This is a genomic window from Pseudomonas sp. FP2338, from assembly GCF_030687515.1.
GTDB classification, from domain to species: Bacteria; Pseudomonadota; Gammaproteobacteria; order Pseudomonadales; family Pseudomonadaceae; genus Aquipseudomonas; species Aquipseudomonas salomonii.
This window is the reverse complement of sequence record NZ_CP117436.1, coordinates 1,446,181-1,903,096: the sequence shown is the minus strand read 5'-3', so window position 1 is coordinate 1,903,096 and position 456,916 is coordinate 1,446,181. Positions and strand designations below refer to the sequence as shown.

437 protein-coding genes, 2 tRNA genes, 2 pseudogenes and 1 riboswitch (2 of these 442 running past the window's edge) are annotated in these 456,916 nt (G+C 60.2%); of the genes and pseudogenes, 201 read left to right on the top strand and 240 right to left on the bottom strand.

Translation table 11 applies throughout. From position 1 onward, the window contains the following. The 3 genes in view from kdpB to kdpF are tightly spaced (at most 14 nt apart) and all read right to left on the bottom strand, a layout consistent with a single transcriptional unit that may run on beyond the window. Positions 1-599 carry the start of a potassium-transporting ATPase subunit KdpB gene (gene kdpB / locus PSH96_RS08685; protein ID WP_370694329.1) on the bottom strand. The gene continues 1,459 nt to the left of window position 1, outside the view, so only the first 599 of its 2,058 coding nucleotides appear in the window; it begins with the start codon at positions 597-599; the stop codon falls past the left edge of the window. A gap of 14 nt (positions 600-613) precedes the next feature. Continuing rightward, on the bottom strand, positions 614-2,308 hold the full coding sequence (gene kdpA / locus PSH96_RS08680) for a potassium-transporting ATPase subunit KdpA (protein ID WP_305458671.1): 1,695 nt from the start codon (positions 2,306-2,308) through the stop codon (positions 614-616). Positions 2,309-2,317: 9 nt separating this feature from the next. Next, entirely contained in the window at positions 2,318-2,407 is a 90-nt protein-coding gene (kdpF, locus tag PSH96_RS08675) for a K(+)-transporting ATPase subunit F (protein ID WP_003218754.1), read from the bottom strand. Positions 2,408-2,821: 414 nt separating this feature from the next. Here kdpF and eat point away from each other — a divergent pair, with 414 nt between their 5' ends. Together eat and PSH96_RS08665 are read left to right on the top strand one after the other, a co-directional pair. Further along, positions 2,822-4,186, top strand: coding sequence for an ethanolamine permease (gene eat / locus PSH96_RS08670; RefSeq protein WP_017136084.1), 1,365 nt, complete (start codon positions 2,822-2,824; stop codon positions 4,184-4,186). Positions 4,187-4,297: 111 nt separating this feature from the next. Then, positions 4,298-4,465: a DUF2897 family protein gene (locus PSH96_RS08665; RefSeq protein WP_017136085.1), complete on the top strand. Its 168-nt coding sequence runs from the start codon at positions 4,298-4,300 to the stop codon at positions 4,463-4,465. Positions 4,466-4,484: 19 nt separating this feature from the next. Here PSH96_RS08665 and PSH96_RS08660 read toward each other — a convergent pair whose 3' ends face one another. Continuing rightward, positions 4,485-5,333, bottom strand: a complete 849-nt coding sequence (locus PSH96_RS08660; RefSeq protein WP_305458670.1) for a DUF1989 domain-containing protein — start codon at positions 5,331-5,333, stop codon at positions 4,485-4,487. Between the two features lie 15 nt (positions 5,334-5,348). Then, positions 5,349-5,993: a GntR family transcriptional regulator gene (locus PSH96_RS08655; protein WP_305458669.1), complete on the bottom strand. Its 645-nt coding sequence runs from the start codon at positions 5,991-5,993 to the stop codon at positions 5,349-5,351. A gap of 134 nt (positions 5,994-6,127) precedes the next feature. On the opposite strand from PSH96_RS08655, the gene PSH96_RS08650 reads away from it, so the two are divergent. Beyond that, entirely contained in the window at positions 6,128-6,706 is a 579-nt protein-coding gene (locus PSH96_RS08650) for a TetR/AcrR family transcriptional regulator (protein WP_305458668.1), read from the top strand. Between the two features lie 27 nt (positions 6,707-6,733). On the opposite strand, the gene PSH96_RS08645 is transcribed toward PSH96_RS08650, so the two are convergent. Continuing rightward, positions 6,734-7,066, bottom strand: a complete 333-nt coding sequence (locus tag PSH96_RS08645; protein WP_305458667.1) for a helix-hairpin-helix domain-containing protein — start codon at positions 7,064-7,066, stop codon at positions 6,734-6,736. Positions 7,067-7,177: 111 nt separating this feature from the next. Beyond that, positions 7,178-9,172, bottom strand: coding sequence for a nucleoside-diphosphate sugar epimerase/dehydratase (locus PSH96_RS08640; protein ID WP_305458666.1), 1,995 nt, complete (start codon positions 9,170-9,172; stop codon positions 7,178-7,180). Between the two features lie 1,186 nt (positions 9,173-10,358). On the opposite strand from PSH96_RS08640, the gene wecB reads away from it, so the two are divergent. The 10 genes from wecB to PSH96_RS08590 all read left to right on the top strand — a co-directional run bounded on the left by wecB (position 10,359) and on the right by PSH96_RS08590 (position 23,032). Further along, on the top strand, positions 10,359-11,498 hold the full coding sequence (wecB, locus tag PSH96_RS08635) for a non-hydrolyzing UDP-N-acetylglucosamine 2-epimerase (RefSeq protein ID WP_056857218.1): 1,140 nt from the start codon (positions 10,359-10,361) through the stop codon (positions 11,496-11,498). Next, positions 11,495-12,760, top strand: a complete 1,266-nt coding sequence (gene wecC, locus PSH96_RS08630) for a UDP-N-acetyl-D-mannosamine dehydrogenase (RefSeq protein ID WP_305458665.1) — start codon at positions 11,495-11,497, stop codon at positions 12,758-12,760. Before wecB ends, wecC begins: the two co-directional genes overlap by 4 nt. 134 nt (positions 12,761-12,894) lie before the next feature. After that, complete coding sequence (locus PSH96_RS08625; RefSeq protein ID WP_305458664.1) at positions 12,895-14,139, top strand: hypothetical protein; 1,245 nt, start codon at positions 12,895-12,897, stop codon at positions 14,137-14,139. A gap of 2 nt (positions 14,140-14,141) precedes the next feature. After that, a complete protein-coding gene (locus PSH96_RS08620; protein WP_305458663.1) occupies positions 14,142-14,603 on the top strand; it encodes a serine O-acetyltransferase in 462 nt (153 codons plus the stop codon). A 16-nt stretch (positions 14,604-14,619) separates the two neighbouring features. Then, complete coding sequence (locus PSH96_RS08615; protein ID WP_305458662.1) at positions 14,620-16,341, top strand: O-antigen ligase family protein; 1,722 nt, start codon at positions 14,620-14,622, stop codon at positions 16,339-16,341. Next, entirely contained in the window at positions 16,341-18,182 is a 1,842-nt protein-coding gene (gene asnB, locus PSH96_RS08610; RefSeq protein ID WP_305458661.1) for an asparagine synthase (glutamine-hydrolyzing), read from the top strand. The genes PSH96_RS08615 and asnB overlap by 1 nt, the downstream gene beginning before the upstream one ends. A gap of 60 nt (positions 18,183-18,242) precedes the next feature. After that, complete coding sequence (locus PSH96_RS08605) at positions 18,243-19,871, top strand: alginate lyase family protein (protein ID WP_305458660.1); 1,629 nt, start codon at positions 18,243-18,245, stop codon at positions 19,869-19,871. 7 nt (positions 19,872-19,878) lie between these two features. Further along, positions 19,879-21,057: a glycosyltransferase family 4 protein gene (locus tag PSH96_RS08600; RefSeq protein WP_305458659.1), complete on the top strand. Its 1,179-nt coding sequence runs from the start codon at positions 19,879-19,881 to the stop codon at positions 21,055-21,057. A gap of 2 nt (positions 21,058-21,059) precedes the next feature. After that, the gene (locus PSH96_RS08595) at positions 21,060-22,019 is read left to right on the top strand and encodes an SDR family oxidoreductase (protein ID WP_305458658.1); all 960 of its coding nucleotides are present in this window, start codon (positions 21,060-21,062) and stop codon (positions 22,017-22,019) included. Beyond that, entirely contained in the window at positions 22,016-23,032 is a 1,017-nt protein-coding gene (locus tag PSH96_RS08590; protein WP_305458657.1) for a glycosyltransferase family 4 protein, read from the top strand. The genes PSH96_RS08595 and PSH96_RS08590 overlap by 4 nt, the downstream gene beginning before the upstream one ends. A gap of 60 nt (positions 23,033-23,092) precedes the next feature. On the opposite strand, the gene PSH96_RS08585 is transcribed toward PSH96_RS08590, so the two are convergent. From PSH96_RS08585 to mtnA, 11 genes are all read right to left on the bottom strand, one after another. After that, positions 23,093-23,320: a LapA family protein gene (locus tag PSH96_RS08585; protein ID WP_305458656.1), complete on the bottom strand. Its 228-nt coding sequence runs from the start codon at positions 23,318-23,320 to the stop codon at positions 23,093-23,095. 19 nt (positions 23,321-23,339) lie between these two features. Continuing rightward, on the bottom strand, positions 23,340-23,633 hold the full coding sequence (gene ihfB / locus PSH96_RS08580; protein ID WP_003172657.1) for an integration host factor subunit beta: 294 nt from the start codon (positions 23,631-23,633) through the stop codon (positions 23,340-23,342). A gap of 132 nt (positions 23,634-23,765) precedes the next feature. Then, a complete protein-coding gene (locus PSH96_RS08575; protein WP_305458655.1) occupies positions 23,766-24,050 on the bottom strand; it encodes a hypothetical protein in 285 nt (94 codons plus the stop codon). A gap of 161 nt (positions 24,051-24,211) precedes the next feature. Further along, the gene (gene rpsA / locus PSH96_RS08570; protein ID WP_017136102.1) at positions 24,212-25,906 is read right to left on the bottom strand and encodes a 30S ribosomal protein S1; all 1,695 of its coding nucleotides are present in this window, start codon (positions 25,904-25,906) and stop codon (positions 24,212-24,214) included. A gap of 120 nt (positions 25,907-26,026) precedes the next feature. Then, entirely contained in the window at positions 26,027-26,716 is a 690-nt protein-coding gene (gene cmk / locus PSH96_RS08565) for a (d)CMP kinase (RefSeq protein WP_003172653.1), read from the bottom strand. Next, positions 26,713-28,923, bottom strand: coding sequence for a bifunctional prephenate dehydrogenase/3-phosphoshikimate 1-carboxyvinyltransferase (locus tag PSH96_RS08560; RefSeq protein WP_256593151.1), 2,211 nt, complete (start codon positions 28,921-28,923; stop codon positions 26,713-26,715). The genes cmk and PSH96_RS08560 overlap by 4 nt, the downstream gene beginning before the upstream one ends. A gap of 28 nt (positions 28,924-28,951) precedes the next feature. After that, a complete protein-coding gene (hisC, locus tag PSH96_RS08555; RefSeq protein WP_305458654.1) occupies positions 28,952-30,064 on the bottom strand; it encodes a histidinol-phosphate transaminase in 1,113 nt (370 codons plus the stop codon). A 9-nt stretch (positions 30,065-30,073) separates the two neighbouring features. Next, positions 30,074-31,168 carry a prephenate dehydratase gene (pheA, locus tag PSH96_RS08550; protein ID WP_053132458.1) on the bottom strand — a complete coding sequence of 365 codons (1,095 nt, stop codon included), beginning with the start codon at positions 31,166-31,168 and terminating at the stop codon, positions 30,074-30,076. After that, positions 31,168-32,253, bottom strand: coding sequence for a 3-phosphoserine/phosphohydroxythreonine transaminase (gene serC, locus PSH96_RS08545; RefSeq protein ID WP_056857640.1), 1,086 nt, complete (start codon positions 32,251-32,253; stop codon positions 31,168-31,170). The genes pheA and serC overlap by 1 nt, the downstream gene beginning before the upstream one ends. A gap of 246 nt (positions 32,254-32,499) precedes the next feature. Continuing rightward, positions 32,500-35,163 carry a DNA gyrase subunit A gene (gyrA, locus tag PSH96_RS08540; protein ID WP_017136106.1) on the bottom strand — a complete coding sequence of 888 codons (2,664 nt, stop codon included), beginning with the start codon at positions 35,161-35,163 and terminating at the stop codon, positions 32,500-32,502. Positions 35,164-35,587: 424 nt separating this feature from the next. Then, on the bottom strand, positions 35,588-36,658 hold the full coding sequence (mtnA, locus tag PSH96_RS08535) for an S-methyl-5-thioribose-1-phosphate isomerase (RefSeq protein ID WP_305458653.1): 1,071 nt from the start codon (positions 36,656-36,658) through the stop codon (positions 35,588-35,590). A 109-nt stretch (positions 36,659-36,767) separates the two neighbouring features. On the opposite strand from mtnA, the gene PSH96_RS08530 reads away from it, so the two are divergent. The 4 genes from PSH96_RS08530 to PSH96_RS08515 all read left to right on the top strand — a co-directional run bounded on the left by PSH96_RS08530 (position 36,768) and on the right by PSH96_RS08515 (position 40,456). After that, the gene (locus PSH96_RS08530) at positions 36,768-38,099 is read left to right on the top strand and encodes a TRZ/ATZ family hydrolase (RefSeq protein WP_305458652.1); all 1,332 of its coding nucleotides are present in this window, start codon (positions 36,768-36,770) and stop codon (positions 38,097-38,099) included. Positions 38,100-38,163: 64 nt separating this feature from the next. Beyond that, positions 38,164-38,862, top strand: a complete 699-nt coding sequence (gene ubiG, locus PSH96_RS08525) for a bifunctional 2-polyprenyl-6-hydroxyphenol methylase/3-demethylubiquinol 3-O-methyltransferase UbiG (RefSeq protein WP_056857231.1) — start codon at positions 38,164-38,166, stop codon at positions 38,860-38,862. Positions 38,863-38,866: 4 nt separating this feature from the next. Then, positions 38,867-39,538: an N-acetylmuramic acid 6-phosphate phosphatase MupP gene (mupP, locus tag PSH96_RS08520; RefSeq protein ID WP_305458651.1), complete on the top strand. Its 672-nt coding sequence runs from the start codon at positions 38,867-38,869 to the stop codon at positions 39,536-39,538. A gap of 177 nt (positions 39,539-39,715) precedes the next feature. Continuing rightward, complete coding sequence (locus PSH96_RS08515; protein ID WP_138816151.1) at positions 39,716-40,456, top strand: YciK family oxidoreductase; 741 nt, start codon at positions 39,716-39,718, stop codon at positions 40,454-40,456. 190 nt (positions 40,457-40,646) lie between these two features. Here PSH96_RS08515 and PSH96_RS08510 read toward each other — a convergent pair whose 3' ends face one another. Genes PSH96_RS08510 through PSH96_RS08485 form a run of 6 tightly spaced genes read right to left on the bottom strand, consistent with a single transcriptional unit; the run spans position 40,647 to position 46,810 of the window. Then, on the bottom strand, positions 40,647-42,161 hold the full coding sequence (locus PSH96_RS08510; protein ID WP_305458650.1) for an ABC transporter substrate-binding protein: 1,515 nt from the start codon (positions 42,159-42,161) through the stop codon (positions 40,647-40,649). Between the two features lie 35 nt (positions 42,162-42,196). Continuing rightward, positions 42,197-43,168: an ABC transporter ATP-binding protein gene (locus PSH96_RS08505; protein ID WP_305458649.1), complete on the bottom strand. Its 972-nt coding sequence runs from the start codon at positions 43,166-43,168 to the stop codon at positions 42,197-42,199. Continuing rightward, the gene (locus PSH96_RS08500; RefSeq protein WP_305458648.1) at positions 43,165-44,121 is read right to left on the bottom strand and encodes an ABC transporter ATP-binding protein; all 957 of its coding nucleotides are present in this window, start codon (positions 44,119-44,121) and stop codon (positions 43,165-43,167) included. The genes PSH96_RS08505 and PSH96_RS08500 overlap by 4 nt, the downstream gene beginning before the upstream one ends. After that, positions 44,118-44,975, bottom strand: coding sequence for an ABC transporter permease (locus PSH96_RS08495; protein WP_305458647.1), 858 nt, complete (start codon positions 44,973-44,975; stop codon positions 44,118-44,120). Before PSH96_RS08495 ends, PSH96_RS08500 begins: the two co-directional genes overlap by 4 nt. Beyond that, a complete protein-coding gene (locus PSH96_RS08490; protein WP_305458646.1) occupies positions 44,972-45,919 on the bottom strand; it encodes an ABC transporter permease in 948 nt (315 codons plus the stop codon). The genes PSH96_RS08495 and PSH96_RS08490 overlap by 4 nt, the downstream gene beginning before the upstream one ends. A 3-nt stretch (positions 45,920-45,922) precedes the next feature. Beyond that, positions 45,923-46,810, bottom strand: coding sequence for a proline iminopeptidase-family hydrolase (locus PSH96_RS08485; RefSeq protein WP_056857239.1), 888 nt, complete (start codon positions 46,808-46,810; stop codon positions 45,923-45,925). Positions 46,811-46,993: 183 nt separating this feature from the next. Between PSH96_RS08485 and PSH96_RS08480 the strand changes: the two genes are divergently transcribed. Both PSH96_RS08480 and PSH96_RS08475 read left to right on the top strand, forming a co-directional pair. Beyond that, a complete protein-coding gene (locus PSH96_RS08480; protein WP_305458645.1) occupies positions 46,994-47,758 on the top strand; it encodes a LuxR family transcriptional regulator in 765 nt (254 codons plus the stop codon). A gap of 93 nt (positions 47,759-47,851) precedes the next feature. Further along, positions 47,852-48,784 carry a proline iminopeptidase-family hydrolase gene (locus PSH96_RS08475; RefSeq protein WP_305458644.1) on the top strand — a complete coding sequence of 311 codons (933 nt, stop codon included), beginning with the start codon at positions 47,852-47,854 and terminating at the stop codon, positions 48,782-48,784. 99 nt (positions 48,785-48,883) lie between these two features. On the opposite strand, the gene PSH96_RS08470 is transcribed toward PSH96_RS08475, so the two are convergent. Further along, positions 48,884-50,386, bottom strand: a complete 1,503-nt coding sequence (locus PSH96_RS08470) for a nucleobase:cation symporter-2 family protein (RefSeq protein ID WP_305458643.1) — start codon at positions 50,384-50,386, stop codon at positions 48,884-48,886. 158 nt (positions 50,387-50,544) lie between these two features. On the opposite strand from PSH96_RS08470, the gene PSH96_RS08465 reads away from it, so the two are divergent. Further along, entirely contained in the window at positions 50,545-51,378 is an 834-nt protein-coding gene (locus tag PSH96_RS08465; RefSeq protein ID WP_305458642.1) for a nucleoside-binding protein, read from the top strand. Between the two features lie 142 nt (positions 51,379-51,520). On the opposite strand, the gene punC is transcribed toward PSH96_RS08465, so the two are convergent. Beyond that, entirely contained in the window at positions 51,521-52,705 is a 1,185-nt protein-coding gene (punC, locus tag PSH96_RS08460) for a purine nucleoside transporter PunC (protein ID WP_305458641.1), read from the bottom strand. Between the two features lie 123 nt (positions 52,706-52,828). On the opposite strand from punC, the gene punR reads away from it, so the two are divergent. After that, positions 52,829-53,743, top strand: coding sequence for a DNA-binding transcriptional activator PunR (gene punR / locus PSH96_RS08455; RefSeq protein ID WP_058422796.1), 915 nt, complete (start codon positions 52,829-52,831; stop codon positions 53,741-53,743). A gap of 119 nt (positions 53,744-53,862) precedes the next feature. On the opposite strand, the gene PSH96_RS08450 is transcribed toward punR, so the two are convergent. Further along, positions 53,863-55,032: an aspartate aminotransferase family protein gene (locus tag PSH96_RS08450; RefSeq protein WP_305458640.1), complete on the bottom strand. Its 1,170-nt coding sequence runs from the start codon at positions 55,030-55,032 to the stop codon at positions 53,863-53,865. Positions 55,033-55,135: 103 nt separating this feature from the next. Between PSH96_RS08450 and PSH96_RS08445 the strand changes: the two genes are divergently transcribed. Next, positions 55,136-56,041, top strand: a complete 906-nt coding sequence (locus PSH96_RS08445; RefSeq protein ID WP_305458639.1) for a LysR family transcriptional regulator — start codon at positions 55,136-55,138, stop codon at positions 56,039-56,041. Here PSH96_RS08445 and PSH96_RS08440 read toward each other — a convergent pair. Both PSH96_RS08440 and fabV read right to left on the bottom strand, forming a co-directional pair. Continuing rightward, positions 56,038-56,661 carry an HAD family phosphatase gene (locus PSH96_RS08440; protein WP_305458638.1) on the bottom strand — a complete coding sequence of 208 codons (624 nt, stop codon included), beginning with the start codon at positions 56,659-56,661 and terminating at the stop codon, positions 56,038-56,040. The genes PSH96_RS08445 and PSH96_RS08440 overlap by 4 nt on opposite strands. A gap of 260 nt (positions 56,662-56,921) precedes the next feature. After that, positions 56,922-58,115, bottom strand: coding sequence for an enoyl-ACP reductase FabV (gene fabV, locus PSH96_RS08435; RefSeq protein ID WP_305458637.1), 1,194 nt, complete (start codon positions 58,113-58,115; stop codon positions 56,922-56,924). Positions 58,116-58,390: 275 nt separating this feature from the next. Between fabV and PSH96_RS08430 the strand changes: the two genes are divergently transcribed. Together PSH96_RS08430 and ppnN are read left to right on the top strand one after the other, a co-directional pair. Continuing rightward, positions 58,391-59,215: an aspartyl/asparaginyl beta-hydroxylase domain-containing protein gene (locus PSH96_RS08430; RefSeq protein WP_017137465.1), complete on the top strand. Its 825-nt coding sequence runs from the start codon at positions 58,391-58,393 to the stop codon at positions 59,213-59,215. A gap of 149 nt (positions 59,216-59,364) precedes the next feature. Then, on the top strand, positions 59,365-60,738 hold the full coding sequence (ppnN, locus tag PSH96_RS08425) for a nucleotide 5'-monophosphate nucleosidase PpnN (RefSeq protein ID WP_056857250.1): 1,374 nt from the start codon (positions 59,365-59,367) through the stop codon (positions 60,736-60,738). Here ppnN and PSH96_RS08420 read toward each other — a convergent pair whose 3' ends face one another. Beyond that, complete coding sequence (locus PSH96_RS08420) at positions 60,739-61,131, bottom strand: RidA family protein (RefSeq protein ID WP_305458636.1); 393 nt, start codon at positions 61,129-61,131, stop codon at positions 60,739-60,741. A gap of 155 nt (positions 61,132-61,286) precedes the next feature. On the opposite strand from PSH96_RS08420, the gene PSH96_RS08415 reads away from it, so the two are divergent. From PSH96_RS08415 to PSH96_RS08405, 3 genes are all read left to right on the top strand, one after another. After that, positions 61,287-61,544, top strand: coding sequence for an AbrB/MazE/SpoVT family DNA-binding domain-containing protein (locus PSH96_RS08415; protein WP_056857252.1), 258 nt, complete (start codon positions 61,287-61,289; stop codon positions 61,542-61,544). Continuing rightward, positions 61,541-61,936, top strand: a complete 396-nt coding sequence (locus PSH96_RS08410; protein WP_056857253.1) for a PIN domain-containing protein — start codon at positions 61,541-61,543, stop codon at positions 61,934-61,936. Before PSH96_RS08415 ends, PSH96_RS08410 begins: the two co-directional genes overlap by 4 nt. Before the next feature lie 71 nt (positions 61,937-62,007). Continuing rightward, positions 62,008-62,382, top strand: coding sequence for a hypothetical protein (locus PSH96_RS08405; RefSeq protein WP_305458635.1), 375 nt, complete (start codon positions 62,008-62,010; stop codon positions 62,380-62,382). A gap of 21 nt (positions 62,383-62,403) precedes the next feature. Here the strand turns inward: PSH96_RS08405 and PSH96_RS08400 are convergent, their stop codons facing one another. Continuing rightward, positions 62,404-62,733, bottom strand: a complete 330-nt coding sequence (locus tag PSH96_RS08400) for a YXWGXW repeat-containing protein (protein WP_219268022.1) — start codon at positions 62,731-62,733, stop codon at positions 62,404-62,406. Positions 62,734-62,892: 159 nt separating this feature from the next. Continuing rightward, positions 62,893-63,768 (bottom strand): LysR family transcriptional regulator, encoded by an 876-nt coding sequence (locus PSH96_RS08395; protein ID WP_305460013.1) that lies wholly within the window; start codon positions 63,766-63,768, stop codon positions 62,893-62,895. Positions 63,769-63,888: 120 nt separating this feature from the next. Between PSH96_RS08395 and PSH96_RS08390 the strand changes: the two genes are divergently transcribed. Continuing rightward, entirely contained in the window at positions 63,889-64,554 is a 666-nt protein-coding gene (locus PSH96_RS08390; protein ID WP_305458634.1) for an NADPH-dependent F420 reductase, read from the top strand. A gap of 67 nt (positions 64,555-64,621) precedes the next feature. On the opposite strand, the gene mqo is transcribed toward PSH96_RS08390, so the two are convergent. Further along, positions 64,622-66,277 (bottom strand): malate dehydrogenase (quinone), encoded by a 1,656-nt coding sequence (mqo, locus tag PSH96_RS08385; RefSeq protein ID WP_056857258.1) that lies wholly within the window; start codon positions 66,275-66,277, stop codon positions 64,622-64,624. Positions 66,278-66,712: 435 nt separating this feature from the next. Between mqo and PSH96_RS08380 the strand changes: the two genes are divergently transcribed. The 4 genes from PSH96_RS08380 (at position 66,713) to PSH96_RS08365 (ending at position 69,970) form a co-directional block, all read left to right on the top strand. Further along, entirely contained in the window at positions 66,713-67,900 is a 1,188-nt protein-coding gene (locus PSH96_RS08380) for an MFS transporter (protein ID WP_305458633.1), read from the top strand. A gap of 154 nt (positions 67,901-68,054) precedes the next feature. Beyond that, positions 68,055-68,390 carry a helix-turn-helix domain-containing protein gene (locus PSH96_RS08375; protein ID WP_305458632.1) on the top strand — a complete coding sequence of 112 codons (336 nt, stop codon included), beginning with the start codon at positions 68,055-68,057 and terminating at the stop codon, positions 68,388-68,390. A 172-nt stretch (positions 68,391-68,562) separates the two neighbouring features. Continuing rightward, positions 68,563-69,474 (top strand): hypothetical protein, encoded by a 912-nt coding sequence (locus PSH96_RS08370; protein ID WP_305458631.1) that lies wholly within the window; start codon positions 68,563-68,565, stop codon positions 69,472-69,474. 58 nt (positions 69,475-69,532) lie between these two features. After that, positions 69,533-69,970: a hypothetical protein gene (locus tag PSH96_RS08365; RefSeq protein ID WP_305458630.1), complete on the top strand. Its 438-nt coding sequence runs from the start codon at positions 69,533-69,535 to the stop codon at positions 69,968-69,970. Positions 69,971-70,090: 120 nt separating this feature from the next. Here PSH96_RS08365 and PSH96_RS08360 read toward each other — a convergent pair whose 3' ends face one another. From PSH96_RS08360 to PSH96_RS08340, 4 genes are all read right to left on the bottom strand, one after another. After that, positions 70,091-70,312 (bottom strand): hypothetical protein, encoded by a 222-nt coding sequence (locus tag PSH96_RS08360; protein ID WP_056857260.1) that lies wholly within the window; start codon positions 70,310-70,312, stop codon positions 70,091-70,093. Between the two features lie 145 nt (positions 70,313-70,457). Continuing rightward, complete coding sequence (locus tag PSH96_RS08355; RefSeq protein ID WP_305458629.1) at positions 70,458-70,823, bottom strand: DUF6124 family protein; 366 nt, start codon at positions 70,821-70,823, stop codon at positions 70,458-70,460. Between the two features lie 458 nt (positions 70,824-71,281). Then, a complete protein-coding gene (locus PSH96_RS08345; protein ID WP_305458628.1) occupies positions 71,282-71,761 on the bottom strand; it encodes a hypothetical protein in 480 nt (159 codons plus the stop codon). 12 nt (positions 71,762-71,773) lie between these two features. After that, complete coding sequence (locus PSH96_RS08340; RefSeq protein WP_305458627.1) at positions 71,774-72,082, bottom strand: hypothetical protein; 309 nt, start codon at positions 72,080-72,082, stop codon at positions 71,774-71,776. A 374-nt stretch (positions 72,083-72,456) separates the two neighbouring features. On the opposite strand from PSH96_RS08340, the gene PSH96_RS08335 reads away from it, so the two are divergent. The 5 genes and pseudogenes from PSH96_RS08335 (at position 72,457) to tal (ending at position 76,907) form a co-directional block, all read left to right on the top strand. After that, positions 72,457-72,699: a CopG family ribbon-helix-helix protein gene (locus PSH96_RS08335; protein ID WP_305458626.1), complete on the top strand. Its 243-nt coding sequence runs from the start codon at positions 72,457-72,459 to the stop codon at positions 72,697-72,699. After that, positions 72,689-72,973: pseudogene (locus PSH96_RS08330) on the top strand (type II toxin-antitoxin system RelE/ParE family toxin). The gene PSH96_RS08335 and the pseudogene PSH96_RS08330 overlap by 11 nt, the downstream one beginning before the upstream one ends. Positions 72,974-73,390: 417 nt before the next feature. Beyond that, a complete protein-coding gene (locus PSH96_RS08325) occupies positions 73,391-74,422 on the top strand; it encodes an acyltransferase (RefSeq protein WP_305458625.1) in 1,032 nt (343 codons plus the stop codon). Between the two features lie 239 nt (positions 74,423-74,661). Continuing rightward, positions 74,662-75,648, top strand: a complete 987-nt coding sequence (gene dusA / locus PSH96_RS08320; RefSeq protein ID WP_305458624.1) for a tRNA dihydrouridine(20/20a) synthase DusA — start codon at positions 74,662-74,664, stop codon at positions 75,646-75,648. Positions 75,649-75,980: 332 nt separating this feature from the next. Then, positions 75,981-76,907 (top strand): transaldolase, encoded by a 927-nt coding sequence (gene tal / locus PSH96_RS08315; protein WP_058419631.1) that lies wholly within the window; start codon positions 75,981-75,983, stop codon positions 76,905-76,907. Between the two features lie 199 nt (positions 76,908-77,106). On the opposite strand, the gene rssC is transcribed toward tal, so the two are convergent. Next, positions 77,107-77,589: an anti-sigma factor antagonist RssC gene (gene rssC / locus PSH96_RS08310; protein ID WP_010212025.1), complete on the bottom strand. Its 483-nt coding sequence runs from the start codon at positions 77,587-77,589 to the stop codon at positions 77,107-77,109. Further along, positions 77,589-78,770 (bottom strand): two-component system response regulator RssB, encoded by a 1,182-nt coding sequence (rssB, locus tag PSH96_RS08305; RefSeq protein WP_069788603.1) that lies wholly within the window; start codon positions 78,768-78,770, stop codon positions 77,589-77,591. The genes rssC and rssB overlap by 1 nt, the downstream gene beginning before the upstream one ends. A gap of 276 nt (positions 78,771-79,046) precedes the next feature. On the opposite strand from rssB, the gene PSH96_RS08300 reads away from it, so the two are divergent. Further along, positions 79,047-79,343, top strand: coding sequence for a PilZ domain-containing protein (locus tag PSH96_RS08300; RefSeq protein ID WP_236373659.1), 297 nt, complete (start codon positions 79,047-79,049; stop codon positions 79,341-79,343). A gap of 62 nt (positions 79,344-79,405) precedes the next feature. On the opposite strand, the gene PSH96_RS08295 is transcribed toward PSH96_RS08300, so the two are convergent. Next, positions 79,406-80,095: a VacJ family lipoprotein gene (locus tag PSH96_RS08295; protein ID WP_236373658.1), complete on the bottom strand. Its 690-nt coding sequence runs from the start codon at positions 80,093-80,095 to the stop codon at positions 79,406-79,408. A gap of 222 nt (positions 80,096-80,317) precedes the next feature. On the opposite strand from PSH96_RS08295, the gene PSH96_RS08290 reads away from it, so the two are divergent. Next, positions 80,318-80,926: an HAD family phosphatase gene (locus tag PSH96_RS08290; protein ID WP_305458623.1), complete on the top strand. Its 609-nt coding sequence runs from the start codon at positions 80,318-80,320 to the stop codon at positions 80,924-80,926. Positions 80,927-81,036: 110 nt separating this feature from the next. Continuing rightward, positions 81,037-81,303, top strand: a complete 267-nt coding sequence (locus PSH96_RS08285) for a DUF4404 family protein (protein WP_017137441.1) — start codon at positions 81,037-81,039, stop codon at positions 81,301-81,303. 137 nt (positions 81,304-81,440) lie between these two features. Here PSH96_RS08285 and queF read toward each other — a convergent pair whose 3' ends face one another. Further along, positions 81,441-82,271 (bottom strand): NADPH-dependent 7-cyano-7-deazaguanine reductase QueF, encoded by an 831-nt coding sequence (gene queF, locus PSH96_RS08280; protein WP_305458622.1) that lies wholly within the window; start codon positions 82,269-82,271, stop codon positions 81,441-81,443. A 66-nt stretch (positions 82,272-82,337) separates the two neighbouring features. Next, positions 82,338-82,868: a cupredoxin family protein gene (locus PSH96_RS08275; protein ID WP_305458621.1), complete on the bottom strand. Its 531-nt coding sequence runs from the start codon at positions 82,866-82,868 to the stop codon at positions 82,338-82,340. Between the two features lie 156 nt (positions 82,869-83,024). Here PSH96_RS08275 and PSH96_RS08270 point away from each other — a divergent pair, with 156 nt between their 5' ends. Continuing rightward, on the top strand, positions 83,025-83,705 hold the full coding sequence (locus tag PSH96_RS08270; protein WP_058419626.1) for a heavy metal response regulator transcription factor: 681 nt from the start codon (positions 83,025-83,027) through the stop codon (positions 83,703-83,705). Beyond that, positions 83,702-85,057, top strand: a complete 1,356-nt coding sequence (locus PSH96_RS08265; protein WP_305460011.1) for a heavy metal sensor histidine kinase — start codon at positions 83,702-83,704, stop codon at positions 85,055-85,057. The genes PSH96_RS08270 and PSH96_RS08265 overlap by 4 nt, the downstream gene beginning before the upstream one ends. A 120-nt stretch (positions 85,058-85,177) precedes the next feature. Here the strand turns inward: PSH96_RS08265 and PSH96_RS08260 are convergent, their stop codons facing one another. The 3 genes from PSH96_RS08260 to PSH96_RS08250 are packed head-to-tail and all read right to left on the bottom strand — an operon-like array spanning position 85,178 to position 88,424. Beyond that, positions 85,178-86,422: a lipoprotein-releasing ABC transporter permease subunit gene (locus tag PSH96_RS08260; RefSeq protein WP_305458620.1), complete on the bottom strand. Its 1,245-nt coding sequence runs from the start codon at positions 86,420-86,422 to the stop codon at positions 85,178-85,180. Between the two features lie 60 nt (positions 86,423-86,482). Continuing rightward, a complete protein-coding gene (gene lolD, locus PSH96_RS08255) occupies positions 86,483-87,166 on the bottom strand; it encodes a lipoprotein-releasing ABC transporter ATP-binding protein LolD (protein WP_020372695.1) in 684 nt (227 codons plus the stop codon). Between the two features lie 7 nt (positions 87,167-87,173). Next, positions 87,174-88,424: a lipoprotein-releasing ABC transporter permease subunit gene (locus PSH96_RS08250; protein WP_065929190.1), complete on the bottom strand. Its 1,251-nt coding sequence runs from the start codon at positions 88,422-88,424 to the stop codon at positions 87,174-87,176. Positions 88,425-88,518: 94 nt separating this feature from the next. Between PSH96_RS08250 and PSH96_RS08245 the strand changes: the two genes are divergently transcribed. Together PSH96_RS08245 and PSH96_RS08240 are read left to right on the top strand one after the other, a co-directional pair. Further along, positions 88,519-89,097, top strand: a complete 579-nt coding sequence (locus PSH96_RS08245) for a PilZ domain-containing protein (protein ID WP_058419625.1) — start codon at positions 88,519-88,521, stop codon at positions 89,095-89,097. 44 nt (positions 89,098-89,141) lie between these two features. Then, complete coding sequence (locus tag PSH96_RS08240) at positions 89,142-89,864, top strand: glycerophosphodiester phosphodiesterase (RefSeq protein WP_305458619.1); 723 nt, start codon at positions 89,142-89,144, stop codon at positions 89,862-89,864. A gap of 42 nt (positions 89,865-89,906) precedes the next feature. On the opposite strand, the gene sthA is transcribed toward PSH96_RS08240, so the two are convergent. Continuing rightward, the gene (gene sthA, locus PSH96_RS08235) at positions 89,907-91,301 is read right to left on the bottom strand and encodes a Si-specific NAD(P)(+) transhydrogenase (protein ID WP_003189670.1); all 1,395 of its coding nucleotides are present in this window, start codon (positions 91,299-91,301) and stop codon (positions 89,907-89,909) included. A 235-nt stretch (positions 91,302-91,536) separates the two neighbouring features. On the opposite strand from sthA, the gene PSH96_RS08230 reads away from it, so the two are divergent. Both PSH96_RS08230 and PSH96_RS08225 read left to right on the top strand, forming a co-directional pair. Continuing rightward, positions 91,537-92,079 carry a chalcone isomerase family protein gene (locus PSH96_RS08230; protein ID WP_305458618.1) on the top strand — a complete coding sequence of 181 codons (543 nt, stop codon included), beginning with the start codon at positions 91,537-91,539 and terminating at the stop codon, positions 92,077-92,079. 274 nt (positions 92,080-92,353) lie between these two features. Next, positions 92,354-93,652 (top strand): MFS transporter, encoded by a 1,299-nt coding sequence (locus PSH96_RS08225; protein ID WP_058419623.1) that lies wholly within the window; start codon positions 92,354-92,356, stop codon positions 93,650-93,652. A 162-nt stretch (positions 93,653-93,814) separates the two neighbouring features. Here the strand turns inward: PSH96_RS08225 and PSH96_RS08220 are convergent, their stop codons facing one another. Continuing rightward, positions 93,815-95,278, bottom strand: a complete 1,464-nt coding sequence (locus PSH96_RS08220) for a glyceraldehyde-3-phosphate dehydrogenase (protein ID WP_305458617.1) — start codon at positions 95,276-95,278, stop codon at positions 93,815-93,817. Between the two features lie 340 nt (positions 95,279-95,618). On the opposite strand from PSH96_RS08220, the gene mfd reads away from it, so the two are divergent. The 3 genes from mfd to PSH96_RS08205 are packed head-to-tail and all read left to right on the top strand — an operon-like array spanning position 95,619 to position 102,349. Continuing rightward, complete coding sequence (mfd, locus tag PSH96_RS08215) at positions 95,619-99,068, top strand: transcription-repair coupling factor (RefSeq protein WP_305458616.1); 3,450 nt, start codon at positions 95,619-95,621, stop codon at positions 99,066-99,068. An 11-nt stretch (positions 99,069-99,079) separates the two neighbouring features. After that, positions 99,080-99,649 carry a CsiV family protein gene (locus tag PSH96_RS08210; protein ID WP_065929183.1) on the top strand — a complete coding sequence of 190 codons (570 nt, stop codon included), beginning with the start codon at positions 99,080-99,082 and terminating at the stop codon, positions 99,647-99,649. A gap of 9 nt (positions 99,650-99,658) precedes the next feature. After that, positions 99,659-102,349: a DEAD/DEAH box helicase gene (locus tag PSH96_RS08205; protein ID WP_305458615.1), complete on the top strand. Its 2,691-nt coding sequence runs from the start codon at positions 99,659-99,661 to the stop codon at positions 102,347-102,349. Positions 102,350-102,452: 103 nt separating this feature from the next. Here PSH96_RS08205 and nagZ read toward each other — a convergent pair whose 3' ends face one another. Beyond that, positions 102,453-103,463: a beta-N-acetylhexosaminidase gene (gene nagZ, locus PSH96_RS08200; RefSeq protein WP_305458614.1), complete on the bottom strand. Its 1,011-nt coding sequence runs from the start codon at positions 103,461-103,463 to the stop codon at positions 102,453-102,455. A 134-nt stretch (positions 103,464-103,597) separates the two neighbouring features. After that, complete coding sequence (locus tag PSH96_RS08195; RefSeq protein ID WP_305458613.1) at positions 103,598-104,305, bottom strand: TetR/AcrR family transcriptional regulator; 708 nt, start codon at positions 104,303-104,305, stop codon at positions 103,598-103,600. 263 nt (positions 104,306-104,568) lie between these two features. Between PSH96_RS08195 and lexA the strand changes: the two genes are divergently transcribed. Both lexA and sulA read left to right on the top strand, forming a co-directional pair. Continuing rightward, positions 104,569-105,177 (top strand): transcriptional repressor LexA, encoded by a 609-nt coding sequence (gene lexA, locus PSH96_RS08190; protein ID WP_017137423.1) that lies wholly within the window; start codon positions 104,569-104,571, stop codon positions 105,175-105,177. A gap of 10 nt (positions 105,178-105,187) precedes the next feature. Continuing rightward, positions 105,188-105,661, top strand: a complete 474-nt coding sequence (sulA, locus tag PSH96_RS08185; RefSeq protein ID WP_056857284.1) for an SOS-induced cell division inhibitor SulA — start codon at positions 105,188-105,190, stop codon at positions 105,659-105,661. A 233-nt stretch (positions 105,662-105,894) separates the two neighbouring features. On the opposite strand, the gene PSH96_RS08180 is transcribed toward sulA, so the two are convergent. From PSH96_RS08180 to PSH96_RS08150, 7 genes are all read right to left on the bottom strand, one after another. Continuing rightward, positions 105,895-106,128, bottom strand: coding sequence for a hypothetical protein (locus PSH96_RS08180; protein WP_017254451.1), 234 nt, complete (start codon positions 106,126-106,128; stop codon positions 105,895-105,897). A gap of 261 nt (positions 106,129-106,389) precedes the next feature. Beyond that, positions 106,390-106,911, bottom strand: a complete 522-nt coding sequence (locus PSH96_RS08175; RefSeq protein ID WP_305458612.1) for a DUF6586 family protein — start codon at positions 106,909-106,911, stop codon at positions 106,390-106,392. Positions 106,912-107,103: 192 nt separating this feature from the next. Beyond that, positions 107,104-109,725 (bottom strand): type I DNA topoisomerase, encoded by a 2,622-nt coding sequence (topA, locus tag PSH96_RS08170; protein ID WP_056857285.1) that lies wholly within the window; start codon positions 109,723-109,725, stop codon positions 107,104-107,106. A 114-nt stretch (positions 109,726-109,839) separates the two neighbouring features. Beyond that, complete coding sequence (locus PSH96_RS08165) at positions 109,840-110,076, bottom strand: DUF1653 domain-containing protein (protein ID WP_305458611.1); 237 nt, start codon at positions 110,074-110,076, stop codon at positions 109,840-109,842. A 97-nt stretch (positions 110,077-110,173) separates the two neighbouring features. Next, complete coding sequence (gene fadA / locus PSH96_RS08160) at positions 110,174-111,349, bottom strand: acetyl-CoA C-acyltransferase FadA (RefSeq protein WP_017137418.1); 1,176 nt, start codon at positions 111,347-111,349, stop codon at positions 110,174-110,176. Positions 111,350-111,378: 29 nt separating this feature from the next. Then, positions 111,379-113,526: a fatty acid oxidation complex subunit alpha FadB gene (gene fadB, locus PSH96_RS08155; protein ID WP_017137417.1), complete on the bottom strand. Its 2,148-nt coding sequence runs from the start codon at positions 113,524-113,526 to the stop codon at positions 111,379-111,381. A 501-nt stretch (positions 113,527-114,027) separates the two neighbouring features. Beyond that, positions 114,028-114,465: a hypothetical protein gene (locus PSH96_RS08150; protein WP_017137416.1), complete on the bottom strand. Its 438-nt coding sequence runs from the start codon at positions 114,463-114,465 to the stop codon at positions 114,028-114,030. A gap of 105 nt (positions 114,466-114,570) precedes the next feature. Between PSH96_RS08150 and PSH96_RS08145 the strand changes: the two genes are divergently transcribed. Beyond that, positions 114,571-115,023, top strand: a complete 453-nt coding sequence (locus PSH96_RS08145; protein WP_058419614.1) for a universal stress protein — start codon at positions 114,571-114,573, stop codon at positions 115,021-115,023. A 213-nt stretch (positions 115,024-115,236) separates the two neighbouring features. On the opposite strand, the gene PSH96_RS08140 is transcribed toward PSH96_RS08145, so the two are convergent. Then, the gene (locus PSH96_RS08140) at positions 115,237-117,159 is read right to left on the bottom strand and encodes an ATP-binding cassette domain-containing protein (RefSeq protein ID WP_305458610.1); all 1,923 of its coding nucleotides are present in this window, start codon (positions 117,157-117,159) and stop codon (positions 115,237-115,239) included. 213 nt (positions 117,160-117,372) lie between these two features. On the opposite strand from PSH96_RS08140, the gene PSH96_RS08135 reads away from it, so the two are divergent. Further along, positions 117,373-119,301 (top strand): transglycosylase SLT domain-containing protein, encoded by a 1,929-nt coding sequence (locus PSH96_RS08135; RefSeq protein ID WP_017137413.1) that lies wholly within the window; start codon positions 117,373-117,375, stop codon positions 119,299-119,301. Between the two features lie 293 nt (positions 119,302-119,594). Here the strand turns inward: PSH96_RS08135 and PSH96_RS08130 are convergent, their stop codons facing one another. After that, positions 119,595-121,382, bottom strand: a complete 1,788-nt coding sequence (locus PSH96_RS08130; RefSeq protein WP_305458609.1) for an ABC transporter transmembrane domain-containing protein — start codon at positions 121,380-121,382, stop codon at positions 119,595-119,597. A gap of 235 nt (positions 121,383-121,617) precedes the next feature. On the opposite strand from PSH96_RS08130, the gene PSH96_RS08125 reads away from it, so the two are divergent. Then, positions 121,618-121,791 carry a PA1571 family protein gene (locus PSH96_RS08125; protein ID WP_305458608.1) on the top strand — a complete coding sequence of 58 codons (174 nt, stop codon included), beginning with the start codon at positions 121,618-121,620 and terminating at the stop codon, positions 121,789-121,791. A 195-nt stretch (positions 121,792-121,986) separates the two neighbouring features. Here PSH96_RS08125 and pdxB read toward each other — a convergent pair whose 3' ends face one another. Beyond that, entirely contained in the window at positions 121,987-123,129 is a 1,143-nt protein-coding gene (pdxB, locus tag PSH96_RS08120) for a 4-phosphoerythronate dehydrogenase PdxB (RefSeq protein ID WP_305458607.1), read from the bottom strand. Between the two features lie 287 nt (positions 123,130-123,416). On the opposite strand from pdxB, the gene PSH96_RS08115 reads away from it, so the two are divergent. Continuing rightward, positions 123,417-124,799: an MATE family efflux transporter gene (locus tag PSH96_RS08115; RefSeq protein WP_305458606.1), complete on the top strand. Its 1,383-nt coding sequence runs from the start codon at positions 123,417-123,419 to the stop codon at positions 124,797-124,799. Here PSH96_RS08115 and tusA read toward each other — a convergent pair. Next, positions 124,796-125,047 (bottom strand): sulfurtransferase TusA, encoded by a 252-nt coding sequence (gene tusA, locus PSH96_RS08110; RefSeq protein ID WP_305458605.1) that lies wholly within the window; start codon positions 125,045-125,047, stop codon positions 124,796-124,798. The genes PSH96_RS08115 and tusA overlap by 4 nt on opposite strands. Positions 125,048-125,192: 145 nt before the next feature. Then, on the bottom strand, positions 125,193-126,269 hold the full coding sequence (rlmM, locus tag PSH96_RS08105; RefSeq protein ID WP_305458604.1) for a 23S rRNA (cytidine(2498)-2'-O)-methyltransferase RlmM: 1,077 nt from the start codon (positions 126,267-126,269) through the stop codon (positions 125,193-125,195). 196 nt (positions 126,270-126,465) lie between these two features. On the opposite strand from rlmM, the gene acnA reads away from it, so the two are divergent. Further along, entirely contained in the window at positions 126,466-129,207 is a 2,742-nt protein-coding gene (gene acnA, locus PSH96_RS08100) for an aconitate hydratase AcnA (protein ID WP_305458603.1), read from the top strand. A gap of 65 nt (positions 129,208-129,272) precedes the next feature. Here the strand turns inward: acnA and PSH96_RS08095 are convergent, their stop codons facing one another. Together PSH96_RS08095 and cysK are read right to left on the bottom strand one after the other, a co-directional pair. Next, a complete protein-coding gene (locus PSH96_RS08095; RefSeq protein WP_065929169.1) occupies positions 129,273-130,211 on the bottom strand; it encodes an aspartyl/asparaginyl beta-hydroxylase domain-containing protein in 939 nt (312 codons plus the stop codon). Between the two features lie 253 nt (positions 130,212-130,464). After that, complete coding sequence (gene cysK / locus PSH96_RS08090) at positions 130,465-131,439, bottom strand: cysteine synthase A (protein WP_305458602.1); 975 nt, start codon at positions 131,437-131,439, stop codon at positions 130,465-130,467. Positions 131,440-131,563: 124 nt separating this feature from the next. Here cysK and PSH96_RS08085 point away from each other — a divergent pair, with 124 nt between their 5' ends. The 3 genes from PSH96_RS08085 to PSH96_RS08075 all read left to right on the top strand — a co-directional run bounded on the left by PSH96_RS08085 (position 131,564) and on the right by PSH96_RS08075 (position 134,902). Beyond that, positions 131,564-132,640, top strand: a complete 1,077-nt coding sequence (locus PSH96_RS08085; protein WP_305458601.1) for a DUF748 domain-containing protein — start codon at positions 131,564-131,566, stop codon at positions 132,638-132,640. A gap of 238 nt (positions 132,641-132,878) precedes the next feature. Then, a complete protein-coding gene (locus PSH96_RS08080) occupies positions 132,879-133,724 on the top strand; it encodes a MoxR family ATPase (RefSeq protein WP_138816245.1) in 846 nt (281 codons plus the stop codon). Next, the gene (locus PSH96_RS08075) at positions 133,724-134,902 is read left to right on the top strand and encodes a VWA domain-containing protein (protein WP_138816246.1); all 1,179 of its coding nucleotides are present in this window, start codon (positions 133,724-133,726) and stop codon (positions 134,900-134,902) included. Before PSH96_RS08080 ends, PSH96_RS08075 begins: the two co-directional genes overlap by 1 nt. Before the next feature lie 107 nt (positions 134,903-135,009). On the opposite strand, the gene PSH96_RS08070 is transcribed toward PSH96_RS08075, so the two are convergent. The 3 genes from PSH96_RS08070 to PSH96_RS08060 are packed head-to-tail and all read right to left on the bottom strand — an operon-like array spanning position 135,010 to position 137,362. Next, positions 135,010-135,924: a biotin-dependent carboxyltransferase family protein gene (locus PSH96_RS08070; protein ID WP_305458600.1), complete on the bottom strand. Its 915-nt coding sequence runs from the start codon at positions 135,922-135,924 to the stop codon at positions 135,010-135,012. Continuing rightward, positions 135,921-136,625 (bottom strand): 5-oxoprolinase subunit PxpB, encoded by a 705-nt coding sequence (gene pxpB, locus PSH96_RS08065; protein WP_305458599.1) that lies wholly within the window; start codon positions 136,623-136,625, stop codon positions 135,921-135,923. The genes PSH96_RS08070 and pxpB overlap by 4 nt, the downstream gene beginning before the upstream one ends. After that, complete coding sequence (locus tag PSH96_RS08060) at positions 136,622-137,362, bottom strand: 5-oxoprolinase subunit PxpA (RefSeq protein ID WP_305458598.1); 741 nt, start codon at positions 137,360-137,362, stop codon at positions 136,622-136,624. Before PSH96_RS08060 ends, pxpB begins: the two co-directional genes overlap by 4 nt. A 175-nt stretch (positions 137,363-137,537) precedes the next feature. On the opposite strand from PSH96_RS08060, the gene PSH96_RS08055 reads away from it, so the two are divergent. Then, positions 137,538-138,458, top strand: a complete 921-nt coding sequence (locus PSH96_RS08055) for a LysR family transcriptional regulator (RefSeq protein ID WP_305458597.1) — start codon at positions 137,538-137,540, stop codon at positions 138,456-138,458. A gap of 36 nt (positions 138,459-138,494) precedes the next feature. On the opposite strand, the gene PSH96_RS08050 is transcribed toward PSH96_RS08055, so the two are convergent. From PSH96_RS08050 to PSH96_RS08040, 3 genes are read right to left on the bottom strand one after another with little or no spacing between them, the layout of a single operon-like run. After that, on the bottom strand, positions 138,495-139,037 hold the full coding sequence (locus tag PSH96_RS08050; RefSeq protein WP_056857304.1) for a DUF2937 family protein: 543 nt from the start codon (positions 139,035-139,037) through the stop codon (positions 138,495-138,497). An 11-nt stretch (positions 139,038-139,048) separates the two neighbouring features. Continuing rightward, positions 139,049-139,825, bottom strand: coding sequence for a class II glutamine amidotransferase (locus PSH96_RS08045; RefSeq protein WP_056857305.1), 777 nt, complete (start codon positions 139,823-139,825; stop codon positions 139,049-139,051). 30 nt (positions 139,826-139,855) lie between these two features. After that, positions 139,856-140,392, bottom strand: a complete 537-nt coding sequence (locus PSH96_RS08040) for an MFS transporter (protein ID WP_065929160.1) — start codon at positions 140,390-140,392, stop codon at positions 139,856-139,858. 21 nt (positions 140,393-140,413) lie between these two features. Between PSH96_RS08040 and PSH96_RS08035 the strand changes: the two genes are divergently transcribed. Next, positions 140,414-142,456: a S9 family peptidase gene (locus tag PSH96_RS08035; RefSeq protein WP_305458596.1), complete on the top strand. Its 2,043-nt coding sequence runs from the start codon at positions 140,414-140,416 to the stop codon at positions 142,454-142,456. Between the two features lie 70 nt (positions 142,457-142,526). Next, a complete protein-coding gene (locus tag PSH96_RS08030; RefSeq protein WP_305458595.1) occupies positions 142,527-143,000 on the top strand; it encodes a cyclic nucleotide-binding domain-containing protein in 474 nt (157 codons plus the stop codon). On the opposite strand, the gene PSH96_RS08025 is transcribed toward PSH96_RS08030, so the two are convergent. After that, the gene (locus PSH96_RS08025; protein ID WP_065929157.1) at positions 142,997-143,281 is read right to left on the bottom strand and encodes a hypothetical protein; all 285 of its coding nucleotides are present in this window, start codon (positions 143,279-143,281) and stop codon (positions 142,997-142,999) included. The genes PSH96_RS08030 and PSH96_RS08025 overlap by 4 nt on opposite strands. A 78-nt stretch (positions 143,282-143,359) precedes the next feature. Here PSH96_RS08025 and PSH96_RS08020 point away from each other — a divergent pair, with 78 nt between their 5' ends. After that, positions 143,360-144,046 (top strand): spermidine synthase, encoded by a 687-nt coding sequence (locus PSH96_RS08020; RefSeq protein WP_065929156.1) that lies wholly within the window; start codon positions 143,360-143,362, stop codon positions 144,044-144,046. Between the two features lie 161 nt (positions 144,047-144,207). Here PSH96_RS08020 and PSH96_RS08015 read toward each other — a convergent pair whose 3' ends face one another. Further along, positions 144,208-145,128 (bottom strand): ParB/Srx family N-terminal domain-containing protein, encoded by a 921-nt coding sequence (locus PSH96_RS08015; protein WP_305458594.1) that lies wholly within the window; start codon positions 145,126-145,128, stop codon positions 144,208-144,210. Positions 145,129-145,279: 151 nt separating this feature from the next. Here PSH96_RS08015 and PSH96_RS08010 point away from each other — a divergent pair, with 151 nt between their 5' ends. The 3 genes from PSH96_RS08010 to PSH96_RS08000 all read left to right on the top strand — a co-directional run bounded on the left by PSH96_RS08010 (position 145,280) and on the right by PSH96_RS08000 (position 146,692). Further along, complete coding sequence (locus tag PSH96_RS08010) at positions 145,280-145,654, top strand: YajD family HNH nuclease (protein ID WP_003210675.1); 375 nt, start codon at positions 145,280-145,282, stop codon at positions 145,652-145,654. 162 nt (positions 145,655-145,816) lie between these two features. Further along, the gene (locus PSH96_RS08005) at positions 145,817-146,284 is read left to right on the top strand and encodes an RNA methyltransferase (RefSeq protein WP_003189607.1); all 468 of its coding nucleotides are present in this window, start codon (positions 145,817-145,819) and stop codon (positions 146,282-146,284) included. A 66-nt stretch (positions 146,285-146,350) separates the two neighbouring features. Then, positions 146,351-146,692: a DUF2892 domain-containing protein gene (locus PSH96_RS08000; RefSeq protein WP_017137388.1), complete on the top strand. Its 342-nt coding sequence runs from the start codon at positions 146,351-146,353 to the stop codon at positions 146,690-146,692. Positions 146,693-146,826: 134 nt separating this feature from the next. Here the strand turns inward: PSH96_RS08000 and PSH96_RS07995 are convergent, their stop codons facing one another. Further along, the gene (locus PSH96_RS07995) at positions 146,827-148,047 is read right to left on the bottom strand and encodes a hypothetical protein (RefSeq protein WP_305458593.1); all 1,221 of its coding nucleotides are present in this window, start codon (positions 148,045-148,047) and stop codon (positions 146,827-146,829) included. A gap of 14 nt (positions 148,048-148,061) precedes the next feature. Further along, positions 148,062-148,511 (bottom strand): YcgN family cysteine cluster protein, encoded by a 450-nt coding sequence (locus PSH96_RS07990; protein WP_099485666.1) that lies wholly within the window; start codon positions 148,509-148,511, stop codon positions 148,062-148,064. Between the two features lie 153 nt (positions 148,512-148,664). Between PSH96_RS07990 and PSH96_RS07985 the strand changes: the two genes are divergently transcribed. After that, on the top strand, positions 148,665-149,249 hold the full coding sequence (locus PSH96_RS07985) for a nitroreductase family protein (protein ID WP_305458592.1): 585 nt from the start codon (positions 148,665-148,667) through the stop codon (positions 149,247-149,249). A gap of 153 nt (positions 149,250-149,402) precedes the next feature. On the opposite strand, the gene PSH96_RS07980 is transcribed toward PSH96_RS07985, so the two are convergent. The 5 genes from PSH96_RS07980 to PSH96_RS07960 form a co-directional block, all read right to left on the bottom strand. Beyond that, positions 149,403-150,335: a D-2-hydroxyacid dehydrogenase gene (locus tag PSH96_RS07980; protein ID WP_305458591.1), complete on the bottom strand. Its 933-nt coding sequence runs from the start codon at positions 150,333-150,335 to the stop codon at positions 149,403-149,405. Positions 150,336-150,443: 108 nt separating this feature from the next. After that, the gene (locus PSH96_RS07975; protein ID WP_056857316.1) at positions 150,444-150,737 is read right to left on the bottom strand and encodes a YcgL domain-containing protein; all 294 of its coding nucleotides are present in this window, start codon (positions 150,735-150,737) and stop codon (positions 150,444-150,446) included. After that, positions 150,734-151,867, bottom strand: a complete 1,134-nt coding sequence (rnd, locus tag PSH96_RS07970) for a ribonuclease D (protein ID WP_305458590.1) — start codon at positions 151,865-151,867, stop codon at positions 150,734-150,736. The genes PSH96_RS07975 and rnd overlap by 4 nt, the downstream gene beginning before the upstream one ends. A gap of 122 nt (positions 151,868-151,989) precedes the next feature. Further along, a complete protein-coding gene (locus PSH96_RS07965) occupies positions 151,990-152,589 on the bottom strand; it encodes a class I SAM-dependent methyltransferase (RefSeq protein WP_056857318.1) in 600 nt (199 codons plus the stop codon). Between the two features lie 291 nt (positions 152,590-152,880). Next, positions 152,881-154,251 (bottom strand): glutamine synthetase family protein, encoded by a 1,371-nt coding sequence (locus PSH96_RS07960; protein WP_305458589.1) that lies wholly within the window; start codon positions 154,249-154,251, stop codon positions 152,881-152,883. A 357-nt stretch (positions 154,252-154,608) separates the two neighbouring features. On the opposite strand from PSH96_RS07960, the gene PSH96_RS07955 reads away from it, so the two are divergent. Then, complete coding sequence (locus tag PSH96_RS07955; protein ID WP_065929149.1) at positions 154,609-155,373, top strand: transporter substrate-binding domain-containing protein; 765 nt, start codon at positions 154,609-154,611, stop codon at positions 155,371-155,373. 50 nt (positions 155,374-155,423) lie between these two features. Beyond that, the gene (locus PSH96_RS07950; RefSeq protein ID WP_305458588.1) at positions 155,424-156,260 is read left to right on the top strand and encodes a cache domain-containing protein; all 837 of its coding nucleotides are present in this window, start codon (positions 155,424-155,426) and stop codon (positions 156,258-156,260) included. 132 nt (positions 156,261-156,392) lie between these two features. Here the strand turns inward: PSH96_RS07950 and PSH96_RS07945 are convergent, their stop codons facing one another. After that, positions 156,393-157,937 (bottom strand): MDR family MFS transporter, encoded by a 1,545-nt coding sequence (locus tag PSH96_RS07945; protein ID WP_370694328.1) that lies wholly within the window; start codon positions 157,935-157,937, stop codon positions 156,393-156,395. 67 nt (positions 157,938-158,004) lie between these two features. After that, positions 158,005-159,198, bottom strand: a complete 1,194-nt coding sequence (pobA, locus tag PSH96_RS07940) for a 4-hydroxybenzoate 3-monooxygenase (RefSeq protein ID WP_305458587.1) — start codon at positions 159,196-159,198, stop codon at positions 158,005-158,007. 181 nt (positions 159,199-159,379) lie between these two features. Between pobA and PSH96_RS07935 the strand changes: the two genes are divergently transcribed. Beyond that, entirely contained in the window at positions 159,380-160,255 is an 876-nt protein-coding gene (locus PSH96_RS07935) for a helix-turn-helix domain-containing protein (protein ID WP_065929145.1), read from the top strand. Positions 160,256-160,302: 47 nt separating this feature from the next. On the opposite strand, the gene PSH96_RS07930 is transcribed toward PSH96_RS07935, so the two are convergent. Together PSH96_RS07930 and PSH96_RS07925 are read right to left on the bottom strand one after the other, a co-directional pair. Beyond that, entirely contained in the window at positions 160,303-160,479 is a 177-nt protein-coding gene (locus PSH96_RS07930) for a hypothetical protein (protein ID WP_017137373.1), read from the bottom strand. A gap of 99 nt (positions 160,480-160,578) precedes the next feature. Then, a complete protein-coding gene (locus PSH96_RS07925) occupies positions 160,579-161,484 on the bottom strand; it encodes a LysR family transcriptional regulator (RefSeq protein WP_056857325.1) in 906 nt (301 codons plus the stop codon). 104 nt (positions 161,485-161,588) lie between these two features. On the opposite strand from PSH96_RS07925, the gene PSH96_RS07920 reads away from it, so the two are divergent. Continuing rightward, positions 161,589-162,455: an MBL fold metallo-hydrolase gene (locus PSH96_RS07920; protein WP_305458586.1), complete on the top strand. Its 867-nt coding sequence runs from the start codon at positions 161,589-161,591 to the stop codon at positions 162,453-162,455. Positions 162,456-162,489: 34 nt separating this feature from the next. Then, complete coding sequence (locus PSH96_RS07915; RefSeq protein ID WP_065929143.1) at positions 162,490-163,104, top strand: NAD(P)-dependent oxidoreductase; 615 nt, start codon at positions 162,490-162,492, stop codon at positions 163,102-163,104. A gap of 61 nt (positions 163,105-163,165) precedes the next feature. Here PSH96_RS07915 and PSH96_RS07910 read toward each other — a convergent pair whose 3' ends face one another. Continuing rightward, the gene (locus PSH96_RS07910; protein WP_305458585.1) at positions 163,166-164,044 is read right to left on the bottom strand and encodes a LysR substrate-binding domain-containing protein; all 879 of its coding nucleotides are present in this window, start codon (positions 164,042-164,044) and stop codon (positions 163,166-163,168) included. Between the two features lie 110 nt (positions 164,045-164,154). Here PSH96_RS07910 and PSH96_RS07905 point away from each other — a divergent pair, with 110 nt between their 5' ends. From PSH96_RS07905 to PSH96_RS07895, 3 genes are all read left to right on the top strand, one after another. Continuing rightward, entirely contained in the window at positions 164,155-165,780 is a 1,626-nt protein-coding gene (locus PSH96_RS07905; RefSeq protein ID WP_305458584.1) for a 5-guanidino-2-oxopentanoate decarboxylase, read from the top strand. Next, positions 165,777-167,219 carry an aldehyde dehydrogenase family protein gene (locus PSH96_RS07900; RefSeq protein ID WP_305458583.1) on the top strand — a complete coding sequence of 481 codons (1,443 nt, stop codon included), beginning with the start codon at positions 165,777-165,779 and terminating at the stop codon, positions 167,217-167,219. The genes PSH96_RS07905 and PSH96_RS07900 overlap by 4 nt, the downstream gene beginning before the upstream one ends. 260 nt (positions 167,220-167,479) lie before the next feature. Beyond that, positions 167,480-168,415 carry a LysR family transcriptional regulator gene (locus PSH96_RS07895; protein ID WP_305458582.1) on the top strand — a complete coding sequence of 312 codons (936 nt, stop codon included), beginning with the start codon at positions 167,480-167,482 and terminating at the stop codon, positions 168,413-168,415. A 3-nt stretch (positions 168,416-168,418) separates the two neighbouring features. Here PSH96_RS07895 and PSH96_RS07890 read toward each other — a convergent pair whose 3' ends face one another. Together PSH96_RS07890 and PSH96_RS07885 are read right to left on the bottom strand one after the other, a co-directional pair. Continuing rightward, the gene (locus tag PSH96_RS07890) at positions 168,419-168,781 is read right to left on the bottom strand and encodes a 5-carboxymethyl-2-hydroxymuconate Delta-isomerase (RefSeq protein WP_056857332.1); all 363 of its coding nucleotides are present in this window, start codon (positions 168,779-168,781) and stop codon (positions 168,419-168,421) included. 163 nt (positions 168,782-168,944) lie between these two features. Continuing rightward, entirely contained in the window at positions 168,945-169,880 is a 936-nt protein-coding gene (locus PSH96_RS07885; RefSeq protein WP_058419579.1) for a LysR substrate-binding domain-containing protein, read from the bottom strand. Positions 169,881-170,009: 129 nt separating this feature from the next. On the opposite strand from PSH96_RS07885, the gene PSH96_RS07880 reads away from it, so the two are divergent. After that, the gene (locus PSH96_RS07880) at positions 170,010-170,186 is read left to right on the top strand and encodes a hypothetical protein (RefSeq protein ID WP_305458581.1); all 177 of its coding nucleotides are present in this window, start codon (positions 170,010-170,012) and stop codon (positions 170,184-170,186) included. Positions 170,187-170,220: 34 nt separating this feature from the next. Next, the gene (locus PSH96_RS07875; protein ID WP_138816276.1) at positions 170,221-170,613 is read left to right on the top strand and encodes a VOC family protein; all 393 of its coding nucleotides are present in this window, start codon (positions 170,221-170,223) and stop codon (positions 170,611-170,613) included. A 125-nt stretch (positions 170,614-170,738) separates the two neighbouring features. Here PSH96_RS07875 and PSH96_RS07870 read toward each other — a convergent pair whose 3' ends face one another. Further along, positions 170,739-170,891 (bottom strand): hypothetical protein, encoded by a 153-nt coding sequence (locus PSH96_RS07870; protein WP_305460209.1) that lies wholly within the window; start codon positions 170,889-170,891, stop codon positions 170,739-170,741. A 191-nt stretch (positions 170,892-171,082) separates the two neighbouring features. Between PSH96_RS07870 and PSH96_RS07865 the strand changes: the two genes are divergently transcribed. Both PSH96_RS07865 and PSH96_RS07860 read left to right on the top strand, forming a co-directional pair. Further along, positions 171,083-172,390, top strand: a complete 1,308-nt coding sequence (locus PSH96_RS07865; RefSeq protein WP_305458580.1) for an MFS transporter — start codon at positions 171,083-171,085, stop codon at positions 172,388-172,390. Then, positions 172,387-173,145: a substrate-binding domain-containing protein gene (locus PSH96_RS07860; RefSeq protein WP_305458579.1), complete on the top strand. Its 759-nt coding sequence runs from the start codon at positions 172,387-172,389 to the stop codon at positions 173,143-173,145. The genes PSH96_RS07865 and PSH96_RS07860 overlap by 4 nt, the downstream gene beginning before the upstream one ends. Here PSH96_RS07860 and PSH96_RS07855 read toward each other — a convergent pair. Next, positions 173,137-174,039, bottom strand: a complete 903-nt coding sequence (locus PSH96_RS07855; RefSeq protein WP_305458578.1) for a LysR family transcriptional regulator — start codon at positions 174,037-174,039, stop codon at positions 173,137-173,139. The two genes, PSH96_RS07860 and PSH96_RS07855, sit on opposite strands and share 9 nt — an antisense overlap. Positions 174,040-174,383: 344 nt before the next feature. Here PSH96_RS07855 and PSH96_RS07850 point away from each other — a divergent pair, with 344 nt between their 5' ends. The 3 genes from PSH96_RS07850 to PSH96_RS07840 are packed head-to-tail and all read left to right on the top strand — an operon-like array spanning position 174,384 to position 175,905. Then, entirely contained in the window at positions 174,384-174,665 is a 282-nt protein-coding gene (locus PSH96_RS07850; protein WP_370694356.1) for a type II toxin-antitoxin system ParD family antitoxin, read from the top strand. Then, positions 174,662-174,976, top strand: coding sequence for a type II toxin-antitoxin system RelE/ParE family toxin (locus PSH96_RS07845; RefSeq protein WP_305458576.1), 315 nt, complete (start codon positions 174,662-174,664; stop codon positions 174,974-174,976). The genes PSH96_RS07850 and PSH96_RS07845 overlap by 4 nt, the downstream gene beginning before the upstream one ends. Positions 174,977-175,026: 50 nt before the next feature. After that, complete coding sequence (locus PSH96_RS07840) at positions 175,027-175,905, top strand: hypothetical protein (protein WP_305458575.1); 879 nt, start codon at positions 175,027-175,029, stop codon at positions 175,903-175,905. A 90-nt stretch (positions 175,906-175,995) separates the two neighbouring features. Here PSH96_RS07840 and PSH96_RS07835 read toward each other — a convergent pair. The 6 genes and pseudogenes from PSH96_RS07835 to PSH96_RS07810 form a co-directional block, all read right to left on the bottom strand. Continuing rightward, positions 175,996-176,334, bottom strand: a pseudogene (locus tag PSH96_RS07835) (histone deacetylase family protein); the annotation flags it as partial. Beyond that, positions 176,250-177,017: an anti-sigma factor gene (locus PSH96_RS07830; RefSeq protein ID WP_305458574.1), complete on the bottom strand. Its 768-nt coding sequence runs from the start codon at positions 177,015-177,017 to the stop codon at positions 176,250-176,252. The gene PSH96_RS07830 and the pseudogene PSH96_RS07835, both read right to left, overlap by 85 nt. Beyond that, on the bottom strand, positions 177,014-177,511 hold the full coding sequence (locus PSH96_RS07825; protein WP_305458573.1) for an RNA polymerase sigma factor: 498 nt from the start codon (positions 177,509-177,511) through the stop codon (positions 177,014-177,016). Before PSH96_RS07825 ends, PSH96_RS07830 begins: the two co-directional genes overlap by 4 nt. A 60-nt stretch (positions 177,512-177,571) precedes the next feature. Next, positions 177,572-178,123, bottom strand: a complete 552-nt coding sequence (locus PSH96_RS07820) for a tetratricopeptide repeat protein (protein WP_305458571.1) — start codon at positions 178,121-178,123, stop codon at positions 177,572-177,574. Positions 178,124-178,163: 40 nt separating this feature from the next. Then, entirely contained in the window at positions 178,164-178,715 is a 552-nt protein-coding gene (locus tag PSH96_RS07815; RefSeq protein ID WP_056857344.1) for a cytochrome b, read from the bottom strand. Positions 178,716-178,858: 143 nt separating this feature from the next. Then, positions 178,859-179,113 (bottom strand): hypothetical protein, encoded by a 255-nt coding sequence (locus tag PSH96_RS07810; RefSeq protein ID WP_305458570.1) that lies wholly within the window; start codon positions 179,111-179,113, stop codon positions 178,859-178,861. 274 nt (positions 179,114-179,387) lie between these two features. Between PSH96_RS07810 and PSH96_RS07805 the strand changes: the two genes are divergently transcribed. Both PSH96_RS07805 and PSH96_RS07800 read left to right on the top strand, forming a co-directional pair. Next, entirely contained in the window at positions 179,388-180,260 is an 873-nt protein-coding gene (locus PSH96_RS07805; RefSeq protein ID WP_305458569.1) for a DUF6216 family protein, read from the top strand. 398 nt (positions 180,261-180,658) lie between these two features. Next, positions 180,659-181,885, top strand: coding sequence for an MFS transporter (locus PSH96_RS07800; protein WP_069788564.1), 1,227 nt, complete (start codon positions 180,659-180,661; stop codon positions 181,883-181,885). Positions 181,886-182,270: 385 nt separating this feature from the next. On the opposite strand, the gene PSH96_RS07795 is transcribed toward PSH96_RS07800, so the two are convergent. The 5 genes from PSH96_RS07795 to dapA all read right to left on the bottom strand — a co-directional run bounded on the left by PSH96_RS07795 (position 182,271) and on the right by dapA (position 185,959). After that, positions 182,271-182,360, bottom strand: a tRNA-Ser gene (locus PSH96_RS07795). An 83-nt stretch (positions 182,361-182,443) separates the two neighbouring features. Continuing rightward, the gene (purC, locus tag PSH96_RS07790; protein WP_017137340.1) at positions 182,444-183,157 is read right to left on the bottom strand and encodes a phosphoribosylaminoimidazolesuccinocarboxamide synthase; all 714 of its coding nucleotides are present in this window, start codon (positions 183,155-183,157) and stop codon (positions 182,444-182,446) included. Between the two features lie 27 nt (positions 183,158-183,184). Next, the gene (locus tag PSH96_RS07785) at positions 183,185-183,943 is read right to left on the bottom strand and encodes an MBL fold metallo-hydrolase (protein ID WP_219266250.1); all 759 of its coding nucleotides are present in this window, start codon (positions 183,941-183,943) and stop codon (positions 183,185-183,187) included. A gap of 4 nt (positions 183,944-183,947) precedes the next feature. Continuing rightward, positions 183,948-185,063: an outer membrane protein assembly factor BamC gene (gene bamC, locus PSH96_RS07780; RefSeq protein WP_305458568.1), complete on the bottom strand. Its 1,116-nt coding sequence runs from the start codon at positions 185,061-185,063 to the stop codon at positions 183,948-183,950. Between the two features lie 17 nt (positions 185,064-185,080). Beyond that, a complete protein-coding gene (dapA, locus tag PSH96_RS07775) occupies positions 185,081-185,959 on the bottom strand; it encodes a 4-hydroxy-tetrahydrodipicolinate synthase (RefSeq protein WP_017137337.1) in 879 nt (292 codons plus the stop codon). A gap of 273 nt (positions 185,960-186,232) precedes the next feature. Here dapA and PSH96_RS07770 point away from each other — a divergent pair, with 273 nt between their 5' ends. Both PSH96_RS07770 and PSH96_RS07765 read left to right on the top strand, forming a co-directional pair. Continuing rightward, positions 186,233-186,793: a glycine cleavage system protein R gene (locus PSH96_RS07770; RefSeq protein ID WP_017137336.1), complete on the top strand. Its 561-nt coding sequence runs from the start codon at positions 186,233-186,235 to the stop codon at positions 186,791-186,793. A gap of 10 nt (positions 186,794-186,803) precedes the next feature. After that, complete coding sequence (locus PSH96_RS07765) at positions 186,804-187,277, top strand: peroxiredoxin (protein ID WP_056857366.1); 474 nt, start codon at positions 186,804-186,806, stop codon at positions 187,275-187,277. 144 nt (positions 187,278-187,421) lie between these two features. Here the strand turns inward: PSH96_RS07765 and PSH96_RS07760 are convergent, their stop codons facing one another. Continuing rightward, positions 187,422-188,492: an AI-2E family transporter gene (locus PSH96_RS07760; protein WP_017137334.1), complete on the bottom strand. Its 1,071-nt coding sequence runs from the start codon at positions 188,490-188,492 to the stop codon at positions 187,422-187,424. A gap of 30 nt (positions 188,493-188,522) precedes the next feature. Next, a complete protein-coding gene (locus PSH96_RS07755; RefSeq protein WP_010212198.1) occupies positions 188,523-188,762 on the bottom strand; it encodes a sulfurtransferase TusA family protein in 240 nt (79 codons plus the stop codon). Between the two features lie 95 nt (positions 188,763-188,857). Between PSH96_RS07755 and PSH96_RS07750 the strand changes: the two genes are divergently transcribed. Then, positions 188,858-190,291, top strand: coding sequence for a M48 family metalloprotease (locus PSH96_RS07750; RefSeq protein ID WP_305458567.1), 1,434 nt, complete (start codon positions 188,858-188,860; stop codon positions 190,289-190,291). Positions 190,292-190,358: 67 nt separating this feature from the next. On the opposite strand, the gene PSH96_RS07745 is transcribed toward PSH96_RS07750, so the two are convergent. The 4 genes from PSH96_RS07745 to rpoE form a co-directional block, all read right to left on the bottom strand. Beyond that, positions 190,359-191,798 carry a DegQ family serine endoprotease gene (locus PSH96_RS07745; protein WP_305458566.1) on the bottom strand — a complete coding sequence of 480 codons (1,440 nt, stop codon included), beginning with the start codon at positions 191,796-191,798 and terminating at the stop codon, positions 190,359-190,361. Positions 191,799-192,032: 234 nt separating this feature from the next. Continuing rightward, positions 192,033-192,992 (bottom strand): MucB/RseB C-terminal domain-containing protein, encoded by a 960-nt coding sequence (locus PSH96_RS07740; protein ID WP_305458565.1) that lies wholly within the window; start codon positions 192,990-192,992, stop codon positions 192,033-192,035. 16 nt (positions 192,993-193,008) lie between these two features. Then, positions 193,009-193,596 carry a sigma-E factor negative regulatory protein gene (locus PSH96_RS07735; protein ID WP_034096393.1) on the bottom strand — a complete coding sequence of 196 codons (588 nt, stop codon included), beginning with the start codon at positions 193,594-193,596 and terminating at the stop codon, positions 193,009-193,011. A 32-nt stretch (positions 193,597-193,628) separates the two neighbouring features. Beyond that, entirely contained in the window at positions 193,629-194,210 is a 582-nt protein-coding gene (gene rpoE / locus PSH96_RS07730) for an RNA polymerase sigma factor RpoE (protein WP_003172477.1), read from the bottom strand. 463 nt (positions 194,211-194,673) lie between these two features. Here rpoE and nadB point away from each other — a divergent pair, with 463 nt between their 5' ends. Continuing rightward, positions 194,674-196,290: an L-aspartate oxidase gene (gene nadB, locus PSH96_RS07725; protein WP_305458564.1), complete on the top strand. Its 1,617-nt coding sequence runs from the start codon at positions 194,674-194,676 to the stop codon at positions 196,288-196,290. Here the strand turns inward: nadB and PSH96_RS07720 are convergent. After that, positions 196,259-196,705 carry a hypothetical protein gene (locus tag PSH96_RS07720; RefSeq protein ID WP_305458563.1) on the bottom strand — a complete coding sequence of 149 codons (447 nt, stop codon included), beginning with the start codon at positions 196,703-196,705 and terminating at the stop codon, positions 196,259-196,261. The genes nadB and PSH96_RS07720 overlap by 32 nt on opposite strands. Further along, positions 196,689-196,943, bottom strand: coding sequence for a succinate dehydrogenase assembly factor 2 (locus tag PSH96_RS07715; protein ID WP_305458562.1), 255 nt, complete (start codon positions 196,941-196,943; stop codon positions 196,689-196,691). The genes PSH96_RS07720 and PSH96_RS07715 overlap by 17 nt, the downstream gene beginning before the upstream one ends. Positions 196,944-197,083: 140 nt before the next feature. Between PSH96_RS07715 and PSH96_RS07710 the strand changes: the two genes are divergently transcribed. After that, positions 197,084-198,025, top strand: coding sequence for a folate-binding protein YgfZ (locus PSH96_RS07710; RefSeq protein WP_305458561.1), 942 nt, complete (start codon positions 197,084-197,086; stop codon positions 198,023-198,025). A gap of 38 nt (positions 198,026-198,063) precedes the next feature. Continuing rightward, the gene (locus tag PSH96_RS07705; RefSeq protein ID WP_305458560.1) at positions 198,064-198,885 is read left to right on the top strand and encodes an HDOD domain-containing protein; all 822 of its coding nucleotides are present in this window, start codon (positions 198,064-198,066) and stop codon (positions 198,883-198,885) included. Here the strand turns inward: PSH96_RS07705 and PSH96_RS07700 are convergent, their stop codons facing one another. Then, on the bottom strand, positions 198,886-200,271 hold the full coding sequence (locus PSH96_RS07700; RefSeq protein ID WP_017137323.1) for a sensor histidine kinase: 1,386 nt from the start codon (positions 200,269-200,271) through the stop codon (positions 198,886-198,888). Continuing rightward, on the bottom strand, positions 200,264-200,935 hold the full coding sequence (locus tag PSH96_RS07695) for a response regulator (protein WP_017137322.1): 672 nt from the start codon (positions 200,933-200,935) through the stop codon (positions 200,264-200,266). The genes PSH96_RS07700 and PSH96_RS07695 overlap by 8 nt, the downstream gene beginning before the upstream one ends. 235 nt (positions 200,936-201,170) lie before the next feature. Between PSH96_RS07695 and PSH96_RS07690 the strand changes: the two genes are divergently transcribed. The 5 genes from PSH96_RS07690 to PSH96_RS07670 are packed head-to-tail and all read left to right on the top strand — an operon-like array spanning position 201,171 to position 206,542. Then, positions 201,171-202,460 (top strand): OprD family porin, encoded by a 1,290-nt coding sequence (locus PSH96_RS07690; RefSeq protein WP_305458559.1) that lies wholly within the window; start codon positions 201,171-201,173, stop codon positions 202,458-202,460. A gap of 33 nt (positions 202,461-202,493) precedes the next feature. Then, a complete protein-coding gene (locus PSH96_RS07685) occupies positions 202,494-203,477 on the top strand; it encodes a tripartite tricarboxylate transporter substrate binding protein (protein WP_305458558.1) in 984 nt (327 codons plus the stop codon). Positions 203,478-203,537: 60 nt separating this feature from the next. Then, complete coding sequence (locus PSH96_RS07680) at positions 203,538-203,996, top strand: tripartite tricarboxylate transporter TctB family protein (protein ID WP_305458557.1); 459 nt, start codon at positions 203,538-203,540, stop codon at positions 203,994-203,996. A gap of 1 nt (position 203,997) precedes the next feature. After that, positions 203,998-205,512: a tripartite tricarboxylate transporter permease gene (locus tag PSH96_RS07675; RefSeq protein ID WP_065929105.1), complete on the top strand. Its 1,515-nt coding sequence runs from the start codon at positions 203,998-204,000 to the stop codon at positions 205,510-205,512. After that, a complete protein-coding gene (locus tag PSH96_RS07670; RefSeq protein WP_305458556.1) occupies positions 205,505-206,542 on the top strand; it encodes an AbrB family transcriptional regulator in 1,038 nt (345 codons plus the stop codon). The genes PSH96_RS07675 and PSH96_RS07670 overlap by 8 nt, the downstream gene beginning before the upstream one ends. 126 nt (positions 206,543-206,668) lie before the next feature. Here PSH96_RS07670 and ung read toward each other — a convergent pair whose 3' ends face one another. Next, the gene (ung, locus tag PSH96_RS07665) at positions 206,669-207,361 is read right to left on the bottom strand and encodes a uracil-DNA glycosylase (protein ID WP_056857385.1); all 693 of its coding nucleotides are present in this window, start codon (positions 207,359-207,361) and stop codon (positions 206,669-206,671) included. A gap of 136 nt (positions 207,362-207,497) precedes the next feature. On the opposite strand from ung, the gene PSH96_RS07660 reads away from it, so the two are divergent. After that, positions 207,498-208,610 (top strand): enoyl-CoA hydratase/isomerase family protein, encoded by a 1,113-nt coding sequence (locus PSH96_RS07660; RefSeq protein ID WP_305458555.1) that lies wholly within the window; start codon positions 207,498-207,500, stop codon positions 208,608-208,610. On the opposite strand, the gene PSH96_RS07655 is transcribed toward PSH96_RS07660, so the two are convergent. After that, the gene (locus tag PSH96_RS07655) at positions 208,607-208,957 is read right to left on the bottom strand and encodes a hypothetical protein (RefSeq protein ID WP_138453930.1); all 351 of its coding nucleotides are present in this window, start codon (positions 208,955-208,957) and stop codon (positions 208,607-208,609) included. The genes PSH96_RS07660 and PSH96_RS07655 overlap by 4 nt on opposite strands. Before the next feature lie 316 nt (positions 208,958-209,273). On the opposite strand from PSH96_RS07655, the gene PSH96_RS07650 reads away from it, so the two are divergent. From PSH96_RS07650 to PSH96_RS07595, 12 genes are all read left to right on the top strand, one after another. After that, on the top strand, positions 209,274-210,896 hold the full coding sequence (locus PSH96_RS07650) for a methyl-accepting chemotaxis protein (RefSeq protein WP_305458554.1): 1,623 nt from the start codon (positions 209,274-209,276) through the stop codon (positions 210,894-210,896). Between the two features lie 168 nt (positions 210,897-211,064). Next, a riboswitch (guanidine-I (ykkC/yxkD leader) is annotated at positions 211,065-211,168 on the top strand. Between the two features lie 60 nt (positions 211,169-211,228). Continuing rightward, positions 211,229-212,296 carry a putative urea ABC transporter substrate-binding protein gene (locus tag PSH96_RS07645; protein WP_305458553.1) on the top strand — a complete coding sequence of 356 codons (1,068 nt, stop codon included), beginning with the start codon at positions 211,229-211,231 and terminating at the stop codon, positions 212,294-212,296. A gap of 12 nt (positions 212,297-212,308) precedes the next feature. Next, a complete protein-coding gene (locus tag PSH96_RS07640; protein ID WP_305458552.1) occupies positions 212,309-213,124 on the top strand; it encodes an ABC transporter permease in 816 nt (271 codons plus the stop codon). After that, positions 213,121-213,885: an ABC transporter ATP-binding protein gene (locus PSH96_RS07635; RefSeq protein WP_305458551.1), complete on the top strand. Its 765-nt coding sequence runs from the start codon at positions 213,121-213,123 to the stop codon at positions 213,883-213,885. Before PSH96_RS07640 ends, PSH96_RS07635 begins: the two co-directional genes overlap by 4 nt. Next, positions 213,882-214,607, top strand: coding sequence for an urea amidolyase associated protein UAAP1 (locus PSH96_RS07630; RefSeq protein WP_056857391.1), 726 nt, complete (start codon positions 213,882-213,884; stop codon positions 214,605-214,607). Before PSH96_RS07635 ends, PSH96_RS07630 begins: the two co-directional genes overlap by 4 nt. 9 nt (positions 214,608-214,616) lie before the next feature. After that, positions 214,617-215,246: an urea amidolyase associated protein UAAP2 gene (locus PSH96_RS07625; RefSeq protein WP_305458550.1), complete on the top strand. Its 630-nt coding sequence runs from the start codon at positions 214,617-214,619 to the stop codon at positions 215,244-215,246. A gap of 256 nt (positions 215,247-215,502) precedes the next feature. Continuing rightward, the gene (gene uca / locus PSH96_RS07620; RefSeq protein WP_305458549.1) at positions 215,503-219,141 is read left to right on the top strand and encodes an urea carboxylase; all 3,639 of its coding nucleotides are present in this window, start codon (positions 215,503-215,505) and stop codon (positions 219,139-219,141) included. Between the two features lie 28 nt (positions 219,142-219,169). Then, a complete protein-coding gene (gene atzF / locus PSH96_RS07615; protein ID WP_305458548.1) occupies positions 219,170-220,942 on the top strand; it encodes an allophanate hydrolase in 1,773 nt (590 codons plus the stop codon). A gap of 51 nt (positions 220,943-220,993) precedes the next feature. Continuing rightward, positions 220,994-221,206: a cysteine-rich CWC family protein gene (locus tag PSH96_RS07610; protein ID WP_305458547.1), complete on the top strand. Its 213-nt coding sequence runs from the start codon at positions 220,994-220,996 to the stop codon at positions 221,204-221,206. After that, positions 221,206-221,898, top strand: coding sequence for a pseudouridine synthase (locus tag PSH96_RS07605; RefSeq protein ID WP_305458546.1), 693 nt, complete (start codon positions 221,206-221,208; stop codon positions 221,896-221,898). Before PSH96_RS07610 ends, PSH96_RS07605 begins: the two co-directional genes overlap by 1 nt. A gap of 305 nt (positions 221,899-222,203) precedes the next feature. Next, entirely contained in the window at positions 222,204-223,088 is an 885-nt protein-coding gene (locus PSH96_RS07600; protein ID WP_305458545.1) for an alpha/beta fold hydrolase, read from the top strand. Positions 223,089-223,273: 185 nt separating this feature from the next. Then, positions 223,274-223,347 (top strand) — tRNA-Gly (locus tag PSH96_RS07595). 194 nt (positions 223,348-223,541) lie between these two features. Here the strand turns inward: PSH96_RS07595 and PSH96_RS07590 are convergent. The 5 genes from PSH96_RS07590 to PSH96_RS07570 form a co-directional block, all read right to left on the bottom strand. Beyond that, entirely contained in the window at positions 223,542-223,781 is a 240-nt protein-coding gene (locus PSH96_RS07590) for a DUF6124 family protein (RefSeq protein WP_305458544.1), read from the bottom strand. Positions 223,782-223,818: 37 nt separating this feature from the next. After that, a complete protein-coding gene (locus tag PSH96_RS07585) occupies positions 223,819-224,730 on the bottom strand; it encodes a hypothetical protein (protein WP_305458543.1) in 912 nt (303 codons plus the stop codon). Between the two features lie 794 nt (positions 224,731-225,524). After that, entirely contained in the window at positions 225,525-225,839 is a 315-nt protein-coding gene (locus PSH96_RS07580; protein WP_305458542.1) for a DNA-binding transcriptional regulator, read from the bottom strand. Next, complete coding sequence (locus PSH96_RS07575) at positions 225,836-226,180, bottom strand: toxin (protein WP_305460007.1); 345 nt, start codon at positions 226,178-226,180, stop codon at positions 225,836-225,838. The genes PSH96_RS07580 and PSH96_RS07575 overlap by 4 nt, the downstream gene beginning before the upstream one ends. 305 nt (positions 226,181-226,485) lie before the next feature. Next, positions 226,486-226,725, bottom strand: coding sequence for a DUF6124 family protein (locus tag PSH96_RS07570; protein WP_056857397.1), 240 nt, complete (start codon positions 226,723-226,725; stop codon positions 226,486-226,488). A 463-nt stretch (positions 226,726-227,188) separates the two neighbouring features. On the opposite strand from PSH96_RS07570, the gene PSH96_RS07565 reads away from it, so the two are divergent. Both PSH96_RS07565 and PSH96_RS07560 read left to right on the top strand, forming a co-directional pair. Then, entirely contained in the window at positions 227,189-227,482 is a 294-nt protein-coding gene (locus PSH96_RS07565; protein ID WP_026013719.1) for a type II toxin-antitoxin system RelE/ParE family toxin, read from the top strand. A 2-nt stretch (positions 227,483-227,484) separates the two neighbouring features. Continuing rightward, complete coding sequence (locus PSH96_RS07560; protein WP_305458541.1) at positions 227,485-227,793, top strand: addiction module antidote protein; 309 nt, start codon at positions 227,485-227,487, stop codon at positions 227,791-227,793. On the opposite strand, the gene PSH96_RS07555 is transcribed toward PSH96_RS07560, so the two are convergent. Then, positions 227,778-228,977 carry an MFS transporter gene (locus PSH96_RS07555; RefSeq protein WP_305458540.1) on the bottom strand — a complete coding sequence of 400 codons (1,200 nt, stop codon included), beginning with the start codon at positions 228,975-228,977 and terminating at the stop codon, positions 227,778-227,780. The genes PSH96_RS07560 and PSH96_RS07555 overlap by 16 nt on opposite strands. After that, the gene (locus PSH96_RS07550) at positions 228,974-230,137 is read right to left on the bottom strand and encodes an MFS transporter (protein WP_305458539.1); all 1,164 of its coding nucleotides are present in this window, start codon (positions 230,135-230,137) and stop codon (positions 228,974-228,976) included. The genes PSH96_RS07555 and PSH96_RS07550 overlap by 4 nt, the downstream gene beginning before the upstream one ends. Before the next feature lie 95 nt (positions 230,138-230,232). Between PSH96_RS07550 and PSH96_RS07545 the strand changes: the two genes are divergently transcribed. The 5 genes from PSH96_RS07545 to PSH96_RS07525 all read left to right on the top strand — a co-directional run bounded on the left by PSH96_RS07545 (position 230,233) and on the right by PSH96_RS07525 (position 232,896). Continuing rightward, positions 230,233-231,126, top strand: coding sequence for a LysR family transcriptional regulator (locus PSH96_RS07545; protein WP_305458538.1), 894 nt, complete (start codon positions 230,233-230,235; stop codon positions 231,124-231,126). A 167-nt stretch (positions 231,127-231,293) separates the two neighbouring features. Continuing rightward, complete coding sequence (locus PSH96_RS07540; protein WP_262667269.1) at positions 231,294-231,476, top strand: type II toxin-antitoxin system HicA family toxin; 183 nt, start codon at positions 231,294-231,296, stop codon at positions 231,474-231,476. A 22-nt stretch (positions 231,477-231,498) separates the two neighbouring features. Further along, positions 231,499-231,909 carry a type II toxin-antitoxin system HicB family antitoxin gene (locus tag PSH96_RS07535; protein WP_065929088.1) on the top strand — a complete coding sequence of 137 codons (411 nt, stop codon included), beginning with the start codon at positions 231,499-231,501 and terminating at the stop codon, positions 231,907-231,909. A 74-nt stretch (positions 231,910-231,983) separates the two neighbouring features. Further along, positions 231,984-232,307, top strand: coding sequence for a hypothetical protein (locus tag PSH96_RS07530; RefSeq protein ID WP_305458537.1), 324 nt, complete (start codon positions 231,984-231,986; stop codon positions 232,305-232,307). 88 nt (positions 232,308-232,395) lie between these two features. Further along, the gene (locus PSH96_RS07525) at positions 232,396-232,896 is read left to right on the top strand and encodes a methylated-DNA--[protein]-cysteine S-methyltransferase (RefSeq protein ID WP_305458536.1); all 501 of its coding nucleotides are present in this window, start codon (positions 232,396-232,398) and stop codon (positions 232,894-232,896) included. Here PSH96_RS07525 and PSH96_RS07520 read toward each other — a convergent pair whose 3' ends face one another. Continuing rightward, complete coding sequence (locus tag PSH96_RS07520) at positions 232,897-233,679, bottom strand: N-acetyltransferase (protein ID WP_305458535.1); 783 nt, start codon at positions 233,677-233,679, stop codon at positions 232,897-232,899. Positions 233,680-233,861: 182 nt separating this feature from the next. Between PSH96_RS07520 and PSH96_RS07515 the strand changes: the two genes are divergently transcribed. Then, positions 233,862-234,287, top strand: coding sequence for a low affinity iron permease family protein (locus PSH96_RS07515; protein WP_069788520.1), 426 nt, complete (start codon positions 233,862-233,864; stop codon positions 234,285-234,287). 54 nt (positions 234,288-234,341) lie between these two features. Here PSH96_RS07515 and PSH96_RS07510 read toward each other — a convergent pair whose 3' ends face one another. From PSH96_RS07510 to PSH96_RS07495, 4 genes are all read right to left on the bottom strand, one after another. Next, the gene (locus PSH96_RS07510) at positions 234,342-234,869 is read right to left on the bottom strand and encodes a DUF4142 domain-containing protein (protein WP_017137290.1); all 528 of its coding nucleotides are present in this window, start codon (positions 234,867-234,869) and stop codon (positions 234,342-234,344) included. A gap of 119 nt (positions 234,870-234,988) precedes the next feature. Further along, on the bottom strand, positions 234,989-235,630 hold the full coding sequence (locus PSH96_RS07505) for a LysE family translocator (RefSeq protein ID WP_017137289.1): 642 nt from the start codon (positions 235,628-235,630) through the stop codon (positions 234,989-234,991). Positions 235,631-235,684: 54 nt separating this feature from the next. Then, on the bottom strand, positions 235,685-236,095 hold the full coding sequence (fos, locus tag PSH96_RS07500; RefSeq protein WP_305458534.1) for a fosfomycin resistance glutathione transferase: 411 nt from the start codon (positions 236,093-236,095) through the stop codon (positions 235,685-235,687). 14 nt (positions 236,096-236,109) lie between these two features. Then, positions 236,110-237,036, bottom strand: a complete 927-nt coding sequence (locus PSH96_RS07495; protein WP_305458533.1) for a LysR family transcriptional regulator — start codon at positions 237,034-237,036, stop codon at positions 236,110-236,112. 68 nt (positions 237,037-237,104) lie between these two features. Between PSH96_RS07495 and PSH96_RS07490 the strand changes: the two genes are divergently transcribed. Then, positions 237,105-237,593 (top strand): DMT family transporter, encoded by a 489-nt coding sequence (locus PSH96_RS07490; RefSeq protein ID WP_305458532.1) that lies wholly within the window; start codon positions 237,105-237,107, stop codon positions 237,591-237,593. On the opposite strand, the gene PSH96_RS07485 is transcribed toward PSH96_RS07490, so the two are convergent. The 6 genes from PSH96_RS07485 to yiaY form a co-directional block, all read right to left on the bottom strand. Then, the gene (locus tag PSH96_RS07485) at positions 237,594-238,928 is read right to left on the bottom strand and encodes an MFS transporter (protein WP_305458531.1); all 1,335 of its coding nucleotides are present in this window, start codon (positions 238,926-238,928) and stop codon (positions 237,594-237,596) included. Between the two features lie 59 nt (positions 238,929-238,987). Then, on the bottom strand, positions 238,988-239,929 hold the full coding sequence (locus tag PSH96_RS07480; RefSeq protein WP_305458530.1) for a hydroxymethylglutaryl-CoA lyase: 942 nt from the start codon (positions 239,927-239,929) through the stop codon (positions 238,988-238,990). Beyond that, entirely contained in the window at positions 239,926-241,119 is a 1,194-nt protein-coding gene (locus tag PSH96_RS07475) for a CaiB/BaiF CoA-transferase family protein (protein ID WP_305458529.1), read from the bottom strand. Before PSH96_RS07475 ends, PSH96_RS07480 begins: the two co-directional genes overlap by 4 nt. 397 nt (positions 241,120-241,516) lie before the next feature. Beyond that, a complete protein-coding gene (locus PSH96_RS07470) occupies positions 241,517-242,428 on the bottom strand; it encodes a LysR family transcriptional regulator (protein ID WP_305458528.1) in 912 nt (303 codons plus the stop codon). Next, a complete protein-coding gene (locus PSH96_RS07465) occupies positions 242,428-243,102 on the bottom strand; it encodes an NAD(P)H-binding protein (protein WP_305458527.1) in 675 nt (224 codons plus the stop codon). Before PSH96_RS07465 ends, PSH96_RS07470 begins: the two co-directional genes overlap by 1 nt. Before the next feature lie 92 nt (positions 243,103-243,194). Then, positions 243,195-244,343, bottom strand: a complete 1,149-nt coding sequence (gene yiaY / locus PSH96_RS07460) for an L-threonine dehydrogenase (RefSeq protein WP_305458526.1) — start codon at positions 244,341-244,343, stop codon at positions 243,195-243,197. A 123-nt stretch (positions 244,344-244,466) separates the two neighbouring features. Here yiaY and PSH96_RS07455 point away from each other — a divergent pair, with 123 nt between their 5' ends. Then, positions 244,467-245,483, top strand: a complete 1,017-nt coding sequence (locus PSH96_RS07455; RefSeq protein WP_305458525.1) for a DUF4917 family protein — start codon at positions 244,467-244,469, stop codon at positions 245,481-245,483. 155 nt (positions 245,484-245,638) lie between these two features. On the opposite strand, the gene PSH96_RS07450 is transcribed toward PSH96_RS07455, so the two are convergent. Next, the gene (locus PSH96_RS07450) at positions 245,639-246,166 is read right to left on the bottom strand and encodes a helix-turn-helix domain-containing protein (RefSeq protein WP_305458524.1); all 528 of its coding nucleotides are present in this window, start codon (positions 246,164-246,166) and stop codon (positions 245,639-245,641) included. Between the two features lie 106 nt (positions 246,167-246,272). Between PSH96_RS07450 and PSH96_RS07445 the strand changes: the two genes are divergently transcribed. The 6 genes from PSH96_RS07445 (at position 246,273) to PSH96_RS07420 (ending at position 253,462) form a co-directional block, all read left to right on the top strand. Next, complete coding sequence (locus PSH96_RS07445; RefSeq protein ID WP_305458523.1) at positions 246,273-247,055, top strand: aldolase; 783 nt, start codon at positions 246,273-246,275, stop codon at positions 247,053-247,055. 27 nt (positions 247,056-247,082) lie between these two features. After that, complete coding sequence (locus PSH96_RS07440; protein WP_305458522.1) at positions 247,083-247,955, top strand: dihydrodipicolinate synthase family protein; 873 nt, start codon at positions 247,083-247,085, stop codon at positions 247,953-247,955. Positions 247,956-248,085: 130 nt separating this feature from the next. After that, positions 248,086-248,625, top strand: a complete 540-nt coding sequence (locus PSH96_RS07435; protein WP_305458521.1) for an RNA polymerase sigma factor — start codon at positions 248,086-248,088, stop codon at positions 248,623-248,625. Further along, positions 248,622-249,590: a FecR domain-containing protein gene (locus PSH96_RS07430; protein WP_305458520.1), complete on the top strand. Its 969-nt coding sequence runs from the start codon at positions 248,622-248,624 to the stop codon at positions 249,588-249,590. The genes PSH96_RS07435 and PSH96_RS07430 overlap by 4 nt, the downstream gene beginning before the upstream one ends. A gap of 129 nt (positions 249,591-249,719) precedes the next feature. Continuing rightward, positions 249,720-252,278, top strand: a complete 2,559-nt coding sequence (locus tag PSH96_RS07425) for a TonB-dependent receptor (protein ID WP_305458519.1) — start codon at positions 249,720-249,722, stop codon at positions 252,276-252,278. A 230-nt stretch (positions 252,279-252,508) separates the two neighbouring features. Then, complete coding sequence (locus PSH96_RS07420; protein WP_305458518.1) at positions 252,509-253,462, top strand: DMT family transporter; 954 nt, start codon at positions 252,509-252,511, stop codon at positions 253,460-253,462. 39 nt (positions 253,463-253,501) lie between these two features. Here the strand turns inward: PSH96_RS07420 and PSH96_RS07415 are convergent, their stop codons facing one another. The 4 genes from PSH96_RS07415 to PSH96_RS07400 all read right to left on the bottom strand — a co-directional run bounded on the left by PSH96_RS07415 (position 253,502) and on the right by PSH96_RS07400 (position 256,914). Continuing rightward, a complete protein-coding gene (locus tag PSH96_RS07415; protein ID WP_305458517.1) occupies positions 253,502-254,719 on the bottom strand; it encodes an SAM-dependent methyltransferase in 1,218 nt (405 codons plus the stop codon). A 187-nt stretch (positions 254,720-254,906) separates the two neighbouring features. Further along, positions 254,907-255,524 (bottom strand): TPM domain-containing protein, encoded by a 618-nt coding sequence (locus tag PSH96_RS07410; protein ID WP_305458516.1) that lies wholly within the window; start codon positions 255,522-255,524, stop codon positions 254,907-254,909. A gap of 31 nt (positions 255,525-255,555) precedes the next feature. Beyond that, positions 255,556-256,284, bottom strand: coding sequence for a YgcG family protein (locus PSH96_RS07405; protein ID WP_305458515.1), 729 nt, complete (start codon positions 256,282-256,284; stop codon positions 255,556-255,558). Positions 256,285-256,302: 18 nt separating this feature from the next. Continuing rightward, positions 256,303-256,914, bottom strand: a complete 612-nt coding sequence (locus PSH96_RS07400) for a LemA family protein (RefSeq protein ID WP_017137266.1) — start codon at positions 256,912-256,914, stop codon at positions 256,303-256,305. A gap of 241 nt (positions 256,915-257,155) precedes the next feature. On the opposite strand from PSH96_RS07400, the gene bglX reads away from it, so the two are divergent. Further along, complete coding sequence (bglX, locus tag PSH96_RS07395; RefSeq protein ID WP_305458514.1) at positions 257,156-259,447, top strand: beta-glucosidase BglX; 2,292 nt, start codon at positions 257,156-257,158, stop codon at positions 259,445-259,447. Positions 259,448-259,576: 129 nt separating this feature from the next. Here the strand turns inward: bglX and PSH96_RS07390 are convergent, their stop codons facing one another. The 7 genes from PSH96_RS07390 to PSH96_RS07360 all read right to left on the bottom strand — a co-directional run bounded on the left by PSH96_RS07390 (position 259,577) and on the right by PSH96_RS07360 (position 266,905). Further along, a complete protein-coding gene (locus PSH96_RS07390) occupies positions 259,577-260,734 on the bottom strand; it encodes a phosphatidylserine/phosphatidylglycerophosphate/cardiolipin synthase family protein (protein ID WP_305458513.1) in 1,158 nt (385 codons plus the stop codon). Between the two features lies 1 nt (position 260,735). Next, positions 260,736-261,317, bottom strand: coding sequence for a YceI family protein (locus PSH96_RS07385; protein ID WP_305458512.1), 582 nt, complete (start codon positions 261,315-261,317; stop codon positions 260,736-260,738). A 173-nt stretch (positions 261,318-261,490) separates the two neighbouring features. After that, positions 261,491-262,249 carry an IclR family transcriptional regulator gene (locus tag PSH96_RS07380; RefSeq protein ID WP_017137263.1) on the bottom strand — a complete coding sequence of 253 codons (759 nt, stop codon included), beginning with the start codon at positions 262,247-262,249 and terminating at the stop codon, positions 261,491-261,493. Positions 262,250-262,313: 64 nt separating this feature from the next. Beyond that, on the bottom strand, positions 262,314-263,756 hold the full coding sequence (locus PSH96_RS07375; protein WP_305458510.1) for an amidase: 1,443 nt from the start codon (positions 263,754-263,756) through the stop codon (positions 262,314-262,316). Further along, on the bottom strand, positions 263,753-265,063 hold the full coding sequence (locus tag PSH96_RS07370) for a citrate-proton symporter (RefSeq protein WP_305458508.1): 1,311 nt from the start codon (positions 265,061-265,063) through the stop codon (positions 263,753-263,755). Before PSH96_RS07370 ends, PSH96_RS07375 begins: the two co-directional genes overlap by 4 nt. A 58-nt stretch (positions 265,064-265,121) precedes the next feature. After that, the gene (locus tag PSH96_RS07365; protein ID WP_305458506.1) at positions 265,122-266,297 is read right to left on the bottom strand and encodes a M20 aminoacylase family protein; all 1,176 of its coding nucleotides are present in this window, start codon (positions 266,295-266,297) and stop codon (positions 265,122-265,124) included. A 236-nt stretch (positions 266,298-266,533) separates the two neighbouring features. Continuing rightward, positions 266,534-266,905 carry a colicin E1 family microcin immunity protein gene (locus tag PSH96_RS07360; protein ID WP_305458505.1) on the bottom strand — a complete coding sequence of 124 codons (372 nt, stop codon included), beginning with the start codon at positions 266,903-266,905 and terminating at the stop codon, positions 266,534-266,536. Positions 266,906-267,461: 556 nt separating this feature from the next. On the opposite strand from PSH96_RS07360, the gene PSH96_RS07355 reads away from it, so the two are divergent. Then, the gene (locus PSH96_RS07355; RefSeq protein WP_305458503.1) at positions 267,462-267,755 is read left to right on the top strand and encodes a DUF3077 domain-containing protein; all 294 of its coding nucleotides are present in this window, start codon (positions 267,462-267,464) and stop codon (positions 267,753-267,755) included. Between the two features lie 180 nt (positions 267,756-267,935). On the opposite strand, the gene PSH96_RS07350 is transcribed toward PSH96_RS07355, so the two are convergent. After that, entirely contained in the window at positions 267,936-268,250 is a 315-nt protein-coding gene (locus PSH96_RS07350; RefSeq protein ID WP_236372427.1) for an amidase, read from the bottom strand. After that, positions 268,247-269,329: a serine hydrolase gene (locus PSH96_RS07345; protein WP_305458501.1), complete on the bottom strand. Its 1,083-nt coding sequence runs from the start codon at positions 269,327-269,329 to the stop codon at positions 268,247-268,249. The genes PSH96_RS07350 and PSH96_RS07345 overlap by 4 nt, the downstream gene beginning before the upstream one ends. 185 nt (positions 269,330-269,514) lie before the next feature. On the opposite strand from PSH96_RS07345, the gene olsB reads away from it, so the two are divergent. After that, positions 269,515-270,270 carry an L-ornithine N(alpha)-acyltransferase gene (olsB, locus tag PSH96_RS07340; RefSeq protein ID WP_305458499.1) on the top strand — a complete coding sequence of 252 codons (756 nt, stop codon included), beginning with the start codon at positions 269,515-269,517 and terminating at the stop codon, positions 270,268-270,270. Then, on the top strand, positions 270,270-271,061 hold the full coding sequence (locus tag PSH96_RS07335) for a lysophospholipid acyltransferase family protein (protein ID WP_305458497.1): 792 nt from the start codon (positions 270,270-270,272) through the stop codon (positions 271,059-271,061). The genes olsB and PSH96_RS07335 overlap by 1 nt, the downstream gene beginning before the upstream one ends. A gap of 124 nt (positions 271,062-271,185) precedes the next feature. On the opposite strand, the gene PSH96_RS07330 is transcribed toward PSH96_RS07335, so the two are convergent. Then, positions 271,186-271,770 (bottom strand): ACP phosphodiesterase, encoded by a 585-nt coding sequence (locus PSH96_RS07330; RefSeq protein ID WP_305458495.1) that lies wholly within the window; start codon positions 271,768-271,770, stop codon positions 271,186-271,188. A 154-nt stretch (positions 271,771-271,924) separates the two neighbouring features. Between PSH96_RS07330 and PSH96_RS07325 the strand changes: the two genes are divergently transcribed. The 3 genes from PSH96_RS07325 to PSH96_RS07315 are packed head-to-tail and all read left to right on the top strand — an operon-like array spanning position 271,925 to position 274,518. Further along, positions 271,925-272,251, top strand: a complete 327-nt coding sequence (locus PSH96_RS07325) for a helix-turn-helix transcriptional regulator (protein WP_017137252.1) — start codon at positions 271,925-271,927, stop codon at positions 272,249-272,251. A gap of 13 nt (positions 272,252-272,264) precedes the next feature. After that, positions 272,265-273,431, top strand: a complete 1,167-nt coding sequence (locus PSH96_RS07320; protein WP_305458493.1) for an MFS transporter — start codon at positions 272,265-272,267, stop codon at positions 273,429-273,431. Between the two features lie 31 nt (positions 273,432-273,462). Beyond that, positions 273,463-274,518: an alkene reductase gene (locus PSH96_RS07315; protein ID WP_305458491.1), complete on the top strand. Its 1,056-nt coding sequence runs from the start codon at positions 273,463-273,465 to the stop codon at positions 274,516-274,518. A gap of 287 nt (positions 274,519-274,805) precedes the next feature. Here the strand turns inward: PSH96_RS07315 and PSH96_RS07310 are convergent, their stop codons facing one another. Continuing rightward, positions 274,806-275,438: a TetR family transcriptional regulator gene (locus tag PSH96_RS07310; protein WP_056857447.1), complete on the bottom strand. Its 633-nt coding sequence runs from the start codon at positions 275,436-275,438 to the stop codon at positions 274,806-274,808. 265 nt (positions 275,439-275,703) lie between these two features. On the opposite strand from PSH96_RS07310, the gene PSH96_RS07305 reads away from it, so the two are divergent. From PSH96_RS07305 to PSH96_RS07280, 6 genes are all read left to right on the top strand, one after another. Continuing rightward, the gene (locus PSH96_RS07305; protein ID WP_305458489.1) at positions 275,704-276,858 is read left to right on the top strand and encodes an efflux RND transporter periplasmic adaptor subunit; all 1,155 of its coding nucleotides are present in this window, start codon (positions 275,704-275,706) and stop codon (positions 276,856-276,858) included. Positions 276,859-276,861: 3 nt separating this feature from the next. Further along, positions 276,862-280,023 carry an efflux RND transporter permease subunit gene (locus PSH96_RS07300; RefSeq protein WP_305458487.1) on the top strand — a complete coding sequence of 1,054 codons (3,162 nt, stop codon included), beginning with the start codon at positions 276,862-276,864 and terminating at the stop codon, positions 280,021-280,023. After that, on the top strand, positions 280,020-281,477 hold the full coding sequence (gene adeC, locus PSH96_RS07295; protein ID WP_305458485.1) for an AdeC/AdeK/OprM family multidrug efflux complex outer membrane factor: 1,458 nt from the start codon (positions 280,020-280,022) through the stop codon (positions 281,475-281,477). Before PSH96_RS07300 ends, adeC begins: the two co-directional genes overlap by 4 nt. A 172-nt stretch (positions 281,478-281,649) precedes the next feature. Further along, positions 281,650-282,900, top strand: coding sequence for an OprD family porin (locus tag PSH96_RS07290; protein ID WP_305458484.1), 1,251 nt, complete (start codon positions 281,650-281,652; stop codon positions 282,898-282,900). 289 nt (positions 282,901-283,189) lie between these two features. Then, complete coding sequence (locus tag PSH96_RS07285) at positions 283,190-284,560, top strand: M91 family zinc metallopeptidase (protein WP_305458482.1); 1,371 nt, start codon at positions 283,190-283,192, stop codon at positions 284,558-284,560. A gap of 153 nt (positions 284,561-284,713) precedes the next feature. Continuing rightward, the gene (locus PSH96_RS07280) at positions 284,714-285,598 is read left to right on the top strand and encodes a polysaccharide deacetylase family protein (protein WP_305458480.1); all 885 of its coding nucleotides are present in this window, start codon (positions 284,714-284,716) and stop codon (positions 285,596-285,598) included. A gap of 129 nt (positions 285,599-285,727) precedes the next feature. Here the strand turns inward: PSH96_RS07280 and pcaC are convergent, their stop codons facing one another. The 11 genes from pcaC to pcaR all read right to left on the bottom strand — a co-directional run bounded on the left by pcaC (position 285,728) and on the right by pcaR (position 296,449). Continuing rightward, positions 285,728-286,126, bottom strand: a complete 399-nt coding sequence (gene pcaC, locus PSH96_RS07275) for a 4-carboxymuconolactone decarboxylase (protein WP_305458478.1) — start codon at positions 286,124-286,126, stop codon at positions 285,728-285,730. A 62-nt stretch (positions 286,127-286,188) separates the two neighbouring features. Next, positions 286,189-286,980 carry a 3-oxoadipate enol-lactonase gene (gene pcaD, locus PSH96_RS07270; protein ID WP_305458476.1) on the bottom strand — a complete coding sequence of 264 codons (792 nt, stop codon included), beginning with the start codon at positions 286,978-286,980 and terminating at the stop codon, positions 286,189-286,191. A 10-nt stretch (positions 286,981-286,990) separates the two neighbouring features. Next, entirely contained in the window at positions 286,991-288,355 is a 1,365-nt protein-coding gene (locus PSH96_RS07265) for a 3-carboxy-cis,cis-muconate cycloisomerase (RefSeq protein ID WP_305458474.1), read from the bottom strand. 9 nt (positions 288,356-288,364) lie between these two features. Then, a complete protein-coding gene (locus PSH96_RS07260; RefSeq protein ID WP_065929041.1) occupies positions 288,365-289,660 on the bottom strand; it encodes an MFS family transporter in 1,296 nt (431 codons plus the stop codon). Positions 289,661-289,848: 188 nt separating this feature from the next. Further along, positions 289,849-290,415 (bottom strand): protocatechuate 3,4-dioxygenase subunit alpha, encoded by a 567-nt coding sequence (gene pcaG, locus PSH96_RS07255; RefSeq protein ID WP_305458472.1) that lies wholly within the window; start codon positions 290,413-290,415, stop codon positions 289,849-289,851. A gap of 1 nt (position 290,416) precedes the next feature. Next, a complete protein-coding gene (pcaH, locus tag PSH96_RS07250; RefSeq protein ID WP_017137233.1) occupies positions 290,417-291,121 on the bottom strand; it encodes a protocatechuate 3,4-dioxygenase subunit beta in 705 nt (234 codons plus the stop codon). A gap of 17 nt (positions 291,122-291,138) precedes the next feature. Further along, positions 291,139-292,341 (bottom strand): 3-oxoadipyl-CoA thiolase, encoded by a 1,203-nt coding sequence (gene pcaF / locus PSH96_RS07245; protein ID WP_305460005.1) that lies wholly within the window; start codon positions 292,339-292,341, stop codon positions 291,139-291,141. After that, entirely contained in the window at positions 292,338-293,117 is a 780-nt protein-coding gene (locus tag PSH96_RS07240; RefSeq protein WP_305458470.1) for a CoA-transferase subunit beta, read from the bottom strand. Before PSH96_RS07240 ends, pcaF begins: the two co-directional genes overlap by 4 nt. Continuing rightward, a complete protein-coding gene (locus tag PSH96_RS07235; RefSeq protein ID WP_305458469.1) occupies positions 293,117-293,974 on the bottom strand; it encodes a CoA transferase subunit A in 858 nt (285 codons plus the stop codon). The genes PSH96_RS07240 and PSH96_RS07235 overlap by 1 nt, the downstream gene beginning before the upstream one ends. A gap of 147 nt (positions 293,975-294,121) precedes the next feature. Then, positions 294,122-295,462, bottom strand: coding sequence for an MFS transporter (locus tag PSH96_RS07230; RefSeq protein WP_305458467.1), 1,341 nt, complete (start codon positions 295,460-295,462; stop codon positions 294,122-294,124). 144 nt (positions 295,463-295,606) lie between these two features. After that, positions 295,607-296,449, bottom strand: coding sequence for a pca regulon transcriptional regulator PcaR (pcaR, locus tag PSH96_RS07225; RefSeq protein WP_017137228.1), 843 nt, complete (start codon positions 296,447-296,449; stop codon positions 295,607-295,609). Between the two features lie 504 nt (positions 296,450-296,953). On the opposite strand from pcaR, the gene PSH96_RS07220 reads away from it, so the two are divergent. Next, complete coding sequence (locus PSH96_RS07220; protein WP_003189295.1) at positions 296,954-297,154, top strand: hypothetical protein; 201 nt, start codon at positions 296,954-296,956, stop codon at positions 297,152-297,154. Positions 297,155-297,488: 334 nt separating this feature from the next. Beyond that, a complete protein-coding gene (locus tag PSH96_RS07215; RefSeq protein ID WP_056857464.1) occupies positions 297,489-298,964 on the top strand; it encodes an inorganic phosphate transporter in 1,476 nt (491 codons plus the stop codon). A gap of 177 nt (positions 298,965-299,141) precedes the next feature. Here the strand turns inward: PSH96_RS07215 and ccoM are convergent, their stop codons facing one another. The 3 genes from ccoM to PSH96_RS07200 form a co-directional block, all read right to left on the bottom strand. Next, positions 299,142-299,258, bottom strand: a complete 117-nt coding sequence (ccoM, locus tag PSH96_RS07210) for a cytochrome c oxidase subunit CcoM (protein WP_017137226.1) — start codon at positions 299,256-299,258, stop codon at positions 299,142-299,144. Between the two features lie 143 nt (positions 299,259-299,401). Further along, positions 299,402-299,563 carry a hypothetical protein gene (locus PSH96_RS07205; RefSeq protein ID WP_164484814.1) on the bottom strand — a complete coding sequence of 54 codons (162 nt, stop codon included), beginning with the start codon at positions 299,561-299,563 and terminating at the stop codon, positions 299,402-299,404. 101 nt (positions 299,564-299,664) lie between these two features. Then, complete coding sequence (locus tag PSH96_RS07200) at positions 299,665-300,150, bottom strand: lipocalin-like domain-containing protein (protein WP_305458463.1); 486 nt, start codon at positions 300,148-300,150, stop codon at positions 299,665-299,667. Positions 300,151-300,308: 158 nt separating this feature from the next. Between PSH96_RS07200 and PSH96_RS07195 the strand changes: the two genes are divergently transcribed. The 3 genes from PSH96_RS07195 (at position 300,309) to PSH96_RS07185 (ending at position 302,920) form a co-directional block, all read left to right on the top strand. Beyond that, positions 300,309-301,181, top strand: coding sequence for a LysR substrate-binding domain-containing protein (locus PSH96_RS07195; protein ID WP_305458461.1), 873 nt, complete (start codon positions 300,309-300,311; stop codon positions 301,179-301,181). A 90-nt stretch (positions 301,182-301,271) separates the two neighbouring features. Continuing rightward, positions 301,272-301,742 carry a RidA family protein gene (locus PSH96_RS07190; RefSeq protein WP_305458459.1) on the top strand — a complete coding sequence of 157 codons (471 nt, stop codon included), beginning with the start codon at positions 301,272-301,274 and terminating at the stop codon, positions 301,740-301,742. Continuing rightward, positions 301,739-302,920 carry an aminotransferase class V-fold PLP-dependent enzyme gene (locus tag PSH96_RS07185; RefSeq protein WP_305458457.1) on the top strand — a complete coding sequence of 394 codons (1,182 nt, stop codon included), beginning with the start codon at positions 301,739-301,741 and terminating at the stop codon, positions 302,918-302,920. The genes PSH96_RS07190 and PSH96_RS07185 overlap by 4 nt, the downstream gene beginning before the upstream one ends. Here the strand turns inward: PSH96_RS07185 and PSH96_RS07180 are convergent. Continuing rightward, on the bottom strand, positions 302,917-303,258 hold the full coding sequence (locus PSH96_RS07180; RefSeq protein WP_056857468.1) for a hypothetical protein: 342 nt from the start codon (positions 303,256-303,258) through the stop codon (positions 302,917-302,919). The two genes, PSH96_RS07185 and PSH96_RS07180, sit on opposite strands and share 4 nt — an antisense overlap. A gap of 217 nt (positions 303,259-303,475) precedes the next feature. On the opposite strand from PSH96_RS07180, the gene rapA reads away from it, so the two are divergent. After that, on the top strand, positions 303,476-306,322 hold the full coding sequence (gene rapA / locus PSH96_RS07175; RefSeq protein WP_305458454.1) for an RNA polymerase-associated protein RapA: 2,847 nt from the start codon (positions 303,476-303,478) through the stop codon (positions 306,320-306,322). A gap of 157 nt (positions 306,323-306,479) precedes the next feature. On the opposite strand, the gene PSH96_RS07170 is transcribed toward rapA, so the two are convergent. Beyond that, the gene (locus PSH96_RS07170; RefSeq protein ID WP_305458452.1) at positions 306,480-307,826 is read right to left on the bottom strand and encodes an MFS transporter; all 1,347 of its coding nucleotides are present in this window, start codon (positions 307,824-307,826) and stop codon (positions 306,480-306,482) included. Between the two features lie 251 nt (positions 307,827-308,077). On the opposite strand from PSH96_RS07170, the gene PSH96_RS07165 reads away from it, so the two are divergent. Together PSH96_RS07165 and PSH96_RS07160 are read left to right on the top strand one after the other, a co-directional pair. Then, positions 308,078-308,443, top strand: a complete 366-nt coding sequence (locus tag PSH96_RS07165; RefSeq protein ID WP_305458450.1) for a YkgJ family cysteine cluster protein — start codon at positions 308,078-308,080, stop codon at positions 308,441-308,443. Between the two features lie 138 nt (positions 308,444-308,581). Continuing rightward, on the top strand, positions 308,582-310,846 hold the full coding sequence (locus tag PSH96_RS07160) for a bifunctional diguanylate cyclase/phosphodiesterase (RefSeq protein ID WP_305458448.1): 2,265 nt from the start codon (positions 308,582-308,584) through the stop codon (positions 310,844-310,846). Between the two features lie 294 nt (positions 310,847-311,140). Here the strand turns inward: PSH96_RS07160 and PSH96_RS07155 are convergent, their stop codons facing one another. After that, entirely contained in the window at positions 311,141-311,461 is a 321-nt protein-coding gene (locus PSH96_RS07155; protein ID WP_305458447.1) for a DUF2288 domain-containing protein, read from the bottom strand. A 341-nt stretch (positions 311,462-311,802) separates the two neighbouring features. On the opposite strand from PSH96_RS07155, the gene PSH96_RS07150 reads away from it, so the two are divergent. From PSH96_RS07150 to PSH96_RS07130, 5 genes are all read left to right on the top strand, one after another. Further along, positions 311,803-312,930: a branched-chain amino acid ABC transporter substrate-binding protein gene (locus tag PSH96_RS07150; RefSeq protein ID WP_017137213.1), complete on the top strand. Its 1,128-nt coding sequence runs from the start codon at positions 311,803-311,805 to the stop codon at positions 312,928-312,930. A 229-nt stretch (positions 312,931-313,159) separates the two neighbouring features. Then, entirely contained in the window at positions 313,160-314,083 is a 924-nt protein-coding gene (gene livH, locus PSH96_RS07145) for a high-affinity branched-chain amino acid ABC transporter permease LivH (protein ID WP_017137212.1), read from the top strand. Further along, complete coding sequence (locus PSH96_RS07140) at positions 314,080-315,333, top strand: high-affinity branched-chain amino acid ABC transporter permease LivM (RefSeq protein WP_122526786.1); 1,254 nt, start codon at positions 314,080-314,082, stop codon at positions 315,331-315,333. The genes livH and PSH96_RS07140 overlap by 4 nt, the downstream gene beginning before the upstream one ends. Continuing rightward, positions 315,330-316,097: a high-affinity branched-chain amino acid ABC transporter ATP-binding protein LivG gene (gene livG / locus PSH96_RS07135; RefSeq protein ID WP_056857478.1), complete on the top strand. Its 768-nt coding sequence runs from the start codon at positions 315,330-315,332 to the stop codon at positions 316,095-316,097. Before PSH96_RS07140 ends, livG begins: the two co-directional genes overlap by 4 nt. Position 316,098: 1 nt before the next feature. Continuing rightward, positions 316,099-316,800: an ABC transporter ATP-binding protein gene (locus PSH96_RS07130; protein ID WP_017137209.1), complete on the top strand. Its 702-nt coding sequence runs from the start codon at positions 316,099-316,101 to the stop codon at positions 316,798-316,800. Between the two features lie 50 nt (positions 316,801-316,850). Here the strand turns inward: PSH96_RS07130 and PSH96_RS07125 are convergent, their stop codons facing one another. The 4 genes from PSH96_RS07125 to PSH96_RS07110 are packed head-to-tail and all read right to left on the bottom strand — an operon-like array spanning position 316,851 to position 320,844. Further along, positions 316,851-318,143 carry an MFS transporter gene (locus tag PSH96_RS07125; RefSeq protein WP_305458444.1) on the bottom strand — a complete coding sequence of 431 codons (1,293 nt, stop codon included), beginning with the start codon at positions 318,141-318,143 and terminating at the stop codon, positions 316,851-316,853. A gap of 12 nt (positions 318,144-318,155) precedes the next feature. Continuing rightward, complete coding sequence (locus tag PSH96_RS07120) at positions 318,156-319,133, bottom strand: hypothetical protein (protein WP_305458443.1); 978 nt, start codon at positions 319,131-319,133, stop codon at positions 318,156-318,158. 23 nt (positions 319,134-319,156) lie between these two features. Then, the gene (locus PSH96_RS07115) at positions 319,157-319,852 is read right to left on the bottom strand and encodes a hypothetical protein (RefSeq protein ID WP_305458442.1); all 696 of its coding nucleotides are present in this window, start codon (positions 319,850-319,852) and stop codon (positions 319,157-319,159) included. After that, entirely contained in the window at positions 319,852-320,844 is a 993-nt protein-coding gene (locus PSH96_RS07110; RefSeq protein ID WP_305458440.1) for a hypothetical protein, read from the bottom strand. Before PSH96_RS07110 ends, PSH96_RS07115 begins: the two co-directional genes overlap by 1 nt. A 762-nt stretch (positions 320,845-321,606) precedes the next feature. On the opposite strand from PSH96_RS07110, the gene PSH96_RS07105 reads away from it, so the two are divergent. From PSH96_RS07105 to PSH96_RS07090, 4 genes are read left to right on the top strand one after another with little or no spacing between them, the layout of a single operon-like run. Beyond that, positions 321,607-321,912, top strand: a complete 306-nt coding sequence (locus PSH96_RS07105) for a DUF2282 domain-containing protein (protein WP_058421711.1) — start codon at positions 321,607-321,609, stop codon at positions 321,910-321,912. Positions 321,913-321,935: 23 nt separating this feature from the next. Further along, positions 321,936-322,823: a DUF692 domain-containing protein gene (locus PSH96_RS07100; protein ID WP_305458437.1), complete on the top strand. Its 888-nt coding sequence runs from the start codon at positions 321,936-321,938 to the stop codon at positions 322,821-322,823. Continuing rightward, the gene (locus PSH96_RS07095; protein ID WP_305458435.1) at positions 322,820-323,596 is read left to right on the top strand and encodes a DUF2063 domain-containing protein; all 777 of its coding nucleotides are present in this window, start codon (positions 322,820-322,822) and stop codon (positions 323,594-323,596) included. The genes PSH96_RS07100 and PSH96_RS07095 overlap by 4 nt, the downstream gene beginning before the upstream one ends. Next, complete coding sequence (locus PSH96_RS07090) at positions 323,593-324,078, top strand: DoxX family protein (RefSeq protein WP_305458433.1); 486 nt, start codon at positions 323,593-323,595, stop codon at positions 324,076-324,078. The genes PSH96_RS07095 and PSH96_RS07090 overlap by 4 nt, the downstream gene beginning before the upstream one ends. Here the strand turns inward: PSH96_RS07090 and PSH96_RS07085 are convergent. Then, positions 324,069-324,983 (bottom strand): LysR family transcriptional regulator, encoded by a 915-nt coding sequence (locus tag PSH96_RS07085; RefSeq protein WP_305458431.1) that lies wholly within the window; start codon positions 324,981-324,983, stop codon positions 324,069-324,071. The genes PSH96_RS07090 and PSH96_RS07085 overlap by 10 nt on opposite strands. A gap of 103 nt (positions 324,984-325,086) precedes the next feature. Here PSH96_RS07085 and PSH96_RS07080 point away from each other — a divergent pair, with 103 nt between their 5' ends. The 3 genes from PSH96_RS07080 (at position 325,087) to PSH96_RS07070 (ending at position 328,174) form a co-directional block, all read left to right on the top strand. Continuing rightward, on the top strand, positions 325,087-325,686 hold the full coding sequence (locus PSH96_RS07080) for a short chain dehydrogenase (protein ID WP_305458430.1): 600 nt from the start codon (positions 325,087-325,089) through the stop codon (positions 325,684-325,686). A 96-nt stretch (positions 325,687-325,782) separates the two neighbouring features. Next, a complete protein-coding gene (locus PSH96_RS07075; protein ID WP_056857489.1) occupies positions 325,783-326,454 on the top strand; it encodes a COG3650 family protein in 672 nt (223 codons plus the stop codon). 106 nt (positions 326,455-326,560) lie between these two features. Continuing rightward, positions 326,561-328,174, top strand: a complete 1,614-nt coding sequence (locus PSH96_RS07070) for an NAD(P)/FAD-dependent oxidoreductase (protein WP_058421705.1) — start codon at positions 326,561-326,563, stop codon at positions 328,172-328,174. Between the two features lie 135 nt (positions 328,175-328,309). Here the strand turns inward: PSH96_RS07070 and PSH96_RS07065 are convergent, their stop codons facing one another. Then, the gene (locus tag PSH96_RS07065; protein ID WP_305458427.1) at positions 328,310-329,404 is read right to left on the bottom strand and encodes a PLP-dependent cysteine synthase family protein; all 1,095 of its coding nucleotides are present in this window, start codon (positions 329,402-329,404) and stop codon (positions 328,310-328,312) included. 215 nt (positions 329,405-329,619) lie between these two features. Between PSH96_RS07065 and nhaA the strand changes: the two genes are divergently transcribed. Both nhaA and PSH96_RS07055 read left to right on the top strand, forming a co-directional pair. Continuing rightward, the gene (gene nhaA, locus PSH96_RS07060) at positions 329,620-330,795 is read left to right on the top strand and encodes a Na+/H+ antiporter NhaA (RefSeq protein ID WP_305458425.1); all 1,176 of its coding nucleotides are present in this window, start codon (positions 329,620-329,622) and stop codon (positions 330,793-330,795) included. 211 nt (positions 330,796-331,006) lie between these two features. After that, the gene (locus tag PSH96_RS07055; RefSeq protein WP_305458423.1) at positions 331,007-332,629 is read left to right on the top strand and encodes a methyl-accepting chemotaxis protein; all 1,623 of its coding nucleotides are present in this window, start codon (positions 331,007-331,009) and stop codon (positions 332,627-332,629) included. A 353-nt stretch (positions 332,630-332,982) separates the two neighbouring features. On the opposite strand, the gene PSH96_RS07050 is transcribed toward PSH96_RS07055, so the two are convergent. The 6 genes from PSH96_RS07050 to dinG form a co-directional block, all read right to left on the bottom strand. Further along, positions 332,983-333,447 carry a glycine zipper 2TM domain-containing protein gene (locus PSH96_RS07050; RefSeq protein ID WP_056857494.1) on the bottom strand — a complete coding sequence of 155 codons (465 nt, stop codon included), beginning with the start codon at positions 333,445-333,447 and terminating at the stop codon, positions 332,983-332,985. A gap of 262 nt (positions 333,448-333,709) precedes the next feature. Beyond that, the gene (gene pdxH, locus PSH96_RS07045) at positions 333,710-334,357 is read right to left on the bottom strand and encodes a pyridoxamine 5'-phosphate oxidase (protein ID WP_305458420.1); all 648 of its coding nucleotides are present in this window, start codon (positions 334,355-334,357) and stop codon (positions 333,710-333,712) included. 28 nt (positions 334,358-334,385) lie between these two features. Next, complete coding sequence (locus PSH96_RS07040) at positions 334,386-335,552, bottom strand: OmpA family protein (protein ID WP_305458418.1); 1,167 nt, start codon at positions 335,550-335,552, stop codon at positions 334,386-334,388. A gap of 143 nt (positions 335,553-335,695) precedes the next feature. Next, a complete protein-coding gene (locus PSH96_RS07035; RefSeq protein WP_017137194.1) occupies positions 335,696-336,841 on the bottom strand; it encodes an EstA family serine hydrolase in 1,146 nt (381 codons plus the stop codon). Between the two features lie 82 nt (positions 336,842-336,923). Continuing rightward, positions 336,924-339,221, bottom strand: coding sequence for a beta-galactosidase (locus PSH96_RS07030; RefSeq protein WP_305458415.1), 2,298 nt, complete (start codon positions 339,219-339,221; stop codon positions 336,924-336,926). 114 nt (positions 339,222-339,335) lie between these two features. Beyond that, on the bottom strand, positions 339,336-341,480 hold the full coding sequence (dinG, locus tag PSH96_RS07025; RefSeq protein ID WP_017137192.1) for an ATP-dependent DNA helicase DinG: 2,145 nt from the start codon (positions 341,478-341,480) through the stop codon (positions 339,336-339,338). Positions 341,481-341,579: 99 nt separating this feature from the next. On the opposite strand from dinG, the gene PSH96_RS07020 reads away from it, so the two are divergent. After that, complete coding sequence (locus tag PSH96_RS07020; protein WP_305458413.1) at positions 341,580-342,044, top strand: CopD family protein; 465 nt, start codon at positions 341,580-341,582, stop codon at positions 342,042-342,044. Between the two features lie 104 nt (positions 342,045-342,148). On the opposite strand, the gene PSH96_RS07015 is transcribed toward PSH96_RS07020, so the two are convergent. The 3 genes from PSH96_RS07015 to PSH96_RS07005 form a co-directional block, all read right to left on the bottom strand. Next, the gene (locus PSH96_RS07015) at positions 342,149-342,907 is read right to left on the bottom strand and encodes a hypothetical protein (protein ID WP_056857500.1); all 759 of its coding nucleotides are present in this window, start codon (positions 342,905-342,907) and stop codon (positions 342,149-342,151) included. Then, positions 342,900-343,193: a DUF1145 domain-containing protein gene (locus PSH96_RS07010; protein ID WP_056857501.1), complete on the bottom strand. Its 294-nt coding sequence runs from the start codon at positions 343,191-343,193 to the stop codon at positions 342,900-342,902. Before PSH96_RS07010 ends, PSH96_RS07015 begins: the two co-directional genes overlap by 8 nt. Before the next feature lie 132 nt (positions 343,194-343,325). Then, the gene (locus PSH96_RS07005; RefSeq protein WP_305458411.1) at positions 343,326-344,021 is read right to left on the bottom strand and encodes an OmpA family protein; all 696 of its coding nucleotides are present in this window, start codon (positions 344,019-344,021) and stop codon (positions 343,326-343,328) included. Between the two features lie 190 nt (positions 344,022-344,211). On the opposite strand from PSH96_RS07005, the gene PSH96_RS07000 reads away from it, so the two are divergent. The 4 genes from PSH96_RS07000 to PSH96_RS06985 are packed head-to-tail and all read left to right on the top strand — an operon-like array spanning position 344,212 to position 345,897. Beyond that, positions 344,212-344,709 (top strand): DUF6231 family protein, encoded by a 498-nt coding sequence (locus PSH96_RS07000; protein ID WP_099485862.1) that lies wholly within the window; start codon positions 344,212-344,214, stop codon positions 344,707-344,709. A 4-nt stretch (positions 344,710-344,713) separates the two neighbouring features. Continuing rightward, positions 344,714-345,184 carry a YchJ family protein gene (locus PSH96_RS06995; protein WP_305458409.1) on the top strand — a complete coding sequence of 157 codons (471 nt, stop codon included), beginning with the start codon at positions 344,714-344,716 and terminating at the stop codon, positions 345,182-345,184. 21 nt (positions 345,185-345,205) lie between these two features. After that, positions 345,206-345,688, top strand: a complete 483-nt coding sequence (locus PSH96_RS06990) for an LEA type 2 family protein (protein WP_305458407.1) — start codon at positions 345,206-345,208, stop codon at positions 345,686-345,688. Continuing rightward, on the top strand, positions 345,685-345,897 hold the full coding sequence (locus PSH96_RS06985; protein WP_082463548.1) for an SEC-C metal-binding domain-containing protein: 213 nt from the start codon (positions 345,685-345,687) through the stop codon (positions 345,895-345,897). Before PSH96_RS06990 ends, PSH96_RS06985 begins: the two co-directional genes overlap by 4 nt. 124 nt (positions 345,898-346,021) lie before the next feature. Here PSH96_RS06985 and PSH96_RS06980 read toward each other — a convergent pair whose 3' ends face one another. Continuing rightward, on the bottom strand, positions 346,022-347,407 hold the full coding sequence (locus PSH96_RS06980) for an ATP-binding protein (protein WP_305458406.1): 1,386 nt from the start codon (positions 347,405-347,407) through the stop codon (positions 346,022-346,024). Continuing rightward, positions 347,404-348,114, bottom strand: coding sequence for a response regulator (locus tag PSH96_RS06975; RefSeq protein ID WP_056857506.1), 711 nt, complete (start codon positions 348,112-348,114; stop codon positions 347,404-347,406). Before PSH96_RS06975 ends, PSH96_RS06980 begins: the two co-directional genes overlap by 4 nt. 197 nt (positions 348,115-348,311) lie before the next feature. Between PSH96_RS06975 and PSH96_RS06970 the strand changes: the two genes are divergently transcribed. From PSH96_RS06970 to pdeM, 15 genes are all read left to right on the top strand, one after another. Then, positions 348,312-350,696, top strand: a complete 2,385-nt coding sequence (locus PSH96_RS06970; protein WP_305458404.1) for a TonB-dependent siderophore receptor — start codon at positions 348,312-348,314, stop codon at positions 350,694-350,696. 25 nt (positions 350,697-350,721) lie between these two features. Then, positions 350,722-351,837 (top strand): ABC transporter substrate-binding protein, encoded by a 1,116-nt coding sequence (locus tag PSH96_RS06965; protein ID WP_305458402.1) that lies wholly within the window; start codon positions 350,722-350,724, stop codon positions 351,835-351,837. 202 nt (positions 351,838-352,039) lie between these two features. Further along, positions 352,040-353,098, top strand: coding sequence for an iron ABC transporter permease (locus PSH96_RS06960; protein WP_305458400.1), 1,059 nt, complete (start codon positions 352,040-352,042; stop codon positions 353,096-353,098). Continuing rightward, positions 353,095-353,880, top strand: a complete 786-nt coding sequence (locus PSH96_RS06955) for an ABC transporter ATP-binding protein (protein WP_305458398.1) — start codon at positions 353,095-353,097, stop codon at positions 353,878-353,880. The genes PSH96_RS06960 and PSH96_RS06955 overlap by 4 nt, the downstream gene beginning before the upstream one ends. 93 nt (positions 353,881-353,973) lie before the next feature. Continuing rightward, positions 353,974-354,618, top strand: a complete 645-nt coding sequence (locus tag PSH96_RS06950; RefSeq protein WP_305458396.1) for a glutathione S-transferase N-terminal domain-containing protein — start codon at positions 353,974-353,976, stop codon at positions 354,616-354,618. Positions 354,619-354,841: 223 nt separating this feature from the next. Continuing rightward, positions 354,842-357,283, top strand: a complete 2,442-nt coding sequence (locus tag PSH96_RS06945) for a penicillin acylase family protein (protein ID WP_305458394.1) — start codon at positions 354,842-354,844, stop codon at positions 357,281-357,283. A gap of 138 nt (positions 357,284-357,421) precedes the next feature. Continuing rightward, complete coding sequence (locus PSH96_RS06940) at positions 357,422-358,426, top strand: ligase-associated DNA damage response exonuclease (RefSeq protein WP_305458392.1); 1,005 nt, start codon at positions 357,422-357,424, stop codon at positions 358,424-358,426. Then, entirely contained in the window at positions 358,423-360,057 is a 1,635-nt protein-coding gene (locus PSH96_RS06935) for an ATP-dependent DNA ligase (protein WP_305458390.1), read from the top strand. The genes PSH96_RS06940 and PSH96_RS06935 overlap by 4 nt, the downstream gene beginning before the upstream one ends. 328 nt (positions 360,058-360,385) lie before the next feature. Next, a complete protein-coding gene (locus PSH96_RS06930; RefSeq protein ID WP_305458388.1) occupies positions 360,386-361,165 on the top strand; it encodes a transporter substrate-binding domain-containing protein in 780 nt (259 codons plus the stop codon). A gap of 60 nt (positions 361,166-361,225) precedes the next feature. After that, complete coding sequence (locus PSH96_RS06925) at positions 361,226-361,954, top strand: ABC transporter permease (protein WP_017137172.1); 729 nt, start codon at positions 361,226-361,228, stop codon at positions 361,952-361,954. Beyond that, positions 361,951-362,661, top strand: coding sequence for an ABC transporter permease (locus tag PSH96_RS06920; protein ID WP_058421686.1), 711 nt, complete (start codon positions 361,951-361,953; stop codon positions 362,659-362,661). Before PSH96_RS06925 ends, PSH96_RS06920 begins: the two co-directional genes overlap by 4 nt. Before the next feature lie 9 nt (positions 362,662-362,670). Beyond that, positions 362,671-363,789, top strand: coding sequence for a succinylglutamate desuccinylase/aspartoacylase family protein (locus PSH96_RS06915; RefSeq protein ID WP_305458385.1), 1,119 nt, complete (start codon positions 362,671-362,673; stop codon positions 363,787-363,789). A gap of 13 nt (positions 363,790-363,802) precedes the next feature. After that, positions 363,803-364,567 carry an ABC transporter ATP-binding protein gene (locus PSH96_RS06910; protein ID WP_017137170.1) on the top strand — a complete coding sequence of 255 codons (765 nt, stop codon included), beginning with the start codon at positions 363,803-363,805 and terminating at the stop codon, positions 364,565-364,567. Positions 364,568-364,624: 57 nt separating this feature from the next. Then, positions 364,625-367,105 carry a ligase-associated DNA damage response DEXH box helicase gene (locus PSH96_RS06905; RefSeq protein WP_305458382.1) on the top strand — a complete coding sequence of 827 codons (2,481 nt, stop codon included), beginning with the start codon at positions 364,625-364,627 and terminating at the stop codon, positions 367,103-367,105. Continuing rightward, positions 367,105-367,755 carry a ligase-associated DNA damage response endonuclease PdeM gene (gene pdeM, locus PSH96_RS06900; protein ID WP_305458380.1) on the top strand — a complete coding sequence of 217 codons (651 nt, stop codon included), beginning with the start codon at positions 367,105-367,107 and terminating at the stop codon, positions 367,753-367,755. Before PSH96_RS06905 ends, pdeM begins: the two co-directional genes overlap by 1 nt. Positions 367,756-367,780: 25 nt before the next feature. On the opposite strand, the gene PSH96_RS06895 is transcribed toward pdeM, so the two are convergent. Further along, on the bottom strand, positions 367,781-367,981 hold the full coding sequence (locus PSH96_RS06895; RefSeq protein WP_017137167.1) for a hypothetical protein: 201 nt from the start codon (positions 367,979-367,981) through the stop codon (positions 367,781-367,783). A gap of 107 nt (positions 367,982-368,088) precedes the next feature. Further along, positions 368,089-368,655, bottom strand: coding sequence for a dCTP deaminase (gene dcd / locus PSH96_RS06890; RefSeq protein ID WP_017137166.1), 567 nt, complete (start codon positions 368,653-368,655; stop codon positions 368,089-368,091). A 389-nt stretch (positions 368,656-369,044) separates the two neighbouring features. Here dcd and PSH96_RS06885 point away from each other — a divergent pair, with 389 nt between their 5' ends. After that, on the top strand, positions 369,045-369,254 hold the full coding sequence (locus tag PSH96_RS06885) for a cold-shock protein (protein ID WP_002554837.1): 210 nt from the start codon (positions 369,045-369,047) through the stop codon (positions 369,252-369,254). Between the two features lie 247 nt (positions 369,255-369,501). Here PSH96_RS06885 and rpoS read toward each other — a convergent pair whose 3' ends face one another. From rpoS to PSH96_RS06845, 8 genes are all read right to left on the bottom strand, one after another. Next, the gene (gene rpoS, locus PSH96_RS06880) at positions 369,502-370,512 is read right to left on the bottom strand and encodes an RNA polymerase sigma factor RpoS (protein ID WP_056857520.1); all 1,011 of its coding nucleotides are present in this window, start codon (positions 370,510-370,512) and stop codon (positions 369,502-369,504) included. A 106-nt stretch (positions 370,513-370,618) separates the two neighbouring features. Continuing rightward, complete coding sequence (locus PSH96_RS06875) at positions 370,619-371,461, bottom strand: peptidoglycan DD-metalloendopeptidase family protein (protein ID WP_099485887.1); 843 nt, start codon at positions 371,459-371,461, stop codon at positions 370,619-370,621. Positions 371,462-371,670: 209 nt separating this feature from the next. Beyond that, positions 371,671-372,306, bottom strand: a complete 636-nt coding sequence (locus tag PSH96_RS06870; RefSeq protein WP_169850588.1) for a protein-L-isoaspartate(D-aspartate) O-methyltransferase — start codon at positions 372,304-372,306, stop codon at positions 371,671-371,673. Positions 372,307-372,347: 41 nt separating this feature from the next. Continuing rightward, entirely contained in the window at positions 372,348-373,097 is a 750-nt protein-coding gene (gene surE, locus PSH96_RS06865; protein ID WP_305458378.1) for a 5'/3'-nucleotidase SurE, read from the bottom strand. Further along, positions 373,085-374,143, bottom strand: a complete 1,059-nt coding sequence (gene truD, locus PSH96_RS06860; RefSeq protein ID WP_305458376.1) for a tRNA pseudouridine(13) synthase TruD — start codon at positions 374,141-374,143, stop codon at positions 373,085-373,087. The genes surE and truD overlap by 13 nt, the downstream gene beginning before the upstream one ends. After that, the gene (gene ispF, locus PSH96_RS06855) at positions 374,140-374,613 is read right to left on the bottom strand and encodes a 2-C-methyl-D-erythritol 2,4-cyclodiphosphate synthase (protein ID WP_012722614.1); all 474 of its coding nucleotides are present in this window, start codon (positions 374,611-374,613) and stop codon (positions 374,140-374,142) included. The genes truD and ispF overlap by 4 nt, the downstream gene beginning before the upstream one ends. A 54-nt stretch (positions 374,614-374,667) precedes the next feature. Next, positions 374,668-375,513: an S-formylglutathione hydrolase gene (fghA, locus tag PSH96_RS06850; RefSeq protein ID WP_305458375.1), complete on the bottom strand. Its 846-nt coding sequence runs from the start codon at positions 375,511-375,513 to the stop codon at positions 374,668-374,670. A gap of 8 nt (positions 375,514-375,521) precedes the next feature. Beyond that, positions 375,522-376,634, bottom strand: a complete 1,113-nt coding sequence (locus PSH96_RS06845) for an S-(hydroxymethyl)glutathione dehydrogenase/class III alcohol dehydrogenase (protein ID WP_017137160.1) — start codon at positions 376,632-376,634, stop codon at positions 375,522-375,524. Between the two features lie 109 nt (positions 376,635-376,743). On the opposite strand from PSH96_RS06845, the gene PSH96_RS06840 reads away from it, so the two are divergent. Continuing rightward, complete coding sequence (locus PSH96_RS06840; RefSeq protein WP_305458374.1) at positions 376,744-377,640, top strand: LysR substrate-binding domain-containing protein; 897 nt, start codon at positions 376,744-376,746, stop codon at positions 377,638-377,640. 153 nt (positions 377,641-377,793) lie between these two features. Here PSH96_RS06840 and ispD read toward each other — a convergent pair whose 3' ends face one another. The 23 genes from ispD to rpsB form a co-directional block, all read right to left on the bottom strand. Next, positions 377,794-378,501, bottom strand: a complete 708-nt coding sequence (ispD, locus tag PSH96_RS06835; protein WP_305458373.1) for a 2-C-methyl-D-erythritol 4-phosphate cytidylyltransferase — start codon at positions 378,499-378,501, stop codon at positions 377,794-377,796. After that, on the bottom strand, positions 378,498-378,776 hold the full coding sequence (gene ftsB, locus PSH96_RS06830; protein WP_017137157.1) for a cell division protein FtsB: 279 nt from the start codon (positions 378,774-378,776) through the stop codon (positions 378,498-378,500). Before ftsB ends, ispD begins: the two co-directional genes overlap by 4 nt. A 170-nt stretch (positions 378,777-378,946) precedes the next feature. Beyond that, a complete protein-coding gene (gene eno, locus PSH96_RS06825; RefSeq protein ID WP_017137156.1) occupies positions 378,947-380,236 on the bottom strand; it encodes a phosphopyruvate hydratase in 1,290 nt (429 codons plus the stop codon). Between the two features lie 157 nt (positions 380,237-380,393). Further along, positions 380,394-381,239: a 3-deoxy-8-phosphooctulonate synthase gene (gene kdsA / locus PSH96_RS06820; RefSeq protein WP_305458372.1), complete on the bottom strand. Its 846-nt coding sequence runs from the start codon at positions 381,237-381,239 to the stop codon at positions 380,394-380,396. 5 nt (positions 381,240-381,244) lie between these two features. Continuing rightward, positions 381,245-382,876 (bottom strand): CTP synthase, encoded by a 1,632-nt coding sequence (locus PSH96_RS06815; RefSeq protein ID WP_029297256.1) that lies wholly within the window; start codon positions 382,874-382,876, stop codon positions 381,245-381,247. A gap of 273 nt (positions 382,877-383,149) precedes the next feature. Beyond that, on the bottom strand, positions 383,150-384,499 hold the full coding sequence (gene tilS, locus PSH96_RS06810) for a tRNA lysidine(34) synthetase TilS (RefSeq protein WP_305458370.1): 1,350 nt from the start codon (positions 384,497-384,499) through the stop codon (positions 383,150-383,152). 190 nt (positions 384,500-384,689) lie between these two features. Continuing rightward, positions 384,690-385,637 (bottom strand): acetyl-CoA carboxylase carboxyltransferase subunit alpha, encoded by a 948-nt coding sequence (locus PSH96_RS06805; protein WP_017137153.1) that lies wholly within the window; start codon positions 385,635-385,637, stop codon positions 384,690-384,692. Positions 385,638-385,766: 129 nt separating this feature from the next. Then, entirely contained in the window at positions 385,767-389,288 is a 3,522-nt protein-coding gene (gene dnaE, locus PSH96_RS06800; protein WP_305458368.1) for a DNA polymerase III subunit alpha, read from the bottom strand. 77 nt (positions 389,289-389,365) lie between these two features. Then, on the bottom strand, positions 389,366-389,998 hold the full coding sequence (rnhB, locus tag PSH96_RS06795; protein ID WP_058421675.1) for a ribonuclease HII: 633 nt from the start codon (positions 389,996-389,998) through the stop codon (positions 389,366-389,368). Beyond that, positions 389,995-391,134 (bottom strand): lipid-A-disaccharide synthase, encoded by a 1,140-nt coding sequence (gene lpxB / locus PSH96_RS06790; protein ID WP_305458365.1) that lies wholly within the window; start codon positions 391,132-391,134, stop codon positions 389,995-389,997. Before lpxB ends, rnhB begins: the two co-directional genes overlap by 4 nt. 2 nt (positions 391,135-391,136) lie before the next feature. Then, positions 391,137-391,913, bottom strand: coding sequence for an acyl-ACP--UDP-N-acetylglucosamine O-acyltransferase (gene lpxA, locus PSH96_RS06785; protein WP_056857531.1), 777 nt, complete (start codon positions 391,911-391,913; stop codon positions 391,137-391,139). Then, positions 391,910-392,350, bottom strand: coding sequence for a 3-hydroxyacyl-ACP dehydratase FabZ (gene fabZ / locus PSH96_RS06780; protein WP_003172281.1), 441 nt, complete (start codon positions 392,348-392,350; stop codon positions 391,910-391,912). The genes lpxA and fabZ overlap by 4 nt, the downstream gene beginning before the upstream one ends. A 111-nt stretch (positions 392,351-392,461) precedes the next feature. Continuing rightward, a complete protein-coding gene (gene lpxD, locus PSH96_RS06775; RefSeq protein WP_305458362.1) occupies positions 392,462-393,517 on the bottom strand; it encodes a UDP-3-O-(3-hydroxymyristoyl)glucosamine N-acyltransferase in 1,056 nt (351 codons plus the stop codon). Between the two features lie 3 nt (positions 393,518-393,520). Next, complete coding sequence (locus PSH96_RS06770) at positions 393,521-394,024, bottom strand: OmpH family outer membrane protein (RefSeq protein WP_003189173.1); 504 nt, start codon at positions 394,022-394,024, stop codon at positions 393,521-393,523. A 45-nt stretch (positions 394,025-394,069) separates the two neighbouring features. After that, positions 394,070-396,460, bottom strand: coding sequence for an outer membrane protein assembly factor BamA (bamA, locus tag PSH96_RS06765; protein WP_305458360.1), 2,391 nt, complete (start codon positions 396,458-396,460; stop codon positions 394,070-394,072). Positions 396,461-396,534: 74 nt separating this feature from the next. Continuing rightward, positions 396,535-397,887 (bottom strand): sigma E protease regulator RseP, encoded by a 1,353-nt coding sequence (gene rseP / locus PSH96_RS06760; RefSeq protein ID WP_305458358.1) that lies wholly within the window; start codon positions 397,885-397,887, stop codon positions 396,535-396,537. A gap of 53 nt (positions 397,888-397,940) precedes the next feature. After that, the gene (ispC, locus tag PSH96_RS06755) at positions 397,941-399,131 is read right to left on the bottom strand and encodes a 1-deoxy-D-xylulose-5-phosphate reductoisomerase (RefSeq protein ID WP_058421674.1); all 1,191 of its coding nucleotides are present in this window, start codon (positions 399,129-399,131) and stop codon (positions 397,941-397,943) included. Further along, the gene (locus PSH96_RS06750; RefSeq protein WP_056857536.1) at positions 399,128-399,937 is read right to left on the bottom strand and encodes a phosphatidate cytidylyltransferase; all 810 of its coding nucleotides are present in this window, start codon (positions 399,935-399,937) and stop codon (positions 399,128-399,130) included. The genes ispC and PSH96_RS06750 overlap by 4 nt, the downstream gene beginning before the upstream one ends. Next, positions 399,938-400,693: a polyprenyl diphosphate synthase gene (uppS, locus tag PSH96_RS06745; protein ID WP_305458355.1), complete on the bottom strand. Its 756-nt coding sequence runs from the start codon at positions 400,691-400,693 to the stop codon at positions 399,938-399,940. It abuts the gene before it with no gap. A gap of 17 nt (positions 400,694-400,710) precedes the next feature. Then, positions 400,711-401,268: a ribosome recycling factor gene (frr, locus tag PSH96_RS06740; RefSeq protein WP_065928975.1), complete on the bottom strand. Its 558-nt coding sequence runs from the start codon at positions 401,266-401,268 to the stop codon at positions 400,711-400,713. Further along, complete coding sequence (gene pyrH / locus PSH96_RS06735; protein ID WP_003172271.1) at positions 401,265-402,008, bottom strand: UMP kinase; 744 nt, start codon at positions 402,006-402,008, stop codon at positions 401,265-401,267. Before pyrH ends, frr begins: the two co-directional genes overlap by 4 nt. Positions 402,009-402,218: 210 nt before the next feature. Continuing rightward, complete coding sequence (gene tsf, locus PSH96_RS06730; RefSeq protein ID WP_053254736.1) at positions 402,219-403,082, bottom strand: translation elongation factor Ts; 864 nt, start codon at positions 403,080-403,082, stop codon at positions 402,219-402,221. A gap of 191 nt (positions 403,083-403,273) precedes the next feature. Then, positions 403,274-404,011, bottom strand: a complete 738-nt coding sequence (gene rpsB / locus PSH96_RS06725) for a 30S ribosomal protein S2 (protein WP_003219330.1) — start codon at positions 404,009-404,011, stop codon at positions 403,274-403,276. 387 nt (positions 404,012-404,398) lie between these two features. Here rpsB and map point away from each other — a divergent pair, with 387 nt between their 5' ends. The 3 genes from map (at position 404,399) to dapC (ending at position 409,296) form a co-directional block, all read left to right on the top strand. Continuing rightward, on the top strand, positions 404,399-405,181 hold the full coding sequence (gene map, locus PSH96_RS06720) for a type I methionyl aminopeptidase (RefSeq protein WP_032877377.1): 783 nt from the start codon (positions 404,399-404,401) through the stop codon (positions 405,179-405,181). A 66-nt stretch (positions 405,182-405,247) separates the two neighbouring features. Further along, positions 405,248-407,950, top strand: a complete 2,703-nt coding sequence (locus PSH96_RS06715) for a [protein-PII] uridylyltransferase (protein WP_056857539.1) — start codon at positions 405,248-405,250, stop codon at positions 407,948-407,950. A gap of 146 nt (positions 407,951-408,096) precedes the next feature. Next, complete coding sequence (gene dapC / locus PSH96_RS06710) at positions 408,097-409,296, top strand: succinyldiaminopimelate transaminase (protein WP_305458353.1); 1,200 nt, start codon at positions 408,097-408,099, stop codon at positions 409,294-409,296. Positions 409,297-409,308: 12 nt separating this feature from the next. Here dapC and PSH96_RS06705 read toward each other — a convergent pair whose 3' ends face one another. Further along, positions 409,309-410,952, bottom strand: a complete 1,644-nt coding sequence (locus PSH96_RS06705; RefSeq protein ID WP_305458351.1) for a Na+/H+ antiporter — start codon at positions 410,950-410,952, stop codon at positions 409,309-409,311. A 279-nt stretch (positions 410,953-411,231) separates the two neighbouring features. On the opposite strand from PSH96_RS06705, the gene PSH96_RS06700 reads away from it, so the two are divergent. The 4 genes from PSH96_RS06700 to PSH96_RS06685 all read left to right on the top strand — a co-directional run bounded on the left by PSH96_RS06700 (position 411,232) and on the right by PSH96_RS06685 (position 414,285). Beyond that, complete coding sequence (locus PSH96_RS06700; RefSeq protein ID WP_231982825.1) at positions 411,232-411,540, top strand: arsenate reductase; 309 nt, start codon at positions 411,232-411,234, stop codon at positions 411,538-411,540. Between the two features lie 31 nt (positions 411,541-411,571). Continuing rightward, the gene (gene dapD, locus PSH96_RS06695) at positions 411,572-412,606 is read left to right on the top strand and encodes a 2,3,4,5-tetrahydropyridine-2,6-dicarboxylate N-succinyltransferase (protein WP_017137134.1); all 1,035 of its coding nucleotides are present in this window, start codon (positions 411,572-411,574) and stop codon (positions 412,604-412,606) included. 63 nt (positions 412,607-412,669) lie between these two features. After that, the gene (locus PSH96_RS06690; protein ID WP_305458349.1) at positions 412,670-413,875 is read left to right on the top strand and encodes an aminotransferase class V-fold PLP-dependent enzyme; all 1,206 of its coding nucleotides are present in this window, start codon (positions 412,670-412,672) and stop codon (positions 413,873-413,875) included. After that, a complete protein-coding gene (locus PSH96_RS06685) occupies positions 413,872-414,285 on the top strand; it encodes a SufE family protein (RefSeq protein WP_305458347.1) in 414 nt (137 codons plus the stop codon). Before PSH96_RS06690 ends, PSH96_RS06685 begins: the two co-directional genes overlap by 4 nt. 115 nt (positions 414,286-414,400) lie before the next feature. On the opposite strand, the gene tcdA is transcribed toward PSH96_RS06685, so the two are convergent. Further along, on the bottom strand, positions 414,401-415,210 hold the full coding sequence (tcdA, locus tag PSH96_RS06680) for a tRNA cyclic N6-threonylcarbamoyladenosine(37) synthase TcdA (RefSeq protein ID WP_370694327.1): 810 nt from the start codon (positions 415,208-415,210) through the stop codon (positions 414,401-414,403). A gap of 217 nt (positions 415,211-415,427) precedes the next feature. Here tcdA and PSH96_RS06675 point away from each other — a divergent pair, with 217 nt between their 5' ends. The 4 genes from PSH96_RS06675 (at position 415,428) to PSH96_RS06660 (ending at position 420,653) form a co-directional block, all read left to right on the top strand. After that, the gene (locus tag PSH96_RS06675; RefSeq protein WP_305458345.1) at positions 415,428-418,019 is read left to right on the top strand and encodes a glycosyltransferase; all 2,592 of its coding nucleotides are present in this window, start codon (positions 415,428-415,430) and stop codon (positions 418,017-418,019) included. A gap of 241 nt (positions 418,020-418,260) precedes the next feature. Further along, positions 418,261-419,412, top strand: coding sequence for a succinyl-diaminopimelate desuccinylase (gene dapE / locus PSH96_RS06670; protein WP_305458343.1), 1,152 nt, complete (start codon positions 418,261-418,263; stop codon positions 419,410-419,412). Beyond that, positions 419,412-420,221: a putative RNA methyltransferase gene (locus tag PSH96_RS06665; RefSeq protein ID WP_305458341.1), complete on the top strand. Its 810-nt coding sequence runs from the start codon at positions 419,412-419,414 to the stop codon at positions 420,219-420,221. Before dapE ends, PSH96_RS06665 begins: the two co-directional genes overlap by 1 nt. A gap of 54 nt (positions 420,222-420,275) precedes the next feature. Further along, positions 420,276-420,653: a hypothetical protein gene (locus tag PSH96_RS06660; RefSeq protein WP_305458340.1), complete on the top strand. Its 378-nt coding sequence runs from the start codon at positions 420,276-420,278 to the stop codon at positions 420,651-420,653. A gap of 137 nt (positions 420,654-420,790) precedes the next feature. Here PSH96_RS06660 and PSH96_RS06655 read toward each other — a convergent pair whose 3' ends face one another. Further along, entirely contained in the window at positions 420,791-421,000 is a 210-nt protein-coding gene (locus tag PSH96_RS06655) for a cold-shock protein (RefSeq protein WP_003219353.1), read from the bottom strand. 182 nt (positions 421,001-421,182) lie between these two features. Between PSH96_RS06655 and plsB the strand changes: the two genes are divergently transcribed. The 3 genes from plsB to PSH96_RS06640 are packed head-to-tail and all read left to right on the top strand — an operon-like array spanning position 421,183 to position 424,868. After that, positions 421,183-423,687: a glycerol-3-phosphate 1-O-acyltransferase PlsB gene (gene plsB, locus PSH96_RS06650; RefSeq protein WP_305458339.1), complete on the top strand. Its 2,505-nt coding sequence runs from the start codon at positions 421,183-421,185 to the stop codon at positions 423,685-423,687. A 50-nt stretch (positions 423,688-423,737) separates the two neighbouring features. After that, entirely contained in the window at positions 423,738-424,139 is a 402-nt protein-coding gene (locus tag PSH96_RS06645) for a YbaY family lipoprotein (protein ID WP_305458337.1), read from the top strand. A 39-nt stretch (positions 424,140-424,178) separates the two neighbouring features. Further along, complete coding sequence (locus PSH96_RS06640) at positions 424,179-424,868, top strand: DUF4197 domain-containing protein (protein WP_056857552.1); 690 nt, start codon at positions 424,179-424,181, stop codon at positions 424,866-424,868. Between the two features lie 514 nt (positions 424,869-425,382). On the opposite strand, the gene PSH96_RS06635 is transcribed toward PSH96_RS06640, so the two are convergent. Together PSH96_RS06635 and PSH96_RS06630 are read right to left on the bottom strand one after the other, a co-directional pair. Beyond that, positions 425,383-425,976 carry a LysE family translocator gene (locus PSH96_RS06635; RefSeq protein WP_305458335.1) on the bottom strand — a complete coding sequence of 198 codons (594 nt, stop codon included), beginning with the start codon at positions 425,974-425,976 and terminating at the stop codon, positions 425,383-425,385. 51 nt (positions 425,977-426,027) lie between these two features. Next, on the bottom strand, positions 426,028-426,642 hold the full coding sequence (locus PSH96_RS06630; protein ID WP_305458334.1) for a LysE family translocator: 615 nt from the start codon (positions 426,640-426,642) through the stop codon (positions 426,028-426,030). Positions 426,643-426,968: 326 nt separating this feature from the next. Between PSH96_RS06630 and PSH96_RS06625 the strand changes: the two genes are divergently transcribed. Beyond that, entirely contained in the window at positions 426,969-427,424 is a 456-nt protein-coding gene (locus PSH96_RS06625) for an Lrp/AsnC family transcriptional regulator (RefSeq protein ID WP_305458333.1), read from the top strand. Between the two features lie 103 nt (positions 427,425-427,527). Here PSH96_RS06625 and PSH96_RS06620 read toward each other — a convergent pair whose 3' ends face one another. Together PSH96_RS06620 and PSH96_RS06615 are read right to left on the bottom strand one after the other, a co-directional pair. Beyond that, entirely contained in the window at positions 427,528-430,593 is a 3,066-nt protein-coding gene (locus tag PSH96_RS06620; RefSeq protein WP_305458331.1) for an efflux RND transporter permease subunit, read from the bottom strand. 6 nt (positions 430,594-430,599) lie between these two features. Next, the gene (locus tag PSH96_RS06615) at positions 430,600-431,700 is read right to left on the bottom strand and encodes an efflux RND transporter periplasmic adaptor subunit (RefSeq protein WP_305458329.1); all 1,101 of its coding nucleotides are present in this window, start codon (positions 431,698-431,700) and stop codon (positions 430,600-430,602) included. 93 nt (positions 431,701-431,793) lie between these two features. Here PSH96_RS06615 and PSH96_RS06610 point away from each other — a divergent pair, with 93 nt between their 5' ends. Then, complete coding sequence (locus PSH96_RS06610; protein ID WP_305458327.1) at positions 431,794-432,429, top strand: TetR/AcrR family transcriptional regulator; 636 nt, start codon at positions 431,794-431,796, stop codon at positions 432,427-432,429. Positions 432,430-432,551: 122 nt separating this feature from the next. On the opposite strand, the gene PSH96_RS06605 is transcribed toward PSH96_RS06610, so the two are convergent. After that, complete coding sequence (locus PSH96_RS06605; protein WP_236375331.1) at positions 432,552-433,334, bottom strand: class I SAM-dependent methyltransferase; 783 nt, start codon at positions 433,332-433,334, stop codon at positions 432,552-432,554. A gap of 96 nt (positions 433,335-433,430) precedes the next feature. Here PSH96_RS06605 and PSH96_RS06600 point away from each other — a divergent pair, with 96 nt between their 5' ends. Beyond that, entirely contained in the window at positions 433,431-434,051 is a 621-nt protein-coding gene (locus PSH96_RS06600) for an energy transducer TonB (protein ID WP_305458325.1), read from the top strand. Between the two features lies 1 nt (position 434,052). On the opposite strand, the gene PSH96_RS06595 is transcribed toward PSH96_RS06600, so the two are convergent. The 6 genes from PSH96_RS06595 to ppc form a co-directional block, all read right to left on the bottom strand. Next, positions 434,053-434,880: an isocitrate lyase/phosphoenolpyruvate mutase family protein gene (locus PSH96_RS06595; protein WP_305458323.1), complete on the bottom strand. Its 828-nt coding sequence runs from the start codon at positions 434,878-434,880 to the stop codon at positions 434,053-434,055. A 27-nt stretch (positions 434,881-434,907) separates the two neighbouring features. Further along, complete coding sequence (locus PSH96_RS06590) at positions 434,908-435,768, bottom strand: DUF72 domain-containing protein (protein WP_305458322.1); 861 nt, start codon at positions 435,766-435,768, stop codon at positions 434,908-434,910. Further along, positions 435,768-436,070, bottom strand: coding sequence for a hypothetical protein (locus tag PSH96_RS06585; protein WP_305458320.1), 303 nt, complete (start codon positions 436,068-436,070; stop codon positions 435,768-435,770). The genes PSH96_RS06590 and PSH96_RS06585 overlap by 1 nt, the downstream gene beginning before the upstream one ends. 254 nt (positions 436,071-436,324) lie before the next feature. Further along, positions 436,325-437,008, bottom strand: a complete 684-nt coding sequence (gene tsaB, locus PSH96_RS06580; protein WP_305458319.1) for a tRNA (adenosine(37)-N6)-threonylcarbamoyltransferase complex dimerization subunit type 1 TsaB — start codon at positions 437,006-437,008, stop codon at positions 436,325-436,327. A 90-nt stretch (positions 437,009-437,098) separates the two neighbouring features. Beyond that, the gene (gene adk, locus PSH96_RS06575; RefSeq protein ID WP_003189104.1) at positions 437,099-437,746 is read right to left on the bottom strand and encodes an adenylate kinase; all 648 of its coding nucleotides are present in this window, start codon (positions 437,744-437,746) and stop codon (positions 437,099-437,101) included. A gap of 280 nt (positions 437,747-438,026) precedes the next feature. Continuing rightward, on the bottom strand, positions 438,027-440,654 hold the full coding sequence (gene ppc, locus PSH96_RS06570; protein ID WP_305458318.1) for a phosphoenolpyruvate carboxylase: 2,628 nt from the start codon (positions 440,652-440,654) through the stop codon (positions 438,027-438,029). A 184-nt stretch (positions 440,655-440,838) separates the two neighbouring features. On the opposite strand from ppc, the gene PSH96_RS06565 reads away from it, so the two are divergent. The 3 genes from PSH96_RS06565 to PSH96_RS06555 all read left to right on the top strand — a co-directional run bounded on the left by PSH96_RS06565 (position 440,839) and on the right by PSH96_RS06555 (position 442,733). Continuing rightward, entirely contained in the window at positions 440,839-441,183 is a 345-nt protein-coding gene (locus tag PSH96_RS06565; RefSeq protein WP_305458316.1) for a pilin assembly protein, read from the top strand. Positions 441,184-441,466: 283 nt separating this feature from the next. Beyond that, a complete protein-coding gene (locus tag PSH96_RS06560; protein ID WP_017137109.1) occupies positions 441,467-441,892 on the top strand; it encodes a DUF4398 domain-containing protein in 426 nt (141 codons plus the stop codon). 55 nt (positions 441,893-441,947) lie between these two features. Continuing rightward, complete coding sequence (locus PSH96_RS06555; protein WP_138816488.1) at positions 441,948-442,733, top strand: OmpA family protein; 786 nt, start codon at positions 441,948-441,950, stop codon at positions 442,731-442,733. 50 nt (positions 442,734-442,783) lie between these two features. On the opposite strand, the gene PSH96_RS06550 is transcribed toward PSH96_RS06555, so the two are convergent. The 15 genes from PSH96_RS06550 to PSH96_RS06480 all read right to left on the bottom strand — a co-directional run. Next, positions 442,784-442,957: a hypothetical protein gene (locus PSH96_RS06550; protein WP_305458313.1), complete on the bottom strand. Its 174-nt coding sequence runs from the start codon at positions 442,955-442,957 to the stop codon at positions 442,784-442,786. A 100-nt stretch (positions 442,958-443,057) separates the two neighbouring features. Further along, entirely contained in the window at positions 443,058-443,384 is a 327-nt protein-coding gene (locus PSH96_RS06545) for a hypothetical protein (protein ID WP_017137106.1), read from the bottom strand. Beyond that, complete coding sequence (locus PSH96_RS06540) at positions 443,381-444,286, bottom strand: alpha/beta hydrolase (RefSeq protein ID WP_305458311.1); 906 nt, start codon at positions 444,284-444,286, stop codon at positions 443,381-443,383. The genes PSH96_RS06545 and PSH96_RS06540 overlap by 4 nt, the downstream gene beginning before the upstream one ends. Before the next feature lie 113 nt (positions 444,287-444,399). Beyond that, on the bottom strand, positions 444,400-445,677 hold the full coding sequence (locus PSH96_RS06535) for a flavohemoglobin expression-modulating QEGLA motif protein (RefSeq protein ID WP_017137104.1): 1,278 nt from the start codon (positions 445,675-445,677) through the stop codon (positions 444,400-444,402). 21 nt (positions 445,678-445,698) lie between these two features. Further along, the gene (locus tag PSH96_RS06530; protein ID WP_305458309.1) at positions 445,699-446,259 is read right to left on the bottom strand and encodes a hypothetical protein; all 561 of its coding nucleotides are present in this window, start codon (positions 446,257-446,259) and stop codon (positions 445,699-445,701) included. 42 nt (positions 446,260-446,301) lie between these two features. Next, the gene (locus PSH96_RS06525; RefSeq protein WP_305458307.1) at positions 446,302-447,018 is read right to left on the bottom strand and encodes a TetR/AcrR family transcriptional regulator; all 717 of its coding nucleotides are present in this window, start codon (positions 447,016-447,018) and stop codon (positions 446,302-446,304) included. Positions 447,019-447,114: 96 nt separating this feature from the next. Then, a complete protein-coding gene (lysS, locus tag PSH96_RS06520) occupies positions 447,115-448,617 on the bottom strand; it encodes a lysine--tRNA ligase (protein ID WP_305458305.1) in 1,503 nt (500 codons plus the stop codon). Between the two features lie 63 nt (positions 448,618-448,680). Further along, a protein-coding gene (gene prfB / locus PSH96_RS06515) for a peptide chain release factor 2 (protein WP_096236834.1) occupies positions 448,681-449,776 on the bottom strand; the annotation gives its coding sequence in 2 pieces (ribosomal slippage) (positions 448,681-449,703 and positions 449,705-449,776; 1,095 coding nt in all). 233 nt (positions 449,777-450,009) lie between these two features. Then, a complete protein-coding gene (locus PSH96_RS06510) occupies positions 450,010-451,011 on the bottom strand; it encodes a PleD family two-component system response regulator (RefSeq protein WP_305458304.1) in 1,002 nt (333 codons plus the stop codon). Between the two features lie 52 nt (positions 451,012-451,063). Further along, positions 451,064-452,074 (bottom strand): chemotaxis response regulator protein-glutamate methylesterase, encoded by a 1,011-nt coding sequence (locus PSH96_RS06505; protein WP_305458303.1) that lies wholly within the window; start codon positions 452,072-452,074, stop codon positions 451,064-451,066. Further along, positions 452,071-454,356, bottom strand: a complete 2,286-nt coding sequence (locus tag PSH96_RS06500) for a hybrid sensor histidine kinase/response regulator (RefSeq protein WP_305458302.1) — start codon at positions 454,354-454,356, stop codon at positions 452,071-452,073. Before PSH96_RS06500 ends, PSH96_RS06505 begins: the two co-directional genes overlap by 4 nt. Next, on the bottom strand, positions 454,353-455,054 hold the full coding sequence (locus tag PSH96_RS06495; RefSeq protein ID WP_305458300.1) for a chemotaxis protein CheW: 702 nt from the start codon (positions 455,052-455,054) through the stop codon (positions 454,353-454,355). Before PSH96_RS06495 ends, PSH96_RS06500 begins: the two co-directional genes overlap by 4 nt. After that, the gene (locus tag PSH96_RS06490) at positions 455,051-456,304 is read right to left on the bottom strand and encodes a protein-glutamate O-methyltransferase CheR (protein ID WP_305458299.1); all 1,254 of its coding nucleotides are present in this window, start codon (positions 456,302-456,304) and stop codon (positions 455,051-455,053) included. Before PSH96_RS06490 ends, PSH96_RS06495 begins: the two co-directional genes overlap by 4 nt. Next, positions 456,301-456,813: a chemotaxis protein CheW gene (locus tag PSH96_RS06485; protein ID WP_305458297.1), complete on the bottom strand. Its 513-nt coding sequence runs from the start codon at positions 456,811-456,813 to the stop codon at positions 456,301-456,303. Before PSH96_RS06485 ends, PSH96_RS06490 begins: the two co-directional genes overlap by 4 nt. Continuing rightward, positions 456,813-456,916: the final stretch of a methyl-accepting chemotaxis protein gene (locus PSH96_RS06480; protein WP_305458295.1), read on the bottom strand. Its footprint extends 1,519 nt past the window's final position; the window shows 104 of its 1,623 coding nt (coding positions 1,520-1,623); the start codon falls outside the window, past its right edge — the gene reads right to left on this strand; its stop codon occupies positions 456,813-456,815. Before PSH96_RS06480 ends, PSH96_RS06485 begins: the two co-directional genes overlap by 1 nt.

Here is a 456,916-nt window from a genome sequence, read left to right as displayed (position 1 = left end):
GGGTTGACGGTGATGCGCACCAGCAACCAGTCCGACACCAGCCGCGTGTTGCCGGTGACGGCCGAGCGGTCGCCGCCGGATTCACGGATGACCGGCGCGGATTCGCCGGTGATCGCCGCCTCGTTGACCGCCGCAATACCTTCGATGACCTCGCCGTCACCGGGGATCATTTCCCCGGCGGCGACGCGCACCACGTCACCTTTGCGCAGGCTGGTGGCGGGCACGACTTTGAAGCTGCCGTCGGCCTCTTTGCGGCGTGCACTGAGGCCTTCGCTGCCGGCTTTGAGGCTGTCGGCGCGGGCCTTGCCGCGACCTTCGGCCAAGGCTTCGGCGAAATTGGCGAACAATACGGTGAACCACAGCCACACGGCGATTTGTACCGCCACAAAGGTCGGCACCGCTGTGTCCGGCACAAAGCACAACACGGTGGTGAGGATGGCGGTCAACTCGACCACCAGCATCACCGGCGAGCGTTGCAGTTGACGAGGGTCGAGCTTGACGAAAGCCTGGACCAGCGCCGGACGCCAAAGAGCGGAGATGGCGGTTTTGGCCGGTTCCTGAGTAGTCACAGGGGCCGCATTTTTTGCAGGCATATTCATTTTCATATCCCCTCTTAGAAGCCCATGCTCAGGTGTTCAGCAATGGGGCCCAGCGCCAGCGTCGGCAGGAAAGTCAGGCCGCCCACCAGCAAAATGGTCACGGTCAACAGGGTCACGAACAGCGGGCCATGGGTGGGGAAGCTGTTCTGGCCAATCGGTGCGGTTTTCTTCATCGCCAGGCTGCCGGCCAGGGCCAGTACCGGGAGGATGTAGCCGAAACGGCCGAGCAGCATGCCCAGGCCCAGCATCAGATTGTGGAACGGCGTGTTGGCGCTGAAACCGCCGAATGCCGAGCCGTTGTTGGCACTGGCCGAGGTGTAGGCATAGAGCAACTGGCTGAAACCGTGGGGGCCAGGGTTACTGATGGCACCGGCCGGGCCGGGCAGGCTGGCGGCAATGGCGCCGAGCACCAGCACGCCAACCGGCATCACCAGCAAGGTCACCACCAGCAATTGCACTTCCTTGGCCTGTAGCTTTTTGCCCAGGTATTCCGGGGTACGGCCGATCATCAGGCCGGCGAGGAACACCGCGATCAACACGTTGAGCAACATGCCGTACATACCGGCGCCGACGCCGCCGAAGATCACTTCGCCGACCATCATGTTGACCAGCGACACCATCCCGGTCAGCGGGTTGAGGCTGTCTTGCATACCATTGACCGAACCGTTGGACGCCGCCGTAGTGGCCACCGACCACAACACCGTGCCGGTGGTGCCGAAGCGTGCTTCCTTGCCTTCCAGCGGTGCGGTTTGTTCAACCGCAGGATTATTCAGCGTCGGGTTAGGCTGGTATTCGGCCCACAGCGACGTCGCGCCGCCGATCAGGAACAGCGCCAGCATGCAGCCGAGAATCGCGCGGCTCTGACGCAGGTCCTTCACGTAGTGACCGAAGGTGAACACCAACGCCACCGGAATCAGGATGATTGCCGACACCTCGAACAGGTTGGCCCAGGCGGTCGGGTCTTCAAACGGGTGCGCCGAGTTGACGCCAAAGAAGCCGCCGCCATTGGTGCCCAGTTGCTTGATCGCAATCTGGCTGGCGGCCGGGCCGAGTGGGATCACTTGGTCCACGCCCTGCATCGTCACGGCATTCACATAGTGCGCGAAGGTTTGCGGCACGCCCTGCCACACCAGGAACAACGCGAACACCAGGCACAACGGCAGCAGGCCGTAGAGGGTGGCACGGGTCATGTCGACCCAGAAGTTGCCCAGGGTCTTGGTGGACTTGCGCCCGATACCACGGCACAGCGCGACCAGCACAGCCAGGCCGGTGGCGGCGCTGACGAAGTTCTGCACGGTGAGGCCGATCATCTGGCTGAGGTAGCTCAGGGAGGCTTCACCGCTGTAGTTCTGCCAGTTGGTGTTGGTCATGAAACTGACCGCGGTGTTGAAGGCCAGCGTCCATTCCTGACCCGGCAATTTCTGCGGGTTGAGTGGCAGATATTCCTGGAACAACAGCACGACGAACAGCAACACGAAACCGGCCAGGTTGAACGCCAGCAGTGCCAGCGTGTACTTCTGCCAGCTTTGTTCCTGGTGCTCGTCCACACCGGACAGGCGATAACAGGCGCGCTCGACCGGGCCGAGCACCGGCGAGAGCCAGGTGCGCTGACCTTCCATCACCTTGTAGTAGAACCGCCCCAGGAACGGTGCCGGCACCAGCACCACGGCAAAGAAGGCGATGATCAGCCAATAGTCATAACTGTGCATAGCCTGCTCCTAGTTCCGATCCGCGCGTAACAGCGCAACCAGCAGATAAATGAACAGCGCCACGGCCAATAGCAGTGACACCCCGTCCAGAACGCTCATGGAAGTCTCTCCGTTTTGCGGCGATTGCCGCGTGTGGGGCAATTGTCGGCAGGAGTGGCGTAAAGGAACGAGAGCGAGGGTATGGGCGGGGCGTAAAGACGGCGTAAAGAGTGGGTTTATGCGGGGTTTACAGAGGGATTTTCAGCGTCTTGGCGGGCCTCATCGCGGGCAAGCCCGGCTCCCACCTTTGATCGCTGCCCACCAAGCCACCTCGGTCACGGTGGGAGCCGGGCTTGCCCGCGATGGCGTCGGTGCGGCCACCACCGCCCCCATCTGGTGCAACGCAGTAAAAAATTCAAACGCCAAACCGTCCCCGTGGCGACAGTTCGGCGCCTTTACGACATGAGTTCCGGCGATGGCATGCCCGCTGCAACACCCAGTAATCATTCCAAACCGTTCAGGGAGCGCCACACGATGAACACACAACTCAAACCCACCTTGGGCACCCTGCATTTATGGGGCATTGCCGTCGGGCTGGTGATTTCCGGCGAGTACTTCGGCTGGAGCTATGGCTGGGGCGTGGCCGGTACGCTGGGTTTTCTGGTGACCTCGTTGATGGTCGCCGCCATGTACACCTGCTTTATATTCAGTTTTACCGAACTGACCACCGCGATTCCTCACGCGGGCGGGCCGTTTGCCTACAGCCGTCGCGCCTTTGGTGAAAAAGGCGGCTTGATCGCGGGCCTGGCGACATTGATCGAATTTGTCTTCGCACCGCCCGCGATTGCCTTGGCCATCGGCGCTTACCTGAACGTGCAATTCCCGGCACTCGACCCGAAACACGCGGCGGTGGGTGCCTACATCGTATTCATGGGCCTGAATATCCTGGGGGTGAAGCTCGCCGCGACCTTTGAACTGGTGGTGTGCGTGCTCGCCGTCGCTGAATTGCTGGTATTTATGGGCGTGGTCGCGCCGGCGTTCAGCTTCAGCAACTTCGCCCTGAACGGCTGGGCGGGTTCCGACACCTTCGGCGCGCCGGCGATTGCCGGGATGTTTGCGGCCATTCCTTTCGCCATCTGGTTCTTCCTCGCCATCGAAGGCGCAGCCATGGCGGCTGAAGAAGCGAAAGATCCCAAGCGCACCATTCCAAAAGCCTATATCAGCGGCATCCTGACCTTGGTGATCCTGGCCATGGGCGTGATGTTCTTTGCCGGTGGCGTGGGCGACTGGCGCACCCTGTCGAACATCAACGACCCGTTACCGCAGGCGATGAAAAGCGTGGTGGGCACCGGCTCCGGCTGGCTGCACATGCTGGTGTGGATCGGCCTGTTTGGCCTGGTAGCGAGCTTTCACGGCATCATCCTTGGCTATTCGCGCCAGTTCTTTGCCCTGGCCCGTGCCGGTTACTTGCCGCCGTTCCTGGCCAAACTCTCGCGTTTCCAGACACCGCACCGGGCAATCATCGCCGGCGGCGTGGTCGGCATCGCCGCGATCTACAGCGATGGCCTGATCAACCTGGGTGGCATGACGCTGACCGCAGCGATGATCACCATGGCGGTGTTCGGCGCCATCGTGATGTACATCATGAGCATGCTCAGCCTGTTCAAGCTGCGTAAGACCGAACCGCTGCTGGAGCGCACATTCCGCGCGCCGGGTTACCCGATCGTGCCCGCTATCGCGCTGGTATTGGCGCTGGTGTGCCTGGTGGCCATGGCCTGGTTCAATGCGCTGATCGGCCTGATATTCCTGGGCTTTATGCTGGCGGGGTTCATCTACTTCCAGCTGACCGCCCAAGACCGTGCCGATGCACCGGCTGACGCGATGTTGACCGGGCGCTAGGGTTAACGAGGCGGAACAGGCCTACAATGAACTACTCAGAAAGCCTGTTACTCAAAGCCGTTATTAGCGTGGGAACATTCTCCGACGCTGGTCCGCCTCAAGGAGAGCCTTATGCCGTGGTATGCGTGGTTGATTTTAGTGGTAGCGATCGGGTCGATCGTCGGTGGGCTGCTGATGCTGCGTGACAGCGCCAACAAGGTGGAACTCACCGACGAACAACGCAAACGCGTGGTCGAGCGCAACGCCCAGGCAGATGCCAAGGATGCGCAGGACCGCTGAGTCGGGTTACTCCCGCCGTTTATTCCCAGTCTGCCTTGGCAATATGCAAGCCGTGCTGCCCCTTGTAGGCAGCACGCTCAGGCTGGCTCCAGCCGTTGAGCAACGCCTCCTCCAAACGATAGATCTCTACGCCCAGCGGGCGGCACACGGTCAAGGGGTCCTGTGCGTCCGGCCCCCACATCGGTAGCGACAGATCCCCTCCCGGGCACGTCGACAAGGCGCAGAGCAAATCAATCTCGGCAAAAAACTCCAGGTAATCGCCCTTCTGCGCCGGGCAGGCTTTCATGAAGTACATGTCGTCATGATTAAGGCCAGTGCACTGGAAAATATTCAACACGTCGTGCACATCAAATTCAGTCAGGCCATGGGGCAGCACGGCGCGGGTCAAGTTGGAATGGCAGTGGTGGTGGAAGTCTTCGCCGGTGAGCATGCGGTTCACATACGGGTCACAGCGGGTGCCGAGCAAATCGTGCAGGCGCCCGCCGTGTTCATCAGTGCCATAACTCGCCAGGCTGTCATCGGTGATGGTCACCAGGGGGCGCAGAAACGGCAGGTTCGACCACAACCGGTCATGGGTGCTGACATGGGCGCCCTGCAACTGCCGCGTGCGTGCCGCCCATAGGCGTTCGCGTGGGTCATTGGCGTTCCACACGTTGAAATCGCCGACCTGCGGGCCTACCGGCGTCGTCACGCGAAACACGTGCCCAGCCGGCACTTTCCACGCCCTGCCCGTGCGAATCGGCACTTCGAACTGCTCGATCAACGTGCGTTTATCCGCCTGGTCGCGAATACGCGCGTAGAAGGCCGTGTCCACTTGCAGCGCCGAGCCTTTGCTGACCTGATAGGCGGCCGGATAGTCTTTGTACATGGGTGCAATCCTCCATCAAGGGTAATCAAACAGCGCCAGGGACAGGCGTTCGGAATCGTGCAGGTAAAGGCTCATCGCCTCCTGCGCAGCTGATTTATTGCCATTTGCCAGCAAGGTGTAGATCTCACGATCACGCTCCAGCCAGGGCGACTGAAAGCGTTGTTCATCGGGCGCCGCGCAAAACACCAGGCGCAATTGAGCGATCACTTGGGCGAAGAACTCGTCGAATAATGGGCTGCGCATCAACCCGACAATGTGCTGGTGGAACACCAGGCTGTGAGTGGCCACGGCGCGCCAATCTTCACGCTCGCGCGCCAGCGTGGTGGCTTCGATGGCGTGTTGCATGCGCACGTCGTGGTCGCCCGTCAGCGTGCCGCTCTGGGCGATGGCCTGCAGCTCAAGGGTACGACGTACCACGAACAGGTCACGCACTTCATCGCGTGCCACGCGCCGGACCATCACGCCTTTGTTGCGCACATAGCGGGTGAGCCCCTCCTGCCCCAAACGGTGTAACGCTTCGCGAATGGTATTGCGCGAGGCGCTGTAGCGTTTGACCAGGTCCACTTCGACCAGCGCCATCCCCGGTAACAGCCGCCCACCCATGATGTCGGCGCGCAGCTCAAGGGCAATCTGATCGGCTAAAGACAAACTGAGTGCCATCACCGCGCCTCGATTGTTGAACAATGCCTGAGCCAGATGTAATCACTTTTCATGCCAGGCCCGCTCAAGGCTGTCGCTATGGGTAAAAAGGATTTAACTTCGCTAAAATGCGCACTCGTTCCAGAGGCCGCCCTATGCGTTATTCAACAGATCACAAAGCCCAGACTCACCAGCGCATCATCAAGGAAGCCTCCGTACGGTTTCGCCGCGACGGTATTGGCGCCACCGGCCTGCAGCCCTTGATGAAAGCGTTGAACCTGACACACGGCGGGTTCTATGCGCATTTCAAATCCAAGGATGAACTGGTGGACAAGGCCCTGTTGGCCGCCGCTGCGGAACTCGATGCCCATTGCGCAACGTTGTTCAGCCAGGAACGGCCACTGGATGCGTTTATCGACAGCTACCTGTCGCCATGGCACCAGACCTCGCCGGGTGAAGGCTGCCCGCTGCCCACGATGTCGTCAGAGTTGGGCCTGCGAGGGCAGCATAGCCCGGTAACGGATGCGGTACTTGAAGCCAGGCTGACCCAGATCGACTCGGCATTGGAGCACCCGAAGGGTGACCACGAGAGCCTGGTACTGATGTCGACGTTGGTGGGCGCCCTGGTGTTGGCCAGAAGCGTCGAAAGCCAGGAACTGGCAGCCCGCATCATGGAAGTGGTAAGCGGGTGTTTGAAAGAACAGGTCTCGGACAAACAGAAGGCCGGTCAGTGACCGGCCTTTTGCCCAGGGTTCACACCCTTAGTTGATTGCCAGCCTGTCGCGGTTTTTCTCCAGCAACGCCTTGCCGATGCCTTTGACTTCCAGCAACTCGTCGACCGCCGTGAAAGGCCCGTTGCTGTCGCGATAGGCGATGATCGCCTTGGCCTTGGCGGCGCCAATACCGAACAGGTCGCGGCGCAGGACTTCAGCGTCGGCGGTGTTGAGATTGACCTTGGTGGATTGCTCGACGTTGGCCATCTGGGCCGTGATAGGCGCTGGGGCTTCGGCTTTGATGGAAGGGGCTGCGGTGGTTGCTACGGAGAGGCTGGTGAGGACGGCAAAAATCAGGGAAGAGAGATAGGCGTTTTGCATTGGTGACACTCCATGACATCGGTAGAAGAAAAGCAGCTTTCCAAAAGCTGCTTTTCTAACTTAGGCGATGTGGCGAGAGAGTCAAAAACCAGTGAGTAACAGGGTGTTAACTCACGGCTCCAAACGGCGCTGCTGGTAGATCCAATCGACGATTTCGCCGTCGGGCGAGTAGCCACTGACTGTTTCGCGCAGGATCTGACGCACACGGGTGTAGTCGTCCTCACTCACCGCGCCTAGCAATTCGCTCAGTTTGCTTTTGAGTACGTCCCACGCCAGGTGGTCCTCGTTGGCGCTCATAATCATCGGGTGCTGGGTAGCGACGACGTTGTTGCCGATCAGTAACTCCTCGTAAAGCTTTTCGCCTGGGCGCAATCCGGTGAACTCGATCGCGATATCCCCGTGAGGGTTTTTATCCGTGCGCACGCTCAGCCCGGATAAATGAATCATCTTTTCCGCAAGCTCTACAATTTTTACGGGTTCACCCATGTCCAGAACGAACACGTCCCCGCCTTGCCCCATGGAACCGGCCTGGATCACCAGTTGGGCCGCTTCGGGGATGGTCATGAAATAACGCGTAATTTTTGGGTGTGTGACGGTCAACGGACCGCCTGCCTTGATCTGCCGGTGAAACAGCGGAATCACTGAGCCGGAAGAACCCAGCACATTGCCGAACCTGACCATCGTGAAGCGCGTTTTGTTTACGCGCGCCACGCCAGACTTGTCGCCAAACATCACCGGCGCTTTTTCAACGCTCAGGGCTTGCAGGGCTAATTCTGCAAGGCGCTTGGTACTCCCCATCACATTGGTGGGGCGAACAGCCTTGTCGGTGGAAATCAGCACAAAGTTCACCACACCGGCCTTCAAGGCTGCCTGGGCGGTATTCAAAGTACCGATGATGTTATTCAAGACACCTTCGGCGATGTTGTGCTCGACAATCGGCACATGTTTATACGCAGCCGCATGATAAACCGTGTCGACGTGCCAGCTTTTCATGACATCAAGTAATTTATTCTCGTCGCGTACCGACCCCAGGATAGGCAATAACTTAATGGGCATCGACTCATGCGCAACGCGGTGCTCAAGTTCGGACAGGATACTGTAGAGGTTGAATTCGCTGTGTTCGAACAAAAGTAAGGTCTTGGGTTTCTGCGTCAAAATCTGCCGGCATAGCTCAGACCCAATCGATCCCCCTGCGCCAGTGACCAGGACTGACTGACCAACGATACAACGTGCAAGCAGGTCTTCCTGGGCTGGCACTGCATCACGCCCCAACAAATCGGCAATATCGACTTCTTGAATATCGTCGACCTTGACGCGACCACTGGCCAGGTCCATAAAATCAGGCACGCTGCGCACATGCAGCGGAAAACGCTCAAGGTTAGAGAGAATCTCACGCCTGCGCCCGCGGCCCGCAGAAGGCACTGCAAGCAATATCTGCTGAGCGCCCGTTGTGTCGATCATCTGCTGAATATGCTTGGGCTTGAACACCTGCAGCCCGGAGATGACACGACCTGCGATACTCCCGTCGTCATCGATAAAGGCAACCGGGCGCATGACACGCCCCATGCGCAACGCAGCGACCAATTGATTACCCGCCGAGCCGGCTCCGTAAATGGCAACTTTTGTTAATCCATCATCACGATTGGTAAAGGGAACATGCTGCGCTGCAGAGAACCAATCGCCCATGAAGTATTGGCGCATCGCCAGTCTCAATCCGCCCACGGTAACCAGGCACAACCACCAATAATTGAAAATAACCGAGCGTGGAACAACGTATTGATGGTTGCTGTAAAGATAGACAGCCAAGCCAAGAATAAGTGAAGAAAGGCTCACCGCTTTGATAATAGTAATAAGTGCATCGTTACCAAAGTAACGCATGACGGCGCGGTACATGCCAAAGCGAACAAACAGGGGAATGGCGATCACCGGAGCGCTCAAGAACAGCCATAAGTATCGCTGGATCGGCTGTTCCATCTCGGCAATCCCCAGTCGTACGACGAAGGCCATCCATAATGAAATCCACACCAGCAGAATATCGACAAGCACCTGAAGAATGCGCTTGTGGCGGCGCGGGAGATTTAATAAAAAAACTCTCATCTTATCCATGCCCTTCTCCAACACTTTTCCACGCTCCTAGACTCAACACCGTGCCCGCGAATAGACGAAAATAGCGATCCATAATGAATAACCAGCACTGAACAAAAATCGTACAAGCACGGCAACCGCATCAAAATCTCCCTTCAGAAAAATCGCACTCCTTTTACGACCTTTCCCTGGGTTAATAACCCCTATTCTGTACTGAAAATACCACGGTGTTACCCGACACCTACAGTAAACACCTTAGATCGGATGATACCCTTGTTGTGTGGGAAATCCTTTGAAATCCTTTGTCAGTCCCAAAAAAACCAAGGCGGGTGAGCGTTGGCCCCCATGAAACCGCGGGGTTCGAGTGCTCACGAACAAAAAATGGCGAACACCTGACAAGCTGCTAGGCTTGGCCCGAGACGTTGAGTTGCAGCCATATCATTAGCTAGCACAGCAACAGTCCCGTATAGCAAAATGTAACAAAAATGGTCACCTTTAAAACAATGCAAGAGAGGCTGATATCACTGTCTATGTTCACTAAAGGCATAGCTGGATTCTAAGTCCCGCCCTCTAGAACGTCTGGCAAAGGCCCTTGGAGAGCCAAGTCGAACAGCTGTTCCATTCCAATCTTGGAAAAAAAACGCCTAAAGAGGCTATACTCCGCAACGCGTTCACCTGTGCCATTACAGCGGAAAGCATTGTAGGAAAAGTCCGTAAGAATCCGCCGCGACAAAAATAACCGGATCAACAGCACTTGATGGTTGACCTTAATGATAAAAATGCTAATCAGCCATCATGTTTTAACGAGACCAAACAGCCCCAACGCGAGCAAATTGTGCCTTGGAGCCGAATGACAGGGATACTTTAGAGTATGCGCACTACTTGCTGAGTGACCCTCGCAGGTGTACATACGCACTGCCAAACTGGACGAAAGGAGGCCGCCCAAGAATCGTCACTAGACCCTGGCAAATGGCTTGGAATTCGCACGAACCTCAACACACGGGCATGCAACTGCCTGCGAGTGGAATTCCAGAAAACAACGCATGCACTACTATCAGATGTCATGTTTCCACTATCTGATTGTGCTATCCCGCGGCCCTGTGCCCTGGCATAGCGTGTGCAAAAACGTATCACAACTGACGGCACCCTAATCCGCGGATTATGACGTAAGCGTGCATTGATTTTTACTTTAAGTAGCGGTGTTGCAATGACTTTAAGAACCCTGTGTGTATTCGGCACACGACCTGAAGCAATCAAAATGGCTCCATTGGCGTTGAGCCTTGCAGCCGATGAGCGCTTCAATGCCAAGGTCTGCGTGACTGGACAGCACCGAGAAATGCTCGACCAGGTGCTCAATCTCTTTGAAATCAAGCCTGATTTCGATTTGAACATCATGAAGTCCGGCCAGGATCTGACCGATGTCACGAGTGCCATCTTGCAGGGAATGAAAACTGTCTTCGCAACATTCAAACCGGATATTGTCCTGGTCCATGGCGACACAGCGACGACGTTCGCCACTACATTGGCCGCGTACTATCACCAAATTCCCGTGGCTCACGTCGAAGCCGGCCTGCGCACCGGAAATCTCTATTCTCCGTGGCCTGAAGAGGCAAACCGCAAGCTGACTGGCGCTCTTGCGGCACTGCACTTCGCGCCGACTGAAACGTCCAGGCAGAACTTGCTGAGAGAGGGGGTCGCAAGTCAAAGCGTCCATGTGACCGGCAACACTGTCATTGACGCATTGCTGGATGTGGTGGGCCGAATCAAAACCCGTCCGGCCCTGCAGCAGCAATTTCACCAGCAGTTCTCATTCCTGGGTGATTGCCGGCGAGTGATCCTGGTCACGGGCCATCGCCGCGAGAGTTTCGGCGGTGGCTTTGAGAATATCTGCCAGGCCTTGATCAATATCGCCAGGGAGTTCCCCGATGTCGAGATTGTGTACCCCGTTCACCTGAATCCGAATGTACGCGAGCCAGTCAATCGATTGCTCAGCGACATCCAGAATATCCATCTGATCGAACCCCTGGATTATCTGCCCTTTGTGTATTTGATGGATCGGTCTTATCTGATTTTGAGTGATTCAGGTGGCATTCAGGAAGAAGCCCCCTCTTTAGGCAAACCTGTGCTGGTGATGCGTGACACCACTGAGCGTCCAGAGGCGGTCGACGCGGGCACAGTAAAACTTGTCGGCACCGAAATTGAGGCCATTACCTCTAACTTGAGAGTCCTGCTGACGGATGTTGAAGCCTATGGCCAGATGAGCTTCGCTCATAACCCCTATGGTGACGGAAAAGCATCCGCACGAATTCTCGATGCACTTTCACGAATTAAAAAGGCCAATTCATGAGCTTTGAAACTGTTTCTGTAGTCGGCCTCGGCTATATAGGGCTTCCAACGGCAGCCGTTTTCGCTGCACGCAAGAAAAAAGTCATCGGCGTCGACGTTAACCCGAACACAGTGGCAACCATCAACCGCGGCGAAATCCATATTATCGAACCGGATCTGGACATCGTCGTACGCGCCGCAGTCACCGAAGGCTATTTGCGAGCAACTGTAACCGCAGAGCCGGCCGACGCTTTCCTGATTGCCGTCCCGACCCCCTTCAAGGGCGATCACGAACCCGATCTTTCCTATATCGAGTCAGCCAGCCGAGCCATTGCCCCCGTCCTGAAAAAAGGGGATTTGGTCGTGCTGGAATCTACCTCTCCAGTCGGCGCTACCGAGCAAATATCTGCATGGCTGGCCGAAGCCCGTCCGGACCTGACCTTCCCGCAAACCCATGGCGAAGAGTCAGACATCCGCATAGCGCATTGCCCGGAGCGCGTGCTGCCGGGTCATGTACTGCGCGAGCTGATTGAAAACGATCGCATCATCGGCGGGCTTACCAGCAAATGCTCAGAGGCTGCGCGGTCTCTGTATAAAACATTCGTTGAGGGTGAATGCATCATCACCGACGCGCGCACTGCCGAAATGTGCAAACTCACAGAAAACAGCTTTCGCGACGTGAATATCGCGTTTGCCAATGAACTGTCGATGATCTGCGACGAACTCAACATCAACGTATGGGAGCTGATCCGCCTTGCGAATCACCACCCTCGCGTAAATATCCTGCAACCTGGCCCCGGTGTGGGCGGCCACTGCATCGCTGTCGACCCCTGGTTCATTGTCAGCAAAACACCCGCCCGGGCGCGCCTGATCCGCACCGCAAGGGAAGTCAATGACAGCAAGCCAAAGTGGGTATTGGAGCAGGTTCAACTGGCCATCGGTCAATTCCTGCAGGAACACCCGTCGAAAACGGCCAAGGACGTCACGGTTGCCTGCCTCGGGCTGGCCTTCAAGCCGGACATCGACGACTTGCGTGAGAGTCCATCGGTGGAGATCACCGCGCACATTGCCCAGTCCCATCCCGGTACTGTGCTGGCGGTTGAACCGAACATCGCGAACCTGCCGGCTCGCCTTGAAGGTATTGCAACGCTGAGCGGAATCGATCAGGCGCTGTCATCTGCGCAGGTGATTGTGCTGCTGGTCGATCACAGCGCATTCAAGAAGATCCCGGGCTCACGCCTGTCCTCGCTCAAAGTCATCGACACACGCGGTGTGTGGGCTTGATAAAGCCTGATAAATCCCGACTGGAAATCGACGCAAGCCGTTAGTATTGCGTCGGTTTCCGAGCACCGCGTGGGCATGTTTGTTAAATGATCATGCAATTGCATTTGTCATGATGAGGTTCAAGAGGTTCTGGCATGGTCAACCTATTGATCCAGGTGCTGACACTGATAAGTGGCCTGGTTGTTAACTTTGTGATTCCCGGACTTTACGGATTGGAAGCGTACGGCGCATTCATCAAGGCCAACGTGCTGGTATTTTTATTTCAAAAACTCTTGGATATCGTCAATGAGCAGCTGATTGCCACCGTGGAGGCCGAGTACATTCTGGTGACTTCATTATTTATGGCCGTACTGATTTTTGTACTGTTCAGCGCTGTGAACCTGATTGACCACATCGGCAACCCCCTCCTGCTGGGGGTAATGCTTTTGAGCTCGGCATGCCTGTTATCGCTGTTCGGGCTGCGCCTGCAGCGCTGGATTGTGGCCTACCTGGTGCTATTTCTTGGCGTGTTTTTCACGCTCCTGTTTATCAGCTACCAACAGATAGTGCCGCTGACTATCGTCGACATACTGATTCTGACCAACTTGATTCCGTGCGTATTTGCCGTAGCCGTGCTGTTTTTCAAAGGTGCGAAACTGCCGGTCGGCAAACAGCTGTTGCAGACCTGCCAAGGTGTGCTGTTGTTATTACCCAGAATGATATCCATCACCCTGGTGTTCAACCTGTTCACCAACATCTTGCCCTTCATTCTTTCCAAGAGCCTGCCCGTCCGCGACCTTGGTTTGTTCAGGGTAATCGTCTCGATCATTCAATCCGCTACCAGCCTGTTCCCCATCAACGTCAGGGCAGTCTTTGTCGCCTTCGTCTCGGGCGGGCAACGTCAAGCGCAATATAGAATCATCACATCGGTCGCTATTTTCTACTTCGCGCTGGTGGGCTTGTCGGGGTACGCGGCGGTTTGGCTGTTCCCTCAGTACTCGAACTATCTGGTGATGCTGCCCTGCCTGCCAGTGCTTTATTGGGCAGTGGTGACAGAGCGCTATCTGGTCGCCTCCGGCCTGCACCGCAAAGTCATCGTGGCAAACCTTGTCATTGCCCCACTGGCCATAACGAGCATGATTGTGTTTGTCAAAGACTTGAACCAGGCGCAGTTGTTCTACGCTATCGGGTTCTCGGCCTACTTGCTGTTCCTGCATATAAGCTGCCGTCCTGGCATTCGCTTGCCGGTGGTTTTTTGGGTCGCATTACTTTCACCCCTGACTATCTTTTTGACACACATGAGCTTGGTCTGGGCCGTGCTGTATATGTGCTCGCTCATGATCATCGCAGTGGGAGCACTCCAGCTTCGACCCGCCGATCTTCGCACGCTGAGGTTTTAACCGTGAACGCAGTAAAACTTTATCGAGTTGGAAACTGGCTGCACCGGCATCGAGTGCCGTTATTACCAGGCCTTGTTCGAAATGTGATTTTCCTACTGTTCAACTCTTACATTCCAATCACCGCGACGATCGGAAGGGGCACGATATTCGCCTATGGCGCGATCGGCGTCGTACTGCACGCGAATGCCAAGGTTGGCGACGGCTGTGTGCTGGGCCAAGGCATTACCATCGGCGCCGCTGAGGGTTATGTCACCAGCGAGATCAATCGCTGCCCCGTCATCGGTGACAACTGCTACATAGGGGCCGGGGCAAAGATCATTGGCGACATCGTCATCGGCAATAACTGTCAAATTGGCGCTTCAGCGGTCGTATTGAGAGACGTGCCTGATAATTCAATCGTGGTGGGAATACCCGCAAAAGTGATTGGACAAACAGCCAGCGACTATAAAGCCATACGCCCTTGAACAACGGAGTACCGCAATGAGTCAACCTGTCTGCGTAAAAAACTCTATGGCGATCACGGCAGCAGCGCTCATTGCCATTTTATTTATGCTGGATCCTGGCGTGCTTTTCTACATTGCCATTATCGGCAGTGCTTTGCTGGTATTGACGGCCATCCTGTCGCCTTGGCTGGGTTTATTGGCGCTGTTCCCATTGGCCTTTGCTCTTCACCCCGCGCCCACTTCGTTGGGCGCCCAGGAAATAGCGTTTGCTGCCCTGCTGATGGCGGTATTCCTCAGCGCGTTGATCAAATTGCTCCGTACTCTGGGTTTCAGATCAGTCCTGCGCCTGTTCGCCGCGCCATTGCTAATAGGCCTTGGGTTTCTAGTGCTGAACCTGGTTGTAGCGATGTACCACCATGTTCCGATGGCTGATTGGATCAGAGGGGTCGTGCCCTTTCTGTTTAACTATGCACTCATCCCGATCTGCGCACTGGTAGGCCGCGAAGAAAACAACGTTCGTTGGCTCGGCGTTTCGGTAGGAACCCTGATTTTATTGACCGCAGGCTACATCGTTGTCTATTACTTCTATCACGGCTTGTGGCAACCGTACTGGACCCTTCAGGTCAACGGGGAGATGGTAAAAATCCCTTATGAAGAAGCGCTGCGCAACGTTAACGCACAGGGGCCCATGCGTGATCGCATCACCATGGTGCTGGCGCAAGCAACAGACGCAATCCTGCCGATGGGCATGGTGCTCGGGTATGTCGTCGGCACGTTGACGCCTGACCGAAGGGTTGCATGGATCAGTGGCCTGATATCGCTGCTTTGCGCGGCCGCAGTGCTGATCACATTCACACGAAGCATGCTGATCAGTGCGCTTCTGGTCATTGGCTTGTTCGCGCTCTATACCTTTTTCGCGCATAAGCACTTACGGCTGAAAGTAGTATCCGGCATTGTCATTCAAGCGCTGTTTAGCCTTGTGTTTATTTTTGCGACCGGCATGCAAGACGTATGGCTGGGGCGCATGAACTCCCTGGCAAAGACTGCACTACCTATCGCAACCTCTTCCATTGCGTCCATGGAAGAGAAACGCATGCAACCTGACGCTGCGGCGCCGGTAGTCTCCGAGTCCAAGCCTGCTGCCAACGAGAAGCAGGACTTCAACGTCTCTTCCCGCATGGGAGAGAAACGCACGCAACCTGACGCTGCGGCGCCGGTAGTCTCCGAGTCCAAGCCTGCTGCCAACGAGAAGCAGGACTTCAACGTCTCTTCTCGGGTACATGAATATAAAATCGCCTGGAGCATGTTTCAGGATCACCCCGTGCTGGGCAATGGTATCGGGATCAAACACGAGATGCGCTGGGAGAGACCCGGCGGTGATTCATTCACGGAGTCAGTTGGCTATATCCATAACTGGCCACTGTACATGCTGATGGTCGGCGGCCTCTTGGGGCTGCTGATGTACATCAGTGTCCTCGGCGCTCCTGTCGTCTATCGGTTGACCTCTCTGAAGTCCGACCCCGTTCACCTCACCGTGATTCGCACGGCGGTCATAACGCTGGCGATCTACGGGTTGTTCTTCGCGGTGTTTCGCCTGATTTCCTTCAACTTACTGCTCGCAGCAGCTTGGGGCGTAATGCTGGCGCACAAGCATTCAAATCAAATGATGGGTACCGCCTTGCCTGACGGGCATCCAGCGTCACTCTCCAACACCCGGCCGGTAACGGTCGTCAAAGACACCAGGGAGACGTCGGTATAATGTGTGGCCTCAGCTTTTTTGCAGTCAAAGACGGCGTACCCGAGACCCAGGCCCAGATGGAAAAAAGCCTGGCGGTTACACGGCACCGTGGCCCGGATGCATCCGGCACCTATTTCGCCAGTGTCGCGGGCTATCAGGTAGGCCTGGGACACAACAGGCTGAGCATTCTGGATTTGTCACCGACTGGCAGCCAGCCGATGTTTGCCGACAATCATGGTGTAAGCATCGTGTTCAATGGCGAGGTGTTTAACCATCACGAGTTGCGCCGGCAACTGGTCGAAAAAGGCTATACCTTCAAAGGCACCTCCGATACCGAAGTTATCCTGCAGTTGTACGTAGAGCATCAAGAGCAGGCCTTTGCACTGCTTGAAGGCATGTTCACATTTGTCATATTGGATGAGCCGCGCAAAAAAACGTTTCTGGTCAGGGACGTCGTTGGCATCAAGCCGGTGTATTGCTACACCGGCACCGACGGCTTCTACGCCTGCTCAGAAATCCGCGGCCTCAAATGTTTCTCGCAGGTAAACACCGACATAGACCCGGATGATGTCTTTGAGTTTTTCAACAACGGCTTTCTCTACGAACCCAACACCGGCTACACATCCATCAAGAAACTGATGCCCGGCAGTTACCTGGCGTTCGACCTGGCAACCGGCAAGATGACAACCCAGCGTTACCAGAGCGCGATGAACTTCAAGACCGAGCAAAGCCTCGTGCAGGATGTGCGCTCTGCCGTGACGCGCCAATTGGAAGCGGACGTACCGGTCGGGGTATTTTTCAGTGGTGGCGCAGACTCCAGCATCCTGGCAAGTTTCACCGGTGATGCTGATTTATTTTTCGCACAGTACGACGCAACGGACGACTCCACTGTAGATACGAAGTTTTCCGCCAGGATCGCCGAACACCTTGGCAAAAAGCTGGTGGTCACCGAGATTCTCGACTCAAATACAGACCCATTCGAGTCCATCGACTTCGTCGCTGCCAACACCGAAGAACTGGTCTCCGACTATACGTTCTGGGCAACCTACCGTTTGTCCACCGAAGCCAGGAAAAGTGGATATACCGTCATGCTCAGTGGCATGGGCGGAGATGAGGCGTTTGCAGGTTACCCACGCTACACAGTCCTCAAGCATCACACACTCATCAGGTGGCTGTATCCCGTATTAAGTGCGCTGCTAAAGCTCAAGTTATTTCCAAAGCGCCTCGACAAAAAGTTTGAGCGGTTGGTGTCCTACGCTCAGGAAAGCTATTGGCCCCTGGCGTATTCGCGCATGCTGGGGTACTTCTCCCGACAGGAATTGCAGGGCTTTTTTCGCGACTATATCGAGCTTGAACGACACTACAAGCAACGCCTGTCCGGCGTAATGGATCAGTACACCGGCGCCGTTGATGACAAAGTCAAATGTGCACAGCATTTTGATCAGACAGGCTTCTTGAGCCATAACCTGAGTGTCTCGGACAAGGCCAGTATGCTGGCCAGTATCGAACTGCGCGTCCCCTTGCTGGACGAGCGCGTGGTGGCCAGCGGTCTTGCAACTTCAAGTGCAGATTTGCTTAAAGGCGGAGCGCCAAAGGCCCCACTCAAGAAGCTGCTGAAAAGTCTGCTTCCCGCCTCATTGGTTGATCGCCCCAAAACAGGCTTCAACCCACCTCTGGATGGCATTATCCAACGCATAGGCCAACAACGCCTGCTCACCGAGTTCGAGCGCATCTACACCTACGTAGCCCGAGAGGAAGTGGAAAAGTTAGTGAACAATCATTTTTCAGGCAGCGCAAACAACACCTACAAACTCTGGCAGATGGTGTACTTCGAGCGTTGGCTGAAAATCAATTTCCCTTAACGGGCGTCAGGCAGTACTCACTACTTTAACTTTCAAGTGAATGACCTAAGCAGGACGTTGATGCAACGAATAATCAAGCTCTACCACACCGTTAAAATGCTGCGATTGAAGCAGATCGTTTACCGTCTTTACTATCGCTTCGCTAAAGTCCGGCCTTTTTCGGCGCAAGGCTTTACCCGGCGCCCTGGAATTAACCTGGCGAAGGCTCCCCATTGGTGTGCCTCGCGCTTCGGTGCCGACGAACAGTTTGAATTCATGGGGCTGACGGCGCCGATTGATTGGCACGATCAGACACGACCGAAAATTTGGCAGTACAACCTGCATTATCTGGATCATCTGGCGTCTTCAGGCGAGGACCGAAGAGACTTCGACACGCGCCTGGTCAACAGTTGGATCACGAACAACGCCCCCTTTCATGGATGCGGCTGGGAACCCTATACGCTCTCTTTACGCATCGTAAATTTGATCAAGTGGCTGCAACAACAACCGACCCTGGAACCGCACTGGCTCGACAGTTTGGCTACACAGGCCCACGCGCTGTCCGAACAGATCGAATATCACATTCTCGCCAACCATTTGTTCGTGAATGGCAAGGCACTGGTGTTTGCCGGGAGCTTTCTGAACGGCGATCGGGCAGACAGCTGGCTGTCCAAGGGTTTGAAGATCCTTGATGAGGAAATCAAGGAGCAGTTTCTTGCGGACGGTGCGCACTTCGAACTGTCCCCCATGTACCACGCGTCTCTTCTTTGGGACATCTGCGACCTGCTGAACTTGGCCACTCACTCGGAGCTGCCGGAACTTAACACTCGCAAAAACCGATGGGAGCAGCAGATTGAGCAAGGCCTGGTCTGGTTACGCAGCCTCCAGCACCCGGATGGTGGCATTCCGTTCTTCAATGACTCGGCATTCGGCATTGCCCCCACACTGCTGGATATAGAGGCGTACGCGTTTGAATTGGGGTGCCGTGCGCGCAATGACACGTCCACCACTACGATTGCAGCTGTACACCAGGCTGAAAGTGGCTACGTGGCGATCAATTTTGGCGATCGGTGCAAAGCGTTGTTGAACCTTGCGCAGGTTGCGCCTGATTACCAGCCAGGTCACACCCATGCGGACACCCTGAGCTTCGAACTCAGCCTGTTTGGACAGCGCGTGTTCGTCAACTCTGGAACGTCTCAATACGGCGAAGGCGCAGAACGTCAACGGCAACGCAGCACGGCAGCGCACAACACAGTAGAAGTGAACGGTGAAAACTCATCTGAAGTCTGGGCCGGATTCAGGGTCGCACGACGCGCACGCACCACTGTGGGTGAGCTGGAACAAACAGTCGATACCGTACGTGTCAGTGGCAGCCATGACGGTTACCTGCGCCTACCGGGGAAAAACCTGCACGTTCGCGAGTGGGTTGCGATGGCCGGTGAATTACAGGTGACAGATTCCGTATCCGGCACATTCGATCAAGCTGTCTCAAGGCTATTTTTACACCCTGATATCCGCACCACTCAACAAGGCAACAAGGTAACGATCACCCTGCCCGGCGGTCAGGTCGCTGTCGCGACACTAGAGGGCGCAACCCGGATCAATGTGGTGTCTTCCACATGGCATCCGGAATTCGGCAAGTCTGTTCCCAATCAGTGCATCGTCGCTGAAATGTCGACAGACAAACTGACCACCCGCATAACCTGGTGAGGCTTACGTGAAACTTTTGATTTTGAGCTTTTACTACCAGCCTGATCTGTCAGCCGGTTCATTCCGCACGACGGCACTGGTAGACGCACTTCTGGAACAACTGCCCACAGACGCCCATATCGAGTTGATCACCACCCTGCCGAATCGCTACAGCTCCTTCAGCAGTCAAGCCCCGGAACTGGAGACGCACCCCAGGCTCACCATCCGCCGAGTGGCCCTGCCTGGCCACAAGAGCGGGATGGTCGATCAAGCAAGAGCATTTCTGGTGTATGCCAACGCTGCACGCAAGATTGTGCGAAACCAAGACTACGATCTTGTCTATGCGACTTCTTCACGCCTGATGACCGCTACGCTGGGAGCGGTGATCGCACGCACAAAACGAACGCCGCTCTACCTGGATATACGCGATATCTTTGTCGACACGATCAAGGATGTGCTGTCCAAAGAAAAAGTCTGGTTGCTTAAACCCTTATTATCGCTGGTTGAACGTTTTACCATTCACTCGGCGCAAAAGGTCAACCTGGTCTCTGAAGGTTTTCTTCCTTACTTCAAATCACGCTACCCCGATCAACGCTACTCCACCTATACGAATGGCATCGATGGCGAATTTCTGGATGCGCAACCGGTGGCTGAAGAAAAGGTGCCCAACCCGATTCTGGACATTGTCTATGCGGGAAATATCGGTGAAGGCCAGGGGCTGCACAACATTATCCCCCAACTGGCCAAACAGCTTGAAGGGAAGGTGCGATTCCGAGTGATCGGCGACGGAGGCCGGATCGGGCTGTTAAAACAAGCCATTGTCACTCACGCCTGTACTAACGTAGAACTCTTGAAACCGGTCAAGCGCGAACAGTTGATCGAGGCTTATCAGGCGGCGGATGTGCTCTTCCTGCATTTGAACGACCACGACGCCTTCCGCAAGGTCTTGCCATCGAAAGTGTTTGAATACGCGGCACTGGGCAAACCGATCTGGGCGGGCATCTCGGGTTATGCAGCCGGCTTTGTGTCTGAACATATTGAAAACGCTGCCGTGTTTGCGCCGTGTGACGCTGCCGCAGGGGTCCAGTCCTTCGAGACACTCAATATTATGACGCGCCCGCGCCATGACTTCGTCGAGCGTTTCGCACGCGGCCGCATCATGCGCGAAATGGCGAATGATGTTCTTTCACTCACAGGAACTCGTTGATTATGCAAATCCTCCTGACGGGAGCGAGCGGCTTTGTCGGTAGCGGGTTAATCGCGCCACTGCTCAAACGCCAGCACTCGATTACCGCTGCTGTACGCGGGCTCAAGGCCGACCTCGATCCGCGCGTCAACCAGCGCCTTATCGGCGGGCTATCCGACGATCAGGATTGGCAGGTGTTGCTCCAGCGCCAGGATACGGTGATCCACCTGGCCGCCCGGGTCCATGTCATGAGTGACGCATCCACCGATCCACTTGCCGAATACCGGCGGGTCAACGTCGAAGGCACCCTGAACCTGGCTCGGCAAGCGGCGGCTGCCGGGGTTAAACGCTTTATATTTATCAGCTCGATCAAGGTCAATGGCGAGGGCACGGCGACCGGCGCGCCGTATACGGCTGACGGTCCCACAGCCCCTACCGACCCCTACGGCATCTCCAAACAGGAAGCAGAACAAGGCCTGCGAACACTGGCTTCTGAAACTGGCATGGAGGTGGTGATCATTCGTCCCGTATTGGTCTACGGACCCGGCGTTCAAGCAAACTTCCTGAGCATGATGCGCTGGTTGCATAAAGGCCTGCCCTTGCCCTTCGGCGCCGTGAACAATCGACGCAGCCTGGTTGCCTTGGACAACCTGGTTGATTTGATTGTGACGTGCACCGAGCACCCCGCTGCCGCCAATCAAACCTTCCTGGTCAGTGACGGGGAGGACCTCTCGACCACAGCGCTTTTGCGGCGAATGGGAACGGCCCTGAACAAGCCCGCACGCTTGCTACCTGTGCCGAGTTGGTTGCTGCAAACCGGCGCCACAGCGCTGGGTCGCCGGGCACTCGCTCAAAGGCTATGCGGCTCCCTGCAGGTCGATATTGGCAAGACTCGCGAACTACTGGGCTGGACACCGCCGAGCAGCGTTGATCAGGCACTGAGTCAAACAGGAAAACATTTTTTGGAACTGCAAACTAAATGAATATGTGGTGGTTATTACCGGCTGTGACGATTGTCGCACTCCTTTTAACCGGGGCCTTGCGTCATTACGCCCTGGCGCGAAGCCTGATCGACATCCCGAATGCGCGCAGCTCGCACGTTGTGCCTACGCCCAGGGGCGGCGGTGTCTCGATCGTCGTCAGCTTCCTGTTAGCGCTATTGCTGACCGCCAGCCTTGGCCTGATTGCATGGCCACTCACGTACGCATTGTTCGGCGCCGGGACCGGCATCGCGGTATTGGGCTTTTTAGACGACCATGGCCATATCAGCGCACGTTGGCGCCTGCTAGGGCACTTTATAGCCGCGGCATGGGCACTGTTCTGGATCGGTGGCCTGCCGCCGCTGGTGGTGGCGGGGTTCGCCGTCGACTTGAGCTGGATCGGCCATATGCTGGCAGCGGTCTACCTGGTATGGCTGCTGAACTTGTATAACTTCATGGATGGAATTGATGGAATAGCCAGCGTCGAGGCTATTTGCGTATGCCTTGGCAGTGCGCTGCTCTATTGGCTTACAGGTCACGAGCTGATCGCGTTTACGCCGTTGTTACTGGCGTTTGCAGTCGTTGGCTTCCTGTATTGGAACTTCCCAAAAGCCCGTATCTTCATGGGCGATGCGGGCAGCGGGTTCCTGGGCATCACGCTGGGGGTGTTGTCGCTACAGGCGGCCTGGGTCACGCCGCAGCTACTGTGGAGCTGGCTGATCCTGCTGGGTGTGTTTATCACTGACGCGACATGGACCTTGCTGCGCCGCCTGCTCAGAGGCGACAAAGTCTATGAGGCCCACCGCAGCCACGCCTACCAGTTCGCTTCTCGTCAATTCGGTAAACATGCGCCAGTCACCCTGGCGGTAGCGGCAATCAACATTGGATGGCTGTTACCTGTGGCACTGCTCGTAGGCAGCGGCACGGTGGATGGCTTTTTAGGACTGCTGGTGGCCTATCTGCCGCTGATAGCGCTGGCCGTAAAGTTCAGGGCCGGAGAGAAAGAACCGAAGTGAATACGTCCACAGGGGCGGCGATCGCCTCCCCTTCCTTCCACCGATGAACAGTGGCCAGGATCAGACCCGAGTCTTGCGCCGCGCCCTGGCAACCCACGCCATCAGTGGGCCAACAACCATTCCAACCAATAAAGCGAGCACTACGAAAACAGAAATTGGCAACTGCGGGGCTGCCCAACTCAGAAACTGCAGAGAAACCGACTGTTGATTTTCCAGCACAAATGCCACGATGCACAGCAGCAGCACCAACACTACCAGCAGTGCAATAACACGCTTGAATCTACTCATGCCGCCTCCCTCACGAGTATCAAACCTCGTCTTCATCCTCATTAACTCGATCGCGCAATTCCTTGCCCGGCTTGAAGTGAGGCACAAACTTGCCGTCAAGGCTGACGGATTGCCCGGTTTTCGGGTTGCGACCTACTCGCGGTGCGCGGTAGTGCAGGGAGAAACTGCCAAAACCACGGATCTCAATGCGGTCCCCGGTAGCCAGGCACTGGGACATCTGTTCAAGCATCGTCTTGATAGCCAACTCTACATCCTTGGATGAAAGCAGCCCTTGATGGGTGACAATTCGTTCGATCAACTCCGACTTCGTCATATTTTTCCCTTCTTTTTCAAGCAGCTAGGAAAAGCGCTTCGAAGGTTTTAGCATGACTTGGTGAATTTGAACAGCCCACCTGCCAACTTATCTGCAGCATCAACGGATACCCGGAACTCATGCTTGACCACCTCAATTACAGATCACCAACATGGTACGAGTGACGGCGCCGGCAGGGTTCCAGCCGAACAGATAGTCACCCTCCTCGTCCTTGGCGTCACTGGATCGGGTGATGACCTTGTAACCCTGCATCCTGCACTCTCGGGCAGCGCGCTTCTCACACTTGTCCCAATTGCTGCCAAGGCCCGAGCAATCGATCTCGATGCCGCTGACGCCGCGCTTGGCGTGGGTTTTGGCACTGGTGGCAGTGCAGCCGGCCAGCAGCACCACTGCGAATAAAACGATAAGCCTGTTCATTCAAATCCTTATTGAAACAACAACACGGCGGAGCATTTGTTAATACCTATAGTCAGCTCTGACACTGGGCTGCACGCCTTGGTTCTAACTTGTTGATTCAACGAATTTCAGGCACAAAAAAGGGCGACCGAAGTCGCCCTTTTTCTATGGCCTGACAGAACTTAGTTCTGTTTTTCCATTTGTGCACGCAGCAGGTCGCCCAGAGTGGTCGGACCCGAAGCGATGTCAGAGGTAGCTGGCTTGTCGCGCAGGCTCTGAATTGCTTCTTTCTCTTCGATCTCGTCCTTGGACTTGATGGAGAGTTGGATCACGCGGCTCTTGCGGTCAACGCTGATGATCTTGGCTTCTACTTCCTGGCCTTCTTTCAGAACGTTGCGCGCGTCTTCAACGCGGTCACGGCTGATTTCGGAGGCTTTCAGAGTCGCTTCGATATCGTCGGCCAGAACGATGATGGCGCCTTTGGCGTCAACTTCTTTCACAGTGCCTTTAACGATTGCGCCTTTGTCGTTCTCTTGAACGTACTCGGAGAACGGATCGCTTTCCAGTTGCTTGATACCCAGGGAGATGCGCTCGCGCTCTGGGTCAACCGACAGGATAACGGTGTCCAGCTCGTCGCCCTTCTTGAAACGACGAACAGCTTCTTCGCCCACTTCGTTCCAGGAGATGTCGGACAGGTGAACCAGGCCGTCGATGCCGCCGTCCAGACCAATGAAGATACCGAAATCGGTGATCGACTTGATGGTGCCGGAGATTTTATCGCCCTTGTTGAACTGGCCAGAGAAATCTTCCCATGGGTTAGATTTGCACTGCTTGATGCCCAGGGAGATACGACGACGCTCTTCGTCGATGTCCAGAACCATAACTTCCACTTCGTCGCCGACTTGTACGACTTTCGAAGGGTGGATGTTCTTGTTGGTCCAGTCCATTTCGGAAACGTGTACCAGGCCTTCCACGCCTTCTTCCAGCTCTGCGAAGCAGCCGTAGTCGGTCAGGTTGGTAACACGCGCGGTTACGCGAGTGCTTTCTGGGTAACGAGCCTTGATAGCAACCCATGGATCTTCGCCCAGCTGCTTCAAGCCCAGGGAAACGCGGTTACGCTCACGATCGTACTTCAGAACCTTGACATCGATCTCGTCGCCAACGTTGACGATTTCGGAAGGATGCTTGATACGCTTCCAAGCCATGTCGGTAATGTGCAGCAGGCCATCGACGCCACCCAGATCGACGAATGCGCCGTAATCGGTGAGGTTCTTGACGATACCTTTGACTTGTTGGCCTTCCTGCAGGGATTCCAGCAGAGCTTCACGCTCGGCGGAGTTCTCTGCTTCCAGGACGCTGCGACGGGAAACGACAACGTTGTTGCGCTTCTGGTCGAGTTTGATGACCTTGAATTCGAGTTCTTTGCCTTCCAGGTGCGTGGTGTCGCGCACAGGACGAACGTCGACCAAAGAACCTGGCAGGAACGCACGGATGCCGTTAACGTCGACAGTGAAGCCGCCTTTAACCTTACCGTTGATAACGCCCTTGACCACTTCTTCAGCTGCGAAGGCTGCTTCGAGAACAATCCAGCATTCAGCGCGCTTGGCTTTTTCACGGGACAGCTTGGTTTCACCGAAACCGTCTTCAACCGAGTCCAGAGCAACGTGAACTTCGTCACCGACATTGATAGTCAGATCGCCAGCATCGTTGTAGAACTGTTCCAGCGGGATCAGAGCTTCAGACTTCAGACCAGCGTGAACGGTTACCCAGCGAGCTTGGTAATCGATATCAACGATAACACCGGTGATGATGGAGCCTGCCTGAAGGTTCAGGGTTTTTAGGCTTTCTTCAAAGAGTTCCGCAAAGCTTTCGCTCATTTTAATTCCTGTTGATAAGGGCGAAGAATACGCCCATCTCCACACCCCAGACGGTGTGGGTCAGTTTCAGTTAAAAGAAGCCACCGCAGGACTATGACTGGTCCCCTGCGGCCTTCTTGATCACCCGGCGATATCGCGAATGGCGATTTCACTCAAGATGCGTTCCAGCACCTGCTCGATGGACAACTCCGTGGAATCCAGCTGTATGGCGTCAGCCGCCGGCTTTAGCGGGGCTACCGCACGCTGGGTATCACGCTCATCGCGTGCACGGATCTCATCTAGCAGACTCGACAGACTAACACCATCGACTTTGCCCTTCAACTGCAAGTAACGGCGGCGAGCACGCTCCTCGGCGCTGGCGGTCAGGAAAATCTTCAGTGGCGCCTCGGGAAACACCACGGTGCCCATGTCACGGCCATCAGCCACCAGGCCCGGCGGCTCCTGAAACGCCCGCTGGCGCTGCAGCAATGCGTCGCGCACGGCCGGCAGCGCGGCAACCTGGGAGGCCCAGGAGCCGACTTGTTCGTTGCGCAGATCATCGGTCACGTCATCACCTTCGAGGATGATGCGTTGCGGATGACCTTCCGTCGCGCCGACGAACTGCACATCAAGGTGCGCCGCCAGCAGCTTCAGGGATTCTTCGTTGGTCAAATCGACGCCATGGTTGCGTGCGGCAAAAGCCAGCAGCCGGTACAGCGCGCCGGAATCCAGCAGGCACCAGCCCAGGCGCTTGGCCAGAATGCCGGCGATCGTGCCTTTGCCCGAGCCGCTCGGCCCGTCGATGGTAATCACCGGTGCTTTGATATTCACAATTGAGCCTCTTGGGCAACACGGATGCCGACATGGGCACACAGTGTAAGAAAGTTCGGAAAAGACGTAGCTACATTGGCGCAGTCACGGATACGAATCGGCGCCGCCGCCCGCAGGGAGGCCACGCTGAACGCCATGGCAATGCGGTGATCACCATGGGATTGCACTTCGCCACCGCCCATTGGGCCACCGTCAATGATAATCCCATCAGGTGTCGGTTCACACTTCACGCCAAGGGCCAACAGACCATCGGCCATGACCTGGATGCGGTCGGACTCCTTGACCCGCAGTTCTTCGGCGCCACGCAGCACGGTGCGCCCTTCGGCGCAGGCCGCCGCCACGAACAACACCGGGAATTCGTCGATCGCCAGCGGCACCAGGGCTTCGGGAATCTCGATGCCTTTTAGCGCAGCGGCGCGCACGCGCAGGTCGGCAACCGGTTCGCCACCCACTTCACGCGGGTTTTCCAGGGTGATATCCGCGCCCATCAGCCGCAGGATATCGATCACGCCGGTGCGGGTCGGGTTGACGCCAACGTGCTCCAGCAACAACTCGGAGCCTTCGGCAATCGAAGCCGCCACCAGGAAGAACGCCGAAGAGGAAATATCCCCCGGCACTTCTATCTGCGTAGCGGTCAATGCATGGCCCGGTTCGACCGAGGCTGTAGCGCCCTCCACCGCCACCGGGTAACCAAACCCACGCAACATCCGCTCGGTATGGTCACGGGTCGGCGCAGGCTCGGTCACCGAGGTTTTGCCCTCGGCATACAACCCGGCCAGCAACAGGCAGGACTTCACCTGCGCACTGGCCATCGGCATCGAATAATCCAGGCCTTTGAGCGCCTGACCACCACGAATCGTCAGCGGCGGATGCCCGTCCGGCCCGGTCTCGATCACCGCCCCCATTTCCCGCAGCGGCTTGGCCACGCGGTTCATCGGGCGCTTGGACAGCGATGCATCACCGGTCAACACACTGTCAAAGCGCTGCGCCGCGAGCAACCCGGACAGCAAACGCATCGACGTGCCGGAATTACCCAGGTAGATCGGCCCCGGTGCCGGCTGCAAACCGTGCAAACCCACACCATGAATCGTCACGCGCCCGTGGTGCGGCCCTTCAATGACCACGCCCATGTCACGAAACGCCTGCAAGGTTGCCAAGGCATCTTCGCCTTCGAGGAAACCTTCGACTTCGGTCACGCCGTCGGCCAATGAACCCAGCATGATCGAGCGATGGGAGATCGACTTGTCGCCCGGCACCCGGATCTGCCCGCTCAAGCGGCCGCCCGGGTTGGCGAGAAAGGTCTGCTCATCGGCGTTCACAGCAGTTTCCATGTAGGCCCGGCGCGCCAGGATCTTGCTGAAATGCTCACGCGCTACCCGCGCACGGGTAAACACGCCCAATAATTGATGGCCATCACCCGCATCAACCGCATCGCGCAAGGCGTCGAGGTCACTGCGGAAGGTGTCCAGGGTGCGCAACACGGCTTCGCGATTGGCGAGGAAGATGTCGTGCCACATCACCGGGTCACTGCCGGCAATCCGCGTGAAATCGCGAAAGCCGCCGGCCGCGTAACGGAAAATCTCAAGGTTTTCGTTGCGCTTGGCCAAAGAATCCACCAAGCCAAAGGCCAGCAAGTGCGGCAAATGGCTGGTCGCCGCCAACACTTCGTCGTGGCGCTCAACCTGCATATGCTCGACATCCGCGCCCAACTCGCGCCACAGGCGATCCACCACCGCCAAGGCCGCCGGATCGGTCTGCTCAAGCGGCGTCAGAATCACCTTATGGCGACGGAACAACTGCGCATTGGATGCCTCGACACCGCTCTGCTCGGAACCGGCAATCGGATGGCCCGGTACAAAGCGCGCCGGCATGCCACCAAACGCGAGTTTGGCGGCGCGCACCACATTGCCTTTGGCGCTGCCGACGTCCGTGAGGATCGCCTGCCCAAGGTCCATGTCGGCCAGCAAGGCCAGCAATTTCTCCATCGCCAGGATCGGCACAGCGAGCTGGATTACATCCGCGCCCTGGCACGCCAGCGCCAGGTCGGCCTCACAGCGATCCACCACACCCAGCTCCACCGCCAGCTTGCGCGATTGCGGGTCCAGGTCCACACCGACCACTTCGCCGCACAGCCCGCTTTCACGCAAGCCCTTGGCGAAGGAACCACCGATCAACCCCAGGCCGACCACCACCAGGCGACCGATCATAGGCACAGCAGGTTGCAATGCAGTGACATCAACCACGAGCCAGAACCTTGGCCAACGCCTCCAGGAAGCGGCTGTTTTCAGCCGGCAAGCCAATGGTGATACGCAGGTGGTTCGGCATGCCATAGTTGGCCACCGGGCGCACGATCACACCCTCACGCAGCAGGCCCTGGAACACCGGCGCGGCGACTTGGCCGAGGTCAACACAAATGAAGTTGCCCTTGGAAGGAATCCAGCCCAGGCCCAGCTCACGGAAACCTTCCTGCAGCTGCTGCATGCCGCTTTCGTTGATGCGACGACCTTCTTCCAGGTACTCGGCATCCTTGACCGCCGCACAGGCCGCCGCCAACGCCAGGCTGTTGACGTTGAACGGCTGGCGCACACGGTTGAGCACATCGGCAACCACGGCAGTGGACAAGCCGTAACCCACGCGCAGCGACGCCAGGCCGTAAGCCTTGGAGAAGGTGCGTGACACCAGCAGGTTCGGGTAAGCCGCCAGGAAATCCAGGCCATCCGGCAGGTCGCTGCCTTCGGCGTACTCGATGTAGGCCTCGTCCAGCACCACCAGCACGTGCTCGGGCACGTCCTGCAGGAAGTCGTTCAGCGCCTGAGCGTCGAACCAGGTGCCGGTCGGGTTGTTCGGGTTGGCGATAAACACCACGCGGGTTTGCGCATCGATGGCCGCCAGCATGGCCGGCAGGTCGTGGCCCCAATCCTTGGCAGGAATGACGCGGGCATCAGCGCCCACGGCCTGGGTTACGATCGGGTAGACGGCGAACGCGTGCTCACTGAACACCGCATTCAGGCCTGGGGCCAGGTACGCACGGCCGACCAGCTCAAGAATGTCATTGGAACCGTTGCCCAGGGTGACCTGGTTCAGTTCAACGCGGCAGTTCTCGGCCAGCAGCGACTTGAGGGCGAAGCCATTGCCGTCCGGGTAGCGGGTCAGCTCAGTCAATTCTGCATGAATCGCCGCCAACACTTTTGGGCTTGGGCCCAGCGGGTTTTCGTTACTGGCCAGCTTTACGATCTTCGACGGGTCCAGGTTCAACTCACGCGCCAGCTCGTCCACAGGCTTGCCTGGAACGTAAGGCGACAGTTGTTGCACGCCCGGCTGAGCCAGGGCGAGGAAGTTGCCACTCATGTTAAAGCCTCACAAAACCGCTTTCGGGTAAGAGCCCAGCACCTTGAGTGCCACGGCTTCCTGACTGATTTTCTCCAGCACACCTTTAACCAGCGGGTCGCGGTGGTGGCCGATGAAGTCGATAAAGAACACATACGTCCATTTACCGCTGCGCGAAGGGCGAGTTTCGATTCGCGTCAGGTCAATCCCGTTATCGTGGAACGGCACCAGCAACTCATGCAGCGCGCCGGGCTTGTTGCTCATGGAGACGATGATCGAGGTCTTGTCGTCGCCGGTGGGCGGTACTTCCTGGCTGCCGATCATCAAAAAGCGCGTGGAGTTATCCGGGCGGTCTTCGATTTTTTCGGCCAGGCGCGTCAGGCCGTACAGCCCCGCAGCCATGTCACCGGCAATGGCCGCCGAGTTCCACTCACCCTTGACTCGCTTGGCCGCTTCGGCGTTGCTGGACACCGCCACGCGCTCGACATTCGGGTAATGCGCGTCCAGCCACTTGCGGCACTGGGCCAGGGATTGGGCGTGGGAGTAGATACGGCTGATGCTGTCGGTCTTGGTGCTCTCGCCCACCAGCAGGTGGTGGTGAATGCGCAGTTCGACTTCGCCGCAGATCACCATGTCGTGCTCAAGGAAGCTGTCCAGCGTGTGGTTGACCGCGCCTTCGGTGGAGTTTTCCACCGGCACCACGCCAAAGTTCACCGCACCGGCCGCCACTTCGCGGAACACTTCGTCGATGGCCGCCATCGGCTTGCTGATCACCGCGTGGCCGAAATGCTTCATGGCCGCGGCTTGGGTGAAGGTGCCTTCCGGGCCGAGGTACGCCACTTTCAGCGGCTGCTCCAGCGCCAGGCACGACGACATGATTTCACGGAACAACCGCGCCATCTCTTCGTTGCCCAACGGGCCCTTGTTGCGTTCCATCACGCGCTTGAGCACCTGGGCTTCGCGCTCAGGCCGGTAGAACACCGGCACTTCGCCTTCAGCCAGGGACGCCATCTTCACGCGGGCGACTTCCTGGGCGCAGCGCGCACGTTCACTGATCAGCTCCAGGACTTTCTCGTCCAGACTGTCGATGCGTACACGCAGGGCCTTGAGTTCTTGCTCAGACATTAGCCGTGTTCCTTTTCGAACTCTGCCATGTAGGCAACCAGCGCGTTGATCGCGTGGATGTCGACAGCGTTGTAGATGGAGGCGCGCATACCACCGACCGAACGGTGGCCCTTGAGGTTCAGCAGGCCACGTGCGTCGGCACCGGCCAGGAATGGCTTATCCAGGCGGTCATCGGCCAGGCGGAACGGTACGTTCATCCACGAGCGGTCGGTGAGGTTGATCGGGTTGCTGTACAAGCCGCTGGCGTCGATGAAGTCGTACAGGGTGCGCTTCTTCTCTTCGTTGAGCTTGCCCATGGCGGCGACACCGCCCTGCTCTTTCAGCCACTCGAACACCAGGCCGGAAAGGTACCAGGCGAACGCCGGCGGGGTGTTGTACATCGAGCCATTATCGGCCGCGACCTTGTAGTTGAGCATGGTCGGGCACAGCGAACGCGCACGACCCAGCAGGTCTTCGCGGATGATGTTGACCAGGATGCCGCTCGGGCCGATGTTCTTTTGCGCACCGGCGTAGATCATGCCGTATTTGGACACATCGATCGGGCGCGACAGGATGTCCGAAGACATGTCGCACACCAACGGCACGTCGCCCACTTCCGGCACCCAGTCAAACTCCAGGCCGCCGATGGTTTCGTTGGCAACGTAGTGCACGTAGGCCGCGTCTTTTGACAGCTTCCACTCGTTCTGACCGGGAATGGCGAAGTAGTCGTAAGGCTTGGCGGTGCCTGCCACGTTGACGTGACCGTAGCGCGAAGCCTCTTCAATCGCCTTCTGGCCCCAGATACCGGTGTCGATATAGTCGGCAGTGCCGTCTTCGGGCAACAGGTTAAGCGGAATCTGCGCGAACTGCTGGCTCGCGCCGCCTTGCAGGAACAGCACTTTGTAGTTGGATGGGATGCCCAGCAAGTCGCGCAGATCCTGCTCGGCCTTGGTGGCGATGGACACGAACTCATCGCTGCGATGGCTCATTTCCATCACGGAGAGGCCTTTTCCATGCCAGTCGAGGAGTTCACCCTGCGCACGCTGCAGGACTGCTTCAGGAAGCGCCGCGGGACCGGCACAGAAGTTATAGGCTCTCTTGCTCACATCCAATCTCACTCTGATCTGGTTGGGGCTGCAATCATGTTCGGCAACGGCCTTGCGCTGGAGCGAGCCCTTGTGGGAGCTGGCTTGCCTGCGATACAGGCACCGCGGTAGTTGCAGTGATACCGCGGTGATGCTATCGCAGGCAAGCCAGCTCCCACAGGGATCGAAGCCAGACCAAAGACCTGTATTTCAAAGGGGACACAAACAACAAGGGGGCGAATCTTCATCCGCCCCCTGTGTGTCCGCTTATTCCTGCGGTTCTTCTTCGTCTGCGGCAGCATCGAGGGTTGGCTCGTCGACGTTGTCATCGCCGGTTGCGATCACCTCGCCATCGAATACCGCACCGTCTTCGCCTTCCAGCTCTTCGCCTTCGACTTCCGATGGCTCCTGAACGCGCTCCAGGCCTACCAGCGTTTCGTCGCTGGCCAGCTTGATCAGCGTCACGCCCTGGGTGTTACGGCCCAGGCTCGAAACTTCAGCCACACGGGTACGCACCAGGGTGCCCTGGTCGGAAATCAGCATGATCTCCTCACCATCAAGCACCTGCACCGCGCCGACCAGACGGCCGTTGCGGTCGTTGCTGACCATGGCGATCACGCCCTGGCCGCCACGCTTGTACTCCGGGAACTCGCTGATGGCGGTGCGCTTGCCATAACCACGCGCCGAAGCGGTGAGGATCTGGCTGCCTTCTTCCGGGATCAGCATCGAAATCAGCTTCTGCCCTTCCGGCAGACGCATGCCGCGCACACCGCGGGCGGTACGGCCCATGGCGCGAACGTCGGATTCCTTGAAGCGTGTCACTTTGCCGCCGTCGGAGAACAGCATGACTTCACGCTCGCCGTCGGTGATGGCCGCAGAGATCAGTACGTCGCCTTCGTCCAGCTCCAGGGCGATCAGGCCCACGCTGCGCTGACGGCTGAAGGATTCCAGCGGGGTCTTCTTCACGGTGCCTTTGGCGGTGGCCATGAAGATGAAGTGACCTTCGGTGTATTCCTCGACCGGCAACATGGTGGTGATGTATTCATCACTGTCCAGCGGCAGCAGGTTGACCAGCGGACGACCACGGGCAGCGCGGGAGGCTTCCGGGATTTCGTAGGTTTTGAGCCAGTACACCTTGCCTTTGCTGGAGAACAGCAGCAGCGTGGTGTGGCTGTTGGCAACCAGCAGGTGAGCGATGTAGTCCTCATCCTTCACGCCGGTAGCCGATTTGCCTTTACCGCCACGACGCTGTGCCTGGTACGCAGCCAACGGCTGGGTCTTGGCGTAGCCACCGTGGGAGATGGTCACCACACGCTCTTCTTCCGGGATCATGTCACCCAGGGTCAGGTCGAGGCGCGCATCGAGGATTTCGGTGCGGCGCACGTCGCCGTATTCGGCGCGGATCACTTCCAGTTCTTCGCGGATCACTTCCATCAGGCGCACGGCGCTGTTGAGGATGCGGATCAGCTCGCCGATCTGGTTGAGAATCTCCTGGTACTCGGCCAGCAGTTTCTCGTGTTCCAGGCCGGTCAGACGGTGCAAACGCAGTTCCAGAATGGCCTGGGCCTGTTCCGGCGACAGGAAATACTTGCCGTCGCGCAGGCCGTATTGCGGGTCCAGGGTTTCCGGACGGCACGAATCGGCACCGGCACGTTCAACCATCGCCACGACGGCGCTGGATTCCCACGGCATCTTGATCAGCGCTTCCTTGGCTTCCGACGGCGTCGGCGAAGCCTTGATCAGTGCGATCACCGGGTCGATGTTCGACAGCGCTACCGCCTGGCCTTCCAGGATGTGGCCGCGCTCGCGAGCCTTGCGCAGTTCGAACACGGTGCGGCGGGTGACCACTTCGCGGCGGTGACGCACGAAGGCTTCGAGCAGGTCCTTGAGGTTCAGGATGCGCGGGCGGCCGTCGATCAGGGCCACCACGTTGATACCAAACACGCTTTGCAGCTGGGTCTGGGCGTAGAGGTTGTTGAGGATCACCTCAGGCACTTCGCCACGACGCAGCTCGATCACCACGCGCATACCGTCTTTGTCGGACTCGTCGCGCAGTTCGGTGATGCCTTCCAGCTTCTTCTCTTTAACCAGCTCGGCGATCTTCTCGATCAGACGCGCCTTGTTCAGCTGGTAAGGCAGTTCGGTGATAACGATCTGCTGGCGGCCACCGACCTTGTCGATGTCTTCGATCATCGAGCGGGCACGCATATAAATGCGGCCACGGCCGGTGCGGTAGGCTTCGATGATGCCGGCACGACCGTTGATGATCGCGGCGGTCGGGAAGTCCGGACCGGGGATGTATTGCATCAGCTCATCGACGGTCAGCTCAGGGTTGTCGATGAGGGCCAGGCAACCGTCGATGACTTCACCGAGGTTGTGCGGCGGGATATTGGTGGCCATGCCCACGGCGATACCGCTGGAGCCGTTGACCAGCAGGTTGGGAATACGGGTCGGCATGACGGCCGGGATCATTTCGGTGCCGTCGTAGTTCGGCACCCAGTCCACGGTTTCTTTGTGCAGGTCGGCCAGCAGCTCGTGCGCCAGCTTGGTCATGCGCACTTCGGTGTATCGCATGGCCGCAGCGTTGTCGCCGTCGACCGAACCGAAGTTGCCCTGGCCGTCTACCAGCAGGTAGCGCAGGGAAAACGGCTGGGCCATCCGAACGATGGTGTCGTACACCGCAGTGTCGCCGTGAGGGTGATACTTACCGATCACGTCACCGACAACACGGGCAGATTTCTTGTACGGCTTGTTCCAGTCGTTACCCAGCTCGCTCATCGCGAACAGCACACGCCGGTGCACGGGCTTCAAGCCATCGCGCGCATCAGGCAGTGCCCGCCCGACAATTACGCTCATCGCGTAGTCGAGGTAGGACTGTTTCAGCTCGTCTTCGATATTGACCGGGAGGATTTCTTTGGCCAGTTCGCCCATGAGAAGCCTGATTCCTTTTTCGGGTGAAACCTCGTCACATCCATATGGGACGAACGAAGCTCGCCGTTGCTGGCAGAGTGCCTGACAACGACTTACGACAAATCAACGAGTTATGACACGGATCTGCACGTTATGGGCAACCCCTCGGGGCGGCCCTGGAAACCGCCGGATGTTATCACAATCGCCGCCACGCACCTATCCCCCTGATGCGCATGGAGGCTAGTAATTTGACGGATGACAGGCTTGAGGGGGACGAGAGAGGCTCAGAGCGGGGTGTGTGATGTTTTTTGAGGCTGGATCCAAGGGTTTTATTGACTTACAGGGCCAATCGCGGGCAAGCCCGCTCCCACATGTCGACTGTATTCACAAAACAAAGGTGGGAGCTGGCTTGCCTGCGATAGCCATCCCACAGCCACCAAAGCCCTCAATGCAGGCGCTTACGGCACATCAACTTGGCCAGCTTGGCGGTATCAGGCCGTTCGACGATGCCTTTTTCGGTCACGATCACATCAATGAGGTCCGCCGGCGTCACATCGAAGACCGGATTAAACGCCGCAACTTCCAGCCGCTGGCCGCCCACCTCCAGCAACTCCGCCGCATCACGCTCTTCCAGGCTGACATCATCACCGGTGGCCATCATCAAATCGAGGGTCGAACTGGGCGCCACCACCATAAAACGCACGCCATGGTGCATGGCACACACCGCCAATTGATAAGTGCCGATCGGGCCGATCACATCACCATTGGCCGCAATGCAGTCGGCGCCGACCACAACCCAGGTCACGCCTTTGGTCTTGAGGATATGCGCGCCCGCCGAGTCGGCATTCACCGTGGCCGGGATACCCTCGCCCGCCAACTCCCAGGCCGTCAGCCGCGAACCTTGCAGCCAGGGGCGGGTTTCATTGACATAGACATGCTCGACCAAACCCTCCAAGAACGCGGCGCGGATCACCCCAAGGGCGGTGCCCACACCGCCGGTGGCCAGGGCGCCCGCATTGCCATGGGTAAGGATCGCCTGGGCGTTGCCCTGGTGCTTGCGAATGCGCTCCAGGCCCAATTGGGCCATGACCAGGTTGGCTTCGCGGTCGCTTTCGTGGATCGCAATGGCTTCGGCTTCCAGCACCGCCAAGGGGTCTGCGTGCTTTTTGACCCGATCGAGGCGGTCACGCATGCGCTTCAAGGCCCAGAACAGGTTCGCGGCGGTCGGACGGCTATCGGCCAGCAAGGCGTAGTCTTCTTCCCACGCTGCCCGCCAGTCACCGCCCTCGGCGATCCGCTCACGGGCGGCCAGCACCAGGCCGTAGGCGGCACTGATGCCGATGGCCGGCGCGCCGCGCACAGTCATGTTGCGAATGGCCTGGGCGACTTCAGCCACCGTAGTGCAGGCAACCCAGGTTTCCCGCGAGGGCAAGGCACGCTGATCGAGCAGGTGCAGTGCGCCATCACGCCAATCGATGGCCTTCACTTTCTCTGCAGCTAACAGTCGGTCGCGCATCCCTTACCCCGCACTCATGAACAAAAGCCGCCGATTATAGCGATCCGCCAGCCAAGACGCTCGGGTATACTTCGCCCTTCTTTTATAGCTGCCTGGGAAGAAGCCTGCGATGACCTCCACTGCCGCCCCGCTCGACTTATTGCTGCTGCCAACCTGGCTGGTACCTGTCGAACCCGCTGGCGTGGTGCTCAAGGAGCACGGCCTGGGCATCCGTGACGGGCGCATTGCGTTTATCGGGCCACGGGCGGCGGCCTTGAAGCTTGCGGCCAGCGAGGTTCGCGAGCTGCCGGGCATGCTGCTCAGCCCCGGCTTGATCAACGCCCACGGCCACGCGGCGATGAGCCTGTTTCGCGGCCTGGCCGACGATCTGCCGCTGATGACCTGGCTGGAAAAACACATCTGGCCCGCCGAAGCCAAATGGGTCGATGAAGCCTTCGTGCGCGACGGCACCGACCTGGCCATCGCCGAGCAGCTCAAGGGCGGCATCACCTGCTTCTCGGACATGTACTTCTACCCCAAGGTCGCCAGCGACTGCGTACACAACAGCGGCATGCGCGCGCAGATCGCGCTGCCGATCCTCGACTTCCCGATTCCCGGCGCCAGCAGCGCCGATGAGGCGATCCGTCAGGGCGTGGAGCTGTTCGGCGACCTCAAGCACCACCCGCGCATCAAGATCACCTTCGGCCCTCACGCGCCCTACACCGTGAGCGACGCCAACCTGGAAAAGATCCGGGTGATCGCCGAGGAGCTGGACGCCGCCATCCATATGCATGTGCACGAAACCGCCTTCGAAGTGCAACAAGCCGTGGACAAGACCGGCGAACGCCCGCTGGCGCGCCTGGGCCGTCTGGGCCTGCTCGGCCCACGCTTCCAGGCCGTTCATATGACCCAAATCAGCGAGGATGACCTGGCTTTGCTGGTAGAAAGCAACACCAGCGTCATCCATTGCCCGGAATCGAACCTGAAACTGGCCAGCGGCTTTTGCCCGGTGGAGCGTCTGTGGCAGGCTGGCGTGAACGTGGCCATCGGCACCGACGGCGCGGCCAGCAACAATGACCTCGACCTGCTGGGCGAAACCCGCACGGCGGCGATGCTGGCCAAAGCCGTCGCCGGCTCGGCCACCGCCCTGGACGCCCATCGCGCCCTGCGCATGGCTACGCTCAATGGGGCACGTGCCATGGGCCGGGACAGCGAGATTGGCTCGCTGGAAGTCGGCAAGGCGGCGGATATCGTCGCCTTTGATCTTTCGGGGCTGGCGCAACAACCGATCTACGACCCGGTCTCAACGCTTATATATGCCACCGGGCGCGAGTGTGTGAAACACCTTTGGGTCGCCGGCAAGCAGTTGCTCGACGACCGGCGATTGACCCGCATGGATGAACAACAGTTGACCGCCACGGCCATCGCCTGGGGCCAACGGATCAGCGGGCACAGCGAATAACGAAGGTCTTGAACCCCGCCGTTCAAGACTGAATAACCGATTTATCAGATTTAGAGGATTCACCATGAGCAACGTCGACCACGCCGAAATCGCCAAGTTTGAAGCCCTGGCCCACCGCTGGTGGGACCGCGAAAGCGAGTTCAAACCGCTGCACGACATCAACCCATTGCGCGTCAACTGGATTGACGAGCGCGTCAGCCTGGCAGGCAAGAAGGTGCTGGACGTCGGTTGCGGCGGCGGCATCCTCAGCGAAGCCATGGCCCAGCGCGGCGCTACCGTGATGGGCATCGACATGGGCGAAGCGCCGCTGGCCGTGGCCCAACTGCACCAGTTGGAATCCGGCGTGAGCGTCGAATACCGCCAGATCACCGCCGAAGCCCTGGCCGAAGAGATGCCCGAGCAGTTCGACGTGGTCACTTGCCTTGAGATGCTCGAGCACGTGCCAGACCCGTCTTCGGTGATCCGCGCGTGCTTCCGTATGGTCAAGCCCGGCGGCCAGGTGTTCTTCTCCACCATCAACCGCAACCCCAAGGCCTACCTGTTCGCGATCATCGGCGCCGAATACATCATGAAGTTGCTGCCGCGCGGCACCCACGACTTCAAGAAATTCATCCGCCCAAGCGAGCTGGGCGCCTGGAGCCGTCAGGCCGGGCTGACCGTCAAGGACATCATCGGCCTGACCTACAACCCGCTGACCAAGCACTACAAGCTGGCAAGCGACGTTGACGTCAACTACATGATCCAGACCCTGCGCGAGGAGTAAGCCTGTGAAGTTGCGAGCAGTTCTCTTCGACATGGACGGCACCTTGCTGGACACCGCGCCGGACTTTATCGCGATCTGCCAGGCCATGCGCGCCGATCGAGGCCTGGAGCCGATCAACCCACAGCATATCCGCGATGAAATTTCCGGCGGTGCGCGGGCGATGGTCGCCGTGACCTTCTCGATGGACCCCGAATCCCCTGGCTTTGAAGAGTTGCGCCTGGAGTTCCTGGAGCGCTATCTCAAGGGCTGCGCAATCCACAGCAAGCTGTTCGACGGCATGGAAGAACTGCTGCAGGACATCGAGAAGTCCCACCTGGTGTGGGGCGTGGTCACCAATAAGCCGCTGCGTTTTGCCGAGCCGATCATGCAGCAACTGGGCCTGGCCGAGCGTTCGGCGCTACTGATCTGCCCGGACCACGTGAAGAACAGCAAGCCCGACCCCGAGCCGCTGATCCTGGCGTGCAAGATGCTCGACCTGGACCCGGCCAGCGTGCTGTTCGTGGGCGATGACCTGCGCGATATCGAGTCTGGCCGCGACGCCGGCACTCGCACCGCTGCGGTCACCTTCGGCTACATCCACCCGGACGACAACCCACGCAACTGGGGCGCCGACGTGGTGGTGGACCACCCGCTGGAACTGCGCAAGGTGCTGGATAACGCGCTGTGCAGTTGCTGATTGTTCGAGATACCCACTAGCACTGAGATCACTGTGGGAGCTGGCTTGCCTGCGATAGCGGTCTGCCAGCTAGCACTTGCGGTGACTGATACTCCGCCATCGCAGGCAAGCCAGCTCCCACATGAAATGGATTCCACTTCAAGGCCTGTATCAGCTTGAATTCTGTCGAGGTTTTTTATGTTTGATTACTCCGCACGTCCAGAACTGCTCAAAGACCGGGTGATCCTGGTGACCGGTGCCGGTCGCGGGATCGGCGCGGCGGCGGCAAAAACCTATGCCGCCCATGGCGCCACCGTGCTGTTGCTGGGCAAGACCGAAGCCAACCTGGCTCAGGTGTATGACGAGATCGAAGCGGCCGGCCAGCCGCAGCCGGTGGTAATTCCGTTCAACCTGGAAACCGCCCTGCCCCATCAATACGATGAGCTGGCAGCGATGATCGAAAAAGCATTCGGTCGTCTCGACGGCCTGCTGCACAACGCCTCGATCATCGGCCCACGCACGCCGATCGAGCAGTTGTCCGGTGAGAACTTCATGCGCGTGATGCACGTGAACGTCAACGCGATGTTTATGCTGACCAGCACACTCTTGCCACTGCTCAAGCTGTCCCAGGATGCGTCGGTGGTGTTCACCTCCAGCAGCGTCGGGCGCAAGGGTCGGGCGTATTGGGGCGCTTATGGCGTGTCGAAGTTTGCCACCGAAGGTTTGATGCAAACCCTGGCCGATGAGCTGGAAGACGTGGCATCGGTACGCGCCAACAGCATCAACCCGGGCGGTACACGCACCAGCATGCGCGCCCAGGCGTACCCGGGGGAAAACCCAATGGAAAGGCCTGCACCGGAAGAAATCATGCCGGTGTACCTGTACCTGATGGGGCCGGACAGCGCGGGGATCAATGGGCAGGCGTTTGATGCGCAGTAAGCCCTGACACTGTTCACCTGAAACAACAGGGAACCCAATGTGGAATCGGGTTCATGTGGGAGCTGGCTTGTGTGGGAGCTGGCTTGCCTGCGATGCGGGCAACTCGGTCTATCTGTTCAACCGAGTTGATACCATCGCAGGCAAGCCAGCTCCCACACAAGTCCACTCCCACATTTTTTAGCGGTGCCCGTTAGTTCTTCACCACTTCCTCAAGGGTAAAACGCCCCAGCGGATTCTGCAGGAAGTTGCTCACGTTCTTGCGTGAGATGTTGATGTACGGGCTGTAGTACAGGTCAATCCAGTTCACATCCTGCTTCGCCAGTTTCTGCAATTCCACGTACATCTGCTCACGCTTGACCGGGTCGGCCTCGATTCGTGCCTGCGCCACCAGTTCCTTGACCTTGTCGTTCTTGTAGCGGGTCATGTAGTTCTGGTTGGTGTCGTGGCCGAGCACGAAGGTGGTCTTCTGGTCCGGGTCGAGGATGTCGTTGGTCCAGTACATCACCGAAATATCGTACTCACCGTCCACCAGCATCTGCCAGCTTTGGGTCGGGTCGACCTTTTGCAGGTTGGCGGTCACGCCGACCTTGGCCAACTGGTCCTTGATGATCACCGCAATCTGCTCGTCGGCTTCGTTGCCGGCGTTGACCACGTAGTTGAGTTTCAAGTCCTTGGCGCCGGCTTCCTCCAGCAGCTTCTTGGCGGCAGTCGGGTCATACGGGCGTTGCAGGTTGTTGGCGTAGTGGTACAGCGAGCCTTTGGGGATGTAGGAATAGGCCACGGTGCCTTGGCCGTAAGTCGCGGTCTTGACCAGCGATTGTTTGTCGATGGCCATGTCCAGCGCCTCGCGCACCTGCGGCTTGGCCAGCAGGCCGTGGGCGTGGTTGATCAGCAGGTGATCTTCGCGGGTCGACGGGTCGGCGTGGATCACCACGTTTTTGTCTTTCTTCAGTTCTTCCACCCGGGAGAACGGTACGAAGATCGCCGTGTCCAGCTCGTTGTTCTGCACCATGCGCATGCGCGTGTTGTCGTCGGTCACCGAGACCCACTCCACGCCATCCAGGCTGACGTGATTGGCCTGCCAGAAGTTCGGGTTCTTCTTGAGGATCACGCGATCGCCCTTGCGCCACTCCTCCACGGTGAACGCGCCGGAGGTCACCGGGTTTTCCGAGTAGGCGTCTTCACCCATCGTGGTCATGGCTTTTTCCGACAGGATCGACACCGTCGGCGAGGCCAGTTGCGAGAGGAAGGCCACGGCCGGGGTTTTCAGGGTGACCACCAGGGTCTGCGGGTCGCTGGCCTTGGCCGTGTTGATCAGGTTGAACGGATCCGCCCACAGCGACGCCTTGTTGTCGCGGATGCGCAACAGGCTGAACGCGGCGTCAGCGGCGGTAATCGCCGAGCCATCGGAGAACTTGGCGTCACGCAGCTTGAAGGTGTAGGTCAGGCCGTCCTTGGAAATCTCCCAGCTTTCGGCCAGGCCCGGCTCCATCTTGGTGCCCAGGTTATCCACGCGCACCAGGGTGTCGTAGACGTTGGCGAACACCCACGTATCGCGGTTCTGTGCGCTTTTGATCGGGTCGAACGTGGTGCTGTCTTCACGGCAGCCGATGGTCAGCACACCGGCGGCATGAGCCAGCCCGGCGGTGAGGGACCAGGCGGTCAATGTCGCGGCGGCGAGCAACTTCAAGTGGCGCGATTGCATGTCATAACTCCTTGTTCATGAATGGCAGAAGTGGGTCAAAACAGAGGTTCTTCAAGCACGCAACTGTACCGATGCTCGTGCAGGTAATGGGTCGGCGGCAATACCACGGAACACATCGTCCGGGCGTGCCGGCAGCGCGGGTGAAAGGCGCAGCCGGTGGGCAACTTCAGCGGGCTTGGCGGCTCACCGGGCAACGGCTCTGCCGGCAAAGGCCGATGCGGATCGATCTCGGGAATCGACTCGATCAACGCCGCCGTATACGGGTGGCGCGGCGCAGTAAACACCGCCTCCACCGGCCCCTCTTCGACGATCTTGCCCAGGTACATCACCGCCACGCGGTCGCACAGGCGCCGCACAATGGCCAGGTCATGGGCGATAAACAGAATCGCCAGGTTCATGCGCTGTTGCAGTTCCAGCAATAGGTTGATGATCTGGCCCTGAATCGACACATCCAGGGCCGCCACGCACTCATCGGCAATGATCAGGCGCGGCTCCACCGCCAGGGCGCGGGCGATGCCGACGCGCTGGCACTGGCCACCACTGAGGGAGCCGGGTTTGCGGCTGGCGAGTTCAGGGCGCAGGCCCACCAGCTCAAGCAGCTCGACCACGCGAGCCGGTATCTGCTCCGGGGCGACCTTGCGCTGCACCCGCAGCACTTCGGCGAGGGTTTCGCCAATGCTGTGGCGCGGGTTCAAGGCGGCGTAAGGGTCCTGGAAAATCATCGCGGTTTCATGCCGCAGGCGGGCGATGTCGATCGCGCTGCCTCGGGCCATGTCGACGCCGTCAAATAACACCTGCCCGGCGCTGATCGGGTTGAGGTGCAAAATTGCTCGCCCCAGCGTGCTTTTGCCACTGCCGGACTCGCCCACCAACCCCAGGGTTTCGCCTGCAGCCAGGTTCAGCGACACACCATTGACCGCCCTCACCCACTGTTTATTAAGGCCCAACATCCCCGTGCCGGACGCGGCAAACCGCACCTCCAGGTCCTGGATCTGCAACAAGCTCATGGGCGCTCTCCGAGCGGATAGTGGCAGGCCACGCGCGCACCTTCGGGCAGCACCTCAGTGCACAACGCCGCCACGTGTGGGCAGCGCGGGTTGAAGCGGCAACCGTTGGGCAAGGCATCCAGTAACGGCGGCTGCCCGGGGAGGGTGCGCAGCAAGGCGTGGCCGCTGCTGTGGGCGGGTTGGCAATCGATAAGGCCGGCGGTGTACGGGTGTTGTGGATGGGCCAGCACGTCGTATTTGCTCGCGTGTTCGCACAGGCGCCCGGCGTACATCACGGCGATGGAATCACAGGTCTGTGCCACCACGCCGAGGTCATGGGTGATCATGATGATCGCCAGGCCACGCTGGTCACGCAGCTCCAGTAACAGGCGCAGGATCTGCGCCTGCACGGTCACGTCCAGCGCCGTGGTCGGCTCGTCGGCAATCAGCACTTGCGGGTTGCAGCCCAGGGCCACGGCGATCATCGCGCGCTGGCGCATGCCGCCGGAAAACTCATGGGGGTAGTTGTCGACCCGCGCCTTGGGGTCGGGAATACCGACCTGGCGCAGCACCTCGATGGCCTGCAGCCCTGCGTCTTTTTTCGACGCGCCCTGATGCAAACGGATGCCTTCGGCGATCTGCTCGCCGATGCGCATCAACGGGTCCAGGTGACTGCTGGGGTTCTGGAAAATCATGCCCAGTTGCCCACCGCGTACGGCGCGCATGCCAGCCTCATCGAGTTGCAACAGGTCGCGACCGGCCAGGCGCACGGCGCCGCCTTGCACCCGCAGGTTGGGCGACGGCAACAGGCGCATCAGGGCGCGACAGGCCAGGGTCTTGCCCGAGCCGCTTTCACCCACCAGGCCGAGGATTTCCCCTTCGGCCAAATCAAAGGACACACGATCGACCAGCGTGACCTCACGCCCGCCATTGTTGGCGATCACGCTGAGGTCCTGCACCTGAAGCAGGCTCATGAACGATCCCCCAACACTTGCGCCACACCATCGGCGAGCAGGCTGAAACCCATGGCCAGGGTCACAATGGCCAGGCCCGGGAAGGTGCAAAGCCACCAGGCGGTGGTGATAAACGCCTGCCCTTCGGCGACCATCGTGCCCCACTCCGCCGTCGGCGGTTGCACGCCCAGGCCCAGATAGCTCACGGCAGCGCCGTTGAGCAGCACCAGCACGGCGTCGGACATGGAAAACACAATCGAGCCAAACATCGCATTGGGCAGCAAATGCCGAAACAGAATGCGCCCATGACCAAAGCCCAGGCTCTTGGCGGCCAGGGCGAAGTCACTTTCTTTGAGCACCAGGATCTGCGAGCGGATCAACCGCGCATACGACACCCAGCCCACCAGCGCCATGGCGATATAAAAGCTCTGCAAGCCCGGCCCGAGAATGGCCATGATCGCCAGCATCAGCACCAGGAACGGGAACGCCAGCACCACGTCGATCACGCGCATGCACAGGCTGTCGAAACGCCCGCCGATGTAGCCGGAAACGGCGCCGATAAAAGTGCCGATCAGAAACGGGAAGATCACGCCGATGACGGCCAGTTGCAGGTCAATTCGCGCGCCCCAAATTACCCTCGAAAGGATGTCTCTACCGTAGTTATCCGTGCCAAATGGATGGGCAAGGCTGGGCGCCAGCAAGCTCAGATCGGTGTTCTGCGCAATCGGGTCATACGGCGCGATCCACGGCGCGGACAACGCCAGGGCCAACCACATAAACAGGATCAGCAAGCCCCATGCGGCGGTCAGCCGGCCGTTGCGAAAACCAAACCGCAGGCGCAAACGCCACGGCGCAATCAGTGGGCGGCTGCTCATTGCATCTTCACCCGTGGGTCGAGGGCCACGGTCGCCACGTCCGCGACGAAGTTGACCACCACCGTCGCACACGCCAGCACCATGGCCACGCCCTGCACCACCATGTAGTCGCGGGTAAAAATACCGCGCACCAATAATTGGCCGATGCCGGGAATCGCGAACAGGCTTTCGATCACCACCGTGCCGCTGATCAGCCAGCCGATATTCACCGCCAGCAGGTTGACCGCCGGCACCAGAGAATTGGGTAATACATGCCGACGAAACACCGCCGCCTCCGATAACCCGCGTGCGCGGGCGGCGGTGACATGGTCGGCCTGCAACTCCATCAGCATGCTCGACCGCAGGTTGCGCACCAGCACCGCCGCCAGCGCCAGCGCAATGGTCAAACACGGCAGGACCATGTGATGGGCTTTATCTGTAAACGTGCGACCGTAGCCCGATACCGGGAACAAGCCCCACTTCACACTCAGCAACAGAATCAGCATCAAGCCCAGCCAGAAGGCCGGCATGCCCAGGCCGACCGTGGTGAACACGCGGATCAGGTTATCCGCCCAGCCGCCTTTGTTGCGCGCCGCCACGGTGGCCAGTGGCACCGCGATCAACAGCGCCAGCAACACACTGCCGAGCACCAGCACCAGCGTTGGCTCGATACGGGTGACGATCAGTTTCAACGCGTCGACCTTATAGAGCAGCGACTGGCCCAGATCGCCCTTGAGCAGGTTCTTGAGGAAGTAAAAATATTGCAGCCACAAGGGCTGGTCCAGGCCGTATTGGGCGCGGATTTTCAGCAGCGCGTCCGGCGTGCTGCGCGAGCCCAGCAAGGCGCGCGCCGGGTCACCGGGGATCGAGCGCACCAGCACAAAGGTGATCAAGCTGATGCCAAACAACACCGGCAGCAATTGCAGCGGCCGGGACAGCACGAAGCGGTAACGCGCAAGATTCATCCGTCAGCCTCGGTGGCGAGCGAGAAAGTCCAGCAGCACCGGAAAGTACGCCTGGGGCTCTTCATAAAACGGCATATGGCTGCTATTGGGGAATACATGCAGTTCGGCGTGTGTGGCCGCAAGTTTCATGCGGTGAGCACAGGCGGGAGTGAGTTCATCGTGCTGGCCGGTGGTGATCAGGATCGGCATCTTGAACTCGGCCATCTCCGGGATGCGGTTCCAGTCCTTGAGGTTGCCGATATAGAGGAACTCGTTGGGGCCTTGCATGGTTTCGTAAGGGCCCATGTTCCAGTCGCCCAGGGAGCGCTTGACCGGCTCCGGCCATTCGTCCAGGCGGCAGACGTGGCGGTAGTTGAGCAAGGTGATAGCGGCCTGGTACTGCGGATGATCGAGGGTGCCCATGGCCTCATGGCGCTGCATCATGGCCACGGTTTCGCTGCCGAGCGCGCCGCGCAGGCGTTCAAGCTCCTGGGAGAGGTGCGGAATATCGCCGACGGTGTTTTCCAGGATCAGGCTTTTCAGGGCGTCGGGATAGTGAATGGCGTACTCGATACCCAACCAGCCGCCCCAAGAATGCCCAAGCAGATGCACGCGACCCAGGCCCAGGGCCTGGCGCACGGTTTCGACTTCTTCGACATAACGGCCAATTTCCCACAAGGAAACATCTGATGGTCTGGCTGATGCGCCCGTGCCAAGCTGATCGAATGCAACTACTCGCAGGTTATGGTCTTTGAGCCAGCCATGGGCGTCGCGCAAATAGTCACACGGCAGGCCCGGGCCGCCGTTGAGACACAAAAGCACCTCATCGCCGTCGCCAAAGCTGTAGGCCACGAGGTTATGGCCATCGACTTGCACGTTGTACTGCTGGTCGGGGGCAATTTCACGCCACATGCATACATTCCTTGTGTTGTATCGGCCTGGCAGGTAGCGGCCGTTTATAGGGCCAACACTACCGAGGATGCCGCGTGTCCATAACCTAGTAGTTCTTATAGGTTTGGCCTGGCAGTCCTTCGCCGGGGCGTGGCATTCTACTTGCAGCAAGTCGAGATTCAAATGAATTCGGGAGCAGAACGGATGCTGTCCAAACTTACCGCCTTCAACAACCGCCTCATGCCCGGCAGGAGCCTGGATGAACAGATGGACAACACGTTTATCCTCGCCCAGCAGTTGGGCTTTGATGCGTTGGTGTATGACTACACGCCGGTGCCCATCGACCAGGACGGTTCGCTGATCACGCCTTCGGTGCTGGAGTCGCGCAACACACCGTCGGACTGGCACGCGTTATGGTGCAGCGAAGGGTTTTACCAGATCGACCCGGTGCAGCATCTGGCCTTGAGCACGGTGTCGCCGTTTGTGTGGTCCTATGAGGCCAAAGCCGACACTGCGCTGCAAAAGATCATCGACCCGTGCCATGCGCCCGTGTCCTCTTACCTGCATGAACGCCAACTGACCTGCGGCGTCACCGTGCCTATCCACCTGCCGCGTGGCGGCTTCGCGTCGCTGACCGGCCTGCGCACCGGCAAGGCCGACACGGTGCTGGAAGATGCCCAGCAGACCTTGGCGGACTTCAGCTTGATCACCCACGCTTTGCAGGAAGCGGCCTACCCGTTGCTCAGCAAAGAGCTACGCACCTACCCGCATATCCATCTGACCAAGCGCGAGCGCGAGTGCCTGAAATGGGCTGCCGAGGGCCTGACCGCCGCCGAGATCGCCACGCAATTGAGCCGCTCACTGGCGGTGGTCACCCTGCACCTGGCCTCGGCCATGCACAAGCTGGGCGCCAAGAACCGCGTACAGGCGGTGGTGCGCGCGACCCATTACCGCCTGTTGGAAGATTGATCCGTCGGTAAAACCTAGCTGTTTTGCTAGTTACTTAAACGCCGCGTGCCGACTATCGTAGCCCTGATCCTTTTTTTCAGAGCAGGGTACGAAATGGAATTCATCGAGAAAGTCCGCGAAGGCTACGCGGCCTTCGGCGCCTACCAGACCTGGTACCGCGTCACCGGCGACCTGGGCACCGGCCGCACGCCCTTGGTGATCCTCCATGGCGGCCCCGGTTGCACCCATGACTATGTAGACGCGTTCAAGGATGTCGCCGCCAGCGGCCATGCGGTGATTCACTACGACCAGATCGGCAATGGCCGCTCCACGCATTTGCCGGACAAAGACCCGTCTTTCTGGACCATCGGCCTGTTCCTCGACGAACTGAACAACCTGTTGGACCACCTGCAAATCAGTGACAACTACGCGATCCTCGGTCAATCCTGGGGCGGCATGCTCGGCAGCGAACACGCGATTTTGCAACCCAAGGGCCTGCGTGCGTTTATCCCGGCCAACTCGCCCACCTGCATGCGCACCTGGGTCAGCGAAGCCAACCGCCTGCGCCAACTGTTGCCCGAAGGCGTGCACCAAACCCTGCTCAAACACGAACAGGCCGGCACTTACCAAGACCCGGAATACCTGGCGGCGGCGCGGATTTTCTATGACCAGCACGTGTGCCGAGTAAACCCGTGGCCGGAAGAAGTGGCCCGCACCTTTGCAGCGGTGGACGCCGACCCGACGGTGTACCACGCCATGAGCGGCCCGACCGAATTTCACATCATCGGCAGCTTGAAGGACTGGAGCGTGATGGGACGCCTGTCGGCGATCAATGTGCCGACGCTGGTGATATCCGGGCGGCACGACGAGGCCACGCCCTTGGTGGTCAAGCCGTTCCTGGATGAAATCACCGACGTGCGCTGGGCGCTGTTTGAAGACTCCAGCCACATGCCCCACGTGGAAGAACGCCAGGCGTGTATGGGGACGGTGGTGAAGTTTCTGGACGAGGCGTGTTCGCTGCCGCACCCAGTTCTCAAGGCTGGCTGAGTTCAACTGTGGGAGCTGGCTTGCCTGCGATAACGGCAGGCCAGTCACTTCATCTGTAACTGATGTACCGCCATCGCAGGCAAGCCAGCTCCCACAGTTTTAGACTTCGGTGGTCTCAGGCTTTGCGGCCTTCCTCGGCACTTGCGCCACCACCGGAATCTCCTTCCCTTCAGCATCAAACAACTTACCGCCACTGAAGTAATCCCCATCGCGCAACGCCGCCACATCGTGGAAGCACAAACTGCGCTCGGTCCCGGCCACAAACACCGACTGCTGGTCCGAGTTACCGGCGGTGAAGTGGTTGAACGCCAGGTTGAGCAAAATTGCCATGATTGCCGACGAGCTGATGCCCGAATGGAAAATGGTCGCGAACCAGGTGGGGAAGTGATCGTAGAAGTTGGGCGCGGCAATCGGGATCATGCCGAAACCGATGCTCGTTGCCACGATAATCAGGTTCATGTTGTTGCGGTAATCCACCTTGGAGAGCGTGCGAATCCCACTGGCCGCCACGGTGCCGAACAACACGATACCAGCGCCGCCCAGTACCGAAGTCGGCACGGCCGCAATCACCCGCCCCATAAACGGCAACAAGCCCAACACCACCAGGAACACGCCGCCGGTGGCCACCACAAACCGGCTTTTCACGCCAGTGACCGCCACCAGGCCGACGTTCTGGGCAAAGGCGCTTTGGGTGAAGGAACCGAAGATCGGCGCAAAAATGCTCGACAGCATGTCGGCACGCAGGCCATTACCCAGGCGCTTGGAGTCGACTTTGGTGTCGATAATCTCGCCGACCGCGAGGATGTCCGCCGAGGTTTCCACCAACGTCACCATCACCACGATGCACATGGAAATAATCGCCGCCACATGGAAGGTCGGCATGCCGAAATGGAAAGGTGTGGGAAAGCCGAACATCGGCCCCTGGGCGACGCCGGAAAAATCCGCCATGCCGAGGAACACCGCGATCACGGTGCCAATCACCATGGCCAGCAGAATCGACAGGCGCGAGATAGTCGCGCTGCCGATCTTGCTCAGTAGCAACACCAGCACCAGGGTCAGTGCCGCCAGTCCGATGTTCGCCATGCTGCCAAAATCCGCCGCGCGGCTATTGCCGCCCATGGCCCAGCGCGCCGCCACCGGCATCAGCGTCAGGCCGATGGTGGTGATCACGATGCCGGTGACCAGCGGCGGGAAAAACTGGGTGATCCGTGAGAACACCGGCGTGATCAATAAGCCGATAAACGACGCGGCCATTACCGCCCCGAGAATCGCCGGCACCCCGCCCGCACCCTCACTGCCGACAATCGCCACCATGGTTGCCACACCGGCAAACGACACGCCCTGCACCAGCGGCAACTGGCAGCCAAAAAACGGCAGACCGAGGGTTTGCAGCAACGTGGCCAGGCCACCGGCAAACAGCGAGGCGGCGATCAGCAGGCCGATATCCGCCGGCGACAACCCGGCCGCCTGGCCGACGATCAACGGTACGGCAACGATGCCGCCATACATGGTGAGCACATGCTGCAGGCCGTAAGCCATGTTGGCCGCGACGCCGAGATTCTCATCTTCTGGCCGCTGCGGTGACGCCTTCGGGATAGTCATGGTGAGGGGTTCTCTGTTTTTGTTGTGCGAGCACTGTATGCAATGTTTGGACTGGATGTCCATAGAGTTGTATACAATCAATCGAACAAGATACCCTCCATCGGCGTTACAAAAACAATCCGGCCGTCATGAGCCAGAACGCCAAAGGACCTAGAACAATGAAAAAGGCATTACAGGGCGCAACCGTTGCATTGACCCTTCTCGGCGGTGGGGAGGCCGTCGCGCTGGAATGGATGAACAACAGCGCAGGGTTTCGCTACGGTCAGCACTTCACCAACCCGAATAACCCCGACGACTTCAGCAAACGCATCTACAGCTTCACCCACGCCAGCGGCTACCAGTACGGCAGCAACTACCTGAACCTTGATGTGTTTTTGTCCGACAGCAGCGACCCACGCAAGGGCACCGACCACGGTGGCAGTGAGGTCTACGCCGTGTACCGGCACCAGCTGTACGCCTCACGGGTATTGGATGTGCCGCTGGGTACTGGCCTGGTCAAGGATTACGCCTTGACCCTGGGCTTCGACGCCAACCGCAACAACAACTTCGCCTCAGCCAAAAAGCGCGCGCTGGTGATCGGCCCGACGTTGAAGTTCAACACCGTCGGCGTACTGGATTTGAGCTTGATGTACTACAAGGAAAAGAACCACACCGGCATCCCCGGCGCGAAAGAGTCGAACCACACCTTCGACGACACCTACATGCTCAACCTGACCTGGATGCGCCCGTTTGACATCGCCAACCACGCCGCGAAGTTTCAGGGGTTTATCAATTACGTCGGGGAAAAGGGCGAGGATTATCACGGCCGCGACACCGCGCCGGAAACCCTGATGCGCACGGCGCTGATGGTGGCGGTGCGGCCGGGAAAAAGCGTGAAGCCGAACCTGTATCTGGGGGTGGGTTACGAGTACTGGCATAACAAGTTCGGGGTGGATGGAGGCATGGGCACCCGTACATCCACACCGACAGTCAACCTGGAAGTCACCTTCTAACTTAAGAAACCCAGTCAACTGTGGGAGCTGGCTTGCCTGCGATGCAGACAACTCGGTACATCAGGTGCACCCAGTTGATGCCATCGCAGGCAAGCCAGCTCCCACACAAGCCCTCTCCCACATGTTTGATTGGGTTTCAGCTTCAGGCGTTTGCGAGTTCCGAATTATCTGTTTTGGGCCGCGCCAGCCAGTAACCCAGCACTGCCAGCGGCGCAGTCGCCAACATCACAATCACAGTGATCAACAGCGGCTGGTCGATCATCGACGACACCAGCAGGCTGCTCAGAAAACAAAGACCCAATTGCAGGGTGTTCTGCAACGCCGCCGCCTTGCCGGAATTTTCCGCAAAGGGCATCAGCGCATTCGCCACCACGATCGGGTAACTCGCGCCGTTGACCAACGCCATCAGGCAGAACGGAATCAACAAGGTGGTCAGGGTCGGCACCGTCAAGGTCGCAACCAGGTACAACGCGACCATGCTGATGCAATAAGCCACCAGCAACCACGGCAGCAGGGTTTTGCCCTGGTAATGCTGCAAGGCACTGCGACAGCTGTAACCGCCGACCAGAAAGGACAAGGTCGGCAACACGTAACTCAAGCCGATGTCATTCGGGCTGTAACCCATGTCGCCAAGGATGAACGGCGACGCAGTGAGCCAGGCGAAGAAGCTGGCCGAACAGGCGGCGAAGATCATCACATTGCCGGTAAACACGCGGGAGGTCAGCAACTGCCCATAGCCAAGGCGCGAAGGTTCGCCCTTCTCGGCCAGACGTTTCGGCATTTTGCGCAGGAACAACGTCGGCAACAGCAACAGCACTGACACAACCAGCAACACCGCGAAGATCGCCTGCCAGCCAAAGTGGTTCAGCACCATCGCGCCCAACAGCGGCGCCAGCGCCGGTGACAGCGACATCAGCGGCATGATGCTGGCGAACACGCGGTGGGCCTTGTCGGCCGGGTAACGGTCAATCACCAGCGCCTGCCAACTCACGGCGGCGGAACACACACCAATCGCCTGGATAAAGCGCAACGCCAACAACTGCGGCGCCGTCTCGACCCAGAACATCCCGGCGCAGCCCAGCACAAACAGGCTCAGCCCGGCGAGCAGCACCGGCTTGCGCCCCAGGCGATCGGACAACGGCCCCCACAGCAACTGCCCGAGCGCAAAGCCCGCGAGGAAAATACTCAAGCTGGCGCCGACCGCGCCCGCACTGATCTGCAACTGCTCGCCCATGGCGCCAAACGCCGGCAAGTACATGTCCATGGCCAGATAACCGAGCATGCTCAGCCCCGCCAGATACCAGGTGAAACCAAAAGAATTTTTCATTGAAGCCTTGTAAGTGCTGCCATCAAACTATTTGCTGACTGGCGCCCATTATGAAGCTGACAGGCTGTGTGTGAAGCGATAATAATTGGACACTTGAATCAAATATTTTGAAGGCAGCTGTATATGTGGTCCGAATACTCACTGGATGTGGTCGATGCCGTGGCGCGCCATGGCAGCTTCAGCGCCGCCGCCCAGGAATTGCACCGCGTGCCGTCAGCCATCAGCTATACAGTGCGCCAGCTGGAAGAATGGCTGGCGGTGCCGCTGTTTGTGCGCCGCCACCGCGATGTGGAGCTGACCCCCGCCGGCCGTCTGTTTATCGACGAGGCGCGCGGGGTAATGAAAAAAATGCTTGGCACCCGGCGCCTGTGCCAGCAGGTGGCGAATGGCTGGAGTGGCCAGTTGAAGGTCGCGGTGGACTCCATCGTCAAACCCCAGCGCTGTCGGCAACTGGTACTGGATTTTTATCGACAGTTCCCCGAGGTGGAATTGCTGCTCGAATACGAGGTATACAACGGCGTGTGGGACGCCCTGGCCGATGAGCGCACCGACATTGTGATCGGCGCCACCAGCGCGGTGCCGGTGGCCAGCCGCTTCACGTTTCGGGACATGGGCCTGCTGAACTGGCTGTGTGTGGTCAGCGCCCAGCACCCGCTGGCGAGCGTCAGCGGCTTGCTCAGTGACGACCAGCTGCGCCCTTTCGCCTCGCTGTGCATGACCGACACCTCGCGCAACCTGCCCAAGCGTGACACCTGGACCCTGGATAACCAGCGCCGTTTGGTCGTGCCTAACTGGGCCTCGGCGCTCGATTGCCTGCGCGACGGGCTGTGCGTCGGCATGGCGCCCGCCCATCAGGTATTGCCGTGGGTCGAGCGTGGCGAGCTGGTGGCACTGCAACTGAGCCGACCGTTTCCGGCCAGCCCGTCGTGTGTGGCGTGGGCACAGGATAAATTGTCGCCAGCGATGAGTTGGTTGTTGGAGTACCTGGGCGACACCGAGACCCTGAACCAGGAATGGTTGAATGGCCCGGATCTCTGAATATCACGCCGATCTAATGTGGGAGCTGGCTTGCCTGCGATAGCGGTGTGTCAGCCACTGTAGTTGGCACAGACAGTCCGCTATCGCAGGCAAGCCAGCTCCCACAGTTTGATCCGGTCTCAATCCAGGAGACGGGTGATCGCCCGCACGATCATCTCGACCTCCTTGGCATCCAGCGTCAGCGGCGGCAACAGGCGGATGATTTTGCCCCGCGTCACATTGATCAGCAGCCCCTGCTCCTGGGCCGCACGCTGGGCCAGGTCACGGTAAGGCCTGGCCAGCTCGATGCCGACCATCAAGCCCTGCCCACGAATCGCCAGCACCTGCGGGTGCTCGCTCAACTCCACCCGCAACCGCGCCAGCAGGCGCTCGCCCTGCAGCGCGGCGTTGTGCAGCAAGCCTTGTTCTTCAATGATGTCCAACACCGTGCAACCCACGCGACAGGCCAGCGGGTTACCGCCGAACGTGCTGCCATGGCTGCCTGGCGTGAACAATTGGGCCACCGCGTCACGGGCCAGGCAGGCACCGATGGGCACGCCGTTGCCGAGGCCTTTGGCCAGGGTTATCACGTCGGGCACGATGCCTTCATGCTGGAACGCAAACCAGGCGCCGGTGCGGCCGATACCGGTCTGAATTTCATCGAGCATCATCAACCAGCCGTGGCGCGTGCAGTGGTCGCGCAGCGCCTTGAGGTAACCGGGCGGCGCGGGCAGCACGCCGCTTTCACCCTGTATCGGCTCGAGCAAGACCGCCGCGATGCGCGTGCCGAATTGTTCGGTAATGGCCGCCAATGCGGCCAAGTCGCCAAAGCGCACCTTGAGAAAATCCCCCGGCAGGCGCTGGAAACCCAGGCGCACCGAAGGCCCGTCACTGGCGGCCATGGTGCCGAGGGTGCGCCCATGAAATGCGTTTTCCATCACCACCACCAGCGGCTCTTCGATGCCTTTTTTCCAACCGTGCAGCCGCGCCAGTTTCAGCGCGGTCTCGTTGGCTTCAGCGCCGGAGTTATTGAAGAACGCACGGTCCAGGCCGGATAACTGCGCCAACCGCTCGGCCAGGCGCTGCTGCCAGTCGATGCTGTAGAGGTTCGACGTGTGCAGCAACAGGCCCGCCTGCTCGCTGATCGCCGTCACCAATTTGGGGTGGGAGTGCCCGACATTGGTTACCGCCACGCCGGCCACGGCGTCGAGGTATTCACGGCCCTGCTGGTCCCACAGGCGCGTGCCCAGGCCACGGGTAAAGCTCAGGGCCATGGGTTGATAGGTGGTCATCAGGCAGGCGGCGTTCATGGTGGCTGGCTCCAGTGCATCGTTGTGATGCTGCCAGTATCGTTAGCCACCTGAGCTGGATAAACTGCGCATTCCTGCAATGACTTTGAACCAGGGCTTGATAATGGATCTGTTCCAGTCGATGTCGGTGTACGTGAAAGTGGTCGAGGCCGGCAGCATGACCGCCGCCGCGCAGGAATGCGGGATGTCGACCACCATGGTCGGCAACCACTTGCGCGCGCTGGAGCAACGGCTGGGGGTCAGCTTGCTGAAGCGCACCACACGCAAACAGAGCCTCACCGAATTTGGCGGGCAGTATTACCAGCGATGCCTGGAGGTGCTGGGGCTGGTGGCCGACTCTGAACTATTGGCAGAGCAGATCCACAGCGAAACGCCCAAAGGCAGCCTGCGCATCACCGCGCCACCGGTGTTCGGCACCGAACGCCTCACACCGGCCTTGAGCGAATTTGCCCAGCGCTACCCGCAGATCAATCTGTATGTCGAACTCAGCAATGAGCGCATGGATTTGGTCGACAGCGGCTTCGACGTTGCGATCCGCCTGGGCGAACTGGAAACCTCAAGCCTGATCGCCAGGCCCATGCAGGCCTACACCCTGACGCTCTGCGCGTCACCGGCGTACCTGGCGCGACGTGGCATTCCACAGACCCCCGACGACTTGCGCCAGCACGACTGCCTGGCGTTTGCCTACCCGGCGAACGACAACTGGCGCGACACCAGCAAACTGTGGCGCATGACCGGCGATGCAGGCGAAGTGGAGGTGCCGGTGGCCGGAGCATTGACCATCAACAGCTCACAAGGCTTGCGCCAGGCGGCCGTGAACGGCATGGGCATCATCATGCTGGCCGATGCCCTGGTTCAACCGGACCTGGAGAGCGGCAAGCTGGTGGCGTTGCTGACCACCTATCAACTGCCCAGCCGCCCCATGCACCTGCTCTACCGACAGGATCGCTACCGCTTGCCCAAACTGCGCGCCTTCGTGGATTTCGCCATGGAAAAGTGGGCGCGCTAAAAGCTCACGCCCAACTCGCGCAAACGCGCCGCAGTGCGCTCGGCCGACACATGGTGAATGCCCTGCCACCCGAGCGCTTTAGCGGCCTCGATATTGCCGGCAACGTCGTCGATAAACACCACTTCACTGGCCTGGATATCCGGCAAGTGAGCACGCACCTGGGCAAGGCTGGCGTGATAAATCGCGGGATCGGGCTTGATCAACTTCAACTCGCCGGACACGACGATATCGCGCAAGTGCTGCAGGAACGGATAGTTTGCCCGTGCGTAAGGAAAGGTTTCCGCCGACCAGTTGGTGAGCCCGAACAGCGGCATATCGGCCTTATGCAGCGCCTCGAGAATCGCCACGCCATCGGGCAACGCGCCACGCAGCATTTCGTGCCAGCGGTCGTAATAGGCCTGGATCAAGGGTTCGTGCTGCGGGTGTTGCTCGATAAGGTGGCGGGTGCCTTCGGCGAGGCTGCGGCCGGCGTCCTGTTCGGTGTTCCAGGCTTGGGTGCAGATGGTGTCGAGAAAGTGTTGCCGCTCGGCGTCGTCGGCAATCAGCTGGCGGTAAAGGTGCAGCGGGTTCCAATCGAACAGGACACCGCCAAAATCAAAAACTACTGCACGAATCGTCATCAGATCCTCCGTTAGCGTGGCTTGATAGCCCAGGGAGTCTGGCAGATTGTGAAGGCGGGTGGGAGCGCGAGGGAATGTAGGAGGGTTCGGGATTAACCCAAGGCAAATGTGGGAGCTGGACTGTGTGGAGGCTGGTTTGTGTGGGAGCTGGCTTGCCTGCGATAGCATCGCCTCGGTGTAACTGATAGACCGAGGTGACTGTATCGCAGGCAAGCCAGCGCCTACATTAAGCCAGGCTCCCACATTTTTTTTGACCGTGTTTAGGCTTGGATCAGGCCCTTGATCTTCACAGTCGGGTTCACATCCGCGTCATAGTCCACGCCATCGATTTCAAAGCCGAACAAACGCAGGAATTCTGCCTTGTAGCCGGCGAAATCGCTGATCTCGTTGACGTTGTCGTCGGTCACCTGATTCCACAGTGCAGCCACGGCGTCCTGAACCTTCGGCTCCAGCTCAGCCAGGTCGGCGCGCAGGCGGCCGTCGGCGTCCAGCTTCGGCTCGCTGCCGTACAGGCTGTCTTTGAACAGGCCGTAAACCTGCTCGATGCAACCTTCGTGGGTGCCCTGCTCTTTCATCACTTTAAACAGCAGCGACAGGTACAGCGGCATGATCGGGATGGCCGAGCTGGCCTGGGTAACCACGGCCTTGAGCACCGACACACGGGCGTCGCCCTTCAGCGCGGCGAGGTTGTCGCGCAGGGTCAGGACTTTTTTATCCAGGTCTTTCTTGGCTTCGCCGATGGAACCGTTCCAGTAAATATCCTGGGTCAGCTTCTCGCCGAGGTAGGTGAACGCAGTGGTCTTGGCGCCTTCGGCCAACACATCGGCGTCACGCAGGGCGTCGATCCACAGCTGCCAGTCTTCGCCGCCCATGACTTTCACGGTGCCGTCGATTTCTTCCTGGGTCGCAGGCTCAAGGGTGGTGTCGACCACCACGCCTTTGTCGGTGTTGATACCGCGCAGGGTCACGGCCTTGCCGATCGGCTTGAGGGTGGAGGTGTGCACCACGCCTTGCGGGTCGGTACGGCGCGGCGCGGCCAGGCTGTAAACCACCAGGTCGATCTTGCCCAGGTCTTTCTTGATGGTTTCGATGGTCAGGCGCTTGATCTCGTCAGAGAACGCGTCGCCGTTGATGCTCTTGGCGTACAGGCCTTTTTCCACGGCAAACTTCTCGAACGCCGCGCTGTTGTACCAGCCGGCGGAGCTCAGCTTGCCTTCTTCGCCTTCTTTCTCAAAAAACACGCCCAGGGTGTCGGCGCCGCAGCCAAACGCAGCACTGATGCGCGCGGCCAGGCCATAACCGGTGGAAGCGCCGAGGACCAGCACCTTCTTTGGGCCGCCTTCGATGGCGCCATGCTGGGTTACATAGTTGATCTGCTCTTTGACGTTCGCTTCACAGCCAACAGGGTGAGCGGTCACACAGATAAAGCCACGAACCCGCGGTTTGATGATCATAAAATTTCTGCCTCTTCCAAGGGGTCGACGGCCAGTGGTGGCCATTCAACTTCAATCGTACCGGTCTATGACGCGCGAAAAACCGAAGCGTCACGATAGACGTAAATCTTCTGTTTACAAAATCCAATCGGCAAAACCGCGGGCGCACCGCACCGCCTGGTTAAAAACTGTGTCCGGCTTTCACAAATTCGCAATATTTAAAACGCCCGGCACCTTGATAACCCACTATCATGGCGGGATTGTTTCGCTTTGTTTCAGGTCCGGAGCCTCGCTTCATGAGTAAAAGTGCTGTGCAAAAAAAATTGGTCTCAGTCGCCTGGGTGCTCGGCGTACTGCTGTTCATCTATTGCTTCCCACGTACCAGCCTGGTGTTTCTGCTGCTGGTGCTGTTCTGCGGCATTTATGACTTCCTGCGCAACGGCCTGTACGACCGCGACACCATCAAGAAATACTTCGTCGGCAACGGCCGCAACACCTGGATATTGGCGCCGTTCAATACCCTGTTCGACCTGTTGAGCCTGCGCAACCGCCACGTCTACACCATGCGTGACCTGCCGCCGGCCTGGCGCGAAGACCTGCAACAAGTCATCGACGACGCCATGGCCAACAAGGACGAAATCATCAGCTACCTCGACGAGCGCATGGCCGAGAAAAAGCGCGGCATGTTGTTCTTCCAATGGTACGGCCGCCCGATCGAAACCACCCTGGACATCCCGCAACTGCGCAAGAAACTGCCGTTTGTGAAGACGATCGGCGTGTCGGTGTTCAACGAAAACCGCTCCACATCCTTCCACTTCGGCCCGCTGCGCATGATGTTCCGCGTGCTCTACAACATGGCGCCGGCACCACATCACGACGGTGTCTACATCCAGGTCGGCAAGCACAAGCACTACTGGCACGATGACCCGCTGTTCATCTTCGATGACACGCTGATGCATGCCTCCTTCAACAAAAACGACGCAAAGCGTTACTGCCTGTTCATTGACATCGTGCGGCCGACCTTGCTGCCCTCGGTGCTGAATGCCGTTATTTCGGGTTTTGCCGGGCTGGTGTTTACCCTGCGTCGGGTTTTCTACAAAAACTGGAAGCTGATTCAGTAAGTTCTGCGGCATGATGGTGTTGACGGTGTTTGCGCCCTGCCCTTGCGGCGGCCAAACTAACTGTCTAGTGCGACCGAGTTCGGCGCTCACCATTCTCCAGCCATCGCCGCCCCTGGCGGCTGCGATGGCTGAGCTTTCAAGGAATCAGAATGCCCCAACGTCAAGTCATCAATGCCTCCGTCAGCCCCAAGGGTAGCCTCGAAACCCTGTCCCAACGTGAAGTCCAGCAACTGAGTGAAGCCGGTACCGGCAGCATCTACACGTTGTTCCGCCAGTGCGCCCTGGCCATCCTCAACACCGGCGCGCATATCGACAACGCCAAGACCATCCTCGACGCCTACAAAGACTTTGAAGTGCGTATCCACCAGCAAGACCGTGGCGTGCGCCTGGAACTGTTGAATGCGCCCGCCGATGCCTTCGTCGATGGCGAAATGATCGCCAGCACCCGCGAAATGCTCTTCAGCGCCCTGCGCGATATCGTCTACACCGAGAACGAGCTGGACAGCCAGCGCATCGACCTGAGCAACTCCCAGGGCATCACCGACTACGTGTTCCACCTGCTGCGCAACGCCCGTACCTTGCGCCCGGGTGTCGAGCCGAAAATCGTAGTGTGCTGGGGCGGGCACTCGATCAATACCGAAGAATACAAATACACCAAGAAGGTCGGCCACGAACTGGGCCTGCGCAGCCTCGACGTGTGCACCGGCTGCGGCCCCGGCGTGATGAAAGGCCCGATGAAAGGCGCAACCATTTCCCACGCCAAGCAACGCATTACCAACGGCCGTTACCTGGGCCTGACCGAGCCGGGCATCATCGCCGCCGAAGCGCCAAACCCCATCGTTAACGAGCTGGTGATTCTGCCGGACATCGAAAAACGCCTGGAAGCCTTTGTGCGCGTGGGCCACGGCATCATCATCTTCCCGGGCGGCGCCGGCACGGCCGAAGAGTTCCTGTACCTGCTGGGCATCCTGATGCACCCGGACAACCGCGACGTGCCGTTCCCGGTCATCCTCACCGGGCCGAAACAGGCCGCGCCGTACCTGCAACAGCTGCACGCGTTTGTGGGCGCCACCCTTGGCGAAGCGGCCCAGGCGCACTACCAGATCATCATCGACGACCCGGCCGAAGTGGCGCGCCAGATGACCGCCGGGCTCAAGGCCGTGAAGCAGTTCCGACGTGAGCGCAACGACGCGTTCCACTTCAACTGGCTGCTGAAGATCGACGAAGGCTTCCAGCGCCCATTCGACCCCACCCACGAAAACATGGCCAGCCTGCAACTGAGCCACGCGCTGCCGCCCCATGAACTGGCGGCCAACCTGCGCCGCGCGTTCTCGGGGATCGTGGCCGGTAACGTCAAGGACAAGGGCATTCGCCTGATCGAGCAGCACGGCCCGTATGAGATCCACGGCGACCCGGCGATCATGAAGCCGTTGGACGAGTTGCTGCAGGCGTTTGTCGCCCAGCACCGCATGAAGTTGCCGGGCGGCGCCGCCTATGTGCCGTGCTATCGCGTGGTGCAGTAACTAGCGCTGCACCGCCACACATTTGATTTCCACCAATAGGCCGGGGTGTGCCAGTTCGGACACCCCGATCGTGGTCCAGGCGCAATGGCCGCGTGGGAACAGGCGGTTTTTCACCTCACGGAAAACCGCCATGTGCTGGCGCATGTTCACGTGATAGGTGGTCATGTCCACCACGTCATCGAAGCTGCAACCGCCCTCCTCCAATACGTCCCTGAGGTTGTCCCAGGCCGCGATGAATTGCGCCTCGGGATCTTCGATCACAGCCAATTGCGGCGTGCGGCCGACCTGGCCTGCGCAGTAAAGAGTGTTGCCAACTTTTACCGCAGGCACGTAGCCGGCGCGTTCGACAATGGGTTGCATGGCGGCGGGAATAATGAGCTGACGTTCGGTCATAGCTTGTATCTCTTTGGGTCGCAGGCGGGCGTGTGAGCGCACAAAGTTCGAGCTAGGGTTTTACCTGTTCCCACTCATTCACACCAGCCGAGCACCCTATGGACCAACGGATCTTGTCCTTCATCAATCCTTACCTTACGGTAAGGAATATCACGATGGAGATCTTCGCTATGGCCACCGCCACACTCACCTCGAAAGGGCAAATCACTATCCCCGTGCAAGTGCGCACCGCGCTTGGCCTGGAAACCGGCGACCGGGTTGAATTTGTCGAAACGGAAGACGGCAAGTTTTCCATTATCGCCGCGAGCAAAACCGTGCAGGACCTCAAGGGGCTGATCCGCAAGCCCGCACAGGCCGTATCGATCGAAGACATGAACCGCGCCATCGCCGCGCAAGGAGCAAACGCCGGATGATCGGGCTCGATACCAATGTGCTGGTGCGCTACGTCACCCAGGATGACCCCGTGCAATCCCCCAAGGCCTCGGCGCTGATCGAGTCGCTCACCAGCGTGTCGCCGGGCTTTGTCAGCCTGGTGTCGGTGGTGGAATTGGTCTGGGTGCTGCAAAGCTGCTATCAATCGGCCAAAAGCGACGTGGTGACCGTGCTGGAAACGCTGCTGCGCACCCGTGAACTGACCGTCGAGCACGCCGAGATTATCTGGCAGGCACTGCGCCGGTTCACGGCCGGCAAAGCCGATTTCGCCGACTACCTGATCGAACGCTGCGCCCATGCAGCCGGCTGTGAATACACCGCCACCTTTGACCTTGATGCGGCAAAAGCCACGGGAATGAAGCGCCTGGCTTGAGCCGCAGCATTGCGACGAATGCCGGGCTTTGGTAAAAAACGCCACTGCCCTTGATCAAGAGTACTCACCACGTGCGCACGTTGCTGCTTGTTGCCATGGCCTTGGCGCCCACCCTCGCTTTGGCCGACACCATCACCTGGCCCGACCTGCCGAAAACCTGCTTCGTCAGCGGCCGCTCCGCGACCAGCGTGGACATCGACAGCGGCTGCGCGGCGTTTACGCTAAACGTGCAAGGCAAGCCGGCGGGTTCACCGATCAAGGTGGATGTGCCGCAGTACGCCCTGCATGTGGATGAAACCACCGGCAAAGAGACACCGGTGATCATCATCCAGGCGGAAGAACAAGGCGAGACCCAGATAGTCGGCTATCAGGAACTGGGCAGCGATCAACTCGGTGCCGCGTTGCTGCGTGAGGTCAAGCTGTTAGGTACCCAAAAGCCGAGCTAGCCGTTTTGTCGGGGGCCAGGTTCAGCGCACCCAGCCACCGCCCTGCCAGTGGTAACCGTCATTGCGCTGCACCCAGTGCGGATGCACATAACGATAACCTTCGCGCACCTGCTCCCAATGGCCGTGCACCGCTACATAGCGCCCGCCTTCCCAGCGCCAGTAACCGCGTGACCACACATAGCCATAGCGTGCCGGCGGCTCGACTTCGATCACCTGCACCGGCGGCGGCTGCGGCGCCACCACCTCGACATACTCACGTTGCACCGGCCCGCGCTCATGCACCACGCGCTCTTGTACACACCCGGACGCCGCGACGACAAACGCCGCCAATGCCGCATAACGTAGCAACATACACACCCCTCGGGCGCCAGCGCCCAACGAATACACCGGTAAAAAATGCCCCCTTGCTGCAGCCTCGCTCCTGCTTGGCTCTGGGTTATTTGTAACAGGTGCTGTCTGTCAGGTTGCTGAACCTGAGGTATTCGCACCCCAGGGCCGGTATTTGAGCGCTCAAGCAGGTCCGAATCGCCCCAGCACCGTCTCGACAAAGCGCCGCAACTTGGCCGTGCGCTGGCGGTTCGCCGTGTAGACCAGGTGCATCGAGCGGCTCGGCGCCTCAAAGCCTGGCAGCACCCGCACCAACTCGCCCTTGGCCAGTGCCGTGCGCAAGAAGTCTTCAGGGCCAAGTACGATGCCGAAACCATCCAGGGCAGCCATCATCAACGCCCGGCTTTCGTTGACCTGCAAACGGCTGGCAACCTGCACCTTGTGCACAGTGGTACCTTGGTAAAAGACCCATTCACGCTCTGCCGGGCGTGACCAGAACGCATAGCCCAGGCATTCGTGATGCTCAAGGTCTGACGGCAGCAACGGCACGCCCCGTGCGGCCAGGTAGGCAGGCGCGGCGCAGGCCACCAGGCGATAAGGTGCCAGCGGCCGCGCCGTAAGGCCGGTCGTCGCCAGGGGGCCGATGCGAAAAGCCGCTTCATAACCCTCCTCCACCAGGTCGACAAAACGGTCGGTCAGGTGCAAGTCGATTTCCACGTCCGGGTTATCACGCAAAAAACCGGTAATCAGCGGCATCAGGCTGTAGGAGCCGAACGTCACCGGGGCGGTGACCTTCAACCTGCCACGCGGGGTGTCATTCATGATCTGCGCCAGCGAATCGGCCGCCTCCGCTTCGGTCAGGATATGTTTGCAGCGCTCGTAGTACGCGCTACCCAACTCCGTCAGGCTTTGCCGGCGCGTGGTGCGGTTGAGCAAGCGGGCACCCAGATGTTGCTCCAGCGCAGTGACATGCTTGGCCACCATTTGCGGCGACAGGTTCAAGCGCTCGGCGGCGCGGGCATAAGAGCCCAACTCGGCGGCCGTGACAAACGCACTCATGCTGGTTAGACGGTCCACGATTGACTACTCCCAGTAACTACACCGAATCCAAACCGCCCATTTATCACCCAATGGTTGCCAATCATCATAGTCACTTCCCCACTTCGCAGGAGCAAGACCATGAAGATCGGCGTGATTGGAGCAGGTTTTATCGGGCGCGCCGTGGCCCAACTGGCCCTGACGGCCGGGCACGCGGTGATGCTGAGCAACTCCCGTGGCCCGCAGACCATGAGCAGCGTGCGCAGCGGCATACCCGGCGTGCAAGTGGGCAGCGCGCAGGAAGCCGCGCAGTTTGGCGACGTGGTGCTGGTGGCGATTCCCCTCGAACACTACCGCAGCGTGCCCGCGCAGTGGCTGGAAGGCAAAACGGTGCTGGACGCCAACAATTACTACCCTGAGCGCGATGGGCATATCGCGGCACTGGACCGTTTTGAAACCACCACCAGCCGCCTGTTGGCCGAGCATTTTGCCGACTCAAAGGTGGTCAAAGTTTTTAATGCGATCTTTGCCTCAGACATCAACCGCGATGCCCGCCCCCACGGCGCGCCTGACCGCCGCGCCCTGCCGGTGGCCGCCGATGATGCGACGGCAAAGGCGCAGGTGATTGCGCTGCTCGACGAGCTGGGTTTCGACGCCGTGGACGCGGGTACGCTGGATGACAGCTGGCGCTTTGAGCGGGCCAAGCCTGCGTACTGCGTGCCGCTGGATAAAGCCGGTTTAAAGGCCGCATTGGCCGCCGCCGAGCGCACGGTGGAACTGCCGCCAGCCGAACGCTCCCACACCTGAACACACGCCCACAAAAAAGCCCGCTGACCGTTACCGGTTCAGCGGGCTTTTTAACATCAGGCTTGGCTTACAGCGCCAGGTCAGACGCCGGCTTGCTCGGCTCAGCCGCAGGCTTGGCAGCCTCGGTGGCTTCGGTTGCCTTTGGAGCGTTCAGCTGCGGAATGGCAGGCGGTGGGGTCAGTTGCAGGACGCCGGCCGTGTAGGCCCACTCCTTCGCAACAGCCTCAGGGCTGTCGTTCAGCTTGGTGCCGTAGCTCGGCACGATCTGGTGCAGCTTGGCTTGCCACTCAGGGGTCGCGACCTTGTCCTTGAACACTTTTTGCAGCACGGTCAGCATGATCGGAGCCGCGGTGGACGCGCCTGGCGATGCACCCAACAGGCCGGCGATGGTGTTATCGGCGGAGCTGACCACTTCGGTGCCGAGTTTCAGGACGCCGCCCTGCTCTTCGTCACGCTTGATGATCTGCACGCGCTGGCCGGCTTGCCACAGGCGCCAGTCGGACTGCTTGGCGTTCGGGAAGTACTCTTGCAGCGCCTTGAAGCGGTCGTCATCGGACAGCATCAGTTGACCGGCAAGGTACTCAACCAGTGGGTATTCACGAATACCGACTTTGGTCATTGGCCAGATGTTGTGGGTGGTGGTGCTGGTCAGCAGGTCCAGGTACGAGCCTTCTTTGAGGAACTTGGTCGAGAAGGTTGCGAATGGGCCAAACAGAATAACGCGCTTGCCATCCAGCACGCGGGTGTCCAGGTGCGGAACCGACATCGGTGGCGCGCCAACCGAAGCCTTACCGTAGGCCTTGGCCATGTGCTGCTCGGCGATGGCCGGGTTATCGGTCACCAGGAACGAACCGCCAACCGGGAAGCCGGCGTATTCCTTGGCTTCAGGAATGCCCGACTTTTGCAGCAGGTGCAGTGCACCGCCACCCGCGCCGATGAACACGAACTTGGCGTCGGTTTCGGTCTTGGTGCCGTCTTTCAGGTTTTTGTAGCTCACACGCCACGAACCGTCGGCGTTCTTGGTGATGTCCTGCACTTCGCTCGACAGCTTCAGGTCAAACTTCGGCGTGGTTTGCAGGTGCGCGACGAACTGGCGGGTGATCTCGCCGAAGTTCACGTCGGTGCCGATCGGGGTCCAGGTGGCGGCGATCTTTTGCTTCGGATCACGGCCTTCCATCATCAATGGAACCCATTTGGCGATCTGCGCCGGGTCTTCGGAGTACTGCATGCCGGCGAACAGCGGGCTGGCTTGCAGGGCTTCGTAGCGCTTTTTCAGGAACTTGATGTTGTCATCGCCCCACACAAAGCTCATGTGCGGTGTGGAGTTGATGAACGAACGCGGGTTCTTCAGCACGCCCTGCTGCACCTGCCAGGACCAGAACTGACGGGAAATCTGGAACGCTTCGTTGATCTCGACCGCTTTCGGGATCTCAACGGTGCCGTCCTTGTTTTCCGGGGTGTAGTTCAGCTCGGCCAGGGCCGAGTGACCGGTACCGGCGTTGTTCCAGCCGTTGGAGCTTTCTTCGGCCACGCCATCAAGACGCTCGACCATCTCCATCGACCAGTCCGGCTGCAGCTCGTTGAGCCAAACACCCAGGGTCGCACTCATGATGCCGCCGCCGATCAGCAGCACATCGACTTTCTTTGCCTCTTCCGCTTGAACGGACGTGATCCCCATCGACAAAGCCAGCCCCAGCAGGGCAGTGTTTACTTTTTTAAACATCAGTAGCACCTATGATAAAACGCCATCCGCCCTACCGCCCCTGACTCTGCAGGCCGTAGGGTGGGCACACAAGGCCGACGTAGCGACCTCACTGTTTTTGTCCCTTCTGCGCTGACTTCTTATCATTATTGGCTTCAGCTACCTGGGCGACAGCCAACCGCCGGGACGTATACGGGTGTACGCACCGGGGAAAGACTAGACCAAGACGGCGCGCAGAATATCACGCTGAACCGCATTTATGCGCCGTTTGGCCAATTGACAGCGCTAAATCGCGGCTTTTAACGCGCAGGTGTCAAGCGTCACAGCCGCGACCTGGGGTCACAGGGTGTTTAATCAAACTGAACGCTCGCGCAAAACGCTGTTCTAGACACTTTCGTGGCGGCTTGCGTAGCATCGGCCACTGACCTTCGTGCACTTTTTCCTACAGAGTTACCCATGACTACCCAGCAAACACCCGGGCACGTACTGCCCGCGCGCAGCGCCGCCAAAATGGAAGCGGCCATGGCCGTGGGCGCCTTCGCGATCGGCACCGGCGAATTCGCCATCATGGGCCTGATGCCCGACATCGCCCAAAACCTGGGCTTAAGCGAACCCCAAGTCGGCCACGCCATCAGCGCCTACGCCCTCGGCGTGATGGTCGGCGCACCACTGCTGGCCATCCTCGGCGCCAAACTGCTGCGCAAACACATGCTGCTGTTGCTGATGGGCCTGTATGCCCTGGGCAACCTCGCCACCGCCTTCACCCCGACCTTCGGCTCGCTGGTGGCCTTCCGCTTTATCAGCGGCCTGCCCCACGGCGCCTACTTCGGCATCGCCGCCGTCGTCGCCTCCAGCATGGTGCCCAACGACAAACGCGCCGGCGCCGTGGCCCGCGTGATGATGGGCCTCACCCTGGCCATGCTGCTCGGCAACCCCATCGCCACCTTCCTCGGCCAACACCTGGGCTGGCGCTCGGCGTTCGCGCTGGTCAGCGCCATCGCCCTGTGTACCATCGCCCTGGTCTGGCAATTCGTCCCCGACCGCCACGACGAACCGCGCAGCGACCCGCGCAAAGAACTGCGCGCCTTCACCAAACCCCAAGTGTGGATGGCCCTGTCCATCGGCGCGATTGGCTTTGCCGGCATGTTCTGCGTGTTCAGCTACCTCGCCCCGACCATGCTCGAAGTGACCAAAGTCTCGCCCCAATGGATCCCCTTCGGCCTCGCCGCCTTTGGCGTCGGCGGCATCATCGGCAACATCGCCGGCGGCAAACTATTCGACCGCCTGCAATTTCGCGCCGTGGGCTGGATTATGGTGTGGTCGATGGCCGTGCTGATCTTCTTCACCTTCGCCGCCAGCTCGCTGTGGAGCGTACTGCTGGGCATCGGCCTGGTCGGCACCATGATTGCCATGGCCGCGCCGCTGCAAATCCGCCTCATGGACATCGCCCACGAAGCCCCAAGTTTGGCGGCAGCGTCCAACCACGCAGCGTTCAACCTCGCAAACGCGCTGGGGCCATGGTTGGGCGGAATGGCAATTACAGCGGGATATGGCTGGACCAGCACCGGCTACATCGGCGCCGCCACCGCACTCGTCGGCCTGGGCCTCTACCTCATCGCCCGCCGCATGAAAGGTGGACATTAAGTCGAAAGGAAAGAACGCAGGCCCTGACTGATTTGGCTGCGTTCTTACACATTCAGCGTCCAGACAAGTGTTCTCCAAATGGCATATCCCTGGAACGCCTAACGTTGCACTGCATACAGTCAGTTATCCAACTTTCCACGCATGGAGTGACTTTATGCAATCAACACTTGGAGTACGAATCTGTGAGGCAATGGAGCGCAGAAACCTGTCCAAACTTTACGCCGTCGCAGTCGCGCTGGACGTCACAGAAAGTGCCGTATCTCGCTGGAGAAAGAACGGCAAGATAACCGTCGGAAACATTATCGCGCTCTCTGAGTTGCTGGATGTTTCCGCCGACTGGCTGCTGTTAGGCCGCGGCACGATGGATATGCACCACACCCTCAAAGGCGCCCCTGGCCAACACGCACGTAAATTCCTGTCCACCCTGCCTGACGACGCCATTGAGCACTTGGAAAAATTCCTCGCGGCGATCAATTCACCCTGCATTTGAGCGCTGCGCAAGTCATTACCCAAAACCTTGCACGCTGCTCAACTTGAATGCGTTGAGCTATGCACAGTTCAAGATCATGTTCTAGCTGTCAACTTTCTTGATGCGCACAAGGAAACGGAAAGAGCAGTAGCGCACAAGAAAGTCCGACTTCATCCAACACTTGGAGCTAGACATGGGACAGTCAAATACGATCGAAGAGCAACAAAAGCTCAACACCAAATTCCAGGCTTACGTGGATCAAATGCGCGAGGATCTTGATAAAAGCCTGGCCACACAAACCACCCGACTGAATGAAAAAATCAAAGAGCATTACAGTAAGTACAATGACGACTCATCCATGATATCAAGCAGTTACCAGCACCTGACGACCGTCAGCGAGTGGTCGCTGGCCTCAATCAATGTGATGATCGACGCGTGCCGCAAGGCAATATTTGGCGAAAAGTTGCCCGACAATGCGAAGAAAGACACACCCACTGCTGAAGTCACTGAGGCGATTGAGGCGATGACAAACCTGGACCTGTTGATCGCTAACGCAGCGTTTGACGTCATTCAGGGGCTGCTGACCAGCGCAGGCTCAAAAACTGAAACCGGCATTACCGTAAAAACCGATAAAAAGCCGCTGGCACCCGGCATGACGTTGTTCATTACGGTGATGGAGAACTCTTATCACCGCAAAGACTTTTTGAACGACGAATCGATTGTCCAGACGCTGTTCTTATTCGACGTACGCTTCTCCATCAAAGAGGGCAAGGCGGTTACCAAGTTGAACGACTTGCTGGCGTACGAAAATCAGAAACAGTCCATGCGCAATCAATTAAAGCAAATCGACAAAGTGGTCAGCAAACTCGACCCCACTGTCGACGGCTATCTCGCCACGCTCGCCAAGTACACAGGTATCAGCGATGTTCTGAATACACGCCTGGAGGCCATCGGCAAAAAGCTGAAAGCCATCGGCACCCCTGCTAACGCCGCTGTAAATGATGCCACGCCAGCGCTCACGGCAGAGTCAGATAACTTCGACGGTGGCGCGATCGTAAAACGTGTAAAGAGAGTTTTCACTGCAGCACTGGCGAACAGTGCTTGAGTCGTTCAGCCCTGAAGGATTTAACGCCATTCAAACTCAGATTAATAAGGAATAAATCATGACTATTGTCTTTGAAATGAGTACCGATGCAGACATCCTCGCCACTCCTCTGAATGTCGACTGGCCTGCTGTGACTGCACGTCATCACTGGGCAGCGGTGCGCAACACGAACCTGAACATTGCCGGCGGCGCGGTCATTGTCGTCATTGCACACGGCACTAACGAGCATATCGGCGATGAGGGCCCGACGCTTTCCATTGAAGCGCCTGCCTTCCTGGCGACAGTACAGGGCAATATGCAAGCTGGGCAAGCACCGGGCGCCGTTTACATCTCAACCTGCGGCGAAGACATCGCCGGCTTCGCCGCAGCCGTGCGCCTGTGCGCCGAAGCCAACAAGGTGTGGGCCAACACAGCGATCTATGGCCATCACTCCGGCATCAACGGCCCGGTCCCTTCTCCAAATCCCAAGAATGTGAATTGGGTTCGAATTTACTGAGGAGGTAAAATTAACGGCAAGTTGAATACGCCAGCTGCGTAGAAACGGGCAGTGACGTAACTGGCGTTCTTTTAGCGCAACACCCAACTCGCACTATCGCCCCCCCCTGCACATCACGGTTCAATCGTCGTGCAACAACCCCGACCCATACTCCCCATAACTACTCCCCAACCCACTGCCGCCAAAATTCATCTTGGCCGCCTTGCTCGGGCTATGGTCCCCAAACGCCTGGCATCCGCCAGTAAAACAAGGGTCACCACTGCCGCCCGACGACCCCGTCGAACAAGCGCCCAACAGCAACGTGCCAGCAATCAGCGCGACTTTAACCAGGTTCGAGATCATGTTTTCGGTTCCCTGTGGGCTGGAGGCGCGGGGGTCCTCTCTTGAAGAGGATCGTAGACCTCAAAGGCGCTGGGGATTATGAAATTTTGCGCGGTGACAGCAAGGGTTCAGGTTGCCGCCTTGGGGTCAGGCGGCGGGGTTGGGGTCAGGCGGTGGCTGGGCTGGCGGCAGGCGCGACTTGTTCTTGGGCGCGGGCTACGAGCAGAGCGCTTAGGTCGATGAGTTGCTGGATGCCGAGGATGATGGCGCGGTGCGGGTCTTCGAGGTCGAAGGCCAGGGTGGCGGTTATTTGGTTGGCGGAATCGAGGTGCTCGGCGGCGTTGGCTAGGAGGGTTTCGGTGTCGATGTTGGGGCTGACGCGGAAAAGGTTGGTGGTTGCGTGGTCGGTGGGGGCAGAGTCGTCAGATGGCGGCAGATAATGGTGGATCGCTCTCTGGGCAGCCTTTTGTAGCTTGGCATCAGCGGGCGCAGCGTTTTGATCGACATGAGAGTTGCGTGATTTGTTAGGCATGGGCGAAGCTCCAAATATTTTCGGGAGTTAAAACGCCTTAGCAATACGGACTTCCACTTCCGGCCGCTGGAATTGTAGCGGCTTGAGGAGGTTAGCGATGGGTGGTCTGACGGGCAAGCTGAGAAGAGTGTAGGAAGGTTCCTATGGTATATCGTGGTCTGACCCCGATATCCCTCGCGGTTTGAGGGATCGAGCAGAACTGGCCGCGCGAGACGTGAAGTATGAGCAGCGCGAGGTTCTGGGGTATACCGATGCCGACCTTAGTATTATTCGCGACAACTTATTAGCCTGGTTTGCAAAGTGAAACATCAAATTTTTTGGCACTTAAGCATTGAAGCTCACCAGCATGAACATCAACAAAAACATTCAACCAAAAAAAGAGTGAGAGAGCGCATCTCCCCCACCCAAAGTTTTATATAGGCTTTACCGTTTCAGCAATCATCCGGCCACATCCGAAACTATATCAACACGTCAAATATTTTGTATTTCCAATCCGGACCCCATTGCGGCCCCGGACCAAGCCTCCAACTTGCAACAATGGGAAAAACCGGATCAAGATTATATTCTGATATCAGTTTCCCATCTTCCAGCAGTGGAAATTTTTGACTATCCGGCACTTTAGCCACGGTGTTCGCTGTGCTAACGGCGGCCCAAATTAGACTTTTAAAATGCATCCAATCCTCCGTCCTGTTTTGAAGCAGACCAGTAATATAAGATGATGATGAAAAAGTGGTATAAACTAGCCTACCAATGGACTGAAAATAGAGCGGAGCCCCGTCAGGATCACCCGCGTCCGCTCTAATTCCTAAATCGACCAGCCCACAGTAATAAGCTACAACCGATCTTTTAAGATCATCTATAGTGTTATTATCGATATCAAGTTCTACATCACACACACGATAATTATCCATACCAAAAAAACTGAACACTCTAAACATCTGAAATCTTGGCTAAGCAGGAACATCAAGCTTGCCTATGCGCCTACAACGCTCAATCTCAGCCCAACTTAGGAAACAACCATTAACACAATACCAACTTTTCAAAACATGCCCAGGGCACTCCTCCCAATGAGCCTCACACCCAGCAGGATCTTCATCCATATACTCACCCATCGCCTCCCTTTTTAGTCGACGCATCTCAGTATATGCAAACGGCGCGTTTTCCGGAACACCTTCAGAATTTACAACCTCATATATTTGAAACACAGGAACATTATTAAAGTACTGCTCAGAGAAACCTAAAAACGCCCAAGACTTCATGATACACCTCACTTAAAAAATATTAATCAAAACAACCAAAGCAACAATACAAAAAGAATAAAAAATAAAACCTGTGAAAACTAACAGTTTTTTATACAAAATTATTATTGAGCATATAACAAAAACCTCAAACTCCCCCACCCGCTCATACGCCTACTTGTACACCCTCCACCCACAAACGGGAAAAGATGAGATAAGGCTCGCGTGGGCATGACGCGACGAAAGATATCGGGGTCAGACCACGATACTCCGGCGCTGAGGTTAGAGAGCAGAGCAACCGAATCACGTCAGGTTACATCTCACGACGACCTGTTGATTCAACCCTGCACTCCACGGTGTAAGATGCCCCACAACCATCCATCTTCGAGGCCGCCATGACTGGAATCTCCCTAAACCTGCCGGAAGACCTGTCCAACTCTCTCGCCGACCTGGCCAAGACCAACGGCCAGACTGCGACCTATCTGGCGATGGACGTCCTCCGCGATTACATCGAGCACGAAAAAACGCTGACCGCTCAGATCGAGCTGGCAGTAAAAGAAGCCGATCAAGGTAAATTCGCCGCCGATGACCAAGTGGCAGCGATGCGCGCCAGGCGCTGGAGCCGGAATGCGGGTTGAGTGGCTTGAAAAAGCACTCGAAAATCTGGAAGACGAAGCAAACTATATCGCTCTCGAAAATCCAAAGGCAGCTGACGACTTCTCCGATGCCATCTTCGCCAGCGTCGACAAGCTAGCTCAGTTTCCCTCCATGGGCCGTGAAGGTCGGGTCAAACACACCTGAGAATGGGCGGTACCCAACTGGTCCTATCTGATCCCGTATCGAGTACGCGGAGATCGCCTACAAATTCTTGGCATATTCCACACACGGCAACGTCCGCGCTCAAAGTGGTGAAGGCCGCGAAATACGCCCCTCCCACACCCAAGACCCATCCCTGATAAAAGATATCGGGGTCAGACCACGATACTTCGCACTCCGTAACCCGCGGTCTGCCAGTAAGTGGATCCATGAAGGTATGGGGACGTTCGTAGCGCTGTGTACACTTCAGCTAGCCCAGGTTCTCAGCGTAGGCTACGCCAAGCTGCCGATAGCTTTCCCTCAATCCACAGCAGGTTGATTGCAGGATGCCGACCTGATGCGTGGGACCGGGTATTCCGCTACAATTTCGCCTCTTTAAGCGAATCCCATCAGCAGTCTATAAACTCCTGACCGGTTCTTTATTAGCGCCACAGGGAAGCAAACCTGACAATGATACATAGAGCGATATCGAATAAACTGCTCCAGATTGACGCTCTAGATGGTTTGCGCGGGTTGGCTGCATTAATTGTAGTGTTGAGCCATACCAGCAACCTCAATATGTTTTTCTTTCCTTCTTTGGACTTTAGGGGCATAGGAAAATCGGGTGTCTTTCTTTTTTTCTTGCTCAGTTCTTTCCTGCTGACCCGTCAAATCATTACAACCAGCAATAAGATATTCACCCGCACGTTCATGTTGAATTATTGGCAAAGACGTTTCTTCAGAATTTACCCTTTGTACACCTTTTATCTATTACTGGCTCTGGTCACCACTTGGGCATCGGTGAAGTACTATGGCGTTGGCTACGGGCAGCCCTTCAATCTTGACCTGTACGGGCTTTTCAACCAACTCATACTCACCGAGTCTCAAGGGCTCACGTGGAGCATCGCGGTAGAATTCAAATTTTACTTCGTGCTTCCTTTTCTGGCCGGAATGTTTTTGGTAGCCCAAAGGAAAGGGCTCATTGCGTGCTCAGCGCTTTACGTCTGCCTGATTCTGCTTTCCCAGTGGATATCACCGGAAGGCGAGTCCTTGCTTAACGACCCACGATTCATGCCCTACCTGCCGATATTCATCACGGGAATCTTTGTCGCGTTTTTGCAAGAAGCACTGCAGGACAAAGCCTGGTTTCCAGCATTGTGCCAGTACCTGGGCTATGTTGGCATAGCGGCTGTGATAATCATGACACCCACGGTGTATTCTCTTATCACTGCTCCTGTGGAGAGCAATTACTTCCACAAAGATTTTATCTTGTACTCTGCAGTCTGGTCGTTGGTCCTGCTGGCGTCAGTAAACCATAATGGATTATTGAAAAAAGCACTCTCCACCAAGCCTTTGAGAACACTGGGAACACTCAGCTTCAGCATCTACCTGTTTCATCCCATCTTTATAATTGGCGCCCTCTATTACAACATGAGCAGCTTTAACGCTGCCTGGTTTGTTCTGTTGGCTTCGCTAGCGACCGCCTACCTGACGTTCCGCTTTATCGAACAGCCTACTTCCAGGTTGAAGTTTTCAGGCAAAAATCTAAAACTTGCTCGCTCCTGAATAATGGTTTCTACCAAGCATCCAGCTCTAGCGGCATTAGGGCTGGCAGACTCGCAGGGCGTCAGTGTTTGCAAGGGGACATTGTGATCAGCCCGCGATATACGAAACAGCTATCACCTTGAGATCCGCAGCATTATCCAGATGGCAAAAAGTGGAGCAACGCGGATCACACCTCCCCGACACCCAAGACCCATCCCTGATAAACTGCGCCCCATTCGCCTCGCTAACTCAGATCCCCCATGCCCCTACAATCCGCCCCACTCTCCCGCCGCTTCTCCGTCGCCCCGATGATGGATTGGACCGACCGCCACTGCCGGTACTTCCTGCGCCTGCTCTCCAAGCACGCCTTGCTCTACACCGAGATGGTCACCACTGGCGCGATCCTGCACGGCGACCACGAGCGTTTCCTGCGCCACAACGAAGCCGAGCACCCGCTTGCATTGCAACTGGGCGGCAGCGTCCCCGCCGACCTGGCTGCCTGTGCGCGTATGGCTGAGGCTGCCGGTTACGATGAGGTGAACTTGAATGTCGGCTGCCCGAGTGATCGAGTGCAGAACAATATGATCGGCGCGATCTTGATGGCGCACCCAGCATTGGTGGCGGAGTGTGTGAAGGCGATGCGGGATGCGGTGTCGATTCCGGTGACGGTGAAGCATCGTATCGGGATTAATGGGCGGGACAGTTATGCCGAGTTGTGTGATTTCGTTGGCACGGTGAGGGATGCGGGGTGTACCAGTTTTACGGTGCATGCGCGGATTGCGATTCTGGAGGGGTTGTCGCCGAAGGAGAATCGCGACATTCCGCCGTTGCGGTATGACGTGGCGGCGCAGTTGAAGCAGGATTTCCCGGAGTTGGAGATTGTGTTGAACGGTGGGATCAAGACGCTGGAGCAGTGCCAGGCGCATTTGCAGGTGTTTGATGGGGTGATGTTGGGGCGGGAGGCTTATCACAATCCGTATGTGTTGGCGCAGGTGGATCAGCAGTTGTTTGGCAGTGCGGCGCCGGTGGTGAGTCGGGCGCAGGTGTTGGCGCAGTTGCGGCCTTATATTGCCGAGCATTTGGCCGGTGGTGGTGCGATGCATCACATTACTCGGCATGTGTTGGGGTTGGGGACTGGGTTTCCGGGGGCTCGTCGGTTCAGGCAGTTGTTGTCGGTGGATATTCATAAGGCGAGTGATCCGTTGGCGTTGCTGGATCAGGCTGGGGAGTTGTTGGAGGGGCGGTGAGGGGTTGGGTGTCAGGGGGTGGGTTTGGTGGCTGACAGGCCGCTTTCGCGAGTAAGCCCGCTCCCACAGTTGGGTTGATGTATGGCTGGAAGCTGGTGGTGGCTTTGTGGCCGCTATCGCAGGCAAGCCAGCTCCCACATTTTGAGAGGGTGGTCGTGGGGCAGTTGGGTTGAACCTGTCGGAGGTTTTGGTCTCCTATTTAGCAGTATGGCCGGTGATTCAAACGGCTGTTTTCAGGTTGTTGCCCGCGCAAACGACCGAATGTATTTGCGCCCTTGAGCGCTTGTCGGCGCTCGGGTAATGTCATCAGACCCACAGGACAGAGCACGCCCATGACTTCCAAGCTGGAACAACTCAAGCAATTCACCACCGTTGTAGCCGATACCGGCGATTTTTCCACTCTCGCCAAGCTCAAGCCACAAGACGCCACCACCAACCCTTCCCTGCTGCTCAAGGCCGCTTCGATCTCAGGCTATGCCAAGCTGCTGGATGAGTGCGTTAAGGACTGCAACGGTGACGTGGGCCTGGCCAGCGACCGTTTTGCGGTGGCGGTGGGTCAAGAGATTCTCAAAGTGGTGCCGGGGCGTATTTCCACTGAGGTGGATGCGCGTTTGTCGTTCGATGAGGCCGCGATTCTCAAGCGTGCGCACCGTCTGATCGACCTGTACGACAAAGCCGGCGTAGGCCGTGACCGCGTGTTGATCAAGATCGCCTCCACCTGGGAAGGCATCCGCGCGGCGGAGAAGCTGGAAAAAGAAGGCATTCAGACCAACCTGACGCTGCTGTTTTCGTTTGCCCAGGCGGTGGCCTGCGCCGAAGCCGGTGTGTTCCTGATTTCGCCGTTCGTGGGCCGTATCTACGATTGGTACAAGAAGGCCAACGGCAACGACTACACCGGTTCGGAAGATCCGGGCGTGCAGTCGGTGACGCGCATCTACAACTACTACAAGGCCAATGGCTATAAAACCGTAGTCATGGGTGCAAGCTTCCGTAACCTCAGCCAGATTGAAGAGCTGGCCGGCTGTGATCGCCTGACCATCAGCCCGGACCTGCTGGAGAAGCTGGCGGCCGATGAAGGCAAGCTGGAGCGCAAGCTGTCGCCAGGCCATGCCGGTGAAGCGCGGGTGCATCTGACTGAAGCGCAGTTCCGTTGGGAGTCCAACGAGGATGCGATGGCGACTGAGAAGCTGGCGGAGGGGATTCGTCAGTTTGCTCGCGACCAGGAGAAGCTGGAGGCGTTGTTGACTGCCAAACTGTAAGGCAAGCGGCGACAAAAAGGGCGGCACCTGTGAGGGTGCCGCCCTTTTTTTTGTGGTCGCTGATCTCAGCCGGTCACAGTTCAAACTGTGGGAGCTGGCTTGCCTGCGATAGCGGTGGGTCAGTGATGAATAGGTGGCTGACACACCGCTATCGCAGGCAAGCCAGCTCCCACATTGGATTGGGTTTCAAGTCTGGGGCCTAGTGGCGCTCCAGCGCGTTGACCAGGTCGTGGAAGGCTTCGCGGTTGGACTCGTTCAGGCCCATCAGGATCTTGTGCGCTTCCAGCACCTTGACCCGTACGATTTCCTCGGACTGGTCTTGCGAAGGCAGGTCGGTCAGGCATTCCGGGCACGGGATCGGGCGGTCAACGATGTTGAACACTTGATCAAAGCCCATGGACTGCAACAGCCGGGTGATGTCTTCGTGGGTGGTGACGACGGTCGGCAACAGGCCGACCTTCTGCCGAGACAGAATGGACAACTTGGCCAGCAAGCCCAGGGTGGTGCTATCGATGCTGCGGGTTTCGGTCAGATCGATCACGATCGCTGAGAAGTTCAGCGCGGTGAAGATCCGCTCAATCGTCGCATCCAGCGCCGAACACAAGGTCAGGCGCACTTCACCCACAAACTTCAGGACGAAGGTCCCGTCTTGCTCGGCGAATTGGATTCTTCCGGTACTCATCAAAGATTCCTGCTCAACACCAATAGGGCGATATCATCCGGCATCTCCCCTAGCGTGGCCAATCCAAAAACCTGCCGCAGACCATCCAGGCTGCCGCCCGCCGACTTGACCTTTTGGGGCAAGGCGGCTTCTTTCTCTTTGAGTGTAGGCTCTGGAAGCAGGTCCAGGATGCCGTCGGACATCAGCGTAAGGCTGAACGTCGGTGGCAGTTCCAGGATGTGGTCTTCGTAGGTGGCTTCGTTAAACAAGCCCACCGGCAGACCACGGCCTTCCAGGTAACGCACACTGTCGGGAGTGTATAAAACCGGCATCGGCAGGTGACCGCCGATGCTGTAGGTCAAAAGACCGGTCTCTTCATCAATAACGCCGCCGACCATCGTCACGTGCTTGCCCAGCTTGCAGCTGATCAGGCCCCGGTTGATGTGGCCCAGCACCTGGGAGGGGGTGAACTCCGGCAAGGTGCCATTGCGCTTGGATTCGAACAACAGCCGTGTGGTCATGAACTTCAACAACACGGTCACAAAAGCAGAAGAGGCGCCGTGGCCGGACACGTCGGCCAGGTAGAACGCCACACGTCGCTCATCGACGCGGAAGTAGTCGACGAAATCACCCGACAGGTACAGCGACGGGATGATCTGGTGCGCAAAATTGAATTCGTCGATGGTCCACGGGCTCACCGGCAGCATGTTCATCTGCACCTGGCGACCGGCGTTCTGGTCTTCCTGGAGCAGATTGAGGCTGGCTTCGAGTTCGCGGTTGGCGGTTTCGAGCTTTTCGCGATAGCGCTGGTTTTCCAGCAGCAGGCGAGCACGGTCCAGCGCGCGGCGCACCGAGTGCTCCAGCACCGCCAGGTCTTCCAGGGGCTTGATCAGGTAGTCGGCGGCGCCCAGGCGCAAGGCCTCGACAGCATCGTTCATCACGCCGGCACCGGACACAACAATCACTGGCGTCTGCGGGGCACGCTCGGTTACCTGGCGAATCAGCTCAAGGCCGCCCATTTGGGGCATGCGCAGGTCGCAGATCACGAGGTCGGGCTTGTCGCGCTCGAACACCTGGAGGCCCTGTTGGCCATTGCTGGCCTGCAGGACGCTGAAGCCACTGTCTTCCAAATAGGCCGCGAGGCTCGCGCGCACTACTTCGTCGTCATCGATTATCAGCAGCGTGGCACTGGTTTTTTGCATGTGGGCAAACGGCGCCAGAATTAGGTTGGCGTAGGCGGCTCGGCAATGGCCGGGCTCACGTACTGGATTCGCTTTCTAGCCTCTCTGTCCTACAAAGCATTGGGATTTCTCCCATGCACAACGGTAAAGCAGAGGTGCCCTTCTAAGGCGCAGACGGTACTCCCATCCGTCAGGGGTTTCAAGCTCATGCCGATGGTCGCCGGGCGTCTTTACACCGCAAATCACCGGGAGTTATAAGAACAGTCACCACCACAACACAAAGTAAGGATGGAACCCGTGAGCGAACATGAGCGCGGCTACGAAGAAAAACGCGATTTCATCCGCATGCGCGTGGATGCCGATGTGTCTTTGATCCACGCCGGGCAGGAGATTGCCGGGGTTTGCGTGGACCTTTCCAGCTCCGGCATGCAGGTTGAGGCCCCTCGCCAGTTTCAGGTCGGGGACACACTGACCGTGCGCATCGATTCGGAGCACGCCGCCCTTGCGGGCCTGGAAGCGGACACCGAGGTGGTGTGGGCCAAAAGCGACGGCGAGCGCCAGCACCTGGGCCTCAGGATCTTGAAAATGCGTTGAAAACGCGCATAAAAAAGGCGACCTATAGAGGTCGCCTTTTTTTCATTTCAAAACGTCACGACTTAAAAGTCGTCGACGACCTTGCCGTCTTTTACCTTGAACTCACGGTTCTGCAGGTAAGCGTTACGGATAAAGGTGTACTTGTCGCCAGTGATCAGCTTCTCGCTGTCGAGCAGGCTGGCACGGGTATCAACGATGTTCAGGCCGAAGGTGCTGTTGCGCCAGCCGATATCGTTCATGTAACGGTACGGTTGGGTGTAGCTGTCGACGTATTTGGACGGCGCATCACGCAGGGTGCTTGGGCCCAGCAGCGGCAGCATCACGTAAGGACCGCTGCCGACGCCCCAGTAGCCGAGGGTTTGGCCGAAGTCTTCATCGCTGCGTTGCAGCCCCATTTTGGTGCCGACATCAACAAAGCCGAGCACGCCGAAGGTGGTGTTCATCAACAGGCGCGCGGTGTCTACACCGGCGGCGTGCGGCTTGAGCTGCAGCACGTTGTTGGCCAGGTTGCCGACATCGCCGATGTTGCGGAAGAAGTTGTGGACGCCGTCTTGCACAAATTGCGGGGTTACAAATTGATAACCCTGGGCAATCGGCTTGAGGGCGTAGGTATCAACGGTGTCGTTGAAGGTGAAGATCGGGCGGTTGACGCTTTCCCATGGATCGTCTTCCGACGCAGCCTGGGCCGCGAACGGGGCGAGCAGGATGGTTGCACACACAGATAGCTGAGCGAAGTACTGGCTCCAGCGCATAGCTTTGGCTCCTTGAATGGTCTGTCATGGGCGCTATGCCCTGAATAAGACTGTCAGTATATGACGGATGGGCGGATTTAGGCAGTAACGAGGAATCGACAGACGCAAAATGCACAAAATCCCTACAAACAGGCAAGTGTCATCCGCTTGTCATGCAGCTCGGATAGCGTCGTCGCTGTTTCAGGATAGTTATTTCAAGGAAGTTATTTCAGGGAAGTCGAAATGCCTCACGCCGAAATTGCCGTAGCCAGCGCCCCCACCTTGACTGCCGTGCTGTTTGGCCTGAGTGGCTGCCTGGTGGATTTCGGTTCCCAGGCCCGCACCGACTCGCCCTGCCCCGATTCCCAGGCCACGCCCGGCGCGCTGAAGATTCTGCGCAGCCTCAAGGACCAGGGCGTGCCCTGCGCCTGGCTGGATGAACTGCCCGCCTCGGTGACCACCCCCCTGTCGGCCGCATTGCCCGACTGGGTGAAGGCAACACCGCCCTCCTCGATCCGCTGGCCGGCGCCACATGCCTGCTGGCAAGCGTTGATGGAATTGAATATCGAACGCCTCGAAGGTTGTGTGCTGGTCAGCGGCGAGCCGCGTTTGCTGCAATCGGGCCTCAATGCCGGGTTGTGGACCATCGGCCTGGCGTCCTGCGGCTCGCTGTGCGGCCTGTCGCCGGAACAATGGCAGGCGCTGACCGAGCAGCAACGCGAGCAAAAGCGCGGCAAAGCCACGGTGGCGTTGTATGGCTTGGGCGTGCATTCGGTGATTGATCACCTTGGCGAGCTGGGCACCTGCCTGGCGGATATCAGCCTGCGCCAGCTTAAAGGCGAGAAGCCCTGATAGAGATCATGCACTCAAGGCGCCGGTGGATTAATCTAAAGGTCAGCCCGTAGACCTTTCACGGCGAGCCGCGGTCTATGCCAGTGCCTATCGATAAAAGGAAGAACGTCATGCCTGACCGCATAAAACTTGAAGAACAGGTCAACATCCTGCGCGGGCAGTTGGAACAGCAACCGCCGCTGTCTGAAGAAAAACGTGAAGCGCTGGAAGCCTTGATTGCCAAGTTTGAATTACAACTCGAACTTGAACCGGCCACCCAAACACCCAGTATTTCCGACGATGTGAATCAAGCAGCCATAGAGTTCGATGCTGAACACCCGGTCATTTCCGGGACATTGCGCAATATCATGATCACCTTGGGCAACATGGGGATCTAACCCGGCCCAGAATCAAACACAGAACCAAAATGTGGGAGCGGGCTTGCCTGCGATAGCGGTGTATCAGTCACCCGATGCATGACTGATGGGCCGCTATCGCAGGCATGCCAGCTCCCACATTTAGTTTTGCGTGATGCTTACTGACGAGCCAGGCGCACGTTCTGGAACTGCACATCTTCCGTGCTGCGATACGGGTTGATATCCAACCCACCGCGGCGCACATAGCGCGCATACACCGTCAACTTCTCTGGCTTGAGCAACCGCTGCAAGTCCAAAAAGATGCGCTCCACGCACTGCTCATGAAAGTCCGAGTGCTGGCGGAAGCTCACGATATATTCCAGCAAACTGGCGTGATCCAGCGCGTGACCACGGTATTCCACCACTACGCTGCCCCAATCCGGCTGGCTGGTGACCGGGCAGTTGGATTTGAGCAGGTGGCTGTGCACGCTCTCCTCAACGATGCGCGAGTCGTCGCACCGCAGCAGTTCCGGGCGCGGGTGTTCGTAGTTGCTGACGCTGATGTCCAGGTTGTCAATGCACGCCCCCGGCAACGCCATCACGCCTTCAGCCTCAATCTCGGCCAGGCTGCGGATGCGCACACTCACAGGCAGGCCGGCGGCGGCGCTGAGGTCGGTGCGCAAGGTGGCTTCCAGGCTTTGCGTATCGGCAAACGCGGTCTGGTTCAGCGAGTTGAGGTACAACTTGAACGACTTGGACTCGATGATGTTCGGCGACTCGGCCGGGATGCTGAACTCACCGATGGCCACCACCGGCTTGCCTGATGGCAGCAACCACGACAGTTCAAAGCAGTTCCAGAAATCCACGCCTTTATAAGGTAGCGTTTCGGCAGTCAGGCCCAGCTCGGCCCATTTAGCGGCGCGAGGGATAGGGAACAGCAACGAAGGTGTGTAGGTAGAGATGTATTCACTGGACTTGCCCAGCGGCGAATGTTCGGCTGCGGGATGCATGGCGGAAACCTGGCTAAATAAACCGCGCCAGTCTACCAGCCTTTGCTCCCGCCCTTAAGAATCGCCTCACTCAACGGTCAGTTTGCCGACCATGCCCGCCTGATAATGCCCCGCAATATTGCAGGCAAACTCAAGACCGGTGGCCTTGGTGAAGGTCCAGGTCAGCTCGGCGGTCTTGCCCGGCTCCACCAGCACACTGTTGGGATCGTCATGCTTCATGCCGCCCATATCGCCCATATCGCCATGCCCCATGGCGGTGTGGTCCACCTTGCCCATGCCGGTGGCGGTGAGCATGCCGCTGGCTTGCATCTTGAGCATTTCTTTCTGGTGTTCGGCGTGCATCGCCGCATCGCCCAGGTTGAACTCGTGCAGCAACTGGCCTTTGTTGACCAGCACAAAGCGCACCGTCTCACCGGCCTTTACGTCCAGAGTCTTGGGCGAAAAGGAAATGTCCTGCAGGGTTACTTCCACCGTGCGCGTGGCTTTATCGGCCGGTGCCGGCTGGCCAAACGCATAGGTGTGGGCCTCGTCGGCCATTGCATTAACGCTCAATGCCAACAAACATCCCGCCATAAACAAAGGTGTACGCAACGCCATGACGCTTCTCCAAAAAAGTGTGTCCAGCTTGGTCAGCACTTTAAGATGGCCCTGCTGCCAGCCAGCTGACTGCTAGATTACAACTTTGTCAGGTTGCGCCCTGACGCTGCCACCCACGGTATAAAGCCCATCGTCACCTGTTGCCAAGAGTTGCCCATGAAACTGCTGATCGTTGAAGACCAACCGAAAACCGGCCACTACCTGCGCCAGGGCCTGACCGAGGCTGGCTTTACCACCGAGTTGGTGGCCGACGGCACGAGCGGGCAGCACTTGGCGTTGACCGGCGATTACGACCTGCTGATCCTCGACGTGATGCTGCCCGGCCGCGACGGCTGGCAAATCCTGCACGCCGTGCGCAGTGCCGGTCTGGAAATCCCGGTGTTGTTCCTCACCGCCCGCGACGCCGTGGAAGACCGCGTGCATGGCCTGGAGCTGGGCGCCGACGACTACCTGGTCAAGCCTTTCGCCTTTTCCGAACTGCTGGCGCGGGTGCGCAGCCTGTTGCGCCGTGGCAGCAGCACGCCGCAGGAAACCGCGCTGCAACTGGCCGACCTGCGCCTGGACCTGATCCGCCGCCGCGTCGAGCGCGACGGCCAGCGCATCGACCTCACCGCCAAGGAGTTCGCCTTGCTCGAACTGCTGCTGCGCCGCCAGGGTGAAGTGCTGCCCAAGAGCCTGATTGCCTCCCAGGTGTGGGACATGAATTTCGACAGCGACACCAATATCATCGAAGTAGCGATCCGCCGCTTGCGCCTTAAAGTCGATGACAACTTCCCCACCAAGTTGATCCACACCGTGCGCGGCATGGGCTATGTGCTGGAGGAACGGTGCAATTGATTGCGCGCCTGTCCCTGGCCAGCCGTCTGGCATTGTTGTTTGCCGGCTGCACGGCGGTGGTCTCGCTCATCGCTGGCGTGTTGTTTAACCAGGCCAGCGAAGCGCACTTTATCGAACTGGACCAGCAGCAGCTCGACGGCAAACTGATCGCGCTGCGCAGCACCTTGAAGGGTGTCGACTCACTGGGGTCCTTTACTCAGCGAGAAGCGCAACTGCGTGCCGAACTCAGCCGCCAGCCGGACCTCGCCTTGCGCATCAGTGCCGCCGGCCAACGCTGGTTTGATGGCGCGCCGAGCGTCACGCTGCCCGCAGCGCCCGGCCTGCACAGCCTGCAAAACGCCGGCACCGACTACCGCGTGTACAACGCGCCGTTGCTGGCGGGCCAACCCGGCTCGCCGCAACTGTCGCTGATCCTCGACATCACGCACCACCAGCACTTTCTGCAACGCATGCAGCGGCTGATCTGGCTCACGGTCGGCTTGTCCGCCCTGGCCACCGCGCTGCTCGGTGCGTGGGCTGCGCGCAGCGGGCTGCGGCCATTGCGGCGCATGAGTGAAGTGGCGGCCGGCGTGTCGGCCCACTCCCTGACCCAACGCTTGCCCCAAGCGCACATGCCGGTGGAGTTGGCCGAACTCGCCCAGGCGTTTAACGCGATGCTGGGGCGGCTCGACGATGCGTTCCAGCGCCTCTCGGCCTTCTCCGCCGATATCGCCCATGAACTGCGCACGCCGCTGTCGAACCTGCTGACCCACACCCAGGTGATCCTCACCCAGCCGCGCCCGCTGGAGGACTACCGCGAGGCGCTGCACAGCAACCTGGAGGAGTTGCAGTGGATGGCACAATTGGTGAATGACATGTTGTACCTGGCCAAAGCCGACCATGGCCTGCTGATGCCCAAGCGCGAAGCGCTGGCGCTGCACGATGAAATGGAGGCGTTGCTGGAGTTTTTTGCGCTGTTGGCCGAAGACGCGCAGGTTAATCTGGTGTGCGAGGGCACGGCCCGAACGGCGGGCGATCGCAGTATGTTGCGCCGGGCCGTGTCGAACTTGCTGGATAACGCGCTGCGGTTTACCCCGGTGGGTGGCGAGGTACGGGTGCGGATTATGGAAAGCGCACAGGCTGTGACGCTGACTGTCGCCAATACCGGGAAAGGTATTCCAGCGGCTTTATTACCTAAATTGTTTGATCGGTTCTATCGGGCAGACCCGGCGCGCCGTGAAGGCAGCAGTGAGCATGCGGGGCTGGGGTTGGCGATTACCCAGTCGATTGTGCGAGCGCATGGCGGGAGGATTTATTGTGAATCTGGGGCGGGCTGGACCCGGTTTGTGATCGAGTTGCCCAAGGGGGATTGATGCAATCTGTACCGGCCCTATCGCAGGCAAGCCAGCTCCCACATTCGAATGTATTCACACATCAAAAGGTGGGAGCTGCGGTGCGACGATTCGACTTGCCTGCGATAGCGGCCTTAAAGTTTACGAATATCTCAATGCATGCGCCGGCTCAATCTTCGCCGCCCGATACGCCGGGTAAATCGTCGCCATAAAGCTCAACACAAACCCCGCCGAGCAAATCAGCAGCACATCGCCGCCTTGCAGCTCGGACGGCAGGTTGCTGACGAAGTACACGTCCGAACTGAAGATATGCTGCCCGGTCACGCGCTCCAGCCAGCCCACCAGTTCACTCACGTTCAGCGCCGCAATCACGCCCAGCACGCCGCCGATCAAGGTGCCGACAATACCAATCACCGTGCCCTGCACCATGAAGATCGCCATGATCTGCCGTGGCGTGGCGCCGATGGTGCGCAAAATCGCGATGTCCGCGCCTTTGTCGTTCACCACCATGATCAGCGTGGCGATGATGTTGAACGCAGCGACGGCGACGATCATCAGCAACAGCAGGCCGATCATGGTCTTTTCCATCTTCATGGCGCTGAACAGGCTGCCCTGGGTGTGGGTCCAGTCATCCGGTTTGTAGCCGGCGCCGAGGCTCGCGGCAATGTCTGCCGAAACCTTGGGCGCGGCGTACAAATCCTTCACCGCCAGGCGCACGCTTTGCACCTGGTTCGGTTGCCAATGCTGGATCTCGGCGGCGTCGGCCATGTTGATCAGGGCCATGGAGCCATCCAGCTCGGCGCCGACCTTGAAGATACCGACCACGTTCAAGCGCTGCATGCGCGGGGTGATGCCACCCGGTGCGGTGCTGATTTCCGGGACGATCAGGGTGAGCTTGTCGCCCACGTTCAGGCGAAAGCGCCGTGCGGTGATGTCGCCGATCACTACGCCGAACTCGCCGGCTTTGAGGTCTTCGAGTTTGCCGCGCACGATATGCTGGGCCACGATCGACACCTTGCCTTCCTGGGCCGGGTCAACGCCGCTGATCTCGATCGGCTGCATCGCGCCCTTGTAGGAGAACATGCCGTCCATCTGTGTGAATGGCACCGCAGCCGTGACCTCGGGGTTCTTCAGCGCGGCGGCGGCCACGGGCTGCCAGTTGTCAATCGGGTTCACACCGACGATGGTGGCGTGGGGCACCATGCCGAGAATGCGCGTGCTCATTTCACGCTGAAAGCCGTTCATCACCGACAGCACCACGATCATCGCCAGCACGCCCAAGGCGAGGCCGATCATCGAGGTCATCGAGATAAACGAGACAAAACGGTTGCGGCGCTTGGCGCGGGTATAGCGCGTGCCGATAAAAATCGATAACGGTCTGAACATTCGCGGGCACCGTTGAAAAAATGAAAAAGCCCGGCTTTAAAAAGCCAGGCTTGAAACGGGTCAGATGGCGACCAGATGACCTTCCTGCAGGTGCAACACGCGGTCCATCTGGCGGGCCATGCTCATGTCATGGGTCACCACCAGGAACGCGGTGCGCATCTGGGTGCTCAACTCCAGCATCAAGTCCTTGATGCCTTGCGCGGTGTGCGAGTCGAGGTTGCCGGTCGGCTCATCGAGCATCACCAGGCCGGGGTTGTTCACCAGGGCACGGGCAATGGCCACACGCTGGCGCTCGCCGCCGGACAGTTCAGCCGGTTTGTGTTCCAGGCGATGGCCGAGGCCGACGCGCTCCAGCAGTGCCTTGGCGCGCTGGCGGGCTTCGGGGATCGCGGTCTTGCCGATCAGCAGCGGCATGCACACGTTTTCCAGTGCGGTGAATTCCGGCAGCAGGTGGTGGAACTGGTACACAAAACCGAGCGAACGGTTGCGCAGTTGGCCACGGGCTTTTTCACCGAGTGCCGACAGCTCTTCGCCGGCCAGCCACACGCTGCCCTCGGAAGGTGTATCCAGGCCGCCCAACAGGTTAAGCAAGGTACTTTTGCCGGAACCGGAACTGCCGACGATCGCGACGCGCTCGCCCGGGTGCAGCTCCAGCTGCAGGTTGGACAACACCACCACCGACTCCGGGCCTTCCTCGTAGGATTTGCCCAGGTTGCGGCAGCTCAAAATAGCTTTTTCACTCATGCCCGATTCACTCATAACGTAAGGCCTGTGCTGGCTGGGTGCGTGCCGCGCGCCAGGCTGGATACAGGGTGGCAAGGAAACTCAATAGCAACGCGGCGCCGCCCACCATCAACACGTCCTGGGCCTGAACCTGGGACGGCAAGTAGTCGATGAAGTAGACGTCGGCGTTGAGAAACTTGTGGCCGATGACTTTTTCGAGCGCGGCGATGGCGGCGCTGACGTTCAGCGCGGCCAGAATGCCGACGGCGGTGCCGATCAAGGTGCCGACCACGCCGATCACGGTGCCCTGCACCATGAAAATCGCCATGATCTGCCCCGGCGTGGCGCCAAGGGTACGCAGGATGGCGATATCGCCCTTCTTGTCATTCACCACCATCACCAGGGTGGAAATGATGTTGAACGCGGCCACGGCGACGATCAGCAGCAACAGCAGGCCGATCATGGCTTTTTCCATGCGGATGGCCTGGTAGAGGTTGCCGTGGGTGCGAGTCCAGTCGCGGGCGTAGTACTGCGAGTCGCCCAGGTGCTGGGCGATTTCCCAGGCGCCGCGCGGTGCCTCGAACAGGTCGTTGAACTTCAGGCGCAGGCCCTGCACCTGATCCGGCTGCCAGCGATGCAGGCGCGCCAGGTCGGTGAGGTTGGTGAGCCCCAGGTAGCCGTCGATTTCGCCGGCGCCGACGTGGAAGGTGCCGACCACGGTAAAGCGCTTCATGCGCGGGAACATGCCGGCCGGGGTCACGGTGACTTCCGGCGCGACGAAGGTCAGCTTGTCGCCGATGCCCACGCCGAGCTTGGCCGCGGCCTTGTCGCCGATCACGATGCCGAAGCTGCCGGGCGCCAGGTCGTCGAGTTTGCCCTGCAACATGAACTTGTCGATGATCGACACGTTACGTTCCTGGGCCGGGTCAACGCCATTGAGCAGGATCTTCTGCACCTTGCCGTCGTTGGTCAGCAGGCCCTGCATCTGGGTAAAGGGCGCAACGGCCACCACCTTGGGGTTCTGCTTGACCTTGGCGGCCAGGCTTTGCCAGTCGTTGATGGGTTCATCGGACTCGATGGTCGCGTGGGGCACCATGCCCAGCACGCGGGTGCGCATCTCATGATCGAAGCCGTTCATCACCGACAGCACCACGATCATCACGACCACGCCCAAGGCGAGCCCGATCATCGAGGTAAGGGAAATGAACGACACAAAATGATTGCGGCGCTTTGCACGGGTATAACGCGTGCCGATAAATACGAAGAGAGGTCTGAACATGTCGGGGCTTGTTCGGAGGAAAAGAAGACGTCCCGGTGGCGGGGTCAGGTAAGCAGCTTTACACTCAGACCATTACCGCTACTTTGGGTTCGCCATGTCGACATTAGATGAAGAAGAACGCCGCGAATACTACCGTATCGACGACATGATCGCACTTCAAATCAGCACACTGTCTGCCCCGGAAGCGGCGAGCAAGGAAGTGTTGCTGGATGATTCCCCGCTGTTCAATCTGCTCAGCGAACTGCACCTCAGCGAATTCGAAGCCCAGCACTTGCTGCGCCAGATCAGCGAGAAAGATCGCAGCCTGGCCGCCTTCCTCAAAGTCCAGAACAAACGCGTGGATCTGCTCAGCCAGATCATGGCCCGTGGTCTGCTGGACGAGGTCGGCGCGCCGCAGCCGGTGATCATCTCCGAAGGCGGCATCGACTTCCAGCACCCCACGCCCCTGGCGCCCGGCGCGCATCTGGCGGTCAAACTGGTGCTGATGCCCCAGGCGTTGGGCCTGCTGTTGCGCGCACGTGTGACGCATTGCGACCCCAAGGGCGATGGTTTTGACGTGGGCACGGAGTTCGAATCCATGACCGACGCCCAACGCCAGTTGCTGGCGCGCTATATCCTGCAGAAACAGGCCCAGGAACGCCGTCTGGCGCGGGAACAAAGCGACGACCTCTGAATACGTATTGACTACGCCAGGCTATCTGGCGCAAAGGAGCAACTGTGACCCTGATTTACGGCCACCGCGGTGCCAAAGGCGAAGCACCGGAAAACACCCTGACCAGCTTTCAGGAGTGCCTCAAGCACGGTGTACGCCGTTGCGAACTGGACTTGCACCTGTCCATGGACGGCGAGTTGATGGTGATCCACGACCCGACCCTCAAGCGCACCGCCGACCGGCGCGGCAAAGTCGTCGAGTATTCGGCGGCGGACCTTACGAAGATGGACGCGCGCAAAGGTGGCCCAGGTTGGGTCAAACCGTGCCCGATTCCGCGTCTGGAAGAACTGTTCGAACAGTGCGACTTCGATCATTGGCAGCTGGAAGTCAAAAGCGCCTCACGCACCCGTGCCGCGACCACCGTGTTGGCGATCCGCGAGATGGCGGTGCGACATGGCCTGATGGACAAGGTCACCGTCACTTCAAGTTCGCGGGAAGTATTAAAAGCAGCGGTGGAACTCACCCCGGACCTGTCACGCGGTCTGGTGGCCGAATACGCCTGGCTCGACCCGTTGAAGGTCGCGCAGAACTACGGCTGTGAATACCTGGCATTGAACTGGACGCTGTGCACCCCCGAGCGTCTGGAAAAAGCCCAGCGCCAGGGTTTGCACGTGTCCGTGTGGACGGTCAACGAACCTGCGCTGATGCGCAGGCTCGCCGACTTCGGCGTAGATAGCCTGATTACAGACTTTCCCGGTTTGGCCACTGCCACCCTCGAGAATTACTGAAATCGGTCTCCCCGGCCGGCTCAGGCCACCGGCCGGAGCCGCTCAAAAAAGCCGGTTGAGGCCGTCGTAGGCCGCTACCCGATAGGCTTCGGCCATGGTCGGGTAGTTGAACGTGGTGTTTACAAAGTACTTGAGGGTATTTTGCTCACCCGGCTGGTTCATGATCGCCTGGCCGATGTGCACGATCTCTGAGGCCTGGTAGCCGAAGCAATGCACGCCAAGAACCTCAAGGGTTTCACGGTGGAACAGAATCTTCAGCATGCCTTGCGGCTCACCGGCGATCTGCGCACGCGCCATGCTTTTGAAGAACGCCTTGCCGACTTCGTAAGGCACCTTGGCCTTGGTCAGTTCGTGCTCGTTCTTGCCGATCGAGCTGATCTCGGGAATCGTGTAGATCCCGGTCGGCACGTCGTTCACGTAGCGCCAGCTGCCATTGTCGACGATGCTGCCGGCGGCCGAACGGCCCTGGTCATGGGCGGCACTGGCCAGGCTCGGCCAGCCGATCACGTCACCGGCACCGTAGATGTTCGGTACGCAGGTGCGATAGTTCTCGTCCACTTCGATCTGGCCACGGCTGTTGACCTTGACCCCGATGTTTTCCATGCCCAGCTTGTCGGTGTTGCCGGTACGGCCGTTGCACCACAGCAAGGCGTCGGCCTTGATCTTCTTGCCGGACTTGAGGTGCAGAATCACCCCGTTATCCAGGCCTTCGACCCGCTCGTACTCTTCGTTGTGGCGCACGGTGATGTTGTTGTTACTGAAGTGGTAGCTCAACGCCTGGGAGATTTCCGAGTCGAGGAAGCTCAGCAACTGGTCGCGGTTGTCGACCAGTTCCACCAACACGCCCAGGCCGCTGAAGATCGAGGCGTATTCACAGCCGATCACGCCGGCGCCATAGATGATCAATTTGCGCGGGGTGTGGCCCAGGCTCAGGATGGTGTCGCTATCGTAGATACGCGGGTGGTGGAAATCGATATCCGCCGGGCGATACGGGCGCGAACCGGTGGCGATGATGATGTGCTTGGCCACCAGTTTTTCGACCACGCCATTGGCGCAGACCACTTCGACGGTTTGCTCGTCGGCAAAACTGCCGGTGCCGAAAAACAGGTCGACGCGGTTACGGGCGTAGTAGCCGGTACGGGAAGCGACTTGTTTGGAAATGACTTTTTCGGCGCTTTTCAATACGTCCGGGAACGAGAACCAGCGTGGCTCACCAATGGCCCGGAACATCGGGTTGGTGTTGAACTGCATGATCTGGCGCACCGAGTGACGCAAGGCCTTGGACGGGATGGTACCCAGGTGGGTGCAGTTACCGCCGACCTGGCGACGGCTATCGACCATCGCCACCTTGCGCCCCGCTTTGGCGGCGTTCATTGCCGCACCTTCTCCAGCCGGGCCGGAACCCAGTACCACTACGTCGTAGTTGTAGACAGCCATGCGTACTCCTCAGAACAGGCCAGGCGTACGGTTGGACGCCTGGCTAAATCATGCCGCGGCCAGCGGGCATGAAGGAAATTTTTGGCTCAAGTGTGTGAGCCGGGGCACAGTCTATATAAGGCTCAACGCCGCGCACATTAACCCTTGGTCGCGTCGTAGGCCAGTCTTGCCTTTACTACAGGAACTGCAAACTGGCATTACACTGCTGACACGCACCTTCGCAGGCGGGGCCATTATGCGGCATGTGGTTTTGTGTTTAATGATGATTTTTTCGTTTGCGGTGCATGCCAATGAGGCGGACCGGCTCAAACAGGCTGGCTTCCCGGCGCAGTCTCATGAACTGGCGCTGAAAAACCAGGCGGTGCTGGTGTATCTCTGGGCGGATGTGTACGCGGCCGCGCTGTATGCCCCGGCAGACGTCAGCGCCAAACAGGCCTGGACCCAGCGAAACGAGGTGCGCCTGGCGCTGTATTACTTTCGCGATATCGACCGTAATGATGTGATCAAGGCCGCTACGGCCACCCTCGAACGCCAGCAATCCGCTGCAACCCTCGCCCGGCTTAAGCCAGAGTTGGACCCACTGCACGCCAGTTTCCGCAACATCCGCACGGGCGATCGTTATGCCCTGGATTTTCGCCCTGGGCGCGGGCTGAATCTGGAGATTAATGAGCAGGTGGTGTTCAGCAGTCGTAACGAGGAATTGGCAAAAGCCTACCTCGGTATCTGGCTGGCGCCGAAAGGCCTGTCGGACAGCCTGCGCAACGCCCTCCTGAACTAACCACCACCCCAAAAAACACCAAATACCCCCTGTGGGAGCGGGCTTGCCTGCGATAGCGGTGGGTCAGCCACTCATTTGCGGACTGACACACCGCTATCGCAGGCAAGCCCGCTCCCACATTTGATTTTGATTGCCCTCGACAACTGCGCATTTAGTCAGCTTGCTATCAATTTTTATTGCCGGTAGTGGCTAATACACATATGGTTACAAAACTGCAGCAAGGACGAATGATGACCAGGGATCACTAATAAGATAGCCAGAATGAGTGCATGACATGTCCACTACCACGGGCAAGGGCAAGGCGATTTTTCGCGTTGTCAGCGGCAACTTCCTCGAGATGTTCGACTTCATGGTCTACGGCTTCTACGCCACGGCCATTGCCAAAACCTTCTTCCCCAGCGACAGCGCCTTTGCCTCGCTGATGCTGTCGCTTGCGACCTTCGGCGCCGGCTTCCTGATGCGGCCACTGGGCGCAATCTTCCTCGGCGCCTACATCGACCGCCACGGCCGTAAAAAGGGTCTGGTCATCACCCTGGCCTTGATGGCTGCGGGCACCATCCTGATTGCCTGTGTGCCCGGCTACGCCACCCTGGGCGTTGCGGCGCCGTTGCTGGTGCTGTTTGGCCGCTTGTTGCAAGGTTTCTCCGCCGGCGTCGAGCTGGGCGGTGTGTCGGTGTACCTGGCGGAAATCGCCACGCCGGGCCGCAAAGGCTTTTTTGTCAGTTGGCAGTCCGCCAGCCAACAGGCTGCGGTGGTGTTCGCCGGTTTGCTCGGCGTGGGCCTCAACCACTGGCTCAGCCCCGAAGAGATGGGCGACTGGGGCTGGCGCGTACCGTTCCTGATCGGCTGCCTGATCGTGCCGGTGATCTTCGTGATTCGCCGTTCGCTGGAAGAAACCCCTGAGTTCCAGGCGCGTAAACACCGCCCTACCCTGCAGGAAATCGTGCGTTCGATCGGCCAGAACTTCGGCATTGTCATTGCCGGCATGGCGCTGGTGGTGATGACCACCGTGTCGTTCTACCTGATCACCGCCTACACCCCGACCTTCGGCAAGGCCGAACTGCACCTGTCCGACTTCGATGCGTTGCTGGTCACGGTGTGCGTGGGCATTTCCAACTTTATCTGGCTGCCGGTGATGGGCGCGGTGTCCGACAAGATCGGGCGCAAACCCTTACTGCTAGGGGCGACGATTCTGGCGATTCTCACGGCGTACCCGGCGCTGTCGTGGCTGGTGGCGAATCCGAGCTTCAGCCATCTGCTGATCGTGCTGTTGTGGTTGTCGTTCCTGTATGGCTCGTACAACGGGGCGATGGTGGTGGCGCTTACCGAGATTATGCCGATTGAAGTGCGCACCACCGGGTTTTCGCTGGCTTACAGCCTGGCGACGGCGACCTTTGGTGGGTTTACGCCGGCGGCCTGTACTTATCTGATCCATGTGCTGGATAACAAGGCGGCGCCGGGAATTTGGCTGAGTGGCGCGGCGGTGTTGGGGTTGATTGCGACGCTGGTGCTGTTTAAAGGCAATCGGCATGAATTGCGGACGGCGCAGGCTTCGGTGGTTGGCGGCGCCTGATAGTCCGCTATCGCAGGCAAGCCAGCTCCCACATTTCGACGTTTGAACACAGTCAAAGGTGGGAGCTGGCTTGCCTGCGATGAGGCCCTGACATTCAATACAAAACCAACAGACACAAAAAAGCCCCGAACCAGTCGGGGCTTTTTCATTTACCGCTAAGGCTTAGCGCGGAAATGCTGGCGGGTTAACCCCGGCCATGTCTTCCATCACACGAACCACCTGGCAGCTGTAGCCGAACTCGTTGTCGTACCAAACATACAGAACAACGCGGTTGTCCTGGGTAATGGTCGCTTCAGCGTCGACCACACCGGCGTGGCGCGAACCCACGAAGTCGGTGGAAACCACTTCCTGCGAGTTAACGAAGTCGATCTGCTTGTGCAGGTCGGAGTGCAGCGCCATGTAGCGCAGGTACTCGTTCATCTCTTCACGGGTGGCGGCTTTCTCAAGGTTCAGGTTGAGAATGGCCATCGACACGTTCGGCGTCGGTACACGGATCGCGTTACCGGTCAGCTTGCCGGCCAGCTCAGGCAGGGCCTTGGCAGCAGCGGTGGCGGCACCGGTCTCGGTGATCACCATGTTCAGCGCGGCGCTACGGCCACGGCGATCGCCTTTGTGGAAGTTGTCGATCAGGTTCTGGTCGTTGGTGTACGAGTGAACCGTTTCAACGTGACCGTTAACGATGCCGAACTTGTCATTCACAGCCTTCAGCACCGGCACGATGGCGTTGGTGGTGCACGAAGCGGCGGACACGATCTTGTCGTCAGCGGTGATTTCACCGTGGTTGATACCGTGCACGATGTTCTTGAGCTTGCCCTTGCCAGGCGCAGTCAGCACAACGCGGTCGATACCCGGGCAGGCCAGATGCTGGCCCAGGCCTTCGGCATCACGCCATACGCCGGTGTTGTCCACCAGCAGCGCGTCTTTAATGCCGTACTGGGTGTAATCCACCTCGGCCGGGTTCTTCGCGTAGATCACCTGGATCAGGTTACCGTTGGCGGTGATGGTGTTGTTTTCTTCGTCGATGACGATGGTGCCGTTGAACGGGCCGTGTACCGAGTCGCGACGCAACAGGCTTGCGCGCTTGGTCAGGTCGTTCTCGGCGCCTTTGCGCACCACGATGGCACGCAGGCGCAGGCCGTCGCCGCCACCGGTTTTTTCGATCAGGATGCGCGCCAGCAGGCGGCCGATACGACCGAAACCGTACAACACCACGTCGGTGCCTTTGCGGGCAGCGGCGTTTTGCTGGCCAACCACATCGGCCATTTTCTCACGCACGAACTGCTCGGCGCTGCGGCCGGCACCTTCCTTGCGGAACTTGTAAGCCAACTTGCCCAGGTCTACCGAAGCCGCGCCGAGCTTGAGCTCGCTCATGGCTTTAAGCAGTGGGAATGTTTCGTGGACGGAGAGTTCGCTGTCGTCGGCGGAACGGTGACGCGCAAAGCGGTGCGCTTTGAGAATCGCGATGACAGACTGGTTGATCAGGCTGCGGCCATAGATCGAGCTCACCACATTGTTATTGCGGTACAGCTGACCGATAAGCGGAATCATCGCTTCAGCGAGTGCTTCACGGTCGATCCATTCACCAAGACACTGGTCGGGCTTCTGAGTCACGGGAACCTTCCACATGTAGGGGCAGAAAAAAGGGGCTACATTATGTCGTCCGACTGCCCGTTGAGCAATGCGCCGAGCACAACAAAAAGCCCTTGCAAAAAAATACCACCCCGCTACAAGCCAGGAAACACGCGGGTTTCAGCAGGCCGCCCATGCCGCGATTGTGCCAACTTGTCCGTAACCCTCCGAAACATCCACGCAAAATGGCACTACATATTGAGTCAAAACCCGCCATTGTTTGTCTTAGCCACTACATTTCCTGCAAACCCTAATAGGCTCAGTCAGCAACTGACAGGCGGCACCTTGGACCGCTACAATTACCGACTTTGTCGCAACGCTTGGAGCTCAACCTTCCGTGCCCGTTCTGCGTCTACCGCTTCTCCCTGCCGCGGCAGGTAAACAGCACTGGGGCAACCTGCCCGGTGCCGCCCTGAGCCTGGCCATTGCCGAGGCTGCCAGCGCAGCCAAGCGCTTTACCCTGCTGCTTACCGCCGACAGCCAAAGCGCCGAACGGCTGGAGCAGGAGCTGAGCTTCTTCGCCCCCGATTTGCCGGTGCTGCATTTCCCCGACTGGGAAACCCTGCCCTACGACCTGTTCTCGCCGCACCAGGACATCATCTCCCAGCGCATCGCCAGCCTCTACCGCCTGCCGGAACTGGCCCACGGCGTGCTCGTGGTGCCGATCACCACCGCCCTGCACCGCCTGGCGCCGACCAAGTTTCTGCTCGGCAGCAGCCTGGTGCTGGATGTCGGCCAGAAGCTCGATGTGGAGCAGATGCGCACGCGCCTGGAAGCCAGCGGTTACCGTTGCGTCGACACCGTGTACGAACACGGCGAGTTTGCGGTGCGTGGTGCGTTGATCGACCTGTTCCCGATGGGCAGCAAACTGCCCTACCGCATCGACCTGTTCGATGACGAAATCGAGACGCTGCGCACCTTCGACCCGGACAACCAGCGCTCCATCGACAAGGTAGAGTCGATCAAGCTGCTGCCGGCGCGGGAATTCCCGCTGCAAAAAGACGCGGTCACGCGCTTCAAGGCGCGCTTTCGCGAACGCTTCGACGTCGACTTCCGCCGCTGCCCGATCTTTCAGGATTTAAGCAGCGGGATTACCCCGGCCGGTATCGAGTACTACCTGCCGCTGTTCTTCGATGAAACCTCCACCCTGTTCGATTACCTGCCCGCAGACACCCAAGTGTTCTCGCTGCCGGGCATCGAGCAGGCGGCGGAAAACTTCTGGAACGATGTGCGCAACCGCTACGAAGAGCGCCGCGTCGACCCGTCGCGGCCTTTATTGCCGCCCGCCGAACTGTTCCTGCCGGTGGAAGACTGCTTCGCCCGCCTGAAAAACTGGCCGCGCGTGGTTGCCAGCCAGCAGGACGTGGACGCCGGCAGTGGCCGCGAGCGCTTCCCGGCGAGCACGTTGCCGGACCTGGCAATTCAGGCCAAAGCCACGCAGCCACTGGAAGCGCTGTCGAATTTCATTGGCGACTTCCCAGGCCGTGTGCTGTTTACCGCCGAATCCGCCGGCCGTCGCGAAGTGCTGCTGGAGCTGCTGGAGCGCTTGAAGCTGCGCCCGAAAACCGTCGACAGCTGGCCGGACTTTGTCAAAAGCAAAGAGCGCCTGGCCATCACCATCGCACCGCTGGACGAAGGTTTGTTGCTGGACGACCCGGCCCTGGCACTGATCGCCGAAAGCCCGTTGTTCGGCCAGCGCGTGATGCAGCGCCGGCGCCGTGAAAAACGCACCGACGCCAACAACGACGCGGTGATCAAGAACCTCACCGAACTGCGCGAAGGCGCGCCCGTGGTGCATATCGACCATGGCGTGGGCCGCTACCTGGGTTTGCAGACCCTGGAGATCGACAACCAGGCCGCCGAATTCCTCACCATGGAATACGCCGAAGGCGCCAAGCTCTACGTGCCAGTGGCCAGCCTGCACCTGATCGCACGCTATACCGGCAGCGACGACGCGCTGGCGCCGTTGCACCGCCTGGGCTCCGAGACCTGGCAAAAAGCCAAGCGCAAAGCCGCCGAACAAGTACGCGACGTGGCCGCCGAGTTGCTCGACATCTATGCCCGCCGTGCTGCGCGCGAAGGCTATGCGTTCGCCGACCCGAAAGCCGACTACGCCACCTTCAGCGCCGGTTTTGCCTTCGAAGAAACCCCGGACCAGCAAACCACCATCGAAGCGGTGCGCGCCGATATGCTTGCGCCCAAGCCAATGGACCGCCTGGTGTGCGGCGACGTGGGCTTCGGCAAAACCGAAGTGGCCATGCGCGCGGCCTTTATTGCCGTGCACGGTGGCAAGCAAGTAGCGATTCTGGTGCCGACCACCCTGCTCGCCCAACAGCACTACAACAGCTTCCGCGACCGCTTTGCCGACTGGCCGGTGACGGTGGAAGTGATGAGCCGCTTCAAATCCGCCAAGGAAGTCAACGCCGCCATCGCCGATCTGGCCGAGGGCAAGATTGATATCGTGATCGGCACCCACAAGCTGCTGTCGGACGACGTGAAGATCAAGAACCTGGGCCTTGTGATCATCGACGAAGAGCACCGCTTTGGCGTGCGTCAAAAAGAACAGCTCAAGGCCCTGCGCAGCGAAGTCGACATTCTGACGCTCACCGCAACGCCGATCCCACGCACGCTGAACATGGCCGTGTCGGGCATGCGCGACCTGTCGATCATTGCCACCCCACCCGCACGGCGGTTGTCGGTGCGCACCTTTGTGATGGAGCAGAACAAAAGCACGGTCAAGGAAGCCTTGTTGCGTGAACTGCTGCGCGGCGGGCAGGTTTACTACCTGCACAACGACGTGAAGACCATCGAGAAATGCGCCGCCGACCTCGCCGAACTGGTGCCGGAAGCGCGCATCGCCATCGGCCACGGGCAGATGCGCGAGCGTGAACTCGAACAAGTCATGAGCGACTTCTACCACAAGCGCTTCAACGTGCTGATCGCCTCGACCATCATCGAGACCGGCATTGACGTGCCGAGCGCCAACACCATCATCATTGAGCGCGCCGACAAATTCGGCCTGGCGCAATTGCACCAGCTGCGTGGCCGTGTGGGTCGCAGTCACCACCAGGCCTATGCCTACCTGCTGACACCGCCGCGCCAACAGATCACCTCCGATGCCGAAAAGCGCCTGGAAGCGATCGCCAATACCCAGGACCTCGGTGCCGGTTTTGTACTGGCCACCAACGACCTGGAAATCCGTGGCGCCGGCGAACTGCTCGGCGACGGCCAGAGCGGGCAGATCCAGGCGGTGGGTTTCACGCTGTATATGGAGATGCTCGAACGCGCAGTAAAAGCCATCCGCAAAGGCGAACAACCGAACCTCGACCAACCCTTGGGCGGCGGCCCGGAAATCAACCTGCGTTTGCCGGCGTTGATTCCCGAAGACTACCTGCCCGACGTGCATGCGCGGCTGATTCTCTACAAGCGCATCGCCTCGGCCACCGACGAAGAAGGCCTCAAGGACCTGCAAGTCGAGATGATCGACCGCTTCGGCCTGCTGCCCGAGCCAACCAAGAACCTGGTACGCCTGACGCTGCTGAAATTGCAGGCCGAACAACTGGGTATCAAGAAGGTCGACGCCGGGCCGCAGGGTGGGCGCATCGAGTTCGAGGCGCAAACGCCGGTGGACCCATTGGTGCTGATCAAACTGATTCAGGGCCAACCCAACCGCTACAAGTTCGAAGGGGCTACGCTGTTCAAATTCATGGTGCCGATGGAGCGTGCCGAAGAACGCTTTAATACCCTGGAGGCGCTGTTTGAGCGCCTCATCCCGAAATCTGCTTGAAGGACGCCCCCATGCGCCTGTTCCGCATTCTGAGCTTCATGTTGGTGGTGGTCGCTCCTTCGGCATTTGCCGACAGCCCGTACCTGGTGGAAATGATCCTGGTGCGCCAGAACGCCGAGCCGGTGATCAATAGCCGCGCCGCGCCGGAAAACTGGGATGCCGGTGCGGCGCGGCTGCCGACCGACAAACTGAGCCCACCGCGGCTGGGCAACATCGTCGACAAGCTGAGTGCGGACAACAGTTACACCGTATTGCTGCACCGCGCCTGGGATCAGAACCTCGGCGAGCAACCGGTGAAGCTGGCCATTACCGATGGCCAGGAGCAGTTCGGCCAGTTTCCTATCGAAGGCACGCTGAACCTGCAGCTGGGGCGCTTTACCGATATCGACGCGGATTTCTGGATCAACCGGTTCGACGCCAACGGCAGCGTGATTGCCAGCGAACACTTGAGCCAGCAAGACGTGCGCACCAAGAACAACCAACTCAATTACCTGGATGGCGGCCACTTGGCGCTGCTGATCAAGATCACGTCGCTGACCGCCAAACCACCCAGTGCGCCACCGCCCGACATTCAGGACTGATCCAGCGCCATGCCCCTGACGTCGTCGTTGACCAAACCCCTGGCCCCTTCGTGGGCCAATCGCTTTAAAGAGCAAAGCCTTGAGCGCGGGCGGCGCTACGCCCTGGAAAACCGCGTGCGCATCGTCGAGTCCGGCGACAGCACCATCATCGCCAGCTGCGAAGGCTCTGGCGGCAATGTTTACCGACAAACCATCTCGCTGCGCGAATCGGCCAAGGGCACGCTGATTCTGGTGGACAGCCGCTGCACCTGCCCGGTACACACCAACTGCAAACACATCGCGGCCGTGCTGCTCAAGGTCCAGGAAACCCTGGCCTACCCGGCCGCCGCGCAAGATGCCGAGCTGTTGGAAAAGCTCCAGGCCGTGCTGGATAACCGCGTGGTGCTGCCACAAGTGGTCATGGAAGAGGTGCGGCCGGTGCCGCGCCTGTGGCTGGCCAGCGTGGAGTTCAGTGCGTTTGAACCGCGTAATGGCAAGATGCAGCGCTATATCCAGCACCGTGCGGCGCTGTCGTTCAATTACCTGGGCAACTATGTCAGCGGGCAGAAAAACGCTGACATCATCGTGCGCCAGGAAACCCAGAGCCTGCGCATCAAGCGCCATCCGGAGCTGGAGCAACCCTATCGCGAACAACTGCGCCTGCTCGGCTTCAAGATCGCCACGCGCCAGAGCAAGGCGTTGCCGGAGAGTGCCGGCGAGCTGTTCGAACTGGTCAATGACAGTGCGTGGCTGAACTTCACCCTCAACGCCTCGCCGACCTTGCGCGCCGAGGGTTGGGAGCTGCAAATAGAAGAAGATTTCGGTTTCGACCTTAGTGCCGTCGATGACTGGTACGCCACCGTCGATGAAGGCCCGGAACGCGACTGGTTCGACCTGGAGCTGGGGATTATCGTCAATGGCGAGCGCCTGAGCCTGTTGCCGATTTTGCTCAACTTGATGCGTTCCCACACCGAAATCCTCAACCCGGAGAAACTCGCCCGGCGCCGTGACGACGAGTTGATCCTGGTGAATATTCCCGGCCTGCCCAACGGCCATGGCCCGCTGCAAGTGGCGTTGCCTTACGGCCGGCTCAAGCCCGTTCTGGCCACCCTTGGCGAGTTTTACCTACAGGAAACCGGCACCACCAGCTTGCGTCTGGCCAAGGCCGATGCCATTCGCCTGAACCCGCTGGAAGACCTGCCGCTGCAATGGGAAGGCGGCGAGAAGATCCGCAACTTCGCCCAGCGCCTGCGCGACATCAAGGACTTCACCTGCGTGGCGCCCGAAGGCTTGAACGCGACCTTGCGCCCGTATCAGCTGGAAGGCTTGAGTTGGATGCAGTCGCTGCGTCAGCTCGATGTGGGCGGGATTCTTGCCGATGACATGGGCCTGGGCAAAACCCTGCAGACCCTGGCGCATATTCTCAGCGAAAAAGCCGCCGGGCGCCTCGATCGGCCGTGCATGGTGGTGATGCCCACCAGTCTGATTCCCAACTGGCTGGATGAAGCGGCGCACTTCACACCGCAACTGCGGGTGCAGGCGCTATACGGCGCTGGTCGCAAGAAACATTTCACCCATCTGCAGGACTTTGACCTGCTGCTGACCACCTACGCGCTGCTGCCCAAGGACATCGACACCCTCGCCGCCCAGCCCTTGCACGTGCTGATCCTCGATGAAGCCCAGTACATAAAAAATCCCAACAGCAAGGCTGCCCAGGCCGCGCGCGAGCTCAATGCGCGCCAGCGCCTGTGCCTGAGCGGCACGCCGCTGGAAAACCACCTGGGCGAGCTGTGGTCGCTGTTCCACTTTCTGCTGCCGGGCTGGCTGGGAGACGTCAAAAGCTTCAACCGCGATTACCGCGTGCCCATCGAAAAGCGCGCCAGTGAGGTGCGCTTGCAGCACCTCAACGGTCGGATCAAACCCTTCCTGCTGCGCCGCACCAAAGAGCAGGTGGCCACCGAGCTGCCGCCCAAGACCGAGATCATCCACTGGGTCGACCTCAACGAGGCCCAGCGCGACGTGTACGAAACCATGCGCCTGGCCATGGACAAAAAGGTGCGCGACGAAATCACCCGCAAGGGCGTGGCGCGCAGCCAGATCATCATTCTTGAGGCGCTGCTCAAACTGCGCCAGGTATGCTGCGACCTGCGCCTGGTCAACGACGCCACCCTGCCCGCCCGTGGCAGCAGCTCGGGCAAACTCGACAGCCTGCTGGAGATGCTCGAAGAGCTGTTTGCCGAAGGGCGCCGGATATTGTTGTTCTCGCAGTTCACCTCGATGCTGAGCCTGATCGAAGCCGAGCTGAAAAAACGCGGCGTGCCCTACGCATTACTCACCGGCCAGACCCGCGACCGGCGCACGCCGGTGAAGGATTTCCAGAGCGGCAAGCTACAGATTTTTCTGATCAGCCTGAAGGCCGGCGGCGTCGGTTTGAACCTGACCGAGGCCGACACGGTGATCCACTATGACCCATGGTGGAACCCGGCGACGGAAAACCAGGCGACCGACCGTGCGTACCGCATCGGGCAGGAGAAGCCGGTGTTCGTCTACAAGATGATTGCGCGAGGCACGGTGGAGGAGAAAATCCAGCACCTGCAGAAGGAAAAGTCTGACCTGGCAGCGGGTGTGCTGGATGGGCGCACGACCGGGGATTGGCAGTTGGGTAATGAGGATATTGAGGCGTTGTTTGCACCATTGCCCCATAAGCAAGAGAAGCGCTGACGGTTAGATCGCTATCGCAGGCAAGCCAGCTCCCACCCTTGATGTGTGAATACATTCAAGGGTGGGAGCTGGCTTGCCTGCGATGGCAGCAGCAACGCGGTATTCAGTCGATCAACTGAGCATCGCGCAACGCGGTAAGCGCCACCAGCCAACGCGGATCCTGCTTGTACTCTGTCGAAGCAATCGCCTGCCCACGCATCCGCGCAATCCGCGCCGATGGCGTGACCTTCATGCGCTGCGCCGCCGTGAGTGCCAGCTCCGCAGCCGCCCGGTCATTGCACACCAAACCCATATCACAACCGGCCGTCAGCGCCGCCTCAATTCGACTGGCCGCATCGCCGACCACATGCGCCCCCGCCATGGACAGGTCATCGCTGAAAATCACCCCGTCAAATTGCAGCTCGCCGCGCAGAATGTCCTGCAACCAGCGACGCGAGAAGCCGGCGGGTTGGGCGTCCACTTGCGGGTAAATAACGTGAGCCGGCATCACCGCCGCCAATTGCTTGCTCAGGCGTGCGAAAGGCGCCAGGTCATTTGCGCGAATCTGTTCCAGGCTGCGTTCGTCGTTTGGAATCGCGACGTGGGAATCCGCCTCGGCCCAGCCATGGCCCGGGAAATGTTTGCCGGTGGCCGCCATGCCGGCGCTGTTCATACCGCGAATGAACGCCCCCGCGAGCACGGCAGCGCGCTCGGGGTCGCCTTCGAAGGAACGGGTGCCGACCACGGCGCTGCGTTGGTAGTCGAGGTCAAGCACCGGGGCGAAGCTCAGGTCAAGGCCGACCGCCAGCACTTCAGTGGCCATGATCCAGCCGCACTGCTCGGCCAGGTATTCGGCATTCGGCTTATCCGCCAGCAGACGCATGGCCGGCAGGCGTACAAAACCCTGACGCAGGCGCTGCACACGACCGCCTTCCTGATCGACGGCCAGCAGCAGGTCGGGGCGAACCGCGCGAATCGCCGCGCTCAGCTCGCGCACCTGGCGTGGATGCTCGATATTGCGCGCAAAAATGATCAACCCGCCCACTTCAGGCTGGCGCAACAACTGGCGATCCTCGGCCGTCAGCCAAGTGCCGGCCACATCGACCATTAACGAACCTTGCAGGGCAGCAGTCATAAACCTTCCTTAAATAACGCACACAACCCGTTGCCCTCACCTGGCGCGAAAAGCGCGGTGAGCACAACGGGTTGCGAGTAAATAGCTGAAATCGGCATGGCGGCTAGCTTAGCCGCCGCGCACACCTGGGGCAATCACGCCTTGGCGACGGCCGGCGTCGACTTGCTGCGCGGGCGCAGTTGCGCGGTGGCCATGGCCGGGTCGGTCACGCCGGTTTCGGCGCGCATGCCGGCGGCAAGGAACGGCACCATCAGGCGCATCACTTGCTCGATGGAGGTGTTGACGCCGAAATCGGTCTCGGCAATCGCGCGCAAGGCCTTGATGCCGGACATGCTGAAGGCGGCGGCGCCGAGCATGAAGTGCACACGCCAGAACAGTTCGATCGGCGGAATACGCGGGGCGGCCTCGTTAACCAGCAGCATGTAACGGCGGAACACCTTGCCGTACATGTCTTCCAGATAACGGCGCAGGTGGCCCTGGCTCTGGCTGAAGGCCAGCCCTAAAAGGCGCATGAAGATCGACAGGTCATTGCCGCTGCGCGGTTGAACCACCAGCGCTTGCTCAACCAGGATTTCCAGCAGGTCTTCCAGGCTTGGCTTGTTTTCGGGCTTGGTCTGGCGACGCTCCAGCTCACGGTCGAGGCTGGCGCAGAACGGCCCCAGGAAGCGTGAGAACACCGCCTGGATCAGGGCTTTTTTTGAGCCGAAATGATAGTTCACGGCGGCGAGGTTAACCCCAGCCTTGCTGGTGATCAGCCGCAATGAAGTTTCAGCAAATCCTTTTTCCGCGAACAATTGCTCGGCAGCATCGAGAATGCGTTCAACGGTTTCCGACTGGGCCATGGCTACTCCGCCTGACAAACACTTGTTTGAAACATACGTTTCAGGGTGTGTCTTGTCAAGCCTGCGAGTCCGTTTTCCGGCCGGGCAGTCATCTATTTCATCGCTATTTAATCACATCCTTCGCGCCCTGTAGGCAGCGCTGTCTATGCCTTGTAGGAAGAGTGACAGACGACCGTCCAGCGGAGTGCCAAAAAAGGATGATTGCCAAGCGCAGTTCACTGTATATAATCCCAGTCACTGTATAAAAAGACAGAGCGATCAACATGCTAAAACTGACGCCACGCCAAGCTGAGATTCTGGCTTTTATCAAGCGCTGCCTCGACGACAACGGCTACCCGCCGACGCGAGCGGAAATTGCGCTGGAACTGGGGTTCAAGTCCCCCAACGCCGCCGAAGAACACCTCAAGGCCCTCGCCCGCAAAGGCGCGATCGAGATGACCCCGGGTGCTTCACGCGGTATTCGTATCCCTGGTTTTGAAGCCAAGGCCGACGAATCGACCCTGCCGATCATCGGCCGTGTCGCTGCCGGTGCGCCGATCCTGGCGCAGCAGCACGTCGAAGAGTCCTGCAACATCAACCCGACGTTCTTCCATCCGCGTGCCGACTACCTGTTGCGCGTACACGGCATGAGCATGAAGGACGTGGGCATTTTCGACGGTGACCTGCTGGCCGTCCACACCACTCGCGAAGCCCGTAATGGCCAGATCGTCGTCGCCCGTATCGGCGATGAAGTCACCGTCAAACGCTTCAAGCGTGAAGGCAGCAAGGTCTGGCTTATGGCCGAGAACCCTGAGTTCGCCCCGATTGAAGTGAACCTGAAAGATCAGGACCTGGTGATCGAAGGCTTGAGCGTCGGCGTCATTCGCCGCTAAAGGAGGCACCATGCAGCTCGTGCACACCCCGCAACACACACAACTGTCGCTGTTCGAGGCCTTTATGGCCCAACCCCTTGCGCCCATCCTCAAGGAAACGGTCGAAGCCCCGTGGGGCTCCGAACCTGAGGCGTTCAGTGAGCTGTCGTTGCGCGGTGCTGCCGGGAGCTGCCTGAGCCTGCTGGCGCCGATACTTCGCGAATTGAGCGAGGAGCAGGACGCACGCTGGCTGACGCTGATCGCCCCACCCGCCAGCCTGACCCAGGCCTGGCTGCGGGACGCCGGCCTCAACCGTGAGCGCATCCTGCTGCTGCAACCGCGCGGTGCGCAAAGTGCCCAGCAGTTGACGTGCGAAGCCTTGCGCCTGGGGCGTAGCCATACGGTGGTGAGCTGGTTGAACCCGCTGAATGCGGCCGCCAAGCAACAGCTGGTCAGCGCCGCGCGCACGGGCGATGCGCAGAGTTTGAATATTCGATTGGGGTAATGGGGTCTGATGCAGGCCAACCCTGTGGACGGGCTTATTGTGGCAGGCGAGCTTGTTGTGGCGAGCGAGCTTGCTCGCGCTGGGCTGCGCAGCAGCCCCAAAACCAGGCACCGTGGAATACCTGATACACCGCATTAAATCTATTCAGGGCCGCTTCGCAGCCCAGCGGGAGCAAGCTCCCTCGCCACAGAAGCCCGCTCGCCAGAACGCTTCCCAGAACGTTTCACTGCTACTCAGTGAAGCACCCGCGGCCCATCTTCCTTCTCCGGCTCGCCTTCGGCCAGGCGACCAGCCATCTGCACACCCACGCTCAACATGGCTTTTGCCACTTCCACGTGCTGGCCTTGCAGGAACGCTTTTGCGTCCTCGGAAAAATCCAAAATAACCAGAGAACCCTCGTCCTCAGCCCGACGCAGCTCGATTCGGCCGTCAGGCAGTTCAACAATTTCCAGAAAGGACGTTGGCATATAAGTCTGTTCTCCACGAAAGGCCGGGATTATATCAGTCATCCACCCAGCCTCGCAGAGGATCTGAACAGGTTTCTTGACGGCTTGATGAATGGTGCTTATTGAGGCCTGCGCCGCACTTTCTGCCTAACTTGGTTCAAATGTGGGAGCGGGCTTGCTCGCGAATGCGGAGTTTCAGTAAAGAAGTCATTACAGACCCACCGCATTCGTGAGCAAGCCCGCTCCCACAGTTTTTGATTCGTGTGTATCAGCAATAGCGCCTCAGCACTCGTTCAAGCCTTCGCGAAACCGCAACGCCATCTTCTTCAGCTCCTGACGCCAGCTTTCCAGCTCCTCACGGCTCAAGGGCTTGGGCTCATCCTCTTCCAGCGCAACGGCCACGATCAGCGGCTGTGTCACATCGCCCTTGGGCACATGGGGAACACGCGGCGGCTGGAACATGTCTGCGTGGGCCTTGAGCAAGCGGGCGACCCAGCTGTCCGGGCTCTGCGCCATTTCCACCAGCTCAGCCAACTCCGGAATTGCCATTGTCTCGAGCACTTCGCGGTTCATGATCATTTCTGCTCGGGGGGCGCCAGCCTGGGGCAAGCGGTAGAACCCGGCAATTTCATGGCACAGGCCCAGCAAAGCGCCATAGAGGTGGAACAACGCCGCCTCACGCCCGGCCTGGACCAGCGCGATGGCATTCATCTCCTTCCCTTCCTCGGCGCGGCCAAGGGCGTCCAGGGACAAACCCGCGAAGTAAATTTTCTGATTGGTACGGGTATAGAGTTCGTTGGCCATAACGGCAGTCTCCACAACGAAATAAGCGTGATGCTGGCTGAACATTGTGGCGAGGGAGCTTGCTCCCGCTGGGCCGGGCTGGCGCTCCAGTGCGCAGCGCCCCCCTAAAGCCGGGGCCTGCTGCGCAGTCCAGCGGGAGCAAGCTCCCTCGCCACAGCAAGCCCGCTCCTAGACCACTGAAAGATCAGCCGATCAAGCGCCCTGACGCTTGTCCTCGACCTTCCACTTACCGCCGTCGTAGAAGGCTTTCCAGCCGGTAGGCTTGCCGTCCACTTCGGTCTGCACGTACTGCTCCTTGGTTTTGCGGCTGTAGCGGATCACGGACGGGCGACCGTCGGGATCCTTCTTCGGCGCTTCACACAGGAAGTGGTACTTCGGATCAATCTCGTCCTTGTGCGGCACGATCTCCATCACCAGCGGGGCACGGGTCTCGCGGTTTTTCGGGAACTGGCTGGCCGCCAGGAACAGGCCCGAAGCGCCGTCACGCAGGATGTAGGTGTCGTTGACCTTCTCGCACTTGAGTTCAGGCATCTTCACCGGGTCCATCTTCGGCGGCGCCGCGTCACCGCTTTTCAGCAGTTTGCGCGTGTTCTTGCAGGTCGGGTTGGTGCAACCGAAGAACTTGCCGAAACGGCCGGTCTTGAGCTGCATCTCGCTGCCGCACTTGTCGCATTCCAGGCTCGGACCTTCGTAGCCTTTGATGCGGTAGGTGCCTTCTTCGATCTCGTAGCCGTTGCAATCCGGGTTGTTACCGCAGATGTGCAACTTATGCTTCTCGTCGAGCAGGTAGGCGTCCATCGCCGTGCTGCAGATCGGGCAGCGGTGCTTGCCACGCAGTACCAGCGACTCGGACTCACCCTCGTCGTCGGCGGCAATCTCATCGCCTGGCACCAGGTTAACGGTGGCCTTGCAGCGCTCTTTGGGCGGCAGGCTGTAGCCCGAGCAACCGAGGAACACACCGGTGGATGCGGTACGAATCTGCATCGGACGGCCGCACGTCAGGCACGGGATGTCGGTCATCACCGGCTGGTTGGCGCGCATGCCGCTATCAGGGCTTTCGGCTACTTCGAGTTTCTTTTTGAAGTCGCCGTAGAACTCATCCAGCACGTTTTTCCAGTCGCGTTCGCCCTGGGCCACGTCATCAAGGTTCTCTTCCATGCCGGCGGTGAAGCCGTAGTCCATAAGGTTGGAGAAGCTCTCGGACAGGCGCTCGGTGACGATGTCGCCCATCTTTTCCGAGTAGAAACGACGGTTGTGCAGAGCTACGTAGCCACGGTCCTGGATGGTCGAGATGATTGCCGCATAGGTCGAAGGACGACCGATACCGCGTTTTTCCATCTCTTTTACCAAGCTGGCTTCGGAGTAACGCGCCGGCGGCTTGGTGAAGTGCTGGGACGGGTCGAGCTTGATCAGCTTCAACGTGTCGCCCTGGGCCATGTCCGGCAGCACGTCGTCATCGCCTGGCTTGGCGATTTGCGGCATCACGCGGGTATAGCCGTCGAACTTGAGGATACGGCCCTTGGCACGCAGCTCGAAGTCGCCTGCGCCCACGCTGACGGTGGTGGACAGGTATTGCGCCGGCAGCATCTGGCAAGCCAGGAACTGGCGCCAGATCAGCTCGTAGAGGCGCTCAGCGTCACGCTCCATGCCAGTCAGCTTGCTTGGCTCGGTGTTGGCGTCGGAAGGACGAATTGCTTCGTGAGCCTCTTGTGCGCCTTCCTTGCTGCTGTAGACGTTCGGCTTTTCCGGCAGGTACTTCTTGCCGAACTCGCTTTCAATATAAGTACGTGCCATCGCCACCGCGTCTTGCGACAGGTTGGTGGAGTCGGTACGCATATACGTAATGTAGCCGGCTTCGTACAGACGCTGGGCCATCATCATGGTCTTCTTCACGCCAAAGCCCAGGCGGTTGCTCGCGGCCTGTTGCAGCGTGGAGGTGATGAACGGCGCCGACGGCTTGCTGCTGGTCGGTTTGTCTTCGCGCTTGACGATGCTGTAGCTGGAAGCCTTGAGCTTCTCCAGCGCGGCCATGGCCTGGGCTTCGTTCAGCGGCTTGAAGGCCTCGCCTTTCTCACGGGCCACTTCAAAGCGCACGTTGGCGCCCTTGGCAGTGCCCAGGTCGGCGTGGACTTCCCAGTATTCTTCGGGGTTGAACGCACGGATCTCACGCTCACGCTCCACCACCAGCTTGACCGCTACCGATTGCACGCGGCCGGCGGACAGGCCACGGGCGATTTTCGCCCACAGCAGTGGCGAGACCATGTAACCCACCACGCGGTCGAGGAAACGACGGGCCTGTTGGGCGTTGACACGGTCGATGTCCAGCTCGCCCGGCTTGGAGAAGGCTTCCTGGATGGCTTTTTTGGTGATTTCGTTGAACACCACACGCTTGTAGCGGCTGTCATCACCGCCGATGGCTTCGCGCAGGTGCCAGGCAATGGCTTCCCCTTCGCGGTCCAAGTCCGTCGCGAGATAGATGGTGTCGGCATCTTTGGCGAGCCGGCGCAGCTCTTCGATGACCTTTTCCTTGCCCGGAAGGATTTCGTACTTGGCCTTCCAGCCATGATCCGGGTCCACACCCATGCGTGAGACCAGCTGCTTGCGCGCTTTCTCTTTAGGGCTGAGCACCGGACCTTCGCCCGCAGCCGCCTTGCCGCGCTTGGCGGCAGGCTCCTTGCTGGCGCTAGCCGAACCGCTGGTGGGCAGGTCTCGGATATGGCCGATACTCGACTTCACCACGTACTCGTTGCCCAAGTACTTGTTGATGGTCTTGGCCTTAGCCGGGGATTCCACAATGACCAGCGATTTGCCCATGGATCGGAAAATTCCTGAATTCGAGAAGTGAAAGGCAGTTGGCGCCTGTCGCGGCAACGCTATATATAGTGGCAACAAGGTGAGGTCAAGCGCAGCATTCTGCGCGGCCTGCCGTTATTGCCCTGAAAAAAGACTGGGTTCGACCTGCACCAAAGCAAAGCGCGGGACCTGCTCGCCGTCAACTTCGACGGTCTGAACGAACATGCTCAATGGGCGCACCCAAAAGCCGTAATCGCCATACAGTGCTTGGTAAAACACCACTTCTTCTTCGGTCTCGGAGTGCCGCGCCACATTAAAAACACGGTACTGCGGGCCCTTGTAATGTTGGTAGAGCCCTGGTTCGACTTTCATGCTTCGGCCCTCGTGCAAAATTTGTTGAAAAAAAATATTAAAAATTCCAAAAAACAAAAACCGGGGCACTGGGCCCCGGCTTCCGTCAGCGAAACGTTTAGATACGTTCGAAGACGGTGGAAATGCCTTGGCCGAGACCAATGCACATGGTTGCAACCCCAAGGTTGCCGCCATTTTGCTTCATCACGTTAAGCAAAGTGCCGGAGATACGTGCACCGGAGCAACCGAATGGGTGGCCCAGGGCAATCGCGCCGCCGTGCAGGTTAACCTTCTCGTTCATCTTGTCGAGTACTTTCAAATCTTTCAGCACTGGCAGGGCCTGTGCGGCGAAAGCTTCGTTGAGCTCGAAGAAGTCGATATCGGAGATGGTCAGGCCCGCGCGCTTCAAGGCTTTTTGTGTGGCCGGTACTGGACCATAGCCCATGATTGCCGGGTCCACACCTGCCACTGCCATCGAACGGATCACTGCCATCGGCTGAATGCCCAGGTCCTGGGCACGCTGCGCCGACATCACGATCATGCACGAAGCACCGTCGGTGATTTGCGACGACGTACCGGCTGTGACGGTGCCGCCCTTTGGATTGAAGGCGGGCTTCAAGGCCGCCAGGCTTTCCAGGGTGGTGTCCGGACGAATGGTTTCGTCGTAGTCGAACAGTTTGAGGAAACCGTTCTCGTCGTAACCGTTCATCGGGATGATTTCATCCTTGAACTTGCCTTCCACGGTCGCCTTGTGGGCCAACTGGTGGGAGCGCACGCCGAACGCGTCCTGGGCTTCGCGGGTAATGCCGTGCATTTTGCCGAGCATTTCTGCGGTAAGGCCCATCATGCCCGAGGCTTTTGCCGCGTACAGCGACATGTGCGGGTTCGGGTCGACGCCGTGCATCATGCTGACGTGGCCCATGTGCTCCACGCCGCCGACCACGAACACATCGCCGTTGCCGGTCATGATCGCTTGTGCTGCGGTGTGCAGCGCACTCATCGACGAGCCACACAGGCGGCTGACAGTCTGGCCAGCTGCGGTGTGCGGGATCTGGGTCATCAACGACGCCATGCGCGCGATGTTCCAGCCCTGCTCCAGGGTCTGGTTGACGCAGCCCCAGATCACGTCTTCGACTTCGTTAGGGTCGACCTTGACGTTACGCTCCAGCAACTTGCTGATCAGGTGCGCCGACATGTCTTCGGCGCGGGTGTTGCGGTGCATGCCGCCCTTGGAGCGGCCCATTGGCGTGCGACCGAAGTCGACAATCACCACGTCTCTTGGATTCAAGCTCATAAATATTCTCGCTCTATTCGTCTGGGCGCTTAACCGAAGAAGCTCTGGCCATTCTTGGCCATTTCACGCAGCTTCGCGGTCGGGTGGTACAGCGGGCCCAAATCAGCGTATTTGTCAGCCAGGGCAACGAACTCAGCCACACCGATCGAGTCGATGTAACGCAGCGCACCACCACGGAATGGAGGGAAACCAATACCGTACACCAGGCCCATATCGGCTTCGGCGGCGGTTTCAACGATGCCGTCTTCCAGGCAACGCACGGTTTCCAGGCACAGGGCGATCATCATCCAGTTGATGATGTCCTCATCGGACACCTCACGCTGTTCGTAGATAACTGGCGCGAGTACTTCGTGCACCGACGGGTCGGCCACTTTCTTCTGCTTGCCCTTCTTGTCAGCCTCGTAGGCGTAGAAGCCCTTGCCGTTCTTCTGGCCCAGGCGCTTGGCCTCGTAGAGCGCGTCGATCGCCGAGCGGCGGTCGTCTTTCATGCGGTCCGGGAAGCCTTCAGCCATGACGTCACGACCATGGTGGCCAGTGTCGATACCGACCACGTCCATCAGGTACGCCGGGCCCATTGGCCAGCCGAATTTTTCCATCACTTTGTCGATGCGCACAAAGTCGACACCGGCGCTGACCAGCTTGGCGAAACCGCCGAAGTACGGGAACAGTACGCGGTTGACCAGGAAGCCCGGGCAGTCATTGACCACGATCGGGTTCTTGCCCATTTTTTTGGCGTAGGCAACGGTGGTGGCAACGGCCAGCTCGCTGGACTTCTCGCCACGGATCACTTCCACCAGCGGCATCATGTGTACCGGGTTGAAAAAGTGCATGCCGACGAAGTTTTCCGGACGCTTGAGGGCCTTGGCCAGCAGCGAGATGGAAATGGTCGACGTGTTCGAGGCCAGGATGGTGTCGTCCTTAACCTGGGCTTCCACTTCAGCCAGTACGGCTTGCTTGACCTTCGGGTTTTCGACTACCGCTTCGACCACCAGGTCGACGTGGCCGAAATCGCCGTAGGACAGCGTAGGACGAATACCGTTAAGCACTTCAGCCATCTTCGCGGCGGTCATGCGACCTTTATCAACGCGGCCCACCAGCAGCTTGGCGGCTTCTGCCAGGCCTTGCTCGATGCCGTGCTCGTTGATGTCTTTCATCAGGATCGGCGTGCCTTTGGACGCCGACTGATAAGCGATACCGCCACCCATGATGCCGGCGCCGAGTACGGCCGCCTGTTTCACATCGCGGGCAATCTCGTCGTAGGCCTTGGCCTTTTTCTTCAGTTCCTGATCGTTCAGGAACAGGCCGATCAGGCTCTGGGCAGCCGAGGTTTTCGCCAGTTTGACGAAGCCGGCGGCTTCCACTTCCAGGGCTTTGTCGCGACCGAAGTTCGCAGCTTTCTGGATGGTCTTGATCGCTTCAACCGGCGCCGGGTAGTTCGGGCCGGCCTGGCCTGCGACGAAACCTTTGGCGGTTTCGAACGACATCATTTGTTCGATGGCGTTGAGCTTGAGTTTTTCCAGCTTCGGCTGACGCTTGGCCTTGTAGTCAAATTCGCCGCTGATGGCGCCTTTGATCAGGTTCAGAGCGGCTTCAGCCAGTTTGTCCGGGGCGACCACAGCGTCGACGGCGCCGACTTTCAGCGCATCTTCGGCACGGTTTTCTTTACCGGCGGCGATCCACTCGATCGCGTTGTCAGCACCGATCAGGCGCGGCAGGCGCACAGTGCCGCCAAACCCTGGGTAGATGCCCAGTTTGACTTCAGGCAAGCCGATTTTGGCGGTGGCCGACATGACGCGGAAGTCTGCAGCCAGGCACATTTCCAGGCCGCCGCCCAACGCGATGCCATTGATGGCAGCCACGGTTGGCACGTTGAGGTCTTCGAAATCGCTGAAAATCTTGTTGGCTTCGAGGTTGCCGGCCACAAGCTCTGCATCGGGCAGCTTGAAGTTGTCGACGAATTCGGTGATGTCAGCGCCGACGATAAACACGTCCTTGCCGCTGGAGACGATCACGCCCTTGACCGAAGCATCTGCTTTGATGGTGTCTACGGCCTGACGCAGTTCGTTCAGGGTTAGACGGTTGAACTTGTTGACGGACTCACCCTTGAGGTCGAATTTCAGTTCGACGATGCCACTTTCAAGAGCCTTAACCGTGATGGCTTTACCTTCGTAAATCATCAACTGATCTCCACGATATGGAAGCTGAACAGTACACACTGGACGCTGGCCTATTGGTTGGACATTGATAGTTGCGTCAATGCTCATGCCAATCCGCCAGGCACACCCGCCAATGCGCTAGTCGGGGTTCTGTATGAGCCGTCTGACAGACAAACGCTCAATTCATACGCCCGTTTGATTTGGGTACGTCACCTTCATCCAATTCAGGGCAATTGTCAATCGCTCGAAAGGCCAGGAAAAGCGCGACTTTCCAGTCAGTTCAGAACCCCACGCCCACGCCTGCGCCCTGTCAATATTCAAATATTCACAGAATCAATAATAAAAAAGATGTGGGAAAAGGCTGTACAGAATCGGATATGCCGCTAGGCTTGCGACAACCGCAAAGCGCCTGGATGAACACCCCCGGCGCGAGGAACACAGAATTACCGGCCTGCCTGGCCAACTCCAGCCCGATGATGATGTCGGGCTTTTTAATGCCTGGCTTTTATAACCGCAATGGCGTCATGCCAGGGCCTTGAGCAGCGTATCGATGTCCTTCAGCACGCTGGCCTCGCCCTTCTCGCCCCAATACAAGGCGATCATTTGCTTGTCGGCCTCGACCTTGTAAACGTTGGCCGGCAACGTCGCAAAATGCGGCAACAACTTTTCATCCTCACACACTTCACGCCACTGATTGACCCACACGCCTGGGGACATTTGCCAATAACTCCACAGCGCCGGCGTGCTGCCCCGCCGTGGCCTGCAGTACTGCGCGCAGGGGCTCGGCGGCTCTTGCGCAAGCCAGTGCGGCCATTCCTGTGGCGCCAATTGCATGGCCAAACCGATGCGGCGCGCCTCCATACGCAGGGCCATGCGCCCGCTCTGATGGCGCGACGGGCGCAGCCATGCCAGGGGGCTCAGAACCACCAGAAGGATTGACACCACTATCCAGACCGTCATATGTGTACTCCCGAATTTCTAGATGCGCGGATTTGAGCTGACGCAACCCCATTCGCTTGAAACCAGCCATACTGAACTTATTGCAGTCTCCTGGAGGAACGCGCCATGCCCAACGAACATTCCTACAAACATATCCTGGTCGCTGTCGATCTGACCGAAGAGTGCGACCCGGTTATCAAGCGCGCTCAGGCTTCAGCAATCGCCAACGGCGCGAAGCTGTCACTCGTGCATATCGTCGAGCCTATGGCCATGGCCTTTGGTGGCGACGTGCCCATGGACCTTTCCCAGTTGCAGCAACAGCAGTTTGATCAGGCCAAAGAGCGCCTGGATCGCTTGATCCTCAAATACCCGGAAGTGACCAAGGAAAACTCCCACCTCACCTACGGCCAGCCGCGCCAGGAAATCCATCACCTGGCCAAAGAGCAGAACTGCGACCTGATCGTGGTCGGCAGCCATGGTCGTCATGGCCTGGCGTTGTTGCTGGGTTCTACCGCCAATGACGTGCTTCATGGCGCGCCCTGTGATGTGCTGGCGGTCAAGCTGGTAAAAAGCTCGTAAGAACACTGCAAAACCAGTGTCAGAGCAAGCTTGTGTGGGAGCTGGCTTGCCTGCGATGCGGGCACCTCGGTGATTCAGGTAGACCGAGGTGAGGCTATCGCAGGCAAGCCAACTCCCACACAAACCAGCTCCCACATTTTGAATCGCATTTCATATAAAAAAGCCCGGCGCTCATAGAAACGAGCGCCGGGCTTTTTATTGCCAACAAATCACTCAGGCATCCAGCTCAGCCCAACGCTCCATCAGCACTTCCAGCTCCTGGTTCAACGTTTCCAGGGAAGCAATCACCTTGGCGGTTTCCGCCGCCGGGCGCAGGTAGAAACCCGCGTCAGCCATGTCTGTTTCTACCGCAGCGATCTGCTGTTCCTTGGCGTCGATATCACCCGGCAAGGCTTCCAGCTCGCGTTGCAGCTTGTAGCTGAGCTTCTTCTTGGCGGCCGGTGCAGCGTCCGCAACCGGTGCAGCAGCAGCGGCTACAGGCGCCACGACTGCCGAGGTCAGGTCGGCCTTGCCGGACTTGCTCTCGGTCACGCCCAACAGGCGCGGCGAACCGCCCTGGCGCAACCAGTCCTGGTAACCACCGACGTATTCACGCACCTTGCCTTCACCTTCGAAGACCAGGGTGCTGGTCACCACGTTGTCGAGGAATGCCCGGTCGTGGCTGACCATCAGCACGGTGCCGTTAAAGGTCAGCAAGACCTCTTCCAGCAGCTCGAGGGTTTCTACGTCCAGGTCGTTGGTCGGTTCGTCGAGTACCAGCAGGTTGGCCGGTTTGCTGAACAGCTTGGCCAGCAACAGACGCGCACGCTCACCACCGGACAAGGCTTTTACCGGTGTACGTGCGCGCTGCGGGCTGAACAGGAAATCGCCCAGATAGCTCAGCACGTGGCGGCTCTGGCCGTCGATATCGATGAAGTCGCGGCCTTCGGCAACGTTGTCGATCACGGTTTTTTCCAGGTCCAACTGATGGCGCAACTGGTCGAAGTAGGCCACGTCGATCTTGGTGCCTTCCTCTACCTTGCCGTTGGTCGGCTGCAGGCCATTGAGCATCAGCTTGAGCAAGGTGGTCTTGCCGGTGCCGTTGGCGCCCAGCAGGCCGATACGGTCGCCGCGCTGCAGGACCATGGAGAAGTCCTTGATCAGGAACGGGCCGTCCGGGTGATGGAAGCTGACGTTTTCCAGCACCATCACTTGCTTGCCCGACTTGTCGGCGGTATCCAGTTGGATATTGGCCTTGCCAGTACGCTCGCGACGTTCGCTGCGCTCGTTGCGCAAGGCTTTGAGGGCACGTACACGGCCTTCGTTACGGGTGCGACGCGCCTTGATGCCCTGGCGGATCCAGACTTCTTCCTGGGCGAGCTTTTTGTCGAACAACGCGTTGGCGGTTTCTTCAGCGGCCAGCGAGGCCTCTTTGTGCACCAGGAAGCTGGCGTAGTCACCGTTCCAGTCGATCAGGCCGCCACGGTCCAGTTCGAGGATGCGCGTTGCCAGGCTCTGCAGGAAAGCACGGTCGTGCGTGATAAACAGCACAGCGCCCTGGAAATCCTTGATGGCTTCTTCGAGCCAGGCAATGGCGCCGATGTCCAGGTGGTTGGTCGGTTCGTCGAGCAGCAGCAGGTCTGGCTCGGACACCAGCGCCTGGGCCAGCAGCACGCGACGACGCCAGCCGCCGGACAACTCGGCGAGGGTCTTGTCGGCCGGCAGTTGCAGGCGGCTCAGGGTGCTCTCGACCAGTTGCTGCAAGCGCCAGCCGTCACGGGCCTCGAGGTCTTGCTGGACGTGCATGAGCTTGTCCAGGTCTGCTTCGGTGACGCAGTTCTGCGCCAGGTGATGGTACTGCGCGAGCAACTCGCCCACGCCGTCGAGGCCTTCGGCAACCACATCGAACACTGTCCGTCCGTCGGCCACCGGCAATTCCTGCGGCAATTCGCCGATCTTGAGGCCCGGCGCGCGCCATACAGAGCCGTCATCGGGCTTCTGGTCGCCTTTTACCAGCTTCATCATGCTGGACTTGCCGGTGCCGTTGCGGCCGATGATGCACACCCGCTCACCACGGGCGATCTGCCAGGACACCTTGTCCAACAACGGCATAGCGCCGAAAGCAAGGGACACATCGCTGAATTTGAGCAGGGTCATACGCTTCTCCAAAAACTGGGCGCGCATTCTACCTGACTTGAGGGTGGGATGCGGCCGGCATTTTTGCCACAGACACGTTCTGTAGGACATTTACGGTGAACTGCTGCCAGCCGGCCGGCAAAGCTTTCGCCAGCCGCTGGCAAAAGGCTAAGCTAGGGGCAATCAGTGTCGGCGATGCCGGTGCTAGTCGTGATTTCTCTGCACGGACGTCTCATGCGCAGTCGCCTTTTCAACTTTTTATCTTGTCTGCTTCTTTCCGCCACCGCCGTTCAATCCGCCCAGGCCGTGGACCTCACCACCCAACGTCAATATTACGATGAAGCCAAACGCGCCCTCGCCAAAGGCGACAGCGGCCCGTACATGCAATACAGCCAGGCCCTGGCCGACTACCCGCTCACGCCGTACCTGGCCTACGACGAGCTGACCGCGCGCCTCAAAACCGCGAGCAACGAGGAAATCGAGCAGTTCCTCGCCAAAAACGGCGACCTGCCCCAGGCCAACTGGATGAAACTGCGTTGGTTGCGCTGGCTGGCTGACCGAGGTGATTGGCAAACCTTTGAAAAGTACTACGACGCCAAGCTCAATTTCGTCGAGCTGGACTGCCTGCATGGCCAGTACCAGCTGACGCACAACCTCAAAGCCGAGGGCTACAAGACCACCGAAAAACTCTGGATGACCGGCAAATCCCAGCCGGCCGCCTGTGACGCCACCTTTGGCCAGTGGGCCGCCGATGGCCAACTCACCGAACAGAAAATCTGGGACCGCGCCAAGCTCGCCGCCGAAGCCCGCAACTACGCGCTGGCCAACAGCCTGGTAAAAACCCTGCCGACTCTTGGCGCCCAAGGCCGCCTGATGATCGACGTGGCGCAAAAGCCCGACATGCTCAGCGACCCGTCGCGCTTCCTGCCGGCCAATGAGGCCATGTCCGACGCCGTGGGCCTGGGCCTGCGCCGCCTGGCACGCCAGGACCCGGACAAGGCCATGGCCCTGCTCGACGGCTATGCCAGCAGCATGCACTTCTCCCGTGACGAAAAAGTGTCGATCGCCCGCGAAATCGGCCTGACCCTGGCGCGCCGCTACGACCCACGCGCCCTGGACGTGATGACCAAGTACGACCCCGAGCTGCGTGACAACACCGTCTCCGAATGGCGCCTGCGCCTGCTGTTGCGCCTGGCGCGCTGGGAAGATGCCTACCAGCTGACCCGCAAACTCCCACAAGACCTGGCCACCACCAACCGCTGGCGTTACTGGCAAGCGCGCAGCCTGGAGCTGGCCGAGCCAAAAAACCCGCAGCCGCTGGTGCTGTACAAAAACCTCGCGCAGGAACGTGATTTCTACGGTTTCCTCGCCGCTGATCGCTCCAAAGCGCCGTACCAGTTGAAGAACAAACCGCTGGTGATGAGCCAGGCGTTGATCAACAAAGTACGCAACACCCCCGGTGTGCGCCGTGCGATGGAGTTCTACGCACGCGGCCAGATTGTCGATGGCCGCCGCGAGTGGTACCACGTCAGCCGTCACTTCAACCGCGATGAGATGGTCGCCCAGGCCAAGCTGGCCTACGATATGAAGTGGTACTTCCCGGCGATCCGCACCATCAGCCAGGCGCAGTACTGGGATGACCTGGATATCCGTTTCCCGATGGCCCACCGCGACACACTGGTGCGTGAAGCCAAGGTACGTGGCCTGCATTCAAGCTGGGTGTTTGCCATCACCCGCCAGGAAAGTGCCTTCATGGACGACGCCCGCTCCGGCGTGGGCGCCAGTGGCCTGATGCAATTGATGCCCGGCACCGCCAAAGAGACCGCACGCAAATTCAGCATCCCGCTGGCCTCCCCGGCCCAGGTGCTGGACCCCGACAAGAACATCCAGCTCGGCGCCGCCTACCTGAGCCAGGTACACAGCCAGTTCAACGGCAACCGCGTACTCGCCTCCGCCGCCTACAACGCCGGCCCCGGCCGTGTGCGCCAGTGGCTGCGCGGTGCCGATCACCTGAGTTTCGATGTGTGGGTGGAAAGCATCCCGTTCGACGAAACCCGCCAGTACGTACAGAACGTGCTGTCTTATTCGGTGATCTACGGGCAGAAGCTCAACTCACCGCAGCCGCTGGTGGATTGGCATGAGCGTTATTTTGATGATCAGTAAGACTGACTGAAGCGCGATCAGCTGGCTTGCTGTGGCCAACAGGTTTCATTTGGCCACCAGGCTGGCAAGTAGGCTTGATGTGGCGAGCAGGCTTGCCCTGCGCTGGAGTGCGAAGCGCTCCCCATTCAGCCCCGCCACGGTGTAACTGATAGACCGAGTTGGCAGGTTTTGGGGCTGCTACGCAGCCCAACGCGGGGCAAGCCCGCTCGCCACAACAAGCCCGCTCACCACAACAAGCCTGCTCACCCTACTAGCCTGCTTGCCACACTAGCCCGCTCGCCACATAGATCGAGCTAGCCTTGGTTTTTCACAACCTCACCGCCATCACTGAACTGCAACGCCGCTAACCGTGCATACAACGGATTACTCGCAATCAACTGTTGATGCGTGCCCACTGCCACCAGCTTGCCTTGGTCCATCACCGCAATGCGGTCGGCGTTCTTCACCGTGGCCAGCCGATGTGCAATCACCAGCGTGGTACGGCCCTGCATCAGCTGCGGCAAGGCTTGCTGGATCAAGTGTTCACTCTGCGCATCGAGGGCGCTGGTGGCTTCGTCCAGCAGCAGGATCGGCGCGTCCACCAGCAACGCGCGGGCAATGGCCAGGCGCTGGCGTTGGCCGCCGGAGAGGCCCATGCCGCCGTCGCCCAGATGGGTCTGGTAGCCGTCGGGCATTTGCAGGATGAAGTCGTGGGCATGGGCGATGCGTGCCGCGGCTTCGAGCTGTTCGCGGGTGGCGGACGGGTTGCCGTAACGGATGTTCTCTTCGACGCTGCCGAAAAACAGCGCGGGGCTCTGGGACACCAGCGCGAAATGACGGCGCAGGTCCATCGGCTCGAGTTCGGTCAGCGCGTGCCCTTCGAGCAGGATGCGGCCCTGCTGCGGGTCGTAGAAGCGCAGCAGCAAATCAAAGATCGTCGATTTACCCGCGCCGGATGGCCCGACCAACGCCAGGGTTTCGCCGGGGTTGATGCTCAGGCTCAAGCCGTCGATGGCGTAGCTGTCCGGCCGCGACGGGTAGGAAAAGCGCAGGTCTTGCAGCTCCATACGACCACTGACCCGCTCCGGCAACTGCACGGTGCCTTCGGCGGGCGCCTGGATATCGTTGCTTGATTGCAACAGTTCGCCAATCCGTTCGGCGGCACCGGCAGCACGTTGCAGCTCGCCGAGCACTTCGCTGAGGGTGCCCACCGCACTGCCGACGATCAGGCTGTAAAACACGAACGCCGCCAACTCACCGCCGGAAATCCGCCCACTGATCACATCCATACCGCCCACCCACAGCATCACGCCCACGGCGCCGAGCACCAGCATGATCACCAGCGTAATCAGCCAGGCGCGCTGTGCGATGCGTTTACGCGCGGTGGCAAACGCCTCTTCCACGGTGACGGCAAAGCGCTGTTCGTCCTGCACCTGGTGGTTGTAGGCCTGCACGGTCTTGATCTGGCCAAGCGTCTCCGACACGTAACTGCCCACATCGGCAATACGGTCCTGGCTCAGCCGCGACAGGCTGCGCACGCGACGACCGAAGATCAGGATCGGCGCCAGCACCAGCGGCAGCGCCACCACCACGATGCTGGTGAGTTTGGGGTTGGTGACAAACAACAGCACAATGCCGCCGATGACCATCAAGGCATTGCGCAGGAACAGCGACAGGGACGAGCCGATCACCGATTGCAGCAAGGTGGTGTCGGTGGTCAGCCGCGACTGGATCTCCGAACTGCGGTTGTTCTCGTAAAAGCCTGGGTGCAGGTAGATCAGGTGATTGAAGACTTGCCGACGAATGTCCGCCACCACCCGTTCGCCGATCCACGACACCAGGTAAAACCGCGCAAACGTACCCACGGCCAGGCCCAGTACCAGCACCATGAACAGGCCAATGGACTGGTTGAGCAGGTGCGGCGACTGGGTCATGAACCCCTGGTCCACCAGCAGGCGGATGCCCTGCCCCATGGACAAGGTGATGCCGGCGGTGACAATCAGCGCCAGCAAGGCGCCCAGCGCCTGCCAACGGTAGGGCGCGATAAAGCGGCTGGCCAGGCGAATGGCACGGCGTTGACGGACTGAGAACATGGCGGTCATACCGTTGAGGAACCTGTACACCAACATTGGGGGAACTTAGCTGAATAACAATGCGTCAGGTTAATTATGCCCGCCGATATCGATGCCTAGAGGCTATCGGTCTAACGCCTGGGTGGAAATTTGTATCGGTTTCTGCTGGACTGGGCGTTCGAACCGGTGATCGTGTAAGGAGTTGTAATAGCGCGGTCACGCGGGGGGATTAGATTAGGTACACAACCTGATGAGGAGACAGGCCATGACCTTGCAAAACAGCACTGACGCCAAAATTGAAGTGATTCGCCAGCCGCAGCACCTGCCGTGCTCGTATATCGATGCCAAGGGCCGCGAAGTGCAGATTACCGAAGAAATGATCCAGCAAGCGTGCAGCGACCTGGAACAGCGACTGGTCAAACCTGCCAAGCAAGGCTGACGCGCCCACGCTCTTTCAGACCCGGCCTCTATGGCCGGGTTTTTTATGCCTGTTCTTTTATAGTCCGCTTTTTGTGGCGAGGGAGCTTGCTCCCGCTGGGCCGGGCTGGCGCTCCAGTGCTAAGCGCCCCTGAAAGCCTGCGACTGCTGCGCAGTCGAACGGGAGCAAGCTCCCTCGCCACATGGGTAACCTGTCCTAAAAAGAGTTGGCACCCAATGCAGTGACGATGCTCGACAACACTGCCGACTCGCCATTGATCCGCACCTTCAAGCCATCGATCTCGCGACGCTCCGGGTAATGCTTGCGCAGCAGGTCAAACGCCTTGCGCTGCTCTTGCACGGTGCCTACAAGACTGCGGCGCAAATCCGCATCATCGCGGCGCGGGTCATACACACTGCGGCACAACGTCGCCAGCGCCCAGGCCGGGTCTGTCGAGGCATTAAGATGCACCTCGGCCAGCCATGGCTGCGGCAGCAAATCAGCCAGCTGAATACCGGGTTCCTGGCCCAGATAGGCGCAGAACGCCTGGTAGATCTGCGCCGTGCCGCGCTGTTTGCCGTCGAGGCTGTAGCCGGCGATATGCGGTGTGGCCAGCACGCACAGGTCGGCCAGGTCGACGTCCACTTCGGGCTCGCCTTCCCACACGTCCAGCACCGCTTGCAGGTCTTCGCGCTCCAGCAGCACTTCGCGCAGGGCCGCATTATCAACCACAGGGCCGCGGCTGGCGTTGATCAGCCAGGTGCCGGGCTTGAGACGGCCAAGGCGCTCACGATCAAACAGATGCCAAGTGGAGCCATTGCCGGATTTGGTCAGCGGTGTGTGCAGGCTGATCACGTCGCACTGCTCGATGATCTGCGCCAGGCTGACGTAATCACCGTCTTCGGCGATCTGGCGCGGCGGGTCGCACACCAGCACGTTCCAGCCCAGGCCTTTGAGCACCTTGACCAGACGCCCGCCCACTTCACCGGCACCGACGACGCCATAAGTGCGCTGGTTCAGGTCGGCGCCTTCGATTTCGGCCAGGGTCTGCAAACTGCCCAGCACGTAGTCCACCACGCCGCGAGCATTGCAGCCTGGGGCGCTGGACCAGGTGATACCGGCCTGCTTGAAGTAATCCAGGTCCAGGTGATCGGTACCGATGGTGCAGGTGCCCACAAAGCGCACCTTGGAGCCGTCCAACAAGGCACGGTTGACGTTGGTGACCGAGCGCACCAGCAGCACATCGGCCTGCTCGACCGTGGCGCGGTCGATGGAACGCCCGGGTACGCGGCGAATCTCGCCAAACCCTTCGAAGAAGGCATCGAGCAGCGGAATATTTTCGTCGGCAACAATCAACATGGCAGGCTCCTTTCGCGGATTGGCAGTGTACAGGGATGCGTAGTTTGAGTGTGGGAGCTGGCTTGTGTGGGAGCTGGCTTGCCTGCGATGGCATCACCTTGATCTTCCTGAAACACCGAGGTGCTTGCATCGCAGGCAAGCCAGCTCCCACACAAGTCCGCTCCCACAAGGATTCTGAGGTGCCCGACAGGTCGCATTACAAATCAGCAACACAGGTTTTTTCCTGACCACTGCGTCAAAGCGTAGACTTCGCCGTCCTTTGCAACTCTTTTACTGGACACCCGCACGTGAACACCGCCACCGCCACCCTTTCCCGCCCCGCCCGCGTCAGTCGCGAGGTCCGCAGCCTGCTGACCCTGGCCCTGCCGATCATGATCGGCCAACTCGCCACCACGGCCATGGGCTTTGTCGATGCGGTGATGGCCGGGCGCGTGAGCCCGCGAGACCTGGCGGCGGTGGCCTTGGGCAACTCGATCTGGATTCCGGTGTACCTGCTGATGACCGGCACGCTGCTGGCCACCACGCCCAAAGTCGCCCAGCGCTTCGGCGCCGGTCACCACACCGAGATTGGCCCGCTGGTACGCCAATCCCTGTGGCTGGCAGTGGTTGTGGGCATCACTGCCCTGCTGATGCTGATCAGCGCCGAGCCGATCCTGCATGCGATGAATGTCGACCCCGAGCTGATCAAACCCTGTATGGCTTACCTGCACGGCATCGCGTCCGGCATGCCCGCCATCGCCCTGTATTACGTGTTGCGTTGCTTCAGTGATGGCCTGGGCCGTACGCGCCCCAGCATGGTCATGGGCCTGTGCGGGCTGGCGTTGAACATTCCACTGAACTACGTGTTCATTTATGGCCACTTCGGTGTGCCGGCCATGGGCGGCGTGGGCTGTGGCTGGGCTACAGCCATTGTGATGTGGGTGATGATGCTCGGCCTCGCCGCCTGGACCCGCTGGGCACCGGCGTATCAGAGCAGCGAGTTGTTCAAGCGTTTCGACTGGCCGCAATGGGCCGTGATCAAGCGCGTGCTGGGCATCGGCCTGCCGATCGGGATCGCAGTATTTGCCGAATCGAGCATCTTTGCGGTGATCGCCCTGCTGATCGGCAGCCTGGGCGCCAACGTGGTCGCAGGGCATCAGATCGCGCTGAACTTCAGCTCGCTGGTGTTCATGATTCCCTATTCGCTGAGCATGGCGGTCACGGTGCGGGTCGGCCAGGCATTGGGCCGTGGCGAGCCGCGTGAAGCACGCTTTGCCGCCGGGGTCGGCATGGGCACGGCACTGGCCTACGCGTGCCTGTCCTGCAGCCTGATGCTGCTGTTTCGCGAACAGATTGCCACGATTTACACGCCTGACCCGCTGGTGATCCACGTGGCATCGATGCTGATCGTGTTTGCGGCGCTGTTCCAGTTCTCCGACGCGATCCAGGTCACCGCTGCCGGCGCGCTGCGTGGCTACCAGGACACACGGGTGACCATGGTGCTGACCTTGTTTGCTTATTGGGGCGTGGGGTTGCCGGTGGGTTATGCCCTGGGGCTGACCGATTGGCTGGGCGCAGCGAGTGGGCCGAGTGGGCTGTGGCAAGGGCTGATCGTGGGCTTGAGCTGCGCCGCGGCGATGCTGGTGATCCGCCTGGCACGCAGCGCGCGCCGGCGGATTCGCCTGGCTTAAGCGGACTTCTTGCGAATCCAGTACAGGTACGTGCCGGCCTGCTCCTGCTGATCCACCAGTTCGTGGTCGAGGAACACGCAGAATTTGGGAATATCACGGCGGGTCGACGGGTCGGTGGCGATCACCTTGAGCAAGCCGCCCGGCGGCAGGTCGCGGATGTGCTGGTGCAACATCATCACTGGCTCCGGGCAGTTGAGGCCGGTGGCGTCGAGCACAGCGTCTACAGGCAGGTCGAGGGTTTGATTCATACATCACTCCTGAAACGGGCGCCGCTCAACAATGTGGGAGCGGGCTTGCTCGCGAAGACGCGGGCACATTCAATATAAATTTCGACTGTTATACCGCTTTCGCGAGCAAGCCCGCTCCCACATTTGAACTGAGCCAGACACACAATCAGCGGCCTTTAGGTTTCTTCGTATCCACCAAGCGCCGCAAATGGCAGGTCACTTCCTCACGGTCGTGATACAGCTGTTTGCAGCCGATCTCCACCCGAATGCCACGGGCCTTGAAGCCCTCTTCGATGCGCTCAAGCAAACGCTTCACTTCAGCATAACGCTGCTTCATCGGCAGTTTCAGGTTCACCACCGCTTCGCGGCAATGCCCTTCGCCAATCCAGGTTTCCAGCAGCGCGGCGTTGCGCGCCGGTTTCTCGACGATATCGCAGACCATCCAGTCCACCGGCTGCTTGGGCACGAAGGTGAAGCCGTCGGCCATCAAGTGCTGTACCAGGCCGGTGTCCATCAGGCTTTCGGCCATGGGGCCGTTGTCGATGGCGGTCACCAGCATGCCACGGTTGACCAGTTGCCAGGTCCAGCCGCCGGGTGCTGCGCCGAGGTCGACGCCGGTCATATCGCCATGCAGGCGTTCGTCCCACTGGTCGCGGGGGATGAAGTGGTGCCAGGCTTCTTCAAGCTTGAGGGTCGAACGGCTGGGCGCGTCACGCGGGAACTTCAGACGTGGGATGCCCATCGGCCACATGGCCGAGTTGTTCGACTCGGCCAGGCCCATGAACACTTCGCGGCCGCTTTTGAAGGTCAGCAGCAGGCGCGGCTTGCTCGGGTCGTCCACCAGCTTGCCGGCGTTGAGCAAGGCTTTGCGCAGGTGCACTTCAAATTTCTTGCAGAAGTTCGACAGCTCTTTGCCGTCGTTGGTGTCGACCATCTCCAGCCACAGGCTGCCGCACACCGGGAATTCGCGCAGGTGGGCGAGGATCACGCTGATGCGGTCGGTTTCCGGCAGGTCGATAAACACCCCGCGCGCCCACTGCCTAGGGAAGATCAGCTCGGCAAACCGCTGGCCGTGCATCAAGCGCTGGGCGCCGTCTTCTTCGGTGCAGACAAATTCGGCGCAGGCGCTGCCGGTCTTGGCCTTGGCGTAGCCGGAAACGTTCAGGCGCGCGGCGTGTTCCGCGATCTCGGAACAGACTTCGCCTTCAAAACCCGGGCGGCAGTGCATAAAAAGGGTGTTCATCAACTCTCCTGGTGACTCAACCGGCCTTGCGCTATCGCAATACCTGTCATGAAAACGCGCGCATGATAGCCGAGTTCGGAACCTTGGACTTAACGATAGAGTCCAGTTATTAGCCTGCTAATGAAAACAGGGCTAAGTTGAAAGCTCTGTTCGTCCCGTCAGGTCCGTAGCCGTGCGGACCATAAGGAGTCATGTAATGTCATCGCTAGATAGCCTGAGAACCCTTAAAACCCTGCAGATCGACGACAAGACCTACCACTACTTCAGCTTGCCCGAAGCCGCCAAGAGCCTGGGTGGCCTGGATAAGCTGCCGATGTCCCTCAAGGTGCTGCTGGAAAACCTGCTGCGCTGGGAAGACGACAAAACCGTCACCGGCACTGACCTCAAGGCCATCGCCGCCTGGCTCAAAGAGCGCCAGTCCGACCGCGAGATCCAGTACCGCCCGGCCCGCGTATTGATGCAAGACTTTACCGGCGTACCCGCCGTGGTCGACCTGGCCGCCATGCGCGCCGCCGTGGCCAAGGCCGGTGGCGACCCGCAACGCATCAACCCGCTCTCCCCCGTGGACCTGGTGATCGACCACTCGGTGATGGTTGACAAGTTCGGCAACGCCGACGCCTTTGAGCAAAACGTCGACATCGAGATGCAGCGCAACGGCGAACGCTACGCCTTTCTGCGCTGGGGCCAGAACGCTTTCGACAACTTCAGCGTGGTGCCACCGGGCACCGGCATCTGCCACCAGGTTAACCTCGAATACTTGGGCCGCACGGTGTGGACTAAAGACGAAGACGGCCGCACTTACGCCTTCCCCGACACGTTGGTGGGCACCGACTCCCACACCACCATGATCAACGGCCTCGGCGTGCTCGGCTGGGGCGTGGGCGGCATCGAAGCGGAAGCGGCGATGCTCGGCCAGCCGGTGTCGATGCTGATTCCGGAAGTGATCGGCTTCAAGCTGACCGGCAAATTGAAAGAAGGTATTACTGCCACCGACCTGGTGCTGACCGTCACCCAGATGCTGCGTAAAAAAGGCGTAGTGGGCAAATTCGTCGAGTTCTATGGCGACGGCTTGGCCGACCTGCCCCTGGCCGACCGCGCCACCATCGCCAACATGGCTCCGGAATACGGCGCCACTTGCGGCTTTTTCCCAGTGGATGAAGTGACGTTGGACTACCTGCGCCTGTCCGGCCGCCCGGCAGAAACCGTGAAGCTGGTGGAGGCCTACACCAAGGCCCAGGGCCTGTGGCGTAACGCCGGCCAGGAACCGGTGTTCACCGACACCCTCGCGCTGGACATGGGCAGCGTCGAAGCCAGCCTCGCCGGGCCGAAACGCCCGCAGGACCGGGTGTCACTGCCCAATGTTGGCCAGGCGTTCACTGACTTTCTCGACCTGCAATTCAAACCCGCCAGCAAAGAAGAAGGCCGCCTGGAAAGTGAAGGCGGCGGCGGCGTTGCCGTGGGCAATGCGGATTTGGTCGGCGAGACCGACTACGAGTACGACGGCCACACCTACCGCCTCAAAAACGGCGCAGTGGTGATTGCCGCGATTACCTCCTGCACCAACACCTCCAACCCCAGCGTGATGATGGCCGCAGGGCTGGTGGCGAAAAAGGCCGTGGAAAAAGGCCTGACCAGCAAGCCGTGGGTGAAAACCTCCCTGGCGCCTGGCTCCAAAGTGGTGACCGACTACTACAAGGCGGCTGGCCTTACCCACTACCTCGACACGCTCGGCTTTGATCTGGTCGGCTACGGCTGCACCACCTGCATCGGCAACTCCGGCCCGTTGCCTGAGCCGATCGAAAAAGCCATCCAGAAGGCTGACTTGTCGGTAGCGTCCGTGCTGTCAGGCAACCGCAACTTTGAAGGCCGCGTACACCCGCTGGTGAAAACCAACTGGCTGGCCTCGCCGCCGCTGGTGGTCGCCTATGCCTTGGCCGGCACCGTGCGCATCGACATCAGCAGTGAGCCGCTGGGCGAAGGCAAGGACGGCAAGCCGGTGTACCTCAAAGACATCTGGCCGAGCAGCAAAGAGATTGCCGACGCTGTTGCGCAGGTCAGCACCGGCATGTTCCACAAGGAATATGCCGAGGTGTTTGCCGGCGACGAGCAGTGGCAGGCGATTGAAGTGCCACAGGCGGCCACCTATGTGTGGCAGAAGGATTCGACCTACATCCAGCATCCGCCGTTCTTCGACGATATTTCCGGGCCATTGCCGGTGATCGAAGACGTCAAGGGCGCCAACGTGCTGGCCCTGCTGGGCGATTCGGTGACCACCGACCACATCTCCCCCGCCGGCAATATCAAGACCGACAGCCCCGCTGGCCGTTACCTGCGCGAACAGGGCGTGGAGCCGCGAGACTTCAACTCCTACGGCTCACGCCGGGGTAACCATGAAGTGATGATGCGCGGCACCTTTGCCAATATCCGTATCCGCAATGAAATGCTCGGCGGCGAAGAAGGCGGCAACACGTTGTACATCCCTACCGGCGAGAAAATGCCGATCTACGATGCCGCCATGAAGTACCAGGCCTCGGGCACGCCGCTGGTGGTGATTGCAGGGCAAGAATACGGCACCGGCTCAAGCCGCGACTGGGCGGCCAAGGGCACTAACCTGCTGGGGGTCAAGGCGGTGATCGCCGAGAGTTTCGAGCGGATTCACCGCTCCAACCTGGTGGGCATGGGCGTGTTGCCATTGCAGTTCAAGCTGGACCAGAACCGCAAGGCGCTCAAGCTGACCGGCAAGGAGAAGATCGACATTCTGGGGCTGACCGATGCCGAGATCGAGCCACGGATGAACCTGACGCTGGTAATTACCCGCGAAGATGGCAGCAACGAGAAGGTTGAGGTGCTGTGCCGGATTGATACGCTTAATGAGGTGGAGTACTTCAAGGCCGGTGGCATCTTGCACTATGTGCTGCGCCAGTTGATCGCGTCCTAAGCAACACGGGAGATCAAATGTGGGAGCTGGCTTGCCTGCTCCCACAGTTTTGACCGTGTTTCAGATCAGCCGAACAGCCACTTCCACAGCAGCACCAACACAACCACCGCCAGCACCGGCCGCGCAATGCGGTAGGCCTTGGGATGCTTGCGCTTCCACTGCTTGACCACACCACTGAACTTGTCGCTGAAGGTCTTGCTCCAGGCATACGCCTGGTTGATCCCGCCCACCCGCTCGTCATCCAGGTTCTGCGGCGCCGTCGCGCGACCCAGCTGCTTGCTGACCCAGCGGTTGACGCCGGTCATGAGGCGGTTGCTCAGCGGGCGTTCGATGTCGCAGAACAGGATCACGCGAGTCTTTTCCGTCTCGTTCTTGACCCAATGCACATAGGTTTCATCGAACATCACGTCTTCACCGTCGCGCCAGGCGTAAACCTGGCCGTCGACGAAGATGCGGCAGTCGTCGGAGTTCGGTGTGGACAGGCCCAAGTGATAACGCAACGAGCCGGCAAACGGGTCGCGGTGCGGGTTGAGGTGGCTACCGCCCGGCAATAGAGCGAACATTGCGCCCTTGACGTTGGGGATGCTGCTGACCAAGGCCACGGTTTTCGGGCACAGCGCCTCGGCCGATGGCAGCGGTTTGTCGTACCACTTGAGATAGAAACGCTTCCAGCCCTTCTTGAAGAACGAGCCGAAACCGGCGTCGTTGTTCTTTTCGGCGGCGCGAATGTAACCCTCGTCGAACAGGTGCATGGCCTCTTCGCGGATCACTTCCCAGTTGTCCTTGAGCACATCCAGTTCCGGGAACTTGCTGCGGTCCAGGTACGGCTTGGACGGCACGGCCGAGAACAGGTACATCAAAGCGTTATAGGGTGCGAACAGCGCCGAATGGTTGACGAACTGGCGCAACACCGGCAAACGCGCCTTGCCGCGCAAGTGCACATACAGAATGCTGCCGATAAACAACGCCAGCACCGACAGTTTGGCGGCCAAAGAAAAGGTCATGCAGCAACTCCTGAAAATAAGCGCCTGGCCAGCAACCTCCCGTCAACGGGAAACCAGACGTAGCAGCCGGCCATGATAAACACTTGGGCCATTATGCAGAAGGCCCAGGAAAACCGGCTGACATAAATCAACCCTGTGGCGAGGGAGCTTGCTCCCGTTGGACCGGGCTGGCGCTCCAGTGCGTAGCGCTCCCGTTTTTTTTAGGGCCGCTTCGCGACCCAGCGGGAGCAAGCTCCCTCGCCACTGGTGAGCATCACGCCTGGGTTTCTTGCTCGGTAAACAGATCACTGAACAACATGCTCGACAGGTAGCGCTCGCCGGAGTCCGGCAGGATCACCACGATGGTCTTGCCCTGCATTTCCGGCTTCTCGGCCAGACGCACGGCCACGGCCATGGCGGCGCCGCAGGAGATACCGCACAGAATCCCCTCTTCCTGCATCAGGCGCAGGGCCATGGCCTTGGATTCGTCGTCGGTCACCAGCTCCACGCGGTCAACCATCGACAGGTCAAGGTTCTTCGGCACAAACCCGGCGCCGATGCCCTGGATTTTATGCGGGCTCGGCTTGATCTCTTCACCGGCCAGCGCCTGGGTGATCACCGGCGATACCCTCGGCTCAACCGCCACCGACAGAATCGGCTTGCCGGCAATGTTCTTGATATAGCGCGAAACCCCGGTAATGGTGCCGCCAGTGCCCACACCCGCCACCAGCACGTCCACCGCGCCATCGGTGTCATTCCAGATTTCCGGGCCGGTGGTTTTCTCGTGAATGGCCGGGTTGGCCGGGTTTTCGAACTGGGCCGGCATAAAGTAGGTGGTCGGGTCGCCGGCGACAATTTCGCCAGCCTTGTCGATAGCGCCTTTCATGCCCTTGGCCGGCTCAGTCAGCACCAACTCGGCGCCCAGGGCCTTAAGCACTTTACGGCGCTCGATGCTCATGGAGGCCGGCATGGTCAGCAGCAGTTTGTAGCCACGGGCGGCGGCGACAAACGCCAGGCCGATGCCGGTGTTGCCGGAGGTCGGCTCGACAATGGTCATGCCCGGCTTGAGTTTGCCGGTGCTTTCGGCGTCCCAGATCATGTTGGCGCCAATGCGGCATTTCACCGAATAACCCGGGTTACGCCCCTCGATCTTGGCCAGGATGGTCACGCCACGCGGCGCAATGCGGTTGATCTGCACCAGGGGCGTGTTACCGATGGAGTGCGCGTTGTCGGCAAAGATACGGCTCATGACGGGTCCTTAAGGCAAATTCAAGAAGGCCCCAAGGGTATGCCTCAGGCCTTTAGGCGTCCAGTCAGAGGAACGTTGCGCCCGCGCGTGCGGTCCATCGCCTATACCGTTGGAGAGTAATGACATGAAACGTCGCTACAGTGGGCTGCTATGGATCGTCGCCATACTGGTGGTAGTACTGATCGCCCTGGACCTGGCCCTGCCTTATCTGGTGCGTAATTACCTGAACGACAAGCTGGCCGACATGGGTGACTACCGTGGCCAGGTCACTGATGTGGACCTGGCCTTGTGGCGTGGCGCCTACCGCATTAATGGCCTGAAAATTGTCAAGGTCGACGGCAAAGTGCCGGTGCCGTTCGTCGACGCGCCGCTGATTGAATTTGCCGTCAGCTGGCACTCGCTGTGGTACGACCATGCCGTCGTCGCCGAGGGCCATTTCGTAAAGCCTGAAATCAACTTCGTCGACGGCGGTGCCAACAAACAGGCGTCCCAAACCGGTAAAGGTACCGACTGGCAGCAACAGTTAAAAAAACTGCTGCCGATCACGCTGAATGAAGTGCGCATTGAAGATGGCAAGATCGCCTTTCATAATTTCAGCTCCAAGCCCCAGGTGAACATCAAGGCCACCGAGGTCAATGCCAGTCTGTACAACCTGACCAACGTGGTAGACCTCAAAGGCAAACGCGACGCGCGATTCGAAGGTAAGGCCCTGCTGCAGGGCCAGGCCCCTATGGAGGCCAACGCAACCTTTGATCCTTTAAATAATTTTGAAGACTTCGAATTCCGCTTCCGCGCCCGCGACTTGCAACTTAAACGCATGAACGACTTCGCCTCGGCCTATGGCAAATTCGACTTCAAGGCTGGCACCGGCGACGTGGTGATTGAAGCTCAAGCGGAAAAAGGCCAGCTCACTGGCTATATCAAGCCGCTGCTGCGCGATGTAGAAGTGTTCGACTGGAAACAGGACGTGGAAAACAAGGACAAAAACATCTTCCGCTCGATCTGGGAAGCCGTGGTAGGCACCAGCGAAACCGTGCTCAAGAACCAGAACAAAAACCAATTTGCTACCCGCGTAGAACTCAGTGGCAGCGTGCATCAACAAAATATCAGCGCGTTCTCCGCATTTTTGGCGATTTTGCGTAATGGTTTTATTCAAGCGTTCAATGCGCGCTACGAACAACCCAAGCCTTCCGCCAACTAACCCTGGGAGCTGGCTTGTGTGGGAGCTGGCTTGCCTGCGATAGCATCAACTCAGTCTGCCTGAATCACCGAGGTGCTCGCATCGCAGGCAAGCCAGCTCCCACATAAGCATCAGCATAACCCCCGCCCGTTGGCCTGCGACGTGACCGGCCATTCAGAGACTGAATAACCCGTCTGCGTTCACAGTCGCCGGGGCTGCGCGGTATAGTCCGGGCATTGATGAATTTGAGGAATGACCGATGAAGTTCGAAGGCACCCAGGCCTATGTGGCTACCGATGACCTGAAACTGGCCGTCAACGCCGCCATCACCCTGGAGCGGCCGCTGCTGGTCAAGGGCGAACCGGGCACCGGCAAGACCATGCTCGCCGAACAATTGGCCGAGTCCTTCGGCGCCAAGCTGATCACCTGGCACATCAAGTCGACCACCAAGGCGCATCAGGGCCTGTATGAGTACGACGCGGTCAGCCGCCTGCGCGACTCGCAGCTAGGCAATGAGAAAGTCCACGATGTGCGCAACTACCTGAAAAAGGGCAAGCTCTGGGAAGCCTTCGAGGCCGAGGAGCGCGTGATTCTGCTGATCGATGAAATCGACAAGGCCGACATCGAGTTCCCCAACGATCTGCTGCAGGAACTCGACAAGATGGAGTTCTACGTCTATGAAATCGACGAGACCATCAAGGCGAAGAAACGCCCGATCATCATCATTACTTCCAACAACGAAAAAGAGCTGCCGGACGCCTTCCTGCGCCGCTGCTTCTTCCACTACATCGCCTTCCCCGATCGCAGCACCCTGCAAAAAATCGTCGACGTGCACTACCCCGACATCAAGAAGGACTTGGTCAGCGAAGCGCTGGACGTGTTCTTCGACGTGCGCAAAGTGCCGGGCCTGAAGAAAAAGCCGTCCACCTCCGAACTGGTCGACTGGCTCAAGCTGTTGATGGCCGACAACATCGGCGAAGCCGTACTGCGCGAACGCGACCCGACCAAAGCCATTCCGCCGCTGGCCGGCGCCCTGGTCAAGAACGAGCAAGACGTACAGTTGCTGGAGCGTCTGGCGTTCATGAGCCGTCGCGGTAATCGCTGATGCTGCTCAACCTGTTCAATGAGATGCGCGCCGCCAAGGTGCCGGTGTCGGTGCGCGAGCTGCTCGACCTGATCAACGCGCTTAAACAGCGCGTGGTTTTTGCCGACATGGACGAGTTTTATTACTTGGCCCGGGCGATTCTGGTCAAGGACGAACGGCATTTCGACAAGTTCGACCGTGCGTTCGGCGCCTATTTCAATGGGCTGGAAAAGCTCGACGACCACTTGCAGGCGTTGATCCCTGAAGAATGGCTGCGCAAGGAATTCGAACGCTCGCTGACCGACGAGGAACGCGCGCAGATCCAGTCCCTTGGCGGACTGGACAAGTTGATAGAAGAGTTCAAGAAACGCCTGGAAGAACAGAAAGAACGCCACGCCGGCGGCAACAAGTGGATCGGCACCGGCGGCACCAGCCCGTTTGGCTCCGGCGGCTATAACCCGGAGGGTATTCGGGTTGGCGATGCCGGCAAACGCCAGGGCAAGGCGGTAAAGGTCTGGGACCAGCGCGAGTACAAGAACCTCGACGACCAGGTGGAATTGGGCACGCGCAATATCAAGATCGCCCTGCGCCGCCTGCGCAAGTTTGCGCGCCAGGGTGCGGCTGAAGAGCTGGATATCGACGGCACCATCGACCATACGGCGCGGGATGCCGGCTTGCTGAATATCCAGATGCGCCCGGAGCGGCGCAACACCATCAAGCTGTTGCTGCTGTTCGATATCGGCGGTTCGATGGACGCTCACGTGAAGATCTGCGAAGAGCTGTTTTCGGCGTGCAAAACCGAGTTCAAGCACCTGGAGTACTTCTACTTCCACAACTTCGTGTACGAGTCGGTGTGGAAGAACAACCAGCGCCGCACTTCGGAGCGCACCTCCACCCAGGACCTGCTGCACAAGTACGGCGCCGACTACAAAGTGATCTTTATCGGCGATGCGTCGATGGCGCCATATGAAATCACCCAGGCCGGCGGCAGCGTCGAGCACTGGAATGAAGAGCCTGGGTATGTGTGGATGCAGCGCTTCATGGCCAAGTACAAGAAGCTGATCTGGATTAACCCGTACCCGAAAGACACCTGGGGCTATACGGCGTCCACGGGAATTGTGCGCGAGTTGGTGGAGGATCAGATGTATCCGCTGACGTTGCGTGGGTTGGAAGAAGGGATGCGTTTTCTGTCTAAATAAGCGGTGTATTCACTGACGCTATCGCAGGCAAGCCAGCTCCCACATTTTGAATGCATTCCAAAGTTGAAATGCACTCCCCTGTGGGAGCTGGCTTGCCTGCGATGCTTTTAGCAATTCCCAAACCGCTGCAAAAACTCGATGTGCTGCCGATGCGCGGTCTCCTGCACCACCGGCGCCAGCCTCACCTTCTCCCCCGGCAAACACTGCGCCAGCCGCGCCAATGCCAACGGTGTCAGCGCGCCCAGGCGCGGATAACCACCGATGGTCTGCCGATCATTGAGCAACACAATCGGCTGCCCATCCGGCGGCACCTGAATCGCGCCCAACGGGATGCCTTCAGAGATCAACGACGGCCCCTGATACTGCAACGGCGTGCCCAGCAAACGCATGCCCATGCGGTCGGCACGGCTGTCCAGCGACCAGTCGGTATTGAATGCATCGAACAGGCTCTGCCCGCTGAACTGGCCGATCTGCGCGCCGACAATCACGTCCAACGGCGCTTTTGCCGGCAGATCAGGCGCGCTCAGCACCTTCATCGCGCCGCCCGTACCGGAATAACCCAACCGCCCGCCTTCGGCCAAGGCCTTGCCGAAACCGTCCAGCCCACCCAATTCCTCACGTACCACCGTGGCGCAACTGCCCAGCACGGCCGGCGCATCAAACCCGCCGGGCGCCGCCAGGTAAGCCCGCGCACCGCTGAACGGCTGGGTAAAGCGCAGACGTTGGCCTTTTTGCAGGATAAAACTGCGCCCAGGGCTGATGACGCGTTCGTCGATATAGGCGCCCAAATCCGCCCCGGCCAATGCCAGCAAGCAATAGTCTTCGGCCTGCACGGTAAACCCGCCCAAGGTGATTTCCACCACCGGTGCATCCAGCGCATTGCCCAGCAGCCAATTGGCCCAGGACATCGACACCCAATCCAGCGCACCGCCCTGGGTCACGCCCAAGTGGCGTACGCCAAAGCGCCCGGCGTCCTGCAACAGGCACAGCGGCGTGCTGGCCTCGATCAACAAGCAGCTCATGCCTGCGCCTCCAACGGCGTGTCATCGCCACCCAAACGGATGAATTCGGCGTGATCAACTGCTTCGAAACGCACCGTGTCGCCCGGCTGCATCAAGCTGTAGCCGTCACGCTCACGGTCGAACAGTTTGGTCGGGGTGCGGCCGATCAGGTTCCAGCCACCCGGCGACACCACCGGGTAGGCGGCGGTTTGACGCTCGGCAATCCCGACACTGCCGGCCGCCACGCGTTTACGCGGTGTGTTGAGGCGTGGCGTGGCGAGGATTTCGTCCACCAAGCCCATAAAGGCAAAGCCGGGCGCGAAGCCGAGGGCAAATACCTGGTATTCATGGGTGCTGTGGCGTTCGATCACCTGCTCGACCGACAAACCGCTGCGCTGGCTGAGCAAGGTCAGTTCCGGGCCGACACTCAAGTCGTACCACACCGGCAACACGTGACACTGGCCGCTGCCTTGCGCCTGGGGTTGCAAGTCGGTCAGCGCCTGATCGATCAGTTCCCGCGCTTGAGCGGGGCTCAGCGCAGTCAGGTCGTAATGCACCATCAAGGTGGTGTAGGACGGCACCAGATCCACCAGCGCGGCGCCAAAACCTTCGCGCAGGCGCCGGGTCGCGGCGAGCATCCACGGCATATTGGCTTCGGCAATCACCTCAAACAGACGCACCATCAGGCAGTCGATGGCCACCACTTCGATGCGCGGCTTCATGCTGGCTTCAACGCCTCGCGGATGCGCTGCACAGCGGCGATCGAGCTGGCGTTATCGCCGTGTACGCACAGGGTGTTGGCCTGCAACACCAGGGCGCTGCCGTCGCTGGCCGTCAGGGCTTGCCCACGGGAAATGGTCAGGGCTTGCTGCACGATGGTGTCGGCGTCGTGATGGACCGCACCCGGCAACTGGCGCGAAACCAGATGGCCCTTTGGGTCATAGGCGCGATCAGCGAAAGCTTCGAACCACAGTGTCAGGCCGAACTCATCGCCCAGTGCCTGGGCCTCGCTGTTGTCGCTTTTGGCCAGCAACATCAGGGGCAAGTCGCCATACGCGGCCACAGCCTGCATCACCGCACGCAGTTGCGCCGGCTTGGCCATCATGTCGTTGTACAGCGCGCCGTGGGGTTTGACATAGCTGACGCGGGTACCCTGCGCACGGCAAATGCCCTCAAGGGCACCGATCTGGTAGTGCATCAGGTCCTGGATTTCCTGCGGCGTGTAGGCCATGGAGCGGCGGCCGAACCCTTGCAGGTCCTGGTAGGCCGGGTGCGCGCCGATCTGCACACCGTGCTTGAGGGCCAGGCTGACGGTCTGGCGCATGATGCTGGGGTCGCCGGCATGAAAGCCACAGGCTACGTTGGCGCAATCGATGAACGGCATGACCTCGGCGTCCAGACCCAGGGTCCAGTTGCCAAAGCTTTCGCCAATATCGCAATTCAAAAGCAGACGGCTCACGGTGGTTGCTCCTGTAGGCTTTGTATTTTTTGTAGTGTGGGATTTTTTACGCAGAACTCGCAACTTGTCCTGACACCCTAACGGCGCTTATCGTGGAATGCCTCGATTTTTGGCGTTTGCCGGGTGCGGCGTCCAACTAATAAAAACCGATCCAAGCATAAGAAAAGTTGATCCCATGAATTTGAAGTTCCTCGAAACCTTCGTCTGGGTGGCCAAGCTCAAAAGCTTTCGCCTGACCGCCGAGAAGCTGTTCACCACCCAGGCCTCGATTTCCAGCCGCATCGCCGTGCTCGAAAGCGAGTTGGGTGTGAAGCTGTTTCTGCGCGACTCACGCGGCGTGAGCCTGACCCCGGAAGGCTTGAAGGTGCTCGATTATGCCGAGCAGATGATGGTCACTATGCAGGGTTTGAAGCAGTCCCTGGAGACCACCAGCAGCAAGGTGGGGCGCATCCGCATCGGCGCCATGGACACGGTGATCCACACCTGGCTGAGCCAGTTGGTGGCGCAATTGATGGAGCACTTCCCGCGAGTAGAAATCGAACTGGTCGCCGATACCGCGTTAAACCTCAGCGATCAACTGCAAAAAGGCTTCCTCGACCTGATCCTGCAAACCGACCTGCTGCGCCTGGAAACCGTGCGCAGCCTGGAGCTGGCCAGCCATCCCATGGCCTGGATCGTCGCCAGCCAGTCTATCTACAACCGCGACTACGCCTCCCTCGCCGAGCTGGCCCAGGAGCGCATCATCACCTACTCGAAAAATTCCCACCCGCACCAGGATGTGCTGAGCCTGATGCAGGCCAACGGGGTGGCCTCGCCACGCATGAACTGCGTGAACTCGGTGTCGGCGATTACCCGCTTGCTGCGCGATGGTTTCGGGATTGGCGCGTTACCGCCGGTGCTGGTGATGGAGGAATTGGCTCGAGGGGAATTGGTGATGCTGCCGATGGCGCAACGCCTGCCGAATTTGCAGGTGGTGGTGTCGTGGCGTGTGGGGGTGGAGTTGGTGGAGGAGATTGTCGGGTTGTGCCAGAAGGTGGTGGCGCGGTATGCCGAGGAAGTGGGTGAAAACCGGATGCTGCTGGCGAAACCGGATTAAAAAGGTGGGAGCTGGCTTGCCTGCTCCCACAGGTCTTTAGAGGCCTTTAAGGTCGCGCTCTTCGATCGGCCGGCTCTGGCGCAGGCGCTTGCCGCCCAACACCACCCAATCGATCAGGCGGAACAGGCATTCGAGGCCGAACGACAACAGCATCGCCCCGCCCAAGCCCCAGCCCATTGCCTCAGGCGTCAGCAAAATCTGGTAGCTGTAGCCATTCCAGGTTTCCAGGCGGATATCCGGGTCGGCAGCCACCGCCACTTGCAGTGCGCGGATGTACCAGGGGCCTTGCATGGCCTGGAACTGCTTGTCCAACGCCACCTGACGATCGAGCAAAGTGCCCAGGCTGTTGGCATCGCTGCGAAACACCGGATCATCACTGGCGCGGTAATGGGCCACCAACGCCTGCAAGTCGCCATTGAAGAACTGCTGCGCCGTGGCATCAAAGCCGCGCAGGCCGGTCTGGGCTTCGATCAAATGGGCTTCGACACGCTTGGCGTAGTCGTTGATAAACCCCGGCACTTGCACGCCGACCAACAAGCCAATGGCAAACAGCACCAACCGCAGATAACTGAGCAACATGGTCGATATCCTTACTCGGTAACGCCTTGGCTAACGCATTCACCACGTCGCCACAGGCTCCATTGGCCCGGTTCGTAGCGGGTCCAGTTTTCATTGTCGGTCAAGGGTTCGGTGGCGATCACCGTGACCACGTCATTGGGCGTGGTTTCGGCCTGAAAATCGACGATCACGTCGACATCTTTCAAGCGCGCCGGGCCAAACGGTGCGCGCCGGGTGATCTGTGCCAGTTTGGTCGAGCAGTAGCAAAACAGCCAGTCACCGTCGCTGAGCAGGCAGTTGAACACGCCTTTGCTGCGGTACTCGGCGCAGGCGGCGATCAGGTCCGGCAGCACTTGCTCGATTTCCACCGGCTCCGGGAAGGCTTCGCGCACGCGGTTGAGCAGGTCGCAGAACGCCGCTTCGCTGTCGGTATCGCCCACCGGCCGGTAGAACGTGGCGCGCGGGTTAAAGTCGGCCAACTGGCCGTTATGCGCAAAGCACCAGTTACGGCCCCACAGTTCGCGCACGAACGGGTGCGTGTTGGCCAGGCTCACCTTGCCCACATTGGCCTGGCGGATATGGCCGATCACCACTTCACTTTTGATTGGATAACGCTGCACCAGCAGCGCAACTTCCGACTCGCTGCTCGCGGCCGGGTCCTGGAACAGCCGCAGGCCACGGCCTTCGTAAAACGCGATGCCCCAACCGTCGCGGTGGGGGCCGGTACGCCCGCCTCGCTGCATCAGCCCGGTAAAGCTGAACACGATATCGGTGGGGACGTTGGCACTCATGCCCAATAATTCACACATGCCAGGGCTCTCGCTGCAGGGCTTACAACGTTAAAGGCGCGGCTCAACCCGCAGATTGCCGGCAGGCGCCGGGCGACGGAAAGGTTCGTCGTCTTCGTCTACCGGTTCGGCGGCCAGGGCGGCATCGGCGGCGGCCTTGCGCTCGCGACGGGCGTTGGCGGCGCGCTCGATGGGCCAGCGGATCAACACGATCACGATATACACGCCAAACGCGATCATCGTGTACATGAACAGGTCGGAGATGGCCCGCCAGGCGTTATTGCCCACATGCAGCACCAGGTCCAGGGCGGTGATGGCCACGGCTGGCGCAAACTGGGTCTTGACCGGGTCGACGATGGTCGGGCTGAACAACAACACCGCCATCAGCAATTGCAGCGGCTCGCGCAGCCAGCGCCAGATCCAGCGGGTCATGCGCCACCACACCAACAGGCAGCCCAAAGCGGCGAAGGCGTAAAGGCCCCAAGCGGTCAGATAGTCGTTCTCGGTCATGGTGTCCATGGCAAGGCTGGCAAAGAGGCGGCTATGATAACGGCTTTTGCGTGTCTCGGCTGCAATGCCTGCCACCATCCGCCAGACAGAGAGTGATCCATGCCTATATCGACCGCCCCGATCGCCCGCAAGGCCCAAGGCCCAGACCCGTACGCCTGGTTGCAGGAACGTGACACACCGGAAGTGCTCGACTACCTCAAAGCCGAAAACGCCTGGCAGGAAGACCAGCTCACCGACCAGCAAGCCCTGCGTGAAAGCCTGTTCGAAGAGATCAAGGGCCGCATCCTGGAAACCGACCTGTCGTTGCCTTCGCCGTGGGGGCCCTACCTGTATTACACCCGCACCACCGCCGGTGATGAATACGCCCGCCATTACCGCTGCCGTCGCCCGGCGGATGACAGCAACGGGGTGGATGAAAGCAGCGAAGAACTGCTGCTGGACCCGAACGTGCTGGCCAATGGCGGCTTTTTCTCCCTCGGTGCGTTCAGCATCAGCCCCGACCACCAGCGCCTGGCCTACAGCCTCGACACCAGTGGTGAAGAGATTTACACCCTGTACGTGAAGGAATTGGCCACCGGCAAGGTCAGCGAACTGGAGTTTGAAGACTGCGACGGCAGCATGACCTGGGCCAACGACAGCCTGACGCTGTTCTTCGGCGAACTGGACGACACCCATCGCCCGCACAAGCTTTACCGCTACCGCCTGGATGGCACGGCGGCGCAGGAAGTGTTCCACGAGCCCGACGGGCGGTTCTTCCTGCATTGCTACCGTTCCAGCTCCGAGCGCCAGTTGCTGCTGGCTCTGGGCAGCAAGACCACCAGCGAAATCTGGGCGTTGGACGCCGACCAGCCACAGCAGGATTTCACCTGCCTGGCGCCACGGGTCGAAGACCATGAATACGATGTCGACCACGGCATGCTGGATGATAAATGGACCTGGTTTATCCGCAGCAACCGTGACGGTATCAACTATGCGCTGTTCGTCGCCACCGACACCGGCAGTGTGCCGACTGAGGATCAATGGCAGAACCTGATCCCCCACAGCGATGACGTGATGCTCGACGGCGTGACCCTCAATGCCAGCGCCATGACCTTGAGCCTGCGTATCGGCGGCCTGCCGGTGATCGAAGTGCACCCGCAGGGTTCGAGCGCCTATCGCGTGGAATTGCCTGACGCCGCCTACAGCCTTTACGTGCAAAACAGCCTGGAATTTACCAGCGACAAGATCCGCCTGCGTTATGAAGCCCTGAACCGTCCGGCCCAGGTGCGCCAGCTTGAACTGGCCAGTGGCGCGCAGGTGGTGCTCAAGGAAACCCCGGTACTCGGCGTGTTCAACGCCGACGATTACATCAGCCAACGGCTGTGGGCGACTTCCGCAGATGGCACCCAGGTGCCGATCAGCCTGGTGATCAAGCGTGATCAGTTGGGCAAACCCACACCGCTGTACCTCTATGGCTACGGCGCCTACGGTTCAAGCCTCGACCCGTGGTTCTCCCATGCGCGCCTGAGCCTGCTGGAGCGCGGCGTGGCATTTGCCATCGCGCATGTACGCGGCGGCGGTGAGCTGGGCGAAGCCTGGTATCGCAACGGCAAGCAGGAGCATAAACAGAACACGTTCAGCGACTTCATCGCCTGCGCCGAGCACTTGATCGCCGAAGGGCTGACCAGCTCCAAGCAGCTGGCTATCAGCGGCGGCAGCGCCGGCGGCCTGCTGATCGGCGCGGTGCTCAATCAACGCCCGGAGCTGTTCCAGGCGGCGATTGCCGAAGTGCCGTTCGTCGACGTGCTCAACACCATGCTCGACCCGGAACTGCCGCTGACCATCACCGAGTACGACGAGTGGGGCAACCCGCAAGAGCCTGAGGTGTACGAACGCATCAAGGCCTACGCACCCTATGAAAACGTCCAGGCCCAGGCTTACCCGCACATGCTGGTGATTGCCGGTTACAACGACAGTCGCGTGCAGTATTGGGAAGCGGCCAAGTGGGTGGCCAAATTGCGCGACACCAAAACCGACCACAACCTGTTGCTGCTCAAGACCGAGCTCGGTGCCGGCCATGGCGGGATGAGCGGGCGTTATCAAGGATTACGTGACGTAGCGCTCGAATATGGATTTGTCTTCAAGGCCCTGGGCCTCGTTTAAGGAACTTAGCAAGGCGGTCCTGTCTGAACACAGGACCGCCCGACTTGATTGATGGACCAAGATTGCAGCTATGCCACTACCGACTCTGATGAACACCGAAATTCGCGACATGCTCATGGATTGCGGCCTGTTCGACCCGCTGTTGCCGGAAGATTTTCACGTGGCCGCCGGCTACTTCAACATCAGCAGCATCGCCCGCGACGAGGTGATTTTCCTCGAGGGCGATGCCGGCACCTTCATGTGCATCCTGCACAGCGGTCAGGTGGCCGTGCAGAAAACCAATCACAGCGGCCAGCGCCTGACCATCGCCACCCTGCGCAGTGGCCGGGCTTTTGGCGAAATGGCGGTGCTTGACGGCGAGCGGCGCTCCGCCAGTTGCGTGGCCGCCAGTGATTGCGTGCTGTTGAACCTGGGCAAAGATGCGCTGGAAAAAATGCTCAACGAAGCCCCCAGGGTGGCGGCCAAGATCATTCGCGCGATTGCGATTGCCTTGTCCAAGCGCCTGCGCATGGCCGACGGGCAATTACTGTCCCAGCAATTTTAACCGCCGGGCGTCTTCGGCTTGCTGTCATTTTGCAGCAGGCCGGGCACCGTCTGATCCTTGGGCGGCGTGGGCAACACAATCGGCACCAGCGCGGGCGAACCATTGGCGGAGGCTTTAGGCGCCACGGGCGGGGTGACTTGCGGGTACAAGGTGGGCGTCGGCGTGCCCGGCGCACCGGGAGTTGGCGCAGGCGCCACCGGCACGGTTTGCGCCTCTTGCGCCTGCGCCGCACCCAATGTGAGCGCGCTCAACGCAATGACCGTTAGAATGCTGCACTTCATCGATGGCTCCATGGCCTGACCGGAATGTCGTAAGGCTACTCCCAACCGCGCAAGAATGCCCTTCCCAATGAGATTTCCATGAAACGTTTCGTTCTGCTCGACACCACCCCGATCCCCGACAACGGCGGTGCCTTGTGCCTGTTCGAATACGGCGAGGATTTTGTCATCAAGATCCAGGGCGGTGACGGCGGCCAGTTGATGAACACCCGCATGCATGGCTCCGAAGACGCGCTGGCGGAGATTCCGTGCCGTAAAGTCGCCGGCCGGCCGGGTTCGCGGGTATTGATCGGCGGCCTGGGCATGGGCTTTACCCTGGCCTCGGCACTCAAGCATTTGGGCAAAAGCGCCGAAGTGGTGGTGGCGGAATTGGTGCCCGGCGTAGTGGAATGGAACCGTGGTCCGCTGGGGGAAAAATCCGGCCGTCCGCTGCTGGACCCACGCACGGTGATCCGCATGGAAGACGTGGCCAAGGTGCTGCAGGCCGAGCCCCAGGGCTTTGACGCGATCATGCTGGATGTGGACAACGGCCCTGAAGGCCTGACGCAAAAGGCCAACAGCTGGCTGTATTCGGCCGGTGGCCTGGCCGCGTGTGCCAAGGCGCTGCGGCCTAAAGGCGTGCTGGCGGTATGGTCAGCCAGCGCCGACAAGCTGTTCAGCGACAAACTGCGCAAGGCCGGGTTCAAGGCCGAGGAAGTGCAAGTGTTTGCCCATGGCAACAAGGGCACCCGGCATACCATCTGGATTGCCGAGAAGCTTAAGGGCTGAGGCAAACCCACAAACGCCATAGATCCAAATGTGGGAGCGGGCTTGTGTGGGAGCTGGCTTGCCTGCGATAGCATCACCGCGGTCTACCTGAATCACCGAGGAGCCGGCATCGCAGGCAAGCCAGCTCCCACACAAGCCAGCTCCCAAGCTTTGGCCTTTTATCAGCCTTTGGATTTTCGGTAGTCGATCACATACGGGATTTTTTTCTCGAAGGTCTTGTCCAGCTCGCCCTGGTCCAGCTTGGTCATGCCGCCCAGTTGCCTGGCGGTGAAACCGCTGCTCCCCACCTGTGAACCCGGCGCCAGGCTGACCATGCGCTGGGCGACCGCTTCAATCGCATCCTTGTAGCCGCCCTTCTTGTTCAGGTCGTACGCCTTCAAATCAATCTGCGTACGCAGCCAGTTGCCCCAGTAGAACTCCAGGAATTCCGGCGCAATTGCGCCATCGTCCGGCTTGCCGTAGGCGGCCTTGCGGGTGAAATACACCAGGCTGCGAAAGGTGTCGTCCTGCAGGTTCTTGAAGCCCAGGTGCGCAGGCAGTTGCTGCGGCGGCAGGGGCTGGCCCTGATTGTCCTTGAGCCAGACCTTGCGGGCCGCCTCCATACGCTGCCAGAAGGTATTCATGTCGGCGCTGTTGCTGAAGTCATCGGTTACCTTGACCCACATTTTCAACTGCGGGCCGCCGCCGGGCACTTCCCACAAGGTGGTGAAGCTGTGGTGACCGTCGGTCAGGTACAACTGGCCGCCAGGGCCGACCACCACGGTTTTCATGTCGTCGGGGTGGGCGCCCACCGGGTCCTTGCAGGTGAAGCTGTCGGGTTGGTGCAGGTCGGCTTTTTTCGGCACGTTGTCGGCGGCGCCCTGGCCGTTGGTTTCGCAATATTCGTCGAACACCTTGACCGGTTTGTCGGCGAACAGCCCCAGGCTGTAGTAGATCTGGTCAAAGCCCACCACGGCCTGGGTCGGGTGCAGTTGCTCGAGGGCCACCTCGATCACCTGGCCGGGCTTGGGTGTGGAGAACGCCTGGGCTTGAGCGGCCAGCACGCTGAGCAGCAGGGCTGCGGTCCATGTGTACACACGCATAGGTTTCAGATCCTTGTGAAGTGAATGTGCCGATACTACAAACGTTCGCCCAAGCCCGGCTGTACCGCAGCTGAAAAAGCCAGCGGTCATTTGCCGCGCGAGCGGCTAGAATCAACCCTATCCGTGAACCCCCAAATAGCCAGGAGCCATGATGAGCTCGACCAACCCGCCCTCCCACACCGCCAAGCTGGACCGCATCCTCGCCGATGCCCAGCGCGACCGGGAAATGGGCTACCGCGACAAAGCCTTGAAGATGTACCCGCACGTGTGCGGCCGCTGCGCCCGTGAGTTTGCCGGCAAACGCTTGAGCGAACTGACCGTACACCATCGCAACCACAATCATGATGACAACCCCCAGGACGGTTCCAACTGGGAGTTGCTGTGCCTGTACTGCCACGACAACGAACACTCGCGCTACACCGACCAGCAGTACTTCGGCGAGGGCTCCACCAGCAGCCCGACGATTGCCAAGGCCACGCACAACCCGTTTGCGGCGTTGGCGGGGTTGATGAAGAAGGACGACTGAAGCCCTACTTTGTCTGTGCGGGCCTCATCGCAGGCAAGCCAGCTCCCACAGGGGAATGCACTCCAAGTGTGGGAGCCGGGCTTGCCCGCGATAGCGATCGCCCAAGCAACACATGCCGCCAAGGCCGTATAATCGCGGTTTTCCTCCAAGGCACCCTTCCCCGTGGGCAATAAACGCTACAGCTGCATCGGTCTGTATAACCCCAAATCCCCCGAAAACGTCGGCTCGGTGATGCGCGCCGCCGGCTGCTACGGCGTGGCCTCGGTGTTTTACACCGGCGTGCGTTACGAGCGCGCCCGGGACTTCATCACCGACACCAAGAAGGTCCACCACGACATTCCGTTGATCGGCATCGATGACCTGAAAAAGATCCTGCCGCTGGGCTGTATCCCGGTCGCCGTGGAGCTGGTGGAAGGCGCCCGCCCGCTGCCTGAGTACACGCACCCCGACCGCGCGCTGTACATCTTTGGCCCCGAAGACGGCTCGCTGGACAAAGAGATCCGCGACTGGTGTGAAGACGTGGTGTACATCCCGACCACCGGCTGCATGAACCTGGCCGCCACCGTCAATGTGGTGCTCTACGACCGTCTGGCCAAGGGCAACAACACCCGCTCGGGCCCCAAGTACTGATATTTCGGGAACATCCGACGCCTGCAAACAGTCAGCTACTTACACTTGCCTTGTTGGAGACACACCATGAGCGACAGCAAAACCCTGCGACCTATCATCGAACACCTGCAACCAGCCCCCAAAAGCGAGCAAAACGTGCACGGGTCGGAACGCATTCTTTCGGTGGCCGGTGGTGTGATGATGGTCGGCAAAGGCCTGCGCCGTGGCGGCATCTTCGGGCTGATCCAGGTGGCGATTGGTGGCGTGGCGCTGGTGCGCGGCGTGACCGGGCATAGCTCGCTCAAGGACAAGCTGGAGCAAGGCCGCCAGGAAATGAACAGCGTGCGTACCAAGATCGAACGCGCGGGCGAAGAGTTGAAGAACTTGAAGACCAAGGCTGAAGTGGCGGCGGAGAAAGCCACTAAATAGCCCGGCCAACCCCAATCAAATGTGGGAGCTGGCTTGTGTGGGAGCTGGCTTGCCTGCGATGCCGGCACCTCGGTGATTCAGGTAGACCGAGGTGATGCAATCGCAGGCAAGCCAGCTCCCACAGTTGTTTTGGGTCAACGCAATAATTTGTTATCCAGCACCACCGACGACTCGCCGATCACACTTTCAGCCAACTGCACAAACTCCGCCGTATTCACACTGTTCGCCCGCATTACCGCCTGCGCCAGATCATCCAGCGAGCGCTTGTTGTGGGTCTTGACGCGGATCTCGCGGTCCAGCTCCTGCAACACCAGCACCGCCCGCGCCACGCTCGCAGCGTTGACGTGATCGCCGCGCAGGCTGGTCACGCCCTTGCCTTCCTTGGCCAACCGCGTCTGTATCGCCGCATAGCGCTCATCGGTAATGCCGCCGGCACGCCGCAGCAGTTCAATGGCGTAATACTCGCCCAACCCTTCGCTGATCCAGTCACTGGTATCGTGGTCGTTAAAGCGGCCAATGGCTTGCACCACTTCACGCAACAATGGGCTGCTGCCGTTTTCGCTGATCAGCGGCGTGCGGCTGTTGAGGTAAATCGAATCGCGCGCCGAGAAAGCGCCACGGCGCATCGGGTCGCTGGCGCCGACGATCAATAGCTTGGCCGGATGGCGCGGCAGTGCGGCCTCCACTTGCGGCCACACGAACGTCAGCAGCGTCAGTACGTCCATGCGGCGCATGGCCTGGCCCTTGGGCGAGGCCACGGTGACATCGGTTTCACCCAGGCGCACGCGACGACTGCCGAGGTTACCCGCGAGCATCCAACCGGTGGGCCGGTCGAACAGGCGGGACACATTGTCGATACGGAACTTGTGTTTGCCGACACGCGGCCAGGCGGTTTCGACGCTTTTCCAGCCGGCCGGCAATTCGAACATCAGCCGCGACACCAGCTCAATGCCATCCTGTTGGTCCAGCCGCGCAGCCGGCACCAGGTCTTCGCCGCGAAACAGCGCCCAGCTCGGCGTCATCCGCGCCTCATACACGCCCGGCTTGCGCGCATGGGTAAGGCGCACGCGGTAAGTCAGGCTGGCTTTGTCGGCGCTGGGTTGCCACAGGCCACGGCTGCCGGTGACCTGCCATTGGCCGTCGGCCTTGAAGTCGCTGTAGTCGCCGTCACGGCCCAGGTCGAAGTTCAGGCTGCGCACGGCCGAGCCCTGGGACAGGCTCACGCGCACCTCGGCCTGATCACTCTGGGGCAGCAGCTTGACGTGATAATCCAGGTCGACTTTCTTCGCGCACCACGCAGGCAGGCTCAGTGTCAGCAGCACTAAAGATGCCGCCAGCCGGGTTGCCACCCTCATACACACTCCTTTTTTCAGCCTGCGCGGAAGATCAGGTAATCCTCCCAGTCATCTTCGGGCACGCTGCCTTCGGCGAGCATGCGACCGGACTGGGAAATGCGTTCATGGTGCACGGCATCGCGGTCGCCACACACCAGGTGGTGCCACAGCGGCAAGTCCTTGCGTTCGCTGACCAGGCGGTAGCCGCAGGTCGGCGGCAGCCATTTGAACTGGTCAGCCTGGCCCGGCGTGAGCTGGATGCAGTCAGGCACCGAGGCGCGGCGGTTGGCATAGTCGCTGCACTGGCAGGTGTTGAGATCAAGCAATTTGCAGGCGATGCGCGTGTAATAGACGCTGTTGTCGTCTTCATCCTCAAGCTTTTGCAGGCAGCACAGGCCACAGCCGTCGCACAACGACTCCCACTCCTCCTGGTCGAGGTGTTCAAGGGTTTTGCGTATCCAGAAAGGTTCGACTTTGGCGGCCATGGCTCTACATCAGTATCGGTAGGTGAAAAGGCCGCCAGTCTAGTGCCCAAGGCGCCTGGGGCCAAGCGCTTACGACTGGCGGTGCAACAACACTTGTCAGTCCAGTGGGCGCGCAGTAGCTTTGAAGGCCGAATTAACGATCAGGAACTGCCCATGACACGCGTTGCCGATTACCCGATCCACACCCAATTCACCGAACGCTGGTCGCCCCGTGCCTTTACCGGCGAAAGCATTGCGCAAGAGACGTTGCTGAGCTTCTTCGAAGCCGCTCGCTGGGCGCCGTCGGCCTACAACTCGCAGCCATGGCGCTTTCTCTACGCACGCCGCGACACGCCAAACTGGGAGCGTTTCCTGGGTTTGCTGAATGAATTCAACCGCGGTTGGGCGCAACACGCGTCAGCCCTGGTGATCATCGCCTCGAAAACCGACTTCATCGCCCCCGGCGCCACTGAAGAAACCCCGGCGCTGTGGCACACCTTCGACACCGGTTCGGCCTGGGGCCACCTGGCGCTGCAAGCCAGCCTCAGCGGCTGGCACACCCACGGCATGGCCGGTTTCGATCAGGAGCTGACCCGCAAGGAGCTGAAGATTCCAGAAGGTTACGCGCTGCACGCGGCGGTGGCCGTGGGCAAGCTGGGGGACAAGTCGAGCTTGCCGGAGTACCTGCAAGGTCGTGAAGCCCCAAGCCCGCGTCGGCCGCTGAGCGAGCTGGTGTCCGAGGGTGATTTCAGCCTGTAAGCCGTACACCGAACCCAATGTGTGAGCTGGGCTTGTGTGGGGCTGGCTTGCCTGCGATGCAGGCACCTCGGTGAATCAGGTAGACCGAGGTGATGCTATCGCAGGCACGCCAGCTCCCACACAAGCCAGCTACAACATTTGCCTTGTGCTGTGTCAGTAACCCCGTTCGAAGCTGACTTCCCCGCGCAACGCGTCCTTGGCCTGATAAGCCCGCAGATTCCGCACAAACAACTCCACCATCATCCCCGGCGACGTCGGCGCCGAGCTGTGCCCGGTCAGCAGCAAGCCCCAGGCGGTCCAGAACGGGTGGCGTTGCGGCAAAGGCTCCTGACGGCACACGTCGATCACCGCACCGGCCAAGTGCCCTTCTTTGAGCGCCTCGACCAAGTCGGCATCGACCACCGCCACGCCGCGCCCGACGTTGATAAACAACCCGGTCGGCTTGAATTGCTTGAACAGCGCCGCATCGTACAAATCATGGGTGTCAGGCGTGTTCGGCAGCAGGTTGATCACGTAGTCCACCTCGCCCACCAGCCGGCTGAGTTGGTCCAGCCCGGCCACTTCGATAAACGGGGCCTGTTCCCGCGCGCTGCTGGCAATCCCGTAGAGCTTGACGCCAAACGGCAGCAAAAAATCAGCCACGCTCTGGCCGATATCGCCGGTGCCAACCACCAGCACCTTGCGCCCCGCCAGGCTCTGGCCCATGCGGTTGTCCCACTTGCGCTCGACCTGGCTGACCAGCCGCGCCAGCACTTCGCGCTCATGCCCGAGCATATAGGTGAGCACGAACTCGGCCATGACCTGGCCAAAGATGCCGACCGCGCGGGTCAGGCGATAGTCGCGCGGCAAGCCATCGGCCAGCAGCGGCGTGATACCCGCCCAGGTCGATTGCAGCCATTGCGGCTTATGGCCCTGGCGCAGCAAGGTGGCGAGCAGGTCCGGCTGGCCCAGCCAAACCGGGCAATCGGCGGCCAGGCGCGACAATTGGGCCGAGTCGCCGCTGGTCAACACCTCAACGTCCGGGGCCGCTTCGCTCAGCAATTGGGCGTAGAGCGGGTGATCCCGTTCAGCAATCAGAACACGCATGGTTCAAACCTTTCAAAAACAGTGCAGACGGCCGCCCGCTTCCTTACGGCCACCGCCAATCGAATACGAGTCCATAAAAGAATGTGCCCAGAACAGGGCACTGAACGGTTACATCGGGTCGTTGCGGCGCAGCAGCTCTTCGGGCAAGTGCTCGATGTACTCATCCTCGGCCGGCGGCATTTGCAGGTGGTAGCCCTGTTTGTCGAGGTTTTCCAGGACCACGGTGATGTCCTCGCGCGACAGCTTGCGCTCGGGCGTCAGTATCATCTCGAACGCGAGATGGGCCTTGCCGAAGGCGGCCATCAACGGCTCCGGCACGCGCTCCAGCGCATCGCTTTTGAGCACGTAGAGGTACATCCCGTCTTTTTTCAAGCTGCGATAGATGGAGCAAATACGTTTCAAGGCTGTTCTCCGGCAGTGGCCAGGCTGTCGAGCAGCGCCTGGCCCATCAACTCGCGGCGCCAGCCACGCAGCGAGTCTGGCAATGTATAAGGCCCATCGGGGTAGCCACTTTTAACCAGGGCTTCGAGGGTTTTCTTGCGCAGCATCAGTTCCGGCGCCATTTCCAGGCGCTCGGCCTCGGCCTGGCCCAGGGCGCGCAGTTGCTTGATCAGCGCAGCGGCATTCACCGGCAACGGTTCGGCCACGGCGGGCGGCCACTGGTCCATCGACACGCTGGCGGCACGTTTGATCAGGTCCAGCAGGAACTGGCCATCCTGACGCACGGTGCGCGGGTGCATGTCTTCGATCTTGCCCAACGCGGCGAGGTTATCCGGCTGAGACTTGGCCAGGGGCCACAACGAGTGCTCACGAATGATGCGGTTGCGCGGCAGGTCTCGGGCGCGGGCCTGCTGTTCGCGCCAGGCGCACAGTTCGCGCAATACCGCGAGCTGGGCACGCGAGAGTTTCCACGCCAGCTTGGCGTCGCGGTACACCTCATACGGGTCGACTTCGCGGCGCAGGTTGGCCACCAGCTCGGCGCCGTCTTCCAGTACCCAGGCGTATTTGTCATCCGACAGCTGCGGGCGCAAGCGCACATAGACCTCGGCCAGATGCACCGCGTCTTCGGCGGCATAGCTCACCTGCGTCTCGGACAATGGCCGCTGCAGCCAGTCCGAGCGGGTTTCGCCCTTGGGCAGTTCGATATCCAGCACGGCCTGCACCAGGCGCGAGTAGCCCATGGAGAAACCGAGGTTCAGGTAAGCCGCCGCCAATTGAGTGTCGAACAACGGCACCGGCAGGCTGCCGGTCAGGCGCAGCAGCACTTCCAGGTCTTCGCTGCAGGCATGCACCACCTTGATCACCGCCGGGTTCTCCAGCAAGGCGGCCAAAGGTTGCCAGTTGTCGATGGTCAGGGGGTCGATCAGGTAAGCGCGAACGCCATCACCGATCTGGATCAGCCCGGCAATGGGATAAAAGGTGTCGACCCGCATGAATTCGGTGTCGAGGGCGACGAATGGCAACTGCTGCCATTCGGCGCAATGCTGGCCGAGGCTATCGTTGTCGCAGATCCAGTGAATATCGATGGCCACACGGCTCTCCCTTGAAGAATGGCGCGCAGTATATATCGCGAAAGGGACTTGCGAGCATCCGTAGTGCACACACCATCATGAAAACTCTGACTAGAGATGGAGAATAGTCCGACAGGCGGGAGTTATCCCCTCTTACGCAAAACATAGACACGCCACAACTTGGAGCCCGGCAGGAACTCCTGGTGATGAAGGACTTTGAACCCGGCCTGGCGGAATTCGTCCTCCACCGGCGTGCGCGAGTTCACTGAGACAATCACTGTATCGCGGCTGACACGGTGGAATTCGCGCAACAGCGCTATTCGCACGTCACTGCTGGGCACATGACGAAACAGTTCCAGGCAGAAAATACAGTCCACCGCGTTGGCCGACAGGCCGATGGAAAACGCCGAGCCCTGGAACGTCTTAACCCGCTTGAGCAGCGCCGCCGGGTGATGGGTGCGCGCGTGGTCGAGCATGGCCTGGGAATTGTCCGAGGCCAGGATCACCCGGTTGACGTGTTCGGCCAACACCGGCCAGAACCGGCCCGAGCCACACGCCAAGTCCAGGATCAACCCAGGCTCGCCGGCCACTTTCAATGCCTGGCGCACCAACCGTTCATCACGCCAGGCCGCCAGACGCTTGAGCAGCGCGGGCGGACGCGTGTCGCCGCAGACCTGGGCATGCTCGCGGTCACAGCGTTCGGCGAATTCAATCTCGATAGAGGATGGAGGCTGTGGCGACATTGCGGGCTCATGTGAGTGGAACGGTGGTGAACGACCTTGAACCGCAGCTTAACCACTGCAACGTGAAAAAAAGGTTGAAACCGTGACGCCTGTAAAACACCGGCGACCGACTGTGGGAGCTGGCTTGCCTGCGATGCAGACACCTCGGTGTATCAGGTACCCCGAGTTGATGCCTTCGCAGGCAAGCCAGCTCCCACAGAAAAGCAGCGCTTCGGTGTATTCAGATCTGCTGTTGATCTGAGAGTGGCCCCGTCAACCTCGCCAGCAGAAGCCCCCACTCTCCCCAGCGGATCACGCCTGATGCAGATACCAGCGCCAATCCTGCTCGCCCACCTCCCCCATGAACTGGCGATATTCCTCACGTTTCACCGCCAAATAGACGTCGAGGAACTCACTGCCAAACGCCTCCCGCGCCCAGCTTGAACCCTCCAGCGCACGCAAGGTGGTCAGCCAGTCGGTGGGCAGCAATGCATTGGCCTGGGCGTACCCGTTGCCTTCCACCGGCGCACCGGGGTCGCGCTGTTCGCGAATGCCTCGGTGAATACCCGCCAGGATGGCAGCCGCCGCCAGGTATGGGTTGGCGTCGGCCCCGCAAATCCGGTGTTCGATATGCCGCGAATGAGCCGGCCCACCCGGCACGCGCAGGCTGACGGTGCGGTTATCCACGCCCCAGGTGGCCGCCAGCGGCGCATAGCTGTTGGTCTGGAAACGCCGATAGGAGTTGGCATTCGGGCAAAACATCAGCAGCGAATCGAGCAAAGTGCTGAGCATGCCGCCCACCGCCTGGCGCAGCAGCGGCGTGCCATCGGCGGCCTCACTGGCAAACAGGTTATTGCCCTGGGCATCCGCCAGGCTCACATGCATGTGCATGCCGGTGCCCGCCAGGTCATCGAATGGCTTGGCCATAAAGCAAGCGGTCATCCCGTGTTTATGCGCCACGCCCTTGACCAGGCGCTTGTAGCGCACCGCTTCGTCCATGGCTTGCAACGCATCCGCGCGATGTTCCAGGGTGATTTCCACCTGGCCCGGCGCGTATTCGGAAATCGCCGTGCGCGCCGGAATGCCTTGCAGCTTGCAAGCGCTGTAGAGATCGGCCAGGAACGGCTCGATCTGCTCCAGCTCACGCAGGCCGTACACCTGGGTCGAGCGTGGGCGATTGCCGTCAACATCCCGTGCCGGTTGCGGGCGGCCGTTGCTGTCGGGTTTCTGGTCGAGCAGGTAAAACTCCAACTCCGCCGCCATCACCGGGTAGTAACCGTCGGCCTTGAGCCCGTCGATCACTTTGGCCAACACATGCCGAGGGTCAGCCACGGTGGCCGGCAAGCCTTCGGTGGGGTGCATGCTGACTTGCACGGCGGCTGTCGGAATCAGGCGCCACGGCATGCGCTGCAAGCTGCCGCTGACCGGGTAGGCGCGACAGTCGATATCGCCGACTTCCCACACTAGCCCGGAGTTTTCCACGTCGTCGCCATTAATCGTCAGGCCCAGGATGGTACTGGGCAACGGGCGGCCACTTTCATACACCGCCAACAGCTCATCGCGGTGCAGCAACTTGCCGCGCGGTACGCCGTTGTTATCGAGGATAAACAGCTCGAACATTTCGATGTCCGGGTGCTGTTCAAGAAAAGACCGGGCTTCTTGCAGGCTGGCAAAAACACTCATGGGAACTCTCATACGTTTGCGTCAGGCAGGCGCACAGGCGCCGCCGGGCAGATGCGCACAGGTGCGCGTCATCCATGGGGCAGATCAACGTAAGAGCAAGGTATCCGGTGGGCGCGCATGTCGGCAGTGGAACAAGGCCCAGAAGGCCAGCGCGGACGGCAGTGTCGCGAGGTGAGTGTCGGGAGAGCCGTCCATGGGAGATTCACAGTGAGGTAGATGCCCGGCAGCGTCACACGCACGCAAAGGTTGTTCAATTGCGGGTTGACGGAGTTTGGTTGCGGCCTGGCTAAACAATTGCCATCCCCGCGTATAGCTGGAAATAATGGCGACCCGAGCATGCCCCAAGGATTCGACCGCATGAAAGCTCCCCTGGCCTTCTGTTTACTGGCAAGCGTGGCCACCCACGCCCTGGCCGATTCACGCCTGGACGAGGTGCTGCAAACCGGCACCCTCAGCGTCTGCACCACCGGCGACTACAAGCCCTACACGTCGTTGCGTGCCGATGGGCGCTACGAAGGCATTGATATCGCCATGGCCGAGTCCCTGGCCAAGAGCCTCAACGCCACCATCCAGTGGGTGCCCACCACCTGGAAAACCCTGATGCCGGACTTCCTCGCCCAGCGCTGCGACATCGCGGTGGGCGGAATTTCGGTGTCGTTGGAACGCCAGAAAAAAGCCTTCTTCAGCCAGCCCCTCGGCGTCGATGGCAAGATCCCGCTGGTGCGTTGCGCCGATGTCCAGCGCTACCAGAGCGTCGAGCAGATCAACCAGCCGCAGGTGCGGGTGATCGAGCCGGCAGGCGGCACCAACGAGGTGTTTGCCCGCGCCCACCTGGCCAAGGCGCAAATCCGCCTGCACGACAACGTAACGATTTTCGACGAGCTGCTGGCGGGCAAGGCCGACGTGATGATCACCGACGCGAGCGAAGCGCGCTTCCAGCAAAAACAGAAGCCGGGGCTGTGTGCGGTCAACCCCGAGCGGCAGATGCAGTACAGCGAAAAAGCCTTTTTGCTGCCCCGCGACGACGTGGCGTGGAAAAGCTATGTCGACCAGTGGTTGCACCTGAGCATGGCCACCGGGGTGTATGACGGCATCGTCAATCAATGGCTGGCGGCGCCCTGAGCCGGAGCCGTCTAAGCTGTGGTCACATCAACAATAATGAGGGACGGATAATGAAGGGACTCTTGCGACTCACCTGGCTGCTGCTGTTGGGTTTCAGTCAGGTACACGCGGCCACTCAGGAAGAGGACGCCCAGGCCGCCAAGGCGTTGCTGGAAAAGGCCGTCACCTACTTTCAAAGCAACGGCGACAAGGCGTTCGCCGCGTTCAGCCGCCAAGGTGAGTTTATCGACCATGACCGCTACGTGTTCGTGGTTGATACCAAAGGTGTGTTGCTGGCCAGCGGCGGGCCCTCCTCTGCCTTGATCGGCCGCAATGTGTCCGAAGTGCTCGGGCCAGACCTGCAAGCCTCATTTAAACAGGCGCTGGCCGTGCCCGAAGGCCAGGGCATCCAACAAGCTGACTATCGCTGGCAGAACTGGAATGACGGCAAGGTTGAACACAAGCATGTGTTTTATCAGCGGGTGGGTGAGCGCATTCTGGCGGTGGGTTACTACCTGCCTCGGGCCACTCCGGAACAGGCCCGGGCGTTACGCAACAAGGCAGTGAATGCACTGAACAAGGACGAAGCCGGCACGCTCAAGGCAATCAATTCATTGCAGGGCGGCTTTCTGCAGGATGATTTGTATGTGTTTGTGGTCGACCTGAACACCGGGCGCTATGTGGCGCACGGCACCAACCTGCGACTGGTCAATACCGACTTTCGCAAGATCAAGGACCCGGATGGCAAGCCGGTGGGTGAGCCGATTCTGAAGCTGATGGCCGAGCAGGATCAGGGGGAATACAAGTACCGCTGGAAGAACCCGGTAACCGACAAGGTTGAGAACAAGCATGCGTACGTGCGCAAGGCCGGGCATTTCATGGTGGCGGTTGGGTACTACAGCCCCTGATCTAAGTTGGAATGCCATTCATTGTGGGAGCTGGCTTGCCTGCGATAGCGGTGTGTCAGTTTCATATAAGCAAGCTGACTCACCGCTATCGCAGGCAAGCCAGCTCCTACAGTTTGATCATCATTGTGTCAGTTAACGTGCTTTGTCTTCACGGCCACGCAGCACACGATTGGGCATCGCAATCGCCGCCGCCAGCCCCAGCAACGACACCGCCGCACTCACCATCAGCAAATGCCGGAATGTCACCGCCAGTTCCCCACGCAAGGCATCCTGCGCAGGCCCCGGCGCGGCGTTCAGGCCGTCGAGCAACACGTTGCCGGAACTGCCTTCAGCCCCCAGCGCGCCACTGGCCAAATGCGCAAAGCTGGAATCCTGCAACAACGCCAGCAGCAGCGCCGACATGCACGCCACACCAACCGCCCCGCCCAACGAACGGAACAGGTTAGTGGTGCTGGTGGCCACGCCAATGTCGCGCTGCTCCACCGAGTTCTGCGTGCCCACCAGGGACGTCGGAAACTGCATCCCCGCCGCAATCCCGCACAACAGCATAAACACCGCCGTGAGCGCCACTGCCTGCGGCGCGCTGTAGGCCATGCCGAGAATCGCCAGGGGGCTCAAACATGCGCCGGTGAGGATCATCGGTTTATAACGCCCGGTCACCGAGGTCATGCGCCCGGCGAAATAAGCGCCCATCGGCAAGCCCATGGCCAACGGCAGCAAGTGCAAGGCGGCGCTGTCGGCACCCGAGCCGGTCACCGTCTGATAACGCAACGGCATCAACACCGTCAGGGAAATCGCCTGGAAGCTGGTGAAGAAAATCGTGCACCAGCACAGCACCGCGCTGCGGTTGGCGAACAGGTGCATCGGCAACAACGGCTCGCGCGCCCGGCGTTCGTGCCACACGAACACCGTCAAGGCCACCAGCGCGCAGGCCAACAGCCCCAGCACTTGCTCGTCACGCCAATGATGGCCCTGGCCGATTTCGGTGATGCCCAGCAACAAGGCGGTCAGGCCGATGATCATCAGCACCGTGCCGAGGTAATCGATGATCGGCTTGCGCTGCGGCACTGGCAGGCCCACCAGTGTGCGGTGCGCCACGTACCAGGCGCCGGCACCCAGCGGCAGGTTGATCAAAAACACCCAGCGCCACGACAGGTATTCGGTCATGTACCCGCCCAGCACCGGCCCGGCCACACTGGCCACCGCGTACATGCTGCTGAAATAGCCCTGGTAACGCCCACGCTCGCGGGGCGCGATGATGTCGCCAATGATCGCCTGGCTGACCGAGATCATGCCGCCGGCACCGATGCCCTGCAGAATCCGCGCCAGCACCAACTGCTCCATGCTCTGTGCCATGCCGCAGAACAGCGAGGCCAGGGTGAACACACCCATGCCGATCAACATCATCGGCCGACGCCCATACAAGTCGCCGAGCTTGCCGTAGATCGGCACGGCCACGGTCATCGCCACCATGTAGCCGGAGATCACCCAGGCCAGCAGGTTTACATCATGAAACTGCGCGGAAATCGCCGGCATCGACACGGCGACAATGGTCTGGTCCAGAGCGCCGAGGAAGATTGCCAGCATCAAGGCGGCGAGCACACTGCGAACGGCGGGAGCGGGTTGAGCAGGCTGAGCAGGCTGAGCAGGCTGAGCGGGTTGGTTGAGGCGGGTCACGGCAGAACCTTCGAGCAAGGCCCGCAGGCAAGGAAGGGCCTGCGGGAATGCCGGATACCATAGCAGGCTACTCGATAGCTTCGTAAGGAAGCCCGACGTAATTTTCTGCGATGGTCTGGCGCCCCGCCTGTGAGTGGATGAAATACTCCAGCTCGCTCTGCGCAATGCGCTGGCTGAAGCCGTCGGCTTGCGGGAACTGGTGCAACATCGAGGTCATCCACCAGGAGAACCGCTCGGCTTTCCACACCCGGCGCAGGCAGATGGCCGAATATTTTTCCAGCAGGTCCACGCGGCCCTCGCGGTACACCTTGAGCATGATCCGAAACAGCGTGCTCACATCACTGGCCGCCAGGTTCAAGCCTTTGGCACCGGTGGGCGGCACGATATGCGCGGCGTCACCGAGCAGGAACAGGCGCCCGTACTGCATCGGCTCCACCACAAAGCTGCGCAGCGGCGCGATGCTTTTCTCGATCGACGGCCCGGTCACCAGTTGCTCGGCCAACTGGCTGGGCAGGCGGGTTTTGAGCTCGGCCCAGAAACGCTCATCCGACCAATCACCCAGCGGCTCATCGACCGGCACCTGCAGGTAATAACGGCTGCGCGTCGGCGAGCGCATGCTGCACAACGCGAAACCACGCGGATGTTTGGCATACACCAGCTCGTCATGCACCGGCGGCGTATCGGCGAGGATGCCCAGCCAGCCGAATGGATAGACGCGCTCGAACACCTGCAACGCCTCAGGCGGAATCGCCTGGCGCGCCACCCCGTGGAAACCGTCGCACCCGGCGATGTAGTCGCAATCCAGGCGAAAGGTTTCGCCAGCATGTTGGAAGGTGAGCCAGGGCCGATCAGTTTTAAGGTCATGGGGCTGCACGTCGCGCGCTTCGTACAGCGTGACGGCGCCGGCAGCCTCGCGGGCGCCCATCAAGTCGCGGGTGACCTCGGTCTGGCCGTAGATCATCACCGACTGGCCGCCGGTCAAGCCCTTGAGGTCGATATGGGTCAGCCGGCCATCGAGCGCCAACTCAAAGCCGTCATGCACCAGGCCTTCGGCGTCCATGCGTCGGCTCACGCCCGCCTCGCGCAGCAGGTCGACCATGCCTTGCTCCAGCACTCCGGCGCGGATGCGGCCTTGCACGTAGTCGGCGCTCTGGCGCTCTAGAATCAGGGTCTGGATGCCAGCGTTGTGCAGCAGTTGGCCGAGCAGCAATCCGGAGGGACCGGCGCCAATAATGGCGACTTGGGTTTTTAGCGTTTTCATTATTTTTATGGCCCGCAAGCTTCACCCGAACGGATAGGGTGAAAGAGTTGTCATTCATCTTGTTGCTGATCATTTTTCACTTGAGTGGCCGCCATAAGAAGGTGAAAACTGAGACAAAGCCTGCGCTTTTTGCCAATTGGGGCGATTACCGCACCACTATCCTGAGTATCGGATTGAAACCATGACCAAAACTGCCAGTACCGCGATTCCGGTCTTCAAGCTTTACGGAGAAAGCCAGCAATGGCCGACCCCGGATTTGTTGCACTGTGAAACCATTTCCCGACGGAGCCGGGAATACCAGTGGGAAATCCAACCCCACCGGCACGCGGATCTGTGCCAGTTGCTGTACGTACACAGGGGCCAGGCGCAACTGGAAATCGAAGGCCAGCGCACCACACTCAGCGAAGCCACCTTGCAGGTGCTGCCGCCTTTGTGTGTGCACGGGTTCCGGTTTTCTGAAGATGTGGAAGGTTTTATCGTGACGCTGGCCGCGCCGCTGGTCAGCCATTTGCAGACCCAGCTCGGCGCGACGGTGGACGGTTTGCAAGCCCTGGGCAACTACCCGGCCGGCAAGGACAGCGACTACCTCAACAGCCTGTTCGCGCGCCTGCAGGACGAATACGCCGATGAACAACCGGCCCGCGACATGATGATGCACGCCCTGGTCAGCGTGCTGCTGGTGTGGATCAGCCGCCAGGCGATCCAGCGCCGCCATCCGCGCGCGCCGCGCGGGCGTGAATATTTCCGGCGCTTCACGCAGTTGGTCGAGCAGCATTACCGCGAACACCCGAAGATTGAAGACCTGGCCCACAAGCTGGGTATCTCGGTCTCACACCTGAACGGCACGTGTCGGGAATTGGGTGGGCAGCCTGCCTTGCAGATCATGCATGACCGCCAGTTGCTGGAGGCCAAGCGCCTGCTGACCTATACCAGCATGACCATCAATGAGATGTCGGAGGTGTTGGGGTTTTCCGACCCGACCAACTTCTCCCGGCTGTTCCGCCGCCGGGTGGGGTTTTCGCCCAAGGCGTTTCGCGAGCAACTGAAAGCCGATTGACGCCGGACGCGGAGCGTCCCCGGCGGCATTCCCCTGCGTGGGAACGATCATCTGAGCGCGCTGAAACTACCGGTACGCGGCACACACAGATCCTGATGGCAACTGATCGCAAAGGTCGGTTGCATACGGGTCTGTTCAACCCGGTAGGCGGCCGTGCCGTACAGCGCGGTAGCCAACGCGCACAGGATGAAAATCATCAGGTACTTTCTAATTTTTAGGGTCATGGCACACCTCTGAATAGATCGACTCGGTGCTGTTTAAAGCATAGGTCAATCAGGGCGAGTTGCCATTATTGGGCGTCATTCAACATCTTTATGTCGGCTCTAGAGGCCGATATCCCACACCGGTTCTTCCGGGAACCGCAGCACCAGAAAATCCAGCAGGCTGCGCAGCGCCAACGGCATGTGTTTACGCGAGGCATACACGGCGTAGACGTTCATTTGCTGCGGCTCGGCTTCGGGCAGCAGCCGGGTCAATTCGCCACTGCGGATGTAGTCCCCCGCCTGATAACTGGGCAAGCGCGCCACACCCGCGCCCGCCAGCGTCACACGCAACAAGGTCGTGGCCTCGTTGGCGGTGATATTGCCCTGCACCGCCACCGACACTGGCTCGCCGTTCTCGGTAAAGTGCCACAGGCTTTTGCCGAAATAGGAGTGGGTCAGGCAGTTGTGCTCGGCCAAGTCGTGGACTTGCCGAGGCTGCGGGTGTTCCAGCAGGTACGCCGGTGACGCGCAGATCACCGAACGGCACAGCGTGAGCTTGCGTGCGATCAGGTTGGGGTCCAGCTCAAAGCTGGTGCGGATGGCCAGATCGATGCGCTCATCCACCAGGTTCACTGTGCGGTCGAGCATCTGCAGGTCGATGCTGACCAACGGGAAGCGTTTGACGAATTCGGCCACGGCCTCCGCCAACTGCGCCTGGCCGAATGAGCTGCTGACACTCAGGCGCAACTGGCCGCGCGGCGCTTCATCCGGCTCACTGACGGCCGCCTGCATGTCATTGCACAGCTCGAGCATTTGCCGACAGCGCGGCAGCGTTTCACTGCCGGCGGCGGTGAGGCTGAGCTTGCGCGTGGTGCGATGCATCAGGCGCGCTCCGACCCAGTCTTCAAGTTCAGCCAGATAGCGCGAGACCACCGGCCGCGACAGGTCCAACTGATCAGCGGCGGCGGACTGGCTGCCCAGGTCAACTACCGTGACAAACACCCGCATTGCTTGAAGACGATCCATGATTTGCACGCTTTTAGAAACAAACTATGTCCCAGCATCGCATTTTTTGTTGTGTTTGGTGCAACTAAGCTCTGTGCATCACTTACCTGTTGCTGGAGCTGCACATGATCTCGGTACTTAAACGATTTGCCCTGGCTTCGGCCGCTCTGGCGTTCGCTGCCCACGCTGCGGCTGCCGACCTGAAGCTGGATGCCTACAACCCAGGCGAAGCCGCGATCTTCCCGGTCAGCTCAGTGCTGGTAAGCGGTGTGAAAGACGCCATTCTGGTGGACGCACAATTCGGTAAGGGCCAAGCAGAGGAGCTTGTACAAAAGATTCGTGCCAGCGGCAAACACCTGACCACTATCTACATCAGCCATGGTGATCCGGACTACTACTTTGGCCTCGACACCCTGAGCGCTGCGTTCCCCGACGCCAAGGTAGTGGCACCGCAACCTGTGGTCGATCATATAAAGGCCACCATGGCCGGCAAGCTGGAATTCTGGGGGCCGAAAATGGGCGCCGACAAACCCGCCAAAATCATCGTGCCGCAAGTACTCGAAGGCCATAGCCTGAGCTTGGAAGGCCAGCAGTTGGAGGTCATCGGCCTCAACGGCCCGCAGCCGGATCGCAGCTTCGTGTGGATTCCATCGATCAAAGCCGTCGTCGGCGGTGTAGTAGTCGCTGAAAACATCCACCTGTGGATGGCCGACACCCAGAGCGCGCAGTCACACAAAGACTGGCTGACGACGCTGCAACGTATTGAACAGCTGAAACCCAATACCGTGATTCCAGGCCATTACCTGGGCAACCCTACGCTTAAGTCCGTGGCCTTTACCGCCGACTACATCAAGGCCTTCGATAGCGAGACCGCCAAGGCCAAGGATTCGACTGCGCTGATCGCGGCGATGAAAAAGCGCTACCCCAACCTTAAAGATGAAAGCAGCCTGGAACTGGGTGCCAAAGTCGCCAAGGGCGAAATGAAGTGGTGAATGGTTTTTAAACCCTAACGTACTGGAGAACGTCATGAGCAAGATTGCAATCATTGGTGCCACCGGCCGTGCCGGTAGCCAACTGCTGGAAGAAGCGCTGCGTCGTGGGCATACCGTTACGGCCATTGCGCGTAACACCGACACGCTGGCTGCACGCCCAGGCCTTAGCGTTAAAAAAGTCGACGCCCTTGATGCGGCTGCCTTGCAGCAAGCGGTCAGCGGCCACGACGTGGTGATCAGCGCGGCGCACTTCGCCACCCTGCCCGCCAGCGCCGTGATCGGCCCGGTGAAAAAAGCCGGTGTGAAACGCCTGCTGGTGGTGGGCGGTGCGGGTTCGTTGTTGTTGCCAGGTGGCGGTCGAGTGATCGACAGCGAGGGTTTCCCGGCCGAATACAAAGCCGAAGCCAGCGCCGGTGCCGAGTTTCTCGACGTGCTGCGTCAGGAAAAAGAACTGGACTGGACCTTCCTGTCACCGTCGGCAGAGTTTGTTGAAACCGAGCGCACCGGGAAATTCCGTCTGGGCCAGGATGATCTGCTGGTGAGCGCCGAAGGCCGTAGCTGGATCAGTTTTGCTGACTTTGCCATCGCCCTGATCGACGAAGTGGAAACACCGAAGCACTCGCGCCAACGCTTCACCGTCGGTTACTGACCCTGAGGGAACTGGCTTGTGTGGGAGCTCCCACACATGCCTGGTTCTCATAGTTAGATCTTCAGTGTGAGGACTGGTGTGCCTCGCTCACCAGCCACGCCATCAACGCTTCCAATCCAGCCCAAGGCTCAGCCCCCGGCGGGTACACCAGGTAATAGCCCATCCCGGTCGGCACCCGCAGTTCAAACGGCGTCGCCAGCCGCCCGGCTTTCACATCCTCACCCATCAACGCACTGTCGCCTATCGCCACGCCCGAGCCCTGGGACGCTACCGTCATGGCCAGGTCCAGCGTTTCGAAATGATGCCCCTGAGCCAGGTTGCTCAGCCGCGTATTCGCCGCCTTTAACCACAACGCCCAATCCCGCTCGTCCCGCGTGGGGTGCAGCAGCACCTGTTGTTGCAGGTCTGCCGGGGTGTGCAGACCGCCGAGCAACGCCGGTGCGCAGACTGGCGTGAGTTGCTCATCGAACAGGTGCCGTGCCTCGGCCGACTGCTCGGCGATGGGCGCATAGATCACCGCCGCGTCAAATTGCTCACGCCGAAAGTCCACGGTGTAGGCCACGGTGGTAGTCAGCTCCACTGGCACATCCGGGCGCTCCTTTTGCCACTGCATCAGGCGCGGCAGCAGCCAGCGCATCACACAGGTGGAGGCCTTGAGTTGCAGGGTCGCGCGGCGGCTGCCGATCTGCTCCACCGCATCACCGATCAGGCCGAATACCTGCTGCGCACGCAACGACCATTCGCGGCCTTCTTCGGTCAGGCTCAAGCCGCGTGCCTGGCGCTGAAACAGGGCGTAACCCAGATGGCTTTCCAACCCGGCAATCTGACGGCTCACCGCGCCTTGGGTGATGTGCAGTTGTTCGGCGGCGCGGGTGAAATTGCAGCACTGGGCGGTGACCCAAAACGTGTGCAGCGCGGGCAGTCGTGGAAGGCGTTTCATCGGGGTAAGCCATGACGTGGGAACATGGCTAGTATGACTTTTTATCGATTGTTGCCGCTACGGGCCAGCCGCTCCAATAGCGCCTCGAATCCATAACAAGAGCGACACGTATGGCGACCTGCGGCGAAGTATTGGTCAATCTCCTGGAAAGCTACGGCGTGGACCAAGTGTTCGGCATTCCCGGCGTGCACACCGTTGAGTTGTACCGCGGCCTGGCGCGTTCCGGCATCCGCCACGTCACCCCGCGCCACGAACAGGGCGCCGGGTTCATGGCCGACGGGTATGCGCGCACCCGCGGCAAACCTGGCGTGTGCTTCATAATCACCGGCCCGGGCATGACCAATATCACCACCGCCATGGGCCAGGCCTATGCCGACTCGATCCCGATGCTGGTGATTTCCAGCGTGCAGTCGCGCAGCCAATTGGGCGGCGGGCGCGGCAAACTGCATGAGCTGCCGAACCAGAGCGCGATGATCGCCGGCGTGGCGGCGTTCTCCCATACCTTGATGTCGGCGGCAGAGTTGCCTGGCGTGCTGGCGCGGGCGTTTGCGTTATTCCAGGCGGGGCGACCACGCCCGGTGCATATCGAGATCCCGCTGGATGTGCTGGTGGAGAATGCCGATGCGTTGCTTGGCAGCGCGCCGGTCAGCGTCGCCCGCGCAGGCGCAGCGCCGTCGGCGGTCAAGCAGATGAGCCAGTTGCTCGCAGCAGCCAAACGCCCGCTGATCCTGGCCGGTGGCGGTGCCATCGATGCCGCGCCAGAGCTGACGCGCCTGGCTGAAACCCTCGGCGCGCCGGTGGCACTGACCATCAATGCCAAAGGCCTGTTGCCATCGACGCACCCGCTGCTGATCGGCTCGACGCAAACCCTGGTCGCCACCCGTGCGCTGGTCGCTGAAGCCGACGTGGTGCTGGCCATCGGCACAGAACTGGCGGAAACCGACTACGACGTGACCTTCGCCGGTGGCTTCGAGATCCCCGGCGCACTGCTGCGTGTCGACATCGACGCCGACCAGACCGTACGCAATTACCCGCCGCATGTGGCACTGGTGGCCGATGCGCAGATTGCCGCCGAAGCCTTGCTCGCCGAATTGAACAAAGCGCCGCTGCCTGCACGCGACAGCAATTGGGGCAGCCGACGTGCAGCCCGCTTGTGGGCCGACCTGACGCCCACCTGGGACGCGGCCACCCGCGCGCAAACCCTGTTCCTCAACACCGTGTTGCAAGCGCTGCCCAACGCCGTGCTGGTGGGCGACTCCACCCAGCCGGTGTACAGCGGCAACCTGACCCTGAACCTTGACCACCCACGCCGCTGGTTCAATTCGTCCACCGGCTACGGCACCTTGGGTTACGCCCTGCCCGCCGCCATCGGTGCCTGGCTGGGCCGAGGTGACGGCCAGCCGGTGGTGTGCCTGATCGGCGATGGCGGCCTGCAATTTTCCCTGCCGGAACTGGCCAGTGCGGTGGAAGCGCAGGTGCCGGTCATCGTGCTGCTGTGGAATAACCAGGGCTATGAAGAGATCAAGAAATACATGCTCAACCGCGCCATCGAGCCGGTCGGTGTGGATATCTACACCCCGGACTTTATCGGCGTCGCCAAGGCCTTGGGTTGCGCTGCGGAAAGTGTCCAGGGCATCGAGCCTTTGCGCAGCGCGTTGCGCGCCGCCGCAGATCGCCAGGGGCCGACACTGATTGAAATCAACCAAGGGCTTTGGATGCAGGAGGTGGCGGTATGAGCACAGTTTTGAATGGCGTGTTTATCAATGGCCAATGGCGCGCGGGCCATGAAGTGCTGGAGGTGATCAACCCGGCCACCGAAGCGACCTTGGCCCATGTCAGCGTGGGCGATGCCTCGGCAGTGCAACGGGCGGTCGACGCGGCCAGCGCGGCTTTTGTCAACTGGTCGAACAGCAGTGGCCGTGATCGCGGCGCCCTGTTGCGCAAGGTCGCTCAAGGTGTGGGCAAGCAGCGTGAACAGCTGATGCAGTTGCAGTCGAGCAACAACGGCAAGCCGCTGTTTGAAGCGGGTATTGATGTGGATGACGTGATCGCCACCTTCGAATACTACGCGGGTATCTGCGATGCGATGGACGCAGGACAAGACAGCCCGGTGGCCTTGCCCAACGACGATTTCAGCGCACGCCTGCGCCGCGAACCCTGCGGTGTGGTGGGCTTGATCGTGCCGTGGAACTTCCCGATGGTAACCACCGCCTGGAAGCTTGCCCCCGCGTTGGCGGTCGGTTGCTGCGTGGTGCTTAAGCCGTCGGAAGTCACGCCCCTGGCGGAGTTGCAATTGGCGCGGATTATTGCCGAGGCTGGATTCCCGGCAGGGGTGTTTAACCTGGTGTGTGGCACGGGGCTGGCGGTGGGTGCACCGCTGGCGGCGGACCGTCGCGTGGCGAAAATTTCCTTTACCGGCAGCAATGCGGTGGGCGTGCAGGTGATGCAGCGCGCCGCCGAAACCATCAAGGGGGTGAGCCTGGAACTGGGCGGCAAATCCTCGTTGCTGGTGCTCGCCGATGCAAACCTCGACCTGGCGGTGGAGCTGGCCTGTGGCGGTGGTTTTTTCAACGCCGGGCAGATCTGTTCGGCCACCAGTCGCGTGTTGGTGGCCGACAACCTGGCGGATGAATTCCTGCAGCGTTTGCAGGCACGGGCGGAAGGGATTCGCGTGGCGGACCCGTTTGCCGAGGATGTGGAGATGGGCGCGCTCATCAACCGTGCGCAGTATCAGCGGGTGCTGGGGCATATTCAGCGCGGCATCGATGAAGGCGCGCAGTTGTTGTGTGGCGGCGCTCGCCCGGAGGGCCTGGAAAATGGCTTTTTCATTCGCCCGACGGTGTTTACCGACGTGCCGCTGGACAGCGCCTTGTGGAACGAAGAGATCTTTGGTCCGGTGCTGTGCGTACGACGTTTTGCCACGGAGGCCGAGGCCATCGCCCTGGCCAACGACAGCGACTTCGGCCTGGTCGCCAGTGTGGTGAGCGCCCACATCGACACCGCCGAACGCGTGGCCAATGCCTTGCAGGCGGGCCTGGTGTGGATCAACGCACCGCAGGTGATCTTCCCGCAGACGGCATGGGGCGGCTACAAGCAGAGCAGTATCGGCCGCGATCTGGGGCCGTGGGGGTTGGCGGCGTTTCAGGAGATCAAGCATGTGATTCGTGCCAGCTGACACCACGGTGCTCTTTATTGCCCTATCTTCAGCCCGCTACCCCTCGACCTGCTGTGGCCTGGTGGTCAGTGTGCTGATCGTCCCAAGCTTGAACCCAAAGCATTACAGCCGACATATCCACTGACGTCGTGTTGCCAACATTTTATGTCCCACACCAAACATAGAAACGCCCTACAGCGCTTTCTAATGGCACGACCGTTCCGTTAAGCTTTTGCCAGTCTTGTACTGAGTTCGGTACAAAGGGTTTACGGACGAAACCGATGCTAAACAGTAACTTGCTCAGAAAGCTCGATATGCAGGACTTGATGGTGTTTATTGCCGTCTATGACCAGAGCAGCGTTACCGAGGTGTCCGAGACGCTGTTCGTCAGCCAGTCAACCGTGAGCTACAGCCTGAAGAAGCTGCGCACCAGTTTTGAGGATGAGCTGTTTATCAACACGCGGGCCGGCATGCGCCCGACGTACAAGGCCACCACCATGTACGGGCACGTGCAGAAGATCCTCGAAAGCATCAACCTGTGCCATGCCGGCAGCCAGGCCTTCGACCCGACGCAGCAGGCGGTGACCTTCAATGTCTGTGCCCCGGAATATTTCGAACAGTTGATTTTGCCGCGCCTGTTGAAGCACTTCGACCGAGCCGACTTGCCGGTGAGCGTCAATGTGCAAAAGCTTGAAACCGAGATGCCCGCCAATGACCTGCGTGAAGGCCGCCTCGACCTGGTGATCTGTTTCGGCCCGCACCTTCACCGCGCCCACAAAGACTTCAAGACCCAGATGCTGCTGGAAGACGATCTGGTGTGCGTGTTCGATAAACGTTCGAGCCCGCGCGAGCCGGCCTTCAGCTTGCAATCGTTTGTCGAACGACGCCACGTGTTCCCCACGCCCTGGACTTGCGACACCAACATGATTGACGGCTGGCTGGCACGCCAGGCTCACAAGCGCCAGGTGATTGCCCGCGCCAACAGCTACAGCGCCGCCTTGAAGATGATCAGCGGCACCGACTTTATCGTCACCCTGCCCCGTCGCGTGCAAAAGCTGCTGGCCCCGGCCACCGTGTTCGGCCATTGCGAAGCGCCGAACGGGTTGCCGGGTTTTACCCTGGACATGCAGTGGAATGAAACCAGTGGCCAGGACAGCGCCAATACCTGGTTTCGTGAGCAGATCGTCAAGGTGTGCGCCGATCAGGGCTTGTTGTAACCCTTAGCCGATTGCGACTTTGCTGTAGGAATCACGATCCATGTCCAGCAACTGGACACTGAGTTGAACCTGCAAATCGGCCGGCCACTCAGCGGCGTCCTGCAGGGCCGCCAACAAGCTTTCCGACAACTGCTGCTTGACCTGCGGTGAGCGCCCGCTGAGCAGCGAGAGCTTTACCGCAATAAAACCGCGCGGGCTGAGGGAGGTGCCCACCTGGAAACTCTCGACCTTGATTGCACGGCTCTTGATATCGAACTCGGAACCGAACTGCCCGGACGCCATCAGCACGTTGTTCAGGCGCAGCAGGGTTTTCTCGACGGCAAGGCCGGTCAGGTTGGCGGTGTATTCCAGGTGCAGGTGCGGCATGAAAAGCTCCGAGTGGGCTTGAAAAGAAACCTACATATAGCATGCAGCTGAACGAAGTCAGACCGATTTCAATGTGAAATTTCGATCAGCTCCCGCAGCGAAGGATTTTCCCAGAACGCCACGATCACCAACACCCCGGAACACAGCGCCTTGAAGGCTTATCTCAAGATTTTTCCGCGAGTACCGGTAACCTGTCGCGCTCACTCATGAACGCCTCCAGCCGCGAACGCATCCAGCGTTCGGCAGGGTCGGTGTCGACATGGCTGAGCCAGACCATGGACAGGTCCAAAGTCGGGGTTTCAAACGGGAACGGCTCACAGAACAGATTGCCGCCGGCAGCCATGGCATGGGCGGTGTAATCCGGCAGGCTGGCGATCATGTCGGTGCCGGCGAGCAATGCCGGCAATGCACTGTATTGCGGCACCGACAGCACCACATGGCGCTTGCGACCAATCTCGGCCAGCCACTCATCGGCAAACCCGGACACGTTGGCGGTGTGAGACACCAGCACATGAGGGCGCGCGCAGTATTCGTCGAGGGTCAGCGGTGTGTCCGAGGCATCGGCACGCAACAGGCAGGGGCGGATATGCCGCAACAACTTGCGCTTGGCATTGGCCGGCAGGCCGCGGGTCTGGGTGATGCCCACGGTGATATCGCCGGAAGCCAGCAGGTCGGGGATGCGCCAGTAATCGACGTGCTGCACCACAAACACCACCAACGGCGCTTCCTGGCGCAAGGCCCGCAACAGCGGCGGCAGCAGGCCGAATTCGACGTCATCGGACAGGCCGATGCGGAAGGTCATGGTGCTTTGGGTCGGGTCGAAATCGTGGGTCAGGCTCAAGGCCGACGACAATGAGTCCAGGGCCGGCGACAGGTGCTGGATGATCTCTTCGGCCCGTGCGGTGGGCTCCATGCGGTGACCGACGCGAATAAACAGCGGGTCGTTGAACAAGGTGCGCAGGCGGTTGAGGGCCGAACTGATGGTCGGCTGGCCGAGAAACAGTTTCTCTGCCACCCGCGTCACATTGCGCTCGAGCATCAGTGCTTCGAAGACCACCATCAGGTTGATGTCGGCCTTGCGTAATTCGTTGCGATTCATCGGCGCCTGCCCCTTTCCCCAAGACAAGCCGCAGTTTAGAAAGCCCGGGGGGCTGCGTCTATGTGAACACTGTTCATCCGGCGCCTTTGGGACTATAAATCAGCGCTTGAAGGTCAAAGGATCGCCATCGTGCTGGTCATTATTGCCTTGGCCCTGGTCGTGGCCGGGCTCTGCCTCTGGGTCGTGCGGTTCATTGCCAACCCTACCGTCAGGACCCTGACGCGGGTGTTTATTGGCTTGTGCCTGGCGGCGGCAGTGGCTTATCTGGTGCTGGCGTGGGGTTTGCCTATCTCAGTGCTGGCTTGATGACCTGTAACTTTTTCTGCAAGGACTGCCTATCTTGAAATTCGCCTACACCATTATCTATGTGCCCGACGTTGCGGCGTCATTGGCATTCTTTGAAACAGCCTTCGGCTTCAGTCGCCGTTTTTTGCATGAATCCGGCACTTATGGCGAGTTGGAAACCGGTGACACCACACTGTCGTTCGCTGCGCATGAACTGGGCGAAATGAACTTCGACGGCGGGCATGTCGAGGCGCACGCCTCTAGAAAGCCGCTGGGGATGGAGGTGGGATTTGTCACCGAGGATGTATTCGTCGCCCATGCCAAGGCGCTGCTGCACGGGGCAAAAGAACTGTCGCCACCGAGCACCAAGCCCTGGGGGCAAGTGGTGTCGTATGTGCGCTGCCCGGATGGCACGCTGGTGGAGTTGTGTACGCCGATCGTGGGCTGAACACAGAAACATTGTGGGAGCTGGCTTGCCTGCGATAGCGGTGTGTCAGGCACAGATGTAGAGACTGACCCGCCGCCATCGCAGGCAAGCCAGCTCCCACAGTTTGATCCTCATTGCCTGCAGATTCAGGGTTTTAGCGGGCGCTCTTGATCGCGCTCGGACAGCTCGGTGCCGTCGTCCGGATGTTTCCAGGTCTGCGGCTTGTCTTCTTCGCGTTGCCGCCGGGCCTGCTCGTGCTCCGGCTCGTCCTGACGTGTGTGCTCGTCACCCATACGCACCTCCCTTCCATAAGAAATTGGTCACTTCAGAAGCATAGAACAGCAATGAGATTTTGGCGGACTTGCTGATTGATAGCCAATACACATCAATCCATCCAAATTACTCACTTATCATTTCTAAATGTGTCAGCCACTATCCGCGGTCTTAAGCGAAACAAGCACTTTAAAAAGAACGCTGGAGACACAAAACCATGACTAGCCCTTCCCGGCCCGACTCTGCCCGCTCGAAAGTTGGTGCGGTATTCCGCGTTACTTCGGGCAACTTCCTCGAACAGTTCGACTTCTTTCTGTTCGGCTTCTACGCCACCTACATCGCTGCCGCGTTCTTCCCCGCCGCTAATGAGTTTGCGTCATTAATGATGACCTTCGCCGTGTTCGGTGCAGGCTTCCTGATGCGGCCTCTGGGCGCAATTATTCTGGGTGCCTATATCGATGACGTCGGTCGTCGCAAAGGCTTGATCGTGACCCTGTCGATCATGGCCAGCGGTACGCTGCTGATCGTGCTCGTGCCGGGTTATCAGACCATTGGCCTGTGGGCACCGTTGCTGGTGCTGCTGGGCCGCCTGTTGCAAGGCTTCTCGGCTGGCGCAGAACTGGGCGGCGTGTCGGTGTACCTGTCTGAAATGGCTACGCCAGGCCGTAAAGGCTTCTACACCAGCTGGCAGTCGGGCAGCCAACAGATCTCCATCGTGGTGGCCGCCGCACTGGGCTACGGCCTGAATGTGTGGATGGAACCGTCGGTCGTGGCCGATTGGGGCTGGCGCATTCCGTTCGCCCTCGGCTGCGTGATCATCCCGTTCATCTTCGTGTTGCGTCGCAACTTGCAGGAAACCGAAGAGTTCGCCAACCGCAAGCATCGCCCGACCATGCGCGAAGTGCTGGCGACCCTGGTGAAAAACTGGAGCGTGGTGATCGGCGGCATGCTGATGGTGGCCATGACCACCACCGCGTTCTACCTGATCACGGTGTACGCGCCGACCTTCGGCAAGACCGTGCTGCACCTGAGCACCTCCGACGCCCTGCTGGTGACTTTGCTGGTGGCCGTGTCGAACTTTGTCTGGCTGCCGATCGGCGGCACCCTGAGTGACCGCTTTGGCCGCAAGCCGGTGCTGGTCGCAATGACCGCCCTGACCGTGATCACCGCCTACCCGGCGCTGTCGTTCGTGGTCAACGCACCGAGTTTTGCGCACATGCTCGAAACCCTGCTGTGGTTCTCGTTCCTGTACGGCATGTACAACGGCGCGATGATCCCGGCGCTGACCGAAATCATGCCGGTTGAAGTACGTGTGGCGGGCTTCTCCCTGGCCTATAGCCTGGCAACGGCGATCTTCGGTGGCTTCACGCCGGCGATCTCCACCTGGTTCATTCACATCACCGAAGACAAAGCTTCGCCGGCCTATTGGATGATGTTTGCCGCGGCGTGCGCGCTGTGCTCGACCCTGGCGCTGTACCGTCGTGCCAACACGCGCGGCCAGGTCATGCAGGGGGCGGTGCAATGAAGATGCTATTAAAAACCCTGACGGCCCTGACCCTCGGCGCCCTGGCGCTGACGGCCCAGGCCGAACAGCTCAAGGTGATGACCTCCGGCGGTTTCACCGCTGCCTATAAACTGCTCGGCCCGCAATATGCCCAGCACAGCGGCGACACCCTGGACACCATTCTCGGCCCGTCGATGGGCAAGGCGCCGGAAGCGATCCCCAACCGCCTGGCCCGTGGCGAACACGCCGATGTGGTGATCATGGTCGGCTATGCCCTGGATGACTTGATCAAACAAGGCAAGGTCGACCCTGCGTCCCGCGTGGAACTGGCGGATTCGCGCATCGGCCTGGTCGTCAAAGAAGGTGCGGCCAAACCTGTGATCGGCACCGATGCCGAGCTGAAGGCAGTGCTGAGCAAGGCCAAGTCCGTGGCGTATTCGGACAGCGCCAGCGGTGTGTATGTCGAGAAGGAGCTGTTCAAGAAGCTCGGCATGCCCGCCAAGGGCACGATGGTCGAGCGCACCCCGGTGGCCGAAAAGGTCGCCAAGGGTGATTACGAGGTGGGCCTGCAACAGGTGGCCGAATTGTTGCCGGTGCCGGGCGTGACGTACGTGGGCAAGATCCCGGAAGACGTGCAATCGGTGACGCGTTTTGCGGCGGGCATTCCGGTCAACGCCGAACACCCGGCGCAGGCCAAGGCATTGTTGCAATTCCTCTCCTCGCCCGAAGCGCAACCGGTGGTGCAATCCACCGGCCTGGACTCGGTGTCACACTGACCGAAACGGCATCTCGCGCACCAACCGCTCCAACTCCAGCGCCGCTGGCGGCAATGTCCGCCCGCGGCGTTTTATCAAGCCCACATGGCGCATCACCTGCGGCTCGATCAGCGGCACACTCACCAGAATAGGGTGTTCGCACGCCGGCATCGCAATCGACGGCACCATCGCCACGCCCAGCCCCGCCTCCACCAGCCCGATCATGGTGGTCACGTGATGGGTCTCGCAGATACTCGGTTTTTTCACCCGCACGCCGCGCAACGCCTGGTCCAGCAGGAAACGGTTGCCCGAGGTTTTGTCCACGGTGATGTAGTCGTGCTCGTAGGCCTCGGCCCAGCTCACGCTGTCGCGCTCGGCCAATGAATGGTCACGACGGCAGGCCAGCACATAGCGCTCCTGGAACAGCAACTCGAACTCCACCTCATCGGCCAGGCTGCCGCTGAAACTCACGCCGAAATCCGCCTCGCCGCTTTCCACCGCATTGCACACCTCACCGGCGCTGGCATCCAGCACGCGCAGGCGAATCTTTGGGTACAGCTTGTGGAATTCGGAGATCACGTGGGGCATGAAGTAGTACGCGGTGGACGGCACACAGGCGATAGTCACGTTGCCCATGCGCGTGGAGGCGACGTTGCTGATCCCCATCAAGGCGATGTCGAGGTCGTCGAGAATGCGCTCCACCTGAGGCAGAAACGCGCGCCCGACCATGGTCAGGCTGACCCGCCGCGTGGTGCGCTCGAACAGCTTGACGTCGAGGGCGGATTCGAGCTTTTCGATACGTCGGCTAAGGGCCGGCTGCGAGATGCGGATGGCCTCGGCGGCACCGCGAAAACTGCCCTTGTCTACCACGGCGCGGAAGGCTTGGAGGTCGTTGAGGTCGAAGTTGATGATCACGAGGGATGGGCCAGTGTGGTCGATTTGGGGGGCATTATCGTACGGCCGATGGTAAGGCGCCATGCGTGCCGGGGGCGGGTTGCGTTAATAACCCTGCTACAAATATGAAGTCATACATATCAGTGCGTTATTGGCCGAGTGGCGTCACGCAGTCGCGAAAAAGCGTCAATACTTGCGTCCTGAGTTACTCAACGGAGAGAGAAACGCTCATGGAAACCTGCCAGAACCCCTACCTATTTTGGATCGACGATGAGACGCCGGACACCGACATCGGTCAGTTGCTCCTTGCAACACGCCAATGGTCGAGTAGGATTGAATCCTACCCACTGCCCGCGGGCTTCGACATGCGCTCAACCCAGCAAATGAGTATTACCTTGCCACTCGAAATGGCCGCCCTGGTCAAAGCCAAGGTCACCTCCGGTGAATATGCGAGCGAAAGTGAAGTGATACGCGACGGCCTCAGGGCGCTTATGGCCCGTGACCGAGCCATGGAAGACTGGTTGCGTGACCAGGTGATTCCCGCCGCCGCCACTCTCGAGGCAGCCCCTGGCCGAGCGCTCTCCACCGAGCAGGTTCGCGAACACATGGCAGCCAAACGCCAGCGAACCGGTACAGAAAAACCGTGAGCTATACGGTAGCCTTTGCGCCTGAGGCGTTAGCCCAACTGGACGCCCTTGAAGACTACATCAGCAAAACCGAATCCCCCGTTGTTGCAGCACGTTTTGTCGACAACATCATCAACCACTGCGAAAGCCTTGGCGTGTTTCCGTTGCGCGGCACATGCCGTAACGACCTGCTACCCGCCTTGCGCATCACTCATTACCGGCACACCACCGCCATCGCATTCAGCGTGGCCGCCGAGACTAAAACCGTGTCGATCCTGGGCGTGTTTTACGGCGGCCAGGATTACGCCGCTCAATTTCAGAATCATGGGTGAGAGCAGGCCTCACGCCCACCGATGGCGTGCCCAAAAACAAGGAAGAAAAAATGACTGACACCCCAAACCCGCGTCGACCTTTGCGCTGGGGGTTAAGCCTGACCGGTTTACTGGCTGTTGCGACCCTGGGCTTTTTCGCCTGGCAAAGCTTCTACCCCGTCAGCGCTGCCACTGGCTGGAGCGTGCAAACCGTGCACCGTGACGTGCCCAAAGCCGCTTCATTGATGCCCATGCCGGATGGCTCGCTGATGATCAGCCAGGAACTCAATGACGCCAAAGGCAGCATCGTGCGTATCCATCCCGATGGGCAACGCGATGTGGTAGTGGGCAACCTGTCCAAACCCGACGGCATGTTCGCCACCCACGGCGGCTGGGTCTTCAGCCAGGAAACCGGCAACGCCCCGGTCAGCTTTCTCAAGGATGGCGTGGTTAGCGAGTTGTTTCGCGGCGAAAACGTGCAAGGCCTGTGGGTTGAGGGCGACGACCTCTACGCCATCGAAGACCGCAAGGACAACGGGCGTCTATTGCGTTATCGCTGGGGTGACCAGTCGCTGACCGTTGTGCGTGACAAACTGCACGAAGGCGAATCCATCACCCGTTGCACCGATGGCCGAATGCTCTACACCGAAAAGAAAAAAGGCGTAGTGCGCGAGCTGACCGATGACGGCAGCGATCCGGTGGTGCTGTCGGGGTTGAACAAACCGACGTTTTTGATGTGCGATGAGCGCGGGTTGTGGGTGAATGAAGACTCGACGCACCGTGCAAGGTTGTTGCTGATTGATAAGCAGGGGCGGCAACAGACGATTTTGTCTTTCCTGAAGGCGCCGCAGTCAATTGTGCCGACGGATCGAGGCACTTATCTGCTGGCGGAAGGCGGGAGGGATCGGGTGTTGGAGTTGACGCCTGAGACTCGCACGCTGTCGCCTTAAAATTTTGCAGTACAGGCCAATTTGAATGCTCGCGAACCTGTCATAAAATCAACAGAACATCTTCTATCGCGACACCACCTCTAGCCAGACGCGCGTCACCGCGACTTTGCTTTGCGGGTCCCGCTCGTATATTTCAAAGCCTAGGGACAACACCAGCGCATCCGCCGAAAAGCCCTTCAGCGCCGCCAGGGTCAGTTCGAGTTTTTCGAAGAACACGGCTTCATGGGCGCCGTGGATCAGCACATTCAGCACGTCGCCCCGCTGGTAGAAAATCTCCTGGAAACCTTGACCGTGGTGCATGTCGGTGTCGAGCACGGCGACGCGCTGCAAACGACTCACTGAGATCAGGCCGGCAAGCGCCGCTCGACGCCATTGGCCATGTGCTGCAAATCCTCCACTGGGGTTCGCCCAATCAGCATGAAAGCATGGGCAGGATTGGCCCAATACACCACGTTCAGGCCTCGGCGCTGCTCGCTGGCCAGCGGCTGCACGCCCTTTTTACTGGCGGTGATGCACAGTGCCAAAGGGCCGTGGCGTGGGTCGAGGTAGGTGAGTTGGCCAATCAACACGCCGTCATAGTCGAGGATCTGCGCCCGTCGGAATTCGGCGCCGGGCAGGCTCACGGCCTCAGGCGATAACGACACACCCAGTTGTATGCCCACAGAGGTCAACTGGGCCGTGTGAGATGCCGGATCCAAGCTGAGGTTTTCCAAAGTCTGTGGCGTGTACAAGGCCATGTATTCGGCGACTGAGGCTCGCCAGCCTTGGCCGGGTTCAACACGCTGCCACCCCAGGAACAGGCGATCGGCCGCCACGCCGGCCACCGCGAAGCTCGCGGCCACGGCAAGGAAACGCCGACGGCTCCAGGCTTGGGGCGGTGCCGGTGGCAAGGCGTTGAGTATTGCGTGCAGGCGTTCAGTCGGGGCGTGTTCCAGCACCGCGTCGAAGGCAGCCTTGAACGGCAAGTCGGCGCAGAGCAGTGTGTCCAGGCGTGCGGCCAGCGCCGGGTCAGCGCTGGCCTGGTCGGCGATCCGTTGATGTTGGTCGGTACTCAGTTCGCCGTCCAGATAGGCCACTAGCTGCTCATCGGACGGTGTGTCGGTGTGGCTCATCGCCGTTCTCCGTTGGCTTTATCCTGCTGGGCTGTCGGGGAGGCTGCTTCGGCAAGCTTAATGCGAGCAGCGGCCAGCCGGCTCATCACCGTGCCGATAGGTATCTGCAGGATTTCGGCAATTTCCTTGTATGAAAGCCCTTCGACATACGCCAGAAACACCGTTTCACGCTGCGCTTCGGGCAAGCCGTTAACGCGCTTGATCACCTGCGCAGCGAGGATTTGCTCCTGTGCCTGGCTTTCACCATCAAACGACAATGCCTGTTCGGCATCGACAAACCCCTGCCCTTGGCGCACCCGTTGCGAGCGCAGTTCGTTGAGCCAGATCGAATGCATGATCGCCAGCAACCAGCGATCCAGGCGCGTGCCGGCCACAAATTGCCCGCCACGCTCCAAGGCCCTGACGCAGGTGGCTTGCACCAGGTCTTCGGCCAGGTGTTTTTGTCGCGACAACACCCACCCGTATCGCCACAACCGTGGCAACAACTGGCCCAACTCGCGGCGAAACTCAGCGTCCCGAACGATGGCTGCCTCCTGCGGACAGGTTCACGGCGTTCAAGCCTGTGGCGCTGCGGCGATGGCTGCGGCCAGGTCTTCGTATTCTTCGCAGGTGGTACTGCACAAGGCTTTGATTTTCACCAGTTGCTCTTGCGCCAGGTCGACCCGGCCCTTGATCACATAGGCCTCGCCCAGGTACTCGCGAACCTGTGCGTAGTTAGGGTCAAGTTCGACCGACTTGAGGTAATAACCAATGCCTTCATCGGTGCGCCCCAGCTTGCGCGTGGCGTAGCCGCGATAGTTGAGGGCCTTGGCGGTGTTGGGATTTTGCAGGGTGTCGAGCAAGGCCAGCGCCTCATCGAAGCGCCCGTCCTTGGCCAGGCGGTAGGCGTAATCGGTACGGTCGGCGTCTGAGGTGGCTTTACTGGTTTGCAGCACACACTTACCGGTCTTGGTGTCCCAGACCTGGCCTTTGGGGCAGTTGGGCTTGAGCGGGGCCGACTCATCCCCGGACGCGTGGGCCTGGCCTGCGAGCAAAGCGGCGGCCAGGCAAGCGCCGAAGAACAGCGCGGTGCGGTAGGTAACGGGGTGTTGGTGGCGAGCTTTCATGGTTGTCTTACTCCGTAACAATAGGGAGGAAACATCACTGTTAAAGCGCATTGCGTGCGCCCGGCAACATGCGGCGCAAGGTGCTGTCGCCCAGTACATAGTGATGCCAGAGCGCAGCAATGGCATGCACGCCAGCCAGCAGGATGATCGCCCAGGCCACATTGTTATGCAGGCCGCCCAAGGTGCCCCGCCAGGCATGATCGATCACAAAAGGCGCGGGCACGGCAAACAGTCCGAAAAAATTGAAGGGCTCGCCTTGAGCCCAGCGAAACAAAAAGCCCAACACCATCTGCGACACCAGCAACAGGTACAGGCAACCATGCGCCAATTTCGCCAGCAGGTTAAGCGCCGGGTGACTGTCGGGCCTGGGCCGATTGCCACCGAACATACGCCATGCAATCCGCGCGGCAATCAGCAGCGCCATGGCGATACCTAACGAGATATGCACCGATTGCAGGCCCTTGCGCAGCGGCGTGCCCTTCTCCAGGTTTTCCCAGATATGCGCACTGGCAAACATAAAGATCACCACTGCGGCGGTCAGCCAGTGGAAGCTGCGGGTCAGGCGATCATAGCGGTCGGATGCTGTGTTCATGGACGTTTCCTGGGTGGTCTGTGGAGTGAACACCGCAGTGGCGAAAGTTATTCGGTGAGGGATGAATAATTTTTGCTGGTCGGGAAACGAAGAAGCCCCGCCGCTGATTCAGCGACGGGGCGTTTTTATGCGGTGTTTATGACTCAGCTGCCACGCTCTTTGTTGGCTTGAGAGAGGACCGATGCCGCCAGGGACTTGGTCTCCTCACTGTATTTCTCGCTTTGAAGGGCTTTGCCGGCTTTTTCCTCCATGTGCGCGCTCGTCTGCTTATCCGTACCGGTCTGGGACAGCGCCGACGCGGCCAGGCTTTTGGCGATGGTCGAGGCGTTTGGATTATTCAAGGTTTCGGCGGCCAACGTCGCCATCGTGCTGGAGGTCTTTTTTGTGTTTTTGCTCATGGTGCATTTCCTTTGCGTTTGAGGGAAAACCTACGAGTGAACGACTCGTAGTCAGAAGATAGTGAGTTAAATATCCGTTCGCAACGAACTGGCTGTAGCCTTTGTTTTTAAAAGATGTAAGAAAGATTCCAGCGCTATGTAGTACCCGCCCAGTTCGATGTTCACACAATGATAATGTTTGAAAAGTCGCCTTGTTTTTATTAGATTTCCGCCCGGCCAGTCACGGCAACTTTGCCAGTGCGCCGCTCTAATAACCCTTCAAGGATGACCCTGCATGTCTCAACCTGCACTCAACGACAATATCGTCACATGGACATTCCAAAACTACGCCGCCATCGTCGGGCTGCTCAGTGGCCTGGCAATATGTGCCCTGGTTTTATATATCTACTCGCGCTCAGGCTCGCTGATTTTTCTGCGTGATTTGATGTGGCGGTTCTTCGGTGGCTCGACCACGTTTGAAAACCCAAAATATGAAGCCACCCGCAAAGACCTGCGCGAAGTTGAATACTATCGGTTCGAATTCAATATCCCAGCGCAAAACCTGGAACACGCGCGGCAGGCGGATAAATGGATCACTGATAACCACTTCAGTTACAACGATGTGGCCAGGGTCAGAAAGTATATTGACTGGAAAGACTTCACTCAGTTATCGCTTAAAGAGGCAATGATCACACCCTCCAAACGTAATTGGTTTTTGGGGTTGGGCGCCTTCTTCCTGGCGATTATCAGCATCACGCCGCCATTGGCTGACTCCAGCTACCTGATGGTGTCGTTGAAAAAAGCCGCGGATGTGCCGTCTTTCTATCTGTCGGAAAACAACGCCAAATTCCATTTCTGGCCCAGTGAAACGCTGTCTGTGGACGAGTGCAAATCACCGACGGCACTGGAAAAGTTCTATAACGAGGACTTCTCCGAAAGCACCATCAATACCATTTGCACGCTATTTCTTTCGCCCACCTACGCTGAAAACGTAAAAACCGGATTGAAAGAGCAAAAAGGCTTTTTACTGTTCATCGCCTGCCTGTCGATATTTGCGGTCTTTTGTATCTTGACCAAGCTCTCGCGTTTGGGCGTAGCCAGGAAACTCCATGATCAGATGACCGCGCAGAGCACCCATACGCCCGCAGAGAGCGCCGCTCAACCGTAAACACTGTCACTGTAGCAAGCAGGCCTGTTGTGGCAGCCTTGATGTAGCAAGCAGGCCTCTTGTGGCGAGCAGGCTTGCCCTGCGTTGGGCGGCGAAGCCGCCCCATCCCAGGCGCCCAGTGCCTGGAGGAAGATCGCGGCGGCAGGTTTCAGGGCCGCTACGCAGCCCGACGCAGGGCAAGCCTGCTCGCCACAAAAAGCCTGCCCGCCACAAGGCTACTTGCCATAGCAAGCCGGCTCACAGGCCATAAAGGCCGCCCCAGAGCGTCGAATCGATTGCACTGATGGTTATTATCGAAACGAGCGCCTGTGTGATTGCCAGCACCGGTTCCTATAATCGCCTCCACTTTCCCTCCCCTTCGCCTGGCTTCAGGCGACATGCCTTCTGGAACCGACACCATGCCAAGCCCCAGCCAGGCCCACAGCGGCCGTCCTGAACATAATCAACAAAGTGTCAAACAGCAGTGGCTGGCGATTCTCTCGGTCGCCGTAGGCGCTTTCGCCCTGGTAACCAGTGAGTTTCTGCCGGTGGGCGTGCTCAACGACGTCGCCAGCGACCTGGGCATCAGTGCCGGTCACGCCGGTCTGATGGTCACGCTGCCCGGCATCATGGCCGCCCTCGCCGCGCCATTGCTGTCGGTGATCATTGGGGGAATGGACCGTCGTTACCTGCTGATCGGCCTGACGCTGATCATGATCATCGCCAACTCGGTGGTGGCCTACGCCAGCGACTTCAGCCTGCTGCTGTTCGGCCGTGTACTGCTGGGCATCAGCATCGGCGGCTTCTGGGCCACGGCCATTGCTCTAAGCGGCCGCTTGGCGCCCAAGGGCGTGGGCGTAGCGAAGGCCACCTCGATCATCATGATGGGCGTGACCCTGGCCACCGTGCTGGGCGTACCCGTCGGCACCTGGCTCAGCGGCCTGATGGGCTGGCGCATGACCTTCCTGGTGACCGCGATTGTCGGCGTGCCTGTATTGCTGGCACAGGTGTTCCTGCTGCCGCGACTCACTCCGGAAAAAGCCATCCAGATCCGTGACCTACCGGCCTTGTTTATCAACCCACAAGCGCGGGTCGGCTTGATCGCCGTGCTGCTGATCGGCCTGGCGCACTTTGCTGCCTACACCTATGTCGCGCCGTTCTTCAAAAACAGTTCCGGTTTCGATGGCCCGACCATCGGCTCACTGTTGCTGCTATATGGCGTGGCCGGCGTGATGGGCAACGTCTTTGCCGGTTTCGCCGCCAACCGCAGCGTGCGCCACACCCTGCTGCTGGTCGCGCTGATGATCGGCACCAGCACCGCGCTGTTCCCTCACTTCGCCACCGGCATGACCGGCGCCGCGATGCTTATCGCACTCTGGGGCTTCGCCTTCGGCGCCTTCCCGGCCTGCGCGAGTATCTGGATGTTCGTGGTCGCACCTAAAGACGTCGAACGCGGCATGCCGCTGTTCGTCGCCCTGTTTCAGGTGATCATCGCCTTGGGTTCGTTCTTTGGCGGCCGGATCGTGGACCAGATGGGCAGCGCAATGCTCTTGAGCCTGGCCACCGCGCTGGTAGGGCTTGGGTTTGTGACCGTGCTGGTGTTGGGGCGTAATGTGAGTAATAGCTTGGCGGCGCAGCCGGGCTGATACGACTCGTTAACCACTAAAAAGCCTGCTGAGCATTGAGCTCGGCAGGCTTTTTTTGTTTCAGTGATCACAAGAAGCCTTGGCTTCCTTTGCCATCGCGATGATTGACTTGTATTTCGAACTGTCGGTGTCGCTCTCACTCAGCCATGCCAATGAATGAGGGCTCAAATTCGTATCTTCCGACAACCGAAACAGAATCCTCATACGTAACGGGTTACCGATTACGTACGGAAATCCTTCGGCTATCTCATCAAGATTAAGCCCTAACGGGTGGCCTACACCTATCGCGATCCAAACTTCGTACGTGTCATCAGCGCCAGGCTCGCAATAACGAAAAAGCCCCTGAAATGTTCAACCATTTCAGGGGCTTTTCGTTATTCAATAATGGCGGAGAGATAGGGATTCGAACCCTAGGTACCGGTGAAGGTACAACGGATTTCGAATCCGTCCCATTCGGCCACTCTGGCATCTCTCCAACGGCGCGCATCATAACAGTGTGTTTCGCGAAAGCAAACCAAAAAATCGATTTTTTTCCGTGCTATCAGATGCTTGCGTCGATTACAGCGGTACGCCGAGACGATTGGCGACTTCTTCGTAGGCTTCGATGACGTCACCGAGGCCCTGGCGGAAGCGGTCTTTGTCCATCTTCTTCTTGGTGGCTTTGTCCCACAGGCGGCAGCCGTCCGGGCTGAATTCGTCGCCCAGGACGATGGTGCCGTCGTGGAACACGCCGAATTCGAGTTTGAAGTCGACCAGCAGCAGGCCTGCGTCGTCGAACAGCTTGCTCAGCACGTCGTTGACCTTGAGGGACAACTCTTTCATGCGTACCAGCTGCTCAGCGGTGCCCCAGCCGAATGCCACGACGTGGGATTCGTTGATGAACGGGTCGCCCTTGGCGTCGTCCTTCAGGAACAGCTCGAACGTGTAAGGGTTGAGCTTGAGGCCCTCTTCCACGCCCAGGCGCTTGACCAGGCTGCCGGCGGCGTAGTTACGCACGACGCATTCGACCGGGATCATGTCGAGCTTCTTGACCAGGCACTCGTTGTCGCCCAGCAGTTTGTCGAATTGGGTCGGAATGCCGGCCGCTTCGAGTTTTTGCATGATGAAGGCGTTGAACTTGTTGTTCACCATGCCTTTGCGATCAAGCTGTTCGATGCGCTTGCCGTCGAACGCCGAGGTGTCGTTGCGAAACAGCAGGATCAGGCGGTTGGCGTCGTCGGTCTTGTATACCGACTTGGCTTTGCCGCGGTAGAGTTCTTCACGTTTTTCCATGATGGGCTCCGCTTGCTAAAGGGTGGGCTAGGCGATGTGTCGCCAATCTAGCCCTGAATCTTGATCGGCCAGTTGCAGCCAGTCCGGGTCGCACCCGAGGGTGTCGACAAAACATTGCCGCGCAAGCGCAGGCAGGTTGTTCTTGCTGCTCAGGTGGGCCAGGACCAGGTGTTGCAAGTCTTGCCAGCCCAACTCATACACCAGGTACGCCGCCTGGTGGTTGTTCAAATGTCCCAGTTCGCCGCCTACCCGCTGCTTGAGAAAGTAGGGGTAATGACCACGTGCCAGCAGGTCGCGGCAGTGGTTGGACTCGATCATCAAGGCATCGAGGTCACGGTAACCGTCCAGTACCTTGGAGCAGTAGGAGCCCAGGTCGGTGAGTACGCCGAAACGCCGCTGACCGCCACTGAATACATACTGCGTCGGTTCCTGGGCGTCGTGCGCTACGGCAATCACGTCGATGCTCAACGCACCGACCTGCAGCGTCTCGCCACCGGCCAGGAAACCTGCGGGTTCTATGGGTTTGCGCATCCCGCGCAAGGTGCCGCGACTCAGGTACACCGGAAGATTGTAGCGCCGAGACAGCAAACCCACGCCATGCACGTGGTCGGCATGTTCGTGGGTCACCACAATTGCGCTCAGCTGCGCGGGGTGAACCCCCAGGCGCAGCAGGCGCCGCTCGGTTTCTTTTAACGAGAAACCACAATCCACCAGCACATACGTGTCGTCATGTGCGACCAGCGTGCCGTTCCCTTGGCTACCGCTGCCGAGAACGGCAAAACGCATCGGATCAGCCCAGGTTGTCCTGAATCACGCCCAACACTTTGCGGGCTGTTTCAGCCGGCGCAACGGTGTTGATGTTCTTCTCGACGGTCACTTGCACGCTCTCGCCCACTTTGCTCAGGCGAACCTGGTAGCGCTCGGCACGGGTTTCAACCTCTTCCTTGGTCGGCTTGCTGCCGAACAATTTGCCGAAGAAACCTGGCTCGTCGTCTTTCTTCTCGGCTTTTTCCGCTACGTTGATGTAGTACAGGCCCAGGCTGCGGTTGATGTCTTCAACGCGCCAAGGGCCCTGTTCCAACGCGCGGCCAACACTGGCCCAGGCACGGTCGAGGTCTTCACCCAGGGTGAGCACCACGTTGCCGCTGCCGTCTTCGGTGAGGCTGACGCGGTTAGGCGTGTCGAAGTTGCCGGCGGCGAGCAGGGAAACCGAACCGCCCTTCTCGGAGATACGGCTCATGCTGGCCAGCATCTCGTCGACCAACGCGGCGTCAACGCCCATGTTGACCGAGCGCGGGGTGAAATCGACGTTGGCAGTGCTGCCGGCAGGACGCTCGGCGCTGACCACGTAGACTTCACTGGTATTACGCTGCACGCCTGGCTCGATGCGCACACGCACACGGGCTTCGCTGTCGGGTGCTACACCGCTCGCCTGCAGGCGCTTGGCCATGCTGGCGGACAGTTCGCTGCCGTGCTGCCATGCCGTGGTGAACTCACCGGTCTGCGGGCGTTGTTGATCAATGCTGAAACCGTTGTCCTGGAAGAACTGCACTGCCACTGGCCAGACTTCAGCCGGAGGGCGCTGAGCCATGATCCAGCGGTTGTCGCCGCTCTTTTGCAGGCTGTAGTCGCTGGTGTCCGCCACGGCCGAGATCGGCTGCGGGCGGGGCACCACGTACTCACCCTTGGTGGTGTCGTCGGCGACGTTGCGCGGAATCGGCAGCAACGGGTCAAGGCGCTTGGCGACGTTGACGTCCGGCGGCAGTTGCATCGGTTTGGTTGCTTGTGCTTCCAGGTAATCGCTGCCGCGGTCACGGAAGTAGCCTTCCGGGCCCCATACCCAACCGCAGCCACTGGTGCTGGAGATAATCAAGGCAAGTGCGGAAAGTCCGGCCAATCGCTTCATGCGTAGTGCTTCCTCAATTAAACCAGGACGCCGGACTGGCGCAGGGCCTGTCGCAGCGGTTCGTGACAGGCTTCGCTGAGCCGGGTGAGCGGCAGACGGATACCGTCCGGCATCAAGCCCATCTCAAACAGCGCCCATTTCACGGGAATAGGGTTGGATTCGATAAACAGTGTTTTGTTGAGCGGCATCAGTTGCTCGTGGATCGCACGGGCTTTTACGGCGTCACCGGCGATAGCGGCGGCACACATGTCGCTCATGGCGCGCGGCGCGACGTTGGCGGTCACCGAGATGTTGCCTTTGCCGCCCAGCAGGATCAGTTCCACCGCCGTTGCGTCGTCACCGGAATACACCAGGAAGTCGCTGCTCACGCCGGCCAGGATGTCCTTGGCGCGCTGCAGGTCGCCGGTGGCTTCCTTGATGCCAATGATGTTCGGCACGGTGGACAGGCGGATCACGGTCTCGGCCTTCATGTCGCAGGCCGTGCGGCCAGGAACGTTGTAGAGGATCTGCGGGATGTCGACGGCTTCGGCAATAGCCTTGAAGTGCTGGTACAAGCCTTCCTGGGTCGGCTTGTTGTAGTACGGGGTTACCAGCAGGCAGGCATCGGCGCCGGCTTTCTTGGCGTTCTTGGTCAGCTCGATCGCTTCACGCGTCGAGTTGGCACCCGTGCCGGCGATTACGGCAATGCGGCCCGCCACGCGCTTGACCACGAATTCGATGACCTGGATGTGTTCTTCCACATCAAGGGTGGCCGATTCACCTGTGGTGCCGACCGCCACGATGGCGTTGGTGCCTTCTTGCAGGTGGAAGTCCACCAGTTTGCCAAGGCTGTCCCAGTCGAGATGACCTTGTGCATCCATGGGTGTGACCAGTGCCACCATACTGCCCGCAATCATGCAACCGCTCCTGCCGGAAAAAGAGAGCCGTAATGGTACTGGCGCCAAGATGCTTGTACAAGCGAAGTACCGCCTGAGGATGCGTTCTGGGGCAACTAAACGACGGGCAATGCCATCATTGGGCCAAAGCGCGGCTTGAAGCACGCTGAAATCAGACCGATCGCGTAATGAAAACGCCACCTCCTAGCCCTTGGCGATGGTTTTCGCTACCCTTCATCCTTTGATCGATACGGCCCACACGGTATCGACCGCTCATCGCTTTAGGAAGGCTGCATGTCCACCCCCACAGTTCGCGAACAATTCCTTGTTATCAGTGCCCTCGGCGCCAACCCCATGGAGCTGACCAACGTCCTGTGCCGCGCCAGCCATGAGAACCGCTGCGCCGTCGTGACATCACGCCTCACCCGCCACGGCGAGTGCAGCGCGTTGGTGCTGCAGATTTCCGGCAGCTGGGACGCCCTGGCGCGCCTCGAAACCGGCCTGCCAGGCCTGGCCAAGAAGCACAACTTCACCGTCAACGTGGTGCGCAGCGCCGCCCTGGAAAACCGTCCGCAGGCCCTGCCTTACGTGGCGTATGTCAGCTCGGCCTACCGCTCGGACATCGTCAATGAGCTGTGCCAGTTTTTCATCGACCACAACGTCGAGCTGGAAAACCTCACCTGCGACACCTACCAGGCCCCGCAAACCGGCGGCACCATGCTCAACGCCACGTTCACCGTGACCTTGCCGGCCGGCGTGCAGATCAGTTGGCTGCGTGACCAGTTCCTGGATTTCGCCGATGCCCTGAACCTCGACGCGCTGATCGAGCCATGGCGCCCACAGAACCCAATGTAAGGAAGTACCTATGCCGGTAGCCATCGACAAACCCGTGGCCGATTTCGAAGCCCAGGCCACCAGCGGCCAGACCTTTAGCCTGGCAGCCCTCAAGGGCAAACAAGTGGTGATCTACTTCTACCCGAAGGACAGCACCCCGGGTTGCACGACCGAAGGCCAGGGTTTTCGTGACCAGTACGCTGCATTCAAGGCCGCCAACACCGAAGTGTTTGGCCTGTCGCGAGACAGCGTGAAGTCCCACGAGAACTTCAAGGCCAAGCAGGAATTCCCCTTCGAGCTGATCAGCGACAAGGACGAAGTGGTTTGCCAGCTGTTTGATGTGATCAAGCTGAAGAAGCTGTATGGCAAGGAATACCTGGGCGTGGACCGCAGCACTTTCCTGATCGACAAGGACGGCGTGCTGCGTCAGGAATGGCGTGGTGTGAAAGTGCCAGGCCATGTGGATGCGGTGCTGGCGGCGGCGCAGGCATTGAATAAAGCTTGACCCCTGCTGTGCCAACTTGCTGTGGCGAGCGAGCTTGTTGTGGCGAGCGAGCTTGCTCGCGCTGGAGTGCAAAGCGCTCCCGCTTTTAGGGGGCCGCTACGCAACTCAGCGGCAGCAACCCCCCTCACCACAATAAGGTTGCTGTTACAAAAGCGGCGCCACCACCGGCTCTTGCCGCGGCCACGCATCCAGCACGGCCTTGAACAGCGTCGCCAGCGGGATCGCAAAAAACACACCCCAAAACCCCCACAGCCCTCCAAACAACAGCACCGCGCAGATAATCGCCACGGGGTGCAGGTTGACGGCCTCCGAGAACAGCAGCGGCACCAGTACGTTGCCATCCAGGGTCTGGATAATCCCGTACACCGCCATCAGGTAGATGAACTGATCGCTCCAGCCCCACTGGAACAACGCGATCAACATCACCGGTACGGTCACCACCACCGCGCCCACATACGGCACCACCACCGACACGCCCACCAGCAAGGCCAGCAGCGCCGCGTAGTTCAGCCCGAGCGCGACAAACGCGATGTAGGTGACGCCGCCACAGATGACAATCTCAATGACCTTGCCGCGAATATAATTGGCAATCTGCCGGTTCATTTCTTCGGCCACTCGGGTGATCAGCGCCCGTTCACGCGGCAGATAGCCGCTGACCCAGCGGCCGATCATTGCGCGGTCCTTGAGAAAGAAGAACACCAGGATCGGCACCAGCACCAGATAGATCATGATGTTGACCAGGAGCGGCAGGCTGGACAGGGAAAAAGTCAGCGCCCATTGTCCGAATTTTCCGATTTCGCCGCGCGCCACTTCAATGGCCTGCAACACTTGCTCATCCGACACCAGGTGCGGATAGCGCTCCGGCAACAGCAGCAACAGCGATTGCCACTTGGCGAGCATGCCCGGCAACTCGTTGAACAAGGTGATCAACTGATGCCACAGCAATGGCAGCACCACGACGATAAACACCACCAACAGCCCCATGAACAGGGCAAACACCAGCCCTACCGCCACACCGCCGGGCAAACGCAGACGCTCCAGGGTAGTGACCAACCCTTGCATCAGGTAGGCCAGCACCATACCCGCCAGTACCGGCGCCAGCATGCCGCCCAAGGTGAGCACGGCGGTAAAGGCCAGGAACAGCAGGACGGCCAGCACCACCGCTTCTTCATCGGAAAAATAGCGCTGAATCCAGTCTCGTAACACTTTGAACATCAATCAACCTCGGGTGGTGGGGCGAACAGTTCAGGCCTTGCGCAACCAGTAACGGTACACACCGGCGGCATCTTCTTCGTGCAGCAGGGTGTGCCCGGCCAGTTTGGCAAAGGTGCGGAAATCGCGCTGGGAGCCTGCGTCCGTGGCGATCACCTTGAGCACGGCACCACTGGCCAAGCGGTTGAGTTCCAGCTTGGCCTTGAGCAGGGGCAGCGGGCAATTGAGGCCACTGGCATCGAGTTCGGCGTCAAAGGCTACAGCGTCGGTCATCGGTTTGCTCCAGGCATGCGTTTGGGGTGCTTAGAATATCTGGTCCGAAGCTCAGTGTCCGGCTACAGTAAGCTCTTTGTCGAAAGGCTTTGTGCATGACTTTTTTGCGCCCTACCCTGCTGACGCTGGCTTGCCTGCTGGCCTCCCCGGCCTTCGCTGACGACCTGCCGTCACTCGGCGACGCCAGTTCTGCCATTGTCTCGCCGCAACAGGAATTCCAACTGGGCCGCGCATGGCTGGCCTACCTGCGTGGCCAGGTCTCGCAGCTCAATGACCCGCAGCTCAAGGATTACGTCGAAACCAGCGTGTACAAGCTGGTGGAGACCAGCCAGGTGAATGACCGGCGCCTGGAATTCATCCTCATTGACAGCCCGCAACTCAACGCCTTTGCCGCACCCGGCGGGATTGTCGGGGTAAACGGCGGCCTGTTCCTGAATGCCCAGACCGAAGGCGAATATGCCTCGGTACTCGCTCACGAATTGGCTCACTTGTCCCAACGCCACTTTGCGCGAGGTGTGGAAGCGCAGTCGCGGATGCAGATCCCGATGATGGCCGCCCTGCTCGGCGGCATTATCGCGGCGGCGGCGGGTGCGGGCGATGCCGGCATTGCCGCGATTGCGGGCAGCCAGGCGGCAGCTATCCAGGAGCAGCGCAGGTTCTCGCGCCAGAACGAACAAGAGGCTGACCGTATCGGCATCCTCAATCTGGAAAAAGCCGGTTACGACCCACGCTCCATGCCGACCATGTTCGAACGCCTGATGCGCCAATACCGTTTCGATGCCAAGCCACCGGAATTTTTGCTGACTCACCCGGTGACCGAATCGCGGATCGCCGACACCCGCAACCGTGCCGAGCAAGCCAAGCAGGGCGGCAAGGAAGACAGCTTGCGCTACCAGTTGATTCGCGCACGGGTGCAGTTGCAATACGAAGACACGCCGGGGCTGGCCGCCAAGCGCTTCCAGGCGCAATTGGACGAGAACCCGAAAAACGATATAGCGCGTTATGGCCTGGCCATCGCGCAGATCAAGGGTACCCAGTTCAAAGAGGCGCGGGAAAGCTTGCAGCCGCTGCTGGCCAAGGCGCCCAACGACATTACCTACAACCTGGCGCAGATCGAGCTGGATATCGACAGCAACCATCTGCCGGATGCCCAGCAACGTACTGATCGGATGCTGGCCCAGTACCCCGGCAGCTATCCGCTGAATCAGATACGCATCGATGTGCTGCTCAAGCAGAGCCGTAATGCCGAAGCTGAAAAGGCATTGGACGGGTTGCTCAAGTCGCGTCCCGATGATCCGGATGTGTGGTACCAGGTGGCAGAGACTCGCGGCCTGTCCGGCAACATCATTGGTCTGCATCAGGCGCGCGCCGAGTACTTTGCTTTGGTGGGTGACTTCAAGCAGGCCATTCAGCAACTGGACTTTGCCAAGCGTCGGGCCGGCAACAACTTCCCGCTGTCCTCGCGCATCGACGCGCGCCAGCGTGAGCTGATCGAACAGGAACGCCTGGTGAAAGGGATGATGAGCTAAAGCCATCGCCCACAAAAAAGCCCCGCTTTCGTTAACCGAAAGCGGGGCTTTTTAATGAGCTAGCGGATTACTCGGCCAGCTTGAAGGTGATGAAGCTTGCACGGCCCTGACGCAGCACGCGCATCGACACCGAGCGATTCTTCGGCAACGCTTTGGCGATGTCGGTGAATTCCTTGGTGGAGTTGATCGCCTGGTTGTTCAGGTGGGTGATCACGTCGCCCGGCTGCAGGCCGATCAGGGCAGCTGGGCCGTCCTGGACTTCTTTGATCACAACACCGCTCTTGAGGTCGAAGCTCTTCTTCTGTTCGTCGGTCAGCTCAACCACGGCAATGCCCAAGCGATTGCTGCTGCGTTCAGCGCCTGGTTTGGCGTTGCCCAGCGCATCCAGGGTTGCACCCTCTTCCGGGATCGCGCCGACGGTCAGCTCAACGGTCTGGCGCTTGCCGTCACGAATCACTTCCAGCTTGGCTTTGCTGCCGGCTTTCAGAGCGCCTACCAGATGCGGCAGGTCGGCGGACATGATGATCGGCTGGCCATTCATGCTCAGGATCACGTCGCCCACTTGCAGGCCGCCTTTGGCAGCCGGGCCGTCGTCCTGGATCTGCGCGACCAGGGCACCGGCCGGCTTGTCGAGGCCGAACGATTCAGCCAGGTCTTTGTTCACTTCCTGGATCACCACGCCCAACCAGCCACGGCTGACCTTGCCACCACTTTTGAGCTGGTTGGAAACGTCCATGGCCACGTCGATCGGGATGGCAAAGGACACGCCCATGAAGCCACCGGAGCGGGTGTAGATCTGCGAGTTGATCCCCACCACTTCGCCCGCCAGGTTGAACAGTGGACCACCGGAGTTACCCGGGTTGATCGGCACGTCGGTCTGGATGAACGGCACGTAGTTTTCGTTTGGCAGGCTGCGGCCGATGGCGCTGACGATGCCCTGGGTCACGGTATGGTCGAAGCCGAACGGTGAACCGATCGCAACTACCCACTGCCCGGCTTTAAGGTCCTGGGATTTACCCAGTTTCAGTACGGGCAGGTCTTTGCCTTCGATTTTCAGCAAAGCCACGTCGGAACGCGGGTCGGTGCCCACCAGCTTGGCTTTCAACTCACTGCGGTCGGCCAGGCGCACCAGAATTTCGTCAGCGTCGGCAATCACATGATTATTAGTGAGGATGTAACCGTCAGGCGAAATAATGAAGCCCGAGCCCAGGGACTGCGCCTCGCGCTGACCGCCACCGCCGCCACGCGGGGAGCGTTGTTGCGGCATACCGCGCTCGAAGAACTCGCGCAGCATGGGCGGCAGGCCTTCCAGGTCAGGCATCTGCTGGTTCGAGACTTTGCGATCGGGCAGCTTCTGCGTGGTACTGATATTCACCACGGCAGGCGAGGCCTGCTCCACCAGTTGGGTGAAGTCAGGCAGCTCGACCGCTTGCGCGGACACTGCCTGACCCAGCACCAATACCGTGGCGACTATGGTTAGGTAAGACTTCAAACGTGGTATCGACATACAGCTCCCGTTACGACGAGCAGGGTTGAGCGACAGGGTTCAAGAAACGCCGAAAACTTCGACCGGCATTTTTGTTCCGCGAACAAAATAAGGTCAGAGCCGACAAGCTCTGACCTATAAAAAACATGGGGATTTTTTGCAAGTGAAAATACTGATCCAGAAATTTCATGCTCTCAGCCCCCAACCACGCAAAGGCTCACATTGAAAGGTCAGGATGAACATAGGATTAACGACTCATGGCTTGGCGGCGGTCTTTTCGCCGCGCACCGACAGCGCGATGCGTTCGGCAGTGCCGATGGGAATTTCGCCGACAACCGTCACCATGACTTCGCCATCGACCGTGTTCAGTCGGCGCGACACGGCGACCGTTGGGCCAAGCTGCGTGCGTGTTTCGCTCACACTCGCACCGTCGGTGGACTCAAGAAACACTGAGAAACGTGCAAGCCCGTCGTCATACATCAGACTGTCGACCGTGGCGTGGGTCTGAGTATCTTTTCGCGAGACGCTGCTGGTGAGCTGAAAGCCGGGAGGCAACCAGTCCAGATGCCATGCGTGGGTGGCGGGCACTTCGGGTGCTTTGGTGCTGGAAACAGCCACAGGTGAGCACTCGCTGCTGGGCTGTAAGTCACGATCTGACGGCGCAGCCGAAGTGTTCAGTCGAGTGAACTGGAAGCGCTCCAACAACTGGACCTGCTCATTGAGTAACAGGGACTTCAGCGGCAGCGCAGTTTCACGATCCAAGTGCAACTCAAAGCCATATCGGTATTGATCACGGGGAGTAATCGACACAATCACCGCATTTCGACCGGCCACGCGAGATTTGCCAATGACGGCGAGTTCGTAGAATTGAGTTAGTTTTTGCGGATCCAGAGCGCGCGAAGGCGCATCAGGCGAGTTGCCAAGGCCGGCAACCAAGGTGCCACTGACACATTGTGTACGACCGTCTACCCGCACCAGTTCCTGGGCAGAGCCATCGAGCTGCAACAGCCGCTCACGGACGTGACCGTCCTGGACGCGATGCCAGATGTCATGGGTAGAAAAGTTGCCGTTACGCTCGTAGACGAACGTACCTGCAAAGCTTTGCTGCTGCTCTGCACGCCCAAGTCGAGTCAGCCAGTCTTGGGCTTCGTCGGCATGGGCGGATAGTGCAAAACAACCACTGAGCAAAAGCGTAAGGAGCGGTATGGCGCGCATAGGGCCCCTTAGCTGTTTAGCGGTTTTCCAGGCTGGCTGCACGAGCGTATGGCAGAGCGCTTTCAGTGCCTTTCAAGGCCGATTCCTGTGCGTGTTGGCGCAGGTAGCCTGGAAGACGCTGGTCCTGCCAGCCGGATTGCCCTTGAAGTACGCCGTTGGCCATAGGGCCAGTGGCATCAGAGCTTTCCTTGTAGCCGGCCAGTACCGCTGGGCCTTTGACTTGCGGACCGGCCATGACCGGTTGCTGAGTCTGCTGGGCCAGTTCGGCACCGGCGATTTCGTCCTGGTTGTACAGGCGAACACCGGCCAACACGGCAACAGTCACCGAGGCTGCTACTGCCAAGCGACCCAGGCTACGCCATGGACCACGAGCAGCTTTTGCCGGAACGGCTTCATCGGCCAACGCGGCAGAAACGGCCGCAGCAATATCCAGACGAGGGATTAGTAGATCCTTGTGCATCACCGCCCGAGCGACTTGGTAACGAGACCAGGTATCACGGGTTTCGGCATCATCAAATGCATTGAGCACCCGACGAAGTTCCAGTTCATCCGCTTCGTTATCCATCACTGCGGACAGCGATTCCTGCAGGGCATCACGACTCATGGCGGTTCCTCTCTTGGCTGTCGCCGCTGTCTTTAGTTTTCCTGCAACAACGGTTGCAAGGCTTTGTCGATGGCTTCCCGGGCCCGGAAAATCCGTGACCTTACAGTCCCCACCGGACATTGCATGACGCTCGCAATGTCTTCGTAACTGAGACCATCGAATTCACGTAAAGTTAACGCCGTACGCAAATCTTCTGGCAGTTGCTGAATAGTGCGATGAACGGTGCCCTCGATCTCGTCGCGCAGCAAAGCACGTTCCGGCGACTCGAGATCTTTGAGGCCGTGATCACCATCGTAAAATTCTGCATCTTCTGAACTTACATCACTGTCCGGTGGGCGGCGGCCGCGAGACACCAGATAGTTCTTCGCCGTGTTAATGGCGATGCGGTAGAGCCACGTATAAAACGCACTATCACCGCGAAAATTGCCAAGTGCACGGTACGCCTTGATAAAGGCTTCCTGTGCAACGTCCTGCGCTTCATGGGTGTCGTGCACAAACCGCACGATCAACCCGAGAATTTTGTGCTGGTATTTCAGCACTAGCAGATCAAATGCTCGCTTGTCGCCGCGTTGAACGCGCTCGACCAGCTGCTGATCCTCTTCCTGGGTTAGCATGAACACTCCTCGTTGTACTCGAAGGAGGCTTGCATAACTAAACGATCAGGCTTGCAAACATAGACTAGGACTTTTCGCAAAAGTTCTCCCCCTCCAAGCAAGTTTCCGGCATGCACTGATTTGGCACACACGAAAAACGCAGCGCGGGCTAGGCCGGCTGCGCGAATAATCTTGTCGCCGGTTTTCTGACGCGTCCAATGCTCCCGACGGGCCAATAAACTCAACGTTTTCCCAGCTTTCGGGCAACCTGCTATTGAGTAGGGGCTCATGCAAAAAGTTCCCATCTCAATAGCCGGCCCATATGACCCCAGCTGTGCACCGTAATTTCACATTGCCACGAATGCCCGGCTATTGTGCCGCTCCCCCCCTCTATATACTAGTGGCCCGTATGACCCTTTGATTCGCCGATCCAGGCGTCCTGTTTGCGCCAGCCCTTTGGATCGCTTTTTGCGGAATCCTTAAAATGAGCCAACAGTTTCAACACGATGTCCTGGTGATCGGTAGCGGTGCGGCCGGCTTGAGCCTGGCACTCACCCTCCCCAGCCACCTGCGCATTGCGGTCCTGAGCAAGGGCGACCTGGCCAATGGCTCGACATTCTGGGCCCAGGGCGGTGTCGCGGCGGTACTGGACGACACCGATACCGTGCAATCCCACGTCGAAGACACCCTTAACGCCGGCGGCGGCCTGTGCAACGAAGACGCGGTGCGCTTCACCGTTGAGCATAGCCGCGAAGCCATCCAATGGCTGATCGACCAGGGCGTGCCGTTCACCCGCGACGAACACGCTGGCAGCGATGACGGCGGATTCGAGTTCCACTTGACCCGCGAGGGCGGCCACAGCCATCGCCGCATCATCCACGCCGCCGACGCCACCGGCGCCGCCATCTTCAAGACATTGCTAGAACAAGCCCGCCAACGGCCCAATATCGAACTGCTGGAGCAACGCGTCGCCGTCGACCTGATCACCGAAAAGCGCCTGGGCCTGGACGGCGAACGCTGCCTCGGCGCCTATGTGCTCAACCGCGCCAGTGGCGAAGTCGACACCTACGGCGCACGCTTCACCATTCTGGCCTCAGGCGGTGCCGCCAAGGTCTACCTCTATACCAGCAACCCCGACGGTGCCTGCGGTGACGGCATCGCCATGGCCTGGCGTTCGGGCTGCCGGGTGGCCAACCTGGAATTCAACCAATTCCACCCCACCTGCCTGTATCACCCGCAAGCCAAGAGTTTCCTCATCACCGAAGCCCTGCGTGGTGAAGGTGCGCACCTGAAACTGCCCAACGGCGAGCGCTTCATGCAGCGCTTCGACCCGCGTGCCGAGCTGGCGCCACGGGATATCGTGGCCCGCGCCATCGACCACGAAATGAAGCGCCTGGGCATCGACTGCGTGTACCTGGACATCAGCCACAAACCCGAAGCCTTCATCAAGACCCACTTTCCCACCGTCTACGAACGTTGCCTGGCATTCAACATCGACATCACCAAAGGCCCGATCCCGGTGGTGCCGGCTGCGCACTACACCTGCGGCGGCGTGATGGTCGACCAAAACGGTCGCACTGACGTGCCCGGCCTGTATGCGATCGGCGAAACCAGCTTCACCGGCCTGCACGGTGCCAACCGCATGGCCAGCAACTCGCTGCTTGAATGCTTCGTCTACGCCCGCTCAGCGGCGGCGGATATCCTTGAGCAACTGCCCCACATTCCGGTGCCCGCCGCCCTGCCGCGCTGGGACGCCAGCCAAGTGACCGACTCGGATGAAGACGTGATCATCGCCCACAACTGGGACGAGCTGCGGCGCTTCATGTGGGACTACGTAGGCATTGTGCGCACCAATAAGCGCCTGGCGCGGGCTCAGCATCGCGTGCGCTTGCTGCTGGATGAGATCGACGAGTTCTACAGCAACTACAAAGTCAGCCGCGACCTGATCGAGTTGCGCAACCTGGCCCAGGTTGCCGAATTGATGATCCGCTCAGCCATGGAGCGCAAGGAAAGCCGCGGCCTGCATTACACCCTCGACTACCCGCAAATGCTGCCCGAAGCCCGCGACACTATTCTGGTGCCAGCCACCTACGGCGACTGAACTTCAGGCGTACCCGCAGGCGCCGGTGCACATCGGCGACCTGCGAATCCATCGGTACGCAAACTGAACGCACCCACCACTGGCCCGGCACCCGATAGCGCAGCACCACGATCAGCGGCAGCGCCAGGCTGTCCGGGCGCAACTGCACGCTGTGCCAGCCGCGCTCGGCACTGAACAACTGCCAGCCATCTTCATCGCGGCGCAGGCCACGAATCGACGAACGGTGAGTCAGCAGGATATGACGCGGCAATACCCAGGCGGCATGCGCCAGGCACAGCAGAATGCCAAGGCTGGCGAAGGGCAAATCAATAATCAACAAGGCACCCAGCGCGAACAGCTGGGCAAGCAGATACGCCGCCAGCAACAGCCGTGAGGCCTGCCAGCGGCATTCGAAGCGATTACTTGGGCTGGACACGATCCAGAATCATCCGAACCATGCGCTGCAGCTCCGGATCGTCAGATTCGGCGCGCTCCATGAACCAGCCAAACATGTCCTGGTCTTCACACTCCAGCAGCCGCACGTAGAGGTCGCGGTCTACCTTATCCAGCGTCGCGTACACTTCTTTAGTGAACGGCACCAGCAACACATCCAGCTCCAGCATGCCACGGCGGCTGTGCCAGTAGAGGCGGTTGATTTCTACTTCTTCTACCATGGACTGCTCCTCAAATAGCGCGCAAGTATACAGGCCCGACGGCAGCGGAACACTCGGCTTTGGTCGCCCCATACGGAAACTATCCATTTGCCGGGCGCCCCTCTATGATGCACCCATGACTTTTTGACCTGCGAAGACCCATGGCCGACTCTGCATTTTTCTGCCCCCTGACACATGAAGGCGTCCTCGCCGTCCGCGGCTCCGACGCTGCCAAGTTCCTGCAAGGGCAACTGACCTGCAACCTCAATTACCTGAGCGACACCCAGGCCAGCCTCGGCGCGCGCTGTACGCAAAAAGGCCGCATGCAGTCGAGTTTTCGCATCCTGCTGCAAGGTGACGGCGTATTGCTGGCAATGGCCACCGAGCTGCTCGAACCGCAACTGGCAGACCTGAAGAAATACGCGGTGTTCTCCAAATCCAAACTCACCGACGAAAGCGCTGCCTGGGCACGCTTTGGCCTGTCGAATGCGGATCAAACCCTGGCCACCTTCGGCCTTGAGCTGCCGGCCGACACCGACAGCGTGGTGCGCACCGACACATTGATTGCCATTCGTGTATCTGCGAACCGCGCCGAACTCTGGGTGCCTGTCGAGCACGCCGAAACCGTAGGCCAACAATTGGCCAGCCAACTGCAACAAGCTGACTTGAATGCCTGGCTGCTGGGCCAGATCCGCGCCGGCATCGGGCAAGTCATGCCGCAGACCCGCGAGCTGTTCATCCCGCAGATGCTCAACCTGCAAGCCGTTGGCGGCGTCAGCTTCAAAAAAGGCTGCTACACCGGCCAGGAAATCGTCGCGCGCATGCAGTACCTGGGCAAACTCAAGCGTCGCCTGTATCGCCTGAGCCTCGATGCGGCGCAGTTGCCCGAGCCAGGCACCCCGCTGTTCTCGCCCCACCATAACAGCGCGATCGGCGAAGTCGTCATCGCGGCAAAAGCTGACCAATCAATTGAACTTCTGGCCGTGCTGCAAGCCGAAGCTGCCGACAGCGGCGATGTGCACGTAGGCAGCCTGGAAGGCCCGGGCCTTAACTTGCTCGACTTGCCGTACCCGCTGGATCGCGATAAAGAGATCCAGCGTTAATCGCCGTACCTTTTTTTGCAACACCCTAGAGTGCATGAATGAACAAGCTGGCGGAAAAAGTCCAACAGGCTTTGGTGACGGCCATCGACAACGATGACCTGGTTCTGCCGACATTACCGGAAGTGGCCTTGAACATTCGTCAGGCCGCCGAAGACCCGGATATCAGCATCAGCCACTTGAGCAAAGTAATCGGTCGCGATACCGCCCTGTCGGCGCGCCTGATCAAAGTGGTCAACAGCCCGCTGCTGCGTGCCACCCAGGAAGTCACCGACCTGCATACCGCCATCACGCGGCTGGGCACTAACTACAGCAGCAACCTGGCCATCGGCCTGGTCATGGAACAGATCTTCCACGCCCGCTCCGAAGTCGTCGAACTTAAAATGCGCGAAGTGTGGCGCCGCAGCCTGGAAGTGGCGGGCGTGAGTTATGCCCTGTGCCGCAACCATAGCCAACTCAAGCCAGACCAGGCGGCCCTCGGTGGGCTGGTGCATCAGATTGGCGTGTTGCCGATCCTCACCTACGCCGAAGACCGTTACGAGCTGCTGGCCGATCCGGTCAGCCTCAACCATGTGATCGACAGCATCCACCCATTACTGGGCGACAAACTGCTGGGTGTGTGGGATTTCCCGGAAATGCTGGCCAAGCTGCCGGGGCAGTACCTGGACCTGGAGCGCGACTCCCCACGCCTGGATTACATCGACGTGGTGCAAATCGCCGCACTGTATTGCCACCGCGGCACCGCGCATCCATTGGCCAACGCAGACGTTACCAGCCTGCCGGCGCTCAAGAAACTGCGCATCGACCCCTACAGCGAGACGCTGCGTGCGGAGTTGGATGAAGCGCGCTCGATGTTCTATTGACTACCCCGCGATAAAACTCACCCGCACCTTCAACCCCGCCAACTCACCATCGTGCAGGCTGATCTGGGCCAAATGCGCCCGGCAGATCTCGCCGACAATCGCCAGCCCCAAGCCTGAACCCATGCCCTGCTGGCTGCGGCGGTAGAAACGTTCGAAGACCCGGTCGCGCTCATCCAGCGGGATGCCTGGGCCGTCATCTTCAACTTCCAGGATCGCCGGCGCGGTCACCCGCAGAATCACGTTACCGCCCGATGGGGTGTGGGCAAGAGCGTTATCCACCAGATTGCTCAACAGCTCATTCAACAAGGTCGGCTCACCGCGCAGCCACACCGGTTCGTCCGCTTCCAACGCCAGGGCGACGCCCCGTGCGTGGGCCAGCGGCGCCATGGCCATGCCCAGTTCCCGCGCCAGCTGGCTGAGGTCAAGCAATTGCGCACCGCCCTCGGCAATCGCCCGGGCGCCGTTTTCGATGCGCGCCAGGGATAACAGTTGGTTGGCCAAATGGGTCAGACGGTCGGTACCTTGGGCGGCGGTTTCCAAGGTGCTGCGCCAGGTTGCCGGGTCGCTGCTGCGCAGGCCGAGCTCAAGCCGGGCCTTGAGCGCCGCCAGCGGAGTGCGCAATTCGTGGGCGGCGTCGGCAATAAACTGCGCCTGGCGCTCGAACTGGCCGCGCAGGCGCTCGGTGAAGTGATTGAGCGAGCGCACCAACGGGCCGAACTCGTGTTGCACCTCCACCAGCGGCAGCGGGCGCAAATCATCGGGCTGGCGCTCTTCCACGGCGGTGCGCAGGCGTTCCAGCGGGCGCAGCGCCGCACTCACGGCAAACCACACCAGCAACAACGCACCGACCGCCAGCATGCCCAGGCGCAGCAAAGTGTCGGCCATCAGGCTGCGGGCCATGCTTTCGCGAGCTTCGTCGGTTTCGGCCACGCGAATTTCCGCCATGCCGTTCATGTTCGGCTCCGACACCGCCTTGAGCAGGCTGACCACCCGCACATGTTGGCCCTGATACATGGCGTTGTAGAATCGCGCCAACGCCGGGTAATCATCGGTGCGCGGCGTGCCCGGCGGTGGGCCTGGAAGGTTTTCGTAGCCGGAGATCAATTTTCGGTCGATGTCATTGACCTGATAATAGATCCGCCCGGCACTGTCGTAGGCGAACGTGTCCAGCGCTACATAGGGCACATTGGCGCTCAGGGTGCCGTCCACCTGAGTCAACCCGGCAGCGATGGTGCGCGCCGAGGCCAGCAAGGTGCGGTCATAGGCGGTATCGGCGGCTTCGCGGCCATTCCAGTAAGCACTCATGCCGCTGGCGAGCATCAGCACCACCAGCAACAGCGCCAGGTTCCACAATAGCCGCCAGCGCAGGCTGCTGGGCTTATGCATCGCGGGCTTCCAGCAGGTAGCCAAGGCCACGGAAGGTCACGATGGCGATGGGCTGGCCGTCGAGCTTCTTGCGCAGGCGGTGCACGTAGATTTCAATCGCGTCGGGGCTGGCTTCCTCGTCCAGGCCGAACACTTGAGAGGCCAATTGCTCCTTGCTCATCACGCGGCCGGGCCGGGCGATCAGCGCCTCAAGCACCGCCTGCTCGCGGGAGGTCAGCGTCATCAGCTCGCCGCCGACGGTGAAACGCCGGGTATCCAGGTCGTAGACCAGCACGCCGCACGCCTGCTGACGCTCGCCGCCCAGCACACTGCGGCGCAGCAGCGCCTTGACTCGCGCTTCCAGCTCGGTCAACTCAAAGGGCTTGGCCAGGTAGTCATCAGCGCCCAGGTTCAGGCCATGCACACGGTCTTTTACATCACTGCGCGCCGTCAACATCAACACTGGCAGATTTTTCCCACGCGCCCGCAGACGCGCCAACACCTCAAAACCGTCCATGCGCGGCAGCCCTACATCGAGGATCACCACCGCGTATTCCTCGCTGCTCAGGGCCAGGTCCGCGGCCACGCCGTCGTGCAACACGTCGACGGTCAAACCCGTGCTCTTGAGCGCTTGGGCAACACTTTCGGCGAGTTGCAGATGGTCTTCAACCAAGAGGACGCGCATGGATTTTCACCTCGTTCGGGCGTGGTCGACGCCACGCTTTGGCGGGCAGTTTACAGGCGCCGCCTGCCCTGTGAAGCCCGAAAACATTGAAAGACAACTGAAAGGTTAGTGAAAGCTTCGCCCTTTAGCATCCAGCCACAGTGGGTAATGCCCGCCGAGCTACCTGATCCGTAGCGATCGAAAAACGCCTTGAAGCGTTTTCGCCAAAATAAGAACAATAACGGAGTACATAACGATGCTGTCGACCCAGCCCCAGGCTTGCCCGCCTGTGCGTTTTTCCCGTCTTGCCAAGACCGCCCTTGCCAGTGCCACCACCCTTGCCGGTTTTTCGCCGCTTAGCCAGGCTGCCTTCTTCGAAGACAGTAGCGCTACGCTGGAAACTCGCAACATGTACTTCAACCGCGACTTTCGCGACGGCACCAGCGCACAACAATCCAAGCGCGACGAATGGGCCCAGGGCTTCATGCTCAATCTGCAATCAGGCTACACCGACGGCACCGTCGGCTTTGGCGTGGACGCGCTGGGCATGCTTGGGGTCAAGCTCGACTCCAGCCCCGACCGCACAGGCTCTGGCTTGCTGCCCACCGATAACGGCCGCGCTGTCGACGACTACTCCAAACTCGGCCTGACCGGCAAAGTGAAGATCTCCGCCACCGAACTCAAGATCGGCGCGCTGATCCCCGAACTGCCGATCCTCAAGCCCAACGACGGCCGCATCCTGCCGCAGACCTTCAACGGTGGCCTGCTGACCTCCAAAGAACTCAAAAACCTGGTGTTTACCGGCGGCCGCCTGGATAAAGCCAAAGACCGCGATTCCACCGACTACGAAGAAATCGCCCTCAACAACAAGAACAGCCGTTTCGTCAGCGGCGCTACCGGCAAGCACTTCAACTTCGGCGGCGTGGACTACAAGTTCGCCGACAAGATCACCGGCAGCTACCACTTTGCCCAACTCGATGACGTGTACCGCCAGCACTTCCTCGGCCTGGTCGCCTCGCGCCCACTCGGCCCCGGCACCTTCGGCACCGACCTGCGCCTGGCCATCAGTGATGACACGGGCGCGGCCCATGGCGGCAAGATCGACAACACGTCCCTCAACGGCCTGTTCAGCTATGCCCTCAATGGCCATAAGCTCAGCGCCGGTTACCAACACATGTCCGGCGACAGCGCCTTTCCCTATGTGGATGGCGCCGACCCGTACCTGGTCAACTTCGTACAGATCAACGACTTTGCCGGCGCCGAAGAACGCTCCTGGCAAGCGCGCTACGACTACGACTTCGCCAAGCTGGGTATTCCCGGCCTGAGCTTCATGAGCCGTTACCTGTCAGGTGACAACATCAAGCTCAAGAACGGCGAGACCGGCAAGGAGTGGGAACGCAACAGCGAGATCCGCTACATCGTGCAAAGCGGCACGTTCAAGGATGTCGCGTTTCGCCTGCGTAACGCCACGTATCGCTCCAACTACTCGGCCCGTGATGCAGATGAAGTGCGCGTGCTGGTGAGTTACAGCCTGGCTCTTTGGTAGTCGTACCCCATAACAACAAAGACGGAGTTAAACATGACCTATTCACTGCGTAAATTGGCCCTCGCTGCCGGCTGCATGCTGTTCGCCGGCCAACTGCTGGCCGCTGATGAACCCAAGCGCCCGGAATGCATCGCCCCAGCCTCCCCCGGCGGTGGTTTTGACCTGACCTGCAAACTGGCGCAAAGCGCGTTGGTCAACGAGAAGCTGTTGAGCAAACCGATGCGCGTCACCTACATGCCCGGCGGCGTGGGCGCGGTGGCCTATAACGCGGTGGTAGCACAGCGCCCAGCGGACGGCGGCACATTGGTGGCCTGGTCCAGCGGTTCGCTGTTGAACCTGGCCCAGGGCAAGTTCGGCCGTTTTGATGAAAGCGCCGTGCGTTGGTTGGCAGCGGTCGGCACCAGCTACGGTGCAATCGCGGTGAAAAGCGATTCGCCCTACAAGACCCTCGACGATCTGGTCAAAGCCCTGAAGAAAGATCCGGGCAGCGTGGTAATCGGCTCCGGCGGCACGGTTGGCAGCCAGGACTGGATGCAAACCGCCCTGATTGCCAAGGCCGCCGGAATCAACCCTCGCGAGTTGCGTTATGTCGCCCTCGAAGGCGGCGGTGAAATCGCCACCGCCCTGCTCGGTGGCCACATCCAGGTGGGCAGTACCGACATCTCCGACTCCATGCCGCACATCCTCAGCGGTGACATGCGCCTGCTCGCCGTGTTCGCCGAAGAGCGCCTGGACGAGCCGGAAATGAAGAATATTCCGACTGCCAAGGAGCAAGGCTACGACATCGTCTGGCCAGTGGTCCGCGGTTTCTACCTCGGGCCAAAAGTCAGCGATGCCGACTACGCCTGGTGGAAAGAAGCATTCGACAAACTGCTGGCCTCCGAAGAGTTCGCCAAGCTGCGTGACCAGCGCGAGCTGTTCCCGTTCGCCATGACAGGACCTGCGCTGGACACCTACGTGAAGAAACAGGTGGCTGACTACAAAGTGCTGGCCAAAGAGTTCGGCCTGATCCAGTAATCGCCCCTCTTTTGCTCGGCCGCGCCCTCGTCAACGGGCGGCGCGGCCCAGGAGTTCCACATGCTCTTACAACGCATTTTCGCCTCAGTGATGCTGCTGGTCTGCGCCGGCCTGGCACTGATGGCCTGGCCGTATCAGGCGGCGTTTTCCTACGAGCCGGTCGGCCCACGTGCCTACCCGCTGCTGATGCTTGGCCTGATGAGCCTGGGCCTGATCTACATGATCTTTCGCCCACAGCCAACCAAGCACACTGAAGAAGAACCGGCGCTGGACCGCGAAACCCTGATCAAGATCAGCCTTTGCGTCGCGCTGCTGATCGTCTTCGCCGGCACTTTCGAGCCCTTGGGTTTCATCCTCAGCAGCATGCTGATCGGCATTCCAATGGCACGCCTGTACGGCGGCCGCTGTTTGCCCAGCGTCGTGATCGTCACCCTCATGGCTATCGGCCTGTACCTGCTGTTCGACAAGGCCATGGATGTACCGCTGCCCCTCGGCCTGCTTGAAGTTCTGGAGAACTGATATGGATACGTTCAGCTATTTGGGCCAGGGCTTCGGCGTTGCACTGACCCCTTACAACTTGGTGACCGCGCTGTGCGGCACCTTGATCGGCACCGTGGTCGGCCTGTTGCCGGGCCTGGGCCCGATCAACGGCGTGGCCTTGCTGATCCCCATCGCGTTCGCCTTGGGCCTGCCGCCGGAATCGGCGCTGATCCTGCTCGCGGCCGTGTACCTGGGCTGCGAATACGGCGGCCGTATCAGCTCGATCCTGCTCAACATCCCGGGCGAAGCGTCTACCGTAATGACCACCCTCGACGGCTACCCGATGGCCCGCAAAGGCCTGGCCGGTGTGGCGTTGTCGCTGTCGGCATGGAGTTCGTTCATCGGCGCATTTATCGCCACCTGCGGCATGGTGTTGTTTGCGCCGTTGCTGGCCAAATGGGCAATCGCCTTCGGCCCGGCGGAATATTTCGTACTGATGGTGTTCGCGATTGTCTGTCTGGGCGGCATGGCCGGTGACAAACCGCTGAAGACGTTTGTTGCGGCGCTGATCGGTCTTTTCCTGTCTGCCGTCGGCATCGATGCCAACAGCGGCGTGTACCGTTTTACCGGCGACAACATTCACCTCACCGACGGCATCCAGTTTGTGGTGTTGGTACTGGGCCTGTTCTCCATCAGCGAAATCCTGCTGCTGCTGGAGAAAACCCACCGTGGCCAGGAAGCGGTAAAAGCCACCGGGCGGATGATGTTCAACCTCAAGGAAGCCGGTGCGGTCTTTGTAGTTAACATCCGCTGCGGCCTGCTCGGTTTCATCATGGGCGTGCTGCCAGGTGCCGGTGCAACCCTCGCTTCGGCCGTTGCCTATATGACCGAGAAACGCCTGGCCGGTGCCAGCGGCAAATTCGGCCAGGGCGACATGCGCGGCCTTGCGGCGCCGGAAACCGCCATCGGTGCGTCCGCCTGCGGCGCCCTGGTGCCGATGCTCACCCTCGGCGTACCCGGTTCGGGCACCACGGCGGTGATGATCGGCGCCCTGTCGCTGTACAACATCACCCCTGGCCCGCTGCTGTTCCAACAGCAACCGGACATCGTCTGGGGCCTGATCGCGTCGCTGTTTGTCGCCAACATCATGCTGGTAATCCTCAACATCCCGATGATCCGCATCTTCACGCGCATCCTCGCCGTGCCGAACTGGGCGCTGGTGCCGGTCATCGCCATCATCACCGCCATCGGTGTGTACGCGGTTCACGCCACCACCTTCGACCTGTTCCTGATGGTCGGTATCGGCATCTTCGGCTACATCCTGCGCAAGCTCGACTTCCCGCTGTCGCCGGTACTGCTGGGCTTTATCCTCGGTGGCCTGATGGAGCAGAACCTGCGCCGCGCGCTGTCGATCTCCAACGGCGCGCTGGAGATCCTCTGGTCCAGCCCGATCACCTTTGGCGTGTGGGTATTGACGGCAATCATGTTGTTCGTACCGCTGCTGCGTATCTGGCGTAAACGTGCACAACAGCGTCGCGCCCTGGCCGATGTCTGAGGTCACCTTTAAACAATGGTGGGCAACACCGCTGGTCGGCCTGGCCGGCGGTTACCTGGCCAGCCTCGTCGGCTGGCCTTTGCCGTACATGGTCGGCTCGTTGCTGGCGATCATCCTGGTGCGCTGCCTTACCCCTTGGCAATTGGCCGAGATTCCCGGCGGGCGCAAATGCGGCCAATGGGTGGTGGGCATCGGCATCGGGCTGCACTTCACCCCGGTGGTGATCGAACAGGTGATGAGCCACTTCGGCCTGATTTTTTTCGGTGCGTTGATCACCAGCCTGTCGAGCGTCGTCGGTGTGTGGTTGATGCGCCGCAGCGGTGAAGACCGCGCCACCGCGTTCTTCTCCAGCATGCCGGGCGGTTCCGGTGAGATGGTCAACCTCGGCGCCCGCAATGGCGCAGTGCTCAGCCGTGTCGCAGCGGGGCAGAGTCTGCGGGTGCTGGTGGTGGTGCTGTGTGTGCCGGCGATCTTCAAGTATTTGCTCGAAGGCGGCACGCCGCAGTTTCACCCGGCCCCAGTGAGCTGGGGCTGGCTGGCGCTGCTGTTCCCGCTCGGCGCGCTGGTGGCTTGGGGCTGGCAGCGTTTGCATCAGCCCAACCCGTGGCTGTTCGGGCCACTGTTGGTCAGCGCGACGGCCAGTGTTGTCTGGGACTTGCATTACGGCCTGCCGGACGGCGGCAGCCAGATCGGCCAATGGCTGATCGGCAGCGGCCTGGGCTGCCACTTCAACCGTCAGTTCTTCCGCCGCGCGCCGTCGTTCATGGGCCGTACCTTGGTCGGTACGGCGCTGACCATGGCACTTGCGACATTGGCAGCGGTGGGCTTGAGCGCGCTGACGCAACTGGATTTGCGTTCACTCACCCTGGGCATGATGCCGGGCGGCATTGCCGAAATGAGCCTCACCGCAGAGACCTTGCAGCTGTCGGTGCCTTTGGTGACGGCGATGCAGGTGATGCGATTGTTGTTTGTGCTGTTTTTGGCCGAGCCGTTGTTCAGGCACTGGAACCGCCTGCCGGAAAAAATCTGAGCCTTCACAAAATTCCAATGTGGGAGCTGGCTTGCCTGCGATAGCGTTGGTTCAGTCAATAAATGTATCGGCTGACAGATCGTCATCGCAGGCAAGCCAGCTCCCACATTAGGTTGCGGTTAACCTTTAGGCTGGCGGCAACCGCCACTCAATCGGCGTCTCGCCATTCTGCTCAAGAAACTTGTTGGTACGGCTGAAGTGCCCACACCCCAAAAACCCGCGATACGCCGACAACGGCGACGGGTGCACCGATGTCAGCACCAGGTGCTTGGTCGCATCCACCAGTTTTTGCTTGCCCTGCGCATGAGCGCCCCACAACAGGAACACCAGGTGCGGCTGGTGTTCGCTGACCACTTCGATCACACGATCGGTAAAGAACTGCCAGCCCTTGCCCGCGTGGGCATTGGCGTTCGCGCGCTCCACGGTCATGGTGGTGTTGAGCATCAGCACGCCCTGGTCGGCCCAGCTTTGCAGGCAGCCGTGGTTGGGAATGTCGATGTTCAGGTCGCGCTTGAGCTCTTTATAAATGTTGACCAGCGACGGCGGCGTCGGCACGCCCGGTTGTACCGAGAAGCACAAGCCATGGGCCTGGCCGGGGCCGTGGTACGGGTCCTGGCCCAGAATCACCACCTTGACCTTGTCCAACGGCGTGGAGTTGAGCGCATTGAAGATCAGCGGGCCAGGCGGGTAGATCTCTTTGCCGGCGGCATGTTCCTGGCGCAGGAACTCGCGCAGTTCGGCCATGTAGGGCTTGTCGAACTCTTCCCGCAGGGCGTGTTTCCAGCTGGGTTCGAGTTTGATACGGTCGCCTTCGGTCATGGTTTGTTCATCGTGTAAAAAAAGAATGGGCGAACCCTAGGAAAGCCGACCCCGCTTGTCAATTGATCTGACACATCATCGGCACTTTCCCACGGAGCGATCATACTGATCGCTCACTGTCTCGATTGAGGTCACAATGAACCTGCACTTCGAAGAGCTGACCGGCAGCGACGGTGCCCGCCTCGGCATCGCCAGCCTGGACGCGGAAAAATCCCTCAACGCGCTGTCCCTGCCCATGATCCTGGCCCTGAACGAACGCCTGGAAGCCTGGGCCAAAGACCCGAATATCGTGTGTGTGCTGCTGCGCGGTAATGGGCCCAAAGCCTTTTGCGCCGGTGGCGAAGTCCGCAGCCTCGCCCAGGCCTGCCGTGAGCAGCCAGGCGTCGTGCCCGCCCTGGCCGCGCAGTTCTTCGCCGCTGAGTACCGCCTCGACTACCGCCTGCACACCTACCCCAAACCGCTGATCTGCTGGGGGCACGGCTATGTGCTCGGCGGTGGCATGGGCCTGCTGCAAAGCGCTTCGGTGCGCATCGTCACGCCGAGCAGCCGCCTGGCCATGCCCGAGATCAGCATCGGCTTGTACCCGGATGTGGGGGCCAGTGGGTTCCTGTCGCGGTTACCGGGCAAGCTGGGGTTATTTCTTGGCCTCACCGGCGCCCATATCAACGGCCGTGATGCGTTGGACCTGGGCTTGGCCGACCGTTTCCTGCGCGATGACCAGCAGGAAGCGTTGATAGATGGCCTGCTGCAACTGAACTGGCAGGAACAAACCGCAATGCAGCTCAACAGCCTGCTCAAGGCGCTCGCCCAGGAAGCCGTCGACCAGCAACCCGAAGCACAATGGCTGCCGCGCCGTGCACAGATCGACGAATGGCTGGATGTGGGTGATGTGCGCTCTGCCTGGCGCGCCTTGAGCCCGTTACGCGAGCACGCCGACCCGCTGTTCAGCCGTGCCGGCAAAAACCTGAGTGAAGGCTGCCCACTGACCGCGCACCTGGTGTGGGAGCAGATCCAGCGGGCGCGCCACCTGTCGTTGGCCGAGGTGTTCCAGATGGAATACACCCTGAGCCTCAATTGCTGCCGTTACCCGGAGTTTGCCGAAGGCGTGCGGGCACGGTTGATCGATAAGGACCAGACGCCCCATTGGCACTGGCCGGATATCAATACCATTCCCGACGCCGTGGTCGACGCGCACTTTCACAAGGCTTGGGAAGGACGGCACCCGCTGGCGGATTTATCCGACATCTAACGATGCCCCCCACCATGCCCACCGCCTCGGTTGCCGCCCTGGTTATGCCCACCACCGTTGCCCCAACGGTTACCACCGCCCCAACCCTGGTTCGGGTACGGCCGGTAACCGGGCCGTGGGTAGTAACGCGGCGCCGGTTGGTAATAACGCGGCGCCGAATAATAGCGCGGCGGCGGCGCGTAATAGCTGCGTCCGTATTGGTAGTAAGCAGGGCCGCCGTAGTAATAAGCGGGCGCCGGTGCGGTGTAGACCTCAGAGCGGTAGTAAGTGGCACCACCATCGTAATAGGGCACACACGCAGACAGGGTCAGGCCAAATAAAGCGCTAAGCAGCAGTCGTCGATACATGGCGGCCTCCTGGACCGCTGGGGAGCACCTTCAGCGACGCTGAAGGGCGGCATTCGTCTTTCAATGAATGACGAAATATCTGACATCAAAAACCGAATCTGGTGCGTTTCTGTAACAACTTGGTACATCTCCACCATCACCCAATCCACCCTGCTGGCCCTATCGGCATACACGCTCGGTGGTCAAAAAGCTGTATCGATTCAGCTATTTTATCTGCCATGCAACTTCCTCGATAAAAATGATGTCATTGTGATATCAGTCATGGGCACGGAGGCTCTAGCGCGAACCCTCACTCTATTATCGTCGGATACACGTCATGAAAATTTCTACCAAACTCCTGCTTTCGTTCGTTTTGTGTGCGCTTGTCACCCTCGGTGTCGGGATGCTGGGAATAAAAGGTGTCGTTCGGCTCGCCAACGCACTGGAACAGACCTTCTCCAACAACCTGGTTTCTGTCAGCAATACGGCCTCCACGCTCAACGGCCTGGTCGCCCACAACCGTGGTCTGTACCGATTACTGGATGCCAGCAAAGGCGACGTCCAACAACAAGACCGCGACCGCGTGCGCCAGGACATTGCCAGCGAACTCAAGCGCAGCCAGACGGCGTACGCCACGTACCGCGCCACCCCACTGGAAGATGACGAACGCGTCGCGGGCGATAAGCTCGACCAGATCTGGCCAAACTATGTCAGCAGTTCCGAACGCATTATCTCGATGCTCGACAGCGGCCAGACAGAACAGGCTCGCACGCAGCTCAACACCACCAACAATGAACTGTTCCGCCAGGCCCGCGAGCTGATCCGCGTGATGATCGAGTCCAATAACCGTCAGATCAAAGAAGGCGCAATCGCCGCCGAAGCGCTGCGTGACAGCGCATTGACGTGGATGATCAGCGGCATCGTCCTGGCGTTCATCATTGCAATCACCATCGGCTTGCTGATCACGCGCCTGATCACCCGCCCTATCGCACAAGCGGTAGAAAGTGCTCAACGGATTGCCAAAGGCGACCTGACCCAAGCCATCGTCACCGAGCGCACTGATGAAGCCGGGCAATTGTTGATGGCGCTGGCCGATATGCAAGGCGGCTTGAAAAGCACCCTGGTGGAAATTGCCAACGCCGCTGACCAGCTCGCGTCGGCTGCCGAAGAACTGAGCGCGGTTACCGATGAAAGCACGCGTGGCCTGACCCGCCAGAATGACGAAATTCAACAGGCTGCCACCGCGGTGAACCAGATGACCACCGCGGTGGACGAAGTCGCGAGCAATGCGGTGTCGACCTCGCAAGCGTCCCGTCAGGCCACCACTGAAGCGGAGGAAGGGCGCCAGCAAGTCGAGCAGGCCGTGTCAGGCATGGAGTCGATGGTGGTCGAGATCAATGATTCGACCCAGTCGGTCGCGGATCTCGCCAACCAGGTGCGAGAGATCGGTAAGGTCATTGATGTGATCAGAAGCATTGCCGACCAGACCAACCTGTTGGCCCTCAATGCCGCCATCGAAGCCGCCCGCGCAGGCGAGCAAGGCCGGGGTTTCGCTGTGGTCGCTGACGAGGTCCGGGCATTGGCCCATCGCACCCAAACCTCCACGGTCGACATTGAAAAAATGATTGGTGACGTGCAGCTCGGCGCCGATGATGCCGTGGCCGCCATGAACAAGAGCCTGAGCTGGGCCAATAACACCCAGGCCTTGGCGCAAAATGCCGGGCAGGCCCTGCAGCGGATCACCAGCAGCGTGGCGATGATCAACGAGCGTAACCTGGTGATCGCCTCCGCGTCGGAGGAGCAGGCGCAGGTAGCCCGCGAAGTGGACCGCAACCTCCTCAACATCCAGGACCTGTCGACCCAGACCGCCGCCGGCGCCCATCAGACCAATGCCTCCAGCCAAGACCTGTCCCGCTTGGCCACCTCGTTCAATGTGCTGGTCAGCAAATTCCAGCTGTAATCGCCTCATTAATGTGCGCCCGCGCACCGACCTGACGCACATCCCTTCGCGCCCATCCCTCGCGGCGCCCATGCCCGGCTGAAAAGCCGGGCTTTTGCCTCACTTGGCACGACTCTCGCTTTAACTCCCCCGTGCAGGATTCATCACAGGTTCGCGGCACCACAATTTGCAATGGCCGACTAGGGTTCCGGCTCGCTTGAAAAGCGAGTGGCTGGTCCGAGAGTTGGCGACCTCCAGTTGAGGTTACACGGCGGGATAAAAGCCCGGGAGACAAGCCACCGTTCGCGGTGCCGCGTTGCTCCTGCTCGCCCATGTTCAACTGGAGAAGCCCCATGCCCGCAATCCGTTTACCCGCCCTGCTCGCCGCCGCCTTCGCCGCCGTGCTGAGCGTTCAAACCCAAGCTGCTGCCAAAGACCACTTCAGTGTGTGCTGGACGATCTATGCCGGCTGGATGCCGTGGGAATACGCCGGCAGCCAAGGCATCCTCGACAAGTGGGCCAGGAAGTACGGCATCAAGATCGACATGGTGCAGCTCAATGACTATGTCGAATCCATCAACCAATACACCGCCGGCCAGTTCGACGGCTGCACCATGACCAACATGGACGCCCTGACCATTCCCGCCGCCGGTGGTGTGGACAGCACCGCGCTGGTGGTCAGCGACTTCTCCAACGGCAACGATGGCGTGGTGATCAAGGGCACCGGCAAGTCCGTGGCCGACCTCAAGGGCATGAACGTCAACCTGGTGGAACTCTCGGTGTCCCACTACCTGCTGGCCCGCGCCCTGGAGTCGGCTGACCTCACCGAAAAAGACCTGAAAGTGGTCAACACCTCCGACGCCGACATCGCCGCCGCCTTCAACACCGACCAGGTGCAAGCCGTGACCACCTGGAACCCGATGCTCTCCGAGATCAAGGCCAAACCGGGCGTCACCCAAGTGTTCGACTCCAGCAAAGTGCCGGGCGAAATCATGGACATGATGGTGGTCAACACCCAAACCCTCAAAGACAACCCGGCCCTGGGCAAAGCGCTGACCGGCGCGTGGTTTGAAGTGGTCGCGCTGATGAACGCACAAACCGCTGCCAGCACCGCGGCGCTTGAGCATATGGCCAAGGCCTCGGGCACCGACCTCAAGGGTTTCCAGGCGCAACTGGACACCACCAAGCTGTTCGCCACGCCCAAGGAAGCCCTGGCGTTCGCCACCAGCGCGCAATTGCCCGCCACCCTGCGCAAGGTCGCCGAGTTCTCGTTTGAACACGGCCTGCTCGGCGAAGGCGCCAAGGACGCCAGCGCCGTGGGCATGAGCTTCGCCAATGGCGTGACCAGCGGCGACACCGCCAACCTCAAGCTGCATTTCGACCCCAGCTACGTACAGATGGCCGCCGACGGCACGCTGTAAGAGGACCCGGCCATGCGCCTGATCAACCGTCACCCGGAACGCTCCAGCCGCCTGTTGTTGGTGCTGCTGCCGTTCGCCCTGCTGCTGTTCGCCTACTTTGTAGGCTCGGCCGAGCGCCTGGCGGACAACCCCAACGACAAACTGTTGCCCAGCGCTATGCAGATGGGCGACGCGGTGAAACGCCTGGCGTTCAGTGCCGACACGCGCACCGGTGAGTACGTGCTGTGGCAAGACAGCGCCTCCAGCCTGCGCCGCCTGGCGATCGGCTTGGGCATCAGCGCCCTCGCCGGCCTGTGCCTGGGGATTGCTGCCGGCACGCTGCCGCTGTTTGGCGCGCCGTTATCGCCATTGCTGACGGTGCTGTCGATGGTGCCGCCGCTGGCGATATTGCCGATTCTGTTCATCGTGTTCGGGCTGGGGGAATTGTCCAAGGTGATGCTGATCGTTATCGGCATCACTCCGGCGCTGGCGCGTGACCTGGAGCAACGCGCGCGGGAAATCCCCGTCGAACTGCTGGTGAAAGCACAGACCCTCGGCGCCTCCACTTGGACCTTGATACTGCGCGTGGTGCTGCCGCAATTGCTGCCGCGCCTGCTGATCTCGCTGCGGCTGATGCTCGGCTCGGCGTGGTTATTCCTGATCGCCGCCGAAGCCATCGCCTCCACCGATGGCCTCGGCTACCGGATCTTCCTGGTGCGCCGCTACCTGGCGATGGATGTGATCTTGCCCTACGTGGTGTGGATCACCCTGCTCGCCTGGCTGATGGACTGGGGCCTCAAAACCCTCACGCGGAGTGCCTTCCCCTGGTACGAAGGAGCGCGCGCATGAGTTTTATCAGCGTCAACAATGTGTGGCAGCGCTATGGCGACCAAGTGGTGCTCGAAGGGCTCAACCTGCACGTCGATGAGGGTGAATTTTGCACCCTGGTCGGCACCTCCGGTTGCGGAAAATCGACCTTCTTGCGCCTGTTGCTGGGCCAGGAAACCGCGAGCAAAGGCCAGATCCTGCTGGACGGCCAACCCCTTGCCGGCGAGCCGGATGCCAGCCGTGGCGTGGTGTTCCAGCGTTACTCAGTGTTCGCGCATTTGACTGTGCTGGACAACGTTGCGCTGGGCCTTGAGCTACCGCGCTCACGCTTGCTGGGTCGACTGTTCGGCAAAGCCAAACAAGAGGCACGGGAACAGGCCGCCGCCCTGCTGCAAAAAGTCGGCCTCGGCCAAGCACTGGACAAATACCCGGCGCAGCTCTCCGGCGGCATGCAGCAACGCCTGGCCATCGCCCAAGCCCTGATCATGAAACCCCGCGTGTTGCTGCTGGACGAACCCTTCGGTGCCCTCGACCCCGGCATTCGCAAAGACATGCATCAGCTGTTGCTGGCGCTGTGGCGCGAAACCCGGCTGACGGTGTTCATGGTCACCCACGACCTCAGCGAAGGCTTCAGCCTCGGCACGCGCTTGCTGGTGTTCGACAAAGTCCGCGTCGACCCCCATGCCCCCGGCGCCTATGGCGCGCGCATCACCTACGACATCCCTTTGAATAGCGAGCGCCGCAAAGCGCTGGCCGCCGAACTTGGAGCGACTTGCAAATGACCGATTCCATTGAACTGTTCCCACCCTTCGCCGAAGAAATGCTACCCGGCGGCGGCCATCGCTCCTTTGTGCTCAAGCGCGGCCAACTGCTGCGCCTCACGGATATTCGCGGCGGTGCCAACGTCAGCCTGACCCTGCTCAATGCCAACGAAAAAACCGAGCGCCTGAACCTGCCCGACAGCCTCAAATGCCAACACACCGCCAAACTCACCCGCGGCCACTGCCTGTACTCGGACATGGGCCGCGTACTGGCCGCCATCACCGCCGACACCTGCGGCTGGAGTGACAGCATCGGCGGCGTGCTGTGCGCCGCCGAGGTCGCTGAAAAGTACGGCCAGGGCCGTTATCAGGAGCTGCGCAACGGCTTCTTGCGCAACGGCACCGACAACCTGCTGGTGGAATTGGGCAAGTGGGGGTTGGGGCTTTCCGACCTGTTGATGACCCTCAATCTGTTCAGCCGCGTCAGCGTTGACGAAGGCGGCGGCCTGCATTTTGTGCCGGGCAATTCGAGAGCGGGTGACTACATCGAACTCTACGCGCCGATGGACACACTGGTGGTGCTGACCGCACTGCAACACCCGATGGACCCCAACCCGAACTACGCGCCGCAACCGCTGAAACTCAGTTGGATGAACGCCGATTCCAGCGTCGCCGAACACTGCCGCACGTCGCGCCCGGAAAACGAGCGCGGCTTTATCAACACCGACCGCCTGTTCGCCTGAGGAGCTGCCATGTCTACTGCACTGAAACAACCCGAGGCGGCCGTGTACCGCGCCACCATTCCCGCCGGCGAGCCATGGCTGATGGAAGTCAGCGCCGGGCAGACCCTGCGCATCCTCGACCTGGAGGGCAACCAGGCCGTCGACACGCTGTTCTACAGCCGCAAAAACCCCAAGGAGCGCTACGACGTGCAGCGCACCCTGCGTCGGCAAAACCGCGTGTACCTGAGCACCGGCAGCGTGCTGTATTCCAACCTCGGCCAGCCCATGCTGACCATCGTCGACGACACCTGCGGGCGCCACGACACCCTCGGCGGCGCCTGTGCCCAAGAGAGCAACACCGTGCGATACGCCCTGGAAAAACGCTACATGCACAGCTGCCGCGACAACTACCTGCGCGCTTGCGCCCACGACGGTCGGCTGGGCAAAGGCGACATCGGGCCGAACATCAATTTCTTCATGAACGTGCCCGTTACCGCCGACGGCGGGCTGACCTTTGAAGACGGCATTTCCGCGCCCGGCAAGTACGTCGACCTGCGCGCAGAGATGGACGTGATCGTACTGATCTCCAACTGCCCGCAACTGAACAACCCATGCAATGGCTACAACCCGACCCCTGCGGAGGTACTGGTATGGAACTGAAAATGAAACACCTGCGTAAGTGGTTATTCGCCCTGTGCCAGTCCCGAGCCGGGCAATGCATCCGAAAACAGTAGCGATCAACTGTGGGAGCGGGCTTGCTCGCGAATGCGGTGGGTCAGCCAGTGCATCGGTAACTGACACTACGCCTTCGCGAGCAAGCCCGCTCCCACACTTGGCTCTTCATTGCTTTCAGAATTAGCACTGCGGACGACCGCAGTGCTCCCTCACTTTGCGGGACGGCCCGCAGGGTTTTGCCATGTTCGAAAAACTCTTGATCGCCAACCGTGGCGCCATCGCCTGCCGCATCCTGCGCACCTTGCGCGAGCTGCAGGTCAAAGGCATCGCCGTGTATGCAGAAGCCGACGCAGCCAGCCTGCATATCCAGCAAGCCGACGAAGCCTACAGCCTCGGCGAAGGCGCGGCGGCGGCGACCTATCTGGCGGTTGAAAAAATCCTCGCCACCGCCAAGGCCTGTGGCGCCAAGGCGATTCATCCCGGCTATGGTTTTCTCTCGGAAAACGCCGCCTTTGCCCAAGCCTGTGAAAATGCGGGGATTGCCTTCGTCGGTCCGACGCCGGAACAGCTGCGCGTATTCGGCCTCAAGCACACCGCGCGGGCCTTGGCCAAGCAGCATCAAATTCCATTATTGGAAGGCACCGAGCTGCTCGACAGCCTCGATACCGCGTTGCCGGCAGCCTATACCGTGGGCTACCCGGTGATGCTCAAAAGCACCGCGGGTGGCGGTGGCATCGGCATGCGCGTGTGTCGCAGTGCCGCCGAGTTGAGCGAGTCTTTCGAGGCGGTCAAACGCCTGGGGCAAAACAACTTCAGTGACGCCGGTGTGTTTATCGAGAAATACATCGAGCACGCCCGCCACCTGGAAGTGCAGGTGTTCGGCGACGGTTTGGGCGAAGTCATCGCCCTTGGCGTGCGCGACTGCTCCGTGCAACGGCGCAACCAGAAAGTGCTCGAAGAAACGCCCGCGCCGAACCTGCCCGAAGGCATGGCCGAGGCCTTGTGCACGGCCGCCATCACCCTGGCCAAAGCGGTCAATTACCGCAGCGCCGGCACCGTGGAATTCATCTTTGACAGCGCTGATGGCCGCTTCTACTTCCTCGAAGTGAATACGCGCCTGCAGGTAGAACACGGCGTCACCGAACAAGTATGGGGCGTGGACCTGGTGCGCTGGATGGTGCAATTGGCGGCCGGTGAATTACCCGCGTTGAGTGAATTGAAGCTGCGCCCTCAGGGCCACGCGATTCAGGCGCGGCTGTATGCCGAAGACCCCGGCAAGGACTTCCAGCCGTGCCCAGGGCTGTTGACCCGAGTGGACTTCCCGACGGCTGAAGGTTTGCGAATCGACACCTGGGTGCAAGCCGGTTGCGAGATCCCGCCGTACTTCGACCCGATGATCGCCAAGCTCATCAGTTGGGCGCCGACGCGCGAACAGGCGCGTCTGAATCTGCATCAGGCCTTGAGCGACAGCCAGCTCTACGGCGTGGAAACCAACCGCGGCTACCTGCGCCAAATCCTGCTGGCGACGCCGTTTGCCAGCGGCCGCCCGTGGACGCGTTGCCTGGAAGGCCTGGTCTACAGCGCCAGCACCTTCGAAGTGCTCAGCGCCGGCACCCAAACCAGTGTGCAGGACTACCCCGGCCGCCTCGGCTACTGGGCCGTCGGCGTGCCGCCCTCCGGGCCGATGGACAGCCGCGCACTGCGCCTGGGCAATCGCCTGCTGGGCAATGACGACGGCGCGGCGGCGCTGGAAATCACCATGAATGGCCCGCTGTTGCGTTTCAATTGCGCGGCGGTTGTCGCTGTCACGGGTGCAGACATTGCGCTGTTGCTGAATGACCGGCCAGTGCCGATGAACACCTCGTTGCGGGTTGAAGCAGGCTCGGTGTTGAGCCTTGGCACTATTACTGGAGCAGGTGCGCGCAGCTATCTGTGCCTGCGCGGCGGGTTGCAAGTGCCGGATTACCTGGGCAGCAAAAGCACCTTCACCCTCGGCCAGTTCGGCGGGCACGCCGGGCGCGCGTTACGCACGGGCGATGTGTTGCATTTGCTGCCACTGACAGATGCCGAGGCCGGGCAACGGCTGATCGCTGAACCACTGCCAGCGGTGCGCACGCTCCGGGTGATTTATGGCCCGCACGGCGCGCCGGAATACTTCAAGCCTGAGTACATCGACACCTTCTTCGCCACCCAATGGGAAGTGCACTTCAACTCCAGCCGCACCGGCGTGCGGTTGATCGGGCCCAAGCCTTTATGGGCGCGCACAGACGGTGGCGAAGCGGGGCTGCATCCGTCGAATATCCATGACAACCCCTATGCCATCGGCGCAGTGGATTTCACCGGGGACATGCCGGTGATCCTGGGGCCGGATGGGCCGAGCCTGGGTGGGTTTGTGTGCCCGGTGACGGTGATCGAGGCGGACCTTTGGCAGTTGGGGCAACTCAAGGCCGGGGACAAACTGCGGTTCGAACCCGTGAACCTCAAAACCGCCCGCGACCTCGCCCTGAAATGGGATCAATGTGGGAGCTGGCTTGCCTGCGATACAGCCAACTCGCTACCTCAGGCAGACCGCAGTGACGCCATCGCGGGCAAGCCCGGCTCCCACATTGACCGTGGCCCACTTAAGATCAGATCGCCTGTGGTGCTGGAGGTGGGTGAAGGCGACACCCGCCTCATCGCCCGCCTCGCGGGCGACACTCACCTGCTGCTGGAAATCGGGGCCCCCGAGCTGGACCTGGTGCTGCGCTTTCGCGCTCATGCACTCATGCAAGCCCTGGAAACTCTCGCCCTGCCGGGCGTTATCGACCTGACCCCAGGCATCCGTTCCCTGCAAATCCACTACCAGCCGGAACAACTGCCGCTGGCCGATTTGCTGGTGCTGATCACCACGCAATGGGCTGCCGTGTGCGCCACCCCCAACCTGCAAGTGCCCTCGCGCATCGTGCACTTGCCACTGTCGTGGGACGACCCGGCGTGCCAGCTGGCGATCGAAAAATACATGACCACCGTGCGCAAGGACGCGCCGTGGTGCCCGAGCAACCTGGAGTTCATCCGCCGCATCAACGACCTGGCCAACCTCGACGAAGTGCGCCACACGGTGTTCGATGCCAGCTACCTGGTGATGGGCCTGGGTGACGTCTACCTCGGCGCCCCGGTGGCCACGCCGCTGGACCCGCGCCATCGCCTGGTGACCACCAAATACAACCCGGCCCGCACCTGGACTGCCGAAAACTCGGTGGGCATCGGCGGCGCCTACCTGTGCGTGTACGGCATGGAAGGCCCGGGTGGCTATCAGTTTGTGGGGCGCACCTTGCAGATGTGGAACCGCTACCGGGAAGTCGCGGCGTTTGATGGCAAGCCGTGGTTGTTACGGTTCTTTGACCAGATCCGTTTTTACCCGGTGACGGCTGATGAGCTGGTGCAGATCCGGCGCGATTTTCCGTTGGGCCGATTTGAATTGAGCATCGAGCACGGCCAGTTGAACCTCGCGGAGTATCAGGATTTCCTCGCGCGCGAAGCCGCAAGCATTGGCGCGTTTCGTGAGCATCAGCAGCACGCCTTCAATGCCGAGCGTGAGCGCTGGATTGCCAGTGGCCAGGCGCATTTCGACAGTGAAGAACTCGCAGCACCACCAGGTGCTGACACGCCGTTGCAGGCCAACCAAATCAGTGTCGACAGCCCTATCGCCGGCAACCTCTGGCAAGTCCAGGTGGCGACGGGTGAGCAGGTGTCGGCCGGTGATGTGCTGGTGATTCTGGAGTCGATGAAAATGGAAATCCCGGTGGTGGCGCCGTTCGCCGGCACTGTGCGCGAGATCCCCGTGCAACCCGGCAGCGGCATCGGCGCGGGGCAACGGGTGGCGGTGCTCGAACGTGACTGACTCTTCTATTTCTACAGGCGGACAAGCCATGAACCTGCAACTGGACAACCTGCGCAATGCCTACCTGAGCGGCGATACCACACCCCGTGACGTGCTGCGGCAACTGCGCGAAAAAGCCGCGCATTTGAACCCCGACTATCACCTGTTTATCCACCTGCTGACCGAGTCAGAACTGGAGCCGTACCTGGCCGCACTGGACACTCGCAAACCGGCTGACTTGCCGTTGTTCGGCGTACCGTTTGCGATCAAGGACAACATAGATTTAGCCGGCATTCCCACCACCGCCGCGTGCCCGGCATTTGCCTATGTGCCGCAACGCAGCGCGAGCATTGTCGAGCAGTTGATCGCCCTGGGCGCGGTACCCGTGGGCAAGACCAACCTCGACCAGTTCGCCACCGGGCTCAATGGCAGCCGCTCGCCGTATGGCGCGTGCCCCAACAGCGTGTTGCCGGAGTACCCGTCGGGCGGCTCCAGTGCCGGGTCGTCGCTGGCCGTCGCTTTGGGTGTCGCAAGTTTTGCCCTGGGCACCGACACGGCCGGTTCCGGGCGAGTGCCGGCGGCGCTGAATAACCTGGTGGGGCTCAAGGCGAGCAAAGGCTTGATCTCCACAGCGGGCGTGGTGCCGGCGTGCCGCACGCTGGATTGCGTCACCACCTTTACCCGCACTGCGCGCGAGGCCAGCCAGTTACTGGCGTTGACCGCCAGGCTCGATCCGTTGGATGCGTACAGCCGAGCAAACCCGGCGTGGAATGATGCGTCGGCGTTTGGCGCACCCCGCGCATTTCGCTTTGGCGTGCCGCGCGAGCAAGACTTGGAGTATTTCGGCTGCGAGCAAGGCCCGCAGCTGTTTGCGCAGGCCATCGACCGCTTGACGGCACTGGGTGGCAAGCCGGTGACGCTGGACCTGTCGCCCTTTCTTGAAGCCGCGCGCCTGCTCTACGAGGGGCCGTGGGTGGCCGAACGCTACAGCGTGGCCGGCGAACTGATGGAGCAGAACCCCGAGGCCGTGCTGCCGGTGATTCGTGCGGTGCTGGCCAAGGCGCCTGCGGTGAACGGCGTGGAGACCTTTCGCGCCCAGTACCGCCTGCAAGCCTTGAAAGCGCAGTGCGATGCTTTGCTCGAAGGCCTCGACTGCGTACTGACGCCCACCATCGGCCGCCCGGTGACGCTGGAAGAACTGCGCGCCGAACCGGTGCTGCGCAATGCCGAACTGGGCTACTACACCAACTTCATGAACCTGCTGGACTACGCCGCCGTCGCCGTGCCCAGCGGCTTTATGCGCAACGGTTTGCCCTGGGGTGTGACGCTGTTTGGCCGGGCATTTACCGACCAATACCTGTTGGGCGTGGCGGATGCGTTGCAGCGCCAGCACGACACGTCGCTGCCTGTGCCTGTCGGCAGCGCCGATCATGACCTTACGCGGCTGGTGGTGTGCGGCGCACACCTGCAAGGGCTGGCGCTTAACGGCCAATTAGTGCGGCGTGGCGCGCGCCTGCTGGAGCGCACCCACAGCTCGGCCGACTATCAACTGTTCGCACTGGCCGGTGGGCCGCCTTATCGCCCCGGCATGCTGCGGGTGAGCGAGGGCGGTGTGGCCATCGAGGTGGAGGTGTGGGAGCTGCCGAGCCGCGAACTCGGCTCCTTCCTCACCGGCATCCCTGCGCCGTTGGGTTTGGGCAAGGTGCAACTGGCCGATGGCCGCTGGGAAACCGGCTTCATCTGCGAGCCCTACGGCTTGACCGGCGCCGTGGACATCAGCCACTTCGGCGGCTGGCGCGGCTACCTGCGCAGCTTGCAATAGCGGGGCGGCGCTGTATCGTGCAGGGAACTGCGCGATACAGCCCGAACTGCCATGACCACACCCACTCTTTGCCCTGCCTGCGGTGCCCGCAACGACTGCACCCTGGCCGACCCACGCACCGCCGACCAAGCCTGTTGGTGCTACACCGTCACCATCGACCCGGCGGTGCTCGAAGCGCTGCCCGATGAACTGCGCAATAAGGCCTGCCTGTGCCCACGCTGTGCGCAGGTGGATGCGCGATTGCGTGGGGCTGAACAGCCGTAATGCGCGTTGATCGTTTCCTCAGCAACCTGCCGCGCTTCAATCGCCAACAAGTGCGTGTGCTGCTGGTTGAGCGACGGGTGACGGTCGATGGCGTGGCCGTCACCGACCCGCACCATGACGTGCGAGCATTCAGCCGTGTGTGTGTCGATGACGAGGTACTGCAAGCCGGCAAACCGGCGCGTTATTTCATGCTGCACAAACCCCAAGGCTGCGTGAGCGCGACCGCCGATCCGGTGCACCCCACCGTGCTTGATTGGCTGGTTGAGCCGGACAAGCACGAACTGCACATCGCCGGTCGCCTGGATTTCAACACCACCGGGCTGATGCTGATCACCAACGATGGCCAATGGTCGCGGCGCCTGACCCAACCCCAGACCAAACTGCCCAAGGTTTACCTCGTTGAAACCGAGCAGGACATTGGTCCTGAGTATGCAGCGACCTTTGCCGCGGGCCTGTATTTCGCCTTTGAAGATCTCACCACCCAGCCCGCCGACCTTGAGCTACTCGGCCCAAGGACCGCTCGCCTGAGCATCATCGAAGGCCGCTACCACCAGGTGAAGCGCATGTTCGGGCACTTTGATAACAAGGTGATCGGCCTGCACCGTGAGCGGATGGGGCCTTTGCTGCTGGATGCCACCCTTGCGCCGGGTGAATATCGGGAACTGACCGACGAAGAAATCCGACAGGTCTGACGACCGTTCAGCCGGTGATGGCAAAAAACCAGCGTGGCGCCTTGCGAGCTGGCGCCCGTGCTGCTTGAATCAAGACGTCAGCCAAATGATGACTGGCGAGTCGCCCCATAACCTCCAAGAAACACCTTGCCCCGCCCGCGCTTGATCTACGGGCCTTTCAGGCAAACAGCCCGCCCTGACAACAGCCGTCGGCCAGCCGCTATCGGACCGACATGGGCCCTCATCTTCCAGGCGTATGCCTACCTGTCATAAAGCTCGTGCAGAGTGATCTGCGCGCCCTACCCGCTTGCCAGGAGTCTTACGACATGAGGCCAGAAATCGCTGTGTTGGATATACAGGGTCAGTATCGGGTTTACACGGAGTTCTATCGCGCGGACGTTGCTGCAAAGACCATCATCCTGGTCAACGGCTCCATGGCCACCACGGCATCCTTCGCTCAAACCGTGAAAAGCCTGTACCCGCAATTCAATGTGGTTTTGTACGACCAGCCCTACGCTGGCCGCTCCAAAATCCATAACCGTCATGAGCACATGCTGACCAAGGAAGTCGAAGGCCAGATCCTGCTGGAACTCATCGAGCACTTCGGCGCCGAACACGTGCTGTCGTTCTCGTGGGGTGGCGCCGCAGCCCTGGTCGCCCTCGCCCACCGCCCGCGCCGCGTGGAAAAGGCGGTGATCAGCTCGTTCTCGCCGGTGATCAACACGCCCATGCGCGACTACCTCGAACGCGGTGTCGACTACCTCGGCAACCTCGACCGCCACAACGTCGGCCACCTGGTCAACAGCACCATCGGCAAACACCTGCCGTCACTGTTCAAGCGCTTCAACTACAAGCACGTAAGCGGCCTGGCCGAGCGTGAATACGGGCAGATGCACTTCCACATCAGCCATGTGCTCAACAGCGACCGGCTGTGCTACCTCAAAGCCGCCAGGCAGATCGACATTCCGGTGCTGTTCTTGAATGGCGAATGGGATGAATACACCAGCGCCGAGGATGCCAAGCTGTTTGGCCAGCACGTGGCCAACAGCAGCTTCAGCACCATCCAGGCGACCGGGCATTTTCTGGACATGGAACACAAGGCGGCCTGCAGGGACAGCCGGGATGCGGTGGTGGGCTTTTTGAAACCAGAACGCCAGGTGAGTCGGTTGCGTTATCACCAGGGCCAGACGCAGCATGCGTTTGCTGTCTGAAGCCCAGGCTTATGTAGGAGCCTGGCTTGCCCGCGCTGCAGGCGTCGCGGTGTGCCAGTCACACTCAGGTGATGCAATCGCAGGCAAGCCAGCTCCCACAAAAGCTTGATGCACCCAACTCACACATTTTTCGAAGAAAAACTTCAAATCCCGGCGAACATCTGGTACAAAGTCAGCCGCTCTGAGCGGGTATAGTTTAATGGTAGAACAGTAGCTTCCCAAGCTTCCGACGAGGGTTCGATTCCCTCTACCCGCTCCACTTATATTTTGGTCTTGCGTCAGGTTGGTTCTGGCGGGAGATGCATAAAAAAACCGGCCCTTGGTGGCCGGTTTTTTTATGTTCTAAATTTGGCTTCATGGGTGAGCGACCTGCTCCGATGCAGGGTATCTGGCTCCCCTTCTCCTTGGTATGTGCGGCCTGGGAAGGCAAGCCTGTTGCAGGGTGTGAAAAACCTACGCGGCGCGGTCGACGCGGTCTTGCGCCGCTTCTACCAGCATCAGCCCCAGTTCGATCATTTGCTGAATGGCCAAGGCCAGGTAGCGATGCTGAGAAGGCAGGCTTTCGGCGAACTCGTTGGTCATGGCACCCGCGCCGGTAATGGTTTCGTAGGCGTTGGCGAGCAAGGCTTCGGTGTTGGCTTCGGGGCGAACGCTGAACAGGGTCGCGGTTGGGTTACAGGCGTCAGTACACATCTGTTGATCCTCCTCACGTTACGTACTGACACCCGGATCAGGTGAATCGTAGAGAGCTAGCGGATTGCTTCACTTCGCACTCAATGCCTTGGGATTTCAAAAGCTTGAGCAGTCCTGCTCGCTTGAATTCATAGTCCGAGCATGGGCCTATCAGAATGCTTTTGATGCTGTGCTTGTTAAAACTGATAGGCGTGTACGGAAAAATAGCGCCATTTCGCTCCCTGAACTTCATCCTTGAAGGCCCAGAACCCTCTCTTGGAGTCATTTCGTTTTGAACAAGCACTAGCCGTTTCTCTGACTCATGGAGGAACCCTTCACCCTTATACGAACAGCTAGAGATGATGATCTTAGCAAGCAGTTCTTGCATCAATTCAGTGCACACTTTTAATAGAAAATTTTCAGCATGCTGACTACTCTTATCCTGGACATTGATTTTTAATGCACCCGCGGTCTTTTGCGCATCCAGCATACTGGATAAAATCGAATCCCTAGATACAACCTCACCCAATCCAACACTGAATGATTCAGAGTCACCATAGTTTACATCTTCAAATCTCACGAACAGATCAGACGAGACTTTTTCATCTTGAGCGTCTAAAAAGGTGTTTTCTTCGAACTCGATACAGTAACCTTGATTTTTTTCACAGTAACTAAACCAGTGAGCAATGCTATCGCTTTTTTTCGAGAAAGAGACAATATACGTCTGACGATCAATCACGTTCCGTTTGGAAGCATCAATTAATTGCTGATACAGCAATTTCAGCGGCTCACCAAAACCAGGATCATCCTCTTTTCGCATCAACTCCTTGATATATTCAATACAGGCATTGTATCCAAAAATGTGTTCCTGATGATCGTTAAGAAAATTGATGTCAGTCGCCCAAAACTCACTATTACTAATGATGCCAAGAAGAGCCGATCCAGATGTGTAATGATAAATGGAAGCCATAATTTATATTGAACACCAAGTAGTAAGGTGGCGAAGGCGTCATCGCCTCCCACCCAATTATTAAAATGCTGTGATTGGGTTGAACCCGATTCTCAAACCTGTCCCCCGCCCAAACGCACGCTCACTTCATGCGACAATGCCCGTACTGCGAGAGCATGCACCTCCACGCCCACGCTTTCATCAGCACTATCGTCCAAGGCCCAACAGAAACTCATCGACTCTTTCAAACAAATAGCTGTTCGGATCCGAACCTTCTTCCTTTGACTCCAAGAGAACCACAATATCAGGCACTGATAGGGGTGTGATCAGCTTTCCATGCTCGCGCATTGCCCCTGCTATCACTGCCTTAGCTGAGTCCGCACAGTCCTCGTCAGAATCACTACTGCTACCTTCTTAAACACTGACGCATAGAGGTAACGCTCGCCAGTCATGATCTCATTCTAAGTTATGAGTTTTCTATAATATCTAAACTCGAAGACCCCATACCTACTTCCATACCCTGCCTTGTTTACCTAACCCGGGCTCAGCGCTGAGAGAGATCTACCAAGCTGCACCTAGGTTTGCGTTCGAAAACTGACAACACAATACGAGACTTTTTATAATTTTTTGATTTCAATAGAATTAAATAGCTATCTTGACTTACACACCTACACAACATTAAGCAAATACAGGGGAATAAGAGTTCGGTTCGATTTCCTCTACCCGCTCCACTCCTGCTTTCCCCTCGTGTTACGCATCACTCCCCGCGTGCCCACATGAGCTATACGCCCGGTAAATTCGGGGCTCTCAGCGAGTCAAACGGCGTTCAGCCGCTCAACCATATCCGGAAAGCGCTCAACCAGCTTAATCAACAGTGCAGCCTGAGCATTGGGCTTGGACTTGGATTGTTCCCAGTTTTTCAACGTATCAGGACTGGTCCTGATCTGTCGGGCGAATACTGGCTGTGACATGTGCAACTTTTCACGGATAGAAACGATTTCAGCCGCCGTCACCTCTGGTGGTGCAAGGGCCTCCACTTCGTACTGACGAAGGGTGATCTTCCCTTGTCGGTGTTCAGCCATCTCGCCAACACCCTGCATCAACTCCCCAAACAGATCGCGCTTTTTCATTTCCCACCTCGTCTTTTCAGCTCTGCATCAATCGCTGCTTTCAGGGCCTTCTCCTGATCAGCGGTAAGGTTCGCCACTTCATCCTTATCGTAGATCGCAAACATCCAAAACTGGTTGTCATTAAGCAACCAGTAGTAAATGACACGAAGCCCACCACGTTTCCCCTTGCCCCTACGAGCGTCCTGCCAACGGAGCTTTCTGAAGCCTCCCGTACGCGGCATCACATCGCCCGTCTCGGGATTGGCCTGCATTTCCTTCTGAAGCCGTCGGTACTCATCGTCAGTCAGATATTCACCGACGGTAGCGGTAAAGGTTTTGGTTTCGAAGAAGACCGTTTTCATAGGCATAAGTATACGCAATTTGCTTACATTTAAATAACCGGCCCATGACCGTCTGTCACGGCGTGCGCATGACGTCAGGATGACCAGGGCGGACTCTAATGAAACCCACTGATTTGACTCACAATCCAGAGGGAACGAACGCTCGCTACGAACAATCGCCTCCATTTGGGTCATGCTTTCCACTAAACGCTTGAACAGGCGCTTATCAATCAAACGCAACCTTCACGCAGAACCTAAAATATGGCTCCCCTTCCCCTTAGTATGTGCGGCCCGGGAAGGCAAGCCTGTTGCAGGGTGTGAAAAACCTACGCGGCGCGGTCGACGCGGTCTTGCGCCGCTTCTACCAGCATCAGCCCCAGTTCGATCATTTGCTGAATGGCCAAGGCCAGGTAGCGATGCTGAGAAGGCAGGCTTTCGGCGAACTCGTTGGTCATGGCACCCGCGCCGGCAATGGTTTCGTAGGCGTTGGCGAGCAAGGCTTCAGTGTTGGCTTCGGGGCGGACGCTGAACAGGGTAGCGGTGGGGTTACAGGCGTCAGTACACATCTGTTGATCCTCGGTAAGGACCACCACCCAAAGGGTAAGGGTGGCAGCTGTACGCAGGTTAGTAGACCGGGAAAATTCATCGAAAACCGGCGCGCCCGAAGACGCCCTACGTACAGCTACCAATAAGCACAGACATGAAAGTGCCTGACAGTAGGGACAGCCGTACGCCGGATAAATTTTCAACGGGCTACTAAACCCGACCGCTGATGGGCAGCGGCAGACGAACCTTAAAGGGCTCGTCCAAGGCGTACAACTCAGACGATTCTGAGTGTTGTGTAGGCAATAACGCAACATTCAGGACCGCCGTACCGTTCTCCTTCAGACTGTAAATTCTGGCAATAGGAAAACCCTGAAGAACGTTTGAAACCGGCACGCCCTCGCATCACTCTCCCCAGCCTTCGACACAGACATGTCTCTTGCCAACCCGTATCCAACTAGATACAGTGAAACTCTGTGAGGCCCCGTGCGTTATTCGATCCAGCAAACCCAAGCCTTCACTCAATGGTGCTCGGCAATTCGCGATCTGCGAGCAAAAATCACCATTGCTCGACGTATCGAGCGCGCCAGTGTGGGCAATCTGGGGGATTTCAAGGTGCTGGGCGGCGGCGTTTCAGAGATGCGGATAGACGTAGGTGCAGGTTATCGCGTTTATTTCACCCTGCGCGGCAGGGAGGTCGTCATCTTGCTGGCAGGTGGCGACAAGTCCTCACAAGAGGCCGATATCCGGCGAGCAAAAAAATTAGCAAAGGAGGTTTGATCATGGCTCAAACACTGACGACATTTGATATGGCCGAGCTGCTCGACAGTGATGAGGCCATCAGCGAATACCTTTCTCAGGTGCTGGCAGACGGAGACAACGAGGAGTTTCTTCGCGCAGTAGGCTACGTAGCCAAAGCCCGTGGCATGACAAAGATCGCCACTGATGCGGGTGTAGGACGCGAGAGCTTGTACAAGGCATTTGCCCCGGGCGCAAAACCGCGTTTTGAAACGGTTCTGAAGGTGCTGCACTCACTTGGCATTGATCTGTTGGCTCGGCCTGGACACTCCTGCAATCACTCGATTGCCTGAGGCACACACCCCCGCTGCACCACCCACGCCAAGGGCAACGTCACCAACAACATGCCCGCCAATACCATCACCGCCACCGGCACGCCCAGTGCATCGCCCACACCACCAAACAGAACCGGCGCCAGCGCGCCGCCGCCGATCGTACCGGTGTAGAACACAGCAAACGCCTGCTCGCGTTTTCCCGCCGCTGCCAGGTCCGGCACGGCGCCGTACAGCACTGAGGAGGTGCCATTGAGCACCAACCCTAGCAGCGGCAGCATCACCATCAGTCCATGCAGCGGCAGGTACACGGCGGCAATGATCAGCAGCGCCGTGCTGGTTTCCGTCAGCCATACGGTTTTCATCATGCCGATGCGGGCACCCAGGTAGCCGCAGAGCAATTTGCCGAAGGCGCCACCGATAAACAGCAGCGTCAACGCCAGGCCGATGCCTGCAGTTCCCGCGCCTTTGGCTTGCAACAGAAACGGCAGGAAAGTAAGAAAGCCCATGCGCACGGCGCTGTCGAGAGTGCCGGTGAGGATCAACGCGCGCAGGCCGGTGACAGAGCCCGTTCCGCCAGTCGGCTTGGCCGTTTTTGTAGACGCGGATTCGGCTACTTGCGCAGGCACCAGCCACCACAACAACCCCGCCGCAGCCAGGCCGAGCAACCCCAACAGTGTGGCACTGGCGCGCCAACTTATTACGGTGAGCAGCAAGCCGACCAAACCCGGAATCAGGGTTTTGCCGATATCGCCGGAAAAATTGTATTGAGACAGAGCTTGCTTTACCCCGCCGCCGCTCTCGTAAGCATCAGTAATCATCGAAGAGGCCAATGGGTGCTGGGTGCTGGCGCCCAAACCACCGAGCAACAGTGCCAATAGCAACAGGCTCAGCCCAGTGGCTTGCCCCACCAATAAGTACGCAACGCCCGCCAGCGCAGTGCCGCCTACCAGCATCGGCAGACGCCCCCAGCGCCGCGCAGCGCGGCTGGCCATCAGCTGGAACACCGCCATCATCCCGGAATAGGCACCGCGCAATAATCCGATCTGCGCGTAGGAAAGTGCGAACTGCGCCTGCCAAATGGGTAGCAGCACGTAGATCACATCCGTAAGGCCATCGTGTACGGCATGGGCGCCGCAACCCGCGATCAACGAGCGGCGGCGGTTAGAGGTTTCGCGGGCAGGCACAGCGATGGCGTCGTTCATGAGGCTTGGATCAACTCAGGTTTAAGGGGCTTGCAGCCCGTCAGGGCGATCAGCAAAGTCAGCAGTTGAAAACCGATAATCAGCGCTACACACCCCGCCCAGCCCCAGCGCTCCCACATCAATGCGGGAACGATGGCACCACAACTGCCGCCCAGGTAATAACACGTGAGGTAAACGCCCACGGCACCCGCCTTGTTACCCTGCGCAGTGGCGCTGATGAACGCGTTGGCGGCGGCCTGGGCGAGAAAGACCCCAGTCGAACTGAGCGCCAGGCCCACTACGATGCACCACAGCGACGGCGCCAGGGTCAGTGCCGAGCCACTGATGCCAAGCACGCCAGCGACGGCCAGCAGCTCGGCGTGGGGCCGGGCTTTGCTGAGGCGGCCGGCGATCGGGATCACGATCAAGGCCAGCAGAAACACCATGTACAGCGTGCCCAAGGCTGCAGGCCCGAGGTTAAAAGGCGGTAGGCCAAGGTACAGGCCCGCGTAGGTAAAGGCCGCAACCTGGGAGAACAACACACAAAACCCGACGGCGTAGGCAGCCACCAACGGCTTGCGAAAAACGCCTGACGAAGAAGCCTTGACCCGGTCGACTCGCGGCCGGTTATCGGGCAGCAAAAACTGAATGAACCCACCGACCATCAAGCTCAATACGGCCAACAATTCGAAGGCCTCGCGCCAGCCGACATATTCGGTCATCACGCCGGTGACGAAGCGCCCGGCGAACCCACCCAGTACGGTGCCCGCCACATAGAGGCTGGTGACTTCGGTCACCGTGGCGCCGCGCCAGCGGTCGCCGATGTAAGCCACGCTGGTGGCAAACACCACCGGGATCAACATACCTTCCACAAAGCGCCACACCAGCACTTCGGCAAAGCTGCCGGCGTAGGCGGTCATCAGCGCGGGCACGGCCAGTAACAGCGCGGCCACGGCGATGACCGTACGTTGCTCTAAACGCCCGGTCAGCCGGCCGACAAAGGGCGCGGTAATCGCCACCGCCAGGGTTGTAACCGTGATACTCCAGCCCGCCGCCTTGGCGCTGATATGAAACTGCGCGGCGAAGGTGGTCAGGATGCTCTGGGTGGCATACAGGTTCAGAAACGCCGCGCAGCCACACAGGAACAGGGCAAGACGGGCACAATGCAGGCGCGGTTTCATGAAACCTCTCGTTTTATTTTGTGAGGTCTTTATAGAATGGCCAGCGGGTCTTAAACCAATACCGAATTCGAACCGATCAATACCCAAGGATCAGGATGCTCGACCTACGCAAGCTGCGTTACTTTCTGACGGTCGCCGAAGAACTGCACTTCGGCCGCGCAGCCCTTCGCCTGCACCTGGCCCAGCCGCCGTTGACCCGGCAGATCTCGGCGCTGGAAACGGAGTTGGGCTTCAAGTTGTTTGATCGCACCAGCCGCACGGTGTCCCTCACCGCCCAGGGCCGTTCGTTCCTGCCCTATGCGCGCGGCGTGTTGGAGCAGGTGGAACTGGCACAGGTAATCGCCGGTAAATTGGCCGCCGGGACCGCCGGGCAACTGACCTTGGGTTACGTCAGTTCGATCGCGCTGTCGGACCTGTTCAGCCAGGCGATCCAGGCCTTCGCCCAGGGTTTTCCCGATGTGCAGCTGACCTTGGTGGAATGCGCTTCCGGCAGCCTGGGCGCGCAAGTGGCGGATGGGCGCCTGGATGTCGGCCTAAGCCGCCTGTTGCCGCAAAGCCAGGCCGTGCAAGCGTTGTCGCTGGGTGAGGAGCGTTTGTGGGCGGCGGTTTCCAGTGATAGCCCGTTAGCCGGCCAGGCGCAGGTGAGCCTGGCGCAGCTCAGTGCTTACCCGCTGATTCTGTTTCCGCCCGATTACGGGTCGGGGTTGAACCAGTCGATCGAGCAGTTGTACCGACACCACGGCGTGCCCCTGCGTGCCGGGCCGACCGGGCGGCAGATCACCTCGATCATTGCGTTGGTGGCCGCCGGGCAAGGCGTGGCATTGGTGCCCGAATGTACCCGGAGCTTGATGAACAAGGGCGTCACCTATAGACCCATGGTCGAGGTGGATGCCTGTGCGCAGCTGTTGGTGCTGACGCCTGCGGCCAGAAAAAGCCTGTTGGCTGACGCATTTCTCGCCGTTCTCGCCCATGTCTTAAACAACGAGTAACACTTCGAAAATCCCCGCAATACCTCTCTAAGACGCCGTTTTCAAAGGCTCATACACTTCATTCAGCACTTACCGACACGCCGATCGTCAGCCGTCGGTAGGTAGAGTGTTGATAATTTATTTTCAGTGGTTATAGTCACCACCAACACACACCACAAGGAGGTGCTGTGGATAGCCGATATTTGATAGGTCACATTGTTGCGGATGGCGGGTACCTGGTGCGTACCCGAGGCAGTCACCACCACTTCAAACACCCGACCAAACCGGGGTTGGTAACGATTCCTCATCCAAAGAAAGACCTGTTGGACAAGACCGCCAAGAGCATTTTGAAACAGGCGCTGCTGAGCTGAGCATCCCTGGAGGGCAATAAACATGCTTTACCCCATCGCAATTTCAACCGGTGACCAGGAAAACGCCTGGGGCGTGGAAGTGCCGGATATTCCCGGCTGCTACTCCGCCGGCGACGACCTTGACGACGCCATGGCCATGGCCCGCGAAGCGATCGAAGGGCACTTCGAAATCCTCGCAGAGGATGGCGCGCCGATACCCCCTGCACAAAAAGTCACCCTGCACGCGGCCAACCCGGAATATGCCGGCTGCATTTGGGCCGTGGTTGATATTGATGTCACTAAATATCTGGGCAAAGCGCAGAAGCTCAATATCACCCTGCCGGGTTACCTGCTGAATAGAATTGATGAATACGTGTTGCATCATCCTGAAGAAAAAAGCCGTTCCGGCTTTCTGGCATCGGCAGCACTAAAGGTTCTGCAGCAGGAACATTGACTTAAGCAAACTCCTAAAGCGACGAAGACGACCTTCGTTAAAATGCGCACATGTCTTACCAATGAGCAGAGCCAATGCGCGTGCCTGTACAAAAAACTGAGAACCAAGTAGTTAGAAAGGTGGTGGGGCTGGTATTGATCATTCCATTGCTGTTACCGCTGACGCCAATCCCTTTCGGCCTGAGGAGCATGGCGTCGATAGCGGCTCTGGCGGGATCCATCTATGGCGTCTGGTATTCAAGGCAGAACGCCAGCCGAGGCATCACACTCTGCGCAGCCGCACTTGCGCTACTTAACCTCGGTTCATGGGTAGCACTGTCGACGCCCTCGATCGTCTGGTTCATCTATTTCGTCGCTTGGGCCTATGGTTCCGGTAACTGGATTCACTGGAACATTTAGTCCCAGTAGAATTTGACCGCAAGAAACTGGGTTTCCCTACCGCCCACAAGGTGGATAGTGGCCCCCTACATCTTCAAGGAATCCGCTCATGCCCTACCACTACAAGCTCATGCCCTCCCCCGTCGGCCAGCTCACCCTGGTGGCCCGCAACGGCAAACTCATTGCCATCCTGTGGGAAACAGAACGCGCCAATCGCGTGCGTCTGGGCGAGTTGCATCAAGCCGACGACAGCCCGGTGTTACTGGAAGCCGAGCGCCAGCTACAGGAATACTTCACGGGAACCCGCAACCAGTTCGATCTGGAGCTGGACTTCGATGGCACCGATTTCCAAAAACAAGTCTGGCAGGCACTGCTGACCATCCCCTTCGGCGAAACCCGCAGCTACAGCCAGATTGCCCAGCAGATCGGCAACCCCAAGGCCGTGCGCGCGGTAGGCGCAGCCAATGGCCGCAACCCCATCTCGATCATTGCGCCCTGTCACAGGGTAATTGGCGCCTCGGGCGGGCTGACCGGGTTTGCCGGTGGGCTTGAGGCCAAGCAGTATTTGCTGGCGCTTGAAGATCGCGGCCAGGCAAAACTGGCCCTCTGATTACGCGTCTGCAATGGCGTCACGGGTAAAGGCCTGGCACTCGTACAAAGGCTCGAAACCTAATTGCCGATACAGCGCGAAGGCACCCTGCGTGGCCTCTAGAAAGCATCGCAGGGCCCCGAGGTTCGACGCGTGAAGCAGAGCGGCGTGGATCAATCGAGAGGCGTATCCTCTGCCACGAAACCCCATGAGTGTGCCGATATCGCTAAGCCGGGCCTCACCCTCACACAGGGACAAGACCAGCGAAGACCTTACCTGCCACTCATCGGACAAGGTGAAGTGGTATAGCGTCTGACCCGCGTCCAGGGCCCGCTGATGGCGGGCCTGATATCGCGCGACCTCCTCGGGCGGTCTCATGAACGCACTGCCAAAGGGCTCAGCCCAATCATTCATGTTCCGCGTCAGTTGGACCTGCACACCGCTTTCGCCCACCCATGGCGCCAGGCACGCCAGGTCACCCACCATCGCGGTGGTCTTTTCGACCGGCTTAAAGCCGTGTGCCAAAAACACCTCACCCAGCTCTTTGACCTTTTCTTCATGGATCACCACGCGTATTGCCTGCGTGGTACGCCGGATAAGCGCCAGCGGTGCGGCCAAAGCGTTATCCGGCAAAGAGCTGCCGACCTGGATAAACAATAAATTGAACGGGCTGAAATACTCATCCGTGAAATAAGCGTTGATGCCGCCGCCGTATCGGCGATGCGTTGAGCACACCGCAGCAAAAAAATGCTCTTCGGTTTTACCGTAGAGCGTGGGCAAGTCGCAGGCGGCGTTAACGTGCATGGGGGAACATCCGGATAAAAAAACCAGTCTTGCTCGTGCCATTCATACGCCGGAGTAGGCCCATTCCTAAAATAGCCGGAGGAAAGAGCACAACTTTGTTCAAATCCCCAAATGTAAAAAGAAATTTCAAGGCACGTCTGCAGTCCATAGTTTCATCACCCACCGGTCAAGGAACAACGGTCATGAAATTCTCTGCAGTCTCCCAATCTCTGTCCCGCTGGGCAGGCAGTGCCCGCACGTTCTACGCGGCTGTCGCGCTGATCTGCCTGTGGAGCCTCAGCGGGCCGTATTTTCACTACAATGACACTTGGCAACTGATCATCAATACCTCAACCACCATCATCACGTTCCTGATGGTGTTCCTGATCCAGAATACGCAAAACCGCGACAACGACATCCTGCATATCAAGATCGACGAGTTGCTGCGCGTCTCCAAGGATGCGCAAAACGCCGTGCTCAGCCTTGATGGCCTGGACCGTAAAGAACTGGAAAAACTGCGCCGGGAATACCGCAGCATCGGCGCAGCAGGCAGTGTCAGTCTTAACAGCAGTTGCGGCGAAGTGGTTGACGATGCGGTGACCAACAAGACCGATCTGAACCAGGCATAAAAAAACGGCGGTTGGAGAACATCCAACCGCCGTTTTCTATCTCAAGTGATGGACTCAACCGTCGCCTTGATGACCTTTGCCATAGGTCGACGCCAAGGCACGCGCCTTTTGCAGGCGCTCCTCCAGCTTGGGCAGCGTCTCATCCACCAGCGCTTTGATTTCGGGTACGTCCGACGCCGCGCCTTCCTGTTTGAACAGGGCAATGGCGTCTTCGTTTTCCTTGACCTGTTGCGCGGTGTAAGCGGCGTCAAACGAGTCGCCGTCCTTGAGTTCCGGCATCAGGGTTTCGGCTTTATCAACGATCTTCTCGCGCGGCGCTACCGGCAAGTCGAGCTTCTTGGCGATGGCCGCCAGGTGCTGGTTGGCCTGGGTGCGCTCGTTGATCACCTCGATGGTGTAGTCCTTGATTTCCTGGGACGAGGTTCTGGCGTGGGCCATGCGACTGGTTTCGATATCGGCCATCCCTTTGGCCGAAGCCTGCTCGATGAATTCAGCAGGCGACTGGGCGAAAGCATTGCTGGCGCCGAGGCCCAGCAGCATCGCGAAACTGGCGGTGCGTAACCGGATAGCCATGCGGCTCATGATGGGTTCCTCCAGGTCAAAAATAGGTGCGGGAACAGACGCCCCGCCCTGAATTCGAATTTTCAGGGCGGCAAAGGTTTAGAAAAAACTTGCCAGTGCGACGAACGGTCGTCGCTGTATCAGGCCGGTTTGCTGCCAAACAGGCCCGGCAACGCGTGCGCCAGGGCATTGATGGCGAAGCCGATAAACATCACGCCACAGAGTTTGGTGATGAGGATTTCATGGCGCTGATACACCGTGCGCACGCGCTGAGCGCCGACCACGCCGATCAGAATGGCATAGGCCAACAGGCCACCGATAAAGCTCAGGAAGATCAACGACGGCAGCATCGCCCATGTCAGCAACTCGGCACGGCTGGACAACAACGCGGTGAAGGTCGCCACGGCCACCGGGTAAGCCTTGGGGTTGGTGAGACCGAACACAATACCGTGCCAGAACGGATGCCGCGCCGCACCCTGAGGTGCATCGCTGCTACGCCGCTGTGTGCGAATCGCACGCCAGCCGAGCCAGAACAGGTACAAGCCGCTGAGCACGCCCAGCGCATCAAAGGCGGTGCTGCCCACTTCCCGCGCGCCCACGATGGCAATCAACGCCGTGCTGCACCACACCACGTCACCGAGCAAATGCCCGCACAAAAACCCCGCCCCGGCACGACGGCCACGGGCAGCGCCGATACCGAATACGGCGAGCACGCCCGGACCGGGCGTAATGCCGTAGATAAAACCCGAAGCAAGCACGGCGAACAGCAGGGATAGGGTCATGGGCGCGACTCTAGTAGACGGTAATGAGGTGGAGGGATTCTGCACGTTCTGCCGCTACGGGTAAAACTTCATTCCGGCATAAGGCTTGACGCGACAGGCCTGCAAACGCGAGGCCAGATCGCCGACGTGGGCTTCGAGCTTGTGGCCATCGGGGTCGAGAAAGTAGAACGATGCGCCCTCGCTGCGGTTGTCGCGCCATTCCTGCACCTGCGCAGCGCGCAGGCGCGCCACCAGCGCCGCGAAATCACCGGTATCGGCGGTAAACGCGTAGTGCGTGTATTCAGCCGCAGGCGCCGGCGAGCGCAACGGGTCAAGGGACAAGCACAGCCATAAACCGGGCAACGACAGGTAGGCGCCGCCGTCCCAGCTCGCATCGAGCCGAAGTTGCAACAATTCATGGTAGAAGCTGATGCTGCGGTTCAGGTCGGTGACGGCAAGGGTCAGGTGGTTAAGGCCTGAGAGCATTTTTATTTTTCCTGTTATCCATGACTTTCGGACAATACACCCTGCACCTGCCCAATCAACCACTGCAACCCCGAATCCCCGCCCCGCCGCGCATGCCACGCCAGCTCAAACGCAAACGAAGGAATATGAAACGGCGGCGGCACAGCCAGCAGGTGTTGCTGATCGATGTTGAGCAAGCCTCGGGATGACACCGTCAAAATCAGGTCTGTGCCCTGGATCAGCTGCGGCGCCACGCCCCAGTGCGGCAGGCTGATCGCCACATGCCGGCGCTCACGAATCGCCGTCAACGCCCGTTCGATTTCCGGGGTGCCGCTGCCGCGCATTTCCAGCAACACATGCGGACGTGACAGGTAAGTCGGCAGGTCCAGCACACCGTTTGGCGGCAAGCTGTCACGGTCAATCAGGCAGGTGTAATGCTCCTCGAATAACGGCGTAGTGCGCAGTTCGGCGGGCATATCGGGGAACACCCCGGCGGCTAGGTCGAGGTCGCCATTGAGCACGCCGTCGACCATACCTTCGCGGCTGGCCTGGACGATTTGCAGGTCGATGCCAGGCGCTTCACGGCGCAGCGTGCGAACCAGATCCGGCAGGAAAATCGCCGCGCTGTAGTCCGACATTGCCACGCGAAACCTGCGCTTGGCCGACGCGGGTTCAAACCGGTTAGGCGCCAGCAGCGCCTGCACCTGGGCCAGGGCCTCGGCCAGTGGCGCGGCCAGCTCCAAGGCGCGGGCAGTCGGCACCAACGCACCGCCCTGGCGCACCAGCAACGGGTCACCGAGCAGATCACGCAAACGCGCCAGCGCATGGCTGACCGCCGGCTGGCTCAGGTGCAAACGCTCGGCGGCGCGGGTGACGTGTTGCTCACTGAGCAAGGCATCGAGGATCACCAGCAAGTTGAGGTCGATGCGGCGCAGATCATTCATCAGCTGCATGCTCGGCATAAGAACTTGGAATTTAAATTTGCGCGACGAATAGCCTAGAGTCCAGCAAAACCTCTGGGAGAACTGAGATGACGACGTTGCATTGGGCGGGTTTGTTGGCACTGGCGGTGATCGCCGGGGCGGTGGTGCCGTTTCAGAGTGCGATCAACGCAAGCCTCGGGCGCGGGCTGGGCCACCCGTTGTGGGCCACGCTGGCGTCACTGCTGGTGAGCATTGTCGTGCTACTGCCAGTGATTGTAGCGCTGCGTTTACCGCTGCCGAGCCTCGCCTTTATCACCAAGGCGCCGCTGTGGATGTGGGCCGGAGGCGCGTTTGGGGTGTGCTTTATTTCGCTGGCGTTGATGTTGCTGCCCAAGCTCGGCGCGTCGGGGTTTATTGCGCTGGCCATGGCCGGGCAGATTCTCGCTTCGCTGTTGCTCGATCACTTGGGTTTGTTTGGCCTGGTGGAGCGCCAACTGACAACGCCCCGCGTGCTGGGGGCGTTGTTGTTGATTGGCGGGGTGGCACTGATTCAGTTCAGCGCCACACCGGCGCGCGCACTGGCTACGGCAGGCTGATCAGCCCTTGTCGAGCGTGCGCAGTTTTTGTGGCAAGCCCCACAACAGCAGCGCCGCCGCCAACAGCGCACACACGCCGATCACATACAGCGCCGGCGTAGTGCTGCCGGTAAGGTCCTTGATGCGCCCCACCATCACCGGGCTGACAATACCGCCGAACTGCCCGAGGGTGTTGATCACCGCAATGCCGCCGGCCGCCCCGGCACCCGCGCCGGCCAACAGCTTGGGTGGCAGGGTCCAGAAGGCCGGGATCGAGGCAATAATGCCCGCGCCCAGCAGGCCCAGGGCGATGATCAGGAAGGTAGTGTGGTCGGCAAAGATCCCGGCACAGAAGAAGCCGATAGCGCCCAGCACCACCAGGCCGCAGACAAACTTGCGGCGCTCGCCGGTGGCGTCCGACAGTCGCCCGATCACCACCATGCTGATCGCCCCGCACACATAGGGAATGGCGGTGAGCAGGCCGATCATCACCGGACTTTGGGTGCCGGCACTGCGGATCAACTGTGGCGCCCAGAAGTTGAGGCCGTAAGACGCCACCTGAATCAGAAAGTAGATAAACCCAAGCATCAAAAACCCAGGAATGCGGATCGCCGAAAGCAGCGAGCCACCGTGCTGGTTCGGCTCATGCTTGGCGATGCGGCTCGACAGCAGGGTTTTCTCGGCAGGCGTCAGCCAATGCGCGTCTTCAATGCGGTCCTTGAGCAAGGTCAGCACCAGAAAACCCAGGCCGATGCAGGGCAAGCCGCCGAGCAGGAACAGCCAGTGCCAGCCGCGCATTTGCAGCACGCCGTCGAGGTGCTCCAGCACCAGCCCGGAAAAGGGTGCACCGACCAAACCGGCGAACGCCGAGGCCAGGAACAGCATGGAGGTAATACGCCCACGAAAGTGCTGCGGGAACCACAGCGTCAGGTAATACAGCACGCCAGGCGCAAAACCCGCCTCCATGGCGCCAATGATGAAGCGCAGGCCATAGAACTGCCATTCGGCGGTGACAAACACCATGGCCGCCGTGGCCAGGCCCCACGACATCATGATGCGCGCGATCCAACGGCGGGCACCGACCTTGTAGAGCATCATGTTGCTCGGCACTTCGAACAGCACATAACCCACCACAAACAACCCGGCGCCCAGGCCATAAGCGGTGTCGCTCAGGCTCAGGTCGGTTTGCAGCTGGAACTTGGCGAAGCTGATGTTGATGCGGTCAAAAAACGCGAACAGGTAGCACACCATGATCAGCGGCATCAGGCGCCAGGCGACCTTGCTGACCAGGGCTTTTTCGGCATCGATTTCAACGGCCGGGCGCACGCCGGCCTCTAACGTAGTATTAGTGCTCATGGTTTCTCTCCAGCGGGCTGCTCACAGGCGCCCGATTGTTTTTGTTGTCTGGTCGCGCGTTACAGCGTGGCGATGTAAGCCGGTGGCGGGTGCAGGTCGCCATTGCGCCCGGCCTTGGCCACTTGGCCGGGCAGTTCATGCCCAAGCAAGGCCGGCAAGTGACGGGACATTTGCAACAGGTGCGGCAGGTCGATGCCGGTGTGAATGCCAACCTCCTCGCACAGGTTGACCAAATCTTCGGTGCAGATATTGCCCGACGCGCCCGGCGCAAACGGGCAACCGCCGAGGCCACCCAAGGCCGCGTCAAACCGCCGGGCTCCGGCCTCGTAAGCGGCCAGCACATTGCACAAACCCAGGCCACGGGTGTTGTGAAAATGCAGGGTCAAATCGCTGGCCGGCACCTGTTGCAGCACGCGCGTGACCAGACGTTCGACCTGACGCGGATTGGCCATGCCGGTGGTGTCGGCCAACGTGATGCCCGCAATGCCCAACTCGCGATAGGCGTCGACCATTTGCAGCACGCGGTCTTCATCGATCTTGCCTTCGAACGGGCAGCCGAAGGTGGTGGCGATGCTGCCGTTGAGGCGCACCGGGTGGTCGGCGGCAAAGCTGACGATATCGCCAAAGGCTGCCAACGACGCCTCGCAACGCATGCGCATGTTCGCCAGGTTGTGGGTCTGGCTGGCCGACATCACCAGGTTCAGCTCATCGGCGCGCGACTCGATGGCGCGCTGGGCGCCCTTGAGGTTGGGGATCAGCGCGACATAAATCACACCGGCCCGGCGCTCAATGCCCTGGAACACTTGCTCGCCATCACGCAATGCGGGAATGGCTTTGGGCGACACAAACGAGCCCGCCTCGATTCGCGAAAAACCGGCCTGCGCCAGCGCGTTGATCAGCCTGATCTTGTCGGCGGTTTCAACCCACGTCGGTTCGATCTGCAAGCCATCGCGCGGCGACACTTCCTGCACGATCAGCGTGTCGGAATAATCAGTAATCATTGCACCACTCCCGCGGTTTTCAGGCGTTGGATATCGGCACCGGTGAGGCCCAGGCTGCCGAGGATGTCATCGGTATGCTGGCCCAGTGTCGGGCCCTGCCAGTTCACACCACCGGGGGTTTCGGAGAGTTTGGGCACAATGCCGGGCATCTTCACCGACACGCCGCCGGGCAACTGGGCATTGAGCAGCATGTCACGGGCGTGGTAGTGCGGGTCGCTGACGATATCGGCCACCGAGTAGATGCGTCCGGCCGGCACCTCGGCGGCTTCGAGCGCGCTGAGTACCTGGTCGATCGGCAGGCTGCTGGTCCAGTGGGTAATGGCCGCGTCGAGCAGCCCACTTTTAGCGGCGCGGCCGTCGTTGTGAGCGTACTCCGGCGCTTCGGCCAGGTCGGCACGGCCGATGGTGTGCATCAGGCGCTTGTAGATCGGATCACTGTTGCCGGCGATCACTACGTAGGCGCCATCGGCGGTCAGGTAGGTGTTGGACGGCGCGATACCCGGCAAGGCGCCGCCACTGCGCTCACGCACATGGCCGAGCATGTCGTATTCGGGCACCAGGCTTTCCATCAGGTTGAACACACTTTCGGCCAGTGACACATCGACCACCTGCCCCTCGCCCTGCCCGGTCTTGACCCGCAACAACGACATCAGCGCGCCGATCACCGCGTGCAGCGAGGCGAGCGAGTCACCCAGGCTCACACCGACCCGCGCCGGCGGCGAGTCGGGGTTGCCGGTGGTGTAGCGAATACCGCCCATGGCCTCACCGATGGCACCAAACCCTGGGCGATCGCGGTAAGGCCCGGTCTGGCCGTAGCCGGAGATGCGCACCAGGGTCAGCTTGGGGTTCAACGCATGCAACACGTCCCAACCCAGGCCAAGTTTCTCCAGGCCGCCGGGGCGCAGGTTTTCGATCAGCACGTCGGCGTCGCCCAGCAATTGCTTGATCAGCCCCAGGCCCTCCGGGGACTTGAGGTCCAGGGCGAGCGACTTTTTGTTACGCGATTGCAAGTACCACCACAACGACGTGCCTTCGTGCAGCTTTCGCCATTTGCGAAGCGGGTCGCCTTGGCCCATGGCTTCGATCTTGATCACCTCGGCGCCGAACTCGGCCAGCATCCGCGCGGCGAACGGCGCGGCTATCAACGTGCCGATTTCAATCACCTTGATACCGCTCAACGGCGCTGTCATGGGGTGGTCCTCTTATTCTTGGAATGTGCAGCCAAGGCTAGAGGACAGGCGGGCGATAAATCCAACCGTCAGTTGGCAAGGAGCGTTCGCGAAATACGAACGGCTATCAGGTGTTGATGTCAGTCAGATCGCTATCGCGGGCAAGCCCTAATGCCAGTCAGTTAAGCGCAGATCCTCTGTGGGAGCGGGCTTGCTCGCGAAAGCGGTGGGTCAGTCAACATCAATGTTTGCTGGGCCGACGTCTTCGCGGGCAAGCCCGCTCCCACATTTGATCTTCGCTGCTTTGAGCATTTCGTTCGCTTAACTGACTGGCATTAGGGCAAGCCCTGCTCCCACAGGAGGAATGCGGTCCCTTGTGGGAGCCGGGCTTGCCCGCGATGAGGCCCACAGGGTTTGCTTACTTCAGTGGCGTGCGCAGGTAGTCAAACAACAACCGGCTCACCGGCGACAACTGCGCTTCATCACGCACCACCACAATCAAGCTGCGATCCGACCACGTGTCGGTCAGCGGCACCGCATGCAACCCCAACGCGCGACCAAACAGCTCATAGGCCTTTTGCGGCAGGATGCCGATGCCCATATTCGCCTGGACCATCCGGCACATCGCATCAAACCCCGGCACATGAATACGCAGGCGCAGCATCTTGCCGGCCTCGCGCGCTGCGGCATGGGTGCGCATATTGATCGAGCTGGCGGCGTGCAGGCCCACGTAATCGCTGCCCAGGGTTTCGTCGAACGCCAGGGTGTGGCGGGTGGCCAAGGGATGATCCGCCGGCATCAGTACCACCAGCTTGTCGTGGCGATACAGCACGCTGGGCAAGCCTTTGGTGTCGGTGTCGCTGGAGCAGATGCCCAGGTCCGCCACCCCGTCCAGCACGCCCTGGACCACGCCGTTGCTGGGGCGCTCTTCCAGATCGGTCTTGACCTCGGGATGCCGCTGGGAAAAGTCGCGCAGGTCTTCCGGAAGAAACTGAATAATCGCCGACAGATTCGCCAACATGCGCACATAACCACGCACGCCGTGGCTGTGCTCGCCCAGTTCAAGGCCCATTTTCTCGACGTTGAACAGCATCTGCCGCGCATGGTGCAGCAGGGTTTCGCCGGCGGCGGTCAAGTCCATGCCCTTGGCACGCCGCACGAACAGGCTCACGCCCAATACCTGCTCCAACTCCATCAGGCGCTTGCTGGCCGCCGACACGGCGATGGCCTCACGGGCCGCAGCGCGGGTCAGCGTGCCTTCTTCAAACACCGCAACGAACAGTTGCAGGGTGATCAGGTCAAGGCGACGCACCAGGCTTTTGTGCAGCATCAGCGCGGCTCGCTGGCCAGGCGATTGATCTCGGCCTGCTCCACCACGGCCTGCGGCGCGCCATGACGCGCCACCGCCAACATCGCCTGGCCAACGGTTTCGGTGCTGACAACCCAACTCGGTTTGACCCGGCGAAAAAACGACAGCAGCGGCCCGAGCACGGTATAGAAAGATTGATACAGCGGCGTCTTTGAACGCACGCCATGCAACGGCTGAATCACCCCAGGCCGAAACAGGTACACCGCCTTGAACGGCAGGCGCAGCAAGGCGTTTTCGGTCTTGCCCTTGACCCGCGACCACATCGACTTGCCCGCCTCGGAGCTGTCGGTGCCGGCGCCGGACACATAGACAAAGGTCATCTGCCGATTGAGCCGCGCCAAGGTGCTGGCCGCGACCAGGGTGAGGTCATAGGTGAGGTGGGTGTACTTGGCTTCATTCATGCCTGCCGACGACACGCCGAGGCAGAAGAAGCACGCATCAAAGCCTTGCAGCAGGTTTTCCAGCGGTTGGAAGTCCAGCATGTCGCTGTGCAACACCTGGTGCAGCTTGCCGTGCTCCTGGGTCAGCGGCGTGCGGCCGACGGCGACCACTTCCTGCACGTCAGCGGCCAAGAGGCACTCACGCAGCACGCCTTGGCCGACCATGCCGGTGGCGCCGAATAATAGAACTCTCATCAGGGGACCTCAGCGGCAAGCCGCAAGCTTCATGCTCAAGTTAAATACCGTTCAACTTGTAGCTTAACGCTTGCGGCGTGCGGCTGCCGCCTTTAGAACGCGCTGCGAAATATCTCCTCAATTTGTCGCTGATCCGCCCGGCGGGGGTTGGTCAGACCACAGGCATCCTTCAACGCATTGGTGGCCAGCAGCGGAATATCCTGCAACTTGGCGCCCAACTCGCGCAAACCGGCCGGGATCTCAACGTCATGGGCCAAGGCGCGAATAGCGACGATGGCCGCCTGGGCGCCCTCTTCCGGGGTGATGCCCTTGATATCGGCACCCAAGGCGCGCGCCACGTCGCTCAGGCGTTTGGCGCATACACTGGCGTTGAAGCTTTGCACATGGGGCAGCAACACCGCGTTGCACACGCCGTGGGGCAGGTCGTAGAGGCCACCGAGCTGGTGGGCCATGGCATGCACAAACCCCAGCGAGGCATTGTTGAAGGCCATCCCGGCCAGGAACTGCGCATAGGCCATGTTTTCCCGCGCGGCCTTGTCGCTGCCATCACGCACCGCCAGGCGCAGGTTGGCGCTGATCAGCTCCATGGCCTTGATCGCGCAGGCATCGGTGATTGGCGTGGCGGCGGTCGACACATAGGCTTCGATCGCATGGGTCAGCGCGTCCATGCCGGTGGCCGCCGTCAGCCCCTTGGGCATGCCGACCATCAGCGTCGGGTCGTTGACCGACAGCAGCGGCGTGACATTGCGGTCGACGATGGCCATTTTCACATGGCGGGTTTCATCGGTGATGATGCAGAAACGGGTCATCTCGCTGGCCGTCCCGGCGGTGGTGTTGATCGCCACCAGCGGCAATTGCGGTTTGCTCGATTGGTCGACACCTTCGTAGTCGCCGATACGCCCGCCGTTGGTGGCGCACAACGCGATGCCCTTGGCGCAGTCATGGGGCGAGCCGCCGCCCAGGGACACGACAAAATCACAGGCCGTGGCCTCCAGCATCGCCAGGCCTTTCTCGACGTTTTCCACATTGGGGTTGGGTTTGGCGCCGTCGTAGATCACCGAGTCGATGTCCTGCATCGCCAGCTTCTCTGCGATCATGCTGGCCACGCCGGCCTTGGCCAGCCCGGCGTCGGTGACGATCAGCGCCTTGCGAAAGCCGTAGTTGCGGATGGCTACCATGGCTTCGTCGAGGCAGTCGGTGCCCATGATGTTGACGGCGGGAATAAAAAAGGTGCTGATCATGGTCAATCCTCGGAGGCGGTATGCCGACAGAATCAACCGATAACGCGTGGCGCATCTTGATCAGGATCAACGCACGCTCGTGATAAAGTCACCACCCAGCCGATTTCGAGTAGACCCGCCGCAATGAAGGATTTCCAGGATATTGACGCCCACCTTGAAGACTGGAGCGCCCTGCGGAGCGCCATCGACTTCAATGGGATTCTGATCGGCAATGGCGCCAGCCGTGCGATTTGGGAAGACTTTGCCTACGACTCGCTGTTCGAAAACGCCCGCACCGTCGAAGAAAAGCCCCTGAGCCCATCCGAACTCAGCGTGTTCGATGCCCTGCAAACCCGCAGTTTCGAGCAAGCGCTGGGCGCGTTGAAGACCACCAGCCGGGTCAACAAGGCGCTGGCGGTCAGCTCGGCGGCGCCGCGCAATCGTTACTACGCGATCAAGGAAGCGCTGATCAACACCATCCACGCCGTGCACATTCCGTGGCGCCTGGTGCAGCCGTCGACCCTGGCAACGATCAACACTGAGTTGACGCACTACGCGACGGTGTTCACCAGCAATTACGACCTGCTCAACTACTGGGCGATTTTGCACACGCCGGGCATCGATGACCTGTTCCGCAGCGCCGACGCCAGCTTCGACCTGCGCAACACCCGCACCCAGGCCACACGCATTCTCTACCTGCACGGCGGCCTGCACCTGGTGCGCAACCTCGACGGCACCGCACGCAAACTGCCGACCACCGACAGCACCTTGCTGAGCAGCTTTGCGATCAACAATACGATCAAGACGCTGGACGATGTGCCGCTGTTTGTCAGCGAAGGCAAGGTGGAGGAGAAGCTCAAGACCATTCGCAGCTCGGATTACTTGTCGTTCTGCTACGAGCAGTTGCTGAGCCATGATGGCGCGCTGTGCATCTTCGGCCATGACCTGGGGCCGCAGGATCAGCACCTGGTGGATGCGCTTCGCCAGGCCAAACTGACGACGCTGGCAATTTCGGTGTCGGGCCGCAGTGACGGGTTTATCCGCCAGCAGAAGCGCCGGTATTCGCAGTTGTTTGACGGCAGCGGCGTGGAGCTGAAGTTCTTTGCGGCGCGTACGCATCCGTTGGGTAATGCCGCGTTGTCCGTGCCGGTCGAACGCTGATCTACGGAACAACGAAGATCAACCGTGGGAGCTGGCTTGCCTGCGATTGCGGTGGGCCAGTCAGTATTGACTTAACTGACACACCGCTATCGCAGCGATGCGGCGACCCGACAAGCCAGCTCCCACATTGACGGTTTTCCAACCTGGGAACAGGGTCACTCGTCGCCGCTGTGCACCACCACCAGCAACTGCGCCTGCACCTTCCCCACCGAGCGAATCCGGTGAGGTTTCTGTGCATTGAAGTGCAGCGCATCGCCCCGCTCCAGGATCACCCGCTCGTTCATGAAGTCCACTTCCACCTGGCCTTCGTGCACGAACAGAAACTCCTCACCCAGATGCTCCTTGAAGGTCTTGTCGGTGAATTCCGCCGGCGGGTAGATGATAAACGGCAGCAGGCTGCGCTCGCTGACCTGATGGGCCAGCACCGCATAACCCGGCGCGGTGTCGGGGCGTTCGTGGCTGCGCACCAGGCTGTAGCTGTCGAGGCTGACGTTGTCTTCGCTGAACAGTTCTTCGACCTTCACGTTCAACGCCTTGGCCAGTTTCAGCGCGGCGGCAATCGACGGGGTGTTGAGCCCACGCTCGACCTTGGACAGATAACTCTTGGTCATCCCGGACTTTTCGGCCAGGGACTCCAGGGTTACGCCAAGTTTTTTTCTCAATAATTTCAAACGGATAGACATGTGCTGCGGTTAATCCCTGCAGAAAAGGCAGAATCACGCTTGCCAATGACACAAAGTGTCATATAGCATCTTTAGTGTCATTTGCTCTAACCCAAAGGACACCGATATGGCCAAGACATTAGCACTCCCCAAGGACCAACTGGTCAAGCAAGCACTGCTCCAGATGCAAAACAGCCTGGCGGATAATACGTGGACCGACCGGCAAAAGCTGGCACTCACTTGCCGCATCCTGTTCGAACACGGCCACGACTCCGGCCTGGCCGGGCAGATCACCGCTCGGGGGCCCACGCCTGGCACCTATTACACTCAGCAACTGGGCCTGGGTTTCGATGAAATCACTGCCAGCAATCTGTTGCTGGTCAACGAAGACCTTGAAGTACTCGAAGGGCATGGCATCCCCAACCCGGCCAACCGCTTTCATACCTGGGTATACCGTGGGCGGCCGGATGTGAACTGCATCATCCATACGCACCCCACGCATATTGCCGCGCTGTCGATGCTTGAAGTGCCGCTGCAGGTGTCGCATATGGACCTGTGCCCGCTGTACGAAGATTGCGCCTTCCTGGAAGCCTGGCCGGGCGTGCCGGTGGGCAATGAAGAAGGCGAAATCATCACCACAGCCCTGGGCGACAAGCGCGCAATCCTGCTCTCGCACCACGGTCAGCTGTCCACCGGCGCGAGCATCGAGCAAGCCTGCGTAATCGCGCAGTTGATTGAGCGGGCCGCCAAGTTGCAGTTGCTGGCAATGTCGGCGGGCACCATCAAGCCGATCCTGCCCGAGCTGGGTCGCGAGGCCCACGACTGGATTTCCAAGCCCAAGCGTCATGGCGCCGCCTTCAACTACTACGCCCGGCAGAACCTGCGCAAACACGCCGATTGCCTGAACTGATTGCCCTTTTTCACGCGGAGACTTCCCATGCCCAACCCCACTATTCACGGCATTATCGGCTACACCATTACCCCGTTCAGCGCCGACGGCCAGCGCATTGACCTCGACGCCCTCGGCCGCTCCATCGACCGCCTTATCGACAGCGGCGTACACGCCATCGCGCCCTTGGGCAGCACCGGCGAAGGCGCGTATTTGAGCGATGCGGAGTGGGATGAGGTCAGCGCCTACAGCCTTGCGAAAATCGCCAGGCGCGTACCCACTGTTGTCAGCGTGTCTGACTTGACCACCGCCAAAGCCGTGCGTCGCGCCCGTTATGCCGAAGCCAATGGCGCCGATGTGGTGATGGTGCTGCCGGCCTCGTACTGGAAACTCAGCGAAGCGGAAATCCTCGCCCACTACGCCGCGATTGGCGACAGCATCGGCGTGCCGATCATGCTTTACAACAACCCGGCTACCAGTGGCACGGACATGTCGGTGGACTTGATCCTGCGCATCGTCAAACAGGTGGCGAACGTGACCATGGTCAAGGAAAGCACCGGCGATATTCAGCGCATGCATCAGTTGCGCCGCCACAGCGACGTGCCGTTCTACAACGGCTGCAACCCACTGGCGCTGGAAGCCTTCGCGGCGGGTGCCAAGGGTTGGTGCACGGCCGCGCCGAACCTGATCCCGCAGCTGAACCTGGAGTTGTATAACGCGGTGCTGGCCAATGACCTGAGCTTGGCGCGGGAGCTGTTCTATCGCCAGCTGCCGTTGCTGGAGTTCATCCTCAAGGGCGGGTTGCCGGCGACGATCAAGGCCGGGTTGCGGCTGACCGGGCTGGAAGCGGGCGATCCGCGCTTGCCGGTATTCCCGCTGGGTGAGGCAGGGATCGAACAGCTCAAAGCATTACTGCGCTAAAACCACGGCCTCCTGTGGGAGCTGGCTCCCACATTTTTGATCCCATGACCCGTTACATAGAGACAAATGACAATAGTTCTCGATATCATTCGCGACTTATCTACGTCGTGCTTCGTCAAGAAGGATATCCATGTCTCGTCCCAAGCCCGACCCGTTGACGGCCGATGCCTTTCGCGGGTTTTATGCAGATATCCTGCATTTCCTGCGCAAACGCACGGACAACGCCAGCGACGCGGCGGACATGACCCAGGATGTCTTCACCCAATGGCTCAACTACCGCGACCGCGCCAAGGTCGAGCAGCCACGGGCGTTTCTGTTTCAGATGGCGCGCAACCTGCTGCGCGATCACTGGCGTAAGCAGAAGGTACGCCAGAGCGCCCATTCCGAGCCGGCCGAGGGTGGCACGGAGCCGGTCACCGACGCGCAAAACGACCCCATGGCTGCCGCGCAGCGCCTGCAACGCCTGGAACAGTTGAAAGAAGTCCTCGCCGAACTCTCGCCCCGCAGGCGAGAAGCCCTTATGCTGCACCGCTTCGAAGGCTTGAGCCAGGCGCAGATCGCCGAGCGCATGGGTATTTCGACCAGCATGGTAGAAAAGCACATCGCTTTTGCCCTGCTGCATTGCAAGCGACGCCTTCAACCAGAACCCGGCACGGAGCAGCCAGAATGAACCGCCTGAGCGACAACGACGCCCTGGACATCGAAGCGAGCGACTCCATCGATGCCCAAGCCGCCAGCTGGTTTGCCCGCAACCGCAACGGCGCAGCACGGGCCGAGCGCAAAGCCTTCGCCGCCTGGCAGGCAACGCCCGCCCACGCCCGCGCCTATGCCGAATTCGAACAACTGTGGGACGACCTCGCCCAGTTGCAGCAACTGAACAAACCCGTAACGCTGCCCCAACGCAAACCCTCCCTATTGCGCCCTGCCCTGGCCGTGGCCGCCGCACTGGTGTGCGCCGTGCTGACGACGAATATCGGCGCGCCCCGCGCGCTGTTCCACAGCCAGATTGCCGGGCACGCCAAAGGCATGCGCACCCTCACCTTGCCCGACGGCAGCACACTGTATGTGAACGCCAACACCCATCTGCGCGTGGATTTCAGCGCGTATCAACGCATCCTGCATCTGGACAAGGGCCAGGTCTTTATCGAAGTTGCCGCCGACAAAGAGCGCCCGCTCTACGTGCAAGCCGGCGAGGCCAATGTGCGGGTGGTCGGCACCGGGTTTGACGTGCGACGCAGCCAGCAACAACTGGTGGTCAGCGTCGCCCACGGCCAGGTCGCCTTCGAGCCGGACGCCGAAAGCCCGGTGGCGTTGCTCGGCGCCCAGCAACGTGCCGCGTACAGCTACGCCAAGGGCACCGTGCAGCAGCAGACACTCACCACCGAAGAAGTGGCCGATTGGCGCAGCGGGCACCTGTCGTTTCGCAATCGAGAGTTGGCCAGCCTGATCGATGAACTGAGCCTCTACCGGCCTCAAGCGCCCTTGCAGGTCAACAAAGCCGTGGCGCAACTGAAGGTCTCGGGCAATCTGGATGTGAATGACCCGGATGCCCTGCTCAACGCCCTGCCCGCCCTGCTGCCGGTTAAAACCGTGGCCTCGGCCGATGGCATCGTCCGAATCGAGCCGCTCAAGTAAGGCCTGCAAAAAACACACTTGAGAATATTTTGCATTCGCATGTGTGGTTTTTTGCAGCTGCCCCGTCTTCCTCCCGACTGTGTTGGATACGCACACCTTTTTGGCTATTTAGCCGCCCCGGGGGATTTCATGTTTCGCGCGCCTTGCCACGCTTCGCACCTGTTGCTTCGACCGACCCTTATTGCTACCTGCATGGCCTTGAGTCTCAGCGCCCAGGCCGAGTCGCTCACGCTGCAACTGCCCGCCCAATCGCTGGCCACGTCCCTGAGCTTTGTCGCGCAGCAGGCTAAAATCCAGCTGTTGTTCGATGAAACACTGCTCAAGCATGTGCAGGCGCCGGCGCTCAACGGCGAGTTCAGCCCGGAAGTGGCGATTCGCAGCTTGCTGAAAAACGGCGAGTTCACCCTGATCAAAGTCGGCAACACCTACGTGGTGCGCCCCGACGAGGGCAAGACCAGCCACAGCGGCGCCATCCAGCTGGATGCCCTCAGCGTGATCGGCACCGGTAACGAAGTCGACTCCAGCACCGTCAACCGCTCGACCATGACCCAGGCCGACATTGACCGCTACCAGTCCAACAACATCCCCAGCCTGTTGCAGACCTTGCCCGGCGTAAGCCAGGGCGGCTCCCTGAAACCGGGTGGCCAGACCATCAATATTCGTGGTTTCGGCGACGCCGAAGACGTGCCGATGACTGTCGACGGCGCCACTAAAACCGGCTTTGAGCGCTACCAGCAAGGCACCGTGTTTATCGAGCCCGAGCTGATCAAGAGCATCGAGGTCGAGAAAGGCCCCAACTCGCCGTTCACCGGCAACGGCGGCTTTGGCGGCACGGTCAACATGACCACCAAGGATGCCCCGGACCTTTTGCAAGACGGTCGCAACAGCGGCGCGATGCTCAAATACGGCTACTCCAGCAACGACCACGAACAGATCTACAGCAGTGCCGTGTACGGCCGCACCGACGACGGGCGTTTCGACGCGCTGGCCTACCTGACCCAGCGCGACGGCGGCGACATGAAGGTGGCCGGCAAACTGCCCAACGACAACAACGAATACCCGGTCAACCCTCAGCGCCTGCCCAACAGCGCCCAGGATGTGGACGGCAAACTGTTCAAGGTCAACGCCCACTTCACCGAGGAGCACAGCGTTGGTCTGTCTTACTCGCGCTCCCACAGCAACCGCTGGACGCCGTTCTCCGCCGCCAGCTACCCGACGCCGCCGACCCAGGCCAACATCGACCGCTACGGTTACGAAAACGCGCTGAAGCGTTTTTTAGCCCAGCGAGACACCACCGACACCACCTGGTCAGGCAAGTACGAATACACGCCGGTGAATAACCCGCTGATCGACCTGACCGTCAAATATTCCCAGTCCAACACCGACCAGACCGACGAACGCGACGCCACCGCGTTTTTCCAACTGGCCTCCGGCGGGCGCAAGATGGACACCGCCTACACCGACAAGAACCTCGACATCCGCAACGTCAGCCTGTTTGACACAGGCCCCTTGCAGCATGCGCTGACCGTCGGCGGGCAGATCCGCAAGCACATCCGCGAAACCGAGATGTGGATGCCCGGCACCACCTACAACACCGCGCGTTACAACTATGGGCACTTCCAGCCGGGCTTCATGCCCCATGGCAAGGTCGACACCAACAGTTTCTTCGTCCAGGACGCAGTCACCGTGGGCGACGTGACCATCACCCCGTCGCTGCGCTACGACCATGTGCGTAACCGTGGCGAAGGTAACGATGCGCCGTACTACAACAACCCGGATCCGTCCTTCGGCCACGACTACAGCGACCGTACCTACACCGGCTGGTCGCCACGCCTGGCGCTGTTCTGGAACGTCACGCCGAACCTGGGGCTGTTCGCCAACTGGAGCAAGACCTGGCGTGCGCCGGTGATCGACGAGCAATATGAAGTGCAAGGCCTGGGCAGCCGCACCGCCACCAGCGTTGACCTCGACCCGGAGCGCATCACCTCGATCACCCTGGGTGGCGTCACCAGCTTCGACAACTTGATCGCCCAGAACGATAACCTGCAAGTACGCGCCACGCTGTTCCATAACAAAGTCGAAGACGAAATCTTCAAGGCCACCGGCGTGGGTTGCCAGAACCAAGCCGTCAACGGTGGCACCATCGCCAACGCTTGCCCGCCGGGGGCGATGCCCAACTACCGCAACATCGGCGGCCTGACCATCAAGGGCTTTGAGCTGGAGTCCTTCTACAACTCCACCTACCTGTTCGGCTCGGTGTCGTTCGCCTACGCCAAGGGTGAACACGAAGGCGCCTACACCAACCCATGGGGCCCGGATGTGCCGGCACGTGATATTCCACCGACCAAATGGGTGCTGGTGCTGGGTACCCATATTCCGGCGTGGGATGCCCAAGTGGGCTGGATGGGCCAGTTCATTGGCGCGACCGATCGCTTGCCGAGTGACAAATACTCCGGCGGCCCGGGCAGCAGTGTGGGCGACCTGTTTTACGATCAGTACGGCAACAAGGCCTACAACACCCAAGGCCTGTTCGCCAAATGGAAGCCGCAACAGGCCTACCTCAAAGGCACCGAGGTGAACTTCACCGTGGACAACCTGTTCAACAACAACTTCCGCCCGGCCTTGAGCGGTGATCGTGCCTACACCAAGGGCCGCGATGCGAAGGTCAGCATTACGCGGTTCTTCTAACAGACCAGGGTGACGCCATCGCAGGCAAGCCAGCTCCCACAGGAGATCTCGATCCGCCAGACGATAGAGATCAACTGTGGGAGCCGGGCTTGCCCGCGATGGCGGCGGCACTGCCTACAGAGCGATTGGAACTGTACGGATAAATCTGCGACCAGCTGTAGGCCCTTAATCAGCGGGGGTTGTGGCTAGATGGGCTTCCCTTGAAGTCCTCCAGATTCGGTTCCCCACTCATGAGCTCGCGCGAAAACACCGGCATGGCCCTCGGCCTGCTGGGCGTCGTTATCTTCAGCCTGACATTGCCCTTCACTCGCATTGTGGTGCAGGAAATCCATCCCTTGCTAAATGGCCTCGGGCGCGCCTTGTTCGCGGCAATCCCGGCGGCGGCGCTGTTGCTGTGGCGCCGAGAAAGCTGGCCAACCTGGCGCCAGGTGCGCGGCCTGTGCCTGGTGATTGCCGGCGTGATTCTGGGCTTCCCCGTGCTCTCGGCCTGGGCCATGCAAACCTTGCCGGCCTCCCATGGCGCGCTAGTCAACGGCCTGCAACCACTGTGCGTGGCGCTGTATGCGGCGTGGCTGTCCCACGAGCGGCCGTCGAAAGCCTTCTGGGCCTGCGCGGCGTTGGGCAGTGCGTTGGTGCTCAGCTACGCGTTAATCACCGGCGCCGGCAGCATTCAAGCCGGCGATTTGCTGATGCTTGGCGCGATTGCCGTGGGCGGCCTGGGGTATGCCGAAGGCGGCCGGTTGGCCAAGGAGATGGGCGGCTGGCAAGTGATCTGCTGGGCGCTGGTGCTATCGACGCCCGTATTGATCGGCCCGGTGTGGTACTTGGCAGCGCAGCACCAAGGCGCGATTTCCATGCGCACCTGGTGGGCGTTTGGGTATGTGTCGCTGTTCTCGCAGTTTTTGGGGTTTTTCGCCTGGTACGCCGGGTTGGCCATGGGCGGTATTGCGCGGGTCAGCCAGATTCAGCTGTTGCAGATCTTCTTCACCATCGCGTTTTCGGCGTTGTTCTTTGGTGAACATATCGAGCCGATTACCTGGGTGTTTGCGTGTGGGGTGATCGTGACGGTGATGCTCGGGCGCAAGACGGCGGTGCAGCCTGCGCCTGCTGGTGTGGGAGCTGGCTTGTCGAATCGTCGCACCGCTGCGATGCAGACACCTCGGTCTATCAGCAAACCCAGGTGATGCCATCGCAGGCAAGCCAGCTCCCACAGGAGACCGCATTCAGTTCAAGAAGCCATCCGCGCGCAGCAGGGTTTCCAGGCAGTGTTCGCTGATGTGGTAGAACGCCTTCAGCTCCTGGATTTTTTCCAACAGTTGCGCATTGTCCACAGGCTCGGCCCGCTTGACCGCCAGAATCATCTTGTTCTTGTTGGTGTGTTCCAACGAGATGAACTCGAACACCTTGGTCTCGTAACCACAGGCCTCCAGGAACAGCGCACGCAAGCTGTCGGTGACCATTTCCGCCTGCTGGCCCAGGTGCAGGCCGTATTGCAGCATCGGCTTGAGCAACGGCGGGCTCTGGATCTGCAGGCGGATCTGTTTGTGGCAGCACGGCGAGCACATGATGATCGACGCACCGGAACGGATGCCGGTGTGGATCGCGTAATCAGTGGCGATATCGCAGGCATGCAGCGCGATCATCACATCCAGTTCGCTGGGCGCCACACTGCGCACATCACCGCATTTGAACACCAGCCCCGGATGCTCCAGGCGCGCAGCGGCGGTGTTGCACAGGGTCACCATGTCTTCACGCAATTCCACGCCCGTCACTTCGCCCTCGGCCTTGAGGGTGTTGCGCAGGTAATCGTGAATGGCGAACGTCAGGTAGCCCTTGCCCGAACCGAAATCCGCCACGCGCACAGGCTGGTCGAGCTTCAACGGCGATGAGGTCAGCGCATGGCTGAACACTTCGATGAACTTGTTGATCTGCTTCCACTTGCGCGACATCGACGGGATCAGCGCCTGTTTGGCGTCGGTGACGCCCAGGTCCGCAAGGAAGGGCCGGTTCAGGTCGAGGAAGCGGTTTTTCTCGCGGTTATGCTCAGCCGTAGGCGCCTCGCGCAATTGCTGCGGCTTGCTTTTGAACAGCGAGCTTTTGTTCTTTTTGCTGTATTCCAGCTGGGCTTCGTCGGTCAGCGACAACAGGTGCGCGTTCTTGAACGACGCCGGCAGCAGCGCAGCAATCGCCACCACGCCGTCGGCCAGCGGCAAGTTCTTGGTGATGTCGCGGGTTTTGTAACGGTAGACAAAGGACAGGCACGCCTGCTCTTTGACCACAACCTGCTTGATGATCAGCCGCTGCAAATCGGCTTCTTCGCCGACGTACTTGGCCAGCACCAGCTTGATAAACGCGTTCTGCGCGAGGCTTGCGCTCAGCAGTTCGATGAACTGGGCGTGATGATCCGGCGCAGGGCTGGCAGGTTGAGCGGTGACAGACATGAACAAAAACGCCTCGGGCAAAGAATGCCGGGCATTTTAGGGGGGATGAAGGTTTAGGGCACGGGGTTATTTGATCAACGGTCGCTCAGCCGCCGCAAATCAAATGCGCAAACCACTTTTCTATGGAAACTGACTTATGTGGGAACTGGCCAGCTCCCACATAAGCCCGGCTCCCACAGAAAAGCAGCTATTCCAACACGATCAACCGGTTAGGCAGCTCATTACGCGTCTGCGTCACCGGCACATGCACCTTCAGCAATTCACCACACGCTTCGATGCAGGCAATAAACCCCGCCAGCGTCTGCCCCTGCTTCACCTGCTGGGTGAACACCTTGACGATTTCATCCCAACTGCCGTCATCCAGGTGTTTGGAAATACCGTCGTCCACCAGGATCTCCACATACCGCTCCGCCTCGCTGACAAAAATCAGCACGCCGGTGCTGCCCAGCGTGTGGTGCAGGTTTTGCTCAAGGAACTGCCGCCGCGCCAGGTTCGATGCACGCCAATGCCGTACCGAACGCGGAATCAGGCGGGTGGTAACCTTGGGCAGGCGAAACACCAGGCACAGCACAATGAAGGTCGCCCATTGCGCCAGCAGCAAGGTGTACATGGTCAGGTAGCCCGACAGGTAGTGCACGATGCCAGGCACCACCAAGGCGATCAGGCTGGCCCACAGCAGCGGGATATAGGCGTAATCATCCGCGCGCGCGGCCAGCACGGTAACCAGTTCGGCGTCGGTGGTTTTTTCGACGCGGGCAATCGCTTCGGCGACTTGGCGCTGCTCGTGTTCAGTCAGTAATGCCATGGTTGTAGATGCTCTGTTCTAGTTATTGTCATTACCAGCCACCTGAGGCACCACCGCCGCCAAAACCACCGCCGCCGCCTCTGAAGCCACCGCCGCCTCCCCCGCCACCGCCGCCGCGTCCACTGCTGCTGAGAATCGCCAGCAGGATCGCCCCCACGGGCAGCCCCAGCCGATTGCACAGCCACAACACGCCGATCAGCAGGATGAACAGGCCGATGGAAAGCCCCGGATTATCCTTGGCAAAATTCGTATCCGCTACATGGGCCGGCACTGCCAGCGGCTCGCCGCCCACCACCTGAATCATGGCCGCAACACCGTCGCTGATGCCCTGGCTGTAATTGCCGGCCTTGAACTTGGGCGCGATCACCTGGTTGATGATCACCCACGACTGCGCATCGGTCAGTACGCCTTCAAGGCCATAACCGACTTCGATACGCAATTTGCGCTCATCACGGGCGACGATCAACAGCGCGCCATTGTCCTTGCCCTTCTGGCCGATGCCCCACTGGCGGCCCAATTGATAACCGTAGTCCTCAATGGGCACACCTTGCAGGTCGGGCACGGTGACCACCACGAGCTGGTCGCCCGAGGTTTGCTCCAGCGCCTGCAATTGCTGGGACAGCTGTGCACGTACCGCCGGGTCGATCATCTGCGCGGTGTCCACCACCCGCCCGGTCAAGGCCGGGAAGGTCAGCGCCGCCTGGGCCACGCCCACGCAGGCCAGCAGCCACAGCGCCAAGCCTATCCGTAATAAACGCATCGACACCTCAGAGAAGCCTTATTTGAACTTCACTTGCGGCGCTTTATCGGCGTCGGCACTGGTGGCCTCAAACGTGGCGCGGATCGGCAAGTCGCTGTACATCACGCTGTGCCAGAGGCGACCCGGGAAGGTGCGGATCTCGGTGTTGTAAGCCTGCACCGCCTGGATAAAGTCGCGACGGGCCACGGCGATACGGTTTTCGGTGCCTTCAAGCTGAGACTGCAACGCCAGGAAGTTCTGGTTGGCTTTGAGGTCCGGGTAGCGCTCGGACACCACCATCAAACGGCTAAGCGCACCGCTCAGGCCATCCTGGGCTTGCTGGAACTGCTTGAGTTTTTCCGGGTTGTCGAGGGTGCTGGCATCCACCTGAATCGAGGTGGCCTTGGCCCGCGCTTCAATCACAGCCGTCAGCGTGTCTTGCTCATGGGCCGCATAGCCCTTGACCACTTCCACCAGGTTGGGAATCAGGTCGGCGCGGCGTTGGTACTGGTTCTGCACCTGGCCCCAGGCGGCCTTGGCCTGTTCGTCCAGGGTCGGAATGGTGTTGATGCCGCAACCGCTCAGCACTGTGCTGATCAGTAGCAAAGCCGCGGCCTTGAAGCCCCAGCGGTAATGTTGTGCTGCTTGCATAGTGTTTCTCCTGCCCAATCTGGATGGAATGTGACGACTAACCCTATAAACCGCGCGCTTGGGGCATAATCCGCCACCACTGGATTGCGTCGAGCCAATCAGCTAAAAAGATGCCCAGCGCGAATAAGAGTTCACAAGTGTGGTGCATTAAGTGCAATAACACTCGAACAACAACATAGGTTCCCCCACATTTTGGCAGACCAGCGCATTTTTGCTGTGCAGTAGCCGAAAAAGGATATTCATGAAAAAGCTGTGTTTGCTCGGTCTTGTTGCCACTCTGGCCAGTCACCCCGTATGGGCAGAAACAAAGCCTGCTGCGCTTAAAGACAAGGACGCCTTTGTCAGCGACCTGCTCAAGCAGATGACCCTGGATGAAAAGATCGGCCAATTGCGCCTGATCAGCATCGGCCCGGAAATGCCCCGCGAGCTGATCCGCAAGGAAATCGCCGCCGGCCGCATCGGCGGCACATTCAACTCGATCACCCGCCCGGAAAACCGTCCGATGCAGGACGCGGCCATGCGCAGCCGATTGAAGATCCCGATGTTCTTCGCCTACGACGTGATCCACGGCCACCGTACGATTTTCCCGATCAGCCTGGCCCTGGCCTCCAGCTGGGACATGGACGCCATCGGCCGCTCCGGGCGCATCGCCGCCCAGGAAGCCGCCGCCGACAGCCTCGACATTACCTTTGCGCCGATGGTCGACATTTCCCGCGACCCACGCTGGGGCCGCACCTCCGAAGGTTTTGGTGAAGACACCTACCTGGTCTCGCGCATTGCCGAAGTGATGGTCAAGGCCTTCCAGGGCGTAAGCCCCGCGAATGCCGACAGCATCATGGCCAGCGTCAAGCACTTCGCCCTGTATGGCGCGGTGGAAGGCGGTCGCGACTACAACGTGGTCGACATGAGCCCGGTCAAGATGTACCAGGACTACCTGCCGCCGTACCACGCGGCGATCAAGGCCGGTTCCGGCGGCGTGATGGTGGCGCTCAACTCCATCAACGGCGTGCCGGCCACCGCCAACACCTGGCTGATGAATGATCTGCTGCGCAAGGACTGGGGCTTCAAAGGCCTGGCCGTGAGCGACCATGGCGCAATCTTCGAGCTGATCAAGCACGGTGTGGCCAAGGACGGGCGTGAGGCTGCCAAGCTGGCGATCAAGGCCGGCATCGACATGAGCATGAACGACTCGCTGTATGGCAAGGAATTGCCTGGCTTGCTCAAGTCCGGCGAAATCGAGCAAAGCGACATCGACAATGCGGTGCGCGAAGTGCTCGGCGCCAAGTACGACATGGGCCTGTTCAAAGACCCGTACCTGCGCATCGGCAAGGCCGAGGACGACCCGGCCGACACCTATGCCGACAGCCGCCTGCACCGCAGCGATGCCCGCGATATCGCCCGCCGCAGCCAGGTCTTGCTGAAAAACCACAACAACACCCTGCCGCTGAAAAAATCCGCGACCATCGCGCTGGTCGGCCCGCTGGCCAAGGCCCCGATCGACATGATGGGCAGTTGGGCCGCCGCCGGTAAGCCCGAACAATCCGTCACGCTGCTGGACGGCATGAACGCTGTAATCGGCGACAAAGGCAAAATCATCTACGCCCGTGGCGCCAACATCACCAACGACAAGGCCGTGGTCGACTACCTCAACTTCCTCAATTTCGATGCGCCGGAAGTGGTAGATGACACCCGCCCAGCCCAGGTGATGATCGACGAAGCGGTCAAGGCCGCCAAGGAAGCCGACGTAGTGGTCGCCGCCGTGGGCGAGTCCCGTGGCATGTCCCACGAGTCTTCCAGCCGCACCGACCTGAATATTCCGCAAAGCCAGCGCGACCTGATCAAAGCGCTCAAAGCCACCGGCAAACCGCTGGTATTGGTGCTGATGAACGGCCGCCCGCTGTCGATTGTGGATGAAAACAAAGAGGCTGACGCGATCCTGGAAACCTGGTTTGCCGGCACTGAAGGCGGCAACGCCATCGCCGACGTGCTGTTCGGTGACTACAACCCATCGGGCAAGCTGCCGATCACCTTCCCACGTTCGGTGGGGCAGATTCCGACCTACTACAACCACCTGAGCATCGGCCGACCGTTCACCCCTGGCAAGCCGGGCAACTACACCTCGCAGTACTTCGATGACGTCACCGGGCCGCTGTTCCCGTTCGGCTATGGCCTGAGCTACAGCACGTTCAGCCTGTCGGACATGGCGCTGTCGTCCACCACCCTGAACAAGACCGGCAAGCTCGACGCCAGCGTCACGGTGAAGAACACCGGCAAGGTCGATGGCGAAACCGTGGTGCAGTTGTATATCCAGGACGTGGCCGGCTCGATGATCCGCCCGGTCAAAGAGCTGAAGAACTTCCAGAAGGTCATGCTCAAAGCCGGTGAAGAACGCACGCTGCACTTCACCATCACCGAGGAAGACTTGAAGTTCTATAACACCCAACTCAAGTTCGCAGCGGAACCGGGCGAGTTCAATGTGCAGATCGGGTTGGATTCCCAGGATGTGCAGCAGCAGACATTTGAACTGCTCTGATCTAAAACTGTAAATGCGGTCAGTGTGGGAGCTGGCTTGCCTGCGATGCAGGCACCTCGGTGTGTCAGGTGTACTGAGGTGATGTTATCGCAGGCAAGCCAGCTCCCACATTTGATCTCAATAGCCTGTTTATCCGCGCCGATCCAGCAAGTTGACCACCAACCGATCAATCCAGCCCCACACCCGCTGCTTCACCCGCCGCCACAACGGCCGCGCCTTCCACGCCTCCAGGCTCACCGCCTGGCTCTTGGCAAAATCACGCTCGAAACTGCCCGCCACCGCTGCCGTCAACTCGGGGTCCAGCGCTTCGAGGTTGGCCTCCAGGTTGAAGCGCAAATTCCAGTGGTCGAAATTGCACGAGCCGACGCTCACCCAGTCGTCCACCAGCACCATTTTCAGGTGCAAAAAGCACGGCAGGTATTCAAAGATCTGCACGCCTGCGCGCAACAACCGTGGGTAATAACGGTGCCCGGCGTAGCGCACTGAAGGGTGATCGGTGCGCGGGCCGGTCAGCAATAAACGCACATCCACGCCACGCCCGGCTGCGCGGCGCAAGGCACGGCGCACGCTCCAGGTCGGAAGAAAATACGGGGTGGCCAGCCAGATGCGCGTCTTGCTGCTGTTCAGCGCGCGGATCAGCGACTGCAAGATATCGCGGTGCTGACGGGCATCGGCATACGCCACGCGCCCCAGGCCAGGCCCGGTGGCAGGCACCTTGGGCAAGCGCGGCAAACCGAAATGGGTGGCGGGTTTCCACTCGCGGCGCGCCGCATTGGCGTGCCATTGCCGGTCGAACAACGCCTGCCAGTCCAGCACCAACGGGCCGCTGATCTGCACCATCACTTCATGCCAGTCGGCGGTGTCTTGCCCTGGCGTCCAGAACTCATCGGTAACGCCCGTGCCGCCGACCACGCCGATGCCCTGATCGATCAGCAACAGTTTGCGATGGTCGCGGTACAGGTTACGCATCCAACGGCGCCAGCTCAGGCGATTGTAGAAGCGCAGTTGCACGCCCGCGTCGGTGAGGCGCTTACGCAGGCCCAGCGTGAAGGCCAGGCTGCCGTAATCATCAAACAGGCAGCGCACCTGAACGCCGCGCTCGGCTGCTTGCACCAACGCTTGCACCATGGCTTCAGCGCAAGCACCCGCCTCCACCAGGTACAACTCCAGATCGACCTGACGCTCGGCCCGGGCAATACCCACCAGCATCTGCGGGAAGAAACTCGGGCCGTCGATCAGCAACTCGAAGCGGTTGGCGCTGCGCCACGGGAACACTGCGCCGCTCATGTCAGCGCGCCGTGAAAATCAGCACCGCACCGACCGGCACCGACAAACTGATCGACGCCAAGCCGGCCGCCTTGCGCAGGGCCGCCACACCCGGCACCAAATCGAAATCCTCGGCATGCAGCACCACAGGTTCCAGGGTTACCACCTGGAAGCGTCGATCATCCAGGCGTGTGGCGAGCAGTTCGGCGCTGTAGGTTTGGGTCTTGCCGCGCAGGGTCACCGACAACGGCAGGCGCAACTCGATTTGCGCGCCAGGGGCCAGGTCGTTAATGGGTTGCAGGTTGATCTGCGCGCTGATCAGCGCTTCGGGGAAGGCCTTGATTTGGAACAGGTCATTGCGCATGCGCTCATCGCGCAGCGGGATGCCGCTGTTGATCGACTCCATCTCGACCTCAAGCTGCGCCGCGCCTTTGCTGTCGACCTTGCCGTGCAACACCAGGAAGCGATGCACCTCGGCAATCTCGGTGTTCTTGGTGGTGACGAACGACAGGCGCGAGGATTCGTTATCCAGGTACCAGTCGGCGTGGGCAGGCAAGGCGGCACACGTCAACAGCGTGAAGGCCAGGGTTTTGACATTGAACATAGAAACTCGAGGGGCAAAAAACCTGCACGAACCTTAAGCGCAATCTCACAGGCGGCGCAAATCCAATGTGGGAGCTGGCTTGCCTGCGTTGACGGCGGCACAGCCAACAGCAATGGTGACTGACCTGCCGCCATCGCAGGCAAGCCAGCTCCCACAGGGTTCGGTGGTTGCCTTTAGATCAGCGCCCGCTGCACATCGCGCACCGTCGCTTCGAGGCTAGCCATGTGCAGGTTCAATACGCGCTCCACCGGCGCCTGATGCATCGGCCAGTGCAACGCCATGCTGCCTACCAGCCGCCCATTGGCCTGCACCGGCAAAGCCACCGCGCGAATCAGAAACGGCAGGCGCACCGGGTATTCCCAATAGCCTTCAGTGCGCTGGCCAAACCCCTGGTGCTGGGTTTGCTCGCAGGTATGCACCTGCTCGTCCGCAGCCACATGATCGCGGCCCGCCAGACGCTGTACTTCCTCAACCGGTAATTGCGTCAGGCACGCCTTGCCCATCGCCGAGTGAAACAGGCTGGCGTGCTGGCCGACGATCTGGCAGTTATTGGGGTACAACTTGCGCAACACACTGGGGATCGCACTTTCCATGACTTCCAGGCGCTCGCCATCAAAGCAGGACAGATCCACCACCAGCCCGGTGCGCTCACTGAGTTCCAGCAGCCAGGGCGCGGCGCTTTCCACCACTTGGCGCTTGAAACGTTGCTGGGTGTCGCCGAACAGACGCTGGGCGCGCAGGCGGTAACGGCGGTCACTGAGGCCGCGATAGACCCAACCCTGTTCCTGCAAGGTCAGCAACATGCGCGACACCGTGGCCTTGGGCAAGCGTGTGAGGTAGTGCAACTCCTCCAGCCCCAAGGCCTGGTGCTCACCGAGCAATTCGACGATGGCGAGTGCGCGCTCAACCGACCGTACCGTGCCTGTCTCCATGTTCGATCTCCCTGTTGCCGGTGGATGATCATTTTTCACAGCAAGATACAGGCCCGATCGCAGGTCAACTCATCGATTCAAGGCACGCAGGCGGGCGACGCTTTACCCAGTGCGTCAGCTGTTCATGGGCATAAGCCAGCTGCAAGACAGCCCGGTCCGCCTGGGCCGGGCCGATAATCTGCAGCCCCATGGGCAAGCCTTGAGGATTGAAGCCCACCGGAATACTCATGCTCGGCAAGCCGGCCAATGTAGGGCCGATCACCACCTCCATCCAGCGGTGATAAGTGTCCATTTCGCGCCCACCCACACGGCGCGGCCACGCCTGTTGTGCATCAAAAGGGAACACTTGAGCGGTGGGCAACAGCAGGAAATCGTAACGTTCAAACAGCTTGGCCAAGGCGCGATACCACTCGCTGCGGTCCACTGAAGCCTGGTACACCTGCTGCGCACTCAAGCCCAGGCCGCCCTCCACTTCCCATTGCGCTTCGGGTTTGAGCAACGCGCGTTTTTGCGGGTTGGCGTAGGCCGCACCGAGGTTGCCGTGCACCAGCCAGTGGCGATGCACCAACCAGCAGCGCCATAGGCGCGCCAGGGAAAACGCCGGCTGGCAGCTTTCTACCTCGCAGCCCAATGCGGCGAAATCGCCGAGGGCCGACTCGCACAGGCTCATCACACCCTCGTCCATCGGCAAGTAGCCGTTGTAGTCACCCAGCCAGCCCAGGCGAACGCCTTTGAAGTCGCGCTGCAACGGCTGGCCGAACACCGACGGATCGTCCTTGGATGACAACGGCACCCGCGGGTCGTAACCGGCCTGAATGCTCAATAACTTCGCCACATCCGTGACGCTGCGGCCCATTGGGCCTTCGGTGCCCAGTTGCTGCACAAACAATTCCGGCGCCGGCCCGTGGGGTACACGCCCCTGTGAAGGGCGCAAACCAAACACGTTATTGAACGCCGCCGGGTTGCGCAGCGAGCCCATCATGTCGCTGCCATCGGCCACCGGCAGCATGCGCAGCGCCAACGCCACCGCCGCCCCGCCGCTGCTGCCGCCGGCCACCCGGCTTGGGTCATAGGCATTGCCGGTGGTGCCGAACAGCGTGTTGTAGGTCTGCGAGCCGAGGCCGAACTCCGGCACGTTGGTCTTGCCGATGATAATCGCGCCACTGGCCCGCACCCGCGCCACGCTGATGGCATCTTCGGTGGGCACATGTTCTGCGAACAGCGGCGAGCCGAGCGTGGTGCGCAAACCTTGGGTGGCCGCCAAATCCTTGATCGCCTGGGGCATGCCGTGCATCCAGCCACGGGACTTGCCCTGGTCCAGTTCGCGATCACAAGCGCGGGCTTCGGCCAGCACTTCATCGGCATCACGCAACGACACCAGCGCATTCACACGCGGGTTAAAACGCTGGATCTGCGCCAGGTAGTCACCCATCACCTCTTCACACGACACCTGCCGCGCATGGATCGCTTGCGACAGCTGCGTGGCATCCCAATCAACACGACTCAAGGCTTCACCTCATTGGAAAAGGGCAGCGGTTTCTTCGCCCGTGGGGCTTCGTGCATGCAGTAAGTGCCCATCAACGTCAGCACGCAAGCGAACAGTACATAAAACGACGGCGCCACTGGCGTACCGAGCACTTTGGTCAGCCAGGTCACGATCAACGGTGCGAAGCCGCCGAACACCATGACGGCGACGTTATAGGCCACCGACACACCCGTGGACCTCACCTCAATCGGAAACTGCTCGGCCAGCGCCGTCGGTGCCGGGCCGAAAAACCCGCCGATGGCCGTGCATAGCAGCACTTGCATCACCAGCAAGCGCTCGATCGACGGCGCTGCGGCCACCCACACATACAACGGGTAAACCATCACGAAGAACGCCAGGGTGAAGGCCATCAACACCGGCCGCCGCCCCAGGCGGTCCGAGAGCATGCCGGACAGCGGAATCACCACGGTCATCAGCGCCACCGCAAACAACTGCACCATCAGCACCTGGTCCAGCGGCAAACCGAGGCTCTTGTGCGCGAAGGTCGGCATATTCACCAGCACCACATAGAACGACACTGTCGCGCCGCAGGCCAAGCCCATGGACACGAGGATGCTGCGCCGATGCTCACGCAGCACGTCCATCAGGCTCGGCGCCGGGCCGGTGGCCTGTTTGCGTGCCTGGATAAATTCTTCCGGGTCTTCCAGGTGCCGGCGAATCCACAAGCCCACCGGGCCGATCAGCAAGCCCAGCACAAACGGCACGCGCCAGCCCCACAGGTCGAGGGTTTGCGGCGAAAAGAAGTGCGTGACCAGCGCCACCATCGCCGCGCCGCCGAACACCGCCAGGCACTGCCCCACCAACTGCCAGGAGCCATACAAGCCCTTGCGATGGGCCGGCGCGCTTTCCACCAGAAACGCCGTGGCGCTCGCGTATTCACCGCCGGTGGCAAAGCCCTGGAGCATGCGCGCCACCACAATCAGCAACGGCGCGCCCATGCCGATGGCGGCGTAATTGGGTGCGAAGGCGATCAATGCGATAGACACGGTCATCAGCCGGATAATCAACTGCATCGCGGCCTTGCGGCCTTTGCGGTCGGCATAGATGCCCAGCAGGATGCCGCCCACCGGGCGCATGAAAAAACCCACGCCGAAGGTGGCCAGGGCCATCAGCAGCGAGGCGTATTCATCCTCCGACGGAAAGAATTGCCGGGCGATGATGCTGGCCAGAAAGCCGTAAACGATAAAGTCATACCATTCCAGCGCATTGCCGATCACGGCCGCCACCACCTGGCGGGTGCGGGAAACGCCTGCGTGTGCAGTCTGCATGAGGAACACTCCATTCAACCGATAAGGGCAAGGGTCCAGCGGCAGAAAAAACAGCTCGTCAGGCAGGCTTGAGCCAGCTCTCGGCCAGCGCCCCCCAATAGGCGGCGCCGGTCAGCAGGATGTCGTCGTTAAAGTCATAGGCGGGGTTGTGCACCATCGGCCGCGACACGCCGTTGCCGATAAACAGGTAACTGCCGGGGCAGCGTTGCAGCATCCAGGCAAAGTCTTCACTGCCCATCAAGGTGCGAGTGTTGCCGTCAACCGCGTCGGCGCCGAGCAAGGCGATGCCGACTTGGCGAGCAAACTCGGTTTCTTCGGCGTGGTTGACCAGCACCGGGTAGGCCGGGCGATGTTCAACCTGCACCGTGCAGCCGAAGCTGGCGGCCTGGGTCTGGATGATCGCGTTGACCCGTTCGAGCATCTGCTCGCGCACCTTGGGATTCAGTGCACGCAGGCTCAGACGCAACAGCGCTTGCTGAGGAATCACGTTGGCGGCCTGCCCCGCTTGCAGCGCACCGACGGTGACCACGGCGGCTTCCTGGGTGTCGATATTGCGCGCCACCACGGTCTGCAAGGCCATGACCATACTCGCCGCCGCCACCAGCGGATCCACCGTCAGATGCGGCATGGAACCGTGGCCGCCGACGCCTTCCAGCGTCACGGTGAGCAAATCTTGCGAGGCCATCATCGGCCCGACGCGCAAGCCCAGATGCCCCGCCGGTAAGCCCGGCATATTGTGCATGCCGAATAGGCCATCACACGGAAAGCGCTCGAGCAAACCATCGGCCAGCATCGCCTCGGCGCCGCCCTGGCCTTCTTCGGCGGGTTGGAAAATCAGGTTCAAAGTGCCGTCAAATTGCCGCGTCGCCGCCAAGTAACGCGCGGCGCCGAGCAACATGGTGGTGTGGCCGTCATGGCCGCAGGCGTGCATGCAGCCGGCGTGCTGGCTGGTGTAGGCCGCGCCGGTGTTTTCGATGATGGGCAACGCGTCCATGTCGGCGCGAATCCCCAGCGTGCGCGAGCTGCTGCCATTGCGCAGCACACCGACCACACCGGTTTTGCCGATGCCGGTGTGCACTTCATAGCCCCAATCCCTCAAGGCCTGCGCAACGAGCGCGCTGGTGCGGTTCTCTTCAAAACCGAGTTCGGGATGGGCGTGGATATCATGGCGCACAGCGTGCAAGTCGCTGGCGACATCGCTGAGCCAATCCAGAATGTGCTGGTGTGGGCGCATGGTGATTCTCCTCACAGGCGGGTGGTCCCGTTCTTGTTGGCGACACATCGACAGCTAAGCGCGATGTGGGCGCGAGGACAATCAAAGGTGGTTCCACTGGGTGGAACCTGAGGCCGACACCTAATAACCCTGTGGCAAGCAAGCTTGCTTGAGCTGGGGTGCGAAGCGCCCCCAAAACGCGAGGCCCAACAAATAGAAGCTCCGTTCTGCGCAAGCAAAGGCCACGCGAAAGGACACTATTTCTTCAGGCACAACCACAGTAAATAGAAGGCGCCAAGCGGAATGGCAAAAACGAAATAAAACATCCAAAGCAGTACGTGCCCCCCATAAGATGCGGCGGCCCGTAGGGGATCTGTCGCCCAAAATTCTTTCCCAGTAAAACGAAAGACAACGTTTTCGACTGCACGCCTGGCCAGCGGGAACAACAGCGCATTTACCCCGCAGATCAAGATATAGAGGGCGGCCTTATCGCTTGATTTAAAAACGGAGACGCTCATGCAAAAAATGAACAGCGCAATAACGAAGCTTTTTAAATAATAATTTTTCTCCAGGCCCATTCGCGTTCTTATCATCCTGAAATAGTTTTCGGCCTTGCGCCCCAGCGTCATAAGTCTCCTTTCTATGCCTGTTGACGGCCGACGTGAGTGGGGTCGGCCGCGGGCAAGGTTACTACAGGCGCGCGCACTGGAAACGCGGCACCCGGCAAATTTCAAGGCAACAACCGACACTTCTGCCGCTGCGCATAACCCTGTGGCGAGCAAGCTTGCTTGCGCTGGGGTGCGAAGCGCCCCTAAAAGCCGGTGACTGCTGCGCAGTCAAACGGGACGGTGCGGCGATCCGACACCCGCCCTCGCCACACAACGCAGATTGCGGACAGCTATTGGCCACCGGTTGCGACGGCGCGTACATAGGGTTAACCTCGCCTCCGTCGCTGCTCATCAGTGACCGGGCGTGGAATCCCGAGAAAGAAGACGCTACAGCGTCGTCATACAATCAGTCGGCGCTTTTTTGTGCCCGCTGTTTGTGCTTTATGGCGGCTGTGCGTGGGAGGCCTTGTGCCTGCCGAGTCGCTTCTTCTCGGATTCCAACCTGCGTACAGCTGCCACCCTCATGCTTGGAATCGTGACTGGCAGCTCTTTTTGGTTGTACCAAAGGAGCAAGCATATGCCGTACGAAATACCCTCAGCCGAAACCATCGGCGCCGCCACCTTCGCAGATTGCGGAGAAAACAAAAGCCATTTGAAACTGTTCCGCGTCAACGCCGGGGTTCCGCTCGTAGAAGCCCTCGAACACGCATCCCACGTGCTCTATTACGCAAAAATGCTCGCCCTTGAAGCGGCCATGGACCCCAAGGCGGAGAAGTTCGCATTCGCCTCGCATTACCTGGGCGAAATGGGTAAGGCCATCATCGATGACCTGCTGCTGGCATTGCAGCCTGGCAGCCCAACCCCGCAGTAAGTCGTTCGCGCCCGGTGCAGTGCATCGGGCGCCTGTTTGGACAGCCTAATTTCCCAAGTTCAGCACAAATCCAATGTGGGAGCTGGTTTGCCTGCGATAGCGGCAGGTCAGTCAACATCACTGTCGCCTGTGCCGCCGTCATCGCAGGCAAGCCAGCTCCCACAGGGAATCTTTGGTGTGTCAGGGGTTGAGGCGACAGCCTTGGCGATCACCTAGCCACCGCGCCGTGTGTGTGCGCCCTAAGCCGCTTGCGGTGACTTCACTGCGTTCCGGCGAGTCAGTGAACGCGCTGGTCGGCACGTACTGCTTCACATACCCCAGGCAATAGTCCGCCGGGTTGTTCTCCACATACCGGCACGAGCAATATTCCTTGGCGGTGTACGCCGCGATGATGTCGGGGAAGGCTTGCAGGTTGACGCGTTCGTGCCACACCCAGCCCAACAGGGCGAGCAGTAACAGTAAAAAAACACTGATAACCGGATGACGACGGATCATGGTTGCACCGCTGCCAGTACGCGTTTGAGCAGTTCGTTGTGGCGGTAAGTGCCGTCGCGGTCATCGCCGTAGCGCACGATCACCAGGTGTTCGTCGGGCAGCACATAGAGCGCCTGGCCCCAGTGGCCGAGGGCGGCGAAGGTGTCGGCAGGCGCATCGGGCCAGGGTCTTGGGGCGCCTTGTAGGTCGAGGTTAAGCCACCATTGCCCGCCGGGGACGGCTTCGTCCTGGCCGGCCTGGTATTTGTCGAATGGCTGGCGGTTGAAGGCGACCCATTCTTTAGGCAGCAATTGCTGTTCTCCCCAACGACCGTCGCGCGCCATCAGCAGGCCGACCCGCGCCAAATCGCGGGCGGTGAGGTAGGCGTAAGAGGAGGCGACAAAGGTTTCGTCGGCATCGGTTTCCCAGGTGGCGTTGTGAATGCCCAGCGGCTTGAACAGCGCATCCCACGGGTAACTCATATAGGCCTTGTGGCCGAGCATGCCTTTAAGGGCGGCGGACAAAATATTGCTGTCACCACTGGAATAACGAAAGACCTGGCCCGGTGCGGCGGCGGCCTCGGTGGCTGCGGCAAACTCGGCCATGTCGCTGCGGCCTCGGGTGTAGAGCATCGCCACCACGGAGGATTTCAGCGGGGCGTATTCGTAGTCTTCCTGCCAGTCCAGGCCCGAGCCCCAGTGCAGCAGGTCGGCCATGCTCACTGTGGGGTGTTGCTTCATTGGCGGGTAAAAACGCGCGGCCGGGTCAGTGAGTTTGAAGCGGTTTTCGCCGTAGGCCACACCGAGCACGGTGGCCATCAGGCTTTTGCTCACCGACCAGGTCAAGTGCGGCGTGCTGGCGGTGGTGGGCGCGTCGTAGCGCTCGTAAACGATCACGCCATCGCGGATCACCAGCAGCGCATCGGTGCGGATGCCTTTACGAGTGGCGTCGTCACGCGGTGGAAAAGCGTAGGCATTCAGTGCATCGACCGCCGCGCCTTCGAGGGGCTCGCCCTTGGCCCATTCCTTGTCCGGCCAAGTGTCGGCGTGGGCGGCAGCGGTGACTAACAGCAGGGCAACGCACAACAGGCCTCGGACCATGGACGCAAACTCAAGGGGGCTTTCAAGCCCGCGAGCCTAGCCCAGGCGTATGACAGATTTGCGACAGGAACGCCTGTCATCCAAGCGTCACCATAACTTCATGGAGCTGACACCGAGCCTACATAGCCTGAGTTTGGACAAACAAGTCGACCGGCCGGTACGTGGCCGGCACTCGGAGATTCGCCATGACTCAGATCGCCCGCATCAGCGACACCGGCAATGAACGCCGCCTGCAAGCCGAACGCCTGGTTGGCGCCAGGGCTTTGCAGGAAGCCCAGGCCCTGCGTTTCAACGTGTTCAGCGGCGAGTTCAACGCCAAGCTGAAAGGCGCGGAACAGGGTCTGGACATGGATGACTATGATGTTCACTGCAGCCACATCGGCGTGCGGGATTTGAACAGCGGTCGACTGGTGGCCACCACCCGTTTGCTCGACCACCAGGCCGCCAGCACCTTGGGCCGGTTCTACAGCGAAGAAGAATTCAGCCTGCATGGCTTGCTGCACTTACAAGGCCCGATCCTGGAGATCGGCCGCACCTGCGTCGACCCGGCCTACCGCAACGGCGGCACCATCGCGGTGCTCTGGGGCGAGTTGGCCGAAGTGCTCAACCAGGGCGGTTACAGCTACCTGATGGGTTGCGCGAGCATCCCGATGCACGACGGCGGCATCCAGGCCCACGCGATCATGCAGCGCTTGCGCGAACGCTACCTGTGCAACGAGCACCTGCGCGCCGAACCAAAAAAACCCCTGCCGGCGCTGGACCTGCCGTCCAACGTGATCGCGGAAATGCCGCCGTTGCTCAAGGCTTATATGCGCCTGGGCGCGAAGATCTGCGGCGAGCCGTGCTGGGATGAAGACTTCCAGGTGGCCGACGTGTTCATCCTGCTCAAGCGCGATGAGTTGTGCCCGCGTTACGCCCGCCACTTCAAGGCGGCCATGTGATGAGCCGCCTGCGCATATACGGGCGCATTGCCCGGGTGCTGCTGGTGGTGGCGCTGGGGTTGAGCATGGCCAGTGTGTTTGGCGTGTTCGAGCGTTTGCGCATTGCCAACTCAATGGTGCGGCGCCAGCGTTGGTCGCGGTTTTTTATGGCGCGGCTGACCAACGCCCTGCCCTTTCGCGTGACGGTACACGGTGAACTGCCGACGCAGCCGATGCTGTGGGTGAGCAATCACGTGTCCTGGACCGACATTCCGCTGCTCGGCGCGGTGGCGCCGATGTCGTTTTTGTCCAAGGCCGAAGTGCGCACCTGGCCGGTGGCCGGCTGGTTGGCGGCGAAGGCCGGCAGCCTGTTTATCCGCCGCGGTTCGGGCGACAGCCAGTTGATCCGCAAGCAGATGACCCGGCATCTGGAGCAACAGCACCCGCTGCTGATGTTCCCCGAAGGCACCACCACCGACGGGCGCAGCCTGCGCACGTTCCATGGGCGCTTGCTGGCCAGTGCGATTGATGCGGATGTGTCGCTGCAACCGGTGGCGATTCGTTATTTGCGTGATGGGCAAGTGGATGCGCTGGCACCGTTTATTGGCGATGACGATTTGCTCTCGCACCTGATGCGTCTGTTTAGTAATGACCAGGGTGATGTGGAGATTCATGTGCTCCAGCCGATTGCCTGTGCCGGGCAGGAACGTGCGGCGCTGGCCTATCAGGCGCAGCAGGCGGTGCAGAAGGCGTTGTTTGGGCCGGTGCCGGAGGTGGAGCAGGTAGATACTCGGCCGGCGTTTGCAGCTTAAGATGAACTGAAAATCGGTTCAAATGTGGGAGCTGGCTTGCCTGCGATAGCGGTGGGTCAGCCACATCTCTTTCGACTGACAGACTGCTATCGCAGGCAAGCCAGCTCCCATATTTAGATCTCAGTTAGAGCTCAGTCATCAGTTGGGCTTGTGCGAATTTCTGCAATTCGGGGTAGAACACCCGGAAGTCTTCGCTCAACGGCTCATACAAAACCCGCAACTCCTGCATCGCATGGCCCAATTCCTGGGGCTGTGTCAGCCGCCGCGAAATCCCGCGCAGCACCTGCTCCATCACCGCAAACTCGCGGTACGAACCCAACCAATCATCCGCCGCCATATAGGGTGCAATCTGCGCCAGCCGCCCCGGCAACTGCGGCTCGGCCGCCAACACGCGGTACACCTGCGCGGTGAAGCGCTCCAGCGGTTGGTCCGCGTACAGCGCCCAATCCCGCGCCAGGCAATGGTCGAAAAACACATCGAGGACAATCCCGGCGTAGCGCTTGCGGGTCAGGCTGAAGCGTGACAACGCCTCACCCACCAGTGGGTGGCTGTCGGTAAAGCGGTCGATCGAGCGGTGCAGCTGAATCGCCGACTCGATTTGCGGGCTGAACTGGCCTTGCAGGCGGCCTTTTACAAAGTCGCCATACAGGCTGCCGAGCAATTGAGCAGGAAGTTGGCCGCCCAGGTGCAGATGTGCGAGATAATTCATGCCGCGCAGTCTACCACTGCCGCTTACGTATCGTTATAACCCGATATACCGAAATAGCCTGAACTCAGATCAAAATCATATTGGTATATCGGGATAGACCGATTTAAAGTTCGCCTCATCGCGATATAACGCTGTACGAAACCGAGCAACCGCCATGTCCATCGACCTCGACGAAATAATAAAAGCCCTGGCACACCCAGTACGACGAGACATCCTCACCTGGCTGAAAGACCCGAAGGTGCAGTTCCCCGAGCAGGTGCACAACCACGAATACGGCATTTGTGCCGGGCAGATCGACCAGCGTTGCGGCTTGTCCCAGTCGACCGTGTCGGCGCACCTGGCCACCTTGCAACGCGCCGGGTTGATCAGCAGCCAAAAGGCCGGGCAGTGGCACTTTTTCAAACGCAACGAGGCAACCATCCAGGCCTTCCTCGCGGCGCTCATCACCGAACTCAGCGCTGACGAAAACGCAGCGCTGTAACAAGGAAATACCAATGCCCCTCTCGCTACTCATACTGGCCCTCAGCGCCTTTGCCATCGGCACCACCGAGTTCGTCATCATGGGCTTGCTGCCCGATGTGGCGGCGGACTTGGGCGTGTCGATCCCCGGCGCCGGCTGGCTGGTTACCGGCTACGCCTTGGGCGTGGCGATTGGCGCGCCGTTCATGGCACTGGCCACCGCCAGGCTGCCACGCAAGGCCGCGTTGGTAGCGTTGATGGGCATCTTTATTGTCGGCAACCTGCTCTGCGCCCTGGCCAGTGACTACAACGTGCTGATGTTTGCCCGTGTGGTCACCGCGCTGTGCCACGGTGCGTTCTTCGGCATTGGTTCGGTGGTGGCGGCCAACCTGGTGCCGGCCAACAAGCGTGCTTCGGCCGTGGCCTTGATGTTCACCGGTTTGACCCTGGCCAACGTGCTCGGCGTACCGCTGGGCACCGCGCTGGGCCAGGCCACCGGCTGGCGCTCGACGTTCTTTGCCGTCACGGTGATCGGCGTGATCGCGCTGATCGGCCTGATCCGCTTTCTGCCCGCCAAGCGTGACGAAGAAAAACTCGACATGCGCGCCGAACTCAAAGCCCTCAAAGGCGCGGGTATCTGGTTGTCGCTGACCATGACTGCATTGTTCTCCGCGTCCATGTTCACCCTCTTTACTTACGTCGCACCGCTGCTCGGCGATGTCACCGGCGTGTCGCCCAAAGGCGTGACCTGGACCCTGCTGCTGATCGGCCTGGGCCTGACCGTCGGCAACATCATCGGCGGCAAGCTGGCGGATAAACGCCTGGCGGCCACCCTGATTGGCGTGTTTATCAGCATGGCGGTGGTGTCCACGGTGCTGACCTGGACCAGCGTCGCGGTGATCCCGACAGAAATCACCCTGTTCCTGTGGGCCACCGCCTCGTTTGCCGCCGTACCGGCGCTGCAGATCAACGTGGTGACCTTCGGCAAGGCCGCTCCGAACCTGGTGTCCACCTTGAATATCGGCGCCTTCAACATCGGCAACGCCCTCGGCGCCTGGGTCGGCGGCAGCGTGATTGCCCACGGTTTTGGCCTGACCAGCGTGCCTTTGGCGGCGGCGGCCCTGGCGATCCTGGCCCTGCTGGTGACCTTGATTACTTTCCGTCAGAGCGGCGATGCCGACCTGGCCCCTGCGACCGACTGATCAATCCACTTAAAGAGAAGGGTGTTTTCCCATGACGACTATTTTCGATCCGATCAAACTGGGCGACCTGGAATTGTCCAACCGCATCATCATGGCGCCGCTGACCCGCTGCCGCGCCGATGAAGGCCGCGTACCGAATGCGCTGATGGCCGAGTACTACGTGCAACGCGCTTCCGCCGGGCTGATCCTCAGCGAAGCCACCTCCGTGACGCCGCTGGGCGTGGGCTACCCGGACACGCCGGGCATCTGGTCCAACGACCAGGTGCGCGGCTGGGCCAATGTCACCAAGGCGATACACGGCGCGGGCGGCAAGATCTTCCTGCAACTGTGGCATGTGGGCCGTATCTCCCATGAGTCGTACCTGAACGGCGAAACCCCGGTGGCACCCAGCGCCATCCAGCCTAAAGGCCACGTCAGCCTGGTTCGCCCACTCGCCGACTACCCGACCCCACGTGCCCTGGAAACCGCTGAAATCGCCGACATCGTTGACGCTTACCGCGTCGGTGCCGAGAACGCCAAAGCGGCAGGCTTTGACGGCGTGGAGATCCACGGCGCCAACGGTTACCTGCTCGACCAGTTCCTGCAAAGCAGCACCAACCAGCGCACCGACAACTACGGCGGCTCCCTGGAAAACCGCGCTCGCCTGCTGCTGGAAGTGACCGACGCCGCTATCGAAGTCTGGGGCGCCGGCCGTGTGGGTGTGCACCTGGCACCCCGCGCCGACTCCCATGACATGGGCGACGATAACCTGGCGGAAACCTTCACTTACGTCGCCAGCGAGCTGGGCAAGCGTGGCATCGCGTTTATCTGCTCGCGTGAAAAAGAAGCCGGCGACAGCCTCGGCCCACAGCTGAAAAAAGCCTTCGGCGGCGCGTACATCGCCAACGAACGCTTCACCAAAGACAGCGCCAACGCCTGGCTGGCGGCCGGCAAGGCCGATGCGGTGGCCTTCGGCGTGCCGTTCATTGCCAACCCGGACCTGCCGGCACGCTTGAAGGCCGATGCGCCGTTGAACGAACCGCACCCGGAAACCTTCTACGCTAAAGGCCCGGTGGGTTACATCGACTACCCGACGCTGGCGTTGTGATGTAATTCGCTGAAACGAAAAAGCCCCGGTTCGCAGGAACCGGGGCTTTTTTAATGCGCGCTTGAGCACACCAGCTCCCACGCAAGCCCCACCTTAGGAACCTTGCGCAGCACTCGGAAACACTCCTTCACAGCCTTGCAACAAAATTGCTACAAAATACTTAGGCGGCTACCTATCAACCGCCCGCCAGCCCGTATATAAAGTCACCCCACAAATCCTGCGAAGGGACGATTGACTGTCTCTGGACTTTACTGTTGACACAACTGGATGCAATTACGCATTTTGTCTTAATTGCGCAGGCTGGGGCTCAAGCGCAGCATGTCCAGCCCTGCGTCCACCCAGCGTTCAGCGTCCTGATGCAGTTGGAAGCTGTCGGGTACCAACAGCCACTGGCCAATCAAGCCGTGGATGTAAGCATGAATGCACACCGCGCCCCGCGTGGTGTCGAGGTTTTCCGGAAGTTGCCCGCGATGGACCGCGTTGCGCAGCGTCAGGCCGATGCGCAGGTTGCATTCCAGGCTGTGGGTCTGGCGTTGGCGCCGCATGTCGCACATTTCATCGGTGAACTCGCACTTATGAAACAGGATTTCGTTGATGCGCCGGGTTTTCGGGTCCAGGGCCACTTGATGATAAAGATGGATCAACAGCTTGCGCATACAACCCAGCGGGTCGACTTCATCCTCGCTTTCACTGGCCCGGGCCAGTTCGTCCAGGGGTTCGTGCAGCGTGTCGAGCAGTGCCTGGAGCAAATCGGACTTGTTACTGAAATGCCAATAGATAGCCCCGCGCGTCACCCCGGCCAACGCGGCGATGTCCGCCAGCGTGGTGCGGGCCACTCCGCGTTGATAAAAGGCTTGCTCGGCGGCGTCGAGAATCTGGCTGCGCGTTTCCTGAGCTTCCTCTTTGGTGCGACGAACCATGGCAGTAAAACCTCAATCAGGACACTGTGGATGGTGCTTGAGCATCATCTGAATAATTGTGGGACGACGTCGTCTTGGGCGCCGAACGTACTAAAATCGAGGCTTTGGCGGATGCTTTGTCAACAATCCGCGAAACCTGTCAAGAGTTTACAAACAACCGTGAACGTAAGTATATTGCGTAGCAAGCTACTTATCCACTCACGGCTTGTTTTTTACCCTTCCACACTTCTTGTGCGCACTCTGCGCGCCTGACCCGAGGATCTTCATGCAACTTAAGCCAGCTGTTACCGCTCTGGTCACTGCCGTCGCCCTGGCATCGCTGCTCAGCGGATGTAAAAAGGAAGAAGCGGCTCCGCCCGCTCAAACCCCTCAGGTCGGCGTGGTCACCATTCAACCGCAAGCCTTCACCCTGACGTCCGAATTGCCAGGCCGCACCACCGCCTACCGCATCGCGGAAGTTCGTCCCCAGGTGAACGGCATCATTCTCAAGCGCCTGTTCAAGGAAGGCGGCGACGTGAAGGAAGGGCAACAGCTCTACCAGATCGACCCGTCGGTGTATGACGCCACCCTCAAAAGCGCACAAGCGAAACTGACCCAGACCAAGTCCATCACCGACCGCTACAAGCAACTTGTCGATGAGCAAGCCGTCAGCCGTCAGGAATACGACACCGCCGTGGCCAACCGCATGACGTCTGAAGCCGACGTGCAAACCGCCCAGATCAACGTGCGCTACACCAAAGTGTTCGCGCCGATCTCCGGGCGTATTGGTCGTTCTTCGGTCACCGAAGGCGCGCTGGTCAGCAATGGCCAGGCCGATGCCATGGCCGTGATTCAGCAACTGGACCCGATCTATGTCGACGTCACCCAGTCGTCGGCTGAAATGCTGAAACTGCGCCGCGACCTCGAAAGCGGCCAGCTGGAGAAAGCCGGCGAAAACGCGGCCAAGGTCAAGCTGACCCTGGAAGACGGCAGCGCCTACGCCCAGGACGGCAAGCTGGAGTTCTCCGAAGTGTCGGTTGACCAGACTACTGGCTCCGTGACCCTGCGCGCCGTATTCCCCAACCCTGACCACACCCTGCTGCCGGGCATGTTCGTGCACGCCCAACTGCAAGCGGGTGTGAACAGCAAGGCCATCCTGGCACCGCAGCAAGGCGTGACCCGTGACCTGAAGGGCACGCCAACGGCGCTTATCGTCAACGCCGACAACAAGGTCGAGCAGCGCGAGCTGGTAGCCAACCGTACGTACGGCGCCTACTGGCTGGTGGAAAAAGGCCTGAACGCCGGCGACCGTGTGATCACAGAAGGCTTGCAATACGTCAAGCCGGGCGTCGAGGTCAAAGTCAAGCCGGCCGACAACGCCAAGCCTGCTGACGCTGGCAGTGCTGCTGCTCCTGCTGCCGCTGCTGGCAAAGGGGAGTAATCCATGTCGAAATTTTTTATCGACCGTCCCATTTTCGCCTGGGTTATCGCCCTGGTGATCATGCTGGTCGGGGCACTTTCGATCATGAAGTTGCCCATCAACCAATACCCGGCCATCGCGCCGACCGCCATCGACATCCAGGTGACCTACCCAGGCGCGTCCGCACAAACCGTGCAGGACACCGTGGTGCAGGTGATCGAGCAACAGCTCAACGGTATCGACAACCTGCGTTATGTTTCCTCGGACAGTAACTCCGACGGCAGCATGACCATCACCGTGACGTTCAACCAGGGTACCAACCCGGATATCGCCCAGGTTCAGGTGCAGAACAAGCTGAACCTGGCGACCCCACTGCTGCCGCAAGAAGTGCAGCAGCAGGGTATCCGCGTGACCAAGTCGGTGAAGAACTTCCTGATGGTGATCGGTCTGGTGTCCGAAGACGGCAGCATGACCAAGGACGACCTGTCCAACTACATTGTGTCCAACATCCAGGACCCGATTTCCCGTACGGCGGGTGTCGGTGACTTCCAGGTGTTCGGTTCGCAGTACGCCATGCGTATCTGGCTGGACCCGGCCAAGCTGAACAACTACCAGCTCACGCCGGTGGATGTCAGCACCGCGATCTCCGCGCAGAACGTACAGGTCGCTACCGGCCAACTGGGCGGCCTGCCTGCCCTGCCCGGCACGCAGCTGAACGCCACAATCATTGGCAAGACCCGCCTGCAGACAGCTGAGCAGTTCGGCAACATTCTGATGAAGGTCAATACCGACGGCTCACAGGTGCGCCTGAAAGATGTCTCCCGTATTGAACTCGGTGGCCAGAACTACAGCATCGCTGCGCAGTTCAACGGCAAGCCGGCTTCCGGTATGGCGATCAAGCTGGCTTCGGGCGCCAACGCCCTGGACACCGGCAAGGCCATCCGCGCCACCGTGGCGTCGCTCGAACCGTTCTTCCCGCCAGGCATGAAGGCGGTGGTGCCGTATGACACCACCCCAGTCGTTACCGAATCGATCTCCGGGGTAGTCGACACCCTGGTCGAAGCGATCGTGCTGGTGTTCCTGGTGATGTTCCTGTTCCTGCAGAACTTCCGCGCCACCATCATCACCACCATGACCGTACCGGTCGTACTGTTGGGTACCTTCGGGATCCTGGCCGCGTTCGGTTTCACCATCAACACCCTGACCATGTTCGGCATGATCCTGGCCATCGGCCTGCTGGTGGACGATGCCATCGTGGTGGTGGAAAACGTCGAACGGGTAATGGCTGAGGAACACTTGTCGCCCAAAGAGGCGACGGTCAAGTCCATGGGCCAGATCCAGGGCGCCCTGGTGGGTATCGCCCTGGTACTGTCGGCGGTTCTGTTGCCGATGGCGTTCTTCGGTGGTTCCACCGGTGTGATTTACAAACAGTTCTCCATCACCATCGTTTCGGCCATGGCGTTGTCGGTACTGGTTGCGCTGATCTTCACCCCGGCGTTGTGCGCCACCATGCTCAAGCCGATCGATCCGGAAAAGCACGGCCAACCCAAGCGTGGTTTCTTCGGCTGGTTCAACCGCACCTTCGACCGTGGCGTACTGAGCTACGAGCGCGGCGTGGGCAACATGATCAGGCACAAGATTCCTGCGTTCCTGGTGTACGCGCTGATCTTCGCCGGCATGATCTGGCTGTTCATGCGCATTCCTGCAGCGTTCCTGCCCGATGAAGACCAGGGCGTGATCTTCGCTCAGGTGCAGACGCCGGTCGGTTCCACGGCTGAGCGTACGCAAAAAGTCATCGACGACATGCGTGCCTACCTGCTCAACGACAAGGAAGGCGAACCGGGCGAAGGCAAAGGCGTGAAATCGGTGTTTACCGTAAACGGCTTCAACTTCGCCGGTCGTGGCCAAAGCTCGGGCCTGGCATTTGTGATGCTCAAGCCGTGGGGCGAACGTGACGCCTCCAACTCGGTGTTCGAGATCGCCAAGCGCGCCCAGGGCTACTTCATGCAGACCTTCAAGGACGCCATGGTATTTGCCATCGTGCCGCCGTCTGTACTGGAACTGGGTAACGCCACCGGCTTCGACGTGTTCCTGCAAGACCAGGGCGGTGTCGGCCACGATAAATTGATGGCGGCGCGTAACCAGTTCCTCGGTATGGCAGCACAGAGCAAGATTCTGGCAGGCGTGCGCCCCAACGGCGTGAACGATGAGCCGCAGTACGAACTCACCGTCGACGACGAGAAGGCCAGCGCCCAGGGCATCACCCTGTCGAACATCAACCAGACCCTGGCGATTGCCTTGGGTGGCAGCTACGTCAACGACTTCATCGACCGCGGTCGGGTGAAGAAGGTGTACGTGCAAGGTGACGCCGCCAGCCGCATGTCGCCTGAAGACCTGGACAAATGGTACGTGCGCAGCGACTCCGGGAAGATGGTGCCGTTGTCCTCCATCGCTTCGGGCAAGTGGATCTTCGGTTCGCCGAAACTCTCGCGCTACAACGGTGTAGCGGCGATGGAAGTCCTCGGTACGCCGGCGCCGGGCTACAGTACCGGTGACGCCATGGCCGAAGTCGAGCGTATTGCCAAGCAATTGCCTGCGGGTGTTGGCTATGCGTGGACGGGGTTGTCGTATGAAGAACGTCTGTCCGGCTCCCAGGCACCTGCGCTGTACGCCTTGTCGCTGCTGGTGGTGTTCCTCTGCCTCGCGGCACTGTACGAAAGCTGGTCGATCCCGATCGCGGTCATCCTGGTAGTGCCCCTGGGGGTTGTGGGCGCATTGATGGCGACCAGCTTGCGCGGGTTGTCCAACGACGTGTTCTTCCAGGTGGGCCTGTTGGTGACGGTGGGCCTGGCGGCGAAAAACGCCATCCTGATCGTGGAGTTTGCCAAAGAGCTCCACGAACAAGGCAAAGGCATCGTCGAGGCGGCTATCGAAGCGTCCCGCATGCGTCTGCGGCCGATCATCATGACCTCCATGGCGTTCGTCCTCGGCGTATTGCCACTGGCAATCTCCACCGGCGCGGGCTCAGGTAGCCAGCACGCAATCGGTACCGGCGTAATTGGCGGTATGATCACAGCGACGGTCCTGGCGATCTTCTGGGTACCACTGTTCTTCGCGACCGTTTCGGCTGCGGGCGAACGCAAAAAGAAAGACACTACTGAAACTCCTAAAGAGGCTGGCCAATGAGCAAGTCGCTACTTTCCTTAGCCGTCACCGCATTCGTGCTCAGTGGCTGCTCGCTGATCCCTGACTACCAGCGCCCTGAAGCGCCGGTAGCAGCCCAGTTCCCGCAGGGGCCGGCGTACTCGTCGGCCCAGGCGCCGGGCCAGGCCGCTGCCGAGCAAGGCTGGAAGCAGTTTTTCCATGACCCTGCCCTGCAACAGCTGATCCAGACCGCGTTGGTGAACAACCGTGACCTGCGTGTCGCGGCGCTGAACATCGACGCCTATGCGGCGCAGTACCAGATCCAGCGTGCCGACCTGTTCCCGGCGGTTTCGGCCACCGGCAGCGGCAGCCGCCAGCGCACCCCGGCCAAGCTGTCGCAGTCTGGCGAAGCCGGCATCACCAGCCAATATTCGGCTGGCCTGGGCATCAGCTCGTATGAGCTGGACCTGTTCGGTCGCGTACGCAGCCTCAGTGAAGAAGCCCTGCAAAAGTACTTCGCCACTGAAGAAGCACGGCGCAGCACCCAGATCAGCCTGGTGGCCAGTGTGGCGAATGCCTACCTGACCTGGCAGGCCGACAAGGAACTGCTCAAGCTGACCCAGGACACCCTCGGCGCGTTCGAGCAGAGCTTCAAGCTGACCTCGCGCAGCAACGAAGTCGGCGTGGCCTCGGCCCTCGACTTGAGCCAGGCACGCACCTCGGTGGAAAACGCCCGGGTGCAACTGGCACGTTATACGCGCCAGGTGGCCCAGGACGAAAACAGCCTGACCCTGTTGCTGGGCACCGGCCTGCCGGCCAATATCGCCAGCAAGCCGCTGTCGGATGACCTGCTCAGCGAAGTGCCGGCCGGGTTGCCATCCGACCTGCTGCAACGTCGCCCTGACATTGTGCAGGCCGAGTACAACCTCAAAGCCGCCAACGCCAACATCGGCGCGGCCCGTGCTGCGTTCTTCCCGAGCATCAGCCTGACCGCCAGCGCCGGTACCGCCAGCCCTACCCTGGGTGGCCTGTTCAAAGGCGGTTCGGGCACCTGGTCGTTTGCCCCGCAGATCAACATCCCGATCTTCAACGCCGGTAGCCTGCGCGCAAGCCTGGACTACTCGAAGATCCAGAAAGAGATCAACGTGGCCAACTACGAGAAGGCGATCCAGACCGGCTTCCAGGAAGTCTCCGACGGCCTTGCCGCCCGTGAGACCTACAAGCAGCAGTTGGACGCCCAACGTGGCTTCGTCGCGGCCAACCAGGATTACTACCGCCTGGCCGAGCGTCGCTACCGCATTGGTGTCGACAGCAACCTGACCTTCCTCGACGCCCAGCGCCAACTGTTCAGTGCCCAGCAATCGCTGATCACCGACCGCCTGGCGCAGCTCAACAGCGAGGTCAACCTGTACAAGGCCCTCGGCGGTGGCTGGAACGAGCAGACCGCGAAGAACGAGCCGTTGAAAGAAGAAGCACCGGCGCTGAAGTTGTTCTAACAGCAGTGCACTGAACAAAAACCGCTTCCCTCACCGGAAGCGGTTTTTTTATGCCCGCCAACTTGCGTTCGATCATCGCCCACAACCCGCTCTCCCCCACTTTCATCGCCCCCGCACCGCCCCGCACCATGGCCCGCACCTGCATAACCCCAATAACAACAGGTCCAACACCATGAGCACGTTCCGCCCGCGCCAGCTATTGCTGGCAACCGCTGTCGCCAGCCTTGCCCTGCCCGTCGTCGCCGAAGAACACGGTTTTCTCGAAGACGCCAGCGCCAACCTCAACCTGCGCAATTTCTTCTTCAACCGCAATTACACCAACCCGACCAAAAGCCAGGGCGGCGCGCAGGAGTGGACGCAAAGTTTCATCCTCGACGCCAAGTCCGGCTTCACCCAGGGCACGGTGGGTTTCGGTGTGGATGTGCTGGGCATGTACTCACAAAAGCTCGATGGCGGGCGCGGCACCGGTGGCACCCAGCTGTTGCCGCTGGACCGCGACGGCCGCCCGGCGGACAACTTCGGGCGTCTTGGGGTCGCGTTCAAGGCGCGGATCTCCAAGACCGAAGTCAAGGTCGGCGAATGGATGCCGGTGCTGCCGATTTTGCGCTCGGACGACGGCCGCTCCCTGCCGCAAACCCTGCGTGGCGGGCAGATCACTTCCAGGGAAATCGACGGACTGACCCTCTACGGCGGCCAGTTCCGCGCCAACAGCCCGCGCGACGACAGCAGCATGACCGACATGTCGATGGTCGGTAAAACCGCCTTCACCTCCGACCGCTTCAACTTCCAGGGCGGTGAATACGCCTTCAACGACAAACACACCCAAATTGGCGTATGGAATGCCCAACTCAAGGACATTTACAGCCAGCAATACATCAACCTGACTCACAGCCAGGCGGTGGGCAGCTGGACCCTGGGCGCCAACCTCGGGTTCTTCTACGGCAAGGACGACGGCAGTGCCCGCGCAGGCGAGCTGGACAACAAGACCTGGTCCGGCCTGTTCTCCGCTCGTTACGGCGGCAACACCTTCTACGTCGGCCTGCAAAAACTCACCGGCAACAGTGCCTGGATGCGCGTCAACGGCACCAGCGGCGGCACCCTGGCCAACGACAGCTATAACTCCAGCTACGACAACGCCCAGGAAAAATCCTGGCAAGTGCGCCACGACTACAACTTCGCCGCGCTCGGCATACCCGGCCTGACCCTGATGAACCGTTATATCAGCGGCAGCAACGTGCACACCGGCACCGTCACCGACGGCAAGGAATGGGGTCGTGAGAGCGAAGTGGGTTATACGGTGCAGAGCGGCACTTTCAGGGATCTGAATGTGCGCTGGCGCAATTCCACGATGCGCAGGGACTACAGCAACAATGAATTTGATGAGAACCGGTTGATCGTCAGCTATCCGATCAGCCTCTTGTAAGCGGCCAGGGCGCCTACCGCTGCAGCCGCGCGTCTTGATTGATCGTGGCTGTTTTGTAGCAAGTTGCCTCACTTAAAGAAGGAACGTTTCCCTCCCCTCACTCGACTGAAGGCGTGCATCTAGTCGGAAAATGCCGACAAAAAAAACACGCCATCCGACACGAGGTTAACCGCCCATGAACGTAGTCACTTCACATCACCACCCCTTCATGGCGCCATCCCAACTCCCACCCAGCAATAACCAGCCCCAACCGCCCTCAGGCCCACCACCCACTCGAACCAAAACACAGATGCTGGTGGATGACGGCTACCTGCGTGTTGGCCAGATGCTGATCGAGGGTCTCAAAAACCCCGGACGCCCAGAGACACTGGAGAACATTTTGATCATCGAAACCGGCGATCAATCGGACCGGATTCACATCAGTCAACGTCCTGACGGCCAGCTGTACGCGCGGATAAACGGTCGCGAATACGCCTTCAGTTCCTTCGACGGCCGTTCAAACGCACCAACCTTCCTCCACATCAAAAGTGCGGCGGGTGACGACCGAATTACGCTCGACCCCAATGTCACTGTGCGAGTGAAGATCGAAGCCGGCGATGGCGACGACACCGTGCAGGCTGGAGGCGGTCACACCAGCATCTATGGTGGGCGCGGCAATGACCATATTCGCCTTGGCAGCGGCACAGGCTATGCAGAGGGCAATGAGGGGGACGATACGATTGCCGGCGGCACTGGCCACGCCGTTCTGTACGGCAATAATGGCAACGACCGTTTGTACGCAGGCAGCGGGCCGGCGAGCAAACACAGCCACCTGGATGGCGGTGCCGGCGACGACCACCTGTACGCGGGCAATGGGCACACGGTGCTCAATGGCGGCCAGGGTAACGACCTGTTAGTCGGCTACGACCAGACCACTGTTTACACCGGGCAGGGTCGTGACACGGTGCGGGCCAACACCCTCAAAGCGCGTCTCTACGCAAAAATGACAGACCACCTGATCGGCACCCAAGGCTCGACAGTCACCCAAGTGACACCAAGCGAAGCGGGCCGACAAGCGTTCAACATCCATGGATCACCGGACTTCATCCAGCGGGTCGAAGACGATCTGGCGTTGCTTCGCGCTTCGCCCCAAGGGCAAAAAATGCTGGAAGCGCTGGATAAGGCAGCGGTTCAAAACGGCGGCCCTGTCCACATCAGGCAATCGAACAGCGCCAATAACTTCTACGATTTCTGGAGTACTGAGCTGCAAAGAATGGCCGATACCCATCAGTATCCCGAGACCCCGAATGACCCGAAGCTGGGTTACATCAAGGACGGCGTGCCTGGCGCCCGCGCGGACGACGCTACGATTTTCTATAACCCGGCGCATATCCATGGCAGCGATATGCCGTTGGTCCAGCTCTACCATGAGATGGCGCACGCTTGGAACGGTGCCAACGGCACGTTCCTGCCCGGTGCGAGTGACCCGACCAGCGCTCACCCTCAGCGCCCCGGCCCACCCAATGACGAACTGCAAGCCGTGGGCCTGCCAAGCAGCGCGGCCCCCTACGACTTCGATAACGACCCCTCCACCCCACCAACCTCTACCAACCCAGCCCCTTTTACCGAAAACACCCTGAACGAAGAAACGGGTAAACCACTGCGCACGAGCTATACCTGACGCTTGAAAGCGGGCTGGCGCAGCAGCCCGCCGTCCCAAGACACGGGGCAATATTTCCCGGTGATCACCGATGTGCTCATGCTGTATGGTGCATGCGCCCTTCAGTCGATACAGGGATTTCATCGACGCCAACCCCTCTTGACCCAGGCCGCCATGAAATACCTGATTGTCATCCTATCGATCCTGCTCAGCGGCTGCATCGGCCCACCCATTGCCCTGACGCCGCAGACCGAGCAGCGCCTGCAAACCCAGGCGCCGATCCGCTTCCTGCTGACCTTCGATGACGGCCCCAGTGCCTCGGGCTACAACAACCCGAGCCGCTCCGTGATTGCCGACCTTGCGCACAACCCGGTGCTGCCAGGCATCAAGGCGGTGTTTTTCCTGCAGACCGAGGCGTCCCGTTCCGGCGGCAGCCCGCGGGGGCGCAAGACCATGGAGCGCGAATATGCCGCCGGGCATGTGCTGGCGTTCCACACGGCCACGGCGTTTCATACCAACCATCGCTGGCTCAATGATGCCAAGCTGGAAAGCACCCTCACCGAGGGCGCGGCCGATATTGCGTCGATCACCGGCGCGCCACCAACGTTAGTGCGCCCGCCGTTCTGGAACTATGACAGACGCACCTTCGCCGCTTACCAGCGCCATGGCATGCATGTGCTGCTGACTGACCTGAGTGCCAATGACGGCAAGATCTGGGGTTTTAATGGCAGCCCACGCCGGCGGGCGAATTTGTATCGGCAACTGTCGGTGGTGCGCGAGCGCATTGCCTTGGGCGAACTGCCCACAGTCGACGGCGTGATACCGGTGGTGGTGACCTTCCACGATATCAACCGCTACACCGCGCGACATTTACAGGAGTACTTACAGATCCTGATGGACAGCGCGCGGATCAACGGCATGAAGGTGGCTGCCGAGCCGTTCTACACCGACCACGCCACGCTGGAACGCGCAGCCTTGGCACGCACAGTCAAAGATATGAATGAAGTAGTGCATCTACCGGGAGTGTGGAACTGGGTGTGGGATGCGGACTCACACTGACCTCAAAAACACAGGAGGTTTACTGTGGGAGCTGGCTTGCCTGCGATGGCATCACCTCGGCTTAACCGACAAACCGAGTGGCCTGTATCGCAGGCAAGCCAGCTCCCACATGTTGAGCGTATTGCACATTCAGACTTGCTGGCGCGACTCGACACCCAACTCATCCCACACCGACTCGGCCAGGTGGAACGTCGCATTCGCCGCCGGTATCCCGCAGTAGATCGCGCTTTGCATCAGCACTTCCTTGATCTCGGCGCGGGTCACGCCGTTGCTGGCGGCAGCGCGCAGGTGCAGCTTCAACTCTTCACTGCGGTTCATGCCGATCAACATGGCGATGGTGATCAGGCTGCGGGTATGCCGCGGCAGGCCGGGGCGGGTCCAGATATCACCCCAGGCGTGGCGGGTGATCATTTCCTGGAACTCGCTGTTGAACTCGGTCAGGGCATTGAGGCTGCGGTCGACATGCGCATCGCCCAGCACTTCGCGGCGCACTTGCAGGCCATCGGCATAACGTTGTTTCTCGTCCACAAAAACTCCTTAAACATTTGATAGAAGCCCGAACACTTGTGGCGAGCAGGCTTGCCACAGGTTTAATCAGCCAACAGGAACGCCAGAACGCGCTCGCTGAACGCCGCGCCAGCCTGTACGTTAGAAAGATGCGCCGCGTAGAACTCGGCGTACTCGGCGCCCTTGACCTGGTTCTGGATAAAGCGGCTGCCGGCCGGCGGCGTGACGGCATCTTCGGTGCCGGCAATCGCCAGGGTCGGCACTTTGATCCTGGACAGTTGCTCGCGCAAATCCGCATCACGTACGGCTGCGCAGTTGGCGGCATAACCTTGAGGCGATGTGGCGGCGAGCATGTCAGTGATCTGCTGGGCCTGGTGCGGGTTGGCGGCGGCGAAATCGGCGGTAAACCAGCGTGCAATCGACGCATCGCGCAGCGCAACCATGGCCGCCGCGCCGTCGCGCAGCACGCTCTCGATACGTGGGTTCCAGATTTCCGGCGTGCCGATCCTGGCGGCGGTGTTACACACCACCAGGCGCAGCAGACGATCACCTGCGTGAATACCCAGCCACTGGCCGATCAACCCACCCATGGACAGCCCGCAAAAATGCGCACGTTGGATATCCAGTGCATCCAGCAGCGCGATCACGTCATGACCCAGTTGCTCAATGCTGTACGGGCCCTCGGTGACCAGGGATTTGCCATGCCCACGAGTATCGAAACGCAGCACGCGAAAGTGCTTGATGAAGGCCGGGATCTGGATGTCCCACATATGCAGGTCGGTGCCCAACGAGTTGGACAGCACCAGCACCGGCGCGCCCTCAGGCCCGTCCAGTTGGTAATGCAATGGGCCATCGGCCAGTTGTACAAAAGCCACAGCGGTCTCCTTACGCGGTCAATGCAAAATGGTCGGTTACGGCACGGGTGACCCAGGTGTGGGCCTGGCCCAAGTAATGGGCCGGATCGAGCAGGCGGTCCAGCTCCGCCGCCGACAACTCGGCGGTGACCTGCGCTTGATCCGCCAGCACTGCGCGCAGATGGCGCCGTTCGGCGACGGCGCGTTTACAGCATTGCTCCAATAGATGGTGAGCGGTCTCGCGGCCCAGGCGTTGGGCAAGCACGATGCTCACGGCTTCGGCCAGCACCAGGCCTTGGGTCAGGTCAAGGTTGTGCGCCATGCGCTCGGGGTCGACCTCCAAGCCTTGGCTCACCAGCAGCGCCTGTTTCAAGGCACCCGACACCAGCCGGCAAATCTCCGGCAGGGTTTCCCACTCGGCGTGCCACAGGCCCAGGCTGCGCTCATGCTCTTGGGGCATGGCGCTGAACATCGTCGCCACCAGCCCCGGCACGCGGGTGGCCGCGCTGATCAACACGGCGGCGCCGACTGGGTTGCGCTTGTGCGGCATGGTCGATGAGCCGCCTTTGCCCGGTGCCGATGGCTCGAACACCTCCGCCGCTTCGGTCTGCATCAACAGGCTGAGGTCGCGCCCCAGTTTGCCGAGGCTGCCGGCGATCAGGCCGAGCACGCCGGCAAACTCCACCAGTCGATCACGTTGGGTGTGCCAGGGTTGCTCGGGCAGGCCCAATTGCAACTCAGCCGCCAAGGCGTGTGCTACCGGCATGGCGTGCTCACCGAGTGCCGCCAGGGTGCCGGACGCGCCACCAAACTGCAGCACCAGCAAGCGCGGCTTCAGCTCGGCCAGGCGTTGGCGACTGCGCGTGACCGCGCCCAGCCAACCGGCGATTTTCATTCCGAGGGTGACCGGCGTCGCATGCTGCAACCAGGTTCGCCCAGCCAGGGGCACGTCGGCATAACGCTGGGCCTGCACAGCAAGCACCTCGCCCAATTGCGCCAGGTCCGCTTCGATCAGCGCCAACGCCTGGCGCAGTTGCAGCACCAGCCCGGTGTCCATCACATCCTGGCTGGTCGCACCCAGGTGCACGTAACGCTCGGCGCCGGCATCTTCAGCGGCAATCAACTTGCCCAAGGCCTTCACCAGTGGAATCGCCGAATTCCCCGCCGAGGCAATCGCCTCACCGAGGGCGTCCACATCGTAAAGCGACGCCAGGCACGCCTGGGCAATCGGCGCGACGGCGGCTTGCGGAATCAACCCGACCCGCGCCTCGGCCCGGGCCAATGCCGCTTCGAAATCCAGCATGCCCTGCAAACGTCCGTGGTCGCAGAACACTTCGGCCATGCTGTCAGCGGTGAAGTAAGCGTCGAACAGTTGATTGCTCGTGCGCAGTGTCATAACTCATCCCTAGAGGTCGTGGTGTAGATAAGCCGCCTGTTTGGGCAGACGCAGGCTGAACAGGAAGGCGACCGCCATCATCGCGGTGACGTACCAGTAAAAGGTATTTTCCATGCCGATGGATTTCAGGCTCAGCGCGACAACTTCAGCCGAACCGCCAAAAATCGCATTCGCCACCGCATAGGCCAGGCCCACACCCAGTGCGCGCACCTGCGGCGGGAACATCTCGGCTTTGACCAGGCCGCTGATCGAGGTGTAGAAGCTGACGATCGCCAAGGCCAGGGTGATCAGCACAAAGGCCAGGAACGGGCTGGTGACGGTTTTCAAGGTCAGCAGGATCGGCACAGTGAACAGCGTACCCAGGCCTGCGAACCAGAGCATCGAATTACGTCGACCGATCTTGTCCGCCAGCATGCCGAACAGCGGCTGCATGCACATGTACAGGAACAACGCGCCGGTCATGATGTAGCTCGACGTCTTGGCGTGCATGCCCACGGTGTTCACCAGGTATTTCTGCATGTACGTGGTGAAGGTGTAGAAAATCAGCGAGCCACCGGCGGTGTAGCCCAACACGGTAATGAACGCTTTGCCGTGGTCGCGGAACAACGCGACGATGCTGCCGGCGTCTTTGTCTTCACGCATTTCCTTGCTGGTGGTTTCTTTCAAGGTGCGACGCAGCAGCAGGGAGATCACCGCAGCAATGGCGCCGATCACGAACGGAATCCGCCAGCCCCAGGCACGCAGTTCTTCTTCGCTGAGGATCTGTTGCAGGATCACCACCACCAGCACCGCCAGCAATTGGCCGCCGATCAGGGTCACGTATTGGAATGAGGCAAAAAAGCCGCGCTGGCCCTTGAGTGCCACTTCACTCATGTAGGTCGCCGTGGTGCCGTATTCGCCCCCCACCGACAGCCCCTGGAACAGGCGAGCCACCAGCAGCAAGGCGGGCGCCCAGGCGCCGATATCTTTGTAGGTGGGCAAAAAGGCGATGACCAGGGAACCGGCGCACATCATCAGCACCGAGATCATCATCGAGTTTTTGCGCCCGTGCTTGTCGGCCACTCGGCCAAACAGCCAGCCGCCGATGGGGCGCATCAGGAACCCGGCGGCAAATACACCGGCGGTGTTGAGCAGTTGGACCGTGGGGTCGTCCGAGGGGAAAAACGCCGGGGCAAAATAGATCGCGCAGAAGGCATAGACGTAGAAGTCGAACCATTCGACCAGGTTGCCGGAGGAGGCCCCGACAATCGCAAAAATCCGTTTGCTGCGTTCTTCTCCGGTGTAGTGACTCGTTGTTGTTGTCATGTTTTTTACTCAGTGGGAACGGTTATAGCCTAGACATACTTTGCAACAACCATGTTCCGCAAGCAGACTTTTGCATAGGTGCGGCCTTGAGGGCGCCATCGCAGGCAAGCCAGCTCCCACCTTTGAACCTATTCACAGATCAAAAGGTGGGAGCCGGGCTTGCCCGCGATGACGCCCGCCAGCTCAACTCAATAATCGAAGAACACCGTCTCCTTGTCTGTGCCCTGCAAAATCACATTCCACTGATGCACACCCTGCGCATCCGGCGTGGCAATCAACGTAGCGCGACGCTCAGCCGGCACGCAGGCCAGCAACGGGTCATCGCCATTGCGCGCTTCACCGTCAAAATAAATCCGCGTCAGCAGGTGCTTGACCAAGCCACGGGCAAACACCAGCACCACCAGATGCGGCGCCTGGGTCGTGCCTCGCAGGCCTGGCACGCTGCCCGGCTTGATGGTGGTAAACCGAAAACGCCCTTCGGCGTCCACCGGCACGCGGCCAAACCCTTCGAAGTTGGGGTCAACGGCCTTGGCCTGCTCGTCTTCCGGGTGGTCGTACTTACCGGCGGCATTGGCCTGCCAGACTTCCAGCATGGCGTCGTTGACGACATCACCGTTGCCGTCCACCACTCGCCCGCTGATTGCCACGCGCTCGCCCAGGGTTGCCGGCACGGTCAGGTCTTCGCGGTTCAGCCAGGTCAGGCCGATGTGGTAATACGGCCCGACGGTGTGGGACGTGGTCGCATTCAGGGTCATCTCATTTCTCCATCGGCGTGGCGTCGCGGCCGCGCAAAACGATGTCCCAGCGATAGCCGAGGGCATAGGACGGAATGGTTTTTTCCAGATCAAAACGCGCGATCAGCCGCTGCTTGGCGCTGGTGTCCGGCACGCAGTTGTAGATCGGGTCGTATTCCAGCAGCGGGTCGCCGGGAAAATACATCTGCGTGACCAGCCGCGTCAGCACGCTGGGGCCAAACAGCGAGAAGTGGATATGCGCCGGGCGCCACGCGTTGTGGTGGTTGCCCCACGGGTAAGCACCGGGCTTGATGGTCTGGAACTGATACCAGCCGTCGGCGTCGGTGACGGTGCGGCCGGTACCGGTAAAGTTCGGGTCCAGCGGCGCGTCGTGCAGGTCGCGTTTGTGGTTGTAGCGACCGGCGGCGTTGGCCTGCCAGATCTCCACCAGAATGCCCGGCACCGGCAGGCCATTTTCATCCAGCACACGGCCGTGGATGATGATGCGCTCGCCCTGGGGCTCGCCTTCGTGCTGGGCGGTGAGGTCGTTGTCCTTCTCGTTGATCCGCTCGGCGCCGATGGTCGGGCCGGTGATTTCCGACAAGGAATGGGGCAGAAACACCAATGGCTGGGACGGCGAACGCAGGTTCGTCGACTGGTAGGCCGGGTGCAGGTAATCAGGTTGGGTGCCCGCTTGCGGGCGCCGGTAACCGGGCTTGTCACTCATGGAGCAATCCTCTCTTATCAGACGCGTTCAATCGCCAGGGCCAGGCCTTGGCCGACGCCCACACACATGGTCGCCAGGCCTTTGCGGCCGCCGGTTTTCTCCAACTGATGCAGTGCCGTCAGCACCAACCGCGCGCCGCTCATGCCCAGCGGGTGGCCGAGGGCGATGGCGCCGCCATTCGGGTTGACCTGCGCGGCATCATCGGCAATCCCCAGTTCACGCAGCACCGCCAGGCCTTGGCTGGCGAAGGCTTCATTGAGTTCGATCACGTCAAAGTCGGTGACCGCCAAACCGAGGCGCTCCACCAGTTTGCGCACCGCCGGCACCGGGCCGATGCCCATCACTCGCGGCGCAACCCCGGCGCTGGCCATGCCCAACACGCGGGCGCGGGCGGTGAGGCCGTGCTTTTTGACCGCTTCGGCAGACGCCAGAATCAACGCCGCCGCGCCGTCATTCACGCCCGACGCATTGCCGGCGGTGACGGTTTTATCCGGGCCATTGACCGGCTTGAGTTTAGCCAAAGCTTGCAGGCTGGTGTCGCGTGGATGCTCGTCGTGCTCCACCAGGGTTTCGCCTTTTTTATGGGCGACGCGCACCGGCACGATTTCTTCGGCAAAGAACCCTGCGGCTTGTGCGGCAGCGGTGCGTTGCTGGCTGCGCAGGGCGAAGGCGTCCTGATCGGCGCGGGACACGTTGTAGTCGTCGGCGACGTTATCGGCGGTTTGCGGCATCGCATCCACGCCGTATTGGGCCTTCATCAACGGGTTGATAAAGCGCCAGCCGATGGTGGTGTCTTCCAGCTTCATATTGCGCGAAAACGCCGCGTCAGCCTTGCCCATCACGAACGGAGCACGGGACATCGACTCGACGCCACCGGCAATCGCCAGCTCCATTTCGCCGCTGGCGATGGCGCGGAAGGCGGTGCCGATCGCGTCCATGCCCGAGGCGCACAGGCGGTTGAGGGTCACGCCCGGAATGCTGTGCGGCAAGCCCGCCAACAGCAACGCCATACGCGCGACGTTGCGGTTGTCTTCACCGGCCTGGTTGGCGCAACCGAGGAACACTTCGTCGACCGCGCTCCAGTCCACCGACGGGTTGCGCTCGATCAGCGCCTTGATCGGCAAAGCCGCCAAGTCATCGGCACGCACCGTGGACAAACCACCGCCAAAACGGCCGATGGGTGTGCGGATGGCATCACAGATAAACACGTCGCGCATCAGGCTTCTCCCGGTGCTTGGCCGTGGGCGGCAGCGGTGCGAGCTTCGAGATCACGCAGGGCGGTCAGCTCAACGTCGGTCGGCTCGGCGGTGGTGCTTACGTCGTCAGCAAAACGAATTGCCCAACCAGTGGCCGCCACCACTTGCTCACGGGTGACGCCGGGGTGCAGCGCGGTGACCACGAACTCATGGCTGCCCTCCTCCGGCTCCATGATGCACAGGTCGGTAATAATCCCTACAGGGCCGGCGCCAGGCAGGCCCAGGCGTTTGCGTGAGTCACCGCCTTCGCCGTGGCCGACCGAGGTGATGAAGTCCAGCTTGTCGACAAACGAGCGCGCCGACTGCTTGAGGATGATCAACACGCTCTTGGCGGAGCCGGCAATCTCCGGCGCGCCACCGGCACCCGGCAGGCGCACTTTGGGTTGGTGATAGTCGCCCACCACGGTGGTGTTGATATTGCCGAAACGGTCGACCTGGGCGGCGCCGAGAAAACCGACGTCAATGCGCCCGCCTTGCAGCCAGTAGCGAAAAATCTCACCGGTCGGTACTACCGTGTCGGCGGTTTCCGCCAGTTCGCCGTCACCGATGGACAGCGGCAATACGCTTGGCTTGGCGCCAATCGGGCCGGATTCGTAGATCAGCACCACGTCCGGCGACGAGGTCAGGCGTGCCAGGTTGGCGGCCTTGGAAGGCAAGCCGATGCCGACAAAGCACACCGAGCCGTTCTTGAGGCGGCGCGCGGCGGCGACGGTCATCATTTCATTGGTCGAGTAAGCCATTACTTGGCCTCCTGCGCGTGGGCCAGCTTGGCCTGGAATTCACTGAAGTCAGCGGTGCCGTGGATGTATTCGTCGATCCACGCGGTGAAAGTCCCACGGTCACGGGCGATTGGGTCCCACGCCTGATAGAAACGATTGTCGCGCTCGTTGTAGCCGTGGGCGTAGGACGGGTGTGCGCCACCGGGTACGTGGCACACCGCGGTCAGTGCCCAGGTCGGCAATACGCAACTGTTCATCGGCGCATTCAGGTCATCGACGATTTCTTCGACGGTGACGATGCAACGCTTGGCCGCCAGGGCCGCTTCCTTCTGCACACCGAGAATGCCCCAGAGCAGCACGTTGCCCTTGCGGTCGGCCTTTTGTGCGTGGATCACGGTGATGTCCGGGCGCACCGACGGCACTGCCGCCAGCACTTCGCCGGTGAATGGGCAGGTCACGGTCTTGATCAGCGGGTTGACCTTGGGCAGGTCGGAACCGGCATAGGCGCGCAGCACCGCAAACGGCAGGCCGGAAGCGCCGGCGACGTAAGCATTGGCCAGGTCGGCGTGGCTGTGTTCTTCGATCTCCAGCGGCTGCGGCCAGTGTTTTTCGACCGCATCACGCAGGCGATGCAGGGAACCCACGCCCGGGTTGCCGCCCCAGGAGAAAATCAACTTGCGCGCGCAGCCGGCACCGATCAACTGGTCGTAGATCAGGTCAGGCGTCATGCGCACCAGCGTCAGGTCTTTCTTGCCCTGACGAATGATTTCATGACCCGCTGCCGTAGGGATCAGATGGGTGAAGCCTTCGAGGGCGACGGTATCGCCGTCGTTCACGAAGCGCTTGACCGCATCACGCAGGGTGAGAATTTCAGCCATGGGGTTGGGCTCCCGGTGTTGATCGAAAAAGGCGCTGAGGTGGCGCCGAAGTGCTTGAAGATTAAGCCGGGCAAATGGGTCAAACAATCCGATAATCGACTCAGCGTTCGATTATCGAACAGATTGTTGGCAGGCTATCGATCTATGTCAGGTCGCATCCGCATGGCTGACCATGCCCTTGATCACCACAGCAGCCGTGGCCAACGCCGCAGGAATCACCAGCGCCGTCAGCACTTGTTCGAAGTTCCAGCCCAGGCCCAGCAAGGTGGCGCCCATCCACGCACCGAGAATCGCGCCGAAGCGGCCGATGCCAAGCATCCACGACACACCGGTGGCGCGGCCCTGGGTCGGGTAGAAGCGTGCCGCCAAGGATGGCATGGCCGATTGCGCGCCGTTGACGCACATCCCGGCGATCAACACCAAGGTCGCCAACAGGGTGATATTGCCCAGGCTCTGCCCCACGGCGTAGGCAAACACCCCGGCCAGCAGGTAGAAGGTGCCGATGACCTTGTGAGGGTTGAAGCGGTCCATCGCCCAGCCCACGCCGACCGCACTGAGCACGCCACCAAACTGGAACAACGCGCCGATAAAGGCGGCCTGTTCCATGCTGGCGCCGCTGTCGCGCATCAGGGTCGGCAGCCAACTGGTCAGCAGGTAAACAATCACCAGGCCCATAAAGTAGGTGAGCCACAGCAGCAAGGTGCCGGCGCTGTAGGTGCCGGAGAAGATCACCGCGAACACGTTGCGGGCCTTGACGGTTTTTTGCTCGGGCACGCTGAAGCTGCTCGCCTGGGCAACGATCATGGGTTCGATGGGTGACAAGGTTTTGCGCACCTTGTCGGTGCCACGGTTGCGCACCACCAGGTAACGCGCCGATTCCGGCAGCCAGACCAGCAGCACCACCGCCAAAATCAACGGCAGGATGCCGCCGATCAGCAACAGGCTATGCCAGCCAAACGCCGGGATCAGCTTGGCCGAGATAAACCCGCCGCCGGCCATACCCAGGTTGAAACCGCAGAACATGCTGGTCACCAGCAACGATTTGTGGCGCTCGGGGGTGTATTCGGACAGCAGCGTTGTGGCGTTCGGCATTCCCGCGCCCAGGCCCAGCCCGGTCAGAAAGCGCAGCACCAGCAGTTGGTCGACGTTGGTGCTGTAGGCCGAGGCCAGGCTGAATGCGCCAAACACCAACACCGCACTCACCAGTACCACTTTGCGGCCGAAACGGTCCGCCAGCGGGCCGGAACCGAGTGCGCCGAAGACCATGCCGATCAGCGCGGCGCTCATCACCGGGCCGAGGCTGGCGCGGTCGATGCCCCAGTCCTGGGACAGCGCAGGCGCAATAAAGCCCATGGCGGCGGTGTCGAGGCCATCGAGGAAGACAATCAGGAAACACAGGATCACCACGCGCCACTGGTAGCGCGACAGTGGCTGGGCGTTGATAAAGGACTGCACGTCCAGGGTGGTACCGACAGAAGGCTGATTCATTATTTTTATTCCACACCGATGGCGGGCTAACGACCTGCGGTCGTCATTATTATTGGGCGGCTCTTCAGAGCGCTGCCGCACAGTAATAAGTCGGGGGAAACAGCGTCAATTGATCAAGCCGGGATCTGTGCGGTCACCGAACACTTAGGCAAACAGTTGCGCACTCAGCTCACGGCTGGCGCTGAGCATGCTCGGCAGGAAACGCTGTTCCAGCTCGCTGCGGCTGACGCGCCCGGCGTGGGTACTGACATTGAGCGCGGCCAACACCTGGCCGGACGCGTCGTACACCGGCACGGCGATGGAGCGCAGGCCCTGTTCCAGTTCCTGGTCGACGATGCACCAGCCTTGTTGACGCACTTGTTGCAGGCATTCGAACAAGGCTTCGGGGGTGGTCAGGGTGCGGCTGGTCTTGGTTTGCAGGTCGGCGTGGTCGAGATAGTCCTTGAGCGAAGCATCGTCCAGCGCCGCCAGGAGGATGCGCCCCATCGATGTGCAATACGCCGGCAAACGCCCGCCCACCGACAGGTCCACCGAGATCAGGCGCTGGGTGGTGGCCGAGCGGGCAATATAAAGGATGTCGTCGCCTTCCAGGGTCGCCATGTTGCAGGCTTCGTGCAATTGCTCGCTCATGCGGTCCAGGTACGGCTGGGCCGACACGGCCAATGGCGTGGAGGACAAATAGGCATGCCCCAGGGTCAGGACTTTGGGCAGCAGTGAATAGGTGCGCCCATCGGTGGTGGCATAACCGAGTTTGATCAAGGTGTGCAGACAACGGCGCACGGCGGCGCGCGGGATTTCGGTGCGATGGCTGATCTGGGCGATGGTCAGGTGGCGCTTGCGCTCCTGAAACGCCTGCACCACCGCCAGGCCTCGGGCCAGGGAGGTCATGAAGTCCGGATCACCGGTAAACGCCTGGATACGCTTGGCCGGTGAAGCCACGATCGGCGGCGCCACTGACGCGAAGGAGTTGCGCAATTGATCGTTCATTTCAAGGGTCCTTTCTCTTGTTTTCAACCGCTGGGAGGGTTGGCCGTCATTACAAGCCGCGCCGGTCGGGATGTACAAGGCGACGCCCGCAACATTGGGCGATTATCGGACGCTCATGCGATTATCGCAATTCTCCTGGTGGAACCCGACAGCCGCATGGACCACTACAGTTGTGCGCACAACGGGCGAAGGACTCACATCGCCATGTAACAAAAGCCTCACACGAAGTTGACGCTTTTTAACTTGATGCTGATAGTTTTATTCAAATGCGCCGCTATAATGCAGCTTGTGCAGAGGTCAGCCCGGTTTCATTATCATCGGGAGTGGAGCTCACCAGGCGATGCGCATTGCAGGCATCACCGGTCACACATACCTGTTTATAAGATCTGCCCTTTGGTCCTTTTCAAACTTGAATGGTTTTACTGTTCAATTTCAAACAACCCGAGGACGACTTTCAGGCATGACGCTGCACCGTCAATACACTCAACTTAATTAGGTAACACTGTGACGAAAGACGAACTGCGCGCGGAACTTGAGCGCCAGGAACAACGTTACAAGGACGTTTACGGCGGGGAAGTCACCACCTACGCCGCGCAACCTGAACCCGAGCGCAAACCCTGGCGCAAAAGGGCCAGTTTGCTGGATCAGGCATTTGCCCAGGAAATTCAAAAGATTGAACAGGAACTCAAAACCGAAGAGCCATAAGCCCTTCGCTCAGAGTTTCCAGGGTTTTGCTGTCTCTGCTGGCTCACCGCCAGCGGAGGGCACCGCGCATTGACTCACCATTGGTCAGCGTCCTGCTGCTGCCAACGAAATTTCATACAAATGTTTCAGACATGACGTTTGCATGACCAATCCGTGTCTTTTCGGCCCCGCACTTTATAAATCAAAGACTTGCCAAAGCCCCGAAAACCCTGGGATGCGCCGCGTCGCCCGGTGTTTTTTCAGTGAAGATTGTTACCGATGAGCAGCTAATGCATCGATTACTGAGGTTTTCTGGCATAATCGCGCCCCCTTACGACCGGGTCAGAAAACCTTCATGATCGATTTATTCAGCGGACTGGATGCTTGGGTTCTAGTGAGCCTGTTGCTCGCCCTGGCCTTTGTCCTCGCCTTCGAGTTCATCAATGGCTTTCATGACACCGCTAACGCGGTGGCCACAGTCATCTACACCAAAGCCATGCCGCCACACCTGGCCGTGTTCTTCTCCGGGGTGTTCAACTTCCTCGGCGTATTGCTCGGTGGTGTGGGTGTCGCCTACGCCATCGTGCACTTGCTGCCGGTGGAGTTGCTGATCAATGTGAACACCGGCCATGGCCTGGCAATGGTCTTCTCTTTATTGGCAGCGGCGATCACCTGGAACCTGGGCACCTGGTACTTCGGTATCCCGGCCTCCAGCTCCCACACCTTGATCGGCTCGATCCTCGGTGTCGGCCTGGCCAATGCCCTGATCAACGACATCCCCCTGGCTGACGGTGTGAACTGGCAGAAAGCTATCGATATCGGCGCTTCCCTGGTGTTCTCGCCGATGGCCGGTTTCCTGGTCGCAGCCTTGGTGCTGATCGGCCTGAAATGGTGGCGCCCACTGTCGAAAATGCACAAGACCCCGGACCAGCGCCGCAAGCTTGACGACAAGAAGCACCCACCGTTCTGGAACCGTCTGGTACTGGTGATCTCGGCCATGGCCGTGAGCTTCGTGCACGGCTCCAACGATGGCCAGAAGGGTATCGGCCTGATCATGCTGGTGCTCATCGGTATCGTACCGGCGCAGTTCGTACTCGACCTGGGCAGCACCACCTACCAGATTGAACGTACTCGCGACGCTACTGTGCACTTGAGCCAGTTCTACGAGCGCAATAACGCCACGCTCGGCGAGTTCCTGGCACTGGGCAAAAGCGTCAAGGACGACCTGCCGGGCAAGTTCCAGTGCAACCCGCAGCAGACCGAACCGACCATCAATGCGTTGATGGACACCCTGAAAGGCGTTTCCGACTACCACTCACTGACTGCCGAGCACCGCATTGAAGTGCGCCGCTACCTGCTGTGCCTGGACGACACCGCGAAGAAAGTCGGCAAGCTGCCGGGCCTGGATGCGCGTGAGAAGTCCGACCTGGACAAGCTGCGCAAAGACTTGACCGCCACCACCGAATACGCCCCGTTCTGGGTGATCCTCGCCGTCGCGCTGGCCCTGGGCCTGGGCACCATGGTGGGCTGGAAACGTGTGGTACTGACCATCGGTGAGAAGATCGGCAAGCAAGGCATGACCTATGCCCAAGGCATGTCGGCGCAAATCACCACGGCGAGCATGATTGGCCTGGCCAACATCTTCAGCCTGCCGGTGTCGACTACCCACGTGTTGTCGTCCGGTGTGGCCGGCACCATGGTCGCCAACAAAAGCGGGCTGCAAGGTGGCACGGTGAAGACCATCCTGATGGCCTGGGTGTTGACCTTGCCGGCAACCGTGGGCCTGTCGGCCGGGTTGTTCTGGCTGGCGTCCAAGGCATTGGGTAGCTGATAGGCTGCGGCTGTAAAAAGAAGGCGCGATCCTGATGGGGATCGCGCCTTTTTTTATCTCCACAGATCGTTCCCACGCTCTGAACGATCATCTGCACAACACATTAAATAGCGGGCAAAAAAAAGGGCGACCGAAGTCGCCCAAAATGCCTTGCGTGCTCATGTAACCCGGAAGAACTTACGGTTCTTTACGCTTATTAGCGTCCTTCCAGATAAAAATCCCAAACCCTACAAAAAACAGCACCATGAGGCTGACAGTCAGCACCCCGGCAAATACCACATTATCGAAAAACATGACCGGCCTCCTGCTCATGCCCTGTTGCGATAGGGCTAAGTTAATGGAGAAGGCGGATTGGAAAATTGACGGGGATCAATGTCGCCCGCAACGGGGCGTAAAGAAGGGCAATAACTGACCTGCATCAACAGATGCAGGTTGTTTCAACGCTTTTTCGGTTTGTTCTTCGACTTCTTCTTGGTTTTGCCTAAAGGCATCGCCTGCTCAAACGCCTGGCGTACTTCGTTCAGGCGTTTGTCATTCAGGTCATGCACACGCTTGGCGCGTTCGGCATTCAGGTCAATCAGCTTGTCGTCATCACTCATGGCTTGGCATACGTCGTGGCGGGAATGGCTCAATAATGCGGCCTCTCCCGCTCGACGGCAAATACCAGGGTGAAAATCCTCGTACTTCCCGCTCCTGGCGCTTATATATCCCGCTCAAACGTAATGATGGAACGTGTAGTCCCCGGCCAATTCGGCATTTGGCGCCAGGGCGTCAGCACTTCCAGCGTGTTGCCCCTGACCTGAAAATCACGGCACTGCACCGTCCCCACCCACGCCGGATTCCAGGCAGAATCAACCTCTGTGCACCATTGATTGCCCTCGACCCGCTCAATACCGGTATAAGCCACCAGCGTATTCAACAGCACTGATTTTTCAGCGTCGGAAGCGCCGGGCTTTCTTCCCTCACCGGTCAACACGAAAGCCACTCGATGATCCGCGGTAAAAATAACGCGCCCGGAAGGGCGGCTGCCCATTGCCGGGATTTTCTCACGGGTATCCTGGGACTCGACCTGATAGCCGACCAGCTTCCAGGCCCCGACCAGCGGTGACTCACTCGCTGCTGCGCCCGCGCAAAGGCCCATTGAAACAGCCAACCCGATCACATTGGCCTTTATAGGGTTTTTCATCGCTCTACCGTCTCAAAAAAGACACAGAGCTTTGCGTACAGCTGCCCGGGGAGATGTAAGGCATATCCTCACACTACGACAGAAGAATCTGCGGGCGACAAAAGCAAGCACATCGCCCAAAATCGACACTTTCCAACTTACCCTGTAGGCGCACTCAGTTGGCACTGCACAATGACCTTCCGCCGCTGCTGGCCCTGCGCGCTTTTGAGGCGGTGGCGCGGCACTTGAGTTTTATCAAGGCCGCCAATGAGTTGTCGGTTACCCAGAGCGCACTCAGCCACCAGGTGCAAAAGCTCGAACAGTATCTGGGCAAACCACTGTTTATCCGACGCACCCGCGCGATTGATCTGACCGCCGACGGCCAACATTACTACGACGAAATTCGCCCGGCCCTCGACATGATTGCCGCCGCCACCCGCGCGCAAAAAGTCGCCCCCACGACCACAGTCCTGCGCGTGGGCCTGCTCGCCTCGTTCGCCACCCTGTGGCTGGCCCCACGCCTGGCCGGGTTTCTCAACCGTTATCCGCATATCCAAGTGGAACTGCTGCCGGCGATTCAATTGGCAAACGTCGCCGCCGCCGAGGTCGACCTGGCCATTCGTTATGGCAAGGGCGACTGGCCCGATGTACAGGCCACGCGCTTGATGGCGGAAGTCATTTCACCGGTATGCAGCCCGGCCTTCAAGGCCAGCCAACTGCACAACGCGCCCTTGTTGATGGCCACCTCGCACCGCCCTTTCGAGTGGACGGATTGGTCGGCGCACTATCAGGTCAACCTCGACCACCACCCGCGCGTGCTGCTGCACGATTACAACATCGTGGTCGAAGCCGCCGTGGCTGGCCAAGGCATCGCCATGGGCCGTCATCGTCTGATCGCGCGCAGGCTCCAGGACGGCAGCCTGGTAGAAGCGTTCGACTGGCCGCCCTACCACAGCGAAATCGGCTACTGGCTGATCGCCGCCCAAGGCCCGTCCAGCGAAGCCGTCGAATGTTTCAGCGCCTGGCTAAAGGAAGCTTGCTGCGACACTTGAGTTATTTCGATACGTCCCGTGAGATCTATCCGTTTGTCGCCCCTCACTGCGTCCAACATGCTCACCCCTCTTCACCCAAGAGGATTCAACATGAGCGACTCCATCCGCCAACGCGTACAAGCCTTTGGCCTGACGCTGCCAACTCCCAGCCAACCCGCAGCCAATTACATCAACCACGTCACCAGCCAGAACCAGCTGTTTATCTCCGGGCAAATTCCTATGCTCGACGGCAAACCCGCCTACATCGGCCGGCTGGGCGAATCCCTCAGCGATGAAGAAGGTGCCCTGGCGGCAGAGCTGGCGGCGTTGGGTTTGCTCGGCCAGTTAAGCGCTGCCGTCGGCGATGACCTGTCGCGCGTGGTGCGCATTATCCGTTTGGGAGTGTTCATCGCCAGCAGCGGCGATTTCACGCGCCAAAGCGGGGTTGCCAATGGCGCATCCAACCTGGTGGTGAATGCCTTGGGCGACAAAGGCCGGCATGTGCGCACCGCCGTCGGCGTGTCGAGCCTGCCCGCCGGCGTCGCCGTGGAGGTGGACGCGATTTTCGAGCTGCAGCCGTGAGCCCGCTGCAAGTCCAGCACCTGCGCGATGCCACACCCGGCTGCCAATCGGGCATCGTGCACTTCAACCATGCCGGTGCCTCACTGCCGAGCCAAGCCACCCTCGACGCGATCTTCGACCAGTTGCAGCGCGAAGCCCGCGATGGCCCGATGGAAGCCGGCGAGCATGGCGCAATCCTGGTGGAAAAAGCCCGGCGCGCAGCCGCGCAATTGCTCAATGCACCCGCCGCCTCGATGGCCTTTGCCAGCAGCGGCTCAACCGCCTGGAGCATGGCGTTCCAGGCCTTGGGGCCGTGGCAGCCGGGCGACCGCATCCTGGTGGGCCGCCATGAATGGGGCGGCAACCTGGCGAGTATGCAGTTGGCCGTGCAAGCGGGTGCACACGTGGAGGTCATTCCCTGCGATGCAACCGGCGCAGTCTGTCCGCTGGCGCTGGAAGCGATGATTGATACCAACGTCAAGCTGATCGACCTGACCTGGCTGCCGGCCAATGGCGGCCTGATCAACCCGGCCCAGGCCATCGGCGAAGTGGCCAGGCGCCACGCAATCCCCTACTTCATCGACGCAGGCCAAGCGGTCGGCCAATTGCCGGTGGATGTGCAGGCGTTGCACTGCGACGTACTCAAGTCCGCCGGGCGCAAACACCTGCGCGGGCCGCGTGGCACGGCGCTGTTGTATGTGCGGCCGGACTTTCTGCAACGCCTGAACCCCGCCCAGCGCGATGTGTTCTCGGCGCCCTGGACCGCTGAAGGGTTCGATCTGCGTAACGATGCCCGCCGCTTTGAAACCAGCGAAGTGTCCTACGCCTTATTGGCGGGGTTGGGCAATGCGTTGCAGGAAGTTAACCGACTGGGCGTGGAGCGGACGTGGGATAGAGTCTTGCAGCTCAGCGGACGAATCCGCGACGCGCTGCGTCAGATGCCGGGCGTTTCCCTGCACGATCTGGGCACGGCGCACTCCGGCCTGATCGCCTTCAACCTCGCCGGCTGGGAGGCGTTTGAACTCAAACGTCGGCTGGGACTGAAGCGCATCAACATCGGCGCCAACGGTGTGGCCTACACGCCACTGGATATGCAGGCGCGGGGGCTAACAAGCATCGCGCGGGTTTCCGTCAGCCCACTCAACACCGATCATGACATCGAGTTGCTGATCGCTGCGCTGCACGAATTGCGCGATTAAACCTCGACGTCCACCCATAGCCCCTGGCGCGGTGCATCTTCGATCAGCGGCACCACCGGCACGGTGTTGTCGGCATTGAGCTCATCGCCGGGGACCGCCAGATGCGCCTCGGGGTCTGCATCCGCTTCGCGCCGGCGTTTCTGTTGCTCTTGCTGACGGCGTTGTTCTTCGCGCAACAGCAGGGTCGACTGCTCGGCATCGCCCTTTTTCAGGTCGATGGTGCTTTCGTTGGAGCCGGCCTGCACGGGCACCACGGGCGGGATGTCCGGCTTCTGGCGCACCGGATCAAGTTGCGACGTGACCGGCACAACGCTCAAGGGCAGTATGGGTGGCAGCATGGTTTTTAGTCTCCTATTGCGCAGACTGTCGGCTGCGGGAGGGGGGACTTGAGTGCCAAGCCCCCAACTTGTGAACCAATCGTCATCTATCCGACGAACCTATCGCCCTTTTTCTTGCCGCTTGTAGCTTAAAGCTTGAAGCTGCACCTATTCCTTTTGGTCTGGAAGCCGTGTTCCGTTAGAATAGTCGGCTTTTTCACGGCGGGAGTCAGGCAGCATGGCGCAGCAGTATCAACCGGGGCAACGCTGGATTAGTGACAGCGAAGCAGAGCTGGGGTTAGGCACCGTTCTGGCACAGGACGGGCGCTTGTTGACCGTGCTCTATCCGGCCACTGGCGACACTCGTCAGTATGCGCTACGGAATGCGCCCCTCACTCGTGTGAGGTTTTCGCCGGGTGACAGCATCACCCATTTCGAAGGCTGGAAAATGACCGTACAGGAAGTCGACGACGTCGATGGCCTGCTGGTCTACCACGGCCTTAACGGGCAGAACGAGCAGGTCACCCTGCCGGAAACCCAACTGTCGAACTTTATCCAGTTCCGCCTGGCCAGCGACCGTTTGTTCGCCGGGCAGATCGACCCGCTGGCCTGGTTCTCGCTGCGCTACCACACGCTGGAACACACCAGCCGTCAGTTGCAGTCCTCGTTGTGGGGCCTGGGCGGCGTGCGTGCGCAACCTATTGCTCACCAACTGCACATTGCCCGTGAAGTCGCTGACCGTATCGCGCCACGGGTATTGCTGGCCGACGAAGTGGGCCTGGGCAAGACCATCGAAGCGGGCCTTGTGATCCATCGCCAGCTGCTGTCGGGCCGCGCCAACCGCGTGCTGATCCTGGTGCCGGAAAACCTCCAGCACCAGTGGCTGGTGGAAATGCGCCGCCGTTTCAACCTGCAGGTTGCGCTGTTCGACGAAGAACGTTTTATCGAAAGCGATGCCACCAACCCGTTCGAAGACACCCAGCTGGCGCTGGTGGCTCTGGAATGGCTGGTGGATGACGAGAAGGCCCAGGACGCGCTGTTCGCCGCCGGCTGGGACCTGCTGGTGGTCGACGAAGCCCACCACCTGGTGTGGCATGAAGAAAAAGCCAGCCCGGAATACGCGCTGGTCGAGCAACTGGCCGAAGTGATCCCAGGCGTGCTGCTGCTGACCGCCACCCCGGAACAACTGGGCCAGGACAGCCACTTCGCGCGCCTGCGCCTGTTGGACCCGAACCGCTTCCACGACCTGCACGCCTTCCGCGCCGAAAGCGAGAACTACCGCCCGGTGGCCGAAGCCGTGCAGGAGCTGCTGGACAAGGGCCGCCTGTCGCCAAAAGCGCACAAGACCATTCAGGGTTTCCTCGGTGACGAAGGTGAAGCATTGCTCACCGCCGTCAACGATGGCGACACCGAAGCCAGCGCGCGCCTGGTGCGTGAGCTGCTCGACCGCCACGGCACCGGCCGCGTACTGTTCCGTAACACCCGCGCCGCCGTGCAGGGTTTCCCGGAGCGCAAGCTGCACGCTTACCCGCTGCCGAACCCGGACGAGTACCTCGAACTGCCGCTGGGCGAACACGCCGAGCTGTACCCGGAAGTCAGCTTCCAGTCGCAGCCGGATGTAGAAGAAGAAAACCGCTGGTGGCGTTTCGACCCGCGCGTCGAGTGGCTGATCGACCAGCTGAAAATGCTCAAGCGCACCAAAGTGCTGGTGATCTGCGCCCACGCCGAAACCGCCATGGACCTGGAAGACGCCCTGCGCGTGCGCTCCGGCATCCCGGCCACGGTGTTCCACGAGGGCATGAACATCCTCGAGCGTGACCGCGCCGCTGCCTATTTCGCCGATGAAGAGTTCGGCGCCCAGGTGCTGATCTGCTCGGAAATCGGCAGTGAAGGCCGCAACTTCCAGTTCTCCCACCACTTGGTGCTGTTCGACCTGCCGTCGCACCCCGACCTGCTGGAACAGCGGATCGGCCGTCTGGACCGGATCGGCCAGAAGCATGTGATCGAACTGCACGTGCCGTACCTGCAAACCAGCCCGCAAGAGCGCCTGTTCCAGTGGTACCACGAAGCGCTGAACGCGTTCCTCAACACCTGCCCGACCGGCAACGCCTTGCAGCATCAGTTCGGCTCGCGCCTGCTGCCGCTGCTGGAAAACGCCGACGACGGCGAGTGGCAAGCCTTGATCGACGAAGCCCGTGCCGAGCGCGAGCGCCTGGGACAGGAACTGCACACCGGTCGCGACCGCTTGCTGGAGCTCAACTCCGGCGGCGCGGGTGAAGGCGATGCGCTGGTGGAAGACATTCTTGAGCAAGACGACCAGTTCGCCCTGCCGATCTACATGGAAACCCTGTTCGACGCCTTCGGCATCGACAGCGAAGACCATTCGGAAAACGCACTGATCCTCAAGCCCAGCGAAAAAATGCTCGACGCCAGCTTCCCCTTGGGCGACGACGAAGGTGTGACCATCACCTACGACCGCAACCAGGCGCTGTCGCGTGAAGACATGCAGTTCATCACGTGGGAACACCCGATGGTGCAAGGCGGCATGGACCTGGTGCTGTCCGGCTCGATGGGCAACACCGCCGTGGCGCTGATCAAGAACAAGGCGCTCAAGCCGGGCACCGTGTTGCTCGAACTGCTCTACGTCAGCGAAGTGGTGGCACCGCGCTCGCTGCAACTGGGTCGTTACTTGCCGCCGGCGGCGCTGCGCTGCCTGCTGGACACCAACGGCAATGACCTGTCCGGTCGTGTGTCGTTTGAAACCCTCAATGACCAGCTGGAAAGCGTGCCACGCGCCAGCGCCAACAAGTTCGTGCAGGCCCAGCGCGATCAACTCACGCCACGCATCAATGCCGGCGAAGAGAAGATCACCCCGCGCCACGCCGAGCGTGTGGCCGAGGCCAAACGTCGTCTGGCAGCCGACACCGACGAAGAACTGGCGCGCCTGACCGCGTTGCAAGCGGTCAACCCGACCGTGCGCGACAGCGAGCTGGTGGCGCTGCGCAACCAGCGCGAGCAAGGCCTGGCCATGCTCGACAAGGCGGCGCTGCGGTTGGAAGCGATTCGGGTGTTGGTGGCGGGTTGATAACCGCCCTGCCCTGCTAAAAAAGAAGGCCCGCGTATTGCGGGCCTTTTTTATTGGCCTGAAGGACCTCATCGCAGGCAAGCCAGCTCCCACAATTGAAGGTATTCACACATCAACATGTGGGAGCTGGCTTGCCTGCGATGGCGTCACCTCGGTCTCATGCTGTCGCCGCCCCAGCCGGCACCTCTACCGCCCCCAGCCCATCCTTCATCTTCTTGGCATCGCGCACAAAACTGCGCGAGGCCTGGAACAGAAACAGCATGGTCAAGAACAGCGCCACCGGAATCAGGTACATGGCGTCGTGCAACCCCACCGCTTTATACGCTTCGGTCATCTGCGAGGCGCCATCGGCATACATTGCCGAATGGGCAAAATGATCAGACAGGCCGCCCACCACCACCGGCCCCATGCCACCGCCAAGCAAGTACAAGCCGGCAAAAAACAGCGCCATCGCCGTGGCGCGCAGGCGCGGCTCAACCACGTCCTGGATCGCCGTGTACACGCAGGTGTAGAAGTTATAGGCAAACAACCAGCCCACACTGAACAGCGCCACAAACACGCCAATCTCAATGCGCCCGGCATGCAAGGCCCAGGCAGTGGTGATGGTCGAGATAATCAGGCTGCACGCGGCAAACAGCAGCCGGCCGTTGGCGACCCGCTGATGGATCTTGTCGGCAATCCAACCGCCCAGGGTCAGGCCCACCAGCCCGGTGATGCCGACAATTACGCCGGTGGCCACCGCGGCGTCCTGCAACGGCATCAGGAAATAGCGCTGCAACATCGGCACCAGGAACGAGTTGCACGCATAGGTGGCGAAGTTAAAGCACAACCCGGCCAGCACCAGCCACAGGAAGGTCGGTACTGCCAAGACACGACGAATCGGGCGGTCGACGCGCTCCTGGGAGACTTGCACGGTTTCCGCCGCGCCGCGCTTGGGTTCCTTGATATAGAACATGAAGATCGCGAGGATCAGCCCCGGCACGGCGGCGATAAAGAACGGTGCGCGCCAGCTGTCGAACGCCTTGACCATCGCGCCAATGGTGAAGAACGCCAGCAGCAGGCCCAACGGCAAGCCCAGCATGAAAATGCCCATGGCCCGCGCGCGGCGGTGGGCGGGAAACAGGTCGCCGATCAGCGAATTAGCCGCCGGCGCATAGCTGGCTTCACCGATGCCGATGCCCATGCGCACCAGCAAAAAGGTCCAGAAGCTGCCGACCATGCCGTTGACCGCCGTCAGCCCGCTCCAGGCAAACAGGCCCCAGCCCATTAGTTTGCTGCGTGAACCGGTATCGGCCAGGCGCCCGAGCGGCAGGCCGGCGATGGCGTAGACGATGGTGAAGGCGGTGCCGATGATACCGAGCTGGAAGTCGCTCAAATGCCATTCCATGCGGATTGGCTCGATGATGATGGCGGGGATGGTGCGGTCGAAGAAATTGAACAGGTTGGCGAGAAACAGCAGGAACAGAATGCGCCAGGCATTCGCCGCTTGGGTCGAGTTCTGCATGGGTCCGTCTCTTTTATTGTTATGAGAGCTGCGATGCCCGATGCATCCTGCCCGGTACCTGCAACATAATCAGGCCGGACACGCTTGTCTGTAATGATTCGTAAAGCTGATAGGGCATGATTTCACCCGTAACCGCGGGACTTTCCCTACGAAAATATAAGTTCGCGCCCCCCTTCCCAACCGCCATGGCACGGATAGAATGGCGAGCCTTCCGTAACACCCCAATCCTACTTTTCTTATCGATGACGCCCATGTCCGAAGCCAGTCCGTGTCTGAGTTGCGGTGCCTGCTGTTCACACTTTCGTGTGTCTTTCTTCTGGGGTGAGTGCGCCTCATCGGGTGGCACAGTGCCCGATGACCTGGTGGTGCAGATCAACCCCACGCGCGTGGCGATGATCGGGACCGACCAGAAACCCGCCCGGTGTTGCAGCCTTGAGGGTGAAGTCGGCAAGGGCACCCGTTGCATCATCTATGAACAACGTTCGAGCCCCTGCCGGGAGTTCGACGCGTCATGGAGCCAGGGCGAACACAACGTCGATTGCGATACCGCCCGCGCCGCCTTTGGCCTGCCGCCGTTAGAGGCACCTTTTGAACTGGACCTGCCGATCAGCGCTTAGCATCAAACGCTATGGCGGGCATGCCAAAATGGTTGAGAGCAAAGTGCCATTATCCCTGGCAAATCCCGCGAGGCTTCTATACTCGATTTCATAGGTCATCGCCGTAGGCAGTGACGTGACGCTATGACGGGGCTTGCTATGGAATGGCTGGGTCTGCATTTTTTTACCGACCTGCCAGAGAACGGGCATTTATTACTCAATTGCAGTCATAACCCATTCCTGGTGCTACTGGCGTATCTGGTTGCTTGCGCGGCCGGTTTCGGCACGCTGGACATGGCCGAGCGTGTCGGCCATGTCGACGACCCTACCGCCCGCCGCCATTGGCGCTGGCTGGGAGCGGGTTGCCTGGCAGGTGGCATCTGGTCGACGCACTTCATCAGCATGCTGGCCTTCCAGGCACCTATCGCCATTCATTATGAATTGCTCGTGACGTTCGCCTCGCTGGTGATCGCCTTGATCGCTTCGCTGTTCGCCATGCAAACCCTGAGTCACACCCGCCTGCGATTCCATCAATATTTGCTGGCGTCGATTTGGATGGGCCTGGGTATCGCGTTCATGCATTACGTCGGCATGTCGGCCATGCGCTCCCAGGCCGATGTGTACTTCGCAACCGACCTGTTCATGGCCTCCGTGGCGATTGCCATCGGCGCCAGCCTGGCCGCGCTGTTGCTGTCGAGCTACCTGCGCACCGGCGCCGGCGTGTTCCATCAACTGCTCAAATACGCCGCCAGCCTGGTGCTGGGCGCCGGCATCCTGAGCATGCACTTTACCGGCATGGCGGCCATGCAAATGCTGGTGCCGGCCGGCGCTGACCTGTCGTTGCCACTGGATAACAACCCGATTCAACTGGGCCTGTCGGTGGCCGTGATCACCCTGCTGGTGATTGGCAGCAGCGTCAGCGCCGCCCTCGCCGACAAAAAACTGCAGCACAAGGAGCGTGACCTGCGCCGGGTCAACGCCCTGCTCAGTGAGCTGGACCAAGCCCGCGCTTCGCTGCAACAAGTAGCGCACTTCGATGCGTTGACCAGCCTGCTCAACCGTCGCGGCTTCAACCAGATCTTTGCCGAGAAGGTCGCGGAAAAAACCGCCAGTAACGGCATGATGGCGGTGATCTTCCTCGATATCGACCACTTCAAGCGCATCAATGACAGCCTCGGCCACGATGCCGGCGACCAATTGCTCACCGTGCTGGCCGGGCATATCAAGGGGTCGGTACGCAGCCATGACGATGTGGTCGCGCGGTTTGGGGGCGACGAGTTCTGCATCCTGATCAACATTCACCATCGCGACGAAGCGCGGCACCTGGCCCAGCGCATCATGCTGAAGATGAAAGAACCGATCGAACTGGCTGGTCGGCGCATGGTGATGACCACCAGCATTGGCATCAGCCTGTTCCCCGATGACGGGCTGACCTGCGAAGAGTTGCTTAAGACCGCTGACTTGGCGCTGTACCAGTCCAAAGACGCTGGGCGCAACAGCCTGAACTTCTTCAGCTCCAACCTTAAAACCCGCGCCTTCCTTGAACTGCAACTGGAAGAGGAGTTGCGCGCCGCGCTGCGCGGCCGCAATGAACTGGTGCTGTTCTACCAGCCGATCTTCGACATGAAGCTGGGCAAGGTCACCCGCCTGGAAGCACTGGTGCGCTGGCAACATCCGCAACATGGGTTGCTGGCACCGGACCGGTTTATCGGCATCGCTGAAAACAACGGGTTGATTGCCGAGCTCGACCACTGGGTATTGCGTCAGGCCTGTCACGATTTGAGCCTGCTGTCTGACCGCGGTTACCCCGAGCTGACCATGGCCGTGAACTGCTCGGCCTTGAACCTGGCCCGTGACGAGCTGGCCGATGAGATCGAAGCCGCCCTGCGTTTTGCCGGGATCGCCGCCAGCCGCCTGGAACTGGAAGTCACCGAAAACGCGCTGATGGGCAATATCAGCAGCACCCTGGCGCTGTTGCGCCAGATCCGTGCCCTGGGCGTTTCGCTGGCCATTGATGATTTCGGCACCGGTTATTCCTCCCTGGCCTACCTCAAGCGCCTGCCGCTCAATACCTTGAAGATCGACCGGTCATTTATCCAGGACATCCCCAAGTCCACCACCGATGTCGAGATCGTCCAGGCAATCATCGGCATGGCCCACACCCTGCACTTGCAGGTGGTTACCGAAGGCGTGGAAACCCAGGCGCAATTTGAACTGCTGCTCAAGCACGGCTGCGACTTTATCCAGGGTTACCTGCTCAGCCCGGCGGTGCCTTTGAGCGATGTGGTGGGTGTGATCCAGGGCATCCAGATGCGTAACCCGCTCTACCCGTTCAGCGTCGAGGGCAATAAGGACGCCCTCGCGCCGAAAGACCCCGGTGCAGGCCGCATCGGCCCGCCATCCATTGTCAGGCCAATTCGCTGACGTCGTTTTTTGGGGATTTAGCCATCATCGACTTGGATGAACGCCGACGAACGGCCAAGCTATCGGAGTACGCCGGGTACTCCTCTTGAAAAGTCAGGGTTGATCGTTCCCACGCGTGGGAACGATCTGGCTTTGCCACACCCGGAAACAATTCCCCCGATGTTTCGCCCGCTTTAAAACTGTTCCCGTGACGCTTACGTCACCGTCACCTGTGACCTTTCTCTACGGCAAGATGCCATCACGGCGTCAGCGGTTACTCCGCTACACACTTGAGCGGCGAAACAATGCGCACCTTTATAGTGCGGGACTTTCTTGCGCTGCTCTTTCCTGGATCAGTATCCACGGCGAAACCACCACCGCCCACAGGCTCGGGTCACGTTCAACCAAGTCCAGCGCCCGCGTCGCAGACACTTCGCCAAGGCTGCCCGCAGCCAGCCAACCAGCGACTTTGTCGCGGTTATCTTCGGCCATTCCTTCGGCCGCTTCGATCAAATCCAGGCCGGCGTCGACCCACAATAGGGCACCCTTGGCAAAGAACGGTTCAAGCTCCTTCCAGGAAATTTCGGCGGTTTCACCGAGCAGCTTGGCATAGAGGGTGCTAGGTTCTTGCGTCATGGGAATTCACCTGAATAAAAAATCGGCGCAATCATAGCGTCAGGTGTCAGGCAGAAAAACCCAGTTGCAAATGAGGCACCGAACGAAAGTGTCAGGAAAGCCAAGGATTGCCCGAAACTCTGGCATCACCCCGCCGCAATTCTGTCTTTTTCTTTCATTAAAGCGACACACCCAGGGTTTGCCCCCAGCAGCCAGCTTTTCAAGCGATGAACCGGCGCTCTACACTGTACCGGTACAGTTGCCAGGGCAATGCCGGGGGGATATCCGCGATATCTGATCCGGTTCTGCAGCTCACAAGGCCGCTAGAACTATAAAAAATACAACAGTAAGAGTGGAGCACTATGAATAAGGCTACTAAGCAGATTTCCAAACTGTTTGCCGCTATGGTCCTGGCTGGGGTTGCCGGCCATTCGTTCGCAGCCGACACCATCAAGATCGGCATCGCCGGGCCCAAGACAGGTCCAGTGACGCAATACGGCGACATGCAATTCATGGGTGCCAAGCAGGCAATCGCTGACATCAACGCCAAAGGCGGTGTCGACGGCAAAATGCTTGAAGCAAAAGAATACGACGATGCGTGCGATCCAAAACAAGCCGTTGCCGTAGCGAACAAAGTGGTCAACGACGGCGTCAAGTTCGTAGTCGGTCACCTTTGCTCCAGCTCCACTCAGCCAGCGTCCGACATCTATGAAGACGAAGGCGTGATCATGATCACCCCGGCTGCCACCAGCCCGGAAATCACTTCCCGTGGCTACAAGCTGGTGTTCCGCACCATCGGTCTGGACAGCGCTCAAGGCCCAGCGGCCGGCAACTACATCGCCGACCACGTGAAGCCGAAAGTCGTCGCTGTTATCCACGACAAACAGCAGTACGGTGAAGGTATCGCCACCGCCGTTAAACAGACCCTCGAGAAGAAAGGCGTGAAAGTCGCCCTGTTCGAAGGCATCAACGCTGGCGACAAAGACTTCGGCTCGCTGATCCAGAAGCTCAAGCAAGCCAACGTCGACTTCGTCTACTACGGCGGCTACCACCCAGAACTGGGCCTGATCCTGCGCCAGGCCAAGGAAAAAGGCGTGAACGCCAAGTTCATGGGCCCGGAAGGCGTGGGTAACGACTCCATCTCGCAAATTGCCCAGGGCGCTTCCGAAGGCCTGCTGGTCACCCTGCCGAAATCGTTCGACACCGACCCGGCCAACAAGGCCATCGTTGAAGAGTTCACCAAGAACAAGCAGGACCCAACCGGTCCGTTCGTGTTCCCGGCCTACTCGGCTGTTGAAGTGATCGCCGGCGGTATCGCTGCCGCGAAAAGCGAAGACACCGCCAAAGTGGCGGCTGCTATCCACGCCGGCACCTTCAAGACCCCAACCGGCGACCTGAGCTTCGACGCCAAGGGCGACCTGAAGGACTTCAAGTTCGTGGTCTACGAATGGCACTTCGGTAAACCGAAAACCGAAGTTTCCCCTCAGTAAGCCAGGCGTTACTGGTCCAACAAGCCCACTGTGAGAGCAGTGGGCTTTGTTTTACGAGGTTTATGGGCCTGTCACCCGCGATCCGGGCGCTGGCTCACCTGAAAATCTTAAAACCGTCACCAGCGGTTCGCTGGCAAACGCTTTGTGCAAATGTGCTCACAGAACACAGTGCAGGGCCGGAACATGACTCCACCAGTGAAATGCGTATCGGGTTTTTAGGAGCGCTGTAATGCCTGAGATCTATCATTTTTTCCAAACGCTGGTTAACGGCATGACCGTTGGCAGCACCTATGCCTTGATAGCCATTGGCTACACAATGGTTTACGGCATCATTGGAATGATCAACTTCGCCCATGGCGAGGTGTACATGATTGGTTCCTACGTGGCCTTCATCGCCCTTGCCGGGCTGGCCATGCTGGGTATCCACTCCCTGCCGCTGTTGATGACCGCCGCGTTCCTGGCGTCGATCGTCGTGACCAGTGCCTATGGCTACAGTATCGAACGCGTCGCCTACCGCCCCTTGCGTGGCAGCAACCGTTTGATCCCGCTGATTTCCGCCATCGGCATGTCGATTTTCCTGCAGAACACCGTACTGCTGTCCCAGGACTCCAAGGACAAGTCCATTCCCAACCTGATCCCGGGGAGCTTCTCCTTCGGCCCAGGTGGCGCACAAGAAGTGCTGATTTCGTACATGCAGGTGCTGGTTTTCGTCGTTACCCTGGTGGCGATGCTCGGCCTGACCCTGTTCATTTCCCGCTCCCGTCTGGGGCGCGCCTGCCGGGCCTGCGCCGAAGACATCAAGATGGCCAACCTGTTGGGCATCAACACCAACAACATCATCGCCCTGACCTTCGTGATCGGTGCCGCACTCGCAGCCATTGCGGCGGTGCTGCTGAGCATGCAGTACGGCGTGATCAACCCCAACGCCGGTTTCCTGGTAGGCCTCAAGGCCTTTACCGCAGCGGTCTTGGGCGGCATCGGCAGTATTCCGGGCGCGATGCTCGGCGGGCTGGTGCTGGGTGTGGCTGAAGCCTTTGGCGCCGATGTGTTCGGCGACCAGTACAAGGACGTCGTGGCGTTCGGCCTATTGGTTCTGGTGCTGTTGTTCCGTCCGACCGGCATCCTGGGCCGTCCGGAGGTTGAGAAAGTATGAGCAGATATCTTAAATCGGCGTTTTTCAGCGCCTTGCTGGTATGGGCTGTGGCCTTTCCGGTACTCGGCCTCAAGCTGAGCATTGTCGGCATCAACCTGGAAGTGCATGGCACCGGTCCCACGACCTTGACCATCATCGCCCTGTGTTCGGTGCTGATGTTCCTGCGCGTGCTGTTCACCCAGCAGGTCGGTGCGTTTTTCAAGGGCAACCGTGGCCCGTTGGTGTCGCCCAAGGTCAGCCAGTTCCTGACCCTGCCGCGTACTCAGCGCTACATCATCATCGGTCTGATCGTGGCCGCATTGATCTGGCCGTTCTTCGGCTCGCGCGGCGCCGTCGACATCGCCACCCTGATCCTGATCTACGTGTTGCTGGGCCTGGGCCTGAACATCGTGGTGGGCCTGGCCGGTTTGCTCGACCTCGGTTATGTGGGTTTTTATGCCGTGGGTGCCTACACCTACGCGCTGCTCTCGCACTACCTGGGCTGGGGCTTCTGGATCTGCCTGCCACTGGCCGGCATGGCGGCGGCCACGTTCGGCTTCCTACTGGGCTTCCCGGTGCTGCGCCTGCGCGGTGACTATCTGGCAATCGTGACCCTGGGCTTCGGTGAAATCATCCGTCTGTTCCTGCGTAACCTTACCGATATCACTGGTGGCCCCAACGGCATCAGCAGCATTCCCAAGCCAACGTTCTTCGGGCTGACGTTCGACCGCACTGCAGCCGAAGGCATGCAGACCTTCCACGAATACTTCGGGATCGACTACAACCCGGTGAGCAAAGTGGTGTTCCTGTATTTGGTGGCGTTGTTGCTGGCATTGGCGGCGCTGTTCGTGATCAACCGTCTGCTGCGCATGCCGATCGGCCGCGCGTGGGAAGCGTTGCGCGAAGACGAAATCGCCTGCCGTGCGCTGGGCATGAACCCCACAGTCATCAAACTCTCGGCCTTCACCCTCGGGGCAACCTTCGCCGGTTTCGCCGGCAGCTTCTTCGCCGCGCGCCAAGGCTTGGTGACCCCGGAATCGTTCACCTTTATCGAGTCGGCGATCATTCTCGCCATCGTGGTATTGGGTGGCATGGGCTCGCAACTGGGCGTGATTCTCGCGGCGATCGTGATGATCCTGCTGCCGGAAATGATGCGTGAGTTCAGCGAATACCGCATGTTGATGTTCGGCGCCATGATGGTGCTGATGATGATCTGGCGTCCCCAAGGTCTGCTGCCGATGCAACGCCCACACATGGAGCTGCGCAAATGAGCCGCGAGATCCTGAAAGTCGAAAACTTGAGCATGCGCTTCGGTGGTTTGCTCGCGGTCAACGGCGTGGCCCTGACCGTCAAAGAGAAACAGGTTGTGGCGCTGATCGGCCCGAACGGCGCCGGCAAGACCACGGTGTTCAACTGCCTCACCGGCTTTTACAAGCCGAGCGGTGGCAGCATCCTGCTGGATGGCCAACCCATCCAGGGCCTGGCCGGTCACGAGATCGCCCGCAAGGGCGTGGTGCGTACCTTCCAGAACGTGCGCCTGTTCAAGGACATGACGGCGGTCGAGAACCTGTTGATCGCCCAGCACCGGCACTTGAACACCAACTTCTTTGCTGGCCTGTTCAAGACCCCGGCGTTCCGCAAGAGCGAGCGCGAGGCCATGGAATACGCGGCGTACTGGCTGGACAAGGTCAACCTCACCGAGTTTGCCAACCGCCCCGCCGGCACCCTGGCTTACGGCCAACAACGCCGACTGGAAATCGCTCGTTGCATGATGACCCGCCCGCGGATCCTGATGCTCGACGAACCGGCCGCCGGCCTGAACCCCAAGGAAACCGAAGACCTCAAGGCGCTGATCACGGTGCTGCGTGAGGAAAACAACGCCACGGTGCTGTTGATCGAACACGACATGAAACTGGTCATGAGCATTTCCGACCACATCGTGGTGATCAATCAAGGCACACCTTTGGCCGACGGTACGCCGGAGCAGATCCGCGACAACCCGGAAGTGATCAAAGCCTATTTGGGGGAAGCGTAAAATGCTGCAATTCGAAAACGTTTCCACTTTCTACGGCAAGATCCAGGCGCTGCACAGCGTCAACGTGGAAGTGCGCCAAGGTGAAATCGTCACGCTGATCGGCGCCAACGGTGCCGGCAAGTCGACGTTGCTGATGACCCTGTGCGGTTCACCCCAGGCCCACAGCGGCAGCATCCGCTACATGGGCGAAGAACTGGTGGGCCAGGCCTCCTCCGAGATCATGCGCAAGAGCATTGCCGTGGTGCCCGAAGGCCGCCGTGTGTTCTCGCGGCTGACGGTAGAAGAGAACCTGGCCATGGGCGGGTTCTTCACCGACAAGGGCGACTACCAGGAGCAGATGGACAAAGTGTTGCACCTGTTCCCACGGCTCAAGGAACGCTTCAGCCAGCGTGGTGGCACCATGTCCGGCGGCGAGCAGCAAATGCTCGCCATCGGCCGGGCGCTGATGAGCAAGCCCAAGCTGTTGCTGCTCGACGAGCCTTCGCTGGGCCTGGCACCGATCATCATCCAGCAGATCTTCGATATCATCGAACAGCTGCGCAAGGACGGTGTGACGGTGTTCCTGGTGGAGCAGAACGCCAACCAGGCGCTGAAAATCGCCGACCGCGCCTACGTGCTGGAAAACGGCCGGGTGGTGATGCAGGGCACCGGGGAGCAGTTGCTCACGGATCCGAAAGTGCGTGAAGCCTATCTCGGTGGCTGAGCCATTGAGGTAAACAAAAACGGCCCTCGGGCCGTTTTTTTTATCGCCGCTTAAAGCGTCGCAACCCATTGCCCCTTGCTCGCGCGCTGGCCTGCCAGCATCAATGCCCCGCCCAATAGCAACAGGCCCGCCGCCAGGAAGATATACGCGCCGTACACATCCAGCGGCGCGTCGAAATAGCCGATGACGCGCTCTGCCCTATTCAATGTCTGAGAACACACCAGCGTACCGGTCAACGAGGCGATGGCCAGTACCGGCGTGACCGTTGCGGACACACGCCCCATGTAGCCTTCAGGCACGGCTTCCTGAAGCATCGGCCCTTGCACAATCGCAAACACCGAGAAGAACAACCCACAGCTGAACATCAGCGCCCAGGCCAGGTAAAACGGCGGATGCAGCGAATACGCCAGGTAACTGAACCCCATGCACAGCAGCGCAAAGGTAAAGGCCTGACGCGTGCTCAGTGACTTCAACAGCGGCCGGACCAGCACGGCAGCAATCAACCCGCCGACCGGGAACGCTGCGAGAATCAGGCCGTATTCATAAGGGCTCAAGCCCAAGGTTTTGAATGCGTACAAGGACAATGCGACGTTATTGACCCCCAGGGAAAACCCGTACAACGCGACACCGATCAACAACGTCCTGATCGAGGCGTGCCCCCAGGAAAACCGCAGCCCTGCGAGCACTCCATGCCAAAAGGGCAGCCGTTGCTGCTCGGCCAGCAAGGTCCGGCGCAGGCCCTGGGTAGACGCGATGCACAGGGCCGAACAGGCAAAGGCCAACACATTGATCAGCAGTGCCAGGGCGGGGCCCACCCAGACAAACAAGGCCGGCCCGAGGGACGCCGACAACACTGAAATGCCCGTCAGGGAAAACATTGCCTTGGCCGATGCTTCAACGCGTCGTGCCGAAGGGATGACCACTTGCATGATTGCCTGGCGTGACGGGTTGAAAAACTGTGCGGCCGTGCTGTTAATCAACAACAACAGCAGCACACCGACGAGCACTTGCATCGGGTCCAGGCCGGCCAGCGAATAGATCACAAAAAAGATCAGGAAGTTGAGCACCCGAATCCCGTCCGCCGCGATCATCACGTACAGCGGCGTCATCCTGTCCACCCAAGCCCCGGCCAGTGGCGCTACCAATACACGCGGTATAGCCGAAGCCGCCACTGCCAGGCCTACGGCCGTCGGCAAGAACGCACTGTCGTGAAACAAGTCAGTCACCAGCCACACAATGACGGTGCTCTCGAAAACGAACTCGCCAAACGATGAGAGGGCTTGCCCCAGCCACAGGAATGAGAAATTTCTGCTGATGAAAAAATCTGCAAAGCGGTTCTTCACAGCCACATTACCTTATTGGTCGTCACTACATTCAAAGGACTCAAGCAACCCCTGGGCACAGGACTTGATGGGTTCGGACATACCGAATCTGGCAGCGATTTCGAGGGCCGCCACCGCATTCCTGTTACCTTTGACCGCTTCCCCGATAGCGGTCAGATCCCGCCAGTGCTCCCAGGATGGATCAAAGGGAATAATCGGCGGATGCCTGTCCCGCCAGTAGAACCCCCAGGTCCGCCACCCTTCGTAGAACGTTTGCCAATCCTGCATCAACAGCGGCTTGGCAAAGTTACTGAGTGCCAACGGTTCAGCCAGCGGCTGGAATCGCGCTTCGATACTGCAACGCCAACCTTCGCCGGTATTGGTCGCACCGCCATGCGGGGTAAACGTATTGAACAGCAACACATCACCCGGACCTAATGCGAAGACGTTTTTTGCGCCCAGCACGTCGGGGCAGACTTGCCATCCTGAAGGGTTGAGTGCCAGTTCGAGCGGCAACAGGGTTTCGCCTGGTTTTTTGTTATAAACCGGCAGCGATCCCGACCGCTCATCGACATTAAAAAGGGGCGCCCACAAGGTGATCTGCCGGCCACTGCCCTGCAATTCCGGAAAGTCCTGGTGAACGCCCGGTGAGGAGTGCATGGAAGAATCCAAGGGTGCCAAACCGCGCACCCATTTGATCGGATGAACGAACACCTCATCGGTGTCGAGGAGCAGCTTCATCACCTCAATCACCTTGGGCGCTTGAAAGAGTGCCTCGGTCAACTCGCTGCGCATGACGTCGACAAACTTCAGAAAGTCCGGATCGGGCTGCTCTGGCGCCTTGAAGCGCGGCTGGCCAATCTCGGTAAAACCATCGGTTATTCGATGCTTGCGCAATTGCTCGATGACTTTTTCAGCGAGCAGTGCCACTGTCCGGCTATCGAGCAACTCGCGAACAACGACGTAACCCTCTCGCTCGTAGGCGTCCTTCAGCGGCGAAAGTCCGTTCATTTTTGCAACTCCTTGCGACGCACTCAGCCTGGAAACACCAGCCGGATGGCATAAAGAACATCCCTTTCTTCCGTCAGGCGCAGCATATTCGACGCTGTTTCTTCGTGTACAGCCGGCGTCATTCTGGCCGCCAGCCCTTGATGCTGCCCCTCCAACAACAAGGCATGCCCTACGCGCCCCACATCCAGCAACGCTTTGGCGTAGGCGATATCGGGATCGCCGAATGCTGCAACAGCAAATTGCCAATTGATCCCAAGCAACACCGTGATGCCTTTGCCCCCGGCCCATCCTTGGCCCTGAATGATCTTGGCGACCACCTCACTGTCACTGGCGCGGTCCGTACGCTTGAGCGCTCTGGGCGTATGGTCGAGTAACCAAGCTGCATCCGCCCAGCCCTGCACGCCCTGGGTAACGATCCCGGCAAACAGATGTGTTTCCTGAGCCAATGCCTGGTAGAGGCACCTGAGCAGCGACTCCAGCACCGAAGAAGGAACGTCGCGCTCGGCAACAGACGTAAAGCTGCGTCTTGAAATAGCGCGCTTGACGTCATAGCCGGTCACCAGTTTATCCAGCAGATAACGATGGCTTTGTAGGGCCTGCGGCCGGGTGGCCTGATCAGCCTGCAATTGCTTGAGGAACACATAAGGGCGCTCCCAGTTATGGGTCTCCCACGTATCGGGTATCGACACTTCACTGCCGTGTTGGCTGACATATCTCATTAGTTCCACCCTTCCAGCAAACCGATGGAAAACGCAGGAAGGCCATCCTCCAAAGACTCGTCGGTGAAGTTTTTTGCGTATTCGAAGTCCACGACAAAGCGTGAGGTGTAGTGCCAGTTGCAATAACTGGCCAACGCCGACAATTGCGCCTCTGCGTGACCGGCATCGACGAGCAAGGCGCGAAAACTTCGGGGGTCACGGTAGCGGAACATTGAGCGCCTTACAGCTGCACAGAGTACCAGCCTCACCACCCAGTCGGCATCCGAACTTGAAAGGCGTTCAGCCTCCATTGAGTCGGGCAACTGCGGGGTTATTAATTTAAGTGAACTATGGGTCGGGGAGAAATAATAAACACCCGGCTCAATTATCGAAGAACGATGTATCTCGACAAAACATTCCGTGGGGTGCCGGGCGCCGCCGGAAGGAATGGACTTCTTGAGTAATTCAACCTGGTGATAATCACGCTCGCCGTCGTAATACGCCGGTTGGTGCAAACGCACGCCAAAGGTCCCGGACATAATCATACTGAACTGATAGAAAACAGAGTTTCTTAACTCATCGATGTCCAGATTAATGGCGTCAATGAGTGCAACCTCATTGCCTGACTCAATACTCAACTCAACAGCCGGATACGCATGTTCCTTGACGTAGGCTGCCATGATCCGAGCATCTGCCTCCAACGCCGAAAGGCCTTGGGACATGTCCAGGAAAGGGTGGTTCTGGGTCGCGTGATGATAGCCGGACTTGGGCTGCGCCGGCGCGGGCAGGCAAACGTGGGCCAGCAACGTATCAATGCCGGCCTCACTGAGGGTGTTATCACGTGCAATGGCTTGCTTTACCAGATCGGCATTGACCGCCTGGCCGCAGTGCTCGGCAATGACCTTGCCCAAGCCCTTGGAAATCTTGACGCCATTATGGCCTGACGAGTAGTCAACCCAACATTCTTCTTTACCGTCGTCAAACACTAATGCCGCGGGGTTTATATGATACATGACCTGCTCCTTGAAAGACCTGGAGAGCGAACTCTCCAGGCCCGCTGCTTCTTACTTAGCCACTTTCACTGGCTTAGGCTGGGAAGGCAGTTTTACGTGCATCAAGTTGCAGGTGGCACTTTGCAGGAGAGCGACTTTTACTGCTTTCATCGTTAAATTCCTTCTTTTAGTTTAACTGGACATTATCCAGCAGAGGGGTTCCTGAATTGCGCATTTCATTTGTTGCCGGCCAAAACAAATTAAACAGCCCACTAATAAAAGTCAAACCGAAAAATACTTAAATTTATAACTCGCTGTTCCGCATATACAAAATTATTGTAAACCCCCGATAACGGGGACAAGGCGATTTGCACAGAAAAAAAACCGGATTAAATACATCCCATAAACGCGCAACCTCCGCCCCGCCTATTCAAAGCGTGCCCCCAATGGAAATACCCCGACTAAAACCGGTACTTATATTTAAAAAATAGGATGTATTAAATTACGTCATCTGTACTAAAACCAGATCAGATAAAAGTGAACACTTATTCCGCCAACAGCACTGACCGAACTTCCTCCCTACGCTGTACGTTTAGCCGCGTGAATGGCCAGGCAAGGGAATATCTCAAGGCCCGAGCCCGAGCATTCAGGTGCGCGTGCTCACGGCGACGGGCGAACTGAAATTTTTTTATCAGCCGCTGTAACGCATGGGGGTGCCCCAACTCTAGAGGGGTAAGCAAGCAAAAACGCTTCCTTACCCACCCTCACTGCTGGAGTTACACCATGACGACTAAATCCCGTTCGCTGTCCGCCGCCACCCTCGTTCTGGCCCTGGGTTCGGCCCTGAGCCTGTCCGCCCTGACAAGCACCGCGCACGCCGCCGATGACATGCAGAAATGCTTTGGTGTCGCCGAAGCCGGCAAGAACGATTGCGCTGCAGGCGCCGGCACTTCCTGCGCGGGCACCTCGAAAGTCAAAGACCAGGCCAACGCCTGGAAACTGGTCCCGGCCGGCACTTGCGCCAAGACCCCAAGCTCCACCTCGCCGACCGGTTTCGGCCAGGAAGCAGCCTTCACCGCCAAGTCCTGAAACCCTGCAAACCCTGAGTACTGATGATGACGCTTTTACCCCAGCACACGGTCTCACCGGCTCAGGTGCCCGGCCTCCCCTATCGGGCCGGGCTGGGGCTGAAGAACGAGCACTTTATTGAAGTGCTCGAGACCTCGCCCGATATCGGTTTTTTTGAAGTGCACGCCGAAAACTACATGGTCGCCGGCGGCCCGTTCCATCACTACCTGGGCTTGATACGCGAACAGTACCCACTGTCATTGCATGGCGTGGGTCTGTCCATCGGCGGCGAAGGCCCGCTCAACCGTGAGCACCTGGCACGGCTGGCCATGCTGATCGAACGCTATCAACCCCACTCTTTTTCCGAACACCTGGCCTGGTCCAGCCACGGCCCGGTGTTCCTCAATGACTTGCTGCCGCTGGCCTACGACGCCGCAACCCTGCACCGGGTATGCGAACACATCGACCAGGTACAAAGCACCCTCAAGCGGCCAATGCTGCTGGAAAACCCTTCGACGTACCTGCAGTTCCAGCGCTCGACCCTGGACGAGACGGACTTCATCAGCGAGATCATCCGGCGCACCGGTTGCGGGCTGTTACTGGACGTCAACAACGTCTATGTGTCGTGCATCAATCATCAGCGCGACCCAGTGGCCTACCTCCATGCGCTGCCGTTGAAGGCCGTCGGTGAGATTCATCTGGCCGGTTTTGCCGAAGACACCGACAGCCTGGGCGACCGCCTGCTGATCGATGACCATGGTGCGCCCATCGATAACGCGGTGTGGCAACTCTACGAACAGGTACTCAATCACACCGGCCCCGTCGCCACGCTGATCGAGCGGGATAACCAGGTGCCCGCCTTCAGCGTGTTGCACGCCGAAGCCCAACACGCCGACTGGCATCTGTCACAGGCGAAGGTATTGAAGCTATGAGCGATCAAGCTGCATTTGCCGGCGCCTTGCTCGATTCCGACCAGGCCTGCCCCGATGGGTTGTTCAGCAGCAACGGCGCCGACCCCGCCAGCCGTTTTGCGGTGTATCGAAACAATGTCCACAGCTCGCTGATCAATGCGCTCGCCGCCGCTTACCCGGTCACGCGGCAATTGGTCGGAGATGATTTTTTTCGCGCAATGGCCGGCCTTTACGTGCAAGCCAGCCCGCCCGACAGCCCGTTGATCAGCGAATACGGCAGCACGTTTGCCGCGTTCATCCAGGCGTTCGAACCGGCGGCGAGCGTGCCTTACCTGGCGGACGTCGCACGCCTGGAATGCCTGCGGGTGCGTGCTTATCACGCCGCCGACAGCCAGCCCCTGAATCAGCAGACCATCCTTGAACAACTGCAAGGGCCGACCGACCTGGGGCAGCTACGCCTGCACCTGCATCCGTCCCTGGCCACCTTGAATTCACCCTACGCCGTGGTTGCGGTATGGGCCGCGCACCAGACCGAAGGCGCTATCGCCACCTTGAACCCTTGGTATGCCCAAAGTGCACTGGTGTTACGCCAGGGCTTGGCGGTGAAGGTCTTCGCCATCGACAGCGGTTCGGTGGCGTTTATCAACAGCCTTGACCAGGGGTCAGGCCTGGAAATGGCGGTGGAGCACGCGCTCGAAACATCCGCCGAATTCGACCTCAACCACTGCCTGACGCTGCTGATCAGCCACGACGCCATCACTCATTTGCACACAGAACAAAAGGAATCACCATGAACACTCACCCTCCTTGCCTGGTAAAACGGGCCATCGCTCTGTTCGAAAAAATCCCCTACAGCTTGATCGCCTTTCTCGCACGGTTTTCCATTGCGGCGGTGTTCTGGAAGTCCGGCCAGACCAAGGTTGAAGGTTTTGCCATTGATATCATCAACGGCACCTTCCAATTGGGCGAACCCAAGCTTGCCGCCTCGACCCTGCCGCTGTTTCGCAGCGAATACCACGTGCCGTTGCTGTCGCCGGAAGTGGCCGCGCACATGGCGGCATTTGCCGAGCACTTTTTCCCGGTCCTGATCCTGGTGGGTTTTGCCACGCGCTTCTCGGCCCTGGCGCTGATCGGCATGACCTTGACCATTCAACTGTTCGTCTACCCGGACGCTTATCCAACCCACGGCACCTGGATAGCGTTGCTGCTGCTGTTGGTGGCCAAAGGCCCAGGCCGCCTGTCGATCGACCACCTGATCGCGCGCCGCTACCGCTGAAGACGATCCAGGGCTTCGCCGCTGCGTCTGAACCAGTCCACCAAGTAGTCGGCCAACACTTGGGTTCGGCGCGGCAGGCCACCTTGATAAGGATGCACCAGGTACATCGGCATGCTGCGCGTTTGATAATCACGCAGCAGCCAGCGCAAGCGCCCGTCGGCCAGTTCCGCCGGTAACACGTATGACGGCAGACGGGCGATACCGGCGCCCACCAAGGCGGCTTTTTTCAACAGGTTGTAGTGGTTGGACGCGAAGGTACCGCTGACCCGAACCCGCAGCAGTTCATGTTGCTGGTGATACAGCCATTCTTCACGCCCGCTGTAGTGGCTGTTGAGCAGGCAGGTGTGCGCGGCCAGATCCGCAGGCGTCAGCGGTTCGCCATGCTGCTCCAGGTAGGCCGGGCTGGCGCAGGTCATCTCATGCCAGGCCAGCAGCGGCTTGGCCACCAGCCGCTCGTTGTCCATCGCCCCCATGCGCACGCCCAAATCAAAGCCATCGCGCGCCAGGTCGCGGTAGTTGTTGTTCAGTTCCAGCTCGATCTGCACCTGCGGGTATTGCTGGGTGAATTCCAGCAACAAGCCATCAAAGAAGGTTTCTCCCAGCGACACCGGCACCGTCATACGCACCGGCCCCGCCAAATCGTCCTTAAGCCGCGCCAATGCCTGACGGGCGCGCTCCACCTGGGCCACCAGTGCCTGGGCCTGGGGCAACAACGCCGCACCGGCGGCGGTGAGGCTGAGTTTGCGCGTGGTACGGTGCAATAACACCACCGAAAACTGCGCTTCCAATTGGCTGATGCGCTTGGACAATTGGCCCTTGCTACAGCCCAATTGCTCCGCCGCCAGGGTAAAACTGCCCGCCTCGATCAGCACGGCAAAGGCCGCCAGGTCATCCATTTCGCTCATTGATTGTTTCCAATTGAAAACCAAAGGTTGCCTATTAGCACGTTTATCCACTTAAAAAGCCATCCTAGACTCAAACCTCACTTAATCCCGGAGGAACAGCACGATGAAAATCCTATTGATTGGTGCCAGCGGCACGGTCGGCTCAGCGGTCAAGGCGGAACTGGCGCAGCGTCACGAGGTGATCAGCATCGGCCGCAGCGGCGGCGACTTCCAGGTGGATATCAGCGACAGCGCGTCGATCCGCAAACTGTTCGAACAGACCGGCAAGTTCGACGCGTTGGTCTGCGCAGCAGGCAGTGTGAATTTCGTGGCATTGGGTGAGATGAGCGAAGCCGACTTCGAACTGGGCCTGCGTGACAAGCTGATGGGCCAGGTCAACCTGCTGCTGATCGGCCGCGAATACGCCAACGACGGTGCTTCGTTCACCTTTACCAGCGGCATTCTCAACCGCGACCCGATCCGCACCGGCGCGTCTGCCGCATTGGTCAACGGCGCATTGGATGCCTTCGTCAAGGCGGCGGCAATCGAACTGCCACGCGGCTTGCGCATCAACTCGGTGAGCCCGACCGTCCTGCTCGAAGCCATGGGCAGCTACGCGCCGTACTTCCGTGGCTACAAACCGGCTTCGGGTGCCGATGTAGCACTGGCCTACGCGAAAAGTGTCGAGGGCTTGCAGACCGGTCAGACCTTCATCGTTGGCTGAAATCCAATGTCTGTCAGAATCGCCTGAACCCGGCGAACGGGCTTGTGGTGCGGTGCGAGCCTGCGTAACGTGGCGGCTCTTGTTTGGAGACCCGATATGCGCGCCGCCCGTACCCTTGCTCTGTTTGCCCTGCTGCCCCTGTTCACCGCTTGCCAGATGTTCGAGAGCGAGCCGGCCAAACCGTCTACCGTCGGGCTGACCCGTATGCAGGGTGAACTGACGGCAGTAGGCGGCAAGCTGTTGTTCCAGCCGTGTGGCGACAAACGCAACTACGTAGTCAACGACACCGGCGGCACCAGCGTGCTGCAGGAAGCCGCGTCCCTGGCCGGCCAGCAAGGCGTGCTGTTTGCCGATTTGCGCGGCAAGTTTTCCGGCGTGGCCAGCGGCACCCAGGGTTCGGTCGACCTGCAACAACTGTATCGCGTAGAGCGCTCGACCTCGGCCTGCGACGACCCGGACTTCAAACGCATGATTCTGCGGGCCAACGGCCATAAACCGGCCTGGGCGATGAACGTCACCGGCAAAGGCATGGTGCTGGAGCGCGAAGGCCAGCCGCCACTGGCGGTGCCGTTTGTCGAAGAGCAACTGGGTGACGGCCGTTTCAACCTGATGACCGAAGCCAATAACCAGCACATCGAACTGTGGGTAGCCCCACAGCGCTGCATCGATGCAGTCAGCGGCAGCTTGCAGCACATGACCGCCGAGTTGCGGGTCAATGGCCAGGTCCAGCGGGGTTGTGCGTCATTCGGCGGCTCACGGGACGACTGATTCGGCCTTGGGCTGTTTTAACATGACGGGAATCAGCCTTTGGGGCTTATAATCGCCGGTTTGCAAAACCGCCGGCATCGAAGCCCGCCGCCCACCGGATCCTGTCATGTTACGAATCACCGAACTCAAGCTGCCCATCGACCATCCCGAAGAAGACCTGCGGCCTGCCATCGTGCAGCGCCTGGGCATCGCCAGTGATGACCTGCTCGACTTCACCCTGTTCAAACGCAGCTACGACGCGCGCAAGAAATCGTCGGAGCTGTGCTTCATCTACACCATCGATCTGAACGTAAAGGGCGAAGCCGCCCTGCTGCTCAAGTTCGCCGATGACCGCAACATCAACCCGGCACCGGACGTCAGCTACAAAGTGGTGGGCCAGGCGCCGCAAGGCCTGGTTGAACGGCCGATCGTGGTGGGTTTTGGCCCGTGTGGCATTTTCGCCGGGCTGTTGCTTGCGCAGATGGGCTTCAAGCCGATCATCCTCGAGCGCGGCAAGGAAGTGCGCCAGCGCACCAAGGACACCTGGGGCCTGTGGCGCAAAAGCGTGCTCAACCCAGAGTCCAACGTACAATTTGGCGAAGGCGGTGCCGGGACCTTTTCCGACGGCAAACTCTACAGCCAGATCAAGGACCCGAAATTCCACGGTCGCAAAGTACTGCACGAGTTCGTCAAGGCCGGCGCGCCGGAAGAAATCCTCTACGTCAGCAAGCCGCACATCGGCACCTTCCGCCTGACCGGCGTGGTGGAAAACATGCGCGAGCAGATCATCGCCCTCGGCGGTGAAGTGCGTTTTGAGCAGCGCGTCACAGATGTACTGATCGAAGACGGCCAGTTGAACGGGGTGGTCGTCGACGGCGGCGAGCAGATCCTCTCCAGGCACGTGATCCTCGCCCTGGGCCACAGTGCCCGCGACACCTTCCGCATGCTGCACGGCCGCGGTGTGTACATGGAAGCCAAGCCATTCTCGGTGGGTTTCCGTATCGAACACCCGCAGTCGCTGATCGACGCGGCGCGCCTGGGCAAATACGCCGGGCACCCGAAACTGGGCGCCGCCGACTACAAACTGGTGCACCACGCCAAGAACGGCCGTTCGGTCTACAGCTTCTGCATGTGCCCGGGCGGCACCGTGGTGGCGGCGACTTCCGAGCCGAACCGCGTGGTTACCAATGGCATGAGCCAATACTCGCGCAACGAGCGCAACGCCAACTCCGGCATCGTGGTCGGCATCACGCCCGAGGTGGATTACCCGGGTGGCCCGCTGGCCGGTATCGAGTTGCAGGAGCGCCTGGAGTCCCACGCCTACATCCTCGGCGGCAGCAACTACGAGGCGCCGGCGCAGCTGGTGGGCGACTTTATCGCCGGCAAGCCGTCCACCGCCATCGGCAGTGTGGAACCGTCCTACAAACCGGGTGTGGCCCTGGGTGACCTGGCCCTGGCTCTGCCGGATTTCGCCATCGAGGCGATCCGTGAAGCGCTGCCGGCGTTCGAAAAGCAGATCAAAGGCTACTCGCTGCACGATGCGGTGTTGACCGGCATCGAAACCCGCACTTCGTCACCACTGCGCATTACCCGTAACGAGTCGATGCAGAGCCTGAACGTGAAGGGCCTGTTCCCGGCCGGTGAAGGTGCCGGTTACGCCGGTGGCATCCTGTCGGCGGGCGTTGACGGAATTCGGATTGCCGAGGCGCTGGCGCGGGATATGCTGGGTATCGAGGCCTGACACAAAATCTGAAAATACCGCAGTTCCAATGTGGGAGCGGGCTTGCTCGCGAAGGGGGACTGTCAGTTGATAAATCATCGACTGGACTACCGCTTTCGCGAGCAAGCCCGCTCCCACATTTGGTTTTGCGTTTCGTCAAATGTTCGCGCGCAGGACGCTGGCAGGCAACGGCTCGCCCTTCTCTACACTGGCCGCAACGGCTGCAATCAAACCGCCCAGCTCATACCCCTGCTGCGCCAACCACACCTGATCGTAATAAGTGCTCGCATACCGCTCGCCTCCATCACACAAGATCGCCACGATCGACCCCGACTCCCCCGCCGCTTTCATCTGTAGCGCCGCGACCAAAGCACCCACCAGGTTCGTCCCGCTGGAACCACCCACCCGCCGCCCCAAACGCTCGGCCAGGTAATGCATGGCCGCCAATGACAGTGCATCCGGCACCTTGACCATCGCATCGATCACCTTGGGCAAAAACGACGCCTCGACCCGTGGCCGCCCAATCCCTTCGATGCGCGAGCCGCAGTCCAGACTCAAGCTGGCGTCGCCCGTCTGGTAGTAGTCAAAAAACACCGAACGCTCGGCATCGGCACACAGCACGCGGGTGCAATGCTGGCGATAACGCACATAGCGGCCCAGGGTCGCCGTGGTGCCGCCGGTGCCCGGGCTGGAAATCAACCAGCTCGGCTCCGGGTAATGCTCAAAGCGCATCTGCTGGAAGATCGACTCGGCGATGTTGTTGTTCGCCCGCCAGTCCGTCGCACGCTCGGCGTAGGTGAACTGGTCCATGAAGTGACCGCCACTTTCCTTCGCCAAGCGTTCGGACTCGGCGTAGATCTGCGTCGGATCCTTTACCAGATGGCTCTTGCCACCATAGAAGGCAATCTGCTCGATCTTCGCCTGGGAGGTGGTGGCCGGCATCACTGCAATAAACGGCAGGCCGAGCAAGCGCGCAAAGTACGCCTCCGACACCGCCGTAGACCCGCTGGACGCCTCGATCACCGGCGCGCCGGGCTTGAGCCAGCCATTGCACAACGCATACAGAAACAGCGAACGCGCCAGCCGATGCTTGAGGCTGCCGGTGGGGTGGCTGGACTCATCTTTGAAGTACAACTCGATACCCGGCAGCCCCGGCAACGGCAGAGGGATGAGGTGCGTGTCGGCGCTGCGCTGGAAGTCCGCTTCGATGATGCGGATGGCTTCGCGAGCCCAGGTACGGTGGTCGTTCATGAGGTGGGTCTCTAAGGGTTTCAGTCCCGATTTTAGGGGGTTTCCTACAGCGCACACAGATACAGTGACGACTCAAATAGACACACAATTGCTAGGCTTCGAAGCAAGCCCCGTCCTGACCGTCTCTTATAACAAATAAGAATATAACTTTTGTTTTAACAACTAACAGTACGGGTTAGGGTACCCACCTATTGAACCTTATTGGAGAGCATCCCTTGCCTCTGCGTAGCACTTTCACCCGTTTCTTCCAGCTGGAAGCCGCCAGCGGTCTGTTACTGATCGCCGCTGCCGCTTTGGCGCTGATCATCAATAACTCACCGTTGTCACATCTTTACGGCGCCTTCCTTGATACGCCGGTCGTGGCGCAGGTTGGCGCGCTGCAAATCGCCAAGCCGGCTCTGCTGTGGATCAACGATGGCCTGATGGCGCTGTTCTTCCTCTTGATCGGCCTGGAGGTCAAGCGCGAGTTGCTCGACGGCCACCTGTCCAAGCCATCGCAAGTGGTGTTGCCGGGTGCGGCCGCGATTGGCGGCATGGTGGTGCCCGCGCTGATCTACTGGGCGCTGAACAAGGACAACCCCGCCGCACTCGCCGGCTGGGCAATCCCGATGGCCACCGATATCGCTTTTGCACTCGGCGTCCTGGCCCTGCTTGGCAAGCGGGTGCCGGTGTCACTCAAGCTGTTCCTGATGACCCTGGCGATTATTGATGACCTGGGCGCCATCATCGTCATTGCGGTGTTCTACTCCGCCGAGTTGTCGAATGCGGCCCTGGCGGGCGCGGCCACGTGCCTGGTCGCCTTGATCGCGATGAACCGCCTGGGCGTCGTCAAACTCGGCCCGTACATGATCATCGGCTTGATCCTGTGGGTCTGCGTGCTCAAGAGTGGCGTGCACGCCACCCTGGCCGGGGTGACCTTGGCGTTCTGCATTCCACTGCGCACCAAAAATGCCGAACCCTCGCCACTGCTGACCCTGGAGCACGCCCTGCACCCGTGGGTGGCCTACACCATCCTGCCGTTGTTCGCCTTCGCCAACGCTGGCGTATCGCTGACCGGGGTCACCCTGGACAGCTTCACTCACCACGTACCCATGGGCATCGCCGCCGGCCTGCTGATCGGCAAGACCATCGGCGTGTTCGGCCTGACCTGGCTGGCGATCAAGACCGGTATCGCCGCCCTGCCCAGCGGCGCCAACTGGGGCCAGGTGCTGGGGGTGGCGATCCTGTGCGGTATCGGTTTCACCATGAGCCTGTTTGTCGGCTCCCTGGCGTTTGTGCCGGGCGCCAGTGAGTTCGCGGGTGAGGATCGGATGGGCATCCTGACCGGGTCGATCCTGGCAGCCTGTATTGGTTATGCGGTCACAGCCCTGGCCAGCCGCAAGAAAGCCTGAGCGCTCTGAAAGCTCCACAAAATGAAAGCCCCACAAAAAACCCCAACCGGTTACCCGGTTGGGGTTTTCTTTTGGCGAAGATGACACTTTTGCGCAACGCCTAAAGACTTTGCCCTGGCCGCCGACTAAGGATTGTGGCGATCCGCCTGCCCCGCCTGGGGCATCCGCCCGACACAGCTCTTCAACGCGTTCCCTGCCCGAGCGAAAACCCATGTTCCTGAGAAATATAAGAATTGCAGCCAGAGCCTTCATCGGCTTCGCTGCCATTGCGTCGCTGAGTGTGTTTCTCGGCCTGTTCGCGCTCAAGCAGATCGGCGAAGTGCAGTCCCAGGCTGCCGACATCCAAAACAACTGGATGCAGCGCGTGAGGATCCTGGCCCTGGCCAATGCCTCGCTGGATCGTTTTCGCTTGGGGGAAATGGCGCACATCCTGTCCGCAAGCGACGCCGACATGCAGACCTACGAGGACAAGTCCGCGGGGCGCCTGAAAAGCGTCAAGGAGCAACTGGCTCAATATGCCGCGCTGTTGCGCACGCCGGAGGAAAAATCGCGCCTGGAGGTGTTCAACCAAAGCCTGGAAGGGTACGCCAAGAACCACACCGAGATGCTCAAACGCTCGCGTTCAGGCGATAAGCCGGGCGCCCGTGACTTTCTCAACAGCATTCGAGAAAGCTATGAGCAGATGACCAAGAACTTCGATCAGTTGATCGACCTCGCCAACAAGGGCGCAGAACTTGCCGGCCAGACTTCCGTGGCCGCGTACCAGCATGCCGTGGGCGGTATCGCCATCGTCATCGTGCTGGTGAGTGGCGGCACGGTGCTGGTAGCCTGGCTGCTGACCCGCAGCATTACCGGCCCCATCATTGAGGCGGTACGGGTGGCTGAAACCATCGCCAAGGGCGATCTCACCCAGCCCATCAACCCGACCGGCAACGACGAAGCCACACGCCTGTTGCGGGCACAAGAGACCATGCGCAACAACCTGGTGCAGACACTGCGACAAATAACCGGCTCATCGAGCCAACTGGCGGCGGCGGCCGAGGAGCTGAACGCGGTCACCGCCGAGGGCAGCCGCGACCTGCAGCAGCAACATGGCGAAATCGAGCAGGCCGCCACCGCCGTCACCGAGATGACCACGGCCATTGAAGAGGTCGCCCGGAATGCCGCCACCACCTCCGACCTGTCCCAGGCGTCGCGCAGCATCGCCTTGAAAGGCCAGCAACGCATGCTTGAGGCGCTTACCTCCATCCAGGCCCTGACCCGCGGTGTAGAGCTAAGCTCCAGCCAAGTGGGCGGCCTGGCCGAGCAGGCCAAAGGCATCGGCAAGGTGCTTGACGTTATCCGCACCATTGCCGAGCAAACCAATTTGCTGGCACTGAACGCGGCCATCGAGGCGGCTCGCGCCGGGGATGCCGGCCGTGGTTTTGCCGTGGTCGCCGACGAAGTACGCGCCCTCGCCCATCGCACCGCGCAGTCGACCCAGGAAATCGAGCAGATGATTGGCAGCATCCAGACCAACACCGCCAGCACCGTCAACACCATGCTCGACAGCAGCACCATGACTCAGCAAACCATAGGCCTGGCCGAACTGGCGCAGCAAGCGCTGGCGGATATTCTTGCCGCCAATGACGAGATCAACAACCGCAACCTGGTGATTACCACGGCGGCGGCAGAGCAAGCTGACGTTGCCCGGGCGGTGGACCGCAACTTGCTGAACATTCAACAGCTGTCGATTCAGTCCGCTGAAGGCTCGACTCAGACCACCGCCGCTTCGCAATCGCTTGCCAGCCTGGCGCATGAGTTGAATACGATGGTGAAGCACTTTCAGGTGTGAAGTGATGGGGTGAAAACCTGCCCGGACACTGTAACTGTGGCGAGGGAGCTTGCTCCCGCTGGGTCGCGTAGCGGCCCCTGCTCTTTGCTTTAAAAGCATGGGACTGCTACGCCGTCCAACGGGAGCAAGCTCCCTCGCCACAGGCAAACTTGGACATACTCGGCCCTCCCTTAAGTTGGGCCTTACCTCCAGCTCACTTACCGGAACACAACTGCGGCCGCAAACCGGGTTTGCTCTAAAAAACCGCCCTGCAAAGGCGGTTTTTTATTGCCTGCGATTTTTCAGGAAGCCGCAGGCAATAAAAAACCCCAACCCGTCACCGGGTTGGGGTTTTGCGTTTCTACAACCAGCGCTTAGCGCGTTACACGGCTGGTGCCATTGACCGTCATGATGCGCACGCGGTCGCCAATGCGGAAGATTTCATTTTCCTCCACGGCCTGAACGTAGGCGCGCATGCTGCCATCGTCTTCGCGAACGGTGATTTCCACGCCCTGGGTGCGAGTCAGGCCTTCTTCGGTGGCCGAACCCAGCAAACCGCCAGCTACCGCGCCGATCACCGCGGTGACGATACTGCCACGGCCACCGCCGATGGCGCTGCCACCGACACCGCCGATAACCGCACCGGCAGCACCGCCGATTGGGGTCTTGGTGCCTTCGATTTTCACCGGACGCAGGGATTCAATGGTGCCCATGCGCACGGTCTGTACACGACGCGCTTCGTCACGGGAGTACGAGTCGCCGGTCAGACTCGAGGCGCAGCCACCCAACAGCAACGACAGGGTGGTAAAGCAGGCAACTAGTAAAACAGACTTACGCATAGCATCAACTCCAAAGGACAGGTATTCATTAGACGCCGCTGCTTGGCGCCTGTCACGGCAAGCACGCCACAAAATTGCTTTCATTCAGCCTGAGTACAGACTGCCAGCACCAGAAAACTCGACGAACGGTAGCTCCCGCCCTGATCCAAAAATCACCTGGAAGCGCTCTTCATTGTAGTCACGCAAGCAAAAACGCCGGAGTCTCTGTGTAGAGACTTCGGCGTGATGATCAACATTCAGCTGGAATGACGAAAGGTGAAGCTCAGGGCGCCAGGCGCTCGCGCGTCCACTCGCCCGCTTGCAGGCGATAGTTCAGGCGGTCATGCAGGCGACTGGCGCGGCCTTGCCAGAATTCGATGCGCTCCGGCAACAAACGATAGCCACCCCAGTGCTCCGGGCAGTCGGGCTGGGTATCGCTGAAGCGCTGTTCGGTGGCCTTGAGCAAATCCTGCAACTCTTGGCGGTCCCGAATAACCTGGCTTTGCGGCGAAGCCCAGGCCCCAAGACGGCTACCCAGCGGCCGGACCTGATAATAAGCATCCGACTCCTCAGGCGTGACCTTGACCACCCGCCCTTCGATGCGCACCTGGCGCTCCAGGGTCGGCCAGAAGAAGGTCATGGCCGCGAAAGGCCGTGCCGCAAGGTGTTCACCCTTGGCACTCTGATAGTTGGTGAAGAAGGTAAAACCCTGTGCATCCAGGCCCTTGAGCAGCAGGATGCGACAGTGCGGGCGACCCTCCTGGTCGACCGTCGCCAAGGTCATGGCATTGGCCTCCACCGGCGGCTGCTCGGTTTTCACCGCATCGCCAAACCATTGGTGGAACAACGCAAACGGCTCGTCCGGGGCCTGGGCCTCGCTCAAACCGTCCCGTGTGTAGTCACGGCGCATATCGGCCAGTGCCTGGGTCATGCGGTTTTATCCTTTTTGTTTCAACGGATCAGTTTTTCGCCTGGTCGTTTGCTGCGGGCGCGTCGGCCTTGGGTGCAGCTTTCTTCGCGGCCGGCTTGGCAGCGGCTTTTTTCGCAGCGGGCTTGGCGGCGGCTTTCTTGGCCGGAGCCTTTTTCGCCGGGGCGGCTTTTTTCGCGGCCGTGGCCGGTACTGGGGCCGGCGCAGTTTGCACCGCGACCATGTCGGCGACCGGTGGTTTGCCCGAGTTGTACTTGCTCAGCAGCGCCAACATAGTTGTACGCTGAGTGAACATGATTTCCATGCGACGGTTCAGCGCACGCCCCTGATTACTGTCGTTGGCGGCACGCGGCATAAGGTCGCCCATGCCGCGCAGCATCAAGCGATCCTGCTTCAAGCCGCTGAGGCTGAAGATAGACGCGATGGATTGCGCACGCTCTTTGGTCAACGCCTGGCTGGCCGGGGCGGTACCTGTGGCATCGACGTGACCCAGGACCAGAACCGCGGTCTTGGGGTCAGCTTCAACGGCCTTGGCAACACGTGTGAACGGGCCGAGTGTGACTGGCAGCAGCATTGCCGGGCGTTTCGGGTTGTAAGAGCCGTCAACCGGGGCAATCACCACCAGTACGTTGTCACGACGTTCCAGTTGCAGATTGCTGTCCTTGATGGCGGCGCGCAGACGCGGCTCATAATCATCCAGCCAGGCTTGGGTGATTTTCGGGTCGGGCATCTGCACGTTGGTCACATCGACCTTGGCCAGTGGCTTTGGCTTGCTTTCGAACGGCCACCACCATTTGGTTTCGGTGTCGGTCTTGGCGACGGCCGGCGCGGCATCCGGCGCGGAAGCGGGGGTTGCGGCCTTGAGGTCGGCTTTCAGGTCGGCCTTGGCATCCGCCGCCTTTTCGTCGGCGCGCTTGGCAGCGAATGGCCACCAGTTGAAGCCGGTGTCAGCCTTGGCTACCGGTGCAGGTGCAGACGCTGGAGCTGGAGCAGTAGCGGCTACAGGCTCGACAGGCTTGGCGCCGGCGGCAGGTTTGGCATCCGGTTTGGTGTCGGTTTGGGTCACTGCGTCCTTGGTAGCAGCCTTGTCAGATCCAAATGACCACCAGTGCCCACCTTCGGCATCACTTTGTGGAGTTTGTGCGCAGCCAGTAATAGTGAGGCACAGCGCCAGTGCCAAGGACTTGTTCGATAACATGAGGTATCCACAAAATGAGAAAAAAACGGGGGGCCTGGTTGACCCGTTAAACAGACGCTTAGAGAACAGTAAAGTTACACAATTTCGTTCAGCGCCTTCTTATACTTGCCTTTGTAACAAAAAAACGTGAAACAGCAAGCTCTTTACAGACAACCGGCCAATATTCCGACCAACTTCTGCGCACGCGGGTCCATAAGTACATAAGGGCCCAGTGTATTAGTCACGAAACCAAATGCTACATCGCGCTCAGGGTCGGCAAACCCCACCGAACCACCGGCGCCAGGGTGGCCAAACGCACGCGGGCCAAGGCCAAAGGTGGCATTGGGCAGTTGCGGTTGATCCAACATGCACCCCAAACCGAAACGGGTTTGAGTCAATAATGTTTTGTCTGGCCCGATACTGTGTTCGCGGGTCAATTGTTCGAGCATGTCGCTCTCAAGCAAACTACCGTCCAACAATCCGCTATAAAAACCCGCCAGGCTGCGCGCATTACCGTGACCATTTGCCGCTGGCTGCTGCATCCGCCGCCATTCGGGCTTATTAGTGCTGGTCAGAATAGACGGTGGGTTGGCAAATGCGCGGGTGGTCATGGCATTAGGTTCGCGCATCATTACTTGAAGTAACCGCTGCGCCGCTTCATCGCCCATATTGCCTTTGCTGCGCGCTATATGTGCCACCCGATAAAACTCTTCGTCCGCCAAACCGACATGGAAGTCCAGGCCCAATGGCCGCGCAACCCGCGCCACAATCGACTCACCCGGCCCACGCCCATCGGCACGGCGCAGCAACTCGCCAACCAGCCAGCCGTAGGTGATGGCCTCGTAGCCGTGCCCTTCGCCCGGTGTCCACCACGGGGCTTCGGCCGCCAGGGTGTCGACCATCAATGGCCAGTCATACAGGGCTTCGGTCGGCAACATCTGGCGAATCGCCGGCAGCCCGGCCTGGTGGCAAAGCAACTGGCGCAGCGTGATGGTTTCTTTACCCGCCGCTGCAAACTCGGGCCAGTAGTCGGCAACCGGCGCATCCAGTTTCAGCTTGCCTTCGGCAACCAGTTGCAAGGCCGTGACGGCGGTGAAGGTCTTGGTGCAAGAGAACAGGTTGACGATGGTGTCGCTGTGCCAGGCCTCGGCACCGTCCTTATCGGCGGTACCGGCCCACAGGTCGACGACGGTTTCGCCGCCGATCTGGATACACAGCCCGGCACCACGCTCCTGCGGATCATCGAACAACGCGGCAAACGCTTCACGTACCGCTTCGAACTGGAGCTCGTAATGACCCTGAATCTGCACCTAAGCCGCCTTGGAAAACACCGTAAGAAGTGGCCGACATTGTTCCAGTCATTGCGGGTTTTGTGAACCCGTCAATGATCAATCAATGGCCATTTCCAGAGTGCCCACCCGCATGCCCGGCGCCCTGCCCTGCGCCTTTGCCTTCATGCCCGGACTTGCCGCCTTCGTTCTCGCGAACCTTGCTGGCCGCCTTGGCTTTTTCGGCCTCCTTGCCCAGTTGGTCAACCGCCGCCAGGTTGCTTTTACGCACACTGTCGACAAAGCCCTGGAACGGCACATCGGTGATGCCCACCAGCCCGAAATGGCCGTTCTCGCCATCCAGCAGGCGCCCGGTGACCGGCTGGTCCAGGTACTGGAACCAATGCACGCCGACAATCGACGGCTCGGCCATGGCCTGCTTGAGAAAGTTGCTGTACGCCACGCCACGGTCTTCTTCACGGGCCAACTGCGTCACGCCGCCCCAGAACGGGCCACGGTCGGCCGAGCCGAAGTTGAACTCGGTGATCAGCACCGGCTTGTCCAGCGCGCGCAAGGCGGCAAAGTCATAACCATCCTGTGGCTTCAAGGTGTACATGTTGAAGCTCAGCACGTCGCAATACTGGGCACAGGACGCCACGGCCTCGGGCGTGCTGACGGCATACCGACCACCCAGCAGCAGCTGGTTGGGCGCGTGCCATTTCAACGAATCGGAGATGGTCTTGAAGTAGGCATCAGCGAAGGTCTTCTGGAAATATTTGAAGTCGGCTTCGATTTCCGGGTGCTCAGGGCTCGGCATCGGTGGCTCGAAGCCTGGGTCCTCCATCAGCTCCCAACCCGCCAGGTGGATGCCCCAGGCTTTCGACAGGCCTTCTTCGTTACGGTACTTGTCGCGCAATTGCTTGAGAAACGCGCGCTTGGCCGGTACATCGGTGGTCATGCGCAGCGTGCCGTAAGCCAAGGCGTAACGGGATTTTGGATCATCGCCGGGGCCGGCCCAGGCCAGCTCGTTGTCGGCAAAATAGCCGATCAGCCACGGATCATCACGGTGGTCGCGGGCGGCAATGGCCACGGCGCGTTCGGTGGCCATGGCAAAGCGCGGGTCGAACGGGTCGGGCATGCCACCCCACCAGTCGGTGCCGGTGCTGATGCTGGCGTAATCACCGACAATCGACAGCGGCAAGGTGTACGGCACGCGGTCGGCGCGGGCCAGGTCCTCATCGCTCCAGTTGCCCACGGTGTTGAAGCCCCAGGCTTGCAGGCGGTCGAGGGTGTGGCTGACCCAGCGCTTCTGGTCGAAACCTTCGCCGCCGTAGGTACGTTGCAAGTTGGCGCCGTAAAAATCGTACCAACGCCCTACACTGAAGCCCCGACCTTGATCGGCACCGTTGCCGCCCCGGTTATCGCCCCTGCCGTAATACTTGTCGAACGGTTCACCGGCCTTGGGCAACGCGGCGAACATCCACTCACGACCGGCCACGTAGGTCTGGTTGTTGTCCGGCGCCACAGTGTTAACACCCAACGAATAGAACGGATGGCCTTGCGGCGTCACCAGGTACCAGCGACCGTCACGCTTCTCGGTACGGAAAAAACCACTGGCGTCGAACGCCGGGCCTTTGTTCCAGCCGCCGTATGGGTCCAGAGCGGATTTGTCGCGCTCGGCCAGCCAGCCCTTGAGCTGCTGCTGCTCCTTGGCCGCTGCGGCTTTGAGTTGCTCGTCACTGCTGACCTTTTCCGGCCAGCGCGCACGGGTGGATTGGCCATACGCGTCCACCAGTTCGCTGTAGGCCGCCTTCAGTACCGGCTCGCTGTCCTGCACGCCAAAACGCTCAAGCAAAATGCTTTGGGCGGCGCTGGGCTTGAGCATGGACAGGGTGACCGAGGCCACCTGGCTGCGGTCGATCTCGCCGGCACTGGCGGCCAGCAATACACGCTGACCGTCCACGGTGATCGGCATCGGCGGGCCGGCCTTCATGCCCTGGCTCAACGGCGAGTTGGCCTGCAACGGGATCAACAGGGTCTGGGCCGGACCGGCCGGCAGGTCGATGCGGCTGACCAAGGTCTTGCCGTCAGTGCTCTGTACTTTGACATACAAGGTCAACGCCCAATCCATGGCGCTTTGGATACGCAGGCTCATGGCACCGGACTGCGACCAGTCCCACACGCCAGTCTGCGGGCTGAGCACCAGGCTCGGCTCGGCCGCCGGGTTGAAGGTGATGCGGCGCAGCACCTCGCCTTCGGGGGTTTGTTCGGCGTTGTATTGCGGCAGGCTGGCGTCCTGGGTCGCCACCTTGACCACATCGGCAGGCCGGACGAAGTTGAACAGCGTTTGTTGCCCGGCAGGCGCGGCCATCAAGGGCGAAGCGAACAACAAGGCAAAAAGAGCGGGCAGCGTGCGAATCATACGAACAAGGTTCTCCCAATCGGCCGATGACTGGCCTGATGACATAAAGCGTTGGCAGTGAGATAGACCACGAAGTGGGCGACTTCGCCCACAGTGGCTTAAGAAATTAGCGGCTTAAGAAATTTCGCGCCTGAAGGGCGGCAAGGCATTAAGGATAGCTTTGCCATAGCGCTGCGTGACCAAACGGCGGTCGAGCAAGGTGATGGTGCCGCGGTCTTCCTCGGTACGCAGCAAGCGACCGCAGGCCTGGACCAGCTTCAAGGACGCATCCGGCACCGAGATTTCCATGAACGGGTTACCGCCCCGCGCCTCGATCCACTCAGCCAAGGCTGCCTCGACCGGGTCATCCGGTACCGAGAACGGGATCTTGGCAATCACCACGTGCTCGCAATAGGCGCCGGGCAAGTCCACGCCTTCGGCAAAACTGGCGAGGCCGAACAGCACGCTGGAATCGCCGCCATCAACCCGCGCCTTGTGTTTGTTGAGGGTTTCCTGCTTGGACAGGTTGCCCTGAATAAACACTTGTTTGCGCCAGTCGCGGTCGAGGCCGTCGAACACGTCCTGCATCTGTTTACGCGACGAAAACAGCACCAGCGTGCCGCGTGAACCTTCGACCAGCTCCGGCAAGTCGCGAATAATCGCCGCCGTGTGCGCGGCCGCATCCCGTGGGTCGGCCTTGAGGTCCGGTACGCGCAGCACGCCAGCATCGGCATGGTGGAACGGGCTCGGCACCACGGCCGTCACCGCTTTTTTCGGCAACCCGGCGCGCATGCGGAAACGGTCGAAAGTGCCCAGGGCTGTCAGCGTGGCCGAGGTCACCAGGCAGCCATAGGCCACGTTCCACAAGTTGCGGCGCAGCATTTCGGCCGCGAGGATGGGGCTGGCGTTGACCTCGATATCAAACAACGCACCGCTTTCCGACAGGGTCAGCCAACGCGCCATCGGCGGGTTGTCTTCCGGGTCTTCGACGGTGAAGGCGGTCCACAACTCCCAGTTGCCCTGGGAGCGCGACAACAGGCTGCCGAACAGTGGGTACCATTCCTCGGCCTGGTTGCTGGCGATGCCGATATTGACCTCGCCGTCCATGCCTTCCTTGAGCAAGTCGGTGAGACGGGTGAACAGGTCGGTGAGGCGTGAAAAGCCCTTCTTCAGCTCAATGCCCATTTCGCGCATATGCTCGGGGATCAGCCCGCCGACAAAGCGGTGGCGCGGCCGCTCACGGCCCTCCACGTCTTCACCGGGCTTGAAGTCGGCGACTTGCTCGCAGGCGCTGAACATGAATTGCTGCTGGGTCTTGATCTCCCGCGCCAGCTCCGGCACTTGCTCGATCAATTTGCCCAAATCGCCGGGCAGCGGGTGCTGGGCCAGCAGTTTGGTGAGGTTCTTGGCGGTGGTTTCCAGCCAGTCGGCCGTGGAACGCAGGCGCGTGTAGTGGGCGAAGTGGCCGATGGCCTTGTCCGGCAGGTGGTGGCCTTCGTCAAATACGTAGAGGGTGTCGCGTGGGTCGGGCAATACCGCGCCGCCGCCCAGGGCCAGGTCGGCCAGTACCATGTCGTGGTTGGTGACGATCACGTCGACCTTGCCCATGCCTTCGCGGGCCTTGTAAAAGGCGCACTGGCCGAAATTGGGGCAATGGCGGTTGGTGCACTGGCTGTGGTCGGTGGTCAGGCGTGCCCAGTCCGAATCTTCCAGGGCAGTGGGCCAGCTGTCGCGGTCGCCGTCCCATTTATTGCCGGCCAGCTTCTCGATCATGCTGGTAAACAGCTTCTGGCTGACTTCATCCACCTCGATCTTGAAGCCTTCTTCTTCGAACAAGGAGGCAGTGGCTGTTTGCGCGTGGCCTTCCTGCAACAATACGTCGAGCTTGGACAGGCACATGTAGCGCCCACGCCCCTTGGCCAGGGCGAAGGTGAAGTTCAGGCCGCTGTTGCGCATCAGGTCGGGCAGGTCTTTGTAGACAATCTGTTCCTGGAGAGCGACGGTGGCGGTGGCAATCACCAGGCGCTTGCCGGCGGCCTTGGCGGTCGGGATCGCGGCCAGGCTGTAGGCCACGGTCTTGCCGGTGCCGGTGCCGGCCTCGACGGCCACGATCGCAGGGTCGCCACTGCGCCGACCTTCGTCGTCGGTGTCGATATCCCCGAGGACCTTGGCCACTTCGGCGATCATCAGGCGTTGGCCGTAGCGCGGTTTCAAGCTCTTGGCTTCGAGAAAACGCGAATAGGCGCCCTGGATCGTGGTTTTGAGTTCAGTGCTGATCATGGATAGTCGGGCGCAAAAAACGCTGGATAAATTTTCAGTGGTTCGGATCGGCCGCTATCATACCCCGCTAATTAATCCCGCGCAGAACGGAGTACCACAATGACCGCGTTTAGCCTCGCTTACACCCTGCATGTACTGGCCGCCCTGGTTTGGGTCGGCGGTATGTTTTTCGCCTGGATGATCCTGCGCCCCGCGGCCATGGCGGCACTTGAGGGCCCTGCCCGGCTCAAGCTGTGGGCAAATGTGTTTCAACGTTTTTTTGTGTGGGTCTGGGTCGCGGTGCTGATTTTGCCGATCAGCGGCGTCGGCCTGTTGCACCTGCGCTTCAGTGGTTTTGAGACCGCGCCGCGCTATGTACAGGTGATGATGGGTTTGTACCTGGTGATGACGGCGCTGTTTATCCGCATCCAGGCACTGAAGTTCCCGGAACTGCGCACGGCGGTGGCGGCTGAGGATTGGCCGGCGGGCGCGGCTGCGCTGGGGCAGATCCGCAAACTGGTGGGGATTAATTTGATAGTCGGGTTGGTGGTGGTGGCGATTGCTTCGGCGCGGCCGATGTTCTGAGGTTGTCTTTCAGGGCCTCATCGCGGGCAAGCCCGCTCCCACAGGTTGGAACGCATTCCAAATGTGGGAGCGGGCTTGCCCGCGATGGCGTCAGATCAGTCGCATCAAAGCCGCTGAATAGTCACAGCGCCCGCAGGCCCAGCCGGCCCCGGTTGGCCTTCCAGCCCTGGCCGGCCTTTATCACCGCCATCGGCGCGGTACACCAGGCAGCCCTTGGACTGCCCGCCTTTGCCCGGCTTGCCCGCCGTACCGGCCAAGCCGCCCGGCCCGCCGTCGACCCAGACCTTGATCTGCTCAGCCGGGAAGCTCTGTGGCAGCTCGACCCGCACAGTCGCCCCCGACGCGCCCGGCAGGCCGTCGCCGCCATTATCGCCATTGGCACCACGCCCGGCGGAACCCCAGGTGCAACCCGGGTCCACGCCGTTGGCGCCATCCAGGCCGGCATAACCTTGGGCACCGGCGCCGCCACGGGCGTCCACCGAGAGCTCATCGGCGGTCAGCGCGTTAATGCGCAGCACCAGGTCACGCCCGGCCTTGGCCGGCCTTTCGTGGGTACCGGGAGCCCCGCGCGACGTGATCTGGCTGCCATGCTCCAACTGCGCATTACGCACCTGCAATTGCAGCGCGGTATTGCCGGGGGCGATGGTGATGCGCGCCTCACGGCCCAGGTGCAGCTCATCCACGGTCACTTGGCTGATGGTGGCCGGCACCAGCAATGTGCCGTAGTCCGCCACATCCAGGCGCTCCAGTTGCAACACGCTGGTGCTGCTGGGCAGGCGCATCAGCGAGTTGGTTTCGACACTGACGCTCTGCGCCAGAGCAATGGGGCTGACCAACAGGGCCAACAGAAAAACCTTATGCATGATTGGCCTCCTTGTTCGTTTCATTAACCGTTGCAGGCGCCGACAGGCCCCGCACATGGAACATCCCCACCAGCAGAATCTGCAAGCGGTCACGCCAAGGGTGGGCACGGTGTTTCAAGCTGCTGTTGAACAACAGCAATTCAAGCAGGTGGGTAAGCAACAACAGACTGCCAGCCAGGCTGACCAACAGGTGAAACGGATTGGTCAGCGGCCGGAACAGGTTGACCAGCACCACCACCCAGAACAGCAACGTCAGAAACTTCCCCAGCCCCCAAAACACCTTCATCCCGCATGCCCCTGCCTATTATTCTTTGGGCGCACAGTACCGACTTCTGCAGGCGATATGCCAGTGAAGGATGAAAAAACTTGCCAGGGCTCGCCGCCACTGCCCCTGCGGCGCCCGCAGGGGCAGGGGCTGTCAGCGGTTGATCTGGATTTCCACGCGACGGTTCAACGCACGCCCTTCAGCGGTTTTGTTGTCGGCCACTGGGTGGCTTTCGCCGGCACCGGTCACCGAGACAAAGTTGCTGCGAGGCACACCGGAGCTCACCAGGTAATCCGTCACCGAGTGGGCGCGTTTTTCCGAGAGCTTCTGGTTGTAGGCATCTTTACCGACGCTATCGGTATGCCCGCTGACCCGCAGCTGCGCGCCTGGGGCTTCTTGTTTCAGGCGCGTGGCGATGGTGTCGAGTTTGGTTTTGTCCGCGGCCGTCAGCTTGGCGGAGTCGAACTGGAAGTGCACATCACGAATCACGATGGTTTCTTCCTTGACCACCACCACTTCCTCAACCACTGCGGCCGGCGGTGCGGGTGGGCAACCGTTGGCATCGACCTGCACGCCTTTTGGCGTGCCAGGGCACTTGTCACGGCTGTCCGGCACACCGTCACCATCTTCGTCGCCATCGCCATGCACCCAGCAATAGGCGCCGGCCATGCCGCCAATCAACAGCGCGCCTGCGCCGGCGTAGGCTGAACTTTCAGTAGCGCCAATCGCGGCGCCCGTCACACCACCGACTGCAGCACAGGTGGGCCAATCGGTTTTTTGCAACCCTGCGCAACCTGTCAATACTCCGGTTAGCAGAACCAAGGGTAGAGCTGTCCGCATGATGCTCATGTGATTTCTCCTGAGGGTATCGGCGGGGGCCGACAGGTGGAGTAAAGACCGCTCTTTTCATCTGCGCCAGTACGCCACACCCCCGGTTTCATTGAGGATCGCCGCACTTGTAGGACTTTTCGCCGCCACCCGCTCTAGGCCCGCACGCTCAGCCGCGCTAGTCTCTAGGGTTCTGATGTGAGGATCTGTGATGACCGCTGGTATTTCTTCCCGTACACCCCAGCAAGCCCTGGCGGCTTTGCTCGATTTGCACCGGCCCAAACGCCTGTTGCTGTTGGGCGCCAGCCAGTTCCCGGCGCTGGAGGCGTTTCAAGCCGAGCATCCTGACACCGTCGTCGCCGTCGCCCCGCCCGGGCCGTTGCCGCCGGAACTGGCGGCGCAGCGTTTTGACCTGGCGCTGGTGGTCGACTGCCTGGAGCACCTGTCAAAACCGCAAGGCCTGACCCTGCTCGGCGGGATTCGCAACCTTAATAGCAGCCGCATTGCGGTGCTGGCGGACCTGAACGCCTGCGACTGGAAGGACACCGACTTCTTCTCCCTCGCGCTGCAAGCCGGCGAGCGTTTCCAGCGTGATGAGCAGGTGCTGACGCTGTTTACCTACGATCTGCTTGACTATAAACAGGTGCCCGACTGGCTCAACGCCCGTTTCTGGGCCAACCCGGAAAATTTTGGAAAGTATTGGTGGTAACCCGATGAGTACATCCATTTGCCCCTGCGGCAGCGGCAACCTGCTGGATGCCTGCTGCGGCCACTATCACGCCGGCCACCCCGCGCCCTGCGCCACCGCGCTGATGCGCTCGCGCTACAGCGCCTACGTGCTGGGCCTGGTGGATTACCTGGTGGCCACCACCGTGCCTGCGCAGCAAGCTGGCCTGGACCGCACCGCGATCAGCGCTTGGAGCGCGCAGAGCACTTGGCTGGGCCTGGAGGTGGAAAGTTCGGAAGTGTTCGGCGGCCAGCCGGAACACGCATTCGTGACCTTTACCGCACGCTGGCATGACAGCACCGGCGAACACAGCCACCGTGAGCAGTCTTCTTTCGTACAGAATGACGGGCGCTGGTACTTCATCGACCCGACGGTTGAGGTGAAGGCCGGGCGCAATGATGTATGTTTGTGCGGCAGCGGCCAAAAATTCAAGAAGTGCTGTTCCAGCTACCTCTAATCACCTCACAGGGAAAACGCCATGCTTCGGATGTACAGCTTGATGCTGGCGTTAACCCTGAGCCTCACTGGCTGCGCGTCGTGGTTCGAAGACGATACGCCTACGCCCCACATTGCCCTGGTGAAAGTCGAGGTGGTGCGGGCCAAGCTGCTGGAGCAGAAATTCAAACTGTGGTTTCGCGTCGACAACCGCGACGATGCCGACCTCACGGTGCGCGGCCTGATCTACAAGGTCAGCCTGGGCGGTTTTGTGCTCACCGAAGGCGAGTCCAATGAATGGCTGACCATACCGCCACGCAGCCATGGGTTTTTTCGGGTGAAGGTGCGCACCAACCTCTGGCCGCAGATCCGCGATGTGGTGCAAATGCTCAAAAACCCGACCAAGCCCGTGCCCTATCGCCTGGAAGGCGAGCTGAAAACCGGATTATTCATCGGTAATGACGTGCAGGTCGCCCACAATGGCGAGATAATCCCCGGCGATTTTATTCCGGAGCGACATCGATGACTCAGCAACCCCATGTCCATGGTCCTGACTGCAACCACGATCACGACCACCATGATCACGGCCATGATCACGACCACGGCCATGTCCACGGCCCGAACTGCGGCCACGCTCACCAGGAGCCGGTGCGCAACGCGTTGAAGGACGTGGGTCGCAACGATCCGTGCCCGTGCGGCAGTGAGAAGAAATTCAAGAAGTGCCACGGGGCCTGATGCCCTGAATGCAGTCAGTGTGGGAGCTGGCTTGCCTGCGATAGCGGTGGGTCAGCTGACACAGGTTTAGCTGTCAGACCGCCATCGCAGGCAAGCCAGCTCCCACATTGGATCGTATTGCAGCTCAGGATTTGCGTTGAAACTGCAACACCACCTCCAATCCCCCGCCTTCCCGATTACTCAAACTCAACCGCCCCTCATGCGCCCGCGCAATGGTGTGCGCAATGCTCAGCCCCAACCCATACCCGCCCGTGTCGGCGTTGCGTGAGCCTTCGACCCGGTAAAACGGTTCCATCACCTGCTCCAACTGTTCCTGGGGAATCCCCGGGCCACGGTCACTGATGACGATTTTTAAGCTGTCCGCTTGATCCTCCACCCGCACCACCACGTCTCGGCCATAACGCACCGCGTTTTCCAGCAGGTTCTGTACACAGCGCTTGAGGCTGCGCGCGTACCCCGGCAATGGTTGCCGGGCGCGACCGACAATGGTCACGCTTTCGCCCACGTCTTCCAGGTCGGCCTGCAGGCTTTGCAGCAAGGCATTGATGTCGATGTTCTGCCGCGTCTCGTTGATTTCGCCGCTGCTGACAAAATCCAGAGTGCTGGAGACCATGTGTTCCATTTCTTCCAGGTCGCTGCGAAAACGCTCCTTGGTGCGCGTGTCTTCGAGCATCTCGGTGCGCAGGCGCAGGCGAGTGATCGGCGAGCGCAGGTCGTGGGAAATCGCCGCCAGAAAGCGCGTGCGCTCGGCAATATTGGCAATCAGCCGTTGCTGCATCGCATTAAACGCCTGGGCTGCGCGGCGCACTTCGGTGGGGCCGTCCAACGCTAACGGCGGGCGCTGGATATCCCGGCCCAAGGCTTCGGCGGCCCTGGCCAAGGCGTTGAGCGGGCGAATGGCCAGGCGCACCGCCACCAGCGCGATAATCACCAGCACCAGCACGCGCAGCAAATAGATGCGCATCACGTAGTCGAACAGCAAGTCCAGCGGCGACGTGCTGGTCCAGCCCTGCTCTTCGCTGGCGTCCACCTGCAACCAGCGCCCATCGGGCAAGCGCAGGTCGATCAGGAACTGCCCGATGACCGGCTTGGAACTGAGCAGGGTCGAGAGCCCGGCGCTTTGCCCTTCGCCATCGACCAGAGACAGGCGCAACAACATCAGGGTCTGGGCATAACCGGTTTTCTCCGTCAGCACTTTATTGATCAGCCGCTCGGTGGGCCGGTCGCTGTCGGTCAGCGTGCTGGGGGTGTGGCTGGCCTGATCGCTCAAGGTCAGTTGAAAATGCGGGGTGTTGAGCAGTTTGATCAACTGGTCGGCCTGCTGCGGGTCGTTGTGCACCAGGCGCACTACATCTGCCAGGCGCGTGGCGATCAGCCGTGCAGGAATTTCCAGCACCTGGCCATGCCGACGGTCATACCAGATGCTGCTGGTCAGCGCCTGGGCCGCGAGCATGCCGCTGACCAGAATCAGCACCAGCCGCCCGAACAGCGAACGCGGCAGCAGTCTCACGACTCCAGCACCACATCATCGGCGGTGAGCATGTAGCCCTCGTTGCGCACGGTTTTGATCAGCCCTGCCGGTAGCTGCGAGCGCAGGCGGCTGACGCACACGTCGATGGAGCGGTCGAACGGCGTGCTGTCCTTGTCGAACACATGGTTGAGCAAAAAGTCGCGACTCAACGGCCTGTTAGGGTGCTGCAACAGCAGGCGCAGCACGCGGTAATCGGAGTTACCCAGGCTCACCACCACGCCCTCGGGCGTGAGCAATTGCCGCGCCCGTGTGTCGAGTTGCCAGCCGGCAAACCGGATGCTCGGCGCCTCGTCCAGCCGCGCGCGGTCCGGAAAGCTCTGCACCCGGCGCAGCACCACCTTGATCCGCACCAGCAACTCACGCGGGTCGAACGGTTTGGGCAGGTAGTCGTCGGCGCCGATTTCCAGGCCGACGATGCGGTCGATCAACGAGCCTTTGGCGGTGAGCATCACCACCGGCGTGTTGGAACTGACGCGCAGTTCGCGGCACAGGCTCAAGCCGTCCTCGCCGGGCAGCATCAGGTCGAGCACGATCAGGTCGATCACATTCAGCGCCAGGCGGCGGCGCATTTCCTTGCCGTCGGCGGCGGTGGACACCTGAAAACCGGCGTCGCTCAAGTAGTCGCAGAGCAACTGACGGATTTGCGGGTCATCATCAACGATCAGCAGGTGGTCAAGCTTGGCCATGGGCAGTCAATCCGAAAACTCAAAACGCAGGAGATAGCCGAACATTCATCCAGCGATACACGCAAATGTAATGGAATGTTGTGGGAAACCATAATCACGCACTAGCGATACAAAGCCAGGGCATGGCAGGCGGAATCGCTCTTTAGACTACCGAACCTGAATGAGAGTAATTGTAATTTAGACTCGGATCATCACCTATGTCATTGCCCACGCCCCAACGTCACACGCTGCACACAACCCTGGCACCGATGTTCGGTTTCCTCGCCGCTGGCAGTGTTGCGCCGACCGCCTGGGCCGATGCGCCGGCCGCCGCGCCCAATGATTCGGTGGTGAGCCTGCCGCAGATCACGGTCGACGGCCAGGAAGCCAGCTCCACCTTCAAAGTCGACCGTGTGACCTCGGCCAAAATCAGCCAGCCGCTGCTCGACGCCCCGCAAAGCGTGACCATCGTGCCGCAGCAGGTGCTCAAGGAGCAGAACGCGCAGACCCTGCAGGAAGTGTTGCGCAACGTGCCCGGCATCACCTTCATGTCCGGCGAAGGCAACCTGGGCTGGGGCGATCTGTTTTCGATTCGCGGGTTTTCCTCCGAGCAAAGCCTGACCGTCGACGGCGTGCGCGACGCGGGCATGTCCACGCGCACCGACACTTTCAACCTGCAACAGGCCGAAGTGTTCAAGGGCACCGGCTCGATCGAGTCCGGCGTTTCCGCCGTGGGTGGCAGCGTTAACCTGGTGAGCAAAGAAGCGCACCTGGGCGATGCCAACAAGGTGTCCGCCGGGATCGGCACCGACAGCTACCGTCGCCTCACCGCCGACCTTAATAAACAGCTGAACGACACCACCGCCGTGCGCATCAACCTGATGAAGCACTACAACCAAGTGGCCGACCGCGATGACGTGGACTACGACCGCTGGGGCATCGCCACCTCGTTCGGCTTCGGCCTGGGCACCGACACGCGTTTCTTCGTCGACACCTTCTACCAGAAAGACACCAACACCCCGGACGGCGGCGTACCGATCCAACGTGGCACCGACGGCCACCGCATGCCCGGCGTCAAACGCTCCGACTGGTACGGCGACTCCAGCCTGTATACCCAGGAGAACGAAACCACCTCGCTGACCGCCCGCTTCGAGCATGACTTTGACTGGAACGAGGCCCACCTGCGCAACCAGACCCGCTGGGAACGCAGCGACAACTTCGCCGTGCTGTCGCCGGCACGCTTCTTCGCCGCCGACGCCAGCGGCAAAAAAACCTGCAGCGGCGCCCGCTGTGCGGCCTTGGGCTACACCGGCGTAGGCCCAATCAGCCAAGTGCCCGGCAGCACCGTGAATGCCTACACCGACTACGTGAACAACAGCAACACCGGCTACGGCATCCTGCGGGGCAGCGACTTTGGCTTGTCCAAGCGCTATACCATCCTGGATAACCAGACTGACTTCAGCTTCACGTTCAACACCGGCAGCCTGCAGCACGCCGTGGTCAGCGGCCTGGAGTTCTATCACGAGACGTATGGCGGCCTGAAACGCAACGCCGAAGTGCCGGCCGGCGACCTATTCTTCAACATGAACGACCCCAGCCACAGCTTCGCCAGCACCTACGTGACCAAGGGCGAAGGCGACCCGCGCTCGGTGATCGATAACGCCGGTGTCTACGCGGGCGACACCGTCACCCTCAACGAACAATGGCAAGTGCTTGGCTCGCTGCGCTACGACAACTGGCGCGCGCAAACCCGCCAGCGCGGCCAGGCCGACATCAGCAGCACCGACGGCGCGGTGAGCGGTCGCGTCGGCGCGGTGTACAAGCCGTTGCCGAACGGCAGCATCTACGTGTCCTACAGCGAGGCGGCGCAACCGTCGGCGCTGGGCGCGTCCACCAACAACCAGATCTACGGCGCGTCCACCACCAGCAACTACAGCCCGGCCAAGTCGAAAACCTACGAGATCGGCACCAAGTGGGACATTGCCCACGACAGGCTCAATGTCACCGCGGCGATCTTCCGCACCGAACTGGACAACGCCTGGGAATACCAGGACGGCGAATCCGCGCCGGTGCGCGCCCTGCCCGCCAAGCGTGTGGACGGCATCGAACTCGGCCTGCAAGGCAACATCACCCCACGCTGGACCGCCTACACCGGTTTTTCGGCGCTCAAAAGCACGCAGACCAAAGGCATCAATAAAGGTGCGGAAGCCAAGAACGTCCCCGACCTGACCGCCAACCTGTGGACCACCTACGCCGTCACCGACGCCCTGAGCCTCAGCTACGGCGAGCAATACGTGGGTCGTCGCCGCTACAGCGACAACCAGTATGTCGGCGGTTTGAACAACAACAGCAGCTACGCCAATGGCCCGTCCGGCGTGTATGCGATCTACACACGCGACCACGAAAAAGCCCCCGGTTACTGGCTGAGCAGCCTGGCGGCGCAATACAAGGTGAACAAGGACACCACGGTCAACCTCAACCTCAACAACGTTTTCAACACGTTCTACTACAGCCAGGTCGGCGCGTCCCTCGACGGCTTCCAGCTCTACGGCATCCCAGGCGCCGGTCGCACGCTCACCGCCAGTGTCGATTATGAATTCTGATTGCCCCTCACCCGGAGTCCTTTCCATGTTCAAACCTCGTAACGTGCTCAAGCTCGGCGTGCTGTGCGCCGCGCTGGTCCTCGGCCACGCCGAAACGGCCGCCGCCCATGAAGTCACCGACGTGCTGGGCCGCAAGGTCGAGGTCAAAGACGACGTCAAACGGGTGGTACTCGGCGAAGGCCGCTTGATTTCGGCGTTTGCCTTGCTCGACAAGGACGCGCCGTTCCAGCGCATCGTCGGCTGGCAGAACGATTTGAAGCTGCTGGACCAGCACACTTACAACGCCTATGTGGCGAAGTTTCCTACGGTAAAAGACATCCCGTTGATCGGGCAGGCGTCGGAGCAGAGTGTCAGCGCTGAGGAAATTCTCTCGTTGAAACCGGATCTGGCGGTGTTCAGCATTTCGGGCCACGGCCCGACCGAACACAGCGCGGTAGCAGACGTGCTGGCCAAAGCCGGCATTCCGGTGTTGTTCGTCGACTTTCGGATCAACCCGGTACAAGGCACCCACGCCAGCATGAACGCGCTGGGCCAGGCCTTGGGCCGTGAAGCCCAGGCCAAGGCGTTCCTGGGTTTCTATGACCAGCACATCAAGGCCATCACCGACGCCGTTGCCACCTTGCCTGCCGGCCCGCGCCCGAGTGTGTTCCTCGAATTGCTGGCCGGTGCCTGGCAGGCGCCGGGGCACACCACCGGCAAAAGCGGTATGGGTGAAGTGATCAAGCTGGTCGGCGGGCGCAATATCGCCGCCGAGGTGGTGCCGGGTGCGCTGGGGGATATCAGTGTCGAATACGCGCTTAAAGCCGACCCGGATGTGTACGTGGCCACCGGCAATCACACACCGGGGCTGATTCTCGGCGCTGGCGTGAGCACCGATGAAGCCCGCGAGGCGTTTGATCGTGTGCTGGCGCGGCCGGAGTTCGCCAACCTGCGTGCCATCCGCGCGGGCAATGCCCACGGCCTGTGGCATGACTTCTACAACTCGCCGTACAACTTGCTGGCGATTGAAGTATTGGCCAAGTGGGTGCACCCGGAACTGTTCGCCAAGCTCGACCCGCAAGCGACTATGGAACAGATCAACCAGCAGTTTTTGGGGATGCCGCTGCAGGGTGCTTACTGGATTGACGCCAAAACCCAGTAACCCCTATCGCCCTGCATAAATGCAGGAATGCAGGAATGCAGGAATGCAGGAATGCAGTCAGTGTGGGAGCTGGCTTGCCTGCGATAGCGGTGTGTCAGTCACTAAAAGGGTGACTGATATTGCGCAATCGCAGCGATGCGGCGACCCGACAAGCCAGCTCCCACATTTGGATTTTCGTTGTTTTCAACAGTGTGTGAGCCCCATGACCACTCAAACCCTCGACCTTGCCAGCGCCACTCACGGCTATCGCCGCTTGCTGGCCCGGCGTGCCTGGCTGCTGGCGCTGCTCGGCATCGCATTGGTCTGCGCCATTCTGGTGGACCTGGCCAGCGGCCCGTCGGGCATGGGCCTGCTGGCGTTGCTCGATGGCATCCTGCATCCGTCGCACCTGAGCGCCACCGACCAGGTGATCATCTGGAACGTGCGCCTGCCCTACGCGCTGATGGCGGTGCTGGCGGGTTGCGCGCTGTCGCTGGCGGGGGCCGAGATGCAGGCGATCCTCAATAACCCGCTGGCCAGCCCGTTTACGCTGGGCGTGTCGTCGGCGGCAGCCTTGGGCGCGTCGTTGGTCATCGTGTTTCCGGTGACCACACTGTGGGTGTCGGCCAACACCGCAATTTCGATTTCGGCGTTTATCTTTGCCGCCGCCTCGGTGTTTTTGCTGCAAGCCATGTCACGCCTGCGTGGCGCCGGGGTGGAAAGTTTGGTGTTGTTCGGCATCGCGCTGGTGTTCAGCTGCAATGCCGTGGTGGCATTGCTGCAACTGGTGGCCACCGAAGACGTGCTGCAACAACTGGTGTTCTGGACCCTGGGCAGCGTGACCCGCGCCAACTGGGACAAACTCGGCATCCTCGCCTTTGTTGTCGCCGTGGTGCTGCCGTTTTCCTTCGCCGCCGCGCCGCGCCTGACCCTGTTGCGCATGGGCGAAGACCGCGCCCAAAGCTTTGGCGTGGACGTGAAGCGCCTGCGGTTTTTCTCGTTGCTGCGTATCAGCCTGCTGTCGGCCACTGCCGTGGCGTTCGTAGGCACCATCGGTTTTATCGGCCTGGTGGGTCCGCATATTGCGCGGATTCTGGTGGGTGAAGACCAACGTTTCCTGCTGCCCGCCAGTGCGTTGACCGGCGCCTTGCTGCTGGCGCTGTCGTCGATCGCCAGCAAACTGATCATGCCCGGCGTGATTGTGCCGGTGGGCATTGTCACCGCCTTGGTGGGCGTACCGATTTTTGTGGTGTTGGTGTTCAAGCGCGGGAGGCAGTTATGAGTGCGGGGTTATCGGTACACAACGCCACGGTCAGCTACGGGCGTCGGCAGATTGTGCATGAGCTGAGCTTGCCGACCCTGCCCCACGGCAGCCTCACCGCCTTGATCGGCCCTAATGGCGCGGGTAAATCCACGCTGCTGCGGGCCATTGCCGGGCTGGAAAAGATGCAAGGCGTGGTAAGGCTGGGTGACCTCGACCTGTCAGCCATGTCGGTGGCCGAGCGTGCGCGCCGCGTGACCTACATGCCGCAAAACCTGCCGCCGGGCCTGAGCCTCAGCGTGATGGAAAGCGTGATTGCCGCGCTAAGGGTGGCCAATGTGGACGGCATTCCATTGTCCAGCGAGGCCTGCCTGCGCGAAGCCTTCGAAGCGTTGCAGCGTATCGGCATCGCGCATTTGGCCGATCAACTGCTGAGCACGTTGTCCGGCGGCCAGCGCCAATTGGTCAGCCTCGCGCAGCTGATTGCGCGGCGCCCGCAAGTGATGTTGCTCGACGAACCCACCAGCGCGCTCGACCTCAATTACCAATTAAAAGTCATGGACTGCGTGCGCGCACTGGTGCGCGAACACAACTTGATCGCCGTGGTGGTGCTGCACGATATCAACCTGGCTGCACGTTTCGCCGACCATATTGCCGTGCTGCGCCAGGGCCGGTTATACGCCAGCGGCGTGGCGGATGAGGTGCTCGACCCGGCGTTGTTTGCGCAGGTCTATGGCGTACAAGTGCGCATTGAGCGCTGCTCGCAGCAGTCATTGCAGGTGCTGGTCGATGGGGCGGTGTGATGGGCTTCTAAGGTTAGACGTAAATGTTTGATTGAATTATTGCCCTTCAATCATCACCTATAGAGACAGGCATTCGCTCATTTGGAGAGCTTCATGATCGACCTGTACTACTGGACCACCCCCAACGGTCACAAAGTCTCGCTGTTCCTGGAAGAAGCCGGTCTGCCCTACACGGTGCACCCGATCAACATCGGCCAGGGCGAGCAGTTCAAGCCGGACTTCCTGAAGATCGCTCCCAACAACCGCATCCCGGCCATCGTCGATCACAGCCCGACCGATGGCGGCGCGCCGATTTCGCTGTTCGAATCCGGCGCGATCTTGCTGTATCTCGCGGAAAAAACCGGCCAATTCATCCCCAAAGACCTGCGCGGCCGCCAAGAGGCGCTGCAATGGCTGTTCTGGCAAATGGGCGGGCTAGGGCCGATGGCGGGTCAGAATCATCACTTCAGCCAGTTCGCACCGGAGAAAATCCCCTACGCCATCAAACGTTACGTGGATGAAACCGCCCGTCTGTATGGCGTGCTGGACCGCCGTTTGGCCGACCGCGCGTTCGTGGCGGGTGAGGACTACAGCATCGCCGACATGGCGATCTACCCGTGGATTGTTTCCCACAAATGGCAAAGCCAGCGTCTGGAGGATTTCCCGCACGTGCAGCGCTGGTTCACCAGCATCAAGGATCGGCCTGCGACGGTTCGGGCGTATGAACTGGTGCAGAAAGTGAACCCGCCAAAGTCCTGATTCAACGCCTTGCTCGGTCAAATGTGGAAGCTGGCTTGCCTGCGATGCTGACGCCTCGGTGTAACTGAGACACCGAGGCGTCAGCATCGCAGGCAAGCCAGCTCCCACATTGATCTCTATCCGGCTCAAGATCGCACGCTTAACCCAAACTCCCGCTTGCGTCGTTTCGCCGCGCTCACTAACGTAGCGCCTTTAATGACGTTACCCCCGCAGGAGCTTTGCCATGGCCTCGCCAGCCCTCTCACACTTTATCCCCCGGTTCGGCGTTGCCGCGGCAGTGGCCAGTGCTTTAAGCCTGGCCGGTTGCCAGCTCCAGAGCACCCAGGACACCCTGCCACCGGTGGCCGGTGTGCAACCGATCAAGGGCCTGGCACAGAATGTGTCGGTGCGCCGCAATGCCCAGGGCATGCCGTTGATCGAAAGCAACACCTTCCATGACGCGCTGTTCAGCCTCGGTTATGTACACGCCAGCGACCGCATCACGCAGATGGTCACTTTGCGCCTGCTGGCTCAAGGCCGCCTGGCGGAGATGTCCGGGCCTGAGGTGCTGGATGTCGACCGTTTCATGCGCGCAGTCAACCTGAAAAAAAGCGCCGGTGAGCTGTATAACGCTTCGTCGCCGCGCCTCAAGCGCTTCTTTGAAGTGTATGCCCGTGGCGTCAATGCCTACCTGTTCCGCTACCGCGACAAGCTGCCGTCGGACCTGGCCCAGACCGGCTACAAGCCCGAGTACTGGAAGCCGGAAGATTCGGCACTGTTGTTCTGCCTGCTGAATTTCAGCGAGTCGAGCAACCTGCAGGAAGAACTCTCGTCGCTGGTGCTGGCGCAGAAAGTCGGGGCCGACAAGCTCGCCTGGCTCACGCCGAGTGCGCCGGACGAGCCGATCCCGATGGACGAAGCCGACAAGCTCAAGGGCGTGAACCTCAGCCAGGTCAACGGCCTTGCCGGGCTTGAAAGCGTCGGCCAGCAGTTGAACAGCCTTAACGCACTGGCCGTCACCACCTCCAACAACTGGGCCATCGGCCCGCAACGCAGCCGCAGTGGCAAAAGCCTGCTGGCCAGCGACCTGGCGGCCCAGCCACAAGCGCCGTCGCCTTGGAACTACGTGCAGATCCGCGCCCCGAAATACCAGGCGGTCGGCGTCTCGATTGCCGGTTTGCCGACCCTGCTGTCCGGCTTCAACGGCAAAGTGGCGTGGAGCATGAGCGCGGTCAAAGGCGACACCCAGGACCTGTTCCTGGAGAAGGTCAAACGCCAAGGCAGCGCGTTGTACTACGAGAACAACGGCAAATGGCTACCGGCCGGCGTGCGCAACGAAACCTACTTCGCCAAGGGCCAGCGGCCGATTCGCGAAGTGGTGTACGAAACCCGCCACGGCGCCCTGCTCAACAGCAGCCAGGCACTCACCACCGGGTTCGGCCTGGCCCTGCAAACCGCCGACCTCAAGGACGACAAGAGTCTGGACGCATTCTTCGACTTGTCCCGCGCCCAAAGCGCCGGCAAGGCCTCGGACGCGACCCGGGAAATCCGCGCCATCGCCCTCAACATGATGTTCGCCGACGCGAGCAGCATTGGCTGGCAAGTCACTGGCCGCTTCCCCAACCGCCGCGAAGGCCAGGGCCTGCTGCCCTCGCCGGGCTGGGACGCGCGCTTTGACTGGGACGGCTACGCCGACGCGATGCTGCACCCTTACGATCAAGACCCGGCCCAAGGCTGGATCGGCACGGCCAACCAGCGCACCGCGCCACGCGGCTACGGCATGCAGTTGTCCAACTCCTGGGACGCCCCGGAGCGCAGCGAGCGCCTGGCGCAACTGGCCAACGCCGGCAAGCATGACAGCCGCAGCATGATCGCCATGCAGTACGACCAGACCACCACGTTTGCCGCCAAGCTCAAGACCATGCTCCAAGCGCCGGGCATGGCCCAGCCGCTGAAACAGGCAATCGATGCGCTGCCGGCAGCCGAAGCCGTGAAGGCCCGCGAGGCGCTCAGTCGCTTGATGGCGTTTGATGGCCGCCTGGCACCGACCTCCGCCGATGCGGCGATCTATGAGCTGTTCCTGCAGGAAAGCACCAGGCAGATCTTCCTCGACGAACTCGGCCCGGAAAACAGCGCCAGCTGGAAAGCCTTTGTCAGCAACGCCAACCTGTCCTACTCCGCCAACGCCGACCACCTGCTGGGCCGTGAAGACAGCCCCTTCTGGGACGACGTGCGCACCGCGCAAAAAGAAGACAAGCCGGCGATTCTCGCCCGCAGCCTTGCCGCCGCCATCACCGCTGGCGACAGCCAATTGGGTGGCGATCACAAGGCCTGGCAGTGGGGCAAACTGCACACCACCACCTGGAAAAACACCAATGGCCAGGTGATCCGCGGCCCGTTTGCCAGTGGCGGCGACCACAACACCCTGAACCCGGCGCCGTACAGCTGGGGGCAGGATTTTGTGACCACCCAAGTGCCGGCGCTGCGCATGATCGTCGACTTCAGCCAAAGCGAACCGATGATGGGTCAAGGTGGCATCGGCCAATCCGGCAACCCGGCCAGCCCGAACTATGCGAACGGCATCGATGCGTCGCTCAAGGCGCAATACCTGAGCTTCCCGATGCAGCCGCAGAACTTTGACAAGGTGTATGGGAAAACCCGCTTGACCCTCACACCCGGCAAGTAACCCGGTTCCCGCTGAAGGAACCGGATAAAAATGTGGGAGCTGGCTTGCCAGCGCCCACATTTGATCGCCTGCATTTAGATAGAACTTCTCAAGTCTCACTCCCCTCATACCTGATAAGCCCACTGCCCCGGCACGCCCATGGACCTTGTCATCGCCCGCCCCGAAGGCCTCTATTGTGCTGCGGGAGATTTCTACATCGACCCCTGGCGCCCGGTGGACCGCGCCGTCATCACCCACGCCCATGGCGACCACGCCCGCACCGGCAACCAGCATTACCTGGCCGCCGCCCCCGGCGAAGGCATCCTGCGTTCGCGACTGGGCCAGGACATCAACCTGCAAACCCTGGCCTACGGCGAAAAGCTCATCCACCACGGCGTCACCCTGAGTTTCCACCCCGCCGGGCACGTGCTCGGCTCCGCCCAGGTGCGCCTGGAATACCAGGGCGAAGTCTGGGTAGCCTCCGGCGACTATAAAGTCGAGCCCGACGGCACCTGTGCGCCCTTTGAGCCGGTGCGTTGCCACACCTTTATTACTGAATCCACTTTTGGCCTGCCGATTTACCGCTGGCAGCCCCAGGCGCAGATTTTTGCCGGGATCAATGACTGGTGGCAGGCCAATATCGCGGCCGGCAAGGCCAGCGTGTTGTTCTGTTATTCCTTTGGCAAAGCCCAGCGCATCCTGCATGGCATCGACGCCAGCATCGGCCCGATCCTCAGCCATGGCGCGGTGGAACCGCTGAACCGGGTGTACCGCGAGGCCGGCATTTATATCCCTGAAACCCTGTATGCCGGTGACTTCAAAAAGACTGACCCATTGCTGCGCCAGGCACTGATCATCGCCCCGCCGTCTGCCGGTGGCAGCAGTTGGATCAAGCGCTTCGGCGACTACAGCGACGCTTTCGCCAGCGGCTGGATGCGCCTGCGTGGCACGCGACGGCGGCGCGGTGTGGACCGAGGCTTTGTGCTCTCGGACCACGCCGACTGGCCCGGATTGCTGTGGGCCATCGAACAGACCGGCGCCGAACGGGTGATGGTCACCCATGGCTCTGTCGGCGTATTGGTGCGCCACTTGCGGGAAAAAGGCCTGGATGCCCAGGGTTTCACCACCGAATACGGCGATGACGAAGAAGAGGCCACGGCATGAAAGCCTTCGCCGAGCTGTACGCCAACCTCGACGCCACCACCTCCAGCAACGCCAAGCTGGCCGCACTGCAAGCCTACTTCCGCCAGGCGCCACCCGAAGACGCGGCCTGGGCCGTGTATTTCCTCTCCGGCGGGCGACCTCGGCAATTGGTGCCGACCCGTTTACTGCGTGACATGGCCACCGCAGCATCGGGTATCGAGCCGTGGTTATTCGAAGAGAGTTACCAGTCAGTGGGCGACCTGGCCGAGACCATTTCGCTGTTGTTGCCCGAATCCTCCTACACCTCGGAAGACGGACTGGCGGTGTGGCTGGAAGAAAAGTTGCTGCCCCTGCGTGGTCTGCCGCCGCTGGAATTGGCTGAACGCCTGCCCGCGTTATGGGCACAACTCGATCAACCGAGCCTGATGGTGTGCATCAAATTGATCACCGGCAGTTTTCGCGTCGGCGTGTCCAAACTGCTGGTCACCCGCGCCCTCGCCGCCATGGCCAACCTGGACAGCAAACGTGTGGCCCAGCGCCTGGTGGGCTACACCGACCTGTCCAACCGCCCTACGGCCGAAGGCTACCTCAAACTGATCGCCGCCGAATCGTCTGACGAGCATGCGCAGCGCGGCGGGCAGCCGTATCCGTTTTTTCTGGCCCATGGGCTGGCGCAACCGGTGGAGCAATTCGACGCCCTGCTCGGCGCAACCGCCGACTGGCAGGTGGAATGGAAGTGGGATGGCATTCGCGCGCAACTGGTCAAGCGTGAAGGTCGCCTGTGGGTTTGGTCGCGCGGTGAAGAGTTGGTCACCGAGCGCTTCCCCGAACTGCACAGCCTGATCAGCGGCCTGCCGGATGGCACGGTGATCGATGGCGAAATTGTGGTGTGGAAGGACGCGGTGCAACCCTTTGCCCTGCTGCAACAGCGCATTGGCCGTAAAACCCTGAGCAAAAAAGTCCTGGAGGATGCGCCGGTGGCTGTCCTCGCCTACGACTTGCTGGAATATCAGGGCGACGACTGGCGCAACCACACCCAGGCCGAGCGCCGCGCCCAGCTTGAGCAAGTGATTGCGCAGTGCAACCAGCCCGTGCTGTTGCCATCGCCCTTGCTGACGGGCGCGAGCTGGAAGGACCTGGCAGAGCAACGCGAAGATTCTCGCCGCCTCGGCGTGGAGGGCATGATGCTCAAGGCCCGCGACGGCCTGTACGGCGTGGGCCGCACCAAGGACATGGGCGTGTGGTGGAAATGGAAAGTCGACCCGTTCAGTGTCGACGCCGTATTGATCTACGCCCAGCGCGGCCATGGCCGGCGCGCCAGTTTGTACAGCGATTACACCTTCGCGGTGTGGGACGGCCCACCCGGCACTGAGCGCACGCTGGTGCCATTCGCCAAGGCGTATTCAGGGCTGACAGACGAAGAAATGCGCAAGGTCGACGCTATTGTGCGCAAGACCACGGTGGAGAAGTTCGGCCCGGTCAGCAGCGTAACGCCGAGCATGGTGTTTGAGCTGGGGTTTGAGGGGATTGCGCTGTCGAAGCGGCATAAGAGCGGGATTGCGGTGCGGTTTCCCAGGATGTTGCGGTGGCGGCAGGATAAGACAGTGGAAGAAGCCGACAACCTCGGGACCTTGCAGGACTTGTTGACCTAATACCGCTCTCACCAACACTGCAAATCAATGTGGGAGCCGGGCTTGCCCGCGATAGCGGTGGGTCAGTGACAGGTGAATTGGCTGACCCACCGCCTTCGCGAGCAAGCCCGCTCCCACATTTTGATTTTCACTCGCTTCAAAATGGTGCGCTGAATTTTCCATGCCCATTTTCGGGCATCTCCTACACTGAGATCTCCCTTATCCCACCTTTTAAAACACTCATCCGGAACTATGGTGCAGAAATTGCTACTTGTGATCCGTCTGACACCGTTCAGTAACAGTCCTAACCGCGCCACAAGCGCTTATCTTGGTTTCCAGGGATTACATAATGAAAAAAGCATTGCTGACCCTTTCTGCACTGGCTCTGTGCATGGCTGCTGGTACCGCGCTGGCCAAGGAATACAAGGAATTGCGTTTTGGTGTCGATCCTTCCTACGCGCCATTCGAGTCCAAGGCCGCTGACGGCAGCCTGGTAGGCTTCGATATCGACCTGGGCAATGCGATCTGTGCCGAGCTGAAAGTGAAGTGCAAGTGGGTTGAAAGCGACTTCGACGGCATGATTCCAGGCCTCAACGCCAACAAATTCGACGGCGTGATTTCCTCGATGACCGTGACTGAAGCCCGTGAAAAGGCGATCGATTTCTCCAGCGAGCTGTTCTCCGGCCCGACGTCCCTGGTGTTCAAAAAGGGCGCGAACTTCTCCACGCCTGAGTCCCTCAAGGGCAAATCCGTGGGCTACGAGCAAGGCACCATCCAAGAAGCCTACGCCAAGGCCGTGCTGGACAAAGCCGGTGTGACCACCAAGGCCTACGCCAACCAGGACCAGGTCTACGCCGACCTGACCTCGGGCCGCCTGGACGCTTCCGTGCAGGACATGCTGCAAGCCGAACTGGGCTTTTTGAAGTCGCCGGCCGGCGCTGGCTACGAAGTCAGCAAGGCCATCGACGACCCACTGCTGCCATCGAAAACTGCGGTCGGTATCAAAAAAGGTAACAAAGACCTCAAGGCTCTGCTCGATAAAGGTATCAAAGCGTTACACGATGATGGCACCTACGCCACCATCCAGAAGAAACACTTCGGCGACCTGAACCTCTACAGCGGTAAATAACACCCCGGCGCCCACCGGTTTGCGGTGGGCGCTTTTTTATCGCCATTAGGTCCTGAATTCATGTTTGAAGATCTTTTGCAAACCCTGGGGCTGGGTGCCTTCAGCTTGAAGGGGTTCGGCCCGCTGTTGCTGCAAGGTACGTGGATGACCGTGAAACTGTCGGTCGCCTCCCTGGCCGTCAGCGTCCTGCTCGGCCTGCTCGGCGCCAGCGCCAAACTGTCCAGCGTCAGCCTGATACGCATCCCTGCCCAGCTCTACACCACCTTGATTCGCGGCGTGCCCGACCTGGTGCTGATGCTGCTGATTTTCTACAGCCTGCAAATCTGGCTGACCGGCTTTACCGACTTTATGGAATGGGACTACATCGAAATCGACCCATTCAGCGCCGGGGTCATCACCCTGGGCTTCATCTATGGCGCCTATTTCACAGAGACCTTTCGCGGCGCGATCCTCGCCGTGCCCCGTGGCCAGCTGGAAGCGGCGACCGCCTACGGGCTTACGCGCGGGCAGCGGTTTCGCTTCGTGACCTTCCCGCAGATGATGCGCTTTGCCTTGCCGGGCATCGGCAACAACTGGATGGTAATGCTCAAGGCCACCGCGCTGGTGTCGATCATCGGCCTGGCGGACCTGGTCAAGGCCGCGCAGGATGCGGGCAAGAGTACTTATCAGCTGTTCTATTTTCTGGTCATCGCCGCGCTGATCTACCTGCTGATCACCAGTGCATCCAACGTCGTCCTGCGCTGGCTTGAGCGCCGCTACTCCGCTGGGTCCCGGGAGGCCGTGCGATGATCGAACTTCTTCAACAATACTGGCGGCCCTTCCTGTACAGCGACGGCCAGCACATCACCGGGCTGGCGATGACCATGTGGCTGCTGAGCGCGGCACTGGTAATTGGCTTTCTGGTCTCGATCCCGCTGTCCATCGCCCGCGTCTCGCGCAAACGCTCCATACGCTGGCCGGTGCAGTTCTACACCTACCTGTTTCGTGGCACGCCGCTGTATATCCAGCTGCTGATTTGCTACACCGGCATCTACAGCATCGCCGCCGTGCGCGCGCAGCCGGTGCTGGATGCGTTCTTTCGCGATGCGATGAACTGCACCATTCTGGCCTTCGCCCTCAACACTTGCGCGTACACCACGGAGATTTTCGCCGGCGCGATCCGCAGCATGGCCCATGGCGAAGTCGAAGCGGCCAAGGCGTACGGCCTGAGCGGCTGGAAACTCTATGCCTACGTGATCATGCCCTCGGCCCTGCGCCGCTCGCTGCCCTACTACAGCAACGAAGTGATCCTGATGCTGCACTCGACCACCGTGGCATTTACCGCGACGGTGCCGGACATTCTCAAGGTAGCGCGGGATGCCAACTCGGCCACTTACATGACCTTTCAATCATTCGGCATCGCCGCGCTGATCTACCTGACCGTGACCTTTGCGCTGGTCGGGCTGTTTCGTCTGGCGGAGCGCCGTTGGCTAGCCTTTCTCGGGCCGAGCCATTAAGGAGTCGCGATGCGTCATCAGGTACATGATCTGATCGCGCCGGTGCCCGGCACGGCGCGGCAGGTTCACAGTTTCCACTTCGGCCCGGAACAGGCTGAGGGCAAGGTTTACATCCAGTCATCACTGCATGCCGATGAGCTGCCGGGCATGCTGGTGGCCTGGCACCTGAAGCTGCGTCTGGCGGAGCTGGCAGCGGCCGGGCGCCTGCGCAGCGAGATCGTGCTGGTGCCCATCGCCAATCCGGTGGGGCTTGAGCAGGTCTTGATGGACATTCCATTGGGCCGCTACGAGCTGGAAAGCGGGCAGAACTTCAATCGCCTGTTTGTCGATCTCAGTGAGGAAGTCGGCAATCAGGTCGAAGACCTGCTGGGCGACGACCTCACGCACAACGTCGAGCTTATTCGCGACGCCCTGAGCCTGGCCCTCGCGGCGCAAACGCCCGCGACCCAGCTGCAATCCCAGCGCCTGGTGCTGCAACGCCTGGCCTGTGACGCCGACATGGTGCTGGACCTGCATTGCGACTTTGAAGCCGTGGCGCACCTGTACACCACGCCCGAGGCCTGGCCGCAGGTGGAGCCGCTGGCGCGCTATATCGGCTCGGAGGCCAACTTGCTGGCGACCGACTCCGGCGGGCAGTCGTTCGACGAGTGCTTCACGTTGGTGTGGTGGCAGTTGCAGCAACGCTTCGGCGAGCGCTTCCCGATCCCGATGGGCAGCTTTTCGGTGACCGTCGAACTGCGCGGCCAGGGCGACGTCAACCACGGCCTGGCCGCGCTGGATTGCCAGGCGATCATCGATTACCTGACTCACTTCGGTGCAATTACCGGTGACGCGCCGCCACTGCCCGAACTGCCCTACCCGGCCACGCCGCTGGCGGCTGTGGAACCGGTGACCACGCCGATCGGCGGCTTGCTGGTGTTCTGCGCCCTGCCCGGTGAATACGTGGAAGCCGGGCAACTGCTCGCCGAAATCATCGACCCCATTACTGACCGCGTAACGCCTGTGCACTGCCAACATGCCGGCCTGCTTTACGCCCGTTCGCTGCGGCGCATGGCCACTGCCGGCATGGTGATCAGCCATGTTGCCGGAACTGAAGCCTACCGCAGCGGCTACCTACTTTCGCCTTGAGGATGCACGCCCCATGTACAAATTGACCGTTGAAGGCCTGCATAAAAGCTATGGCGACAATGAAGTGCTCAAAGGTGTTTCACTCAAGGCCAACACCGGTGATGTGATCAGCCTGATCGGCGCCAGTGGCTCGGGCAAAAGTACCTTTTTGCGCTGCATCAACTTTCTGGAAACGCCCAACGACGGCGCCATGACCCTTGATGGCCAGCAGATCCGTATGGTCAGCGACCGCCACGGCATGCGCGTGGCCGACGACGCCGAATTGCAACGCCTGCGTACGCGGTTGGCGATGGTGTTCCAGCATTTCAACCTGTGGAGCCATATGAGCGTGCTGGAAAACATCACCATGGCGCCCCGCCGGGTACTGGGTTGCAGCAAGAAGGACGCCGAAGACCGTGCCCGTCGCTACCTGGATAAGGTCGGGCTGCCGGCACGCGTGGCCGATCAATACCCGGCGTTCCTCTCTGGTGGCCAACAGCAACGGGTGGCCATCGCCCGCGCCCTGGCCATGGAGCCGGAGGTGATGCTGTTTGACGAACCCACATCAGCCCTCGACCCGGAACTGGTCGGCGAGGTGTTGAAGGTGATCCAGGGCCTGGCCGAGGAAGGCCGCACCATGATCATGGTCACCCACGAGATGAGCTTTGCGCGCAAGGTGTCGAACCAGGTGCTGTTCCTGCACAAGGGTCTGGTGGAAGAGCAAGGCACGCCCGAAGATGTGTTGGGCAATCCGAAGAGCGAGCGCCTGCAGCAATTTCTGAGCGGTAACTTGAAGTAAACCTTTGCCACGCCTGGAGGGTCTCTGACATAGAGCCTCCAGAGCGTCAGCCGCCGAATGGCAAAACCCCTCGATTTCGCCAAAACATGGTTTGCCGCCAAGGGCTGGAAGCCATTTGCCTTTCAAAAAGCCGTATGGGCGGCAGCTAAGGAAGGCCAGTCAGGCCTGCTGCACGCCAGCACCGGCGCGGGTAAGACCTATGCGCTGTGGTTTGCCGCCCTTAACCGCTTCGCCGTCACTCGCCCGCCCGCTACCGGTAAACGCAAAATACCCGCCGAGCCGCTGACGGTGCTGTGGATCACGCCCATGCGCGCCTTGGCCGCCGACACCGCGCGCGCCCTGGAGGCGCCACTGGCGGCACTGGAGATTCCCTGGAGCGTCGGCCTGCGCACGGGGGATACCAGCAGCAGCGAACGCGCACGCCAGACCCGCCGCCAGCCCACCGCGCTGGTGACCACACCGGAAAGCCTTACATTGATGCTCGCGCGTGCCGACAGTGAGACGAGTCTTACGCACCTGCGCATGGTGATCGTGGATGAGTGGCACGAACTGATCGGCAACAAGCGTGGCGTGCAACTGCAACTGGCGTTGGCGCGCTTGCGGCGTTGGCATCCGGACCTGATGGTGTGGGGGATTTCCGCGACGTTGGGCAACCAGTCCCATGCCCTTGAGGTTCTGGTCCCACAAGGCGGCGCAATTAATGTGCAGGGGCAGACGGCTAAAGAACTGAAGGTCGACACCTTGTTGCCGCCTACTGTCGAGCGTTTTCCCTGGGCCGGGCATATCGGCTTGAAGATGCTCCCGCAAGTAGTGGCCGAAGTGGAGGCCAGCAGCAGTTGCCTGGTGTTTACCAATACGCGCGCGCAGTCGGAGATTTGGTACCAGGCACTGTTGAATGCGCGCCCGGATTGGGCGGGTTTGATTGCCCTGCACCATGGCTCGCTGTCGCGTGAAACCCGCGACTGGGTGGAGCGCGCCCTGAAAGACGGCCAGCTCAAAGCGGTGGTGTGTACCTCGAGCCTGGACCTGGGCGTGGATTTCCTGCCGGTGGAGCGCGTGCTGCAAATCGGCTCGGCCAAAGGCGTGGCGCGCCTGATGCAACGCGCCGGGCGCTCTGGCCATGCGCCAGGCAGGCCATCACGGGTGACGTTGGTGCCGACCCATAGCCTGGAACTGGTGGAAGCCGCCGCTGCCCAGGATGCGATAGCGCAGCGGCGCATCGAAGCTCGCGAATCGCCCTACAAGCCTTTGGATGTGCTCGTACAACACCTGGTGAGCATGGCCCTGGGCGGTGGTTTTACCCCGGATGCACTGTTGACGGAGGTGCGTGGTGCCTGGGCTTATCGTGACCTTACTGACGCCGATTGGGCCTGGGCGCTGGGGTTTGTACGCCATGGCGGCCTGTCGTTGACGGCCTATCCGGATTACCGCCGTGTGGAGCCCGATGAGCATGGCGTGTGGCGCGTGCCGGATGCACGCCTGGCGCGACGCCATCGTATGAGCGTGGGCACGATCGTCAGCGATGCGAGTATCCAGCTGAAATTCTGGAGCAAGGGCGGCGGCGGCAAGAATCTGGGCAGTGTCGAAGAAGGCTTTATCGCCCGGCTCAAGCCTGGCGACGGTTTTTTGTTTGCAGGGCGTTTGCTGGAGTTGGTGCGCGTGGAAAACATGACGGCGTATGTACGCCGCAGCACCGCGAAAAAGGCCGCCGTACCGCGCTGGAATGGCGGGCGCATGCCGCTATCCAATGAATTGGCGCAAGCGGTGGTCGAGCGCTTTGATGCAGCCGCCCACGGGCACTTCGACGGCCCGGAGATGCGCGCGGTGCAACCTCTGTTACAAACCCAGTTGCGCTGGTCAGGTCTGCCGACGCGTGCACGCTTGCTGGCGGAAGCCCTGAAGTCGCGGGAGGGCTGGCACCTGTTCCTCTACCCGTTCGCCGGGCGCCAGGTGCATCTGGGGCTGGCAAGCCTGCTGGCGTGGCGGGTCAGCCAAGGCCAGCCGGTGACCTTTTCGATTGCGGTGAATGATTACGGGCTGGAACTGTTGAGCGCCACGCCGGTGGACTGGCCGGTGTTGTTGAACGAAGCGCTGCTGAGCTCGGCCAACCTGCTGGTGGATGTAGCCGCCAGCTTGAACGCCGGGGAGCTGGCGCTGCGCCGCTTCCGCGAAATCGCCCGCATCGCCGGGCTGGTGTTCGCCGGTTACCCTGGCGCGCCGAAAAGCACGCGGCAGGTGCAGGCTTCCAGCGGCTTGTTCTTTGAGGTGTTCAAACAATATGACCCAGAGAACCTTTTACTGACCCAGGCCGGGGAAGAAGTCCTGCGTGATGAGTTGGATATTCGTCGGCTCGAAGAGACACTCAGCCATCTGTCGGCGCTGAAACTCGACCTGCATGTAATCGAACGGCCGACGCCGCTGGCTTTTCCCCTGCTGGTTGAGCGAATGCGCGAGAGCATGAGTTCGGAGAAGCTGTCCGAGCGCATTGCACGCATGGTCAGGGACCTGGAAAAAGTCGCGGATAACGGGAAACGCTGATGCATTATTCGCTGACGCTTGAAGGTGAGGAGTTGTGGCTGCTGGCGGAGAAGGCGATTTACTGGCCCGCCCGCCAGTGCCTGCTGATCGCCGATGCGCATTTTGGCAAGGCCTCGGCGTATCGCAGCCTCGGGCAACCGGTGCCGCAGGGCACCACCACCGAAAACTTGCAGCGCCTGGACCGTCTGTTATCGGCCCTGCCGTGCACGTGGGTGATCTTTCTCGGCGACTTCCTGCATGGCCCTGGCTCACACGCCAGCGGCACCCTGAGTGCCTTGAGAGCCTGGCGCGCGCGCAATCACCAACTGAACCTGACCTTGATTCGCGGCAATCACGATAAACGCGCTGGCGACCCGCCTGCCGACCTGAGGATTGAAGTGGTGGCCGAGCCGCTGTTAATGGGGCCGTTCGCGCTGCAGCATGAGCCGGATGCGCACCCCAGCCATCATGTGCTGGCCGGGCATGTACATCCGGTTTACCGGCTGCGCGGCAAAGGCCGCCAAAGTTTGCGACTGCCGTGCTTTCAGATCGGCTCGCGGATCAGCTTGCTGCCGGCGTTCGGGGCTTTTACCGGCGGTTACTCCGTGGAGAAAAGCGATGATCGGCGGTTATTTGTGATCGGCGATCAAGACGTATGGCCGGTGCACTAAAGCGCCAGCCATGTCTTTTGATAAGTCAGGCGACAGGCGCTGGAGGCGGCTCATCGGGAAGGACTGGCTCACCGGGCTCGGTGGGCTGCTGTGGCCAATCTTCGTCAGGTTGACCAGGGATGCCGCCCGCATATGCAGGGTCGGCCATCAAGGACCAGGCCAAAACACCAATCTGGTTGGGTTCAAGCCGGGCGAGTTCGGCGCTGATTCGCGGGTCGATCTTCATAAAGTACTCCTCAAGCGTGGCTCGGCGCGTTTTGCACGCGCCGAGGCAGTACACCCAATAGAGTCACTTCACGCAGACTAATTCCCTTTACGTGTAAGACCTTTCGATCAAGCGCGTGGGAGAGTGACGCCGCGCTGGCCCTGGTACTTGCCGGCGCGGTCTTTATAGGACACTTCACAGGCTTCGTCGGACTGCAGGAACAGCATCTGCGCCACGCCTTCGTTGGCGTAGATCTTGGCCGGCAAGGTGGTGGTGTTGGAGAACTCCAGGGTCACGTGGCCCTCCCACTCCGGCTCAAGGGGCGTCACGTTAACGATGATCCCGCAGCGTGCGTAGGTGCTTTTACCCAGGCAGATGGTCAGCACGTCACGGGGAATCCGGAAGAATTCCACGGTGCGCGCCAGGGCAAAGGAGTTTGGCGGAATGATGCACACGTCGCTCTTGACGTCGACGAAGCTCTTTTCGTCGAAGTTTTTCGGGTCGACGATCGCCGAGTTGATGTTGGTGAACACCTTGAATTCATCGGCACAGCGCACGTCGTAGCCGTAGCTGGAAACACCGTAGGAAATCACGGGAGCCGCGCCTTCGCCACGGATCTGGCGTTCGACGAAGGGTTCGATCATGCCGTGTTCTTGCGCCATGCGGCGAATCCACTTGTCCGATTTGATGCTCATGGCGGGTGTCCTGAATAGCGAGGTGGAAAAATTCTGTTGGGCATCTTACCGGGGCCGGCCTTGGGGTTCAAAGGGCGCAGGGCATTTGTTGATGAATGTGCAGCCATCCATAAGCGGCAGCCAGCAGGGCCGGGCCCCACATTGCAATGCCCGATGACTGTAAATACCACCGCCAGTCACGAAAATAGAGAAACCTTCGGAAATACCATTGGCACGTTCGGTAAAAACGGTTAAGGTGACGTCACTGTGTTGCTTGTGTCACTGAGAATCTCTACACGATATGTTGAATTTCGATCCAACCATCTCCAAGAATTTTTCCTGCTCTTTGCACTCAGTCTCGGCCAGGGCTTTTCCTGAGTCGCAGTTAACTTTGTTCAAGGAGTTACACCATGTCTAATCGCCAAACTGGTACCGTTAAGTGGTTCAACGATGAAAAAGGCTTCGGCTTCATCACTCCACAATCCGGTGACGACCTGTTCGTTCACTTCAAAGCTATCCAATCCGACGGCTTCAAAAGCCTGAAAGAAGGCCAACAGGTTTCTTTCATCGCTACCCGCGGTCAGAAAGGCATGCAAGCTGAAGAAGTTCAAGTTATCTAACTTGTACTGACTTAGTCGAAAAAACCCCGCCCTTAAAAGCGGGGTTTTTTTATGCCTGGGATTTAGTCCCGGCACCCAGGTGATACCAGGCACAAAAAAATGTGGGAGCGAGCTTATGTGGGAGCTGGCTTGCCTGCGATAGCATCACCTCGGTGTACCTGATACACCGAGGTGTCAGTATCGCAGGCAAGCCAGCTCCCACATAAAGCCCGCTCCCACATTTCGTCCTGCGTCTTTCCTGCGTCGCTTATTGAAACAACGACTCACTCGACAAGCCGTTCTTCTCGAGGATCTCACGCAAGCGCTTGAGGCCCTCTACCTGGATCTGCCGCACCCGCTCACGGGTCAGGCCGATTTCCAGGCCTACATCCTCCAGGGTGCTGCTCTCATGGCCGCGCAGGCCGAAGCGGCGAATCACCACCTCGCGCTGCTTGTCCGTAAGCTCCGACAACCACTGGTCAATGCTTTGGGAAAGATCATCGTCCTGCAACAGCTCACAAGGATCTGTCGGGCGATCATCCGTCAGGGTGTCCAGCAGGGTTTTATCCGAATCCGGACCCAGCGAGACATCGACCGAAGACACGCGCTCATTCAAGCCGAGCATGCGCTTGACCTCTCCCACCGGTTTTTCCAGCAGGTTGGCGATTTCTTCAGGCGAAGGTTCATGATCGAGTTTTTGTGTCAGCTCACGCGCCGCCCGCAGGTAGACGTTGAGCTCCTTGACCACATGGATCGGCAACCGGATCGTGCGGGTCTGATTCATGATCGCCCGTTCGATGGTCTGGCGAATCCACCAGGTGGCATAGGTAGAAAAGCGGAAGCCCCGTTCAGGGTCGAACTTCTCCACAGCCCGGATCAAGCCCAGGTTGCCCTCCTCGATCAAGTCCAACAGTGACAGGCCACGATTGACATAGCGTCGGGCGATTTTCACCACCAGCCGCAGGTTGCTTTCAATCATGCGCTTGCGCCCAGCCGGATCGCCCTTTTGCGACAAGCGCGCAAAATGGACTTCTTCTTCGGGAGTCAGCAAAGGGGAAAAGCCGATTTCATTGAGATACAGCTGCGTGGCGTCGAGCGCCCGCGTGTAGTCAATGTACTTGTGTTGCTTCAACGCGGTGGAGTTCTTGGATTTGGTGCGAACTGAAGGAGTTGGAGACCCTTCATCATTCGACATCGATTCCTTTTCGGTGAGTATCTCCATTTCAAGGAGAACCTCATCGTCGATGTCAAACTCCGGCGCTTCTTTACTGAGAGCCATTGTTATAGTCCTTTGGTGAGTTCGACCTCAAGCTCAAGCGACGCCTCTATCCTTGGCAACGCTGGAGCCTGTTCCTTCTACGTGAGGGAACAGGCTGTGCAACACATCAACGACGGGGTAGGAATTGCAGCGGATCTACAGGTTTCCCTTGGCGGCGAATCTCAAAGTGCAGTTTCACCCGGTCTGTACCCGTTGACCCCATTTCGGCAATTGTCTGTCCGACTTTGACCTGCTGCCCCTCCCGAACCAACAGCCTGCGGTTATGACCGTAAGCACTGACGTAGGTATCGCTGTGTTTGATGATGACCAGCTCGCCGTAACCCCGTAAACCACTCCCGGCGTAAACCACTGTCCCATCAGACGCAGCTAAAACAGGCTGTCCCAAATCCCCGGCGATATCAATGCCTTTATTCAAACTACCGTTTGAAGAGAATTTTCCAATCAGCACCCCGTTTGAAGGCCATCCCCAACCGGTCGGTGCCGGCCCGGCAGGTGGCAACGGCGTAGCTGCCGGCTTGCTCGCAACCGCAGGCGCGGCGGTGCCTGCAGGCCTGGTGATGATCGTGGTTTTGCTTGAAGACGAGGCCGAAGATCCGGACTTTGTCACAACTGCCGTCGAGGCCGAACCAGTACGCCCATCGAAACGGATGGTTTGCCCCGGATGAATCGTATAGGGCACAGGAATATTGTTACGAGCTGCGAGCGCCTTGTAATCCCAGCCGTAACGGAAGGCGATCGAGAACATCGTGTCCCCCTTTCGCACTACATATTGCCCGGTGGTGACCGTCGGTTTTTGCGGCACGGCGCTGGCACCGCTTCGGTCGACAACCCGAGCTCCACTGGACGGAGAGCTTGAGCAACCCACCAACAAGGAACTCAAGACGAGGCCAAGCACCAGTCGCTGAAAACTTGTTTTACTCATACGCTGCGCAAGACCTGTGAGACTCACCCGCCGCTCCCTTTGTGCTGGCCGAACATGAATGCCTGTATCAGGCTTGAAATATGTCGCAAGTATAACTGGGCAATGGCTTTTTACCGGTACGCGACTGAAACGAAAAATTCATCGTGTTTAAACCCGGCGTCCAATCATGTTGACTCAATAAGCCCCGCCGTAAGACACATCCCCATCAACAGAATTCACTGTTTACAAAGAAATGATCAGGCCAGCGGGCCATTGAGCAGCGGAACGAAGCGCACGGCGCCCAGTACATGCCGGGAAAAACCTTCGTCCTCACGGATAATGAGCATCAATTGTTGCACTTCGCCAGAGCCCACCGGGATGACCAGGCGCCCGCCAGGGGCGAGCTGATCGAGCAACGCCTGAGGCACATCGGTGGCGACCGCCGTGACGATAATGCCGTTATACGGCGCCAGCGCCGGCCAGCCTTCCCAACCGTCGCCCCAACGGAACACCACGTTGCGCAGGTTGAGCTCCACCAGGCGCTCCTTGGCGCGGTCCTGCAGGACCTTGATGCGCTCCACCGAGAACACCCGCTCCACCAGTTGCGAGAGCACGGCGGTCTGGTAACCCGAACCGGTGCCAATCTCCAGCACCTTGTCCAACGGCCCCGCCGCCAGCAGCAGCTCACTCATGCGTGCAACCATATAAGGCTGCGAGATGGTCTGGTTGTGGCCAATCGGCAACGCAGTGTCTTCATAGGCGCGATGCGCCAGCGCCTCATCCACGAACAGATGCCGAGGCGTGCGCCGGATGACTTCCAGCACCTGGGCGTTGGACAGGCCTTCTTCATACAGACGCTGGATCAAACGCTCGCGGGTACGCTGGGAGGTCATCCCGATACCACGACGCAACAGGTCGTCTTGTTCACGCGCCATTAACGCAGCCCCTCAAGCCAACCATCCAGACTACTGAAGGCATCACTGAAGGTGCGATCGAGCTGCAACGGGGTAATCGAAACATAACCTTGCATCACCGCATGAAAGTCGGTGCCGGGGCCGCCGTCTTCGGCATCGCCGGCGGCAGCAATCCAGTAACCTTCCTTGCCACGCGGGTCGACCACCTTCAACGGCGCTGCCGCACGGGCGCGATGGCCCAGGCGGGTCAGTTGAATGCCGCGGATATGGTCGAGGGGCAAATTGGGAATATTGACGTTGAGCACAGTGCGCGGCGGCAAGTCCAGCGAGCCGTGGGCCTCCACCAGCTTGCGGGCGAAATACGCCGCCGTCGCCAGGTTATCCAGTTGCCGTGAGGCAAACGAAAAAGCGAACGAGGTGCGCCCCAGGAAACGCCCTTCAAGGGCCGCCGCCACGGTGCCGGAATACAGCACGTCATCGCCCAGATTGGCGCCCAGGTTGATGCCCGACACCACCAGATCCGGCGCCTGGTCCAACAAGCTGTTGATTGCCAGGTGCACGCAGTCGGTGGGGGTGCCGTTCACGCTGATAAAGCCATTGGCCAGAACCTGCGGGTGCAGCGGACGGTCGAGCGTCAGCGAACTGCTGGCGCCGCTCTTGTCCTGGTCCGGGGCAACCACCACGCACTCGGCGTAATCCTGCAGCGCAGCATAAAGCGCGGCAAGACCGGGTGCGGTGGCACCGTCATCGTTTGATATCAGAATACGCATGGGTTGTCCGTCGGCCCCACCGGCACCAGATCAACAAGCTCGCGCACCAACACAGTGGCGAAGCATCCGGCCGGCAGGACGAATTCCAATTGCAGAATGTCAGGACCGGGATAATGCCACGTCAACCCGCCAATGGGCAGTCGCAGAATGCGACGTTCCTGGCTCATGCCGGCGTTCACCAGCCAATCGCGCAGCTCTGGCTCGCTGGCGGCAATGGTTTGCTCAAGCGTATGGGTCGCGCCGCCGGCCGGTGAATCACCCTCGCCCCACTGTGGGCCGGTGGGGTGCAGGTCCAGAATCGCCAGGCGCGGGTCGCTGCATTCAGCCTCGCCCGCCGGGAAAAAACTGCGACTGTCGGTAAACGCCAGCAGGTCACCGACCTGGGCACGTTGCCAGGAGCCGTCCGCAACCCGCGCCGCCAACACTTTGTTAAACAGAAAGCTGCGCGCGGTCGACAGCAGCCGCGAACGCACATTGCGCTGCTCCGGCAACGCCTTGCGCGCCGCCCAATCGCGGGCGTCCACGACGTTGCCGCCGTTATGACCGAAACGCTGGGCGCCGAAGTAGTTGGGGATACCGTGCTGAGCGATCAGCTGCAAGCGTGCGTCAATGGCGGCGGTATCGCCGGCCAATTGGGTCAGGCGCAGGGTGAAACCGTTGGCCGAATGCGCGCCGCGTTGCAGCTTGCGCTTGTGGCGGCCCATCTTGAGAATCTTGAGGGTGTCGTTTTCGGCGCCGCTCATGTCCGGGTCGGCCTTGCCTGGCAATTGCACGCTGAACCACTGACGGGTCAGCGCCTGCCGGTCCTTGAGCCCGGCGTAGCTGACGGTGCGCAAGGGCACGCCGGCAGCCTTGGCGATACGGCGCGCAGCCTCTTCGGTATTCAGGCCGCGCTTTTCGACCCACAGCCACAGGTGCTCACCGTCGCCGCTCAGGGGAATGTCCAGCACTTCGTCGACCTGGAAATCTTCAGCCGTCGCTTTCAAAACCGCGCTGCCCAAAGCCTCGCCATAGGCACGCGGGCCCAGCAATTGCAGATCATTCATGCGCGCAGCAACAAGGCGACGGAGTGCACCGCGATGCCCTCTTCCCGGCCGGTAAACCCGAGCTTTTCGGTGGTGGTGGCTTTCACGTTGACTTGATCCAATTCAATTTGCAGGTCGGCGGCAATCAGCGCGCGCATCGACTCGATATGGGGGGCCATTTTCGGTGCCTGGGCCACGATGGTGTTGTCGACGTTGCCGACCTTCCAGCCCTTGGCGTGGATCAGGCCGACCACATGGCGCAACAACACACGGCTGTCCGCGCCCTTGAAAGTCGGGTCGGTGTCTGGAAAGTGCTTGCCGATATCGCCCAACGCGGCCGCGCCGAGCAAGGCATCGCTCAAGGCATGCAACACAACGTCGCCGTCGGAATGAGCCAGCAACCCATGGTGGTGTGCAATGCGCACGCCGCCCAAGGTGATGAAATCGCCTTCAGCGAAACGGTGCACATCGTAGCCGTGGCCAATACGCATAAAAAAACGCCCCGATTTAATTCAGGGCGTGATTCTACCTACTTTTGCCTCACATTAACCGAGCAAAGCACGAGCATGATGTCGCAAATGGTCTTCGATGAAGCTGGCGATAAAGAAGTAGCTGTGGTCATAGCCCGGCTGCAGGCGCAGTTCCAACGGGTGGTTGGCGGCCTTGGCCGCTTGCTGCAACGCCTCAGGCTTAAGCTGCACGGCAAGGAAATCGTCGCGATCACCCTGGTCCACCAGCAACGGCAGTTTTTCCGAGGCTTCGCTGATCAGCACGCAGGCATCCCACTCGCGCCATTTGGAGCGTTCTTCGCCCAGGTAACGGGAGAAGGCCTTCTGGCCCCACGGGCAATCCATCGGGTTGTTGATCGGCGAAAACGCCGACACCGATTGGTAACGCCCCGGGTTGCGCAAGGCACACACCAGCGCACCGTGACCGCCCATGGAGTGGCCGCTGATACCGCGCTTGTCTGAAGCCGGGAAATGCGCTTCAACCAATGCAGGCAATTCCTGCACGACATAGTCATGCATCCGATAGTGCTTGGCCCACGGTTCCTGCGTGGCATTCAGGTAGAAGCCGGCGCCGAGGCCAAAGTCCCAAGCGTTGTCCGGATCGCCCGGCACACCCGGCCCGCGCGGGCTGGTGTCGGGTGCGACGATGATCAACCCAAGCTCGGCGGCCATGCGCTGGGCGCCGGCTTTTTGCATGAAGTTCTCATCGGTGCAGGTCAGCCCCGACAGCCAGTACAACACTGGCAACTTGCCGCCCTGCTCCGCTTGCGGCGGCAAGTAGACGGCGAACGTCATGTCGCAACCGAGCACATCGGAATGATGCTTGTAGCGTTTATGCCAGCCGCCGAAGCTCTTCTGGCACGACAGGTTTTCCAGGTTCATGGCCGACCTCAGAAGTGGATGACGGTACGAATGCTCTTGCCTTCATGCATCAGGTCAAACGCTTTGTTGATGTCTTCCAGGCCCATGGTGTGGGTGATAAAGGTGTCCAGCGGGATCTCGCCGGTCTGGGCCATTTCCACATAGCTTGGCAATTCGGTGCGGCCGCGCACGCCGCCGAACGCCGACCCGCGCCAGACGCGACCGGTGACCAGCTGGAATGGGCGGGTGGAAATTTCCTGGCCGGCACCGGCCACACCGATGATCACCGACTCGCCCCAGCCTTTGTGGCAGCACTCAAGTGCGGCGCGCATCAGTTGTACGTTGCCGATGCACTCGAAGGAGAAGTCCACGCCGCCGTCGGTCAAGTCGACGATCACGTCCTGGATGGGGCGGTCGTAGTCTTTCGGGTTAATGCAGTCGGTGGCGCCCAGTTGCTTGGCGATTTCGAACTTGGCTGGGTTGATATCGATGGCAATGATGCGACCGGCCTTGGCTTTCACCGCGCCGATCACCGCCGACAGGCCGATGCCGCCGAGGCCGAAGATGGCCACGGTGTCGCCCGGCTTGACCTTGGCGGTGTTGATCACTGCACCGATGCCGGTGGTGACGCCGCAGCCCAGCAGGCAGACTTTTTCCAGCGGCGCTTCTTTAGGGATCTTGGCCACAGAGATTTCCGGCAACACGGTGTACTCGGAGAAGGTCGAGGTGCCCATGTAGTGGAAAATCGGCTGGCCTTTGTAGGAGAAACGCGTGGTGCCGTCAGGCATCAGGCCTTTGCCCTGGGTGGAGCGAATGGCCTGGCACAGGTTGGTCTTGCCCGACAGGCAGAATTTGCACTTGCCGCATTCCGGGGTGTACAGCGGGATCACGTGGTCGCCCACCGCGACCGAGGTCACGCCCTCGCCGATCGCTTCAACCACCGCACCGCCCTCGTGGCCGAGGATCGACGGGAAGATGCCTTCCGGGTCAGCGCCCGATAGAGTGTAGGCGTCGGTATGGCACACGCCGGACGCAACCACACGCAACAGCACCTCGCCGGCCTTGGGCATGGCGACATCGACTTCAACGATCTCAAGGGGCTTTTTCGCTTCGAAGGCTACGGCGGCGCGAGACTTGATCATCCGGGTTTCTCCAGGGAGTTAAAAACTGAGGCAGTGAGTGTAAAACATGGCTCAGTGATGAATAATCCAGGCAAAAGCAAAACATTATTGCCATACAGGGATAATCAACATGCTGGAAAACCGCTGGGAAGGCATCGATGAGTTCGTTGCTGTGGCCGAGTGCAGCCAGTTCACCGCGGCGGCCGAGCGGCTTGGGGTGTCTTCATCGCATATCAGCCGGCAGGTGGCGCGCCTGGAAGAACGGCTGCAAACGCGCTTGCTCTACCGCAGTACCCGCAAGGTAACCCTGACCGAAGCCGGCCAGACCTTTCTGCAACATTGCCAGCGTTTACAAGATGGTCGTGAAGAAGCGTTGCGCGCGGTGGGCGACCTCGCCAGCGAGCCCAAGGGCATGTTGCGCATGACCTGCGCGGTGGCGTACGGCGAGCGCTTTATCGTGCCGTTGGTTACGCGGTTCATGGGGCTGTATCCGCAATTGCGTGTGGATATCGAATTGAGCAATCGCCAGTTGGACCTGGTGCATGAGGGCCTGGACCTGGCCATTCGCCTGGGGCGCTTGCAAGACTCACGCATGGTCGCCAGTCGCCTGGCACCTCGGCGCATGTACCTGTGCGCGTCGCCGTCCTACTTGGCGCGGTATGGTCGGCCACATAGTTTGTCGGAATTGAGTCGGCATAACTGCCTGATCGGCAGCTCGGATATCTGGCAACTGGCTCAGGATGGGCGGGAATTTTCCCAGCGGGTGCAGGGAAACTGGCGCTGCAACAGTGGGCAGGCGGTACTGGATGCGGCGCTGCAAGGGGTTGGGTTGTGTCAGTTGCCGGATTATTACGTGCTGGAGCATTTGCACAGTGGCGCGTTGGTTTCATTGCTGGAGGCGCATCAGCCGCCGAATACGGCGGTGTGGGCGCTGTATCCGCAGCAGCGGCATTTGTCGCCGAAGGTCAGGAAGCTGGTGGACTTTTTGAAGGCAGGATTGGCTGAAAGGCCGGAGTACTGTGGCTGATTATTCGACGCCTGTACCGGCCTCATCGCGGGCAAGCCCGGCTCCCACAGGGGAATGCATTTCAAAGGTAGAGCTGACTTGCTTCCCACAGGGGAATGCATTTCAAAGGTGGGAGCTGGCTTGCCTGCGATGGAGTCGACTCGGTTTAACTGACTACCTGCGGTTAGCCCACCGCAACCTGAGCCATTCCAGATCTTCCGGCCGGGTCACCTTGATATTGTCCGCACGCCCCTCGATCAAGCGCGGCGCTTGACCGGACCATTCCATGGCCGAGGCTTCGTCGGTGATCACGGCATCGGCCACCAGGCTGTCAGCCAAGGCGCGGTGCAAGGCGCCCAGGCGGAACATCTGCGGCGTATATGCCTGCCAGATCAGGCTGCGGTCTACGGTTTCGACCACACGGCCATGCTTGTCGACGCGTTTGAGCGTGTCGCGCGCCGGCACGGCCAGCAGGCCGCCAACGGGATCATCGGCCAGTTCAGCCAGGAGTTTGTCGAGGTCATCCCGGCTCAGGTTCGGCCGCGCTGCATCATGCACCAGCACCCAGTCATCATCACTGGCGCCCAGGGCGTTGAGTTGCAACAACGCATTGAGCACCGAGCCCGAGCGCTCGTCTCCGCCGTCCGCACGCACGATGCGTGGGTCGTTGGCACACGGCAGGTTTGGCCAGTAAGGATCATCAACAGCAAGACTGACCACCAGCCCCTTGAGGCCTGGATGGTCGAGAAAACAGCCAAGGCTGTGTTCCAGAATAGTGCGCCCGCCCAGCTGCAGATACTGCTTGGGACGGTCCGCAGCCATACGGGCACCCACGCCCGCGGCAGGAATCACGGCCCAGAAGGCCGGTAAAGACTCAATCATTGGGCCAACTGGTAGAGGGTTTCACCCTCCTTGACCATGCCCAACTCATGGCGAGCCCGCTCTTCAACGGTCTCCGTACCTTTTTTCAGCTCAAGCACTTCGGCATCGAGGACGCGGTTGCGCTCCAGCAGACGTTCGTTTTCGGCATGCTGGTCGGCAATCTGCTGGGTCAACTCTTTTACCTGCGCAAAGCTGCCATTACCCACCCATAGGCGGTATTGCAGGCCAGCCAGCAACAAGAGCAAGACGAGGAACAACCAATTGGGACTGCGCATCGAAATCCGGGTATCCAGTAAAAAAAGACAGCCATGTAAAACTTTTACAGCAACTGATAGCACGAAGCCTGGAAGACCCAGGCTTGTGCTTGATAGCCATCAGATTAGCGCCGAAATACACACTGTCGTGAATTTTCCGACACAATCCTTAGACTTTTACCACTTAACAATCAGCCGCGAAACTCGCTGCGACCGTTGTACTTGGCTTTACCTGCCAGTTGCTCTTCGATACGCAGCAATTGGTTGTACTTGGACACGCGATCGGAACGGCACAGCGAACCGGTCTTGATCTGGCCTGCCGAGGTGCCCACAGCCAGGTCGGCAATGGTCGAGTCTTCGGTTTCGCCGGAGCGGTGCGAGATCACGGCAGTGTAGCCCGCAGCCTTGGCCATCTGGATGGCTTCCAGGGTTTCGGTCAGGGTGCCGATCTGGTTGAACTTGATCAGGATCGAGTTGGCGATCTTTTTGTCGATGCCTTCTTTCAGGATCTTGGTGTTGGTGACGAACAGGTCGTCGCCCACCAGCTGGATTTTCTCGCCGATCTTGTCGGTGAGGACTTTCCAGCCATCCCAGTCGGACTCGTCCAGGCCGTCTTCGATCGAGATGATCGGGTAGCGCTCGGTCAGGCCTTTGAGGTAGTCGGCAAAACCTTCCGACGTGAACACGTGGCCTTCGCCGGACAGGTTGTACTTGCCGTCTTCGTAGAATTCGCTGGCCGCGCAGTCCAGGGCCAGGGTCACGTCGGTGCCCAGCTTGTAGCCAGCGTTGGCCACGGCTTCGGAGATGACTTTGAGTGCATCTTCGTTGGACGCCAGGTTCGGTGCGAAACCACCTTCGTCACCCACCGCAGTGCTCAGGCCACGGGCCTTCAGCACAGCCTTGAGGTGATGGAAAATCTCGGTACCCATGCGCAGGCCTTCGGAGAAGGTCTTGGCGCCCACCGGCTGCACCATGAATTCCTGGATGTCGACGTTGTTATCGGCGTGCTCGCCACCGTTGATGATGTTCATCATCGGCACCGGCATCGAGTAAACACCCGGGGTACCGTTCAGGTTGGCGATGTGCGCGTACAGCGGCAGGTCCTGGTCCTGTGCAGCAGCCTTGGCAGCGGCCAGGGACACGGCGAGGATGGCGTTGGCGCCCAGGCTGCCTTTGTTGTCGGTGCCGTCGAGCTTGATCATCGCGTGGTCCAGGGCTTTCTGGTCCAGCGGGTCTTTGCCCAGCAACAGGTCACGGATCGGGCCGTTGATGTTGGCTACAGCTTTGAGTACACCTTTGCCCAGGTAACGGCTCTTGTCGCCATCACGCAGTTCCAGCGCTTCGCGCGAACCGGTAGACGCACCGGACGGCGCGCAGGCGCTGCCGATGATGCCGTTATCGAGAAGCACGTCGGCTTCGACGGTGGGGTTGCCACGGGAGTCGAGAACTTCACGACCTTTGATGTCGACGATTTTTGCCATTGTTGTAAACACTCCAAAGTTGACGAAAACGACGCAGCTGTAGGAAATCTTTTGACCGACCGCAAGGGTGGAACAACAGGGCAGGCTTGCAGGCGACAAGGCTCAGGCCCGCGGGCCTGAGCGTTTAGCGTGGGATACTTTACCGGAGAAACGCGACTTACGCGGTCTCTACCGTCGGAAAACTCTTGACCAGTTCGTCCAACTGCTTCAACTGGGCCAAAAACGGCTCCAGCTTGTCCAGGCGCAGGGCGCAAGGGCCGTCGCACTTGGCGTTGTCCGGGTCCGGGTGAGCTTCCAGGAACAGGCCCGCCAGCGACTGGCTGATGCCCGCCTTGGCCAGGTCCAGCACCTGGGCACGTCGCCCGCCAGCGGAGTCGGCGCGACCACCGGGCATTTGCAGCGCGTGGGTCACGTCGAAGAACACCGGGTATTCGAACTGTTTCATGATGCCGAAACCGAGCATGTCCACCACGAGGTTGTTGTAGCCGAAGCTCGAACCGCGTTCGCAGAGGATCAACTGGTCGTTACCCGCTTCCACGCACTTGTTCAGGATGTGTTTCATTTCCTGGGGCGCGAGAAACTGGGCTTTTTTGATATTGATCACAGCGCCGGTCTTGGCCATCGCCACGACCAGATCGGTCTGGCGCGACAGGAAGGCCGGCAACTGGATGATGTCGCACACCTCGGCGACCACGGCAGCCTGTTCAGGCTCGTGGACGTCGGTGATGATCGGCACGCCGAAGGCTTGCTTGATGTCCTGGAAGATCCGCATGCCTTCTTCAAGGCCGGGCCCACGATAGGAGGTCACGGACGAGCGGTTGGCCTTGTCGAAGCTGGCCTTGAATACGTAAGGGATACCGAGCTTCTCGGTCACTTTTACGTACTCTTCACAGACCTGCATCGCCATGTCACGGCTTTCCAGCACGTTCATGCCGCCGAACAGCACCATGGGCTTGTCGTTGGCAATCTCGATGTCGCCTACGCGAATGATCTTCAGGGCCATCAGGTTTACGCCTTCTTCTGATGTTGCGTCAGTGCTGCTTTAACGAAACCGCTGAACAACGGGTGACCGTCGCGCGGGGTCGAGGTGAACTCAGGGTGGAACTGGCAGGCCACGAACCATGGATGATCCGGCGCCTCGACCACTTCAACCAGCTTGCCATCACCGGAACGACCGGAGATTTTCAGGCCAGCTTCTTTGATTTGCGGCAGCAGGTTGTTGTTCACTTCGTAGCGGTGACGGTGACGCTCGACGATCACGTCCTTACCGTAGCAGTCGTGAACCAGCGAACCCGACTCCAGCAGGCAGTCCTGTGCGCCAAGGCGCATGGTGCCGCCCAGGTCGGAGGTTTCGGTACGGGTTTCAACGGCGCCGGTGGCGTCTTCCCACTCGGTGATCAAGCCTACGACCGGGTGGCCGCTGGTGTGATCGAACTCGGTGGAGTTGGCGTCTTTCCAGCCCAGCACGTTACGGGCGAACTCGATAACGGCCACTTGCATGCCCAGGCAGATACCCAGGTACGGCACTTTGTTTTCACGGGCGTATTGAACGGCGGTGATCTTGCCTTCCACGCCACGCAGGCCGAAACCGCCGGGGACGAGGATCGCGTCAACACCTTCGAGCAGCGCAGTGCCCTGGTTCTCGATGTCTTCGGAATCGATATAGCGCAGGTTGACCTTGGTACGGTTGCTGATACCGGCGTGGCTCATCGCTTCGATCAGCGACTTGTACGCGTCCAGCAGTTCCATGTACTTGCCGACCATGGCGATGGTGACTTCGTGTTCAGGGTTGAGCTTGGCGTCAACCACCGCTTCCCACTCGGACAGGTCCGCGCCATTGCACTGCAGGCCGAAACGCTCGACCACAAAATCGTCCAGGCCTTGCGAGTGCAGGATGCCCGGGATCTTGTAGATGGTGTCGGCGTCTTCCAGCGCGATGACCGCACGTTCTTCAACGTTGGTGAATTGCGCGATCTTGCGACGCGAGGAAATATCGATCGGGTGATCGGAGCGGCACACCAGCACGTCCGGCTGCAGGCCAATCGAACGCAGCTCTTTTACCGAGTGCTGGGTTGGCTTGGTCTTGGTCTCGCCGGCGGTGGCGATGTACGGCACCAACGTGAGGTGCATCAGCATCGCGCGCTTGGCGCCGACTTCGAAACGCAGCTGGCGGATGGCTTCGAGGAACGGTTGGGATTCGATGTCACCCACGGTGCCACCGATTTCCACCATCGCCACGTCGGCATCGCCTGCACCCTTGATGATGCGGCGCTTGATCTCGTCGGTGATGTGCGGGATCACCTGGATGGTTGCACCCAGGTAGTCACCACGGCGCTCCTTGCGCAGCACGTGCTCGTAGACACGGCCGGTGGTGAAGTTGTTGTTCTGGGTCATGGTCGTGCGGATGAACCGCTCGTAGTGGCCCAGGTCCAGGTCGGTTTCGGCGCCGTCGTGAGTGACGAACACTTCACCGTGCTGGAACGGGCTCATGGTGCCCGGGTCAACGTTGATGTACGGGTCCAGCTTGAGCATGGTGACCTTAAGTCCCCGCGCCTCCAGGATGGCCGCCAATGAAGCGGAGGCAATGCCTTTCCCCAATGAAGAAACAACACCGCCCGTGACGAATATGTAGCGCGTCATGAAAAACCCTAGAAGTCTGCGTTAAAGCGGTCCGAGCCGCCGGGGAAAGCGAAGGAAGGCCGAAGCCCCCGATCACCTGCATTAATCACAGTGCACCTTTCAAAAAAACCGCCGCGTGGTGACAGACCAGCAATGAAACACCGGTACGTTGATCGCTACACATTTTTTGGAATCGCCCAGCAAAGACTGCTTGGTAATCGGCAACTGCTGCGATTCAGCTGAATCCACAGAAGTTGTATCAAGAAGGGAGCGTAGTCTACCGGAAAGCCTCTATCAGCTCAAACCTTGATCGCACGTCTGTGGCATCCAATGTAATTGCCACTTGCCAGCCGAGCAGGCCCCTAGCCCCGCAAGGGTTGGGACAGCCAGCAATTGCTCGCCCTGATAGAGCAGCGGCAATCTGCCACGCATGAAACCTGGCAAGCCACTTTCATTCAGCAGGCGCTTCAAGTCCCGCCGGCCTCGACCAGGCACATCGATGATTTCGCCGCCTTGGCGATAACGGATCACCAACGGGCCTGCGGGCGCGTCTCCGATAAATTCAAGCTGACCGTTACCGGGTAACTCTAGTGGGTTTTGCGGATGGGGCCAGCTCACCGGCGTGTCGGAAAACTCTGAGTAGGCGGAAGGCAACCACCACACGTGCTCGCCGCAGCGGTGCAACTGACCATCGGCCAGGCGCCACAGCGGTTGCGCATCACCCTTGGCATCCCGCAAGGAATACCAACTGGCCCAGTGGTCGCTGTCGGGTAAACGCGTCAGCGGCGTCAGCCAATGGCGCAGGGCATTGCGCTGGCGGGCGTCGGAAAGCCCGCGCAAGGGAGCGAGGGCCAATGACGGCAAGGCCAGCCAGGGGAACGGCGAAGGTGGGTCGGCGGCTTGCAGGTCAATAACGGCCAATTCGTCGAGCAAGGCCTGGGCTTCGCTCAAGTGCTCGGCAGTGCGGGCCAGGCTAACGACAGCTTGAGGCCAACGCTCGGTCAGCAGCGGGAAAACACGATGGCGCAGGTAATTGCGTGCAAACCGGGAATCGGCGTTGGAAGGGTCTTCGATCCACTGCAACTGATGCTGCTGCGCATAGGCTTGCAGCTCGGCGCGTGAGACATCCAGCAAGGGCCGCACCAAGTGTCCCTGTTCCAAGTGTCCGTCAGCCAAGCGCCCCCCCGCCAATGGGCGATGCACCGGCATGGCCGCCAAGCCTCGCACCCCCGCGCCGCGCAACAGGCGAAACAGCAGGGTTTCGGCTTGGTCGTCACGATGCTGGCCGGTGAGCATCACCTGCCCTGCCCCGGTTACTTCGGTAAACGCCCGGTAGCGCGCCTCACGCGCTGCACGCTCAAGGCTGGCACCCGACTGGACTTGCACGCGCAGCACCTGCAAAGACACGCCCAGCTCGTCACATACGGCCTGGCAATGATCTGGCCAGGCATCGGCGGCCGCTTGCAGGCCATGGTGAATATGGATTGCGCTGAGGGGCGGCAGGGTTTCGGTGTTTGCCAGGGAGGCCAGGAGGTGCAGCAGGACGGTGGAATCAAGGCCGCCAGAGAAGGCGATATGCCAGGCCGAGGCGTTGCGCCAAGGGGCGAGGTTTTGCAGAAGTTTGGCGGGTAAAGTAGGGCTCATCAAAAATACCGGCGCAGAACTGGAATACGGCAGCCAAGCATACACAAAGCAAATGTGGGAGCGGGCTTGTGTGGGAGCCGGGCTTGCCCGCGATGCAGACAACTCAGTTCATCTGTTACACCGAGTTGATGCTATCGCAGGCAAGCCAGCTCCCACATAAGCCAGCTCCCACATTGGGTACTGCGTCGACTTAGAGGCCGTAGCTCATCAGGCGCTCATAACGACGCTTGAGCAGCGCTTCGTTGTCCAGCTTCTTGAGCATCGCCAGTTGCGAACCCAGCTCGGCACGGATAGTCGCAGCAGCAGCAGCCGGGTCGCGATGGGCGCCGCCCAATGGCTCGGCGATAACCTTATCAACAATGCCAAGGCCTTTGAGGCGATCGGCGGTGATGCCCATGGCTTCGGCAGCGTCCGGCGCTTTTTCGGCGGTTTTCCACAGGATCGAGGCGCAACCTTCCGGCGAAATCACCGCGTAGGTCGAATATTGCAGCATGTTCAGTTGGTCGCACACGCCAATGGCCAGCGCACCGCCGGAACCACCTTCACCAATCACGGTGGCGATGATCGGGGTTTTCAAGCGGGACATCACACGCAGGTTCCAGGCAATCGCTTCGCTCTGGTTGCGCTCTTCGGCATCGATACCCGGGTAGGCACCCGGGGTGTCGATGAAGGTCAGGATCGGCATCTTGAAGCGCTCGGCCATTTCCATCAGGCGGCAGGCCTTGCGGTAGCCTTCCGGGCGCGGCATGCCGAAGTTGCGGCGCACCTTTTCACGCACTTCACGGCCTTTCTGGTGACCGATCACCATCACTGGCTGGTCGTCCAGGCGAGCGATACCGCCCACGATGGCTGCGTCGTCGGAGAAGTGGCGGTCGCCATGCAGCTCGTCGAACTCGGTGAAAATGTGCTGAATGTAGTCCAGGGTGTACGGACGGCGCGGGTGGCGGGCCAGGCGCGCGATCTGCCAGCTGGTCAGCTTGCCGAAGATGTCTTCGGTGAGCGTGCTGCTCTTGTCTTGCAGGCGAGCGATCTCATCGCCGATATTCAGCGAATTGTCATTGCCGACCAGGCGCAGTTCTTCAATCTTGGCTTGCAGGTCAGCGATCGGCTGTTCGAAATCAAGAAAATTCGGGTTCATAAGCGTCCGTCTTGGGTCGACGGCCAAGGAGTGCCTGGCCAGCCGGTTGTCTATTCGCGCCCTACCTTAAGGGAGAGGCGCGTTTAGGTCGAGATTAAATGTTCAGCCGAGATCAGAGTTATCTGACCGTCAGCGGTATTGGAGGAAGACGTTGTCTCGCCCGAACTGGTCACGCAAAGCTTGAATCAAGCCATCAGCGGGATCAATTCGCCACGTCTCGCCAAACTGCAGCATCGCCTTGGCGTCATTGCCCGTGTACTCCATGGTCACCGGGCACGCGCCGCGGTGACGTTTGAGCAGGTCACCCAACCAGCGTAGCTGATCGCCTTTGAGGGCTTCGGTCTTGACCTTCAGGCGCAGGCTTTCGGCCAGGTTGGTGCGCGCATCTTCCATGCTCATCACCCGCTTGATCCGCAGGCGCAGGCCGCCGGAGAAGTCATCGTTGCTGACCTCACCTTCCACCACCACCATGGCATCGGTCTGCAGCAGCGACTGCGCGGAGTGGAACGCATCGGCAAACAGCGACGCCTCGATGCGACCCGAGCGGTCATCAAGGGTGATAAAGCCCATCTTGTCGCCCTTCTTATTTTTCATCACTCGCAGGGCGATGATCATGCCGGCGACGGTCTGGGTATCGCGCGCCGGCTTCAGGTCAATAATGCGCTGGCGGGCGAAACGGCGTATTTCACCTTCGTACTCGTCTATCGGGTGACCGGTCAGGTACAGGCCCAGGGTGTCTTTCTCACCCTTGAGACGCTCCTTGAGGGTCAGCTCCTTGGCCTTGCGATGGTTGGCATAAACATCGGCATCCTCTTCGACAAACAGCCCGCCAAACAGGTCGGCGTGGCCACTGTCATGGGTGCGGGCGGTCTGTTCGGCGGCCTTGATCGCTTCTTCCATGGCGGTGAGCAGCACCGCACGGTTGCGGTCGATATTCGCCTGGTAAGCCTTGGGCTCATCATGGAAATACGGGCCGAGACGGTCAAGCGCGCCACTGCGGATCAAACCATCGAGGGTGCGCTTGTTGATACGCTTGAGGTCAACCCGTGCGCAGAAGTCGAACAGATCCTCGAACGGCCCATGCTGACGCGCCTCGGTGATCGCTTCGACCGGGCCTTCGCCCACGCCCTTGATGGCGCCCAGGCCATAGATGATGCGGCCTTCGTCGTTCACCGTGAACTTGAACTCCGAGGCGTTCACGTCCGGCGCATCGAGGCGCAACTTCATGGTGCGCACTTCCTCGATCAAGGTCACGACCTTGTCGGTGTTGTGCATATCCGCCGAGAGTACCGCAGCCATGAACGGCGCCGGGTAGTGGGCTTTCAGCCAGGCGGTCTGGTACGACACCAGGCCGTAGGCGGCGGAGTGGGATTTGTTGAAGCCGTAACCGGCGAACTTCTCTACCAGGTCGAAAATGTTACCGGCCAGGTCCGCGTCAATATTGTTGGTGGCGCAACCCTCAATGAAACCACCGCGTTGCTTGGCCATTTCCTCGGGTTTTTTCTTACCCATGGCGCGACGCAGCATGTCTGCGCCGCCGAGGGTGTAACCCGCCATCACCTGGGCAATCTGCATCACCTGTTCTTGATACAGGATGATGCCGTAGGTCGGCGCCAGTACCGGCTTGAGGCCTTCATACTGGTAATCGGAGTGCGGATACGCCAGTTCGGCGCGGCCGTGCTTACGGTTGATAAAGTCGTCCACCATGCCCGATTGCAGCGGGCCAGGACGGAACAGGGCCACCAGTGCGATCAAGTCTTCCAGGCAGTCGGGCTTGAGCTTTTTGATCAGCTCTTTCATGCCGCGCGACTCGAGCTGGAACACCGCCGTGGTTTCGGCTTTTTGCAGCAGCTGGTAGGTAGGTTTGTCGTCCAGCGGGATGAACGCGATATCCAGCGGCGCTTCGTCGACCTTGGCGCGTTCGCGGTTGATGGTCTTGAGCGCCCAGTCGATGATCGTCAGGGTTCGCAGGCCGAGGAAGTCGAACTTCACCAGACCGGCCGCCTCCACGTCATCCTTGTCGAACTGGGTTACCAGGCCATCGCCTTCTTCGTCGCAATAAATGGGCGAAAAGTCCGTGAGCTTGGTCGGCGCAATCACCACACCGCCGGCGTGTTTACCGACGTTACGCACCACACCTTCGAGTTTGCGCGCCATGTCCCAGATTTCGGCGGCTTCTTCATCGACCTTGATGAAGTCGCGCAGGATTTCTTCCTGCTCATAAGCCTTCTCAAGGGTCATGCCGACTTCAAACGGAATCATCTTCGACAGACGGTCCGCCAGGCCGTAGGACTTGCCCTGCACCCGCGCCACGTCACGGATTACGGCCTTGGCCGCCATGGAACCGAAGGTGATGATCTGGCTCACGGCGTTGCGGCCATACTTCTCGGCCACGTACTCGATCACACGGTCACGACCGTCCATGCAGAAGTCGACGTCGAAGTCGGGCATGGAAACCCGTTCCGGGTTCAGGAACCGTTCGAACAGCAGGTCGTATTCCAGCGGGTCAAGGTCGGTGATCTTCTGCACATAGGCCACCAGCGACCCGGCACCCGAACCCCGGCCTGGGCCTACCGGCACACCGTTGCTCTTGGCCCACTGGATAAAGTCCATCACGATCAGGAAGTAACCGGGGAACCCCATCTGGATAATGATATCCAGCTCGAAATTCAGCCGGTCAACGTAGACCTGGCGCTTGGCGTCGTAGTCTTCGGTGGTGTCCTTGGGCAGCAGAACGCTTAAGCGCTCTTCCAGGCCGTCGAACGACACCTTGCGGAAATACTCGTCGATGGTCATGCCATCGGGAATCGGGAAATTGGGCAGGAAGTGCTTGCCCAGCTTCACTTCAATATTGCAGCGCTTGGCGATTTCGACCGAGTTTTCCAGCGCCTCAGGCAGGTCGCTGAACAGCTCGGCCATTTCATCGGCGCTTTTGAGGTACTGCTCTTCGCTGTAGTTCTTGGAGCGGCGCGGGTCATCCAGTGCCCGGCCTTCGCCGATGCACACGCGGGTTTCGTGGGCCTCGAAATCTTCCTTCTTGATAAAGCGCACATCGTTGGTCGCAACCAGCGGCGCGCCCAGCTTGTCGGCCAGGGCCACGGCGGCGTGCAGATGCTCTTCATCGTTGGGGCGGTTGGTGCGCTGGACTTCCAGGTAGAAGCGGTCGGGAAACACGTCCATCCACTCGCGGGCCAACACTTCGGCTTCCTGGGGATTACCGCCCAGCAGTGCGATACCGATCTCACCTTCCTTGGCCGCCGAAAGCATGATCACGCCCTCGCTCGCCTCGGCAACCCATTCACGCTCGATAATGATCGAGCCGTTGCGCTGGCCATCGATAAACCCGCGAGAGATCAATTCGGTGAGGTTGCGATAACCCACGCCATTCATCGCCAACAGGCTGATGCGACTCAGTGGGTTATCCGGGTCTTTGTTCGACAGCCACAGGTCGACGCCACAGATCGGCTTGATGCCGGCGCCCATGGCGTTTTTGTAGAATTTGACCAGGGAACACATGTTGTTTTGATCGGTAACCGCCACCGCAGGCATGTTCATGCCCACCAGGGTTTTGACCAGCGGTTTGATCCGTACCAGGCCGTCGACCAGGGAGTATTCAGTGTGCAGGCGCAGGTGAACGAATGAAGCCGGCATAGTGATCCTGTCTAAAAACTTAGAAACAACAAGGCCCGGGATTGTACCGGGCCTTGAGCAAAACATCAGCCTCGCGACTAAACCTCGATCAGGCTCTCGCGCGCCTCGTAAGCCTGGCGGACCGGGGCGAACGAGCGACGGTGGATCGGCGTCGGGCCCAGGCGAGCCAAGGCTTCCAGATGAACGGGCGTCGGGTAACCCTTGTGCCCGCCGATGCCGTAGCCGGGATAGATCAATTCGAACGCCGCCATTTCGCGGTCGCGGCTGACCTTGGCCAGGATCGAGGCGGCGGCAATCGCCGGAACCTTGCTATCCCCTTTGACCACGGCTTCTGAAGGCATCGCCAGTTTGGGGCAGCGGTTGCCGTCGATCATCGCCATTTTCGGCGTGATGTGCAGCCCTTCAACGGCGCGCTGCATGGCCAGCATGGTGGCGTGAAGAATGTTCAGCTCATCGATCTCTTCGACTTCGGCCCGGGCGATGTGCCAGCTCAACGCTTTTTCGCAAATCTCGTCGTAGAGTTTTTCACGGCGCGCTTCGGTGAGTTTTTTCGAGTCATTGAGACCGAGGATCGGGCGATTTGGGTCGAGGATCACCGCCGCCGTCACCACCGCGCCACACAACGGGCCACGCCCCACTTCATCCACACCGGCGACCAGTGCGTCGGCGTGCGCGACCAGACTGAAATCCAGGCCCATTTGCGTGGTCATAAAGCGTCCTGTTTTTGCCCGATCAAGGTTAATACGGCATCGGCCGCCTGGTTCGATGCATCACGCCGCAGGGTGCGGTGGATGTCGTCAAAACCACGGGTCTGCTCTTCGCCGCCGTCGATCAAGGGTAGTAGGGTTTGTGCCAGGGCTTCGGGCGTTGCATCGTCCTGCAACAACTCCGGCACCAGCAGGCGTTGGGCCAGCAGGTTAGGCAAGGAGATGTAAGGGCTCTTGACCATGCGCTTGAGAATCCAGAACGTCAGCGGCGCCAGGCGATAAGCCACCACCATTGGGCGCTTGTACAGCAGCGCCTCCAGGGTCGCGGTGCCCGAGGCGATGAGCACCGCATCACAGGCGGCAAGCGCCAGGTGTGACTGGCCGTCGAGCAAGGTCAACGGCAGAGTGCGGCCTTCGAGCAACGTCTCGATTTGTGCACGCCGTTGCGGGCTGGCGCAAGGCAATACGAAACGCACGCCTGGCTTCAAGGCTTGCAGGCGTTCGGCAGCCTCGAAAAACACACTGGCCAGACGCCCGACTTCACCGCCTCGACTGCCCGGCATCAATGCCACCAGCGGACCGTCGGGCAAGCCCAGCTCGGCACGCGCGCCGGCGCGATCAGCTTGCAGTGGGATAGTGTCGGCCAAGGTATGCCCGACAAACCGCACCGGCACGCCCTTCTCTTCGTAAAACCTGGCCTCGAACGGCAGCAAGGTCAGCATCAAGTCGCAACCCTCACGGATCTTCAGCACGCGCTTTTGCCGCCACGCCCATACGGACGGGCTGACGTAATGCACGGTCTTGATTCCGGCCTGACGCAACTTGAGTTCGATATTGAGGGTGAAGTCCGGCGCATCAATGCCAATAAAGACGTCGGGCTTTTCTTCGATCAGGGTCTGAATCAGCAGCTTGCGGCGTGCCAGCAACTCACGCAGGCGGCCCAGCACTTCCACCAGCCCCATGACCGACAGGCGCTCCATGGGAAAGTAGGAGGTCAGACCTTCAGCCTGCATGAGCGGGCCGCCCACACCGATAAACTCCACTGCAGGATGCTGGGTCTTGAGTGCCCGCATCAGGCCAGCGCCCAAAATATCGCCGGAAGCTTCACCGGCCACCAGCGCGATTCGCAGATTAGCCATGATCAGCGGGTGATGCCGCGGGTCGATGCCTGGATAGAGTCACGGAACACCGCGACTTCCGGAAACAACGCTGCCGGCTCGGTCAGTTCAGTCAGGGCCTGTTCAACCGTGAGCCCCTGACGGTAAACCGTCTTATAGGCGCGGCGCAGGGCGTGAATCGCATCTTCGCTGAAACCACGACGGCGCATGCCTTCGAAGTTCATGCTGCGGGCTTCGGCGGGGTTGCCGAACACCGTGACAAATGCAGGAACATCCTTGCCGATCGCGGTGCCCATGCCGGAAAAGCTGTGGGCGCCGATATGGCAATACTGGTGGACCAGGGTGAAGCCGGACAGGATCGCCCAATCGTCAACGTGCACATGGCCGGCCAGCGCCGTGTTGTTGACCAGGATGCAATGGTTGCCGATCACACTGTCATGGCCGATATGCGCATAGGCCATGATCAAATTGTGGTCACCCAAGGTGGTTTCGGCACGATCCTGCACAGTGCCCCGGTGAATGGTCACACCTTCACGGATGATGTTGTGATCACCGATTACCAGGCGTGTCTCTTCACCCTTGTACTTCATGTCCGGGGTGTCTTCGCCTACCGAGGAAAACTGGTAGATGCGATTGTGTTTGCCAATGCGGGTCGGACCTTTGAGGATCACGTGTGGCCCGATGACAGTCCCCTCGCCGATTTCAACACCTGCGCCGACGATCGACCAAGGGCCGACCTCAACGTCGGCGGCCAGAACGGCCGACGGATCGATGATTGCGCGAGGGTCAATCAAACTCATAGTTTGCGTTCCGCGCAAATGATCTCGGCGGAGCACACCGGCTTGCCGTCCACCGAAGCCTGGCACTCGAACTTCCAGATCTGGCGCTTGCAGCTGATGAACTTGGCTTCCAGGATCAACTGGTCACCCGGGGTGACCGGGTTGCGAAAGCGCAATTTGTCGGAACCCACGAAATAGTAAAGCGTGCCGTCGGCAGGCTTGAGGTCGAGCATTTTGAAACCAAGGATACCGGCAGCCTGGGCCATCGCCTCGATGATCAGCACGCCCGGCATGATGGGATGCGCTGGGAAGTGACCATTGAAGAACGGTTCGTTGATGCTGACATTCTTGTAGGCACGAATGCGCTTTTCCTCGACGTTGAGGTCCACTACTCGGTCCACCAGCAGGAACGGGTAACGGTGAGGCAGGTATTCGCGAATCTCGTTGATGTCCATCATTTCGGGGGGAAGCCTGTAATAAAGATTGGGGGCGGGCGAACTAAGCGCACGCCCCGCTAGCAAATCAAGGAGGCAGTCTAGCGGCTGTGCACACTTGATATGGAAATGGTATCAGCCTTCTGATGAAGCATTACCGTCAGGGGTCACGTCCTCGACACGCTTTTCGACCTGCTTGAGGCGTCGGGCCATGTCGTCGATCTTGCGCAAACGTGCCGCACTTTTGCGCCATTCAGCCGCCGGCTGCATGGCCGTACCGGAAGAGTAGGCACCCGGCTCGGTAATCGAGTGGGTCACCATGGTCATGCCGGTGATGAAGACGTTGTCGCAAACTTCAATATGACCCACCAGGCCTACGCCACCGGCGAGCATGCAGTGCTTGCCGATCTTGGTACTGCCGGAGATGCCTACGCACGCCGCCATGGCGGTGTGATCGCCAATCTGCACGTTGTGGGCGATCTGGATCTGGTTGTCGAGCTTCACACCGTTACCGAGCACGGTATCGGCCAAGGCCCCGCGATCCACAGCGGTGTTGACACCGATTTCCACGTCATCGCCGATCAATACGCCGCCAACCTGGGCAATTTTGTGCCAGATGCCTTTGGCGTTGGCAAAACCGAAACCTTCGCCACCGATCACGGCGCCCGACTGAATGACCACCCGCGCCCCAATACGCACGTCGTGGTACAGGGTAACGCGCGGTGCCAGCCAACCGTCGGCGCCGATTTCACAGCGCGCACCGATAAAGCAATGAGCACCCACCGTGACGCCGGCAGCAATGCGCGCCCCACTCTCGATCACTGCAAACGCACCAATGCTGGCCGCAGGGTCAACCTGGGCATCATCGGCAATCACGGCCGACGGATGAATACCAGCCGCCGCCTTGGGTTTTGGATCGAACAGGTGCGACGCCCGGGCATACGCCAGGTAAGGGTCGGCAACCACCAGCGCATCCCCGGCAAACCCTTCGGCGTCTGCGGCCTTCAGCAACACGGCTGCGGCTTGACTGTCGACCAGGTATTTACGGTATTGGGGATTTGCGAGGAAGCTCAACTGAGCTGGGCCAGCCTCCTGCAAGGTGGCTAGCCCAGTGATTTCTTTCTCCTTGGAGCCACGCAAGGTGGCCCCCAGGAACTCGGCCAACTCGCCGAGCTTGATAGTCGCGGTCATGGCTTACTTCAGCTGGTTCATGCGCTCGATCACCTGGCGGGTGATGTCGTATTGAGGCTTGACGTCAATCACGGCGCCGCGCTCGAACACCAGGTCAAAGGCACCTTTCTTGATGACTTCTTCCACAGCGCTGTCGAGCTTAGGCTTGAGCTGCTTGAGCATTTCACGGTCAGCAACGGCTTTGGCTTCGTTCAGTTCCTTGGACTGGAACTGGTAGTCGCGGGCCTTTTGCTTGAACTCAAGCTCCAGACGCTCACGCTCGCCTTGCTGCATTTTGTCGCCACCGGCTACCAGACGATCCTGGATACCCTTGGCACTGCTTTCCAGCGTCTTGAGCTTGGTCAGTTGCGGACCGAACTTCTTCTCGGCATCCACGGCGTAACGCTTGGCCGCGTCGGATTCCAGCAGGGCCATCTGATAGTTCAGGACGGCGATTTTCATTTCGGCGAAGGCCGGGGTGGTTACCAGCACGGTGGCCAGCAGAACCAATTGAGTCAACTTACGCACGATGTACTCCTACAGAATCCGTTGTCGTTATCTTGGGTCAGACGCTTAGAACGTCTGGCCGAGGGAGAATTGGAAAATCTGGGTTTCAGCGTTATCCGGTTTCTTGATCGGCATGGCCAAAGCAAAGCTCAATGGGCCAAGTGCAGTCACCCACGTCACACCCACACCTACGGAGCTGGCGAGGTTGCTCAGGCTGACGTCGTTGCACTGGGTTTGGGACACAGAACCAGGAGTCGGGTTGTTGACCTGCTGGCACTTGGAGTCAAACACGTTACCCACGTCCCAGAAGACCGAAGTACGCAGCGAACGCTGATCTTTGACGAATGGCAGCGGGAACAGAAGTTCAGCGCCACCCTGGATCAGTACGTTACCACCGAATGCCAGAGCGTCATTGTTGGAATCAGGGAGCGTGCCTTGGTTACCGGTTACCGCTTGACCACGACTCGGTGTACCACGCGGGCCCAAGGTGCTGTCCTTGAAGCCACGAACCGAGTTGAAACCACCTGCATAGTAGTTCTCATAGAACGGCAGACCACTGGTCGAACCATAACCGTCGCCATAACCCAGTTCGGTGTGCAGGCGCACGGTGTAGTTGTCGCTCAGGGGCTGGAACAACTGGCCACGGTAGTCGAGCTTGAAGAACGACAGGTCGCTGCCCGGCGTGGTGGCTTCAGCAGTCAGACTTTGGGAATGGCCACGAGTCGCCAGTACCCCTTTGTTCAGGGTCGATTCCGACCAGCCAACCGACGCCTTGAAGTTCAGGAACTGGTCACCTTCACGGCGCACGAAGTCGAAAATCTCGTCCGTGGTGTACACACCGGTCTTGATTTTGTCCTGTTGCGCAGTAAAACCGAAGGTCAGACGCGAAGTCTCGCTGATCGGGTAACCGATGTTGACACCGGCGCCGAGGCTGTCGATCGCGTAGCTGGCAACGTCTACGTTAAGGTCTTTGTAGTCGGTGGTGCGGTAGAAGGCGTTGTAGCCCAGGCTCACACCGTCAGCAGTCCAGTAGGGGTCGACATAACCGAAGTTATAGCGGCTCTGGTATTCGCTTCGGGTCAGGCCGATGGAGACCTTGTTACCGGTACCGAGGAAGTTGTTCTGGGTGATCGAACCACCAAGGATCAGGCCGGCGCTCTGTGCGAAACCGACGCTGGCGGTGATCGAGCCCGAGGCTTGTTCTTCAACGGCGTAGTTCACGTCAACCTGGTCATCCACACCCGGTACGGCCGGGGTTTCGACGTTGACTTCCTTAAAGAAGCCCAGGCGCTCAAGACGGGTCTTGGACTGGTCGATCAGGTAAGTCGACGCCCAGCCACCTTCCATCTGACGCATCTCGCGACGCAGCACTTCGTCCGCAGACTTGGTGTTGCCACGGAAGTTGATGCGATTCACGTAGGCACGCTTGCCTGGGTCGACAACGAAGGTGATGTCCACGGTGTGGTCTTCATCGTGCGGGGTCGGCACGCCGTTGACGTTGGCAAAGGTATAGCCTTCGTTACCCAGACGACGGGTGATCAGTTCGGACGTGGTGGTCATCAGCTTGCGCGAGAACACCTGGTCTTTCTGCACCAGCAACAGCGACTTCACCTGGTCTTCAGGGACTTTCAGGTCGCCGCTGAGCTTGACGTCACGCACGGTGTATTTCTCACCTTCGTTGACGTTGACGGTGATGTAGACGTGTTTTTTGTCCGGAGTGATGGACACCTGGGTCGAAGCGATATCCATGTTGATATAGCCACGGTCCAGGTAGTAGGAACGCAGACGTTCCAGGTCACCGGAGAGTTTTTCACGGGCGTACTTGTCATCGTTCTTGAAGAACGACAGCCAGTTGGTGGTCTTGAGTTCGAAGAGGTCGATCAGGTCGTCATCAGCAAACTTGGTGTTACCCACCACGTTGATGTGCTGGATGGCCGCCACGGTGCCTTCGTTGATCTTGACCTTGAGGCCAACACGGTTACGAGGCTGCGGGATCACTTCGGTTTCCACGGACGCGGAGTAGCGACCCTGGGCAACGTACTGACGTTGCAGTTCGTTACGCACACCCTCGAGGGTGGCGCGCTGGAAGATCTCGCCTTCGGCCAGGCCGGATTGCTTGAGACCTTTCATCAAGTCTTCAGTGGAGATCGCCTTGTTACCCTCGATCTCGATACTGGCGACGGAAGGTCGCTCAACGACGGTGATGACCAGGACGTTACCTTCGCGACCCAGTTGGATATCTTGAAAGAACCCGGTTTTGAACAGCGCACGAGTGGATTCCACCAGGCGACGATCATCCGCCTGTTCCCCGACGTTCAACGGCAAGGCACCAAAGACGCTACCGGCGGAAACCCGCTGGAGGCCGTTGACGCGAATATCGGAGATAGTGAAGGACTCGGCGTGAACTTCGGCGATCATCAATACGGTGAGAACCGCAGTTAGCAGCAGACGTTTCATGAAGTCCTTTCTTATTCCAACTGGCAATAAACAAACTGCCGCAAAATGCGGCAGATTCGCAATTCAGCGAAGCGTTACAGTCGTCCCAGATCGTTGACCAGAGCTAACAACATCACTCCGACCACCAAACTGATACCGATCTGTATCCCCCAACCCTGCACCCGATCCGACAAGGGGCGACCACGCACCCACTCGACCAGATAAAACAACAGATGCCCCCCATCCAGTACTGGAATGGGCAGCAAATTCAGAACTCCAAGGCTAATACTCAGATAAGCCAGGAAATTCAGGAAATCCGCGACACCCGACTGGGCAGAAGCGCCCGCCACTTTAGCAATGGTTATCGGTCCACTCAAGTTTTTTACCGAGAGCTCGCCGAACAACATTTTCTTGAGCGATTCGAGGGTCAGCACACTCATGGTCCAAGTGCGTTTTGCACCCTCGCCAATTGCGGCCAACGGCCCGAAGCTGACCTCCCGTACCATCGAAGGCGGCCAGTCGACACCTTTTACCCCGGCACCCAGGTAACCCCCGGCTGCCTTGGCTTCCCCGCGTACCGCCAGGGTCACAGGGACGTCGATTTGAGCACCATCGCGCTCAACTTTCAGCACAATTTTGGTATCAGGACGTACACGCACCAGGTCGACCACTTGCTGCCAGTCGCCCAGCGCCTGGCCATCAAGGGCCAACAAGCGGTCACCGGTTTTCAGACCTGCGGCTTGCGCCGGACCTTTCGGGTCCAGCTCGGCCAGCACCGGCGGCAAGGCCGGGCGCCAAGGTCGAATCCCCAGCGATTTGATCGGATCAGGCTCATCCGCCCCCTTGAGCCAATGGTCCAGGGCCAGAGCGCGAGGCGTCTCGGCCGTGGAATCCGGTTCGCGTACCAGCACATTAATGGTGCCGCTTTCACCCATGCGGCGTACCAGTTGCAAATTGACCGCGCCCCAACCCGTGGTCGGCTCGCCATCAATGGAAACAATTTCTTGCCCTGCGACCAGGCCGGCCTTGGCCGCCATGCTGTCCGCTTCGACCGCGCCGATGACCGGGCGCACCTGCTGGCTGCCCATCATGGCCAGGACCCAGAAGAACACCATCGCCAACAGGAAGTTGGCGATCGGACCGGCAGCCACAATCGCGATACGCTGACGAACGGTCTTGCGATTGAAGGACTGGTCCAACTGATCGACGGGCACTTCGCCTTCACGCTCGTCGAGCATCTTGACGTAGCCACCCAGCGGAATGGCCGCAATCACGAATTCGGTGCCGCGCCGATCATGCCAACGCAGCAACGGCATGCCGAAACCGACGGAAAAGCGCAGTACCTTGACGCCGCAACGACGCGCCACCCAAAAATGGCCGAATTCGTGGAAGGTAACCAGCACACCCAGAGCAACCAGGGTGCCGACAATCATGTAGAGCGCACTCATCTAATTTCTCCGCATTCCAATCCAGTGCCTGAAGGCTCAAACCCACCCACAGACTAACGCGCGTTGCGGTTCAACCATTGCTCGGCGAGGGTACGGGCCTTTGCATCGGCCTCGAACACTGCACCTAAATCATCCACTGCCACAACGGGCTCAAGGCTCAAAACTTCCTCGATGATACTCGGGATCTGCGGGAAACGAATACGCCCGTCCAGAAACGCCGCCACAGCCACCTCGTTTGCCGCATTGAGCATCGCCGGCGCGCTGTTGCCCGCCTCTGCCGCTTGCCGCGCCAAGCGCAGGCACGGGAAGCGTTGCTCGTCCGGTGCCTCGAAGTCCAGGCGCGCAACCGCGAACAGGTCCAACGGCGCAACACCCGAGTCAATCCGCTCCGGCCAGGCCAAAGCATTGGCGATCGGCGTGCGCATGTCCGGGTTACCCAACTGCGCCAACACCGAACCGTCCACATAGTCGACCAGGGAATGAATCACACTTTGCGGGTGGATCACCACTTCCACCTGATCGGGCCGAGCGTCGAACAACCAACACGCTTCGATCAACTCCAGGCCTTTGTTCATCATGCTCGCCGAGTCCACGGAAATCTTGCGCCCCATGGACCAGTTCGGGTGTGCACAGGCCTGATCAGGCGACACGTGCTCCAGATCAGCCAGTGGAGTTTGCCGGAACGGGCCACCGGATGCCGTAAGAAGAATCCGCCGCACACCCACCTGGCTCAAGCCGCGGGCAAAATCGCCGGGCATGCACTGGAAGATTGCGTTGTGCTCACTGTCGAGGGGCAGTAACACCGCGCCGCTCTTGCGTACCGCCTGCATAAAGAGCGTGCCGGACATCACCAGCGCTTCTTTATTGGCCAGCAGGATCTTCTTGCCGGCATCCACCGCCGCCAGGGTCGGGCGCAAACCCGCCGCGCCGACAATGGCAGCCACCACGGTGTCCACCTCGGCATCCGCCGACACCTGGCACAAACCTTCCTCACCGACCAACACTTGCGTGACCAGCCCGGCAGCCTGCAGTTGTTGCTGCAAGCCACGGGCTGCCGCCACTTCAGGCACTACGGCAAAGCGCGGCGTATGACGCACGCACAGGGCCAGCAGCTCGGCCAAACGGGTGAAGCCGGTCAAGGCAAACACCTGATAACGGTCAGGATGGCGAGCGATCACATCCAGGGTGCTCAGCCCGACCGAGCCGGTCGCACCCAGCACGGTCACCTGTTGCAAGCGGCTCACGAAGCCGTCATCCACAGCAATACGGCAAAGATCGGAATCGCAGCGGTAAGACTGTCGATACGATCCAGCACGCCGCCATGACCCGGCAGCAGGTTGCTGCTGTCTTTGATTCCGGCCTGGCGCTTGAACATGCTTTCAGTCAGGTCGCCCACCACCGAGATGAACACCACGACGGCCGTACCCAGCAGGGCCAGGAGTATTTCCTTTACCGACCAGTCGCGCACCACACCCACCACCAGCGTGATCAGCAAGGTCAACGCCAAGCCGCCGTAGACGCCTTCCCAGCTTTTGCCTGGGCTGACAGCCGGGGCCAGCTTGCGCTTGCCGAAGGCGCGGCCGGAGAAGTAGGCGCCAATATCCGCGCCCCACACCAGCACCATCACCGCCATGATCAACCAGTTGCCCATGGGCGCATTCTTGATTTCCACCAGGCCTTGCCAGGCCGGCAGCAAAATCAGCAAGCCAATCACCAATTTACTGGCGACACTGGACCAATGGCCGCTGGTGCGTGGAAACGTCAGCACCAGGAAGGTCGCGAGCGCCCACCACAGCACTGCAGCGCCCAATACCCAAGGCACCACGATGCTCGACAGGGTATGCATCAGAAACAGCAACAGCGCCACGACAGCGGCGTAGACCACGCGCGGCAATTGCGCAGTAAAGCCCGCCAGACGCGCCCATTCCCAGGCACCCAGGGTCACGACCACGCCAATAAACAGCGCAAAGCCGGAACCGTCGAGCAGGAAGAACCCACACAAGGCAATCGGCAGCAGGATCAGTGCGGTGATGATTCGTTGTTTAAGCATTTAAACCCGGGCTCCAGCTTCGATCTGCTCGCTCGTTTTACCGAAGCGGCGCTGACGGGAAGCGAAATCGGCCAGCGCATTACGCATGGCATCGTGTTTGAAGTCCGGCCAGAACAGGTCGGAGAAGTACAGCTCGGTGTAGGCTAGCTGCCACAACAGGAAATTGCTGATGCGGTGCTCGCCACCGGTGCGGATGCACAGGTCCGGCAACGGCAGGTCGCCGGTCACCAGGCAGGTTTGCAGCAGTTCAGGCGTGATGTCGTCGGCCCGCAGGTGCCCGGCCTGTACTTCGCGAGCCAGGCGCTGCGCGGCCTGGGCGATATCCCACTGGCCGCCATAGTTGGCCGCGATCTGCAGCACAAAGCGGTCGCTGCCGGCGGTTATGGCTTCAGCTTCGCGCATGGCCGCCTGCAACTCCGGATGAAACCGCGAGCGATCACCGATGATACGCAGGCTGATGTTGTTGTCGTTGAGGCGCTTGGCCTCACGACGCAAAGCCTTGAAGAACAGGTCCATCAAGGCACTGACTTCTTCGGCCGGCCGTTGCCAGTTCTCACTGGAGAAGGCAAACAAGGTCAACACTTCGACCTTGGCCTCGGCACACACCTCAATCACGGCGCGCACTGCATCGACACCCGCTTTATGCCCGGCGACACCCGGCATAAAGCGTTTCTTCGCCCAGCGATTATTCCCATCCATGATGATCGCGACATGGCGCGGCACCACAGAGGGCACAGTCTGCTTGGTCTTTTCCATGAAGGCGTCCTGACCCCTTATACGGCCATCAGGTCCTTTTCTTTCTCTTCCGTGGCCTTGGTGATCTGGGCCTCGGAATCTTTGGTCAGCTTGTCGATGTCGGCGACGGCGCGACGTTCTTCGTCTTCGCTGATTTCCTTGTCCTTGACCAGCTTCTTCAGGTCACCCAGCGCATCACGGCGGATATTACGCACCGCAACCCGCGCGTCTTCAGCCGCGCTGCGCGCCTGCTTGGTGAAGCCTTTACGGGTTTCCTCGGTCAGGGCCGGCATGGAGATCAGCAGCAACTCGCCCAGGTTGGTCGGGTTGAGGTTCAAGCCGGCGCTCTGGATGGCTTTGTCGACAGCGCCGAGCATGTTGCGCTCAAAAGCCACGACTTGCAGGGTGCGCGAGTCTTTTACGGTAATGTTGGCTACCTGGGTGATGGAGGTATCAGTACCGTAGTACGGCACCATCACACTGCCCAGAATGCTTGGGTGCGCCTTGCCGGTACGAATCTGACCAAACGCGTGGTTCAGAGACTCCAGGGATTTGTGCATACGCTCTTGAGCGTCTTTCTTGATTTCGTTGATCATTGTTGGCCTTCCTCGATCAGAGTCCCTTCCGCGCCGCCGTGTACGATATTCAGCAGGGCACCGGGCTTGTTCATGTTAAATACGCGCAGCGGCATCTTGTGGTCGCGGCACAGGCAAATAGCCGTCAGGTCCATCACACCCAGCTTGCGATCCAGCACTTCATCGTAGGTCAGATGATCGAACTTCTCGGCATGCGGGTCTTTGAATGGGTCAGCAGTGTAGACGCCATCCACCTTGGTGGCCTTGAGCACCACGTCGGCATCGATTTCGATGGCGCGCAGGCAAGCAGCCGAATCCGTAGTGAAGAACGGGTTGCCGGTACCGGCAGCAAAGATCACCACTTCTTTGGCGTTCAGGTGGCGCATGGCTTTGCGACGATCATAGTGATCAGTCACGCCAACCATGGAAATAGCCGACATCACGATGGCCGAGATATTGGCGCGCTCCAGGGCGTCGCGCATGGCCAGGGCGTTCATCACAGTGGCCAGCATGCCCATGTGGTCGCCAGTGACACGGTCCATACCGGCAGCGCTCAGTGCCGCGCCACGGAACAGGTTACCGCCGCCAATCACCAGGCCGACTTGTACGCCGATGCCGACCAGTTGGCCGACTTCCAGCGCCATGCGGTCGAGCACCTTGGGATCGATCCCGAACTCTTCCGAGCCCATCAGGGCCTCGCCGCTGAGCTTGAGTAGAATGCGTTTATAGCGAGCCTGATAACCACTGCCCTGCTGAGCCATTGCGAATCTCTCCTGCGGCGTATTTTTTAAAAATTCTTGGCGAGCCGTTTACGGCTTGCGTTCACTCTAGCTGGACGCTATCACAGCGCCATCGGAACACGGCTTTGTAAGCCAGTTCCGACAGGAAACCAAATAAAATTGGCCTTCCCATTTGAAAAGAGGCTGCGCGCGTGAGCGGGCAGCCTCTTTCGGCGACAGTTGAAAACTGTCTTATTGCTTGGCGGCAGCCAGCTGGGCAGCAACTTCTTCAGCGAAGTTGTCGACCGGCTTCTCGATGCCCTCGCCTACTTTGTAGTAGGTGAAGGAAACGATTTCAGCACCGGCTTTCTTGGCCAGTTCGCCAACCTTGATTTCAGGGTTCTTGACGAACGCCTGCTCAACCAGGCTCGCTTCAGCCAGGAACTTGCTGATACGGCCTTTGATCATGTTTTCAACGATGTTTTCCGGCTTGCCGGCGATCTTGTCAGCGTTGAGGCTCAGGAACACGGCTTTTTCGCGTTCGATTGCGTCAGCGGAGACTTCCGATGGCAGCAGGAATTCAGGGTTGCTGGCCGCTACGTGCATAGCGATGTCTTTTGCCAGCTCAACGTCGCCGCCTTTCAGGGCAACCACAACGCCGATTTTGTTGCCGTGCAGGTAACCACCAACCACATCACCTTCGATGCGAGCCAGGCGACGGATGTTGACGTTTTCGCCAACCTTGCCGACCAGTACCAGGCGATCAGCTTCTTGAGCTTCGATCAACGGCTCAACGGTAGTGAGCTTGTCATCGAATGCTTTCTTGACGCTGGCAGCAACGAATGCCTTGAAGTCGTCCTGCAGAGCCAGGAAGTCGGTCTGGGAGTTCACTTCCAGCAGAACGGCAGCCTTGCCGTCTTCAACCAGAGCGATAGCGCCTTCAGCAGCAACGTTGCCTGCTTTCTTGGCAGCCTTGATGGCGCCGGAAGCACGCATGTCGTCGATGGCTTTTTCGATGTCGCCGCCAGCCTTGGTCAAGGCCTTTTTGCAATCCATCATGCCTTCGCCGGTACGCTCACGCAGTTCTTTAACCAACGCTGCAGTAATCTCTGCCATTTCAAAATCCTCTTGGATAGGTTTTCAACCATTCCACCCGATCAAACGGGCGATCAATTCTTCCCGAATCACCCTTGTAGGCCGCTGCACGTTACAGAAGTTGTAGCTGCGCTGCCGACAAATGGTTTTCGAGGTGGCAAAAAGGGGGCCAAGCCCCCTTTTTGCTTACTGAGTCAACGCCAGGGCGCTAATTACTCAGCGGCAGCTACCGGAGCTTCTTCAACGAACTGCTCGGTACCACCAGCAACGTGGTTGCGACCACGGATTACAGCGTCAGCCATCGAACCCATGTACAGCTGGATAGCGCGGATTGCGTCATCGTTGCCTGGGATGATGTAGTCAACGCCTTCCGGGCTGCTGTTGGTATCGACTACGCCGATAACCGGGATGCCCAGCTTGTTGGCTTCGGTGATCGCGATGCGCTCGTGATCAACGTCGATAACGAACAGTGCGTCAGGCAGACCGCCCATGTCCTTGATACCACCCAGGGAACGATCGAGCTTCTCAAGATCGCGAGTGCGCATCAGCGCTTCTTTCTTGGTCAGCTTGGCGAAAGTACCGTCTTCGGCTTGCACTTCAAGGTCACGCAGACGCTTGATGGAAGCACGGATGGTTTTGAAGTTGGTCAGCATGCCGCCCAACCAGCGGTGATCGACGTACGGCGAACCGCAACGTGCTGCTTCTTCAGCAACGATCTTGCCAGCGGAACGCTTGGTGCCGACGAACAGGATCTTGTTTTTGCCCTGGGCCAGACGCTCTACGAAAGTCAGAGCTTCGTTGAACATTGGCAGGGTTTTTTCAAGGTTGATAATGTGGATCTTGTTACGCGCGCCGAAAATGTATTTACCCATTTTCGGGTTCCAGTAACGGGTCTGGTGACCGAAGTGCACACCGGCCTTCAGCATATCGCGCATGTTGACTTGGGACATGATAGTTCCTTAATAAGTCGGGTTTGGCCTCCACGTATCCCAATGACCAACCAGCGGCATCAAGGCCTCCGGCACCCAGGTCATCGTGTCGACACGTGTGTGGATTTAAGCTTTGCGGGGTATCCCCGGAAAGCGGCGCATTTTATACCACACGAAGGACGAAAACGAAACCCGCAATCACATTTGCCGGCGACCGCGTTCGCGTAACCCCTTGAATAGAGCCAACATACCCCTACTCTATAGAGAGAAGCGATCATCAGAGGCTCATGATTTGACGCCAGCGTCTGTTAGAATCGCGTTTTTTGAGGCTTGTGCGAATTTCGTAACCATTTGTCGCACGCCCGTAAACCGTATTGATTTCAGCGCGCCGCGCTAGAGAGAGCCTGTATGACCGTTAGTTTGAAAACCGCCGAAGACATCGCCGGCATGCGCATTGCCGGCAAACTGGCTGCCGACGTGCTGGAAATGATTGCCGAGCATGTCAAACCAGGCGTCACCACCGAAACCCTGAACCAGATCTGCCACGACTATATAGTCAACGTGCAGAAGGCCATCCCTGCCCCCCTGAACTACAAGGGCTTCCCCAAGTCGATCTGCACCTCGGTCAACCACGTAGTCTGCCACGGAATTCCAGGCGACAAGCCGTTGAAGGACGGCGATACCCTGAACATCGACGTTACCGTGATCAAGGACCGCTATTTCGGCGATACCAGCCGCATGTTCCACGTCGGCAATGTGCCGGTCTGGGCTGAGCGCCTGTCCCAGGTCACCCAGGAATGCATGTACAAGGCGATCGAGATCGTAAAACCTGGCTGCCGCCTGGGCGATATCGGTGAAGTGATCCAGAAGCACGCAGAGAAGAACGGCTTTTCGGTGGTGCGCGAATTCTGCGGCCACGGTATCGGCACCGTATTCCACGAAGAACCGCAGATTCTGCACTACGGCCGCGCCGGCACCGGCATGGAACTCAAGGCAGGCATGACCTTCACCATCGAGCCGATGATCAACCAGGGCAAGGCCGACACCAAGGTGCTGGGCGACGGCTGGACCGCCATCACCAAGGACCGCAAGCTCTCGGCCCAGTGGGAACACACCCTGCTCGTCACCGAAACCGGCTACGAGATCTTCACCCTGCGCGCAGACGACACGATCCCTCGCGTCTCGGCGTAATGGTTGCCTCGGTTTTCCAGCTACACCGTTGTGACTGACTCCATAGACAGATAGGAAAGCCGATCGATGCCCCAGGTGGATCCCGAACTCTTCGACCGTGGCCAGTTCCAGGCCGAACTGGCCCTGAAGGCAAGCCCCATCGCCGCCTTCAAGAAGGCTATCCGCCAGGCCCGCGAGGTGCTCGATGCGCGCTTTCGCAGCGGCCGCGACATTCGTCGGCTGATCGAGGACCGCGCCTGGTTCGTCGACAACATCCTGCAAAAGGCCTGGGAACAGTTCAGTTGGAGTGAAGACGCCGACATCGCCTTGGTGGCGGTCGGCGGCTACGGTCGCGGCGAGCTGCATCCCTACTCCGACATCGACCTGCTGATCCTGCTGGACAGTGCCGACCATGAGATCTTTCGCGATTCCATCGAGCGTTTTCTGACGCTGTTGTGGGATATCGGCCTGGAAGTCGGCCAGAGCGTGCGCTCGGTGGACGAGTGCGCCGAAGAAGCGCGCGCCGACCTCACCGTGATCACCAACCTGATGGAAAGCCGCACCATCGCCGGCCCCGAACGCCTGCGCCAGCGCATGCTGGAGGTCACCAGCACTGCGCATATGTGGCCGAGCAAGGAGTTCTTCCTGGCCAAGCGTGCCGAGCAAAAAGCCCGGCACCACAAGTACAACGACACCGAATACAACCTGGAGCCCAACGTCAAAGGCTCACCGGGCGGGCTGCGCGACATCCAGACCATCCTGTGGGTGGCCCGTCGCCAATACGGCACCCTCAATCTGCGCGCCCTGGCCGGCGAAGGCTTTCTGGTCGAGAGCGAAAATGCCCTGCTGGCCTCGTCCCAGGAGTTCCTGTGGAAGGTGCGTTACGCCCTGCACATGCTCGCCGGGCGCTCCGAAGACCGCCTGCTGTTCGACCACCAGCGCTCCATCGCCACCCTGCTGGGGTTTGAAGGCGAAGACGCCAAAACCAGCATCGAAAGCTTCATGCAGCAGTATTACCGCGTGGTCATGAGCATTGCCCAGCTCAGCGACCTGATCATCCAGCACTTTGAAGAAGTGATTCTGGCCCCGGAGGACGAAGCCCCGCCTCTGCCGATCAACTCGCGCTTCCAACTGCACGACGGCTATATCGAGGCGCGCAACGACAATGTGTTCCGCCGCACACCGTTCGCCATGCTGGAAATCTTCGTGCTGATGGCCCAGCAGCCGGAAATCAAAGGCGTGCGCGCCGATACCATCCGCCTGCTGCGGGAAAACCGTCACCTGATCGACGATGAATTTCGCAACGATATCCGCAACACCAGCCTGTTTATCGAACTGTTCAAGTGCAAGATCGGCATCCACCGCAACCTGCGGCGCATGAACCGTTACGGCATCCTCGGCCGCTACCTGCCGGAGTTCGGCTTTATCGTCGGGCAGATGCAACACGACCTGTTCCACATCTATACCGTGGACGCCCACACGCTCAATTTGATCAAACACCTGCGCAAGTTGCAGTACACCCAGGTGTCGGAAAAATTCCCGCTGGCCAGCAAGCTCATGGCCAAGTTGCCCAAGCCCGAACTGATCTACCTGGCCGGCCTGTACCACGATATCGGCAAAGGCCGGCATGGCGACCACTCCGAAGTGGGCGCGGTCGATGCCGAAGCCTTCTGCCAGCGCCACCAACTGCCGCTGTGGGACAGCCGCCTGATCGTCTGGCTGGTGCAGAACCACCTGGTGATGTCGACCACCGCCCAGCGCAAAGACTTGTCCGACCCGCAGGTGATTCATGACTTTGCCGGGATCGTCGGCGATGAAACCCGCCTCGATTACCTCTACGTGCTGACCGTCTCCGACATCAACGCCACCAACCCGACACTGTGGAACTCCTGGCGCGCCAGCCTGTTGCGCCAGCTCTACACCGAGACCAAGCGCGCTCTGCGCCGTGGCCTGGAAAACCCGGTGGACCGCGAGGAGCAGATCCGCCGCACCCAAAGCGCGGCCCTGGATATCCTGGTGCGCGGCGGTAACGACCCGGATGACGTCGAACAGCTATGGTCGCAACTGGGCGATGATTACTTCCTGCGCCACACCGCCGGCGACGTGGCCTGGCACAGTGACGCGATCCTGCAGCAGCCGGCCGACGGTGGGCCACTGGTGCTGATCAAGGAAACCACCCAGCGTGAATTCGAGGGCGGCACGCAGATCTTCATCTACGCGCCGGACCAGCACGACTTCTTCGCCGTGACCGTGGCCGCCATGGACCAGCTCAACCTGAACATCCATGACGCGCGGGTTATCACGTCCAGCAGCCAGTTCACCCTCGACACCTATATCGTGCTCGACACCGAAGGCGACTCGATCGGCGACAACCCCGCACGCGTGAAAAAGATCCGTGAAGGCCTTACCGAGGCTTTGCGCAACCCGGACGACTACCCGACCATCATCCAGCGTCGGGTACCGCGCCAGCTCAAGCACTTTGCGTTTGCGCCCCAGGTGACCATTTCCAACGACGCCCAGCGCCCGGTCACAGTGCTGGAACTCAGCGCACCCGACCGCCCAGGCTTGCTGGCGCGCATCGGCGGGATCTTCCTGGAATTCGACCTGTCGTTGCAAAACGCCAAGATTGCGACCCTGGGAGAGCGCGTGGAAGACGTGTTTTTCATTACCGACGCCGACAACCAACCGCTGTCCGACCCGCAGCTGTGCCTGCGCTTGCAGGAAGCCATCGTGCAGCAGTTGAGCGTGACCCAGGAACCGGGTGTCGAGCTGACCAGACTGACCATTTGATTTTTAACGTCCCAGTGGGCACGGTCCCTGTGGGAGCTGGCTTGCCTGCGATGCGGGCGCCGCGGTGCATCTGGTACACCGCAGCGATGCGATCGCAGGCAAGCCAGCTCCCACAAAAGGCCGCACTCATCTTGATCGAGGCTTACATGAACAACGCCCTGAACCAGCTCCAGCCCTACCCGTTCGAGAAACTGCGCGCCCTGCTCGGCAGCGTCACGCCCAACCCGGACAAACGCCCGATTGCGCTGTCGATCGGCGAGCCGAAGCACAAATCCCCAGCCTTCGTAGCCAAGGCCCTGGCGGATAACCTTGACCAGATGGCGGTGTACCCGACCACTCTGGGCATCCCGGCCCTGCGCGAGGCCATCGGTGCCTGGTGCGAGCGGCGCTTCAACGTGCCCACAGGTTGGCTGGACCCGGCGCGCAACATCCTGCCGGTCAACGGCACCCGCGAGGCGCTGTTTGCCTTCACCCAAACCGTGGTCAACCGCGCCGATGATGCACTGGTGGTCAGCCCCAACCCGTTCTATCAGATCTACGAAGGCGCTGCGTTCCTGGCCGGGGCCAAGCCGCATTACCTGCCGTGCCTGGACAGCAACGGTTTCAACCCGGATTTCGATGCGGTAACGCCAGACATCTGGAAGCGCTGCCAGATCCTGTTCCTGTGCTCACCCGGCAACCCGACCGGCGCGTTGATCCCGGTCGAGACCCTGAAAAAGCTCATCGCCCTGGCCGACGAATACGACTTCGTGATCGCCGCCGACGAGTGCTACAGCGAGCTGTACTTCGACGAACAAACCCCGCCGCCAGGCCTGCTCAGCGCCTGCGTGGAACTGGGCCGCCAGGATTTCAAGCGTTGCGTGGTGTTCCACAGCCTGTCCAAGCGCTCCAACCTGCCGGGCCTGCGCTCGGGTTTCGTGGCTGGCGATGCCGATATCCTCAAGGCCTTCCTGCTGTACCGCACTTATCACGGTTGCGCGATGCCGGTGCAAACCCAGCTGGCCAGCATTGCTGCCTGGCAGGATGAAGCTCACGTATTGGCCAACCGTGACATGTATCGGGAGAAATTCGACGCCGTGCTGGCCATTCTCAAGCCAGTGCTGGATGTACAAGCCCCAGACGGCGGCTTCTATCTGTGGCCGAACGTGAAGGGCGACGATGCCGCGTTCTGCCGTGACTTGTTTGTGGAAGAACACGTGACCGTAGTGCCGGGCTCGTACCTGTCGCGCGAAGTCGACGGCTTCAACCCGGGTGCCGGGCGCGTACGCCTGGCGCTGGTGGCGCCGTTAGCGGAGTGTGTGGAAGCGGCAGAACGGATTCGGGACTTCGTCAACCGCCGTCGGTAAGCACCGTCCGGGTCACTTCACGTGACCCAGATTCGCCTCACTCATATCCAGATCCGCCAATACTTCGCGCAACACGTCATCACCAATCTGGTGATGACGGCTCAAGCTGTACAACTCCAAGCGCTGCGCGCGCAGGGCCTTGAGGCGCAATTTGCGTTCAAGCAAGTCCATCTGGTGCGCCAGCGCCTGAGCTTCGGCTGAATCGTTGAATAATTCCAACTGATGACGGTACTCCGACATTAGCCGCGCCTTTAGCTCGGTCGCGAGTGCTGCCTGCGCGGCGTCTGGGGTTTCGGTTTCGGCAGGCTCGTCCGCTTCCAGCGCGTGGATGGCGGCTACGGCGGTCTTTTTCCACGCCTCGCGCACTTCGTTATGGCGCTTTTCATCGGGGCTTTGCTCGATACCGCGCAGCAGCAACGGCAACGCAATGCAGGCGGCCACCAGCGACAGCAGGATTACCCCGGCGGCGATGAAGATCAGCAGGTCGCGCTCCGGAAAACCCTGACCCGGCGCCAGCAGCAAAGGCACCGACATCACACCCGCCAACGTGACCGCACCGCGCACGCCACCCACGGTCAACAGCCAGCAGGAGCGGGCCGTGGGCACGAGCGTCAATTCGCTTTTCCCACGTAGCCGCCGCAACAAGCCCGACAGCCGCCAGATGCTCTGCACCCAGACAAACCGCAACACCACCAGCACCAGAAAAATCGCGACCACATCCAGGCAGCGATACAACAGGGTCGGCCACAGTGTTGGCTCATGGCTGACCACGGCCTTGATGATATCCGGCAGTTGCAGGCCCAACAGCAGGAAAATCAGGCCATTGAAGGCAAACTCCAGCAGCGACCAGACACTGCGGTTGAGCAAGCGCGTGCTGGTCTGGCGCGGCAGCAGGTCGAGCCAGCTTTGCATCATGCCCGCCGCCACCGCTGAGAGAATCCCCGAGGCGCCCAGGCGCTCGGCCAGCACATAGGCCGCGAACGGCAGCAACAACATAAACACCACATGCGTCGCCGGGTCGTCCCAGCCACGGGCAATCATCCAGGCGCGCAAACGACCGACCAACCAGCTCAGCGCCACGCCTACCGCGAGGCCGCCCACCGCTACCAACACGAAGGTCAGGCTGGCATCCGCCAGGGAAAATACGCCGGTCAACGCGGCCGCCAGGGCGAACTTGAAGGTCACCAGGCCCGACGCGTCATTCATCAGCGCCTCACCTTGCAGCATATGCATCAAAGGTTTTGGCAGGCGATTTTGGGAAATGGCCGACACCGCCACGGCGTCAGTCGGGGACAATACGGCCGCCAAGGCGAAGGCCACCGGCAACGGGATCGTAGGCAATAGCCAATGAATGAAGTAACCGGCGCCCACCACGGTAAATAGCACCAGCCCCACCGCCAGCGTAAGGATCGGGCCTCTGAGCCGCCAGAGTTCGCGCTTGGGCATGCGCCAGCCATCGGAGAACAGCAACGGCGGCAGGAACAGAAACAGGAACAGCTCCGGGTCCAGCGCTACGTGCAGCCCCAGCGTCGGCCAGGCCAGCAAGGCCCCGGCGGCAATCTGCACCAAAGGCAGCGGCAGGGGAATAATGCGCCCGACAAGGCGCGAAACGCTGACCAGCATCAGCAGGATAAGAACGGTGTAGGCGGTTTGCATAACGCGGGTTTCCCGGACAATCGACTTGCTATGACACCGATCAGGCAACAACTGGCCGTTGAAGTGCCATATTAACCGGCTATGTTACCCCCATGGCTGCGCAACGCGCTTTTGCACATAAGTCGCACTGAAGCATCGGCAAGTATGACGAGCGGCACCCAAACCCGCTGGCCGTGGCATAATCCGTGACCTTTAACTTTCATACGTCCAAAGAGGGGCAATTCCTTGACCGCTTCAAGCAAAACCTTGCACCTTTTCGGCATCAAAGCCTGCGACACCATGAAAAAGGCGCGCACCTGGCTCGATGAGCACGCTGTGAGCTATGAGTTCCACGACTACAAAACGGCCGGTATCGACCGCGAACACTTGACCCAATGGTGCAATGAGCACGGTTGGCAGGTGGTTTTGAACCGTGCGGGCACCACCTTTCGCAAACTCGAAGACGAACGCAAAGCCGATCTCGATCAGTCGAAAGCCATTGAATTGATGCTCGCACAACCCTCGATGATCAAGCGCCCGGTGCTCGATCTCGGTGACAGAACCCTGATTGGCTTCAAGCCAGATAGTTATTCGGCGGCCCTCAAGTAGGCCAGCCTTCCATTTTTGTAGAGGTAACAGCATGTCCAATTCCCTGTTCAGCCTGGGCTTCGGCGTCGGCACTCAGAACCGCCAAGGTGCTTGGCTGGAAGTGTTTTACGCACAACCGCTGCTCAACCCGTCGGCCGAGATCGTTGCCGCCATCGCGCCGATCCTCGGTTACACCGAGGGCAACCAGGCTATTACCTTCACCGTGAGCCAGGCGCTGCAACTGGCTGACGCGCTCAAAGGTGTCGACACGGCCCAGGCCGCACTGCTCAGCCGTCTGGCCGAAAGCCACACCCCATTGGTCGCGACCTTGTTGGCCGAAGACGCCGCACTGACCTCCACGCCTGAGGCCTACCTCAAGCTGCACTTGCTGTCCCACCGCCTGGTCAAGCCCCACGGCCTGAGCCTGGCCGGTGTGTTCCCGCAGTTGCCGAACGTGGCGTGGACCAGCCAGGGCGCAATCGACATCAACGAACTGGCCGAACGCCAACTGGAAGCACGCCTGCGTGGCGAGCTGCTGGAAGTGTTCTCGGTGGACAAGTTCCCGAAAATGACTGACTACGTAGTGCCAGCTGGCGTGCGCATCGCTGATGCCGCGCGCATCCGCCTGGGTGCCTACGTGGGCGAAGGCACCACCGTGATGCACGAAGGTTTCGTCAACTTCAACGGCGGCACCGAAGGCCCGGGCATGATCGAAGGCCGCGTATCGGCAGGCGTGTTCGTCGGCAAGGGTTCGGACCTGGGCGGCGGTTGCTCCACCATGGGCACCCTGTCGGGCGGCGGCAACATCGTGATCAAGGTGGGCGAAGGCTGCCTGATCGGCGCCAACGCCGGTATCGGTATCCCGTTGGGCGACCGCAATACCGTGGAATCAGGCCTGTACGTGACTGCCGGCACCAAGGTTGCCCTGCTCGACGAGCACAACCAACTGGTCAAAGTGGTCAAGGCCCGCGAACTGGCCGGCCAGCCGGACCTGCTGTTCCGTCGCAATTCCCAGACCGGTGCCGTGGAGTGCAAAACCCACAAATCGGCGATCGAACTGAACGAAGCGCTGCACGCTCACAACTAAGCAGCCACTCGATGCCACTAGCGGGCCCCAAATCTGGGGCTCGCTTATACGAGTCTTAAGACCATGCTTGTGCCCTCCCCCTGGCGCGCCGATTTCCCGGCCATCGCCACCCTGCAACGGCAAGACCAGACCTACCTGGACAACGCCGCCACCACACAAAAACCCCAAGCCCTGTTGGATGCCATCAGCCATTACTACGCCAATGGCGCAGCCAATGTGCACCGTGCCCAGCATTTGCCGGGGGCTCACGCGACCCAGGCGTTTGAAGACAGTCGCAGCAAGGTCGCGCAGTGGTTGAACGCAGGTGACAGCGGGCAGATCGTGTTTACCCACGGCGCGACGTCTGCGCTGAACCTCTTGGCCTATGGCCTTGAGCACTTATTCAATGCGGGTGATGAAATTGTCATCAGCGCCCTGGAACACCACGCCAACCTGCTGCCCTGGCAGCAACTGGCCAAACGTCGCGCGCTCACCCTGGTGGTATTGCCCCTGGACGATGATGGCGTGATAGACCTGCAGGCCGCCGCCGAGTTGATCGGCCCGCGCACACGCCTGCTGGCGGTAAGCCAGCTGTCCAACGTGCTCGGCGCCTGGCAGCCGCTGGAAGCGCTGATAGCGCGGGCCAAGGCCTACGGCGCGCTGACCGTTATCGATGGCGCCCAAGGCGTCGTCCACGGCCGCCACGATGTACAGGCCCTGGGGTGCGACTTCTATGTATTTTCCAGCCACAAGCTGTATGGCCCGGACGGCGTGGGTGTGCTGTATGGCCGCAACGAAGCCCTGCATCACCTGCGCCACTGGCAGTTTGGCGGCGAGATGGTGCAACAGGCGGACTACCACAGCGCCAGCTTCCGCCCTGCCCCGCTGGGTTTTGAAGCGGGCACGCCGCCGATTGCCAGTGTGATTGGCCTGGGCGCCAGCCTGGATTACCTGAGTTCGTTGGATCAGCCAGCGGTGATCGCCCATGAAGCGGCGCTGCACGACTACCTGCTGCGCGGCTTGAACGCACGCAATGGCGTCCGCGTCCTGGGTTCGCCGCACGTAGCCTTGGCCAGCTTTGTGGTGGAAGGCGTGCACAACGCCGACCTCGCTCACCTGCTGACCGAGCAAGGCATTGCCGTGCGCGCCGGGCACCACTGCGCAATGCCGTTGCTCAAAGGCATGCACTTGTCCGGGGCAATCCGTGTGTCCCTGGCGCTGTACAACGACTCCGATGACCTGGAGCGCTTTTTTGAAGCGCTGGATCAGGCGCTGGATATGTTGCGATGAGCCTGCCAACCGAAGCCGCGGCTGCGCTGGAAGCCTTCCAAGCGGTCGGCAGTTGGGAACAGCGCGCGCGGATGCTGATGCAATGGGGCGAACGCCTGCCCGCCTTGGCGGATGCGGACAAAATCGACGCCAACCTGGTGCAGGGTTGTGAAAGCCTGGTGTGGCTGGTGGGGCATTTGGAGGACGGCCATTGGCAGTTCGCCGCCAGCAGCGATGCGCGGATGATTCGTGGGTTGGTGGCGTTGCTGCTGGCACGGGTCAATGGGTTGTCGGCAAGTGAGTTGCAGGCCGTTGACCTGCCGGACTGGTTTGCTCAACTGGGGCTTTCCCGGCAGTTGTCGCCGTCGCGCAGTAATGGCTTGAATGCTGTGCTGCAGCGCATGCGGGCATTAAGCCTTACACAAAACTAAAGGTGGGAGCTGGCTTGCCTGCGATGCAGACACCTCGGTTTATCAGTTAAACCTCGTTGATGCTATCGCAGGCAAGCCAGCTCCCACATTTTAGAGTTGCACCAGGCAGTGGCATTCAGGCGGGTTTAACCCGCTCCGAAGGCCGACGCCCCCCCGCCACAATCTTATCCACCGCCTTGGTCGCCGCCACCATGCCGAACGTGGCCGTGACCATCATCACCGCGCCAAACCCACCGGCGCAGTCCAGCTTCACGCCGTCACCGACGAAACTCTTCTGCAAACAAATGCTGCCGTCCGGCTTGGGATAGCGCAGTTGTTCGGTAGAGAACACACACGGCACGCTGTAATGGCGGGTCACGGTGCGCGAAAAGCCGTAGTCGCGGCGTAGCGTGGAGCGCACTTTCGAGGCCAGCGGGTCGTTGAAGGTGCGGTTCAAGTCGCAGACCTGGATCAGCGTCGGGTCGATCTGCCCGCCGGCGCCGCCGGTGGTGATGATCTGGATCTTGCGGCGCTTGCACCAGGCGATCAGTGCGGCCTTGGCGTTGACGGCGTCGATGCAGTCGATCACGCAATCGATATTCGGCGTGATGTACTCGGCCATGGTGTCGCGCGTGACGAAGTCCGCCACCGCGTGCACCGTGCAGTCCGGGTTGATGCCGCGCAGGCGGTCGGCCATCACTTCGACCTTGGGCTTGCCCACAGTGCTGTCCAGGGCGTGCAACTGACGATTGCTGTTGCTGACGCAGACATCGTCCAGGTCAAACAGCGAGATCTCGCCCACGCCGCAACGGGCCATGGCTTCCGCCGCCCAGGAGCCCACGCCGCCAACGCCGACGATCGCCACATGGGCCGCTTTCAAGCGTTCCAGGCCTTCAATGCCATACAAGCGGGCGACGCCTGCAAACCGTGGATCTTCTGTGCTCATGACCATTACCCCAAAAACCGGCGCGCATTATGGACTACGCAGCGACAAGTTCGAAGCTTCCAGCTACAAGTAAAGAACTTAGAGGGTCTTTCGCTGACTAACGTCCGGCTTTTCTCTGTCTGCTGTACGCTCAGTTGAAGGCCGGTGTAGGATGCGCGCCGTTCGGCGTAGGCCGACACCTCTTTTCGTTCCACACCCTTTGGAACCCGAAATAGCCATGTCATCGCGTAAATTTGGACTCAACCTGGTGGTAGTGCTGGCAATTGCCGCGCTGTTTACCGGCTTCTGGGCGCTGATCAACCGCCCGGTCACCACCCCTAACTGGCCTGAACAGATCTCCGGGTTCTCCTACTCGCCGTTCCAACAAGGCCAGTTCCCGCAGAAAGACCAGTACCCCACTGACGACCAGATGCGCCAGGACCTGGCGATCATGAGCAAGCTGACGGACAACATCCGTACTTACTCGGTGGACGGTACGTTGGGCGATATCCCCAAACTGGCCGAAGAGTTCGGCCTGCGCGTGACCCTGGGGATCTGGATCAGCCCGGACCTGGAACGCAACGAGCGTGAAATCCAGCGCGCCATCGAGATCGCCAACACCTCGCGCAGCGTTGTGCGCGTGGTGGTCGGTAACGAGGCATTGTTCCGCGAAGAAATCACCCCAGAGGCGCTGATCGTGCTGCTGGACCGGGTGCGCGCCGCCGTGAAAGTGCCGGTGACCACCTCCGAGCAATGGCACATCTGGGAAAAGAACCCACAACTGGCCAAGCACGTCGACCTGATCGCCGCGCACATCCTGCCGTTCTGGGAATTCATCCCCATGGACAAGGCCGGCCAGTACGTACTGGACCGCGCCCGAGACCTGAAAAAGCTGTTCCCGAAAAAGCCGCTGCTGCTCTCGGAAGTGGGCTGGCCGAGCAACGGCCGTATGCGCGGTGGCAATGAAAGCTCGCCGGCCGACCAGGCGATTTACCTGCGCACGCTGGTCAACAAGCTCAACCGCCAGGGTTACAACTACTTCGTGATCGAGGCATTCGATCAGCCGTGGAAAGTCAGTGACGAAGGTTCGGCGGGTGCCTATTGGGGCGTTTATAACGCTGCGCGCCAGCAGAAATTCAACTTTGAAGGCCCGGTCGTCGCCATTCCGCAATGGCGCGTGCTGGCCATCGGCTCGGTGGTGCTGGCACTGCTCTCGCTGACCCTGCTGATGATCGACGGCTCGGCCCTGCGCCAGCGTGGCCGTACCTTCCTGACCTTTATCGCCTTCCTCTGTGGTTCGGTATTGGTGTGGATCGGCTACGACTACAGCCAGCAATACAGTACCTGGTTCAGTGTGACGGTTGGCATCTTGCTGGCCCTTGGTGCGCTGGGCGTGTTTATCGTGTTGCTCACCGAAGCCCACGAACTGGCGGAAGCGGTGTGGACCCACAAGCGCCGGCGTGAATTCCTGCCGGTGGAAGGCGATTCGCACTACCGCCCGAAAGTCTCGATCCATGTGCCGTGCTACAACGAGCCGCCGGAGATGGTCAAACAGACCCTCGACGCCCTGGCCGCCCTCGATTACCCGGACTTCGAAGTCCTGATCATCGATAACAACACCAAGGACCCGGCGGTGTGGGAGCCGGTGCGCGACTACTGCGAAACCCTCGGCCCGCGCTTCAAGTTCTTCCACGTCTCGCCCCTGGCCGGTTTCAAGGGCGGCGCGCTGAACTACCTGATTCCGCACACCGCCAAGGATGCCGAAGTGATCGCGGTGATCGACTCGGACTACTGCGTGTCGCCCAACTGGCTCAAGCACATGGTGCCGCACTTCGCCGACCCGAAAATCGCCGTGGTGCAGTCGCCGCAGGACTACCGCGACCAGAACGAAAGCACCTTCAAGAAGCTCTGCTACGCCGAATACAAAGGCTTCTTCCATATCGGCATGGTCACCCGCAACGACCGCGACGCGATCATCCAGCACGGCACCATGACCATGACCCGTCGCTCGGTGCTCGAGGAACTCGGCTGGGCCGACTGGTGCATCTGTGAAGACGCCGAACTTGGCCTGCGGGTATTCGAAAAAGGCCTGTCGGCAGCGTATTACCACGACAGCTACGGCAAGGGCTTGATGCCGGATACCTTTATCGACTTCAAGAAGCAGCGTTTCCGCTGGGCCTACGGCGCGATCCAGATCATCAAGCGCCACACCGCCAGCCTGTTGCGCGGCAAGGGCACCGAGCTGACCCGTGGCCAGCGTTACCACTTCCTCGCGGGCTGGTTGCCGTGGGTAGCGGATGGCATGAACATCTTCTTCACCGTCGGCGCCCTGTTGTGGTCGGCGGCGATGATCATCGTGCCGACCCGTGTTGACCCGCCGCTGCTGATTTTCGCGATCCCGCCGTTGGCGTTGTTTGTGTTCAAGGTTGGCAAGATCATCTTCCTCTACCGCCGTGCGGTGGGTGTGAACTTGAAAGATGCGTTCTGCGCGGCGCTGGCCGGGCTGGCGTTGTCACACACCATCGCCAAGGCGGTGCTGTATGGCTTCTTCACCACCAGTATTCCGTTCTTTCGCACACCGAAAAACGCCGATAACCACGGCTTCTGGGTAGCCATTTCCGAAGCCCGCGAAGAGATGTTCATCATGTTGCTGTTGTGGGGCGCCGCACTGGGGATTTACCTGGTGCAGGGCCTTCCGAGCAATGACATACGCTTCTGGGTGGTGATGCTGCTGGTGCAATCGCTGCCGTATGTGGCGGCGCTGATCATGGCGTTCCTGTCGTCGCTGCCAAAACCTGCACCTAAGGTTGAGCCGGCAACCGCTGAGTAAAAACTTGCGCAATGCACTAAACGGCGGCCTCTGGCCGCCGTTTTGCTATAAGATAACGGCCGTTTTACGAGACTTGGCCAGGCCCTGCTTTCTGTGGGAGCTGGCTTGCCTGCGATAGCATCGCCGCGGTGTACCTGCCAGACCGCGGCGTCTGCATCGCAGGCAAGCCAGCTCCCACTTTGAACCCTGTTGTATCCACATTCGTCCTGCGCGCCCATTACACGCTTCCCGGAGTTTCCCCATGACGGCCCATGCCGACCTTTCGCCGACCCTTCAACTTGCCATCGACTTGATCCGTCGCCCCTCGGTGACGCCGATTGATGCCGACTGCCAGAAGCTGATGATGCAGCGCCTGGGCGACGCCGGTTTTGCACTTGAGCCGATGCGTATCGAAGACGTTGACAACTTCTGGGCCACCCATGGCAAACACGAAGGCCCGGTACTGTGCTTTGCCGGTCACACTGACGTGGTGCCAACCGGCCCGGTGCAGTCATGGCAGAACGACCCGTTCGACGCGTTGATCGACGAACACGGCATGCTCTGCGGGCGTGGCGCGGCGGACATGAAAGGCAGCCTGGCGGCAATGCTGGTGGCCTCGGAGCGTTTTGTGACCGACTACCCGGACCACAAGGGCTCGGTGGCTTTTCTGATCACCAGCGATGAAGAAGGCCCGGCGCACCACGGCACCAAAGCGGTCATCGAGCGCCTGGCGGCCCGCAAGGAGCGCCTGGACTGGTGCATCGTCGGCGAACCGTCGAGCACTACGCTGGTGGGCGATGTGGTCAAAAATGGTCGTCGCGGCTCCCTCGGTGCCACCCTGACCGTGCGCGGTGTACAGGGCCACGTGGCGTACCCGCACCTGGCGAAGAACCCGATCCACCTGGCCGCACCGGCGCTGGCGGAACTGGCGGCCGAGCACTGGGACGATGGCAACACCTTCTTCCCGCCGACCAGCTTCCAGATTTCCAACCTCAATTCCGGCACCGGCGCCACCAACGTGATTCCGGGCGACCTGACGGCAGTGTTCAACTTCCGGTTCTCCACCGAATCCACCGTCGAGGGCCTGCAACAGCGCGTTGCAGCGATTCTGGATAAACACGGCCTGGACTGGCACGTTGAATGGGCCTTGTCGGGCCTGCCATTCCTCACCGAGCCGGGCGCGCTGCTGGATGCTGTTTCGGCCAGCATCAAGGCGATCACCGGCCGCGAGACCAAGGCGTCCACCAGCGGCGGCACGTCCGATGGGCGCTTCATTGCCACCCTCGGTACTCAGGTCGTGGAGCTGGGCCCGGTCAACGCGACGATCCATCAGGTCAACGAACGCATCCTGGCCAGCGACCTCGATGTGCTGACCGAAATCTACTACCAAACCCTGATCAAGTTGCTCGCCTGATGCTCGCCTGCCCCCTTTGCAGCGCACCGCTCAACGCGGTGGATAACGGCGTGGCGTGCCCGGCCGGGCACCGTTTTGACCGTGCGCGCCAGGGTTACCTGAACCTGTTGCCGGTGCAGCACAAGAACAGCCGCGACCCAGGCGACAACCTCGCCATGGTCGAGGCACGCCGCGACTTTCTCAATGCCGGGCACTATGCGCCAGTGGCCAAGCGCCTGGCCGAACTGGCCGCCGAGCGCGCGCCGCAGCACTGGGTGGACATCGGATGTGGCGAGGGTTACTACACCGCGCAAATCGCCGACGCCCTGCCCCACGCTGACGGCTATGCGCTGGATATCTCCAAGGAAGCGGTGAAACGTGCGTGCAAACGCAACCCGGCGCTGACCTGGTTGATCGCCAGCATGGCCCGCGTGCCGTTGGCGTCGGGCAGTTGCCAGTTTCTCGCCAGCGTGTTCAGCCCTCTGGACTGGGACGAAGCCAAGCGCCTGCTCAGCCCTGGCGGCGGTTTGATGAAGGTCGGCCCGACTGCCGGCCACCTGATGGAACTGCGCGAACGCCTGTACGACGAAGTGCGTGAATACACCGACGACAAGCATTTGGCGTTGGTGCCCGAAGGCATGAGCCTGGCGCACAGTGAAACGCTGGAGTTCACCCTGAGCCTGATCGAGCCCCGGGACCGCGCCAACCTGCTGGCGATGACGCCCCACGGCTGGCGTGCGAGTGCCGAGCGCCGTGCTGAAGTGATCGAGGCCGCCGAGCCGCTGCTGGTCACCGTCTCGATGCGCTACGATTATTTCGTGCTTCAATAACCGACTTTTAAGTATCCGCGAATGGATTTTCGAATCCCGCAACGAGGAACATCCATGCGCCAACCTGATATCGAGATTTACCTGAAAGACGCCGACGTCGACTACAAGGCCATCGCCGCCTGGCTGGGCACTGCCCTCGGCCCGTGCACCGATTGGGTCCAGAAAGGCCAGACCTACAAGTGCAAGGCCGGCAATGTGCCGGTCACCTGGCTGCCAAAAGCCGTGGGCAAGTGGAACAGCCTGTACCTGGAAAGCGACGAGACGCCGTGGGATGACGACATCGCCTGCGCCCGCGCCGCCTTTGCCGCGCTGAACGTCGAAGTGCGCTGCGCGCCGGGTACCTGGGTTGAGGAGGAAGGTGAGGAAAGTGCTGATACCTGGATTCGCATCAGTGCCGACGGTGAAGAGCAGATCACCTGGAAAACTGCATAACCCTAACCTGAAAACCCAATCAATGTGGAAGCTGGCTTGCCTGCGATAGCATCACCACGGTCTGACTGATATACCGAGGTGTCTGCATCGCAGGCAAGCCAGCTCCCACAGTTGATTGGGTTGGCAGGACAAGGGCATTACAGGCCCACCACATCCTCAGCCTGCAAGCCCTTCTCGCCGGTCACCACGGCGTATTCAACCTGCTGACCCTCGGCCAATGAGCGGTGGCCCTCACCGCGAATGGCGCGGTAGTGCACAAACACATCCTTGCCGTCTTCACGCTGGATAAAGCCATAGCCTTTTGCATCGTTGAACCACTTCACATTGCCGGTTTCACGCGTTGCCATCTGTCTTACTCCCACATGCATTTTTATTGTTGAGTCGCTCGCATTGAACTGCCGAGTATAAGACAGGCTCAAAAACGATCAACTCAAGTTTACATCGCTGCTTTTTTGCCGATTTTCGGCGAATACGGCACACTACCCGCCCGAGCGCCTGCTCGGTTTTTTCCACTTGAAGCAGCACGCCTATGACCCGCTCCCCGTTCCGCCGTCTGGTGTTTGGCACCTTGCGCCGACTGTTGTACCTCTGGGTTCGCTCGGAGACGATCAATCAGTCGTCCCTAACCCTTAACCTGGACCGCAGCCGGCCGGTGTTTTACGTCCTGCAATCGCCTTCTCTCACCGAATTGGCGGTGGTCGACAAGGAATGCACCAAGGCCGGCCTGCCGCGCCCGGTGCTGCCGGTATCGGTGGGCCCGCTGATGGAACCGGCGGCGTTCTTCTACCTCACGCCGGAACCCGACTGGCTCGGCCGCCAGGACAAGCGCGGCGCGCCGCCGACCCTGACCCGCCTGGTCAACACCCTGACCGAGCACGCCGAAGAGAATGCACAAATCATTCCGGTCAGCGTGTTCTGGGGGCAGTCACCCGAAAGCGAATCCAGCCCGTGGAAACTGCTGTTTGCCGACAGCTGGGCGGTCACCGGCCGCCTGCGCCGCTTGCTGAGCATCCTGATACTGGGTCGCAAGACCCGTGTGCAATTCTCCGCGCCTATCAACCTGCGTGAATTGATCGAGCACAATAAAGGCCACGAACGCACCGTGCGCATGGCCCAGCGCATCTTGCGTGTGCACTTTCGTAATCTGAAGACTGCGGTCATCGGCCCCGACCTGTCCCACCGCCGTAACCTGGTCAAAGGCCTGGTCAACATGCCGCTGGTGCGCCAGGCGATTGCGGATGAGGCCGAACGCGAAAAAATCACCCCGGAAAAAGCCAAGGCCCAGGCCCTGCGCTACGGCAACGAGATCGCGTCGGACTACACCTACACCGCCATTCGCTTTCTGGAAGTGGTCTTGAGCTGGTTCTGGAACAAGATCTACGACGGCATCAAGGTCAACAATATCGAAGGTGTGCAAAAGGTTGCCCAGGGTTACGAGGTGATCTACGTGCCATGCCACCGCAGCCATATCGACTACCTGCTGCTCTCGTACCTGCTGTTCAAAAACGGCCTGACCCCGCCGCACATTGCCGCCGGCATCAACCTGAACATGCCGGTGATCGGCAGCCTGTTGCGCCGTGGCGGTGCGTTTTTCATGCGCCGCACCTTCAAGGGCAACCCGCTGTACACCTCGGTGTTCAACGAATACCTGCACACCCTGTTCACCAAGGGCTTCCCGGTGGAGTACTTCGTCGAAGGCGGGCGCTCGCGCACCGGGCGCATGCTGCAACCGAAAACCGGGATGCTGGCGATCACACTGCGCAGCTTCTTGCGCTCCTCACGCATGCCAATCGTGTTCGTGCCGGTGTATATCGGCTATGAACGCGTGCTCGAAGGCCGCACCTACCTGGGCGAGCTGCGCGGGGCGAGCAAGAAGAAAGAATCGATTTTCGATATTTTCAAAGTGGTCGGCGCGCTCAAGCAGCGCTTTGGCCAGGTCGCGGTCAACTTCGGCGAGCCGATCAAGCTGGCCGAGTTCCTCGACGCCGAGCAGCCGGACTGGCGTGCCCAGGAACTGGGCCCGAACTACAAACCGGCGTGGCTCAACGAAACCACCAACCGCCTCGGCGAGCAGGTGGCACGCCACCTCAACGAAGCCGCAGCCGTCAACCCGGTGAACCTGGTGGCCCTGGCCCTGCTTTCCACCACACGCCTGGCCCTGGATGAACAGGCCATGGCCCGCCAGTTGGACCTGTACCTGGCACTGCTGCGCCGCGTGCCCTACTCACCGCACACCACGTTGCCGGAGGGTGATGGCCTGGCGCTGATCAAGCACGTCAAGGACATGAACCTGCTCTCGGAGCAGAGTGACGCCCTGGGCAAGATTGTGTATCTGGATGAGCAGAACGCCGTCCTGATGACCTACTACCGCAACAACGTGCTGCACATTTTCGCCCTGCCAGCGCTGTTGGCGAGCTTCTTCCAGAGCAGCTCGCGCATGAGTCGCGAGCAGATCCTGCGCTTCACTCGCGCGCTCTACCCGTACTTGCAGTCGGAGCTGTTTATTCGCTGGTCGCTGGAAGAATTGGACGCGGTCGTCGACCAATGGCTGGACGCCTTCGTCGAACAAGGCCTGCTGCGTTTTGAGAACGCTGTCTACCTGCGTCCGGCCCCAAGTTCGCGGCACTTTGTGCTGCTGACGCTGTTGTCAAAGAGCATCGCCCAGACCCTGCAACGCTTCTACATGGCGATCTCGCTGCTGCTTAACAGCGGCCAGAACAGCATCAGCGCCGAAGAGCTGGAAGACCTGTGCACGATCATGGCCCAGCGCCTGTCGATCCTGCATGGCCTGAACGCGCCGGAGTTCTTCGACAAGAGTCTTTTCCGACATTTTATCCAGACATTGCTGGAGCAAGATGTGCTGCGCCGCGACGAGGCCGGAAAATTGAGTTACCACGACCTGCTGGGTGAACTGGCGGAAGGCGCGGCCAAACGCGTGTTACCTGCCGAGATCCGCCTGTCGATTCGCCAGGTGGCCTTGCATCGCGTCGACGGCGCTGCTGAAGTGCCTGTGGAACCGGCAGAAAGCCGCTAGATTGACTGAGGCGCCGGGCTGTTTCCGGCGCCGTTGAAAAGGAGCTGTACATGAAAAAGATCATCCTCCTGGGCCTCACCGCCCTGCTCGGAGCCTGCCAATCCATGACTCCAGCCCCCAAGGCCAGCCTCGACGGCGAAGTGTTCTACCTGCAACGCATCGCCTTGCCGCCTTCTGCCACCTTGAGCGTCAGCCTGCAGGACGTGTCGCTGATGGACGCGCCGGCGGTGACCTTGGCCGAACAGAAAGGCCCGGTCAAAGGCCAGGTGCCGCTGCCGTTTCACCTGAGCTACGACCCGGCGCAGGTCAAACCCGGCCACACTTACTCGGTGAGCGCTCGCATCGAGCTGGACGGCAAGCTACTGTTTATTACCACCGAGCGCCATGCGGTGCAGCTCGACGGCAAGGACCAACAACCCCTGCGCCTACGCGTTGATGCTGTCGCACACTGACCTTTTCCAGACCATAAGCCCGAACATAAGGAAGCGCTCATGCTCCGTCACTCTCTTCGCCTCACTGCCCTGTGTGCCGGCTTGCTGCTCGGTGCCAACGCCATGGCCCTGGACCTTGGCAGCCTGTCCCAGGGCGACGCCTCCGGCGGTCTCAAGGACGCCCTGACCCAAGGCGCTCAGATCGCCGTGAAGCAACTGGGCGCGCCCGGTGGTTTCAGCAACAACCCCGAAGTGAAAATCGGCTTGCCAGGCAAGCTGGGCAAAGTCGCCGACAAGCTGAAGATGTTCGGCATGGGTGACCAGGTCACGCAACTGGAAACCAGCATGAACAAGGCCGCCGAAACGGCCGTGACCCAGGCGCAACCGATCCTGGTCAATGCGGTAAAAAACATGAGTGTGACCGACGCCAAGGGCATTCTCAGCGGCGGCCAGGATTCGGCGACGCAGTACCTGAATAAAAGCAGCCGCGAACAGATCCGCGCCAAGTTCCTGCCGATCGTCAAGGCGGCTACCGACAAGGTTGGGGTTGCTCAGCAGTACAACGCTCTGGCCGGCAAGGCTGCAGCCTTTGGCGCAGTGGATGCCAAAAGTGCCAACGTTGAAAACTACGTGACCGAACAGGCGCTGGACGGCTTATTCAAGATGATCGCGCAGCAGGAAGAAACCATTCGCAAAAACCCGGCGGCCGCGGCCACCAGCCTGGCAAAGAAGGTGTTTGGCGCGCTGTAAGCCTCGCAAACACGCTGGATCTACTGCGCCAAGGCCGCTTACCACGGGCCTTGGCGCAGTTGTTTCAGGCAAAGCCCATTAACGACTCAGCGTAAAAAGCGGATAGGTAGGCCTGTAGGGTGAAGGCACCTCGTGGACCGTGTGTTGCTGTGGATACGGCCTGCCATGGTTGGTCTGGGTTGGATAGGTATGGCCCGCGTGTGGCCGGACTGTATGAGGACGATGTTGGTGATGATGATGGTGGTGGTGATCGTTTGTTGCGTGCCCTGACCCATACCCCGTTCCAAAATGATTGCGCGGTACATTATTGCCCAGCAAGGCACCGAGAAACGCACCTTTGAAAGCAGCAATAGCATCTAAAAAAGCCATATAAAACTCCATAAACTCATTCAAAAAGGCCAGACTGCCGAATGGGCAAAGTCCAAACCTGTGCCTGTCCATCAGGCAATTCTGAGTGGAGTAAAAAAAACAAACGTTCCAAAGCCGCACACGCCTGTTTGCATCCGCATGTGAATCAGTGAATCACCGCCCCTGCCAATCGGCCCATCATGATTGTGGCAAAACAACCAATGGCCACGGAGGCGATACGGTTGATCTTCAAGGGGGTTAACCAGGCTTTCTGAACCCCTTCAAAACGGCTGCCCAGCATGATCCAGGCAGCGCCTACCGGTATCACCACCATCGCCAGCAGAGCCATGAACCCGGCATAGTCCGGCAACGAGGCGAATGTGCCGATCGGCGCGATAAACGAAACAATCAGCAAGCCTTTGGGGTTCATCACCGTGAGCCAGAAAAAATGCAGGCTGGAAAATCGATCGTGGTTTGAATCGGCGATGCTGTGATGGCGTTGCCACAGCGAGTAAGACAATTTGAGCAGGTAGCAGGCAGCCGCCAGCTGCGTGGCTTTCACCGCCCATGGCGACCAGGCCGAGAGGTAAAACAACGCCGCGCCCCAGACAGATACTTGCAGCAAATACGCCAGGCACTCGATCAATGCCATACGCCACGAAGCGGCAAAACCAAACAACACACCCGCACGTAACAGCAGCGTATTTGTCGGCCCAGGCACAACCAATAACAGCACCAGTGCAGAAACGGTCCCAAACATGAAGGTTTTCCTCGGTTGGAATGATCACGGGCCCTCCCACCGATAGCGCTGCTACGCCAGCGTGAATGACCAGGCGACCGTCGCTACCATCAAAATCGCGAAGCTTACGTTAAGTCGTCGACTCCAAACGGGATGGATGAACAACTTGCGCATCCGGCTGCCTGCAAAAAGCCACAAAAAATCGAATACCACGCAAACCAATAAACAAATAAGCGCCTTTGTGCCCTGCTCCCAGACGGGCGGTGTGCCCAAGGTAAAACTGCCCAGTAACGCTGCAAACGCGGCATACGCCTTGATATTCGCAACCCCCAGCACAAAACCGGCACCCCAGCCCGGCGTGACCACGGCTTGCTCATCCTGAATGGGCGGTGCCGTGCCAATGCGGTAAGCCAACCAAAAAATATAAACAATGGAGATGACCGTCAGTGCCACCGCCAACCCGGGAAAGCTGTGCAAGACGACGTACAGACCCGAGGCAACCAACGCCATGGCAATCACTAAACCCAGGATGATCCCGACAAAAAACTCAAACGAGCGTTGCATGCCATACGCCGCGCCGCTGGCTGCCAGCGCCAGGGTGGCGGGGCCGGGGCTGGCAAGTAAGGCGATCGCTGCGAGGGTGAAGGTGAACGTCGCCTGGTAAACATTCAGCGTGACATCGAGCATGTGAAGTGCCTCGGTAGCATTATTCTAAATTTAATGAAACTGCACTGCCTTTTAGTTTTAACTCGACGCCAAGCCCACTTACAACACCACGCACTACTCCAGCTTGCACTTTCACGCACCCGCTCAATAAGACTTATCGCACGTTAAAAATACCCACTTAAATACAGACTCATTTCTTAACCGACGGTAACTTTTGAACGCACCTATACTCTGCACACTTAAGAATAAAAATAGAGGGTAGGCTTTTAAAAATCCATTCTTTTTTCAGAGATCTGTGGTATGTAAGATTTTCACGCTATTTCAACAATGTTCGTAAGGTCCATCTAATGAAAAGGCTTACAAAAAACGATCAGACACTCGATGCAATTGATCGCGCGCTGCTGATCGCCCTGCATCAGAATGCGCGGGCGTCTATCCGCGCACTTGGCCGGCAGGTGGGGTTATCTGCCCCAGGTTGCAGCGAGCGTCTCAAACGCCTGGAGGTGGCAGGGGTTATAAGCGGGTTCAGCGTAGAGTTGAACGCACAAGCTCTCGGGTTTGCGCTTCAAGCACTGGTGCGGGTAAAACCGCTGACGGGGAATTTTCAAACCGTGGAGCAGTTACTGTCAGAAATGACTGAGTGTGTTGTTTGTTACAAGATTACCGGAGAAGACAGTTTCGTCTGCCATCTGTACACACACTCCGTCAGCCACCTTGACCAGACATTACAAAAAATAACGCCGTTAGCCGACACCAACACCTCCATTATAAAAACCGTTGAGAAGAAACTGCCCACACTCTAAACAAACAAGTGGGAGACATTCAGGCTTAAACAGCAGTTATCGGATTTCAGGCTTTTCCCACACCCGTCAACACTATCTACACGCCTTCGTCTCCCGTCATGAACTAGTGCGCCTCCTTCCTAATGCGAAACCAAGCCGCATACAGTGCTGGCAAGAACAATAACGTCAACGCCGTCGCCACAATCAAACCGCCCATGATTGCCACCGCCATCGGCCCGAAGAACACGCTGCGCGACAGCGGAATCATCGCCAATACCGCCGCAAGCGCTGTCAGCACAATCGGGCGGAAGCGTCGGACGGTGGCTTCGATGATCGCTTGCCAGGGCGTGAGCCCGGCCTTGATATCTTGTTCGATCTGGTCCACCAGGATCACCGAGTTACGCATGATCATGCCCGACAGCGCGATGGTGCCGAGCATGGCGACAAAGCCGAAGGGCTGGCGGAACACCAGCAGGAACAAGGTCACGCCGATCAAGCCCAGCGGCGCCGTCAGAAACACCATCGCCGTGCGTGAGAAGCTGCGCAGTTGCAGCATCAGCAAGGTCAGCACCACCACGATAAACAGCGGCACACCGGCCTTGACCGAGTTCTGGCCACGGGCCGAATCCTCGACGGTGCCGCCCACTTCGAGCAGGTAACCGTCCGGCAGTTCGGCGCGCACACCTTCCAGGGTCGGCAGGATCTGCTGGACCAGGGTCGCCGGCTGTTCCTTGCCGTAGATGTCGGCACGCACGGTCACCGTCGGCAGGCGATTGCGGTGCCAGATGATGCCTTCTTCAAAGCCATACTCAAGGGTCGCAATCTGCGACAACGCTACGCTTTTGCCATTGTCGGTCGGCACCGCCAGGCTCGGCAGCAGCGACAGTTCGGTACGTTCATGCACGGTGCCGCGCAGCAGGATCTCGATCAACTCGTTGTCCTCGCGGTACTGGCTGACGGTGGAGCCGGTCAAGGAGCTTTGCAGGAACTTCGACAGGTTGGCAGTGCTGACGCCCAGCGCACGGGCACGGTCCTGGTCGATATTCAGGTAGACGATCTTGCTCGGCTCCTCCCAGTCCAGGTGCACGTTGACCACGTGGGTATTTTCGCGAACCTTGGCTGCGACCTTGCGCGCCAGGGCACGGACTTCTTCGATGTGCTCGCCGGTCACGCGAAACTGCACCGGGTAGCCCACGGGCGGGCCGTTTTCCAGGCGCGTGACGCGTGAACGCAGGTCGGGGAATTGCTCGTTAAGGGTCTCGATCAGCCAGGTGCGCAGGCTTTCGCGTTCTTCAATGGTGTTGGCCAGCACCACAAATTGCGCAAAACTGGCAGCCGGCAGTTGCTGGTCCAGCGGCAGGTAGAAACGCGGCGAACCGGTGCCCACATAGGCCACATAGTTGTCGATGCCGGCATGTTCCTTGAGCAAGGCTTCCAGGCGCTTGACCTGGTCGGCGGTGTTGCTCAGCGAGGCACCTTCAGCCAGTTTCAGGTCGACCATCAGCTCCAGGCGACCGGAGGCCGGGAAGAACTGCTGTGGCACAAAACGGAACAGCGCCACCGAGCCGATAAACAACAACAAGGTCAATACGATCACGGTTTTGCGCCGACGTACACACCATTCGACCAAGCGTCTTACACGCTGATAGAAAGGCGTGCCATAGGGATCCGGCCCATCCGTGCCGTGTTTGGCCGCATGAATCTTCGCCAGGTCCGGCAGGAGTTTTTCCCCCAGGTACGGCACAAACACCACGGCCGCGACCCACGAGGCCAGCAGGGCAATGGTCACCACCTGGAAGATCGAACGGGTGTATTCGCCGGTGCTCGATTGCGCAGTGGCAATCGGCAGGAAACCTGCGGCGGTGATCAATGTGCCGGTGAGCATCGGGAACGCGGTGCTGGTCCAGGCAAAACTCGCGGCCTTGAGCCGGTCGTAGCCTTGCTCCATTTTGATCGCCATCATTTCCACGGCGATGATTGCATCGTCTACCAGCAAGCCCAAGGCCAACACCAAGGCACCGAGGGAGATTTTGTGCAGGCCGATGCCCAGGTAATACATGGTCGCAAAGGTCATCGCCAGCACCAGCGGAATCGCCAGGGCCACCACCATGCCGGTGCGTACGCCAAGGGAGAAGAAGCTCACCAGCAGCACGATGGCCAAGGCTTCAGCCAGTACCTGGACGAATTCGCCGACACTGGTTTTCACCGCCGCCGGTTGGTCCGAGACCTTGCGCAGCTCCATGCCCGCCGGAAGGTTCTTCTGCAGGCGGGCAAATTCGCCTTCAAGGGCCTTACCCAATACCAGAATGTCGCCGCCGTCACGCATCGCCACGGCCAGGCCGATGGCGTCTGCGCCCATGTAGCGCATGCGCGGCGCCGGTGGATCGTTGAAGCCGCGGTGGATTTGCGCCACGTCACCGATGCGCAAGGTGCGGTCACCGACGCGAATCGGGAAGTTGCGGATCTCATCGACCGTTTTGAAGTTACCCGAGACGCGCAGCTGCACGCGTTCCGTCGGGGTTTCAAAGAAACCGGCGGTGGAGACGGCGTTCTGTTCTTGCAGTGCCTGCTGCACCGCAGCCAATGGCAGGCCGAGGGTCGCGAGCTTGAGGTTGGACAGCTCGATCCAGATCTTCTCGTCCTGCAGGCCCAGCAACTCGACCTTGCCCACGTCCGGCACGCGTTGCAGCTGAATCTGGATACGGTCAGCGTAATCCTTGAGCACCGCGTAGTCGAAACCGTCACCGGTCAGGGCGTAGATATTGCCGAAAGTGGTGCCGAATTCATCGTTGAAAAACGGCCCCTGGATATCCGGCGGCAAGGTCTGGCGAATATCGCTGATCTTCTTGCGCACCTGGTACCACAGCTCCGGGATTTGCGCCGAGTGCATCGAATCGCGGGCTATGAAGGTAACCTGGGATTCACCGGGCCGCGAGAACGAGACAATGCGCTCGTACTCGCCCGTTTCCATCAGCTTTTTCTCGATGCGTTCGGTGACCTGCCGCGAGACTTCCTGGGCCGTGGCGCCCGGCCAGTTGGTCTTGATGACCATGGCCTTGAAGGTAAACGGCGGGTCTTCACTTTGCCCCAGCTTGGTGTAGGACAAGGTGCCGACCACGGCCAGCAGGATCATCAGGAACAGTACGATCTGGCGATTACGCAACGCCCATTCGGAAAGATTGAAACCCATCGGGGACTACTCCTTGGCCGCCAGATTCACAACGCGGTTGGCGCGATCCACCGGGCGCACTTGCTGGCCCTCATGCAGCACATGCACACCCGCCGCGATCACCCAATCGGTGGGGGCCAAGCCTTCCAGTACCGGCACGGTTTTTTCACCAAAGGCACCGATGCGCACCGGGGTTCGTTTGAGGGAGTTGTCCGGCTGTACCCGCCAGACGTAGGACGCACCGTTCTCCGCACTCAGGGCCGACAGCGGCACGGACAGTGGGACAACGCCATCGGCCTGGATAAAGACGCGGGCGCTCTGGCCCAGCTCGGCGGGGACTTTGCCGCCGGTGAAGGCGACGCGCGCAGCGAAGGTGCGGGATTTGGGGTCGGCGGCCGGTGAGAGTTCACGAATGCGCCCGGCGAAACGCTGGTCGGGCTGGCTCCACAATTCCACCGACACCGGCTGGCCGATCTTGAAGCGGCCAAAACCTTGCTCGGGCAGGCTGATCGACACTTCGCGCTCGCCATCGGTGGCCAGGGTAAACACCGTTTGGCCAGCGGACACCACTTGGCCGACTTCCACCGCTCGCTTGGCGACCACGCCATCTTGAGGCGCGCGCAACACGGCATAGCCGGCCTGGTTGCTCGATACGTCGAACTCGGCCTTGATCTGCTTAAGGCGTGCTTCACCTGCTCGGTAGAGGTTTTCGGAATTGTCGTACTGCGAGCGGCTGACCATCTGACGGTCCATCAGGGTCTTGTAGCGGTCGCGTTCGGCGCGCACCAGGCTCAGGTTGGCTTCGGCGGCGGCAACCTGGGCGCGGGTAGCTTCCAGTTGCAGGCGCACGTCCTGGGGGTCGAGCTCTGCCAATGGCTGGTTGGCCTTGACCCGCTCGCCCTCCTCCACCAGGCGCTTACTGACTTTGCCGCCGATGCGAAAGGCCAGGTCCGGCTCATAACGGGCGCGTACTTCCCCCGGAAAACTGTCCATCGCCAGTGCCGAAGGCTGCGGTTGCACCACCATGGCCGGGCGGATGGTGGTTTGGGCCGCTTCTTCATGGCCGCAGGCGGCCAACAGAAAGATCAGGCTGACAGGCAACGCAAGGGGCAGGAAAGTACTGCGCATGCTGAAGGACCTTTCGCAAATGGAGCTAGGAATAATTATACTGGCCGGTATGTTATTAATACCAAACTCACCAGTCCAGTATTAAAGGTGAAAATGTCCGACAATCCTGTAAACACCAATAGCCCCGGGCGTCCCAAGGACATGGCAAAACGCCAGGCAATCCTCGAAGCAGCCAAGATCCTGTTTTTGAGCAATGGCTACGCGAGTACCAGCATGGATGCCGTGGCCCTTGAGGCCGGCGTGTCAAAACTGACGGTCTACAGCCACTTCACCGATAAGGAGACCTTGTTCACCGCCGCCGTCGTGGCCAAGTGCGAGGAACAGTTGCCGGTGATGTATTTCGAGTTGCCCGCAGGTATGCCGGTACACACCGTGCTGCTGAACATCGCGCGCGGCTTTCATCGGCTGATCAACAGCGAAGAATCGGTGAACCTGCACCGCCTGATGATGACCACCGGCAACCAGGACGTGAAACTCTCGCAGATCTTCTTTGAGGCCGGGCCGATGCGCATGCTGCAAGGCATGGAGCGGTTGCTCAGCCGTATCGACCAGAGTGGCGCCTTGAGCATCGACAAACCGTTTACGGCGGCCGAGCACTTCTTTTGCCTGCTCAAGGGCACGGCGAATTTCTGCTTGTTGTATGGGTGTGGCGGGCAATTGAGTGAAGAAGCCGCCGAAGCGCATGTACAGGAGGTGGTGGGGTTGTTTATGCGGGCGTATCGGCCTTGAACGGTTGTGCTGCCTGATCGGGCGCTATCGCTGGCAAGCCAGCTCCCACCTTTGACTGTGTTTGCAAATCAAAAGGTGGGAGCTGGCTTGCCTGCGATGAGGCCCGAAAGAACAACAATGATTCAGGACTTGAGCGCTTTCTTCGGATAGATGTCATACCGGCTGGACTTGCCATCCAACGCGTGACTCGGTTTCGGCCCGTCAATGCACGGCGCCTTGCGCGGGCGCTTGACCACGACGCGGTGGCTGGCCAGGGCCAAGGCCGCAGCGAGTAAGGCTGGAGCATCCGGATCATCGCCCACCAATGGGCGGAACAGGCGCATCTCCTTCTTCACCAGCGCCGTTTTCTCACGGTGCGGGAACATCGGGTCCAGGTAGATCACCTGCGGCGGCTCGCCCTGCCAGTTGCGCATCACCTCGATCGAGTTGCCCTTGAGCAACTGCATGCGCGCCACAATCGGCGCCACTTCAAAGTCGTCCGCACCACGGGCCAGGCCGTCTTCGAGCAAGGCACCGATCAACGGCTGCCGCTCGATCAGGCTCATCTCGCAGCCCAGGCTGGCGAGTACGAACGCGTCCTTGCCCAGGCCTGCCGTGGCGTCGAGTACCCGTGGGCGCACGCCTTGGGCCACGCCGACCGCCTTGGCGATCATCTGCCCGCTGCCGCCCCCATAGAGACGCCGATGCGCCGCGCCGCCTTCGACAAAATCCACGCGTACCGGCCCCGGCGCGTCAGGCCCGAGCTGTTGCAATTGCAGGCCGTGTTCCCCGACTTGCAGGGAAAAGTCCGCCTCATCCAGTTGCAAAGGCAGGCCAAGCTGCGCGGCCCAGTGCTCGGCACGGGCCTTGAAACCGTCGGCCAAAGCCTCGACCCGAATGCGGCTGGCCGCTGGTTGTTCGCTCATCAATCGCTACGCTCAAAAATATTAAGGATCGGCAAACGACGGCCGATAAAAACAACAGTCAGGTATTTTGCCAGAGCTGAGCGTCGACCGAGAAAAATGTCAGACATTCTTCCCCTAACCATCGGTGTACTGCCGACCCACAACCACTACGGCCTGCGCAATACTCAAGCGCTGGCCGGGGTGAGCCATGTGTGGCAGGACTTCTTCGCCCGAGCGTTGGCCGAGCAGCTTGGCGATACGCCGGGCGCGCTGGCGGCCAAAGCCCAGGCGCCGAGGGACCCGGCGGTAGAACCCAGCGAAGGCGCCGACCTGTTGTCGCAGATCCTCACCCAGCGTGAGTGCGACGTGCACGACACCGAGATCGCCCCGCCGGAACCGCTGTTCCTGCCCATCGCCGAATTTGACACCGAGCTGCTGCCGCCGCCTGCCACGCCGTTCCCGGCAGAAGAAATCATCGCCCAGCAGCGCCAGCAAAACTTCGAAAGCGGCTGGGTCCGCCCGATTGTGCTCAATGCCGGCCACCCGCCGCCTGAGCCTGGCCCAGCGCCGCAGCCCCAGCCGCTGCACCTGCCGATTGCCGAATTCGAACTGGACCTGCTGCCACCGCCCGCCACGCCTTACCCGGCCGAGGAGCTGGTGGCGCAACAAAAGGCGCTGGATTTCGATTATCACTGGGCGCGCCCGCTGATCCTCAACAACCTGCGCCTGGCAGCCTGATTCAGTCTTTGAAAAAACCGTTGGCCTGGCTGAACGGCATCTTGCGTTCAGTGAAGGTAAAGGTGCCCAGTTCATACACCTCCTGCGCCGCCCGATAGAACTCGCCATACGCCGCCAGCGCCATGGCCGAGCCGACGCTGATACGGCGCACGCCCATATCGCTCAACTGCGCCACACTCAGGTTCAAGCCGCCGGACATCAGCACATTCACGGGTTTGGGCGCCACCGCCTTGACCACTGCGAGCACTTCTTCGGCACTGCGCAAGGCGGGGGCGTAGAGCACGTCTGCACCGGCTTCGGCGTAGGCTTGCAGGCGGCGGATGGTGTCAGGCAAATCCAGGCGGCCATGCAGAAGGTTTTCTGCACGGGCGGTGAGCGTGAAGGCAAATGGCAAGCTGCGGGCAGCGGCGACGGCAGCTTCCACGCGCTCCACCGACAGGTCAAACGGATAGATCGGGTCGACCGCGATGCCCGTGGCGTCTTCGATAGAGCCACCCACAATGCCGCTGGCCGCGGCGCGCAGGATGGTCTGGGCGCAGCCTTCGGGGGTGTCGCTGAAGCCGTTTTCCAGATCAGCCGCAACCGGCAGCGCAGTGGCCTGCACAATCGCCGAGGCATTGGCCAAGGTGTCTTCAAGGGATAATGCGCCTTCCGCATCCGGGCGCCCGAGGCTGAACGCATAGCCCGCACTGGTGGTGGCCAACGCTTCGAAACCCAGGCTGGCGAGCATGATGGCGGAGCCGGCGTCCCACGGGTTGGGCATCACGAAGGCGCGATCACGCTCATGCAAGGCCTTGAAGGTTTCGGCGCGAAGGGTTTGGGCATCCATGGCTGACTCCTGTCGGAAAAAGGAGCCCTAGAGTAACCCCAGTTGCTGCGCTGCGGGTTCCCGATGCAAGGTCGGCAGCGCTGGCAAACCCGGCAAGCGCAGCATCAACTGTTGGTGAAAACGCAGTGCCAGTTGCGCGGCAAGGCGGTTATCCGAGGTGTGCAGGAACACATAAGGCGTGCGCCCCTCTTCGATCCAGCCAGCAATTTTTTCCACCCATGGGATCAGGAACGGGTCATTGGCCTCCAGTTCCGGATGACCGATGAAGCGCACCTGGGGAAACTGAGTCAACGCCGCCGGCCGTGTTGGCACCTTGGGCTTTTTCGACTGGGCGTGCAGCACGGCCGCAGAGGTTGAAGTGCAACTGAACAGCGCACGCGGATCGAGGCAAATACGCTCGACGCCACGGTCGCGCAACAGCCGGTTGAGCCTGCGCTCGGCATCGCCCTTGGCGAAGAACTCCGGGTGGCGCACTTCCACGGCCAGCGGGCGCTCCAGGCCGTCAATAAAACCCGCCAGTTCGCCCAGGCGTTGCGGCGAAAACCTCGCTGACAATTGCAGCCACAGCGGTGAAACCCGTTCACCCAAAGGGCTCATCAAGCCGACAAAGCTTTCTGCTGCCGGCAATTGCTCGCGCAGGTCGCCGCCGTGGCTGATGTCTCCCGGGAATTTGGCGGTGAAGCGAAAATCCTCAGGCATGATTTCAGCCCAGCGCTGCACCGTGGCGGCCGAGGGGCGGGCATAAAACGTGGTGTTGCCTTCAACGGCGTTGAAGACTTGGGAATACAAAGCGAGGTAGTCGCCGGAACGGGCATCGGCTGGGTACAGGTACTCGCGCCAGGCGTTTTCACTCCAGGACGGGCAGCCGATGTAGTAAGGCAGGCGCATCAGATGTGGATGTCGAGACCCAGCACTTCCATATCCCATTCGACAAAGCCGGCGGTGGTCAGGTAGCTGGCCAGCGCGGTGGCGACGCTTTTGCTCATGGAACGGGGGAATACCATGTCTTGCTGACAGGCAGGTAGGCCACTGATGCGTGCAGCGCCAGAACCCTGGGCACTGGGCTGCGACTCGGACTGAACCTCGATGAAGTCCGGCGAATCTTCGACGGACTCGTCTACCGTGACGTTCGCCTTGCGCGGCTTACGCTTGAGTGGGTAGGACTGTGAGGAAAAACCGTCTATACGCATACATGCAGACTCGGTATCAATGATGGCAATTTAGCGGCACTTTCCGTGGTGCGCAAATGCTCTGGTGATAACTAGAACACATAATTTGTAAAAGGTTTACAAACCGGGGCAAATTCTGACGATTGGCGGATTTGCCGGTGCATCGCGCTAAATGTGCGCGAGTGAGCTTGCTCCCGTTGGACTGCGCAGCAGTCCCGATCTATTAACAGCGGGGCCGCTTCGCGACCCAACGGGAGCAAGCTCCCTCGCCACAATTAAAGGCCGCGTTCAGCCTTGGTTTGCGCAACTTTATCGCGCAGATAAACCGGTGCAGCCTGGTCGGCCGCAATCGCCTCACCGCGCTCGAAAGCGAAACGTGCGAGGGTCAGCAAGTCTTCGGCGTGGGGCAACATGGCAGCATCCTGCCCCGCCAATTGCACAGGGATGCGCTCGCCATAACCCCAGCCAGTGCCGGCACCGAACCAATCGCCGCTGGCATCAGCAGGCAACACCGATGATTCCGGAGCCTGTACGGCTTCCACGCCCACCAGACGCATTTCGCCAGCAGTTTCACGGTAGCAGCCCCAATACACTTCATCCATGCGCGCATCAATCGCCGCCGCCACCTGCGTCGCGCCGTGTTCACGCAATGCACGCTGGGCCAATACCGCAAGGTTGGACACCGGCAGTACCGGGCGCTCCAGCGCAAAGGCCAGGCCCTGCACTACACCGATGGCGATACGCACACCCGTAAAGGCGCCTGGGCCACGGCCAAAAGCAATCGCATCCACGGCTGACAGCGTGGTGCCCGCCTCCTCCAGCAGTTGCTTGATCATTGGCAACAGCTTCTGCGCATGCAGACGCGGGATCACCTCGTAGTGGCTCGTTACCTTGCCATCGTGCAGCAAGGCGACGGAGCAAGCTTCAGTCGCGGTGTCCAGGGCCAGCAGGGTGCTCATCGGTGTAGGTGTCCAAGTCGAAAAAAAGTGCGCCAGTATAAACAACAACGGCCCGCAAGCGGGCCGTTGTACGCAAAGCCGATCGAAGGATCAGCTCAGTGCTTGCAACACCTTGGCGGTGATGGCTTCTACCGAACCCACGCCAGGGATGTGGCTGTACTTCGGCTTGCCTTGGGCAGCCGAAAGCTTCTGGTAAAAATCCACCAGCGGCTTGGTCTGTGAGTGATAGACCGACAGGCGATGACGCACGGTTTCTTCGGTGTCGTCCTTACGCTGCACCAGGTCTTCCCCGGTCACGTCGTCTTTGCCTTCAACCTTTGGCGGGTTGTAGACGATGTGGTACACGCGGCCCGAGCCTTCGTGAACGCGACGGCCCGCAATACGCTGAACGATTTCTTCGTCTTCAACTGCGATTTCAACCACAGCGTCCAACTCAACGCCGGCTTTCACCAAGGCTTCTGCCTGGGGAATGGTGCGCGGGAAACCGTCGAACAGGAAACCGTTCTTGCAGTCTTCCTGGCTGATGCGTTCCTTGACCAGGTTGATGATCAGGTCATCGGAAACCAGGCCGCCGCTGTCCATCACGCTCTTGGCGATCAGGCCCAGCTCGGTGCCGGCCTTGACGGCAGCACGCAGCATGTCACCGGTGGAGATTTGTGGAATGCCGAATTTTTCAGTGATGAACTTTGCCTGAGTACCTTTACCGGCCCCGGGAGCTCCCAGCAGAATGACGCGCATCGATGTGCTCCTCAATTTTTTATAGAGATGACGCTCGGATTCGCCGCGTGGGGCCAATCTCGTAAAAATGTGGGTCCTGGCCGATCAAACGGCCAAAGGCTGATCAAGATACACAGCGGGCTCTATCCATACAAGCCGCCAAAAGTCGCAAGAACCGCGCCCGGCATGCAGTCATAGGTAGGGTGTGCCTGAGTGCAACCCCGCCCCCTAAACGCCGACCGCCCGTTTCCGGGCGGCCGTCGTTGTTTTTCCGCAAGCCTTTGAGAACACGCAGAAAACCTCAGCCAGTGTTGCGCAAACCGGCGGCAATACCGGCCACAGACACCAGCAGCGCCTGTTCCAGAGGGCTGTCCTGCGCCGCCTCTTGCTGGCGCGAGCGCGCGAGTAATTCGGCCTGCAACAGGTGCAGCGGGTCGAGGTAGGTGTTGCGCAGGCGAATGAACTCAAGCGTGTCGGGGCTATGGGCCAGCAGTTGCGACTGGCCGGTCAGGCCAAGCACCACGTTGCATGCCTGCGACAATAGGTCGCGTAAGTGCGCACCCAATGGCAGCAGGTCCGGCTGCACCAAACGCTTGTCATACAGCCGCGCGATGTCGGCATCGGCCTTGGCCAGCACCATCTCCAGCATATCGATACGGGTGCGGAAGAACGGCCATTGCTCGCGCATCTGTCCCAGCAATTCGCCTTCGCCACGCTCCAGCGCCTTGCTTAATGCCGCTTCCCAACCTAGCCAGGCGGGCAGCATCAGGCGGGTTTGGGTCCAGCCGAAGATCCATGGAATCGCGCGCAGGCTCTCGATACCGCCCGCACGACGCTTGGCCGGGCGACTGCCCAATGGCAAGCGGCCCAGCTCCTGCTCGGGCGTGGACTGACGGAAGTATTCGACGAACTGCGGATTTTCCCGCACCACGGCGCGGTAAGCACTTACACCGTCTGCCGCCAATTCATCCATTAAATGACGCCAGGCCGGCTCGGGTGGCGGCGGTGGCAGCAGCGTGGCTTCCAGCACGGCAGCCAGATAAAGGTTGAGGTTCTGCTCGGCAATGTCCGGCAGGCCGAACTTGAAGCGGATCATCTCGCCTTGTTCGGTCGTACGGAAACGCCCCGCCACCGAGCCTGGCGGCTGCGACAGGATCGCCGCATGCGCCGGGCCGCCGCCACGGCCAACAGTGCCGCCACGACCGTGGAACAACAGCAACTCCACCTGTTGTTCGCGGCAGATATCCACCAGGCGTTCCTGGGCCCGGTACTGTGCCCAGGCCGCGGCGGTGGTGCCGGCGTCCTTGGCCGAGTCCGAATAGCCGATCATCACTTCCTGCGGGCCTTGCAAACGCGCGCGATAACCCGGCAATTGCAGCAGGCGCTCCATCACCGGCCCGGCGTTATCCAGGTCGGCCAGGGTTTCAAACAGTGGCACCACGCGCATCGGCCGTTGCACGCCCGACTCTTTAAGCAGCAGTTGCACGGCCAGCACGTCCGACGCGGCACCCGCCATGGAGATCACATAAGAACCGAGCGATGCAGCCGGTGCGGCGGCGATTTCCTTGCAGGTGTTCAACACTTCGGCGGTGTCTGCCGACGGCTTGAAATAACCTGGCAGCAGAGGCCGGCGATTGGTCAGCTCTTTGCTCAGGAAGCTGATGCGCGCTTCTTCATCCCAGTCTTCATATCGGCCCAGGCCCAGGTAATCGGTAATTTCGGTCATGGCCGCCGAGTGCCGGCTGGAATCCTGACGCACGTCCAGGCGCACCAGGAACAAGCCGAAGGTCACGGCGCGGCGCAGGCAATCGAGCAACGGGCCATCGGCGATCACGCCCATGCCGCACTCATGCAGCGACTGATAGCACAGCTCCAGCGGGTCAAGCAGGTCGCGGTTGTCTTGCAGCACCCCGGCTGGCGCCGGCGTGCTGGCCGTGAGCGCGGTATGCGCCCATTGGCGCGTGGCGCGCAGGCGTTCGCGCAGTTGCTTGAGCACGGCACGGTAAGGTTCGACGCTATCCCCGACCTTGGCCTGCAACGCAGGGCTGGCCTGCTGCATCGACAGCTCGGACGCCAAGTGATCGACATCGCGCAAATACAAGTCCGCCGCCATCCAGCGCGCCAGCAGCAACACTTCGCGGGTGACCGGCGCGGTGACATTCGGGTTGCCGTCACGGTCGCCGCCCATCCACGAGGCAAAGCGAATCGGCGCCGCCTCAAGTGGCAGGCGCAGGCCGGTGGCGGCGTGCAAAGCCTGGTCGGCCTTGCGCAAATAATTGGGAATGGCATGCCACAGCGAATGCTCGATCACCGCAAAGCCCCACTTGGCCTCGTCCACAGGCGTGGGCCGGATGCGGCGGATTTCTTCGGTGTGCCAGGCTTCGGCGATCAGCCGCTGCAAGCGCTGGCGGATCTGCTCGCGCTCGGCGCCGGTGAGGTCGCGGTGATCCTGCAACGCCAGTTGTGCGGCAATCGCATCGTATTTCTGGATCAGGGTGCGACGCGCCACTTCGGTCGGGTGGGCGGTGAGCACCAGCTCTATCTCCAGGCGCGCCATCTGGCGGGCCAGGGACTCATTGCTGTGCCCTTCGCTTTGCAGGCGGGCCAGCAACTCCGGTAACACGCGGGACTCGAAGGGCGCCGGCTGCGATTCATCGCGCCGATGGATCAGTTGGTATTGCTCGGCGATGTTGGCCAGGTTGAGGAACTGGTTGAACGCGCGTGCCACGGGCAGCAGTTCGTCTTCCTGCAACTGATTGAGGCGGGTGCTTAACTCATCGCCGGCACCGCGTCTGTCAGCCTTGGCGCCTTTGCGGATCTGCTCGATCTTGTCGAGAAAAGCATCGCCGTACTGCTCTCGAATGGTGTTGCCCAGCAGCTCACCCAGCAGGTGAACATCCTCACGCAAGCGTGCATCGATATCACTCATCAACCAATCTCCAGCCAGAAATCCGGGACGCGCAGGCCTTCCAGAGTGCCGCCCGCGTCAGTTTCTGACAAGACACTTTAAACCTTGCGACTTGCAGCTAGTCTCAACAGTGAGTCGTCGCGTTACCCACGCAGGCGGCTGGACACCCATCACCGCCTGCCATCGCGGGCTTATTGAGGTTGCCATGAAAATTCGAGAACTGGCCCAGCATTGGGAAGAGAACGCCAAGGGTCGCCTGACCAAAACCGAGTACGCGATCCACTTGGACGTCGAGTCGGCTGCGCGCCTGGCCGCTATCGCCGAGATGTACCCCAAGCGCAGCACCGAAGAATTGCTCGGCGAGCTGATCGGCGCGGCGCTTGAAGAGCTGGAAGCGAGCTTCCCCTACATCAAGGGCCAGCATGTGATCGCCACCGATGAAGAGGGTGACCCTTTGTATGAAGACGTCGGCCCTACACCGCGCTTTCTGACCTTGTCACGCCGCCATCTGCATGATTTGTCTGCCGCCGCCGACGAACAGCAACACTGATAAACATTCGATAAACCCCGCTTAACCCCGGTATTCCGGGCCTCACAGAGGCTCGGAGTACCGCTGCGCAACGTAAAAGTTCAAACTTTTAAACACTGACCAAACAGTCAGATATTTTTTTAGGCAAATCGCCATCTTCGCTGAACTTTTGAAAAAAGGCTCCGGTCACAACCAGTAAGCCATCACTTGGAACGGCCGTTTGAAAAGGGCATTTGGTGCTTTAGCGCCGGGCCTGCAACCGCCAACCAATGACGTGGATTTTGATTTTTTCAGGAGTTATCCAATGGAGTTGAAGACGATGAAGACCAGCACTGCCAAATCCTCGTTTAACCATCTGCGCGGGCTGAAATTGGCCGCGCTGGCAATCGGCACCAGCTTCGTTCTGGCGGGCTGCGCCGGTAACCCGCCGACCGAGCAATACGCCGTGACCCAGTCCGCCGTAAACAGCGCAGTCAGCGCCGGCGGCACCGAGTACGCAGCGGTAGAAATGAAGTCGGCCCAGGACAAGCTCAAAGCTGCTGAACTGGCCATGCACGACAAGAACTACGACAAAGCGCGTCAACTGGCTGAACAAGCCGAGTGGGATGCCCGTGTCGCAGAGCGCAAAGCCCAGGCTGCCAAGGCTGACCAGGCTGTGAAGGATTCCCAGAAAGCTGTGCAGGAACTGCGTCAGGAAGGCATGCGCCCGGCTGTGATCAAACAGCAATAAGCCGCCGCCACTGATTGCATTGCACCCGATATCGAATTGAAAGGACGACACGACTATGCGTAAACAATTGATGATCCCTGCCCTGCTGGCGATGAGCGTTGCTCTGGCGGCCTGCTCCACCCCGCCGAACCAGAACCTGGAAAACGCACGGACCAACTTCTCGGCCCTGCAAGCCAACCCGCAAGCCACCAAGATAGCGGCGCTGGAAACCAAAGACGCCAGTGACTGGCTGGACAAGGCTGACAAAGCCTACCGCGACAAGGAAGACGAGAAGAAGGTCGACCAACTGGCCTACCTGACCAACCAGCGCGTTGAAGTGGCCAAAGACACCATTTCGCTGCGTGAGTCCGAAGCCAAGCTGAAAAACGCCGGTGACGAACGAGCCAAGGCGCTGCTGCAAGCCCGTGATGCACAGATCAAGCAACTGCAAGACAGCTTGAACGCCAAGCAGACTGATCGCGGCACCCTGGTGACCTTCGGTGACGTGCTGTTCGCCACCAACAAGTCCGACCTGAAATCCAGTGGCCTGGTGAACATCACCAAACTGGCTCAGTTCCTGCGCGACAACCCGGACCGTAAAGTGATCGTCGAAGGCTACACCGACAGCACCGGTTCCGACTCGTACAACCAGAGCCTGTCCGAGCGTCGTGCCGCTTCGGTACAACGTGCACTGGCTCAACAAGGCGTGGATATCTCGCGCATCGTGACCCAGGGTTACGGCAAGGAATACCCGGTTGCCGACAACGGCAGCGTTTCGGGCCGCGCCATGAACCGCCGCGTTGAAGTAACCATTTCCAACGACAACCAGCCAGTCAAGCCACGCTCTTCCGTTGCTAACTGATTGATTGACGCAGGATGAAAAAACCACCGGAAACGGTGGTTTTTTTTGCTTCAGAATTGGATCTGACGATTGCTGTCGTCGCCGCCCGCCAGCTCGAACTCCGTGCGCCGCCTGGTTTCGTCCTGCTCCTTTTGGGAAGGCTCGGCGTTCCACGCGCTGAGCTCATCCAAGCTTTGCTGCGCCCGGGCCATATCCATCATCCTGTCTATCGCACCAATATTCACCGTGACTCTCCCTTGACTGGCCATTCATAAGTTATCCATCAGCAACGCTGACAAGCCCTTAAGTGGCGTCTTACGGAATACGGTTCCAGATATTTCAATATCACTCCTGAAGCTGCGGCGTTTCCTGGCCCATGCAGCGCACGGCTTGTTTCTTGTTGTTCACCAGCACGCCGCTCAAGCCTTTTTGCTCGGTATCAAACATCACCAATACGCCATCAATGCATTGCGCGACTTGTGCGGCCGGGGTAAGCGAGACCTTGTAGTCCTCGCCCGGCACGGTCTTGAGCATAGTGAAGTCGCTGAGCAACAAGGCATCTTCCGGCTTGGCGAAGTGCAGGTAGCCATAGAACCACAGGCAACCGACGGTACCGATAATGGTGCCGATGCCGGTGAGGATCAGCGGGATCATGTTGCGTTCTTCGCTCATTGCGGGCTCTCTGATGAATCAACTTTAGGAATAGGGTAATTCGGAATTTCGCCCAGGCGGCGCAGGCCATTGAAGTGCTGCGGGTCGTCCAGATAGCGCAGCATCACGGTTTGCCAGGTTTTGTCGGCAAAGGTCTGCACATGGCCGCCACGGGTCAACTGCAACACCCGCGGTGGCGGTGCGGCCTGATACAGGCGAATGCCGTTGGCCACCGGCACGATCGGGTCATCCAGGCTATGGAACAGCAGCTTGGGCACGCCGGTAAGCTGGGGCATGGCATTGATCGCACTGTCGGCGTCGGGCACCAGCCACGACAGCGGCACCTGAAACGGCCATGTTAACCAGGAGGTGCTGAGGGCGAATTGTCCTACGTCACGATAACTGGCGGGCACGCCGTCCAGCACCAGCGCCTTGAGCTGAGTTTGACGCTGCGGGTGTGCCGCCAGGTAATGCACCGCCAGCGCACCGCCCAGGCTCTGGCCCAACACGATCAGCGGCTGGCCCTGGGTTTCAGGGGCCTTATCGATCCAGCCGAACGCGGCATCGATGTCCTGATACACCGCCGGCAAGGACGGCTTGCCTTCAGACCGGCCATAACCGCGATAGTCCAGCAACAGCACTTGATAGCCCTGCTCCGGCAGCCACCAACTGCCACCCAGGTGCCAGGCCAGGTTGCCGCCGTTGCCGTGCAGGTGCAGCACCGTGCCTTTAAGCGGCACACCGGGTTTGGCCGGCAGCCACCAGGCATGCAGCTTTACACCATCGGCAGTGGTGAGGGTGACGTCGCGATAGGCCAGGTGGGCTTTTTCCGGCGTGAACGGCAGGCCGGGTTCGGGGTAGAACAGCAGTGAGCTGCAGCCGTTTAATGTGAGTAGCAGGCAAAGAATGCCGAGGATTCTCATCCGTTGAAGCCTCGCTGATAGGTTGTACTCATTTCTCAAGAACCAATGAGATCAAATGTGGGAGCTGGCTTGCCAGCTCCCACATTTTTGATTCGGTTGTGTCAGGGAAATCTCTACAGGATATTCGAGTAATCCGCCTCGATCCGGTCCAGGCTCAGGTGGTTGAGGAAGTTGGAGAAGCACATCCACGCCGCCAGTGCGTTCATGTCGCGAAACTGCTCGGGCAAGTACTTGGGCGGCACCACCAGGCCTTCGTCGACCAGTTGGCGCAAGGTGCGCATGTCTTCCAGGGTGGTCTTGCCGCAGAACAACAGCGGCACTTGCTCCAGTTTGCCTTTGCGCACGGCCAGCTGGATGTAGTTGTAGACCATGATAAAGCCCTTGAGATAGGACAAATCCTTGGTAAACGGCAGGCCCGTCGGCGTCGAGCCTCGGAACACGCGGCTGGCGTTGCCGTAACTTTCGGCCATTTCAAAGCCTTGCTCGCGGAAGAACTCGAACACCTGCAGGAAGTCGGCGCCCTCCTCGACCATATGGATGGCGCGGGTGCGGTTGGTCAGTTTGCGCAGGCGGCTGGGGTAGGACGCGAAGGTGATGATCTCCATCAGAATCGCCAGGCCTTCCTGGGTCACCGTGGACGAGGGCGGCCCTTTGGACAGGAACGTGCAGATCGGCTGGTTCTGGCCATTGAGCGTGGTGCCAACGTGCACCAGGCCTTCATGCACCTCGAGCGCGCGCACATCACGCTCGTTGAACATCGCGTCGGCGCGGATCTTGATGTAGTCGGCGCCCGCCGCCGCGTCGGCCACGATCCCGTCGGACTCGAACACGCGGATGGTCTCTTCGGCCTCACCAAACACCTTGTTCAAACGGGTTTGCAGCAAGGCCACCGCATGCTTGGCCGTGAGCGTCTTGGCTTCGTCCTTGAGGTCGCCCCGGCCGTCGATCTGGTTCAGGTAGTCGGACATCATCAGGCCCAGGTCGGCCAGCGTCGGGTCACCCGCGTGGAACGCGTCCGAGGCGGCGCCGTAGAGTTCCTGGGAAATCAGGCCGAAATCCTCGGTGCCCCGCGCTTCGAGCATGCGCACCACCATGCGGTACTCGCGGCACATGCGGCGCATGATCTGCCCCACCGGACTGAACTGGCCGAGACGGCGGGTAATGTCGCGCTCAATGTTCTGGAACTCCAGCTTCACCGCACTGGAGTCGAACGACAGCGGCCGGCCCAGGTAATAATCGCGGTCCACGGCCGGCATGGCCTTGCCCTTGGCCTTGAGAAAGCCCTGGCGAATGTTCTCGTCCCACTTCACGGCGTCGAGGACGCGAATCGGTGTTTGTGCCAGCACAATGCGATCGGACAAGGTGCGTATCGTCTGCTGGTAATCGTCCACCCGGTGCTTCCTCTTTAAACGTTATTTACCCGTGCGCCGGTAGCGCACGGCTTCAACGAACACATCGGCATTGGCCGGGTCATCCAGGTAGGCAAACACCTGGTCCATCGGGCTGTCGACCCGCACGCCGTCACCCTCGACGGTTTGCACGGTGCTGCCGTGCAAGGCGTTCTGACCTATGGCTTGATGGATCTGCTCAAGGTCGAGGTTGTAGACCACCCATTCACGCGTTTTGTCGCCCTCACCTTCAAAGTCGAAGCCGGCCAGGAAGTAATTGCCACCGAAGGCCGCCGGCAGCGGCGCCGACAGGTACCAGCGGTTGCCATGGCGCGACACCGTAAACAGGTATTCATCGCGCTGGCTCGGTTTGGCTTTAGGGTAGCTTACGGCCTTGTAATGCTGCTGATCGACACGGGTGATCTGCAGATTCAACGGTTCGCCCCACGCGTTTTTACTCGACCAGCGGCCGAGCAAGGCGTCGGGCGCGGCTTCAGGGGCCGGCAGCGGGTCCTTGAAGGTGACGAGGCAACCGCTGAGCAGCAGGAACGATATGGCGATTGCAATGACACGCCAGGCTTTCATTGGAAACCCCATCAAGTGTGGGAGCTGGGTTGTCGGGCTGGTCTAGACCGAGGCCAACACCAAATGCATGTAACGCTTGAGAATCTCAAGCATCTCTTCCCCCGTCAGAGGCTCAGGGCCGCCAAGCAGGCCCTGATATTCCATCCGACCGATTATCGCCGTCAACACTCTGGCATCCTGTTGCGGCTCGCGGGAACCCAATACCTGGAAAAACTGCCCGGTGCCCTGCAACAGAATCTGCTGGTGCGAACGCACCAGCTCAGCCAGGCGCGGGTTGAGCAAAGCTTCCTGGCGAAAGGCCTGTTCGGCCATCAAGTGTTCGCGGCGGTTGGTCAGTTGGCGCATCACGTAGTCGGCGGTCAGCCGCGCAATGTCATCAGCAAGCTGTGAGCGTGACTGCGGGCTGCCATCGCCATAGGCGACCATCTCGCGCAGCAAGCCTTCATTGCGCACCCACAGCTTGCCCATGAAAGCAGCGCTGCGCTCCACGTATTGGGCGAAGGTATCGGTGAGCAGGTCATCGATGTCCTTGAAGTAATAGGTGGTGGCCGACAACGGCACGCCGGCCTCTGCTGCCACGGCGCGATGGCGTACGCCGCGTACCCCATCACGCACGACGATGCGCATGGCCGCATCGAGAATGTCTTGCCGGCGTTGCTCGCTGCCTCGGCGGCTGGCCTTGCGGCCCTGGTACTGGACACTTTCAGCCACGGCAGCAGCAATGCCGGCGGCGCCTTCTTGAGCCATTACGCGGTTCACGACAGATCTTCCTTTAAAGGGCGCCGTTCTATTGACGGCTGAATTCGCCACACAAAAAAGCCGCCTTATAAAAGGCGGCTTCGGATCTCGCTACGGTTACGCTTGTGGCCGCATGTGCGGGAACAAGATCACATCGCGGATCGACGGCGAGTTGGTCAACAACATCACCAACCGGTCGATGCCGATACCTTCACCGGCGGTTGGCGGCATGCCGTATTCCAGGGCACGAACGAAGTCGGCGTCGTAGTGCATCGCCTCGTCGTCGCCGGCGTCCTTGTCGGCCACCTGGGCCATAAAGCGCTCGGCCTGGTCTTCTGCGTCGTTAAGCTCGGAGTAGGCGTTGGCGATTTCGCGGCCGCCGATGAACAGCTCGAAACGGTCGGTGACGTTCGGGTTGTCATCGTTGCGACGTGCCAGCGGCGACACTTCGAACGGGTACTGGGTAATGAAGTGCGGCTGTTCCAGCTTGTGCTCCACCAGTTCCTCGAAAATCATCACCTGCAATTTGCCCAGGCCTTCGAAGCCCAGCACCTTGGCGCCGGCTTTCTTGGCGATGGCGCGGGCCTTGTCGATGTCGGTCAGGTCGTCAGCGGTCAGCTCAGGGTTGTACTTGAGGATCGAGTCGAACACCGACAGACGCACGAACGGTTCGCCGAAGTGGAACACCTTGTCGCCGTAAGGCACGTCGGTGCTGCCCAGCACCAGTTGCGCCAGTTCGCGGAACAGTTCTTCGGTGAGGTCCATGTTGTCTTCGTAGTCGGCGTAGGCCTGGTAGAACTCCAACATGGTGAATTCCGGGTTGTGACGGGTCGAGACACCTTCGTTACGGAAGTTGCGGTTGATCTCGAACACCTTCTCGAAGCCGCCAACCACCAGGCGCTTGAGGTACAGCTCCGGCGCGATACGCAGGAACATTTCCAGGTCCAGCGCGTTGTGGTGGGTTTCGAACGGCTTGGCTGCGGCACCACCTGGGATGGTTTGCAGCATCGGCGTTTCCACTTCGAGGAAGTCACGCTTCATCAGGAAGCTGCGGATGTGCGCAATCACTTGCGAACGCACGCGGAAGGTCTGGCGCACGTCTTCGTTGACGATCAGGTCAACGTAGCGCTGACGATAGCGCTGCTCGGTGTCGGTCAGGCCGTGGTGCTTGTCCGGCAGCGGGCGCAGCGACTTGGTCAGCAGGCGCACGCTGGTCATTTCAACGTAAAGATCGCCCTTGCCGGAACGCGCCAGGGTGCCTTCGGCCGCAATGATGTCGCCCATGTCCCAGGTTTTCACCGAGGCCAGGGTTTCTTCAGGCAGGGTTTTACGGTTGACGTACACCTGAATGCGACCGGTCATGTCCTGGATCACCATGAACGAGCCACGGTTAAGCATGATGCGACCCGCCACCTTGACCGGGATTGCAGCCTCTGCCAGCTCTTCCTTGGTCTTGTCCGCGTACTGTTTCTGCAAGGCATCGCAGTAGTTGTCACGGCGGAAGTCGTTCGGGAAGGCATTGCCCTTGGCGCGCTCGGCAGCAAGCTTTTCCTTGCGCAGGGCGATCAGGGAGTTTTCTTCCTGTTGCAGGGCTTGCGGGTCGAGTTGTTGGTCGCTCATGTCTTTAAATTTTCCATCAGGTTCGTTGTCCCCGGCGTAGGCCGGGGATCGCCTACAATCTTTTTACAGGCCGGATTTCAGGCTGGCTTCCAGGTATTCGTCGATATCACCGTCGAGCACCTTGTCGCAGTCGCTGCGTTCGATGTTAGTGCGCAGATCCTTGATCCGCGACGCATCAAGCACATACGAACGGATCTGGTGGCCCCAGCCGATATCCGACTTGGTGTCTTCCAGCGCCTGGGAAGCCGCGTTGCGCTTCTGCATTTCCTGCTCGTACAACTTGGCCCGCAGCATTTTCATGGCGGTGTCCTTGTTGGCGTGCTGGGAACGTTCGTTCTGGCAGCTGACCACGGTGTTGGTCGGTACGTGGGTGATACGTACGGCCGAGTCGGTGGTGTTTACGTGCTGACCACCGGCACCGGAGGAGCGGTAGGTGTCGATGCGCAGGTCGGCCGGGTTGATCTCGATTTCCACCTTGTCGTCGATCTCTGGCGAGACGAAAACGGCGGAGAACGAGGTATGGCGACGGTTGCCGGAGTCGAACGGGCTCTTGCGCACCAGGCGGTGTACGCCGATCTCGGTCCGCAACCAGCCAAAGGCGTATTCGCCCTTGATGTGCACAGTCGCGCCCTTGATACCGGCGACTTCACCGGCGGACAGTTCCATAATGGTGGCGTCGAAACCGCGTTTATCCGCCCAGCGCAGGTACATGCGCAGCAGGATGTTGGCCCAGTCCTGGGCCTCGGTGCCGCCGGAGCCGGCCTGGATGTCCAGGTAGGCATTGTTCGGGTCCATTTCATGGCTGAACATGCGACGGAATTCAAGCTTGGCGAGGTTTTCCTCGAGACGGGCCAGCTCGGCGACGACATCGCCCACTGCGCCTTCGTCGTTTTCTTCGACGGCCATGTCCAGCAGGTCGCGGCAATCGCCCAGACCGGTGTTCAGTTCGTCGAGAGTGTCGACGATCTGCGCCAGCGCAGCGCGCTCGCGGCCCAACTCTTGGGCGTATTCAGGTTTGTTCCAGACAGCCGGATCTTCAAGCTCGCGATTGACTTCGGTCAGACGCTCATGCTTTTGATCGTAGTCAAAGATACCCCCGAATAGTTTCGGAGCGCTCGGACAGGTCCTTGATGGTGTTAAGGATCGGGTTGATTTCCATGGCGGGCAGCACTCGTTGGCGAACTTTTGAAAGCCGACGAGTATAACGACAAACCGGCGCTAACGGCAGCCCGCTTGGCGAAAAGGCGGGGTTGTTGACGATCTCCAGAACGATTGAGATCAAATGTGGGAGCTGGCTTGCCTGCGATAGCGGTGTATCAGGTACAGATGTGGTAACTGACAGGCCGCTATCGCAGGCAAGCCAGCTCCCACAAGGGTTCGGCGGTGTTCTGCCTACTCGATACCCACCTGATTACGCCCATTATGCTTGGCCGTGTACAACCCCTTGTCCGCCGCCATGATCAACTGCCGACAATCCGTGCCCTGCACCGGCGTCATGGTCGACAGGCCAATACTGATAGTCAGGCTCGCCCCTTCTGCCGGGGCAATGTGCGGGATTTTCAGCGCGGCAACCGCCATGCGCAGTTTCTCGGCCACCAGGCGCGCGCCGCCCGGCGAGGTATTGGGCAATACCAGCGCAAACTCTTCACCGCCGTACCGCGCCGGCAAGTCCGAAGGCCGGCTACTGGCCTCACGGATGCTCGCGGCGACTTTGCGAAGGGCTTCATCACCTTCGACGTGGCCAAAGCTGTCGTTGTAGGTCTTGAAGAAGTCCACGTCGATCATCAATAACGACAGCTGGGTCTGGTCACGCATGGCACGCCGCCATTCCAGCTCCAGGTATTCGTCAAAATGGCGGCGGTTGGACAGCCCGGTGAGACCATCGGAGTTCATCAGCCGTTGCAGCACCAGGTTAGTGTCCAGCAACTGCTGCTGGCTCACCCGCAGCGCGCGGTACGCCGCATCCCGTTGCAATAACGTCATGTACGAGCGTGAGTGATAGCGAATGCGCGCCACCAGCTCGATGTTATCCGGCAGCTTGACCAGGTAATCATTGGCCCCGGCCGAAAACGCCGCGCTCTTGATCAGCGGGTCTTCCTTGGTCGAAAGCACGATGATCGGGATATTCGCCGTGGCCGGGTGGTTGCGGTATTCGCGCACCAGCGTCAGGCCATCAAGGCCGGGCATCACCAGGTCTTGCAGGATCACCGTCGGCTTGATGCGGATCGCCTGGGCGATCGCCTGATGCGGGTCGGCGCAAAAGTGAAAATCGATGTTTTCTTCGTGGGCCAGGCCACGCCGCACGGCTTCGCCGATCATGGCCTGGTCGTCGACCAGCAACACCATGGCAGCGTTTTCGTCGGTCTTGATGTCGTCGATCTGTAAATCATTCATGTGCAGTCACCTGAATTACTTTCCTGCAAGCCGGCACCGCGAGAGGTCTTGATCATTTTGCAAAAACCTCCTGCAATCGGGGCGCAATGCTGTCCAGTGGGCGAATTTCAACAGCAGCATCAATGGCCGCCGCCGCTTTGGGCATGCCATACACCGCACAGCTCTGCTGATCCTGGGCGATGGTCAAATAGCCTTGTTCACGCAATATCTTGAGGCCCTGGGCCCCGTCGCGCCCCATACCGGTCAGCAACACGCCGACGGCATCACCATTCCAGTGGCTGGCGACGCTCTCGAAAAACACGTCGATGGACGGCCGGTAAATCTCGTTCACCGGCTCTGCTGTATAGGCTAGCGTGCCATTTTTCAACAGGCGAATGTGGTGGTTGGTACCGGCCAGCAGCACCACGCCGCTTTGTGGCGGTTCACCCTCTCGTGCCAGGCGCACCGGCAGGCCGGAGGCGCCGCTCAACCATTCGGCCATGCCGGCGGCGAACACCTGGTCCACATGCTGCACCAGCACAATGGCCGCGGGAAAATCGCGGGGCAAACCCTTGAGCAGGATTTCCAGGGCGGCCGGGCCGCCCGCCGACGACCCAATCGCCACCAGGCTCTGACGTTTGCCGGACGCGCGTGCAGGCGCGGTGTCGGCGCGTACGCGGCTGCCCCGCTGGCCGATCAGCCAGCCAATATTGAGGATTTTGCGCAGCAACGGCGCCGCCGCATCCTTGGGGTTGCCCACGCCCAGCGCCGGGGTGTCCACCACATCCAGGGCGCCATGGCCCATGGCTTCGAACACGCGACTCATATTCGCCTGGCGGTCGACGGTCACCAGCAGAATAGCGCATGGGGTCTCCGCCATGATCTGCCGCGTGGCCTCCACGCCGTCCATCACCGGCATGATCAGGTCCATAAGGATCAAGTCCGGGGTCAACTCGGCGCAACGTTGTACGGCCTCCAGGCCATTGTTGGCCACCCACACCACCTGGTGCGCCGGTTCGAAACTCAAGGCACGGCGCAGCGCCTCTACCGCCAGGGGCATGTCATTGACGATCGCAATCCTCATGCCCGGGCGCCCCCGATCAGCTCCATCACGGCATCCAGCAAGGCGTCGTCGTGGAAACTGGCTTTAGCCAGATAATAGTCGGCGCCGGCGTCCAGCCCACGGCGCCGGTCTTCTTCGCGATCCTTGTACGACACCACCATCACCGGCAACGATTGCAGGCGACTATCACGGCGCAAGAGTGTGACCAATTCGATCCCGTCCATACGAGGCATATCAATGTCAGTGATCAGCAGGTCGAAGTCTTCGGAACGCAGTGCGTTCCAGCCATCCATGCCATCGACGGCGACCGCCACTTCATAACCACGATTAAGTAACAATTTACGTTGCAGCTCACGCACGGTGAGCGAGTCATCCACCACCAGCACGCGCTTGCGCGGTGCTTCGGTGGCCTGCTGGCTGCGCCGGGCGATACGCTCCAGGCGGCCAGTGTTGAGCAATTTATCCACCGAACGCAGCATGTCTTCGACGTCGACGATCAACACCACCGAGCCGTCATCCAGCAAAGCACCGGCGGAAATATCCTGGACCTTGCCCAAGCGGTCATCCAGCGGCAACACCACCAGGGTGCGTTCGCCGATAAAACGTTCCACGGCAATGCCATACACCGCATCACGCTCGCGGATCACCACCACCTTCAGGGTTTCGTCATTGCTCTGCCCCGGCGGGCGCTGCAATAACTGGCTGGCGGCCACCAGGCCGACATGCCGGCCTTCGTGCCAGAAATGCTGGCGGCCTTCCAGTTGCACGATGTCATCCGGCGCCAGGTCGCACATGCGTTCGATATGCGCCAGCGGGAAGGCATAGGCTTCCTCGCCGACTTCCACCACCAGGCTGCGCACCACCGACAAGGTCAACGGCACTTCCAGGTGGAAACGGCTGCCCTGCCCCGCCGTCTGTTCCAGCACCACCGCGCCGCGCAGTTGGCGGACCATGTGCTGCACCGCATCCAGGCCGACGCCGCGCCCGGACACCTCGGTGACCTTGTCGCGCAGGCTGAAGCCCGGCAGGAACAGGAAGGTCAGCAGCTCTTCTTCACTCAAGCGCAGCGCGGTTTCCAGCGGTGACAGGTGCCGGTCGACGATGGTGCCGCGCAGGCGTTCCAGGTCGACGCCATTACCGTCGTCGCTTAACTCCAGCACCAGCAAACCGGCCTGGTGCGAGGCGCGCAGGCGGATCAAGCCTTCGGCGGGTTTGCCTGCCAACACCCGCTGCTCGGGCATTTCAATGCCGTGGTCGACGGCATTGCGCAATAAGTGCGTGAGCGGCGCTTCGAGTTTTTCCAATACGTCGCGGTCGACCTGGGTCTTTTCCCCCTCGATCTCCAGGCGCACCTGCTTGCCGAGGCTGCGGCCAAGGTCGCGCACCATGCGCACCTGGCCGGCGAGCACATCGGCAAACGGCCGCATGCGGCAGGCCAGCGCGGTGTCATAAAGCACTTGGGCGCGCTGCCCGGCCTGCCAGCCGAACTCATCCAGCTCGGCGGTTTTATCCGCCAGCAATGCCTGGGCTTCACTCAACAGGCGGCGCGTGTCGGCCAGGGCTTCCTGGGCTTCCAGGCTCAAGTCCATGGCCTTGAGCTGGCCATCGAGCGTGTCCAGGGCGCGCGCGCTGTTGCTTTGAATACGCTTGAGGCGTTGCAGGCTCACCAGGTAAGGCTTGAGCCGCTGGGTCTCGACCAAGGACTTGCTCGACAAGTCGAGCAGGCTGTTCAAGCGCTCGGCGGTGACGCGCAGCACGCGCTCGCCGCCTTCGGTCATGCGTTTGTTCGGGCGCGGCAGGTCAGTGCTGACAGGCGGCGCGGGCTCAGGCTCCGGCGGCAACGGGTCAATCACCGGCGCAGGCGCAGGTTCCGGAGTGGCGACGGCGACCGGTGTGGCTTGGACGATCGGCTGCGACGGATCCAGCAGGCGTTCCATCAGCGCCACATACCCTTCGATATCCGCCGGGCCTACGTTATTGCCCGGCGTGGCGATGCGCATCAGCAGGTCGGTGCCCTGCAGCAAGGCGTCGATATGCTCAGGTTGCAGGTACAGGCGGCTTTCCTGGGCGCTGACCAGGCAGTCCTCCATCACGTGGGCAACGCTGACCCCCGCGTCCACGCCGACAATTCGCGCCGCGCCCTTGAGCGAGTGCGCGGCGCGCATGCACGCCTCAAGCTGGTCGGCCTGGGTGGGGTTGCGCTCCAAGGCCAGCAGGCCCGCGCTCAGTACCTGGGTTTGTGCATCGGCTTCCAGGCTGAACAGTTCCAGCAGCGAGGCATCGCGCATCTGGTCGGGGGTCATGTGAGGCTCCGGGTCACGGCAGACAACAATTGCGCCTCGTCCAGCCAACGCAGGCTGCGGCCTTTCCACTGCAACACGCCTTGGGTGAAGCGCGCACTGGCCTGGGTGCCGGAGGCCGACGCGGCCTTCAAGGTGCGCTCATCGATGGCATGGATGCCGTCGACTTCGTCCACCGGCACCACCACCGGGCCGTCCTGGGCGGCAATAATCAACATGCGCGGCATCACCCGCGCGCCGCTTGCGCCGCTGCTGGCAGGGTCCAGCCCCAGCAGCTCCACGAGTGACAGGCACGCCACCAGCGCACCGCGCACATTCGCCACGCCCAGTAATGCGCGGGAACGCTGGTGTGGCAACGAATGGATCGGCTGCAGTGGCGCCACTTCCACCAGGCATCGGGTGGCAATGCCCAGCCACTCTTCACCCAGACGGAACATCAGAATCGAACGGGTGACGATGTTTTCGTCAACTTCCGCGACGGCATACGCCTGCCGGTCGCCCTGCTGCAACGCGTACCGGTCAAGCAGGCGCGTGGCGGCGGCGGAATACACCGAGCAGTTGCGGCAGTGGATATGCTCGGCGAGCAACGGGCAGGACTTGTCACCGTGGATGCCGATGCGGTTCCAGCAGTCGTCGATGGCTTGGGTGTCGGCCAGGGTCAGGTCCAGGCCTGCGGTGTCGAGCGCATCAAGGTTATTCATCGTTTGGACTCACTGTCTGCCCGCTCGCTGCGCGCGGCCCGCGCCTGCAAGCGGCGCGCGCCCGCGCTGTCACCCTGGGACTCGAGCAATGCGGCCAGGTGCATCAAGGCCTGCGGGTGCTGCGGTTCCAGGTACAAGGCTTTGCGGTAATAACTCTGGGCTTCCAGGGCGCTGCCGGCCACGTCGCTGAGCAGCCCCAGCCAGTAAAACACTTGGGCGGCCGGCGGGTGGTTACTCAAATACTGTTCACACGCGGCGCGGGCCTCGGCACTTTTGCCTTCGTTGGCCAGCGTGGCGATGCGGCTGAGCAAGTCGCCCGCATCGCTGTGTGGCGCCTTGATCGGCACCACCTGGGCGCTCACCGTGCTGAACGGGCGCGGCTTGGGCGGAATCGGCGCTGCGCTGCGCTGGGGGATGGGCAGGGGCACAAACACCGGTTCAGGCTTGACCGGCTCGGCATGCCGGCTGAATGCAAAGGATTGCGGCACGCCAATCGAACGCATGCCATGGCGCCCCAACAGGCTGCCCTCGGCGGGGCCGATAAACAGCACGCCGTCTTCGTGGGTCAGGCTCTTGAGCACATCGAACACTTGCTTCTGGGTGGGCTGGTCGAAGTAGATCAGCAGGTTGCGGCAAAATACAAAATCGTAGCTGGGCTCATTCGCCAGCAACGCCGGGTCGAGCAAGTTGCCGACTTGCAGGCGCACTTGTTCGCGCACCCGCTCGGCGATGTGGAAACCATCGGGCTGTTCGCTGAAGTGACGCTCGCGAAACTCGATATCACCGCCGCGAAAGGAGTTCTTGCCGTACACGCCACGCTTGGCGCGCTCCACCGACAGTGGGCTGACATCCAGCCCCAGTACCTTGAACTGGTGCGGCGCCAGCCCGGCATCGAGCAAGGCCATGGCAATCGAATAAGGCTCTTCGCCCGTGGAGCATGGCAGGCTGAGAATACGCAGGGCGCGCATCTGCTTGATCGCCGCCAGGCGCTCCTTGGCCAAACGCGCCAAGGTAACAAATGACTCGGGGTAGCGGAAAAACCAGGTTTCGGGGACGATCACCGCTTCGATCAGCGCCTGCTGCTCATCATGGGAACTCTGCAAATGCTGCCAGTACTCTTGTGCGGTCTGCGCCTGCACGGTCTGGCTGCGCTGGCGTACGGCTCGCTCGATGATCGCCTCGCCCACCGAGGCGACGTCCAGGCCAATACGGTCCTTCAAGAAGGCAAAGAAGCGCGGGTCGTTGCTCATAGGCTCAGCTCACTGGCAAACAGCAAGGCGCGCACGTCATCGGTGAGCAGGTCGGCGACGCCGATCCATTGCATCAAGCCCAAGGCATCTTCACGCACCGGCCCCAGGTACGGCGCCTCGCGGTTAGCCAGGCCATAAGGCTGGAATTCGGCCGGGTCGCAACGCAGGGTGTCGGTGGCCTGCTCCAGGATCAGCCCCAGCCAGCGCGCCTCGATCCAGGGTTGCGGCTGGTAATTGACCAGCACCAGCCGTGTGCTGGTGCGCGCCTGGGCCGCTGTGCCGAAGGTCAACGCACACAGGTCGACGACGGGCACCATTGCGCCACGGTGAGCAAAGATCCCCGCCACCCACAGCGGTGCATGGGCGATGGGTTTAAGCGGCAGGCGCGGCAACACCTCGGCCACTTCCGTGGCCTTGAGGGCGTAGCGTTCACCACCGATGCGGAACACTAGGAACAACGCCTTTTTCGCTGCCGGGACGGCGCCGCGTTTAGCCGCGAGGTCGCTCATCAGACTTTGAAACGCGATACGCCGCTGCGCAGTCCGACTGCGACCTGGCTCAGTTCATCAATGGCAAAGCTGGCCTGGCGCAGGGACTCCACGGTCTGGCTGC

Bases quoted from the DNA above. Each gene is read 5' to 3' on its own strand.
- kdpA (WP_305458671.1), bottom strand. From the start codon at position 2,308: ATGCACAGTTATGACTATTGGCTGATCATCGCCTTCTTTGCCGTGGTG.
- kdpF (WP_003218754.1), bottom strand. From the start codon at position 2,407: ATGAGCGTTCTGGACGGGGTGTCACTGCTATTGGCCGTGGCGCTGTTC.
- eat (WP_017136084.1), top strand. From the start codon at position 2,822: ATGAACACACAACTCAAACCCACCTTGGGCACCCTGCATTTATGGGGC.
- PSH96_RS08665 (WP_017136085.1), top strand. From the start codon at position 4,298: ATGCCGTGGTATGCGTGGTTGATTTTAGTGGTAGCGATCGGGTCGATC.
- PSH96_RS08660 (WP_305458670.1), bottom strand. From the start codon at position 5,333: ATGTACAAAGACTATCCGGCCGCCTATCAGGTCAGCAAAGGCTCGGCG.
- PSH96_RS08655 (WP_305458669.1), bottom strand. From the start codon at position 5,993: ATGGCACTCAGTTTGTCTTTAGCCGATCAGATTGCCCTTGAGCTGCGC.
- PSH96_RS08650 (WP_305458668.1), top strand. From the start codon at position 6,128: ATGCGTTATTCAACAGATCACAAAGCCCAGACTCACCAGCGCATCATC.
- PSH96_RS08645 (WP_305458667.1), bottom strand. From the start codon at position 7,066: ATGCAAAACGCCTATCTCTCTTCCCTGATTTTTGCCGTCCTCACCAGC.
- PSH96_RS08640 (WP_305458666.1), bottom strand. From the start codon at position 9,172: ATGGATAAGATGAGAGTTTTTTTATTAAATCTCCCGCGCCGCCACAAG.
- wecB (WP_056857218.1), top strand. From the start codon at position 10,359: ATGACTTTAAGAACCCTGTGTGTATTCGGCACACGACCTGAAGCAATC.
- wecC (WP_305458665.1), top strand. From the start codon at position 11,495: ATGAGCTTTGAAACTGTTTCTGTAGTCGGCCTCGGCTATATAGGGCTT.
- PSH96_RS08625 (WP_305458664.1), top strand. From the start codon at position 12,895: ATGGTCAACCTATTGATCCAGGTGCTGACACTGATAAGTGGCCTGGTT.
- PSH96_RS08615 (WP_305458662.1), top strand. From the start codon at position 14,620: ATGAGTCAACCTGTCTGCGTAAAAAACTCTATGGCGATCACGGCAGCA.
- asnB (WP_305458661.1), top strand. From the start codon at position 16,341: ATGTGTGGCCTCAGCTTTTTTGCAGTCAAAGACGGCGTACCCGAGACC.
- PSH96_RS08605 (WP_305458660.1), top strand. From the start codon at position 18,243: ATGCAACGAATAATCAAGCTCTACCACACCGTTAAAATGCTGCGATTG.
- PSH96_RS08595 (WP_305458658.1), top strand. From the start codon at position 21,060: ATGCAAATCCTCCTGACGGGAGCGAGCGGCTTTGTCGGTAGCGGGTTA.
- PSH96_RS08590 (WP_305458657.1), top strand. From the start codon at position 22,016: ATGAATATGTGGTGGTTATTACCGGCTGTGACGATTGTCGCACTCCTT.
- PSH96_RS08585 (WP_305458656.1), bottom strand. From the start codon at position 23,320: ATGAGTAGATTCAAGCGTGTTATTGCACTGCTGGTAGTGTTGGTGCTG.
- ihfB (WP_003172657.1), bottom strand. From the start codon at position 23,633: ATGACGAAGTCGGAGTTGATCGAACGAATTGTCACCCATCAAGGGCTG.
- PSH96_RS08575 (WP_305458655.1), bottom strand. From the start codon at position 24,050: ATGAACAGGCTTATCGTTTTATTCGCAGTGGTGCTGCTGGCCGGCTGC.
- rpsA (WP_017136102.1), bottom strand. From the start codon at position 25,906: ATGAGCGAAAGCTTTGCGGAACTCTTTGAAGAAAGCCTAAAAACCCTG.
- PSH96_RS08560 (WP_256593151.1), bottom strand. From the start codon at position 28,923: ATGATCGGTCGCCTGGTGGTGGTCGGCCTGGGGTTGATCGGTGGTTCC.
- hisC (WP_305458654.1), bottom strand. From the start codon at position 30,064: ATGAGTGGCAACTTCCTCGCCCTGGCTCAGCCGGGCGTGCAACAACTG.
- pheA (WP_053132458.1), bottom strand. From the start codon at position 31,168: ATGTCTGAGCAAGAACTCAAGGCCCTGCGTGTACGCATCGACAGTCTG.
- gyrA (WP_017136106.1), bottom strand. From the start codon at position 35,163: ATGGGCGAACTGGCCAAAGAAATCCTCCCGGTCAATATCGAAGACGAG.
- mtnA (WP_305458653.1), bottom strand. From the start codon at position 36,658: ATGCGCGACCGACTGTTAGCTGCAGAGAAAGTGAAGGCCATCGATTGG.
- PSH96_RS08530 (WP_305458652.1), top strand. From the start codon at position 36,768: ATGACCTCCACTGCCGCCCCGCTCGACTTATTGCTGCTGCCAACCTGG.
- ubiG (WP_056857231.1), top strand. From the start codon at position 38,164: ATGAGCAACGTCGACCACGCCGAAATCGCCAAGTTTGAAGCCCTGGCC.
- PSH96_RS08515 (WP_138816151.1), top strand. From the start codon at position 39,716: ATGTTTGATTACTCCGCACGTCCAGAACTGCTCAAAGACCGGGTGATC.
- PSH96_RS08510 (WP_305458650.1), bottom strand. From the start codon at position 42,161: ATGCAATCGCGCCACTTGAAGTTGCTCGCCGCCGCGACATTGACCGCC.
- PSH96_RS08505 (WP_305458649.1), bottom strand. From the start codon at position 43,168: ATGAGCTTGTTGCAGATCCAGGACCTGGAGGTGCGGTTTGCCGCGTCC.
- PSH96_RS08500 (WP_305458648.1), bottom strand. From the start codon at position 44,121: ATGAGCCTGCTTCAGGTGCAGGACCTCAGCGTGATCGCCAACAATGGC.
- PSH96_RS08495 (WP_305458647.1), bottom strand. From the start codon at position 44,975: ATGAGCAGCCGCCCACTGATTGCGCCGTGGCGTTTGCGCCTGCGGTTT.
- PSH96_RS08490 (WP_305458646.1), bottom strand. From the start codon at position 45,919: ATGAATCTTGCGCGTTACCGCTTCGTGCTGTCCCGGCCGCTGCAATTG.
- PSH96_RS08485 (WP_056857239.1), bottom strand. From the start codon at position 46,810: ATGTGGCGTGAAATTGCCCCCGACCAGCAGTACAACGTGCAAGTCGAT.
- PSH96_RS08480 (WP_305458645.1), top strand. From the start codon at position 46,994: ATGCTGTCCAAACTTACCGCCTTCAACAACCGCCTCATGCCCGGCAGG.
- PSH96_RS08475 (WP_305458644.1), top strand. From the start codon at position 47,852: ATGGAATTCATCGAGAAAGTCCGCGAAGGCTACGCGGCCTTCGGCGCC.
- PSH96_RS08470 (WP_305458643.1), bottom strand. From the start codon at position 50,386: ATGACTATCCCGAAGGCGTCACCGCAGCGGCCAGAAGATGAGAATCTC.
- PSH96_RS08465 (WP_305458642.1), top strand. From the start codon at position 50,545: ATGAAAAAGGCATTACAGGGCGCAACCGTTGCATTGACCCTTCTCGGC.
- punC (WP_305458641.1), bottom strand. From the start codon at position 52,705: ATGAAAAATTCTTTTGGTTTCACCTGGTATCTGGCGGGGCTGAGCATG.
- punR (WP_058422796.1), top strand. From the start codon at position 52,829: ATGTGGTCCGAATACTCACTGGATGTGGTCGATGCCGTGGCGCGCCAT.
- PSH96_RS08450 (WP_305458640.1), bottom strand. From the start codon at position 55,032: ATGAACGCCGCCTGCCTGATGACCACCTATCAACCCATGGCCCTGAGC.
- PSH96_RS08445 (WP_305458639.1), top strand. From the start codon at position 55,136: ATGGATCTGTTCCAGTCGATGTCGGTGTACGTGAAAGTGGTCGAGGCC.
- PSH96_RS08440 (WP_305458638.1), bottom strand. From the start codon at position 56,661: ATGACGATTCGTGCAGTAGTTTTTGATTTTGGCGGTGTCCTGTTCGAT.
- fabV (WP_305458637.1), bottom strand. From the start codon at position 58,115: ATGATCATCAAACCGCGGGTTCGTGGCTTTATCTGTGTGACCGCTCAC.
- PSH96_RS08430 (WP_017137465.1), top strand. From the start codon at position 58,391: ATGAGTAAAAGTGCTGTGCAAAAAAAATTGGTCTCAGTCGCCTGGGTG.
- ppnN (WP_056857250.1), top strand. From the start codon at position 59,365: ATGCCCCAACGTCAAGTCATCAATGCCTCCGTCAGCCCCAAGGGTAGC.
- PSH96_RS08420 (WP_305458636.1), bottom strand. From the start codon at position 61,131: ATGACCGAACGTCAGCTCATTATTCCCGCCGCCATGCAACCCATTGTC.
- PSH96_RS08415 (WP_056857252.1), top strand. From the start codon at position 61,287: ATGGAGATCTTCGCTATGGCCACCGCCACACTCACCTCGAAAGGGCAA.
- PSH96_RS08410 (WP_056857253.1), top strand. From the start codon at position 61,541: ATGATCGGGCTCGATACCAATGTGCTGGTGCGCTACGTCACCCAGGAT.
- PSH96_RS08400 (WP_219268022.1), bottom strand. From the start codon at position 62,733: ATGTTGCTACGTTATGCGGCATTGGCGGCGTTTGTCGTCGCGGCGTCC.
- PSH96_RS08395 (WP_305460013.1), bottom strand. From the start codon at position 63,768: ATGAGTGCGTTTGTCACGGCCGCCGAGTTGGGCTCTTATGCCCGCGCC.
- PSH96_RS08390 (WP_305458634.1), top strand. From the start codon at position 63,889: ATGAAGATCGGCGTGATTGGAGCAGGTTTTATCGGGCGCGCCGTGGCC.
- mqo (WP_056857258.1), bottom strand. From the start codon at position 66,277: ATGTTTAAAAAAGTAAACACTGCCCTGCTGGGGCTGGCTTTGTCGATG.
- PSH96_RS08380 (WP_305458633.1), top strand. From the start codon at position 66,713: ATGACTACCCAGCAAACACCCGGGCACGTACTGCCCGCGCGCAGCGCC.
- PSH96_RS08375 (WP_305458632.1), top strand. From the start codon at position 68,055: ATGCAATCAACACTTGGAGTACGAATCTGTGAGGCAATGGAGCGCAGA.
- PSH96_RS08370 (WP_305458631.1), top strand. From the start codon at position 68,563: ATGGGACAGTCAAATACGATCGAAGAGCAACAAAAGCTCAACACCAAA.
- PSH96_RS08365 (WP_305458630.1), top strand. From the start codon at position 69,533: ATGACTATTGTCTTTGAAATGAGTACCGATGCAGACATCCTCGCCACT.
- PSH96_RS08360 (WP_056857260.1), bottom strand. From the start codon at position 70,312: ATGATCTCGAACCTGGTTAAAGTCGCGCTGATTGCTGGCACGTTGCTG.
- PSH96_RS08355 (WP_305458629.1), bottom strand. From the start codon at position 70,823: ATGCCTAACAAATCACGCAACTCTCATGTCGATCAAAACGCTGCGCCC.
- PSH96_RS08345 (WP_305458628.1), bottom strand. From the start codon at position 71,761: ATGTTTAGAGTGTTCAGTTTTTTTGGTATGGATAATTATCGTGTGTGT.
- PSH96_RS08340 (WP_305458627.1), bottom strand. From the start codon at position 72,082: ATGAAGTCTTGGGCGTTTTTAGGTTTCTCTGAGCAGTACTTTAATAAT.
- PSH96_RS08335 (WP_305458626.1), top strand. From the start codon at position 72,457: ATGACTGGAATCTCCCTAAACCTGCCGGAAGACCTGTCCAACTCTCTC.
- dusA (WP_305458624.1), top strand. From the start codon at position 74,662: ATGCCCCTACAATCCGCCCCACTCTCCCGCCGCTTCTCCGTCGCCCCG.
- tal (WP_058419631.1), top strand. From the start codon at position 75,981: ATGACTTCCAAGCTGGAACAACTCAAGCAATTCACCACCGTTGTAGCC.
- rssC (WP_010212025.1), bottom strand. From the start codon at position 77,589: ATGAGTACCGGAAGAATCCAATTCGCCGAGCAAGACGGGACCTTCGTC.
- rssB (WP_069788603.1), bottom strand. From the start codon at position 78,770: ATGCAAAAAACCAGTGCCACGCTGCTGATAATCGATGACGACGAAGTA.
- PSH96_RS08295 (WP_236373658.1), bottom strand. From the start codon at position 80,095: ATGCGCTGGAGCCAGTACTTCGCTCAGCTATCTGTGTGTGCAACCATC.
- PSH96_RS08290 (WP_305458623.1), top strand. From the start codon at position 80,318: ATGCCTCACGCCGAAATTGCCGTAGCCAGCGCCCCCACCTTGACTGCC.
- PSH96_RS08285 (WP_017137441.1), top strand. From the start codon at position 81,037: ATGCCTGACCGCATAAAACTTGAAGAACAGGTCAACATCCTGCGCGGG.
- queF (WP_305458622.1), bottom strand. From the start codon at position 82,271: ATGCATCCCGCAGCCGAACATTCGCCGCTGGGCAAGTCCAGTGAATAC.
- PSH96_RS08275 (WP_305458621.1), bottom strand. From the start codon at position 82,868: ATGGCGTTGCGTACACCTTTGTTTATGGCGGGATGTTTGTTGGCATTG.
- PSH96_RS08270 (WP_058419626.1), top strand. From the start codon at position 83,025: ATGAAACTGCTGATCGTTGAAGACCAACCGAAAACCGGCCACTACCTG.
- PSH96_RS08260 (WP_305458620.1), bottom strand. From the start codon at position 86,422: ATGTTCAGACCGTTATCGATTTTTATCGGCACGCGCTATACCCGCGCC.
- lolD (WP_020372695.1), bottom strand. From the start codon at position 87,166: ATGAGTGAAAAAGCTATTTTGAGCTGCCGCAACCTGGGCAAATCCTAC.
- PSH96_RS08250 (WP_065929190.1), bottom strand. From the start codon at position 88,424: ATGTTCAGACCTCTCTTCGTATTTATCGGCACGCGTTATACCCGTGCA.
- PSH96_RS08245 (WP_058419625.1), top strand. From the start codon at position 88,519: ATGTCGACATTAGATGAAGAAGAACGCCGCGAATACTACCGTATCGAC.
- sthA (WP_003189670.1), bottom strand. From the start codon at position 91,301: ATGGCTGTCTACAACTACGACGTAGTGGTACTGGGTTCCGGCCCGGCT.
- PSH96_RS08230 (WP_305458618.1), top strand. From the start codon at position 91,537: ATGCGGCATGTGGTTTTGTGTTTAATGATGATTTTTTCGTTTGCGGTG.
- PSH96_RS08225 (WP_058419623.1), top strand. From the start codon at position 92,354: ATGTCCACTACCACGGGCAAGGGCAAGGCGATTTTTCGCGTTGTCAGC.
- PSH96_RS08220 (WP_305458617.1), bottom strand. From the start codon at position 95,278: ATGTGGAAGGTTCCCGTGACTCAGAAGCCCGACCAGTGTCTTGGTGAA.
- PSH96_RS08210 (WP_065929183.1), top strand. From the start codon at position 99,080: ATGCGCCTGTTCCGCATTCTGAGCTTCATGTTGGTGGTGGTCGCTCCT.
- PSH96_RS08205 (WP_305458615.1), top strand. From the start codon at position 99,659: ATGCCCCTGACGTCGTCGTTGACCAAACCCCTGGCCCCTTCGTGGGCC.
- nagZ (WP_305458614.1), bottom strand. From the start codon at position 103,463: ATGACTGCTGCCCTGCAAGGTTCGTTAATGGTCGATGTGGCCGGCACT.
- PSH96_RS08195 (WP_305458613.1), bottom strand. From the start codon at position 104,305: ATGGCCCAGTCGGAAACCGTTGAACGCATTCTCGATGCTGCCGAGCAA.
- lexA (WP_017137423.1), top strand. From the start codon at position 104,569: ATGCTAAAACTGACGCCACGCCAAGCTGAGATTCTGGCTTTTATCAAG.
- sulA (WP_056857284.1), top strand. From the start codon at position 105,188: ATGCAGCTCGTGCACACCCCGCAACACACACAACTGTCGCTGTTCGAG.
- PSH96_RS08180 (WP_017254451.1), bottom strand. From the start codon at position 106,128: ATGCCAACGTCCTTTCTGGAAATTGTTGAACTGCCTGACGGCCGAATC.
- PSH96_RS08175 (WP_305458612.1), bottom strand. From the start codon at position 106,911: ATGGCCAACGAACTCTATACCCGTACCAATCAGAAAATTTACTTCGCG.
- topA (WP_056857285.1), bottom strand. From the start codon at position 109,725: ATGGGCAAATCGCTGGTCATTGTGGAATCCCCGGCTAAGGCCAAGACC.
- PSH96_RS08165 (WP_305458611.1), bottom strand. From the start codon at position 110,076: ATGAAAGTCGAACCAGGGCTCTACCAACATTACAAGGGCCCGCAGTAC.
- fadA (WP_017137418.1), bottom strand. From the start codon at position 111,349: ATGAGCTTGAATCCAAGAGACGTGGTGATTGTCGACTTCGGTCGCACG.
- fadB (WP_017137417.1), bottom strand. From the start codon at position 113,526: ATGATTTACGAAGGTAAAGCCATCACGGTTAAGGCTCTTGAAAGTGGC.
- PSH96_RS08150 (WP_017137416.1), bottom strand. From the start codon at position 114,465: ATGACGGTCTGGATAGTGGTGTCAATCCTTCTGGTGGTTCTGAGCCCC.
- PSH96_RS08145 (WP_058419614.1), top strand. From the start codon at position 114,571: ATGCCCAACGAACATTCCTACAAACATATCCTGGTCGCTGTCGATCTG.
- PSH96_RS08140 (WP_305458610.1), bottom strand. From the start codon at position 117,159: ATGACCCTGCTCAAATTCAGCGATGTGTCCCTTGCTTTCGGCGCTATG.
- PSH96_RS08135 (WP_017137413.1), top strand. From the start codon at position 117,373: ATGCGCAGTCGCCTTTTCAACTTTTTATCTTGTCTGCTTCTTTCCGCC.
- PSH96_RS08130 (WP_305458609.1), bottom strand. From the start codon at position 121,382: ATGACCGCCATGTTCTCAGTCCGTCAACGCCGTGCCATTCGCCTGGCC.
- PSH96_RS08125 (WP_305458608.1), top strand. From the start codon at position 121,618: ATGACCTTGCAAAACAGCACTGACGCCAAAATTGAAGTGATTCGCCAG.
- pdxB (WP_305458607.1), bottom strand. From the start codon at position 123,129: ATGTTGATTGTTGCCGACGAAAATATTCCGCTGCTCGATGCCTTCTTC.
- tusA (WP_305458605.1), bottom strand. From the start codon at position 125,047: ATGAATCAAACCCTCGACCTGCCTGTAGACGCTGTGCTCGACGCCACC.
- rlmM (WP_305458604.1), bottom strand. From the start codon at position 126,269: ATGAACACCCTTTTTATGCACTGCCGCCCGGGTTTTGAAGGCGAAGTC.
- acnA (WP_305458603.1), top strand. From the start codon at position 126,466: ATGTCATCGCTAGATAGCCTGAGAACCCTTAAAACCCTGCAGATCGAC.
- PSH96_RS08095 (WP_065929169.1), bottom strand. From the start codon at position 130,211: ATGACCTTTTCTTTGGCCGCCAAACTGTCGGTGCTGGCGTTGTTTATC.
- cysK (WP_305458602.1), bottom strand. From the start codon at position 131,439: ATGAGCCGTATCTTTGCCGACAACGCGCACTCCATCGGTAACACGCCC.
- PSH96_RS08085 (WP_305458601.1), top strand. From the start codon at position 131,564: ATGAAACGTCGCTACAGTGGGCTGCTATGGATCGTCGCCATACTGGTG.
- PSH96_RS08080 (WP_138816245.1), top strand. From the start codon at position 132,879: ATGAAGTTCGAAGGCACCCAGGCCTATGTGGCTACCGATGACCTGAAA.
- PSH96_RS08075 (WP_138816246.1), top strand. From the start codon at position 133,724: ATGCTGCTCAACCTGTTCAATGAGATGCGCGCCGCCAAGGTGCCGGTG.
- PSH96_RS08070 (WP_305458600.1), bottom strand. From the start codon at position 135,924: ATGAGCTGCTTGTTGATCGAGGCCAGCACGCCGCTGTGCCTGTTGCAG.
- pxpB (WP_305458599.1), bottom strand. From the start codon at position 136,625: ATGAAGCCGCGCATCGAAGTGGTGGCCATCGACTGCCTGATGGTGCGT.
- PSH96_RS08055 (WP_305458597.1), top strand. From the start codon at position 137,538: ATGAATTTGAAGTTCCTCGAAACCTTCGTCTGGGTGGCCAAGCTCAAA.
- PSH96_RS08050 (WP_056857304.1), bottom strand. From the start codon at position 139,037: ATGTTGCTCAGTTATCTGCGGTTGGTGCTGTTTGCCATTGGCTTGTTG.
- PSH96_RS08045 (WP_056857305.1), bottom strand. From the start codon at position 139,825: ATGTGTGAATTATTGGGCATGAGTGCCAACGTCCCCACCGATATCGTG.
- PSH96_RS08040 (WP_065929160.1), bottom strand. From the start codon at position 140,392: ATGGTGGCAGGCATTGCAGCCGAGACACGCAAAAGCCGTTATCATAGC.
- PSH96_RS08035 (WP_305458596.1), top strand. From the start codon at position 140,414: ATGCCTATATCGACCGCCCCGATCGCCCGCAAGGCCCAAGGCCCAGAC.
- PSH96_RS08030 (WP_305458595.1), top strand. From the start codon at position 142,527: ATGCCACTACCGACTCTGATGAACACCGAAATTCGCGACATGCTCATG.
- PSH96_RS08025 (WP_065929157.1), bottom strand. From the start codon at position 143,281: ATGAAGTGCAGCATTCTAACGGTCATTGCGTTGAGCGCGCTCACATTG.
- PSH96_RS08020 (WP_065929156.1), top strand. From the start codon at position 143,360: ATGAAACGTTTCGTTCTGCTCGACACCACCCCGATCCCCGACAACGGC.
- PSH96_RS08015 (WP_305458594.1), bottom strand. From the start codon at position 145,128: ATGCGTGTGTACACATGGACCGCAGCCCTGCTGCTCAGCGTGCTGGCC.
- PSH96_RS08010 (WP_003210675.1), top strand. From the start codon at position 145,280: ATGAGCTCGACCAACCCGCCCTCCCACACCGCCAAGCTGGACCGCATC.
- PSH96_RS08000 (WP_017137388.1), top strand. From the start codon at position 146,351: ATGAGCGACAGCAAAACCCTGCGACCTATCATCGAACACCTGCAACCA.
- PSH96_RS07995 (WP_305458593.1), bottom strand. From the start codon at position 148,047: ATGAGGGTGGCAACCCGGCTGGCGGCATCTTTAGTGCTGCTGACACTG.
- PSH96_RS07990 (WP_099485666.1), bottom strand. From the start codon at position 148,511: ATGGCCGCCAAAGTCGAACCTTTCTGGATACGCAAAACCCTTGAACAC.
- PSH96_RS07985 (WP_305458592.1), top strand. From the start codon at position 148,665: ATGACACGCGTTGCCGATTACCCGATCCACACCCAATTCACCGAACGC.
- PSH96_RS07980 (WP_305458591.1), bottom strand. From the start codon at position 150,335: ATGCGTGTTCTGATTGCTGAACGGGATCACCCGCTCTACGCCCAATTG.
- PSH96_RS07965 (WP_056857318.1), bottom strand. From the start codon at position 152,589: ATGTCGCCACAGCCTCCATCCTCTATCGAGATTGAATTCGCCGAACGC.
- PSH96_RS07960 (WP_305458589.1), bottom strand. From the start codon at position 154,251: ATGAGTGTTTTTGCCAGCCTGCAAGAAGCCCGGTCTTTTCTTGAACAG.
- PSH96_RS07955 (WP_065929149.1), top strand. From the start codon at position 154,609: ATGAAAGCTCCCCTGGCCTTCTGTTTACTGGCAAGCGTGGCCACCCAC.
- PSH96_RS07950 (WP_305458588.1), top strand. From the start codon at position 155,424: ATGAAGGGACTCTTGCGACTCACCTGGCTGCTGCTGTTGGGTTTCAGT.
- pobA (WP_305458587.1), bottom strand. From the start codon at position 159,198: ATGAAAACGCTAAAAACCCAAGTCGCCATTATTGGCGCCGGTCCCTCC.
- PSH96_RS07935 (WP_065929145.1), top strand. From the start codon at position 159,380: ATGACCAAAACTGCCAGTACCGCGATTCCGGTCTTCAAGCTTTACGGA.
- PSH96_RS07930 (WP_017137373.1), bottom strand. From the start codon at position 160,479: ATGACCCTAAAAATTAGAAAGTACCTGATGATTTTCATCCTGTGCGCG.
- PSH96_RS07925 (WP_056857325.1), bottom strand. From the start codon at position 161,484: ATGGATCGTCTTCAAGCAATGCGGGTGTTTGTCACGGTAGTTGACCTG.
- PSH96_RS07920 (WP_305458586.1), top strand. From the start codon at position 161,589: ATGATCTCGGTACTTAAACGATTTGCCCTGGCTTCGGCCGCTCTGGCG.
- PSH96_RS07915 (WP_065929143.1), top strand. From the start codon at position 162,490: ATGAGCAAGATTGCAATCATTGGTGCCACCGGCCGTGCCGGTAGCCAA.
- PSH96_RS07910 (WP_305458585.1), bottom strand. From the start codon at position 164,044: ATGAAACGCCTTCCACGACTGCCCGCGCTGCACACGTTTTGGGTCACC.
- PSH96_RS07905 (WP_305458584.1), top strand. From the start codon at position 164,155: ATGGCGACCTGCGGCGAAGTATTGGTCAATCTCCTGGAAAGCTACGGC.
- PSH96_RS07900 (WP_305458583.1), top strand. From the start codon at position 165,777: ATGAGCACAGTTTTGAATGGCGTGTTTATCAATGGCCAATGGCGCGCG.
- PSH96_RS07895 (WP_305458582.1), top strand. From the start codon at position 167,480: ATGCTAAACAGTAACTTGCTCAGAAAGCTCGATATGCAGGACTTGATG.
- PSH96_RS07890 (WP_056857332.1), bottom strand. From the start codon at position 168,781: ATGCCGCACCTGCACCTGGAATACACCGCCAACCTGACCGGCCTTGCC.
- PSH96_RS07885 (WP_058419579.1), bottom strand. From the start codon at position 169,880: ATGAATCGCAACGAATTACGCAAGGCCGACATCAACCTGATGGTGGTC.
- PSH96_RS07865 (WP_305458580.1), top strand. From the start codon at position 171,083: ATGACTAGCCCTTCCCGGCCCGACTCTGCCCGCTCGAAAGTTGGTGCG.
- PSH96_RS07860 (WP_305458579.1), top strand. From the start codon at position 172,387: ATGAAGATGCTATTAAAAACCCTGACGGCCCTGACCCTCGGCGCCCTG.
- PSH96_RS07850 (WP_370694356.1), top strand. From the start codon at position 174,384: ATGCGCTCAACCCAGCAAATGAGTATTACCTTGCCACTCGAAATGGCC.
- PSH96_RS07840 (WP_305458575.1), top strand. From the start codon at position 175,027: ATGACTGACACCCCAAACCCGCGTCGACCTTTGCGCTGGGGGTTAAGC.
- PSH96_RS07830 (WP_305458574.1), bottom strand. From the start codon at position 177,017: ATGAGCCACACCGACACACCGTCCGATGAGCAGCTAGTGGCCTATCTG.
- PSH96_RS07820 (WP_305458571.1), bottom strand. From the start codon at position 178,123: ATGAAAGCTCGCCACCAACACCCCGTTACCTACCGCACCGCGCTGTTC.
- PSH96_RS07815 (WP_056857344.1), bottom strand. From the start codon at position 178,715: ATGAACACAGCATCCGACCGCTATGATCGCCTGACCCGCAGCTTCCAC.
- PSH96_RS07810 (WP_305458570.1), bottom strand. From the start codon at position 179,113: ATGAGCAAAAACACAAAAAAGACCTCCAGCACGATGGCGACGTTGGCC.
- PSH96_RS07805 (WP_305458569.1), top strand. From the start codon at position 179,388: ATGTCTCAACCTGCACTCAACGACAATATCGTCACATGGACATTCCAA.
- PSH96_RS07800 (WP_069788564.1), top strand. From the start codon at position 180,659: ATGCCAAGCCCCAGCCAGGCCCACAGCGGCCGTCCTGAACATAATCAA.
- purC (WP_017137340.1), bottom strand. From the start codon at position 183,157: ATGGAAAAACGTGAAGAACTCTACCGCGGCAAAGCCAAGTCGGTATAC.
- PSH96_RS07785 (WP_219266250.1), bottom strand. From the start codon at position 183,943: ATGCGTTTTGCCGTTCTCGGCAGCGGTAGCCAAGGGAACGGCACGCTG.
- bamC (WP_305458568.1), bottom strand. From the start codon at position 185,063: ATGAAGCGATTGGCCGGACTTTCCGCACTTGCCTTGATTATCTCCAGC.
- dapA (WP_017137337.1), bottom strand. From the start codon at position 185,959: ATGATTGCGGGCAGTATGGTGGCACTGGTCACACCCATGGATGCACAA.
- PSH96_RS07770 (WP_017137336.1), top strand. From the start codon at position 186,233: ATGTCCACCCCCACAGTTCGCGAACAATTCCTTGTTATCAGTGCCCTC.
- PSH96_RS07765 (WP_056857366.1), top strand. From the start codon at position 186,804: ATGCCGGTAGCCATCGACAAACCCGTGGCCGATTTCGAAGCCCAGGCC.
- PSH96_RS07760 (WP_017137334.1), bottom strand. From the start codon at position 188,492: ATGTTCAAAGTGTTACGAGACTGGATTCAGCGCTATTTTTCCGATGAA.
- PSH96_RS07755 (WP_010212198.1), bottom strand. From the start codon at position 188,762: ATGACCGACGCTGTAGCCTTTGACGCCGAACTCGATGCCAGTGGCCTC.
- PSH96_RS07750 (WP_305458567.1), top strand. From the start codon at position 188,858: ATGACTTTTTTGCGCCCTACCCTGCTGACGCTGGCTTGCCTGCTGGCC.
- PSH96_RS07745 (WP_305458566.1), bottom strand. From the start codon at position 191,798: ATGTCGATACCACGTTTGAAGTCTTACCTAACCATAGTCGCCACGGTA.
- PSH96_RS07740 (WP_305458565.1), bottom strand. From the start codon at position 192,992: ATGCGCGCCATACCGCTCCTTACGCTTTTGCTCAGTGGTTGTTTTGCA.
- PSH96_RS07735 (WP_034096393.1), bottom strand. From the start codon at position 193,596: ATGAGTCGTGATGCCCTGCAGGAATCGCTGTCCGCAGTGATGGATAAC.
- rpoE (WP_003172477.1), bottom strand. From the start codon at position 194,210: ATGCTAACCCAGGAAGAGGATCAGCAGCTGGTCGAGCGCGTTCAACGC.
- nadB (WP_305458564.1), top strand. From the start codon at position 194,674: ATGAGCCAACAGTTTCAACACGATGTCCTGGTGATCGGTAGCGGTGCG.
- PSH96_RS07715 (WP_305458562.1), bottom strand. From the start codon at position 196,943: ATGGTAGAAGAAGTAGAAATCAACCGCCTCTACTGGCACAGCCGCCGT.
- PSH96_RS07710 (WP_305458561.1), top strand. From the start codon at position 197,084: ATGGCCGACTCTGCATTTTTCTGCCCCCTGACACATGAAGGCGTCCTC.
- PSH96_RS07705 (WP_305458560.1), top strand. From the start codon at position 198,064: ATGAACAAGCTGGCGGAAAAAGTCCAACAGGCTTTGGTGACGGCCATC.
- PSH96_RS07700 (WP_017137323.1), bottom strand. From the start codon at position 200,271: ATGCATAAGCCCAGCAGCCTGCGCTGGCGGCTATTGTGGAACCTGGCG.
- PSH96_RS07695 (WP_017137322.1), bottom strand. From the start codon at position 200,935: ATGCGCGTCCTCTTGGTTGAAGACCATCTGCAACTCGCCGAAAGTGTT.
- PSH96_RS07690 (WP_305458559.1), top strand. From the start codon at position 201,171: ATGCTGTCGACCCAGCCCCAGGCTTGCCCGCCTGTGCGTTTTTCCCGT.
- PSH96_RS07685 (WP_305458558.1), top strand. From the start codon at position 202,494: ATGACCTATTCACTGCGTAAATTGGCCCTCGCTGCCGGCTGCATGCTG.
- PSH96_RS07680 (WP_305458557.1), top strand. From the start codon at position 203,538: ATGCTCTTACAACGCATTTTCGCCTCAGTGATGCTGCTGGTCTGCGCC.
- PSH96_RS07675 (WP_065929105.1), top strand. From the start codon at position 203,998: ATGGATACGTTCAGCTATTTGGGCCAGGGCTTCGGCGTTGCACTGACC.
- PSH96_RS07670 (WP_305458556.1), top strand. From the start codon at position 205,505: ATGTCTGAGGTCACCTTTAAACAATGGTGGGCAACACCGCTGGTCGGC.
- ung (WP_056857385.1), bottom strand. From the start codon at position 207,361: ATGACCGAAGGCGACCGTATCAAACTCGAACCCAGCTGGAAACACGCC.
- PSH96_RS07660 (WP_305458555.1), top strand. From the start codon at position 207,498: ATGAACCTGCACTTCGAAGAGCTGACCGGCAGCGACGGTGCCCGCCTC.
- PSH96_RS07655 (WP_138453930.1), bottom strand. From the start codon at position 208,957: ATGTATCGACGACTGCTGCTTAGCGCTTTATTTGGCCTGACCCTGTCT.
- PSH96_RS07650 (WP_305458554.1), top strand. From the start codon at position 209,274: ATGAAAATTTCTACCAAACTCCTGCTTTCGTTCGTTTTGTGTGCGCTT.
- PSH96_RS07645 (WP_305458553.1), top strand. From the start codon at position 211,229: ATGCCCGCAATCCGTTTACCCGCCCTGCTCGCCGCCGCCTTCGCCGCC.
- PSH96_RS07640 (WP_305458552.1), top strand. From the start codon at position 212,309: ATGCGCCTGATCAACCGTCACCCGGAACGCTCCAGCCGCCTGTTGTTG.
- PSH96_RS07635 (WP_305458551.1), top strand. From the start codon at position 213,121: ATGAGTTTTATCAGCGTCAACAATGTGTGGCAGCGCTATGGCGACCAA.
- PSH96_RS07630 (WP_056857391.1), top strand. From the start codon at position 213,882: ATGACCGATTCCATTGAACTGTTCCCACCCTTCGCCGAAGAAATGCTA.
- PSH96_RS07625 (WP_305458550.1), top strand. From the start codon at position 214,617: ATGTCTACTGCACTGAAACAACCCGAGGCGGCCGTGTACCGCGCCACC.
- uca (WP_305458549.1), top strand. From the start codon at position 215,503: ATGTTCGAAAAACTCTTGATCGCCAACCGTGGCGCCATCGCCTGCCGC.
- atzF (WP_305458548.1), top strand. From the start codon at position 219,170: ATGAACCTGCAACTGGACAACCTGCGCAATGCCTACCTGAGCGGCGAT.
- PSH96_RS07610 (WP_305458547.1), top strand. From the start codon at position 220,994: ATGACCACACCCACTCTTTGCCCTGCCTGCGGTGCCCGCAACGACTGC.
- PSH96_RS07605 (WP_305458546.1), top strand. From the start codon at position 221,206: ATGCGCGTTGATCGTTTCCTCAGCAACCTGCCGCGCTTCAATCGCCAA.
- PSH96_RS07600 (WP_305458545.1), top strand. From the start codon at position 222,204: ATGAGGCCAGAAATCGCTGTGTTGGATATACAGGGTCAGTATCGGGTT.
- PSH96_RS07590 (WP_305458544.1), bottom strand. From the start codon at position 223,781: ATGTGTACTGACGCCTGTAACCCAACCGCGACCCTGTTCAGCGTTCGC.
- PSH96_RS07585 (WP_305458543.1), bottom strand. From the start codon at position 224,730: ATGGCTTCCATTTATCATTACACATCTGGATCGGCTCTTCTTGGCATC.
- PSH96_RS07580 (WP_305458542.1), bottom strand. From the start codon at position 225,839: ATGAAAAAGCGCGATCTGTTTGGGGAGTTGATGCAGGGTGTTGGCGAG.
- PSH96_RS07575 (WP_305460007.1), bottom strand. From the start codon at position 226,180: ATGAAAACGGTCTTCTTCGAAACCAAAACCTTTACCGCTACCGTCGGT.
- PSH96_RS07570 (WP_056857397.1), bottom strand. From the start codon at position 226,725: ATGTGTACTGACGCCTGTAACCCCACCGCTACCCTGTTCAGCGTCCGC.
- PSH96_RS07560 (WP_305458541.1), top strand. From the start codon at position 227,485: ATGGCTCAAACACTGACGACATTTGATATGGCCGAGCTGCTCGACAGT.
- PSH96_RS07555 (WP_305458540.1), bottom strand. From the start codon at position 228,977: ATGAACGACGCCATCGCTGTGCCTGCCCGCGAAACCTCTAACCGCCGC.
- PSH96_RS07550 (WP_305458539.1), bottom strand. From the start codon at position 230,137: ATGAAACCGCGCCTGCATTGTGCCCGTCTTGCCCTGTTCCTGTGTGGC.
- PSH96_RS07545 (WP_305458538.1), top strand. From the start codon at position 230,233: ATGCTCGACCTACGCAAGCTGCGTTACTTTCTGACGGTCGCCGAAGAA.
- PSH96_RS07535 (WP_065929088.1), top strand. From the start codon at position 231,499: ATGCTTTACCCCATCGCAATTTCAACCGGTGACCAGGAAAACGCCTGG.
- PSH96_RS07530 (WP_305458537.1), top strand. From the start codon at position 231,984: ATGCGCGTGCCTGTACAAAAAACTGAGAACCAAGTAGTTAGAAAGGTG.
- PSH96_RS07525 (WP_305458536.1), top strand. From the start codon at position 232,396: ATGCCCTACCACTACAAGCTCATGCCCTCCCCCGTCGGCCAGCTCACC.
- PSH96_RS07520 (WP_305458535.1), bottom strand. From the start codon at position 233,679: ATGCACGTTAACGCCGCCTGCGACTTGCCCACGCTCTACGGTAAAACC.
- PSH96_RS07515 (WP_069788520.1), top strand. From the start codon at position 233,862: ATGAAATTCTCTGCAGTCTCCCAATCTCTGTCCCGCTGGGCAGGCAGT.
- PSH96_RS07510 (WP_017137290.1), bottom strand. From the start codon at position 234,869: ATGAGCCGCATGGCTATCCGGTTACGCACCGCCAGTTTCGCGATGCTG.
- PSH96_RS07505 (WP_017137289.1), bottom strand. From the start codon at position 235,630: ATGACCCTATCCCTGCTGTTCGCCGTGCTTGCTTCGGGTTTTATCTAC.
- fos (WP_305458534.1), bottom strand. From the start codon at position 236,095: ATGCTCTCAGGCCTTAACCACCTGACCCTTGCCGTCACCGACCTGAAC.
- PSH96_RS07495 (WP_305458533.1), bottom strand. From the start codon at position 237,036: ATGCCGAGCATGCAGCTGATGAATGATCTGCGCCGCATCGACCTCAAC.
- PSH96_RS07490 (WP_305458532.1), top strand. From the start codon at position 237,105: ATGACGACGTTGCATTGGGCGGGTTTGTTGGCACTGGCGGTGATCGCC.
- PSH96_RS07485 (WP_305458531.1), bottom strand. From the start codon at position 238,928: ATGAGCACTAATACTACGTTAGAGGCCGGCGTGCGCCCGGCCGTTGAA.
- PSH96_RS07480 (WP_305458530.1), bottom strand. From the start codon at position 239,929: ATGATTACTGATTATTCCGACACGCTGATCGTGCAGGAAGTGTCGCCG.
- PSH96_RS07475 (WP_305458529.1), bottom strand. From the start codon at position 241,119: ATGACAGCGCCGTTGAGCGGTATCAAGGTGATTGAAATCGGCACGTTG.
- PSH96_RS07470 (WP_305458528.1), bottom strand. From the start codon at position 242,428: ATGCTGCACAAAAGCCTGGTGCGTCGCCTTGACCTGATCACCCTGCAA.
- PSH96_RS07465 (WP_305458527.1), bottom strand. From the start codon at position 243,102: ATGAGAGTTCTATTATTCGGCGCCACCGGCATGGTCGGCCAAGGCGTG.
- yiaY (WP_305458526.1), bottom strand. From the start codon at position 244,343: ATGATCAGCACCTTTTTTATTCCCGCCGTCAACATCATGGGCACCGAC.
- PSH96_RS07455 (WP_305458525.1), top strand. From the start codon at position 244,467: ATGAAGGATTTCCAGGATATTGACGCCCACCTTGAAGACTGGAGCGCC.
- PSH96_RS07450 (WP_305458524.1), bottom strand. From the start codon at position 246,166: ATGTCTATCCGTTTGAAATTATTGAGAAAAAAACTTGGCGTAACCCTG.
- PSH96_RS07445 (WP_305458523.1), top strand. From the start codon at position 246,273: ATGGCCAAGACATTAGCACTCCCCAAGGACCAACTGGTCAAGCAAGCA.
- PSH96_RS07440 (WP_305458522.1), top strand. From the start codon at position 247,083: ATGCCCAACCCCACTATTCACGGCATTATCGGCTACACCATTACCCCG.
- PSH96_RS07435 (WP_305458521.1), top strand. From the start codon at position 248,086: ATGTCTCGTCCCAAGCCCGACCCGTTGACGGCCGATGCCTTTCGCGGG.
- PSH96_RS07430 (WP_305458520.1), top strand. From the start codon at position 248,622: ATGAACCGCCTGAGCGACAACGACGCCCTGGACATCGAAGCGAGCGAC.
- PSH96_RS07425 (WP_305458519.1), top strand. From the start codon at position 249,720: ATGTTTCGCGCGCCTTGCCACGCTTCGCACCTGTTGCTTCGACCGACC.
- PSH96_RS07420 (WP_305458518.1), top strand. From the start codon at position 252,509: ATGAGCTCGCGCGAAAACACCGGCATGGCCCTCGGCCTGCTGGGCGTC.
- PSH96_RS07415 (WP_305458517.1), bottom strand. From the start codon at position 254,719: ATGTCTGTCACCGCTCAACCTGCCAGCCCTGCGCCGGATCATCACGCC.
- PSH96_RS07410 (WP_305458516.1), bottom strand. From the start codon at position 255,524: ATGGCATTACTGACTGAACACGAGCAGCGCCAAGTCGCCGAAGCGATT.
- PSH96_RS07405 (WP_305458515.1), bottom strand. From the start codon at position 256,284: ATGCGTTTATTACGGATAGGCTTGGCGCTGTGGCTGCTGGCCTGCGTG.
- PSH96_RS07400 (WP_017137266.1), bottom strand. From the start codon at position 256,914: ATGCAAGCAGCACAACATTACCGCTGGGGCTTCAAGGCCGCGGCTTTG.
- bglX (WP_305458514.1), top strand. From the start codon at position 257,156: ATGAAAAAGCTGTGTTTGCTCGGTCTTGTTGCCACTCTGGCCAGTCAC.
- PSH96_RS07390 (WP_305458513.1), bottom strand. From the start codon at position 260,734: ATGAGCGGCGCAGTGTTCCCGTGGCGCAGCGCCAACCGCTTCGAGTTG.
- PSH96_RS07385 (WP_305458512.1), bottom strand. From the start codon at position 261,317: ATGTTCAATGTCAAAACCCTGGCCTTCACGCTGTTGACGTGTGCCGCC.
- PSH96_RS07380 (WP_017137263.1), bottom strand. From the start codon at position 262,249: ATGGAGACAGGCACGGTACGGTCGGTTGAGCGCGCACTCGCCATCGTC.
- PSH96_RS07370 (WP_305458508.1), bottom strand. From the start codon at position 265,063: ATGCAGACTGCACACGCAGGCGTTTCCCGCACCCGCCAGGTGGTGGCG.
- PSH96_RS07365 (WP_305458506.1), bottom strand. From the start codon at position 266,297: ATGCGCCCACACCAGCACATTCTGGATTGGCTCAGCGATGTCGCCAGC.
- PSH96_RS07360 (WP_305458505.1), bottom strand. From the start codon at position 266,905: ATGACGCTGGGGCGCAAGGCCGAAAACTATTTCAGGATGATAAGAACG.
- PSH96_RS07355 (WP_305458503.1), top strand. From the start codon at position 267,462: ATGCCGTACGAAATACCCTCAGCCGAAACCATCGGCGCCGCCACCTTC.
- PSH96_RS07350 (WP_236372427.1), bottom strand. From the start codon at position 268,250: ATGATCCGTCGTCATCCGGTTATCAGTGTTTTTTTACTGTTACTGCTC.
- PSH96_RS07345 (WP_305458501.1), bottom strand. From the start codon at position 269,329: ATGGTCCGAGGCCTGTTGTGCGTTGCCCTGCTGTTAGTCACCGCTGCC.
- olsB (WP_305458499.1), top strand. From the start codon at position 269,515: ATGACTCAGATCGCCCGCATCAGCGACACCGGCAATGAACGCCGCCTG.
- PSH96_RS07335 (WP_305458497.1), top strand. From the start codon at position 270,270: ATGAGCCGCCTGCGCATATACGGGCGCATTGCCCGGGTGCTGCTGGTG.
- PSH96_RS07330 (WP_305458495.1), bottom strand. From the start codon at position 271,770: ATGAATTATCTCGCACATCTGCACCTGGGCGGCCAACTTCCTGCTCAA.
- PSH96_RS07325 (WP_017137252.1), top strand. From the start codon at position 271,925: ATGTCCATCGACCTCGACGAAATAATAAAAGCCCTGGCACACCCAGTA.
- PSH96_RS07320 (WP_305458493.1), top strand. From the start codon at position 272,265: ATGCCCCTCTCGCTACTCATACTGGCCCTCAGCGCCTTTGCCATCGGC.
- PSH96_RS07315 (WP_305458491.1), top strand. From the start codon at position 273,463: ATGACGACTATTTTCGATCCGATCAAACTGGGCGACCTGGAATTGTCC.
- PSH96_RS07310 (WP_056857447.1), bottom strand. From the start codon at position 275,438: ATGGTTCGTCGCACCAAAGAGGAAGCTCAGGAAACGCGCAGCCAGATT.
- PSH96_RS07305 (WP_305458489.1), top strand. From the start codon at position 275,704: ATGCAACTTAAGCCAGCTGTTACCGCTCTGGTCACTGCCGTCGCCCTG.
- PSH96_RS07300 (WP_305458487.1), top strand. From the start codon at position 276,862: ATGTCGAAATTTTTTATCGACCGTCCCATTTTCGCCTGGGTTATCGCC.
- adeC (WP_305458485.1), top strand. From the start codon at position 280,020: ATGAGCAAGTCGCTACTTTCCTTAGCCGTCACCGCATTCGTGCTCAGT.
- PSH96_RS07290 (WP_305458484.1), top strand. From the start codon at position 281,650: ATGAGCACGTTCCGCCCGCGCCAGCTATTGCTGGCAACCGCTGTCGCC.
- PSH96_RS07285 (WP_305458482.1), top strand. From the start codon at position 283,190: ATGCTGGTGGATGACGGCTACCTGCGTGTTGGCCAGATGCTGATCGAG.
- PSH96_RS07280 (WP_305458480.1), top strand. From the start codon at position 284,714: ATGAAATACCTGATTGTCATCCTATCGATCCTGCTCAGCGGCTGCATC.
- PSH96_RS07265 (WP_305458474.1), bottom strand. From the start codon at position 288,355: ATGACACTGCGCACGAGCAATCAACTGTTCGACGCTTACTTCACCGCT.
- PSH96_RS07260 (WP_065929041.1), bottom strand. From the start codon at position 289,660: ATGACAACAACAACGAGTCACTACACCGGAGAAGAACGCAGCAAACGG.
- pcaG (WP_305458472.1), bottom strand. From the start codon at position 290,415: ATGACCCTGAATGCGACCACGTCCCACACCGTCGGGCCGTATTACCAC.
- pcaH (WP_017137233.1), bottom strand. From the start codon at position 291,121: ATGAGTGACAAGCCCGGTTACCGGCGCCCGCAAGCGGGCACCCAACCT.
- PSH96_RS07240 (WP_305458470.1), bottom strand. From the start codon at position 293,117: ATGGCTTACTCGACCAATGAAATGATGACCGTCGCCGCCGCGCGCCGC.
- PSH96_RS07235 (WP_305458469.1), bottom strand. From the start codon at position 293,974: ATGGCTGAAATTCTCACCCTGCGTGATGCGGTCAAGCGCTTCGTGAAC.
- PSH96_RS07230 (WP_305458467.1), bottom strand. From the start codon at position 295,462: ATGAATCAGCCTTCTGTCGGTACCACCCTGGACGTGCAGTCCTTTATC.
- pcaR (WP_017137228.1), bottom strand. From the start codon at position 296,449: ATGAACGATCAATTGCGCAACTCCTTCGCGTCAGTGGCGCCGCCGATC.
- PSH96_RS07215 (WP_056857464.1), top strand. From the start codon at position 297,489: ATGATCGATTTATTCAGCGGACTGGATGCTTGGGTTCTAGTGAGCCTG.
- ccoM (WP_017137226.1), bottom strand. From the start codon at position 299,258: ATGTTTTTCGATAATGTGGTATTTGCCGGGGTGCTGACTGTCAGCCTC.
- PSH96_RS07205 (WP_164484814.1), bottom strand. From the start codon at position 299,563: ATGAGTGATGACGACAAGCTGATTGACCTGAATGCCGAACGCGCCAAG.
- PSH96_RS07200 (WP_305458463.1), bottom strand. From the start codon at position 300,150: ATGAAAAACCCTATAAAGGCCAATGTGATCGGGTTGGCTGTTTCAATG.
- PSH96_RS07190 (WP_305458459.1), top strand. From the start codon at position 301,272: ATGAGCGACTCCATCCGCCAACGCGTACAAGCCTTTGGCCTGACGCTG.
- PSH96_RS07180 (WP_056857468.1), bottom strand. From the start codon at position 303,258: ATGCTGCCACCCATACTGCCCTTGAGCGTTGTGCCGGTCACGTCGCAA.
- rapA (WP_305458454.1), top strand. From the start codon at position 303,476: ATGGCGCAGCAGTATCAACCGGGGCAACGCTGGATTAGTGACAGCGAA.
- PSH96_RS07170 (WP_305458452.1), bottom strand. From the start codon at position 307,826: ATGCAGAACTCGACCCAAGCGGCGAATGCCTGGCGCATTCTGTTCCTG.
- PSH96_RS07165 (WP_305458450.1), top strand. From the start codon at position 308,078: ATGTCCGAAGCCAGTCCGTGTCTGAGTTGCGGTGCCTGCTGTTCACAC.
- PSH96_RS07160 (WP_305458448.1), top strand. From the start codon at position 308,582: ATGGAATGGCTGGGTCTGCATTTTTTTACCGACCTGCCAGAGAACGGG.
- PSH96_RS07155 (WP_305458447.1), bottom strand. From the start codon at position 311,461: ATGACGCAAGAACCTAGCACCCTCTATGCCAAGCTGCTCGGTGAAACC.
- PSH96_RS07150 (WP_017137213.1), top strand. From the start codon at position 311,803: ATGAATAAGGCTACTAAGCAGATTTCCAAACTGTTTGCCGCTATGGTC.
- livH (WP_017137212.1), top strand. From the start codon at position 313,160: ATGCCTGAGATCTATCATTTTTTCCAAACGCTGGTTAACGGCATGACC.
- PSH96_RS07140 (WP_122526786.1), top strand. From the start codon at position 314,080: ATGAGCAGATATCTTAAATCGGCGTTTTTCAGCGCCTTGCTGGTATGG.
- livG (WP_056857478.1), top strand. From the start codon at position 315,330: ATGAGCCGCGAGATCCTGAAAGTCGAAAACTTGAGCATGCGCTTCGGT.
- PSH96_RS07130 (WP_017137209.1), top strand. From the start codon at position 316,099: ATGCTGCAATTCGAAAACGTTTCCACTTTCTACGGCAAGATCCAGGCG.
- PSH96_RS07120 (WP_305458443.1), bottom strand. From the start codon at position 319,133: ATGAACGGACTTTCGCCGCTGAAGGACGCCTACGAGCGAGAGGGTTAC.
- PSH96_RS07115 (WP_305458442.1), bottom strand. From the start codon at position 319,852: ATGAGATATGTCAGCCAACACGGCAGTGAAGTGTCGATACCCGATACG.
- PSH96_RS07110 (WP_305458440.1), bottom strand. From the start codon at position 320,844: ATGTATCATATAAACCCCGCGGCATTAGTGTTTGACGACGGTAAAGAA.
- PSH96_RS07105 (WP_058421711.1), top strand. From the start codon at position 321,607: ATGACGACTAAATCCCGTTCGCTGTCCGCCGCCACCCTCGTTCTGGCC.
- PSH96_RS07100 (WP_305458437.1), top strand. From the start codon at position 321,936: ATGATGACGCTTTTACCCCAGCACACGGTCTCACCGGCTCAGGTGCCC.
- PSH96_RS07095 (WP_305458435.1), top strand. From the start codon at position 322,820: ATGAGCGATCAAGCTGCATTTGCCGGCGCCTTGCTCGATTCCGACCAG.
- PSH96_RS07090 (WP_305458433.1), top strand. From the start codon at position 323,593: ATGAACACTCACCCTCCTTGCCTGGTAAAACGGGCCATCGCTCTGTTC.
- PSH96_RS07085 (WP_305458431.1), bottom strand. From the start codon at position 324,983: ATGAGCGAAATGGATGACCTGGCGGCCTTTGCCGTGCTGATCGAGGCG.
- PSH96_RS07080 (WP_305458430.1), top strand. From the start codon at position 325,087: ATGAAAATCCTATTGATTGGTGCCAGCGGCACGGTCGGCTCAGCGGTC.
- PSH96_RS07075 (WP_056857489.1), top strand. From the start codon at position 325,783: ATGCGCGCCGCCCGTACCCTTGCTCTGTTTGCCCTGCTGCCCCTGTTC.
- PSH96_RS07070 (WP_058421705.1), top strand. From the start codon at position 326,561: ATGTTACGAATCACCGAACTCAAGCTGCCCATCGACCATCCCGAAGAA.
- PSH96_RS07065 (WP_305458427.1), bottom strand. From the start codon at position 329,404: ATGAACGACCACCGTACCTGGGCTCGCGAAGCCATCCGCATCATCGAA.
- PSH96_RS07055 (WP_305458423.1), top strand. From the start codon at position 331,007: ATGTTCCTGAGAAATATAAGAATTGCAGCCAGAGCCTTCATCGGCTTC.
- PSH96_RS07050 (WP_056857494.1), bottom strand. From the start codon at position 333,447: ATGCGTAAGTCTGTTTTACTAGTTGCCTGCTTTACCACCCTGTCGTTG.
- pdxH (WP_305458420.1), bottom strand. From the start codon at position 334,357: ATGACCCAGGCACTGGCCGATATGCGCCGTGACTACACACGGGACGGT.
- PSH96_RS07040 (WP_305458418.1), bottom strand. From the start codon at position 335,552: ATGTTATCGAACAAGTCCTTGGCACTGGCGCTGTGCCTCACTATTACT.
- PSH96_RS07030 (WP_305458415.1), bottom strand. From the start codon at position 339,221: ATGATTCGCACGCTGCCCGCTCTTTTTGCCTTGTTGTTCGCTTCGCCC.
- dinG (WP_017137192.1), bottom strand. From the start codon at position 341,480: ATGATCAGCACTGAACTCAAAACCACGATCCAGGGCGCCTATTCGCGT.
- PSH96_RS07020 (WP_305458413.1), top strand. From the start codon at position 341,580: ATGACCGCGTTTAGCCTCGCTTACACCCTGCATGTACTGGCCGCCCTG.
- PSH96_RS07015 (WP_056857500.1), bottom strand. From the start codon at position 342,907: ATGCATAAGGTTTTTCTGTTGGCCCTGTTGGTCAGCCCCATTGCTCTG.
- PSH96_RS07010 (WP_056857501.1), bottom strand. From the start codon at position 343,193: ATGAAGGTGTTTTGGGGGCTGGGGAAGTTTCTGACGTTGCTGTTCTGG.
- PSH96_RS07005 (WP_305458411.1), bottom strand. From the start codon at position 344,021: ATGAGCATCATGCGGACAGCTCTACCCTTGGTTCTGCTAACCGGAGTA.
- PSH96_RS07000 (WP_099485862.1), top strand. From the start codon at position 344,212: ATGACCGCTGGTATTTCTTCCCGTACACCCCAGCAAGCCCTGGCGGCT.
- PSH96_RS06995 (WP_305458409.1), top strand. From the start codon at position 344,714: ATGAGTACATCCATTTGCCCCTGCGGCAGCGGCAACCTGCTGGATGCC.
- PSH96_RS06990 (WP_305458407.1), top strand. From the start codon at position 345,206: ATGCTTCGGATGTACAGCTTGATGCTGGCGTTAACCCTGAGCCTCACT.
- PSH96_RS06985 (WP_082463548.1), top strand. From the start codon at position 345,685: ATGACTCAGCAACCCCATGTCCATGGTCCTGACTGCAACCACGATCAC.
- PSH96_RS06975 (WP_056857506.1), bottom strand. From the start codon at position 348,114: ATGGCCAAGCTTGACCACCTGCTGATCGTTGATGATGACCCGCAAATC.
- PSH96_RS06970 (WP_305458404.1), top strand. From the start codon at position 348,312: ATGTCATTGCCCACGCCCCAACGTCACACGCTGCACACAACCCTGGCA.
- PSH96_RS06965 (WP_305458402.1), top strand. From the start codon at position 350,722: ATGTTCAAACCTCGTAACGTGCTCAAGCTCGGCGTGCTGTGCGCCGCG.
- PSH96_RS06960 (WP_305458400.1), top strand. From the start codon at position 352,040: ATGACCACTCAAACCCTCGACCTTGCCAGCGCCACTCACGGCTATCGC.
- PSH96_RS06955 (WP_305458398.1), top strand. From the start codon at position 353,095: ATGAGTGCGGGGTTATCGGTACACAACGCCACGGTCAGCTACGGGCGT.
- PSH96_RS06950 (WP_305458396.1), top strand. From the start codon at position 353,974: ATGATCGACCTGTACTACTGGACCACCCCCAACGGTCACAAAGTCTCG.
- PSH96_RS06945 (WP_305458394.1), top strand. From the start codon at position 354,842: ATGGCCTCGCCAGCCCTCTCACACTTTATCCCCCGGTTCGGCGTTGCC.
- PSH96_RS06940 (WP_305458392.1), top strand. From the start codon at position 357,422: ATGGACCTTGTCATCGCCCGCCCCGAAGGCCTCTATTGTGCTGCGGGA.
- PSH96_RS06935 (WP_305458390.1), top strand. From the start codon at position 358,423: ATGAAAGCCTTCGCCGAGCTGTACGCCAACCTCGACGCCACCACCTCC.
- PSH96_RS06930 (WP_305458388.1), top strand. From the start codon at position 360,386: ATGAAAAAAGCATTGCTGACCCTTTCTGCACTGGCTCTGTGCATGGCT.
- PSH96_RS06925 (WP_017137172.1), top strand. From the start codon at position 361,226: ATGTTTGAAGATCTTTTGCAAACCCTGGGGCTGGGTGCCTTCAGCTTG.
- PSH96_RS06920 (WP_058421686.1), top strand. From the start codon at position 361,951: ATGATCGAACTTCTTCAACAATACTGGCGGCCCTTCCTGTACAGCGAC.
- PSH96_RS06915 (WP_305458385.1), top strand. From the start codon at position 362,671: ATGCGTCATCAGGTACATGATCTGATCGCGCCGGTGCCCGGCACGGCG.
- PSH96_RS06910 (WP_017137170.1), top strand. From the start codon at position 363,803: ATGTACAAATTGACCGTTGAAGGCCTGCATAAAAGCTATGGCGACAAT.
- PSH96_RS06905 (WP_305458382.1), top strand. From the start codon at position 364,625: ATGGCAAAACCCCTCGATTTCGCCAAAACATGGTTTGCCGCCAAGGGC.
- pdeM (WP_305458380.1), top strand. From the start codon at position 367,105: ATGCATTATTCGCTGACGCTTGAAGGTGAGGAGTTGTGGCTGCTGGCG.
- PSH96_RS06895 (WP_017137167.1), bottom strand. From the start codon at position 367,981: ATGAAGATCGACCCGCGAATCAGCGCCGAACTCGCCCGGCTTGAACCC.
- dcd (WP_017137166.1), bottom strand. From the start codon at position 368,655: ATGAGCATCAAATCGGACAAGTGGATTCGCCGCATGGCGCAAGAACAC.
- PSH96_RS06885 (WP_002554837.1), top strand. From the start codon at position 369,045: ATGTCTAATCGCCAAACTGGTACCGTTAAGTGGTTCAACGATGAAAAA.
- rpoS (WP_056857520.1), bottom strand. From the start codon at position 370,512: ATGGCTCTCAGTAAAGAAGCGCCGGAGTTTGACATCGACGATGAGGTT.
- PSH96_RS06870 (WP_169850588.1), bottom strand. From the start codon at position 372,306: ATGACCTCCCAGCGTACCCGCGAGCGTTTGATCCAGCGTCTGTATGAA.
- surE (WP_305458378.1), bottom strand. From the start codon at position 373,097: ATGCGTATTCTGATATCAAACGATGACGGTGCCACCGCACCCGGTCTT.
- truD (WP_305458376.1), bottom strand. From the start codon at position 374,143: ATGAATGATCTGCAATTGCTGGGCCCGCGTGCCTATGGCGAGGCTTTG.
- ispF (WP_012722614.1), bottom strand. From the start codon at position 374,613: ATGCGTATTGGCCACGGCTACGATGTGCACCGTTTCGCTGAAGGCGAT.
- fghA (WP_305458375.1), bottom strand. From the start codon at position 375,513: ATGAACCTGGAAAACCTGTCGTGCCAGAAGAGCTTCGGCGGCTGGCAT.
- PSH96_RS06845 (WP_017137160.1), bottom strand. From the start codon at position 376,634: ATGATCAAGTCTCGCGCCGCCGTAGCCTTCGAAGCGAAAAAGCCCCTT.
- PSH96_RS06840 (WP_305458374.1), top strand. From the start codon at position 376,744: ATGCTGGAAAACCGCTGGGAAGGCATCGATGAGTTCGTTGCTGTGGCC.
- ispD (WP_305458373.1), bottom strand. From the start codon at position 378,501: ATGATTGAGTCTTTACCGGCCTTCTGGGCCGTGATTCCTGCCGCGGGC.
- ftsB (WP_017137157.1), bottom strand. From the start codon at position 378,776: ATGCGCAGTCCCAATTGGTTGTTCCTCGTCTTGCTCTTGTTGCTGGCT.
- eno (WP_017137156.1), bottom strand. From the start codon at position 380,236: ATGGCAAAAATCGTCGACATCAAAGGTCGTGAAGTTCTCGACTCCCGT.
- kdsA (WP_305458372.1), bottom strand. From the start codon at position 381,239: ATGGCCCTGAAGATCATTCGCGTAGGCGACATCGAGATTGCCAACGAC.
- PSH96_RS06815 (WP_029297256.1), bottom strand. From the start codon at position 382,876: ATGACGCGCTACATATTCGTCACGGGCGGTGTTGTTTCTTCATTGGGG.
- tilS (WP_305458370.1), bottom strand. From the start codon at position 384,499: ATGAGCCCTACTTTACCCGCCAAACTTCTGCAAAACCTCGCCCCTTGG.
- PSH96_RS06805 (WP_017137153.1), bottom strand. From the start codon at position 385,637: ATGAACCCGAATTTTCTTGATTTCGAACAGCCGATCGCTGACCTGCAA.
- dnaE (WP_305458368.1), bottom strand. From the start codon at position 389,288: ATGCCGGCTTCATTCGTTCACCTGCGCCTGCACACTGAATACTCCCTG.
- rnhB (WP_058421675.1), bottom strand. From the start codon at position 389,998: ATGACCACGCAAATGGGCCTGGATTTCAGTCTGGTCGCGCACGCCGAC.
- lpxB (WP_305458365.1), bottom strand. From the start codon at position 391,134: ATGGCTAATCTGCGAATCGCGCTGGTGGCCGGTGAAGCTTCCGGCGAT.
- lpxA (WP_056857531.1), bottom strand. From the start codon at position 391,913: ATGAGTTTGATTGACCCTCGCGCAATCATCGATCCGTCGGCCGTTCTG.
- fabZ (WP_003172281.1), bottom strand. From the start codon at position 392,350: ATGATGGACATCAACGAGATTCGCGAATACCTGCCTCACCGTTACCCG.
- lpxD (WP_305458362.1), bottom strand. From the start codon at position 393,517: ATGACCGCGACTATCAAGCTCGGCGAGTTGGCCGAGTTCCTGGGGGCC.
- bamA (WP_305458360.1), bottom strand. From the start codon at position 396,460: ATGAAACGTCTGCTGCTAACTGCGGTTCTCACCGTATTGATGATCGCC.
- rseP (WP_305458358.1), bottom strand. From the start codon at position 397,887: ATGAGTGCGCTCTACATGATTGTCGGCACCCTGGTTGCTCTGGGTGTG.
- PSH96_RS06750 (WP_056857536.1), bottom strand. From the start codon at position 399,937: ATGCTTAAACAACGAATCATCACCGCACTGATCCTGCTGCCGATTGCC.
- uppS (WP_305458355.1), bottom strand. From the start codon at position 400,693: ATGGAAAAGACCAAGCAGACTGTGCCCTCTGTGGTGCCGCGCCATGTC.
- frr (WP_065928975.1), bottom strand. From the start codon at position 401,268: ATGATCAACGAAATCAAGAAAGACGCTCAAGAGCGTATGCACAAATCC.
- pyrH (WP_003172271.1), bottom strand. From the start codon at position 402,008: ATGGCTCAGCAGGGCAGTGGTTATCAGGCTCGCTATAAACGCATTCTA.
- tsf (WP_053254736.1), bottom strand. From the start codon at position 403,082: ATGGCAGAGATTACTGCAGCGTTGGTTAAAGAACTGCGTGAGCGTACC.
- rpsB (WP_003219330.1), bottom strand. From the start codon at position 404,011: ATGTCCCAAGTCAACATGCGCGATATGCTGAAGGCCGGTGTGCACTTC.
- map (WP_032877377.1), top strand. From the start codon at position 404,399: ATGACCGTTAGTTTGAAAACCGCCGAAGACATCGCCGGCATGCGCATT.
- PSH96_RS06715 (WP_056857539.1), top strand. From the start codon at position 405,248: ATGCCCCAGGTGGATCCCGAACTCTTCGACCGTGGCCAGTTCCAGGCC.
- dapC (WP_305458353.1), top strand. From the start codon at position 408,097: ATGAACAACGCCCTGAACCAGCTCCAGCCCTACCCGTTCGAGAAACTG.
- PSH96_RS06705 (WP_305458351.1), bottom strand. From the start codon at position 410,952: ATGCAAACCGCCTACACCGTTCTTATCCTGCTGATGCTGGTCAGCGTT.
- PSH96_RS06700 (WP_231982825.1), top strand. From the start codon at position 411,232: ATGAAAAAGGCGCGCACCTGGCTCGATGAGCACGCTGTGAGCTATGAG.
- dapD (WP_017137134.1), top strand. From the start codon at position 411,572: ATGTCCAATTCCCTGTTCAGCCTGGGCTTCGGCGTCGGCACTCAGAAC.
- PSH96_RS06690 (WP_305458349.1), top strand. From the start codon at position 412,670: ATGCTTGTGCCCTCCCCCTGGCGCGCCGATTTCCCGGCCATCGCCACC.
- PSH96_RS06685 (WP_305458347.1), top strand. From the start codon at position 413,872: ATGAGCCTGCCAACCGAAGCCGCGGCTGCGCTGGAAGCCTTCCAAGCG.
- tcdA (WP_370694327.1), bottom strand. From the start codon at position 415,210: ATGAGCACAGAAGATCCACGGTTTGCAGGCGTCGCCCGCTTGTATGGC.
- PSH96_RS06675 (WP_305458345.1), top strand. From the start codon at position 415,428: ATGTCATCGCGTAAATTTGGACTCAACCTGGTGGTAGTGCTGGCAATT.
- dapE (WP_305458343.1), top strand. From the start codon at position 418,261: ATGACGGCCCATGCCGACCTTTCGCCGACCCTTCAACTTGCCATCGAC.
- PSH96_RS06665 (WP_305458341.1), top strand. From the start codon at position 419,412: ATGCTCGCCTGCCCCCTTTGCAGCGCACCGCTCAACGCGGTGGATAAC.
- PSH96_RS06660 (WP_305458340.1), top strand. From the start codon at position 420,276: ATGCGCCAACCTGATATCGAGATTTACCTGAAAGACGCCGACGTCGAC.
- PSH96_RS06655 (WP_003219353.1), bottom strand. From the start codon at position 421,000: ATGGCAACGCGTGAAACCGGCAATGTGAAGTGGTTCAACGATGCAAAA.
- plsB (WP_305458339.1), top strand. From the start codon at position 421,183: ATGACCCGCTCCCCGTTCCGCCGTCTGGTGTTTGGCACCTTGCGCCGA.
- PSH96_RS06645 (WP_305458337.1), top strand. From the start codon at position 423,738: ATGAAAAAGATCATCCTCCTGGGCCTCACCGCCCTGCTCGGAGCCTGC.
- PSH96_RS06640 (WP_056857552.1), top strand. From the start codon at position 424,179: ATGCTCCGTCACTCTCTTCGCCTCACTGCCCTGTGTGCCGGCTTGCTG.
- PSH96_RS06635 (WP_305458335.1), bottom strand. From the start codon at position 425,976: ATGTTTGGGACCGTTTCTGCACTGGTGCTGTTATTGGTTGTGCCTGGG.
- PSH96_RS06630 (WP_305458334.1), bottom strand. From the start codon at position 426,642: ATGCTCGATGTCACGCTGAATGTTTACCAGGCGACGTTCACCTTCACC.
- PSH96_RS06625 (WP_305458333.1), top strand. From the start codon at position 426,969: ATGAAAAGGCTTACAAAAAACGATCAGACACTCGATGCAATTGATCGC.
- PSH96_RS06620 (WP_305458331.1), bottom strand. From the start codon at position 430,593: ATGGGTTTCAATCTTTCCGAATGGGCGTTGCGTAATCGCCAGATCGTA.
- PSH96_RS06615 (WP_305458329.1), bottom strand. From the start codon at position 431,700: ATGCGCAGTACTTTCCTGCCCCTTGCGTTGCCTGTCAGCCTGATCTTT.
- PSH96_RS06610 (WP_305458327.1), top strand. From the start codon at position 431,794: ATGTCCGACAATCCTGTAAACACCAATAGCCCCGGGCGTCCCAAGGAC.
- PSH96_RS06605 (WP_236375331.1), bottom strand. From the start codon at position 433,334: ATGAGCGAACAACCAGCGGCCAGCCGCATTCGGGTCGAGGCTTTGGCC.
- PSH96_RS06600 (WP_305458325.1), top strand. From the start codon at position 433,431: ATGTCAGACATTCTTCCCCTAACCATCGGTGTACTGCCGACCCACAAC.
- PSH96_RS06595 (WP_305458323.1), bottom strand. From the start codon at position 434,880: ATGGATGCCCAAACCCTTCGCGCCGAAACCTTCAAGGCCTTGCATGAG.
- PSH96_RS06590 (WP_305458322.1), bottom strand. From the start codon at position 435,768: ATGCGCCTGCCTTACTACATCGGCTGCCCGTCCTGGAGTGAAAACGCC.
- PSH96_RS06585 (WP_305458320.1), bottom strand. From the start codon at position 436,070: ATGCGTATAGACGGTTTTTCCTCACAGTCCTACCCACTCAAGCGTAAG.
- tsaB (WP_305458319.1), bottom strand. From the start codon at position 437,008: ATGAGCACCCTGCTGGCCCTGGACACCGCGACTGAAGCTTGCTCCGTC.
- adk (WP_003189104.1), bottom strand. From the start codon at position 437,746: ATGCGCGTCATTCTGCTGGGAGCTCCCGGGGCCGGTAAAGGTACTCAG.
- ppc (WP_305458318.1), bottom strand. From the start codon at position 440,654: ATGAGTGATATCGATGCACGCTTGCGTGAGGATGTTCACCTGCTGGGT.
- PSH96_RS06565 (WP_305458316.1), top strand. From the start codon at position 440,839: ATGAAAATTCGAGAACTGGCCCAGCATTGGGAAGAGAACGCCAAGGGT.
- PSH96_RS06560 (WP_017137109.1), top strand. From the start codon at position 441,467: ATGGAGTTGAAGACGATGAAGACCAGCACTGCCAAATCCTCGTTTAAC.
- PSH96_RS06555 (WP_138816488.1), top strand. From the start codon at position 441,948: ATGCGTAAACAATTGATGATCCCTGCCCTGCTGGCGATGAGCGTTGCT.
- PSH96_RS06545 (WP_017137106.1), bottom strand. From the start codon at position 443,384: ATGAGCGAAGAACGCAACATGATCCCGCTGATCCTCACCGGCATCGGC.
- PSH96_RS06540 (WP_305458311.1), bottom strand. From the start codon at position 444,286: ATGAGAATCCTCGGCATTCTTTGCCTGCTACTCACATTAAACGGCTGC.
- PSH96_RS06530 (WP_305458309.1), bottom strand. From the start codon at position 446,259: ATGAAAGCCTGGCGTGTCATTGCAATCGCCATATCGTTCCTGCTGCTC.
- lysS (WP_305458305.1), bottom strand. From the start codon at position 448,617: ATGAGCGACCAACAACTCGACCCGCAAGCCCTGCAACAGGAAGAAAAC.
- PSH96_RS06510 (WP_305458304.1), bottom strand. From the start codon at position 451,011: ATGAATGATTTACAGATCGACGACATCAAGACCGACGAAAACGCTGCC.
- PSH96_RS06505 (WP_305458303.1), bottom strand. From the start codon at position 452,074: ATGAGGATTGCGATCGTCAATGACATGCCCCTGGCGGTAGAGGCGCTG.
- PSH96_RS06500 (WP_305458302.1), bottom strand. From the start codon at position 454,356: ATGACCCCCGACCAGATGCGCGATGCCTCGCTGCTGGAACTGTTCAGC.
- PSH96_RS06495 (WP_305458300.1), bottom strand. From the start codon at position 455,054: ATGAATAACCTTGATGCGCTCGACACCGCAGGCCTGGACCTGACCCTG.
- PSH96_RS06490 (WP_305458299.1), bottom strand. From the start codon at position 456,304: ATGAGCAACGACCCGCGCTTCTTTGCCTTCTTGAAGGACCGTATTGGC.
- PSH96_RS06485 (WP_305458297.1), bottom strand. From the start codon at position 456,813: ATGAGCGACCTCGCGGCTAAACGCGGCGCCGTCCCGGCAGCGAAAAAG.